Origin of the sequence: Piscinibacter gummiphilus (assembly GCF_032681285.1) — a bacterium.
In the GTDB taxonomy this organism is placed as follows: Bacteria; Pseudomonadota; Gammaproteobacteria; order Burkholderiales; family Burkholderiaceae_C; genus Rhizobacter; species Rhizobacter gummiphilus_A.
Genome location: NZ_CP136336.1, coordinates 3,582,945 through 4,025,385 on the forward strand (window position 1 = coordinate 3,582,945; position 442,441 = coordinate 4,025,385).

General features: G+C 65.5%; 448 protein-coding genes, 1 other RNA gene, 3 pseudogenes and 1 riboswitch (2 of these 453 only partly in view). Of the genes and pseudogenes, 284 read left to right on the top strand and 168 right to left on the bottom strand.

Annotation, left to right across the window (positions count from 1 at the left end; genetic code table 11):
* Nucleotides 1-8, top strand: partial view of a response regulator gene (locus RXV79_RS16730; protein WP_316699069.1) — the end only. The gene continues 508 nt to the left of window position 1, outside the view; 8 of the gene's 516 nt are visible here — the last part of the coding sequence; its start codon lies beyond the left edge, outside the window; it ends in the stop codon at nucleotides 6-8.
* 26 nt (nucleotides 9-34) lie between these two features.
* On the opposite strand, the gene RXV79_RS16735 is transcribed toward RXV79_RS16730, so the two are convergent.
* A complete protein-coding gene (locus tag RXV79_RS16735) occupies nucleotides 35-1,216 on the bottom strand; it encodes an acetyl-CoA C-acetyltransferase (RefSeq protein WP_316699070.1) in 1,182 nt (393 codons plus the stop codon).
* A gap of 232 nt (nucleotides 1,217-1,448) precedes the next feature.
* Here RXV79_RS16735 and RXV79_RS16740 point away from each other — a divergent pair, with 232 nt between their 5' ends.
* From RXV79_RS16740 to RXV79_RS16750, 3 genes are read left to right on the top strand one after another with little or no spacing between them, the layout of a single operon-like run.
* Nucleotides 1,449-1,835 carry a hypothetical protein gene (locus RXV79_RS16740; protein ID WP_316699071.1) on the top strand — a complete coding sequence of 129 codons (387 nt, stop codon included), beginning with the start codon at nucleotides 1,449-1,451 and terminating at the stop codon, nucleotides 1,833-1,835.
* Nucleotides 1,832-2,728 carry a hypothetical protein gene (locus RXV79_RS16745; protein WP_316699073.1) on the top strand — a complete coding sequence of 299 codons (897 nt, stop codon included), beginning with the start codon at nucleotides 1,832-1,834 and terminating at the stop codon, nucleotides 2,726-2,728. Before RXV79_RS16740 ends, RXV79_RS16745 begins: the two co-directional genes overlap by 4 nt.
* A gap of 43 nt (nucleotides 2,729-2,771) precedes the next feature.
* Nucleotides 2,772-3,821 carry a lipid A deacylase LpxR family protein gene (locus RXV79_RS16750; RefSeq protein WP_316699074.1) on the top strand — a complete coding sequence of 350 codons (1,050 nt, stop codon included), beginning with the start codon at nucleotides 2,772-2,774 and terminating at the stop codon, nucleotides 3,819-3,821.
* 104 nt (nucleotides 3,822-3,925) lie between these two features.
* Here RXV79_RS16750 and RXV79_RS16755 read toward each other — a convergent pair whose 3' ends face one another.
* Nucleotides 3,926-5,242: an esterase-like activity of phytase family protein gene (locus RXV79_RS16755; protein ID WP_316699076.1), complete on the bottom strand. Its 1,317-nt coding sequence runs from the start codon at nucleotides 5,240-5,242 to the stop codon at nucleotides 3,926-3,928.
* A 103-nt stretch (nucleotides 5,243-5,345) separates the two neighbouring features.
* Here RXV79_RS16755 and RXV79_RS16760 point away from each other — a divergent pair, with 103 nt between their 5' ends.
* Nucleotides 5,346-7,022 carry an isovaleryl-CoA dehydrogenase gene (locus RXV79_RS16760; RefSeq protein WP_316699077.1) on the top strand — a complete coding sequence of 559 codons (1,677 nt, stop codon included), beginning with the start codon at nucleotides 5,346-5,348 and terminating at the stop codon, nucleotides 7,020-7,022.
* A gap of 18 nt (nucleotides 7,023-7,040) precedes the next feature.
* Here RXV79_RS16760 and RXV79_RS16765 read toward each other — a convergent pair whose 3' ends face one another.
* The 17 genes from RXV79_RS16765 to RXV79_RS16845 are packed head-to-tail and all read right to left on the bottom strand — an operon-like array spanning nucleotide 7,041 to nucleotide 24,323.
* Nucleotides 7,041-8,117 carry an AgmX/PglI C-terminal domain-containing protein gene (locus tag RXV79_RS16765; RefSeq protein WP_316699078.1) on the bottom strand — a complete coding sequence of 359 codons (1,077 nt, stop codon included), beginning with the start codon at nucleotides 8,115-8,117 and terminating at the stop codon, nucleotides 7,041-7,043.
* A gap of 2 nt (nucleotides 8,118-8,119) precedes the next feature.
* A complete protein-coding gene (locus tag RXV79_RS16770; RefSeq protein ID WP_316699079.1) occupies nucleotides 8,120-8,605 on the bottom strand; it encodes an ExbD/TolR family protein in 486 nt (161 codons plus the stop codon).
* Nucleotides 8,606-8,617: 12 nt separating this feature from the next.
* Complete coding sequence (locus tag RXV79_RS16775; protein ID WP_296717273.1) at nucleotides 8,618-9,118, bottom strand: ExbD/TolR family protein; 501 nt, start codon at nucleotides 9,116-9,118, stop codon at nucleotides 8,618-8,620.
* Nucleotides 9,119-9,157: 39 nt separating this feature from the next.
* A complete protein-coding gene (locus RXV79_RS16780; protein WP_316699083.1) occupies nucleotides 9,158-9,814 on the bottom strand; it encodes a MotA/TolQ/ExbB proton channel family protein in 657 nt (218 codons plus the stop codon).
* 39 nt (nucleotides 9,815-9,853) lie between these two features.
* A complete protein-coding gene (locus tag RXV79_RS16785; RefSeq protein WP_316699084.1) occupies nucleotides 9,854-10,171 on the bottom strand; it encodes a hypothetical protein in 318 nt (105 codons plus the stop codon).
* The gene (locus RXV79_RS16790) at nucleotides 10,168-10,905 is read right to left on the bottom strand and encodes a tetratricopeptide repeat protein (protein ID WP_316699086.1); all 738 of its coding nucleotides are present in this window, start codon (nucleotides 10,903-10,905) and stop codon (nucleotides 10,168-10,170) included. Before RXV79_RS16790 ends, RXV79_RS16785 begins: the two co-directional genes overlap by 4 nt.
* The gene (locus RXV79_RS16795; protein WP_316699088.1) at nucleotides 10,892-13,690 is read right to left on the bottom strand and encodes a tetratricopeptide repeat protein; all 2,799 of its coding nucleotides are present in this window, start codon (nucleotides 13,688-13,690) and stop codon (nucleotides 10,892-10,894) included. Before RXV79_RS16795 ends, RXV79_RS16790 begins: the two co-directional genes overlap by 14 nt.
* On the bottom strand, nucleotides 13,677-15,599 hold the full coding sequence (locus RXV79_RS16800; protein WP_316699089.1) for a tetratricopeptide repeat protein: 1,923 nt from the start codon (nucleotides 15,597-15,599) through the stop codon (nucleotides 13,677-13,679). Before RXV79_RS16800 ends, RXV79_RS16795 begins: the two co-directional genes overlap by 14 nt.
* A gap of 35 nt (nucleotides 15,600-15,634) precedes the next feature.
* On the bottom strand, nucleotides 15,635-16,249 hold the full coding sequence (locus RXV79_RS16805; RefSeq protein ID WP_316699090.1) for an AraC family transcriptional regulator: 615 nt from the start codon (nucleotides 16,247-16,249) through the stop codon (nucleotides 15,635-15,637).
* 15 nt (nucleotides 16,250-16,264) lie between these two features.
* Nucleotides 16,265-17,434 carry a DUF3570 domain-containing protein gene (locus RXV79_RS16810; RefSeq protein ID WP_316699092.1) on the bottom strand — a complete coding sequence of 390 codons (1,170 nt, stop codon included), beginning with the start codon at nucleotides 17,432-17,434 and terminating at the stop codon, nucleotides 16,265-16,267.
* Nucleotides 17,421-17,663 (bottom strand): DUF4266 domain-containing protein, encoded by a 243-nt coding sequence (locus RXV79_RS16815; RefSeq protein ID WP_316699094.1) that lies wholly within the window; start codon nucleotides 17,661-17,663, stop codon nucleotides 17,421-17,423. Before RXV79_RS16815 ends, RXV79_RS16810 begins: the two co-directional genes overlap by 14 nt.
* Complete coding sequence (locus tag RXV79_RS16820; protein ID WP_316699095.1) at nucleotides 17,663-18,190, bottom strand: TlpA family protein disulfide reductase; 528 nt, start codon at nucleotides 18,188-18,190, stop codon at nucleotides 17,663-17,665. Before RXV79_RS16820 ends, RXV79_RS16815 begins: the two co-directional genes overlap by 1 nt.
* A gap of 12 nt (nucleotides 18,191-18,202) precedes the next feature.
* A complete protein-coding gene (locus tag RXV79_RS16825) occupies nucleotides 18,203-18,868 on the bottom strand; it encodes an outer membrane beta-barrel domain-containing protein (RefSeq protein WP_316699096.1) in 666 nt (221 codons plus the stop codon).
* 23 nt (nucleotides 18,869-18,891) lie between these two features.
* A complete protein-coding gene (locus RXV79_RS16830) occupies nucleotides 18,892-19,650 on the bottom strand; it encodes an SH3 domain-containing protein (RefSeq protein ID WP_316699099.1) in 759 nt (252 codons plus the stop codon).
* Entirely contained in the window at nucleotides 19,647-20,201 is a 555-nt protein-coding gene (locus RXV79_RS16835) for a hypothetical protein (protein ID WP_316699101.1), read from the bottom strand. Before RXV79_RS16835 ends, RXV79_RS16830 begins: the two co-directional genes overlap by 4 nt.
* A gap of 47 nt (nucleotides 20,202-20,248) precedes the next feature.
* Nucleotides 20,249-23,263: an HzsA-related protein gene (locus RXV79_RS16840; RefSeq protein ID WP_316699103.1), complete on the bottom strand. Its 3,015-nt coding sequence runs from the start codon at nucleotides 23,261-23,263 to the stop codon at nucleotides 20,249-20,251.
* Nucleotides 23,264-23,306: 43 nt separating this feature from the next.
* A complete protein-coding gene (locus RXV79_RS16845; RefSeq protein WP_316699104.1) occupies nucleotides 23,307-24,323 on the bottom strand; it encodes an FAD:protein FMN transferase in 1,017 nt (338 codons plus the stop codon).
* A gap of 337 nt (nucleotides 24,324-24,660) precedes the next feature.
* On the opposite strand from RXV79_RS16845, the gene ccmE reads away from it, so the two are divergent.
* The 7 genes from ccmE (at nucleotide 24,661) to RXV79_RS16880 (ending at nucleotide 30,997) form a co-directional block, all read left to right on the top strand.
* On the top strand, nucleotides 24,661-25,104 hold the full coding sequence (gene ccmE / locus RXV79_RS16850) for a cytochrome c maturation protein CcmE (protein ID WP_316699105.1): 444 nt from the start codon (nucleotides 24,661-24,663) through the stop codon (nucleotides 25,102-25,104).
* 31 nt (nucleotides 25,105-25,135) lie between these two features.
* Nucleotides 25,136-27,082 carry a heme lyase CcmF/NrfE family subunit gene (locus RXV79_RS16855; protein ID WP_316699107.1) on the top strand — a complete coding sequence of 649 codons (1,947 nt, stop codon included), beginning with the start codon at nucleotides 25,136-25,138 and terminating at the stop codon, nucleotides 27,080-27,082.
* The gene (locus RXV79_RS16860) at nucleotides 27,079-27,606 is read left to right on the top strand and encodes a DsbE family thiol:disulfide interchange protein (protein ID WP_316699108.1); all 528 of its coding nucleotides are present in this window, start codon (nucleotides 27,079-27,081) and stop codon (nucleotides 27,604-27,606) included. The genes RXV79_RS16855 and RXV79_RS16860 overlap by 4 nt, the downstream gene beginning before the upstream one ends.
* The gene (locus tag RXV79_RS16865) at nucleotides 27,603-28,061 is read left to right on the top strand and encodes a cytochrome c-type biogenesis protein (protein ID WP_316699110.1); all 459 of its coding nucleotides are present in this window, start codon (nucleotides 27,603-27,605) and stop codon (nucleotides 28,059-28,061) included. Before RXV79_RS16860 ends, RXV79_RS16865 begins: the two co-directional genes overlap by 4 nt.
* Nucleotides 28,061-29,299, top strand: a complete 1,239-nt coding sequence (gene ccmI / locus RXV79_RS16870) for a c-type cytochrome biogenesis protein CcmI (protein WP_316699111.1) — start codon at nucleotides 28,061-28,063, stop codon at nucleotides 29,297-29,299. Before RXV79_RS16865 ends, ccmI begins: the two co-directional genes overlap by 1 nt.
* A 12-nt stretch (nucleotides 29,300-29,311) precedes the next feature.
* Nucleotides 29,312-30,127 carry an AraC family transcriptional regulator gene (locus tag RXV79_RS16875; RefSeq protein ID WP_413816619.1) on the top strand — a complete coding sequence of 272 codons (816 nt, stop codon included), beginning with the start codon at nucleotides 29,312-29,314 and terminating at the stop codon, nucleotides 30,125-30,127.
* Between the two features lie 63 nt (nucleotides 30,128-30,190).
* A complete protein-coding gene (locus RXV79_RS16880) occupies nucleotides 30,191-30,997 on the top strand; it encodes a methyltransferase domain-containing protein (RefSeq protein ID WP_316699112.1) in 807 nt (268 codons plus the stop codon).
* On the opposite strand, the gene RXV79_RS16885 is transcribed toward RXV79_RS16880, so the two are convergent.
* The 5 genes from RXV79_RS16885 to RXV79_RS16905 all read right to left on the bottom strand — a co-directional run bounded on the left by RXV79_RS16885 (nucleotide 30,972) and on the right by RXV79_RS16905 (nucleotide 42,845).
* Nucleotides 30,972-31,781: an alpha/beta hydrolase gene (locus tag RXV79_RS16885; protein WP_316699113.1), complete on the bottom strand. Its 810-nt coding sequence runs from the start codon at nucleotides 31,779-31,781 to the stop codon at nucleotides 30,972-30,974. The genes RXV79_RS16880 and RXV79_RS16885 overlap by 26 nt on opposite strands.
* Nucleotides 31,778-32,695, bottom strand: coding sequence for an extracellular catalytic domain type 1 short-chain-length polyhydroxyalkanoate depolymerase (locus tag RXV79_RS16890; RefSeq protein WP_316699114.1), 918 nt, complete (start codon nucleotides 32,693-32,695; stop codon nucleotides 31,778-31,780). The genes RXV79_RS16885 and RXV79_RS16890 overlap by 4 nt, the downstream gene beginning before the upstream one ends.
* Before the next feature lie 84 nt (nucleotides 32,696-32,779).
* Nucleotides 32,780-35,860 carry a caspase family protein gene (locus RXV79_RS16895; RefSeq protein ID WP_316699115.1) on the bottom strand — a complete coding sequence of 1,027 codons (3,081 nt, stop codon included), beginning with the start codon at nucleotides 35,858-35,860 and terminating at the stop codon, nucleotides 32,780-32,782.
* A gap of 8 nt (nucleotides 35,861-35,868) precedes the next feature.
* Nucleotides 35,869-41,175 carry a two-partner secretion domain-containing protein gene (locus RXV79_RS16900; protein WP_316699116.1) on the bottom strand — a complete coding sequence of 1,769 codons (5,307 nt, stop codon included), beginning with the start codon at nucleotides 41,173-41,175 and terminating at the stop codon, nucleotides 35,869-35,871.
* Between the two features lie 11 nt (nucleotides 41,176-41,186).
* On the bottom strand, nucleotides 41,187-42,845 hold the full coding sequence (locus RXV79_RS16905; RefSeq protein WP_316699117.1) for a ShlB/FhaC/HecB family hemolysin secretion/activation protein: 1,659 nt from the start codon (nucleotides 42,843-42,845) through the stop codon (nucleotides 41,187-41,189).
* 170 nt (nucleotides 42,846-43,015) lie between these two features.
* On the opposite strand from RXV79_RS16905, the gene RXV79_RS16910 reads away from it, so the two are divergent.
* A complete protein-coding gene (locus RXV79_RS16910; RefSeq protein WP_316699118.1) occupies nucleotides 43,016-43,810 on the top strand; it encodes a DUF1161 domain-containing protein in 795 nt (264 codons plus the stop codon).
* A 42-nt stretch (nucleotides 43,811-43,852) separates the two neighbouring features.
* Nucleotides 43,853-44,098, top strand: a complete 246-nt coding sequence (locus RXV79_RS16915; RefSeq protein WP_296717189.1) for a DUF3297 family protein — start codon at nucleotides 43,853-43,855, stop codon at nucleotides 44,096-44,098.
* Between the two features lie 21 nt (nucleotides 44,099-44,119).
* Here RXV79_RS16915 and RXV79_RS16920 read toward each other — a convergent pair whose 3' ends face one another.
* From RXV79_RS16920 to RXV79_RS16930, 3 genes are read right to left on the bottom strand one after another with little or no spacing between them, the layout of a single operon-like run.
* The gene (locus RXV79_RS16920; RefSeq protein ID WP_316699122.1) at nucleotides 44,120-44,974 is read right to left on the bottom strand and encodes an NAD(P)-dependent oxidoreductase; all 855 of its coding nucleotides are present in this window, start codon (nucleotides 44,972-44,974) and stop codon (nucleotides 44,120-44,122) included.
* Between the two features lie 11 nt (nucleotides 44,975-44,985).
* Nucleotides 44,986-46,857, bottom strand: coding sequence for a BTAD domain-containing putative transcriptional regulator (locus RXV79_RS16925; protein ID WP_316699124.1), 1,872 nt, complete (start codon nucleotides 46,855-46,857; stop codon nucleotides 44,986-44,988).
* Nucleotide 46,858: 1 nt separating this feature from the next.
* Entirely contained in the window at nucleotides 46,859-47,029 is a 171-nt protein-coding gene (locus RXV79_RS16930; protein ID WP_316699126.1) for a hypothetical protein, read from the bottom strand.
* A gap of 106 nt (nucleotides 47,030-47,135) precedes the next feature.
* Between RXV79_RS16930 and RXV79_RS16935 the strand changes: the two genes are divergently transcribed.
* From RXV79_RS16935 to RXV79_RS16975, 9 genes are all read left to right on the top strand, one after another.
* Nucleotides 47,136-47,981, top strand: a complete 846-nt coding sequence (locus RXV79_RS16935; RefSeq protein WP_316699127.1) for a class I SAM-dependent methyltransferase — start codon at nucleotides 47,136-47,138, stop codon at nucleotides 47,979-47,981.
* Between the two features lie 33 nt (nucleotides 47,982-48,014).
* Complete coding sequence (locus RXV79_RS16940; protein ID WP_316699129.1) at nucleotides 48,015-49,619, top strand: DUF3455 domain-containing protein; 1,605 nt, start codon at nucleotides 48,015-48,017, stop codon at nucleotides 49,617-49,619.
* Nucleotides 49,620-49,687: 68 nt separating this feature from the next.
* Nucleotides 49,688-50,299 carry a TetR/AcrR family transcriptional regulator gene (locus tag RXV79_RS16945; protein WP_316699130.1) on the top strand — a complete coding sequence of 204 codons (612 nt, stop codon included), beginning with the start codon at nucleotides 49,688-49,690 and terminating at the stop codon, nucleotides 50,297-50,299.
* A 21-nt stretch (nucleotides 50,300-50,320) separates the two neighbouring features.
* Entirely contained in the window at nucleotides 50,321-51,436 is a 1,116-nt protein-coding gene (locus RXV79_RS16950) for an alkene reductase (RefSeq protein ID WP_316699133.1), read from the top strand.
* Nucleotides 51,433-52,191, top strand: a complete 759-nt coding sequence (locus tag RXV79_RS16955) for an SDR family oxidoreductase (RefSeq protein ID WP_316699134.1) — start codon at nucleotides 51,433-51,435, stop codon at nucleotides 52,189-52,191. Before RXV79_RS16950 ends, RXV79_RS16955 begins: the two co-directional genes overlap by 4 nt.
* A gap of 104 nt (nucleotides 52,192-52,295) precedes the next feature.
* Nucleotides 52,296-53,291 carry an XdhC family protein gene (locus RXV79_RS16960; protein ID WP_316699135.1) on the top strand — a complete coding sequence of 332 codons (996 nt, stop codon included), beginning with the start codon at nucleotides 52,296-52,298 and terminating at the stop codon, nucleotides 53,289-53,291.
* Between the two features lie 11 nt (nucleotides 53,292-53,302).
* On the top strand, nucleotides 53,303-54,067 hold the full coding sequence (aat, locus tag RXV79_RS16965) for a leucyl/phenylalanyl-tRNA--protein transferase (protein ID WP_316699136.1): 765 nt from the start codon (nucleotides 53,303-53,305) through the stop codon (nucleotides 54,065-54,067).
* Between the two features lie 87 nt (nucleotides 54,068-54,154).
* On the top strand, nucleotides 54,155-55,336 hold the full coding sequence (locus RXV79_RS16970; protein WP_316699138.1) for an acyltransferase family protein: 1,182 nt from the start codon (nucleotides 54,155-54,157) through the stop codon (nucleotides 55,334-55,336).
* A gap of 116 nt (nucleotides 55,337-55,452) precedes the next feature.
* Nucleotides 55,453-56,196 carry an arginyltransferase gene (locus tag RXV79_RS16975; RefSeq protein ID WP_316699140.1) on the top strand — a complete coding sequence of 248 codons (744 nt, stop codon included), beginning with the start codon at nucleotides 55,453-55,455 and terminating at the stop codon, nucleotides 56,194-56,196.
* Here RXV79_RS16975 and RXV79_RS16980 read toward each other — a convergent pair.
* Nucleotides 56,187-56,951, bottom strand: a complete 765-nt coding sequence (locus RXV79_RS16980) for a VOC family protein (RefSeq protein WP_316699142.1) — start codon at nucleotides 56,949-56,951, stop codon at nucleotides 56,187-56,189. The two genes, RXV79_RS16975 and RXV79_RS16980, sit on opposite strands and share 10 nt — an antisense overlap.
* Before the next feature lie 66 nt (nucleotides 56,952-57,017).
* Between RXV79_RS16980 and mutS the strand changes: the two genes are divergently transcribed.
* The 10 genes from mutS (at nucleotide 57,018) to RXV79_RS17030 (ending at nucleotide 67,108) form a co-directional block, all read left to right on the top strand.
* On the top strand, nucleotides 57,018-59,624 hold the full coding sequence (mutS, locus tag RXV79_RS16985) for a DNA mismatch repair protein MutS (protein WP_316699144.1): 2,607 nt from the start codon (nucleotides 57,018-57,020) through the stop codon (nucleotides 59,622-59,624).
* Nucleotides 59,621-60,451, top strand: coding sequence for a proteasome-type protease (locus tag RXV79_RS16990; protein ID WP_316699145.1), 831 nt, complete (start codon nucleotides 59,621-59,623; stop codon nucleotides 60,449-60,451). The genes mutS and RXV79_RS16990 overlap by 4 nt, the downstream gene beginning before the upstream one ends.
* 1 nt (nucleotide 60,452) lies before the next feature.
* On the top strand, nucleotides 60,453-61,295 hold the full coding sequence (locus RXV79_RS16995) for an alpha/beta fold hydrolase (protein ID WP_316699147.1): 843 nt from the start codon (nucleotides 60,453-60,455) through the stop codon (nucleotides 61,293-61,295).
* A 116-nt stretch (nucleotides 61,296-61,411) separates the two neighbouring features.
* Nucleotides 61,412-63,079 carry a CTP synthase gene (locus RXV79_RS17000; RefSeq protein ID WP_316699150.1) on the top strand — a complete coding sequence of 556 codons (1,668 nt, stop codon included), beginning with the start codon at nucleotides 61,412-61,414 and terminating at the stop codon, nucleotides 63,077-63,079.
* Nucleotides 63,076-63,933 carry a 3-deoxy-8-phosphooctulonate synthase gene (gene kdsA, locus RXV79_RS17005; RefSeq protein WP_316699152.1) on the top strand — a complete coding sequence of 286 codons (858 nt, stop codon included), beginning with the start codon at nucleotides 63,076-63,078 and terminating at the stop codon, nucleotides 63,931-63,933. Before RXV79_RS17000 ends, kdsA begins: the two co-directional genes overlap by 4 nt.
* Nucleotides 63,934-63,943: 10 nt before the next feature.
* A complete protein-coding gene (locus RXV79_RS17010; protein WP_316699154.1) occupies nucleotides 63,944-64,231 on the top strand; it encodes a DUF1330 domain-containing protein in 288 nt (95 codons plus the stop codon).
* Nucleotides 64,232-64,293: 62 nt separating this feature from the next.
* Nucleotides 64,294-65,577 (top strand): phosphopyruvate hydratase, encoded by a 1,284-nt coding sequence (eno, locus tag RXV79_RS17015; RefSeq protein WP_316699156.1) that lies wholly within the window; start codon nucleotides 64,294-64,296, stop codon nucleotides 65,575-65,577.
* Complete coding sequence (locus tag RXV79_RS17020) at nucleotides 65,574-65,855, top strand: septum formation initiator family protein (RefSeq protein WP_316704129.1); 282 nt, start codon at nucleotides 65,574-65,576, stop codon at nucleotides 65,853-65,855. The genes eno and RXV79_RS17020 overlap by 4 nt, the downstream gene beginning before the upstream one ends.
* A gap of 6 nt (nucleotides 65,856-65,861) precedes the next feature.
* Nucleotides 65,862-66,491 carry a nicotinamide riboside transporter PnuC gene (pnuC, locus tag RXV79_RS17025; protein WP_316699158.1) on the top strand — a complete coding sequence of 210 codons (630 nt, stop codon included), beginning with the start codon at nucleotides 65,862-65,864 and terminating at the stop codon, nucleotides 66,489-66,491.
* Complete coding sequence (locus RXV79_RS17030) at nucleotides 66,488-67,108, top strand: ATP-binding protein (protein ID WP_316699161.1); 621 nt, start codon at nucleotides 66,488-66,490, stop codon at nucleotides 67,106-67,108. The genes pnuC and RXV79_RS17030 overlap by 4 nt, the downstream gene beginning before the upstream one ends.
* Here the strand turns inward: RXV79_RS17030 and RXV79_RS17035 are convergent.
* The 3 genes from RXV79_RS17035 to RXV79_RS17045 are packed head-to-tail and all read right to left on the bottom strand — an operon-like array spanning nucleotide 67,105 to nucleotide 69,079.
* On the bottom strand, nucleotides 67,105-67,581 hold the full coding sequence (locus RXV79_RS17035) for a CopD family protein (protein WP_316699162.1): 477 nt from the start codon (nucleotides 67,579-67,581) through the stop codon (nucleotides 67,105-67,107). The two genes, RXV79_RS17030 and RXV79_RS17035, sit on opposite strands and share 4 nt — an antisense overlap.
* Nucleotides 67,582-67,598: 17 nt before the next feature.
* The gene (locus tag RXV79_RS17040) at nucleotides 67,599-68,555 is read right to left on the bottom strand and encodes an Hsp33 family molecular chaperone HslO (RefSeq protein ID WP_316699163.1); all 957 of its coding nucleotides are present in this window, start codon (nucleotides 68,553-68,555) and stop codon (nucleotides 67,599-67,601) included.
* Complete coding sequence (locus RXV79_RS17045; protein WP_316699165.1) at nucleotides 68,555-69,079, bottom strand: gamma carbonic anhydrase family protein; 525 nt, start codon at nucleotides 69,077-69,079, stop codon at nucleotides 68,555-68,557. The genes RXV79_RS17040 and RXV79_RS17045 overlap by 1 nt, the downstream gene beginning before the upstream one ends.
* Nucleotides 69,080-69,114: 35 nt before the next feature.
* Here RXV79_RS17045 and RXV79_RS17050 point away from each other — a divergent pair, with 35 nt between their 5' ends.
* The 4 genes from RXV79_RS17050 (at nucleotide 69,115) to RXV79_RS17065 (ending at nucleotide 72,815) form a co-directional block, all read left to right on the top strand.
* The gene (locus RXV79_RS17050) at nucleotides 69,115-69,903 is read left to right on the top strand and encodes a ferritin-like domain-containing protein (protein ID WP_316699167.1); all 789 of its coding nucleotides are present in this window, start codon (nucleotides 69,115-69,117) and stop codon (nucleotides 69,901-69,903) included.
* Nucleotides 69,904-70,018: 115 nt separating this feature from the next.
* Nucleotides 70,019-70,885 (top strand): basic amino acid ABC transporter substrate-binding protein, encoded by an 867-nt coding sequence (locus tag RXV79_RS17055; RefSeq protein ID WP_316699168.1) that lies wholly within the window; start codon nucleotides 70,019-70,021, stop codon nucleotides 70,883-70,885.
* Nucleotides 70,886-70,909: 24 nt separating this feature from the next.
* A complete protein-coding gene (locus tag RXV79_RS17060; protein ID WP_316699169.1) occupies nucleotides 70,910-71,662 on the top strand; it encodes an amino acid ABC transporter permease in 753 nt (250 codons plus the stop codon).
* A 172-nt stretch (nucleotides 71,663-71,834) separates the two neighbouring features.
* Nucleotides 71,835-72,815, top strand: coding sequence for a porin (locus RXV79_RS17065; RefSeq protein ID WP_413816620.1), 981 nt, complete (start codon nucleotides 71,835-71,837; stop codon nucleotides 72,813-72,815).
* 65 nt (nucleotides 72,816-72,880) lie between these two features.
* Here RXV79_RS17065 and RXV79_RS17070 read toward each other — a convergent pair whose 3' ends face one another.
* Together RXV79_RS17070 and mutL are read right to left on the bottom strand one after the other, a co-directional pair.
* Entirely contained in the window at nucleotides 72,881-73,474 is a 594-nt protein-coding gene (locus tag RXV79_RS17070) for a MarC family protein (protein WP_316699172.1), read from the bottom strand.
* Between the two features lie 15 nt (nucleotides 73,475-73,489).
* Nucleotides 73,490-75,301 (bottom strand): DNA mismatch repair endonuclease MutL, encoded by a 1,812-nt coding sequence (gene mutL / locus RXV79_RS17075; protein ID WP_316699174.1) that lies wholly within the window; start codon nucleotides 75,299-75,301, stop codon nucleotides 73,490-73,492.
* 39 nt (nucleotides 75,302-75,340) lie between these two features.
* Here mutL and RXV79_RS17080 point away from each other — a divergent pair, with 39 nt between their 5' ends.
* Nucleotides 75,341-75,991, top strand: a complete 651-nt coding sequence (locus RXV79_RS17080; protein WP_316699176.1) for a DedA family protein — start codon at nucleotides 75,341-75,343, stop codon at nucleotides 75,989-75,991.
* Nucleotides 75,992-76,007: 16 nt separating this feature from the next.
* Here the strand turns inward: RXV79_RS17080 and RXV79_RS17085 are convergent, their stop codons facing one another.
* Together RXV79_RS17085 and tsaE are read right to left on the bottom strand one after the other, a co-directional pair.
* Complete coding sequence (locus RXV79_RS17085) at nucleotides 76,008-77,336, bottom strand: N-acetylmuramoyl-L-alanine amidase (protein WP_316699178.1); 1,329 nt, start codon at nucleotides 77,334-77,336, stop codon at nucleotides 76,008-76,010.
* Nucleotides 77,333-77,800: a tRNA (adenosine(37)-N6)-threonylcarbamoyltransferase complex ATPase subunit type 1 TsaE gene (gene tsaE, locus RXV79_RS17090; protein ID WP_413816621.1), complete on the bottom strand. Its 468-nt coding sequence runs from the start codon at nucleotides 77,798-77,800 to the stop codon at nucleotides 77,333-77,335. Before tsaE ends, RXV79_RS17085 begins: the two co-directional genes overlap by 4 nt.
* Nucleotides 77,801-77,844: 44 nt before the next feature.
* Here tsaE and queG point away from each other — a divergent pair, with 44 nt between their 5' ends.
* Nucleotides 77,845-78,891 carry a tRNA epoxyqueuosine(34) reductase QueG gene (gene queG / locus RXV79_RS17095; RefSeq protein ID WP_413816703.1) on the top strand — a complete coding sequence of 349 codons (1,047 nt, stop codon included), beginning with the start codon at nucleotides 77,845-77,847 and terminating at the stop codon, nucleotides 78,889-78,891.
* Between the two features lie 264 nt (nucleotides 78,892-79,155).
* On the opposite strand, the gene RXV79_RS17100 is transcribed toward queG, so the two are convergent.
* The gene (locus tag RXV79_RS17100) at nucleotides 79,156-80,046 is read right to left on the bottom strand and encodes an AEC family transporter (protein WP_316699183.1); all 891 of its coding nucleotides are present in this window, start codon (nucleotides 80,044-80,046) and stop codon (nucleotides 79,156-79,158) included.
* Between the two features lie 105 nt (nucleotides 80,047-80,151).
* Here RXV79_RS17100 and RXV79_RS17105 point away from each other — a divergent pair, with 105 nt between their 5' ends.
* From RXV79_RS17105 to RXV79_RS17155, 11 genes are all read left to right on the top strand, one after another.
* Nucleotides 80,152-81,123, top strand: coding sequence for a tripartite tricarboxylate transporter substrate binding protein BugE (locus RXV79_RS17105; RefSeq protein ID WP_316699185.1), 972 nt, complete (start codon nucleotides 80,152-80,154; stop codon nucleotides 81,121-81,123).
* A 4-nt stretch (nucleotides 81,124-81,127) separates the two neighbouring features.
* Nucleotides 81,128-82,033: a site-specific tyrosine recombinase XerD gene (xerD, locus tag RXV79_RS17110; protein WP_316699186.1), complete on the top strand. Its 906-nt coding sequence runs from the start codon at nucleotides 81,128-81,130 to the stop codon at nucleotides 82,031-82,033.
* A 32-nt stretch (nucleotides 82,034-82,065) separates the two neighbouring features.
* Nucleotides 82,066-83,328 (top strand): pseudouridine synthase, encoded by a 1,263-nt coding sequence (locus RXV79_RS17115; RefSeq protein ID WP_316699188.1) that lies wholly within the window; start codon nucleotides 82,066-82,068, stop codon nucleotides 83,326-83,328.
* A gap of 96 nt (nucleotides 83,329-83,424) precedes the next feature.
* The gene (locus tag RXV79_RS17120; protein ID WP_316699190.1) at nucleotides 83,425-84,060 is read left to right on the top strand and encodes a TetR/AcrR family transcriptional regulator; all 636 of its coding nucleotides are present in this window, start codon (nucleotides 83,425-83,427) and stop codon (nucleotides 84,058-84,060) included.
* The gene (locus RXV79_RS17125; RefSeq protein WP_316699192.1) at nucleotides 84,057-84,443 is read left to right on the top strand and encodes a Zn-ribbon domain-containing OB-fold protein; all 387 of its coding nucleotides are present in this window, start codon (nucleotides 84,057-84,059) and stop codon (nucleotides 84,441-84,443) included. The genes RXV79_RS17120 and RXV79_RS17125 overlap by 4 nt, the downstream gene beginning before the upstream one ends.
* A complete protein-coding gene (locus RXV79_RS17130) occupies nucleotides 84,440-85,588 on the top strand; it encodes a thiolase family protein (RefSeq protein ID WP_316699194.1) in 1,149 nt (382 codons plus the stop codon). Before RXV79_RS17125 ends, RXV79_RS17130 begins: the two co-directional genes overlap by 4 nt.
* Before the next feature lie 12 nt (nucleotides 85,589-85,600).
* Entirely contained in the window at nucleotides 85,601-86,392 is a 792-nt protein-coding gene (locus RXV79_RS17135) for an enoyl-CoA hydratase/isomerase family protein (RefSeq protein ID WP_316699197.1), read from the top strand.
* A 22-nt stretch (nucleotides 86,393-86,414) separates the two neighbouring features.
* On the top strand, nucleotides 86,415-87,227 hold the full coding sequence (locus RXV79_RS17140) for an SDR family NAD(P)-dependent oxidoreductase (RefSeq protein WP_316699199.1): 813 nt from the start codon (nucleotides 86,415-86,417) through the stop codon (nucleotides 87,225-87,227).
* Nucleotides 87,228-87,238: 11 nt separating this feature from the next.
* Nucleotides 87,239-88,210 carry an NAD(P)H-dependent flavin oxidoreductase gene (locus tag RXV79_RS17145; RefSeq protein ID WP_316699201.1) on the top strand — a complete coding sequence of 324 codons (972 nt, stop codon included), beginning with the start codon at nucleotides 87,239-87,241 and terminating at the stop codon, nucleotides 88,208-88,210.
* A complete protein-coding gene (locus RXV79_RS17150; RefSeq protein ID WP_316699203.1) occupies nucleotides 88,207-89,742 on the top strand; it encodes an AMP-binding protein in 1,536 nt (511 codons plus the stop codon). The genes RXV79_RS17145 and RXV79_RS17150 overlap by 4 nt, the downstream gene beginning before the upstream one ends.
* A 264-nt stretch (nucleotides 89,743-90,006) precedes the next feature.
* Nucleotides 90,007-91,125 (top strand): ABC transporter substrate-binding protein, encoded by a 1,119-nt coding sequence (locus RXV79_RS17155; protein WP_316699204.1) that lies wholly within the window; start codon nucleotides 90,007-90,009, stop codon nucleotides 91,123-91,125.
* On the opposite strand, the gene RXV79_RS17160 is transcribed toward RXV79_RS17155, so the two are convergent.
* Nucleotides 91,104-92,024: a PA2778 family cysteine peptidase gene (locus tag RXV79_RS17160; protein WP_316699206.1), complete on the bottom strand. Its 921-nt coding sequence runs from the start codon at nucleotides 92,022-92,024 to the stop codon at nucleotides 91,104-91,106. The genes RXV79_RS17155 and RXV79_RS17160 overlap by 22 nt on opposite strands.
* A gap of 6 nt (nucleotides 92,025-92,030) precedes the next feature.
* A complete protein-coding gene (locus tag RXV79_RS17165) occupies nucleotides 92,031-92,423 on the bottom strand; it encodes a PA2779 family protein (RefSeq protein WP_316699207.1) in 393 nt (130 codons plus the stop codon).
* A 60-nt stretch (nucleotides 92,424-92,483) separates the two neighbouring features.
* Here RXV79_RS17165 and RXV79_RS17170 point away from each other — a divergent pair, with 60 nt between their 5' ends.
* The 5 genes from RXV79_RS17170 to RXV79_RS17190 all read left to right on the top strand — a co-directional run bounded on the left by RXV79_RS17170 (nucleotide 92,484) and on the right by RXV79_RS17190 (nucleotide 98,709).
* Nucleotides 92,484-93,743, top strand: a complete 1,260-nt coding sequence (locus RXV79_RS17170) for a multidrug effflux MFS transporter (protein WP_316699209.1) — start codon at nucleotides 92,484-92,486, stop codon at nucleotides 93,741-93,743.
* On the top strand, nucleotides 93,740-94,675 hold the full coding sequence (miaA, locus tag RXV79_RS17175; RefSeq protein WP_316699211.1) for a tRNA (adenosine(37)-N6)-dimethylallyltransferase MiaA: 936 nt from the start codon (nucleotides 93,740-93,742) through the stop codon (nucleotides 94,673-94,675). Before RXV79_RS17170 ends, miaA begins: the two co-directional genes overlap by 4 nt.
* Entirely contained in the window at nucleotides 94,668-95,321 is a 654-nt protein-coding gene (locus tag RXV79_RS17180) for an ABC transporter ATP-binding protein (RefSeq protein WP_316699213.1), read from the top strand. The genes miaA and RXV79_RS17180 overlap by 8 nt, the downstream gene beginning before the upstream one ends.
* A gap of 84 nt (nucleotides 95,322-95,405) precedes the next feature.
* The gene (locus RXV79_RS17185) at nucleotides 95,406-96,176 is read left to right on the top strand and encodes an oxygen-binding di-iron domain-containing protein (protein WP_316699215.1); all 771 of its coding nucleotides are present in this window, start codon (nucleotides 95,406-95,408) and stop codon (nucleotides 96,174-96,176) included.
* A 31-nt stretch (nucleotides 96,177-96,207) separates the two neighbouring features.
* Entirely contained in the window at nucleotides 96,208-98,709 is a 2,502-nt protein-coding gene (locus RXV79_RS17190) for an FtsX-like permease family protein (protein ID WP_316699217.1), read from the top strand.
* Nucleotides 98,710-98,719: 10 nt separating this feature from the next.
* Here the strand turns inward: RXV79_RS17190 and RXV79_RS17195 are convergent, their stop codons facing one another.
* The 6 genes from RXV79_RS17195 to RXV79_RS17220 form a co-directional block, all read right to left on the bottom strand.
* Nucleotides 98,720-101,509 (bottom strand): endo-1,4-beta-xylanase, encoded by a 2,790-nt coding sequence (locus RXV79_RS17195; RefSeq protein WP_316699219.1) that lies wholly within the window; start codon nucleotides 101,507-101,509, stop codon nucleotides 98,720-98,722.
* A gap of 68 nt (nucleotides 101,510-101,577) precedes the next feature.
* Nucleotides 101,578-102,855, bottom strand: a complete 1,278-nt coding sequence (locus RXV79_RS17200) for a TRAP transporter large permease subunit (RefSeq protein ID WP_316699221.1) — start codon at nucleotides 102,853-102,855, stop codon at nucleotides 101,578-101,580.
* Nucleotides 102,852-103,439 carry a TRAP transporter small permease gene (locus RXV79_RS17205; RefSeq protein WP_316704131.1) on the bottom strand — a complete coding sequence of 196 codons (588 nt, stop codon included), beginning with the start codon at nucleotides 103,437-103,439 and terminating at the stop codon, nucleotides 102,852-102,854. The genes RXV79_RS17200 and RXV79_RS17205 overlap by 4 nt, the downstream gene beginning before the upstream one ends.
* Before the next feature lie 2 nt (nucleotides 103,440-103,441).
* Nucleotides 103,442-104,656 carry a fumarylacetoacetate hydrolase family protein gene (locus RXV79_RS17210; RefSeq protein ID WP_316699222.1) on the bottom strand — a complete coding sequence of 405 codons (1,215 nt, stop codon included), beginning with the start codon at nucleotides 104,654-104,656 and terminating at the stop codon, nucleotides 103,442-103,444.
* Nucleotides 104,657-104,677: 21 nt separating this feature from the next.
* On the bottom strand, nucleotides 104,678-106,459 hold the full coding sequence (locus RXV79_RS17215; protein WP_316699224.1) for an IlvD/Edd family dehydratase: 1,782 nt from the start codon (nucleotides 106,457-106,459) through the stop codon (nucleotides 104,678-104,680).
* A 61-nt stretch (nucleotides 106,460-106,520) separates the two neighbouring features.
* A complete protein-coding gene (locus RXV79_RS17220) occupies nucleotides 106,521-107,531 on the bottom strand; it encodes a TRAP transporter substrate-binding protein (RefSeq protein ID WP_316699226.1) in 1,011 nt (336 codons plus the stop codon).
* Nucleotides 107,532-107,677: 146 nt separating this feature from the next.
* Here RXV79_RS17220 and RXV79_RS17225 point away from each other — a divergent pair, with 146 nt between their 5' ends.
* The gene (locus tag RXV79_RS17225) at nucleotides 107,678-108,643 is read left to right on the top strand and encodes a LysR family transcriptional regulator (RefSeq protein WP_316699227.1); all 966 of its coding nucleotides are present in this window, start codon (nucleotides 107,678-107,680) and stop codon (nucleotides 108,641-108,643) included.
* 53 nt (nucleotides 108,644-108,696) lie between these two features.
* Here RXV79_RS17225 and RXV79_RS17230 read toward each other — a convergent pair whose 3' ends face one another.
* Entirely contained in the window at nucleotides 108,697-108,981 is a 285-nt protein-coding gene (locus RXV79_RS17230) for a hypothetical protein (protein WP_316699228.1), read from the bottom strand.
* A gap of 198 nt (nucleotides 108,982-109,179) precedes the next feature.
* On the opposite strand from RXV79_RS17230, the gene RXV79_RS17235 reads away from it, so the two are divergent.
* Together RXV79_RS17235 and RXV79_RS17240 are read left to right on the top strand one after the other, a co-directional pair.
* Entirely contained in the window at nucleotides 109,180-110,991 is a 1,812-nt protein-coding gene (locus tag RXV79_RS17235; RefSeq protein WP_316699230.1) for an ATP-dependent nuclease, read from the top strand.
* Complete coding sequence (locus RXV79_RS17240; protein WP_316699232.1) at nucleotides 110,927-112,402, top strand: UvrD-helicase domain-containing protein; 1,476 nt, start codon at nucleotides 110,927-110,929, stop codon at nucleotides 112,400-112,402. Before RXV79_RS17235 ends, RXV79_RS17240 begins: the two co-directional genes overlap by 65 nt.
* 270 nt (nucleotides 112,403-112,672) lie before the next feature.
* On the opposite strand, the gene RXV79_RS17245 is transcribed toward RXV79_RS17240, so the two are convergent.
* Complete coding sequence (locus RXV79_RS17245) at nucleotides 112,673-114,004, bottom strand: hypothetical protein (protein WP_316699234.1); 1,332 nt, start codon at nucleotides 114,002-114,004, stop codon at nucleotides 112,673-112,675.
* Nucleotides 114,005-114,357: 353 nt separating this feature from the next.
* Complete coding sequence (locus RXV79_RS17250; protein ID WP_316699236.1) at nucleotides 114,358-115,155, bottom strand: MBL fold metallo-hydrolase; 798 nt, start codon at nucleotides 115,153-115,155, stop codon at nucleotides 114,358-114,360.
* A gap of 125 nt (nucleotides 115,156-115,280) precedes the next feature.
* Here RXV79_RS17250 and RXV79_RS17255 point away from each other — a divergent pair, with 125 nt between their 5' ends.
* Nucleotides 115,281-116,249 carry a GlxA family transcriptional regulator gene (locus RXV79_RS17255; RefSeq protein WP_316699238.1) on the top strand — a complete coding sequence of 323 codons (969 nt, stop codon included), beginning with the start codon at nucleotides 115,281-115,283 and terminating at the stop codon, nucleotides 116,247-116,249.
* Entirely contained in the window at nucleotides 116,246-116,821 is a 576-nt protein-coding gene (locus RXV79_RS17260) for a DUF1415 domain-containing protein (protein ID WP_316699240.1), read from the top strand. Before RXV79_RS17255 ends, RXV79_RS17260 begins: the two co-directional genes overlap by 4 nt.
* On the opposite strand, the gene RXV79_RS17265 is transcribed toward RXV79_RS17260, so the two are convergent.
* Nucleotides 116,805-118,274 (bottom strand): aminotransferase-like domain-containing protein, encoded by a 1,470-nt coding sequence (locus tag RXV79_RS17265; protein WP_413816622.1) that lies wholly within the window; start codon nucleotides 118,272-118,274, stop codon nucleotides 116,805-116,807. The genes RXV79_RS17260 and RXV79_RS17265 overlap by 17 nt on opposite strands.
* Nucleotides 118,275-118,439: 165 nt before the next feature.
* Between RXV79_RS17265 and RXV79_RS17270 the strand changes: the two genes are divergently transcribed.
* On the top strand, nucleotides 118,440-119,063 hold the full coding sequence (locus RXV79_RS17270) for a glutathione S-transferase family protein (protein WP_316699243.1): 624 nt from the start codon (nucleotides 118,440-118,442) through the stop codon (nucleotides 119,061-119,063).
* 252 nt (nucleotides 119,064-119,315) lie between these two features.
* On the opposite strand, the gene RXV79_RS17275 is transcribed toward RXV79_RS17270, so the two are convergent.
* On the bottom strand, nucleotides 119,316-120,323 hold the full coding sequence (locus tag RXV79_RS17275) for a tripartite tricarboxylate transporter substrate binding protein (protein WP_316699244.1): 1,008 nt from the start codon (nucleotides 120,321-120,323) through the stop codon (nucleotides 119,316-119,318).
* A 144-nt stretch (nucleotides 120,324-120,467) separates the two neighbouring features.
* On the opposite strand from RXV79_RS17275, the gene RXV79_RS17280 reads away from it, so the two are divergent.
* The gene (locus tag RXV79_RS17280) at nucleotides 120,468-120,830 is read left to right on the top strand and encodes a DUF1304 domain-containing protein (protein ID WP_316699247.1); all 363 of its coding nucleotides are present in this window, start codon (nucleotides 120,468-120,470) and stop codon (nucleotides 120,828-120,830) included.
* 118 nt (nucleotides 120,831-120,948) lie between these two features.
* Complete coding sequence (locus RXV79_RS17285; RefSeq protein WP_316699249.1) at nucleotides 120,949-122,805, top strand: ATP-binding protein; 1,857 nt, start codon at nucleotides 120,949-120,951, stop codon at nucleotides 122,803-122,805.
* A gap of 27 nt (nucleotides 122,806-122,832) precedes the next feature.
* On the opposite strand, the gene RXV79_RS17290 is transcribed toward RXV79_RS17285, so the two are convergent.
* The gene (locus RXV79_RS17290; protein WP_316699251.1) at nucleotides 122,833-123,660 is read right to left on the bottom strand and encodes an N-acyl amino acid synthase FeeM domain-containing protein; all 828 of its coding nucleotides are present in this window, start codon (nucleotides 123,658-123,660) and stop codon (nucleotides 122,833-122,835) included.
* Between the two features lie 227 nt (nucleotides 123,661-123,887).
* Nucleotides 123,888-125,324, bottom strand: coding sequence for an alpha/beta hydrolase (locus tag RXV79_RS17295; protein WP_316699252.1), 1,437 nt, complete (start codon nucleotides 125,322-125,324; stop codon nucleotides 123,888-123,890).
* Nucleotides 125,325-125,410: 86 nt separating this feature from the next.
* On the opposite strand from RXV79_RS17295, the gene RXV79_RS17300 reads away from it, so the two are divergent.
* Entirely contained in the window at nucleotides 125,411-125,968 is a 558-nt protein-coding gene (locus RXV79_RS17300) for a DUF3617 domain-containing protein (protein ID WP_316699253.1), read from the top strand.
* On the opposite strand, the gene RXV79_RS17305 is transcribed toward RXV79_RS17300, so the two are convergent.
* A complete protein-coding gene (locus RXV79_RS17305; RefSeq protein ID WP_316699255.1) occupies nucleotides 125,949-126,449 on the bottom strand; it encodes a GNAT family N-acetyltransferase in 501 nt (166 codons plus the stop codon). The two genes, RXV79_RS17300 and RXV79_RS17305, sit on opposite strands and share 20 nt — an antisense overlap.
* Entirely contained in the window at nucleotides 126,446-126,967 is a 522-nt protein-coding gene (locus RXV79_RS17310; RefSeq protein ID WP_316699257.1) for a GNAT family N-acetyltransferase, read from the bottom strand. The genes RXV79_RS17305 and RXV79_RS17310 overlap by 4 nt, the downstream gene beginning before the upstream one ends.
* 151 nt (nucleotides 126,968-127,118) lie before the next feature.
* Between RXV79_RS17310 and RXV79_RS17315 the strand changes: the two genes are divergently transcribed.
* The gene (locus RXV79_RS17315; RefSeq protein ID WP_316699259.1) at nucleotides 127,119-128,132 is read left to right on the top strand and encodes a hypothetical protein; all 1,014 of its coding nucleotides are present in this window, start codon (nucleotides 127,119-127,121) and stop codon (nucleotides 128,130-128,132) included.
* On the opposite strand, the gene RXV79_RS17320 is transcribed toward RXV79_RS17315, so the two are convergent.
* The 6 genes from RXV79_RS17320 to RXV79_RS17345 are packed head-to-tail and all read right to left on the bottom strand — an operon-like array spanning nucleotide 128,113 to nucleotide 134,955.
* Complete coding sequence (locus tag RXV79_RS17320; protein ID WP_316699261.1) at nucleotides 128,113-128,976, bottom strand: hydroxymethylglutaryl-CoA lyase; 864 nt, start codon at nucleotides 128,974-128,976, stop codon at nucleotides 128,113-128,115. The genes RXV79_RS17315 and RXV79_RS17320 overlap by 20 nt on opposite strands.
* A complete protein-coding gene (locus RXV79_RS17325) occupies nucleotides 128,976-129,686 on the bottom strand; it encodes an ABC transporter ATP-binding protein (protein ID WP_316704134.1) in 711 nt (236 codons plus the stop codon). The genes RXV79_RS17320 and RXV79_RS17325 overlap by 1 nt, the downstream gene beginning before the upstream one ends.
* 2 nt (nucleotides 129,687-129,688) lie before the next feature.
* Nucleotides 129,689-131,482, bottom strand: coding sequence for a branched-chain amino acid ABC transporter ATP-binding protein/permease (locus RXV79_RS17330; RefSeq protein WP_316699263.1), 1,794 nt, complete (start codon nucleotides 131,480-131,482; stop codon nucleotides 129,689-129,691).
* A gap of 5 nt (nucleotides 131,483-131,487) precedes the next feature.
* Nucleotides 131,488-132,405, bottom strand: coding sequence for a branched-chain amino acid ABC transporter permease (locus RXV79_RS17335; RefSeq protein ID WP_316699264.1), 918 nt, complete (start codon nucleotides 132,403-132,405; stop codon nucleotides 131,488-131,490).
* A 22-nt stretch (nucleotides 132,406-132,427) separates the two neighbouring features.
* Nucleotides 132,428-133,621 carry an ABC transporter substrate-binding protein gene (locus tag RXV79_RS17340; RefSeq protein ID WP_316699266.1) on the bottom strand — a complete coding sequence of 398 codons (1,194 nt, stop codon included), beginning with the start codon at nucleotides 133,619-133,621 and terminating at the stop codon, nucleotides 132,428-132,430.
* 50 nt (nucleotides 133,622-133,671) lie between these two features.
* The gene (locus RXV79_RS17345; protein WP_316699267.1) at nucleotides 133,672-134,955 is read right to left on the bottom strand and encodes a hydroxymethylglutaryl-CoA reductase, degradative; all 1,284 of its coding nucleotides are present in this window, start codon (nucleotides 134,953-134,955) and stop codon (nucleotides 133,672-133,674) included.
* A gap of 127 nt (nucleotides 134,956-135,082) precedes the next feature.
* Between RXV79_RS17345 and RXV79_RS17350 the strand changes: the two genes are divergently transcribed.
* On the top strand, nucleotides 135,083-136,486 hold the full coding sequence (locus tag RXV79_RS17350; protein ID WP_316699268.1) for an aminotransferase-like domain-containing protein: 1,404 nt from the start codon (nucleotides 135,083-135,085) through the stop codon (nucleotides 136,484-136,486).
* A gap of 145 nt (nucleotides 136,487-136,631) precedes the next feature.
* Entirely contained in the window at nucleotides 136,632-137,768 is a 1,137-nt protein-coding gene (locus RXV79_RS17355) for an ABC transporter substrate-binding protein (RefSeq protein WP_316699270.1), read from the top strand.
* A 23-nt stretch (nucleotides 137,769-137,791) separates the two neighbouring features.
* On the opposite strand, the gene RXV79_RS17360 is transcribed toward RXV79_RS17355, so the two are convergent.
* The 4 genes from RXV79_RS17360 to RXV79_RS17375 form a co-directional block, all read right to left on the bottom strand.
* A complete protein-coding gene (locus tag RXV79_RS17360; protein ID WP_316699272.1) occupies nucleotides 137,792-138,196 on the bottom strand; it encodes a PIN domain-containing protein in 405 nt (134 codons plus the stop codon).
* Nucleotides 138,196-138,459, bottom strand: coding sequence for an antitoxin (locus RXV79_RS17365; RefSeq protein ID WP_316699274.1), 264 nt, complete (start codon nucleotides 138,457-138,459; stop codon nucleotides 138,196-138,198). The genes RXV79_RS17360 and RXV79_RS17365 overlap by 1 nt, the downstream gene beginning before the upstream one ends.
* 59 nt (nucleotides 138,460-138,518) lie before the next feature.
* A complete protein-coding gene (locus RXV79_RS17370) occupies nucleotides 138,519-138,806 on the bottom strand; it encodes a hypothetical protein (RefSeq protein WP_316699276.1) in 288 nt (95 codons plus the stop codon).
* A 111-nt stretch (nucleotides 138,807-138,917) separates the two neighbouring features.
* Complete coding sequence (locus RXV79_RS17375) at nucleotides 138,918-141,758, bottom strand: DEAD/DEAH box helicase (protein WP_316699278.1); 2,841 nt, start codon at nucleotides 141,756-141,758, stop codon at nucleotides 138,918-138,920.
* Between the two features lie 56 nt (nucleotides 141,759-141,814).
* Here RXV79_RS17375 and RXV79_RS17380 point away from each other — a divergent pair, with 56 nt between their 5' ends.
* Nucleotides 141,815-142,900, top strand: a complete 1,086-nt coding sequence (locus tag RXV79_RS17380; protein ID WP_316699279.1) for a lipocalin-like domain-containing protein — start codon at nucleotides 141,815-141,817, stop codon at nucleotides 142,898-142,900.
* Between the two features lie 123 nt (nucleotides 142,901-143,023).
* A complete protein-coding gene (locus RXV79_RS17385; RefSeq protein ID WP_316699281.1) occupies nucleotides 143,024-143,818 on the top strand; it encodes a GGDEF domain-containing protein in 795 nt (264 codons plus the stop codon).
* 4 nt (nucleotides 143,819-143,822) lie between these two features.
* Here the strand turns inward: RXV79_RS17385 and lnt are convergent, their stop codons facing one another.
* The 7 genes from lnt to RXV79_RS17420 form a co-directional block, all read right to left on the bottom strand.
* Entirely contained in the window at nucleotides 143,823-146,279 is a 2,457-nt protein-coding gene (lnt, locus tag RXV79_RS17390; RefSeq protein ID WP_316699282.1) for an apolipoprotein N-acyltransferase, read from the bottom strand.
* Nucleotides 146,276-146,959 (bottom strand): hypothetical protein, encoded by a 684-nt coding sequence (locus RXV79_RS17395; protein WP_316699283.1) that lies wholly within the window; start codon nucleotides 146,957-146,959, stop codon nucleotides 146,276-146,278. Before RXV79_RS17395 ends, lnt begins: the two co-directional genes overlap by 4 nt.
* Nucleotides 146,960-146,977: 18 nt before the next feature.
* Nucleotides 146,978-148,063 carry an SGNH/GDSL hydrolase family protein gene (locus tag RXV79_RS17400; RefSeq protein ID WP_316699285.1) on the bottom strand — a complete coding sequence of 362 codons (1,086 nt, stop codon included), beginning with the start codon at nucleotides 148,061-148,063 and terminating at the stop codon, nucleotides 146,978-146,980.
* Between the two features lie 157 nt (nucleotides 148,064-148,220).
* Nucleotides 148,221-149,834, bottom strand: a complete 1,614-nt coding sequence (locus RXV79_RS17405; protein WP_316699286.1) for a DHA2 family efflux MFS transporter permease subunit — start codon at nucleotides 149,832-149,834, stop codon at nucleotides 148,221-148,223.
* Between the two features lie 17 nt (nucleotides 149,835-149,851).
* The gene (locus RXV79_RS17410) at nucleotides 149,852-151,174 is read right to left on the bottom strand and encodes an HlyD family efflux transporter periplasmic adaptor subunit (RefSeq protein WP_316699288.1); all 1,323 of its coding nucleotides are present in this window, start codon (nucleotides 151,172-151,174) and stop codon (nucleotides 149,852-149,854) included.
* 34 nt (nucleotides 151,175-151,208) lie between these two features.
* Complete coding sequence (locus RXV79_RS17415; protein ID WP_316699291.1) at nucleotides 151,209-152,726, bottom strand: efflux transporter outer membrane subunit; 1,518 nt, start codon at nucleotides 152,724-152,726, stop codon at nucleotides 151,209-151,211.
* Between the two features lie 37 nt (nucleotides 152,727-152,763).
* On the bottom strand, nucleotides 152,764-153,258 hold the full coding sequence (locus tag RXV79_RS17420) for a MarR family winged helix-turn-helix transcriptional regulator (protein WP_316699293.1): 495 nt from the start codon (nucleotides 153,256-153,258) through the stop codon (nucleotides 152,764-152,766).
* Nucleotides 153,259-153,391: 133 nt separating this feature from the next.
* Between RXV79_RS17420 and RXV79_RS17425 the strand changes: the two genes are divergently transcribed.
* From RXV79_RS17425 to ggt, 6 genes are all read left to right on the top strand, one after another.
* A complete protein-coding gene (locus tag RXV79_RS17425; RefSeq protein ID WP_316699295.1) occupies nucleotides 153,392-155,176 on the top strand; it encodes an ABC transporter transmembrane domain-containing protein in 1,785 nt (594 codons plus the stop codon).
* 129 nt (nucleotides 155,177-155,305) lie between these two features.
* On the top strand, nucleotides 155,306-155,971 hold the full coding sequence (locus RXV79_RS17430) for a YiaD family glycine zipper/OmpA-like lipoprotein (protein ID WP_316699297.1): 666 nt from the start codon (nucleotides 155,306-155,308) through the stop codon (nucleotides 155,969-155,971).
* A gap of 102 nt (nucleotides 155,972-156,073) precedes the next feature.
* Nucleotides 156,074-156,883 carry a thymidylate synthase gene (locus tag RXV79_RS17435; protein ID WP_316699298.1) on the top strand — a complete coding sequence of 270 codons (810 nt, stop codon included), beginning with the start codon at nucleotides 156,074-156,076 and terminating at the stop codon, nucleotides 156,881-156,883.
* A gap of 21 nt (nucleotides 156,884-156,904) precedes the next feature.
* Nucleotides 156,905-157,378 carry a GFA family protein gene (locus RXV79_RS17440; protein ID WP_316699299.1) on the top strand — a complete coding sequence of 158 codons (474 nt, stop codon included), beginning with the start codon at nucleotides 156,905-156,907 and terminating at the stop codon, nucleotides 157,376-157,378.
* Nucleotides 157,379-157,382: 4 nt separating this feature from the next.
* Entirely contained in the window at nucleotides 157,383-157,865 is a 483-nt protein-coding gene (locus RXV79_RS17445; protein ID WP_316699301.1) for a cupin domain-containing protein, read from the top strand.
* A 69-nt stretch (nucleotides 157,866-157,934) separates the two neighbouring features.
* A complete protein-coding gene (gene ggt / locus RXV79_RS17450) occupies nucleotides 157,935-159,659 on the top strand; it encodes a gamma-glutamyltransferase (RefSeq protein WP_316699303.1) in 1,725 nt (574 codons plus the stop codon).
* 7 nt (nucleotides 159,660-159,666) lie between these two features.
* Here the strand turns inward: ggt and RXV79_RS17455 are convergent, their stop codons facing one another.
* The 6 genes from RXV79_RS17455 to scpA form a co-directional block, all read right to left on the bottom strand.
* Nucleotides 159,667-161,025 carry an MATE family efflux transporter gene (locus RXV79_RS17455; RefSeq protein WP_316699304.1) on the bottom strand — a complete coding sequence of 453 codons (1,359 nt, stop codon included), beginning with the start codon at nucleotides 161,023-161,025 and terminating at the stop codon, nucleotides 159,667-159,669.
* 104 nt (nucleotides 161,026-161,129) lie between these two features.
* Nucleotides 161,130-161,597: a VOC family protein gene (locus RXV79_RS17460; protein WP_316699305.1), complete on the bottom strand. Its 468-nt coding sequence runs from the start codon at nucleotides 161,595-161,597 to the stop codon at nucleotides 161,130-161,132.
* An 8-nt stretch (nucleotides 161,598-161,605) separates the two neighbouring features.
* Complete coding sequence (gene accC, locus RXV79_RS17465; protein ID WP_316699307.1) at nucleotides 161,606-163,606, bottom strand: acetyl-CoA carboxylase biotin carboxylase subunit; 2,001 nt, start codon at nucleotides 163,604-163,606, stop codon at nucleotides 161,606-161,608.
* A gap of 23 nt (nucleotides 163,607-163,629) precedes the next feature.
* On the bottom strand, nucleotides 163,630-165,162 hold the full coding sequence (locus RXV79_RS17470) for an acyl-CoA carboxylase subunit beta (protein WP_316699309.1): 1,533 nt from the start codon (nucleotides 165,160-165,162) through the stop codon (nucleotides 163,630-163,632).
* 11 nt (nucleotides 165,163-165,173) lie between these two features.
* Nucleotides 165,174-166,157 (bottom strand): methylmalonyl Co-A mutase-associated GTPase MeaB, encoded by a 984-nt coding sequence (gene meaB / locus RXV79_RS17475; protein WP_316699311.1) that lies wholly within the window; start codon nucleotides 166,155-166,157, stop codon nucleotides 165,174-165,176.
* A 5-nt stretch (nucleotides 166,158-166,162) separates the two neighbouring features.
* The gene (scpA, locus tag RXV79_RS17480) at nucleotides 166,163-168,319 is read right to left on the bottom strand and encodes a methylmalonyl-CoA mutase (protein WP_316699313.1); all 2,157 of its coding nucleotides are present in this window, start codon (nucleotides 168,317-168,319) and stop codon (nucleotides 166,163-166,165) included.
* Between the two features lie 160 nt (nucleotides 168,320-168,479).
* Here scpA and RXV79_RS17485 point away from each other — a divergent pair, with 160 nt between their 5' ends.
* Genes RXV79_RS17485 through RXV79_RS17495 form a run of 3 tightly spaced genes read left to right on the top strand, consistent with a single transcriptional unit; the run spans nucleotide 168,480 to nucleotide 170,276 of the window.
* Nucleotides 168,480-169,157: a GntR family transcriptional regulator gene (locus RXV79_RS17485; RefSeq protein WP_316699315.1), complete on the top strand. Its 678-nt coding sequence runs from the start codon at nucleotides 168,480-168,482 to the stop codon at nucleotides 169,155-169,157.
* Nucleotides 169,158-169,171: 14 nt separating this feature from the next.
* A complete protein-coding gene (locus RXV79_RS17490) occupies nucleotides 169,172-169,687 on the top strand; it encodes a dihydrofolate reductase (RefSeq protein ID WP_316699317.1) in 516 nt (171 codons plus the stop codon).
* Between the two features lie 10 nt (nucleotides 169,688-169,697).
* On the top strand, nucleotides 169,698-170,276 hold the full coding sequence (locus RXV79_RS17495) for a DUF4337 domain-containing protein (RefSeq protein ID WP_316699319.1): 579 nt from the start codon (nucleotides 169,698-169,700) through the stop codon (nucleotides 170,274-170,276).
* A gap of 64 nt (nucleotides 170,277-170,340) precedes the next feature.
* Here RXV79_RS17495 and RXV79_RS17500 read toward each other — a convergent pair whose 3' ends face one another.
* A complete protein-coding gene (locus RXV79_RS17500; RefSeq protein ID WP_316699321.1) occupies nucleotides 170,341-170,892 on the bottom strand; it encodes a hypothetical protein in 552 nt (183 codons plus the stop codon).
* Nucleotides 170,893-171,155: 263 nt separating this feature from the next.
* Here RXV79_RS17500 and RXV79_RS17505 point away from each other — a divergent pair, with 263 nt between their 5' ends.
* Nucleotides 171,156-171,557 carry a response regulator transcription factor gene (locus RXV79_RS17505; protein WP_316699323.1) on the top strand — a complete coding sequence of 134 codons (402 nt, stop codon included), beginning with the start codon at nucleotides 171,156-171,158 and terminating at the stop codon, nucleotides 171,555-171,557.
* A 114-nt stretch (nucleotides 171,558-171,671) separates the two neighbouring features.
* On the opposite strand, the gene RXV79_RS17510 is transcribed toward RXV79_RS17505, so the two are convergent.
* On the bottom strand, nucleotides 171,672-172,304 hold the full coding sequence (locus tag RXV79_RS17510; protein ID WP_257823417.1) for a response regulator: 633 nt from the start codon (nucleotides 172,302-172,304) through the stop codon (nucleotides 171,672-171,674).
* Nucleotides 172,305-172,360: 56 nt separating this feature from the next.
* On the opposite strand from RXV79_RS17510, the gene RXV79_RS17515 reads away from it, so the two are divergent.
* The 5 genes from RXV79_RS17515 to RXV79_RS17535 all read left to right on the top strand — a co-directional run bounded on the left by RXV79_RS17515 (nucleotide 172,361) and on the right by RXV79_RS17535 (nucleotide 175,547).
* Entirely contained in the window at nucleotides 172,361-173,716 is a 1,356-nt protein-coding gene (locus RXV79_RS17515; protein WP_316699327.1) for a CHASE3 domain-containing protein, read from the top strand.
* 175 nt (nucleotides 173,717-173,891) lie between these two features.
* The gene (locus tag RXV79_RS17520) at nucleotides 173,892-174,056 is read left to right on the top strand and encodes a DUF1328 domain-containing protein (RefSeq protein WP_257823415.1); all 165 of its coding nucleotides are present in this window, start codon (nucleotides 173,892-173,894) and stop codon (nucleotides 174,054-174,056) included.
* 53 nt (nucleotides 174,057-174,109) lie between these two features.
* Nucleotides 174,110-174,499 carry a hypothetical protein gene (locus RXV79_RS17525; RefSeq protein WP_316699329.1) on the top strand — a complete coding sequence of 130 codons (390 nt, stop codon included), beginning with the start codon at nucleotides 174,110-174,112 and terminating at the stop codon, nucleotides 174,497-174,499.
* Nucleotides 174,500-174,585: 86 nt separating this feature from the next.
* Nucleotides 174,586-174,966 (top strand): phage holin family protein, encoded by a 381-nt coding sequence (locus RXV79_RS17530; RefSeq protein WP_316699331.1) that lies wholly within the window; start codon nucleotides 174,586-174,588, stop codon nucleotides 174,964-174,966.
* Nucleotides 174,963-175,547 (top strand): hypothetical protein, encoded by a 585-nt coding sequence (locus tag RXV79_RS17535; RefSeq protein WP_316699333.1) that lies wholly within the window; start codon nucleotides 174,963-174,965, stop codon nucleotides 175,545-175,547. Before RXV79_RS17530 ends, RXV79_RS17535 begins: the two co-directional genes overlap by 4 nt.
* 11 nt (nucleotides 175,548-175,558) lie before the next feature.
* On the opposite strand, the gene RXV79_RS17540 is transcribed toward RXV79_RS17535, so the two are convergent.
* From RXV79_RS17540 to RXV79_RS17550, 3 genes are read right to left on the bottom strand one after another with little or no spacing between them, the layout of a single operon-like run.
* A complete protein-coding gene (locus RXV79_RS17540; protein WP_316699334.1) occupies nucleotides 175,559-176,971 on the bottom strand; it encodes a phospholipase D-like domain-containing protein in 1,413 nt (470 codons plus the stop codon).
* Nucleotides 176,972-176,976: 5 nt separating this feature from the next.
* Nucleotides 176,977-178,290 (bottom strand): PQQ-dependent sugar dehydrogenase, encoded by a 1,314-nt coding sequence (locus tag RXV79_RS17545; RefSeq protein WP_316699336.1) that lies wholly within the window; start codon nucleotides 178,288-178,290, stop codon nucleotides 176,977-176,979.
* A gap of 2 nt (nucleotides 178,291-178,292) precedes the next feature.
* Nucleotides 178,293-178,451, bottom strand: a complete 159-nt coding sequence (locus tag RXV79_RS17550; protein ID WP_257823409.1) for a DUF3309 family protein — start codon at nucleotides 178,449-178,451, stop codon at nucleotides 178,293-178,295.
* Nucleotides 178,452-178,645: 194 nt separating this feature from the next.
* Between RXV79_RS17550 and RXV79_RS17555 the strand changes: the two genes are divergently transcribed.
* The 5 genes from RXV79_RS17555 (at nucleotide 178,646) to RXV79_RS17575 (ending at nucleotide 189,868) form a co-directional block, all read left to right on the top strand.
* Nucleotides 178,646-178,888 (top strand): hypothetical protein, encoded by a 243-nt coding sequence (locus RXV79_RS17555; protein WP_316699338.1) that lies wholly within the window; start codon nucleotides 178,646-178,648, stop codon nucleotides 178,886-178,888.
* Nucleotides 178,888-187,506: a glycoside hydrolase family 94 protein gene (locus tag RXV79_RS17560; protein ID WP_316699339.1), complete on the top strand. Its 8,619-nt coding sequence runs from the start codon at nucleotides 178,888-178,890 to the stop codon at nucleotides 187,504-187,506. The genes RXV79_RS17555 and RXV79_RS17560 overlap by 1 nt, the downstream gene beginning before the upstream one ends.
* Nucleotides 187,507-187,628: 122 nt before the next feature.
* Nucleotides 187,629-188,198 carry a ferritin-like domain-containing protein gene (locus RXV79_RS17565; RefSeq protein WP_316699341.1) on the top strand — a complete coding sequence of 190 codons (570 nt, stop codon included), beginning with the start codon at nucleotides 187,629-187,631 and terminating at the stop codon, nucleotides 188,196-188,198.
* A gap of 85 nt (nucleotides 188,199-188,283) precedes the next feature.
* Complete coding sequence (locus RXV79_RS17570; protein ID WP_316699343.1) at nucleotides 188,284-188,598, top strand: BON domain-containing protein; 315 nt, start codon at nucleotides 188,284-188,286, stop codon at nucleotides 188,596-188,598.
* A 61-nt stretch (nucleotides 188,599-188,659) separates the two neighbouring features.
* Nucleotides 188,660-189,868 carry an AI-2E family transporter gene (locus RXV79_RS17575; RefSeq protein ID WP_316699344.1) on the top strand — a complete coding sequence of 403 codons (1,209 nt, stop codon included), beginning with the start codon at nucleotides 188,660-188,662 and terminating at the stop codon, nucleotides 189,866-189,868.
* On the opposite strand, the gene ntrC is transcribed toward RXV79_RS17575, so the two are convergent.
* The 9 genes from ntrC to RXV79_RS17620 form a co-directional block, all read right to left on the bottom strand.
* A complete protein-coding gene (ntrC, locus tag RXV79_RS17580) occupies nucleotides 189,865-191,388 on the bottom strand; it encodes a nitrogen regulation protein NR(I) (RefSeq protein WP_316699345.1) in 1,524 nt (507 codons plus the stop codon). The genes RXV79_RS17575 and ntrC overlap by 4 nt on opposite strands.
* Nucleotides 191,389-191,428: 40 nt before the next feature.
* Nucleotides 191,429-192,451 carry a nitrogen regulation protein NR(II) gene (glnL, locus tag RXV79_RS17585; RefSeq protein ID WP_413816704.1) on the bottom strand — a complete coding sequence of 341 codons (1,023 nt, stop codon included), beginning with the start codon at nucleotides 192,449-192,451 and terminating at the stop codon, nucleotides 191,429-191,431.
* Nucleotides 192,452-192,546: 95 nt separating this feature from the next.
* The gene (locus tag RXV79_RS17590; RefSeq protein WP_316699347.1) at nucleotides 192,547-193,044 is read right to left on the bottom strand and encodes a hypothetical protein; all 498 of its coding nucleotides are present in this window, start codon (nucleotides 193,042-193,044) and stop codon (nucleotides 192,547-192,549) included.
* A 177-nt stretch (nucleotides 193,045-193,221) separates the two neighbouring features.
* On the bottom strand, nucleotides 193,222-194,640 hold the full coding sequence (gene glnA, locus RXV79_RS17595) for a type I glutamate--ammonia ligase (protein WP_316699349.1): 1,419 nt from the start codon (nucleotides 194,638-194,640) through the stop codon (nucleotides 193,222-193,224).
* Nucleotides 194,641-194,899: 259 nt separating this feature from the next.
* Nucleotides 194,900-195,772, bottom strand: coding sequence for an EI24 domain-containing protein (locus tag RXV79_RS17600; RefSeq protein WP_316699351.1), 873 nt, complete (start codon nucleotides 195,770-195,772; stop codon nucleotides 194,900-194,902).
* 22 nt (nucleotides 195,773-195,794) lie between these two features.
* A complete protein-coding gene (locus tag RXV79_RS17605) occupies nucleotides 195,795-196,784 on the bottom strand; it encodes a sterol desaturase family protein (RefSeq protein WP_316699353.1) in 990 nt (329 codons plus the stop codon).
* Nucleotides 196,785-196,790: 6 nt separating this feature from the next.
* Nucleotides 196,791-197,561 (bottom strand): polysaccharide deacetylase family protein, encoded by a 771-nt coding sequence (locus tag RXV79_RS17610; RefSeq protein ID WP_316699355.1) that lies wholly within the window; start codon nucleotides 197,559-197,561, stop codon nucleotides 196,791-196,793.
* Nucleotides 197,545-198,513, bottom strand: coding sequence for a YncE family protein (locus RXV79_RS17615; RefSeq protein WP_316704136.1), 969 nt, complete (start codon nucleotides 198,511-198,513; stop codon nucleotides 197,545-197,547). The genes RXV79_RS17610 and RXV79_RS17615 overlap by 17 nt, the downstream gene beginning before the upstream one ends.
* A 117-nt stretch (nucleotides 198,514-198,630) precedes the next feature.
* On the bottom strand, nucleotides 198,631-199,443 hold the full coding sequence (locus RXV79_RS17620; protein WP_413816705.1) for a TIGR00266 family protein: 813 nt from the start codon (nucleotides 199,441-199,443) through the stop codon (nucleotides 198,631-198,633).
* A 93-nt stretch (nucleotides 199,444-199,536) separates the two neighbouring features.
* Here RXV79_RS17620 and RXV79_RS17625 point away from each other — a divergent pair, with 93 nt between their 5' ends.
* Nucleotides 199,537-201,207, top strand: a complete 1,671-nt coding sequence (locus RXV79_RS17625) for a Na/Pi cotransporter family protein (protein WP_316699357.1) — start codon at nucleotides 199,537-199,539, stop codon at nucleotides 201,205-201,207.
* A 55-nt stretch (nucleotides 201,208-201,262) separates the two neighbouring features.
* Here the strand turns inward: RXV79_RS17625 and ssrA are convergent.
* The 4 genes from ssrA to ompA all read right to left on the bottom strand — a co-directional run bounded on the left by ssrA (nucleotide 201,263) and on the right by ompA (nucleotide 203,771).
* Nucleotides 201,263-201,635: a transfer-messenger RNA gene (gene ssrA / locus RXV79_RS17630) on the bottom strand.
* 15 nt (nucleotides 201,636-201,650) lie between these two features.
* On the bottom strand, nucleotides 201,651-202,325 hold the full coding sequence (gph, locus tag RXV79_RS17635; RefSeq protein WP_316699359.1) for a phosphoglycolate phosphatase: 675 nt from the start codon (nucleotides 202,323-202,325) through the stop codon (nucleotides 201,651-201,653).
* Nucleotides 202,325-203,026, bottom strand: coding sequence for a bifunctional 2-polyprenyl-6-hydroxyphenol methylase/3-demethylubiquinol 3-O-methyltransferase UbiG (gene ubiG / locus RXV79_RS17640; RefSeq protein ID WP_316699361.1), 702 nt, complete (start codon nucleotides 203,024-203,026; stop codon nucleotides 202,325-202,327). The genes gph and ubiG overlap by 1 nt, the downstream gene beginning before the upstream one ends.
* Before the next feature lie 58 nt (nucleotides 203,027-203,084).
* Nucleotides 203,085-203,771 carry an outer membrane protein OmpA gene (gene ompA / locus RXV79_RS17645; RefSeq protein ID WP_316699363.1) on the bottom strand — a complete coding sequence of 229 codons (687 nt, stop codon included), beginning with the start codon at nucleotides 203,769-203,771 and terminating at the stop codon, nucleotides 203,085-203,087.
* A gap of 271 nt (nucleotides 203,772-204,042) precedes the next feature.
* On the opposite strand from ompA, the gene gyrA reads away from it, so the two are divergent.
* From gyrA to RXV79_RS17705, 12 genes are all read left to right on the top strand, one after another.
* Nucleotides 204,043-206,664 carry a DNA gyrase subunit A gene (gene gyrA / locus RXV79_RS17650; protein ID WP_316699365.1) on the top strand — a complete coding sequence of 874 codons (2,622 nt, stop codon included), beginning with the start codon at nucleotides 204,043-204,045 and terminating at the stop codon, nucleotides 206,662-206,664.
* Nucleotides 206,661-207,260, top strand: a complete 600-nt coding sequence (locus RXV79_RS17655; RefSeq protein WP_316699367.1) for a hypothetical protein — start codon at nucleotides 206,661-206,663, stop codon at nucleotides 207,258-207,260. The genes gyrA and RXV79_RS17655 overlap by 4 nt, the downstream gene beginning before the upstream one ends.
* Before the next feature lie 73 nt (nucleotides 207,261-207,333).
* A complete protein-coding gene (gene pheA, locus RXV79_RS17660) occupies nucleotides 207,334-208,440 on the top strand; it encodes a prephenate dehydratase (protein ID WP_316699369.1) in 1,107 nt (368 codons plus the stop codon).
* 14 nt (nucleotides 208,441-208,454) lie between these two features.
* Complete coding sequence (locus tag RXV79_RS17665; protein WP_316699371.1) at nucleotides 208,455-209,339, top strand: prephenate dehydrogenase; 885 nt, start codon at nucleotides 208,455-208,457, stop codon at nucleotides 209,337-209,339.
* A 39-nt stretch (nucleotides 209,340-209,378) separates the two neighbouring features.
* Nucleotides 209,379-211,379 carry a bifunctional 3-phosphoshikimate 1-carboxyvinyltransferase/cytidylate kinase gene (locus RXV79_RS17670; protein ID WP_316699373.1) on the top strand — a complete coding sequence of 667 codons (2,001 nt, stop codon included), beginning with the start codon at nucleotides 209,379-209,381 and terminating at the stop codon, nucleotides 211,377-211,379.
* Between the two features lie 145 nt (nucleotides 211,380-211,524).
* The gene (rpsA, locus tag RXV79_RS17675) at nucleotides 211,525-213,243 is read left to right on the top strand and encodes a 30S ribosomal protein S1 (RefSeq protein ID WP_201813004.1); all 1,719 of its coding nucleotides are present in this window, start codon (nucleotides 211,525-211,527) and stop codon (nucleotides 213,241-213,243) included.
* 55 nt (nucleotides 213,244-213,298) lie between these two features.
* Complete coding sequence (locus RXV79_RS17680; RefSeq protein WP_316699374.1) at nucleotides 213,299-213,646, top strand: integration host factor subunit beta; 348 nt, start codon at nucleotides 213,299-213,301, stop codon at nucleotides 213,644-213,646.
* Nucleotides 213,647-213,703: 57 nt separating this feature from the next.
* A complete protein-coding gene (locus RXV79_RS17685) occupies nucleotides 213,704-214,021 on the top strand; it encodes a LapA family protein (RefSeq protein ID WP_316699375.1) in 318 nt (105 codons plus the stop codon).
* The gene (gene lapB, locus RXV79_RS17690) at nucleotides 214,011-215,168 is read left to right on the top strand and encodes a lipopolysaccharide assembly protein LapB (RefSeq protein WP_316699376.1); all 1,158 of its coding nucleotides are present in this window, start codon (nucleotides 214,011-214,013) and stop codon (nucleotides 215,166-215,168) included. The genes RXV79_RS17685 and lapB overlap by 11 nt, the downstream gene beginning before the upstream one ends.
* Nucleotides 215,168-216,106: a D-glycero-beta-D-manno-heptose-7-phosphate kinase gene (gene rfaE1 / locus RXV79_RS17695; RefSeq protein WP_316699378.1), complete on the top strand. Its 939-nt coding sequence runs from the start codon at nucleotides 215,168-215,170 to the stop codon at nucleotides 216,104-216,106. The genes lapB and rfaE1 overlap by 1 nt, the downstream gene beginning before the upstream one ends.
* Complete coding sequence (gene rfaD, locus RXV79_RS17700; RefSeq protein WP_316699380.1) at nucleotides 216,103-217,116, top strand: ADP-glyceromanno-heptose 6-epimerase; 1,014 nt, start codon at nucleotides 216,103-216,105, stop codon at nucleotides 217,114-217,116. The genes rfaE1 and rfaD overlap by 4 nt, the downstream gene beginning before the upstream one ends.
* Before the next feature lie 142 nt (nucleotides 217,117-217,258).
* Nucleotides 217,259-217,570, top strand: a complete 312-nt coding sequence (locus RXV79_RS17705) for a ComEA family DNA-binding protein (RefSeq protein ID WP_316699382.1) — start codon at nucleotides 217,259-217,261, stop codon at nucleotides 217,568-217,570.
* A gap of 82 nt (nucleotides 217,571-217,652) precedes the next feature.
* Here the strand turns inward: RXV79_RS17705 and RXV79_RS17710 are convergent, their stop codons facing one another.
* Both RXV79_RS17710 and dnaE read right to left on the bottom strand, forming a co-directional pair.
* The gene (locus RXV79_RS17710; protein WP_316699384.1) at nucleotides 217,653-218,900 is read right to left on the bottom strand and encodes a patatin-like phospholipase family protein; all 1,248 of its coding nucleotides are present in this window, start codon (nucleotides 218,898-218,900) and stop codon (nucleotides 217,653-217,655) included.
* Between the two features lie 94 nt (nucleotides 218,901-218,994).
* A complete protein-coding gene (gene dnaE, locus RXV79_RS17715) occupies nucleotides 218,995-222,495 on the bottom strand; it encodes a DNA polymerase III subunit alpha (RefSeq protein WP_316699386.1) in 3,501 nt (1,166 codons plus the stop codon).
* A gap of 42 nt (nucleotides 222,496-222,537) precedes the next feature.
* Here dnaE and RXV79_RS17720 point away from each other — a divergent pair, with 42 nt between their 5' ends.
* On the top strand, nucleotides 222,538-223,302 hold the full coding sequence (locus RXV79_RS17720) for a sulfurtransferase (RefSeq protein ID WP_316699388.1): 765 nt from the start codon (nucleotides 222,538-222,540) through the stop codon (nucleotides 223,300-223,302).
* Here RXV79_RS17720 and RXV79_RS17725 read toward each other — a convergent pair.
* Both RXV79_RS17725 and RXV79_RS17730 read right to left on the bottom strand, forming a co-directional pair.
* Nucleotides 223,269-223,988 carry a DUF599 domain-containing protein gene (locus tag RXV79_RS17725; protein ID WP_316699390.1) on the bottom strand — a complete coding sequence of 240 codons (720 nt, stop codon included), beginning with the start codon at nucleotides 223,986-223,988 and terminating at the stop codon, nucleotides 223,269-223,271. The two genes, RXV79_RS17720 and RXV79_RS17725, sit on opposite strands and share 34 nt — an antisense overlap.
* Before the next feature lie 34 nt (nucleotides 223,989-224,022).
* Nucleotides 224,023-224,724: a pirin family protein gene (locus RXV79_RS17730; protein ID WP_316699391.1), complete on the bottom strand. Its 702-nt coding sequence runs from the start codon at nucleotides 224,722-224,724 to the stop codon at nucleotides 224,023-224,025.
* Between the two features lie 93 nt (nucleotides 224,725-224,817).
* Here RXV79_RS17730 and RXV79_RS17735 point away from each other — a divergent pair, with 93 nt between their 5' ends.
* Nucleotides 224,818-225,822 carry a LysR substrate-binding domain-containing protein gene (locus RXV79_RS17735; RefSeq protein WP_316699392.1) on the top strand — a complete coding sequence of 335 codons (1,005 nt, stop codon included), beginning with the start codon at nucleotides 224,818-224,820 and terminating at the stop codon, nucleotides 225,820-225,822.
* A complete protein-coding gene (gene gluQRS / locus RXV79_RS17740) occupies nucleotides 225,819-226,736 on the top strand; it encodes a tRNA glutamyl-Q(34) synthetase GluQRS (RefSeq protein WP_316699393.1) in 918 nt (305 codons plus the stop codon). The genes RXV79_RS17735 and gluQRS overlap by 4 nt, the downstream gene beginning before the upstream one ends.
* Here gluQRS and RXV79_RS17745 read toward each other — a convergent pair.
* Entirely contained in the window at nucleotides 226,694-227,263 is a 570-nt protein-coding gene (locus RXV79_RS17745) for an NADPH-dependent FMN reductase (protein ID WP_316699394.1), read from the bottom strand. The genes gluQRS and RXV79_RS17745 overlap by 43 nt on opposite strands.
* A 150-nt stretch (nucleotides 227,264-227,413) precedes the next feature.
* On the opposite strand from RXV79_RS17745, the gene RXV79_RS17750 reads away from it, so the two are divergent.
* Together RXV79_RS17750 and RXV79_RS17755 are read left to right on the top strand one after the other, a co-directional pair.
* Nucleotides 227,414-227,761, top strand: coding sequence for an FKBP-type peptidyl-prolyl cis-trans isomerase (locus RXV79_RS17750; RefSeq protein WP_316699396.1), 348 nt, complete (start codon nucleotides 227,414-227,416; stop codon nucleotides 227,759-227,761).
* 78 nt (nucleotides 227,762-227,839) lie between these two features.
* Nucleotides 227,840-228,733, top strand: coding sequence for a transglutaminase family protein (locus RXV79_RS17755; RefSeq protein ID WP_316699398.1), 894 nt, complete (start codon nucleotides 227,840-227,842; stop codon nucleotides 228,731-228,733).
* Nucleotides 228,734-228,745: 12 nt separating this feature from the next.
* Here the strand turns inward: RXV79_RS17755 and RXV79_RS17760 are convergent, their stop codons facing one another.
* Together RXV79_RS17760 and orn are read right to left on the bottom strand one after the other, a co-directional pair.
* Nucleotides 228,746-230,356, bottom strand: coding sequence for a DEAD/DEAH box helicase (locus tag RXV79_RS17760; RefSeq protein WP_316699400.1), 1,611 nt, complete (start codon nucleotides 230,354-230,356; stop codon nucleotides 228,746-228,748).
* Between the two features lie 334 nt (nucleotides 230,357-230,690).
* Nucleotides 230,691-231,263 (bottom strand): oligoribonuclease, encoded by a 573-nt coding sequence (gene orn, locus RXV79_RS17765; RefSeq protein ID WP_316699403.1) that lies wholly within the window; start codon nucleotides 231,261-231,263, stop codon nucleotides 230,691-230,693.
* Nucleotides 231,264-231,309: 46 nt separating this feature from the next.
* On the opposite strand from orn, the gene RXV79_RS17770 reads away from it, so the two are divergent.
* Genes RXV79_RS17770 through rsgA form a run of 3 tightly spaced genes read left to right on the top strand, consistent with a single transcriptional unit; the run spans nucleotide 231,310 to nucleotide 233,817 of the window.
* Complete coding sequence (locus RXV79_RS17770) at nucleotides 231,310-232,599, top strand: M48 family metallopeptidase (RefSeq protein ID WP_316699405.1); 1,290 nt, start codon at nucleotides 231,310-231,312, stop codon at nucleotides 232,597-232,599.
* Complete coding sequence (locus RXV79_RS17775; protein ID WP_413816623.1) at nucleotides 232,596-232,925, top strand: 4a-hydroxytetrahydrobiopterin dehydratase; 330 nt, start codon at nucleotides 232,596-232,598, stop codon at nucleotides 232,923-232,925. Before RXV79_RS17770 ends, RXV79_RS17775 begins: the two co-directional genes overlap by 4 nt.
* A complete protein-coding gene (gene rsgA / locus RXV79_RS17780) occupies nucleotides 232,915-233,817 on the top strand; it encodes a ribosome small subunit-dependent GTPase A (protein WP_316699407.1) in 903 nt (300 codons plus the stop codon). Before RXV79_RS17775 ends, rsgA begins: the two co-directional genes overlap by 11 nt.
* Here rsgA and RXV79_RS17785 read toward each other — a convergent pair whose 3' ends face one another.
* The 6 genes from RXV79_RS17785 to rpsP form a co-directional block, all read right to left on the bottom strand.
* Entirely contained in the window at nucleotides 233,818-234,807 is a 990-nt protein-coding gene (locus tag RXV79_RS17785; RefSeq protein ID WP_316699408.1) for a CobD/CbiB family protein, read from the bottom strand.
* A gap of 26 nt (nucleotides 234,808-234,833) precedes the next feature.
* Nucleotides 234,834-235,520 (bottom strand): CoA pyrophosphatase, encoded by a 687-nt coding sequence (locus RXV79_RS17790; RefSeq protein WP_316699409.1) that lies wholly within the window; start codon nucleotides 235,518-235,520, stop codon nucleotides 234,834-234,836.
* A 72-nt stretch (nucleotides 235,521-235,592) separates the two neighbouring features.
* Entirely contained in the window at nucleotides 235,593-235,946 is a 354-nt protein-coding gene (gene rplS / locus RXV79_RS17795) for a 50S ribosomal protein L19 (protein WP_296716615.1), read from the bottom strand.
* A 123-nt stretch (nucleotides 235,947-236,069) separates the two neighbouring features.
* The gene (gene trmD / locus RXV79_RS17800) at nucleotides 236,070-236,822 is read right to left on the bottom strand and encodes a tRNA (guanosine(37)-N1)-methyltransferase TrmD (RefSeq protein WP_316699414.1); all 753 of its coding nucleotides are present in this window, start codon (nucleotides 236,820-236,822) and stop codon (nucleotides 236,070-236,072) included.
* A gap of 11 nt (nucleotides 236,823-236,833) precedes the next feature.
* Entirely contained in the window at nucleotides 236,834-237,430 is a 597-nt protein-coding gene (rimM, locus tag RXV79_RS17805; RefSeq protein WP_316699416.1) for a ribosome maturation factor RimM, read from the bottom strand.
* A 7-nt stretch (nucleotides 237,431-237,437) separates the two neighbouring features.
* Nucleotides 237,438-237,689, bottom strand: coding sequence for a 30S ribosomal protein S16 (gene rpsP, locus RXV79_RS17810; protein ID WP_296716598.1), 252 nt, complete (start codon nucleotides 237,687-237,689; stop codon nucleotides 237,438-237,440).
* Nucleotides 237,690-237,886: 197 nt separating this feature from the next.
* On the opposite strand from rpsP, the gene RXV79_RS17815 reads away from it, so the two are divergent.
* Nucleotides 237,887-238,333, top strand: a complete 447-nt coding sequence (locus RXV79_RS17815) for an NINE protein (protein ID WP_316699419.1) — start codon at nucleotides 237,887-237,889, stop codon at nucleotides 238,331-238,333.
* Nucleotides 238,334-238,348: 15 nt separating this feature from the next.
* Here the strand turns inward: RXV79_RS17815 and RXV79_RS17820 are convergent, their stop codons facing one another.
* The 12 genes from RXV79_RS17820 to murJ form a co-directional block, all read right to left on the bottom strand.
* A complete protein-coding gene (locus tag RXV79_RS17820) occupies nucleotides 238,349-239,362 on the bottom strand; it encodes an inorganic phosphate transporter (RefSeq protein WP_316699420.1) in 1,014 nt (337 codons plus the stop codon).
* Nucleotides 239,363-239,380: 18 nt separating this feature from the next.
* The gene (locus RXV79_RS17825) at nucleotides 239,381-240,028 is read right to left on the bottom strand and encodes a DUF47 domain-containing protein (RefSeq protein ID WP_316699421.1); all 648 of its coding nucleotides are present in this window, start codon (nucleotides 240,026-240,028) and stop codon (nucleotides 239,381-239,383) included.
* 95 nt (nucleotides 240,029-240,123) lie between these two features.
* Nucleotides 240,124-240,786: a deoxynucleoside kinase gene (locus RXV79_RS17830; protein ID WP_316699422.1), complete on the bottom strand. Its 663-nt coding sequence runs from the start codon at nucleotides 240,784-240,786 to the stop codon at nucleotides 240,124-240,126.
* Nucleotides 240,786-241,139 (bottom strand): DMT family protein, encoded by a 354-nt coding sequence (locus RXV79_RS17835; RefSeq protein WP_316699423.1) that lies wholly within the window; start codon nucleotides 241,137-241,139, stop codon nucleotides 240,786-240,788. The genes RXV79_RS17830 and RXV79_RS17835 overlap by 1 nt, the downstream gene beginning before the upstream one ends.
* 36 nt (nucleotides 241,140-241,175) lie before the next feature.
* A complete protein-coding gene (locus tag RXV79_RS17840) occupies nucleotides 241,176-242,375 on the bottom strand; it encodes a serine hydrolase domain-containing protein (RefSeq protein ID WP_316699424.1) in 1,200 nt (399 codons plus the stop codon).
* A complete protein-coding gene (gene folK, locus RXV79_RS17845; RefSeq protein ID WP_413816624.1) occupies nucleotides 242,372-242,863 on the bottom strand; it encodes a 2-amino-4-hydroxy-6-hydroxymethyldihydropteridine diphosphokinase in 492 nt (163 codons plus the stop codon). The genes RXV79_RS17840 and folK overlap by 4 nt, the downstream gene beginning before the upstream one ends.
* Nucleotides 242,864-242,874: 11 nt before the next feature.
* On the bottom strand, nucleotides 242,875-244,422 hold the full coding sequence (pcnB, locus tag RXV79_RS17850; RefSeq protein ID WP_316699425.1) for a polynucleotide adenylyltransferase PcnB: 1,548 nt from the start codon (nucleotides 244,420-244,422) through the stop codon (nucleotides 242,875-242,877).
* Nucleotides 244,423-244,429: 7 nt separating this feature from the next.
* Nucleotides 244,430-245,098: a histidinol-phosphatase gene (locus RXV79_RS17855; protein ID WP_316699426.1), complete on the bottom strand. Its 669-nt coding sequence runs from the start codon at nucleotides 245,096-245,098 to the stop codon at nucleotides 244,430-244,432.
* Nucleotides 245,095-245,772, bottom strand: a complete 678-nt coding sequence (gene hda, locus RXV79_RS17860; RefSeq protein ID WP_316699427.1) for a DnaA regulatory inactivator Hda — start codon at nucleotides 245,770-245,772, stop codon at nucleotides 245,095-245,097. Before hda ends, RXV79_RS17855 begins: the two co-directional genes overlap by 4 nt.
* Before the next feature lie 2 nt (nucleotides 245,773-245,774).
* Nucleotides 245,775-246,836: an AI-2E family transporter gene (locus RXV79_RS17865; RefSeq protein WP_316699428.1), complete on the bottom strand. Its 1,062-nt coding sequence runs from the start codon at nucleotides 246,834-246,836 to the stop codon at nucleotides 245,775-245,777.
* Between the two features lie 79 nt (nucleotides 246,837-246,915).
* A complete protein-coding gene (locus tag RXV79_RS17870; protein ID WP_316699429.1) occupies nucleotides 246,916-247,785 on the bottom strand; it encodes a SirB1 family protein in 870 nt (289 codons plus the stop codon).
* 24 nt (nucleotides 247,786-247,809) lie between these two features.
* A complete protein-coding gene (gene murJ, locus RXV79_RS17875; RefSeq protein WP_316699430.1) occupies nucleotides 247,810-249,366 on the bottom strand; it encodes a murein biosynthesis integral membrane protein MurJ in 1,557 nt (518 codons plus the stop codon).
* Between the two features lie 97 nt (nucleotides 249,367-249,463).
* Here murJ and rpsT point away from each other — a divergent pair, with 97 nt between their 5' ends.
* Complete coding sequence (gene rpsT / locus RXV79_RS17880) at nucleotides 249,464-249,763, top strand: 30S ribosomal protein S20 (RefSeq protein ID WP_316699431.1); 300 nt, start codon at nucleotides 249,464-249,466, stop codon at nucleotides 249,761-249,763.
* Between the two features lie 70 nt (nucleotides 249,764-249,833).
* Here the strand turns inward: rpsT and RXV79_RS17885 are convergent, their stop codons facing one another.
* A complete protein-coding gene (locus tag RXV79_RS17885; RefSeq protein ID WP_316699432.1) occupies nucleotides 249,834-250,169 on the bottom strand; it encodes a DUF3579 domain-containing protein in 336 nt (111 codons plus the stop codon).
* Between the two features lie 362 nt (nucleotides 250,170-250,531).
* Between RXV79_RS17885 and RXV79_RS17890 the strand changes: the two genes are divergently transcribed.
* From RXV79_RS17890 to RXV79_RS17915, 6 genes are read left to right on the top strand one after another with little or no spacing between them, the layout of a single operon-like run.
* A complete protein-coding gene (locus RXV79_RS17890; protein WP_316699433.1) occupies nucleotides 250,532-251,746 on the top strand; it encodes an aspartate aminotransferase family protein in 1,215 nt (404 codons plus the stop codon).
* Entirely contained in the window at nucleotides 251,743-252,675 is a 933-nt protein-coding gene (gene argF, locus RXV79_RS17895) for an ornithine carbamoyltransferase (RefSeq protein ID WP_316699434.1), read from the top strand. The genes RXV79_RS17890 and argF overlap by 4 nt, the downstream gene beginning before the upstream one ends.
* 17 nt (nucleotides 252,676-252,692) lie before the next feature.
* Nucleotides 252,693-253,436, top strand: a complete 744-nt coding sequence (locus RXV79_RS17900) for a metallophosphoesterase family protein (RefSeq protein WP_316699435.1) — start codon at nucleotides 252,693-252,695, stop codon at nucleotides 253,434-253,436.
* Nucleotides 253,426-254,910 carry a protein kinase domain-containing protein gene (locus RXV79_RS17905; RefSeq protein WP_316699436.1) on the top strand — a complete coding sequence of 495 codons (1,485 nt, stop codon included), beginning with the start codon at nucleotides 253,426-253,428 and terminating at the stop codon, nucleotides 254,908-254,910. The genes RXV79_RS17900 and RXV79_RS17905 overlap by 11 nt, the downstream gene beginning before the upstream one ends.
* Nucleotides 254,911-254,924: 14 nt before the next feature.
* The gene (locus RXV79_RS17910; protein WP_316699437.1) at nucleotides 254,925-255,818 is read left to right on the top strand and encodes an AraC family transcriptional regulator; all 894 of its coding nucleotides are present in this window, start codon (nucleotides 254,925-254,927) and stop codon (nucleotides 255,816-255,818) included.
* Nucleotides 255,815-256,270, top strand: a complete 456-nt coding sequence (locus tag RXV79_RS17915) for a VOC family protein (protein ID WP_316699438.1) — start codon at nucleotides 255,815-255,817, stop codon at nucleotides 256,268-256,270. Before RXV79_RS17910 ends, RXV79_RS17915 begins: the two co-directional genes overlap by 4 nt.
* A 46-nt stretch (nucleotides 256,271-256,316) precedes the next feature.
* On the opposite strand, the gene RXV79_RS17920 is transcribed toward RXV79_RS17915, so the two are convergent.
* Complete coding sequence (locus RXV79_RS17920; RefSeq protein WP_316699439.1) at nucleotides 256,317-256,823, bottom strand: hypothetical protein; 507 nt, start codon at nucleotides 256,821-256,823, stop codon at nucleotides 256,317-256,319.
* 111 nt (nucleotides 256,824-256,934) lie between these two features.
* Nucleotides 256,935-258,494 carry a Do family serine endopeptidase gene (locus RXV79_RS17925; RefSeq protein WP_316699440.1) on the bottom strand — a complete coding sequence of 520 codons (1,560 nt, stop codon included), beginning with the start codon at nucleotides 258,492-258,494 and terminating at the stop codon, nucleotides 256,935-256,937.
* Nucleotides 258,495-258,682: 188 nt separating this feature from the next.
* On the opposite strand from RXV79_RS17925, the gene RXV79_RS17930 reads away from it, so the two are divergent.
* Nucleotides 258,683-259,075: a BLUF domain-containing protein gene (locus RXV79_RS17930; RefSeq protein ID WP_316699441.1), complete on the top strand. Its 393-nt coding sequence runs from the start codon at nucleotides 258,683-258,685 to the stop codon at nucleotides 259,073-259,075.
* Between the two features lie 6 nt (nucleotides 259,076-259,081).
* Here RXV79_RS17930 and RXV79_RS17935 read toward each other — a convergent pair whose 3' ends face one another.
* Nucleotides 259,082-259,975 (bottom strand): ion transporter, encoded by an 894-nt coding sequence (locus RXV79_RS17935; protein WP_316699442.1) that lies wholly within the window; start codon nucleotides 259,973-259,975, stop codon nucleotides 259,082-259,084.
* Nucleotides 259,976-260,029: 54 nt separating this feature from the next.
* On the opposite strand from RXV79_RS17935, the gene RXV79_RS17940 reads away from it, so the two are divergent.
* Complete coding sequence (locus tag RXV79_RS17940; protein ID WP_413816625.1) at nucleotides 260,030-262,723, top strand: excinuclease ABC subunit UvrA; 2,694 nt, start codon at nucleotides 260,030-260,032, stop codon at nucleotides 262,721-262,723.
* On the opposite strand, the gene RXV79_RS17945 is transcribed toward RXV79_RS17940, so the two are convergent.
* Nucleotides 262,720-263,847, bottom strand: coding sequence for a pyridoxal-phosphate-dependent aminotransferase family protein (locus tag RXV79_RS17945; RefSeq protein WP_316699444.1), 1,128 nt, complete (start codon nucleotides 263,845-263,847; stop codon nucleotides 262,720-262,722). The genes RXV79_RS17940 and RXV79_RS17945 overlap by 4 nt on opposite strands.
* 110 nt (nucleotides 263,848-263,957) lie before the next feature.
* On the opposite strand from RXV79_RS17945, the gene RXV79_RS17950 reads away from it, so the two are divergent.
* On the top strand, nucleotides 263,958-265,115 hold the full coding sequence (locus RXV79_RS17950; protein ID WP_413816626.1) for an HPP family protein: 1,158 nt from the start codon (nucleotides 263,958-263,960) through the stop codon (nucleotides 265,113-265,115).
* Between the two features lie 15 nt (nucleotides 265,116-265,130).
* On the opposite strand, the gene RXV79_RS17955 is transcribed toward RXV79_RS17950, so the two are convergent.
* A complete protein-coding gene (locus RXV79_RS17955) occupies nucleotides 265,131-265,577 on the bottom strand; it encodes an SRPBCC family protein (RefSeq protein ID WP_316704144.1) in 447 nt (148 codons plus the stop codon).
* 177 nt (nucleotides 265,578-265,754) lie between these two features.
* On the opposite strand from RXV79_RS17955, the gene RXV79_RS17960 reads away from it, so the two are divergent.
* Nucleotides 265,755-266,183, top strand: a complete 429-nt coding sequence (locus RXV79_RS17960; RefSeq protein ID WP_316699445.1) for a VOC family protein — start codon at nucleotides 265,755-265,757, stop codon at nucleotides 266,181-266,183.
* Between the two features lie 24 nt (nucleotides 266,184-266,207).
* Here RXV79_RS17960 and uca read toward each other — a convergent pair whose 3' ends face one another.
* From uca to RXV79_RS17990, 6 genes are all read right to left on the bottom strand, one after another.
* Entirely contained in the window at nucleotides 266,208-269,807 is a 3,600-nt protein-coding gene (gene uca, locus RXV79_RS17965) for an urea carboxylase (RefSeq protein ID WP_316699446.1), read from the bottom strand.
* Nucleotides 269,808-269,983: 176 nt separating this feature from the next.
* Entirely contained in the window at nucleotides 269,984-270,622 is a 639-nt protein-coding gene (locus RXV79_RS17970; protein ID WP_316699447.1) for an urea amidolyase associated protein UAAP2, read from the bottom strand.
* A gap of 10 nt (nucleotides 270,623-270,632) precedes the next feature.
* Complete coding sequence (locus tag RXV79_RS17975; RefSeq protein WP_316699448.1) at nucleotides 270,633-271,367, bottom strand: urea amidolyase associated protein UAAP1; 735 nt, start codon at nucleotides 271,365-271,367, stop codon at nucleotides 270,633-270,635.
* Nucleotides 271,364-272,176 carry an ABC transporter ATP-binding protein gene (locus RXV79_RS17980; RefSeq protein WP_316699449.1) on the bottom strand — a complete coding sequence of 271 codons (813 nt, stop codon included), beginning with the start codon at nucleotides 272,174-272,176 and terminating at the stop codon, nucleotides 271,364-271,366. Before RXV79_RS17980 ends, RXV79_RS17975 begins: the two co-directional genes overlap by 4 nt.
* Nucleotides 272,173-272,988: an ABC transporter permease gene (locus tag RXV79_RS17985; protein ID WP_316699450.1), complete on the bottom strand. Its 816-nt coding sequence runs from the start codon at nucleotides 272,986-272,988 to the stop codon at nucleotides 272,173-272,175. Before RXV79_RS17985 ends, RXV79_RS17980 begins: the two co-directional genes overlap by 4 nt.
* A gap of 17 nt (nucleotides 272,989-273,005) precedes the next feature.
* Complete coding sequence (locus RXV79_RS17990; RefSeq protein WP_316699451.1) at nucleotides 273,006-274,064, bottom strand: putative urea ABC transporter substrate-binding protein; 1,059 nt, start codon at nucleotides 274,062-274,064, stop codon at nucleotides 273,006-273,008.
* Nucleotides 274,065-274,125: 61 nt separating this feature from the next.
* A riboswitch (guanidine-I (ykkC/yxkD leader) is annotated at nucleotides 274,126-274,237 on the bottom strand.
* A 194-nt stretch (nucleotides 274,238-274,431) separates the two neighbouring features.
* Here RXV79_RS17990 and RXV79_RS17995 point away from each other — a divergent pair.
* Nucleotides 274,432-275,514, top strand: a complete 1,083-nt coding sequence (locus RXV79_RS17995; protein ID WP_316699452.1) for an MBL fold metallo-hydrolase — start codon at nucleotides 274,432-274,434, stop codon at nucleotides 275,512-275,514.
* Nucleotides 275,515-275,519: 5 nt separating this feature from the next.
* Here RXV79_RS17995 and RXV79_RS18000 read toward each other — a convergent pair whose 3' ends face one another.
* Nucleotides 275,520-275,720, bottom strand: coding sequence for an oxidoreductase-like domain-containing protein (locus RXV79_RS18000; protein ID WP_316699453.1), 201 nt, complete (start codon nucleotides 275,718-275,720; stop codon nucleotides 275,520-275,522).
* Nucleotides 275,721-275,760: 40 nt separating this feature from the next.
* Here RXV79_RS18000 and RXV79_RS18005 point away from each other — a divergent pair, with 40 nt between their 5' ends.
* From RXV79_RS18005 to RXV79_RS18020, 4 genes are all read left to right on the top strand, one after another.
* The gene (locus tag RXV79_RS18005) at nucleotides 275,761-276,981 is read left to right on the top strand and encodes a helix-turn-helix domain-containing protein (RefSeq protein ID WP_316699454.1); all 1,221 of its coding nucleotides are present in this window, start codon (nucleotides 275,761-275,763) and stop codon (nucleotides 276,979-276,981) included.
* A 55-nt stretch (nucleotides 276,982-277,036) separates the two neighbouring features.
* Nucleotides 277,037-277,690: a Vgb family protein gene (locus RXV79_RS18010; RefSeq protein WP_316699455.1), complete on the top strand. Its 654-nt coding sequence runs from the start codon at nucleotides 277,037-277,039 to the stop codon at nucleotides 277,688-277,690.
* A 104-nt stretch (nucleotides 277,691-277,794) separates the two neighbouring features.
* Entirely contained in the window at nucleotides 277,795-278,556 is a 762-nt protein-coding gene (locus tag RXV79_RS18015) for a DUF899 domain-containing protein (protein ID WP_316699456.1), read from the top strand.
* Entirely contained in the window at nucleotides 278,553-278,714 is a 162-nt protein-coding gene (locus RXV79_RS18020) for a hypothetical protein (RefSeq protein ID WP_316699457.1), read from the top strand. Before RXV79_RS18015 ends, RXV79_RS18020 begins: the two co-directional genes overlap by 4 nt.
* Here RXV79_RS18020 and RXV79_RS18025 read toward each other — a convergent pair.
* From RXV79_RS18025 to RXV79_RS18035, 3 genes are all read right to left on the bottom strand, one after another.
* A complete protein-coding gene (locus RXV79_RS18025; RefSeq protein WP_316699458.1) occupies nucleotides 278,709-280,160 on the bottom strand; it encodes a putative bifunctional diguanylate cyclase/phosphodiesterase in 1,452 nt (483 codons plus the stop codon). The two genes, RXV79_RS18020 and RXV79_RS18025, sit on opposite strands and share 6 nt — an antisense overlap.
* A gap of 72 nt (nucleotides 280,161-280,232) precedes the next feature.
* A complete protein-coding gene (locus RXV79_RS18030; protein ID WP_316699459.1) occupies nucleotides 280,233-281,018 on the bottom strand; it encodes an ABC transporter permease in 786 nt (261 codons plus the stop codon).
* A complete protein-coding gene (locus RXV79_RS18035) occupies nucleotides 281,015-281,977 on the bottom strand; it encodes an ABC transporter ATP-binding protein (RefSeq protein WP_316699460.1) in 963 nt (320 codons plus the stop codon). Before RXV79_RS18035 ends, RXV79_RS18030 begins: the two co-directional genes overlap by 4 nt.
* A 152-nt stretch (nucleotides 281,978-282,129) precedes the next feature.
* Between RXV79_RS18035 and RXV79_RS18040 the strand changes: the two genes are divergently transcribed.
* Nucleotides 282,130-283,284 carry an acyl-CoA dehydrogenase family protein gene (locus RXV79_RS18040; protein WP_316699461.1) on the top strand — a complete coding sequence of 385 codons (1,155 nt, stop codon included), beginning with the start codon at nucleotides 282,130-282,132 and terminating at the stop codon, nucleotides 283,282-283,284.
* Nucleotides 283,285-283,347: 63 nt separating this feature from the next.
* Here the strand turns inward: RXV79_RS18040 and RXV79_RS18045 are convergent, their stop codons facing one another.
* Nucleotides 283,348-284,781, bottom strand: coding sequence for an aldehyde dehydrogenase family protein (locus RXV79_RS18045; protein ID WP_316704145.1), 1,434 nt, complete (start codon nucleotides 284,779-284,781; stop codon nucleotides 283,348-283,350).
* Nucleotides 284,782-284,916: 135 nt separating this feature from the next.
* Here RXV79_RS18045 and RXV79_RS18050 point away from each other — a divergent pair, with 135 nt between their 5' ends.
* Entirely contained in the window at nucleotides 284,917-285,819 is a 903-nt protein-coding gene (locus RXV79_RS18050) for a ketopantoate reductase family protein (RefSeq protein WP_316704147.1), read from the top strand.
* A gap of 645 nt (nucleotides 285,820-286,464) precedes the next feature.
* Here the strand turns inward: RXV79_RS18050 and RXV79_RS18055 are convergent.
* The 4 genes from RXV79_RS18055 to RXV79_RS18070 all read right to left on the bottom strand — a co-directional run bounded on the left by RXV79_RS18055 (nucleotide 286,465) and on the right by RXV79_RS18070 (nucleotide 288,258).
* On the bottom strand, nucleotides 286,465-286,971 hold the full coding sequence (locus tag RXV79_RS18055; RefSeq protein ID WP_316699462.1) for an SRPBCC family protein: 507 nt from the start codon (nucleotides 286,969-286,971) through the stop codon (nucleotides 286,465-286,467).
* Nucleotides 286,955-287,311, bottom strand: a complete 357-nt coding sequence (locus RXV79_RS18060) for an ArsR/SmtB family transcription factor (RefSeq protein WP_316699463.1) — start codon at nucleotides 287,309-287,311, stop codon at nucleotides 286,955-286,957. Before RXV79_RS18060 ends, RXV79_RS18055 begins: the two co-directional genes overlap by 17 nt.
* Before the next feature lie 89 nt (nucleotides 287,312-287,400).
* Nucleotides 287,401-287,781: an Hsp20/alpha crystallin family protein gene (locus RXV79_RS18065; RefSeq protein WP_316699464.1), complete on the bottom strand. Its 381-nt coding sequence runs from the start codon at nucleotides 287,779-287,781 to the stop codon at nucleotides 287,401-287,403.
* Nucleotides 287,782-287,805: 24 nt separating this feature from the next.
* Nucleotides 287,806-288,258 carry an Hsp20/alpha crystallin family protein gene (locus RXV79_RS18070; protein WP_316699465.1) on the bottom strand — a complete coding sequence of 151 codons (453 nt, stop codon included), beginning with the start codon at nucleotides 288,256-288,258 and terminating at the stop codon, nucleotides 287,806-287,808.
* 237 nt (nucleotides 288,259-288,495) lie between these two features.
* Here RXV79_RS18070 and RXV79_RS18075 point away from each other — a divergent pair, with 237 nt between their 5' ends.
* Entirely contained in the window at nucleotides 288,496-288,912 is a 417-nt protein-coding gene (locus RXV79_RS18075) for a DUF2141 domain-containing protein (protein ID WP_316699466.1), read from the top strand.
* 16 nt (nucleotides 288,913-288,928) lie between these two features.
* Entirely contained in the window at nucleotides 288,929-290,467 is a 1,539-nt protein-coding gene (locus RXV79_RS18080; protein WP_316699467.1) for a carotenoid oxygenase family protein, read from the top strand.
* Between the two features lie 13 nt (nucleotides 290,468-290,480).
* Here RXV79_RS18080 and RXV79_RS18085 read toward each other — a convergent pair whose 3' ends face one another.
* The 3 genes from RXV79_RS18085 to RXV79_RS18095 all read right to left on the bottom strand — a co-directional run bounded on the left by RXV79_RS18085 (nucleotide 290,481) and on the right by RXV79_RS18095 (nucleotide 294,034).
* On the bottom strand, nucleotides 290,481-291,977 hold the full coding sequence (locus RXV79_RS18085; RefSeq protein ID WP_316699468.1) for a M48 family metalloprotease: 1,497 nt from the start codon (nucleotides 291,975-291,977) through the stop codon (nucleotides 290,481-290,483).
* Between the two features lie 78 nt (nucleotides 291,978-292,055).
* A complete protein-coding gene (locus tag RXV79_RS18090) occupies nucleotides 292,056-293,357 on the bottom strand; it encodes an ATP-binding protein (protein WP_316699469.1) in 1,302 nt (433 codons plus the stop codon).
* Complete coding sequence (locus RXV79_RS18095) at nucleotides 293,354-294,034, bottom strand: response regulator transcription factor (RefSeq protein ID WP_316699470.1); 681 nt, start codon at nucleotides 294,032-294,034, stop codon at nucleotides 293,354-293,356. The genes RXV79_RS18090 and RXV79_RS18095 overlap by 4 nt, the downstream gene beginning before the upstream one ends.
* A gap of 62 nt (nucleotides 294,035-294,096) precedes the next feature.
* On the opposite strand from RXV79_RS18095, the gene RXV79_RS18100 reads away from it, so the two are divergent.
* The 4 genes from RXV79_RS18100 (at nucleotide 294,097) to RXV79_RS18115 (ending at nucleotide 299,809) form a co-directional block, all read left to right on the top strand.
* The gene (locus RXV79_RS18100; protein WP_316699471.1) at nucleotides 294,097-295,446 is read left to right on the top strand and encodes a TAXI family TRAP transporter solute-binding subunit; all 1,350 of its coding nucleotides are present in this window, start codon (nucleotides 294,097-294,099) and stop codon (nucleotides 295,444-295,446) included.
* Between the two features lie 34 nt (nucleotides 295,447-295,480).
* A complete protein-coding gene (locus tag RXV79_RS18105; protein ID WP_316699472.1) occupies nucleotides 295,481-296,884 on the top strand; it encodes an NAD(P)/FAD-dependent oxidoreductase in 1,404 nt (467 codons plus the stop codon).
* A 116-nt stretch (nucleotides 296,885-297,000) separates the two neighbouring features.
* Nucleotides 297,001-298,833 (top strand): aminopeptidase P family protein, encoded by a 1,833-nt coding sequence (locus RXV79_RS18110; protein ID WP_316699473.1) that lies wholly within the window; start codon nucleotides 297,001-297,003, stop codon nucleotides 298,831-298,833.
* A gap of 31 nt (nucleotides 298,834-298,864) precedes the next feature.
* Entirely contained in the window at nucleotides 298,865-299,809 is a 945-nt protein-coding gene (locus RXV79_RS18115; protein WP_316699474.1) for a recombination-associated protein RdgC, read from the top strand.
* Here RXV79_RS18115 and RXV79_RS18120 read toward each other — a convergent pair.
* The 3 genes from RXV79_RS18120 to RXV79_RS18130 form a co-directional block, all read right to left on the bottom strand.
* Nucleotides 299,806-301,731 carry a C1 family peptidase gene (locus tag RXV79_RS18120; RefSeq protein WP_316699475.1) on the bottom strand — a complete coding sequence of 642 codons (1,926 nt, stop codon included), beginning with the start codon at nucleotides 301,729-301,731 and terminating at the stop codon, nucleotides 299,806-299,808. The genes RXV79_RS18115 and RXV79_RS18120 overlap by 4 nt on opposite strands.
* 80 nt (nucleotides 301,732-301,811) lie before the next feature.
* Nucleotides 301,812-303,476 (bottom strand): energy-dependent translational throttle protein EttA, encoded by a 1,665-nt coding sequence (gene ettA / locus RXV79_RS18125; protein WP_316699476.1) that lies wholly within the window; start codon nucleotides 303,474-303,476, stop codon nucleotides 301,812-301,814.
* A 118-nt stretch (nucleotides 303,477-303,594) separates the two neighbouring features.
* The gene (locus RXV79_RS18130; protein WP_316699477.1) at nucleotides 303,595-303,975 is read right to left on the bottom strand and encodes a hypothetical protein; all 381 of its coding nucleotides are present in this window, start codon (nucleotides 303,973-303,975) and stop codon (nucleotides 303,595-303,597) included.
* Between the two features lie 170 nt (nucleotides 303,976-304,145).
* Here RXV79_RS18130 and RXV79_RS18135 point away from each other — a divergent pair, with 170 nt between their 5' ends.
* The 3 genes from RXV79_RS18135 to RXV79_RS18145 are packed head-to-tail and all read left to right on the top strand — an operon-like array spanning nucleotide 304,146 to nucleotide 307,797.
* Nucleotides 304,146-304,688 carry an ECF-type sigma factor gene (locus RXV79_RS18135; RefSeq protein ID WP_316699478.1) on the top strand — a complete coding sequence of 181 codons (543 nt, stop codon included), beginning with the start codon at nucleotides 304,146-304,148 and terminating at the stop codon, nucleotides 304,686-304,688.
* A gap of 8 nt (nucleotides 304,689-304,696) precedes the next feature.
* Nucleotides 304,697-307,474, top strand: a complete 2,778-nt coding sequence (locus RXV79_RS18140) for a protein kinase domain-containing protein (protein ID WP_316699479.1) — start codon at nucleotides 304,697-304,699, stop codon at nucleotides 307,472-307,474.
* A 14-nt stretch (nucleotides 307,475-307,488) separates the two neighbouring features.
* The gene (locus tag RXV79_RS18145; protein WP_316699480.1) at nucleotides 307,489-307,797 is read left to right on the top strand and encodes a hypothetical protein; all 309 of its coding nucleotides are present in this window, start codon (nucleotides 307,489-307,491) and stop codon (nucleotides 307,795-307,797) included.
* A gap of 37 nt (nucleotides 307,798-307,834) precedes the next feature.
* Here RXV79_RS18145 and RXV79_RS18150 read toward each other — a convergent pair whose 3' ends face one another.
* Nucleotides 307,835-308,296 carry a hypothetical protein gene (locus tag RXV79_RS18150; RefSeq protein ID WP_316699481.1) on the bottom strand — a complete coding sequence of 154 codons (462 nt, stop codon included), beginning with the start codon at nucleotides 308,294-308,296 and terminating at the stop codon, nucleotides 307,835-307,837.
* 172 nt (nucleotides 308,297-308,468) lie between these two features.
* Between RXV79_RS18150 and RXV79_RS18155 the strand changes: the two genes are divergently transcribed.
* Nucleotides 308,469-309,704, top strand: coding sequence for a DUF3089 domain-containing protein (locus RXV79_RS18155; protein WP_316699482.1), 1,236 nt, complete (start codon nucleotides 308,469-308,471; stop codon nucleotides 309,702-309,704).
* A 28-nt stretch (nucleotides 309,705-309,732) separates the two neighbouring features.
* Here the strand turns inward: RXV79_RS18155 and RXV79_RS18160 are convergent, their stop codons facing one another.
* Nucleotides 309,733-310,215: a hypothetical protein gene (locus tag RXV79_RS18160; protein ID WP_316699483.1), complete on the bottom strand. Its 483-nt coding sequence runs from the start codon at nucleotides 310,213-310,215 to the stop codon at nucleotides 309,733-309,735.
* A gap of 365 nt (nucleotides 310,216-310,580) precedes the next feature.
* On the opposite strand from RXV79_RS18160, the gene RXV79_RS18165 reads away from it, so the two are divergent.
* On the top strand, nucleotides 310,581-312,062 hold the full coding sequence (locus tag RXV79_RS18165) for a DEAD/DEAH box helicase (RefSeq protein WP_316699484.1): 1,482 nt from the start codon (nucleotides 310,581-310,583) through the stop codon (nucleotides 312,060-312,062).
* 71 nt (nucleotides 312,063-312,133) lie between these two features.
* On the opposite strand, the gene RXV79_RS18170 is transcribed toward RXV79_RS18165, so the two are convergent.
* Complete coding sequence (locus RXV79_RS18170; protein WP_316699485.1) at nucleotides 312,134-314,347, bottom strand: M66 family metalloprotease; 2,214 nt, start codon at nucleotides 314,345-314,347, stop codon at nucleotides 312,134-312,136.
* Between the two features lie 224 nt (nucleotides 314,348-314,571).
* On the opposite strand from RXV79_RS18170, the gene RXV79_RS18175 reads away from it, so the two are divergent.
* The gene (locus RXV79_RS18175; protein WP_316699486.1) at nucleotides 314,572-315,225 is read left to right on the top strand and encodes an NAD(P)H-binding protein; all 654 of its coding nucleotides are present in this window, start codon (nucleotides 314,572-314,574) and stop codon (nucleotides 315,223-315,225) included.
* A gap of 117 nt (nucleotides 315,226-315,342) precedes the next feature.
* On the top strand, nucleotides 315,343-315,864 hold the full coding sequence (locus RXV79_RS18180; protein ID WP_316699487.1) for a hypothetical protein: 522 nt from the start codon (nucleotides 315,343-315,345) through the stop codon (nucleotides 315,862-315,864).
* Nucleotides 315,865-315,939: 75 nt separating this feature from the next.
* Here the strand turns inward: RXV79_RS18180 and RXV79_RS18185 are convergent, their stop codons facing one another.
* The 3 genes from RXV79_RS18185 to RXV79_RS18195 all read right to left on the bottom strand — a co-directional run bounded on the left by RXV79_RS18185 (nucleotide 315,940) and on the right by RXV79_RS18195 (nucleotide 318,107).
* Nucleotides 315,940-316,122 carry a hypothetical protein gene (locus RXV79_RS18185; RefSeq protein WP_316699488.1) on the bottom strand — a complete coding sequence of 61 codons (183 nt, stop codon included), beginning with the start codon at nucleotides 316,120-316,122 and terminating at the stop codon, nucleotides 315,940-315,942.
* Nucleotides 316,123-316,201: 79 nt separating this feature from the next.
* The gene (locus RXV79_RS18190; RefSeq protein ID WP_316699489.1) at nucleotides 316,202-317,263 is read right to left on the bottom strand and encodes a CaiB/BaiF CoA transferase family protein; all 1,062 of its coding nucleotides are present in this window, start codon (nucleotides 317,261-317,263) and stop codon (nucleotides 316,202-316,204) included.
* Nucleotides 317,256-318,107: a 2OG-Fe(II) oxygenase gene (locus RXV79_RS18195; protein WP_316699490.1), complete on the bottom strand. Its 852-nt coding sequence runs from the start codon at nucleotides 318,105-318,107 to the stop codon at nucleotides 317,256-317,258. Before RXV79_RS18195 ends, RXV79_RS18190 begins: the two co-directional genes overlap by 8 nt.
* A gap of 256 nt (nucleotides 318,108-318,363) precedes the next feature.
* Here RXV79_RS18195 and RXV79_RS18200 point away from each other — a divergent pair, with 256 nt between their 5' ends.
* Entirely contained in the window at nucleotides 318,364-319,044 is a 681-nt protein-coding gene (locus tag RXV79_RS18200) for a hypothetical protein (protein WP_316699491.1), read from the top strand.
* Nucleotides 319,045-319,067: 23 nt separating this feature from the next.
* Here the strand turns inward: RXV79_RS18200 and RXV79_RS18205 are convergent, their stop codons facing one another.
* Together RXV79_RS18205 and RXV79_RS18210 are read right to left on the bottom strand one after the other, a co-directional pair.
* Nucleotides 319,068-322,298: an error-prone DNA polymerase gene (locus RXV79_RS18205; RefSeq protein ID WP_316699492.1), complete on the bottom strand. Its 3,231-nt coding sequence runs from the start codon at nucleotides 322,296-322,298 to the stop codon at nucleotides 319,068-319,070.
* A 234-nt stretch (nucleotides 322,299-322,532) separates the two neighbouring features.
* Nucleotides 322,533-323,531: pseudogene (locus RXV79_RS18210) on the bottom strand (integron integrase); the annotation flags it as partial.
* 85 nt (nucleotides 323,532-323,616) lie between these two features.
* Between RXV79_RS18210 and RXV79_RS18215 the strand changes: the two are divergent.
* From RXV79_RS18215 to RXV79_RS18270, 13 genes are all read left to right on the top strand, one after another.
* A complete protein-coding gene (locus tag RXV79_RS18215; RefSeq protein WP_316699493.1) occupies nucleotides 323,617-323,994 on the top strand; it encodes a hypothetical protein in 378 nt (125 codons plus the stop codon).
* A gap of 198 nt (nucleotides 323,995-324,192) precedes the next feature.
* Nucleotides 324,193-324,615 (top strand): signal peptide prediction, encoded by a 423-nt coding sequence (locus tag RXV79_RS18220; RefSeq protein ID WP_316699494.1) that lies wholly within the window; start codon nucleotides 324,193-324,195, stop codon nucleotides 324,613-324,615.
* Between the two features lie 70 nt (nucleotides 324,616-324,685).
* Entirely contained in the window at nucleotides 324,686-325,333 is a 648-nt protein-coding gene (locus RXV79_RS18225) for a 5' nucleotidase, NT5C type (RefSeq protein WP_316699495.1), read from the top strand.
* A 10-nt stretch (nucleotides 325,334-325,343) separates the two neighbouring features.
* Entirely contained in the window at nucleotides 325,344-325,724 is a 381-nt protein-coding gene (locus RXV79_RS18230) for a hypothetical protein (RefSeq protein ID WP_201970155.1), read from the top strand.
* Between the two features lie 156 nt (nucleotides 325,725-325,880).
* The gene (locus RXV79_RS18235; protein WP_316699496.1) at nucleotides 325,881-326,207 is read left to right on the top strand and encodes a hypothetical protein; all 327 of its coding nucleotides are present in this window, start codon (nucleotides 325,881-325,883) and stop codon (nucleotides 326,205-326,207) included.
* Nucleotides 326,208-326,317: 110 nt separating this feature from the next.
* Complete coding sequence (gene yidD, locus RXV79_RS28170) at nucleotides 326,318-326,845, top strand: membrane protein insertion efficiency factor YidD (protein ID WP_413816627.1); 528 nt, start codon at nucleotides 326,318-326,320, stop codon at nucleotides 326,843-326,845.
* Between the two features lie 7 nt (nucleotides 326,846-326,852).
* Entirely contained in the window at nucleotides 326,853-327,344 is a 492-nt protein-coding gene (locus RXV79_RS18240) for a hypothetical protein (protein ID WP_316699497.1), read from the top strand.
* A gap of 72 nt (nucleotides 327,345-327,416) precedes the next feature.
* Nucleotides 327,417-327,926, top strand: a complete 510-nt coding sequence (locus tag RXV79_RS18245; RefSeq protein ID WP_316699498.1) for a DUF2199 domain-containing protein — start codon at nucleotides 327,417-327,419, stop codon at nucleotides 327,924-327,926.
* 81 nt (nucleotides 327,927-328,007) lie between these two features.
* Nucleotides 328,008-328,526, top strand: coding sequence for a DUF3658 domain-containing protein (locus tag RXV79_RS18250; RefSeq protein WP_316699499.1), 519 nt, complete (start codon nucleotides 328,008-328,010; stop codon nucleotides 328,524-328,526).
* Between the two features lie 598 nt (nucleotides 328,527-329,124).
* A complete protein-coding gene (locus tag RXV79_RS18255) occupies nucleotides 329,125-329,502 on the top strand; it encodes a hypothetical protein (protein ID WP_316699500.1) in 378 nt (125 codons plus the stop codon).
* An 814-nt stretch (nucleotides 329,503-330,316) separates the two neighbouring features.
* On the top strand, nucleotides 330,317-330,703 hold the full coding sequence (locus RXV79_RS18260) for a hypothetical protein (RefSeq protein WP_316699501.1): 387 nt from the start codon (nucleotides 330,317-330,319) through the stop codon (nucleotides 330,701-330,703).
* Nucleotides 330,704-330,812: 109 nt separating this feature from the next.
* Nucleotides 330,813-331,283 carry a GNAT family N-acetyltransferase gene (locus RXV79_RS18265; RefSeq protein ID WP_316699502.1) on the top strand — a complete coding sequence of 157 codons (471 nt, stop codon included), beginning with the start codon at nucleotides 330,813-330,815 and terminating at the stop codon, nucleotides 331,281-331,283.
* Nucleotides 331,284-331,379: 96 nt separating this feature from the next.
* Entirely contained in the window at nucleotides 331,380-332,405 is a 1,026-nt protein-coding gene (locus RXV79_RS18270; RefSeq protein ID WP_316699503.1) for a hypothetical protein, read from the top strand.
* 58 nt (nucleotides 332,406-332,463) lie between these two features.
* On the opposite strand, the gene RXV79_RS18275 is transcribed toward RXV79_RS18270, so the two are convergent.
* Nucleotides 332,464-333,639 carry an IS481 family transposase gene (locus tag RXV79_RS18275; RefSeq protein WP_316699504.1) on the bottom strand — a complete coding sequence of 392 codons (1,176 nt, stop codon included), beginning with the start codon at nucleotides 333,637-333,639 and terminating at the stop codon, nucleotides 332,464-332,466.
* A gap of 172 nt (nucleotides 333,640-333,811) precedes the next feature.
* On the opposite strand from RXV79_RS18275, the gene RXV79_RS18280 reads away from it, so the two are divergent.
* The 36 genes from RXV79_RS18280 to RXV79_RS28175 all read left to right on the top strand — a co-directional run bounded on the left by RXV79_RS18280 (nucleotide 333,812) and on the right by RXV79_RS28175 (nucleotide 360,447).
* On the top strand, nucleotides 333,812-334,357 hold the full coding sequence (locus RXV79_RS18280; RefSeq protein WP_316699505.1) for a hypothetical protein: 546 nt from the start codon (nucleotides 333,812-333,814) through the stop codon (nucleotides 334,355-334,357).
* A gap of 87 nt (nucleotides 334,358-334,444) precedes the next feature.
* Nucleotides 334,445-334,858: a DUF1801 domain-containing protein gene (locus RXV79_RS18285; protein ID WP_316699506.1), complete on the top strand. Its 414-nt coding sequence runs from the start codon at nucleotides 334,445-334,447 to the stop codon at nucleotides 334,856-334,858.
* Between the two features lie 100 nt (nucleotides 334,859-334,958).
* Nucleotides 334,959-335,288 carry a cupin domain-containing protein gene (locus RXV79_RS18290; RefSeq protein ID WP_316699507.1) on the top strand — a complete coding sequence of 110 codons (330 nt, stop codon included), beginning with the start codon at nucleotides 334,959-334,961 and terminating at the stop codon, nucleotides 335,286-335,288.
* Nucleotides 335,289-337,283: 1,995 nt separating this feature from the next.
* A complete protein-coding gene (locus tag RXV79_RS18295) occupies nucleotides 337,284-337,673 on the top strand; it encodes a nuclear transport factor 2 family protein (protein WP_316699508.1) in 390 nt (129 codons plus the stop codon).
* 563 nt (nucleotides 337,674-338,236) lie between these two features.
* Nucleotides 338,237-338,590, top strand: a complete 354-nt coding sequence (locus RXV79_RS18300) for a hypothetical protein (protein ID WP_316699509.1) — start codon at nucleotides 338,237-338,239, stop codon at nucleotides 338,588-338,590.
* A 91-nt stretch (nucleotides 338,591-338,681) separates the two neighbouring features.
* Entirely contained in the window at nucleotides 338,682-338,900 is a 219-nt protein-coding gene (locus RXV79_RS18305) for a hypothetical protein (protein WP_316699510.1), read from the top strand.
* Between the two features lie 249 nt (nucleotides 338,901-339,149).
* Nucleotides 339,150-339,650, top strand: coding sequence for a GNAT family N-acetyltransferase (locus RXV79_RS18310; RefSeq protein ID WP_316699511.1), 501 nt, complete (start codon nucleotides 339,150-339,152; stop codon nucleotides 339,648-339,650).
* Between the two features lie 123 nt (nucleotides 339,651-339,773).
* Entirely contained in the window at nucleotides 339,774-340,280 is a 507-nt protein-coding gene (locus RXV79_RS18315; protein WP_316699512.1) for a surface-adhesin E family protein, read from the top strand.
* Nucleotides 340,281-340,404: 124 nt separating this feature from the next.
* Nucleotides 340,405-340,938, top strand: coding sequence for a hypothetical protein (locus RXV79_RS18320; RefSeq protein WP_316699513.1), 534 nt, complete (start codon nucleotides 340,405-340,407; stop codon nucleotides 340,936-340,938).
* A gap of 76 nt (nucleotides 340,939-341,014) precedes the next feature.
* The gene (locus RXV79_RS18325) at nucleotides 341,015-341,614 is read left to right on the top strand and encodes a DUF4166 domain-containing protein (RefSeq protein WP_316699514.1); all 600 of its coding nucleotides are present in this window, start codon (nucleotides 341,015-341,017) and stop codon (nucleotides 341,612-341,614) included.
* A gap of 7 nt (nucleotides 341,615-341,621) precedes the next feature.
* A complete protein-coding gene (locus RXV79_RS18330; RefSeq protein WP_316699515.1) occupies nucleotides 341,622-342,035 on the top strand; it encodes a hypothetical protein in 414 nt (137 codons plus the stop codon).
* A gap of 111 nt (nucleotides 342,036-342,146) precedes the next feature.
* On the top strand, nucleotides 342,147-343,052 hold the full coding sequence (locus RXV79_RS18335) for a hypothetical protein (protein ID WP_316699516.1): 906 nt from the start codon (nucleotides 342,147-342,149) through the stop codon (nucleotides 343,050-343,052).
* Nucleotides 343,053-343,165: 113 nt separating this feature from the next.
* Nucleotides 343,166-343,576, top strand: a complete 411-nt coding sequence (locus RXV79_RS18340) for an OsmC family protein (RefSeq protein WP_316699517.1) — start codon at nucleotides 343,166-343,168, stop codon at nucleotides 343,574-343,576.
* Nucleotides 343,577-343,673: 97 nt separating this feature from the next.
* Nucleotides 343,674-344,072, top strand: coding sequence for an energy transducer TonB (locus tag RXV79_RS18345; protein ID WP_316699518.1), 399 nt, complete (start codon nucleotides 343,674-343,676; stop codon nucleotides 344,070-344,072).
* 96 nt (nucleotides 344,073-344,168) lie between these two features.
* A complete protein-coding gene (locus RXV79_RS18350) occupies nucleotides 344,169-344,606 on the top strand; it encodes a T6SS immunity protein Tdi1 domain-containing protein (RefSeq protein WP_316699519.1) in 438 nt (145 codons plus the stop codon).
* A 247-nt stretch (nucleotides 344,607-344,853) separates the two neighbouring features.
* Nucleotides 344,854-345,078, top strand: coding sequence for a hypothetical protein (locus tag RXV79_RS18355; protein ID WP_316699520.1), 225 nt, complete (start codon nucleotides 344,854-344,856; stop codon nucleotides 345,076-345,078).
* A gap of 488 nt (nucleotides 345,079-345,566) precedes the next feature.
* On the top strand, nucleotides 345,567-345,827 hold the full coding sequence (locus RXV79_RS18360; RefSeq protein WP_316699521.1) for a hypothetical protein: 261 nt from the start codon (nucleotides 345,567-345,569) through the stop codon (nucleotides 345,825-345,827).
* Between the two features lie 734 nt (nucleotides 345,828-346,561).
* On the top strand, nucleotides 346,562-346,771 hold the full coding sequence (locus tag RXV79_RS18365; protein ID WP_316699522.1) for a hypothetical protein: 210 nt from the start codon (nucleotides 346,562-346,564) through the stop codon (nucleotides 346,769-346,771).
* Nucleotides 346,772-347,146: 375 nt separating this feature from the next.
* Complete coding sequence (locus RXV79_RS18370) at nucleotides 347,147-347,638, top strand: hypothetical protein (protein WP_316699523.1); 492 nt, start codon at nucleotides 347,147-347,149, stop codon at nucleotides 347,636-347,638.
* A 116-nt stretch (nucleotides 347,639-347,754) separates the two neighbouring features.
* Nucleotides 347,755-348,303: a hypothetical protein gene (locus RXV79_RS18375; protein WP_316699524.1), complete on the top strand. Its 549-nt coding sequence runs from the start codon at nucleotides 347,755-347,757 to the stop codon at nucleotides 348,301-348,303.
* 85 nt (nucleotides 348,304-348,388) lie between these two features.
* Nucleotides 348,389-349,102: a hypothetical protein gene (locus tag RXV79_RS18380; RefSeq protein WP_316699525.1), complete on the top strand. Its 714-nt coding sequence runs from the start codon at nucleotides 348,389-348,391 to the stop codon at nucleotides 349,100-349,102.
* A 90-nt stretch (nucleotides 349,103-349,192) separates the two neighbouring features.
* Nucleotides 349,193-349,978 carry a PD-(D/E)XK nuclease domain-containing protein gene (locus RXV79_RS18385; protein WP_316699526.1) on the top strand — a complete coding sequence of 262 codons (786 nt, stop codon included), beginning with the start codon at nucleotides 349,193-349,195 and terminating at the stop codon, nucleotides 349,976-349,978.
* 72 nt (nucleotides 349,979-350,050) lie between these two features.
* Complete coding sequence (locus RXV79_RS18390) at nucleotides 350,051-350,560, top strand: DUF2314 domain-containing protein (RefSeq protein WP_316699527.1); 510 nt, start codon at nucleotides 350,051-350,053, stop codon at nucleotides 350,558-350,560.
* A 115-nt stretch (nucleotides 350,561-350,675) separates the two neighbouring features.
* Nucleotides 350,676-351,119 (top strand): hypothetical protein, encoded by a 444-nt coding sequence (locus RXV79_RS18395; protein WP_316699528.1) that lies wholly within the window; start codon nucleotides 350,676-350,678, stop codon nucleotides 351,117-351,119.
* Nucleotides 351,120-351,303: 184 nt separating this feature from the next.
* Nucleotides 351,304-351,702 carry a hypothetical protein gene (locus tag RXV79_RS18400; protein WP_316699529.1) on the top strand — a complete coding sequence of 133 codons (399 nt, stop codon included), beginning with the start codon at nucleotides 351,304-351,306 and terminating at the stop codon, nucleotides 351,700-351,702.
* 66 nt (nucleotides 351,703-351,768) lie between these two features.
* Nucleotides 351,769-352,305, top strand: a complete 537-nt coding sequence (locus tag RXV79_RS18405; RefSeq protein WP_316699530.1) for a CbrC family protein — start codon at nucleotides 351,769-351,771, stop codon at nucleotides 352,303-352,305.
* Between the two features lie 86 nt (nucleotides 352,306-352,391).
* Nucleotides 352,392-352,970 (top strand): hypothetical protein, encoded by a 579-nt coding sequence (locus RXV79_RS18410; RefSeq protein ID WP_316699531.1) that lies wholly within the window; start codon nucleotides 352,392-352,394, stop codon nucleotides 352,968-352,970.
* A gap of 91 nt (nucleotides 352,971-353,061) precedes the next feature.
* Nucleotides 353,062-353,514, top strand: coding sequence for a YiiD C-terminal domain-containing protein (locus tag RXV79_RS18415; RefSeq protein WP_316699532.1), 453 nt, complete (start codon nucleotides 353,062-353,064; stop codon nucleotides 353,512-353,514).
* A gap of 444 nt (nucleotides 353,515-353,958) precedes the next feature.
* Entirely contained in the window at nucleotides 353,959-354,399 is a 441-nt protein-coding gene (locus RXV79_RS18420; RefSeq protein WP_316699533.1) for a hypothetical protein, read from the top strand.
* 86 nt (nucleotides 354,400-354,485) lie between these two features.
* Nucleotides 354,486-354,917, top strand: a complete 432-nt coding sequence (locus tag RXV79_RS18425) for a hypothetical protein (protein WP_316699534.1) — start codon at nucleotides 354,486-354,488, stop codon at nucleotides 354,915-354,917.
* Nucleotides 354,918-355,000: 83 nt separating this feature from the next.
* On the top strand, nucleotides 355,001-355,486 hold the full coding sequence (locus RXV79_RS18430; protein ID WP_316699535.1) for a hypothetical protein: 486 nt from the start codon (nucleotides 355,001-355,003) through the stop codon (nucleotides 355,484-355,486).
* A 1,475-nt stretch (nucleotides 355,487-356,961) separates the two neighbouring features.
* The gene (locus tag RXV79_RS18435) at nucleotides 356,962-357,498 is read left to right on the top strand and encodes an SMI1/KNR4 family protein (RefSeq protein WP_316699536.1); all 537 of its coding nucleotides are present in this window, start codon (nucleotides 356,962-356,964) and stop codon (nucleotides 357,496-357,498) included.
* Nucleotides 357,499-358,107: 609 nt separating this feature from the next.
* Entirely contained in the window at nucleotides 358,108-358,560 is a 453-nt protein-coding gene (locus RXV79_RS18440) for a GNAT family N-acetyltransferase (protein WP_316699537.1), read from the top strand.
* Between the two features lie 87 nt (nucleotides 358,561-358,647).
* Entirely contained in the window at nucleotides 358,648-359,106 is a 459-nt protein-coding gene (locus tag RXV79_RS18445; protein ID WP_316699538.1) for an ankyrin repeat domain-containing protein, read from the top strand.
* A 69-nt stretch (nucleotides 359,107-359,175) separates the two neighbouring features.
* Nucleotides 359,176-359,892: a hypothetical protein gene (locus RXV79_RS18450; protein WP_316699539.1), complete on the top strand. Its 717-nt coding sequence runs from the start codon at nucleotides 359,176-359,178 to the stop codon at nucleotides 359,890-359,892.
* Between the two features lie 87 nt (nucleotides 359,893-359,979).
* Nucleotides 359,980-360,447 (top strand): zf-TFIIB domain-containing protein, encoded by a 468-nt coding sequence (locus RXV79_RS28175; protein WP_413816628.1) that lies wholly within the window; start codon nucleotides 359,980-359,982, stop codon nucleotides 360,445-360,447.
* A gap of 75 nt (nucleotides 360,448-360,522) precedes the next feature.
* Here the strand turns inward: RXV79_RS28175 and RXV79_RS18455 are convergent, their stop codons facing one another.
* Nucleotides 360,523-360,918, bottom strand: coding sequence for a nuclear transport factor 2 family protein (locus RXV79_RS18455; RefSeq protein WP_316699540.1), 396 nt, complete (start codon nucleotides 360,916-360,918; stop codon nucleotides 360,523-360,525).
* Nucleotides 360,919-361,093: 175 nt separating this feature from the next.
* Here RXV79_RS18455 and RXV79_RS18460 point away from each other — a divergent pair, with 175 nt between their 5' ends.
* The 15 genes from RXV79_RS18460 (at nucleotide 361,094) to RXV79_RS18525 (ending at nucleotide 373,085) form a co-directional block, all read left to right on the top strand.
* Nucleotides 361,094-361,939 carry a DUF4833 domain-containing protein gene (locus RXV79_RS18460; RefSeq protein ID WP_316699541.1) on the top strand — a complete coding sequence of 282 codons (846 nt, stop codon included), beginning with the start codon at nucleotides 361,094-361,096 and terminating at the stop codon, nucleotides 361,937-361,939.
* A gap of 134 nt (nucleotides 361,940-362,073) precedes the next feature.
* Nucleotides 362,074-362,352: a hypothetical protein gene (locus tag RXV79_RS18465; RefSeq protein WP_316699542.1), complete on the top strand. Its 279-nt coding sequence runs from the start codon at nucleotides 362,074-362,076 to the stop codon at nucleotides 362,350-362,352.
* A 248-nt stretch (nucleotides 362,353-362,600) separates the two neighbouring features.
* Nucleotides 362,601-363,191 carry a hypothetical protein gene (locus RXV79_RS18470; protein ID WP_316699543.1) on the top strand — a complete coding sequence of 197 codons (591 nt, stop codon included), beginning with the start codon at nucleotides 362,601-362,603 and terminating at the stop codon, nucleotides 363,189-363,191.
* A gap of 614 nt (nucleotides 363,192-363,805) precedes the next feature.
* Nucleotides 363,806-364,342: a membrane protein insertion efficiency factor YidD gene (yidD, locus tag RXV79_RS28180; RefSeq protein ID WP_413816629.1), complete on the top strand. Its 537-nt coding sequence runs from the start codon at nucleotides 363,806-363,808 to the stop codon at nucleotides 364,340-364,342.
* Between the two features lie 61 nt (nucleotides 364,343-364,403).
* Nucleotides 364,404-365,123 carry a hypothetical protein gene (locus RXV79_RS18475; protein ID WP_316699544.1) on the top strand — a complete coding sequence of 240 codons (720 nt, stop codon included), beginning with the start codon at nucleotides 364,404-364,406 and terminating at the stop codon, nucleotides 365,121-365,123.
* 112 nt (nucleotides 365,124-365,235) lie between these two features.
* On the top strand, nucleotides 365,236-365,814 hold the full coding sequence (locus tag RXV79_RS18480) for an SMI1/KNR4 family protein (RefSeq protein ID WP_316699545.1): 579 nt from the start codon (nucleotides 365,236-365,238) through the stop codon (nucleotides 365,812-365,814).
* 119 nt (nucleotides 365,815-365,933) lie between these two features.
* On the top strand, nucleotides 365,934-366,398 hold the full coding sequence (locus RXV79_RS18485; protein WP_316699546.1) for a gamma-glutamylcyclotransferase family protein: 465 nt from the start codon (nucleotides 365,934-365,936) through the stop codon (nucleotides 366,396-366,398).
* A 135-nt stretch (nucleotides 366,399-366,533) separates the two neighbouring features.
* On the top strand, nucleotides 366,534-367,052 hold the full coding sequence (locus RXV79_RS18490; protein ID WP_316699547.1) for a nucleotidyltransferase family protein: 519 nt from the start codon (nucleotides 366,534-366,536) through the stop codon (nucleotides 367,050-367,052).
* 186 nt (nucleotides 367,053-367,238) lie between these two features.
* Nucleotides 367,239-367,643, top strand: coding sequence for an SRPBCC family protein (locus tag RXV79_RS18495; protein WP_316699548.1), 405 nt, complete (start codon nucleotides 367,239-367,241; stop codon nucleotides 367,641-367,643).
* Between the two features lie 68 nt (nucleotides 367,644-367,711).
* On the top strand, nucleotides 367,712-368,116 hold the full coding sequence (locus tag RXV79_RS18500) for an immunity 22 family protein (RefSeq protein ID WP_316699549.1): 405 nt from the start codon (nucleotides 367,712-367,714) through the stop codon (nucleotides 368,114-368,116).
* A gap of 546 nt (nucleotides 368,117-368,662) precedes the next feature.
* On the top strand, nucleotides 368,663-369,010 hold the full coding sequence (locus tag RXV79_RS18505; protein WP_316699550.1) for a hypothetical protein: 348 nt from the start codon (nucleotides 368,663-368,665) through the stop codon (nucleotides 369,008-369,010).
* 686 nt (nucleotides 369,011-369,696) lie between these two features.
* A complete protein-coding gene (locus RXV79_RS18510) occupies nucleotides 369,697-370,203 on the top strand; it encodes a surface-adhesin E family protein (RefSeq protein ID WP_316699551.1) in 507 nt (168 codons plus the stop codon).
* Nucleotides 370,204-370,573: 370 nt separating this feature from the next.
* A complete protein-coding gene (locus RXV79_RS18515) occupies nucleotides 370,574-371,044 on the top strand; it encodes a GNAT family N-acetyltransferase (protein ID WP_316699552.1) in 471 nt (156 codons plus the stop codon).
* 123 nt (nucleotides 371,045-371,167) lie between these two features.
* Nucleotides 371,168-371,545 carry a hypothetical protein gene (locus RXV79_RS18520; protein WP_316699553.1) on the top strand — a complete coding sequence of 126 codons (378 nt, stop codon included), beginning with the start codon at nucleotides 371,168-371,170 and terminating at the stop codon, nucleotides 371,543-371,545.
* Nucleotides 371,546-372,647: 1,102 nt separating this feature from the next.
* A complete protein-coding gene (locus RXV79_RS18525) occupies nucleotides 372,648-373,085 on the top strand; it encodes a PaaI family thioesterase (protein WP_316699554.1) in 438 nt (145 codons plus the stop codon).
* Nucleotides 373,086-373,572: 487 nt separating this feature from the next.
* Here the strand turns inward: RXV79_RS18525 and istB (RXV79_RS18530) are convergent, their stop codons facing one another.
* Both istB (RXV79_RS18530) and istA (RXV79_RS18535) read right to left on the bottom strand, forming a co-directional pair.
* Nucleotides 373,573-374,310, bottom strand: coding sequence for an IS21-like element helper ATPase IstB (istB, locus tag RXV79_RS18530; protein ID WP_316699555.1), 738 nt, complete (start codon nucleotides 374,308-374,310; stop codon nucleotides 373,573-373,575).
* Between the two features lie 39 nt (nucleotides 374,311-374,349).
* On the bottom strand, nucleotides 374,350-375,903 hold the full coding sequence (gene istA, locus RXV79_RS18535) for an IS21 family transposase (protein WP_316699556.1): 1,554 nt from the start codon (nucleotides 375,901-375,903) through the stop codon (nucleotides 374,350-374,352).
* 325 nt (nucleotides 375,904-376,228) lie between these two features.
* Between istA (RXV79_RS18535) and RXV79_RS18540 the strand changes: the two genes are divergently transcribed.
* The 15 genes from RXV79_RS18540 (at nucleotide 376,229) to RXV79_RS18605 (ending at nucleotide 387,787) form a co-directional block, all read left to right on the top strand.
* Complete coding sequence (locus tag RXV79_RS18540) at nucleotides 376,229-376,783, top strand: alpha/beta hydrolase (protein WP_316699557.1); 555 nt, start codon at nucleotides 376,229-376,231, stop codon at nucleotides 376,781-376,783.
* A 187-nt stretch (nucleotides 376,784-376,970) separates the two neighbouring features.
* Nucleotides 376,971-377,672, top strand: coding sequence for an SHOCT domain-containing protein (locus RXV79_RS18545; RefSeq protein WP_316699558.1), 702 nt, complete (start codon nucleotides 376,971-376,973; stop codon nucleotides 377,670-377,672).
* A 107-nt stretch (nucleotides 377,673-377,779) separates the two neighbouring features.
* On the top strand, nucleotides 377,780-378,061 hold the full coding sequence (locus RXV79_RS18550) for a hypothetical protein (RefSeq protein WP_316699559.1): 282 nt from the start codon (nucleotides 377,780-377,782) through the stop codon (nucleotides 378,059-378,061).
* 324 nt (nucleotides 378,062-378,385) lie between these two features.
* Entirely contained in the window at nucleotides 378,386-378,934 is a 549-nt protein-coding gene (locus RXV79_RS18555) for an AacA4 family aminoglycoside N(6')-acetyltransferase (RefSeq protein WP_316699561.1), read from the top strand.
* Nucleotides 378,935-379,005: 71 nt separating this feature from the next.
* A complete protein-coding gene (locus RXV79_RS18560) occupies nucleotides 379,006-379,338 on the top strand; it encodes a hypothetical protein (RefSeq protein WP_316699562.1) in 333 nt (110 codons plus the stop codon).
* Nucleotides 379,339-380,365: 1,027 nt separating this feature from the next.
* A complete protein-coding gene (locus RXV79_RS18565; protein ID WP_316699563.1) occupies nucleotides 380,366-381,082 on the top strand; it encodes a hypothetical protein in 717 nt (238 codons plus the stop codon).
* A 1,244-nt stretch (nucleotides 381,083-382,326) separates the two neighbouring features.
* Entirely contained in the window at nucleotides 382,327-382,818 is a 492-nt protein-coding gene (locus RXV79_RS18570) for a DUF6882 domain-containing protein (RefSeq protein ID WP_316699565.1), read from the top strand.
* 647 nt (nucleotides 382,819-383,465) lie between these two features.
* A complete protein-coding gene (locus RXV79_RS18575; RefSeq protein ID WP_316699566.1) occupies nucleotides 383,466-383,816 on the top strand; it encodes a hypothetical protein in 351 nt (116 codons plus the stop codon).
* A gap of 141 nt (nucleotides 383,817-383,957) precedes the next feature.
* Nucleotides 383,958-384,419 carry an SRPBCC family protein gene (locus RXV79_RS18580; protein ID WP_316699567.1) on the top strand — a complete coding sequence of 154 codons (462 nt, stop codon included), beginning with the start codon at nucleotides 383,958-383,960 and terminating at the stop codon, nucleotides 384,417-384,419.
* A gap of 218 nt (nucleotides 384,420-384,637) precedes the next feature.
* Nucleotides 384,638-384,820, top strand: a complete 183-nt coding sequence (locus tag RXV79_RS18585) for a hypothetical protein (protein WP_316699569.1) — start codon at nucleotides 384,638-384,640, stop codon at nucleotides 384,818-384,820.
* Nucleotides 384,821-385,243: 423 nt separating this feature from the next.
* Nucleotides 385,244-385,513 (top strand): hypothetical protein, encoded by a 270-nt coding sequence (locus RXV79_RS18590; RefSeq protein WP_316699570.1) that lies wholly within the window; start codon nucleotides 385,244-385,246, stop codon nucleotides 385,511-385,513.
* 75 nt (nucleotides 385,514-385,588) lie between these two features.
* Entirely contained in the window at nucleotides 385,589-386,065 is a 477-nt protein-coding gene (locus tag RXV79_RS18595; protein ID WP_316699571.1) for a bacteriocin immunity protein, read from the top strand.
* Nucleotides 386,066-386,198: 133 nt separating this feature from the next.
* Entirely contained in the window at nucleotides 386,199-386,540 is a 342-nt protein-coding gene (locus RXV79_RS18600) for a hypothetical protein (protein ID WP_316699572.1), read from the top strand.
* A 142-nt stretch (nucleotides 386,541-386,682) separates the two neighbouring features.
* Nucleotides 386,683-387,219, top strand: a complete 537-nt coding sequence (locus tag RXV79_RS28185) for a CbrC family protein (protein ID WP_413816630.1) — start codon at nucleotides 386,683-386,685, stop codon at nucleotides 387,217-387,219.
* An 85-nt stretch (nucleotides 387,220-387,304) separates the two neighbouring features.
* Nucleotides 387,305-387,787, top strand: a complete 483-nt coding sequence (locus RXV79_RS18605) for a DUF6756 family protein (RefSeq protein WP_316699574.1) — start codon at nucleotides 387,305-387,307, stop codon at nucleotides 387,785-387,787.
* A gap of 28 nt (nucleotides 387,788-387,815) precedes the next feature.
* Here the strand turns inward: RXV79_RS18605 and RXV79_RS18610 are convergent, their stop codons facing one another.
* Nucleotides 387,816-388,991: an IS481 family transposase gene (locus tag RXV79_RS18610; protein ID WP_316699504.1), complete on the bottom strand. Its 1,176-nt coding sequence runs from the start codon at nucleotides 388,989-388,991 to the stop codon at nucleotides 387,816-387,818.
* Nucleotides 388,992-390,047: 1,056 nt separating this feature from the next.
* The gene (locus RXV79_RS18615; protein ID WP_316699575.1) at nucleotides 390,048-390,404 is read right to left on the bottom strand and encodes a hypothetical protein; all 357 of its coding nucleotides are present in this window, start codon (nucleotides 390,402-390,404) and stop codon (nucleotides 390,048-390,050) included.
* A gap of 71 nt (nucleotides 390,405-390,475) precedes the next feature.
* Between RXV79_RS18615 and RXV79_RS18620 the strand changes: the two genes are divergently transcribed.
* The 46 genes and pseudogenes from RXV79_RS18620 to RXV79_RS18835 all read left to right on the top strand — a co-directional run bounded on the left by RXV79_RS18620 (nucleotide 390,476) and on the right by RXV79_RS18835 (nucleotide 423,710).
* Nucleotides 390,476-391,126: a hypothetical protein gene (locus RXV79_RS18620; protein WP_316699576.1), complete on the top strand. Its 651-nt coding sequence runs from the start codon at nucleotides 390,476-390,478 to the stop codon at nucleotides 391,124-391,126.
* Between the two features lie 79 nt (nucleotides 391,127-391,205).
* Nucleotides 391,206-391,757: an AAA family ATPase gene (locus tag RXV79_RS18625; RefSeq protein WP_316699577.1), complete on the top strand. Its 552-nt coding sequence runs from the start codon at nucleotides 391,206-391,208 to the stop codon at nucleotides 391,755-391,757.
* A gap of 84 nt (nucleotides 391,758-391,841) precedes the next feature.
* Nucleotides 391,842-392,498: a hypothetical protein gene (locus RXV79_RS18630; RefSeq protein WP_316699578.1), complete on the top strand. Its 657-nt coding sequence runs from the start codon at nucleotides 391,842-391,844 to the stop codon at nucleotides 392,496-392,498.
* A gap of 78 nt (nucleotides 392,499-392,576) precedes the next feature.
* The gene (locus RXV79_RS18635; protein ID WP_316699580.1) at nucleotides 392,577-393,104 is read left to right on the top strand and encodes a hypothetical protein; all 528 of its coding nucleotides are present in this window, start codon (nucleotides 392,577-392,579) and stop codon (nucleotides 393,102-393,104) included.
* A 66-nt stretch (nucleotides 393,105-393,170) separates the two neighbouring features.
* The gene (locus RXV79_RS18640) at nucleotides 393,171-393,575 is read left to right on the top strand and encodes a hypothetical protein (protein ID WP_296729479.1); all 405 of its coding nucleotides are present in this window, start codon (nucleotides 393,171-393,173) and stop codon (nucleotides 393,573-393,575) included.
* 133 nt (nucleotides 393,576-393,708) lie between these two features.
* Nucleotides 393,709-394,119 carry a hypothetical protein gene (locus tag RXV79_RS18645; RefSeq protein WP_316699581.1) on the top strand — a complete coding sequence of 137 codons (411 nt, stop codon included), beginning with the start codon at nucleotides 393,709-393,711 and terminating at the stop codon, nucleotides 394,117-394,119.
* Nucleotides 394,120-394,185: 66 nt separating this feature from the next.
* Entirely contained in the window at nucleotides 394,186-394,569 is a 384-nt protein-coding gene (locus RXV79_RS18650; protein ID WP_316699583.1) for a hypothetical protein, read from the top strand.
* Nucleotides 394,570-394,664: 95 nt separating this feature from the next.
* Complete coding sequence (locus tag RXV79_RS28190) at nucleotides 394,665-395,393, top strand: HNH endonuclease (protein ID WP_413816631.1); 729 nt, start codon at nucleotides 394,665-394,667, stop codon at nucleotides 395,391-395,393.
* A 128-nt stretch (nucleotides 395,394-395,521) separates the two neighbouring features.
* Nucleotides 395,522-396,097 (top strand): RDD family protein, encoded by a 576-nt coding sequence (locus RXV79_RS18655; protein ID WP_316699585.1) that lies wholly within the window; start codon nucleotides 395,522-395,524, stop codon nucleotides 396,095-396,097.
* A gap of 174 nt (nucleotides 396,098-396,271) precedes the next feature.
* Entirely contained in the window at nucleotides 396,272-396,706 is a 435-nt protein-coding gene (locus tag RXV79_RS18660) for a DUF1304 family protein (RefSeq protein ID WP_316699586.1), read from the top strand.
* Nucleotides 396,707-396,774: 68 nt separating this feature from the next.
* Entirely contained in the window at nucleotides 396,775-397,275 is a 501-nt protein-coding gene (locus RXV79_RS18665; RefSeq protein ID WP_316699587.1) for a DUF2947 family protein, read from the top strand.
* 1,025 nt (nucleotides 397,276-398,300) lie between these two features.
* Nucleotides 398,301-398,720, top strand: coding sequence for a hypothetical protein (locus tag RXV79_RS18670; RefSeq protein WP_316699588.1), 420 nt, complete (start codon nucleotides 398,301-398,303; stop codon nucleotides 398,718-398,720).
* Nucleotides 398,721-398,788: 68 nt separating this feature from the next.
* A complete protein-coding gene (locus tag RXV79_RS18675; RefSeq protein ID WP_316699589.1) occupies nucleotides 398,789-399,193 on the top strand; it encodes an immunity 22 family protein in 405 nt (134 codons plus the stop codon).
* A 79-nt stretch (nucleotides 399,194-399,272) separates the two neighbouring features.
* Nucleotides 399,273-399,824, top strand: a complete 552-nt coding sequence (locus RXV79_RS18680; RefSeq protein WP_316699577.1) for an AAA family ATPase — start codon at nucleotides 399,273-399,275, stop codon at nucleotides 399,822-399,824.
* A 76-nt stretch (nucleotides 399,825-399,900) separates the two neighbouring features.
* A complete protein-coding gene (locus tag RXV79_RS28195) occupies nucleotides 399,901-400,254 on the top strand; it encodes a TonB family protein (protein ID WP_413816632.1) in 354 nt (117 codons plus the stop codon).
* Between the two features lie 116 nt (nucleotides 400,255-400,370).
* Nucleotides 400,371-400,700 (top strand): cupin domain-containing protein, encoded by a 330-nt coding sequence (locus RXV79_RS18685; RefSeq protein WP_316699591.1) that lies wholly within the window; start codon nucleotides 400,371-400,373, stop codon nucleotides 400,698-400,700.
* 630 nt (nucleotides 400,701-401,330) lie between these two features.
* Nucleotides 401,331-401,930, top strand: coding sequence for a DUF4166 domain-containing protein (locus RXV79_RS18690; protein ID WP_316699593.1), 600 nt, complete (start codon nucleotides 401,331-401,333; stop codon nucleotides 401,928-401,930).
* Between the two features lie 5 nt (nucleotides 401,931-401,935).
* Nucleotides 401,936-402,382, top strand: a complete 447-nt coding sequence (locus RXV79_RS18695) for a hypothetical protein (protein ID WP_316699595.1) — start codon at nucleotides 401,936-401,938, stop codon at nucleotides 402,380-402,382.
* A 112-nt stretch (nucleotides 402,383-402,494) separates the two neighbouring features.
* Complete coding sequence (locus tag RXV79_RS18700) at nucleotides 402,495-402,872, top strand: hypothetical protein (protein WP_316699596.1); 378 nt, start codon at nucleotides 402,495-402,497, stop codon at nucleotides 402,870-402,872.
* 1,097 nt (nucleotides 402,873-403,969) lie between these two features.
* On the top strand, nucleotides 403,970-404,272 hold the full coding sequence (locus RXV79_RS18705) for a DUF4156 domain-containing protein (protein ID WP_316699597.1): 303 nt from the start codon (nucleotides 403,970-403,972) through the stop codon (nucleotides 404,270-404,272).
* A gap of 111 nt (nucleotides 404,273-404,383) precedes the next feature.
* Nucleotides 404,384-404,857, top strand: coding sequence for a hypothetical protein (locus RXV79_RS18710; RefSeq protein WP_316699598.1), 474 nt, complete (start codon nucleotides 404,384-404,386; stop codon nucleotides 404,855-404,857).
* 605 nt (nucleotides 404,858-405,462) lie between these two features.
* Nucleotides 405,463-405,990: a GIY-YIG nuclease family protein gene (locus tag RXV79_RS18715; RefSeq protein ID WP_316699599.1), complete on the top strand. Its 528-nt coding sequence runs from the start codon at nucleotides 405,463-405,465 to the stop codon at nucleotides 405,988-405,990.
* Between the two features lie 75 nt (nucleotides 405,991-406,065).
* Nucleotides 406,066-406,536 carry a GNAT family N-acetyltransferase gene (locus RXV79_RS18720; RefSeq protein WP_316699601.1) on the top strand — a complete coding sequence of 157 codons (471 nt, stop codon included), beginning with the start codon at nucleotides 406,066-406,068 and terminating at the stop codon, nucleotides 406,534-406,536.
* Between the two features lie 78 nt (nucleotides 406,537-406,614).
* A complete protein-coding gene (locus RXV79_RS18725) occupies nucleotides 406,615-407,136 on the top strand; it encodes an ankyrin repeat domain-containing protein (protein ID WP_316699602.1) in 522 nt (173 codons plus the stop codon).
* A 78-nt stretch (nucleotides 407,137-407,214) separates the two neighbouring features.
* On the top strand, nucleotides 407,215-407,802 hold the full coding sequence (locus RXV79_RS18730; protein ID WP_316699604.1) for a hypothetical protein: 588 nt from the start codon (nucleotides 407,215-407,217) through the stop codon (nucleotides 407,800-407,802).
* A gap of 97 nt (nucleotides 407,803-407,899) precedes the next feature.
* Complete coding sequence (locus RXV79_RS18735; protein ID WP_316699605.1) at nucleotides 407,900-408,394, top strand: hypothetical protein; 495 nt, start codon at nucleotides 407,900-407,902, stop codon at nucleotides 408,392-408,394.
* Between the two features lie 117 nt (nucleotides 408,395-408,511).
* Nucleotides 408,512-409,315: an STM4504/CBY_0614 family protein gene (locus RXV79_RS18740; RefSeq protein ID WP_316699606.1), complete on the top strand. Its 804-nt coding sequence runs from the start codon at nucleotides 408,512-408,514 to the stop codon at nucleotides 409,313-409,315.
* Between the two features lie 577 nt (nucleotides 409,316-409,892).
* Nucleotides 409,893-410,366 carry a hypothetical protein gene (locus RXV79_RS18745; RefSeq protein ID WP_316699607.1) on the top strand — a complete coding sequence of 158 codons (474 nt, stop codon included), beginning with the start codon at nucleotides 409,893-409,895 and terminating at the stop codon, nucleotides 410,364-410,366.
* 54 nt (nucleotides 410,367-410,420) lie between these two features.
* Entirely contained in the window at nucleotides 410,421-410,855 is a 435-nt protein-coding gene (locus RXV79_RS18750; protein WP_316699608.1) for a hypothetical protein, read from the top strand.
* Nucleotides 410,856-411,304: 449 nt separating this feature from the next.
* A complete protein-coding gene (locus RXV79_RS18755) occupies nucleotides 411,305-411,823 on the top strand; it encodes a DUF3658 domain-containing protein (protein WP_316699499.1) in 519 nt (172 codons plus the stop codon).
* A gap of 72 nt (nucleotides 411,824-411,895) precedes the next feature.
* The gene (locus RXV79_RS18760) at nucleotides 411,896-412,405 is read left to right on the top strand and encodes a DUF2199 domain-containing protein (RefSeq protein ID WP_316699498.1); all 510 of its coding nucleotides are present in this window, start codon (nucleotides 411,896-411,898) and stop codon (nucleotides 412,403-412,405) included.
* A gap of 77 nt (nucleotides 412,406-412,482) precedes the next feature.
* Nucleotides 412,483-413,253 carry a hypothetical protein gene (locus RXV79_RS18765; protein WP_316699609.1) on the top strand — a complete coding sequence of 257 codons (771 nt, stop codon included), beginning with the start codon at nucleotides 412,483-412,485 and terminating at the stop codon, nucleotides 413,251-413,253.
* Nucleotides 413,254-413,353: 100 nt separating this feature from the next.
* Nucleotides 413,354-413,701 (top strand): hypothetical protein, encoded by a 348-nt coding sequence (locus tag RXV79_RS18770; protein ID WP_316699610.1) that lies wholly within the window; start codon nucleotides 413,354-413,356, stop codon nucleotides 413,699-413,701.
* A gap of 157 nt (nucleotides 413,702-413,858) precedes the next feature.
* Nucleotides 413,859-414,419: a hypothetical protein gene (locus tag RXV79_RS18775; RefSeq protein WP_316699612.1), complete on the top strand. Its 561-nt coding sequence runs from the start codon at nucleotides 413,859-413,861 to the stop codon at nucleotides 414,417-414,419.
* A gap of 77 nt (nucleotides 414,420-414,496) precedes the next feature.
* Nucleotides 414,497-414,850, top strand: coding sequence for a hypothetical protein (locus RXV79_RS18780; protein WP_316699614.1), 354 nt, complete (start codon nucleotides 414,497-414,499; stop codon nucleotides 414,848-414,850).
* A gap of 167 nt (nucleotides 414,851-415,017) precedes the next feature.
* Nucleotides 415,018-415,407, top strand: coding sequence for a hypothetical protein (locus tag RXV79_RS18785; protein ID WP_316699616.1), 390 nt, complete (start codon nucleotides 415,018-415,020; stop codon nucleotides 415,405-415,407).
* A gap of 71 nt (nucleotides 415,408-415,478) precedes the next feature.
* A complete protein-coding gene (locus tag RXV79_RS18790) occupies nucleotides 415,479-415,901 on the top strand; it encodes a signal peptide prediction (protein ID WP_316699617.1) in 423 nt (140 codons plus the stop codon).
* 90 nt (nucleotides 415,902-415,991) lie between these two features.
* Complete coding sequence (locus RXV79_RS18795; RefSeq protein ID WP_316699618.1) at nucleotides 415,992-416,399, top strand: nuclear transport factor 2 family protein; 408 nt, start codon at nucleotides 415,992-415,994, stop codon at nucleotides 416,397-416,399.
* 103 nt (nucleotides 416,400-416,502) lie between these two features.
* Nucleotides 416,503-417,027: a CYTH domain-containing protein gene (locus RXV79_RS18800; RefSeq protein WP_316699619.1), complete on the top strand. Its 525-nt coding sequence runs from the start codon at nucleotides 416,503-416,505 to the stop codon at nucleotides 417,025-417,027.
* Nucleotides 416,955-418,292 (top strand): annotated as a pseudogene (gene istA, locus RXV79_RS18805) (IS21 family transposase); the annotation flags it as partial. The gene RXV79_RS18800 and the pseudogene istA (RXV79_RS18805), both read left to right, overlap by 73 nt.
* A 39-nt stretch (nucleotides 418,293-418,331) precedes the next feature.
* Nucleotides 418,332-419,069, top strand: coding sequence for an IS21-like element helper ATPase IstB (gene istB, locus RXV79_RS18810; protein WP_316699555.1), 738 nt, complete (start codon nucleotides 418,332-418,334; stop codon nucleotides 419,067-419,069).
* A 268-nt stretch (nucleotides 419,070-419,337) separates the two neighbouring features.
* Nucleotides 419,338-419,859, top strand: coding sequence for a GNAT family N-acetyltransferase (locus tag RXV79_RS18815; RefSeq protein WP_316699620.1), 522 nt, complete (start codon nucleotides 419,338-419,340; stop codon nucleotides 419,857-419,859).
* Between the two features lie 90 nt (nucleotides 419,860-419,949).
* Complete coding sequence (locus RXV79_RS18820; protein ID WP_316699621.1) at nucleotides 419,950-420,363, top strand: hypothetical protein; 414 nt, start codon at nucleotides 419,950-419,952, stop codon at nucleotides 420,361-420,363.
* A gap of 122 nt (nucleotides 420,364-420,485) precedes the next feature.
* Nucleotides 420,486-420,932, top strand: a complete 447-nt coding sequence (locus tag RXV79_RS18825; protein ID WP_316699622.1) for a hypothetical protein — start codon at nucleotides 420,486-420,488, stop codon at nucleotides 420,930-420,932.
* 1,100 nt (nucleotides 420,933-422,032) lie between these two features.
* Nucleotides 422,033-422,467 carry a DUF1304 family protein gene (locus tag RXV79_RS18830; RefSeq protein ID WP_316699623.1) on the top strand — a complete coding sequence of 145 codons (435 nt, stop codon included), beginning with the start codon at nucleotides 422,033-422,035 and terminating at the stop codon, nucleotides 422,465-422,467.
* A 304-nt stretch (nucleotides 422,468-422,771) separates the two neighbouring features.
* The gene (locus RXV79_RS18835; RefSeq protein ID WP_316699624.1) at nucleotides 422,772-423,710 is read left to right on the top strand and encodes a hypothetical protein; all 939 of its coding nucleotides are present in this window, start codon (nucleotides 422,772-422,774) and stop codon (nucleotides 423,708-423,710) included.
* A gap of 57 nt (nucleotides 423,711-423,767) precedes the next feature.
* On the opposite strand, the pseudogene RXV79_RS28200 reads toward RXV79_RS18835, so the two are convergent.
* Nucleotides 423,768-424,381: pseudogene (locus RXV79_RS28200) on the bottom strand (IS30 family transposase).
* On the opposite strand from RXV79_RS28200, the gene RXV79_RS18850 reads away from it, so the two are divergent.
* Nucleotides 424,380-424,532: a hypothetical protein gene (locus tag RXV79_RS18850; RefSeq protein ID WP_316699629.1), complete on the top strand. Its 153-nt coding sequence runs from the start codon at nucleotides 424,380-424,382 to the stop codon at nucleotides 424,530-424,532. The pseudogene RXV79_RS28200 and the gene RXV79_RS18850 sit on opposite strands and share 2 nt — an antisense overlap.
* Here the strand turns inward: RXV79_RS18850 and RXV79_RS18855 are convergent.
* Nucleotides 424,498-425,349 (bottom strand): hypothetical protein, encoded by an 852-nt coding sequence (locus RXV79_RS18855; protein ID WP_316699630.1) that lies wholly within the window; start codon nucleotides 425,347-425,349, stop codon nucleotides 424,498-424,500. The two genes, RXV79_RS18850 and RXV79_RS18855, sit on opposite strands and share 35 nt — an antisense overlap.
* 41 nt (nucleotides 425,350-425,390) lie before the next feature.
* Here RXV79_RS18855 and RXV79_RS28205 point away from each other — a divergent pair, with 41 nt between their 5' ends.
* The 3 genes from RXV79_RS28205 to RXV79_RS18875 all read left to right on the top strand — a co-directional run bounded on the left by RXV79_RS28205 (nucleotide 425,391) and on the right by RXV79_RS18875 (nucleotide 426,941).
* Entirely contained in the window at nucleotides 425,391-425,822 is a 432-nt protein-coding gene (locus RXV79_RS28205) for a helix-turn-helix domain-containing protein (protein WP_413816633.1), read from the top strand.
* A 514-nt stretch (nucleotides 425,823-426,336) separates the two neighbouring features.
* On the top strand, nucleotides 426,337-426,642 hold the full coding sequence (locus RXV79_RS18870; RefSeq protein WP_316699632.1) for a hypothetical protein: 306 nt from the start codon (nucleotides 426,337-426,339) through the stop codon (nucleotides 426,640-426,642).
* A gap of 74 nt (nucleotides 426,643-426,716) precedes the next feature.
* Complete coding sequence (locus tag RXV79_RS18875) at nucleotides 426,717-426,941, top strand: hypothetical protein (RefSeq protein ID WP_316699634.1); 225 nt, start codon at nucleotides 426,717-426,719, stop codon at nucleotides 426,939-426,941.
* A gap of 20 nt (nucleotides 426,942-426,961) precedes the next feature.
* On the opposite strand, the gene RXV79_RS18880 is transcribed toward RXV79_RS18875, so the two are convergent.
* From RXV79_RS18880 to imuA, 3 genes are all read right to left on the bottom strand, one after another.
* Entirely contained in the window at nucleotides 426,962-428,452 is a 1,491-nt protein-coding gene (locus RXV79_RS18880) for a methyl-accepting chemotaxis protein (RefSeq protein ID WP_316699636.1), read from the bottom strand.
* A gap of 106 nt (nucleotides 428,453-428,558) precedes the next feature.
* Nucleotides 428,559-430,082 carry a Y-family DNA polymerase gene (locus tag RXV79_RS18885; protein WP_316699637.1) on the bottom strand — a complete coding sequence of 508 codons (1,524 nt, stop codon included), beginning with the start codon at nucleotides 430,080-430,082 and terminating at the stop codon, nucleotides 428,559-428,561.
* 18 nt (nucleotides 430,083-430,100) lie between these two features.
* Nucleotides 430,101-430,898, bottom strand: a complete 798-nt coding sequence (gene imuA / locus RXV79_RS18890; RefSeq protein ID WP_316699638.1) for a translesion DNA synthesis-associated protein ImuA — start codon at nucleotides 430,896-430,898, stop codon at nucleotides 430,101-430,103.
* Nucleotides 430,899-431,000: 102 nt separating this feature from the next.
* Between imuA and RXV79_RS18895 the strand changes: the two genes are divergently transcribed.
* Together RXV79_RS18895 and RXV79_RS18900 are read left to right on the top strand one after the other, a co-directional pair.
* A complete protein-coding gene (locus tag RXV79_RS18895; protein ID WP_316699639.1) occupies nucleotides 431,001-431,954 on the top strand; it encodes a bifunctional helix-turn-helix transcriptional regulator/GNAT family N-acetyltransferase in 954 nt (317 codons plus the stop codon).
* Nucleotides 431,951-432,328, top strand: a complete 378-nt coding sequence (locus RXV79_RS18900; protein WP_316699640.1) for a YchJ family protein — start codon at nucleotides 431,951-431,953, stop codon at nucleotides 432,326-432,328. Before RXV79_RS18895 ends, RXV79_RS18900 begins: the two co-directional genes overlap by 4 nt.
* Nucleotide 432,329: 1 nt before the next feature.
* Here the strand turns inward: RXV79_RS18900 and RXV79_RS18905 are convergent, their stop codons facing one another.
* The 3 genes from RXV79_RS18905 to RXV79_RS18915 all read right to left on the bottom strand — a co-directional run bounded on the left by RXV79_RS18905 (nucleotide 432,330) and on the right by RXV79_RS18915 (nucleotide 434,299).
* The gene (locus tag RXV79_RS18905; RefSeq protein ID WP_316699641.1) at nucleotides 432,330-432,851 is read right to left on the bottom strand and encodes a hypothetical protein; all 522 of its coding nucleotides are present in this window, start codon (nucleotides 432,849-432,851) and stop codon (nucleotides 432,330-432,332) included.
* Nucleotides 432,852-432,948: 97 nt separating this feature from the next.
* A complete protein-coding gene (locus RXV79_RS18910) occupies nucleotides 432,949-434,025 on the bottom strand; it encodes a WD40/YVTN/BNR-like repeat-containing protein (protein ID WP_316699642.1) in 1,077 nt (358 codons plus the stop codon).
* A 4-nt stretch (nucleotides 434,026-434,029) separates the two neighbouring features.
* Complete coding sequence (locus tag RXV79_RS18915; protein WP_316704149.1) at nucleotides 434,030-434,299, bottom strand: MoaD/ThiS family protein; 270 nt, start codon at nucleotides 434,297-434,299, stop codon at nucleotides 434,030-434,032.
* Nucleotides 434,300-434,375: 76 nt separating this feature from the next.
* Here RXV79_RS18915 and rarD point away from each other — a divergent pair, with 76 nt between their 5' ends.
* The 10 genes from rarD to RXV79_RS18965 form a co-directional block, all read left to right on the top strand.
* Complete coding sequence (rarD, locus tag RXV79_RS18920) at nucleotides 434,376-435,263, top strand: EamA family transporter RarD (RefSeq protein ID WP_316699644.1); 888 nt, start codon at nucleotides 434,376-434,378, stop codon at nucleotides 435,261-435,263.
* 79 nt (nucleotides 435,264-435,342) lie between these two features.
* The gene (locus RXV79_RS18925; RefSeq protein ID WP_316699645.1) at nucleotides 435,343-436,299 is read left to right on the top strand and encodes a dialkylrecorsinol condensing enzyme; all 957 of its coding nucleotides are present in this window, start codon (nucleotides 435,343-435,345) and stop codon (nucleotides 436,297-436,299) included.
* Nucleotides 436,289-437,422, top strand: coding sequence for a beta-ketoacyl-ACP synthase III (locus tag RXV79_RS18930; RefSeq protein WP_316699647.1), 1,134 nt, complete (start codon nucleotides 436,289-436,291; stop codon nucleotides 437,420-437,422). Before RXV79_RS18925 ends, RXV79_RS18930 begins: the two co-directional genes overlap by 11 nt.
* Entirely contained in the window at nucleotides 437,422-437,820 is a 399-nt protein-coding gene (locus RXV79_RS18935) for a DarG family dialkylresorcinol biosynthesis protein (protein ID WP_316699648.1), read from the top strand. The genes RXV79_RS18930 and RXV79_RS18935 overlap by 1 nt, the downstream gene beginning before the upstream one ends.
* Nucleotides 437,817-438,812: a BtrH-related acyltransferase DarH gene (locus RXV79_RS18940; protein ID WP_316699649.1), complete on the top strand. Its 996-nt coding sequence runs from the start codon at nucleotides 437,817-437,819 to the stop codon at nucleotides 438,810-438,812. The genes RXV79_RS18935 and RXV79_RS18940 overlap by 4 nt, the downstream gene beginning before the upstream one ends.
* A 21-nt stretch (nucleotides 438,813-438,833) precedes the next feature.
* A complete protein-coding gene (locus RXV79_RS18945) occupies nucleotides 438,834-439,751 on the top strand; it encodes an ABC transporter ATP-binding protein (protein WP_316699650.1) in 918 nt (305 codons plus the stop codon).
* Nucleotides 439,752-439,754: 3 nt separating this feature from the next.
* Nucleotides 439,755-440,912 (top strand): ABC transporter permease, encoded by a 1,158-nt coding sequence (locus tag RXV79_RS18950; RefSeq protein ID WP_316699651.1) that lies wholly within the window; start codon nucleotides 439,755-439,757, stop codon nucleotides 440,910-440,912.
* A complete protein-coding gene (locus RXV79_RS18955) occupies nucleotides 440,913-441,182 on the top strand; it encodes a phosphopantetheine-binding protein (RefSeq protein ID WP_316699653.1) in 270 nt (89 codons plus the stop codon).
* The gene (locus RXV79_RS18960) at nucleotides 441,179-442,234 is read left to right on the top strand and encodes a beta-ketoacyl synthase N-terminal-like domain-containing protein (RefSeq protein ID WP_316699655.1); all 1,056 of its coding nucleotides are present in this window, start codon (nucleotides 441,179-441,181) and stop codon (nucleotides 442,232-442,234) included. Before RXV79_RS18955 ends, RXV79_RS18960 begins: the two co-directional genes overlap by 4 nt.
* On the top strand, nucleotides 442,231-442,441 hold the 5' end (the start) of the coding sequence (locus tag RXV79_RS18965; RefSeq protein ID WP_316699657.1) for a hypothetical protein. 260 nt of this gene lie beyond the right edge of the window; 211 of the gene's 471 nt are visible here — the first part of the coding sequence; its start codon is at nucleotides 442,231-442,233; its stop codon lies beyond the right edge, outside the window. Before RXV79_RS18960 ends, RXV79_RS18965 begins: the two co-directional genes overlap by 4 nt.

Here is a 442,441-nt window from a genome sequence, read left to right on the forward strand (position 1 = left end):
GTCGCTGAGGCGCAGGGCATCGTCGCGTGCCTCTCTAGAGGCGCTCGACGATGGTGACGTTGGCCAGCCCTCCGCCTTCGCACATGGTCTGCAGCCCGTAGCGACCGCCACGCTGGTGCAGCGCGTGCACGAGTGTCGTCATCAGCTTGGTGCCCGACGCACCCAGCGGGTGGCCGAGCGCGATGGCGCCGCCGTTGACGTTCAAGCGAGAGGCCTGCCCGCCCGTTACCTGCAGCCACGCGAGCGGCACAGGAGCGAAGGCCTCGTTCACCTCATAAAGATCGATTTCGTCGATCGAGAGTCCGGCCTTCTTCAAGGCGCGCTGCGTGGCGGGGATGGGCGCCTCCAGCATGATCACCGGGTCGTGTCCCATCACGCTCATGTGGTGGATGCGCGCGAGCGGCTTCACGCCCAGAGCCTTGAGGCCGCGCTCGTTGACCACCATCACGCCGCTCGCGCCGTCGCAGATCTGCGAGGCGCTGGCCGCCGTCACCACGCCGCCTTGCTGCACCAGCTTCACACCCGCGATGCCCTGCAGCGAGACGTCGAAGCGAATGCCTTCGTCCACCGTGTGCTGCTCGCCCAGGTCACCCGCCTCGGCGTTGCGCGCGGCCACCGGCGTGATCTCTGCCTCGAAGCGGCCGGCACGCACCGCCTCGATGGCTCGCTGGTGGCTCTGGAAGGCGTACTCGTCGAGCTGCGCTTTCGAGAGGCCGTATTTCCTGGCGATCATCTCGGCGCCGGTGAACTGGCTGAACTCCACGCCGGGGTATCGCTTCTGCATCGCAGGGCTCACGTAGAAGCCGAGGCCATTCTTCGCGGGCAGTGTCATCGGCATGCCCATCGGCACGCGGGTCATGCTCTCCACGCCCGCCGCGATGACGACGTCCATGCTGCCCGACATGACCGCCTGCGCGGCGAAGTGAAGCGCCTGCTGCGACGAGCCGCACTGCCGGTCGACCGTGGTGCCGGGCACCGACTCGGGCAGCGTTGACGCGAGGACGGCGTTGCGCCCCACGTTGGCCGCCTGTTCGCCGGCCTGGCCGACGCAGCCCATGATGACGTCGTCGATGAGCGCGGGGTCGGCTTTCGTGCGGGCGACTAGCGCGTCCAGCACCTGCGCGGCCAGGTCGGCCGGGTGCCAGCCCGAGAGCCGGCCGCCGCGGCGACCGCCGGCCGTGCGGGTGGCGGCAACGATGAAGGCTTCTTGTGTCATGAGGAGTCCTCGTGAAGTTCAATTCGACCAGCGCAGCGTACTCCGACGGGTTACACGTTCGCTTGGGGAAAGCCACAGATGCGGCCAGTGCCCATCACGTTTTCGGACGCACGCGCAGCAGCGTGTTGACACGGTGGGCCTGGGCCTCGTCATCAATCAAGGTGATTCGCGCCCGCGACCGCGGGACGATCGTTGAGGCTCCCGTGCAACTGCACATGCGAAGGAGACTCCGATGAGTGCCACATGGTCGGACAAGCAGGTTTCCTGTATCGCCACCTACAACGTCCTGGAAGGCGACGAACTCCTCAATCAGTTCGACAGGGCATTTCTACCCTTCGACAAGGCGGGCAGCGTGCCCCTGCAGCGCCTACCGTGGTTTCCTGACTTCGCTGCAAGCAAGGGGGACATCCACGGACGCGCCGCGCAGACCGCCCGCGCGTTCTTCAAGTTCATCCTCAAGCTGTACACCAACCGCAAGGAGCGACCGCAGGACGCGGTGGAAAAGATGCTCCGGGCGTTGGGCGACTGCTTCGAATCCAAGGACGCCACCATTGCAGACCTGGCGCAGACGATCGATTCGTTCTTGAAGTTCAAGGGAGAGCCCGGAGGCCCCCAGTGAACGCCCTGCACTTCGCGAGGCGCCTCACTGCGTACGCTCTCACCTCCGCATGGCTGGGAGCGCACGCACAGGCAGGGTCTGCTGCTGCCAGCGCGCCCGCAGCCGACAAGAAGCCGTTCAGCCTTTCAATCAGGCCGGTGGTGCTCGATTCAGCCGACGCGGCAGGAACCGCACTGGGCGTCGACTACGACCTGCAGTACAGCCGCGCCATCTTCGGCCGAGGGGGCAAGGAGTCCACGGGGGTAGGCGAAGACACGGTCGATCCTGACAAGTTGCCGGTCTTGTCATCGACGTTCGTCAACGCGCGCCTTCGCGGCACGCTCGCCAGCTCGAAAGAGAAGAACCCGAACAAGCTGGTCGACCTGTCGACGGATGCACTAAGGGAATGGGACACCAACGCAGGGTTCTTCTCACTGGGGGGTGTCTTCAAGTTCGAGACCGATCAAGGGCTCGACAACAAGCAGCATATGTTTGGCATCTCCGGCCAGTATTCGATTCCCATGGGCACCCTCTGGCCGGGCGACGTCGGCAGCCTGATGTTGAACTATGGATCGGTGAAGCCGACGTCCAACGACGCGCGGAAGGCGCAGGTCGGAAACCTGGACTCGTTCAGGCGCATCGAAATGGAGCTGACCTACACCTTGCCGGTGAACAGGGGAAAACTCTGGAAGCTCGATTTCGGCTACCGGCACTTTCAAGAACTCAACCCGCCCGAAGCCATCAAGGCCTCCGGCATGGATCGCAATCGTCTTGGCATCGTGCGTGCACGACTGACACCAAGTGATCCGAGTCAGAAGGACTGGTACTTCATTCAATATTCGCGCGGCTCGCTTCCCTTCGACAAGGCAACGGAGCGAGCGGTGAAGATCGGATGGAACCTGCAGCTCGAGTGACCCTTCCCGAGCGAGGACAACCGCATGCCACCAACATCAGCGCATGCAGTTCGCCTTCGGAGCCCTCACCCTCGTCATCGTCCTCGCAGCACTCTCCTTCTCCGCACAGGCATGCCACTTGCCGAACGGCGAGCGCACCCCTCCAGTCCTCAACATCCGACTCGACAACGACGCTCTCGGCTTCGACGGGCAGGACCGCGGCTACACGAGCGGCTTCGAGTTCGGCTGGATGTCGGCCAATCTCGAGCGGGTGCACGACGCCGACTGCGTGCCGCGGGGCCTGCAGAGCGTGCACGATTTCCTGGAAGCGCTGCACCCGCAGGACTACGACCAGCGCAATTTCCTCTTCACGCTCACGCAGGCGATCTACACGCCGTCGGACGGCGAGACCCCTGCGCTGATGCCGCGCGACCGGCCGTATGCCGCGGTGCTGCTGCTGGGCGCCGGCTACAACGCTCGCAAGGGCGAGCGCCTGCGCACGACGCAGTTGCGCATCGGCATGGTGGGCCCGTCTGCACGCGGGCAAGAGGTGCAAGACGGCATCCACCGCCTCATCGGCGTGAAGCAGTGGCAAGGCTGGCGCCACCAGCTGCACGACGAGCCGGTGCTCCAGGTGGTGCACGAGCGGCTGCAACGCTACGGCCAGCGGCCGTTCTGGGGCAGCCGCTTCTGGTCGTGGGACCTCGTCTCCCACTACGGCGGCAGCGTGGGCAACTACCTCACGCACGCGAACCTGGGCGCCGAGTGGCGACTCGGCCGTGGTCTGCCCGACGACTTCGGCAGCGACCCGTTGCGCCCGTCAGGTGAGAACACCGCGCCGGTGCTGCGCCCGCCCTCGGGCGGGTGGGAGGGGCACTTCTTCACCAGCGTCGACGTGCGCGCCGTCGCCTGGAACATCTCGCTCGACGGCAACACCTGGAAAGACAGCCACAGCGTCGATAAGCGGCCGCTGGTCGCTGACCTTGGCGTCGGCGCGAGCCTCAGCGTACGTGGATGGAAGGTCGCGGTCGCGCACTACTGGCGTACGCGCGAGTTCCGCGGACAGGAGGCACACCCGATGTTCGGCAGCATCACGGCGAGCCGGCGCTTCTGAGACACGAGGCGCCGGCCCTCGACTCCATCACGGCCTGGAAGGACCCGCATGAGCAGCAAACAACCTGCGCGCTGCTGCTGCGGGCAAGGAATGGCCGGCGTCGCTCAGTCGTCGTCGCGGCCCTGCCCGCGGTGGCGGTGCTCGTCGTCCTCGTCGGCGAGCAACGAGACCGGCAGGCGAATGCGCAGGAACTCCGTGTGGTCGGAGGCCAGCTCGCGGCCACCCCCATAAGGGAAGTTGTTGTCGTTGACGACCAGCAGCGTGCGCGCATCCAGGATCAGCACGTTCTCGATCGTGGTGTAGGGGAAGGTGAAGACGGTGCTGCCGTCGCCATTGAGGTCGTGTGGGTCGGCAAGCTTCATCAGGTCGACGAGCTCGAGCTTGCGCGCCACGCCGCCATCGGCCACGTCTTCGAGGTCGACCAGGTAGACCTTCTTGAAGGGCGCGGGGTTGGGCGAGGTCGCGGTGTTGCCGTTGCGCTCGAGCACGACGAAGCGGCGGTCGTCCACCGCCACCATGTCGCCGATGTTGGTGCCGGCGGCGTCGAGCGGGTAGTAGAAGCGCCGGCCGGTGTAGACCTCGCGGTCGACGTCGAACTCATCGATGCGCAACGTGCCGGCCGGGTCGCCGGTGACGGTGCGCTCGAGCAGCGTGTAGAGCCTGGTGCCGCTCTTGTTGATGGCCATGCCTTCGAAGCCGCCCGAGGCGGGCAGGTTGGCAGTGGCGCGGCCAGCGATCACGTCCTTGTGGGCCGGTGCGTAGACGCCGGGCAGCGAAATCTCGGCACGTTGCACGGTGCCGCGCGAATCGGTCTTCACGAGGTAGGGGCCGAACTCGTCGCCGAACCAGTAGTTGCCGCGGTGGTCGCGGCGGATCGATTCGATGTCGAAATCGGCGCCGGTGAGGAGGCGCCTGGCGCGGATCACCGGCGCCACGGTCGGGTACGACGCGTTGTTGTAGTGGTTCAGGTAGTCGGCCTGGATGGGAATCGTGAGGCGGCGGTTCGCGTCGTTGAGTTCGAGGCGCGTCGACGCGTCGAAGCTGCTGCGTGCGTGGCCGCTTTGCCAGTCGGCCGCGTGCACCTGCCCCGCCCCACCCTTCTTCGTGCGCCATTCGATGCCGAGCGTGTACGAGCGCAGCAGCGCGTCGGCCGAGTTGTTCTGTGCGCCGAAGCCGTTGTCGACGAGGAAGTGGAAGACGTTCTTCTTCGGCCCCTGCAGCACGCCCGAGAAACCCTGCACTGGCTGGCGGTGGATGAAGGGCGGAGGGTTTGTGCCATAGGGGTTGGCGGCGGCGAACTGGCCGGAGGTCGGACCGTCGGCAAAGGTCGCGGCCGGCATGCGGGCGAAGCCGGTCAGCACCTGGGCGTGGGCAGCGCCGGCGGCGAGTAGCACGGCCAGCAGAGCAAGAGAGTGGCGCATGGGAGAAGGAGTGGAGTGAAAACCGCGCGATCGTCGCGAGCACCCGTGTCAGGCGGATGACGGAGCGTGCTAAAACACCCAGGGCTCGACGAGGAGACACGCGATGAACGCAGCGCACCCCACCCCCACCGACCTGCACCCGGCTGAGACGCACGAGGTCTTCAACGTCTCGCGCGAACTCGCCAACTACAACCTCTATCTGCAGGACCAGGCGCTCACCGAAGCCGTGGCCCGCGAAGGTGCGGCCTGGGCCCACGCGGACCTGGCCGTCTTCGGCGATTTGATCGGCACCGCCGAGCACCTCGAGCTGGGTGCGCTGGCCAACAAGAATCCGCCCGAACTCGACACACACGACCGCTTCGGCCACCGCATCGACCAGGTGAAGTTCCACCCGGCCTACCACGCGCTCATGAAGACCTCGATCGAGCACGGCCTGCACGCCTCGCCCTGGGCCGACCCGCGCGAAGGCGCCCACGTGGCCCGTGCCGCACGCTTCTATCTGCACTCGCAGGTGGAGGCGGGCCACGGCTGCCCGATCACGATGACCTTCGCCTCCATCCCCTCCTTGCGCACCACGCCGGCCCTCGCGCAATGGTGGGAGCCGCGCATCACCTCGCGCAGCTACGACCCGCGCAACGTGGTGCACACGCACAAGGCCGGGCTGACCATCGGCATGGCGATGACCGAAAAGCAAGGCGGCTCCGACGTGCGTGCCAACACGACGCAGGCGCACCCCATCGGCGTCGAAGGGCCGGGCGAGGCATATGAACTCGTCGGCCACAAGTACTTCGTCTCGGCTCCGATGTGCGATGCGTTCCTCGTGCTCGCGCAGACACCGGCGGGTCTGTCCTGCTTCCTCATGCCGCGCTGGCGGCCCGACGGCACGAAGAACGCGCTGCAGGTGTTGCGCCTGAAGCGCAAGATGGGCAACGTCTCGAACGCATCGAGCGAGACCGAGCTGCGCGGAGCGCTCGCGTGGATGGTGGGCGAGCCCGGGCGCGGCGTGCGCACCATCATCGAGATGGTGTCGATGACACGCTTCGACTGCATGATCGGCTCGTCGGCCGGCCAGCGTGCGGCGGTGGCGCAGGCGCTGCACCATTGTTCGATTCGCTCCGCCTTCGGCACCGTGCTCGCCCAGCAGCCGTTGATGCGAAACGTGCTGGCCGACCTGGCGCTTGAATCGGAAGGTTCGCTCGCGCTCACGATGCGCCTGGCCCGCGCAATGGACCACCGGGACGACACGCACGAAGACTTGCTCGTGCGCCTGTGCACCGCGGTCGGCAAGTACTGGATCTGCAAGCGCACACCCCAGCACGCCTACGAGGCGATGGAATGCATCGGCGGCAGCGGCGTAATGGAAGACAGCCCCTTCCCGCGCCTCTTCCGCGAGTCGCCCGTCAACGCGATCTGGGAAGGCAGCGGCAACGTGCAGTGCCTCGACGTGCTGCGCGCCATGCAGAAGACACCGGCGGTCGTGCAGGCCTTCTTCGCCGAGGTGGGGCGCGCCAAGGGTGGCAACGCGCTGCTCGATCAGTGGGTAGGTGCCTTGAAGGGTGAGATCGGCAAGCTCGATGAGCTGGAGTACCGCGCGCGTGGGCTGGTCGACCGCATGGCGCTCGCGCTGCAGGCGGCGCTGCTCGTGCAGCACGCGCCAGGCTTCGTGGCCGACGCGTTCTGCGCCGCTCGCCTTGGCCAGCAAGGGGCGGCGCAGTACGGCACGCTACCGCGTGGCGTGGATTGCGCCGCGATCATCTCCCGCGCGACGGCGAAGGTCTGAGCAGCGTCCGGGCCTTCGTCAGGAGGGCACGAAGTCCAGCGGGTAGGTCGTGATCAGCGTCTCGACCTGCTTGGCGCCGAAGTCGAGCTGCTTCAGCCGCACGAGCAGCTTGCGCTCGAGATCGGGGTTCTTGAGTTCGCTGGCTTCGATCTTCAGATCGACCACCTCGCCGGTCGGCGCGATGGTGAACTTGAAGACCACCTTGCCATGCAGCGTGGGGTCGTCACGAAGCGCGCGGTTGTAGATCGCGTAGATCGAACCCTTGTTGCGCTCGAGCACGAGGCGCACGTCTTCGATGGAGCGCGAGGCCTTGCCACTGCCGCCCTTCTGCAGCGTGCCGCCGCCACCACCCTGGCCCGAGCCGGCGCCCGTGCCACCACGGCCACCACCGCCGAAGCCGCCCCCGCCGCCGCCGCCTGCCACGCCTTCCACCAGCGTGGTGCCGCGGCCGGCGAGGCCACCGCCGCCGGTGTTGCGGCTGTAGGCGGCGGTGTTGATGCCACCGCTGCCGCCGGTCGCGTTCGAGGTGATCATGTTGCGGTCGGGTGTGCCCTGGTCGGTGCCGGCACCGACCCCCACCCCCACACCGGCGCCAACGCCGGGGCCTTGCTTGATGTTCGGGTTGAGTTGCACGGCGGTCGGCGCGCTGTGCATCTGGTTGAGCGTGTCCTTCATCGCGAGCAGACCTACGCCCGCGGCCTTGCGGCGTGCGCCTTCGACTTCACCCGGCGGCCGGTTCGGCTGCGGGTTGCGCGCTTCGGGCACGGGAGCCGCCTTCTTCTGCGGCTCGGGGCGCACGGGCTCGGGCGTGCCGGGCTTGAGTTCGGGCTGCTCCTTGTTCGCGATGTCGGGCGCCTTCGGCTTCGGAGGCGGCGGCGTCTCGCGCTGCTCGATCATGAGCTTGGCCAACCGGGGCGGCAACTCCGCGGGCTTGGCGCGGTCTTCCTTCGGCCGGGGCATGAGCAGCAGGAAGAGGCAGATCAGCACCGCAACGGCCAGCACCACGTTCAGGATGCGGCGGAAGCGCTGGTCGTCTTCGGGCACACCGGCCCAGGCCAGAACGTGCGGGCGGAAGGTGATTGCGAGCGCGGCCATGGTCAAGTCTTCCTGTTCACCGCAAACGCGATCTCGGTGAAGTTCGCGCGGGCGCTGGTGTACATCACCTTGCGCAAGAGGCTGTAGGGGATGCTCTTGTCGCCCATGATGGTCACGGCCGTGGTGTTGGCGTCCTTGTCGGCACCCACCACCTGGCGGCTGGCGAGCAGGTCGAGTTCGGCTTTGAGACCGGGGATCAGATCGTCCTTCGCCGCATTGGCCTCGGCCACGCTTGCGACCCTGCGGCCGTCGACCACGATGTCGGTCTCGCTCACCGCCACAACTATCGTCTGGCGCGGCGTCTTCTCGGCGATGGAACTCGGCAGCTTCACCGCCTTCGAGTTGGTCAGCACCTCGATGCCGGTGCTCGACATCAGGAAGAAGATCAAGATGGTGAAGATGTCGATCAGGGCCACGAGGTTCATGTCGAGGCCCGACTGGTTGCGCGCCATGCGGGCGGCGCGCTTTTCGATCCCGGTCATTTTCATGGGCGGCCCTTCCTACTTCTTAGGTGCGCTGATGGGCGCGTCGCCGATGGAGATGTCGGGGAACAACTCGATGTTCGGCGTCTTCGGGCCAGCATTGGCGGGCTTGGCTTCGCGCACGGCGTCCATCACCTGCACGAGCACGTCGTAGGCGGTGTTGGGCTGGGCCAGCACGCTGGCGGCCTTGGTGTCGGGGAACTGAGCCTTGAGTTCCTGCATGACCTTGGATAGCTCAGCCAAGTCGTAGCCAGCTGGAGTGTTAGGTATGCGCTGCTTGAGACCGCCGATGCGGTCGCCGATCTCCAAGGCATCGGGGCGGATGACGATCTCAAGCTTGAGAGTCTTCTCCACTTGCTCAGGACCACCGGAATTCTTCGCCGGCAGCGACAGTTCGAGCACCGCCAGGCGCGAGAACACGGCCGTGGACAGCAGGAAGGGCACGAGCACCACGATCACGTTGATGAACGCGGTGACCTCCAGGTGCGCCACTGGCTTGCGCGGGCGTCGGATGGGCATGTCAGGGCCTCTTGGGTAGAGACGGGAACGAAGGGTCGATCAACGCGCGCTGGCCTGCTGCTCGGCCTTGATGCGCCCGGTCACGTTGAGGAAGCTGATCTTGGCGGCTTCCAGGCCGTCGACGATCTCCGTCGTGCGGGCCTGCAGGAAGGCATGCACCAGCAGGAACGGGATGGCGACCGACAGCGCGAAGGCGGTGTTGTTCATCGCGATCGAGATCGAGGCCGAGAGCAGCTCGGCCTTCTCGGCCGGGTTCACGGCGGCCACCGCGGTGAAGCCCTTGATCAGGCCGATGATGGTGCCGAGCAGGCCGACGAGGGTGATCACATTGGCAAGCGTCGCGATGTAGTGGGTGCGCTTTTCCAGGCGCGGCACGATTTCCATCATGCCCTCCTCCATCGCGGCGTCGATGTCTTCGCGGCGGGCCGGGCTCTGCATGCGCTCCAGGCCGTTGGCAACGATCTTGCCAATGGCGGCATCGGAGCCCGAAGCGGCGCTGTGCACCTCCTTGAAGCGGCCGCTCTGCAGCATCGGCAGCACCTTCGCCCAGAGCTTGCGGTTCTCGCTGCGCGCGCGCTGCAGGAACACGTAGCGCTCGATCGAGATCGCTAGGCCGACCGCCATGATGGCGATGCTGAAGTAGATGGCGACACCGCTGTCCTGAAAGAACTTGACAGCAAAATCGACGACGCTCATGGAAGTCTCCTGTGGGAACGGATCAAGAAAGTGAAAGGGTCAGGGCTTCGCGGCAGGCGCAGCCCCGTTGGAAGTAGCAGCGGCTGATTTCGCAGCCTGGACCTGGTTGTCGTACTGGACTTGTCGGCGGAACACATCGCGGTCGACCGGCGCGAGCGCCTCGTCGAGCACGCTGGCCGGGGGCTTGCCCGAGAGCTCGCTCTGCACCGGCTTCTTCCACGGCACGATGTACAGCACCTTGGGCAGCTCGCGGTTGCCGATGATCTTGGTGCCTTCGATGTCGGCCCGGTCTTGCGCGTGCGCGGCCGGCAGCGCCAGCAGGGCGATCGAGGCGAGCAGGATGCGAATGGTCGTCATTCCTTCTCCTTGCGCGGCGCGGCAGGCGCCGCCGCGGCGGCCGTGGCGGGCTTGCGGTTCTTGAGATCGGCCACCCACTTGGTGACCGTGGCATCGCCGCCCGGCGTCAGCGCGAGGTAGCGATCGTAGTGCTCCGCGGCGCGTTTCGGGTCCCAGAGATAGAGGTCGTAGAGGATGCCGAGGTTGAGCACCGCCGCGGCGTAGTTGCCGTCGAGGTCGATGGCACGCTCGTAGGCTTCGCGCGCCTTGGCGAACTGGCCTTGGGCGCGGTAGGTGATGCCAAGCTGGTTGAAGTAGACCGGCTGGCGCGGGCTCGCCTTGGTGGCCTGCTCCAGTGCCGCGGCCGATTCGGCCAGCTTGTTGGCCTGGCGGTAGATCACGCCGAGATTGGCGTGCGGGCCGCCGAGTTCGGGGTGGAACTGGATCAGCGACTTGAAGCCCCGCTCGGCGTCGTCCATACGGCCCGCGCGCATGGCACGGCGGGCGTCGTCGAAGGCGCGCTGGGCAGCCGGCGTGATGGCGACTTCAGGTTCGGCGGGCTTCGGGGCCGCAGGGGTTGGTGCCGATGCAGCCGCTGCCGCCGAGAGCCTGGCCTGGGTGGCAGGGGCCGGCGCAGGCGTGGGTGGTGCGGGGGGTGCCTCTTCGGCGCGCGAGTCGAACAGCGACGCACAGCCCGCCAGGCACAGCGCCGCCAGCAACGCGCTGAAAGTGTGGAAGCGGTCAGCGGATGGCATCGACGATCGCCTCGCTCTTTTCGGTCTTGCCATAACGCACCGGGCGCAGCGCTTTCAGCGCCACGAAGCTCTTCTTCACCCACTCGTCATAGATGCCGTCGGCGGTGCGCTTCGCGTTGATTTCATGGAGCTCGGTCGACTTCTCGTTGAACGGGTCGGCCTGCTCTTCGAGCATGAGGTTGTACTGCTCCAGCTCCAGCTTCGACAGCTTCTTGGGCCGCTGCGAGCTCAGCAGCGCCTTGCCGAAGTCCTCGTAGATCGCGGCGATGTGATACGTGGCGGCGGTCGCGGCATCGGCCACGCCGGAATTGGCGGCAGCGCTGTAGGCCTTGAGCACCTCGTCCATCTTTGCTTTCTTGAGCTTGAGCGACTTGGCCAGCGGCTCCACCAGCTGGATCTTCTTGTACGCCTCGTAGGTGGGCTCCACCAGCGCCAACGACGCCATCGCCCCCAGGTAGCGGGTGCGGTTGGTGCGCGCGTTGCCGCCGGCCGCATCGGCACGGTAGATGTCGTTCATCAATGCCATCTCGCGCTTGGCATCGCCGTCTTTCTTGGCCATCTGCGCGAGGCGCCAGCGGGCTTCGAGGTTGGTTTCCAGCGGGTCGGGGTACTGCTTCAGGTAGCGCTCGTAGGTCTTCGCGGCCAACGAGCGGGCACCGCCCTTCTCGTGCAGCTCGGCGGCCTGCCACAGGGCGGCGCGCGCGACCTTCACATCGGCGCTGCTGGCGGCCAGTCGCTCGAACTCGCCCGCGGCACGGCTCCACTGGCCCTTCTCCATGTAGGCCACGGCGAGCTTGCCGCCCACCTCGGCCTGCAAGGGGTGCTTGGGGAAGCGCGTGCGGAAATCTTCGAGCGTGCTGGCGGCGAGGTCCCAGTCCTTGAGCGCGATCAGCGCAGCGGCCGCGTCGTACTGCGCGTTGGCGCGTACCGCCGACTGCGGCGCGACCACGGCCACCCGGTTGAAGTGGCCCACCGCGTCGCGCAGCTTGCCGGCTGCCCTCGCCTGCTCGCCCTGCTTGTAGACGGACGCGGCCACACGCTCGACGAGTTCGTTGCGGCCGGCTTCCTTCTCAGGCGTCAGCGCCAGCACTTCGAGGTAAGCCTTTTCAGCGCGATCGAAGCGGCTCGACTCGAAGGCCGAATGCGCGACGACCGTCCACGCCACGCGGCGCTGTGTGGCCGGCGCCACCGGCTGCAGCGCCAGCACCTGCTCGGCCACCAGCTCGGCCCGCTCGTCGCGCAGGGCGAAGAGCTTCTCGGCGGTGTTGGTGAGCACGGTGGGGGTGCGCGTGTCGGCGGGGAAGGACTTGGCGAACCGCAGTGCGCTGTCGACCGCGGTACGCTGCAGCGCCTGCGCTTCTGCACCCTGCAATCGCTTCTCTTGCGCGGCGTAGCTCAGCAGCGCGGAGTAGCCGGCATCGGCGCTGCGCGCATGAGTCGGGTATTGGTAGGCCGTCTTCTCGTACTCGACCGCCGCCTCGGGGAAGCGGTTGTCTTCGCGCAGCAGCTCGGCCAGCAGGAAGTTGTTCTGCGCCGCATCGGGGTCGTTGGGGAAGGCACCGAGATAGGCGCGGTACCAGCGCACCGCCTCTTGATAGTCGGCCGAAGCCTTGCTCTTCTGCGCCAGCGCGTGGTGGTGGCGCGCCAGCTCGGCCATGTGCGTCTTGACGAGCGGCTGCGCCGCTTCCCAGCCCTCGGGGTTGGCCTTGCGGAACTCGCCTTCGCCGCCGTAGCGCGAGACATAGTCTTTCTTCGCGTCGATCGCGAGCGTGGCAAAGCCGGCGTTCTGGTAGATGTCGATCACACGCGCCTGCAGCTGCGGCGCCTGTGCATGCAGCGGCTGGCGCTTCGCAAACGCGCCGAAGGCATCGGCAGCGTCTTTCGTGCGCTCCTGCTTGATGTAGAGCTCACCCAGCTGCTGGTAGACGCGGAACTCGTAGGACTTGCGTTCGTCGCTCGTCACGTAGCTCGGGATCGACTCGGCGCCGTTCAGGCTGGCGAGCGACAGGCTCGTCACGCGGAAGGTGTCTTCCACCAGTTCGCGGTCGGCGCGGGTCAGGCCTTCGAGGCTGTCGATCTCGGCGCCGCCCGCGCGGTTGGCCACCTTGAGGTCGAGCACGCCGAAGAAGGACTTGAGCGCCTCTTCCACCTGGCTCTGCTTGAAGAGCGACCAGCCCTGCATGTACAGCGCGCGCTCGTGGAAGTTGCCTTGCGGGTTGCCGGCCAGCACGGTGGCGTAGGCCTTCTCGGCCTTGTTGTACTCGCGCAGGCTGAACAGCATTTCGCCGCGGCGGAACTGCGCTTCTTCGAGGAACGGCGTCTTGGGGTACTGCCCGACCAGCGTGTCGAGCGTCTTGAGCGCGTTTTCCAGTTCGCCGCTCTGCTCCTGGGCACGGGCGATCTGGTAGTAGACACGGTCGTTGCCTGGGTCGTTCGGGAAGGCCTTCAGGTAGTCCTGGTAGCGCGAGATCGCGGCCTTGTAGTCGGGGTTGCTGGTGCCGTCGCCGCTCGCGAGCTTGTTGTCGGCGGTGTCCATCTCCAGGTCACCGAGGCGGCGCATCGCTTCGTTGCGCTGCGGTGCATTGGGGGCAACTTCGAGGAACTTGCGGTAGGCCGCGATCGCCTTCTCTTCGGGCACCGCGGCCACGGGGTCGGCTTGCACGTCGATCTGCCGGCCAGCCAGGCTCTTGAGCGTGGGCGGCTCGGGCTCGCGGCTGCTGCGCTTGCCGGCGCAACCGGCGAGCAAACACGCCAGGGTGATGGCGGCGAGCTTATTTGGCTGCATCGCTGCCTTCCTTGGCCTTGCTGGCCCGGTCGTACAACTGCGCCACCGCAAAGCGTGCCTGCACGCTGTAGGCCGCCAAGCGCTCCTTCTGGCGCACGAGTTCGGCCACGGCCAGCTCCTGCAGCGCAGCCTGTTGCTCCTGGGTCAGCGCGGTGATCTGCGGCATCAACACATCGACCCGCTTGCCCAGCTCGGCGATGCGCTCGGCGAAGCGGTCGAACTTGGCCGGCTCGTCGCGCTGCGCCTGGGCGAGCGCGGCTTCCCGTGCCTTCGCTTCGCTAAGACCGGCGTCGAGCGTTTCGAGCGCACGCTTGGCCTCGTACACCCGCACCGGGTAGGCCTGCGCCAGCCGCCACGTCAGCGCGCCCGCCGCGAGCCGGTAGCGCTCGCAGGCCGCGGCGGCCTCGGGGTCGTTGCCGAGCAGCTTGAGTTCGTCTTGCACGCGATGAAGAATCTCGCGCAGCTCGCGCTCCTTCTCGTCGGCGAAGGCTTCACCATCGGCCTGAAGCTCGGCGTTGGCGAGCTCGGTGGCCAGGACGGCGCCGCGCAGCGACAGTTCCTTCAGGCCACTGTCGCGCGCCTTCTCCAGGATGCCCGGCAGGCGGTCAGCATAGGCCTTGCGGCGGTTGTCGAGCATGTCGTTGAACACGCCGAGGTTGTCTTTCCAGCGCTGCAGGTTGCGCGTGAGGAACAGCAGGTCGCGGTAGTTCTTGAACGCTTCCTGGAAGTCGTGCTGCGACAGCACCTGCGTCAGGTGACCGGCGTGCGGCATCTGGGGCAGCGACCGGATGGTCCAGAACCAGCCCATCTCGTCGCCCGGGTTCTGGTCGATCAGGCCTTCGACCAGCTTGCCGGACCGGATGGCGGCGATGGATTCGTCGAGGCCCTTGTTCTCGCGTTCGAAGAGGTCAATGGCGGCGTTGTAGCGGTCGAGCGCCTGGCCGAAGGCGCCGAGCTGGCCGTAGGCATAGGGCAGCGCGATGCTCGCTTCGAGCACGGCGGAGTCGCTGGCGTCGCGGTCGGCGAGTTCCGTCCAGGGCACGAGCGCCTGCTTGTGATTCTTGACCGACGCATAGGCCCAGCCGAAGCCGAGCAGCGCCTTGTTCGACTGCGGGCCGTTCAGGCGCACGCGCTCCAGGAAGGGGCCGGCCGCTTCGGGCTTGTCGGCCTGCAGCGAGGCGAGGCCGAGCGCCACGTTGGCCTTGTCGCGCAGGCTGCGGAATTCTTCAGTGGCCTGCGGCGGGGTCGGTGCCTTGCCGATCTGGTCGAGCAAGGCGGCACCTTTGGCGTTATCGCCGTTGCGCACGAGGGCCACGCCGAGGTTGTAGCGGGCGTAGAGGTGGGCGCTCGTCGTGCCTTCCGAGATTTCCTTCTCGATGCCGGGCACCGCGTTGAGCGCCGCCGAGGCACCGGCGTAGTCGCCGAGCGCCATCAGCACGTTGGCTTTCACCAGCACACGGTCTTCTTCCAGCTCGGGTGGCAGGTTCTTCTCGATGCGCGACAGCGCGTCGGCCGCCTCGGCATGGAAGCCGCGCTGGTAGCGGATCTTGGCGAGGAAGTACCAGGCGCGGTCGCGCACGGCCGGCTCGGCGCCCTTCTCGATCAGCTGGGTGAAGATCTCGCCGGCCTCGCGGTGCATGCCGTAGGAAAGCAGCATACCGCCGCGCAGCAGCTCGGCCTCGTCGGCGTGCTTTTGCACGCGTTGGAAGTGCTGCGACACCATCAGGCCGGTGATCGCGGTGAAGTAGTGCTCCTGGTAGAAGTGGAACAAGGTGTCGCCGTAGTGCGGGTCTTGCACCTTGTGCTCCACCTTCTTGCCCGCCGCGAGCGAGCCCGAAGCGGCCATGGCAATGGCGATCGCCATGCCGAGGTGCTTCAGCTTCACCGCCGATGTGAGTCGAGAGGCCATGGGGTCGGAGAGACGGATCAAGGAAGCAGCGCGCCTTATTGCCAGACCTTGACCTGGAACTCCGGCTGCAGCTTGCCCTGCGAGTCCTTGATCTGCAGCTCGATGTACTTGGGCTCGGTGCCCTTGTCGAACTTGACGGTGGCGCCGCGCTTGTAGTCGCGGAAGTGCGGGCCGCCGCCGGTGAAGAGCGCCACGATCTCGTGCGCGCCGGCCTTGAGGTTGCCGAGGTACAGGCGCTGCACGCCGCCGCGGTGAAGCGCCTTCACTTCCGCCGGGGTGTAGAGGTAGTTGGCGACGACCTTCTCGTCGAGCTTGATCTGCACCGACTCCAGCTCGAAGAGCTTGCCCACGTCCATCGACACGAACACCGCCACCTGTGTGTTGGCCGGAAAGAGCAGCTCCTCTTCGAGCACCAGCAGGTCACGGTTGAGCTTGATGACGTCGGCCTTGGCTTCCTGCACGCGGGTGTCGAGGCCCGCGGCCGATGCCGCCGATGCAGGGGCCGCGGCGGCCGACGCAGCAGCCGGTGCAGCGGTGGCCACGGCTGGCGCGCTGGCAGCGGCGGCCGGTGCGGGCGTCTGGGCCCACGAGGCCGAGCCGGCCAGCAGCAGCACCGCGGCCAGGCGTTTGCAGCAGGAGATGAGGTTCATAAGGCAGGCTCTCGATCAGAAATTGGCCGACAGGAACAGTTGCACCACGTTGGCATCGTGCTTGTAGGCCTGGCCAGTGCGGATGTCGGTGAAGTCGGAGAACTTGAAGCTCACACGCTCGACGGCGGCGTTGAGCTTGAGGTCGTAGCTGCCGGGCACGCGCTTCAAGGTGTAGGTCATCTTGGCGCCCAGGCTCGTACTCTTGAAGGTGGCCAGCTGACGGTTGCGCGACAGATAGGTCGTGGCGACGGTGGCGTTGTCGCTGTAGAAGAGCGCCTTGCCCTGCGTGTAATAGCGGCCGTACCAGTCGACGAGCCAGAGGTCACCGATCTGGCGGCTGTAGCCGAGCTCGAAGGTGTGGGCCTTGATCGCCCAGTTGTCCCAGAAGTAGCGGTACTCGGCGCGCGCGGCATGACCGGGGCTCACCTCGCCCAGCACGCGGAACTTGATGGCGCGGCTGGAACGCGTGCGCGGGTTGCGCTCGGGCACGGCCGCGCCGAAGGCACGCGCCACGCGGTAGGGGCTGCCGAGATACCCGTCGTCGGCCACGGCCTCCCAGTTGACGCTCGCCAGCCAGGTGGGGCTCAGGATCTGCGTGAGGCCCAGGCGGTAGCGCCAGTGCATGGCGTAGTCGATGGTGCCCTCGCCCTTGCGGCCGACCTTGTCTTCGGCACGCGTGAAGCCGAGCGAGAGCGTGGTCATGCCGCCGAAGACTTCCTGCGCCACGTCAACGCTCGTGGCATCGGCGATGTAGTCGGGCTCCTTCGAGTGCGAGGTGCTGAGCGAGATGGTCGCATCGCGCACCACATAGTCGGCACCGAAGATGTATTCGTTGCGCGTTTCCTTGTAGGGGCTGGCGGTCGTCACCACGTCGATGGAGGCGTTGCTCACGATGTCGACGTAGTAGTTGGCCGAAAGCGAGAGGTTCTCGCCCACCTTCTTGCGCACGAGGAAGGCCGGGCCGTAGGCCTTCAAGCCACCGCCTTCGTAGATGTGGAGCATCGCGTCGGCGCGGTCTTCGGGCAGGTTGGGCGCGGCACCGGCCACGCCGCTTGCGAGCGCGCCACCCAGCAGCCCGGCCGCCTGCACCGCCGAGCACGGCTGGCGCCGCAGCACGGCTACGGCACGGCGCAGGCTTGCGCCCAGGGCACGCGCCACGAGGCGCAGGCCGTCAGTTGCAGCCACAGCCGCCTCCTTGCACGCCGGTGGCGCCACGGCCACCCTCGCGCACTTCGCGCACATGCTCGAAATGCTTGGCCGACAGGCCATCGCGCGAGAACTGCATCAGCGGCGAGGCCAGGCGCTCGCGCTCGTAGGGCTTGACCCAGGGCTCGATGCTGCCGCACGCGCCCAGCAGGCCCGCGGCCAACGCCACCAGCCCACAACGCACCGCCACGGACGTGAGGCGTCTCATCATCTTTCCTTCAGCAGCTCGCGGATCTGCTGGTCGTAGGTGTCTTCGTAGCCGTCCTGGTAGCCGCGGTGCACGTAGCGGACCTTCCCGCTGCGGTCGATCACCATCGTCGACGGCATGCTGTTGAGGTCGTACATCTTGCTCACCGCCTTGTCCGTGTCGAGCAGGACCGGGAAGCTGACTTTCAGCTTGCCAGCCACCTCGGCGGCGTTGCGCACGTCTTCGTCGATGTTCACGCCCATGAGCACGAGGCCGGAAGACTTGTACTTGTCGGCGATGCGGTTGAGGTGCGGCATCTCCTTGCGGCACGGGCCGCACCAGGTGGCCCAGAAGTTCACCAGCACCACCTTGCCGCGCTGCTCCTGCAGGCGCATGTTGGGGCCGTTCAGGGTCTTGAGCGTGAAGTCGGGCGCGTTGGCGCCGACGGGGACCGCGGCACTCGACCAACTGGCGGCGGCGAGCAGGAGCGCGCCCAGCAGTGGCCGCAACAGGGCGGAAGGCGCGATGCGAAAGAAGGTCGAGGTCATGAAAAGCACCTGTCAGAAGAAGAAGGTCGTACCGAGGGTGAACTCGATGTTGTGCGTGCTCTTGCGGCGGCCCAGCAAGTCGTAGGTGAACATGTGGTCGCGCACGTCGATCTGCAGCGCGAACCAGTCGGCGAAGAGCACGCGCGAGCCCACGCCGTAGTTGATGGTCTGCTTGCGCTGCTCGAGGAACTTGGTGTTGCCGATGCCGCCGATGAGGTACAGCGCCGAGGCCTTGGCCGTGTTGCGCCAGATGAAGATCTCGCCCGGCAGCGCGTTCCAGCCCAGCGAGAGGTTGTAGTAGCTCAGCGTCTCGGAGCCGCTCGGGAAGATGCCCCCCGGCAGGATCTGCCGGTAGTTCTCGTCGCTCACCTTGGTGCGCGCATAGACGCCTTCGACGAAGAAGTCCTCGGTGATGTGGTAGCCCAGGCGCAGGCCGCTCACCGAGCTGGAGCCGAAGCTCTCGGTGCCGTAGGTGCCGGTGAAGAGGCCGAGTTCGAAATCTCTCGACGGGAACTTCGGCACCTTGACGTTGCGCCGGTCGACCTGCGGCACGATCACCTGTTCGTTGGCGGGCTTGTTGTCCTTGTCTTTCTCGTCGGCGGCGCGGGCGCCCGGTGCAGTGCACAGGGTGACGGCGGCCAGGAGCGAGGAGACGAGCAGCTTGTGGGTCGTGGGCATGGGCGTGTGCACGATGAGACCGATCAGAAGAAGAACGACAGGCCGGCCGTCACCGATCGGTATTCACCGTAGCGGGTGTCGGCGAGGAAGGCCGTGTAGAAGGTGTAGTCGGTGCGCACGACGAAGCGCTCGGTCAGGTAGTAGCGCAGGCCGATCGTGCCGTTGGCAAGGTTCACGTTGGTGAGCTGCGCGCCCACCAGGCTCTGGTTGGGGATGTTCTTGAACTTGCCCATGCCGATGCCGAAGTACGGCGACCAGCGCTTGTCAGACCAGGGTTCGACGTTGAGGTTGAAGTGCCACAGGTCGGTGCCGGAAAAAACCCCCTGCACCTGGCCGATCGAGCCTTCGAGCGAGAGCGTGTCGGAGACGCGGTAGCCCATCCACAGCTTGAGCATCGGCTCCTTCTTGAAGCGGCCGTAGCCGGCGCCCATCTCGAGCTTGCGCTTGAGGTAGTCGTCGAGGGCCACGTCGCGGAAGGTCTTCTGCCCGCCTGCTTCGGTGAGGGTGCGCTCGAGCTGCTGGCGCACGACCCAGCCGACCTTGCCGTCGGAGGTGCGGACCTTGTACCAGTCGGTCCGGCGCAACTCGATCTCGACCCAGTCGGCACGCTCGACCACGTGGAAGACGGGGTAGCCACGGCCCGGGCCGGTGTGCACTTCGAGGTAGGGGTCGGCGACCGTCAGCCGCTCGCGCGGGGCATCGGCCGCCTGGACCGCGCCCACCGCCGCGGCGCCCAGCATCCACGCGCAGGCCACGCTTCGGACGAGACGCGGCACCTTCATGGACACGCAGGACCGGCAGGCAAGTCGGTGGTGAGTTCGTCCTGCCCCACGGGGATGGGGTTGGTCATCCAGTAGAGGAGCTTCTGCACGTTGGGGTCGAGATCGTTGGCGAAGATCTGGCCGCCGCCATGCAGCACGCCGCGCACCAGCGGCTTGGTGATGAGCCGGCTCAGCAGCACGGAATTGAAGGTCACTTCGCCTTGCGCGGAGTAGTAGTTCTTGTACATGTCGCTGGCGCGGATGACGTCGGCGGTGCTGGCGAGGTTCACCACCGCCGCGGCAGGCCGCACACGGAAGGCGCCACCGGCACCGTTGGCATCGTCATGGCAGCCCGCGCCCGCACAGGTGTTGGTGACCGGGGGATTGGAGCCAAGGATCGGCAGCGATGCAAGGAATATCGGGTTGATGCAACGCTGGTAGTAAGCGAAGGAGAGGGAGCGCCCGCCCGTGCCTCCCCCACCGTTCTGGATGTCGGGCGGGTTGCCCAGCGGCGTGCCGCCGCCGCAACCCGCCACCAGGGCGATCAGCGCCGCACCGAGCCCCGCCCGCACGGGGCGAAGGCTGGGGGCTGGCTTGCACAGTCCACGTTGTTCCTGAGTCAGCATCCGCTCGAGATCCAGTTCGCAATCGTCTGGTAGTCGGGGCTACCCACCGGCAGCACGGGCCCGGTGCCACCCGTCGGGTGCGGGTTGCTCGATGGCCGGCTCAGCAGGTAGTTCGACGCCGCATTGCAGGTGTTGGAGATCATCGAGAGTGTCACACCGAAATCGCCCTCGGTGCTGCCCGTCAACACGAAGCGGTTGCCACGGAACGTCAGGCCGCCCGGCACCGCCGGGTCGATGTTGCCGGCCTGGTGGCACGAGGCAGCGCAGCTGCGGCGCAGGATCGGCTGCACGGTGGCGGCGAAGCTCGCCTCCGACAGGCCGTTGATGGCGCGCACGCTGCCGTTCGGGTTGAACGGATCGTTGTAGTACTGGCCACCAAGGTCCATCCACTCGGTCACGAGGCGCAACTCGGCCTTGTTGAGCATCGCGGCGTGGTTCGGCGCGGTGTTGGGCGGGTTCGGGTGGGTCGTGCGTGCCGCCGCGCCCGCCAGCAGGTTCTCGCCCCACAGGATCTCGCCGAGGCGGCTCTTGCGGGTGCCGCCGGCCGAGTTGGCCGCGCTGGAGCTGGTTTCCACCAGCGCCGCGCCGCGCTCGATCATCGGCTCGCCGTCGCGCACCACGATCTGCGGCAGGCCGGTGGCCTGGTCGATGATCGGGTCGCCCATCACCAGCTCTTCATACGAGGTCATGCGACCCGTCCCGGAGGTGGTGTTGCGCAGGTCGAGCACTGCCGCATCGGAGTGGCAGTTGGTGCAGGTGTGGGCACCGCCCGGGCCACGGGCCACCGTCCACAGGGGCGCGATGTGCTCGGGGTAGTTGATGATGCCGCGGTGCGTGCCGGTCGTGGCCGGGGCCGGCGTCTGCAGATCGTCGGCCGGGTTGGCGTTGCCGGTGTAGCGGACCTGGATCGGCGCCCGGGCGACGATGCCGCTCTGGGCGGTGTCGGCCCAGACGTCGGTGAACTCCAGGTTGGCCTGCAGGGCGAGCGCCGCCGGGGTTTGGCGGGTGCGGGTCGAGGCCATGGTCTCACCCGTCTGATGGTCGGACGCCAGGGCCGCGACCAGCGCCGCCGGCATGGTGTTGACCACGACGCCGGAGTTCAGCGAGGCGCCACGGCGCGGGCTGTGGCAGCCGTCGCAGGTGCGGCGCTCACCAGGGCGCACTTGAATCCAGTTGGTATGCGTCTGGATCGCGCGGCCCTTGCTGTCGATGATCGACAGCGCGAGCGGCGTGTCGGCCGGCACGTGCAGCTTGAACGAGCCATCGGGCTCCACCGGCGCATAACCGAGGATCTGCTGCTGCTCGAATTCGGTTTCGCCGATCGAGCTGCGCAGGCCGGTCATGCCCTGCGGCGGGGCGACGGCACGCATGGCGCGCACGAAGCGCACCGGGGTGCAGTGGTAGGCCGGGTTGGCCGGGTCCTTGATGGCGGCGATGTCGGCCACCGAGCTGCGGGTCTCGCTCTCTTCGTGCGGCGGCGTGGTCATCGCGATGCCACGGGCGCAGCCGGCGGGGCGGTCCGCGTCGGTCAGCATCATCTCGCTCATGCGGCCGAGACCGTCGGTGTCGTAGACGCTGCGCACTTCGATCAGCGCCATGTTCTGCGCGGCGAGCGTGGCATCGACGGCCACCGGCGGGGTGGCATTGGGCTCGGCACGCGCCTGGATCGCGATGGGGTCGGTGTACATGAAGCCCGACGGGGGCGCGGCCACCGGCAGCCAGGTCTGGTTGGCCGGGTTGTACATGTAGATGCCGTAGGCGGCCGGGGCGTTGTCGCGCACGGAGTCGAGCGCGATGTCGGCAGCCAGGCGCGTGCGATCGCTCAGGCGGTCACGCTCGGCCTGGGTCAGCGTGGCGCAAGGCACCACCTGGCCATTGCGGGTGACTTCGCAGGGGCGATAGGCCACGAGGATGCGGTTGGTGCCGTCCCACAGCGGGTACGGCGTGGTCACGCGGCCGAAGGCCGACAGGCCCATGCCGTCGTTCAGCGCCTGCGCCGTCACCTGGCGCTGGCCACCCGTGGCCGAGGCGGTCACGAAGGCGCGGGTGTTGTTCTCCGAGTAGTTGAACGCGTCAATCACCATCAGCGCGCCACCCTCCTGGGTGCGCGACAGCGGCATCAGCGAGCTGGAGATGTGGCCGCGGTAGGGGCCGTTCGGGTCCATGTCGCGCGGGTGCAGGAAGCTGTTGCCCGGGCTTTGCGCACCGTAGAGCACGAACATGTCGGTGCCATCGGGCTTGGCGCGGAACACAGCGAAGCGGTTGCGGTCGCCCACGTGCTCCCAGCGCGAGAACATGATGTCGCCGTTGGGGCGCACGACCGGGTTGCGGTCATGGGACTGGTTGAACGAGATCTGCTGGATGTTGCCGCCGTTGGCGTCCATCGTGTGCAGGTTCATCACCGCCTCGCGCTCGTATTCGTCGAGCGCCTTGTAGGCCTGGCCGAGCGCCTGGTTGGAGCGGGCCTTTTCCTGGCGGTTGGACGAGAACACGAAGCCCGCGCCGCCGGGCAGGTAGTACGGGTCGGCGTCGTCGTGCTGGTTGGAACTCGTGATGCGACGCAGCGTGCCGTTGGCCAGCCCGTTGGTCATGTCGTATTCCCAGATGTTCCAGCGGCCGGTACAGGCGGCGGCGCCGTTGATCGTGGAGGTGTTGGAGGTCGGGCAGCGCAGCGCGAAGACGATCTTCTTGCCGTCATACGAGACCTCGGGGTCGGAGGCGTCGCCGTTGCCTTGCGTGATGCCGGCCGTGACGTTGTGCTCCTGGGCGCTGGCCGACGATTTCTCGCGGACGATCAGGTCGCCGCCCGCCGCGGTGGGGGCACCGTCGGTGGGGTTCATGCTGAGGGTCGTCGAGCGCTTCACGTAGGCCACCGGCACGTCGCCGTTGACCGTGACGGTGTCGTCCGAGCTCGTGCTGCTGCTGCCGCTGCCGCAACCGGCGAGCACCAGGCTCGCACAAACGGCGACGCATGCCAGCGCATGCTTTGTCGTCAGGACTTCTTTCATATTCACCTCCTATTGAGTCCGATTCGTCTTCAACACCTGCCGGTTACTGGGACGGCGCAGCCGCGCCATCCAGCAACCCGGACGAGTAGTGCAGCGCCCCTTGCGCGTCGACCACCACCGCATCCACACCCGGCTGCGACTCGACGAGTCGCATGCCGGCATCCAAACCCATCACGAAGAGGCACTTCGACAGCGCCTCGCTGGTCAACCCGTCGGCAGCGAGGATCGTCACGCTGCGCAGCGCGCGTGGCGAACGGCCGGTGCGGGGGTCGAGCAGGTGGTGATGGCGCACGCCGTCTTCGATGAAGAAGCGTTCGTAGTCACCCGAAGTCGAGATCGACGTGTCTTCCAGCGGCAGCACCGCCACCACGCCACTGTCGCGCTGCGGGTCGCGGATGCCGATGCTCCAGGGGCGGCCGCCACGGTCGCCCATCACGTAGCTGTCACCGCCGGCTGCCACCGAGGCGTTGGCGATGCCCATGCGGCGCAGGATGGCCACGCTGGTGTCGACCGCATGACCCTTGGCGAAGCCGCCGAGGTCGATGCGCACGCCTTCGCGGGCGAAGCGCAGGGTGCGCTGCTCGCGGTCGAGGATGAGGTGGCGCCAGCCGACCGTCGGCTTTGCCGCGGCCACGGCCTCGTCGCTCGGCTTGATACCGGCGCGGTAGTCGTACAGCTGGCCGACGCCGGCGTAGGTGATGTCGAAGGCGCCGTCGGACAGCTTGGAGAAGTCGATGGCCCGCGAAACCAGGCGCGCCATCTCGGCGCTCAGCGGCACGGGGCGGCGCGAGGCTTCGCGGTTGATGACGGAAAGCTCGGAGTCCGACTTGTGCGGGCTCATGGTGCGGTCGATGCGGTGCATCTCCGCCATCACGGCATTGAGTGCCGCCTCGCCTTGCTCGCGCTCGGGAGCCCACAGCTCCACGCGCACCGCGGTGCCCATGATGGCTTCCTCACGGCTCATCCACTCGCCCTTCGCCTGCGAACGGCCCCACGCGCGGCTCGGAGCCGCGGCCGGGGTGTCGCTCTGGACACGGGGCTTGGAGAAACCGAACAGCATGGCTATTCCAGTCGCTCCGAACGGTGGCTGATGAGGATCAAGACGCTCTCCGTGATGTTGTCTCAGGCTTCTGGTTGCGACACGCACAATCGAAGCCCTCTTTGTCGTCGGCCGGATCATCGACCCTCAGAAGCGAAAAAATAACGTCAATAGTTGGCAAACGTGAGCAGGCTTACATACGGTCGCAGAAGATACGGAGTGGGCTTTGGTGTATGCGCACTTGCTACAAGAAGGGAACTTGCGCACCACAGAAGCGCACTCAGCGTGCGCGGATAATCCGCCCCTGGCCACCGGCCCCGACGGCCAGGCCTCAACCTCACCGCGAGCCCCTGCTCACATGAAACCTCGACACAAGCGCATCGCGATCATCGTGGGCGCACTCGCCGGCCTGGGCGTCGCCACCGCGCTGGTGCTCAACGCCCTTCAGAGCAACGTCGCCTTCTTCTTCACGCCCACGCAAGTGGCCGCCGGTGAAGCGCCGAAGAACCGGGCCTTCCGCGTCGGCGGCATGGTGCGAGAAGGCAGTGTCAAGCGCGACCAGATGACCGTGCACTTCATCGTGACCGACACAGCGAAAGATGTGCGCGTCACCTACACCGGCATCCTTCCCGACCTCTTCAAGGAGGGCAAAGGCGCGGTGGTGCAAGGCAAGTTCAATCCCGACGGTGAGTTCCATGCCACCGAGGTGCTGGCCAAGCACGACGAGAACTACATGCCGCCGGAGGCCCAGCACGCGGTCGACCAGGCACACAAGGCCGCGAAGACCGTCGACAAGAAATAGCGGTCGGCCCACATAAGAGAGAGACAACCCCATGACCCCAGAACTCGGCCACCTGGCCCTCATCCTTGCGCTCTTGGTGGCGCTGGTCCAAGGTGTGCTGCCGATCTTCGGTGCGCACCGGGGCCATGCCGGCTGGATGGCGCTCGCCCGCCCGGCCGCGCAGACGCAGTTCCTGCTGGTGGCCTTCGCCTTCGGCTGCCTGATGCACGCCTTCATCGCCAACGACTTCTCGGTGCAGTACGTGGCGCAGCACTCCAACTCCAAGCTGCCCACCGCGTACCGCGCGGCGGCGGTCTGGGGCGGCCATGAAGGCTCGCTGCTGCTGTGGCTGCTGATGCTCACCGGGTGGTCGTGCGCGGTGAGTCTCCTGTCGCGCCAGCTGCCGCAGGCGATGGTGTCGCGGGTGCTGGGCGTGCTGGGCCTGGTGGCGGTGGGCTTCCTGCTCTTCATGCTGCTCACCTCCAACCCGTTCGACCGCCAGCTGCCCGGCGCGCAAGACGGTGCCGACCTGAACCCGCTGCTGCAGGACCCGGGCCTCGTCGTTCACCCGCCCATGCTCTACATGGGCTACGTCGGCTTTTCGGTGGCCTTCGCCTTTGCCATCGCTGCGCTCCTCGCCGGCCGGCTCGACGCCGCCTGGGCGCGCTGGTCGCGCCCGTGGACCAACGTCGCCTGGGTCTTCCTGACACTCGGCATCGCGCTCGGCTCCTACTGGGCCTATTACGAGCTGGGCTGGGGCGGCTGGTGGTTTTGGGACCCGGTGGAAAACGCCTCCTTCATGCCCTGGCTGATCGGCACCGCGCTGATCCACTCGCTGGCGGTGACCGAAAAGCGCGGCAGCTTCAAGAACTGGACGGTGCTGCTGGCCATCGCCGCCTTCTCGCTCTCGCTGCTGGGCACCTTCCTCGTGCGCTCGGGCGTGCTGACTTCGGTGCACGCCTTCGCGACCGACCCCAAGCGCGGCATCTTCATCCTCGCCTTCCTGGTGGTCGTGATCGGCGGCTCGCTCACGCTCTTTGCGTGGCGCGCGGCCAAGGTGAGCATGGGCGGCGCCTTCGCCCTCTTCTCGCGCGAGACGCTGCTGCTCGTCAACAACGTGCTGCTGGCCGTGGCCTGCGGCTCGGTGCTGCTGGGCACGCTCTACCCGCTGCTGATCGACGCCCTCGGCATGGGCAAGCTCTCGGTCGGCCCGCCCTACTTCAACTCGGTCTTCGTGCCGATCATGCTGCCGCTGCTCTTCCTGCTGGCGGTCGGGCCGCTCGCCCGCTGGAAGCATGCCGATGCGCGTGACATGGCACGGCGCCTGCGCCTGGCCGCCGTGATCGCCGTGGTGGCGGGCGTCGGCCTGCCCTTCCTGGTCGGCGACCACTGGAGCCCTCTGGTCGCGCTCGGCCTGCTGCTCGCCGTGTGGATCGTCGCCAGCAGCGCCTTCCAGATCCGCGAGCGCCTGCGCTCGGGCTGGCCGCCGCGCTCGTATTGGGGCATGCACATCGCACACATCGGCATGGCGGTGTTCGTGGTCGGCGTGACGATGGTCAAGGGCTACGAGGTCGAGAAGGACGTGCGCATGGCGGTGGGCGACACCGTCGAGATGGGTGGCTATACCTTCCGCCTCGATGGCGTGCGCCAGGTCGAAGGCCCGAACTACACCGCCGCACGCGGCGACGTGGCCCTCTTGAAAGACAAGGTGGAACTGCGCCACCTGCACCCCGAGAAGCGCAACTACTTCTCCTCGCAGATGCCCATGACCGAGACCGCCATCGACACCGGCTTCACCCGCGACCTCTACGTCTCGCTGGGTGAGGCGCTCGACACCGAAGGCCGCGTGTGGAGCGTGCGGGTCTACTACAAGCCCTTCGTGATGTGGATCTGGAGCGGCTGCCTGCTGATGGCGCTCGGCGGCGGCATCGCCGCGGCCGACCGGCGCTACCGCCTGAAGCAAAAGAGTGCCGTCGCCGTGCACGGAGCCCCCGCATGAAGAAGCGCTACCTGCTGATCCCGCTGGCGCTCTTCATCGTGCTGGCGGTGTTCCTCGCCATCGGCCTCAACCGCGACCCGCGCGAAGTGCCGTCGCCGCTCGTGGGCAAGCCCGCGCCGGCCTTCAACCTGCCCCAGCTCCAGAAGGAAGGCAGCTTCAGCCCGAAAGACATGACCGGCAAGGTGTGGCTGCTCAACGTGTGGGCCTCGTGGTGCGTGTCGTGCCGCGTCGAGCACCCGGTGCTGGTCGACCTCGCCAAGCGCAAGATCGCGCCCATCGTGGGCCTGGACTACAAAGACCAGCGCCCCGAAGCGCTCAACTGGCTGGCCCGCCACGGCGACCCCTACGACCTGTCCGCCGTCGACGCCGATGGCCGCGTGGGCATCGACTACGGCGTCTATGGCGTACCCGAGACCTACGTGATCGACAAGGCCGGCGTGATCCGCTTCAAGCAGATCGGCCCGGTGACGCCCGAGGTGCTCGACAAGAAGATCCTGCCGCTGATCGCGGAGTTGCAGAAATGAGCGCAAAGCACTTCTTCCTGGCGCTGTCGGTCGCGCTCGCGGCCACCGCTGCGCCCGCCAAGGATGCCGCCCCGCTCGCCGAAGACCCGGCCGTCGAAGCCCGCCTCGTGCACATCAGCGAAGAGCTGCGCTGCCTGGTCTGCCAGAACGAATCGCTCGCCGGCTCGCGCGCCGACCTGGCGCTCGACCTCAAGCGCGAGATCCGCACGATGATCAAGGCCGGAAAGAGCGACCAGGAGATCCGTGACTTCCTGGTCAACCGCTACGGCGATTTCGTGCTCTATCGCCCGCCCGTCAAGCCGACCACCTGGCTGCTGTGGGGCGGGCCCTTCGTGCTGATGGCGGGCGGCGTGATCGCCCTCATCGCCTTCCTGCGCCGCCGCAAGCCCGCCGAGGCAAACCTCACACCTGAAGAACAACGAAGAGCGGACGCTCTGATCAAGGGAGACTCCTGATGGGCGGATTCGTCCTGGCCGCGGCCCTGCTGGTCGCGGTCACCCTGGTGGTGCTGCTGCGCCCGTGGAACCGCAAGCCCAAGGCTGCCGCGGGCAGCACGAGCGACGTCAACGCCGGCATCTACCGCGACCAGCTGGCCGAACTCGACCGCGACCTCGCGGCCGGCACGCTGAGCGCGGAAGACCACGCGCAAGCCCGCGCCGAGCTGCAACGCCGCCTGCTCGACGACGTGTCGGCCACCGACACGCCCGCCGTCACCACCGGCGGCATGAAGCACACCGTGCTGGTGCTCGCCTTGACGCTGCCACTGGCTGCAGCCGGGCTCTACACGTGGCTCGGCACGCCCGCCGCGCTCGACCCGCTGGCACGCGCCGCCCCCACGCAGCAGAACGTCGAGAAGATGGTGGCCGACCTGGCCGCCCGCATGGAGAAGAACCCCGACCCGCGCGGCTTCGTCGTGCTCGCGCGCAGCTACCGCGCCATGGGCCGCCTGCCCGAAGCCGAAGCGGCGTTCGAACGCATCGGGCCCGCCCTGCAGGAAAACGCCACGCTGCTGGCCGAGTACGCCGACGTGCTGGCGTCGCGCGCGATGGGCAACCTCGAAGGCAAGCCGATGGCGCTCATCGACCAGGCGCTCAAGCTCGAGCCCGAGAACCCGATGGCGCTTTCTCTCGCGGCCACCGCGGCCTACAACCGCAGCGACTATGCGCAGGCGATCACCCGCTGGCAGCAGATCCTGCGCGTCGTGCCGCCCGATTCCGAAGACGCGCGCTGGCTCAACGATGCCATCGCGAAGACACGCGAGCAGCTGGCCGGCGTCGGCGGCACCGCCAAGGCGCCTGCGGCCACGGCCGCCGCCACGGCGACCCCGAGCCCGAAGACCACCGCAGCCGGCGCGAGCGTGAGCGGCCGTGTGAGCCTCGCGCCTGCATTGGCCGCCAAGGTGCAGCCGGGCGACACCGTCTTCATCTTCGCGCGCAACCCGCAAGGCTCGCGCCTGCCGCTGGCGGTGCAACGCATCCAGGTGTCGGCCCTGCCCTTCAGCTTCAAGCTCGACGACAGCATGGCGATGAGCCCCGAGGCCAAGATCTCCGGGGCGAGCGAAGTGCGCATCGAAGCCCGTGTCTCGCGCAGCGGCAACGCCACGCCGCAATCGGGTGACCTCATCGGCGCGAGCGCCACGGTCAAGCCGGGCGCCGACAAGGTCGAAGTCGTGATCGACCAGGTGCGGCCGTAAGGCGCCACGCTGATGGGGGCAGCCGAACGCCATCGCTGCGAAGTGATGGCGGCTCCATGGCCCGGCGTGCACTTCACCCACATCGACAGCGCGCGCCACTTCCCGCGCCACTGGCATGACACCTACGGCGTCGGCCTGATCGACGACGGCGCCCACCACTCGGCCAGCGGCCGCGGCGCCGTGCAGGCCTACGCGGGTGACCTCATCAGCACCAACCCCGGCGAAGTGCACGACGGCCGCCCGCACGGCGCGCCGGCACGTCGCTGGCGCATGGTCTACATGGACGCTGCCGCGCTGCAGGCGAGCACGCTGTCGCCGGGCGACAACGCCAGCACCGCCCTCGCCCTCACGCGGCCGGTGTTCGACGACCCACCCTTGCGTCAGGCCCTGCGCCGTCTTTTCGCCCTGGCGCAAGACGCGGAAGCGCTGGCCCTCGACGAGGCCTGGGCCTCCGTCTGCGGGCAGCTGCTGGCGCGTCATGCGGGCCTCGCTGCCAGCCGCCCAGCGGCCTCGCCGGCGCTGCACCAGGTGCGCGATCAACTGGCCGACGACCTGACCCACACCCCCACGCTCGCCGAGCTGGCCACCCTCGCCGGCCTGAGCCGCTTCCAGGTGCTGCGCCATTTCGCCGACGCCTACGGCATGCCGCCCCACGCCTGGCTGCGCCAGCAGCGGGTGCTGCGCGCGCGGGCGCTCATCTCGGCGGGCCAGGGGCTGGCCGAGGCCGCAGCCGCCTGCGGCTTCGCCGACCAGAGCCACATGACGCGCAGCTTCGTGCAGCAGTTCGGCTTCACGCCCGGCGCCTGGCAACACGCCTCGCTGCAATAGCGTTCAAGACCGCGGCGGGGCGGCGGCCGAGACTGCGGCCCTCGCCACCTCTTGCCGCTTCAGATGACCCACGCTTACGTGCACGGCTACGCCGACCGCGAACACGAGCGCCTGCACGACCAGGCCCGCACGCTGTCGGACCTGCTGCACCACGACACCCACTATCCCGAGGGTTGCACCGTGCTCGAAGCCGGCTGCGGCACCGGCGCGCAGACGCTGGAACTCGCCGCTCGAAGCCCGAGCGCCCGCTTCACCTGCGTCGACATCTCGGCCGCGTCGCTGGCCATGGCGAGCCGGCGCGCCGCCGAAGCCGGGCTGCACAACGTCGAGTTCCAGCAGGCCGACCTGCGCACCCTGCCCTTCGCCGCCGGCTCGTTCGATCACGTGTTCGTGTGCTTCGTGCTCGAACACCTGGCCGACCCCAGCGGCACGCTGCGCAGCCTGCTTCGCCTGCTCAAACCCGGTGGCACGCTGACCGCCATCGAAGGCGATCACGGCTCCGTGATGTTCCACCCCGAGCACCCGGCCGCACGCCATGCGATCGACTGCCAGGTGCGGCTGCAGGCACGAGCCGGCGGTAACGCGCTCATCGGCCGCACGCTCCACCCCTTGCTGCAAGCGGCCGGTGCGCAGCGCGTGCAGGTGTCACCGCGCTTCGTCTATGCCGACGCCAGCCGCCCCGGCTGGGTCGACGGTTTCACGCGCAAGACCTTCACCGCCATGATCGAAGGCGTGCGCGACGAGGCCATCGCGGCGGGGCTGTCGTCTCCCGCCGACTTCGACGCCGGGGTGCAGGCCCTGCATCGCACCGCCGAGGCTGACGGGGTGTTCTGCTACACCTTCTTCAAGGCGGTGGCGCAGGCGTCGTGACGGGGTCCGATGCCTCGGCCACGTGGCAGGCCGGGCTTCGCCGCAGCGGCAGCGTCTGCGCCATGCGATGCCAGAGATCGTTCCATGCCGGCCAGTCATGCCCGCCCGGCGCGGTGAAGACCTGGGCCGCTGGCAGCGACTGGCTGAAGAGCCGGTTGTTGTAGGCGAAACGGTCGTCGACGCCATACCCCTGCACGATGCGCAGCGTCGGCGCACCCGCGGCCGTCTGCTTCTTCAACCAACGCCACAGCCGCACGTCCACCTCCTCGTCGGGTCGGGGCGGCGGCGCAGGCCAGTGCGCGAGCCCGCCGGCGTTTTCGATGTCGAGCGCGGTGAGACGCGTGCCGAGGAAGGGCGCCAGCAACACCACTCCGTCGAGCGCCTGCGGGTGCTCGTCGGCGTAGAGCATCGCGCCCACCGCCCCGAGCGAGATGCCGACCAGCCACACATGGCGCACACCGCGCGCCTTCGCAGGCTGCACCACGTCGGCGTGGAGGCGCTCGATGATGGTCCGGTCGCGGTAGTAGCCGAGGTGTGCGTCGACGAGCACCACATCGGCCGCCACCTGCCGAGCGCGCAAGGTACGCACAAAGCCTTCGCGCTGGAACTCCTCGGGCAAGGAATACGAGCCGGGCAGCATCACGATCAGCGTATCGGCCGGGCCGCAGGGCGCAGGCTGCTCGAGCGTGCGCAGCGGCACCACCGACGGCCGCACCGTCTCGCAGCCCACGAGACCGAGCGTGAGTGCAGCGGCGACGGCGATGAGGAGCGTGCGAAGTGTCATCGTGCTCGGAAGAAGTCCCAGATGAGGTCGGTGGCCGAGATCGCGGCCGAGCCCCGGCCCCGCCCACGCGGCTTGGCCCCACCTGGCCATGAATGCCCGCCCGTCTCGGTGACGCAGAGCTTGACCTCGGTGCCCTGCCCGCGGCAGCCCGTGTAGGCCTCGCAGTAGGCACCCGGCGCCTCGAACACACGCTCGGGCGTGCGCTGACAGCCGTTCAGCTGCACCCACTTCGAGATCGACTCGGGCACGGACACGAAAGAGGTCACTGCACGCGACTTGCGCCCGGCGCCGCCATCGAACAACTCCAGCTCGTCGTCGCGCGCATGGATGTGCAGCACCGACACGGGCGAGGCCGGCTGACAGTTGCGCGTGTTGTCGGTACCGGCCACCGCGGCGATGGCGCGGAAGGTTTCTGGCATCTCGCAGGCGAGGCGATAACTCATCATGGCGCCGTTGGACATGCCGCTCGCATAGAAGCGCTTCGGGTCGATGCCCGGCTGCGCACTCAGGCGCCCGACGATCTCGCGGATGAAGCCCACGTCGTCGGCGTTTTCATCGCGGGCGAGGCCGCAGCAGTTGCCGGCATTCCAGGTGGCCAGCCTGCCGCCGCGGAAACGGCTGTAGCCATTGGGGAACACCACCACGTAGCCCGCGGCATCGGCTTTGGCGATCTGCCCGTAGAAGCGGTCGTCGGCCTGGATGTCCATGCTGCCGCCGCCGCCATGCAGCGCAAACACCACCGGCATCGGCTTGTCGGCCGAGAAGCCCGGCGGCACGTGCACGCGGTACAGCCTCGTCTTGCCGCCGTGTTCGATGGAGAACGAGTGGTCGCCGGGGCCGCTGATCGTGCCTTCGGCAGCGTGCGAGGGCCCCAGCCACGCCCAGGCCAACGACAGCAGTAGCACAAGCCGCATCGCCCACTTACCCAGCACAGATGCCCCTGAGATGACGCACGCGAAGGCTCCCGTTGTGAATTCAGGGAGCGACCTTACTGCATCTCAGGGCACTGCGAGTGCCGTGCCGGCGAGTGCCGGGTTCGCGCTCAGGGTCGGGGTCTGCAGCGCGCGCTGCGAGGGTGCGCGCGGCACACGCTTGAGCAGGTCGTTGACCCGCGGGCCGACGTAGCGGAAGGCGCTCTGCAGCGTCACCGCCCCGCTCGGCGCTGCCGCAGCGCGGCCCGACAGCGCTTCCATCAGCGCATAGGTGAAGGCGCCATGCTGAGGTGTGTTGCCCGATGGATCGGGGGGCACCTCGTATGAGAGCTGGTCGCCTTGCGATGCCGAGAGCACCGCGATCTGCGCCGCCGCACTGCGCTTGGCCAAGGCATACGGGTCGTTGCGCCCATCGGCGCTGCCCGAGTGACAGGTGTCGAGCACCAGGATGCGCTTGCCGGGCACACGCTTGAGCAGCGCGTGCAGCTCGGTGCCGCTCATCAGGCTGGCGGCGGCGCGCACGTCCAGCGGCTGGCCGGGCTTGGCGCTCGTCACGGCGAGCAGGTCTTGCTGCGACGAGTCCTTGGTGAGGAAGTAATACTCGCCGGAGGCCGGGTCGGGCGTGAAGCCGTGCGAGGCCACGAACACGAGCACGGTGTCGTCGGGGCTTACCTGCTCCAGTTCCTTGAGACGCGAGACGAGGTTGGCCTTGGTCGGCTGGTCGGGCGCGTCTTCGGCCAGCAGCACGGTGCTCACGCCACTGAAAAGCTTGCCGGTGTGGCGCGTGAGCACGGCCGCCAGCTCGCGCGCATCGCGCGTGGTGTTGGGCAGCTGGGTCACGCGCACCTTGCAATCGCCACGGGCCTCGCAGGCGAGCACGCTGTCGAAGCGCGAGACGCCGGTCAGCACCAGCCACAGCCGGCCCGGCCTGGCACGGGCCGCGGCCGGTGCCGCGAGCGGCGCCGATTCGTCGAGGCCGAGCGAACGCTCGGTCTCGGCCTCGACGCGGATGACCGAGCCCGCACCGTTCAGCCGCGTGGTCACGGTGCGCGTCAGGCGCTGCGCATCGCCACTCGCCACCCGGCGCTCGGCCGGCCGCAGCACCGGCACGCCGTCGACATACACGCCGAGCTCCTGGATCGGCTGGCCGGTGGACTCGGCGCTCAGCCGCACCGCCACCGTTCCCGGCTCGGCGCCCGTGCTGATCGACTCGATGCTCACGCGCGGCGCGGCCATCTGCCGCAGCGTCTCGGCAAGCTGCTCGGCGCTGGCGACGGCCGAGAGCGTGGCCGGCCGCAGCGCCGCGCGCACGAGGTCGGGGCGGTAGAGGCGGCGCTCGAACTGCACGGCGCGGTGGAAGTCGGGGCTGCGGTCGTCGCCCCGGTTGACGAGCCAGCCGACGTACTGGTCCCCTTGCGGCGACGATGCGTAGTAGCCGTCGGGCCGCCAGGCCACCCAGTCGCTGCCGTTGTTGTGCACGAAGAGGCCGAGCAACTCGCGGCCGCTGTCGACCGCAAACCAGCGCAGCGTGCCGTCGCCCAGCGCCACGACCACTTTCTTGCCATCGGCGGTGAGGAGCGTGTGGTACGCCGGGGCGCCGAGGTATGGCGGGTTCTCCCAGCCCTTGAGCGGCCGCCCCTGCGCGTCGACCAGCCGCAGGCGCCACTGCGTGCCGAAGGCGGCGATCGGCAGGCTCGCATGCACGGCCCAGCTGCGCACGCCCTCTTCGCGGTCGAGTGCCACCGGCTTGCCGTTGACGGTCGTCGGCTCGCGGTAGGCGTAGAAGCCAGTGGCCGTGTCGACCGTCACCGCGCCGCTGCGCCGCGCGGGCTGCAGCGCCGCATCGTCGAGCCCCTCGGTGGTGAGCACGGCCTGCTGGTTCTGCGCGGCCAGGTTCACCCGCAGGCGCGATGCATCGCCGCGCGACAGCACCAGCGACTGCCCGTCGGCCGACAGGCGCAGCGCGTTCGGGTCGCTGCGCTGGGCATGGAAGTCGATGTTGTGCGGCAGGCGCTGCCGGGGCTGGCCGTCGCGGTCGACCACGATCTGGCCATCGGCCCCCACTCGGGTGAGCGAGGGCACGGTCGTCGCGAACACGATCTCGCCCTGAGGCAGCGGCAGCATGTTGGTGATCTGCTGGCGCCCGACGTTCCAGCGCTCGAGCACGCCCGACCTCACGTCGCGCACCCGGTAGATGGGCGTCGGCCCGTCGCCTTCGACGTTGCCGTTGACGTACAGCGTGCCACTGTCGGGCGACCAGGCGATGCAGCACAGCGACTGCTGGTCGGCGGCGTCGGGCTTCAAGGTGCGCCGCACCGTGAGCGTCGCGGCGTCCATCACCGTGACCTCGGGCTGCTGGCGGCCGCCGTCGGCCTTGTAGCGCACACCGAAGGCCAGCCACTTGCCATCGGGCGAGAAGCGGATGCCACCGAGCTCGGAGCCGGTGCATTGCGGCTGCCCGGCGGCCACCGGCGGGTATTGCGCGCGGAAGGCGAGCGCCAGGTCGCGCCCGCTGGGCGCTTGGTAGACACGCACGCAGCCGTCTTCGGAGGTGGTGGCGATGCGCCCATCGGCCGCGTGGTGCACGAAGGTGACGGGCGCGCCATAGGCCGCATCACCGCCAAGCGATGCGCCGGTCTCGGCATCGATCACCTGCAGGCCACCGCGCGCCAGGCCCACTGCGAGGCGCTTGCCGTCGGGCGACAGGTCGAGCGAGACCACCACGTCGTTGTCGAAGCGGCCGAGCTTGCCGGTGATGCGCCCACGGTCGGCGTCGACCACGTAGACATGCGACGCCTTGCCCCATGCCCAGCCGGTGATGCCACCCACGTAGGCACGCTGCCCGTCACGGGCCACCGCGAGGCCATAGGGCGTGCCTTCCATGCCGGGCTCGGCGGGCAGCGGCACGCTGCGCAGCAGCTGCAGGTCGGCCATGCGCCAGATGCGCAAGGTCTTGTCGAGCGAGACGGTGAAGAGCCGTGTGTGCGCCGCATCGCTGCGGATCTGGCCGAGCGGCGCGTTGTGCATCTCCTGCACCAGCCGCAATTGCGGCGTGCTGCTCGGTGCCGCCGCACGCGCGGCCGCGGGTGCGAGGAGAGCGGCCAGCGCCGCGGCGAGGCCCAGCCACGCCTTGAGCGCCAACGTCACGGCAGGCTTCACTTCGCCGGGCAGTCCCGCCCGGTGCCGCCTTCGGGCGAGGGCGCCTGCTGCACCACGCCAGGAGCACACACGCCCGGCGATGACGAGGTCGCCAGACGGTAGAGCCGCTTGAACACGTTGACCGCCGAACCGGGCACTGACTGGCCGCGCCCCAGGTCGGCCTCGGCTGCCGGCCTCACGCTGAAGGCGAGTTCGGTGCTGCCAGGTTGGCCGGTCGCCTCGGGCGAGTTGGCGCCGCCGTTGGCCACGTCCTGCGTGCTGCGGTCTTCCACCACCGGCAGCGGAGGCGCAGTGCCGGTGCCGCTGAGCCCGCCGGGGATGGTGGCGCCGGTCACGCCCTGCCCGCTCGTGCTGCCCACGCCGGTGCTGCCGGCCGTGCCGTTGCCCACCGCGCCGAAGCCGGCGCCGACACCGGCGAAGCCGACGGTGCTGTTGTTGAAGCCCGGAATGCCGCCAAGGCCGGGGATGGCCACGCCGGTGTTGGAGTCGAAGGTGCGGGTGCCGTTGGAGGTGTCGATCACGCCGTCATACACGAACACTCGCGTGCCCACGCGTGTGGTCGAACTCGCCGTCGACACCGCATCGGCCAGCACGTTGGTGACCTGGAAGGTGCGCGGCTCGCTGAGCGGGTTCAGCGGCTGCAGCGCGCCGAAGGGCGTGGGCTGCAGGAAGCGGGGCACCAGCAGCTCGTAGTTCGGCGCGATGGTGGCACTGCTTTGCAGTGCGCCCGTGGTGCTGCCGGTTGAGGTGAGGACGCCCCCCGACAAGGCCACGCCATCGGCCGTGCCTGGACGGCTGAGCGCTGGGCTGGACAGGCGCACGATCGCCGTGGTGCCGAGGTCGCGCCAGCCGCTGGCCGACCACGCGCTCACCTGCGTGGCCCCGCTGGGCGCGCTGTTCGACAGCGACGACAGGTTGACGTTGGCCAGCGTCACCTGCTCCAGCCGGGCCAGCTCGCTGCTGCCGCTGGTTTCGATGCGGAAGGTGTGCGTGGCGGTGCCCGCGCCATTCGGCAGTTGCACGACTTCGGTGACGAGCTGGTTGCCCGAGTCGCGGTAGGTGCGGACCGCCAGCGCCGGCACGGTGACCGAAAACACGCCTTCGACCGGCACCGTCGAGGTGAGGTCGGGAATGACCAGCTGGTTCAGGCTCGCCCCATCCACACGGAAGAAGTAGCTGCTGAAGTTGGCACTGTCGGCCATGCGGATGCTGGTGTTCCAGACCTGGCTGCTCGCATCGCCGCTCTCGCGGAAGCTCAGCAGCTTGAGGCCGATGCCGTGGGTGGCAGCCACGACGCCCGACTGCGTGGGCGCCGAGACGATGGGCGTCTGGGTGAGCGTGGTCAGCACCGGCGTCTCGGCGAGGCGCATCGGCGTCTGCGCGGTGTGATTGGCCACGCCGGCGATGGTGGGCGTGGTGATGGCGATCTCGCGGCTGGCCGCCGTGCCGGTGGTGGGTGCAACGAGTGTGCCCACATTGGCCGGGTCCTGGTAGTTCGCCACGTTGTTGGCGATCTCGATCTTGGCGATCTCCTGGGTGACGACCCTCAGGTTGCCCAGGCCGTCTGTCGCGGCAGGCTCACCGCGCACGCTGTCGATGGCGATGCCCTGGTTCGGGCCGGAGGCCACCACGCCCGCCAGGGTGACGTTGTGCACGGCCAGGTCGGAGGCATTGAGGCTCGCGAGCGTGGAGAGCACGCCCACCATCTGGTAGCTGCCGTCGGGGTTGCGCACCCGCACGCCGGCGGTGTCGACCACGAAGCCCTGTGCATCGGTGCGCACCTGGTGCAGCGGCGGCGGGTTGCCGGGGCCAGCCTCGTACCACGACACGATGAAGTTGTTGACCGGCAGCTGCGCCATTTCGAGCGTGTTGTCGAAGAGGCCCAGCACGCGGCCACCGATGCGGATGCCGTAGCCGATCTTCAGGTCGTCGCTGCCGCCGCGCACGCCGTCGGTGCCCACGCTGTCGTAGCCGCGCGAGTAGACGCTGCTGCCGAGGTAGACCCCGTCGGTCGCACCTGTGCCGGTGGAGGTGAGCACGATGTCGCCCTTGTTCACCGCGATCTCGTTGTTGCTGACGATGCGGCGGCCCGCCGTGATGGACAGGCCGGGGGTCGTGTCGGTGGCGTTGGCGTTGCCGTCGAGGTTGAGGCCGTTGAGTTCGACCGAGCCCGGCGTGGCGATGTAGAGGCTGCCGACGTTGGGCCGGTACTGCGACAGGTACCCACGGGCGAGGTCCACGTAACCCGTGTTCAGCAGCACCGGGCTGCCGGCGAAGACGCCGCTCGCATTGCCACCCAGGCCGCGTCGCAGGGTGACGTCGCCTGCGTTGGTGTGGATGTAGATGCTGTTGTAGGCAATCATTTCCCCAACATCCACGCTGCCGTCCGAGTGGATGACGATGCGCGACAGTGCTGCATCGTTGCCGGCATCCAGCGTGGCGTTGAGCGCAGCATCGTTGCTGGTGCCACTCGACAGCACCTGCACGCCGCCGGTGCCTGCCTCCAGCGTGATCGTCCCGCTGCGCGTCTGGATGTCGCCGTTGACCGTGACGGTGGCGCCGGTGAGTGAAATGTCGGAGCCCGTGCCTGCCGCACGGATGCCCCCGGTTCCGAGCGTCACCGGCCCGTTGAAGGACAGAAGCGATACCGATCCGGCCGCACCGGCCTGCGTGGTCGCAATGCCCGCCCCGTCCTGGATCGACAAGGCACCCATCGCGGAGACCGCCACGGCCCCGTCACTGAAGATGGAGTTGCGAACCGTCACCGCACCTTCGCGGCTGGTGATCGACACGCCACCGGCGCCGGACACAGCGCCTGACACGTCCACTGCGTCGCGTGCCGTCACGAAGACGCTCGTTGGCCGCGTCACGGTCGATGCGTCGGCGCTGCCGGCCAACGCCGCGATGGCCTGGCTCACGGTCACATGCCCCGCGCCCGACGACAGGTTGATGTCACCGGCGCCGAGCACGGTCGCCGCCGTGACACCGGCCCCACCGTCGATGCCGACGTCGCCCCCAGCCTGCACGCGCAAGGGCGCAGCGGTGGTGCCCGCGTGGCCGGTCGTCGCCACGAGCTGGACGCCCCCACTGCTCACCAGGCCCCCTTGCGCCGCGCTGGCGCCTTGGGAGGTGATATCGCCGCTCGTGGTGAGCACCGAGATGCCTCCGCTGCCCGCACGGGCACCCGCCAGCGACACCGGCCCGGCGGCGTGGATGTCCAGGCCCTGGGTGGCCGTGCCCCCCACTCCAGCGATCGCCTGGCGCACCGTCACGCCGGCGCTGGTGGAGCTGAGCGACGCCGTGCCGCTGCTCGCCAGCACCCCGAGATCGATCGCGCCGCCTGCCGTGACCGTGGCCACGCCGCCGCTCACGATGCCGACGTTGTTCGCAGCGCTGCTCACGGTCGTGCCCGCCGTCACCAGCACGTTGCCGGCGTTGCTCTGAAGCACCGCATTGGCGAGGCTCACCGCGCCGTTCGTGCTGGTGACCTGGGCGTTCCCCTGCACCAGCGCACCGCTCAGGCTCACGCTACCCGCAGCGCCGACGACCAAGCTCGACACGGGCGCCGCTGCCCCATTGGCGGTCGCCGACACGAGCGCATTGCGCACCGTCACCGCCCCACCGGCGCTGCGGATGTCGACCGCCCCGCCACTGAGCACCTGCCCGAGATCCACCCCCGCACCGCCGCGGAGGTTGGCCGCGCCGCTGCCGGTGTAGAGCACCGTGCCATTGGCCTGGCTCAGCGTGCCGTTGGTCGCGGTGAGGTTCAGCGTGCCGTTGTTGAGCACGATGCTCTGGTTGACGGCGAGGTTGTTGCCCGCCGTCAGCGTGAGCCCGCCGCCCGCCGTGCCGCCACCGCCGCTCACGAGCCCGTTGACCTCGGCATCGACGGTCACGTTCTGGTCGGCCGAGAGGGTGACGTTGGTGCCGCGGGTGAGGAAGTAACGCAGTTGGTCGGCCGAGACCTGCGAGTCGCCAGAGCTTGTCGCCGCGATGGTGAGGTTGAGCGGGTCGAGCAACAGCGAGCCTTGTTGGCCATTCGTCGCGAAGACGCCGACGTCGCCCTGGAAGCCGAGCGTGCCTTTGGAAGAGACCTCGACCTGGCCGGCATTGCCGGCCGTGCTGCCGCCGTTCGCGTCGATGCGGCCGGCGAACTGTGTGTTCTTGTCGGACCACAGCACCACGGTGCCGCCGTCGCCGTGTGTGCCGCCGCTGGCATCGAGCGTCGCGCCTTGTGCCACGTTCACCGTGTCGGCATGGGCCAGCGCACCGCGGCCTTGCCAGTCGCCGCCCACGGCGATGCTGCCCTGCCCGCCGGTCGCGGCGAGCGACGCACCCGAATGCAGGTGGACCTCGCGACCCGTGACGTCGACGCGCCCCCCACGCTCGCCCGAGGTGTCGAGCGTGCCGCTCACGTTCACGCGGGTGTTGGCATCGCCATGCAGCGAGATCAACCCGGGCGCGCTGGTGAACGAGGTGGCGCGCACCGTGCCGCTCAGGTTGATGAGGTTGTCGACCAGCCGCTTCACGGTGGCCACGCTCAGCTGCACGCGCCCGCCATCGGCCACGATATCGCCGCTGTGGTCGACGCGGGCCGCGAGCGGCTGGCCGCTCGCATCGGTCAGCGCCGTCATCGCGGCCGGGTCGACCACGAGGTTGACGAGCTTGTCGCCATAGAGGTCGAGCACGAAGGCATCACCACCGGCCAGCGCCACCTTGCCCAGGCGCGCGGTGATCACGCCGCTGTTGGCCACCTGGCGCCCCACGAACGCCGCGAAGCCGCCCTCGGCGACGGTGATGCGGCCCTGGTTCTCGACCGTCGCGCCCGGCTTGCCCGGCTCGTTGAACTGGAGGCGGCCGGCCATGAAGTCGGCGTTGCTGAGGTTGGAGGTGGTCGCCGTGAGGGCGCCCACGTCGACCTGCGCCGTGCGGCCGAAGAGGATGCCGTTGGGGTTGATGAGCAGCACCTGCCCGTTGGCCGTGATGCGCCCGAAGATGGCCGACGGGTCGTTGCCCACCACGCGGTTCAGGATGGCCGCGCTGGCGTTGGGCTGCACGAAGTTGACGGTCTCGTTGGCGCCGACGTTGAAACTGCGCCAGTCGATGGCCGCGCGCTGAGAACCCTGCGTGACGGTGGTGAGCGCGCCGTTCTGCTGGATCGACGCCTGCCCGGCCGTCACCGAGCCCCCCTGCGGCGCCGCCTGGGCGAGCGGCATCGCCAGCAGCGTGCTCGCGCCGAAGATCAGCGACATCTCGCGCGACAAGCTGCGCAGGCGGAATGGCGTGGTTGCGTGTTGCTTCATGTCCTGGTCCCTCAGAAATCGATGCCCAGGCCGGCGAAGACGCGGGCCTTGCGGTTGCCTTCGCTGGCGACGTCCTTGCGGCCGGGCTTGCCCACTTCCAGGTAGCCCCGGGTGCGCGCGGGGCCGCTCAGGCGCACGCCCAGGCCGGTCGACGACAGCGAGGTGGAGAGGTAGGAGCCATCGACCTGCCGGCGCTGTACCTTGCCGCTCTCGGCATAGACGTAGACCGTCGACGCGACCCGTGTGCCGCCGAGGTCGTAGCGCAGCTCGAGCTTGGCCGCAGAGCCCTTCTCGCCGATGACCTCCGATGGGTCGAAGGCGCGCAGAAAGGTCTCGCCTCCCAGGCCCAGTTGTTCGGCGGTGGGCAGCTTGTCGCTCGAGCCCTGCGCGGTGCCGGCGAGCAGGGCCGACCAGTTGCCGGTGATGCTCTGCAAGCGCGCCGCGTAGACGGTCCACTTGCTGAACTGCGGGTTGGCCGAGCCGACGGGCAGCTCGCTTTGCTTGTCGGCCCCGAGGCTCGACAGGCCCTTGGACCACTCCGCGTCGAGCAGCGAGATGCCGCCCCAGCCGTCGGCCACATCGCCGGTCAGGCCGAGCCGCAGTGCGCGGATGTGGTCTTCGCTCGCGATGGTGCCGGCCACCTCGGAGCTGTTGTCGTAACCGGCCAGCGTGGCGCGCGCCGAGAGGTTGGCCTGGCGGCTGCGCAGCAAGGCCTGGCTCAGGCCGAGCGAGAGGTTGTCGCTGCGGGTGTCGATGTTGCTCAGCGCGACGTCGGTGTCGGGCTGGGAGCGCGAGGCCGAGAGACTCAGGTTGAACTTGAGGCCGTTGCGGCCCAGCGGCATGTCGGTGGCATACGCGAGCATGTTGAGCCGGTCGTCGCCCGAGCCCACCCAGCGCAGCTGGTGGCGATCGAAGTCACCCACCAGGCCCCGCACTTCGCCCGAGGCTTCGAGCCGCAGGCGGCCTTGCGAAGGCGCGCTGCGGTTGTGCGCCGAGAACGAGAACTCGCTGCGCTTCTGGCTGGCCACGAGTTCCAGGTCCGACGCGTTCGGCGTGGCACTGGCCTTGAGGTTGGCCTGCGACGACACGCCCGGCAGCTCGCCGATGAGCAGCAGGCTGCGTTCCAGCGTGGCGAGTTGCAGGGGTCGGTCGCTCTTCACCCGCTCGAGGTAGGGCGCGAGCTTCTCGGGCGGCAGGCCGGTCACGTTGACCTGACCGATGAAGCCTTCGACGACCTGGATGCGCAGCACGGCCACGCCGAGGGTGCGGATGTCCTGCGGCGGGATGATGGCCTGCGAGAGGATGTAGCCCGCCGCGCGGTAGCGCGCCGAGATGGCGGCGGCGATGCCGAAGGCATCGGCCAGCGTGATGGGCTTGCCCACGAGCGGCGCCCACGCCGGTGAGAGCGATTGCGTCGAGAGCGCGGTGTTGCCGTTGAGCTGCACTTCGCCGAGGAGGAAGCGCACATCCTGCGCACCCGCCGGCACCTGCTCGGCGAAGCGCGGCGTGTCGATGCGCACGCTGTCGCGCCGCACCGGCTCGGGTGGTTGGCGTGTGTCTCGCTCCACGCGGCCCGGTTGCACGGCGCCTGCCTGCGCCCACGCGCCGCCGGAGGCGGCCCACAGCGCTGCCAGCATGCACGGCAGCGACACCCAACGTTGTTGACCCAAGGCGAACCCCCAGAGTTGCGCCGCGATGTTCCGCGAGGCGCCTCGCACCGACATCCCGCATTCGAAGGACAGGTGACTTCGGTCATACCTTTCGGGTGTTGCCGCGGTGCAGCAGCGGCGCGGATGGTGTAGCGTTGCCGCCGCATCACCTGCCTGCTCTTCGTCCCTCCATGTCTTCGTTCCGCAACGGCCTGCTGCTTTGCACCATCACGATGCTGCTGGCCTCCGCCGCCCAGGCTCAATCCAATTCGTGCGAGCTGCTGAAGCAGACGCTGGCCTCGCGCATCCCGCCCGAGATCAAGGGCTACGCGATGGACGATGTGCCGGCAAGGACGCCGGTGCCTTCGGGCGGCAAGGTGATCGGCACCTGCGAAGGCGGTGCACGCAAGGTGATCTACCGGCGCTTCGGTGGCCCGCCGCTCGTGGCCGACGGCGCCACCGCCACGGCGCCTTCCGCCGCGTCGGCGCCTGCGCCCGTGGCCGTGCAACCGAAAGAAGCGCCGAAGCCCAAACCCGAGCCGGTCGCGCCGCCCAAGCCCGTGCCGCCACCCGTCGCGTCGGCACCTGCGGCTTCCGTCGCCAAGCCAGCCCCCGCGGTGGCCGCACCCACACCCAAGCCGGCGCCTGCGCCCGCCTTCGTGCCCGCTCCAGTCGTGCGCCCCGCGCCGGTGGCATCGGCCCCGGCATCCGCAGTGACGCCGGCCAAGCCGAGCGTCGCCGAGACGCCGACCGCACCCCTCGTGACCCGCGCGGCGCCGACACCGCGGCCTGCGGAGCCAGCCGCCGTGCCCCTGCCACCCACTTCCACGCCCGCTGCCGACGACGGCGAGCCCGGCTTCTTCAGCGCCTACGGCACATGGTTGTGGCTGCTGCTGGCGCTGCCGCTGGTCGCCTGGCTGTGGGCCTGGGTCTCGCACCGCATGGCCTACGACGAGGCCGGCCTGCCGCGCGGCCCGCGCCTGTGAGTCGAAGACAATCGCCGCCCTTGCATCCAGATTTCACAAGCGATGAGCGACGAGACCAAGCCCACCCTGCCCGACCACCTGTCATGCGACCCGCGAAGCCCGCATCACGTGGCCGCGGTGTTCGAGCACCCGATCGGCATCCGCCTCAACGGCAAGGAGCGCCACGACGTCGAGGAGTACTGCATCAGCGAAGGCTGGGTGAAGGTGCCAGCCGGCAAGACGCTCGACCGCAAGGGCCAGCCCCTGATGATCAAGCTCAAGGGCACGGTCGAGGCCTATTACCGCTGATGACTCACCGCTGACCAGGCGTCAGCGCGGCGGCACCCTCGCCGCCGCGGCCGAATCGAGCGCGCCTTCGCCGCGCGCAATGGCCGCGTCGTACATCGCGGCCACACCCGGCATCACGAAGAGCGGGAAGCCGCCCCGCTCGGCTTCTTCGAGCATCAGGCGCACGTCCTTGCGCGCCATCGTCACCTCGAACGAGGGCTTCGTCACATCACCCGACTCGATGCGCGCCGCACGCGCCGGCAGCATCGCGCCCGGGTTGAAGTTCTTGAAGAGCGAGAACGCTTCGCTGGTCGAGATGCCGCAGGCGGCGGCCAGCCGGTTCACGTCGCCGAGCACGCCCATGATGCCGATCAGCGTGAGGTTGCCGAAGAGCTTGAACGCGGCGGCCCGCTCGGGCGCCTCGCCGAGGTACATCACGTTGCCGGTCATCTTCTGCAGGTCGGGCAGCAGCGTGTCGTGATGGGCCTTGTCGCCCGAGACCAGCATGAGGCCGGTGCCTTCGTGCGCGTTGGACGGTGCCATGAACACCGGCGCATGCACGAAGGTGATGCCGCGGCCCTTCCAGCGCGCCGCGCGCTCGGCGGTGGGCGTGGGGGCGGTGGTGGTGTGGTCGACGATCCAGGTGTGCTTCGCGATGCGCCCGGCGAGCGGCTCCAGCACCGCGTCGACCGAGGCATCGTCGGCCAGCGAGAGGTGGATGCGGCTGGCACCCTCGAGCGCAGCAGCGGCCTCGTCGAAGGCCTTGATGCCGGCGCGCTCGAGCGCGCGCGCCTTGGCGGCACTGCGGTTCCAGATCTGCACCTGGTGGCCGTTGGCCTGCAGTCGGTCGATGAAGCCGGCGCCCATCAGCCCCGTCCCGAAAAAAGCGATCTTCATGAGGTGTTCCTTCAGTGGGAGTGTGACCAGCCGGCCATGCGGTGGTCGGCCTGCCGCATGAGGGCGTCGGCATCAGAGCCGTAGTGGAAGGCCGAGAGAAAGTCGTCGAGCCGATAGCCCGGCTGCACACGCTGGATGGCGGCGGCCATCTCGAGCGCCTGCTCGCGGCGACCGGCCATGGCCAGGCAGTGCTTGGCGATGCTCATGATGTGCACGTGCGCGTTGGGGCGTGCCGCGGCCTTCATCGCCCAATCGGCCGCCTCGTCATAGCGGCCCAGCCGCAGCAAGGCGAGCGCGCGGGTGCCCAGCATGGCGAAGAGCAGCGGGTCGAAGGGGCTCAGGTCGCGCGCATGGTCGGTGGCCTCGATGGCGAGCTGCGCGTCCCCCGACTGCGAATGCACGAAGGCGCGGGTGTAGTGGCCGTGCGCGAAGTTCGGGCTCAGGTCGACGCAGATGTCGAGCTCGGCGATCGACTCGTCGAGCCGACCGCGCAGCCAGTGCGCCCGGCCGAGCGCCCAGCGTGCAGCGGGGTCGAGGTCGTCTGCCATCAGGCCTTGCGACGCGATGCGGTAGGCCTGCTCCTCGGCCTGCGGGCGGTCGGACCAGCCGAGAAAGGCATCCTGGAAATGGGTGAACGACAGGCCGGCGTAGGGCCGCGCGAAGCTCGGGTCGAGCTGCACCGCGGTCTGGAAGAAATGGCGCGCCTGCTCGTTGTCTTCGCGGTTGAACCGCATCATGTGCCAGAGGCCGCGGTGGTGCGCCTCCCAGGCGTCGAGCGAGTTGGGTGACTTGAGGATGGCGCGGTTTCGCTCGGCCACCTCGATCTGGCCCGACAGCGAGGCCACGATGCGGTCGCCGATCTCGTCGAGCACGCCGAAGGTGTCGCCGAGGCGGCCCTGGAAGGTGTCGGCCCACAGCACACGGGCGGTGCGCGTCTCGCTCAGTTGCACCGAGACGGTCAAGCGCCCGCCCGGCTCCACGCGCAACGCGCCGCCAGCCACGTAGTCGACATCGAGCCGGCGCGCCGCGTCTTCGGCGCCGATGCGCCGCTCGTCGAGCGCGAACACCGTGCCTTGCGCGATGACGAACATGCTGCGCAGCTTCGACAGCCGCGTGATGATGTCGTGCGCCAGTCCGTCGCCCAGCCCGCCACGGGCGCTCACGCCGCGCGAGCGGTCGCTGAAGGGCATGACGGCCAGCGAGGCGCGGCGCGCACGCGCCGGCGGGAGCGAGGGCTCGGGCTCGGACTTGATGACCTCGACGGCGACGACCAACGCCGGGCGACTGTGGCGCTGCTTCGCGGCACGCCAGGCGTGGCCGATCGCGCCCCAGTCCTGCCCTTCGGCTTCGTACTGGCGCGCCACCACCGCGAGGTGTTCGTCGCCCTCGCGCAGCCGGCCGCTGGCGGCCAGCGCGTTCAAGAGGCCCTCGTGTGCCCGGCCGTCGAAGGGCGCGAGCCGCAGCCACGCTTCGAAGGTGGGCACCGCCTCGTCGGCCGCAGGCGGCAGCGACATGGCCAGCTGCTCCAGCACCGCGGCGTGCGCCGCACGGAAGCGGCGCCGCTGCGCCGTGAGCCACGCCGTGTAGGCGGCGCTGCGGGGGATGTCGAGACCTTCGAGGAAGTCGCCCCGAAACTCGAGCGCCCAGGCGCGCAGCGCTTCGGCGCCGAGCGTGGCCACGCCGCCCTGCAGCGCATGGGCGAGCCGAGTCGCGTCGACATCTACGCCTGTGAGGTCGAGCCGCAGGCTCTCGCCTTCTGCCAAGACCCGCGTCTGGCCTTCCTCATCGAGCACGCCGCGCAGCTTGCTCAGGCACCAGCGGAGTTCTCCGCGTGGATCGTTGGGCAGGTCCCAGAGCAGCTCGCACAGGTGGTGGCGCGACACGTCATGGCCGGCCAGCGCCAGGTAGGGCCAGCAGCGCGCGCACCTTGCGCGACGAGGGCAGCACCACCAGGCTGCCCGCACGGCTGAGCACGAGCGGGCCCAGCAGCTGCAGCCGCAAACCACCGGTTCCCGTGATGGCCTCGCTTGTTTCCACGCCAGTTCCCACGCTCATTTCCACGCTGGTTTCAACGCACCGCTTCGACAGTCCTGTGCACGGTCACACCGAGGCCAGAACCCGGTAGCCGAGCCTGTCAACACAAACCTTTGGAGCTCATGTCATGAATGCATTTTCCACCGCGAGCGCTGCCACCGACGCCAGCACCCCCGACTTTGCGGCCATCAAGACCCGCCAGCAGGCGGCCTGGTCGTCCGGCGACTATGCCGTCGTCGGCACCACCCTGCAGATTGTGGGCGAGTCGCTGTGCGAGGCGCTCGACCTGCGCTCGGGCCAGCGTGTGCTCGACGTGGCCGCCGGCAACGGCAACGCCACGCTCGCCGCCGCGCGCCGCTGGGCCGAGGTGACCTCGACCGACTACGTGCCCTCGCTGCTGGAGCGCGGCCGCGCCCGTGCCATCGCCGAAGGCTTCCAGGAGATCGACTTCCGAGAAGCCGACGTCGAGGCCCTGCCCTTCGACGACGCGAGCTTCGACGTGGTCGTCTCGACCTTTGGCTGCATGTTCGCGCCCAACCATGTGCGCACGGCGAGCGAGATGCTGCGCGTGTGCCGCCCCGGCGGGAAGATCGGCATGGCCAACTGGACGCCCGAGAGCTTCATCGGCGAGATGTTCAAGGCGCTCGGCAAGCACGTGGCACCGCCGGCCGGCGTGAAGTCGCCTGCGCTGTGGGGTTCGCGCCCGCATCTGGCCGAGCTCTTCGAGGCGCACGGCCAGATCCGCGCCGAGTCGCGCCAGTTCATGTTCCGCTACCGCTCGCCCGAGCACTTCCTGGACGTCTTCAAGAGCTGGTACGGCCCGGTGCACAAGGCGTTTGCCGCGCTCGACGTGACGCGGCAGGCCGCGCTCGCCGACGACCTGCTCTCGCTGATGGCCCGCTTCAACCGCGCCGACGACGGGACGCTCGTCGTGCCGAGCGAATACCTGCAGGTCGTCATCACCCGCGCCTGAACACCCCACCCTTTCACCCCTGAGAGAACAACCATGAAACCTCGTCACCTCATCGCCGGCGCCTGCCTCGTGGCCATTGGCAGCGCGGCCCACGCCGACGTCATCACCGACTGGAACATCGTGGCCGGCGACACCATCGTCGCCGCCAAGCTCGGCACACCCCCGGCCAACCGCGTGATCGCCATCGTGCAGACCGCCGTGAACGATGCCGTCATCGCCGCGGGAAGCCGCGCGGACACCAGCGTCGACGCCGCCGTGGCCGCGGCCAACCGCGTGACGCTCGCCAAGCTGCTGCCGTCGCAAGAAGCCGCCGTCACCACCGCCTACCAGGCGGCGTTGGCCAAGATCGCCGACGGCCCCGCCAAGGCGGCCGGCATCGCCGCCGGCGAAAAGGCCGCGGGCGCGGTGCTCGCACGCCGCCTGGACGACGGCGCCGGCACGCCCGAGCGCTACCGCCCGCACACCGCCGCCGGCACCTACGTGCCGACCCCCGCCGTGGCCGCGCCGCAGTGGGTGCAGCGCAAGCCCTGGAACATGGCCGGCCCGGCGCAGTTCCGCCCCGGGCCGCCGCCGGCACTGAGCAGTGCGCAATGGGCTCGCGACTACGAGGAAGTGCGCCTCGTCGGCAGCAAGGTCAGCACCAAGCGCAGCGCCGAGCAGACCGACATCGCCCGCTTCTGGGACTACTCGCTGCCGCCGATCTACCACGCCGTGCTGCGCTCGGTGGCCACCCAGCCGAACCGCAGCGTCGCGCAGAACGCGCGCCTCTTCGCCACCGCCGCGCAGGCGATGGACGACGGGCTGATCGCCGGACTGGACGCCAAGTACCACTACAACTTCTGGCGCCCGGTCACCGCCATCCGCAACGGCGACCTCGACGGCCACGACGGCACCCCGTTGGAAGCCGGCTGGTCCTCGCTGATCGATGCGCCGATGCACCCGGAGTACCCGAGCACGCACTCGATCCTGGCCGGCGCAATGGCCAGCATCCTGCAAGCCGAGGCCGGCACGGCCGGGCTGCCGGTGCTCAGCACCTCGAGCCCCACCCTGGGCGGCGCCACGCGCAAGTGGAAGTCCCTCGACGACTTCACCCGTGAAGTGGCGGTGTCGCGCATCTGGGGTGGCATCCACTTCCGCACCGCGACCGACGTGGGCCTGGTGATGGGCCGGCAGATCGGCGCGCAGGCGGTCGCGCAGTTCGCGCTGGCGCCGGCGGGTGACGCCAAGCTGGTCGAGCGTGTGGCAGCCAAAGGCGTGCAGGTCTACGAATGCCGCGCCGACAAGGCCGCCTCGAACGGCGCGCAGTGGGTGTTCGTCGCGCCCCAGGCCGATCTTTTCGATGCCGAAGGCAAGCCGAGCGGCACGCATTACGCCGGCCCGCACTGGGAGGCTGCGGACGGCAGCAAGATCGTCGGCAAGGTCGAAGCCCGCGCCGACGCACCGCAGGCTGGCGCCATCCCGTGGCTGCTGCTGTCGGCCCGCTCGGTCGGCAGCTCCGGTCGCTATGCGTCGGTGACGAGCATCCAGCGCGTCAACACGGTCGGCGGCACCGCGCCGGCGCAGCGTTGCGACAAGAGCGCCATCGGCAAGGTGGACAAGGTGCCCTACACGGCGGACTACCTGCTGTACGCGTCCTGAGCTCCGCGCCGCCAGGCGCTGGCCAGTCGTCTTGACGTTTCAAGACGACTGGTCATATTATTCGTGCCATGCCGCGCACTGCCGACCCGACCGACATCCCCAAGCGCCTGCTCGACGCCGGGCGCGACCTCTTCCTCCAGCAGGGCTACAACGCCACCGGCATCCAGCAGATCACCGACACGGCTGGCGTGCCCAAAGGCTCGTTCTACAACCACTTCAGCAGCAAAGAGGCCTTCGCCACCGCGGTGGCCGAGCGCTACGCCGCGTTCATGCAGCTGTCGTGGACACGCATGCTGGCCACCGCGCCCGAGGCGCCGATGGCGGCCATCCGCCACGTCTTCGCGCAGATGACGGCCTATCACGAGCGCCACGCCGACTGCCCCTCGGGCTGCCTGATCGGCAACTTCGCCTCCGAGATCGCACTGGTGAGCGACAGCTGTCGGCAGACGCTGCTGGCCGCCCAGCTCGGCTGGCGCGAGCGCCTGGCCGGGCTGATCCGCGCCGCGCAGGCCGAAGGCGTGGTGCGCGATGACATCGACGCCACCGAACTTTCCGCCCTCACCTGGGCCGCCTGGCAAGGCGCGCTGCTGCGCGTGAAGGTCGAACGCTCGGTGCAACCGCTGCGTGACACCGTGGCCCTGCTGCTCGACCGTCTCTATCCCCGTCTCTCTTCCCACTGATCTTCTCCCCCTGACCCCACCATGACCGCCAACACCTCCGACGACGTCCTGTTCCAGCCGATCCGGCTCGGCAACATCACCCTTGCCAACCGCATGGCGATGGCGCCCCTCACCCGCAACCGCGCCGCCGCAGGCAACGTGCCGGGCCCGCTGGCAGTCGAGTACTACACGCAGCGCGCGAGCGTGGGCCTCGTGATCGCCGAGGCCACGCAGGTGTCGGCCCAGGCCCAGGGCTACGACGCGACGCCGGGCCTGCACACGCCCGAGCAGATCGCCGGCTGGAAGAAGGTGACCGACGCGGTACACGCCAAGGGCGGCAAGATCTTCGTGCAGCTGTGGCACACCGGGCGTGTGTCGCACTCGCGCTTCCAGCCGGGGCAGCAGGCGCCGGTCGCGCCCTCGGCCCTGAAGGCCACGGCCGCCCGCACCTACGTGATCGGCCAGGGCTTTGTTGAAACCTCCGAGCCGCGCGCACTCGCCACGGAAGAAATCGCCGGCGTGGTGAACGATTTCCGCACCGCCGCGGCCAACGCCATCAAGGCCGGCTTCGACGGCATCGAGCTGCATGCGGCCCACGGCTACCTGATCGACGCCTTCCTGCGCAGCGGCTCCAACCAGCGCACCGACCAGTACGGCGGCTCGATCGAGAACCGCGCCCGTTTCCTGCTGGAGATCACCGCCGCCGTCATCGGCGAGATCGGGGCGGAGCGTGTGGGCCTGCGGCTCTCGCCGGTGTCGCCGGTCAACGACTCGGTCGAACCTGACCCGCAGCCGCTCTTCGAGCACGTGGTGCGTGAGCTGGAGAAGCTGCACCCGGTCTACATCCACGTGGTCGAGGGCCACACCGGCGGTCCGCGTGACAACCGGCCCTTCGATTACGAGGCGCTGCGCAAGCTGTACTCCGGCGTCTGGATGGTCAACAACGGCTACACGAAGGAGATGGCCGTCGAGGCGATCAAGAGCGGCCGCGCCGACATGGTCTCGTTCGGTCGCAAGATCATCGTCAACCCCGACCTGGTGCGCCGCTTCCGCGAGAACGCGCCGCTGAATGCGCCCGACAAGGCCGCCCCGCTCTACGGCGGCGAAGGCGCCTTCGGCTACACCCACTACCCCTCGCTCGACGAGGTGAACGCATGAAGCTGCAGGGCAAGGTCGCGCTCGTCACGGGCGGCGGGGGCGGCATCGGCCGTGCCACCGCACTCGCCTACCAGCGCGAAGGCGCGAAGGTTGCCGTGGCCGATCTCAACGGCGAAGCCGCACAAGCCGTCGCCGCCGAAATCGAAGCGGCTGGCGGCGAAGCCATCGCGATCGCCGTCGACGTGACCCAGTCGGCGCAGGTCGAGGCGATGGTGAAGCAGGTCGTGACGCGCTTCGGCCGGCTCGACATCGCCTTCAACAACGCCGGCATCGACATCGAGCACCTGCCGCTGCACAAGGCGACCGAAGAAGAGTTCGACAAGCTCGTGGCCGTCAACATCAAGGGCGTGTGGCTGTGCATGAAGCACGAGATCACGCAGATGCTGGAGCAAGGCTCGGGCGGCGCCATCGTCAACACGTCGTCGGTGGGCGGTGTGATCGGTGCGGCGCGCCAGCCGGTCTACGGCGCGACCAAGCACGCCGTGCTCGGCCTCACGCGTGCCGCAGGCGTGGAGTACGCGCGCAAGGGCATCCGCGTCAACGCGGTGTGCCCCGGCATCATCGACACCGAGATGACCGAGCGCGCCATCGCCCGCGAGCCCAAGCGTGCGCCGTACATCGAGCAGGCGCACCCGATCGGCCGGCTCGGGCAGGCCGAGGAAATCGCCCGCGCGGCGGTGTTCCTCAGCTCCGAGGATGCGTCGTTCGTCGTCGGCCACCCGCTGCTGGTGGACGGCGGCATGACTGCACGCTGAAGCGGCACAGGCGCTTCTCGCCGAAGGGCCGGGAAATCTCGGGCCTGCACGGCCCGAAGGCGCGAGCTAGGATGGCCTCAACCCGTCCCAGCTCTTGCCCCCTCATGGACAGCCTCGACCTGCAAGTCCTCACCCAGGCCCGCCAGTGGCATGCCGATGGCCACCCGGTGCGCCTGGTCACCGTGATCGAGACCTGGGGCTCGGCCCCGCGCCCGCCCGGCGCGCTGCTGGCCATGCGCGGCGACGGGCTGGTCGTCGGCTCGGTCTCGGGCGGCTGCGTGGAAGACGATCTCATCGAGCGTGTGCGCGCCGGTGAATCGATGAACAAGCCGTCCCTGGTGACCTACGGTGTGACGAAGGAAGAAGCCGCCCGCTTCGGCCTGCCTTGCGGCGGCAACCTGCGCCTGGTCCAGGAGCCGTTGAACGACGTCGCCTGGATCGACGAGGTGCTGGCCCGCACCGCCCGCCACGAACTCGTCGCCCGACGGCTCGACCTTGCCACCGGCACGGTGACCGTGGAGGCCGCCACGCGTGGCGAGGCGTTCAGCTTCGACGGCCAGGTGATGCGCGCGCTCTTCGGCCCGCGCTGGCGCATGCTCATCATCGGCGCGGGGCAACTCTCGCGCGTGCTCGCGCAGATGGCGCTCGCACTCGACTTCGAGATCATCTGCTGCGATCCGCGGGAGGAATACCACCTCACCTGGGACGTGCCCGGCACCACCTTCAGCACGACGATGCCCGACGACCTGGTCCAGGAACTGCAACTCGACCCGCACAGCGCGGTGGTGGCCGTCACGCACGACCCCAAGCTCGACGACCTCGCCCTGCTCGAAGCGCTGAAATCTCCTGCGTTCTACGTCGGCGCCCTGGGCTCGCGCGGCAATACCGCCAAGCGAAAGGAACGCCTGGCTCTCTTCGACCTGTCGGCCGAAGAGATCGGACGCCTGCATGGCCCGATCGGGCTTGACCTCGGCGGGCGTACACCAGCCGAGATCGCCGTGTCCATCCTCGCGGAGATCGTCGCCGTGCGACATGGTGTGGCGCTGTCGCAGAAGAAACCCCTGTCGCACGACGCCCCCAGCTGCCAAGCTTCGAGCTGATCGCCACCTGCATGATCCCGTGGCTGCGCCACCCGTTCGACCCGCTGCCCGACACGCGGCTGGCCCTGCCCGCAGGTTCTGAGGCGCCAGGCCTGCTGGCGGCCGGCGGCGAACTCACCACGGCACGCCTGACCGAGGCCTACAGCAAGGGCGTATTCCCCTGGTACAGCGAAGGCCAGCCCATCCTGTGGTGGTCGCCCGACCCACGCATGGTGCTGTTCACCGATGAATTCAAGGTCTCGCGCTCGCTGCGCAAGACACTGCGCCATTTCATCCTCGACCACCCGCGCTGCGAGATCCGAATCGACAGCGCCTTCCGCCGCGTGATCACCGCTTGCGCGAGCACCCCGCGCGACGGACAGGCGGGCACCTGGATCCTGCCGGAGATGATCGACGCCTACTGCGATTGGCATGCCGAGGGCGCCGTGCACAGCTTCGAGACCTGGGTCGACGGGCAACTCGTCGGCGGCCTCTACGGCATCAACCTCGGGAGGATGTTCTACGGCGAGTCGATGTTCTCGCACCGCACCGATGCGTCGAAGATCGCCACCGCCGCGATGGTGGCCTTCTGCCGCGCACACGACATCCACCTCATCGACTGCCAGCAGCGCACGCGGCACCTGGCGTCGCTCGGTGCACGCGAGATCCCTCGCGAGGAGTTCGAGCGCAGCATCGCCAGGTACACGTCGCAGCCGGCGGTGCGTGACTGGACCTTCCGGCCCGCGCTGTGGCAAGAGGTGCTGGGCGACGACTCGGGCGAAGCGCCGCGGTCCTGACATCCTCTGGGGCGCGCGTCTCGGCAGCCCCCGGCAAGCCCTCAGCTTGGGGGCACCGGGGCGGGGGGAAATCGCCGAAGATGCCGTGTGTCCGCGCACGAAGACCTCCACCACCGCTTTGCCGCCCTCGACGGCATCCGCGGCATCGCCATCTTGAGCGTGGTGATCTACCACGCCACCATGACGCTGGGCCATGACTTCGAACCCATCCAGTTCCTGCTCTCGGCAGGGCACACCGGATGGCTCGGCGTGGAGGTGTTCTTCGCGCTGTCGGGCTTCCTCATCACCCGCATCCTGCTGAAGAACCGGCACGCACCGGCGCGCGAATACTTCGGCACGTTCTACTACCGGCGCGCGCTGCGCATCTTGCCGCTGTACTTCGGCGTGCTGGCCATCATCTGGGTCGTCTCGGTCGCCCTGCCGCACCTCAACCCGCAAGGGGCCGCCAAGTTCCTCGACCAGCAATGGTGGTTCTGGCTGCACGCGGCCAACATGTCGCGCGAGTTCCATGGTGCCCACATGCCGGCGCTCGAATTCGGCTACTTCGAGCTGTCCCACTTCTGGACGCTGGCGGTCGAAGAACACTTCTACCTCTTCTGGCCGCTGCTGGTGTTCACGCTGTCAGTGCGCAACCTCGCCCTTTCGGCGATCGTCATCGTGCTGCTCTCGATGGCGCTGCGCACCGGCCTGCTGCATACGGAAGAACCTTGGATCAACGCCGTGCTGGCCACGCCCAAGCATCTGGCAGGCCTGGCACTTGGCGGCTTGGCCGCCGTGTGGCTGCACTGCAGGCCGGCGGGCTCGATCACGCCGGTGGTGCGGCGCGGCACCTGGGCCCTGGTGTCGCTGGTGGTCCTGGCATGCCTGCTCATTCCGGTGTCGGAGCAGGACGGCGCCTTCGATGCCGGCGTGGCCCTTCTCACGGCGCTGGCTACCGCGTGCGCAGCGCTGTGGGTGACCACCGATCCGTCGGCGCGGCTCGGCCACTGGCTCAGCCACCCGGTGCTCGTTACCTACGGCAAGTACAGCTACGGCATCTACGTCTTCCACTACCTGCTCGGCCCGCTCGCGCGCCGGGCGGAACTCTCCACTTGGCCCGGGGGCTACACGCTGGGCATCGTCTGGTACGTGGCCCTGTCGCTCGTGGTGCCCCTGCTGGTGGCGATGGTGAGCTACCGCTACTGGGAAGCACCGTGGCTCAGGCTGAAGGACCGCCGCGACTACCGCCCCGACGCGCCACCCTCGGTGCCGCCGGTAGCCCCGGCCTGACCGCCCAGCCCTGCCTGCACCGTGGGTTACGGCAGCTTCGGCATCTGGCGAATGGACCTATCATCCAACGACAAGAGCGCTGCAGACGCTGCGGTGCTTCTGGAGGAAGCCGGCCCGTGACCCACCCGAAAGAGCTGCCGCTCTCGTCGATCCAGTTCTACGCCACCGCGCCTTACCCGTGCAGCTACATCGCGGGTCGCATGGCGCGCTCGCAGGTCGCCACCCCCAGCCACCTCATCCACGCCGACGCGTATTCGGGCCTCGTCGCCAACGGCTTTCGCCGCAGCGGCATGTTCACCTACCGGCCCTTCTGCGACGGCTGCCGCGCCTGCGTGCCGCTGCGCATCCCGGTCAAGAACTTCGAGCCCACGCGCAGCCAGAAGCGCGCCTGGAAGCAACACGGCAACCTGCAGGCCCGCGTCCTGCGCCTGTGCTTCGTGCCCGAGCACTACCAGCTCTACCTGCGCTACCAGGCCGGGCGCCACAGCGGCGGCGGCATGGACAACGATTCGGTCGACCAGTACACCCAGTTCCTGCTGCAAAGCCGCGTGAACTCGCGCCTCGTCGAGTTTCGCGAGCCGCCCGCGGCCGACGGCACGCTGGGCGCGCTCAAGATGGTGTCGATCCTCGACATCCTCAACGACGGGCTGTCGGCGGTCTACACCTTCTACGAGCCTGAGCCGCGCACGAGCTACGGCACCTACAACGTGATGTGGCAGATCGAGCAGACCCGACTGCTCAAGCTCAAGCACGTGTACCTGGGCTACTGGATCAACGACAGCGACAAGATGTCGTACAAGGCCCAGTTCAGGCCGCACGAGGTGCTGGTGAACGAGCGCTGGATGCCCGCTCAGGGCTGAGCGCGGCGCGGCAGCATCCGCACGCCGCAGAAATCGAAGCCGCCGTCTTCCACCGCGAGCCCTTCGCCGCGCGCCGCGGCCAGCACCGCTTCAGGGGTTTGCACCTCGACGTGCACCGCCGCCAGCCGCTCCGGCGTGCCGGGCCGGAAGCGCACACCGCCCAGGTCGAAACGCAGCACGGTCGCGTCGTCATCGTCGACGCCGATCGGCACGTCGATGATGCGGGCCCAGTGCACGGCCAAGCCGTTCACGTCGGGTGTTTCGACGTCGACCCATGGGATACCGGCCACGCGGTCAAGCCGCTGGTGCTCGCGCCAGTGTGGGCCGGCGGGCCAGTAGGCGCCGTCGAGTTGCTCGTTGCCGTCGCTGCGGTCGAATTCGAGCATGGTGGCGCGCGCGTCGCGAGGGTGGAGCTGGATGCCGTGAAACCCGGGCACGCTCATCGTGTTCGCGATGCGCACGCCGAGCGATTCGACCAGCGCTTGCCGCCGCTCGGGGTCACGCGTGTCGAAGATGGCCATGTAGCCGCCGCGCCCGCCGCTGCGTTCGAGAAAGCGGCCGGCCGCGGTGCCGTCGCGCGTGGGCGCGACGATCTCGAGGAACTGGTGGCCGAAGACGAAGAGCGCGTTCACGAGGCCGTATTTCGCCACGGCCTCGTCACGGTGGCAGACCTCGAGGCCGAAGATGCGGCGCACCAGGGCTTCGGCCGGTGCGAGTTCGGGCGCCACGAGGCAGATCTGTCGAAGTCTCAACATGGGCCGGCAGCATAGGGCGGGGCCGCTCTGTGGACAATACGCGGCTGACCTCAGCGCCCGCCCCGCATGAACACCGCCACCCTGGCCTCCGACCTGGCCCATCACACGCCGATGATGCAGCAGTACCTCCGCATCAAGGCGGAGCATCCGGACACGCTCGTGTTCTACCGGATGGGCGATTTCTACGAACTCTTCTTCGACGACGCCCGCCGCGCCAACAAGCTGCTCGACATCACGCTCACCCAGCGCGGCCAGAGCGGCGGCGAGCCGGTGGTGATGGCCGGGGTGCCGGTCCATTCGGTCGAGAGCTATCTCGCCAAGCTCATCAAACTTGGCGAAGCGGTGGCGATTGCCGAGCAGGTGGGCGACGTGGCCACGGCCAAGGGGCCGGTGGAACGCAAGGTGGTGCGGGTGGTGACGCCGGGCACCGTGACCGACACCGAGTTGCTGGCCGACAAGCGCGATGCGCTGCTGATGGCGCTGTCGCAGCAAACCAAGCGCGGTGTGGTGAGCTATGGCCTCGCGTGGCTGGGCGTGTCGAACGGCCAGCTCGGCATCACCGAGTGCAACGAGCGCGAGCTGGCCGGCTGGCTGTCGCGGCTCAATGCGGCCGAGGTGCTGGTGGCACGCGACCAGGTGCCTGCGGCCCTCACCGCCTCGCGCATCGCCATCACCCACCGGCCCGACTGGCAGTTCGACGCCACGCTCGGCGTGCGCAAGCTCTGCGAGCAATTGCGCGTGGCGAGCCTTGCCGGCTACAACGCCCAAGACCTCGCCTGTGCCCACGCCGCCGCGGCAGCGCTGCTGAGCTACGCCGAACACACGCAAGGCCAAGCGCTCGCCCACGTTCGCACCTTGACGGTCGAACGCGCGAGCGACCTGCTCGACCTGCCGCCCACCACCCACCGCAACCTCGAACTCACCCAGACGCTGCGCGGCGACGACGCCCCCACGCTGCTCTCGCTGCTCGACACCTGCCGTACCGGCATGGGAAGCCGCGCACTGCGCCACTGGCTCACCCACCCGCTGCGCGAGCGGCAGGTGGCGATGCAGCGGCACGACGCGATCGAGGTGCTGATCCAGCGTTCGCCGGAGGCCCTGCGCGAAGCCTTGCGCCACGTCAGCGACGTCGAGCGCATCACCGCGCGCATCGCGCTGCGCCAGGTGCGCCCACGCGAGTTGACCGGCCTGCGCGCCACGCTGCAAGGCTTGCCAGCCCTTCGCTCGCTGGTGCCGCAGGGCCAGGCGCTGCTGCTCAACATGCTGGCCGAAGCCATGAGCCCGGCGCCTGGGATTGAGGCACTGCTGCGCGCCGCCATCGCCGACGAACCTGCGGTGCTGCTGCGTGACGGCGGCGTCATCGCCGCCGGCTACGACCGTGACCTCGACGAACTCCGCGGCATCAGCCAGAACTGCGACGCTTACCTGCTCGACCTCGAAGCCCGTGAACGCACCCGCACCGGCATTGCCAACCTGCGCGTGCAATACAACAAGGTGCACGGCTTCTACATCGAGGTGACGCAAGGCCAGGCCAGCAAGGTGCCGATGGACTACCAGCGCCGCCAGACGCTGAAGAACGCCGAGCGCTTCATCACGCCGGAGCTGAAGGCCTTCGAAGACAAGGCCCTCTCGGCGCAAGACCGCTCGCTGGCCCGCGAGAAGATGCTTTACGAGGCGGTGATCGACCAGCTTCAGACCCACCTCGACGAGCTCGGCGGCCTCGCCCGTGCGCTGGCGAGCCTCGATGCACTGGCGGCGCTGGCCGAACGCGCCCACACGCTCAACTGGTGCCGCCCGCAGTTCGTGCGCGAGCCCTGCATCGACATCACCGCCGGCCGCCACCCGGTCGTGGAAGCGCGTCTGGCCGAGACCGGCGGTGGCAACTTCATGGCCAACGACTGCCGGCTCGATGCGGCCCGCAAGATGCTCGTCATCACCGGTCCTAACATGGGCGGCAAGAGCACCTTCATGCGCCAGGTGGCGCTGATCGTGCTGCTGGCGGCGATCGGCTCCTTCGTGCCCGCCACCGAGTGCCGGCTCGGGCCCATCGACGCGATCCACACGCGCATCGGCGCAGCCGACGACCTGGCGAATGCGCAGTCGACCTTCATGCTGGAAATGACCGAGGCCGCGGCCATCGTGCACAGCGCCACCGAGCAGTCGCTGGTCTTGATGGACGAGATCGGGCGCGGCACCTCGACCTTCGACGGTCTCGCACTCGCCGGCGCCATAGCCAGCCAGCTGCACGACCGGAATCGCTCGTTCACCCTCTTCGCCACGCACTATTTCGAGCTGACCGAGTTCCCCGTCAAGCACACGCAGGCGCTCAACGTGCACGTGTCGGCGGCCGAAAGTGGCGACGACATCGTCTTCCTGCACGACATCCAGCCCGGCCCTGCGAGCCGCAGCTATGGCGTGCAAGTGGCACGCCTGGCGGGCATGCCCGCCGTGCTGGTTCGGCAGGCGCGCGCCGCGCTGGAAGCGCTCGAAGCGCAGCAGAAGGCGAGCGACGCGCAGATCGATCTCTTCGCAGCACCCGCCGCGCCGGCAGAAATCGAGGCTTCCGCCGTGGACAAGGCCTTGGCCGCGATCAATCCCGATATGCTGTCGCCGAAGGAAGCGCTGGACGCGCTCTATCGCCTGAAGTCTCTCCAAGAAAGCAGCAAGACATGACGTACTGCGTGGGCATCAAGCTCGATGCCGGCCTGGTCTTTCTCTCGGACTCGCGCACCAACGCGGGCCTGGATGCGATCAGCACTTTCCGCAAGATGATGGTCTACGAGAAGCCGAGCGACCGTTTCATGGTGCTGCTCTCGGCCGGCAACCTGTCGATCTCGCAATCGGTGCGCGAGATCCTGCAGGTCGAGAAACTCGACAACGGCCCGGACGAGCCCCCGCTCACCATCTGGAACGCGAAGAGCATGTTCGATGCCGTGCGCGTGCTCGGCAGCGCCGTGCGTCGCGTCTACGACCAGGACGGCCCCTCGCTGCGCGCTGCCGGCATCGACTTCAACGCCTCGATGATCTTCGGCGGCCAGATCGCGGGCGAGGCGATGCGGCTCTTCCTCGTCTACTCGGCCGGCAATTTCATCGAAGCCACGCGCGAGACCTGCTTCTTCCAGGTGGGCGAGTCGAAGTACGGCAAGCCGGTGCTCGATCGCATGATCACCCCGCATACACCGCTCGACGAAGCCGCCAAGTGCGCGCTGGTGTCGATGGATTCCACGCTCAAGTCGAATCTCTCGGTCGGCTTGCCGCTCGACCTGCTCGTCTACGAAGCCGACCGGCTGCAGAGCGACCAGATGGTCTGCATCGACGAGCACAACCCCTATTTCCACATGATCCGCAACACCTGGGGCCAGAAGCTGCGCCAGGTGTTCGAGTCGATCGAAGACCCGCACTGGGAAAGTGGCGGCACCACCGCCTACCCGCTGGTGGTGCGCTCGGGCCGATTCGAGCCCATGCGCAAGATCACCAACGCCAGCGAGAAGATGATCTGACATGGCTCGCAAGCACGCCGGCACCATCGTCTTCTCGCACGCCAACAGTTTCCCAGCCGGCACGTACCGGGTGCTCTTCGAGGCGTGGAAGAAGGCCGGCTACACAGTCCTCGCCGTCGAGAAATACGGCCACGACCCGAAGTACCCGGTGACCAACCACTGGCCGCGCCTGCGTGATCAGCTGGTGCACTTCGCCGAGGCCAAGGCCAAGGAACCGGCCTTCTTCGTCGGCCATTCCCTGGGCGGCTTTCTGAGCCTGCTCGCCGCCGCCAAGCAGCCCGACCTCGCCCGCGGCGTCGTGATGCTGGATTCGCCCGTGATCGGCGGCCTGCTCACCCCGACCATCCAGTTCGCCAAGCTCACCGGCCTGGGCATGCAGTTCTCGCCGGGTGCGATCTCTCGCCGCCGCCGCGACCACTGGCCGAACCGAGAGGCCGCACACCGGCATTTCGCGAGCAAGGATTCCTTTGCCCGCTGGGACCCGCGCGTGCTCGAGGACTACATCGCCTGCGGCATCGAGGACGCCCGCCCTCCGATGGAACCCGGCGTGACGCTCGCCTTCCGCCGCGAGGTCGAGACCGACATCTACAACACCCTGGCGCACGACATCCCCGGCTTCCTGCGCCGCCACCCATTGCGGCACCCGCTGGCTTTCATCGGTGGCACGCAATCGACCGAGGTGAAGCGCGTGGGCATGCACGCCACCGAGCGGCTGGCCAACGGCCGGGTGTCGTGGATCGAGGGCGAGCACCTCTTCCCGTTCGAGCGGCCTGACGAGACCTCGGCCGAGGTGTTGCGCTGGCTCAAGGTGCTCGCCGGGCTGCACTCGCCCGTCGAAGCCTGAGCGCGCCGCGAGCACCCGGGCGTTGACCCCCTTTGGCGCAGGGACGTGCGCCCCGGGGCCACGCCTATAATCGCGCTTTACCACCAGAGCATTTGCAGCACGCAAGTGCCACAGCAATGACCAAGTTCGTCTTTGTCACCGGCGGTGTGGTGTCCTCGCTGGGCAAGGGCATCGCGGCAGCGTCACTTGCAGCGATCCTCGAATCGCGCGGCCTCAAGGTCACGCTCATCAAGCTGGACCCTTACCTCAACGTCGACCCGGGCACCATGTCGCCCTTCCAGCACGGCGAGGTGTTCGTCACCGACGACGGCGCTGAAACCGACCTCGACCTCGGCCACTACGAGCGCTTCATCACGACGCGGATGAAGAAGTCGAACAACTTCACCACCGGCCAGATCTACAAGAGCGTGCTCGAGAAGGAGCGCCGCGGCGACTACCTCGGCAAGACGGTGCAGGTGATCCCGCACGTCACCAACGAGATCCAGGAATTCGTGAAACGCGGCGCCGGCATCGGCACCGATCATGCGGTGGATGTGGCCATCGTCGAAGTCGGCGGCACGGTGGGTGACATCGAGTCCCTGCCCTTCCTCGAAGCCGCGCGCCAGATGAGCCTGCGCATGGGCCCGAACAACGCGGCCTTCGTGCACCTGACCTACGTGCCCTGGATCGCCGCCGCCGGCGAACTCAAGACCAAGCCCACGCAGCACACCGTGCAGAAGATGCGCGAGATCGGCATCCAGCCCGATGCACTGCTGTGCCGCGCCGACCGCGCCATTCCGGCCGAAGAGCGCGAGAAGATCTCGCTCTTCACCAACGTGCCCGAGTGGGGCGTGATTTCCGTGTGGGACGCCGACACCATCTACAAGGTGCCGCGCATGCTGCATGAGCAGGGGCTCGACGGGCTCATCTGCGACAAGCTGCGCATCAACACGCCGCCCGCCAATCTCAAGCGCTGGGATGCGCTGGTCGAGGAGGTCGAGCACCCGCAGCGCGAAGTCACCATCGCCATGTGCGGCAAGTACACCGATCTCTCGGACTCGTACAAGTCGCTCAATGAAGCGCTGCGCCACGCCGGCATCGCCAACCACGCCAAGGTCAACATCGAGTACGTCGACTCCGAGACGCTGACGCCGGCAAACGTGAACCAGCTCGACAAGTACGACGCCATCCTCGTGCCGGGCGGCTTCGGCAAGCGCGGCGTGGAAGGCAAGGTGCTCACCGCCCAGTTCGCCCGCGAACACAAGCTGCCCTACCTCGGCATCTGCCTCGGCATGCAGGTCGCCACCATCGAGTACGCGCGCCACAAGGCCGGCCTCGTGAACGCGAACAGCACCGAGTTCGACCCCGACACACCCGAGCCCGTGATCGCACTGATCGAGGAGTGGCAAGACGCCGATGGCTCGATCCAGAAGCGCACGGCCCAGTCAGACCTGGGCGGCACGATGCGCCTCGGCGCGCAGAGCTCCGACGTGAAGCCCGGCACCCTGGCCCACCAGATCTACGGCGACGTGGTGACCGAGCGGCACCGCCACCGCTACGAGGCCAACGTCAACTACCTCGACAAGCTGACCGAAGCCGGCCTCGTCATCTCGGCCATCACCCAGCGCGAGAAGCTGACCGAGATCGTGGAGCTGCCGCAGAGCGTGCACCCGTGGTTCATGGGGGTGCAGTTCCACCCCGAGTTCAAGTCGACGCCTTGGGGCGGTCACCCGCTCTTCAAGTCGTACATCGAAGCGGCGCTGGCACACCAGTCGTCGCGCCAGAAGCAGAAGGTGGCCGCATGAAGCTCTGTGGATTCGACGTGGGCTTGAACAAGCCCTTCTTCCTGATCTCGGGCCCGTGCGTGGTCGAGTCAGAACAGCTGCAGATGGACGTGGCCGGCCGGCTGAAGGAGATCACCTCCGCGCTCGGCATCCCCTTCATCTTCAAGAGCAGCTACGACAAGGCCAACCGCTCGTCGGGCACCTCGTTCCGTGGCCCCGGCATGGAAAAGGGCCTCGAGATCCTGGCTAAGGTGAAGCGCGAGCTGAACGTGCCCATCCTGACCGACGTGCACAGCGAAGCCGAGATCCCGCTCGTCGCGAGCGTGGTCGACGTGCTGCAGACACCCGCCTTCCTGTGCCGCCAGACCGACTTCATCCACGCCGTGGCGCAGTCGGGCAAGCCGGTCAACATCAAGAAGGGCCAGTTCCTCGCGCCGCACGACATGAAGAACGTGATCGACAAGGCACGTGCGGCCGCCAAGGCCAAGGGCCTGAACGAAGACAACTTCATGGCCTGCGAGCGTGGTGCGAGCTTCGGCTACAACAACCTCGTCTCCGACATGCGCTCGCTCGCCATCATGCGCGAGACGGGCGCCCCCGTCGTGTTCGACGCCACCCACTCGGTGCAGCTGCCGGGCGGCCAGGGCACGAGCTCAGGCGGTCAGCGCGAATTCGTGCCGGTGCTCTCTCGTGCCGCCATCGCGGTAGGCGTGGCCGGTGTCTTCATGGAAACGCACCCCGACCCGAAGAACGCCATGAGCGACGGGCCGAACGCCGTGCCGTTGAAGCACATGAAGGCCCTGCTCGAACAACTGGTCGCCCTCGACCGCGTGATCAAGCAGCAGCCGCTGCTCGAAAACGACTTCTCCTGCTGAAACCCCGACGATGAGCAGCTACATCATTGCCGACGTGACCGTCACCGACGCCGAGAAGATGGCGAAGTATCGCGAGTGGTCGACGAAAGCCATGCAGGAGCACGGCGCCGAGATTCTCGTGCGCGGCGGCGAGTTCGAAGTGCTCGAAGGCCCGTGGACGCCCAGCCGCATCATCGTGCTGCGCTTTCCTGACCGCGCCAAAGCTAAGGCCTTCTACGCCAGCGAGACCTACACCCACGCCCGCACCCTGCGTGAAGGCGCCGGGATCATGCGCATGATCGTTGTCGACGGCGTGTAACCGGGATCGGACAAGAATCGCTCCCCCCACAGAATCCACCAAAACTGCCAAGAGGAAGATAGATGAGTGCCATCGTTGACATCGTCGGCCGCGAGATTCTCGACAGCCGCGGCAACCCGACCGTCGAATGCGACGTGCTGCTGGAAAGCGGCACCATGGGCCGCGCTGCCGTGCCCTCGGGTGCGTCCACCGGCTCGCGCGAAGCCATCGAGCTGCGCGACGGCGACAAGAGCCGTTACCTCGGCAAGGGCGTGCTCAAGGCCGTCGAACACATCAACACCGAGATCAGCGAAGCGGTGCTCGGCCTCGACGCCTCGGAGCAAGCCTTCCTCGACCGCACGCTGATCGACCTCGACGGCACCGAGAACAAGAGCCGCCTGGGCGCCAACGCGACGCTGGCCGTCTCGATGGCTGTGGCCCGCGCCGCGGCCGAAGAGTCGGGCCTGCCGCTCTACCGCTACTTCGGCGGCTCGGGCGCGATGCAGATGCCGGTGCCGATGATGAACGTCATCAACGGCGGCGCACATGCCAACAACAACCTCGATCTTCAAGAGCTGATGATCATCCCGACCGGCGCGCCCAGCTTCCGTGAAGCCGTGCGCTACGGCGCCGAGGTCTTCCATGCGCTGAAGAAGATCATCGACGCCAAGGGCATGAGCACCGCCGTCGGCGACGAAGGCGGCTTCGCCCCCAGCGTGGCGAGCCACGAAGCGGCGATCCAGCTGATCCTCGAAGCCATCGACAAGGCCGGCTACACCCCGGGCGAGCACATCGCCATCGGCCTCGACTGCGCCGCCAGCGAGTTCTACAAGGACGGCAAGTACCACCTCGAAGGCGAAGGCCTGCAGCTGACCGCTCCCGAGTGGACCGACATCCTCGCCACCTGGTGCGACAAGTACCCGATCATCAGCATCGAAGACGGCATGCACGAGGGTGACTGGGACGGCTGGAAGCACCTCACCGAGAAGCTGGCCGGCAAGGTGCAACTGGTGGGCGACGACCTCTTCGTCACCAACACCAAGATCCTGCGTGAAGGCATCGAGAAGCGCATCGCCAACTCGATCCTCATCAAGATCAACCAGATCGGCACGCTGACCGAGACCTTCGCCGCCATCGAGATGGCCAAGCGCGCCAACTACACCGCCGTGATCTCGCACCGCTCGGGCGAGACGGAAGACTCGACGATCGCCGACATCGCGGTGGGCACCAACGCCGGCCAGATCAAGACCGGCTCGATGAGCCGCTCGGACCGCATCGCCAAGTACAACCAGCTGCTGCGCATCGAAGAAGACCTCGGTGACGTCGCCAGCTATCCGGGCCGCGGCGCGTTCTACAACCTGCGCTGAACGTGCGTTTGGTCACCCTCGCCCTGCTGGCGCTCATCGCGCTGGTGCATGCCGAGCTCTGGCTCGGCAGGTCGGGGGTGCCGCGTGTGATGGAGCTGGAATCGAAGCTGCTCGAGCAGAAGGCGCATAACGAAGCTGCGCACGAGCGCAACGAGCAACTGCTGGCCGAAGTGAGCGACCTCAAGGAAGGCCTGGAAATGGTCGAGGAGAAAGCGCGCTTCGAGCTCGGCATGGTCAAGCCGGACGAGATCTACGTCCAGGTCACGCCCAAGCGCTAGCGCCACATGGATGCCCTGCTGCAGGCGCTGCAGCCGATCTTCGCTGCACCCTTCACCCTGCTCGGCTCGCCGGTCACCTGGCTCGAGATCGTCGCCTTCGTGCTGGCCATCGTGATGGTGGTGTGCAACATGCGCGTCAACCCCGTCGCCTGGCCGTTGGCCATCGTGAGTTCGCTGCTGTATTTCCTGCTCTTCTGGAACAGCAAGCTCTACGGCGAAGCCGGCTTGCAGATCTTCTTCGTGGTCGTCGCGAGCTGGGGCTGGTGGCAGTGGCTGCGTGGCACGCAGGACGATGGCCGGCCGTTGCACGTGCGCTCGCTCGCACCCCGCATGCGCTGGGGCCTGCTGCTCGCCTTGGCCGTCGCCTGGCCGGTGACCGCCCTCTTCCTGGCCCGCACCACCGACAGCGATGTGCCCTGGTGGGACGCTTTCCCCACGGCCGCCAGCCTGCTCGGCCAATGGCTGCTCGGCCGCAAGTACGTGGAGAACTGGACGGCCTGGCTCGTCGTCAACGCCGTGAGCGTGATGCTCTTCGCCTACAAGGGTTTGTGGCTCACCGTGGTGCTCTATGCGATCTTCATCGTGATGTCAGTGGCCGGCCTGCGTGCCTGGCGGCGGCTGGCGGTGGCTGCATGAGCGAGGTGATCACCATCGTCGGCGCCGAAAGCACCGGCAAGACAACCCTCGCTGCTGAACTGAGTGAGGCACTCTCGCAAAAAGGGTTGCGCGTCGCGCGGGTCGACGAGTACCTGCGCGAGTTCTGCACCCTTCACGGCCGCACACCACAAGCCCACGAACAAGCCGGCATCGCACTGGAGCAGGCGCGTCGCATCGAGGTAGCCGCGGCCGAGCACGACATCGTCGTGGCCGACACCTCGGCGCTGATGATCGCCGTCTACAGCGACCTGGTCTTTCGCGACACGGGCCTCTATGCGGAAGCAGAAGCCCGACAGCGCCGCTACCGGCACACGCTGCTGACGGCGCTCGACCTGCCCTGGGAAGCCGACGGCCACATGCGCGACGGCGCGCACGTGCGCGAGCCGGTCACCGCGCTGGTGCGTGCGAGCCTCACGCGCGCCGAGGTGCCGTATGCCGTGGTGAGTGGAGAGGGGCCGCAGCGGCTGCGCTCGGCGCTTGCGGCCATCGGCCACGCGCTGCCCGACGACTCGCCGCAGCGCCCGTGGCAATGGATCTGCGAGCGCTGCGGCGACGCCGATTGCGAGCGCCACCTGCTGGCGCGCGGCGACGCTTAGCTCGCCTGCCCGAGCGCCACCACCACCACGATCAACGCGCCGAACACCAGGTTCGCGCCGACCCAGAAGCGGATCTCATTCAAGGCCTTGCCACCGGCGGGCCAGTCCTGCGCGGCCACCGCACGCTGCACGCGCGGGTAGAGCACGAAGCGGATGAAGCCGTAGACCACGAGCATCAGCACGCCCATGCCGGCCATGAACAGCCAATCGGCCGGCGCATTGAACGCCAGGCTGGTCTGGCGGGTGGTCTGCGCGGCGCGCCACAGCATCGCGCCGCCGCTGCCGACAGCGAGCAAGGCGACCCACAGCACGATGTTGAGGAAGCGGCCGAGCGCGTCGGCCATGAAGGGAACGCGCACCGGGGGAGGCAAGCTGCCCGCCGCCGGGCGGAGGCAGAAGAGCGCGAAGAACATCCCACCCAGCCAGATGACGATGGTGCCCCAGTGCAGCATCTTCAGCAGTGCGTAGCCCATCGTGGTGCTTTCGTTGTCTAGTTGAGCGTGGTGGTACCGGGCTGCTGCCGGCTCTGGGGCGTGAAGAGTTCGCCCACGTCCACCACGTCGAAGTGGTACTTCACGCCGCAGAAGTCGCAGCCGATCTCGACGCGGCCCTGCTCGGCCACGATGCCGTCGATCTCTTCGCGGCCCAGCGACTTGAGCATGTTGCCCACGCGCTCGCGCGAGCAGCTGCAGGCGAACTGCGGGTGTTGCGGTTCGTATCGCACGACCTTCTCTTCCCAGAACAGGCGCCGAAGAATCGTGTCGGCATCGAGCGTCAGCAGTTCGTCGCTGGTGAGCGTGGCGGCCAGCATCGAAATGCGGCGGTAGTCTTCGTCGCGGCCGATGTCGTCTTCGTTGCGCGCGCCGATGTTGCCTGCGCCTTCGACCGGCAGCCGCTGGATCAGAAGGCCCGCAGCCACCTCGTCGTTGGCGGCGAGCACGAGCTTGGTGTCGAGCTGCTCCGACTGCAGCATGTAGTGCTCGAGCACCTCGCTCAGGCGGTGCAGCGGCTCACCGTGGTCGCCATGCAGCGCTACCACGCCCTGGTAGGGCTGCTGGCCCGGCAGCTTCTGGCGCGGGTCGAGCGTGATCGCGCAGCGGCCCTTGCCGTTCACGTTGACCAGCGTGTCGAGCCGCGGCATGGAGGGCATTTCGCCCGTCACCTTGGCCGTGACGCGAAACGTGAGGTCCGATTTCACTTCGGCCACCGTCAACTTCACCGGCCCTTCGCCATGGATCTGCATCACGACCGCACCGTCGAACTTGATGTTGGACTGCATCAGCACGCCGGCTGCGGCCATTTCGCCGAGCAGCTCGCGCACGGGCGCCGGGAAGGCATCCTGCGCGGACTCGCGGCGTGCGAGCACCTCGCGCCAATCGCCGGTCAGGCGCACCAGCAGGCCACGCACCGGCAGCCCATCGAACAGAAACTTGTGGAGTTCGCTCATCAACCGATCTTCTTCAAACCCGCCTTGTAGCGCTTGGCGTTCTCAACATAGTGCAGCGCACTCAGCTTCAGCCGCTCGATCTGCTCGGGCGACAGTGTCTTCACCACCTTGGCCGGCGAGCCGAGGATCATCGAGCCGTCGGGGAATTCCTTGCCTTCGGTGACGAGTGCGCCCGCACCCACGATGCAGTGCCTGCCGATCTTGGCACCGTTCAGGATCACCGACTGGATGCCCACCAGCGAGCCCTCGCCGATCGTGCAGCCGTGCAGCATCACCTGGTGGCCCACCGTCACGTTCTCTCCGAGGGTACAGGGATAGCCGGTGTCGCAATGGATCACCGTGCCGTCTTGCACGTTGGCGTTGCGGCCGATGGTGATGCGCGCATTGTCGCCGCGAAGCACGGCGCCGAACCATACGCTCGCGTTCTCTTCGAGCGTCACCGCACCAATGAGCTGGGCGCTGTCGGCGACCCAGGCGGAATCGGCAATGTCGGGCGACTCGTCGCCGAGTTGATAAAGAGCCATGGGTCATCCTCGAGGTCAAGCGGATAATTTTAAGGATGAACCCCCGACGCCGCGCCCTCGAGGTCTTGTGTTTGCAAGACCCGGCCACCAAGGCCGCCGAAGCGCGCGCGCTTTTTGAGGGCCTCGACCACAGTCTCATCGACGCCACGGAGCGAATAGAGGCCCCACTCGACCTGCCCGGCCGCCCAGTGCGCCCACGGCTCGTGCCGCCGAAGGAGGTGCCTTCGCGCACGCCCTTCACGCCGGAAGGCCGCGCCGCGCTGCTGCACGCCATCGCCCACATCGAGTTCAACGCAATCAACTTGGCACTCGACGCCGCCTTCCGCTTCGATGGCATGCCGGCGCTCTTCTACGTCGACTGGTTGCGCGTGGCGAGCGAGGAGGCGCTGCACTTCAGCCTCCTGCGCGAGCATCTGCAGAGCCTGGGCCACGACTACGGCGACTTCGACGCGCACGACGGCCTCTGGCTCATGACCCAGCGCACCGCCGGCGACGTGACGGCCCGCATGGCGCTCGTGCCCCGCACGCTCGAAGCGCGCGGGCTCGACGCCACGCCGCCACTGCAGGCGAAGTTCGCCAAGGCGGGCGACATGCGAACGGTCGAAATCCTCGACATCATCCTGCGCGACGAGGTGGGCCATGTGGCCATCGGCAACCGCTGGTACCGCTGGCTCTGCGCGCGCCAAGGGCTCGACGCCGTGAGCCACTACCGCGAGCTGACCCGCCGCCATGAAGCGCCCAGGCTGCGCCCGCCCTTCAACAACAGTGCCCGTCTGGCCGCGGGCTTCACCGACGAAGAACTGGCCCAGTTGAACCAGGCTTGAGTTGGCTCACATCTTGCTGCCGGGCGAGCCGCCCCCGTCTCGAGCACCATTACACTGGTGCCCCTTTTCGGCCGCCACGAGCGGCCGCCTTTCAGGCCTCATTCGAAGGACGTCCATGAACACGCTCTCCACACGTCGCTTTCTCCAAGCCAGCGCCCTGCTGATCACCGGCTTCCTGCTGTCCGCTTGCGGCAAGAAGGCTGAAACCCCGGCCCCCGCCGCGTCGGCCCCCGTCGCAGCGGCCTCGGCTCCGGCCCCGGCGCCCGCCAAGGTCTACGTCGTCGGCACCGACGCCGCCTATGCACCCTTCGAGTCGGAGAACACGCAGAAAGAGATCGTCGGCTTCGACATCGACGTGGTGAAGGCCGTGGCCCAGAAGGCTGGCATCGAGGTGAAGTTCGTCAACACCCCGTGGGAAGGCATCTTCAACACCCTGGCGCAGGGCGACCGCGACCTGCTCGTGTCGGCGATCACCATCACCGACGAACGCAAGCAGACCATGGACTTCAGCAACCCGTACTTCGATGCGCAGCAGCTCATCGCGGTCAAGGCCAACTCCAAGGTCACGAAGTTCGACGAGCTGAAGAAGCTCAAGGTCGGCGTGCAGACCGGCACCACCGGCGATGAAGTCGTGACCAAGCTGCAAGGCAAGACGAGCGCCAACATCAAGCGCTTCGAGTCCACGCCGCTGGCGCTGAAGGAGCTCGAAAGCGGTGGCGTCGATGCCGTCGTGGCCGACAACGGCGTCATCATCAACTACGTCACCAACAACTCCGGCAGCAAGTTCAAGACCGTGGCCGACAAGGCCTTCCAGAACGAGCAGTACGGCATCGCCGTGAAGAAGGGCAATGCCGACCTGCTGGGCAAGATCAACAAGGGCCTGGCCGACATCAAGGCCGACGGCACCTACGACAAGATCTACGCGCAGTACTTCGGCGCCGCGCCGGCAGCCGCACCGGCCGCTTCGGCCGCATCGAAGTAAGCCGCACGGCAAGCACGACCGACGATGGACTTGCGCTGGGAGATCCTCGTCGGTTACGGGCCGCTCTTCGTGACCGGCTTGTGGATGACCGTCCAGCTCACCGTCGTCGCCATCGTGTGCGGGCTGGTGCTGGGCGTGCTGTTCGGCCTGGTGAGCAGCTCGCTCGACGCACCGGCGCCCAAGTCGCTGGCGCTCGCGTGGGCGCTCAAGGTCGCGCGGGCGTTCACCCTCGCCTACGTGACCTTCTTCCGCGGCACACCGCTCTTCGTGCAGATCCTGCTCGTGCACTTTGCGGTGATGCCGCTCCTGATCCATCCCGACACCGGGCTCCTGCTCGCGGGCGAGGCGGCGCGTGAGTTCCGTCAATCGCACGGCGCCTTCTTCTCGGGCGCCCTCGCGCTCAGCCTCAACGCCGGGGCCTACATCTCCGAGATCTTCCGCGCCGGCATCCAGAGCATCCACCTCGGGCAGACGCAGGCCAGCTACAGCCTGGGCCTCACGCACGCGCAGGCCATGCGCTTCATCGTGCTGCCCCAGGCCTTCCGGCGCATGCTGCCGGCGCTGGTGAACGAGGGCATCACGCTCATCAAGGACTCCTCGCTCGTCTCGGCCATCGGCCTGGCCGAGCTGGCCATGGCCGCGCGCACCGTGGCCGGAGCGTATTCGCGCTACTGGGAGCCGTACCTCACCATCTCGGTGATGTACCTCGCGCTCACCTTGTTGCTGTCGCTCTTGGCGAAGCGGCTGGAAGCCCCCGCACACCACCGCGGTCGTTGATTTGTGCTAGCGCATCAAGCACAAAAACGCTTGTTGCGAACGAGCAACGAGATTGGGACTTTCCAGTACCTGCGCGCCTAAACTCCATTCGCGTTTGGGTCAGCAGTCAGGACTCAACCACCCAACAGTGAAACCATCCGCGGTAACCAACTCCGCACTTCACATACAAGGAATGCTCATGAAGCGCTCTCTTCTCATCGCTGCCCTCTCGACCCTGGCAGCTGGCTCCGCCCTCGCACAAAGCAACGTCACCATCTTCGGTCGCCTGAACGACTCGGTCGAACGCCAGAAGGTTGGTAGCACCAGCACCACCGCCGTCGTCGACAGCGCTTCGCGTCTCGGGTTCAAGGGTTCGGAAGATCTGGGTGGCGGCCTCAAGGCCAACTTCATCATCGAGCACGGCTTCAACACCGATACCGGCACGGTTGCTGGCAGCCGCTTCTGGGGTCGTGAGTCGACCGTCGGCCTGTCGCACCCCACCTTCGGCGCGATCCGCCTGGGCAACATGGCCGCTTCGGAAGCCTATTTCGCGACCGCCGACTATGTGTCGATGCACAACCACGACACCGGCAGCTCGGCTGACGCTCTGTACGAGTTCGTGACCACCGGCCAACTGCAGAACGCCATTGCCTACACCTCGCCGACGTTCGCCGGTCTGCGCGCCGACGTTCAGTACTCGCTGCACGAAGCCGGCACCGTGAGCCGCCGCGCGCTGGCGCTGAACTACGATCTGGGCGCGCTGCACCTGGGCCTGGGCCACGAAGCTGCCACCGACACCGATCGCAAGAGCACCGCCCTGCGCGCCCTGTACGAACTCGGCGCCTTCACCATCGGCGGCTACTACGAGCGCACCACGGGCGACACCTTCAAGCGCAACAACTTCCGCCTCGCCGGCATGTACGCCATGGGCGCTTCGGAGTTCCACGTCAACGCCGGCCTGGCTGGTGACCGTGGTGGTGTCGACAACACCGGCGCCAAGCAGTACACGCTCGGCTACAACTACAACCTGAGCAAGCGCACCAAGGTCTACGCCTTCTACACGAAGGTCGACAACGACGCGAACGCCACCTACAACCCGGGCGGCTTCGTGACGGCTCCGACGGCAGGCCAGAACCTGCAGTCGTTCGCCCTGGGCGTGCGCCACAACTTCTGATCCCCTGATCAGCAAGCTGTCGCAAGACAAGAACGGCCGGTCGTAAGACCGGCCGTTTTTCTTTCTCAGCCGAGGAAGTAGCGCTTCAGGCCGGCGAGGATCATCTCCACCGCGATCGCGGTGAGCACCAGGCCCATCAGTTTTTCGGTCGCCGACACGACCGAGTCGCCCACCACACGCCGGATCTGGTTGCACAGCAGCAGCACCAGCAAGGACACTGCCATCGCGCAGGCCAACGCGCCGATCCAGGAGCCCATGCGATCGGGCTGGCGTGAGGCCAGCAGCAACACCGTCGCCATCGCCGAGGGGCCCGCGAGCAGCGGCACGGCCAGCGGAAAGATCAGCGGCTCCTTGCCCTCGGGCACGCCATAGGCACCCCCGCCGCCCCCGAAGATCATGCGGATGGCCACCATCAGCAGGATCACGCCGCCGGCCACTTCGAGCGAGCGCTCCGACAGGCGCATCACCCTCAAGAAGCCTTCGCCCACGAACATGAAGACGAAGAGCACAGCGAATGCGATGCCCACCTCGCGCAACGCGACCCAACGACGCCGCTCGGGCGCCACCTGGCGCATCACCGGAATGAAGATCGGCAGGCTCCCCAGCGGGTCGAGCACCAGCAGCAACAGGATCAGGGCCGAGACGAAGTCGTGTTGCATTGCGGGGCCTGCTGCTCAACGCCCGCGCCAGAACAGGCCGTCGAGCTCCTTCATCGTGATCTGCCGCCAGGTCGGCCGGCCGTGGTTGCACTGGTCGCTGCGCTCGGTGCGCTCCATGTCGCGCAGCAGCGCGTTCATCTCGTCGAGCGTCAGCTGGCGGTTCGCACGCACCGCGCCGTGGCAGGCCATCGTCGACAGCAACTCGTGCTGCGCACGCTGGATCACCGTGCTGCCGTCGTATTGCGCCAGCTCGGCAAGCACGCTGCGCGCCAGTTCGACCACGTCACCTCCGGCCAGCGCCGCGGGCCGCGAGCGCACGGCGAGCGTGCTGGCCGACAGGACCGAGATGTCGAGCCCGAGCGCCATCAGGTTGTCTGCCTGCGCCTGGGCGGTGGCAATCTCCTGCGCGTTGGCTGCAAAGGTCGCCGGGATCAGCAGCGGCTGCGATTCGATGGCCGCCGTGCCGAGGCTCGCCTTGAGCCGCTCGTAGACGATGCGCTCGTGGGCCGCATGCATGTCGACGACCACCAGACCCTGAGCGTTTTCTGCCAGCACGAAGACCCCGCCCACCTGCCCGATCGCTCGGCCGAGGGGCCACTCGCCCGCAGGCAGTGCAGGTGCAGACTCGGCCGGCGGCACCGGCGCGGGCATCGCCGTCGGCGCCACCTGCCACGCCGCAGGCGCTTCCTGGGCGTACAGCACCGCCGCCTGTTCCAGGCCCAGCGAACCCTGCACGCGGGGCATGTAGGCCGGTGCGAAGGCGGCGCGGCTCGCCTCGGCCACCTGCGGCTGGGCCACCGGCACCGCTGCCGCCACGACGGCCTGCGGCGGCGCCAGGCCCGCCTCGACGGCCCGCCGCATCGCCTGGTGCACCTCGCGCGAATCGCGGAAGCGCACTTCGATCTTGGTCGGGTGCACGTTCACGTCGACACGGTCAGGCGCGATCTCGAGGAAGAGCACATAGGCCGGCTGCCGGCCGCCGTGCAGCACATCTTCGTACGCCGAACGCACGCCATGCGCGATCAGCTTGTCGCGCACATAGCGGCCGTTGACGTAGACGTACTGCTGGTCGGCGCGCGAGCGTGCCGCGGCCGGCGTGCCGGCACGGCCCACCACGCGCAGCGGGCCGATCTCGAACTGCACCTCGCGGCTCTCGGCCACGAAGTCCTCACCCAGCACCTCGCGCACACGCTGATCGAGGCTGCTGCGCCGCCACTGCTCGACGAGCTTGCCCTCGTGCCACACCGCAAAGCCCACGTCGGGGCGTGCGAGTGCGTGCCGGCGCACCGCTTCGAGGCAATGCGCCAACTCCGTGGCATCGGTCTTCAGGAACTTGCGCCGCGCCGGGGTGCTGAAGAAGAGTTCGCGCACCTCCACGCTCGTGCCACGCCCGCGCGCCGCAGGCACCAGCTCACCGCTGCGCGCATCGATGCGCTGCGCATGGGGCGCGCCTTCGGTACGGCTCGCGATGCTGAGCTCGGCCACCGACGAGATCGCCGCCAGCGCTTCGCCACGGAACCCCATGGTCGCCACGCTCTCCAACTCGCCCAACGAGGCAATCTTGCTCGTGGCATGGCGGCGCAGCGCAAGCGGCAGTTCGTCGGCCGGAATGCCCACCCCGTCGTCTTCCACCAGGATGCTTCGCACCCCACCGGCCATCAGCTTGACCACCACCTCGGTCGCACCCGCGTCCAGCGCGTTGTCGACCAGCTCGCGCACCACCGACGCAGGCCGCTCCACCACCTCACCGGCCGCGATCTGGCTGATGAGCTCGTCGGGCAGCTCGCGGATGGGGCGACGAGGGGCTCGCTCAGGCACGGCGTTCATCGGGGCATTGTAAGAATCACTCACCCATAATCGCCGCCCATGGAATTCATCACTTTCCTGCTCGACTTCATCCTGCACGTCGACGTGCACCTCGCCAACTTCGTGGCGGCCTACGGCAACTGGGTCTACGCCCTGCTCTTCCTCATCGTCTTCGTCGAGACCGGCGTGGTGGTGATGCCGTTCCTGCCGGGCGACTCACTGCTCTTCGTGGTGGGAGCCCTGTGCGGCGTGGGGCTCATGAGCCTGCCGCTGTCGATCGGCCTGCTCGTCGCTGCCGCCATCCTCGGCAACCAGAGCAACTACGCGATCGGGCGCTACTTCGGGCCGCGGGTCTTCCAGTGGGAGAACTCGCGCTTCTTCAACAAGAACGCGTTCAACCAGGCCCACGCCTTCTACGAGAAATATGGCGGCATCACCATCGTGGCCGCGCGCTTCATGCCCTTCCTGCGAACCTTCGCCCCCTTCGTGGCGGGGGTGGCGCAGATGACGCGCAGCAAATTCACCTTCTACGACGTGACAGGCGGCATCCTGTGGGTGGGCGGCATCGTGACCGCGGGCTACCTCTTCGGCAACATCCCATGGGTCAAGGAGCACCTCGACAAGATCATCTGGGGTGCCATCCTGCTGCCGGGCCTGCTGGTGATCGCCGGCGCCCTGAAGGCGCGGCGCAAGGCGGCTGCCGCCACCTGAACGCTGGAGCTGGCCTCTAGAGCTGGCGGTTGCGCGCCAGCGGCGGGTTCTTCGCGAAGTAGCGCTTGATGCCCGCGGTCAGCGCATCCACCAGCTGCTCGCGGTAGTCGTCGCTTCGCAGCTTCTTCTCTTCGTCCGGGTTGGAGATGAAGGCCGTCTCCACCAGGATCGACGGCACGTCGGGCGCCTTCAGCACTGCAAACCCCGCCTGCTCCACGCTGCCCTTGTGCAGGTGGCCGACCTTCCGGATCTGGCCGAGCACCTCGCCGCCGAGCTTCAGGCTGTCCTTGATCTGGCGGGTGGTGCTCATGTCGAGCATCGCGCGCAGCACGGCCGAGTCCTTGGCCTTGAAATTGACGCCGCCCACCAGGTCGGCCGCGTTCTCCTTGTCGGCCATCCAGCGCGCGGCAGTGCTCGTGGCGCCGTTCTGCGAGAGCGCAAACACCGAGGCGCCCCGCGCGGAGGGCTTCATGAATGCATCGGCGTGGATGGAGACGAAGAGATCGGCCTGCACGCGCCGCGCCTTGCGCACCCGCTCCTGCAACGGCACGAAGTAGTCGGCATCGCGCGTGAGCATCGCGCGCATGCCGGGCACGGCGTTGATGCGGTCGCGCAGCTTGAGCGCGACCGCCAGCACGACGTCTTTCTCGCGCAGGCCGGTCGGGCCCGTTGCCCCCGGGTCTTCGCCGCCATGCCCGGGGTCGAGTGCCACGATGATGAGGCGGTCGATGCGTGACTGGCTCATCGTCGGTGCCGAGGCCGCCGCCACTGGCGCAGGAGTTGTCGCTGGTGATGGCGCAGGCCCCGCGCCCGAGGCGGCGGTAGGCGGCTTGTTCATCTTGCCGAGAAACTCGCCAAGCGCGTCTTGCACGGCCTGCGCGGCCTTCTGCTCGGCCTGCGACTTGTCTTGAACGAGCGCGAGCAGCGGGTCGCGCTCCTGCGTCGGGTGCAGGTCGAACACCGAGCGGTGCTGGTAGGCCGCCACTGGCGCCAGCGTGAAGAGCTGCGGCGCGGTCGACTGCTTGAGGTCGATCACCAGGCGCACCACGCGCGGCTGGTTCTGCCCCACACGCACGCCGGCGATGAAGGGGTCGTCGGACCGCACCTTGCCCACCAGCTCGCGCAGCGCGGGGCTCAGCTCCAGGCCGTCGATGTCGATCACGAGCCGCGACGGGTTCTCGGCCATGAAGTGCTTGATCGAGAGGGCGGTGTCGGACTCCAGCGTGACCCGCGTGTACTCGGCCGCCGGCCACACGCGCACCGCGAGGATGCTGGCGCCGAAGGCCAGCTCGTGCGTGCCGAGCAGCAGTGCGATAGAGCCTTGAAGAAGGTCGCGCCGCTTCAAGGCAGCAGCTCCAGTCCGCGGGGCGTGTGGGCGGTGAAGATCACGCGGCGTTCGTCTCCATCGAGCGGAATGAGTTCCACGCGCAGGTCGGCGGCCGGCAACAAACCGGCAGCCTGCTCCGGCCATTCGGCGATCTTGAAACCGGGGCTTGCGAACACATCGCGGAAGCCCGCGTCCTCGAACTCCTGCGGGTCCTTGAAGCGGTAGAAATCGAAATGCGAGATTGCCAACCCTGCCACTTCGTACGACTCGAGCACTGCATAGGTCGGGCTCTTGATGCGCCCCGTGACACCGAGCGCCTGCAGCAAATGGCGTGCGAAGGTGGTCTTGCCGGCGCCCAGCGTGCCATGCAGCTCCACGAACGCATCGCGCAATGCAGGCCGTCGGGCCAGCGCTTCGGCGGTGGCCTGGCAGCCGGCCTCATCGGCCCAGTGCACGGTGCGGGTTCCTAGAATCGACGGCAATGGATGACGCTCGCAAGTTGGACGATGAGGCACTCCTCGCGCTGATGCCCGCTCTGCGCGAGTGGGCCGCAGCGCTGGGATTTTCACAGATCGGCGTGGCCGACGTGGACTTGTCCTCCGCCGAGCCCGGGCTCATGGCCTGGCTCCACAACGGCTTTCACGGCTCGATGGACTACATGGCGGCGCATGGCCTGAAGCGGGCCCGCCCGGCAGAGCTGGTGCCGGGCACGGTGCGTGTGGTCACCGCGCGCATGGACTACCTCCCGCGCCACACCCCCGACGATTGGCAAGCCATCGAGTGGGACCGACTGAAGCGCCCGACCGACGCCACCATCTCGCTCTACGCCCGCGGCCGCGACTACCACAAGGTGCTGCGCCACCGCCTGCAGAAGCTCGCCGACAAGCTCGCCGACGCGGTCGGCCCCTACGGCCACCGCGTGTTCACCGACTCGGCCCCGGTGCTCGAAGTCGAGCTCGCTTCGCGTAGCGGCATCGGCTGGCGCGGCAAGCACACGCTGACGTTGCACCGCGAGGCGGGCTCCACCTTCTTCCTCGGCGAGATCTACGTCGACCTGCCGCTGCCGTTGTCGGAGCCAGTCACGTCTCACTGCGGCAGCTGCAGCGCCTGCCTCGACGTCTGCCCCACGCAGGCCATCGTCGCGCCCTACCGGCTCGACGCGCGGCGTTGCATCTCCTACCTCACCATCGAGCACGACGGCCCCATCCCCGAAGAGCTGCGCCCGCTGCTCGGCAACCGCATCTATGGCTGCGACGACTGCCAGCTCGTCTGCCCCTGGAACAAATACGCGCAGCGCAACGAGCTGCCCGATTTCGACCCACGCGCCTCGCTCACCGGTGCAACGCTCCTGCAGCTGTGGGCGTGGACGGAAGACGACTTCCTGCGCCACACCGAAGGCAGCGCCATCCGGCGCATCGGCCACGCGCGCTGGCGGCGCAACATCGCGGTCGCGCTCGGCAATGCCCTGCGGGCCACGCACGACCCTGCCATCACCACCGCCCTGCAATCGAAGCGCGCCGACGCAAGCCCGCTGCTGTGCGAGCACATCGACTGGGCCCTCGCCCAGCACTAGGGCCTGTTCACACTAAATGAGCGCCCACGTGACTCAACAAAAGCCCGCCAACGAGGCGCAAAGCGCAGCTGTAGCACTTGCTACAGCGAGCATTTGCAACGCTGTGGGCGGGCTTTTGTTGAGATCACCCGAAGGGCCGGGGCCTGAAGGCGCGTGCGGCGGCGTTGCAGCGTCGTTGTGTGCCGCAGGCACAAGGCCTCCGCTGCGCCTTGCCGCCCACGCCTTCAGGCCCCGGCGTGGGTGCTCATTTAGTGTGAACAGGCCCTAGATCAACGCCAGCCAGATCGGGATGCTCACCATCCCGAGCAGAGTCGACACCGTCACCAGCGCAGCCACATACGGCCCGTCGCCGCCCATGCGTGAAGCCAGCACGAAGGCGCTCGACGCAGTCGGCATCGCGGCGAACAGCACCGCGATGTGCCGCTGCTCCGGCGGCAAGGCGAGCGCCAGTGTGAGCCCGAAGCCGATGGCCGGCAGCACCGCGTGCCGGATGCCCAGCAGCGTGGCCGCGAGCCACGGCCCTTTCTTCAAGCCGCCCATGCGCAGCCCGGCCCCCACAGCGAGCAGGCCAATGGGCAGGGCGGCCACACCGATGCGCTGCAGCGTGGTCGCCACCGCCTCGGGGAAGGTGAGGCCCGCGGAGTTGGCCGCGAGCCCTGCGAGCGTGCTGATGATGAGCGGGTTGCGCGCAATTTCTTTCAGGTAGTTGTGCCCACCGTGCCGCGCGAGCGACCACACCGCCGCCACATTGGCCACCGGCACACACAACGCGATCAGGAGCGCCATCCAGGCCACGCCCTGCGAGCCGCCCAGCCGCTCGGCCAGCGCGAGCGCGATGTAGGAGTTGAAGCGAAACGCGATCTGCGCGCCCGAGGCGTGCAATCGCGCGTCGACCCCGGGCCACCGCCCGAGCGCAAACGCCAGCGCCACGCCGCACAGCATCACGCCCACGCCCGCCGCCGCCAGGCCCAGCGTCTGCGCCGGCTGCAGCGGGGTCTTCACGATCGAGTTGAAGAGCAGCACCGGGAACAGCAGGTAGTACACCAGCCGTTCGGCACTCTCCCAGATGGGGCGGTCGAGGGCGGTGTAGCGGCAGAGCAGGAAGCCGCACGCGATCAGCAGAAAGTCCGGCAGCAGCAGAAGGCCATTCGACATCGCGCGAGTTTGCAGTACAACGCCCTGCGTAGTTTCCACAGTCGCCAGTGCTTCTTCGCCCGGGCAGCATGGCTTCTTCGCCGATCCAAACCCCCAGGAGTACGCATGCACCGCAGACATCTGATCGCCACCGCGCTCGCCCTGTCAGCCACATCCCCCTTCGCCTTCGCGCAGGCCTACCCCGCGAAGCCCGTGCGCCTGGTCGTGCCCTTCGCCCCCGGGGGCACCACCGACATCGTCGCCCGCGTGGTCTCGGAAAAGATCAACGCCGCCCTCGGGCAGACCATGATCGTGGAGAACAAGGCCGGCGGCGGCGGCTCCATCGGCGCCAACGAAGTCGCCAAATCTGCGCCCGACGGCTACACCCTCGGCATGGCCACCGTCTCCACCACGGCGGCCAACCCTGCGATCAACCCCAAGATCCCGTACAACCCGATCACCGACTTCGCGCCGATCATCAACGTGGCCGCCACGCCCAACGTGATCGCGGTGCACCCGAGCTTCCCGGCGCGCGACTACAAGGGCTTCGTCGCCGAGCTGAAGAAGAACCCGGGCAAATATTCGTTCAGCAGCTCCGGCACCGGCGGCATCGGCCATCTGCAGATGGAGCTCTACAAGAACCTCTCGGGCACCTTCGTCACCCACATCCCGTACCGCGGCGCAGGCCCTGCCCTGAACGACACCGTGGCAGGCCAGGTGCCGATGATCTTCGACAACCTGCCTTCCGCACTGCCCTTCATCAAGGACGGCCGCCTGATCGCCATCGTGGTGGCAGCACCCACCCGCCTGAGCGTGCTGCCCGATGTGCCCACCTTCAAGGAAGTGGGCCTGGAGCCGGTGAACCGCATGGCCTACTACGGCATCTACGGGCCCAAGGGACTGCCGAAGGACGTGATCGACAAGGTCCATGGCGCGGTGAAGAAGACGCTGGAAGACCCGACCGTGAAGAAGCGCATCGAAGACACCGGCTCGCTCATCGTGGCCAACACGCCCGAGCAGTTCAGCGCGCAGATCAAGGCCGAGTTCGAGGTCTACAAGAAGGTGGTCGCGCAGCAGAAGCTGACCCTCGACAATTGACGACTTGACGCTCCCCGACGACAGCCAATCCTCGATCGACCGTTTCATCGATGCCTTGTGGATCGAGGATGGGCTGTCGGCCAACACGCTCGCCGCCTACCGCCGTGACCTGACGCTCTACGCGCAATGGCTGGCGAAGGCCCACGCCGGTGCGCCGATCAATGAAACCCGCGAGAGCCACCTGCGCGAGCACGCCATTGCGCAGCACGCCGCCAGCAAGGCCACCAGCGCCAACCGCCGGCTGACCGTCTTCAAGCGCTACTTCCGCTGGGCCTTGCGCGAGCACCTCGTGCAAGCCGACCCGACGCTCAAGTTGCTCTCGGCCAAGCAGCCGCTGCGCGTGCCCAAGACGCTGAGCGAAGCGCAGGTCGAGGCCCTGCTCAAGGCGCCCGACGTCGACACCCCGCTCGGCCTGCGCGACCGCACCATGCTCGAGCTGATGTATGCGAGCGGCCTGCGCGTGAGCGAGCTCGTCACGCTGAAGAGCGTGCACCTGAGCCTGAATGAAGGCGTGCTGCGTGTCACCGGCAAGGGTGCGAAGGAGCGGCTCGTGCCCTTCGGCGAAGAGGCACATGCGTGGCTCACGCGCTACCTGGCCGAGGCGCGCGGTGACATCCTGCATGGCCAGGCGAGCGACGCACTTTTCGTCACCGGCCGCGGCGGCCCGATGACGCGGCAGATGTTCTGGCAGCTCATCAAGAAATACGCGCTGCAAGGCGACGTGCGCGTGCCGCTCTCGCCGCACACGCTGCGCCATGCGTTTGCCACGCACCTGCTCAACCACGGCGCCGACCTGCGCGCAGTGCAGATGCTGCTAGGCCACGCCGACATCTCCACCACCACCATCTACACCCACGTGGCACGAGAGCGGCTGAAGTCGCTGCACGCGACCCATCACCCGCGAGGCTAGGCCGGGCGGGCACGCCATGTTCCAATCCCGGCATGGCCACCTTGAAGTTGAAGAAGACGCCGCCCGCCGGCCCCGCGAAGTCTGACCGCAGCCCGGTGCGCGGCACCACGTCGGCGGTGAAGAAGCGGCCGACGCTCGCCCAGGCGCAAGCCGAACGCGAAGCACGCGAGGCGCGCTACCAGGAGCAATTGCGGCTGCGCTATGGCGACCGCCCGCCCGCGTCGGCCAAGCGCCGTCCCGAACCCGAAAGCCTCGGCCGCCCGCCACGGCGTGACGAGCGCGCCCCGTTCGACCCCAACGCGCGCCAGCCGCGCGACGCCCGCCCACCGCGGCCCGAGCGACAGGAACGCCAGGAGCGCCGGCCGCTCCCGCCCGCCCGCCCCGTGAGCCCGAACCGCCAGGGCGGCAACACGGCCTTCGGCAAGCCCAACACCGCCTTCGGCGGGCCGGCTCGCCCGGCGCATCCCCACCAGGCGCCCAAGCGCCCGCCGATGCCGCGCCGCCGCGATCACGACGACGATGACGACGACTTCCAGGCGCACACCGACACCCCGGGCTCCATGCGCCTGTCCAAGCGCATGAGCGAACTCGGCATCGCCTCGCGCCGCGAGGCCGACGAGTGGATCCCCAAGGGCTGGGTGCGCGTCGACGGCAAGGTCGTCACCGAGCTCGGCTCGCGCGTGCTCCCCGGCCAGCTCATCAGCATCGAGGCCAAGGCGCGCGATGCACAGGCGCTCAAGGTCACGGTGCTGCTGCACAAGCCCATCGGCTACGTGAGCGGCCAGGCCGAAGATGGCTACGAGCCCGCCTCGGTGCTGGTGACGCCGCAGAACCAGTGGCGCGAAGACCGCTCGGGCATCCGCTTCCTGCCATCGCACCACCGTGGACTCGCCCCTGCCGGCCGGCTCGACATCGACTCCACCGGCCTGCTCGTGCTCACGCAAGATGGCCGCATCGCCAAGCAGCTCATCGGCGAAGACAGCGAGGTCGAGAAGGAGTACCTCGTGCGCGTGGAAAGCGTGAACGGCGAGCCCTTGTCGCAGGAGAACCTCGCCTTGCTCAACCACGGCCTCGAACTCGACGGCGAGCCGCTCAAGCCCGCGCAGGTGGAGTGGGTCAACGACGACCAGCTGCGCTTCGTGCTGCGCGAAGGCAAGAAACGGCAGATCCGCCGCATGTGCGAGGCGGTCGGCCTGAAGGTCATTGGCCTGAAACGCGTGCGCATCGGCAACGTCATGCTGGGCGACCTGCCGCCTGGCGCGTGGCGCTACCTGCGCGGCAACGAGAAGTTCTGACGTCGTTTCCCAGGGCGGAACGCCCTGGCGTTAACACCGAGGAAATTGCAGGTCAACTTACTTGTTGCGGTGTCAACAAGTTTCTAGACTGGCCGCATGCCCGCCGAGAAAACCGTCGACAGCCCGCCGCATCGCCGCACCCAGGCCGAGCGCGTCGCTGAGTCCGACACCCGCATGCTGCAGGCGGCCATGGGCCTCGTGGCCACCCGCGGTTATGCGCAGACCACGCTCGAGGCGATCGGCACCGAGTCGGGCTACAGCCGCGGTCTCGTCTCGCACCGCTGGGGCACGAAGGACAAGCTGCTCGAAGCGCTGGTCGACCGTGTGCTCGAAGACTTCCGCGTCGGCCTGCTCGAACGCCTGCGCGGCCTCACGGGCCTCGACGCCCTCTTCTGCGAGATCGACTGCTACCTCGAAGGCATGGACGACCCGCCGCTGTCGTCACGCGCCTTCTTCGTGCTGATGCTCGAATCCATCGGCCCCGCCCCGCAGATTCGCGAACACTTCGCGCGCTTCAGCAAGAAGTGGCAGGCCTCGCTCGCGCGCACGATCGCCAAGGGCCAGCAGCTCGGCAGCATCCGCGCCGACGTGAAGCCGGCCGACGAAGCGCGCCTCCTGATCGCCACGCTGCGCGGCCTGCGCACGCAATCGATGCTCGACCCCGCGTCGAGCGACATCGCCCGCGACATCGCGGCGCTGAAAGCCACCCTCACGCAACGCCTTGCGCCATGACGACTTCCTCCCTGATGCCCGCCTGGGGTGTGGACCACCTGCCCACGCTGCTCGCGCACTGCCGCCAGTGCGGCACGTACACCTTCCCGTCGAACGCCTGGAGCTGCCGTGCGTGCGGCGCCGACACGCTCGACAAGGTGCCGATGCCGCAGACGCCCGTTCTGCGCAACTTCATCACCCTCCACGGCGACGTGGTGCCCGGTCTCACACCGCCAGTCGTGGTGGGCGAAGTCGAGATCGCCCCCGGCGTGGTGGAAGAAGCGCTGATCGCGGTCGACGATGAATCACGGCTCACGCTCGACATGCCGATGGAGGCCATCGGCGCCGACCCGGCGGACACGCAGCGCGGCCTGCGCTTCCGGCCGCTGGAGGCACAAGGATGAGCCGCCTGCTGCAGGAACGCGCCGTGCACGTGGTCGGCATCGGCATGCACCCGTACCAGTTCCCGAGCGAAACGCCGTACGTGCACCTGGGCCTCACCGCGATCCGCGAGGCGCTGAAGGACGCCGGCCTGCAATGGCCGCAGGTGCAGGCCGCCTTCGTCGGCACCGCCGCGATCGGCATGGCCGCGGGCCGGGTGATGCTGCGCCACCTCGGCTCCACCGGCCTCTCGGTCACGCAGGTCGAGAATGCCTCGGCCTCGGGTTCATCGGCCTTTCGCCTCGCCTGCCAGGCGGTGGCGAGCGGTGAACACGAGGTCGTGCTCGCGGTCGGTGTCGACAAGACCGGCCACGCACGGCGTGCGTCGGGCAGCGATGGCCTTTCGACGCTCAGCCCGACCAGCAACCTGCCGGTCGCGAAGTTCGCGCTACTTGCGCGCCGCTATCTGCGCGATGGCGAGCTCGACGTCGAAGCGCTGGCCCGCGTCGCGGTGAAGAACCACGGCAACGCGGCCCTCAACCCGTATGCACAGTTCCGCAAGCCGCGCACGCTCGAGCAGGTGCTGGCGTCGCCGAAAGTGGCCGGCGACCTCACGGTGCAGCAGTGCTGCCCGCGCGGCGAAGGTGCCGCCGCGGTGATCGTCGCCTCGGCGGCGGCGATGGCACGGCTGGGCCTCGCGCGAGCGCGCTCGCCGCGCGTGATCGCCTCGGTGTCGACCAGCGAAAAGCTCGGCCGCGGCGACGTGCCGCCCATCGTCGACATGGTCCGCGAGTCTTCGCTGGCCGCGCTGGAACAGGCCGGCATCGGCGCGCGAGACCTCGACATGGTCGAGCTGCACGACGCCTTCTCCATCGAGGAGATCGTCTACGGCGAAGCCATCGGCGTGTGCCAGACCGGCGAAGGCGCCCACGACCTCGCGCGCGGCGACACCGCCATCGGCGGGCGCTGTGCCGTGAACGCCTCGGGCGGCCTGATCGGCATGGGCCACCCCATCGGGCCCACCGGCGTGGGCCAGATCGCCGAGATCACGCGCCAGATGCGCGGCGAAGCCACCGGCCGCCAGCACCCCGGCACGCGCCTCGCGATGGCGCACATGATCGGACTCGGCTCGGTCGCCATCGCCCACGTGCTGCAGAAGACAGATTGAAGGAGACCGCAGATGAAGTTCGAGACCTTGCTGTATGAGGTGAAGGAGGGCGTGGCGGTCATCACGCTCAACCGCCCCGATCGCATGAATACGCTGGGCGGCACGATGAAGCCCGACCTGCAGGCGGCCATCCTCGACCTCGCCCGCCACGACGATTCGGTGCGCAGCGTGATCCTCACCGGCGTAGGCGACCGCGCCTTCTGCGCCGGCGCCGACATCAAGGAGCGCGCCGCCACGCAGACACACCCGGCCGACTACTACGTGAAGCAGAAGGCCACGCACCAGCTCTTCCGCAACATTGAGGAATTCGAGAAGCCCATCATCGCCGCCATCAACGGCGTGGCGCTCGGCGGTGGCCTGGAGCTGGCGCTGTGCTGCGACATTCGCATCGCCTCCAGCACCGCCCGCTTCGGCCTGCCCGAGGGAAAGATCGGCGTCATCCCCGCCGCCGGTGGCACGCAACGCCTGCCGCGTGTGGTGGGCGTGGGCGTGGCGAAGGAGCTGATCTTCACGAGCGAGATCATCGACGCGCAGCGGGCGCACGAGATCCGTCTCGTCAACCACGTGGTCGCGCCCGAGAAGCTGATGGACGCCGCCTTCGAGATGGCCGCCAAGATCGCCCGCAACGCGCCGCTCGCGTTGCGCTTCGCCAAGCAGTCGATCAACCTCGGCATCGAGGTCGGCATCGAGGCGGGCCTCGAATTCGAGCGCTACGCCGCGACGATGGTGGTTGACAGCGAAGACCGCAAGGAGGGCATGAAGTCCTTCGTCGAAAAACGCGCCCCGGTCTTCAAGGGCCGCTGAACTTCACCTCTCAGGAGACACCATGGATCTGCATCTCAAGGGCAAGGTCGCCCTCGTCACGGGCGGCGGCCAGGGCGTGGGCCGCCGCATCTGCCTCGACCTCGCTGCCGAAGGCGCGCACGTGCTGGTCAACGACCTCTTCTCCGAGCGTGCCAACGCGGTGGCGAAGGAGATCAACGACGCAGGCGGCAAGGCCCGCGCCGCCGTGGCCGACATCACCGACGAAGCCGCGGTCGACAAGATGATCGCCGACGGTGTGGCCTCGTTCGGCACCATCGACATCCTCGTCAACAACGCCGGCATCATTCCCGAGCGGCGCGAGAAGGGCGGCATCCCGCCGAAGTTCCTGCAGACCGACCCGGCCGGCTGGAAAAAGATCGTCGACCTCAACGTCTACGGCATGCTGTATTGCTGCAAGGCGGTGCTGCCCGGCATGGTGGACAAGCGCGGCGGCAAGATCGTCTCGATCATGTCCGAGGCGGGCCGTGTCGGCGAAGCCAACCTCGCCGTCTACTCGGGGGCCAAGGCCGCCATCCTCGGCTTCTCGAAGGCCATCGCACAGGAGCACGGCAAGGACTGCATCAACGTCAACGTGATCGCGCTCGGCGCCGTCTCGCACGAAGGCATCAAGGACGGCGCCCTCGCCCCGAGCGCCACGCCCGAGAACAACGAGCGCCTGGCCAAGATGCTCAAGGCCTACCCGATCTCGCGCGGGCTCAACCGGCTGTGCAGGCCGGAAGACGTGTCGGGCATGGTCGCCTTTCTCGCGTCCGACCGCGCCGCCTTCATCACCGGGCAGAGCATCGGGGTGAGCGGCGGTTTCACGATGCTGTGAGCCTGCCCTTGTTGAAGACACGCATCACGGCGCTGTTCGGCATCCAGCACCCCATCCTCGCCGGTGGGCTCATGTGGCTGTCGGACGCGCGCTATGTGGCCGGCATCGTCAACGCGGGTGGCATGGGCTTCATCACGCCACGCTCGTTCGACACGCTCGATGCGTTCAGGGATCAGCTCAAGCTCTGTCGCGAGCTCACCCAAGGCAAACCCTTCGGCGTGAACCTCACGCTCTCGTCGCGCAACGCCAACAACGAGATGGTGCCGCGCCACATCGAGATCGCGCTCGAAGAAGGTGTGCGCCATTTCGAGACCGTGGCCGCGCAGCCCGAGCCACTCTTCAAGGCCATCCATGACGGCGGTGGCATCGTCGTCCACAAGGCCTCGCGCATCCGCTACGCGCAGAAGGCCGAGGCGCTGGGTGCCGATGCGGTCTGCCTCGTCGGCATGGAAGCCGGTGGCCACCCGGGCATGAACGAGCTGCCGACCTTCGTGATGGGCGCCTACGCGGTCGAGCGGATCAAGATCCCGCTCGTCATCGGCAGTGGCCGGCAGATCGTGGCCGCACTCGCACTCGGCGCTGACGGCGTGGTGATGGGCACGCGCTTCCTCACCTGCCACGAGGTGTGGGCGCACGAGAACTACAAGAACCACCTGATCGGCTGCGACGAAGACGCCTCGACCACCGCCATGCGCAGCCTCAAGGACACCTGGCGCGTGCTCGCCAACGACAACGCACGCACCGTGCAGGCGATGGAAGGCGCCGGGGCCCGCAGCTACCCCGAGTTCGGTGACCGCATCAAGGGCACCACCACGCGCGACCTCTGCTACCGCGGGGGCGACGTGCAGCAGGGCATGGTCTCGATGGGGCCCTCCATCGGCTTCGCGACGAAGCGCGTATCGATCGCCGAGACGATGGCCACCCTGATGCTCGATGCCGCCGTCCACCTGAACCGATTGAAGACGCTGGAGACCGCCCCGTGAACCCCGACACCCAAGTGCTGATCTGCGGCGAGCGCCGCATGAGCGGGAGCACCTTGCGCCTGAATTCGGCGCGCGCGGCCGCGGGCTTCGCAGCGCTCGGCGTGGGCCAGGGCGATGCGGTCGCGGTGATGATGCGCAACGACCTGCCCTACCTGGAGGCCATGCTGGCGGTGAACCGGCTCGGCGCCTACCTCGTCGCGGTGAACTGGCATTTCCAGGCCGACGAAGCCGGTTTCCTGCTGGCCGACAGCAGAGCGAAGGTGCTGGTGATCCATGCCGACCTGCTGCTGCAAGTGGCTGCGGTGGTGCCCTCGGGTGTGACGGTGATCGCGGTCGACACCCCCGCCGAGATGACGAGCGCCTATGGCATCGCTGCCGCCGCGCTGCCCCCAGGCGTGCTGCGCTGGCCCGCGTGGCGAGACGGCTTCGAGCCGTGGCGCGCCGCGCCCGTGCCCACGCTCGGCACGCTGCTCTACACCTCGGGCACGACAGGCCGCCCCAAGGGCGTGATGCGCCTGCCCGGCACGCCGGCCCAGCATGCGGGGCAACTGCGCGTGCGCGCGCTCGTCAACCGGGCACGCGAAGGCATGCGCACCGCCGTCGTCGGCCCGCTCTACCACGCCGGCCCCAACGCCGGGGCCCGCCTCGCGCTGGAGATGGCCGACGTGATCGTGGTCATGCCCCGCTTCGATGCCGAGTTGCTGCTGCAGGCCGTCGAGCACTACAAGCTGACGCACCTGTCGCTCGTGCCGGTGATGCTGGTGCGCCTGCTCAAGCTGAGCCCAGCCGTGCGCGCGAAGTACGACGTGTCGTCGCTCGAGAACGTCACCCACGGCGGCTCGCCCTGCCCGCCCGAGGTGCGCCGCGCCATGATCGACTGGTGGGGGCCCATCCTCACCGAGACCTACGGCTCCACCGAAGCCGGCCTCGTGACGCTGGGCACGAGTGAGTCGTGGCTGCGCTTTCCCGGCACCGTGGGCAAGCCGGTCGACGGCTTCTCGCTGCGCATCCTCGATGGCGAAGGCCGCATCCTGCCCGCGGGCGAGGTCGGCGAGATCTACGTGAACCCCGGCGACAACGCCCTGCCCTTCACCTACAAGAACGACCCTGCGCTGCGCCAGAGCATCGAGCGCGACGGCCACATCACCAATGGCGACATGGGCTACCTCAACGCCGAGGGCTATCTCTTCATCACCGACCGCAAGCGCGACATGGTGATCTCGGGCGGCGTGAACATCTACCCGGCCGAGATCGAGCACGTGCTGCTCGCGAACCCCGAGGTGCTCGACGTGGCGGTGTTCGGCATCCCCGATGCCGAATACGGCGAAGCGTTGGCCGCAGCCGTGGTGCCCGCGCCCGGCTGCTCGCCCACGCCGGAAGGCATCCGCGCCTGGGTGCGCGAGCGCCTCGCCGGCTACAAGGTGCCGAAGGTGGTCGACTTCCACACCGCGCTGCCGCGCGAAGGCATGGGCAAGCTCTTCAAGAACCAGCTGCGTGCGCCGTACTGGGCCAAGCTGGGACGCAACATCTGAACCCACATCGGCAAGGTCGCGTTGCGCTGCGCAGACCGCCGACAGCGGCTGAGTTCAAGGAATTGCACGGTGATCCACTGAGTTCGTAACGCCACGTAACTTCGTTTCCAGGGCAAACCCGGACCGCGATTTGTGCAATTTCCCCCTTAAACGAGGGGGTCCAACCCCTTGCCGTGGCAAAAGCCGTGCAACAAGCAGACACGCCGTAACACCCCGATTGAGCGGCTAATGCGCTCCTGTCGCAAGACCACAGGGGTACTCAGAATGAATCGCAGAGATCTGATCGTTGGGGGTGTGGCGGGCGCATTGAGCGCTGGGTTTGCGGGCCGCGTGCTGGCGCAGACCAATGTCATCAAGTTCGGCCAGTCGGCCGCCATGACGGGCCTCGGCTCCGAACATGCGCGAGACGTGCGCGCCGGCATCGTGGCCGCCTTCGAAGCGGCGTCCAGGACGGGTGGCACACGCTTCGAGCTGATCACACTTGACGACGCCGGCTCGCCCGAGCGCTGCGTGCAGAACGTGAGCACCCTGCTCGGCTCGAACGTGGCCGCGCTCGTGGGCCTCACCAGCGGCGCTGGCACCGAAGCGGCGATGAGCGCCATCGAGCAGCAGCAGATGGCCCTCGTGGGCCCAGCCAGCGGCACGATGGGGTTGCGCAACGACAAGGTGCACTCGGCCTTCCACGTGCGCGCCGGCCATGACCTCGAATTCAAGCGCATGGTGACCTACGCCCACGAGCGCGCGCTGCTGCGTGTGGGCCTGGTGCACCAGGTCGGCATCACCCCGGCCAACCTGGGTGCGATGACGGGGGCGCTGGCCAGCGCCGGCATCGCGCCGCGCGAAGTGATCGCCGTCGACCAGAACCCGGCGTCGTTCCAGGCCGCGTCCAACCGGCTGGCCGGCGCCAGCCTCGACTGCGTGCTCTTCGTGACCAACGCCGCCCCGGTGGCTGCGATCATCGACCAGATGCATGCGGCCCGGTACAAGGGCCTCTTCTACGCCTCGTCGATGGCGGGGCAGGACCTGATCGAGACGCTCACCGCGCGCGGCCAGAGCGCCATCCTGAGCGTGGTGGTGCCGCGCCCTTCGGCGATGGGCCTGCAGGTGGTGAGCCGCTGCCAGCAAGACCTCACCGCGATGAAGAGCGACGAGCGTGTGAACGTGGCCACGCTCGAGGGCTACATCAGCGGGCGCATCGCGGTCGAAGCCGCGCGCAACGCGATGCGTGGTGCCGGTGCCAACAAGCGCGGCATCAAGGAGGCGCTCTCCAACCTGCGTGCCGACCTCGGCGGCTACACCGTGCAGTTCACGCCGGGCAGCACGCAGGGCTCGAAGTACGTCGAGCTCGTGGCACTCGACCGTTACGGCCGCATGGTCGGCTGATCGAGAAGAAGCCGCGCCTGCGCTGCCCACTGCGGGTCGCGCAGTGCGCGTTGCGCGGCGGCGATGGCATCGTCGCGCTTGCCTTCCGCCTGCAGCAGCCGCGCGAGGTTGAGCCACGCGGCACCGCTGCCGTGCTGCTCACCGGCGCGGCGAAACACATCCTTGGCCCGCGCCGTGTCGCGCACCGCATACGCACTCGTGCCCAGGCCGATGGCAAGCGGCAGGCTCTCGGGCCAGCGTTCCAGGCCGCTCTCATAGACCTTCAAGGCCTGCGCCGGTGAAGCGCTGCGCTCGAAGCCGACCGCGGCCTCGACCGCCGCCGAGGCGCGCGCCGTGAGCGGCCAGCGGCCGGGCGGCAGCGCGACGAACGCCCAGTGATCCGCGCGCGCCCAGGTGTGCTCGAAGGTGCGCAGCGCGATGCGGTCGCGCTCGACGGTGCCCGAACGCATCAGCAGCTCACGTTGGTCGAGGTCGTAGCCCACCACCACCGCGTAGTGCCAGCGCGGCGCGATGGCCAGTCCCAGGTTGAGCAGCACGACCACCACATGGCCGGCCGCCACCTCGCGCAGCACCGCCTCCACCGTGCCGGGAATGCGCACGGCGACCGCTCCATGCCGGCGCGCCCCGGCGAGCATCTCGGCCTGCAAGCTGCCGCCGCGTGCCGGAAGAAAAACCTCGCCGCCCAACTGCGCGGGCGATGCCACGAGGCCCACCGCGCCCAGCGCGGTGGCCAGCGCAGCCGGGCCACAGTGAAGGTCAGTCTGCGGAAAGAAGGGCGTGCGCGACAGCTCCAAGCGCGTCGGCAGGCCAGCAGGCGCCTCAGCGAGCCAGGCCTCGGCCTGGACCGCACAGCCCGCCAGCGGGGCGAACGTCAGCGCAAGGCAGGTACGCCGGCGCACATCACCTCAACGGGCCGGGCGCAGGAACGGGAAGATGCGCGTGAAGCCGAGGATGTCGGAGAACACCAGCACCACGAAGACGAGGATGAGCGTGCCGATCAGTTCGCCTGACGCCCCCGCGGGCGCCCTGTCGATCTCGGCGAGCAGCTGGGCGGCTTCGTCATCGGTCAAGGCCGCGACGCGTGCATGCGCCTGCTCGACGGTGACGCCCCGCTCGGCCAGCGCGGCGGCCACGTCGCTGCGTTCGAGCACGGCGCGCAGGCGAAGCTGCGCATCGCTTCCCACCCCGCGCTGCACCACCTGCTCGGCCGTGATCAGTTCGACCGCCTGCGCGCTGTGCACGGCACCGAAGCTCAGCGCGACACACAAGGCCAGGAGGCGGCGGGATTTCGTCAACATCGGGTCAGCTCCGCGGGCAAACAGGGAGCGGCATCGTATCAAGGCTGCTACCCTCGCACGATGACCCCGACCCCGGCCGCCCCTGCGGCCCACCGTGTGGCGATGAGCCCGGCCACGGTGGTGCTTCTGCTGACGCTCCTGATGGGCATCCAGCCCGTCACCACCGACCTCTACCTCCCCGCCCTGCCCGCACTCACGCGCGACCTCGGCGCCAACATCGCCTCGGCGCAGCTCACGCTGTCGGCGCTCATCATCTGCTTCGGTTTCGGGCAGCTCGTGTTCGGGCCGCTGGCCGACCGCTTCGGGCGCCGGCCGGTGCTGCTGGCGGGCCTCACGCTCTACACCCTCGCCAGCGTGCTGAGCGCGGCGGCCCCTGCCATCGAGTGGCTGGTGCTGTGGCGTGCGTTGCAGGGCGCGGCGATGGCTGCCGCCGTGACCTGCGGGCGCTCGATCATCCGTGACCTCTATGCGCCACACGACGGCGCACGCGTAATGTCGCGCGCGCTCACCGGCCTCGGCACCATCGCGATGGCGAGCCCGCTGCTCGGGGGCGTGCTCGTCGAATACATCAACTGGCATGCGGCGCTCACGGTGCTCGCGGTCTTCGGCGCGGCGGCACTCGGCCTCGTGGTGTGGCGCTTCGAAGAGACGGTGCCGGCACGCAACCCGAGCGCCACGCAGATCGCCCCGATGCTGCGCAACTGGCGCAACGTCGCCTCGCACCCGACCTTCCTCTCCTGGGCCGCACTCTCGGCGCTGACCTATGGCGGGCTTTTCGTCACGCTGGCCGGCTCGTCCTTTGTCTTCATCGAGGTGTTGGGCAGTTCGCGCGCGGGCTATGGCCTCTTCCTGCTGTCGAGCTCGATCGCCTACACGGCCGGAACCTTCCTGTGCCGCCGTCTGCTGCTGTCGCACGGCCTGCGCGGTGCCGTCGCCATCGGCGCCGGCCTGTCGCTCGCGGGCGGCGTGAGCATGGCGGGCCTGAGCCTCTTCGGCGTGCACAACGTGTGGGCCATCGCGGTGCCGCAGTGGCTCTACGCGCTGGGGCACGGCATCCATCAGCCCTGCAGTCAGGCAGGGGCCGTCGGGCCGTTTCCCGAGAAGGCCGGCACGGCGGCCTCGCTGTCGGGCTTCGGCATGTCGGTCAGCGCCTTTCTCGTGAGCATGTGGCTCGGCAAGCACCTCGATGGCACCGTCTACCCGATGACGCTGGGCGTCGGGGTCTTCGGTGTCGGCATCGCACTCGTGGCCTGGACGCTGGTGCAGCGCCACGGCGAACCTCACCGCACCTCCACCGCATCCCCCGCTTCCCGCGCATGAACGAGCACCACTACCTCTGCCTCGCCGGCCCCACCGCTTCGGGCAAGACGGCGGCCGCCCTGGCGATTGCCGAGGTGCTGCCGGTCGAGATCGTCAGCGTCGATTCGGCGCTCGTCTACCGCGGCATGGACATCGGCACCGCCAAGCCCAGCGCCGACGAGCTGGCCCTCGCGCCGCATCACCTCATCGACATCATCGACCCCGCCGAGGCCTACTCGGCCGCACGCTTCGTGCTCGATGCGCAGCGGCTCATCGCCGAGATCCGCACGCGCGGCAAGCTGCCGCTGCTCGTGGGCGGCACGATGCTCTACTACAAGGCGCTCTTCGAAGGGCTCGATGCCATGCCCGCGGCTGACCGCGGCGTGCGTGCCGCGCTCTACGAGCAGCTCGAGCGCGAAGGCCTGCATGCGCTCTACCGCGAGCTGCAGCGGGTCGACCCCATCACCGCCGCGCGCCTGAAGCCCGCCGACCAGCAGCGCATCACCCGCGCGCTGGAGGTCTACCGTGTGAGCGGCCAGCCGATGTCGTCGTTCCACAGCGAGAAGAAAGTGCTCACGCACGCCCCGCTCATCTCCTTGGAGCCGACCGACCGCGCCTGGCTGCACGAGCGCATCGCTCAGCGATTCCACGCCATGCTTGAACACGGCCTCGTCGAAGAAGTGCAGGCGCTGCGAGAGCGCAGCGACCTGCATGCCGACCTGCCCTCGATGCGCTGCGTGGGCTACCGCCAGACCTGGGAAGCACTCGACGCCGACGACCTCTACGACCTGCCTGAGCGCGGCATCGCCGCCACGCGGCAGCTCGCCAAGCGCCAGATCACTTGGCTGCGCGGCATGCCGCAGCGGCAGGTGGTGGCCTGCGAAGCGCCCGATGCGGTGCAGCAGGTGGTGGCGCTCGCGCGCCAGCATGCGCAGACGATGGGCCATGCCTGATCTGCTCCAGATCCGCTCGCTCGCCAAGCGTTATGGCGAGAGCACCGTCTTCCGCAACGTGAGCCTCACGCTCTGCGAAGGCGAGTTCGTCGCCATCCTCGGCGAGTCGGGCGTGGGCAAATCGACGCTGCTCAACTGCATCGCCGGGCTCGACACGGTCGACGACGGCAGCGTGCACATCGCCGGCACCGACATCACCCACCTCACCGAAGCGCAGCAGGCCATCCTGCGGCGCACGCAGCTCGGCTTCGTGTTCCAGGCCTTCCACGTGCTGCCCCACCTGAGCGTGGCCGACAACGTGGGCCTGCCGCTCTTGCTGCAGGGCCGCCCCGACGACACGCGCGTGCGCACGCTGCTCGACGCGGTGGGCCTCGCTGCACTCGCCGAGCGCCTGCCGCGCACGCTCTCGGGCGGCCAGTTGCAGCGCGTGGCGCTGGCACGGGCGCTGGTGCACCAGCCGAAGCTGATCCTCGCCGACGAGCCCACCGGCAACCTCGACCCCGAGACCGCCGAGAGGATGATGGCGCTGCTGGCCGCACAAGTGCGCGAGCATGGGGCCGCCTGCGTGCTGGTCACGCACTCGCAGCACGCCGCGGCCCACGCCGACCGCGTGCTCACGCTGCGGCAGGACGGCATCGCGCCCTGATTCGGTTGCAGGGTGTGACGGGAGCGCGGTCGGCTTGACGGCGCGCAAGGGGTGGCGAGGCGCGAGTCCCTAAGCTGCGCCCCCATGCCCATCGAGCTCTACAACCACGGCGGCCACCAGTGCCTCATGTTCACCGACCTCTGCCAGGAAGGCACCGAGGTCGTGCAGTCCAACCAGTTCCTGATCATCGACGGCGACACCGGCGCGATCATCGACCCGGGCGGCAACCTCGCCTACGGCGAGCTCTACCTCGCGATGACGCGGCACTTCACGCCGCAGCGGCTCTCGGCCATCTTCGCCTCGCACGCCGACCCGGACATCATCGCCTCGCTCGACCGCTGGATGACCGCGACGCCCTCCGCCAAGATCTACATCTCGCGCGTGTGGGAGCGCTTCATTCCGCACTTCTGCAAGTCGGGCAAGACCGACGGGCGCATCGTCGGCATTCCCGACCCGGGCATGCGTGTGCCCGTGGGGCGCAGTGAACTCGTGGCATTGCCGGCGCACTTCCTGCACTCCGAGGGCAACTTCCAGTTCTACGACCCGGTGAGCCGCATCCTCTTCTCGGGCGACCTGGGCGCCTCGATGGGCACCGGCGCGCAGGCGCAGGAGTTCGTCACGCGCCTCGCGGACCATGTGCCGCGCATGGAAGGTTTCCATCGCCGCTACATGGTGTCGAACAAGGTCATGCGCCACTGGGCGCAGATGGTGCGCTCGCTCGACATCGACATGATCGTGCCGCAGCACGGCTCGCCCATGCGCGGGCCGGCCGTGCGCGAGTTCATCGAGTGGGCCGAGCGGCTCGAATGCGGCATCGACCTGCTGACCTCGAAGGACTATCGCGTGCCGGCCTGAGCGCCCCGCGCTGCCCGACCACAATCGGGCGGTGACCTCCACCGCCTTCCCCCTGCTGCGCCACGTCTCGTGGCCGGCCTGGCGCCACCAGCCGCTGCGCACGCTCACCGCCCTGCTCGCCATCGTGCTCGGCGTGGCGCTGGCGTTTTCGGTGCAGCTCATCAACCAGTCGGCACTGGCCGAGTTCGGCGCCGCGGTGCGATCGGTCAACGGGCAGCCCGACTTCGAGCTGCGTGCACAACGCGAAGGCTTCGACGAAGCGCTCTACGAGCGCGTGGCGCGGCACCCGCAGGTACAAGTGGCCAGCCCCGTGATCGAGCTCGACGTGCAGGCGCAGCTGCCCTTCGGCGAGCGGGTGGCGTTGAAGCTGCTCGGGCTCGACGCACTCTCGGCCGCGCCCGTCGCCCCCACGCTGATGCCACGCGTCAACGACGATGCCGAGCGGCTCGCCTTGCTGTCGGCCGACGCTGTGTTCCTCAACGACGCTGCACGGCAGCGCCTGGGCGATGCGCCGCTGCAACTGAAAACCGCCGACGGCTGGGCCAGGGTGAAGGTGCAAGGCCGCATCGCCGCCGGAGGACCGCCACTCGCCGTGATGGACATCGCCGCCGTGCAGACCCGCTTCGGCTGGCTCGGCCGCCTGAGCCGCCTCGACGTGCGCCTGCAACCGGGCGCCGACCGTGCGGCGGTGCTGCGCGCGCTTGCGCTGCCCGAAGGCGTGCGCGCGGCTTCACCCGACGAGTCGGCGGAGCGCGCCTCGAACATGTCGCGCGCGTACCGCGTGAACCTCACGGTGCTCGCGCTGGTGGCGCTCTTCACCGGCGCCTTCCTGGTGTTCTCGATCCTCTCGCTCTCGGTGGCGCAGCGGCAGCCGCAGTTCGCGCTGCTGGGCGTGCTCGGCCTCTCGGCCGGCGAGCGGCTGCGACTGGTGCTCTTCGAGGCACTGCTGCTGGGCGTCGTCGGCAGCGCCATCGGCCTGCTGCTGGGCACCGGCCTCGCGGCACTCGCGCTGCGCCTGCTGGCGGGTGACCTCGGCGGCGGCTACTTCCCTGGCGTGGCGCCGCGATTGCAGTTCAGCCTCTGGGCGGCCAGCCTCTACGGCACGCTGGGCGTGGTGGCGGCCGTGGTGGGCGCGTGGGTGCCGGCACGCGCTGCGCAGCAGATGGCGCCGGCCCAGGCCCTCAAGGGCCTCAGCACTGCGCATGGCCCGCCAGGCTTCGTGTGGTTCGGCCCCGCGATGCTGCTGGCCGCGGGCGTGCTCGCGTCACTGCCTCCGGTGGCCGAGCTGCCGATCCCGGCGTACGCGGCCGTGGCCTGCCTGCTGCTGGGTGGCATCGCCTGCGTGCCGGCGGGCGTGGGGCTGCTGCTGAAGGCACTGCCGCCGCCACGCCATGCGCTCGCGCTGCTGGCCGTCGAGCGCGCCCGGCACGAGCGGCACACCGCCACCATCGCAGTCGCGGGTGTCGTCGCGAGCCTGAGCCTCGCGGTGGCACTCACGGTGATGGTCACGAGCTTTCGCGATTCGATGGTCGACTGGCTCGACCAGGTGCTGCCCGCTGATCTCTACGTGCGCGTGCCCTCGGGCGACAGCGCGCGCCTGCCGCCTAGGCTGGTGGAAGAAGCACCAAAGCTTTCGGGCGTGCGCCGGGTGATCACGCAGCGCGCGGCCACGGTGCAGCTCGCGCCCGAGCGCCCGCCCGTCGCGCTGATGGCGCGCGACATGGCCGATGCCGCGCAGTCGCTCCCGCTCGTCGGCCCGCTGCAGCCGCTGCCGCCCGGCGCGACGGCGGCTTACGTGAGCGAGGGCATGGCCCGCCTCTACGACCTGCGGCCCGGCCAGCGCACCACGCTGCCGCTGCCCGATGGCCGCCGCATCGAGGTCTTCGTGCGCGGCGTGTGGCGCGACTATGCCCACCAGCACGGCGCCGTGGTTCTGCACGGCGACGACTACCGCCGCCTGAGCGGCGACACCCGCATCACCGACCTCGCGCTCGGCCTGCAGGCCGGCACCGACGTCACCGCCCTGCAGCAGTCGCTGCGCACCTTGGCTGGCGCCGACGCCGAGTCATTGCAGTTCGCCACGGCCGGCGAGCTGCGCGCGGTGTCGCTGCGCATCTTCGACCGCAGCTTCGCCGTCACCTACTGGCTGCAGGCCGTGGCCATCGGCATCGGGCTCTTCGGCATCGCGGCGAGCTTCTCGGCGCAGGTGTTGGCGCGCCGCAAGGAATTCGGCCTTCTCGCGCACCTGGGCTTCACGCGCCGGCAGGTGCTCGCCATCGTGGCCAGCGAAGGTGCGGTGTGGACCTGCGCCGGCGCCCTGCTCGGCCTCGTGCTCGGCCTCGCGGTGAGCGTGGTGCTGGTGAAGGTCGTCAACCCGCAGAGCTTCCACTGGACGATGGAGATGGCCCTGCCCGCCGGGCGGCTCGCGCTGCTGTGCGCCGCGGTGGTGGCCGCCGGCACGCTCACCGCGTGGCTGGCGGCGCGCCGTGCGGCGTCCCGGCAGATGGCGCTGGCGGTGAAGGAAGACTGGTGATGCCGGCCCCTCACCTGCACCGCACGCCCGGCGGCAGCAGCCGGGTGATCGCGGACACGTCACGCATCTCGACGACCCCGTCCTGGTCGAAGTCGGCGTTGCGCACGTAGCCGGCCTCACCCGCGCGCTTCCAGAGCGACGCCGTCGCGGCCGACACATCCGCGCAGGTGAGCTGGCCGTCACCGTCCACATCGCCCGGCACATACGGCTCTATGTCGTAGGCGTACAGCTTCACGCCCGACCCTTCCTCGGGGCCGCCCGCCAATGCGGCGACGAAGCCGCCGAGGGAGCCTTGCCGCTGGCTGATGGCGTTGTTGGCGTCGCGGTTCGGCGTGACGCCGTCCGCCACTTCCCTGAGCACATGATGCTGGCCGCCTCGGCTGGTGTACTGGAACATCTTCAACTCGCCGGTGCGCGAGTCGATGGGCGTGTTGAACCACACCGCCTGGTCCAGCACGCGGTCGGCGATCTGCGAACCCTCCTGGCCGTTCGTCTGCCGGGTGATCAGCGAATGCTGGCCACCCACCACCGTGCCGCTCGCGCCATTGCCGCGGAACATGACGTGCGGGTAGACGTTGCTGCCGTGGATGAAGCTTTGCAGCGTGCGCCCTTCCGCGGCGGAGTACGGTCCTGCCGCGGGGCTCTTGGACTCCTCGACGATGAACTTGTGGTTGTCCTGCGCCAGTGCCGGCTCGCTCGCCGGGGCGTTCGAATTGCGCAAGGGCAGGAGCGTGTCGCCGCGCAGCACGACCGGCGTGCGCGACAGCGACTCAGGTGAGGTCGTCGACGCGGGTTTGCTCCGGTTGGTGAGCACGTGGGTGCGAAGCTCGCCACCGTCGGCCAGCAGCGTCGACGCAGACGCGACCATGTACGTGCGGCCTGGCTCGAAGCGCTTCATGAGCCGCCACGCTTTCTCGGTCGAGGCGTCCTTCGCGAACCGGAGGCCCGCCGGCGCTGAGATGCGGTCTTGCGGCGAGAGCACGAGCGTCTCGCGGCCATGCTTCGGCACGACCTTCATGTCGCTCGCGCCGGAAGCGCGCGCCATGCCGTCGGCCGCGTAGTAGGTCTTGTACTGCCTGAACTTCGTGTGCCCATCGCTGAAGCGCACCTCGGCATACGACAGCGGCGCGGCCAGCGAGTTGGGCGCATCCATCCACGAGACCGTCATGTGCCCGAACGACAGCACGAAGGTCGCGGTGTTGTCCACACCGACCTCGCGGTACTTGGGCGCGGGCGCAGGGCCCCTCGCCGTCACCGTCACGTGGCAGGGCTTGCCGGGCACCACGGCGCAGTCTGGCGGGTTGTACTTCATGCTCTCGACGGCGAAGCCGGGTGGCAGCGAGACGTTCTTCTCGGTGAAGGTGACATGCGTCGTGCCGACGGGCACATGGATGTCGAGCGTCGCCCGGGCGCTCTTGCCGCCCCAGGTGCGCAACTTGAAGTGGTCTCCGCCGTACCGGAAGGTCGCCTGCACACCTTGCGCCGGCAGGCCAGCGGCGAGCAGGTACTGCTCGGGGCTCACGGTGGCCCAGTACGCTTCCTTGGGCTGGCCGACGGCCGACCACGGGTAGCCGTTGGTGTGATAGCCGGGGTCGGTCATGCCCCACCAGGTGACGCGGTGCACGCCACCCTTGTACTGCGGGTTCTCGCCGCCCGGGCCGGCGGCGTATTGCTTGAGCAGGCTGAAGAGCTTCGCGTACTGGATGCCCTGCTCGAGGAACAGCGCGTCCATCTCCGGGCCGTTCTGGATGCGCAGCGCCTTGTCGAGGCCCAGCGTGGGCGCGAGGTCGAGTTCGGTGAGGTCGACGTTCACGCCGATCTCGAGGTAGGTCTTGAGGGTCCGCTCGAAGGCGTCGAGGTTGAGCCGCATGTCCCAGTGCCCCTGCGTGCCGATCACGTCGACCAGCGGCCGTGGCCTTCCCTTCGCATCGAGCAGGATGCGGCCGCGGCCGGCGGCCGACTCGGCGGCGTAGCGCTCGTTGAACTCCTTCACCATCGCCGCGATCGCATGGGCCTTGGCGGGCCGCTCGTCGTCGTTGAAGTCGTTGTAGTTGAGCAGCGCCGTGGTGTTCTGGCGGGCATGGAAGAACGCGTCGTACATGTAGTCCCAGCTCTTGCCGCCCTTGGCGTAGGCCTGGGCCCACCGCGACGGCCGCTCCTCCGGGTTGTAGCCGGTGCGCAGCGCGTTGCGCCAGTCGGCGGGGTTCTCGGGGTTGTCCTTGAACGCTTCGTTGACCACGTCCCAGGCGTAGGTCTTCTGGGGAGCGCGATCGAAATGCCCGGCCACGGTGCGGATGTAGAACTCCAGGCTCGACTTCGCCATGGCGTTGTCCCACGGGGTTTCCCAGCCTCCGTTGGGCGTCAGCACGTTGGCGGCGGGCCACTGAGACGACTGGTTGTGCCACAGCAGCGTGTGCCCGGTGACCTTCACGTCGCGCGCATTGGCCGCGGCGATGTCCACGTTGATGCCGGTCGTGAAGTTGGTCAGGAAGTTGGGGGCCGGGCCATTGATGCCGCCATTCCAGAAGTCGGGCTTCATCGCGTTGCTCGGCGTCACTGCGTTGAAGTGCTTCACGGTCATGGCCGCGACCGAGTCTTCGCCGGGCACGACGGTCGGCGCGAAGTTGGGCGCGCTGAGGTTGGTGCTGCCGATCAGGAAGTGGTACTTGTAGACGTCTTTCAGCGCCGGCCACTGCGCAGGGTTCGTGGGCCTGTCGGACGCAGCGAGGGCGTTGGCTGCGATCGTCAATGCCGCAGGCAAGGCGACGAGGCCCTTGAGGATCAGACTGCTGGATTTCATTCCCATCCTTTCAATGAACAGGTGGATCGGGGAGTGCGCGCGTGGAAGCGCGCGGGGGGAACCGGGCTTCAATAGAACCAGCGCAGCGGCACGAGCACCGTCTGCGGGAAGAGCACCATCACGAACATCACCGCGAACTGGGCGGCCATGAACGGCAGCACCCCGCGCGTGACTTCATCCATCTTCATGCGGCCGACACCGGCCACCACGTTGAGCACGGTGCCCACCGGCGGAGTGACCAGGCCGATGGAGTTGTTGATGATGAAGAGCACGCCGAAGTAGACGGGGTCGATGCCCGCTGCCTTGATCAAGGGCATGAGCACCGGCGTCATGATGAGGATGGTGGGCGTCATGTCCATCGCCGTGCCCACCAGCATCACGAGCACCATGATCGCGATCAGCAGCAGCGTCTGGTTGTCGAGCAGCGGCCTCAACAGGTCGACCATCTGCACCGGCAGGTTGGCCACCGTGATGAGCCACGCCGACACCATGGCCGCTGCCACCAGGAACATCACCACCGCCGTGGTGCGGGCCGCCGTGACGAAGATGCGCACCAGCGCCGAAAGCGTCAGCTCGCGGTACACCACGGTGGAGACGAAAAGCGCGTAGACGGCCGCGACGACCGCCGCCTCGGTGGGCGTGAACACGCCCATGCGCAAGCCCACGAGGATGAACACCGGCAGCAGCAGCGCCCACACCGCCTCGCGTGCCGCGGCCCACACTTCGGCGCGCGTCTTGCGCTCGGGCAGCACCAGCTTTTCCTTCCGGCCCACCCACCACCACGTGAGCGCCAGGCCCAGGCCGATCATGATGCCGGGCACGATGCCGGCGATGAAGAGCTTGGTGATCGACACGTTGGCCGCGACGCCGAAGATGACGAAGCCGATGCTCGGCGGAATGATCGGGCCGATGACGCCCGACGCCGCGATCAGCCCGCCCGACACTTCCCTCTTGTGCCCGGCCTTGATCATCATCGGCAGCAGCAGCGCCGCCAGCGCCGCCGCGTCGGCCACGGCCGAGCCCGACAAGGCCGACAGCAGGCAGGCCGCGAGGATCGTCACGTAACCCAGCCCGCCCTTCACATGCCCCACGAGCGCGAGCGCGAAGTTGACGATGCGCTGCGACAGGCCGCCGGCATTCATGATCTCGCCGGCCAACATGAAGAAGGGCACCGCCAGCAGCGGGAAGCTGTCGGCGCCGTTGATGAAGTTCTGGGCCAGGATCTGCGCGTCGAATAAGTCCAGGTGCCACATCAGCGCCACGCCGCTCGCGAGCAGCGCGTAGGCGATGGGAATGCCCAGCGCCATCGCGCCAACAAGGCTGCCGAGGAAGATGAAGACGGTCATGGCCGAGGGCCCTTCGTGTCAACGCCTGGCTGCAGCTCGCTGCGCGCAAGCTCGGCCTGCAGCGCTTCGAGTTCGGCCTGCTCTTCCGATTCCTTGACCATCACGAGCTCGCTCTCGCGGAGCTGGCCTGTCAACAGGCGCACCAGCTGCAGGAGCAGCAGCACGCCCGCGCACACCGAGAAGACCACGCCCGAGGCGTAGAAGATGGACACTGGCATGCCGGTGACGGGCGCCTCCATGTCCATGTTGATGCGCGCCTGCTGCCAGCTCCCCTGGAGGAAGAGCCAGGTCACGTACAGCATCAGCACGTGGCCCAGCACCATGCACACCTTCTTGCCGGCCACGGGCAGGCGCGACACCAGCATGTCGGTGCCGAGGTGCCCGCCTTCCTTCAGCGCGGCCACAGCGCCCAGGAAGCACAGCCACACGAACAGCCAGCGCGCCACCTCCTCGCTGACTGCGATGCCGGAGTTGAAGACATAGCGCAGCACGACGTTGCCGAACACCAGCACCACCATCACCGCGAGCGCGGCAGCGATCAGCAGATCGATCGCGTGGCAGAAGCGATCGATGGCGGCGTCGATCTTCACAGCCGCGCCCCTTGCAGCAACCCGCGCTCGGCCAGGTTGCCGATGAGCGCGCGCAAGCCGAAGCGCCAGGGCGGCGCAGCCTCGCAGTGCGTGACCCGGTTCTGCAGGCCGCCCAGCCAGTGGCTGTGGATGGTGACCACGTCGCCGAGCTTGTGCGTGAAGCCGCCGCCGGGCGTGTCGCGGTCTTCGGTGGGCGCGAAGAGCGTGCCGAGGAACAGCATGAAGCCGTCGGGGTACTGGTGGCAGGCGATCGTCTGCGCCACCAGGTCGACCGGGTCGCGGCTGATGCTCGCCATGGTGTTGATGCCGCGCAGCGTGAAGCCGTCGCTACCGCTCACGTGAAGGTGGACGGTCTCGCGGCGCAGCTGCTCGAGGCCGAACCCGTCGTCGAACAGGCGGATGAAAGGGCCGATGGCGCACGACGCGTTGTTGTCCTTGGCCTTGCCGAGCAGCAGCGCGCTGCGGCCTTCGATGTCGCGCAGGTTGACGTCGTTTCCGAGCGCGGCGCCCACGATGCCGCCCCGGCTGTTGACCGCCAGCACGACCTCGGGCTCGGGGTTGTTCCAGGCCGAGTCGGCTCGGATGCCGATGTCCTGCCCATGGCCCACGGCCGCGAGCACCGGCGACTTGGTGAAGACCTCGGCATCGGGCCCGATGCCCACTTCGAGGTACTGAGACCACAGCTTCTTCTGCTGCAGCAACTCCTTGAGCGCCCGCGCCTGCGGCGAGCCGGGGCGGATGTCGGCGAGGCTGGACCCGATCAGCGCCGTGACCTGGCTGCGCAACCCTTGGGCACGGCTCGCGTCGCCACCGGCCTGCTCCTCGATCACGCGCTCGATCATGCTCGACGCAAAGGTCACGCCCGCTGCCTTGACCACCTGCAGGTCGCACGGCGCGAGCAGCCAGGGCGCTGCGTCGTCACGGCCTTCGGGCTTGCTGTTGTCGAGCAGCGCCTCGACGCTGCACAGCAATTCCCCGGCCGCTGAACGCACGGCCTGCGCCGGCTGGTCGGTCTCGAGCAGCGTGCTCATGGTCGGGAAGTGCCGGCTGAGGTCGAACACCCCCTCGGGGCGCAGCACCACCACGGCCGGGCCGGCCGGCGAGCCTGCGCGCCACACGCGCGCCACCAGCGTGCCCGCCAGCCCGTCTTGCGGCAGCACGGGGTGCAGGCCATCGGTGCGCACAGGCAGCACCGTCGTCGTTGAAGTCATTCAGGTTTCCTCGAAGCAGGGTCAGTGGTTGTGGCGCGGCGTGCGTTCGGCGATGCGCCGGTACTTCAGGGCCATGTCGAGCGTGGCGCCGTCCACCAGCTGGCCGGTGTGGCTGCGGTACATCTCTTCCCATGGGGACTGGCTGGGTGGCACTGGCGGCGTCGGCAGCTCGCGCTTGCGGCGCTCGATCTCGTCGACCGGCACCAGCGCGTCGCAGCGGCCGGCATTCAGGTCGATGCGGATCACATCGCCGGTCTGCAGCCAGCTCAAGCCACCGCCGGCGGCGCTTTCGGGCGACACGTTCAGGATCGACGGGCTGTCAGCCGTGCCCGACTGGCGGCCATCGCCCAGCGTGGGCAGCGCGACGATGCCGCGCTGGATGAGCGCATCGGGCGGTTGCATGTTCACCACCTCGGCCGAGCCCGGCCAGCCGATGGGGCCGGCGCCACGCATCACGAGGATGCAGCCTTCGTCGATCTCGAGCGCCGGGTCGTTGATGCGGGCGTGGTAGTCGTCGGCGCCGTCGAACACCACGGCGCGCGCTTCGAAGACGCCCTCGTGCCCCGGCCGGCTCAGGTAGCGCTCGCGAAAGCGCTGCGAGATCACCGACGTCTTCATGATGCCGAAGTCGAACAGGTTGCCGCTCAGCACCAGGAAGCCGGCTTTCTGCATGAGCGGCGCGTCGAACGGGCGGATCACGTCACGATCGGTGGGCGCGCGGCCCTCGATGTTTTGCGCCACCGTCTTGCCGGTGACGCTCGCGCAACCACCATGCAGGCGACCGGCCTGCTGCAGCTCCCACATCAGCGCCGACACGCCGCCGGCGCGGAAGAATCGTTCGCCGAGAAACTTGCCGGCGGGCTGCATGTTCAGCAGCAGCGGCAGGTCGTAGGCGTGCTCGGTCCAGTCTTCGGGGCGCAACTCCACGCCGGCATGGCGGGCCATCGCCATGATGTGCACTTGCGCGTTGCTGGAGCCCCCCGCCACGCTGACGATCGACAGCGCGTTGAGAAAACTCTCGCGGCTGAGGATGCGTGACGGGCGCAAGTCCTCGAAGGCCATGCCGACGATGCGCCGCCCGGTCTCGTAGGCCATCTGGCCGCGCTCGCGGTACGGCGCGGGAATGGCCGCGCAGCCGGGCAACGAGAGCCCCAGCGCCTCGGCCACCGCATTCATGGTCGAGGCCGTGCCCATCGTGTTGCAGTGGCCGGCCGAGGGGGCGCTGCTGCAGGCGCGCTGCATGAATTCTTCTTCGTCGATCTCGCCGGCCGCTAGCTGCCGGCGGCTGCGCCAGATGACCGTGCCCGAGCCCACCAGCTCGCCGTCATGCCAGCCGTCGAGCATGGGCCCGCCCGACAGCACGATGGCCGGGATGTCGACGGTCGACGCGGCCATGATGCCGGCCGGTGTGGTCTTGTCGCAGCCGGTGGTCAGCACCACCGCGTCGATCGGGTAGCCGTACAGAATCTCGACCAGGCCCAGGTAGGCCAGGTTGCGGTCGAGCGCTGCGCTCGGGCGGCGGCAGTTCTCGAAGATCGGGTGCACCGGGAACTCGATCGGGACGCCTCCCGCGTCGCGAATGCCGTCGCGCACCCGGCGCGCGAGCTCCAGGTGAATGCGGTTGCACGGCGAGAGGTCGCTGCCCGTCTGCGCGATGCCGACGATGGGCCGGCCGGAGCGGAGCTCTTCGGGCGTCAGCCCGTAGTTCATGAAGCGCTCCAGGTAGAGCGCCGTCATGTCGGAGCGTTGGGGGTCGGCAAACCATTCGCGCGAGCGAAAGCGCCGACCGGCTCGGTGGTCCATGGCCGTCGTGGGAGAAGAAGGTGGAGGGAAGGCGGCGGCGCCGCCTCCCGTGGTGTGCCGCTTACTTGGCGGCGGTCGTGCCGCCGCGCACCTTGGCCAGCTCGGCGTTCATCTCGGCGGTGGAGTCTTCGCCGAATTCCTTGCTGAACTTGGCCAGCACCGGCTGCAGCTTGCTGCGCATCTTGGCGTGCTCGGCCGCGGGCAGCTCGGTGATCTGCATGCCGGCCTTCTTCAGATCGGCGAGCGCCGTCTCGGAAAACGCGCGAATGGTCTTGCGCTCGTAGGCGGTGGCTTCACGCGCAGCCTCCTGCACGATCTTGCGTTCGTCGGCCGAGAGGCCATCCCACGTCTTCTTCGCCAGCAGCAGCACCCAGGCGCTGTACATGTGCCGCGAGAGCACCATGTGCTTCTGCACTTCGTAGAACTTGCTCGCGAGGATGGTGGCCGCCGGGTTCTCCTGGCCGTCTACCGCCGCCTGCTCCATCGCCGTGTAGAGCTCGGTGAAGGGCATGGGCGTGGCGTTGGCGCCGAGGGCGTTGAAGGTGTCGAGGAAGAGCGGGCTCTGGATGACGCGCAGCTTCAGGCCGCTCAGGTCGTCGGCCTTCTGCACCGGCCGGCGCGAGTTGGTGACGTGGCGGAAGCCGTTCTCCCAGAAGGCGAGGCCGATGAGGCCCTTGTCGGGCAGCGTGGCCAGCAGCTTCTGGCCGAACGGGCCGTCGAGCACGGCGTCGGCCTCCTTCTCGTTGTTGAAGGTCATGGGCAGGTTCAGCACGCCGAAGGGCTTGACCAGCGAGACGAGCGTGGAGCTGTCGGGGATGGTCATCTCCAGCGTGCCGCCGCGCAGGGCCGAGGTCATGCTGATGTCGTTGCCGAGCGAGCCGCTGGTGTAGACCCGCGCGGTGAGCTTGCCGCCGCTCTTGGCGGCCAGCTGGTCGGCGAAGAACTTAAGCGCCTTCGCCTGCGGATGCTCTTCGTTGAGGCCGGTGCCGATCTTGAATACGTGCTGCGCCGCCGCGGGGGCAACCAGGGCGGCCAGCAGGGCGGCCGCGACGCCGAGTGATCTGATTTTCATGATGTCTCCGTGATGAGGATTGCGAGGCGCGGACACCCTGCCTCGACGTGCCGGCCCTCTGTGAAGCCGATCAGTGGGGCTGAAGGCTAGGTGAGCCCCCAGGGCCGGTCCACTGACTTTTTCGCTAGCATCGATTCCAAATGGTGATGAGTCCGGACAAGCCTTCTGGCAAACCCTTGGCCTTGGCGCAGGTCGCGCGGCTGCGCTTCCGGCATCTGCAGTTCCTCGACATCCTGGGCAAGACGCGCAACCTGCGCCTCACCGCCGAGCAGATGCACATCACGCAGCCGGCCGCCACCAAGGTGCTGATGGACATCGAAGAGATGCTCGAGTCGACCCTGTTCGACCGCCTGCCGCGCGGCATGCGCCCCAACGAGCTGGGCCTCTTCACCTTGCGCTATGCGCACGCCGCACTCGACGGCCACCGCAAGTTCGTCGACGAGTTCAGCACCTTGAAGCAAGGCGGGCACGGCCATGTGTCGATCGGCGCCATCTCGGGCTCGGCCGCACACCTGCTGATCGCCGCGGTGGCCGAGCTGCAGCGCCTGCGCCCGCTGCTGGTGGTGAAGGTGCTGGAACAGAGCAGCGACCAGCTCATCGTGTGGCTGGCCGAACGCAAGATCGACGTGATGATCGGCCGCTTCACCGACGAATCGCAACGCGCCCAGTTCCAGTACGAGAAGCTCGCCGGCGAAGGCCTGCAGGTCACGGCGGGTGTGCACCACCCACTGCGCGGGCCCACCGCACCGAGCCTGCTGGAGCTGTCGCACTGGCCGTGGATTCTTTACCCGACGTCGACCGCGCTGCGCAGGGTGTCGGACGACATCTTCAGCCGCACAGGCCTGTCGCTCACCTCAGGCATCGTCGAGACGCCGTCGTTCCTGTTCGCACTCGAGCTGATGCAGAGCACCAACATGCTGTCGCTTCAGCCGGCGGCGCTGGTGGACAAGTACGTGCGGCGAGGCCTGCTGACGCGCATCGCGGCCGAGCTGCCCGATCGCATGCCCGACTTCGGGATGATCACGCTGCAGGGGGAGCCGCCGAGCACGGCGGCGCAGGCGTTCATGGATGTGATGCGACAGCTTGCGGGGCAGGTGGAAGACGCGGCGTAGGTCAGCCAATGCCCGGTGCAGACTGAATCGAGGCGCTCAGCTGCGCTCGCCCATCAGGCGCCGCCGCCGAGCCATGCCGACAGCCGATGCTCGCAAGTCTTGAAGACGACATAGGCCACGCAGCTCACGAAGCCTTGCGCAACCAGTTCGATCAATTGTTGAAGGGCGCCGTCCATCAATGCCATCACACCGTGTTCGCGCAGCAGCTGCAGATTCGCCGCCAGCAAGCTGACGAGATTCAAGGTGCCAAGCGCACCAACCAGGAAGCTCACGCCGAGGACGACAAACGTGAGCCAAAGCCGAGACAGCACGACTCTTTGGAACAAGGTGTTGATCATGGTTGCCGGCCAGATGACGATCCGTGAGTCGCTGGGGGCGGCCGGGAACTTACAGATGCGCGCTTGGTGCTGTGGATGCCTCGTGAGGCCGCGCGACGAGCGGAGGAAGATCTGCGCGAGAGTCGGGAGCAGACTGCCTGCGGTCGGTCACCGTCTAGACTCTCGGCGACCGGTTTGCCTGAGAGCTGACGTTGGGGAATGCCTGACGAAAACCGTGCATCCCTTCGGCAGCTTCGTATCGCGTTGGGATACTTGCCAGACAAACTGGGAGGAAACATGACGCGCGTCCGTCGCCTTGAAGTTCGCAACTTCCGCTCGATACAGGCACTTGATTGGACGCCGTCCAACGGCGTGAACTGTCTAGTTGGCCCGGGTGACAGTGGCAAGTCGACCATCCTTGATGCCATCGACCTGTGCCTTGGAGCGCGCAGGAGCGCACCTTTCGGCGACACGGACTTCTTCAGCCTGGACGTCACGCGGACCATCGTGATTGCGGTCACGCTCGGTGGACTACCGGACGCCCTGAAGAACATCGACACCTACGGAGAGTTTCTCCGCGGATTTGATCTCGGCACAGGATTGCTTGAAGACGAACCGCGCGCAGGACTAGAAACGGTTTTGACGCTGAAGCTGGAGGTCAAGGGCGACCTTGAGCCAAGTTGGACGCTTCAATCCGACCGAGCCACCAACCAGCAACTGGAACGGTCTCTGGCCTGGAAGGACCGCAGCCTCCTTACGCCAGCCCGAATCGGGACCTACGCGAACACGAACCTTTCCTGGGCTAGGGGCTCGGTGTTGAACCGACTTACGGAAGAGCGCGCGAACCTTGGATCGGAACTCGCCGACGCAGCACGTGCCGCCCGGGCCACCTTCGGAGCGCAGGCTGGCCCCCAACTCGCCCAGACCCTGCAACTGGTCGCTCAGACAGCTACCGACCTGGGCGTAGCCGTCGGCGCGAGCGCTCAGGCGCTACTTGATGCTCACTCGGTCTCGATTAGCGATGGTGCTATAGCCCTCCACAGCGAAGCCGGCATTCCTCTTCGGTCGCTGGGAACCGGTTCGGGGCGGCTCCTTGTCGCGGGTTTACAGAGGGCCGCAGCGGCGGCTGCAACCATCGCCTTGGTAGACGAAGTCGAGTACGGACTTGAGCCGCATCGGCTTATGCGGTTGCTCGACTCACTCGGTGCGAAAGACGCGACTCAGCCGCTGCAGGTCTTTATGACTACCCATTCACCGGTGACGCTCAGGGAACTCGCTGGCAACCAGCTTTTCGTCGTGCGCGAGCGTTTGGGCATCCACACAGCCACATGCGCCGGTACGGACGACGGCATTCAGGGTACCTTGCGCAAGGCAGCCGAGGCCTTCCTGTCCAAGTCCGTCATCGTCTGCGAGGGTGCGAGTGAGGTCGGATTCGCTCGCGGTATGGATCAGTGGTGGGTCCACTGTGGTGCGACGTCATTTCTGGCCCGCGGAGGCTCATACGTGGACGCAGGCGGAGGAAGCCCCGACCAATGCTTCATACGAGGTGAGGCGTTCCTCAAACTGGGCTATCGCGTCCTCGTCTTCGTCGACGCGGACAAGCCAGTTTCGACCGTCGGACTCGTTGAGAGATTCATTGCGAATGGCGGGCAGTACCTCACATGGCGACCGGGCTTGGCACTTGAGGACGAGCTATTCCTCCATTCAAGCAATGACGCCGTGCATGCGCTGCTGAATAAAGCGGACGAGATGGTCGGCCGCGAGCTCATGGCTGAGCACGTTAAGTCGAAGTCGCACGGACAAGTCACCTTGGATTCCATAGAGGCCGAACGGATGAATGGCGGCTACACGCCTGCGAGTCGAGCATTGCTCGGACTTGCCGCTCGCAACAACAAGAACGGCTGGTTCAAGTCAGTGACTGGTTTCCAGGAAATCGCTAAGGACGTCGTCGGACCTCACATTGCGAATGCAGAGCCGGGCTTCGTCCAAATTGCGAACCAACTCTGGGGATGGACGAGTGCCGCCGCCTGAAATCGATATCTTTCAGGCGCGCCTAGGCTCAGTGACCGCCCCGGCCGGATGCGGCAAGACCCAGCTCATCGCGGACGCGCTGAGTCAGCACACCGACATCAAGCCAGTCTTGGTGTTGACGCACACCAACGCTGGAGTCACCGCTCTACGCGCGAGGCTCCAGCGCGGAGGCGTCCCGAGCTCAGCGTACAGGGTGTCGACCATCGACGGTTTCGCGATGCAGTTGGCGGCAAAGTTTCCTCTCCGCGTGGGCCTCGATGCACGCGTTCTCGAGCTGGCCAACCCGAACGCCGACTACCCAGCTATCCGAGTCGCCGTTCGAGGTCTCCTACAGGCAGGTCACATCGGTGACCCCATCGCTTCGACTTATTCGCGCTTGCTGGTGGACGAGTATCAAGACTGCAACACCGCGCAGCACGCCATCGTCTGTTCCATCGCGCAAGCGCTGCCCTCCTGCATTCTTGGTGACCCGATGCAGGCGATATTCGGCTTCCGCGACCCGCTGGTTCACTGGGAGCGTGAGGCTCAGGCCGCGTTCCCGCCCATCGGCTCGCTGCAGACCCCTTGGCGATGGCGCCTCGCAGGCATGGACGCACTGGGGGCTTGGCTACTGCAAGCCCGGGCATCATTGCAGGCCGGTCAACCTGTGGATCTGCGTGGAGCGCCAGAGGGCGTCCAGTGGGTTCAACTGACCCGAGGCATGGAAGTGCAGCAGCGACTGGCGGCCGCCCGGACGGAAGCGCCAATCCGAGACGGCCGCGTTTTGGTGATTGGCGACTCCATGAATGTCAACGGTCGCCACCAACTCACCATGCAGACACCGGGCGCCACCTCCGTCGAGGCTGTCGACCTGAAGGACCTAGTGAGCTTCGCCCGCCAGTTCGACTTAGGGAATCCAAACGCGCTGCGACGGCTTGCCGAGTTCGCGACTTCACTGATGACCGAGGTAGGCACTGCCAACTTACTCGCGCGAGTCGAAACGATACGAGGCGGCCGAGCCCGCACGCCGGCAACGCACGCAGAAGCCGCAGCAGTGGCGTTCATGGCGTCTCCCAGTCACACGACCTCGATTGACGTGCTCCAGGCCCTCGCGGACCAACGCGGTGCGCGTGTCTACCGACCCGAAGTGCTGCATTGCTGTATCTCGGCGTTGAGAGCAGCCGGAGGCGAAGGTGGGTTCATTGGTGCGGCAATGCGAGCCCGTGAGCGAAACCGCCATCGGGGCCGGCCGCTGGGCCGGCGCGCCGTTGGAAGCACTCTTCTTCTTAAAGGGCTGGAGGCTGACGTCGCGGTCATTCTTGAGCCCGAGCGCATGACTGCACAGCACCTCTACGTGGCGCTCACGCGAGGCGCAAGGCGAGTCGTTGTTTGCTCGGCGACGCCTTTGCTAACGCCCGCCGCAGGCCGCTAGCGGATGCTCATTCAAGAACTGAGCTCACCCTCTCCGTGGTGAGGTTCGGCCTTCGACGACCGCTCCGCGCTCTAAATCGGATGTGCGCTACCGAACACCGAGCTTCTGCTTCCGCTGCAGAACAGTCTTGGGAGCGAGCAATAGCAGCAATGCATACGCTCCCCGCGTCGTCCTGTCGCTGCATAGCCATGCTCCTGGCCTGCGTGCAGCGCAGTCTCACGCTGGAGAGCTCGACACTGCAGTGAGTCGAGGCTTCATCGCTTGCGACGATCAGGCTGGCTGCGCCCCCTTCGTGTCGACGGCCTTGTTCAGGCGGTCAAGCAGCGAGAACAAGGTCTCGATGCTGAAGCCCGCGAGGAATGCCATCCCGAACGGGATGGACGACACGACCGGCATCGCGTGGCTCGGCTCGGCACTGGTCGGCACCCAGAACCACCCGATGATCACCCCCGCGAGGCCACCGAGTGCAATTCGCAAAGACAGCGACAGCATGCTGAGCACGGTCGGGTTCCGCGCCAACGCATGAGTGCCGCTGACGAGCACGAAATCGCGCATCAGATACACGCAAGCCCCAAGCAGGCCGTAGAGGCCGGGCAGCAGCCAGACGACCAGGAGGTTGATCTTCGACTTGATGAAGTAGATCGTGCTCCAGGGTGAATAGCTGGCGAACTGCGTGGGAATGTTGGCCGAGCGCAGGAAGCAGTCGATGCTTTCGGTGTACGCATCGACGTCGCTCACGGCCACTTCGGTCTTGTTGAGACTGACCCGCATCGCCTTGAGTGGTTTCTTGCAGTCGGGGATCGGGAGCCTGGGGTATTTCTCCGTGTATTCGGACTTGCCTGCGGCAGTCCTGCCGCCTGGGGCCTCAGGGCCAGCTCCCGTCGGTGGAAAGTTCATCTCACCCTTGCGCGCGAGCAATTGCTTTTGCTCGTCAAACAGGTCATAGCTGTTCGACGGTGTGTTCAGCGCGGCCGCGAAGCGCTGCCACCAGTCCGGGCCGATGCTCGTCAGGACGGGCGGCACCAGCAAGTCGGCCGACGATTGGGTCAGCAGCAGCTGGATCGCTTCGCCCTTCTCGGCGAGGCGCCGGGCGTCTTCCACCAGCTTCTGGTAGGCATCGAGTTGCGCCAGGGGCGGGGTCTGCACGTTCAGGACTCGCTCGTACCTGAACATCTTCCACGCGTGGTACAGCTTCTCCCGGGGCATTTCGGCCACCCACTCCTGGTACTCACGCAACGCGGTATCCGCCTTGTGCAGTTGCGAACTCTGAAATGCCAGGTAGCAGGTCAACAACAGCGTGAGGAGGCCGATGCCGAAGGGCACGATGTTGGCGAAGGCAAAGCGGAACTGACCGACGAGCGTGCGACGTCGGACGAGTTGCCTCAAGGTGAGAGGTGCGATTGCCAAGGCCAACGCGTTCAGCTCGCGGTACAGCGACTCGGTGATTCGCTGACGGTCGGCCGCCCCACCCGATACGGCGGCAGCTTTGCTGATGGCGTTGAAGATCCGCGTATCCGCAGGCAGCTTTCCATTGCGCGCGGCGTACTCGGCGAGGATCTCGGCCTCCTCAATCAGTCTTCGGAGATCGGACGTCGAAGGCATGAACGCCTCCTAAACCAGGATGCCCTGGACCCAGCCATACGGCGTGGGGCACGCGCACCGCGCGCCAGGAGGCCCTGCGTAGGGTGCCCAGCACCAGAACTGAGGCGTCGCGCAGATGGTGCCCGGCGCGTGGGGTGGAATTTGCGCGGACGCCCTGCATGACAGGGCGAGCAGCACGGCGGTGAACAAGACGGAGCGGGTTTTCATGTCACCTTCCTCCTTACGCGGATGTGCCGGCGTGGCCGGCATGCCGCATGAGGCGAAAAGTGTCGTGCTTGCATCGTCGCTCGGCATCCTCCCATTGAATGACGGAGCGCCTGACACACATCGGCCCTTCGCCGCCGGCAAGGCAGTCACCCGTGCGCACCCCCCGCTCCGCCCGCGCCCACGCTCTCGCATCCACAAGCCACAGCGCCTTGGTACATCCGCCCCGCCCGCTGCCGCCCCAGCCACCCGGCATGGCGCATCACCTCCTTGGCTGGCAGCGGCCCACCATGGCCGAGATGAAAGGTCTGCATGCCGCCGGCCACCAGCTGCTGCAGCTGCAGGGCGACGGTCGCGGGGTCGTCTTCAAAGGGCGGGCGCCGTGCATGCTGCGTGTGCATCAGGCCGCCGAGCAGCACGCCAGACGCGACCAGGTCGCCCACCAGCGCATCGCCGCTGTCGAGCTCCAGTGACACCGAGCCCGCGGTGTGGCCCGGTGTCGGGCGAGCGCGGCCGGCGATGCCGTAGGGTGCGAGGTCGAGCGCCTGGCCGTCGGTGAGCAGGATGTCGGGCGTGAACGCCTCGTAGGGCTTCACGATGACGCCGGTGCGGAAGAAGAGCCGGCTCACCCAGCCCGTTTCGCAAAAGGTCATCGGCTTGCGGCGCTGGTAGTACGGCAGGTCGCCTTCGTGGGCCACGATGGGTGCGCCCGAGAGCTGGCGCACGCGGGCCGCGGAGCCGGCATGGTCCATGTGCGCATGGGTCACGACGATGAGGCGGATGTCCTGGAGGCCCAGGCCTTCGGCTTTCAGTGCACGCTCGATCTTGCGGTGGGAGCCGGGCACGCCGGTGTCGACCAGCACACAGCCTTGCTCACTGATGACGAGGTGGCAGTTCACCACGCCGAAGGGAACGATGGGGACGCGGACGATGCGGGGCTGAGACATGGCGAGGGGGCACAAGGGCGTTGAGGTGATGGCGCCATTCTGAGAAACGCAATCCTTGCGTGTGATGGCGAGATTGCCATCTTCGAGTGCATTACCGCCAAGCTCGCTGGCTATGATGGCGACCCATGAAGACACTGCGAATCGCCGTGCTCACCTACCGCGGCTGCATGGCCACACAGCTCTTCGGCCTGGCCGACGTGCTGCGCATCGCCAGCCAGATCGATGCCTTGCGGCACGGCAGCTCCCGTGTGCAGTTCGATGTGCAGATGGTCGGGTTCGACACGGCCGTCGCCGTGTCGGGCGGCTTGCGTCTGCCGGCGAAGCGGCCCCGCGGCACCTTCGACCTTCTCATCGTGCCCGGGCTGCTGGCCGAGCGCGGCCACCGATGGAGCACCACGCTCGCCGCCCTTGCGCCGGAGCTGGCGTTCATCGCCAAGACCTTTGCGCGTGGCACGCCGGTGGCATCGGTGTGCGTGGGCGCCTTCCTCTTGGGCGAAGCCGGCTTGCTCGACGGCCGGCAGGTCACCACCTCATGGCTCTTCGCCAAGGAGTTCGCCACGCGTTACCCCGCCGCGCGCCTGCAGGCCGATGCCATGCTGCTGGAAGACGGCGGCGTCATCACCACGGCGGCCGTGACGTCGGTGTTCGACCTGGCCCTTCACCTGGTGAAGCGGCACCTGGGCGCGGCGGCCGCCACGGCCACGGCGCAGGCCACCTTGCTGCCCACCGCCCGCACGAGCCAGGCCCCGTATGTGGACCCCGAGGCCGCCGCCTCGCCGCTGCCCAGCTTCTCGAACCGCCTGCGCGACTGGTTTGATTCCCGCCTCGCCGAGCCCTACGACCTGCAACGTGTGGCGCGCGCCTTCCACGTGAGCGGCCGCACCTTGATGCGCCGGGTGAAGGCGGAAACCGGCGACTCGCCGCTCACGATGCTGCAGCACGCACGGGTCGACAAGGCCCGTCGTCTGCTCGCCAGCACCCGCTGGAGCGTGGCGCGCATCACCCAGGAAGTGGGGTACAACGACGCCGCCACTTTTGCCCGGCTCTTCGCCCGCCGTGTCGGCGAGCCGCCCTCGGCCTACCGCAAACGATGAGCCCCAACGTGAACACACCCGACTCCGCCACCGTCGTCGCCCACACCCGAGCCTGGCTCGAACACGCGGTGATCGGCCTCAACCTCTGCCCCTTCGCCAAGGCCGTGCAGGCCAAGGGCCAGGTGCGCTACGTGGTGAGCGAGGCGACCGACCCCGAAGCGCTGCTCGCGCAGTTGCTCGATGAGATGCAGAGGCTCGTCGACACCGACCCGGCGGAGGTCGACACCACGCTCGTCATCCACCCGCAGGTGCTGAACGACTTCTACGACTTCAACGATTTCCTCGGCTTGGCCGAAGACGCACTGGCCGACGCCGGGCACGAAGGCGTGCTGCAGCTGGCGAGCTTCCACCCCGAGTTCCAGTTCGCCGGCACCGACACCGACGACATCGGCAACGCCACCAACCGCGCGCCCTACCCCACGCTGCACTTGTTGCGCGAGGCGAGCGTCGACCGCGCCGTGGCCGCCTTTCCTGAAGCCGACGCGATCTACGAGGCCAACATCAAGACGATGGAGCGGCTCGGGCCCGAAGGCTGGGCGGCGCTGCAGGCGCGGATCAAGGCATCCCGTTGATCAGACCACCGGCAATGCGCCCCAGCTCGCGCAAGCCCTGCTGCGCCTCGGCCGTGACCGGAAAGCCGCTGCTGATGCGCAGGCAGTTGTCGTAGCGCTTCGAGTTCGAGAAGAGCGGCCCGGGCACCACCCGGATGCCCCGCTCCAGCGCCGCGTCGCTCACCCGCTGCGCTTCGCAGCCTTCGGGCAGCTGCACCCACAGCAAGAGGCTGCCGGCCGGTACGTTGAACCGCGTGCCTTCCGGGAAGCTTGCGACGATGCATTCGGCCACTTGCTCGCGCTGGGCCTTGAGCAGACGGCGCAGGCGCGCGAGGTGGCGGTCATACGCGCTGCTGGCGATGAACTCGGCCGCCGTGATCTGCGAGAGCGCTTCGTTGGCGCGGCTCTGCGCGTACTTGAGCATCTGGATGCGCGCATGCCAGCGCCCGCCGCTCACCCAGCCCAGGCGCAGGCCGGGCGCGAGCGTCTTGCGCAGCGACGCGCAGTGGATCACGCTGCCGTCGCGGTCCCACGCTTTCACCGCCTTCAGCGGCACGCCGTCGTCGCACAAGGCGCTGTAGGTGTCGTCTTCGATCACCGGCACCTCGAAGCGGCTGCACAGCTCGACGAGGCGCTGCTTGTGCGCATCGGGCATCACGCAGCCGAGCGGGTTCTGGAAGTTGGGCACGACGACGACCGCCTGGATGCGCTCATGCGTCTGCAGCGCGAGTTCCAGCGCCTCGATCGAAAGGCCGGTGCTCGGGCTGGTCGGGATCTCGAGCGCGCGCAGGCTCAGGCTTTCCAGCACCTGCAACAGGCCGTAGTAGGCGGGCGACTCCACGGCCACCGTGTCGCCCGGCTGGCACACCGCGCGCAGCGCGACGTTGAGCGACTCCACGCAGCCTTGCGTGATCACGATGTCGTGTGCGGTGAGCTGCATGCCGGCATCAAGCGCGCGGCGGGCGAGCACCGCGCGCAGTCCGGCATCGCCCGACGAACCCACGGGTTTGACCAGCAGGTCGGGGTGCTGGCGCAGGGCGCGCATGGCGGCGTTCTTCAGCGCCTCGCCGGGGTACTGCTCGGGGGCGGCATAGGCGGCGGCAAAGTCGTGCTTGACCGCGCTGCGCTCGCCCTGCGCGACGAAGGCCGACACGCGGTCGTGGATGCCGACGTAGCGCGCAGCATCCACCGCCTCCGCCGTGTCGGGCTCGCGTGCGGGCGGCATCGCCAGGCGCCGGGCCATGCGCACGAAATAGCCCGAGCGGGGCCGCGCCTCGAGAAGGCCTTCGTCTTCGAGGTGGCGGCAGGCCTGCAGCGCGGTCGACAGGCTGACCTGGTGCAGCCGCGTCATCGAGCGCACCGAGGGCATGCGGGCGCCGGGTGCGAGCGTGCCGGCGCGGATGGCGCCGCGGTAGTGGTGCGCGACGCGCTGATACAGGGGCTCGGAGGCGAGGTTCGTTTCCACGGTGTCCATGATGCAGGCCGCAGGCGCGGGCAGACCGGAACAGATGCCAGCTTACTGCGCCATAACAGGCGCGGCGAATCCATTCTGATGCGGAACACATGGCCGTCGCCTGTGCCTGTTCGGCGCGCGATGCAATCCCTACGCTGGCAGCCATCACATCAACACGAGGCCGCCATGCTGCAAGTGCTCGGAAAGTCATCGTCGATCAACGTGCGCAAGGTGCTGTGGACCTGCGTGGAGCTGGGCCGTCCATTCGAGCAGGAGGAATGGGGCACCGGCTTTCGCGACACGAAGACCCCTGAGTTCACCGCGCTGAACCCAAACGCGATGGTGCCGGTCATCCTCGACGGCGGCTTCGTGCTCTGGGAGTCGAACACCATCTGCCGCTACCTTGCGCACAAGGCCGGCCGCACCGACCTGCTGCCGTCCGATGCGCAGGGCCGCGCTGCCGTCGAGAAGTGGATGGACTGGCAGGCCACCGAGCTCAACAACAGCTGGCGCTACGCCTTCATGGGCCTGGTGCGGCAAAGCCCGCAGCACGCCGACCGCAGCGCCATCGCAGCGAGCGTCGCCGAGTTTCACTGCCACATGGCGATGCTCGACGCGCAACTCGCCCGCACCGGCGCCTATGCGGCGGGCGACACCTTCACGCTGGCCGACGTGGTGCTCGGCTTGTCGACGCACCGCTGGCATTCGTTGCCGGTGGAGCGCCCCGCCCTGCCAGCCGTCGCCGCTTACTACGAGCGTCTGAGCACACGGCCGGGCTTTCTGCGCCACGGCCGCAACGGGCAACCCTGAGGAGCCGACATGCACACCGAATCCCAATGGCTGCAACCCGGCCAGGCGCAATCGTTATGGGTCGAACGAGGCAGCCACCTGATCGTGCAGCGCGGTGGCGCAAGGATCACCTTGCCCGCGGCGGGCTGGCTTGCCATCGGTCCGCGCGCGACGCTCACGCTCCCCGCCGGCAGCGCCCACTGTCTGCAACGCGGTGGGTGGGTGGCGCTGGAGGCCCTCGGCCCGCGATCGGCCGAGGTGCTGGTCGTCCCGCTACTCGGCGCGCGCGCCCGAGGCCTTCACCACCTTGGCCCACTTGCGCGTTTCGGAAGCGATGAGCCGGGTGAAGGCCGCCGAGCTCATGCCGCTCGGAATGGCGCCCTGCGCGAGCATGCGGTCGCGCAGCGCAGGGTTCTTGAGCGCATTGGCCGTTTCCTGCTGCACGCGGCTCACCACATCGGGTGGCGTGCCGGCCGGCGCCAGCAGGCCGAACCATGAGGTCGCCTCGTAGCCCTTGAGCGCCGGGCCGCCGGCTTCTTCGACGGTGGGCAGGTCCAGCATCGTCAAGGAGCGGGTGCTGCCGGTCACGGCCAGCGCCTTGAGCTTGCCCGACTTGATGTGCGGCATCGACGACGGGAAGTTGTCGAACATCAGGTCCATCGTGCCGCCGATCAGGTCGATGAGCGCCGGGCCCGAGCCGCGGTACGGGAAATGGACCATGAAGGTGCCACTCATGGTCTTGAAGAGTTCACCGGCGAGGTGGATGGAGGTGCCGTTGCCGGCGCTCGCCATGTTGAGCTTGCCGGGGTTGGCCTTCGCGTACTTGATGAGGTCGGCCACGCTGTTGATCTTGGCCGAGGCGGCCTTGGCGGGGTTCATCACCAGCACGTTGGGCACGTTGGCCACCAGCGTGATGGGGGCGAAGTCCTTGATGTGGTCGAAGGGCATGCTCTGGTAGAGCGCCGCGTTGATCGCGTGCGTGCCCACGGTGCCGAGCAGCAGCGTGTGGCCGTCCGGGGCCGACTTGGCCACCTCGGCGGCGCCCACGTTGCCGCCGGCACCGGCCTTGTTGTCGACGACGAAGGGCTGGCCGAAGGCTTTCTGCAGCTCGGGGGCGAGCGCACGGGCCAGCACGTCTGTCGTGCCGCCAGGGGCGAAGGGCACGACGATGCGCACCGGCTTGCTCGGCCAGCCTTGCGCATGCACGCGGGGGGTCGACAGGGTGATGGGGGCGGCGGCAGCCGCCAGCAGCAGGCGGCGACGGTCGGCAGACAGGCTCATGGGTGTGAAAAGGATGACAGCAGTGGGAGGCGGCGGACTATGCGTGCCGATCCGTACACTGCCCAGCCGGGAATGCCCTAGCCGCCGTTCCGCGGAAGACGCAGAAAAAACTACCCAGCCAAATACGTACAAAGGAGAACTTCCATGTGGATCGCCGTCGCACTTGTCGCACTCGTGGCCTTGCTGCACCTCTACTTCCTGGTGCTGGAGATGTTCCTCTGGGACACGCCCACCGGCCGCAAGGTCTTCGGCAACACGCCCGAGTTCGCGGCGGCCTCGAAGGTGCTGGCGGCCAACCAGGGGCTTTACAACGGCTTTCTGGCCGCGGGCCTTCTCTGGAGCCTGTGGCTGGGGCTGGCCGCCACGGGGCGCCCGGTCGCGCTCTTCTTCCTGGGCTGCGTGGTGGTGGCGGGGGTCTACGGCGCCCTCACCGCGAGCCGCAAGATCCTTTTCGTGCAGGCCGTGCCCGGGGCCATCGCCATCGCCGCCGTGCTCTTCATGAGCTGAGCGTACGGTGCGCCCCACGGGGCGCGTCGTCACGCCACCACAGGCGCCGCCCTCGCATGCACCGTGCGGGGGCGGTTTTTTTTGAGGCCCTCTCCAACGGGGGTACATTGCTCGCCACATGGCAGCAGCCGACCCCACGCCTTCCGCGACCCCCGGTGCGCCTCGAAGCGCGGCGGGTGCCGCACCCGATGCGGCGCACGACATCCGCAGGCGGGTGCGTGTGGCCCAGATGGCGATGGTCTTCGACCAGACCTCGGTCGCCGTGTTCGCCGCCACCGGCTTTGCCGTGGCCCTGGCGCTCTATCTGCAAGACATCATCGGCCGCGACATCGTCTACCTGTGGCTCACCATCAAGGTCGCCGTGGTGGTGCCTCGGGTGATACACGGCCTGCTCTTCCGCTGGCGCAAGAACGACTCGCTGCGCTGGCTGCACTGGGGCCGCGCAATGCTCTTCATCGACGGCGCCGCGTGGGGGCTGGCCGGTCTCATGTTCGCCGGCATCGAAGACCACTCCACGTTGACGCTGGTGGTCGCCACCCTCGCGGGCGTGAGCACCATCGCGGCCTTCGTGCTGCACGCCGACTGGCCCTCGTGCGTGGCGTACACCGCGCCCATGCAGGTGCCCGGCATCCTGATGATGCTGGCGCGCGGCGATGCGCTGGGCGCCTATGGCGCCTTCGCCACCCTCACCTTCTTCGCCCTGCTGCTGGTGTCGACCCGCCGCTCCGAGCGCCAGGTGGTGGAGATGCTGACGCTGCGCTACACCAACGAGCAGCTCACCACGCAGCTCAGCTCGGCGTTGGAGCTGGCGCGCCTGGAAAACCAGGCGAAGAACGAGTTCGTGGCCAACATGAGCCACGAGCTGCGCACGCCGCTGCACGGCATCCTTGGCGTCTCGAACATGCTGCTCAGCGGCCCCGCGGGGGCGAGCCCGCGCGAAGGGCTGGGCGTCATCCGCCGCTGCGGCGAGCACCTGCTGGGGCTCATCAACAACATCCTCGAATACTCGCGTTTCGGCGTGCAGGGGGTGAAGCTGCACCTGCAGGTGGTCGACCTGGCGCAGATCGTCGACGACAGCGTGGCGATGTGCAAACCGAGCGCCGCCGAGAAGGGCCTGCCCATCCACGGCAGCATCGACCTGCCGCGCCCCTGCGTGGCGATGGCCGACCCGTTCCGCCTGCGGCAGATCCTGCTCAACCTGATCGGCAACTCGGTGAAGTTCACCGAGAAGGGTTCGATCCGCGTCTACGCCGCCGCGACCGAAGGCGGGCGGCAGCTGCGCATCCGCGTGGAAGACACCGGCGTGGGCATCGCGCCCTCGGCGCTCGACAGCATCTTCGAGCCCTTCGTGCAGGTCGACAGCTCCAACACCCGCCGCTTCGGCGGCACCGGGCTCGGCCTCTCGATCACCCGCTCGCTGTGCGAGGCGATGGGCGGGCGCATCACCTGCCGCAGCACCCTGGGCCAGGGCTCGACCTTCGAGGTGATGCTGCCCATCGAGCTGCCGCCCACGCCCGCGCAGAGCCCGGCCTCGCTGCCGCCCGGCCACGGCGTGTCAACGGCCCGCCTGCGCGGCAAGGTGCTGCTGGCCGAAGACAACGAGGTGAACGCCATCGTGGGCGAGTCGTCGCTGGTGCGCCTGGGGCTGGAGGTCGACCGGGTGCCGAGCGGCGTGGGCGTGGTCGAGCGTGTGTGCCAGACCGAGCACCCACGGCCCGACCTCGTGCTGCTCGACTGCCAGATGCCCGAGATGGACGGCTTCGAGGCGGCGCGCCGCATCCGTGCGCACGAGGCGGAGCACCACCTGCCGCGCCTGCCGATCGTGGCCCTCACCGCCAACGTTTTCCCCGAAGACCGCGAGCAGTGCCGCGCCGCGGGCATGGACGACTACCTGGCCAAGCCCTTCGACATCGACCAACTGCGGGCCGTGCTCGCCCAGCACCTCGACGAGGCCGCGACGCAGACGCCGGCCTGAGCCGGCCCACGGTTCAGTTCGACCGGTTCAGTGCGGCAGGCCGGCGACGCCGCGGCCGCTCAAGCCGAAGCTCACCGCCGCCGCCAGCGCCTCGAAGACTTCGATGTCGGGGTGGAACTCGCGGAACACGAAATCGTAGTCTTGCGGGCGCTTGTCGCGCACCTGCGAGTCGGCGAGCAGCGTGTCGCGGAATAGCACGCGGTGCGGCAGGCCGCCGGCATGCTGGAGCGGGCACAGCCGGTCGTCGCCGTACAGGTCGGTGAAGCCCAGGCACAGGTAGGTGCGCAGCAGCGAGCGGCGCGAGCCCGCTACCACGCCGCCGATCTGCATCGCGATGCAATAGAGGTGCACGGCCTTCAGCAGGGCCAGGCGCACCTGGTGCTCGTAGCCGGGCAGCACGCACAGCCGCGTGATCTCGGCCAGCAGGCGCCCCTGCTTTTCCGGCGGCAGCTCGATGCTGCCCTCGATCTGCAGCGGTGCATGGCGGTTGCTCTGGATGCGCGCCGAGCCCACGATGCTGCCGGTCGCCTTGTCTTCGGCATAGAAGATCACGGTACCCGGCGTGCGGTCTTGCGCGTCGGCGCTGCCGAAGGCGGCGGCCTGCTCGGGCAGGTGCCGGCCGTAAGCGAGCTGACGAAGCGCCTGCACCCGCAGCAACTGCAGCTCGTCGCACACGAGCTTCACCTTGAACGGCAGGCCGAAGCCGACGGCGGTCGACGCCGGCCGCGGGATGGCGGTGATGACGGCATCGGGCCCGGTGCCGCTCGCACCGGGCAGCGGGGTCGTGCTTCTGCCCAGCTCAGGCGCACGCGAAACCGGCAGCAGCGTGGCCGGAGAAAAGTCTTCCCTGTACATGATGGTCCCTGTTGCAACCCGTGGCGTTTCGCTCTGTCGGGCTCCCAATGCAAGCATCTCAAGGCGGCGAGTCGGCACCTAGAGGGGTCACGCGCATGAGTTGTTGCGAGTTGTTTGCGCAAGCGCACCCCAGGCGTACTTGGTGACAACTTCGTTTGCTAACCCCCAAATTCAAGGGATGGCCAAGGGGTGGTCAAGTGGTCGTCAACGCACCCTTCGGCATGACGTCACTTGGCGATGGCGGGTGTCTGTGACCAGACGGTGTGCACGTCGCCGGTGTTCTCGCGCCCGCGCATCTCGCTCACCGAGAAGTACACGCGGCTGGGCGGCGGCGCTTCCACCGCCATGTCGCGCGCCACGAGGCTGGCGCCCGCGAGGTCGATGCGGCTGTTCTCGGCGCGCACGGCCACGCGGCCGGCGAGGCGCAGGTTGGTGGCGGTCACCTCGCTGTCGGTGGCGGCGAGCGCCACGTCGTCGGCTTCGACCACCGTGTCGTCGATCGTCACGGTCGAGCCCCTGAGCACGAGGCGCTTGATGCGCGCCGAGTGCACCCGCACGCCGAGGCAGTTGTCGAGCGTGAGCGTGTCGAAGCGGCCGGTGTAGCTGCGGTTGGCGTCGGCCGAGCAGGTGACGTCGCCTTGCGAGATCTCGGGCACCGTCACCGAATACTTGGGCGCAAGCGGCGCCGTCAGTGCCTCCACCAGCAACGCGCGGAAGGCCTCGGGGCTTTCAAGCATCGGCGTGTGGCCCACGCCGTCGATCACCTTGAGGCGTGCGTCGGGCAGGCGCGCGGCCAGCAGGCGGCCGGTGCGCAGCGGTGCGATGGGGTCGTCGGCACCCCAGATCACGGTGGTGGGCGCGGTGGTCTCGCGGATGGCGCGGGTGAAGTCGTGCTCCACCAGCCCGAGCCCCGCCTCGACCTGCGTGTAGCGGCCGAGCAGGGCGAAGCGGATGCCGGGGTTCTGCGCCAGCCAGCGGCTGAAGTCGAAACGGTCGTCGAGGTTGCCGAACACGCCGCGCTTGATGCCGCGCAGCCGATCGCTCACGCCGCTCAGGATGCGATCGACCGGCGCGATGCCAACCTGCGGCGTGCGCAGGTTGGCCATGTGCTGCACGTACACCGTCTTGAGCAGGATGCCGGCCGCGTCAACCAGCACGAGCCGCTCGACCTGCGCGCCATACGCATGCGCGAAGAAAAGGCTCACCGCACCGCCCAGCGAGTGACCCACCACATGCGCCTTCTGGCCCGGCGCCAGCTGCTCCAGCACCTGCGACAGCACCCGGCCGAGCGCGACGAATGAGTAGCCTTCGCCGTTGCCCGGCGAGGCGCCGAAGCCCGGCAGGTCGACCGTGATCACATGGAACTGCGCCGCCAGCGGCCGGATCACCGGCGCCCAGTCGCGGTGCGCGTTGTTGCCGAGGCCATGCACCAGCAGCACGGGCGGCGCCTTCGCATCACCCGCTTCGCCGGTCAGCACCCGCTGGCCGCCGTTGAGCTTGAGGCACTTGTATTGAAGCTGCTGCAGGCGCGGCGGGGGCAGCACGGGCGCGGCGCCCGAGGCTGGTGGCGGCACGGGCTCCACGCAGGGCGCGGTGCTCGCGGTCTGCGCCGCGGCCAGAACCCCTGTGAAGAAAAGGGCCGCGGCCACGGTCAGGTTCCGCACTCGTCGGATCATTGGCAGGTGGGTCATCACAGGCCGGCATTCTGGCCGATGACCCGACCGCAGCATCTCCAGAGGACCCCGCATCGATGATGAAGTCGAAGACACCACTCACCGCCCTGCTCTGCGCCGGCACCATGCTCGCCGCGCAGGCGCAGACCACCCCCGGCCCGCGCGTAGAAGCCGGCCTGTGGGAGATCAACATGTCGATCAAGAGCCAGACCGGCAAGGCCGAGATGGCGATGCGCCAAGCGCAGGCCTACATCGCGAGCCTGCCGCCCGCGCAGCGCAAGCAGGTCGAGGAAGTGATGGCCCAGCAGGGCGTGAAGCTCGGTGACAAGAGCAGCACCGTCAACGCCTGCATCACCAAGGAAGACGCCGAGCGCGGCACCATCCCCCAGCAGGCTGGCGACTGCACGCAGGACGTGTTGGAAAAGACCGCCACCTCGATGAAGGTGAAGTTCAGCTGCACCACCAACCCACCGGCCAGCGGCGAAGCGGTGGTCGACTTCCAGAGCCCGACGGCCTACACCAGCCGCGGCATCGTCGACACGGTGGTGCTCGGCCAGAACGAGCGCGTGTCGGTCGAGCAGACCGGCCGCTGGCTCGGCGCCGAGTGCGGCAGCGTCAGGCCCCTGGGGAAGTGATCTCCGCCCGCAGCGGCTTCTGCATCGTGATGTAGGTCGGGCGCGCATAGCCCTCGTGCGCATGCTCGGCCGTGCGCACGAAGCCGAGGGCGGCGAAGGTCTCGTGGTTCTCCACCAGCTCGATGCGCGTCTCGAGCTCCATCACCGGCCTGCCGGTCTGCCGCGCAAATCGCTCGGCCGCCTGCATGAGCCGGCGGCCGATGCCCTGCCCCTGGCGGCCTGGCTTGACCGCCACCTTGCCGACATACACGCAATCGACCTTCACCTTCGCGAAGGCGCAGCCGATCAACTGCCCCGATTCGACCGCCAGGAAAAGGGTTTCGTCCTGCGCCTTCCGGGCCAGCGACTCCGCATCGAGCCGGTACAGCGAAGAGGGTGGGTCGATGCGCGCCTTCTGATCGTCGAACGCTGCGAGCAGCAGCTCCCAGAGTTCGGCCCACTGCCTGAAGCCGGACGGCGCTTGAATGATCTCGATGCTCATGACAGCCGTTTGTAGAAGATGGTGGTGGCGCACATCGAGCCGTCGGGCATGAGCGCGTAGTCGGGGATGGTGCCGCACAACGACCAGCCCTCGCGCACGTAGAGCCGCTCGGCTTCAGGCGTGGCGGTGTCGAGCACCAGCACCGTGCGGCCGATGCGCCGCGCCACGGCCTCGGCTTCTCGCATCAGCTGCGCGCCCACGCCGAGGCGCCGTGCGCGGCGGTGCACGAGAAGCTTGGACACGTCGGCGCGGTGCAGCTGGTTTTCCTTCGTCGCGAGCATGAGCTGTACGGTGCCGGCGATGCGGCCATCGCCATCGCGCGCCACCAGCAGCACGGTCTCGTCGCGTTCGACCGCGTCCGCCGCGCCTTCCCAGAAGCGCTGGGCCTTGGCGACCGACATCGGCTGCACGAAGCCAACCGAGGCGCCACCGGCCACGCAGTCCATCAACAGGTCACACAGCGCGGGCACATGCGCCCGCGTGGCGTCGGCGTCGAGCTGCTGCAAGACGACACTCATCACGAAACTCCTGGAAGAGGGGCGCTCACTTTAATCGTCAGCACCCGCCGCGTGTCGCAAACAGATACCGCGTCTTTGCACGCCGGAAACACAAGCCCGCGAAGCCGCTTGCCAGAATTCAGCCCACAACAGCAACACCCGAGGGATCACCATGCTCGACCGCCGGCCCGCCATCCTTGCCGTGCTCTTCGCCACCGTGGCACTCAGTGCCTGCGGCGGCAGCTCCGATTCGCCTGCCCCGCCGCCGAGCGGCCCCGATCTCGCACAGCGCACGGCCGCGGCCACGGCCACCGCACAGAGCACGAGCAACCTGTGCAACCCGATCCGCCCCTTCTATTGGGAGATCGGCGACGGCACCCAGCGCCAGGCGAGCGGCTCGGTCAACGCGGCCGGCAATGCCACCACCTACAGCGCAAGCACCGTGATGTCGATCGCCTCGGCCTCGAAATGGCTCTATGGCGCGTATGTGGCCGAGCGCAGAGGTGGCGTGCTCACCACCGAAGACATCCAGTACCTCACCTTCCGCAGCGGCTACACCGGCCTCGTGCCCATCGGCGACTGCCAGCAGACCGACACCGTAGCCAGCTGCGTGGCCCGCAACGACAACGACGTGCAGACCCCCGCGCACGTGGGCAAGTTCTATTACAACGGCGGCCACATGCAGAAGCATGCGAGCCTCGCAGCGCCCGGCGTCGACCTCGGCGCGATGGACAACGCGGCACTCGCCGCCGAGATGCGCCGCCTGCTCGGCAACGACATCGCGATGACCTACACCCAGCCGCAACCGGCCGGCGGGGTGCGCACCAGCGCCAACGACTACGCCGTCTTCCTGCGCAAGCTCATCAACAACCAGCTGCGCCTGGGCGCACTCCTCGGCGCGAACAAGGTCTGCACCAACCCTGCGACCTGCAGCGATGCGCTCTCCACTCCGATCACCAATGGCCTCGACTGGCATTACTCCCTCGGCCACTGGGTGGAAGACGACCCCACGCGCAGCGACGGCGCCTTCAGCAGCGCCGGCGCCTTCGGCTTCTACCCGTGGGTCGATGCGACCAAGACCTGGTACGGCATCGTCGCGCGCTCCGATGCGCTGGGTGGTGGCAACGAGTCGGCCGACTGCGGCGCGCTGATCCGCCGCGCATGGGTCACCGGCGTGGCGCAGTAAGCAGTGCGTGGCGGATGAACGCACCGGCCTCGCGCAGGCGTGTGAGATCGATGCCGGTGTCGTGGCCGAGCTCCTGCAGGCGGGCGACCACGGCTTCGCTCGCGACATTGCCCGTCGCGCCTTCGGCATACGGGCAACCCCCCAGGCCCGCGACCGAGCTGTCGAAGGTGCCCAGGCCCATCCCGATCGAGGCTTCGATGTTGGCGAGCGCGCTGCCGAAGGTGTCGTGATAGTGGCCGGCCAGATGTGCTGCGGGCAGATGCTTCAGGCATGCGGCCAGCATCGCGCACACGGTGCCCGGCGTGCCGCGGCCGATGGTGTCTGACATCGCGATCTCGTGGCAGCCCATCTGGTGCAGGCGCAGCGCCACTTCGGCGGCAGCCTCCGGTGCGATCGCGCCTTCGTAGGGGCACGCCACGGCGCACGACACGTAGCCGCGCACCTTCAGGCCCTCGTCGCGCGCCCGCGCGAGCACCGGGCGAAATCTCTCCAGGCTCTCGGCGATCGAACAGTTGATGTTGCGGCGTGAGAACGCCTCCGAAGCCGAGCCGAACACCGCCACTTCGTGCACCCCGGCCGCCAGCGCCGCATCGAGCCCCTGAAGGTTGGGCGTGAGGGCGAGGTAGCGCACACCGGCCGGGCGTGGCACGCGCCGCATCACCTCGGCGCTGTCGGCCATCTGTGGCACCCACCTGGGCGACACGAACGAGGCCGCTTCGATGTGCGTGACGCCCGCCGCGATGAGCCGCTCCACCAGTTCGACCTTGGTGTCGGTGGAGATGAGCACCTTCTCGTTCTGCAGCCCGTCGCGCGGGCCGACCTCGACGATCTTGATGCGCGCCATCAATGCTTCCCGAGGTAGGCCTCGCGCACGGCCGGGTCGTCCAGCAGATCGCGTGCGGGCCGCGAGGCGCTCACCTCGCCCGTCTTCAGCACATAGGCGCGGTCGGCCACCTTCAAGGCCTGGTTCGCCATCTGCTCCACGAGCAGGATGGTCACGCCCTTGGCCTTCAACGCACGGATCACCGCGAAGATCTCCTTCACGATGAGCGGCGCGAGGCCGAGCGAAGGCTCGTCGAGCAGCAACAGCTTCGGCCGCGCCATCAGCGCGCGGGCGATGGCGAGCATCTGCTGCTCGCCGCCGCTCAGCGTGCCGGCGAGCTGGTGCTGCCGCTCGCGCAGGCGGGGGAAGGTGTCGAACTGGGCCTCGATGTCGGCGTCGATCTCGTCCTTCGGCGCGTCGCGCAGGTAGGCACCGAGCACAAGGTTGTCGCGCACGGTCTGGTCGGCAAACACCTGCCGGCCTTCGGGCGACTGCGCGATGCCCAGGCCCACACGCCGATGGGGCGGCACCGACGCCAGCGTGCCCCCCTCGAACTCGATCTGGCCGCGCGCCGCCGGCACGAGGCCAGAAATCGCCTTCATCAGCGTGCTCTTGCCGGCCCCGTTGGCGCCGATGATGGTGACGACCTCGCCGGCCGCCACACTCAGGTTCACGCCGCGCAGTGCGTTGACGGCGCCGTAGTTCACGTCGAGTTGTTGAACGTTGAGCATCGTCATGCGGCGCAGGCCTGAGGTTGGTCGATGGGTGCTGTCTCGTCGTCGTCCACGCCCAGGTAGGCCGCGATGACGCGCGGGTCGGCCTGCACGGCGGCGGGGGTGCCTTCGGCGATTTTCTGGCCATGGTCAAGCACCACGACATGGTCGGAGACGGCCATCACCAGGTCCATGTGGTGCTCGATCAGCAACACCGTGATGCCCTTGGCGGCGATGCGCCGGATCAGCTCGGTCAGCGCCCCCGTCTCCTGTGGGTTGAGACCGGCAGCGGGCTCGTCGAGCAACAACAGGCGTGGATGTGTGGCCAGCGCACGCGCCAGCTCCAGGCGGCGCTGCAGGCCATATGGCAAGCTGCCCGCGGCCTCGAGCGCACGCTCTTCCAGGCCGGCGAAGCGCAGCAGGGACATCGCTTCGGCTCTGGCCGCATCCTCCTCCCGCCGCGCCGAAGGCAGCGACAGCAGGCACTCGAAGAAGCCTGCCTGCAGGTGCGGGTGCAGGCCGACGAGCACGTTGTCGAGCACGCTCATCGCCGGGAAGAGCTTGAGGTTCTGGAAGGTGCGCGCGATGCCCAGCACGCACACCTGGCTGGCACGGCGCTGCGTGATGTCGTGTCCGGTGAAGACGATGCGCCCGCCGTCGGGCCGAACGATGCCCGAGAGGATGTTGAGCAAGGTGGTCTTGCCGGCCCCGTTCGGGCCGATGAGCGCGTGCACATGGCCGGGCTTGAGCGTGAGGCTCACGTCGTGGGTCGGCACCACGCCGCCGTAGGCCTTGCGAAGGTGCTCGGCCTGCAGCATCACGCTGCTGGCGTCTCGCCCGCTGGGAAAGCGCGGCGACCAGTCGCCTGCGCCCTCTGGCAAGGCTTGTTTCGCCGGTTTGCGCAGGCGCGCGAGCGTACCCGAGAGGCCCTGGGGCATCGCATACAGCGCAAACAGCAGCAGCGCCCCGTAGGTGAAGTGCTGCAAGCCGGGCCAGCGCGCGAGAAACGCATCGAGCAGCGTCAGCACCACCGCACCGAGCGCCGGCCCCACCACCGACGGGCCACCGAAGAGCACCACCAGCAGCAGAAAGATCGACAGGTTGAAGCTGATGAAGTCGGAGTTGATGTACTGGTTCTGCTGCGCGATGAGCGCGCCCGCCACGCCGCAGGTGACAGCGCTCACGACGAAGGCCAGCACCTTCATGCGGTACACGTTGACACCCACGCTCTCGGCCGCCACTTCCGCCGCCTGCACCGCCTGCCAGGCACGGCCGAACTTGCCGGCCAGCAGTGCGCGCAACATCAGGTGCGTGGCCAGGGCGAAACCGAGCACAAGCCAGACCCAGCCGCGCATGCTCAGGGGTTGCCCGCCCCACGACAGCGACGCCACGCCATAGATGCCCTGCTGCCCGCCGAAAGGCACCTGCCACTCGGTGACGACCTTCTCCACCACGACGCCGAAGCCGATGGTCACCATCGAGAGCGAGGGGCCCTTGACCCGAAGCGACGGCAGCGCGATCAGCACACCGAAGAGGCCCGCCACCACGGCCGCCGCCGCCAGCGCCAGCCAGGCATTCCAGCCCGCCTGGGCGGTGAGCAAGGCGGAGGTGTAGGCGCCCGCCGCAAAGAGCCCCGCATGGCCCAGCGACTTCTGCCCGCTCCAGCCGACCAGCACATTGAGCCCCGCCGCGGCGAGGTAGTAGACACCGGCAGTGAAGATGATCTTGAGATGGAAGTCGTTGCTCGTGGCGAGCGGCAGCAGCACCGCGGCGACCACGGCTGCGGCGAATGCGAGGGTGTGGTTCTTCGTCATCGCACTCACACTTTCTCGAAGGGCTTCTGCCCGAACAGCCCCTCGGGCTTGACCACCAGCACCAGGATGATCAGCACGAAGATGGTGATCTCGCGCATCTCTGCACGCCATAGACCGATGAAGGCCTCGATGCCGCCCAGCAGGAAGCCGCCCGCGATGCAGCCGCGCGGGTTCGTGAGCCCGCCCACGATGGCGGCCGAGAACGCCTTCAACGCGATCGCCAGCCCCATGAACACCGACGCGGTCGTGATCGGCGCGATCAGCAGGCCGCCCAAGCCGGCGAGGGCCGACGAGACCACGAAAGCGAGCACCACGATCGCCGACACGTTGATGCCCATCAGCGCTGCAGCCTCCTTGTTGGCGGCCACCGCGCGAACGGCTTTGCCGATCTTCGTCTTGCGCAGCACATGGTCGAGCGCGAGCATCACGACGGCGGTCACTGCAATGACGAGGATCTCCTGCGGCCGGATGCCAGCGCCGGCGATGCGGATCACCTCATCGCCAAGCGGCGACGGCATGGCCATCGAGCCAGGGCCCCAGATCGCGAGGGCCGTGTTCTGCACGATGATCCCGAAGCCGATCGTGCTCATCACCCACGCCGTGCTGCTGGCACCGAAGAATGGCCGGACCGCGGTGTAGTACAGCAGCACGCCCATCGCCCCCAGCACCGCCAGCGACACCAGCAGTGCAAGGCCGTAACGGCCGGGCGTGACGTCGGCCGCTGCCAGCACGCCGGTGTGCGCCTTGCCCGACAGCAACAGCAGGCTGGCCACCGCGATGAAGGAGCCGGCGACGAGGAACTCGCCCTGGCCGAAGTTCAGCGTCTTGGTGGTCGTGTGCGTGATGCTGAAGCCCAGCGCCACGAGGGCATACACGCCCCCGAGCGCCAGGCCGCTCAGCAGCGCCTGGAACAAGTCGCCCATTGCGGATCTCCTGGCGTGCGTCTTATTTCTTGAAGTCGGCGGGCGTCAGGCTCTTGGACACGGCATCGACGTAGGTCGTGACCTTGCCATCCTTCCACCGGGCAAGATGGAAGTCGTTCACCGACAGCGCATCGTGGTTGGCCTTGGAGAACGGTGCCTTGTAGAGCTTCACCACACCCTGTGTGTCGGGCACGCCGCTGTCGAGGACGGCCGCCACCTTCTCGCCGTCGGTGCTGCCAGCCTTGCGGATGGCGGAGGCGAGCAGCATCACCGAGTCATACGACTGGGCCGCTGCCACGAAGGTGGGCATCTGCGGGTAGCGCTCCCGCACGCGTGCCGCCAAGGCAATGGCGCGCGGGTTGCTGTCTTCGGCGGTCGAGGTGGCGAAGATGATGTGCTCGGCGAGCTTCTTGCCGGCGATGTTGAGCAGCGGCGTGCTCATGTTGCCCCAGGTGCCGAGGGTCGTCGGCAGGTAGTTGATCTTCTCCATGCTGCGCAGCAGCTGCGCATTGGCATCGGCAAGCCCGTAGACGATCACTGTGTCGGCGCCGCTGTCGCGGATCTTCGCGAGCTGCGAGGTCATGTCGGTGTCCTTCGGGCCGAACTTCTCCACCGCCACGGGTTTCTGGCCGTGCAGCGCGAGCACCTCGGTCAGGTCCTTCGTGCCTTGCTGTCCGAAGCCCGTGGTGTCGGCGATGAAGGCGATCTTCTGATTCTTCGTGGCCTTCACCGCGTAGGCCACGAGCAGCGAGACCTGCTCGCGATCGACCATCGAGACGCGGAAGATGTAGTTCTGCGGCTCGCTGGCGTAGCGGCGGGTGATGTCGGTGGCGGTGGCCACGGGCCCGATGACGGGAATCTTCTTCTGCTGAGGGATGTGCAGCCAGGCAAGTGCGTTGCCCGAGTTGGTGGGCCCGATCACCGCCACGACCTTCTCGCTGTCGATCAGCTCGGTCATGTTCTGGATGGACTTGGGCGGCTGGCCGGTGTCGTCGCGGATCAGGCCGACGAGTTTTCTGCCACCGATGCCGCCGGCCTTGTTGATGTCTTCGATGGCGAGGTCAAAGCCGTGGCGGGCGGCCACGCCCAGCTCGGCCGCGCCGGTGCCCGACTGATCGGCGTTGAAGCCGATGCGGATGTCTTGCGCAAACGCCGTGAACGACAGCGCGCCGAGCGCCGCCGCGAGCAGCTTTCGGGTTCCCTGGGTGAACAGCATGGGTGTCTCCTTGATAGGTCTTGTGAACGGGGAATCCTGCGAACAGGAAGTCATGGCGCGCCGTGGATCTCGCGCAGCAGGGCCAGTGCGCGATCGGCACGCACGTCGTGTTCTTCGGCCATGCGGCGGGCCACACGGTCGATCTCATCGCCGGAAGCCCCGGCGGCGAGGGCCACGTTGCGAGCGTGCAGGGCCATGTGGCCGCGCTGGATGCCTTCGGTGGAGAGCGCGCGCAACGCACCGAGGTTTTGTGCGAGCCCCACGGCGGCGGCGATCTCGCCCAGCTCCTGCGCCGTCTGCACCTGAAGGATCTTCAATGCGATGCGTGCCAGCGGGTGCGTCTTGGTCGCCCCGCCCACCAGCCCCACCGGCATCGGCAGCTCGATGGTGCCCACGAGCGCGCCGCTGGCGTCGCGCTCCCACTGCGTGAGCGAGGTGTAGCGCCCGGCGCGGCAGGCATATGCGTGGGCGCCGGCCTCGACGGCGCGCCAGTCGTTGCCGGTCGCCACGATCACGGGGTCGATGCCGTTCATGATCCCCTTGTTGTGCGTGGCCGCGCGGTAGGGGTCGACGGTGGCGAAGCTGCAGGCGTCGAGGATGCCGTCGACGATCTGCTCGCCGCTTCGCTCCTTCGTCGCCAGCACCTCGGGCGTGAGGCGGACCCGGGCACGGGCCAGGCGCAGGTCGGCCAGGTTGGAGAGGATGCGCAGCCGCACGCTGCCGCCGGTGATGCGCTCGACGAGCGGCGACACCGCTTCGGCCATCGTGTTCACCGCATTCGCCCCCATGGCATCCCGCACGTCGACGATGAGATGCAGCGCGACCATCGGGCCGCGTGGCGTTTCGGGGAACAGGTGCACTTCGATGTCGCGACACCCGCCGCCCAGGCGCACCAGCACCTGGTCGCGGCTGTTGGCGATCGCGAGGATCTCATCGCGCTGCTTGAACAGTGCCTGGCGCGCGCCGAAGGGGTCCGACAGCCCGATCACCTGCACCTGCGCGCGCATCAGCGGGCCGGTGCTGGACGTCTCGAAGCCGCCACCCGCACGCGCCAGCTTGGCCATGTACGACGCCGCGGCCACCACCGAGGGCTCTTCCACCACCATCGGCACGAGCACGTCGCGCCCGTTGACGACGAAGTTGCCCGCCACACCGAACGGCAGCTCGAAGGTGCCGATGGTGTTTTCGATCATCCCGTCGGCGCGTGCGACTCCGAGTGCACCAGGCTCTGCGATGGCACGGCGCTCGTCGTCGTCGAGGTCGGCGGCCGAGGCGATGTGAGCCAGGCGCTGAGCCGGTGTGAGCGCGCGGAAGTTGGCGAGGCGGGAGTCCATGTGTGCTGCATTGCGGTTGCGTTGGAGGACACTTTAGGAACGCTGTACCAGCTTGCACAGGTACAGTTTTTCGGGACAGCGAGGCCCGCTGTGCCAGACACCCGGAGGCGCTGACACCATGCGCGGCATGAGCACGACATCACCGACCACCTCCGTTGCACAGTCGCTGGCCGACAGCATCGAGCACCAGATCCGAAGCGGCCAACTCAAGCCTGGCGACAAGCTGCCCTCGCTGCGCGACCTCGCGCGCCTGCATGGCCACGCGAAGAACACGGTCGTCTCGGCGTTCGAGACGCTCGTGGCCCGCGGGCTCGTGTTGCCCCGGCGCGGCTCGGGCTACTACGTCCAGGCGCTGCCCGGCCCGGCACCCCATGAAGAAGAGGCAGGCTCGCTCGGGCGCGCGATGGACATCGTCTGGCTGATGCGCGAGCAGCTGAAGGCCGAACCCGGCACGCTCTCGGTGGGCGATGGGTTTCCGCCGGTGGAATGGCTGTCGGAGGCCCGGCTCGACAAGTACCACCACAAGGTCGTGCGCACGGGGCTCGGTGCACTCTTTCGCTATGGCAGCCGCCATGGCTACGAGCCACTGCGCCTGCACCTCGTGCGCAAGCTGGCAGATTTCGGCATCGGGGCCGAGCCCCGGCAGATCGTGCTCACCCACGGCGCCAACGAAGCGATGGACATGGTGATCCGCTACTTCGTGCCGCCGGGCGCGGCAGTGCTCGTCGATGACCCGGGCTACTACCCGCTCTTCGGCAAGTTGAAGCTCGCGGGGGCGCACATCGTGGGCGTCCCCCGGCTGGCCGACGGGCCAGACCTCGAAGCGCTGGAGCAGCAGCTCATCGAGCACCGCCCTCGCCTCTTCTTCACGCAATCGCTCGGCCACAACCCGACTGGCTCCGACTTGAGCGCCGCGAAGGCGTTCCGGGTGCTTCAGCTGGCGCAGAAGCACAACCTGCTGATCGTCGAGAACGACCCGCTGGCCGACTTCAAGCCGACCGCCTCGCCGCGCCTCGCATCGCTCGATCAACTGGAGCGCACGATCTACATCGGCAGCTTCTCGAAGTCGTTCTCGGCCGCGCTGCGCGTGGGCTTCATCGCGTGCGGGGCAGACCTGGCCAGTGATCTCGCCGACCTGAAGGCGCTGATCCACGTGAGCAGCTCCGAGTACTGCGAGCGCACGATCGACGTCATCCTGAGCGAGGGGCACTACCAGCGCCACCTCACGCGGCTGCGAGCGCGCCTGGGCGAGGCAACCGAAAAGGCCACCGCGCTCTTCGATTCGGTGGGCGCAGACATCTTTGCGCGCAGCGCACAGTCGCTGTACGTGTGGGCGTCGCTCCCGCGTGTGCCCGACACGCTGGCTTTCGCGCGCGAGCTGCTCCCTCAGAAGATCGTGATCGCGCCGGGGCGGGTGTTCTGCGTCGACTCGGCGGCCATCAGCCGATGGTCACGCTTCAACGTCGGCGCGGTGACGGACCCACGGTTCGCGAAGGCGCTGAAGGCGGCACTGCGGCGCGTCGCGTCCTAACCCTCTACCTGCGGGTACTCATCGACGGAGCGTGAATCCTTCGCAATCGGCACGCACTGCGCACTGTCCGCCGAATCTGTGCCAACAACACGCTTCTTGCGTCGCTTCTACTGCCGACCTCACGTTGGCTTCAGGAGCTTCGCACATGAAACGCATCTGTCGATCGCTGGCCGTGTTCATCTGTCTCGTCGTCGCTTCGCTTGCGCAGGCGGCACAGGGCGTCACGAGCGAGTCCATCACCCTTCTGCAGACGGCAGACCTCTCAGGCACACGCGCACCCCTCGTCAAGGAACTGAACGTGGGATGGCAGGCCTATCTGGCCCATGTGAACGCGCAAGGCGGCGTGCACGGACGCAAGGTGATCCTGCGCTCCGAAGACGACGGCTACGTGGTCGAGAAGACCCGGCAGATCGTCATGGAGCGCATCCGGCACGACGACATCTTCGCGGTCGTGTCGACCATCGGCACGTCCAACGCGGCGGCCACCCTGCCGCTGCTGAAAGCGGCCAACGTGCCGCTCATCGCACCGTTCTCCGGCGCGGAGGAGTTGCGCCGCAACGGTGGACGCAACGTGTTCCACATTCGTGCGAGCTACGCGCAGGAAGTCGAGAAGATGGTCGAGCACGTGCTGACCCTCGGCCTGCGCCGTGTGGCCGTGTTCTATGACGACGATGCCTTTGGGCAAGACGTGCTCAAGGCCGCCGAAGGAGCGCTCGCCGCCCGGAGCCTCAAGCTCGTGGCCCAGGGACGCGTCTCGCGCGGAAGCGCGGAAGTCACCGAGGCCGTTCAGCAAATCTCCCGTGCAGCGCCACAGGTGGTGATCTGCGGGTCGTTCGGTAAGTCGCTGGTGGCCTTCGTGGGCCAGATGAAGTCCACCGGCACAGCGCCGAGCTTCTATGCGTTGAGCTTCTTTCCGGCCGGGCCGTCCATCGCGCAGTTGGGGCCGGACGCGCGCGGCATCAGCGTCACCCAGGTGATGCCGCGAACCGATTCGGTGGGGAGTGCGCTCGTGCGCGAGTTCCAGGCGCTCCTGAACAAGCATGCACCCGGCACCAAGACCACCCCCATCAGCCTGGAGGGTTATGTGACGGCGAAGGTCACGGTCGAAGGGCTCCGGCGAGCGGGGCCCAACCCGACGCGGGAGCGATTCGTCGTCGCACTGGAGTCGCTGCGCGACTTCGACCTCGGCTCGCTTCGGCTCACCTACGGCCCTCACAACCGCTCAGGCCTTCGGTTCGTCGACATCTCCGTCGTCGGCGAAACCGGCCGTCTTCTGCACTGAGCACGCGCCGCTTGCGGCGTTCCTCATGAGCTGCGGATCCAGTTCTCCACCCGCAAGCCCTCGACCCGCTTGAAATGCCGCACGCTGTCGGTCACCAGCACCGCGCCGAGCGAGAGCGCGTGGGCGGCGATCATCTCGTCGAAGTCGCCCAGCGTGTGGCCCTTGGCGCGCAGCTTCGCGCGCAGGAGGCCGTGGAACTCGGCGCAGGCGTCGTCCCAGGGCTCGGTGCGCGCCACGGAGAGAAAGGCATCCACATAACGCTCGAGCTGGATCGCCTTGGGCTTGAGTGCCACGCCGTAGCGCATTTCGGCGTTGGTGATGGCCGAGATGCACCACTCGTCGGGCTGCAGGCGCGAGAGGCGGCTGTCGAGGCCGGCGGTGCCGCGCATCGCGGCGGTGGCGGTGTTGGTGTCGAGCAGGTAGAGCATCACTCGACCCAGGTGTCGAAGGGGTCGCGCGGCTGGGTGCCCTGCGCACGCTCGGGGAAGGCGTCGTCGGGCAGCTCGCCCAGCTGGTGGCGCAGGGCCATGAACTCCACCCACGACAGCTCGGGCCGCGCCGACAGGATGACGTTGCCGGTGCGCGGGTCGCGGCGGATGTAGACCTCGTCACCCTCGAAGCGGAATTCGGCCGGCAGGCGCACGGCCTGGCTGCCTCCGTTGGTGAAGAGCTTGGCGGTCTTGTAGGTCATGGGCGGGCCCTCGAAGGCGTCTCTATTTCAGTATAGACACGCCTTCGGGCCCGCAGGCGCTATGACAGCAGGCCCGGTCGGGTATCGGTGGGCGCGGCTAGCGCGCCGTGTTCGAGGTCGCTCATCAGCGTGTCCGCCCAGGCCGATTCGCTGTCGGTGGCGTAGAAGCGCGATTCGCCGGTCGAGCGGCGCTTGACCACCAGCACCCCACCGGCCAGACGGAACAGCTGCGCCAGTGGCGACGAGCGGTCGGCCTGGATCTCGAAGTCGTTGGCGTCGTAGCCGGCCGACGAGAGCATCTGGCCCACGGCCTGCACCTGGCGCTGGAAACGGGGAAGGTCTGACATGTTGCCCCCTGCATGAAGTCTCTGTAGCAGAGACACCATGATGGAAGCGTGTTCCAGTGCCGCGTGTAGGAAAAATCCGCGTCGAACCGTCGGCCCGCTGCGGATCTATTCCTACTCTCCGCCCAGGGGTTTGAAGAGCTCGTCGAAGTCTTGCGTGGTGAGCGCCGCGTCGCTGGCCACGCCGGAGAGCAGCGAGTCGGCGAGGCCCGCCTTGCGCGCCTGCAGATCGAGCATCTTGTCTTCCACCGTGCCGCTGGCGAGCAGCTTGTAGACGAAGACGGGCTTGTCTTGCCCAATGCGGTAGGCGCGGTCGATGGCCTGCTGCTCGACGGCCGGGTTCCACCAGGGGTCGTAGAGGATGACGGTGTCGGCCGCGGTGAGGTTGAGGCCCACGCCGCCCGCCTTCAGGCTGATGAGGAAGAGCGGCGTGTTGCCCTGCTGGAATTTCTCGACCAGCGCCCCGCGGTCTTTCGTCTCGCCGGTGAGCAGCAGGTAGGGCAGCTTCAGGCGCTGCAGCTCCAGCTCGATGAGGCCCAGCATCTCGGTGAACTGCGAGAAGAGCAGCACACGCCGGCCGTCTTCCACGAGCGTGGGCAGGAGGTCGAGCAGCAGCTCCATCTTGGCCGACGGATGGTGCGGACGTGCGGGCGCGTCGCCCCTGTCGGCGTTGTCGCCGGTCTTGAGCAGGCGGGGGTCGCAGCACACCTGGCGCAGCCGCAGCAGCGCATCGAGCACCATGATCTGGCTGCGCGCCAGACCCTGCTGCGCGATCACCTCGCGCAGCTTGCTGTCCATGGTGGCCCGCACGGTCTCGTAGAGGTCGCGCTGGGTGCCGGTGAGCTCGACGCGCAGGAGCGTCTCGGTCTTCTCGGGCAGCTCGCGCGCCACCTGCTGCTTGGTGCGCCGCAAGAGGAAAGGCTTCACGCGACGCGCCAGCTGCTGCGCCCGCAGCGTGTCCTGGCGGCGCTCGATGGGCGTGCGGTAGTGCTCGCGGAACTGCGCCTCGCTGCCGAGCAGGCCGGGGCACACGAAATCGATCAGGCTCCACAGCTCGCCGAGGTGGTTTTCGAGCGGCGTGCCTGAGAGGCACAAGCGGTGGCGGGCGTTCAGCTCCTTCACCGAGAGCGCTGCCTGGCTGCGCGAATTCTTGATGCGCTGGGCTTCGTCGAGCATCACGTAGTGCCACTCCTGCACCCCGTGGGTGGCCATGTCGCGCATGGCCAGCGGGTAACTCGTGACGACGAGGTGGGCGCCGGCGATCTCCTTGAAGTGGCGCGCGCGCTGCGCACCGTGCAGCACCACGAGCTTGAGCTGGGGCGTGAAACGGCGCGCCTCGGTCTCCCAGTTGCCGATGAGGCTCGTGGGCACGATCACGAGGCTCGGGCGGTCGAGGCGGCCGGCGTCGAGTTCGGCCTGCAGGAGCGCGAGCGCCTGCAGCGTCTTGCCCAGGCCCATGTCGTCGGCCAGGATGCCGCCCAGGCGCGAGCGGCGCAGGAAGTCCATCCACGCGAGGCCGTCGAGCTGGTAGTGGCGCAGCGTCGCCTGCACGTTGGGCGAGGCGTCGATGGCGGGCAGGCCGCCGTCGGCGTTGAGCAGCTTCACCTGCTCCATCAACTCGGTGTAGCTGGGTGGCGCGGTCACCCTGCCGGCCTGCTCCAACGACTCGAGCGTGCCCAGGTCGAAGCGCGACAGGCGCAACGCGCTCGTTCGCTCGCCCATGCGGAAGACGCTGCGCAGCCACTCCATCAGCGGCAGCACACGCGCCACCGGCAGGCGCAGCAGGCGCTGGCGCGGCGCGGTGCCGGGGGTCGGCGCCGCTTCCACCGACCAGGGCACCAGCACCTCGCTGCCTTCGCCGCGGCCCACCAGGGCCTCGGTGTCGAGCCAGCCGTTTTGCACCAGGCTCACCAGCAGCGGCACCAGGTTGACCGGCTCGCCATCGACCGTGACGCGCAGGCCCACGTTGAACCAGTGGCCGCCCGGCTCTTCGCCGATGTCGACCGACCAGTCGTCGGCCTGGTGCAGCTCGTACGGGAAATCGTCGGCCACCTCGACCACCCACCCGCGCCGTTCGAGCTCGGGGATGTGGTGCGCCAGCAGTTCGGGCCAGCGGTCGCGACGCTGCGGCACGAGCAGCATCGGCGAGTGCACCTCAGGCCCACCCTGCGCCTGCGTGTGGGCCGGCTGGCGGAGCATCGACTGCCGCGTGGCGCGCTCGACGGCGAGGCCGGCCGAGAGGCTCCAAGGCCGCAGGTCGAGCTCGCCCACGAGCGAGCGCAAGGCTGCGGCCTCGGCCAACGACTGGCGCTGGAAGTGCCCCATCACGATGCGGCCCGGGCGCTGCGGGTCGATCACTTCGGCGAGCGTGGTGGTCGCAGTGCCAGCCGGCGCGTGGTAGTCGAGTGCCTTGCCGACGGGCGGCTGGTAGCGGTAGAGCAATTGAGCCGCGCCCTGGCGCAGCGTGGAGGCGCGGGCCTGCGCCGAGCCGTATCGGTGGTGCAGCAAGGCCTCGGAAGCCACGTCCACGCAGGTGGTGAGCCTGAGCACCGGCACGAGCGCGAGCGCGCCCAACTCCAGCATCTCGGGCGGCGGCGGTGGAGCGGGCCGCGCGACGGGCGTGGCGATGCCGGGCTTTTCGGGCAGGCCCTTCTTGATGCGGATCTGCTGGGCCTCGAAGGCCATCAGCGCGGCGGCCACGTGCTGGCAGTTGTGGCCGGCCGGGCAGGAGCAGCGGCCTTCGAGCTTGGGGCCGAGGCGGCGGTCTTCCACCCACTGGATGTGCTGCTGGTAGGCGGTGGGGCCAGTGCCCTGCACCCGGCTCACGAGCCGAGGGCCATCCACCTGGAGCGCCGTCACCGCCTGCTGGGGCTTGAGCTCCATGGCGCGGATCAGGGTGCGGTGGTCGAAGTGTTCGCCCAGGTCGAAGTCTTCGGGTAGCGAGAATGAACTCATCGGCAACGTTGTCTGCGGAACCCTGCATTGTCATCTGCCATGAGAAGCTTGAACGCATGAAACGCCGCGATTTGCTCGGGGTTATGGGTGCCGGGCCCGCACTGTCGGCCCTGGGGGTGGCGCGGCCCTCGCACGCCGCAGTGGCGCCGCGCGCGCTGGCCTTCCCGGCCGACTTCGGCGCCCACCCCGAGACACGCACCGAGTGGTGGTACCTGACCGGGGTGATCCAGGCCGGGCCGCGCGAATTCGGCTTCCAGGTCACCTTCTTCCGCAGCCGCACGCCGGTCGAGCCCTCCGCCAGCCGCTTCGCGCCTACGCAGATCGTCTTCGCCCACTCGGCCCTGAGCGACCTGGCCGAGCGCCGCCAGCGCCACGACCAGCGCATCGCCCGCGCGGGTTTCGGCATCGCCGAGGCGGGCACCGGCGACACCGCCGTCAGCCTGCGCGGCTGGTCGCTCGTGCGCAGCGGCGAGCCGCAGCGCAGCCTCTACCGCGCCCAGGTCGCGAGCGACAGCGCCGGCTTCGCGCTCGACCTGCAATGCAGCACCACGCAGCCGGTGCTGCTGCAAGGCAACGCCGGCTTCTCGGCCAAGGCGCCGCAGCCCGGCCCGGCAAGCCACTACTACAGCCAGCCGCAGTTGCAGGTGCAGGGTCAGATCCGGCTCGACGGCCAGGCGCTCGCCGCCCAGGGCCGCGCCTGGCTCGACCACGAGTGGAGCGACACCCTGCTCCACCCCGAGGCCGTGGGCTGGGACTGGATCGGCATGAACCTCGACGACGGCAGCGCGCTCACCGCCTTCCGCCTGCGCCGTGCCGACGGCTCCACGCTTTACGCGGGCGGCAGCCTGCGCAATGCCGCCGGCCAACAGCAGACCTTCGGCCCCGGCGATCTGCGCTTCACCCCCGGCCGCACCTGGCAGAGCCCGGCCTCGCAGGCCCGCTATCCGGTGGAATGGACCGTCGACACGCCCGCCGGCCGCTACCGCGTGGTGGCCCGCTTCGACGCCCAGGAACTCGACAGCCGTGGCAGCACCGGCGCCTGGTACTGGGAAGGCCTGTGCGACTTGCAGGGTGCGGGCGATGCCAAGGTCGGCCGCGGCTACCTGGAGATGACGGGTTACGCAGGCCGGCTGATGCTTTGAGCGCCCGTTGCGGGCTCGTTTCGGTCTGCTGAAAAAAGAGGCACAAACGTGCCTTATTCGGCAGACGGCAATTCGCACCCCGCCGCACAATGAAAACGCCCGCCCGTCCATATTGCGGCCGCCATGCACCCGACCGACCCGACCACCGACGCTTCGCCCCACCGCCTCCCGGCGCGGCCGACGCTGCTCGCCTGGGCGGTCACCGCAGCGCAGGCGCCGTTCGCCGCCTGGGCCTGGTTCTCCTGTTTCGCCCTCGGCCTCGTGACCCGCCGCTCCGCCGCGCAGACCGACGAGGTGTGCACGACGCGCCCGCCGAGCCGCCCGCGGCCCGTGCCAGTCCAACCGACACGCCGCCGCACCGATGCTTTCGGCCAGCCGGCGAAGCACTCGGTGCCGCTGTTGACCGCCCACCAAGACGCGCTCACCGACCTCTCGGCCCTGAGGGCGCTGGGCGATGCCGACACCGCCTGGTCGGACGACCTCGAACAACGCGGCCTGCGCCTGTGCGTGCTGCACGTGGGCCTCGACCGGGTGGGCCCGATCACCGAGCGCTATGGTGCCGATGCGGGTGAACAGATCCTGCGCCAGGTGGCGCGCCGCCTGCGTCAGCTCGTGCGCGAGGAAGACCGCGTGCTGCGCGTCGAGGAGCACGAGTTCGTGCTGCTGCTGGCCGCCCCGCACACCGAATGCCTGGCCTTCACGCGCAGCATGTCCACGCGCATCAAGGCCGAGCTGCAACGCCCGCTGAACTACCGCACCCTGAGCAACCTGCACATCGGTTGCAGCGTCGGGCTCGCGATCTGGCCGATGCACGGTGACTCGCTGGAAGCGGTGCTGGAGCACGCGGCCGAGATGCTCGCGAGCGTGCGCCCGCGCGTGGCCGAAGCCCACCCGGTGCAGGCGCTGGAAACGACCTGAGCCCTCAGGCCAGCGTCTTCATCGCCAGCCAGGCTGGCAAGCCGAGGTAAAGCGCCGCCAGGCCCAGCCGGTCGAGCCACCAGCGCGCGTCGAGCGCGCCCGCAGGCTTGAGCCAAAGGCTGGCCAGGGTGCCGGCTTCCGTCACCGCGCGCAGCACCGCCGCGCAGATCACGACGGCGATCGTCCACGCCGCCCACCAGATGGCGAACGCCTTGAGGTAGGCCGCGAGGCCGTACACGTGGTACTCGCCAAAGCCGCTGCCGAACACGATGAGCTGGTGCACCCGGAACGCCGGGATCGCCAGCAGCAAGGGGAAGAGCCCGAACTTCAGCAGCGGGTGCTCGAGCCAGCCGCGCTGGATGGCCCGCCGCACCTGCGCGTAGGTGTGGGCGCGCAGGCTCAGGCGCTCCTGCACCGGCGCGCCGCCGGCCGCTTCGATGGCCCGCGCGAGGCCGGCCGGGTCGGCATGCAGCAGACCATACGACCAGCGTGCGCCCGTGCCGAGGCGCAGGCAGGCGCCGTTGCCCGGGATCGGCCAACGCCACGGCTCCACCGCCGCAACCTCGGCCAGCGGCAGCTCCAGCCGCGAGCGCCCGCGGGCCAGCACGAGCAATCCGCCTTCGAGCGACAGCCGTGCGGCAAAGGCCTGCAACAGGCACCACGCAACCAGTTCCGGCGCCACGAAGAACGCGGTGAACACCCGGATCTGCGCGAAGTTGTTGGAGCGGAACGGCCCGTCGCCGAAGAGGAAGACGAGCGCCATCGCAAGCAGGCTCACGCGGGCGAAAGTGCGCAGCACGCCCGCGGCCAGGCGCACGGCCGGGGGCAGCACTGCCACATTGGCCGGCAACGCTGCCGCAGCCGGCGAGCCCGCGAGGCTTGGCCGCCGCCAGCGCTGCACGCCCGTCGCCATGGCCAGGAGACCGAGGAACACCGCGGCCGCCTGGCCCACCCAATCGCCCCACGCCACCATCAGCGTGCGTGGCGGCTCCATCACCGGCAGGTCGCCGATCACGAGCGTGCGTTTGCCCATCTGCGTGCTGGCGACGATTGAGCCGGTGGGGTCGATCGCGGCGCTGAAGCCGGTGGTCGTGACGCGGAACTGCGGCAGGCGCGTCTCGATGCTGCGGAAGGCGGCCGCCGCCTGATGCAGCTCGGCACCTTGCGGATAGGTGGTGAACCACGCGTCGTTCGACATCGTGAAGATGGCACGGGCGCCGAGGCGGGCGCCGTCGACGGCGAGGCTCGGGTCGACGTCGTCACGGCAGATCAGCGGCAGCACCGGGATCTCGCGCCCGTCGGCCAGGCGCAGCGGGAACACCCGCGCGCCGTTGCCGGCGAGCCAGGCGCCCGTCCACGGCAACAGCTGGCGCAGCCAGGCGCTGTCGAGCCAGGCTGGCACGTATTCGGTGAGCGGGAAGAGCCGCGTCTTGCGGTAGAAGCCGAGCAGGCCGGTGCCGGGGTTCACGAAGGCCGCGGCGTTGTACTCGCCGGCCTCGTCGCGGTCGTAGGTGCCGAACACGAGGGGCACCTTCAGCTCGTCGACGACGCCCTGGATCTCCTGGTCGAGCTCGGCGCCGGCGATGCTCTTGGGGTGGCCGAAGGTCGTGGGGTAGACCGTCTCGGACCAGAGCACCGCATCCGCCCGGTGCTGCGCCACGGCGCCGTGCGACATCTCGTAGTGCGTGTCGAGCACCTCGCGCACGACGGCATCGGCGCCCTTCTCCTGGCGCAGGCGCTCGTAGTCGGCGATGTTCGATTGCACGAGGCCCACGCGCAGCGGCTTGTCGGCCGGCGCGGGCAGGCCCGCGAGTGCCACCCAGCCGTAGCCGGCCAGCACGACCGGCACCAGCATCGCCAGCGCGAGCGGCCTGGCCACCGCACGTGCCCCCTCGCCGCGGCGTGCCAGCGCCGCGGCGAGGGCCTCGTTGACCAGCAGCAGCAACAAGGTGAGCCCCGCGGTGCCGCCCACGTCGGCCGCCTGGCGCAGCAAACGCGAGGGGTAGAGGCCGTAGCCATAGGTGTCGCCCAGCATCTTCGGCACGAGCCACTCGGTGGCGACCCAGGCGGCCGCACCGGCGAGCGCACACAGCACGGCGCCGCGCGCACGCAACAGGCGACGCACCCACGCGAAGACGATGAACTGCGGCTGGAAGACCGGCGCCGCGATCAGCAGCACCAGGAGGCCCATGGGCGTGCCGACATGCGCGTAGTGCCCGATCGCCGCGCCGAACCACGGGAAGGCCGCGAGCGTGAACGCGACCGACATCGCCCATGCGTTGAGCAGCGTGCGGCCGAGCGTGGGCGCGGCGTCGAGCGTGCGCAGCCAGGGCGCCAGCGCCACGAAGCCGAGCACCCAGCCGGCGCCGCCGCGGACATAGAGGAACACGAGCACCGCGCTGGCGAGGATGCCCGCCCACCCACGCACGGCATCGCGCGAGAACCCCACGGCGCGGCTCAACTTCCAGCCTTGTCCGGCTCGGCCGGCGCCGGGATCACGATCTTGCGCAGCGGCAGGCCGGGCGGTGCCTGCTCGGGCGGCACGATGCGGTCGCGGGTGCGTGCGCCGCCCACGAAGCGAGGGTGGTCGGGCGCGTACATGAGGATGGGCTCGATGTCCTGCCCATCGTCGGTGGTCTGGTGGTGGCGCACGTAGCCCGGGGGCAGCGCGAAGTCTTCGGGCACGGCCAGGCCGATCATCGGCGGCTTGGTACCGGGCGGGTTGAAGGCCGCGACGCCGGTGGTCACGCCGGCACGGTGCAGGCGCTCGATCACCTCGCCCATCGTCGGCTTCTCGCCGGGGTTGAGGTACGCGGTGAGATCGGGCGTCTGGTCGTCGTCGGGGTTGGGCACGTGGGCGGCCACCCGTGCGGGCAGCACCGGGGCGCTCGCCGCCGTCGGGCCAGAAGCCGCAGGTTCGGCTTCGTCTCTGGCTTCGGGGCTCGTCGCGACCTGCACGGGAAGCACAGGCCGCGGCGAGGCCGCGGTGTCAGCGTCGGAAGGCGCGGTCAGCCAATAGGCCACGCCCCCGATCACCACCACCACGGCCAGCAGGTAAGCGAACGACGGGCCGAACGACGCGGCCCGCCTTCCGTTTGCCGGATCGGCCGCAGGGCGGCCCGTACTTCCCGGCTCTTTCACGTCACACCTCGATCGAGCTCAGGGTGCCGAGGGGTTGCTCGTGGCCATCGACCAACCCGAGCGCTCGTGGGCGTAGCGGTCCCAGATCGGGCTCTTGCCGCCGGTGAACGAGGTGTAGCGCGGTGCGGCCGAGCCGGTGCCGGTGCCGAGGCTCAGCGAGACGTTGCCACCCGTGTAGGTCGGGTGGATGTCGTCGGACTGGATGTAGTCGATGCTGGTGCTGGCGCTGACGCGCTTGAGGTTGGCGTCCTTGATGGTCGAGCGCAGGGTCTGCGTGATGCGGGTCACGTAGCTCTGCTCGCTCTCGCCCGGCACGTACTTGATGGCTTCGGAGTCGATGAGGCCGTCACCGTTGGTGTCGTAGTCGGCAGCGTGGTACTGGGCGAAGTTGTCCACGTACACAAAACCCTTCTGGCGGGCGAAGTCACCCATGAACCAGTTCACCTTGGCGGCGTAGCGCAGCATCATTTCAGAGATGTTGACCCCGCGGCCGGTGGATGCATCACGGCAGGAGCTGGTCTTGTTGTAGGCGTCCAGGCCCGGGTAGTGCAGGTTGCCGATGATCTTGAGCTTCACGCCCGAGTAGGCGTTGGCGTTGATGTAGTCCATCGCGCGAGCGACGTAGGTGCGGCAGCTTTCGGTGCCGGAATCGAGCTTGGTGTAGCTGCAAGTGCCGGTCTGGCGGTCGAAGTCGGCGCGGTTCTGGAGGCCGTCGTTGCCACACATCTCGAAGGCCACCACGCGCGTGCTGCTGTTCTGCATGTACGAGCGCTCGGAGACGATCTTGCTGTCGTAGATCTCTTTCGCCAGCGCGCCCGACTTGGTGCGGCGGATGCTCTCGATGTCGGTGCCCCAGGCGGCCGACAGGTATTCGGCCTGCACGGTGGGGGCCGAGTACTTGGCCACGTTGGTCAGCGAGGTGTTGTAGCCCGCGTAGATCGAGTCACCGTAGGCGACGACGCGGTACTTGGTCGTGGTGCCGGAGCGGTTGACGGTCCACGAAGCGTTCTGGGTGATGCCCGAGGCGGCCACTTCGGCACCAAAGCTCAGCAGGGCCAGGGCGGGCAGCAGCGCGCGCGCTGCAGCGCTGAAACGGAAGGTCATGGCGGATCTCCTTGAGGTTGTTTGTAGTAGCCGGCGCAAATGTAGACGGCCGTCCACTTTTGGAGCATTAGGAGATTCCCCGGAAACTTGTACCGACTTGCTGAGTGCACTTCCCCCTGTTGCACAGCACCCGCAAGACCCTCGCGCTCGGTGCCTCTCAGTGAGCGCCGCCTCCCGCGTCAGCCGCCCCGTCCATCTTCGGCCGCGTGAGCCACACCAGGCTGACGAGCGCCACGAAGAGCATCGACGACAGCCAGAAGAGATCGGTGGCGGCCATCGTGAAGGCCTGCTGGTCGATCATGCGATTGACCTGCGCCAGCGCCTGCTCGTAGCTCAGCCCGCCCGCCTGCAGCTGCGAGATCGTCTGCATCGCCGCGCCGTTGCCGCGGTGGATGCTCTCCGCGAGCTGCGCATGGTGCAGCGTGGCGCGGTTGTCCCACGCGGTGGTGAAGAGCGAGGTGCCCACCGCGCCGGCCGTGATGCGCACGAAGTTGCTCAGGCCCGCGCCCGAGGGCATCTGCTGCGGCTGCAACCCCGAGAAGGTGATGGCCTGCAGCGGGATGAAGAAGAACGCCATCGCCGCGCCTTGCAGCACCGTCGGGATCAGGATGGTCCAGAAGTCGGCCTGGGTGTTGAAGTGCGAGCGCATCCACAGCACCAGCCCGAAGCCGAGGAAGGCCACGGTCGCGAGCTTGCGTGGGTCGATGATGCGCACGTTCTTGCCCACCCAGGGCGAGAGCACGATGGCCAGCAGCCCCACCGGTGCGAGCGCGATGCCGGCCCAGGTGGCGGTGTAGCCCATGTACTGCTGCAGCCACAGCGGCATCAACACCACGTTGCCGAAGAAGACGCCATAGGCGACCGACAGCGACACCGTGCCCAGCCAGAAGTTGCGGCGGGCAAAGAGATGCAGGTCGACGATCGGGTGCTTCTCGGTCAACTCCCAGGCGATGAAGAACATGAAGCTCACCACCGACACGACCGCCAGCACCACGATCTCGCTCGACTCGAACCAGTCGAGCTCCTTGCCCTTGTCGACCATGATCTGCATCGCGCCGATGAAGAGCACCAGCAGCACGAGGCCCACCGTGTCGAGCGGCACGCGCTTCGGCCCGGGGTCGCGGGTGCGGTAGATCGACCAGGTGAAGGCTGCGGCAACCAGGCCCACGGGGATGTTGATGTAGAAGATCCACGGCCACGAAATCGTGTCGGTGATCCAGCCGCCGAGCAGCGGCCCGACCACCGGCGCCACCAGCACCGTCATCGCCCACATCGCCATCGCGATGCCGGCCTTGGCGGGCGGGTAGCTCGCGAGCAGCAGCGTCTGCGAGAGCGGGATCATCGGCCCGGCCACCAGGCCTTGCAGCACGCGGAAGGCGATCAGCAGCTCGATGCTCGGTGCGAGTCCACACAGCCACGAGGCCAGCACGAAGAGCAGGATGCTCGCCGCGAAGAGGCGCACCTGCCCGAAACGCTGCGTGAGCCAGCCGGTGAGCGGCACCGAGATCGCATTGGCCACGCCGAAGGAAGTGATGACCCAGGTGCCTTGCGCCGGGCTCACGCCCATGTCGCCCGAGATCGCGGGGATCGACACGTTGGCGATCGAGCTGTCGAGCACGTTCATGAAGGTCGCGAGCGACAGCGCGACCGTGCCCAGCACGAGCTGGCTGCCGGAAAGCGGTGGGAAGGACGGCGGGCGCGCCGGCGGCGCCGCGGGCGCCGGGGCAGCGGCGCCTGACGGCACTCCAGCCGTGGTGGAGGAAGACGACATGGCCGATGCCTCGCGCGTCACTTGCCGGCGACGACCGAGGCGCGCAGCCCCGACGCGCCCGAGGACGCAGCGACGTTGCCCTGGGGCTGGGCAGTGGCCGGCGCCGCCAGGGTCGGCGGCGCCTGGCGCTGCACGGCACGACCCACGTTGAGGGCGATGATCTTGCGCACCTCGGCATCGGCGTCGGCGCTGTTGGCTTCAAGGGCGGCGGCATGGCCCACGCCGTTGGCGCGCGGCGCGTCGGCGAGCGCCTTGCCGCTGGTGTCGGCCACGTCGACCTTGGCGTCCATCGACAGGCCCACGCGCAGCGGGTGCTCGGCGAGCTCCTTCGGGTCGAGCGCCACGCGCACCGGCAGGCGCTGCACCACCTTGATCCAGTTGCCGGTCGCGTTCTGCGCCGGCAGCAGCGCGAAGGCCGCGCCGGTGCCCGCGCCCAGGCCCTCGACCTTGCCGTGGTACTGCACCTTGTTGCCGTACATGTCGGCCGTCAGCGTGACGGGCTGGCCGATGCGCAGCGACTTGAGCTGGCTTTCCTTGAAGTTGGCGTCGACCCAGACCTGGTTGAGCGCGATCACCGACATCAGCGGCGTGCCGGCCTGCACACGCTGGCCGAGCTGCACGCTGCGCTTGGCGACGTAGCCATCGACCGGGGCCACCAGCTCCGAGCGCTTGACTGCGAGGAAGGCCTCGCGCACCCGCGCCGAGGCGCGCTGCACGTTGGGGTGCTGCTCGACCGAGGTGTTGTCGGTGAGCGACTGGTTGGAGGCGAGCTGCTCGCGCGCCGCGAGCGCGGCCGACTGCGCGGAGGCCACGGCTGCCTTGGCGGCGTTGAGCTGCGCGGTCGCGTGCTCGTACTCTTCCTTGCCCACGGCGCCGGTGGCGAGCAGCGGCGTGCGGCGGTTCACGTCTTCCTGGGCCCGCGCCACGTCGCTCTGCACACGCACGAGCTCCGCCTCGCGCAGCGCGATCTGCGCCTTGTAGGTGGCGTTGTTGGCGTACAGCGTGCGCACTTCGCGCACGGTTTGCGCGAGCTGGGCTTCGGCCTGGTCGAGCGCGACCTGCGCATCAGCCGGGTCGAGCTTGACCAGCACCTGGCCGGCCTTCACGAAATCGGTGTCGTCGGCATTGATGGCGAGCACGGTGCCGCCGACCTGCGGCGTGAGCTGCACCACGTTGCCCTGCACGTAGGCGTTGTCGGTGTGCTCGAAGTGGCTGAGCACGAGGCCGTAGTAGGCGCCATAGCCGATGCCGGCGAGTGCGACGACCAGCGCCACGGCGGTCAGGGCCTTCTTGCGCTTCGGGTTGCCGGCCGGCGAGGTGTTGGGTTGAGGGGCGTTCATGAGGTTTTCTCCGGGACTTCTTGGGTTGTCGTCTTCAATGACCGGCCACGGTGTGGGCCGCGGCCGTGGTGTCGTTGGCATAACCGCCGCCGAGCGAGCGGATCAGCGCCACCTGTGTGTCGAGCGCCCGCGCCTGCAGGTCGGCGGCAGCGCGGCGCTGGGCCAGCACGCCGCTTTCGGCGTTGAGCACCACGAGGTAGGTGCCGAGGCCGGCCTTGTAGCGCTGCACCGCGATGTCGTAGGCCGACTCGGCGGCTTCACGGGCGGCGGCCTGCTCCGTCTGCTGGCGCGTGATGGACTGCAGCGAGGCGATCTGGTCGGCCACGTCGCGCACCGCATCGACGAGCGTGGCGTTGTAGCTCTCGACCGCCGCATCGAGGTCGGCCGACTTGCCGCGCAGGTTGGCGCGCAGGCGGCCGGCATCGAAGATCGGCAGGCGGATCGCCGGGCCGGCGCCGAATTGCTCGCTGCTGCTCTTGAGCAGGCGGTCGAGGCCAATGCTCGAGAAGCCGACGAAGGCGGTGAGGTTGACGTTGGGATAGAACTGCGCGCGCGCCGCCTTCACGTCGCCGGTGGCGGCTTCGACACGCCAGCGCGCGGCGCTGATGTCGGCGCGGCGGCCCAGCAGGTCGGCCGGCACGGCGCCCGGCAGCGGCTGCGCCTTGAGCGTGGCCAGGCGCGGCGTCAGCGCATCGAGCGCGTTCGGCGGCTGCACCGTGAGTGCGGCCAGCGCGTGGCGGGTGAGCGTGATCTGCTCGTCGAGCGCTTCGAGCTGAGCGCGTGTTTCGGGCAGCGCGCCCTCGCCCTGGCGCAGCTCGACCTTGGTGTCGAGGCCGGCATCGACCCGCTGGCGAATCAACGAGAGCACGCTGTCACGCTGCTGCAGCGAAGCCTGGGCCACTTCGCGCTGCTCCACCAGGCGGGCGAGCTGCAGGTAGCTGCGCGCCACGTTGCTCGCGAGCAGCACGCGCGCAGCCTGCGCGTCGGCCTCGGCGGCGCGCTGCGCGCCCACGGCGGCATCGAGCGCGGCGCGGTTGCGGCCGAAGAAATCGATTTCCCACGAGGCCGTGGCCTGCAGCGTGCCGGTCTCGCGCATGGTGCCGGCGATCGGCGGCGGCACGAGGCCGTTGGCGGTGTAGTGCTGGCGCTGCGCGTCGAAGCCGGCGTTGAGCTGCGGCCAGTCGGCGGAGCGCACGACATCGGCGCCAGCTTGCGCACGCTGAAGGCGCGCCTGCGCCACCTTGAGGTTGGGGCTGCCCGCTAGCGCCTGGTCGACGAGGCCGGTGAGCGTGTCGTCACCGAAGCTGCGCCACCACTGCGCATCGAGGCGTGGTGCTGGCTCGGGCGTGGGGGCCGTGCCGGCCAGGCCAAGCGTGGCCGGGTCCAGCTTCTTCGCGGTGGGCGCGATGCCTTGCGTGCTGGCACACCCGGCGAGCGTCAGCACCAGGGCCGAGGCGAGTGCCACGGCGAGTGCGGTGAGCACGGGGGCGACGGTGCGCGTGGTGGGCGGCTGCGCATGCGGCGATGCGGCGAGGGTGTCTGGCTGTGTCATGGCTGTCATATGGATTTCTTGTGAGGGATGGCCGCGTCTACTTGTCCGCCCCGTCGCGCATCGCTTCGGCATTCGCCAGCATGCGGCGCAGGTAGCCGACGAGCGCCTGCCACTCGGCCTTGGAGAAGCCGGCGAGATGCGCATTCATCACCGCGGCCAGTGCGGGCGGCACCCGCTCGGCCGCAGCCTCGCCTTCAGGCGTGAGCTCGACGTTGACCACGCGCCGATCGGAGGTCGAGCGCACGCGCTTGCACAGGCCCTTCGCTTCAAGCCGGTCGAGCATGCGCGTGGTGGCGCCGGGGTCCGTCTGCATCTCGCGGGCGAGTTCGGCCACGGTGGCGGTCGCGTTCTGGCACTTCCTGAGCTTGAAGAGCGGCTCCCATTGCGCATTGGTCAGGCCATGCGGCTCAAGGTGCCGGTCGGTTTCGCCCTTGAGCGAGGTGAGGACGCGGCGCAACAGGTAGCCGACGCTTTCATCCGCGGTGTATTCGTTGGGCCGGTAGAACTCGGCGGGGGTGGGCGTGCGTGGCATGGGCAAAATTTAATTGCCTAAGCAAATACTGTCAAGGCTACTAAATCCGAAATGGACTCTTGCGGCGAATGAAGTGGATCGCCACGCGGTCCGTGCGAACCGTCACGCCACACCGCACCTAGACTCCGTGCTCATGCCTGATGCCACCCCCGCACGCGCCGCGCCGCGCAACGTCCGCTCGCTGAGCGGCCTGGGCCCGTTCCTGCGCCCCTACCGTTTTCACATCGCCCTGGCGGTGCTGTTTCTCGTGCTGGCCGCCGTGACCACGCTCGTGCTGCCGCTCGCACTCAAGTCGCTGATCGACCAGGGCCTCGTCTCGGCCGACCCCGGCGAGCGCGTGATGGCCTTGCGCGAGCACTTCTTCGCTCTCTTCGCGGTGGGTGCTGCGCTCGGCATCTTTTCGGCCGCACGCTTCTACGCCGTGACCTGGCTCGGCGAGCGTGTGACGGCCGACCTGCGCAACGCCGTCTACGCCCATGTGGTGAAGCAGAGCCCCGAATTCTTCGAGACCACGCAGACCGGCGAGGTGCTGTCGCGCCTGACCACCGACACCACGCTCGTGCAGACGGTCGTCGGCTCCAGCCTCTCGATGGGCCTGCGCAATGCCGTGATGGGGCTCGGCGCGCTGCTGATGCTCGTCATCACCAACCCGTATGTGATGTCGCAGGTGCTGGGCATCCTGGTGCTGGTGGTGCTGCCCTCGCTCTACGCCGGCCGCCGCGTGCGCAAGCTGAGCCGCGCGAGCCAGGACCGCGTGGCCGACTCGGCCGCCATCGCCGCCGAGGTGCTCAACGCCGTGCCGGTGGTGCAGAGCTACACGCAGGAAGCACGCGAGGCGCAGCGCTTCGACCACTCGACCGAGAGCGCCTTCCGCACCGCCATCAAGCGCACCCGCGTGCGCTCGCTGCTCGTCGCCTTCATCATCAGCGCCACCTTCGGCGCGCTGCTGTGGGGCCTGTACCAGGGCACGCAGGCGGTGATGCGCGGGGCGATCACGCCGGGCCACCTGGGGCAGACGGTGGTGTACGTGATCATCCTCGTGAGCAGTGTCGCGGTGCTGTCCGAGGTGTATGGGGACATGCTGCGCGCGGCCGGTGCCACCGAGCGCTTGATGGAGCTGCTGGCGGCGAGCTCGCCGATCCAGTCGCCGCCCAAGCCGACGGCACTGCCACCCACGGCCGCCGGCTCGTCGGTGGAGCTGCGCGACGTCAGCTTCCACTATCCGTCGCGGCCGACGCAGGCTGCGCTCGCTCAGGTGTCGCTCAGCGTGAAGCCGGGCGAGACGGTGGCACTCGTCGGCCCGAGCGGCGCCGGCAAGAGCACCGTGTTCCAGCTGCTGCTGCGCTTCTACGACACGAGCCAGGGCGAGGTGCGCATCGACGGCGTGCCAGTGCGCGAGATCACCCTCGATGTGCTGCGCCAGCGCATCGGCATCGTGCCGCAAGACAGCGTGATCTTCTCGGCCAACGCGATGGAGAACATCCGCTACGGCAAGCCCGAGGCGAGCGACGAGGAGGTGATGGCCGCGGCTCGCGCGGCCTTTGCCGACGACTTCATCCGCGCCTTGCCCGAGGGCTACAACACCTTCCTCGGGGAGCGTGGCGTGCGCCTGTCGGGCGGCCAGCGCCAGCGCATCAGCATCGCCCGCGCGATGCTGAAAAACCCGCCGCTGCTGCTGCTCGACGAGGCCACCAGCGCGCTCGACGCCGAAAGCGAGCGCATGGTGCAAGCGGCGCTCGAATCGGCCATGCAAGGCCGCACCACGCTCGTCATCGCGCACCGCCTCGCCACCATCCAGCGTGCCGACCGCATCGTGGTGATGGAGCACGGCCACATCGTCGAGACCGGCACGCATGCCAGCCTGATTGCCAGCAACGGGTTGTACGCGCGGCTTGCGGCACTGCAATTTCAGCAATGAGATGTTGCGGGTGTAGGCATCGTCCGACATCCAGCTCCCGCCCCGCTCCGACAGACAGTGCGTGGTGCGGCATCGACACTCCTTCGTTATCGGTGCCTGCTCGGGGCACCGCTCTCGAAGGAGTACGCCATGAACAGAAAAGCAGCATCCCCCCTCACATGGGCCGTGCTCGCAACCGCCTCGCTCGCGTTGGTCGGCTGTGAAAGCATGACCCCGACCCAGAAAGGCACCGCCGTCGGTGCCGGCGTGGGCGCCGCCGGTGGCGCCGTGATCGGCAAGGCCGCGGGCGACCGCGCCGGTGTGGGCGCCGTGGTCGGCGGCGCAGTCGGTGCCATCGCCGGCAACATCTGGTCGAAGCGGCAGGAAGAGCGCAAGCGCCAGATGGAGCAGGCCACGCAAGGCACCGGCATCGACGTGACCCGCACTGCCGACAACCAGCTCAAGCTCAATGTGCCAAACGACGTGTCGTTCGACGTCAACAGCGCCAACATCAAGCCCGAGCTGCGCGGCGTGCTCGACACCTTCGCCACCAGCCTGCGCGGCGACCAGACCTCGGTGCTCACCATCGTGGGCCACACCGACAGCACCGGCTCCGACGCCATCAACAACCCGCTCTCGCTGGAACGCGCCCGCAGCGTGCGCGACTACCTGGCGGCACGCGGCGTCCCGGCCTCGCGCATCGAAACCGCCGGCCGTGGCGAGCGTGAGCCGATCGCCGACAACGGCACCGATGCCGGCCGTGCCCGCAACCGGCGCGTCGAGATGTATTTGCGCGAACCTGCGCAACAAGGGTGATTCATCTCATCGCGTGAATCACGATTCGCCGAAGGGCGCCCACGAGGCGCCCTTTTTCATGCTCGCCGATAATCCGCGGACCCCGACCCAGGAGCCTCGCACGTGACCCGCCCCATCCGTTCCCAGTACGAAGATTTCATGCGGCATGTGCACGAGCACGGCGTCTTCAAGGCAGACCGCACGGGCACCGGCACCAAGAGCGTGTTCGGCCACCAGATGCGCTTCGACCTGAGCGAAGGCTTCCCGCTCGTCACCACCAAGAAGATCTTCACCAAGGCGGTGATCCTGGAATTGCTGTGGTTCCTGCGCGGCGACAGCAACGCCAAGTGGCTGCAAGAACGCGGCGTGACCATCTGGGACGAATGGGCCGCCCCCAACGGCGACCTGGGCCCGGTCTACGGCGTGCAGTGGCGCTCGTGGCCCATGCCAGACGGCGGCCACATCGACCAGATCGCCGAGGTCGTGAACCAGCTCAAGACCAACCCCGACTCGCGCCGCATCATCGTGAGCGCCTGGAACGTGGCCGAGCTGTCGAAGATGGCGCTGATGCCCTGCCACGCGTTCTTCCAGTTCTACGTGGCCAACGGCAAGCTGAGCTGCCAGCTTTATCAGCGCAGCGCCGACATCTTCCTCGGCGTGCCGTTCAACATCGCGAGCTACGCACTGCTCACGCACATGCTGGCGCAGCAGTGCGACCTGGAAGTGGGCGACTTCATCTGGACCGGTGGCGACTGCCACATCTACAGCAACCACACCGAGCAGGTGGCACTGCAGCTCTCGCGCAAGCCCTACCCGTACCCCACGCTTCGCCTCAAGCGCAAGCCCGAGTCGATCTTCGACTACCAGTACGAAGACTTCGAGTTCGTGGACTACCAGCACCACGAGACGATCAAGGCGCCGGTGGCGGTCTAAGGCCGTCCGACCCCAGCGACCATGGCAGCGCCCTACCACGGCCACTGCCTCTGCGGCGCGATCCGCTACCGCGTGACGGCCGAGCCGCTCACCTACTACGCCTGTCACTGCACCGACTGCCAGCGCCGCACCGGCGCGGCCTTCGGCCTGTCGATGCTCGTGAAGCAAGAGGCCATCGAGCTGCTGCAGGGCGAGACGGTGCCTTACACCGCCACGCTGCGCGACGGCCGCATCAAGGCCGGCCGCATGTGCGCGACCTGCGGCACACGCCTGTGGGGCGGGCTCGATGGCCGGGCCGTGCGCGTGCTGCAGCCCGGCACCCTCGAAGGCCCGACCGGCCTCGCACCGATCGCCCACCAGTGGATGAGCGAAGCGCAGCCCTGGGTCGTGCTGCCCGACGGCACGCGCCGCTACGAGAAGAGCCCGGCGGACCCGATGGAGATGGTCAAGCTGTGGCGAGAAGCCCACCCGCGCCCTCCCCCGAAAGCCGACTGACGACATGAGCGACTCCCACCGCCCCGTGGCCCTGCGCGCAGAAGACGCCCCGGCCCGCACCAAACCGTCGAACTACCCCGAGCCCTTCGCCTCGCGCATGACGGGCCGGCTGAAGAGGCCGCTCGGCGATCTCTTCGGGCTCGTCAACTTCGGCGTCAACCACACGACGCTTGCGCCCGGTGCCGCCTCGGCGCTGCGCCATGCGCACAGCCGGCAAGACGAGTTCATCTACATCCTGCAAGGCCACCCCACGCTGCACACCGACGAAGGCCTCACGCGCCTCGCGCCCGGCATGTGCGCCGGCTTCGCGCACGGCACCGGCAACGGCCACCGCCTGCTCAACGAGACGACGGAAGAGGTGGTCTACCTCGAGATCGGCGACCGCACGCCCGGCGACCAAGGCAGCTACCCCGACGACGACCTGCGTGCAGAGCTCGTCGACGGCAAGTGGCGCTTCACGCACAAGGACGGCACCCCTTACACCTGACCCGGCCTTTGTCGACGGCCCGCACGGGCTGTGCTGTGATCGGCGCTTCTCGTTTTGCGGAGCTTCCCGATGACCGTCGCCAGAGTCCAGCGTTTCGTCTTGAGCTTTGCGCTCGCCATCGTGCTGCCAGCGGCAAATGCCGCATCGGTGGCGCCGGTGGCTGCCGAGAACGGCATGGTCGTCACCGCCCAGCACCTGGCCACGCAGGTGGGCGTCGATGTGCTCAAGGACGGCGGCAACGCGGTCGACGCGGCGGTGGCCGTGGGCTACACGCTCGCGGTCGTATACCCCGCGGCCGGCAACCTCGGCGGCGGCGGCTTCATGACGATCCAGCTTGCCGACGGCCGCAAGACGTTTCTCGATTTCCGTGAGAAGGCGCCACTCGCCGCCAAGCCCGACATGTACCTCGGCCCCGATGGCAATGTCGTCAAAGGCCTGAGCACTCGGGGCTACCTCGCGGCGGGCGTGCCGGGCACGGTGCACGGCCTCGAAACCGCGCTGGCGAAATACGGCACGATGAAACGCGCCGTGCTGATCGACCCTGCCATCCGCTACGCCCAGCGCGGCTTCGTGCTCGACCAGGGCGACATCGACATGCTGAAGACCGCGACCGAGGACTTCCGCAAGGACGCCCCCTCGGCCACGATCTTCCTGAACAAGGGCGAGCCCTTCGAAGTCGGCCAGACGCTGGTGCAGAAGGAGCTGGCCGCCACGCTCAAGTTGATCCGTGACAAGGGCGCCGACGGGTTCTACAAGGGCCGCACCGCCGCCGAGATGGTCGCTGCAAGCCAGGCTGGCAAAGGTCTCTTCACGCAGGTCGACTTCGACCAGTACACCACCCGCGAGATGGCGCCCATCGAGTGCGACTACCGCGGCTACCGCGTGATCTCGGCGCCGCCGCCGAGCTCGGGCGGCGTGATCGTGTGCGAGATGCTCAACATCCTCGAGGGCTATCCGCTGAAGGACCTGGGCTTCCGCTCGGCGCAGTCGGTGCACTACCAGATCGAGGCAATGCGCCATGCCTATGCCGACCGCAACGCCTACCTCGGCGACCCCGACTTCGTGAAGAACCCGATCGAGCGCCTGCTCGACAAGACCTACGCCGCGAAGATCCGCGCCGCCATCGACCCGGCCAAGGCCGGTGTGTCGCAGGAGATCAAGCCCGGCGTGCCGCCGCACGAAGGCAGCAACACCACGCACTACTCCATCGTCGACAAGTGGGGCAACGCCGTCTCGGTGACCTACACGCTCAACGACTGGTTCGGCGCGCGCGTGACCGCCGGCAAGACCGGCGTGCTGCTCAACAACGAGATGGACGACTTCACCGCCAAGGTGGGCGTGCCCAACATCTACGGCCTGGTGCAAGGGGAGACCAACAAGATCGAGCCCGGCAAGCGCCCACTGAGCTCGATGAGCCCGACCATCGTCTCGAAGGACGGCAAGCCGGTGATGGTGGTCGGCACGCCGGGCGGCAGCCGCATCATCACCGTGGTGCTGCACACCATCCTCAACGTGGTCGACTACGGCATGAACATCCAGGAGGCAGTCGACGCGCCGCGCTTCCACCAGCAGTGGCTGCCCGAGATGACGAACTTCGAGCGCTTCGCCGTCAGCCCCGACACGCAAAAGCTCCTCGAAGGCATGGGCCACAAGGTCGGCAACCCGCAGCCGGCCAACCACGTGGCGGCGATCCTGATCGGCGCGCCCTCGCTCGGCGGCAAGCCGGTGGGCAAGAACCGTTACTACGGCGCCAACGACCCGCGGCGCAACTCGGGGCTGGCGCTGGGGTATTGACCTTGAACTAGGCCGCGATGGGCTCCGGCACCGCGGCCCGCTTGGGGCTCCACGGCGTCATGTAGATCGCCACCACGGCCGCGATGCCGTAGACCACCATCGCCGCGCCGACCAGCAGGAACATCGCGGTGTCGCTCGCGCCGTGCGCCCCCAGCCAGAGGCCCACGCCCAGCACCACCAGGAAGCGGGCGGTGCCAGCCAGCACCGTGCCCAGCACCTTGCCCGAGCCCTGCGATGCGAAGTACAGCGTGAGCCCCAGGCCGAAGAACGGGAAGGCCGGCCCGGCCGAGCGCAGGTAGCGCGCCGCGGCGTCGAGCACACCTTGTTGCTGCGTGAACATGCCGCTCCACAGGTTGGGTGCCACCGTCACCACCAGGCCGACCACGGCGAGCATCACCGCCGACACCGCGCCCGACGTCCACGCCACACGCCGCGCGCGGGTCACGTCGCCCGCACCGATCGCCATGCCCACCATCGGCACCGCCGCCACGCCGATGCCGAAGGCGATCGGGATCAGCAGGAACTCCAGCCGCGAGCCGATGGCATAACCCGCCAGCGCCTCGACGCCGGTGCGTGCGACCAGCGCGGTGATGAGGATGACGGTGGCCACCGATTGCAGCGGCGACAGGCAGGCCAGGCCGCCCACCTTCAGGATGTCGAAGAACATCGCCTTCTGCAACGGCACGCCGCGCCAGCGCAGGCGCACCCGCGCATCGGCCCGCATCAAGCGATACAGCAGATAGAGCGCCGCGCCGGTGAAGGACAGCACGTTGACGAGCGCGACCCCGGCCATGCCCAGGCGCGGGAACGGCCCCAGCCCGAGCCCGAGACAGGCGCCGATGACGATCTGCGCCAGCGAGGCGGTCAGGATCACCGTCGAAGGCATGCGCATGTCGCCGCCACCACGCAGCACGGACGAGAGCGAGTTGGTGAGCCACACCGCCACCACGCCGACGAAAAGCACCATGCCGTAACGCGTGGCTTCGGCCAGCACCTCGCCCTGGCCGCCGAGCGCCGCGTAGAACACGTGGCCGAAGGCGATGAAGAGCACCATGAAGAAAAGCCCGCAGCTGCCACCGATCAGCGCGGCATGCAGGGCGAGCGTCTCGGCCCGGGCCTGGTCTTTGGCACCGAGCGCCCGCGAGATGGCCGACGAGATGCCACCGCCCATCGCCCCCGCAGAAAACATCTGCATCAGCATCGCGAAGGGGAACACCAGCGCCATCGCGGCGAGGGGTGTGAGGCCGAGCTGGCCGATGTAGGCCGTCTCGGCGATGCCGACCGCCGTGGCCGAGGCCATGGCGAGCACGTTTGGCAACGCCAGGCGCAGCAGCGTCGGCAGGATGGGGCCGGTCAGCATGGACATACAGGTCTCCTCCTCGGTCTCTCACGACTCGGGCCAGCTTCGCACCGTGCGATCGCCGCCGTCTGTCACCAAGGCGCCTTTATGCCATGATAACCATCATTCCATCACGACAGGGCCTTGATCACGTCGGCGGGCGCCTGGACCAGCTCGATGAGCACGCCCTCGCCCGCGATCGGAAACTCGTCGTTCGCCTTCGGGTGCAGGAAGCAGATGTCGTAGCCCGCAGCGCCTTTGCGGATGCCGCCCGGCGCGAAGCGCACGCCCTTGGCGGTGAGCCATTCCACGGCCTTCGGCAGGTCATCGATCCACAGCCCGATGTGGTTGAGCGGCGTGGTGTGCACCGCGGGCTTCTTCTCGGGGTCGAGCGGCTGCATCAGGTCGACCTCGACCTTGAACGCGCCTTTGCCCATCGCGCAGATGTCTTCGTCGACGTTTTCTCGCTCGCTGACGAAATTGCCGGTGACTTCGAGGCCCAGCGTGTCGACCCACAGCGTGCGCAGGCGCTCCTTGCTCGGCCCGCCGATCGCCACCTGCTGGATGCCCAGCACCTTGAACGGTCTCGTCGTGCTCATGTCGTCGCTCACTCGAACTTCAGGATGACCTGATCGACGGCCAGGCTTTCGCCCTTGCTCGCGGCCACTTCAGCCACCACGCAATCCTGCGTGGCGGTGAGGATGTTTTCCATCTTCATCGCCTCGATCACCGCGAGCTTCTCACCCGCCATCACCTTCTGCCCCTTCGTCACCGCCACGTCGACCAACAAGCCAGGCATCGGCGACAGCAGGAACTTCGACAGATCGGGTGGCGCCTTGAAGGGCATCAGCGCATTCAGCTCGGCCGCACGCGGCGTGAGCACCTTCGCTTCGATCTGCGTGCCGTTGTGGGCCACGCGGTAGGCCAGGCCCTTGCGCTCGATCTGCGCACAGAAGGGCTCGCCGTCGAAGGTACCGCGGATCACGATGTCGCGCAGGGGCGTCACGAAGGCGATGCGGCTCGTCTTGCCGCCCATCGTCACCTCGAAGCCACCGCCCTGCTTTTCCACTTTGACGGGCACCTGCTCGGTGTTGCCGCCGCCGAGGTCGGTGACCACCACGAAGTCGGCGCCGATCTCCATCTCATGCCCCGGCAGCTGGCCGCTGATGCGGCTGGCACGCTCCAGGTGCTTGCGGTTGGCCACTGCGGCCAGCGCCCGCAGGAACATCGGGTCGTCGTGCGGCACCGCTTCGGCGGTGAAGCCACGGCCGTAGTGCTCGGCGATGAAGCCCGTGTTGAAGTTGCCGCCCACGAAATCGGGGTGCGCCAGCAGCGCCGCCTGGAAGGGGATGTTGGAGTTGATGCCACGAATCGCGAACCCGTTCAGCGCCTCGCGCATCTTGCGGATCGCCTCCAGCCGGTCCTTCCCGTGCACGATGAGCTTGGCGATCATCGAGTCGTAGTACATCGGGATCTCGCCGCCTTCGTAGACGCCGGTGTCGACGCGCACCCCGTTTTCTTCCTTCGGGGGTGCGTACTTCACCAAGCGGCCGGTGGACGGCAGGAAGTTGCGGAAGGGATCTTCCGCGTTGATGCGGCATTCCATCGCCCAGCCGTTGCGCTGGATCTCTTCCTGCTTGAAGGGCAGCTTCTCGCCGGCCGCCACGCGGATCATCAGCTCCACCAGGTCGAGGCCGGTGATGCACTCGGTGACCGGGTGCTCCACCTGCAGGCGGGTGTTCATCTCGAGGAAGTAGAAGCTCTTGTCCTTGCCGACGACGAACTCCACCGTGCCGGCCGACTGGTAGTTCACCGCCTTCGCGAGCGCCACGGCCTGCTCGCCCATCGCCTTGCGGGTGGCATCGTCGAGGAAAGGGCTCGGTGCCTCTTCGATCACCTTCTGGTGGCGGCGCTGGATGGAGCACTCGCGCTCCCACAGGTAGACGGTGTTGCCGTGGCCATCGCCCAGCACCTGGATCTCGATGTGGCGCGGCTCCTCGACGAACTTCTCGATGAACACCCGGTCGTCGCCAAAGCTGTTGCGGGCTTCGTTCTGGCAGGCGGTGAAACCTTCGAAGGCTTCCTTGTCGGAATACGCCACGCGCAAGCCCTTGCCGCCGCCGCCAGCACTCGCCTTGATCATCACCGGGTAGCCGATCTTCTTGGCGATCTCGACCGCCTCCTTCGCACCCGAGATGGCTGCGTTGTGGCCCGGAATGGTGTTGACGCGCGCCTCGGCCGCGAGCTTCTTCGACGCGATCTTGTCGCCCATGGCGGCAATGGACGCGTGCTTCGGGCCGATGAACACGATGCCCTCTTCTTCCACCCGGCGCGCGAACTCCTCGTTCTCGCTCAGGAAGCCGTAGCCCGGGTGCACGGCCTGCGCGCCGGTCTGCTTGCACGCCCCGATGATCTTGTCCATCACGAGGTAGGACTCGCGCGAGGGCGGCGCGCCGATGTGCACCGCCTCGTCGGCCAGCTCCACATGGCGCGCATCGCGGTCGGCATCGGAGTAGACGGCGACCGTCTTGATGCCCATCTTCTTGGCGGTCTTGATGACGCGGCCGGCGATTTCGCCACGGTTGGCGATCAGAATTTTTGTGAACATGGTTGTCTCGCTCATCGTCGCGTTCAGAGAGGAATGTTCCCGTGCTTACGCCACGGGTTTTCCACTTTCTTGTTTCGGAGCATCACCAGCGAGCGGCAGATGCGCTTGCGCGTCTCGTGCGGCTGGATCACGTCGTCGATGAAGCCCCGTGCGCCGGCGACAAACGGGTTGGCAAACTTGGCCTTGTATTCGGCTTCGCGTGCAGCGAGCTTGGCGGGGTCGCTCTTCTCCTCACGGAAGATGATCTCCACCGCCCCCTTGGCGCCCATCACCGCGATCTCGGCGTTGGGCCAGGCGAAGTTGACGTCACCGCGCAGGTGCTTGGAGGCCATCACGTCGTACGCACCGCCGTAGGCCTTGCGGGTGATGACGGTGATCTTCGGCACCGTGCACTCCGCGTAGGCATAGAGCAGCTTGGCGCCGTGCTTGATGATGCCGCCGAACTCCTGGCTCGTGCCCGGCATGAAGCCCGGCACGTCGACATACGTGACGATGGGAATGTTGAACGCGTCGCAGAAGCGCACGAAGCGTGCCGCCTTGATGCTGCTCTTGATGTCGAGGCAACCCGCGAGCACCAGCGGCTGGTTGGCCACCACGCCGACCGTCTGGCCTTCCATGCGGCAGAAGCCGATCACGATGTTCTGCGCGTAGCCCGGCTGCAGTTCGAAGAACTCGCCGTCGTCGGCGCATTTGACGATCAGCTCCTTGATGTCGTAGGGCTTGTTGGGGTTGTCGGGCACCAGCGTGTCGAGCGAAAGGTCGATGCGGTCGGCCGGGTCGTGGCTCGGGCGCACCGGCGCCTTCTCGCGGTTGTTGAGCGGCAGGTAGTTGTAGAAGCGGCGCAGCATGAGGAGCGCATCCACGTCGTTGTCGAACGCGAGGTCGGCCACGCCGCTCTTGGTGGTGTGGGTGGTGGCGCCGCCCAGTTCTTCCGAGGTCACCTCTTCATGCGTCACGGTCTTCACCACTTCCGGGCCGGTGACGAACATGTAGCTGCTGTCCTTCACCATGAAGATGAAGTCGGTCATCGCCGGCGAGTACACCGCACCACCCGCGCTCGGCCCCATGATCATGCTGATCTGCGGCACCACGCCTGAGGCCATCACGTTGCGCTGGAAGACTTCGGCATACCCGCCGAGCGAGGCCACGCCTTCCTGGATGCGCGCACCACCGGAGTCGTTCAAGCCGATGACCGGGGCGCCGACCTTCATCGCCTGGTCCATCACCTTGCAGATCTTCTCGGCATGCGCTTCGGAGAGCGCGCCGCCGAAGACGGTGAAGTCCTGGCTGTAGACGAAGACGAGGCGGCCGTTGATCATGCCGTAGCCGGTCACGACGCCGTCGCCGGGGATCTTGTTGTCCTGCATGCCGAAGTCGTGGCAGCGGTGCTCGACGAACATGTCCCACTCTTCGAAGGTGCCTTCGTCGAGCAGCAGCTCTAGGCGCTCGCGCGCGGTGAGCTTGCCTTTGCTGTGCTGCGCGGCGATGCGTTTCTCGCCGCCGCCCAGGCGCGCCGCGGCGCGCTTCTTTTCGAGCTGTTCGATGATGTCGTGCATGGTCTTCTTTCTCAGGCTCGGGTAAAGAGTTGGAGGAGCTGACGCGCAGCAGCCGAAGGCGCCACGCGGGAATCATTGACGCTCTTCAGCACCTCGGGCAAGGCGCGGCGGACGTCGGGGTGGCGGCGGAAGTCACCGAGCAGCGCAGCGTGGATCAGGTCCCACATCCAGGCCTGGCCCTGGTGCTGACGGCGCTGCGCGAATTCGCCAGTCGTGCGGCGACGTGCAATGAGGTCCTGCACCTTCTGCCAGAAGGTGTCCACGCCCTGCGCCTTGAGCGCACTCAGCTTGAGCACGCGCGAGGGGGCGCCATCGCCGTGGCCGGCGTGGCCCAGGAGGCGCAGCGAGCTCGCGATCATGGCCTCGGCGCGTGTGGCGGCGTCGAGGTCGATGTCGGCCTTGTTGATGACCACGAGGTCGGCCAGCTCCATCACGCCGCGCTTGATGGCCTGCAGGTCGTCGCCCGCATTGGGCAGCTGCATCAGCACGAAGAGGTCGGTCATGCCGGCGACCGCGGTCTCGCTCTGGCCGACGCCCACCGTCTCGACGATCACCACGTCATAGCCCGCGGCTTCGAAGACGAGCATCGCCTCGCGCGTCTTCTCGGCCACGCCCCCGAGCGTGCCCGACGAAGGGCTCGGGCGGATGTAAGCAGACGGGCTCGCCGACAGCTGCTCCATGCGCGTCTTGTCGCCGAGGATGGAGCCGCCCGAGAGGCTCGAAGACGGATCGACGGCGAGCACCGCGACGCGATGCCCTTGCGCGATCAGGTACAGGCCCAGCGCCTCGATGAAGGTCGACTTGCCGACGCCCGGCACACCCGAGATGCCCAGACGCAGCGCCTGGCCGGTGTGCGGCAGCAGCGCGTTGAGCAGCGCATCGGCCCGCATGCGGTGATCGGCACGGGTCGATTCAAGCAGCGTGATGGCCTTGGCGAGCGCACGCCGGTCGGCGCGTCGCACGCCGTCCATCAGCTGCTGGTCGGTGGCGTCCAAGGGACTCACGCCTTGGCGATCTGCGCCTTGATCTTCTCGAGCACGTCTTTGGCGCTCGCGGGGATGGGCGTGCCCGGGCCGTAGATGCCCTTCACGCCGGCCTCGTAGAGGTAGTCGTAGTCCTGCCGCGGGATGACACCGCCGACGAAAACGACGATGTCGTCGGCCCCCTGCGCCTTGAGCGCTTCGATGATGGCGGGCACCAGCGTCTTGTGACCAGCGGCGAGGGTGGAGACGCCCACCGCATGCACGTCGTTCTCGATGGCCTGGCGCGCGCACTCTTCGGCCGTCTGGAAGAGCGGGCCCATGTCGACATCGAAGCCGAGGTCGGCGAAGGCGGTGGCGACAACTTTTGCGCCGCGGTCGTGGCCGTCCTGCCCGAGCTTGGCGATCATCACACGCGGGCGGCGGCCCTGCTCTTCGGCGAAGGCCGCGATCTCTTGCTGGAGCTTTTCCCAACCCTCGGCACTGTCGTAGGCAGCTGCGTACACGCCGGTCACCTTTTGTGTGTCGGCGCGGTGGCGCCCCCAGACCTTTTCGAGCGCATCGCTCACCTCGCCCACCGTCGCACGCAGGCGGATGGCCTTGATGGAGAGGTCGAGCAGATTGCCCGAGCCACTGTCGGCGCATTGCGTCAACGCGTCAAGCGCGGCCTGCACGGCCTTGGGGTCACGCGTGGCGCGGATCTTCTGCAGCCGCGCCACCTGCGCATCGCGCACCGCGTGGTTGTCGATGTCGCGCGCCTCGATGGGGTCTTCTTCTTTCAGCTTGTACTTGTTGACGCCGACGATCACATCCTTGCCCGAGTCGATGCGGGCCTGCTTCTCGGCGGCGCTCGCCTCGATCTTGAGCTTGGCCCAACCGCTCTGCACGGCCTTGGTCATGCCACCCATCGCCTCCACCTCTTCGATGATGGACCACGCCTTGTCGGCCATGTCCTGCGTGAGCTTCTCCATCATGTAGCTGCCGGCCCAGGGGTCGACGACGTTCGTGATGTGCGTCTCTTCCTGGATGATGAGCTGCGTGTTGCGCGCGATGCGGGCCGAGAAATCGGTGGGCAACGCGATGGCTTCGTCGAACGAGTTGGTATGCAGCGATTGCGTGCCGCCGAACACCGCGGCCATGGCCTCGATGGTGGTGCGCACGACGTTGTTGTACGGGTCCTGCTCCGTCAAGCTCCAGCCCGAGGTCTGGCAGTGCGTGCGCAGCATCAGGCTCTTGTCGTTCTTCGGGTTGAACTCCTTCATGATGCGCCACCACAAGAGGCGCGCGGCGCGCATCTTGGCGACTTCCAGATAGAAGTTCATACCGATGGCCCAGAAGAAGCTCAGGCGCCCGGCGAAGTCATCGACGTTCAAGCCCTTGGCCAGCGCCGTCTTCACGTACTCGCGGCCATCGGCCAGCGTGAAGGCGAGCTCCAGCGCCTGGTTCGCGCCCGCCTCCTGCATGTGATAACCCGAGATCGAGATCGAGTTGAACTTCGGCATGTTCTTCGCCGTGTACTCGATGATGTCGCCGATCACCCGCATGCTCGGCTCGGGCGGGTAGATGTAGGTGTTGCGGACCATGAACTCCTTGAGGATGTCGTTCTGGATGGTCCCGGAGAGCTTGTCTTGCGGCACGCCCTGCTCTTCGGCCGCGACCACGTAGCCCGCGAGCACCGGCAGCACGGCGCCGTTCATCGTCATGGAGACGCTGACCTTGTCGAGCGGGATGCCGTCGAACAGGATCTTCATGTCTTCCACCGAGTCGATGGCGACGCCCGCCTTGCCCACGTCGCCGGTCACGCGCGGGTGGTCGCTGTCGTAGCCGCGGTGGGTGGCGAGGTCGAAGGCCACGCTCACGCCCTGCCCACCAGCGGCGAGGGCGCGGCGGTAGAAGGCATTGCTCTCTTCGGCGGTGGAGAAGCCGGCGTACTGGCGGATCGTCCACGGTCGCACCGCGTACATCGTGGCCTGAGGGCCGCGCACGAAGGGCGCGAAGCCGGGCAGCGTGTCGGCATGCGGCAAGTCTTGCGTGTCGGCCGCGGTGTACAGCGGCTTCACGGTGATGCCCTCGGGCGTGACCCAGTTGAGCGCCTCGACGTTGCCGCCCGGGGCGGACTTGGCGGCGGCTTTCTGCCAGGCGGCGAGCGCTTCGGGGGTGAGCTTGGGATCGGACATGACGGAACCCGGAAGTTTCGAGAGGAGCAGTCTTCAGGCCGGGCACGTAAAAATCCGTTCGCCAGCCGTAATTCAAAATTGAATTATATCTACAATAGCCTTGACGTCGCCCTTACGGCGGCCCCTTACGACATTTCACCTACACGCCATTACCGCGCCCATGTCCACCACCCTGTCGCCCAGCGCCGCGCCCGCGCCGGCTTCGTCTCGCCTGCGCGAGAGCGCCCTCTATGAGCAGGTGGCCGAGCGGCTGCGCGCCCGCATCCTGGCGCACACGCTGCCGCCCGGCAGCTGGATCGACGAGCAGGCCCTCGCCGCCGAGTTCGGCATCAGCCGCACGCCGCTGCGCGAAGCGCTGAAGGTGCTGGCGGCCGAAGGGCTGGTCACGATGAAGCTGCGCCGCGGGGCCTACGTCACCGAGGTGTCGGAACGCGACCTGACCGAGGTCTACCACCTGCTCGGCCTGCTGGAGGCGGATGCCGCCGCCACCGTCGCCGAGGCGGCCACCGATGCGCAGCTCGCCGAGCTGCAGGCGCTGCACGACCTGCTGGAGAAGAGCGTGAACGACCGCGACGCCTTCTTCCGCGCCAACGAGCAGTTCCACCTCAAGCTGCTGCAGATCGCCGACAACCAGTGGACGCAGGCGATGGTGGGCGACCTGCGCCGCGTGATGAAGCTCAACCGGCACCAGTCGCTCTTCAAGCAAGGCCGCGTGGAGGCCTCGCTCGACGAGCACCGCCAGATCATGCAGGCGCTCAAGGCGCGCGATGGCGCCCGGGTGAAGCGGCTGGTGGAGCGTCACATCAAGCAGGGGCGGGAAGCGGCCACGCTGTCCTGACAGAATCGCGGGCCATGCCACTCGCGCCCCGCCCCCCGCTCACGCTCATCGCCGCCGTGGCCCGCAATGGCGCCATTGGCCGCGACAACCAGCTGCTCTTCCGCATCCCCGGTGACCTGCCCCGGCTCAAGCGCGTCACGCTGGGCCACCCGGTCATCATGGGCCGCAAGACCTGGGAGTCGCTACCGCCGAAGAACCGGCCGCTGCCGGGGCGGCTCAACATCGTCGTCACCCGCAACCGCGACTGGCGCGCCGAGGGCGCCGTCACCGCGCACAGCCTCGAAGAGGCGCTCGAACACACCCGCGGTGCGCAGCAGGCCTTCGTCATCGGCGGCGCCGAGCTGTATGCGCTCGCCCTGCCCCACGCCGACCGTCTCGATCTGACCGAAGTCGATCAAGCGGCCGAAGGCGACGCGTTCTTCCCCGCCTGGAAGCGCGAGGACTTCCAGGAAACCGCGCGCGAGCTGCCGCCAGCCGACGCGTCGGCCCCGTTCGGCTTCGCCTTTGTCACCTACCAACGAAAACGCTGAGGAGCACACGATGTCTGGAGGAGGTTTTCACGTCCACGGCCCGCATGACCACGAGCTGGAGCATGCGGCACAGCACGAACCGTCCGGCATGGCCGGGCAACTGGCGGTGATCACGGCCATCCTTGCCACCGTGGGCGCCATGTTCGCGTACATGGGTGGCGCCACGCAGGCGAATGCGGGGCTCTACAAGAACATGGCGGCCATCAAGAAGACCGAGGCCTCCAACCAGTGGAATTTCTTCCAGGCCAAGAGCACGAAGCAATCGCTCGCCGAGGTGTCGCGCGACCTGTCGCCGGTGGCCGCCGACCGCGAGAAGTACCAGGCCAAGATCGACCGCTACGAGACCGAGAAGAAGGCCATCCAGGCCGAGGCCGAGAAGATCGAAGCCGAGAGCAAGGACTGGGACCGGAAGAGCGATGCCCAGATGCACGAGCACCATCGCTGGGCACAGGCCACGACGGCGCTGCAGATCGCCATCGCGATGGCGGCCATCGCGCTGCTGACGAAGAAGCGCTGGCTCGAATACGCGGTGATCGGCGTGAGCGCGGTCGGCGTGGCACTGGGCGGCATGGCCTGGTTCCACATCTGAGCGTCACCGCCCCATGAAAAAGGCCCGCATCCGCGGGCCTTCGTCATCGTGCCGTGAGGCGCGATCAGGACTTGCCGTTCTGGGCCTTGGCGTTGGCCACGCAGGCGTCCTTCGCGTCGCCCGACAGTGCATCGCACTTCTCCTTGGCGACCTTGTAGCTGGCATCACGCTTGTCGTCGGCCGCATCGGCGCGGGCGCTCTGCGACTTCTTCGCGGCCTTGATGTCGGCGTGGGCCTTTTCCTTCGCGGCCTTGGCTTCCTTCACGCAGACGTCCTTGTCGTTGCCCGACTTGTCGTCGCACCTTTCCTTGGCCACGTCGTAGGCGGTGTCGGCCTTGACCTTGGCGAGCTTCTCCTGGTCACGGGGCTTGCCGCTCAGCTGCGCATCCAGCTCGGCCTTGGCGACCTTTTCCTTGGCCTTGGCTTCCTGGTTGCACACGTCCTTGGCGTTGTCCTTCAACGCATCGCACGCCGCCTTGTCGGCCTTGTACGCGGCTTCCACGCGCTCCTTCTCCGCCTTGTGCTGCGCCTTGTCGAGCGCCATGGCCGAAGTCATCGGCAGCGCCAGCGCAGCAGCGGCAAGGATCGAATACTTGAAATGAGAGATCTTGGTCATGGGGCGCTCCTCATGGCTTGTTGAAAGTGAGCGGAGTATGGGCAGCGGGCCTGCGTGCAGCCACCAGATAACGCCGGAAGCGCCTGTAGTGCGAGTCCTACGGCATCGCTCTGTAGGCATCGTCTGACAAGGGCTTGGGCTTCCCGCACATGGCGTGCCACCCCGATACGTCGGAAACTAAGGTGTAAATGCAAGTTCTCTCTTCCGTCAGCAGTGGTGAACCGTTTGCCCAGGCTCCTGACAACCAACAAAGGTCGCCGTCCATGCAGCCGCTGAGGGCCTACATCGTCGAGGACAGCCAGGTCATTCGCGATAACCTCATCGCCACGCTCGAAGAGCTGGTGCCTGTCGAGGTCGTCGGCCATGCGGAAGACGAGGCCACGGCCATCAAGTGGCTGCAGGAGCACGACAACGACGCCAACCTCGTGATCGTCGACATCTTCCTGAAGTCGGGCTCGGGCCTCGGCGTGCTCAAGGTGACGCACGACCTGCCCGCGCGGCGCAACGTGGTCGTGCTCAGCAACTTCGCCACGCAGGACATCCGCCGCAAATGCCTGGAGCTCGGCGCCGACAAGGTGTTCGACAAGTCGAACGAGATCGATGCGCTGATCCAGTACTGCACCCGTCTCGCCGGCGGTGAAACCGGACACGGCCCGCTGATGTGAGATGACGGCCCCTCGGCTGACGGGTACGTCAGCCGATCCCCCGAGGGGATGGCGGGCCGGCTTGGGAGCGGCCCGGCGCTCGGCCCGCCTCTTCGGCGACGGCCGCTTCCAGCCTTACTGAATGAGCCCGTTCTTGAGCGCGTAGTAGGTGAGGTCGCTGTTCGACTCGAGCTTCATCTTCTCCATCACCCGCGTGCGATAGGTGCTCACCGTCTTCACGCTGAGCGACATGCTGTCGGCCATGTGGCTGATGGTCTCGCCCTTGGCCAGGCGCAGGAAGACCTGCAGTTCACGCTCGGAGAGCTGCTCGTGCGGCGGCTTGTCACCCCCGCCGTTGAGCCCGTCGGCCAGGCGCTCGGCCACACCGGCGGTGATGTACTTGCGGCCGCGTGCCACGGTGCGGATCGCCTTCACGATCTCTTCGGGGTCGCAGTCCTTGTTGAGATAGCCGCTCGCACCCTGGCGCAGCAGGGTTGTCGCGTAGTGCTCCTCGGGGAAGCCGCTCAGAATGAGCACCGGCAAATCGGGCGCGCGGGCCTTTATGCCCGCGAGGGCATCGACCCCGCTCTGGTCGGGCATGGAGATGTCGAGCACGATCACATCGACCTCCCCACCTCGCACGATGTCGAGGGCCTCACGGCCGTTGTTCGCTTCGGCCACGACCGAAAAGTCCGGCTGATCGGCAAAGAATTGCTTCAGGCCCGCTCGAATCATGGCATGGTCATCAACGATGGCAATTCGAATCATGGTGTGCCTCTGTTGCTCCTCAACGAAGATTGCATGTTATCGGACGAAAACAAAACATGAGCGTCTACAAGGTCCTCAAACGAAACCCCGTTGTCTTTCCTCTTGCGTGCCTGGCCGTGCTGGCGATGGTGGCGGTCAGCGAGACCTCCTACTGGCGCTCGGCCGGCAAGCTCGAAACCCTCACCGAGGTGGGCGCGGCCCGCACGGCGGTGCAGAACCTCGCCCAGTCCATCCTCGACGCCGAAGCGAGCCAGCGCAGCTACCTTCTCACCCACCGAGAGGAATACCTGCGGCCGTTTGAACGCGCGCTCCAGCAGATCGACCATTCCTTCAATTTCCTCGATCAGTACTACCAGAAAGACGACAACTCCACCGCGGTGCTCAACAGACTGCACACGGTCGTCGACGGCAAGGTGTCGGAACTGACCGAAACCATGCGTCTGCAACGTGAGGGCAAGAATGATGCCGCGATGGAGTTGATGCTGTCCGACATCGGCCGCGAGAAGATGGACGCGGTGCGCCAGCTCACCGGGGAGCTCTTCAACCGCGAGAGCGCCAACGTCACGGCCGAGCGCGAAGCCGTGAACCAGACGCTCGCGCTCGCCCGTCTGGGCGTGATGGTGCTGAGCGCCCTGGGGCTGCTGTCCCTCTTCATGTACCTGCGCCAGACCTCCATGCTCGAGGCCCAGCGCGAGGAGCAGCAGCGTCTCGTGAGCGGCGAGCGCGACCGGCTCGAAGAAGAAGTCACCCAGCGCACGGCCCAGCTTGTCGAATTGACCGATCACCTGCAGACCGCCCGGGAAGACGAGCGCAACCGCCTCGCGCGCAACCTGCACGACGAGCTGGGCGCCCTGCTCACCTCGGCCAAGCTCGACGCCGCGCGCATCCGATCGCGACTGACCGGCGCCAACCCCGAGGCGCTCGACCGGCTCAACCACCTCGTCGAGACGCTCAACAGCAGCATCGCGCTCGGCCGCCGCATCATCGAAGACCTGCGCCCCTCCACGCTCAGCAATCTCGGCCTCGTGCCCACGCTCGAGATCCTCGGGCGCGACTTCGCCACCCACTCCGGTCTGCAGGTGCACTGCGAACTCGAGGCGGTGAAGCTGCCCGCCGATGCGCAGCTCGTGGTCTATCGCCTCGTGCAGGAGGCCATCACCAACATCACCAAGCATTCGCAGGCCAGGCAGGTGTGGATCAAGCTGCAGGCGCGCGATGGCCAGGCGCAGGTGTGCGTGCGCGACGACGGCGTCGGCTTCGACCCCGCCCACCAGCCACGCTCCGCCTTCGGCCTCATCGGCATGCGCTACCGCGTGGCCGCCGAGGGCGGTGAACTCAAGCTGCGCTCGGCGCCCGGCCAGGGCACCTGCATCGAGGCCACGCTGCCCGAAACGAGGGCGGCGCACGCCTGAGCGCGGCAGGCGCAAGACCTGTCAGCGGCCTCCTACGCCGCGTTGCTCGCTCCCCCGACAGTGCAGAGGCGATGCGGCCTATCGCCGCAACGCGAGCGCGTGCCCACACTGCGCTCCATCGCAGAAGAAACGTCTGCGAGCCCGAGAAGACTCATTCATTCACAAGGAGCAACTCATGCTGCACTACGCCGTCGTTTTCTTCGTGATCGCCCTGATCGCGGCACTGTTCGGTTTTGGCGGCATCGCCGCCGGGGCCGTCGGGATCGCCAAGATCCTGTTCGTCGTGTTCGCCGTTCTGGCTGTCGCGAGCTTCCTCTTCGGCCTGCTACGCAAAGGCTGAGAGCCTCGTCCCGACACGCAAGACATCCCACCCACCCACGGAAGGACATCACCATGTACACGAAGAACCCCGCTGATCCCACCAACACCACGAACACCGTCGCCGACCAGGCCGCCGGCAAGGCTGACCAGGCCATCCGCTCCACACAGCGCATGACCAACGACGCGCTCGATGGCCTGTCCGACAGCGTCAACAGCGCCAGCAGCCGCGTCTCGCCGCTGATCAACCGCGCCACCGAGCAGGCCACGGCCTTCGCCCAGAAGAGCGTCGACGCCATGCGCCAGACCTCGCAGCAGCTGCGCGACAAGGCCATGCACGCTTCCGACACCACGGCGAGCTACATCCGCAACGACCCCATCAAGTCGGTGCTGATCGCCGCGGCCACGGGCGCTGCGCTGATGGCGCTGGTGAGCCTCGTCACCCGCTCGCGCCACCACGATTGAGCCGCATGGCTCCGGGCATCGCCGTCCGCTTGAACGCGGACGGCGCTGTTCATTTGATGTCTTGAGAGCTTCTCAGGAGCGCCTTCATGCACCCGCTGCTGCACCTCATCGTCCGCGAACCCCACCTGCTGGCCGACCACGCCGGCGCCTACGCCGAGTTGCTCGGTGAAGAGATCGGGGTCGCCTCCACCCACTGGAAGCGCAAGGCCCTGCTGAGCGCGGTGGCGTTGTGCAGTGCCGGCGTGGGGGCTGTGCTGGTGGGCGTGGCACTGATGCTGTGGGCGGTGATCCCGCCCGAGAACATGAATGCGCCTTGGGCCCTCATCGCGGCCCCGCTCGTGCCACTGGGCCTGGCGGTCGGCTGCTGGGTCTCGGCCCGAAACGACGCCGGGCCACGCGCCTTCGAACAGATGCGCCGGCAGCTGCGTGAAGACGCCGCCATGCTGAAAGAGGCCACCGCATCATGAGTGCCGATTTCAACGACCCCCGCCTGCCCGCTGTCGACCGGCTCACCCTCTCGCGCGAGCGCCTGCGCGGCGCGCTGCTGGAGATCGCACCGCCCCCTGACGCCGCCGGCGATCATGAGCCGTCGGTGCTGTTGACCGCGCTCATGGCCATCCCAGGCGTGCGCCTGGTGGTGGATTCGGTGCGCTCGTGGTGGTCGCAGCACCCGCTGCACATGGCCACCATGGTGGCCGGCAATACCGCTCGCACGGCGATGGGGCCGATTGCGCGCAACCGCCCCTTCGCCCTCATCGCCGCCGCCGTCGCAGTCGGTGGGCTGATCTACTGGATCAAGCCCTGGCGGGGCCTCCTGAAGCCGGCGCTGCTGGCGGGCCTGGTGCCGCACCTCGTCGCTCGCGCGATGGACCACGTGCCGCTGGAGGCCTGGATGTCGGCCGCCTCGGCCTTCGCGTCCGAGCGCATGCGCGGTGCCGCCCCTTCCGGTGCCGAGCCGGCGGCCACGACGTCGCCGCAGGCCGCAGCCGCCGCAGCAGCCACTCCCGCCCCCACCCCGCCTGTGCCCCGCTCCGATACCCTGCACTGAGGGCGTTGCCCTCAGAGCCAGTACTGCCAGATTGCCGAGAAGGTCTCCTTCATCCGGTCGTCCAGCGGCCGTTGCTTCCACTGCTTGAGCGTCACGGGCTGCGAGGCCTCGAGGTCCTTCGCGAACATCGCCTCCATCTGCTGGCTGAAGTCGGCCCCCAGCACCACCGCGTTCAGTTCGTCGTTGTGCAGGAAGCTGCGCCAGTCGAGGTTGGTCGAGCCGATGGTGGCCCACACCCCGTCGATCACCGCCGTCTTCGAATGCAGGATCACGCCCTTGCGTTCGTAGATCTTCACGCCGGCCTTCAGCAGCGGCGTGTAGAAGCGGCGGCCGGCATGGAAGATCAGCCACGAGTCGGTCTGACTCGGCAGGATGAGCGTCACGTCGACCCCGCGCCGCGCAGCCGCCTTGAGCGCCTCGAGGAACTGCGGGTCGGGCGCGAAATACGCCATCGTGATGTGCACGCTCGTCTCGGCCGCGCCGAGGGCCGAGAGGAACGTGGCGTAGATGAGCGCATACGGGTCGTCGGGCGAGCTGCCGATGGCGCGCACCACCTGGTTGCCCACGTTCTGCAACGGCGGGAAGTAGTTGCGGTCAGGCAGCGGTGGGCCCTTCTGCTTCTTCCAGGTGCCGAGGAAGAGCCGCTGGTAGTCGGCCACCACCGGGCCCTGCAGGCGCACGTGCGTGTCGCGCCAGGCCTTGCCGTCCTTGCCCGGCGCCGCGGCGCCACCCGAACCGGAGCTGCCCCCGCCCGAGCGGCTGAACGAGCCGCTCGAATAGACGCTGCTGATGTTGATGCCGCCGAGAAACGCGACCTTGCCGTCGACGATGAGCAGCTTGCGGTGGTCGCGCTGGTTGAGCTCCCAGCCCTTGCGGGCCTGCGTCGGGTTTACCGGGTTGAACTCCAGCACCCGGATGCCGGCGTCGGTCATGCGCTTGAAGAATTCCTTCGGCGTCTTCAGCGTGCCCACGCTGTCGTGGATCACGCTCACCTGCACACCCTTCATCTGCCTGGCGATCAAGGCGTCGGCAAACCTGCGGCCCACTTCGTCGTCGTCGAGGATGTAGGTCTCGAGGTGGATGTGGTCGCGCGCCGCCTCGATGGCGGCGAACATCGCGCCGTAGGTGGCCGGGCCATCCTGCAGCAGCGTGGCCTGGTTGCCCACGGTGAGCGGGCTGCCCACGATGGCTTCTTCGATCGCGAGGTGGCGGTCGAAGATCGCGGTCTCGGGAGCTCGGGACGCGAGCTTGGCAAGCACCGCCTTGCTCTGCTCCGGCGAGAGCGGGCCGCGCGCGCCATCGAGCTGCGGCTTGGGGGCGGCGGCGAGCACCGCTTCGGGTTCGAAGGTCGGCAGGGTGCTGCAGGCACTCATGCCCACCAGCACGGCGAGGGCGAAGCGGTTGAGTTTCTGTCGCGGGCGCATCGTCTTCACGGTGCCGACGCGCTCACGCGCCACACCACGTTGCCCACGTCGTCGGCCACCAGCAGCGAGCCCTTGGTGTCGAGCGCCACGCCCACTGGCCGGCCGTGTGCAATGCCGCTCTCTTCGTTCAGGAAGCCGCTCAGCACGTCCACCGGCACGCCCGAGGGCTTGCCGTTCTGGAAGGGCACGAAGATCACCTTGTAGCCGCTCGGTGGCTTGCGGTTCCACGAGCCGTGCTGGCCGATGAACATGCCTTGGGCGAACGCGGCCGGCAGCGTGGTGCCGGCCGACCAGGCGAGGCCGAGCGAGGCGGTGTGCGGCCCGAGCGCGTAGTCGGGCACCAGGGCCTTGGCCACGAGGTCGGGGCGCTGCGGCTTGACCCGCTCGTCGACGTGTCCGCCGTAGTAGCTGTAGGGCCAGCCGTAGAAGCCGCCGTCTCTCACCGAGGTGAGGTAGTCGGGCACGAGGTCGCTGCCGATCTCGTCGCGCTCGTTGACCACCGTCCACAGCATGTCGGTGCCCGGCTCCCAGGCCATGCCATTGGGGTTGCGCAGGCCGGTGGCGTAGAGGCGCTTGGTGCCGGTGGCGGGGTCGACCTCCCAGATGGCCGCGCGGCCTTCTTCCGCCTCGATGCCGTTCTCGGCCACGTTGCTGTTGGAGCCCACCGTGGCGTAGAGCTTGCGGCCGTCGCGGCTCGCGATGAGGCTCTTGGTCCAGTGGTGGTTGAGCGTGCCGCCAGGCAGGTCGGTCACGCGGGCCGGGGCGCTTTCGATGCGCGTGCTGCCGGCCACGTAGGTGAAGCGGACGATCGCATCGGTGTTGGCCACGTAGAGCTGGTCGCCGATCAGCGCCATGCCGAACGGCGAATCGAGGTTCTGCAGGAAGGGCGAGCGCAGGTCGGCCACGCCGTCGCCGTTGGTGTCACGCAGCAGGGTGATGCGGTTGGCGCTGGGCACGCCGGCACCGGCGCGTTTCATCAGCAGCTTCATCACCCAGCCCTTGATGCCCTTGCCGTCGTCGGGCCGGGGCGGCGCGTTGCTCTCGGCCACGAGCACGTCGCCATTGGGCAGCACGTGCAGCCAGCGCGGGTGGTCGAGGCCGGTGGCGAAGACATTCACCTTGGTGCCGGGCGCCGCCTGCGGGCCCTGCCCGGCGGGCCAGGGCTCGACCTTCGCGACCTTGACGGTCGGGATCAGCGTCTTGTTGGGCACCGGCAGCTCCGGCTGCGGGCCCGTGCCGGCCGACAGGGGAAGCTTGGCGGTCTCGCCGCAGCCGGCGAGCGCCGTGGCCGCGAGCAGTGCCAGCGCGAGGCGCGACATGGCTAGATGCGCCCCATCAGCAGCAGCACGATCACGATGATCAGCAGCAGACCGACACCACTCGTCGGGCCGTAGCCCCAGCCGCGGCTGTGCGGCCAGCTGGGAAAAGCGCCGACCAGCAACAGGATCAGCACGATGAGCAGGATGGTGCCAAGGGTCATGTCGTCCTCCGAAGACGTTGGTATCAGGGTGGCCAGATCGTGCTCACACGGGCGTCGAAGCACCATCGGCCCGAAGCGGCTTCGGCTGTGGGCCGCCGCCTACAACAAGGTGATACAGGTGTAGGCCCCGTCCGACAGCGCGTGCAGGGCTCGTCCGATGGGCGCGGCGCAGCACCAGGGCGACCATCCACCGCATGACGCACCGCCACCCTGACATGCCTTTCTGGAGCACCGCTTCGTTCGGTGACAGCACCGACACATCGCCGGTGGAGCTGTCGGGCCTCAGCGAGCACCTCGTCTCGTGCAAGGGCGTCAACGGCCGGCTCTTCACCTTGCAGTGCCTGGCCGAAGCCGCCGACCGCTTCATCGCCGCCCGGCTCGTCACAACGCTGGTGGTGGCCGCCTTTCTGATAGGGGTCACTTCACTGGTCATGTGATGGCCACGCCAGCGCTGGAGCGTCTGCTGCCGGAGGCGCCCCGGGCCCTGCTGAACATCCTCGACGGCGAACGAGGCCCCGTGCTCGCACCGGTGCGCGCCGAGCTCTACGGCGCCGAGCGCTTCGCCCAGCACGCCAAGAGCCTCGCCGACAGCCACCGCGCCGATCGCGGCCACTGGCGCTCGGCCACCTTCTTTCCGCGGCTGCGCCACAACATCAAGGCGCTGCGCGAAGCACACCAGTACATCGGCCTGCAGGCCGAGAGCGGCTACGACATCAGCCCCGCCGGGGAATGGCTGCTCGACAACTTCCACCTGATCGAAGCGCAGCTCAAGGCCATCCACGAAGACCTGCCGCGCCGCTACTACCGCCACCTGCCGGTGCTGGTGGAAGAGCCACTCGCCGGCCTGCCGCGCGTCTACGGCCTCGCCTGGGCCTTCGTCGCCCACACCGACGGCGCCTTCGACGAAGACCTCGCGCTGCGATTCCTCACCGCCTACCAGCAGGCGCGCGAGCTGCAGCTGGCCGAGCTGTGGGCGCTGCCCACCACGCTGCGCGTGGTGCTGATCGAGAACCTGCGGCGCCTGGCCGAACGCGTGGCCACCCACAAGGCGGCCCGCGAGCTCGCCAACCTGTGCAGCGACCGGCTGCACACCTTCTCCATCGAGTCGCTCGACGAGCTGCTCGGCCAACTCAACCGACGCGGCGTGGGCCGCACCTTCCTCGGCCAGATGACGCAGCGCCTGGCCGACCTGCAGCGCACCAGCGACCCGCTGGCGCTCCTGCCCTACCAGCACTGGCTGCAAGCCGCGCTGCCCGACGTGGCGAGCCTGCGCGCACAGCAGGCCGCCGACCAGGCGGCCGACAACCTCAGCGTGAGCAACGCCGTCACTTCGCTGCGCACCATCGGCGACGCCGATTGGCCCGAGATCATCGCCAAGAGCAGCACGCTGATGCAGCTGATGCTCGGCTCGCCGCTCTTCGCCGCCGAGCACGCCGCCACGCGTGACCGCACGCTGCACGCCATCGAGCGCCTGGCCCGCCGCTGCAAGCGCAGCGAGACGGAGGTCGGGCACACGCTGCTCTCGCTGATGCGAAGCGGCAACCCCGACGAGCCGGACACCCAGGTGGCCCTGCACTGGCTGCAAGGCGACGGCCGCGCCCGGCTGCTTGAAGCGCTGAAGCTGCGCGAAGACACCGGCACCGCCTGCATCTCCCAGGCAAGGCAGATCGCGCTGCCGCTCTACCTCGGCAGCCTGCTGGCGGCGGTGATCGTGCTGGTGCTGTCGATGTTCGCGTTGACGCCACCGCTGGCCAAACCTTCGATGCTGCTGAGCGCGGTGGCAGCGCTGCTGCTGCTGTTCCCGGCGTCTGAGGCGGTGGTCGCGGTGATCAACCGGCTGGTGAGCGAATCGGTGCGGCCCGAGCACCTGCCGCGCCTCGCGCTGCACGAAGGCATCCCGGCGGAACACCGGGCGATGGTGGTGATCCCGTGCATGCTCACGAGCGATGACGGCATCTCCGCGCTGGTGCACCGCCTGCAGCTGCACCACCTCGCCAACCCCGAGCGGCATGCCCAGTTCGCATTGCTGAGCGACTGGGCCGACGCCGACGCCGCGCACATGCCCACCGACACCCCGCTGCTGCGAGACGCGGTGAAGGAGGTGCGTGCACTCAACAAGCGCCACCCTGCCGCCGAAGGCGACCCACCGCGTTTTCTCATCCTGCACCGCGAGCGCGAGTTCAGCGCCACGGAGCAGCGCTGGATCGGCTGGGAGCGCAAGCGCGGCAAGCTCGAACAGCTGATCGCCGCCCTGGCGCGCGGTGACCGTGGCCCCTTCCTCGACCTCGGGCCCGAGTCGCAGATCGCACCCGGCACACGCTACATCCTCACGCTCGACAGCGACACCCAGCTGCCGCCCGGCCGCCTGCGCGAGCTGGTGGGCGTGGCCGCGCACCCGCACAACCGGCCGCGGCTCGACGACACCGGCCTGCGCGTGGTGAGCGGCTACAGCATCTTCCAGCCGCGCATCGCCACGCCGCTGCCGCAGCCGCAGGAGGTCACGCCCTTCCACTGGCTCTACGCCGGCCAGCCCGGGCTCGACCCCTACAGCACCCCCAGCTCCGAGATCTATCAGGACGTGTTCGGCGAAGGCACCTACACCGGCAAGGCGCTGCTCGACGTGAACGCCATGCACGCCGTGCTGCACGAGCGCCTGCCCGAAGGGCTGGTGCTGAGCCACGACCTGGTAGAAGGCTCCATCGCGCGCTGCGCGGCCGTCACCGACCTCACGCTGATCGAAGACGCGCCGGTGCATGCCGACGCCGCCGCTGCGCGCATACACCGCTGGATGCGCGGCGACTGGCAGCTGCTGCCCATCTTCGCCAGCCCGCGCCTCTACCCGATGAGCGGCGTCAATCGCTGGAAGGTGTTCGACAACCTGCGCCGCTCGCTGGTGGCGCCGGCGTCGCTCGCACTGCTGGCGCTGGTGCTGGTGCGGCCGGTGGTGTCGCCCTGGGCGGCGCTGCTGCTCGTCTTCGCGGCCTTCGGCGCAGGGCCCTTGCTGGGCGCGGTGGCGGGCTTCGCCCCCAGCCGCGACAACATCGCCCTGCGCCACTTCTACCGCGGCGCGGCCCTGAACCTGGCGCGCTCGCTGCTCGGCGCGCTGTGGCACCTGGCGCAGCTGCTGCACCATGCCCTGATGGCCGCCGACGCGGTGGTGCGCTCGTTGCACCGCATGTACGTGAGCGGCCGCTGGTTGATGCAGTGGACCACCTCCGCGAGCGCCCAGGCCGCCACCGAGACCGAGCTGCGCGAGATCGCCCGCGCCCACTGGCAGACCTCGGCCGCCGCCACCGTGCTGCTCGCGCTGCTGCTCGCCGGCCGCACGCCCTACCCGGGCCTCGCGACGCTGCTGTGCGCAATCTGGGCCGCCTCGCCGGTGTGGACGTGGTGGGTGAGCCGCCCCCGCCCGGCCCGCGAAGACCAGGCACTGCCGCACGACGACCGCATGCGGCTCGAGCGCATCGCGCGCGACACCTGGCGTCTCTTCGAGCGCTGCGTGGGCCCCGGCGACCGCCACCTGCCCCCCGACAACCTGCAGACGCTGCCGCACGACATGGTGGCGCACCGCACCTCGCCCACCAACATCGGCCTGTACCTGCTCTCCAGCTGCTGCGCACGCGCCTTCGGCTGGATCGGCACGCGCGAGCTCACCGAGCGGCTCGAGGCCACACTCGGCACGCTCGACACGCTGCAGCGCCACCGCGGCCACTTCCTCAACTGGTACGACACGCAAAGCGGCGCCACGCTGCTGCCGCTGTATGTGTCGACGGTCGACAGCGGCAACCTCTGCGGCCACTTCCTCGCCGTGGCGCAGGCCTGCCGCGAGCTGGCGCGCCGGCCCGTCGACCTGAACGCGGCCGAGGCCGCGGCCCATGCCTCGCGTGCGCGGCTCTCGCCGCTCTTGCAGCAGCTGCCCGAACTCTTCCCCGACAACGGCGTGCACCACAGCACGCGCCCGCTCGCGCGGCTGCTCGCCATGCCGAGCCCGCTCGACGAAGCGCAGCATCGCCCCGCCGACTTCGGCCTGCTGCTGCGGGAAGCGCGCGACGAGCTCCACGCGTGGGTGCCCGAAGCCGTACAGGCCGCCATGCCCGCCCGCCCCACGCTGCGCGACGAACTCGCGTGGCAGCTCACCGACCACCTGGCAACGCTGCAATCGGCGCTGCGCGACATCGACGCGCGGCATGACGCCGATGCCTTGAGCGAGCAGCTCCTCGCCATCGCCGACCGCTGCGAGCGCTTTGCGTGGGAGGCCGACTTCAGCTTCCTCTACCACCCGAAGCGCCACCTCTTCCACATCGGCTTCCGCGTGGCCGAGGGGCAGCTCGACGCCGGCTTCTACGACCTGCTGGCCTCGGAGGCGCGCCTGACCAGCCTGCTCGCCATCGCCAAGGGCGAGGTGCCGGTGAGCCACTGGGCCTCGCTCGGGCGGCCCTTCTATGCCGTGGGCGCGCAGGCCGGGCTGCGCTCGTGGTCGGGTTCGATGTTCGAGTACCTGATGCCGAGCCTGATCCTCGACGAGCCGCACGGCAGCGTGCTGCGCGATGCGGCCATTGCCGCGGTGCAGGAGCAGATCGACTACGCCCGCGCGCATGCGGTGCCCTGGGGCATCTCGGAGTCGGCCTATGCCGGGCGCGACCACACGCTCGCCTACCAGTACGCGCCGCAAGGCGTGCCGCGCCTGGCCTTCCGCCGCACGCCGGCCGACGAGCTCGTGATCGCACCCTACGCCACCGCGCTCGCCTCGCAGGTGGCGCCACGCCGCGCCGCGGCCAACCTCGCGGCGCTGGAGACGCTGGGCGCGCGCGCCCGCTATGGCTTCATCGAGGCGCTCGACTTCACGCCTGCGCGGCTGGCGGCCGGCGAGCCGTATGCGCCGGTCGCAACGTTCATGGCGCACCACCAGGGCATGAGCATCGTCTCGATCGCCAACGTGCTGCTCGACAACCGGGCCAGGCGCTGGGGCATGGGCCACCCGCGCATCGAGGCAGTGTCGACGCTGCTGCACGAGCGCGCGCCGCACGAGGTGTCTCGCCTCTACGAGCCGCTCGCCGGGCCGCCGCCGGTGAAGGTGCAGCGCACCCCGGCGCTGCTGCGCGAGCTGAGCCCGGGCACGAGCGCGGTCGAGCCGACGCACCTACTCTCGAACGGGCGCTACAGCGTCGCCCTCCGCGCCAACGGCGCCGGCTGGAGCCGCCGCGGCAACGCCGGCATCACCCGCTGGCGCGACGATGCGCTGCGCGATGCGCACGGCAGCTTCTTCTACCTGCGTTTGCCCGGGGCGAAGGAGCTCGTGTCCATCACCCAGCACCCGGCGCCCGACCCGAAGGCCTGGTACCGCGCCTTCTTCCATGCCGACAGGGTGTGCTTCGATGCCGCGTGGCGCCAGGTGCAGGCCCACGCGACCGTGTGGGTGAGCCCGGAAGACGACATCGAGTTCCGCCAGATCGAGCTGCAGAACCTCACCGGCGAGCCGCTCGAGATCGAGCTCGTCTCCGCCTTCGAGCCCACGCTCGCCGACCCGCGGGCCGACGAGGCACACCCGGCGTTTTCCAACCTCTTCATCCGGGCACAGTGGCAGGCCGCCGAGCAGGCGCTGCTCTTCGAGCGCACGCCGCGGCTCGTGACCGAAAGCGGCCTCCAGGCAGCGCACTTCCTCGCCGACGGCAGCCCCCATGTGACCGCCGTGCGCGCGCAGACCGACCGCCTGCGCTGGGTGGGTCGCAACCACGATGCGGTGCGGCCCCAGGCGGGCTTGCACGCGTTGCCGGCAGGCGGACACGTCACGCTCGACACCGGGCTCGACCCCATCTGCGCGCTCGCCGTCACGCTGCGCATTCCGCCGAATGCCAAAACGCGGCTCACGTTCGCGACCGCGGCCTCCGACTCGGCCGCCACCCTTCATGCGGTGATCGACAAGTACCGCCAGCCCATCCACCTGCAGCGCTCGTCGCTGATGTCGGCAACGCTCACCGGCATCCGCCTGCGCAGCCTGGGCATCACCGCCGAGAACTTCTCTGCCGCGCAGGCGATCACCACGGCGGTGGCGCTGTCGCTCACGCGCCCGAGCATCGGCCCGCCGGGTGTCGAACGGCGCGCCTCGCCGCGCATCGACGTCTGCGACCGCAAGCTGCTGTGGCGCTTCGGCATCTCGGGCGACCGGCCCATCGTGCTGGTCTCCGCAGGCCTCACCCAATCCCTCGGCTTGCTGCGCTCGCTCGGCCAGGTGCTGCGCCTGTGGGCCTGGGGGCGGCTGCCCTGCGACCTGGTCGTCGTCGATGCGGAGCCCGCGTCGTACCACATGGCCCTGCACCGCGAGATCACCGCGCTGCGCGAGCGGCACGATGCCGACAACGCGGCGCAGCCCGGCCCCGCCTGCACCGGCCTGCACCTGCTGCGCGCCGACGAGTTGAGCCCGGAAGAGCTGGGCACGCTGCGCAGCCTCGCACGCATCCGCCTGCGCGCCGACGGCCGCCCGCTGGTGCACCACCTGCAGGAGTGGATCGCGCTGCACGAGCGCGCCGAAGATGTTCGCGGCGAGGTGTCGACCACGGCCGTGCCGATGGCGCGCCTGCCGCAGGCGCCGGTGGAGGTGACCCACGGCCGCTTCGACGATGGTGCGCACGAGTACCGCTTCGAGGCCGGCGCCCGCATGCGCCCCCCGCGCCCGTGGATCAACGTGCTGTCGAACCCCGGCTTCGGCGGCCAGCTCTCCGAGGCCGGCGGTGGCTACACCTGGGCGGTGAACAGCCGGCTCAACCAGCTCACCGCCTGGTCGAACGACCCGGTGTCGGACCCGCCCTCGGAATGGTTCCTCGTGCAAGACCGCAAGACACGCGAGGCCTGGAGCGTCACGCCCTCGGCCTGGGGCGACGAGCGGGTGACCTACCACGTGCAGCACGGCCAGGGCTATTCGATGGTGCGCCACCAGCGGGGCGACATCGCGATCACCGCCTCGTGGTGCGTGGATGCGCAGACCGCCGTCAAACAGGTGTGGCTGCGCCTCGAAAACCGCGGCACGCGCGCGCAGCCGCTGCGCCTCGTGGCGATGGCCGAATGGATGATGGGCGCCGGCCGCAGCGACCGCGGCACGGTGCACACCGCCGCGCACGTTTCACACCAGGGGCTCGCACTGCTGGCCACGCAGGCCGACCGCACCGCCGGCTACGGCGATGGCACCGCCTTCCTCGCGATGCACGGCGCCACCGATGACGACGACTGGACCTGCGACCGCCGCGAATGCTTCGATGCGCGTGGCCGGCTCGTGCTGCCCGATCATTTTTCCGCGCACCAGGGCGGCGGCCTCGACCCCTGCGCCGCGCTGTCGAAGCGCCTCACGCTCGAGCCCGGCACCACGCACGACCAGGTCTTCCTCATCGGCTACGCCCACACACCGGCTGCCGCGCGCGAGCTGGCCGACGCTGTCGTGCAGGTGCCACCGCGGCAGCGGCTCGACGAGGTGCTCGCCCGCTGGGACACGCTGCTCGGTGCCACCCAGGTGCGCACCCCCGACCCGCTCTTCGACGCGATGGTCAACCGCTGGCTGCTCTACCAGGCCGTCGCCTGCCGCCTGTGGGCCAAGGCCGGCTTCTACCAGGCTGGGGGTGCCACGGGCTTTCGCGACCAGCTGCAAGACGCGATGGCGCTGGCCTGGCCAGCGCCCAGGATGCTGCGCGACCAGATCCTCGTCGCCGCCTCGCGCCAGTTCCCGGAGGGCGACGTTCAGCACTGGTGGCACGCACCGACCGGCGCCGGCGTGCGCACGCATTTCTCGGACGACCTGCTGTGGCTCGCGCATGCGTGCTCGCACTACCTGCAGGCCACGGGCGACACCTCGCTGCTCGACGAAGACGTGCCCTTCCTCGAAGGCGGCCCCATCCCCGAAGGCGCGGAAGACGCGTACTACACGCCCACCGTCAGCACCCAGAAGGCGAGCGTCTACGAGCACGCGGCCCGCGCCATCGACCGCAGCCTGAAGAGCGGCGCACACGGCCTGCCGCTGATGGGCACCGGCGACTGGAACGACGGCATGAACCGCGTGGGCCACGAAGGGCGAGGCGAGTCGGTGTGGCTCGCTTGGTTCCTCTGCCGCATCGTCGACGACTTCGCGCCGCTGGCACGCGTGCGCGGTGAAGGCGCACGTGCCGACCTGTGGGAGACCGCGGCGAGGGGCTGGCGCCGCGCGCTCGACACCCAGGCCTGGGACGGCCAGTGGTTCAAGCGCGCCTTCTTCGACGACGGCACGCCGCTCGGCTCGCAGGCCAACCACGAAGGCCGCATCGACCTCATCGCGCAGGCGTGGAGCGTGCTCGCGAACGCCGAGCCTCCCGAGCGCCCGCACAGCGCGATGACGGCCGCAGAAGAGTTGCTCGTCGACCACGATGCCGGCCTCATCAAGCTGCTCGCCCCGCCGCTCGCCACCGCCACGCCGAGCGCCGGCTACATCCAGGCCTACCCGCCGGGGGTGCGCGAGAACGGCGGGCAGTATTCGCATGCCGGCGTGTGGGCCCTGATGGCGCAGGCGGAGCTGTCCACGCGCGAAGGCGGCACGCCCTCCTTCGCCGAGTTGCCCTACCGCTACTTCTGCTACCTGAGCCCGGCGCACCGCGCGCAGCACCCGCGGCTGGGCGAGGCCTATGCCATCGAGCCCTACGTGATGGCGGGCGATGTGTACACGCAGCCGCCCTACGTGGGCCGCGGCGGCTGGAGCTGGTACACCGGCGCCGCGGCCTGGCTGCACCGCGCGGCGGTGGGCTCGATCCTCGGCCTGAAGCTGCACGCCGAGCACCTGAGCGTGCACCCGTGCCTGCCCTCGCACTGGCCGCAGGCCGAGCTGACGCTGCAACGTGACGGACGGCGCCTGCAGTTCACGCTGCTGCGCGGCAGCGCGACGGCGGCGCGCGAGGCCGCAAGCGCGAAGAGCGCGCGGCTCCTCGCCGTGGGCGAGCAGGTGAACTGGCGCGAACTGCCGGACGACGTGTCCTTCGTCGTACCGCTCACGCCCGAGGCTGAAGTGGCCGAACCGGCGGCCCACATCGCTCTTCACAAGTGACCCCGTGGCTCCGACAGCGGGCTGCGGTGCCGTCCTACAGCACCAGGGCCACGGCGCCGATGGTTACCACTCAGATGTCTTTCTAGAGTTCATGCATCGCCACGCCATCCCACGAGGACTGCATGTTCAGCTCACAAGACCAGAAAACCCAGACGTCGACGGCCAGCACCGAGTACACCCCACTGGTGCTCGACGAGGCAGGCCTCGAGGCCGCACGCAAGAGCATCGACCAGGGCGCGATCACGCCCGCCTACGGCCCCTGGCGCGAAGACATCATCAAGCTGCTGAACGACTCGCTCGCCACCGAGCTCGTGTGCGTGATGCGCTACAAGCGCCACTACTACACGGCGGTGGGACTCGACTCCCCGGCCATTGCCGACGAGTTCCTCGTGCATGCGAACGAAGAGTCGGCCCACGCCGACAAGCTCGCGCAGCGCATCGTGCAACTGGGCGGCAAGCCCGACTTCCGCCCCGACTCGCTCACGCAGCGCAGCCACGCCGACTACGACGAATCGCTGGAGCTGCAGGACATGATCCGCGCCAACCTCATCGCCGAGCGGGTGGCCATCGAGGCCTACACCCAGATCATCAAGCTGATCGGCGACAAGGACAGCACCACGCGCCGCATCCTCGAGGAGATCCTCGCGGACGAGCAGGAGCATGCCGACGAGCTGTCGGACTGGCTGGCCTGAGCGCCCAGAGCGCATCGTCGAGTTTCCGCCCCAGGGTGGTGGGCCGAAGAACCACCCGCATGTCCAACACGTAAGGAGCTACACCATGATGATCCGCACCACCCTCGCCGCCGCGATGACGGCCGTTGCACTGCTGGCCACTTCGGGCTGCGCGGTGACCCGCAAGCAGGAGACCGTCGGCCAGTTCGTCGACGATGCCGCCATCACCACCGCCGTGAAGGCGCGCTTCGTCGACAACAAGGAAGTCGACGCGACCTCGATCAAGGTCGAGACGCTCAAGGGCACGGTGATGCTGTCGGGCTTCGCGAAGAACGCGAACGAAAAGTCCACCGCCGAAAACCTGGCCTGGAAGGTCGACGGCGTGAAGGCCGTGAAGAACGAGATCGCGGTTCGTCCCTGATCGCACGCCTCTGCACCGCCCCGGGTTCACCTGAACGCCGGGGCTTTTTTTCGCACACCCGATGCAGACCGACGACGAAGACGACGATGACCCGCTGCCCCGCCGCACGCACAAGCCGCGCGTGCGGTCGAGTGCCGCGACGAACCTGCTGGCCGCGCTCGCCGTGGTGGCGGTGCTGTGGTGGGGCCAGCGATTCCTGATCCCGCTGACCGCGGGGCTGATGCTGGTGATGCTGGTGACGCCGCTGTCGGTGACGCTCGAACACTGGCTGCGCAGCCGCACACTCGCCACGCTGATCACGCTGGCCGTGGTGATGGGCACGCTGGCCGCGGGGGGCATGATCTTCGGCGGCCAACTGGTGCGCGTGGCAGAGCGCACGCCCGAGATGATCAGCATGGCCGCCGCCAAGCTCGCCGAGCGCGACCCGGGTGCGGAGTCGGTCGTGTCGCGGGCCCGCATCGCCTTGCAGGAGCTCGACCGCGCAACCGAGCGGGTGATGTCGGGCAAGCCACCGCGGCCGACGAAGCGCGTGGTGGCAGCGGCGGCAGCTGCAGCGGCCGCCTCAGCGCCGAACACGATCACCGCAGGGGCGACGGTGGCCTTGCGCGAGGGCGCGGTCACGGGGTCGAGCGCCCTGCTCGAGTTCACCGCCAACCTGAGCATCGTGTTCCTCATCGCCTTCTTCGTGCTGATCGGCGGCAAGCCCCTCACCGAGCGATTCCTCGGCCTCTGGGGCGAGCACCCGGAGGTGCAGTCACGAGCCGAGAAGGCCTTGCTCGAATGTGCCCACCAGGTGCGCGTCTACCTGGGCGTGCTGATCGTGACCAATGCACTCATCGGGGCCGCGGTGTGGCTCGCCTTCTGGGCCACCGGACTGCCCGATGCGGGCGGCTGGGGCATCACGGCGGGGCTGTTGCATGTGATCCCCTACCTCGGGATGGCGGTGCTCACCGGGCTGGGTGCAGCCGAGACCTTCCTCGCGCATGGCTCGCTCGGCTCGGCCGCGGCGATGGCGGCCTTCATCATCGTGATGTCGACGCTGATCGGCACGGTGGTGACGGCGTGGCTGCAAGGCCGCGCGGCCAAGATGAACCCGGCGGCCGTCTTCGTCGGCCTCGTGTTCTGGGGCTCGATCTGGGGCCTGTGGGGGCTCTTCCTCGGGCCGGCGCTCGTGGTGGTGATGAAGGTGGTCGCCGCACACACCCGCGCCGGGCAGCGGCTCGCGCATCTGATGCAGGAGGCGCCGCCCGAACCGAAAGAACCCGCCTAGTCGTCGAGGCCGAGTTCCTGGATCTTGCGCGTGATGGTGTTGCGGCCGATGCCGAGCTTCTGCGCGGCTTCGATGCGGCGGCCTCGCGTGATCTCGAGCGCGGTGTGAATCAGCTGCGCTTCGAACTTGCGGGTGAGCGTGTCCCACACCTCGGGCACGCCGGCCTGCAGCATGGTGCGTGACTCGCGTTCGAGGTCGGAGAGCCAGTTGGCACTGGCCACCGGCGCCTCGATGGGCAACACGGGCGCGGCGGGTGCCGTCCACGCAGGCGCCGCGGCAGCCGGTGCGGCGCCCGGCAGGTCGGCCCCCTCGATGACCACGGCCGGTGCCGCAGGTGCGGGCAGCGGGCGTGCGGCCATCGGGTCGCCACCGCCGAGCAGTTCGGGCGGCAGGTCCTTGGGCTCGATCACCTGGGCCGGGGCCATCACGGTGAGCCAGTGGCAGATGTTTTCCAGCTGGCGCACGTTGCCCGGGAAGTCGAACTGCATCAGCTTGTTGAGCGCTGCATCGGTGATGCGCTTGGCTTCCACGCCGAGTTCCTTGGCGCTCTTCTGCAGGAAGAAGCGCGCGAGCGCCGGCACGTCTTCGCGCCGCTCGCGCAGCGCGGGCAGGCGCAGGCGGATGACGTTGAGGCGGTGGAACAAGTCTTCGCGGAAGGCGCCGAGCTTCACGCGCTCTTCGAGGTTCTGGTGCGTGGCGGCGATCACGCGCACGTTGGCCTTGAGCGGGTTGTGGCCGCCCACGCGGTAGAACTGGCCGTCGCTCAGCACACGCAGCAGGCGCGTCTGCAAGTCGAAAGGCATGTCGCCGATTTCGTCGAGGAAGAGCGTGCCGCCATCGGCCTGCTCGAAGCGGCCGCGGCGGGTGGTCTGCGCGCCGGTGAAGGCGCCACGCTCGTGGCCGAAGAGTTCGCTCTCGAGCAGGTCTTTCGGAATCGCCGCGGTGTTGATCGCGACGAAGGGGCCGCTGGCGCGCGGGCTGTGCTTGTGCAGCGCATGGGCCACGAGTTCCTTGCCCGAGCCCGACTCGCCGGTGATGAGCACCGTGACCACGCTCTGGCTGAGCCGCCCGATGGCGCGGAAGACGTCTTGCATGGCCGGCGCCTGGCCGAGCATCTCGGGCATGGCGGCCATGCGTTCGTCACGCACTTCCTCGCGCATGCTCTCGTCGACCGCGCGGCGGATGAGCTCCACCGCTTTCGGCACGTCGAAGGGCTTGGGCAGATATTCGAAGGCGCCGCCTTGGAAGGCGCTCACGGCGCTGTCGAGGTCGGAGTAGGCCGTCATGATGATGACGGGCAGTCCGGGCGCGCGCTCCTTGACCTTGGTGAGCAGCTCGATGCCCGAGCCACCCGGCATGCGGATGTCGGAGACCAGCACCTGGGGCTGGTCTTCTTCGAGTGCGGCGAGCACGTCGCGCGGGTTGGTGAAGCTGCGTACCGCGAGTTCTTCGCGCGCCAGCGCCTTCTCCAACACGAATCGGATGGATTGGTCGTCGTCAACGATCCAGATGGGTTTCATGCCCTGCCTGTTCTAGTGGCCGCTGACGAAGGCGCAATGACTACGGCAGCGGTATCACGATCTTGAAAATGGTCTGGCCCGGCTCGCTCGCACATTCGATCACGCCTTGGTGCTGTTGCACGAAGGTTTGCGCGAGTGTGAGCCCCAGACCCGACCCGCCATCGCGTCCTGATACCAGGGGGTAGAAGATGCGATCGCGGATCGACTCGGGGATGCCCGGGCCGTTGTCTTCAATATGCAAGTCCAGTGCCAGTCGATAGCGCTGCTTGCCCAAGGTGACCTGCCGTGCGATGCGCGTGCGCAGCGTGATGACGGCGTCGCCCTGGGCGATGCGCTCGGTGAGCGCCTGGGCGGCGTTGTGGGCGATGTTGAGCACGGCCTGGATCAGCTGCTCGCGGTCGCCGCGGAATTCGGGGATGGAGGTGTCGTAGTCGCGTCGCACGGTGAGCCCGCGCGGGAATTCGGCCAGGATCAGCGCCCTCACCCGCTCGCACACCTCGTGGATGTTGACGTCGCTCACCACGTGGGGCTTGCGGTGCGGCGCGAGCAGGCGGTCGACGAGCGCCTGCAGGCGGTCGGCCTCCTGGATGATGACCTGGGTGTATTCGGTGAGCGCACGCGACTCGACTTCCATCTCGAGCAGCTGGGCCGCGCCGCGGATGCCGCCGAGCGGGTTCTTGATCTCGTGCGCCAGGTTGCGGATCAGCTCCTTGTTGGCGGCGGCCTGGCCGAGGGCGCGCTCCTCGCGGTCCATGCGCGTCTGCTGCTCGATCTCGACCAGCTCCACGAGCACCTGGTCGGGCCGGTCGATCTGGTTGACGATCACATGCACCGGAAGCGGGTCGCTGTGCAGCTGTGCGGGCCGGCGCAGTAGCCCCTCGAAGCGGCTGGTGGCGAAATCGTTGCGGGCGACCGCATCGACCGTGTCACGCACGATCTGCGCGTCGACGAACCAGTCGAAGAGCGAGCCTCGCAGCACGCTGCGCCGCGACAAGCCGAGCACATGCTCGAAGGCGGCATTGGCGAAGAGGCAGCTGCCCTCGCGGTGCACGACGGCCACCATCGTGGCCAGCTGATCGAAGGCCTCGTAGGCCCGGGTTTGCGCCGAGGTGAGGGCGGGCGGCTGCGACGCCAAGTGGGTGGACGAGGAAGCGGCGCTCACTGCGGTTTCGGGGTGGCGTCGGCCGGCGTCTGCTTGGACAGCTCACGACGCAAGGCCGCGACGTCGCTTTCCTTGCGGGCAATCGAGGCCTTCATCTCGGCCACGCGGTCGAGGTACTTCTGATAGTTGCGCTCGTCGCCTCGCCGCTCGGGCTCGCCATTGTTGAACTCCTTGCGCAGGTTGGCGAGTTGCTCCTCTTCCTTGCGCAGCTCGGCTTCGAGGATGCGGCGCGCATCGGAATCGCGGTTGCGCTGCTCGGTGGCGTCAACGCGCTCGCGGTTCGGCGCGGGCGGCACCGGAGCCCCGGCGGTCGGGCGGGGCTTTGGCGACTGGATCACGGTGATCGGTGCGCCTTCCAGCGTGCGGCAGCCCTTGTCCTTGGCTTCCTTCGCGGACAGGCTGTCGGTGTACAGCGGCGGGTTACCGGGGCAGCGGTAGACAGGCTTGTCGCCTTGCGACCAGGCCGGCGATGCCGCCGTGAGGGCGGTCAACATGGAAAGAGAGAACCGGAAGCGCGCTGATGTCATGTGTCACCTCTGCCCTGTAACGCCAGCGCCCGTGCGCAGGGTGACAGGACAAGCCTTGCGATTGTGTCCGATTGCCATCCCGATGCACCAAAAGAAAAGGGACGGCAAGTGCCGTCCCTTCGAGCCTTCGGAACCGGAAGAGGTTCAGAGGGTGTAGTACATGTCGAACTCGATCGGGTGCGTGGCCATGCGGAAGCGGGTCACTTCCTGCATCTTCAGCTCGATGTAGGCATCGATGAAGGCGTCGGTGAACACGCCACCCTTGGTCAGGAACGCGCGGTCCTTGTCGAGGTAATCGAGCGCCTGGTCGAGGCTGTGGCAGACGGTCGGGATCTTCGCGTCTTCTTCCGGCGGCAGGTGGTACAGGTCCTTCGTCGCGGCTTCGCCCGGGTGGATCTTGTTTTCCACGCCGTCGAGACCGGCCATCAGCATCGCCGAGAAGCCCAGGTACGGGTTCATCAGGGGATCGGGGAAGCGCGCTTCAACACGGCGGCCCTTCGGGTTGGCCACGTGCGGGATGCGGATCGAGGCCGAGCGGTTCTTGCTCGAGTAAGCCAGCTTCACCGGGGCTTCGAAGCCAGGCACCAGGCGCTTGTACGAGTTGGTGCCGGGGTTCGTGATGGCGTTCAGCGCGCGAGCGTGCTTGATGATGCCGCCGATGTAGAACAGGGCGAACTCGCTCAGGCCGGCATAGCCTTCGCCAGCGAACAGGTTCTTGCCGTCCTTCCAGACCGACTGGTGCACGTGCATGCCGGAGCCGTTGTCGCCCACGATGGGCTTGGGCATGAAGGTGGCGGTCTTGCCATAGGCATGGGCCACGTTCTGGATGACGTACTTCTGGAGCTGCACCCAGTCAGCGCGCTGGACCAGCGTGCTGAACTTCGTGCCGATTTCCATCTGGCCGGCGTTGGCCACTTCGTGGTGGTGCACTTCGACCGGGATGCCCAGCGATTCGAGGATCAGGCACATCTCGGAACGCAGGTCCTGGCCGCTGTCGACCGGGGGCGTGGGGAAGTAGCCGCCCTTGACGGTGGGGCGATAGCCGGAGTTGCCGTGCTCGTATTCCTTGCCCGTGTTCCAGGCGCCCTCTTCCGACTCGATCTTCGAGAAGCAGCCGGACATGTCGTTGCCCCAGCGCACGCTGTCGAAGATGAAGAACTCGGGTTCCGGACCGAAGAAAGCGGTGTCACCCAGGCCCGACGACTTCATGTAGGCCTCGGCGCGCTTGGCCAGCGAGCGCGGGTCGCGCTCGTAGGGCTTGCCGTCGGCAGGCTCGACCACGTCGCAGGTGAGGATGAGGGTGGATTCTTCGAAGAATGGGTCGATGTTGGCCGTGGTCGGGTCGGGCATGAGCTGCATGTCCGACGCTTCGATGCCCTTCCAGCCGGCGATCGACGAACCGTCGAAGGCGTGGCCCGACGTGAACTTGTCTTCGTCAAAGTGAGACACGGGCACGGAAACGTGCTGTTCTTTGCCGCGGGTGTCGGTGAAACGGAAGTCGACGAACTTGACTTCGTTCTCCTTCACCATCTTCATCACGTCGGCGACGGTCTTGGCTGCCATCAGGGGACTCCTAGCGAGATGCTGTGTGGGGTTGGAATTGGGTCAGTAATGCTGGCAGTTCGAGCGCGGACCGGCCCCGAAAAGCGCACAGGAATGTAGCAGAAAGCATGCCCGGAACCCCCTGAGCAGGAGGCGGCAGATCCCGGGCACGGCACAGCTACCGCAGCACGGCGGGAGATGGTGCACGGGAATGCTGGCGAGGAGGATAACACCACTTTGGTGCACATCAGCGCACCAAACGCGGGCCCCTCTGGGAGGCCTAACGCACCACTCCGGGGCTCTCGTCGACCGGCTTCGGAAGCGCCTCGATGACAGCCGCTTCGGCCTTCAGCGACCCCTCGGCCAGCCGGTGGGCCTGCAGCGCCGCCAGCAGGTAGTGCGCGAACCACAGCGCGGAGAACGCGAAGACGAGGGTATAGACCCAGATCGCGATCGGCACGAGCACCGGCGCAAAGGCCACGAACATCACCCCCGACACCCACAGCAGCGACGGCGCCGCCCCGAGGTAGCCGCTCAGCACGCCCATCACGAGGAGCACGACGCGGTGCTTCTGAACCACGGTGCGCCGCTCGTCCTGGCTGGCGTGGTCGACGAGCATGTCGTAGCTCATGACGCGGTAGGTGAGCCAGCCCCAGATCAACGGCGGCACCACCAGGGCGACCGGCGGCACCAGCCAGAACGGAATTGACACCACCATCGCCACCGCCGCGATAAACGTGGCGCTCACGCTCACGAAGAGGCTGCCCATGAACGAACCGCCGCGCCGCAGTTCGAGCGCGGGAAAGCGGCGCCGCGCCACGAGCTTCAACATGAACGGCGCCATCAGCACCGCCACCGCCAGCAGGGAGAAGAACACGATCACCGGCGTGGCCAGGAACACCACCACCAGCGGCGCCAGCACCGACTTGAGGCCCAGCAGGCCGATTGCCTCCAGCCATTTGAAGAGCACGGCGAGCAGTGCCCACGATTCGAACGCCGCGCGCACCCCATCGATGGCCGGCTCCCAATAGGCCCGCGCCAGCAGGTAGGCCACCCCGCAGGTCAGCACGAGTGGCAGCACCGACAACCCGATGACGAGCGGGTGCACGCAATAGGCCGCAGCGCGCCAGGCGGCATCGATGACGGATCTCATGGCGAGCAACGGCATGCCGGCCCTACCCTCGCCCGACCATGCGGCGCAGCCCCAGCCACTGCTGCGCCCAGAAGCCACGGCCGTAGTCGCGAGCGCCCTCTTCGGGCAGCTGGTCGCGGATCCCCGTGGGGTCGTAGCGTCGACTGAAATCGGCCGTGCGAAAAAGTAGGTCCCACACCGGAAAGAGCACGGCGAAGTTGTGGCCGCCGAGCGTGCCGCGCCCGGCCGATTCATGACCGGCACCGATGCTGTGGTGCAAGCGATGGAACCGCGGGCTCACCAGCACACGCTCGAACACCGGCCCGAACCAGAGCCGCACGTTCGCATGCGACAGGCTTTCCAGCAGCTGCGTGCAAGCCACGACGGCCACAAACTGCCCGGGCGCGATGCCGATCAGGCGGGCGGCGAGCACGAGGATGCTGTCGCGGATCAGGTCGTCGAGCAGGTGGTTGCGGTTGTCGCTCCACATCGTCATCTGGCGCTGGCTGTGGTGCAGCGAATGCAGCCCCCACCACCAGCCAAACTGATGCTGGCCGCGGTGCAGCCAGTAGTCGATGAAGTCGAGCACCACGAGGTAGGCGAGGAACGCGAACCATGCGGTGTCGGTGAGCCCGGGCCACAGCGGCGCCAGCGCCTCATCGAGCTGCCAGCTCGACAGGCCGTGAAGGCTCAGCGTGCCGAAGAGCAGATCCCACAGCGGGTCGACCGCGAAGAACAAAGCCAGGCGAAAGAAGCCCAGGCGATGCAGCAGCGTGTAGATCACGTCCACGCGCACCGCACGCCGGTCGACCACCGGCTCCACCGGCCGCCAGCGCTCCAGCGAACGAAACACCACCAGCATCACACCCAGTTGCAACAGCCCGACGAGCAGCCAGCCCGTGGCGTCGTAGCCGTCTTCGAGGAGGTTGCCGAAGCCGAGCGCAAACGCGACCGGCTGGATCACCGATTCGAAGGCGGTCTCTTGCACGCGGTGAAAGCCGTCGATGAAGGTTTGCAGCAGTTGGTCGATCATGACGACTCAACGCGCGAGCGCCGCACCCCGGTAGACAGGGTGCTCGGCCAGGGTCGCGAAGCAATAGCCCTTGGCCTTGAGCCCCTGGATCAGTGGCTCGAGCACAGCCGGTGCCCACGGGTCTTGCCGCGACCAGATGCCCAGATGCGCCAGGAGGATGTCGCCGCTGCGCACGTCGCGCAGCGCGCGGGCCAGCAGGCTGGTGTTGGGGTAACGGTCGCTCGGCAGCTCGTCGCCCAGGAAGCCGGCCGGGCTCCAGCCGACGTGCGTCCAGCCGCAAGCCTTCGCGGCGGCGAGCAGGGCCGGCGAGGTCTTGCCCCCGGGTGCACGGAAGAGCTTGGGCATCACCTGCCCACTCATCGCCTTGAAACGCTCGGCGGGGCGCTCGAGCTCGGCGCAGTACTGCGCATGGGTCCAGGTGTGCGACTGACCCGCCTTCGGCCCCGCGCTCGGGCGGACGCGAAAGCCGCCGGGCGTGTCGGCCAGCCAATAGACATGGTCGAAGGTGTGGGAGCCGAAGACGTGGCCTTCGGCGGCGCGCGCCTTCCACCACGGTGCCCAGTGGTCGTCGAGGCTCGTACCGCCGGTCTGCGTTTTCTCGTCGGCGAGGAAGAAGCTCGCCTTCACGCCCTGCCGCGACAGCACCTCGGCCACCAAGGGCGCCACGCCCATGTGGCCGGTGTCGAAGGTGAGGTAGACCGGCTTGTCGCACGTGGCATGCGCTGCGGTGGCACCGGCGAGCAGCGCCGCGACCAGCAGCCTAGCGGCGCGACGCATGATCGAGCGTCCACACGCCGTGCGGCGAGCGGCCGACCGCCACCTGGCGAACCACCTGCTTCTTCTCGATGTCGACGAAGCTCAGCTTGCGCGCCCAGCGCGAGCTGACCAGCAGGGTCTTGCCATCGGCCGACAGGTCCATGCAGTCGGGCCCACCCGGCCCCGGGAGCTGCGCCACGACCGCGAGGCTCTGGATGTCGATCATGCTGATCGTGTTGGCCACGCGGTTGCTCACGAACACATGCCGGCCATCGCCGCGCGAGCGGAAGGCATGCGCGCCCGCGCCGGTCTGGATGCGCTTGACGAGCTTCGGGGCTGCCTGCGTCACGTCATAGACCTCGACGAACTCGTCGCCCGTGAGGCCCACCATCAGCAGGCGGTCGTCGGGCGTGAGGTACACATCAGCCGGCAGCTTGCCGATCGAAATCTTCCAGCGCGGCTTCTGCGTGGCGATGTCGATGGCCATCAGCTCGTCACTGTCTTGCATCGACGCGTAGATGGTGGTGCTCTTGCTGTCGATCGACAGGTGGCTCGGCGTGCGCGTGGCACGCACACGGCCCGCGAGCTTGAGCGGCGTGGTGGCGTCTTGCGGTTCCCAACGATAGATGTCGACGTGGTCGAGCCGGTTGGCCGCCGTCACGAACCACTTCATGTCGGGCGAGAAGCGCAGGTGGTACGGGTCGATGATCTTGGTGATGGTGCGTTGCACCTCGCCCGTCTTCGGGTCGATCAGCGTGAGCGAGTCGCTCAGGGCATTGGCCACGATGAGCGACTTCTCGTCAGGCGTGAGATAGAGGTGGTGCGGCTCCTTGCCGGTCGGGATGCGCCTGATCTCGGTGAAGCTCACCGGGTCGATCACGCTGATCGACGCGTCGAGCGAGTTGAGCACGAAGATCGGCGCCTTGTCGGCCGCAGCGACCGATGAGCACCAGAGCGCGGCCAGCAAGGCCAGAACGACGGACCGACGAGCGGACGAAAGCGCAGACAACAGTTTCAAGACAGGCACCACCGGGGGAAGGCGGCTAGTGTAGGCGCGCGTTTCCCCGCAAAGTTCCCTGCGTTGCCGGCCTTATTCGTCGTCTCCGCCAAGAATGCCACCCAGCAGACCGCCGGCACCGAAGCCGCCGAGCGCCGAGCCTTCTTCGCGGCTGCCGCCACGCTGCGGCGCGGCCGCGAACACGCGTGAGGCCAGGCGCGAGAACGGCAGGCTCTGCAGCCACACCGTGCCGGGGCCGGCCACCTTGGCGAAGAAGAGGCCTTCGCCACCGAAGAGCGCCGTCTTGATCTTGCCGACGTACTGCACCTCGAAGTTGACGTTGGGCGTGAGGGCCACGAGGCAGCCGGTGTCGACGAAGAGCGTCTGCCCCGGCTTCAGCTCGCGGCGCACGACGGTGCCACCGGCGTGCACGAAGGCGAGCCCATCGCCTTCGAGCTTCTGCATGATGAAGCCCTCACCGCCGAAGAAGCCGGTCGAGATCTTCTGCTGGAAATGGATGCCGAGCGACACGCCCTTGGCCGCGCAGAGGAACGCGTCCTTCTGGCAGATGAGCATGCCGCCGAGCTGCTTCAGGTCCATCGGCAGGATCTTGCCGGGGTACGGCGCTGCAAAGCCCACGCGCAGCTTGGTCGAGCCCTGGTTCGTGTAGACGGTGGTGAAGAGCGACTCGCCTGTGATGAGGCGTTTGCCGGCGCCGAGCAGCTTGCCGAAGATACCGCCTTGGGCTTGAGAGCCGTCACCGAAGACGGTGTCCATGCCGATGCCGGCGTCCATGAACATCATGCTGCCGGCCTCGCCCACGGCCGCTTCGCCGGGGTCGAGTTCGACCTCCACGAACTGCATCTCGCTGCCCTTGATCTCGAAGTCCACCACGTCCATTGCCACGGCCATCACTCCAAACGTTAGATCCAACAGTAGGTCCAGAAGGAGCCGGCATTTTGAGCCATTTCGGCGAGTTCACGGCGATAGACTCAGGCCATGCAACACCTGCTGAATCTGCTCGCGGCCATTGCTTTGCTGGTCTGGGGCACGCACATCGTCCGCACCGGCATGCTGCGTGTCTTCGGCGAGAACCTGCGCCAGATCCTCTCGCGCAGCTTCAGCAGCCGGCTCTCCGCAGCCGCCGCGGGGCTGGGTGTCACGAGCATCGTGCAGTCGAGCACGGCAACCTGCCTGATCGTGGCGTCGTTCGTCGGCAAGGGCCTCGTCACCACCGGGCCGGCGCTCGCCGTGATGCTGGGCGCCGACGTCGGCACGAGCCTCATGGCGGTGGTGTTCTCGTTCGATCTCTCATGGCTCTCGCCCTTGCTCATCTTCGTCGGCGTGGTGCTCTTCATCTCGCGGCAGAACACCGCGGCAGGCCGCATCGGCCGGGTGCTGATCGGCCTGGGCCTCATCACCCTGGCGCTGCAGCTGATCGTGGCCGCCACCAGGCCGCTGACCGAAGCGCCCGCGGTGCGGACGTTGCTGGTGTCGCTGCCCAACGAGGTGATGCTCAACATCGTGGTCGGCGCGGCGCTCACGGTGCTGTCGTACTCGAGCCTGGCGATCGTGTTGCTGACCGCCACGCTGGCGGCATCGGGCTTGTTGACCACGCCGGTGGCATTGGGGCTGGTGCTGGGGGCGAACCTCGGCAGCGGCATGCTTGCCCTCATCGCCACCGGGAACGCCGCCCAGCAGGTGCGCCGGCTGCCACTCGGCAACCTGATCTTCAAGCTGGTCGGCGTGCTGCTCGCCATCCCCTTGATGCCGCAGATCCATGTGCTCCTGCAACAGCTTGCGCCGAACGTGCACGACCAGGTCGTGTTCTTCCACCTCGGCTTCAACCTCATGCTGGCCGTCACCTTCATCAGTTTCACCGGCCTCGTGGGGCGCACGGTCGACCGCTGGCTCGTCGAGAAGAGCGGCCCCGCCGGCAGCACGCGACCCCGCCACCTCGACCCCGTCGCATTGGCCACGCCGTCGCTCGCCATCAGCTGCGCGGCCCGCGAAGCACTGCACCAGGCCGACGTGGTCGAGACCATGCTGCGCGGCGTGCTCCCCGTGATCCGCAACAACGACCTCGACCTCGCACAGCAACTGCGCCAACTCGACGACACCGTCGACGAGCTCTACTCCGCGATCAAGTTCTACCTGACCCAGATCTCGCATGAGGCACTCTCGGAGCGAGAAAGCCGCCGCTGGACCGACATCGTCTCCTTCACGATCAACATGGAGCAGATCGGCGACATCATCGAGCGCGTGCTGCAAGACGTAGAAGACAAGAAGGTCCGCAAGAACCGCAGCTTCTCCGATGCCGGCATGGCCGAGATCGTGCACCTGCACGAGCGGCTGCTGGCCAATCTGCGGCTCGCGATGAGCGTGTTTCTCGATGGGCATGTTCGCGATGCGCGCAAGCTGCTGGAAGAGAAGGCACGCTTCCGCGACCTCGAGCACGAGTACGCCGCAGCGCACATCGCCCGCCTGCAGGACAACACCGCGCAGAGCATCGAGACGAGTTCGCTTCACCTCGACCTCATCAGCGACCTCAAGCGCGTGAACTCACACATCTGCTCGATCGCTTACCCCATCCTCGAATCCGCAGGAGCGCTCTCGAAGACGCGCATCCGCGAATCGCGCCTGTCGGCGATGACCGACGACGCGGCGTGAGCCAGGCGCAGAAAGCAAAACGCCACCGAGGTCATCGGTGGCGTTCGCTTCGATTTGGTGGAGCCGGCGGGAATCGAACCCGCGTCCGCAAGCCATTGCCGGACAGTTCTACATGCGTAGCTGTCTGATTTGGGTTTTAAGGGCGCAGGTCGCGCAGCAGCACGCTACCTGAACCCCGAGTCACTTGATTTAGCCCTGGGTCGAGTGACCCGACTCAGAGCGAGCCAATGTGAATGACTTCGCAGCCCTTGGGTTGCCCCTCAGACCCGGCCCATCGGCCAACCGTTGCGAAGCTCACCGGTATTAAGCGGCGAGTGCGTACGTTTCGTCGTTCGCAGTTACTTTGTTTCCAGATGGATTTACGAGGTGCCTGGTCCTCGGCATGCCCTGCGCCAACTCCGTACCCGCGTCGAAACCAGGTCGGCCCCAGAGAAGTGCTTAGTTTAGGCCAGGCCCAGCAAGTTCAAGAGCTCGCCAGGACTTTCTATGACGTGGTCGGCGCCCCAGGCACTCACCGGGTCGCCGAGCCCGAGGTAGCCCCAGGCCGCAGCAACCGTCGCCATGCCCGCGGCGCGGCCGGCCTGCACGTCGCGCAGGTCGTCGCCGACATACACGCAGGCTTCGGGTGCCACTCCGATGCGGCGCGCCGCTTCCAGCAGGGGCGCCGGATGAGGCTTGGAATGCGGCGTGGTATCGCCACCCACGATGGCCGCCGCCTGCTCGTGAAGCGACAGGGTGCGCACCAACGGCAAGGTGAATCGCTCGGCCTTGTTGGTCACGATGCCCCAGGGCGTACCACTCGTCCGAAGTGTGGTCAGCACCGGATGCATTGCGTCGAAGACCCGCGTCTCCCGACTCATTCGGGCCTCGTAGCGGCTGAGGAACTCTTCGCGCAGCGCGAGGAAGTCCTCATCCTCGGGCGTAACCTGCAAGGCGATGCCCAGCATGCCGCGCGCCCCCGCACCGACCATGGGACGAAAGGCCTCGTAGGCCAGCGGCGCCAGGCCGCGAGCCGTTCGCATGTCGTTGCCCGTGCCGGCCAGATCGGGGGCGCTGTCGATCAATGTGCCGTCGAGGTCGAACAGCACCGCCCGGATACGCTCGCGAAGGCCCGTCATCACGCGGGCTTCGTGCAGGCGAAGAGGTAGTTCACGCTGACGTCGGCCGACAGCGAGTAGCGGCGGGTGAGCGGGTTGTATTCCATGCCGCGTGTCTGCCCCAGGTTCAGCCCAGCATCGCGGCACCACTGCGCCAGCTCGCTCGGCCGGATGAAGCGCGCGTACTCATGCGTGCCACGGGGCAGCAGCTTGAGCATGTACTCGGCCCCGACGATCGCAAACAGAAACGACTTGGGGTTGCGGTTGAGGGTGGAGAAGAAGACCGAACCACCCGGCTTCACAAGCGTGGCGCACGCACGCACCACCGAGAATGGGTCTGGCACGTGCTCCAGCATCTCCATGCAGGTCACGGTGTCGAACTGGCCGGGCATTTCGTCCGCCAGGGCCTCGACTGCCACCTCGCGATACTCGATCGACGGCGTGCCCGCCTCCGCGGCATGCAGCTGCGCCACCCTCAAGGCTTTGGTGGCCAAGTCGATGCCGAGCACCTGCGCTCCTTTGCGCGCCATCGAGTCGGCGAGGATGCCTCCACCGCACCCCACGTCCACCACTCGACGGCCTGACAACGGCGCGATGCCGTTGATCCAATCCAGGCGAAGGGGGTTGATTTCGTGAAGTGGGCGGAATTCACTCTCGGGGTCCCACCAGCGGTGGGCCAGTTCGCTGAATTTGCTCAGTTCCTGCGGGTCGGCATTGATCATTTGAAAATGGTAAATAAAAAACCCCGCCGAGGCGGGGTTTTCAGGTACTGCCGCGAGATTACTTGCGGGTACGGGTACCGACCACTTCGATTTCGACGCGGCGGTTCTTGGACTTGCCTTCCTTGGTCTTGTTGTCGGCGACCGGCGAGCTTTCGCCCTTGCCTTCGGTGTAGACGCGGTTGGCTTCGATGCCCTTGCTGACCAGGTAGTTTTTCACCGACTCGGCACGAGCAACCGACAGCTTCTGGTTCGCGGCGGGCGAACCGTCGGAGTCGGTGTGACCCACGGCGATGATGACTTCGAGGTTCACACCCGAGGTCTTGCTGACGAGGTCGTCCAGCTTGGCCTTGGCGTCGGGCTTCAGCACCGATTTGCCCACGTCGTAGAAGGCGTCAGCGGCGAAGGTGACCTTCTCGCTCACAGGCGCGGGAGGCGCGACCGGTGCGGGAGCCGGTGCCGGCGGCGCAACAGGTGCCGGAGCCGGGGCAGGCGCGGGAGCAGGTGCCGGAGCGGGAGCCGGGGCAGGCGCGGGAGCAGCCTTCGGAGCGCCGTCGCACGAAGGATGGGCGGTGGCCGGGGTCCAGAATGCATCACGCCAGCACAGGTCAGCGGCGCCACTCTTCCAGGGCAAGCCGAACCCGCTGGTCCAGTTGTCGACGGACTTGGCTTGGGCAAACGCGGAGCCCGCAGCGACGGCGAGCGTGGCCGATGCGAAGAGCGATGCGACCTTGTTCAGTTTCTTCATGGTTCTCCTCTCAAGGAAGGGGCAGATGTTCTAACGAAAGGTCAAAAACCGAATCGGGAAGTACTGGCAAACCCCAAGTAACTCGGGTGTTTCCCACCGACAATCGATTGTGCCATAGGGTATTCGGAGCAAAGAGTTTTGCCATTGGTGCTTGCAGTAGCGCAAGGCGTTGTTGCGCGACCGCGACAGCACTGTTCCAGCGCCTAGAATCGCGGGTTTTGCGCGCAGGCCGAACCATGCCTGCCTTCATGGCTTTTCTGCCCCACTCCGCATGACCCAGTTCGCCAAGGAAACCCTGCCGATCAGCCTCGAAGAGGAGATGCGGCGTTCGTACCTCGACTACGCGATGAGCGTGATCGTGGGGCGTGCCCTGCCCGATGCGCGCGATGGCCTCAAGCCCGTGCATCGTCGCGTGCTTTTCGCGATGCACGAGCTGAACAACGACTGGAACCGGCCGTACAAGAAGTCGGCCCGTATCGTCGGCGACGTCATCGGCAAGTACCACCCACACGGCGACCAGTCGGTGTACGACACCGCGGTGCGCATGGCGCAAGACTTCTCGATGCGCCACATGCTCATCGACGGGCAAGGCAATTTCGGCTCGGTCGACGGCGACAACGCCGCAGCCATGCGGTACACCGAAATCAGGCTGGCGAAGATCGCACACGAGATGCTCGCCGACCTCGACAAGGAGACGGTGGACTTCGGCCCGAACTACGACGGCTCGGAGAAGGAGCCGTTGGTGCTGCCGACGCGCCTGCCGAATCTGCTCGTCAACGGTTCGGGCGGCATTGCGGTCGGCATGGCGACCAACATCCCGCCGCACAACCTGAACGAAGTCGTCGACGCCTGCCTGCACCTCTTGAAGAACCCGCAGGCCACGATCGACGAGTTGATCGAGATCATCCCTGCGCCCGACTTCCCCACCGCCGGGATCATCTACGGCACGAGCGGCGTGCGCGAGGGCTACAAGACCGGCCGCGGCCGCGTCGTGATGCGCGCGAAGTGCCACTTCGAAGACATCGACAAGGGCGCGCGCCAGGCCATCATCGTCGACGAGATCCCCTACCAGGTGAACAAGAAGAACCTGCTCGAGCGCATGGCCGAGCTGGTCCACGAGAAGAAGCTCGAAGGCATCAGCCACATCCAGGACGAGTCCGACAAGTCCGGCATGCGCGTGGTGATCGAGCTCAAGCGCGGCGAAGTGCCCGAGGTGGTGCTGAACAACCTGTACAAGCAGACGCAGCTGCAGGACACCTTCGGCATGAACATGGTGGCGCTGATCGACAACCAGCCCAAGCTGTGCAACCTGAAGGATCTGATCGCGATCTTCCTGGAGCACCGCCGCGAGGTCGTGACCCGCCGCACCGTGTTCGAGCTGCGCAAGGCGCGCGAGCGCGGCCACGTGCTGGAAGGCCTGGCCGTCGCACTGGCCAACATCGACGAGTTCATCGAGACCATCAAGACCTCGGCCACGCCTCCGATCGCGAAGGCTGCGCTGATGAGCAAGTCGTGGGACTCGTCATTGGTACGCGAGATGCTCGCCCGCGCCGAGAAAGAAACGGCAGGCGGCCGCGACGCCTACCGCCCCGAGAACCTGCCGCGCGAATACGGCATGCAGCCCGATGGCCTCTATCGCCTGTCGGACGACCAGGCCAGCGAAATCCTGCAGATGCGCCTGCAGCGCCTGACCGGCCTGGAGCAGGACAAGATCGTCGGCGAGTACAAGGAAGTGATGGCGCAAATCGCCGACCTGCTCGACATCCTCGCCACCCCGTCGCGCGTGACGACGATCATTTCCGACGAGTTGCAGGCCATCAAGCTCGAGTTCGGCCAGACCAAGATCGGCGCCCGCCGCTCCTCCATCGAGCACAACGCGCAAGACCTCGGCACCGAAGACCTGATCACGCCCACCGACATGGTGGTCACGCTCTCGCACACCGGCTACATCAAGAGCCAGGCACTCAGCGAATACCGTGCACAGAAGCGTGGTGGCCGTGGCAAGCAGGCGGCGCAGACCAAGGAAGACGACTGGATCGACCAGCTCTTCATCGCCAACACGCACGACTACATCCTGTGCTTCACCAACCGCGGCCGTGTGTACTGGCTGAAGGTGTGGGAAGTGCCGCAAGGCTCGCGCGCCTCCCGCGGCAAGCCGATCGTCAACATGTTCCCGCTGCAGCCAGGTGAAAAGGTCAATGTGGTGCTGCCGCTGACCGATGGCTTCCGCAGCTTCCCCGCCGACCACTTCGTCTTCTTCGCCACCGCGCAGGGCGTGGTGAAGAAGACCTCGCTCGACGAGTTCAGCAACCCGCGCAAGGCCGGCATCATCGCCGTCGACCTCGACGAGGGCGACTACCTGATCGGCGCCGCCCTCACCGACGGCAAGCATGACGTGATGCTCTTCAGCGACGGCGGCAAGGCCGTGCGCTTCGATGAAGACGACGTGCGCCCGATGGGCCGCGGCGCCCGGGGCGTGCGCGGCATGATGCTCGACGACGGCCAAAGCGTCATCGCGATGCTCGTCGCCGAAGACGAGACGCAAAGCGTGCTGACGGCCACTGAAAACGGCTACGGCAAGCGCACCTCGATCGTCGAATACACCCGCCACGGCCGCGGAACCAAAGGGATGATCGCGATCCAACAGAGCGAGCGCAACGGCAAGGTCGTCGCCGCCACCCTGGTGCGGCCTGCCGATGAAATCATGCTCATCACCGACAAGGGCGTGCTCGTGCGCACCCGAGTCTCTGAGATCCGCGAGCTCGGCCGCGCGACGCAAGGCGTCACGCTGATCGCACTGGACGATGGCGCCAAGCTGAGCGGCCTGCAACGCATCGTCGAGAACGATGCCAACTCGGGCGAAGAGCCCACGACTGAAAGCACCGAAGAATGAAGCGACTGATCGGTCTGGCCCTCGTGGCCGCAGCCAGCCTGGCGCAGGCCCAGAACACGGCCATCCCGGGCGCGCCTGCGAGCGCCGCCAAGAAGGAATTGGTCCAGCGGCTGCTGACCCTCCAACAGAACCAGCTGGACGGCATCACGCGCGACATCGTGGCGCGCCCGGCCCAGCAGATCGCGGCCATGGCCGACGAAACCTTGCAGACGCAGATCCCCCCTGCCAAGCACCCGCCGATCATCAAGAAGATCCAGGAGCATCTGCAGAAGTATGAAGAGGGCACCATGCCTCTCGTTCGCGACCGCGCCGCCAAGATCAGCCAGGCGAGCGTGGGCCCCTTCCTGGAAGAGAAGTTCACCGAAGACGAGCTCCGCCAACTGGTGAATGCACTGGAAGCGCCTGCGTTCAAGAAATTCCAGCAGGCCCAACCCGAACTGCTGAACCTCTACGTGCAGGCCGTGCGCAAGGATCTCGCCACCGCTGTGCAGCCGAAGATCGACGCGCTGGAGCGTGACGTTCGCATCGCGGTCGGCGCGCCCGCCCCGGCCAGCGGCGCTGCCACCCCGGCACCCGCCAAGCCTGCCAAGAAGTGACGCGAACGGTGCCCGGTCCGTCGGTCTTCACTTGCCGGTCGCGCTAGGCTGCGTGCGACAATTTGTGTCACCCATGGCTGATCTTTCCGCTGCCCCCAACCCCGAGCTGCTGGCCCTCAGAACGCAGATCGACGCGGTCGATCGCGAACTGCTCGCGCTGCTGAACCGGCGTGCGCGGCTCGCGCAGGAAGTCGGCGAAGTGAAGAAGAAGGAAGGCTCGGTGGCGTTCCGCCCCGAGCGTGAAGCGCAGGTCATCGACGGCATGAAGGCCGTCAATCCGGGGCCGCTGCTCGCGGAGAGCGTGGCACCGATCTGGCGCGAGATCATGTCCGCCTGCCGCGCGCTCGAGACGCCCACGCGCGTGGCCTACCTCGGGCCGGCCGGTACTTTCAGCGAAGAGGCGGCCCTCGGGTTCTTCGGCTCGTCGATCGTGAAGATCCCCTGCGCGAGCTTTGATGAGGTGTTCCACGTCACCACCTCGGGCGCGGCCGACTTCGGCGTGGTGCCGGTCGAGAACTCCACCGAGGGCGTGGTCACCCGCTCGCTCGACCTCTTCCTCACCACCCCGCTCTTCATCATCGGCGAGACCAGCCTCTTCGTTCAGCACAACCTGCTGCGCAAGGAGAACTCGCTGGCCGGCATCGAGACCGTCTGCGCCCATCCCCAGGCCCTGGCGCAGTGCCACGGCTGGCTGGGCACGCATCTGCCAAACGTCGAGCGCCGCCCGGTCGCGAGCAATGCCGAAGGCGCACGCCTCGCCGCCGCCGACCCGAAGCTGGCCGCCATCGCCAGTGCCCGGGCCGGCAGCGAGTTCGGCTTGCACCTCATTGCCCCTGCCATCCAGGACGAAGCCAACAACCGCACGCGCTTCGCCGTCGTCACCCACCCGGGCCGCCACCCGCAGCCGCGCGCCTCGGGCCACGACTGCACGAGCCTCGTGGTCTCGGTGAGCAACCGGCCCGGCGCCGTGCACGACATGCTGGTGCCGCTCAAGCAGCACGGCGTGTCGATGACGCGCTTCGAATCCCGCCCCGCTCGGTCGGGGCAGTGGGAGTACTACTTCTACATCGACCTGCAAGGTCACCCCGACCAGCCGCACGTGGCCACCGCGCTGCGCGAGCTGCGGGAGGCCTGCGCATTCTTCAAGTTGCTCGGCACCTATCCGATCGACGTGCACTGAAAGCTGATTCAAAGATGTTCAACCAGCTTGGCGTGATCGGATGCGGCCTGATGGGCGGCTCCTTCGCACTCGCCCTCAAGCGTGCCGGTCTGGCCAAGCGTGTCATCGGCTACAGCAAATCGCCCTCGACGACCGAGCGCGCCAAGAAGATGGGCGTGATCGACGACACCGCCGAATCGGCGCTGCTGGCGGTCTCGGGCTCCGACATCGTGATCATGGCGGTGCCCGTGTCGGCCAGCGAAGCCACGTTCAAGGCCATCCGTCACCTGGTGGAACCTGGCGTGCTCTTCATGGACGTGGGCTCGACCAAGCGCGACGTGGTCGATGCGGCCCGGCGCGTGCTGAAAGAGCGCGTCAGCTCCTTCGTGCCCGCCCACCCGATCGCCGGCAAGGAAGTGTCGGGCGTGGCCCATGCCGACGCGTCGCTCTATGCCGGGCGCCAGGTCATCATCACCCCGCTGCCGCAGACCGATGCAGATCTCGTGCAGAAGGCGACCGATGTGTGGTCGGCCATCGGCGCGCAGGTGCTGCGCATGACGCCGGAGAACCACGACGCCGCCTTCGCAGCCGTGAGCCACCTGCCGCACATGCTGGCCTTCGCCTTCTTCAACTCGGTAGCCAAGCAGCCGGCCGGCCGCGATTTCCTGTCGCTCGCCGGCCCGGGCTTTCGCGACTTCACCCGCATCGCCGCGAGTGACCCCGAAGTCTGGCGCGACATCCTGATGTCGAACCGTGAAGAGATCCTCAAGCAGTCGATGCGCTTCCGGCACACGCTGGATGCGCTCGAACACGTCATCAAGACCAGCAACGTCGAGGCGCTCGAGGACCTGATCCGCAGCGCCTCGGACGCCCGCGCCAACTGGCAGATGGGCGCCGGCAAGTCCGGGTCGTCTCGCTGATCGCAGGCTGCGCTCCAGGCGCGGCGCAACGTTGTCCCCATGTACACCACGCCGTTCCTCGACCTTCCTCCGCTGCAATCGGCCCATGGCACGGTGCGGCTGCCCGGCTCCAAGAGCATCTCCAACCGCGTGCTGTTGCTGGCCGGCCTGAGCCGTGGCACCACCACCGTCTACGACCTGCTCGACTCCGACGACACGCAGGTCATGCTCACCGCCCTGCGCCAACTTGGCTGCGACGTGCAGACTGATGGCACCACGGTGCGCATCACCGGCCTCGGCGGCGCGCTCTCGGTGAAGCAGGCACAGCTTTTCCTCGGCAACGCCGGCACGGCGATGCGGCCCTTGACCGCCGCACTGTCGGTGCTCAGCGCACAAGGTGGCGGCGAGTTCGACCTCAAGGGCGTGCCGCGCATGCACGAGCGGCCGATCGGCGACCTCATCGACGCTTTGCGCCAACTGGGCTGCACGATCGACTACCTCGGGCAAGACGGCTATCCGCCGCTGCGTCTGAAGGGCGGCGCGCTGCGCACCACCGATCCGATCCGCGTGCGCGGCGATGTGTCGAGCCAGTTCCTCACCGCCCTGCTGCTCGCGCTGCCGCTGGTGTCGCAAAGCAACCCGATCACCATCGAGGTGGTGGGCGAGCTGATCTCCAAGCCCTACGTCGAGATCACGCTCAACCTGCTGCAACGCTTCGGCATCGAGGTGCAGCGTGATGGCTGGCAGCGCTTCACCATTCCGCAAGGCAGCGAGTACCGCTCGCCGGGGAGCATCCATGTCGAGGCCGATGCTTCGTCGGCGTCTTACTTCATCGCCCTCGGCGCCATCGCCGGCTTCGAGAGCTGGCCGGTACGCATCGAAGGTGTGGGCAGCGACTCGATCCAGGGCGACATCCGCTTCATCGACGCTGCGCGCCTGATGGGCGCCGAGATCACCAGCGGCCCCGGCTGGCTGGAAGTGCGCCGAGGCACATGGCCCCTCAAGGCGATCACGCTCGACTGCAACCACATCCCCGACGCGGCGATGACGCTGGCCCTGATGGCGCTTTACGCCGACGGCAAGACACGCCTCGACAACATCGCCAGCTGGCGCGTCAAGGAAACCGACCGCATTGCCGCCATGGCCACCGAGCTGCGCAAGCTGGGAGCCACCGTCACCGAAGGCGCGGATTTCATCGAGATCTCGCCGCCCACGGCCTGGACGCCGGCCGCCATCCACACCTACGACGACCACCGCGTCGCGATGTGCTTCTCGCTTGCCGCCTACAACCCGGCCCGGCAACCGGTGCGCATCCTCGACCCGCGCTGCGTCGCCAAGACCTTTCCCGACTACTTCGAGACGCTCTTTGCCGTCGCCCGCACGGACACGCCGTCGATCCCGGTCATCACGGTCGACGGCCCGACCGCCTCGGGCAAGGGCACGCTGGCGAGCGCCGTCGCGCAGGCCTTGGGCTACCACTTCCTCGATTCCGGGGCGCTCTACCGCGCCACCGCCCTGGCCGCGATGCACGCCGGTGTGGCCGAGACCGACGAAGCCGGCCTCGCCGCCGTGGCGGCCGGACTCAAGCTCAGATTCGCCCACCAGCAGATCTGGCTGGGCGGCGTCGAGGTGAGCGACGAGCTTCGCCGCGAAGATGTCGGCGCCATGGCCTCCAAGGTTTCGGTCTGGCCAGCGGTGCGCGCCGCCCTGCTCCAGCTCCAGCTGTCCCACCGCCGTCTTCCCGGCCTGGTGGCCGACGGGCGCGACATGGGCACCGTCATCTTCCCTGCCGCGCAGCTCAAGGTCTTCGTCGTCGCAAGCGCCGCCGTGCGGGCCGAAAGACGCTATAAGCAATTGATTTCCAAGGGAATTTCGACTAGTATCGATGTCCTTCGTACCGACCTCGAGGCCCGAGACGCCCGGGACAAATCCCGCAGCGCCTCACCTCTCAAGCCAGCCGAAGACGCGATGGTGCTCGACAACTCCGAGCTCTCGGTCGACCAGTGTGTCGCCAAGGTCCTGGAGTGGTGGCAGCAACGCAACCCGTTCGGCCAGGCCTGATCGAAAGAGACTTGTTCTCAAGGCCCGTCCGGGCAAACCGGTCCGCCGTTTCACCTCTGCGCCTTTCTTGCCCCACAAGTTCAAGGCGCTCCGAAGCGGCGGGTGTTCAACCTAACCCGTGGCACCTGCCACACAGAAAGTCCCCATGCCTCAAGCACAAACCGCCGCCCCCGCAGGGATGGAATCCTTTGCCGCCCTGTTCGAAGAATCTCTGAACAAATCGGAGATGCGTGCAGGCGAAGTCATCACGGCTGAAGTCGTGCGCGTCGAGCACAACTTCGTGGTGGTCAACGCAGGCCTCAAGTCCGAAGCCTACGTGCCCATCGATGAATTCAAGAACGACCAGGGTGAGCTCGAAGTTCAGCCTGGCGATTTCGTCTCCGTCGCGATCGACGCCGTCGAAAACGGCTACGGCGACACCATCCTCTCGCGCGACAAGGCCAAGCGCCTCGCCTCGTGGCTGTCCCTCGAGAAGGCCCTGGAGTCCGGCGAATTCGTGACCGGCACCGTCAACGGCAAGGTCAAGGGTGGCCTGACCGTCCTGGTGAACGGCATCCGCGCCTTCCTGCCCGGCTCGCTGCTCGACACGCGTCCTGTGAAAGACATGTCGCCCTTCGAGGGCAAGACCATGGAATTCAAGGTCATCAAGCTCGACCGCAAGCGCAACAACGTCGTGCTGTCGCGCCGTGCCGTGGTCGAAGCCTCGATGGGTGAAGAGCGCGCCAAGCTGCTCGGCACGCTGTCCGAAGGCGCCATCGTCACCGGCGTGGTCAAAAACATCACCGAATATGGTGCGTTCGTCGACCTCGGCGGCATCGACGGCCTGCTGCACATCACCGACATGGCCTGGCGCCGTGTCCGCCACCCGAGCGAAGTCGTTCAGGTCGGCCAGGAACTGCAAGCCAAGGTCCTCAAGTTCGACGCCGAGAAGAACCGCGTCTCGCTGGGCATCAAGCAGCTGGGTGACGACCCGTGGCACGGCGTGTCGCGCCGCTACCCGCAAGGCACGCGCCTCTTCGGCAAGGTCACGAACATCGCCGACTACGGCGCGTTCGTCGAGATCGAGCCGGGCATCGAAGGCCTGGTGCACGTCTCCGAGATGGACTGGACCAACAAGAACGTCGCCCCCAGCAAGATCGTCTCGCTGGGCGACGAAGTCGAAGTCATGGTCCTCGAGATCGACGAAGACAAGCGCCGCATCAGCCTGGGCATGAAGCAGTGCAAGGCCAACCCGTGGGAAGAGTTCTCGGGCACCGTGCAGCGCGGCGACAAGGTCAAGGGTCCGGTCAAGTCGATCACCGACTTCGGCGTGTTCATCGGCCTGGCACAAGGCATCGATGGCCTGGTGCACCTGTCCGACCTCTCGTGGAACGAGCCCGGCGAAGCCGCGGTCCGCAACTACAAGAAGGGCCAGGAAGTCGAAGCCATCGTGCTGGCCGTCGATGTGGAGCGCGAGCGCATCTCGCTCGGCATCAAGCAGCTCGACAGCGATCCGTTCACCAGCTACACCTCGGTCAATGACCGTGGCCAGATCGTGACCGGCAAGGTCAAGACGGTCGACGCCCGTGGCGCCGAGATCCAGCTGAACGACGACGTGACCGGCTACCTGCGTGCCTCTGAAATCAGCCGCGACCGCGTGGAAGACGCGCGCAACGTGCTGAAGGAAGGCGACGAAGTCTCCGCCCTGATCATCAACGTCGACCGCAAGACGCGTTCGATCCAGTTGTCGATCAAGGCCAAGGACAGCGCCGACCAGCAGGAAGCCATGCAGCGCCTGTCGGCCAGCAACGAGCGTGAAACCGCAGGCACCACCAGCCTCGGCGCCCTGCTCCGCGCGAAGCTCGACAACAAGGACAACGGCTGAGCCGTTCCCTGAGCTGAACCACCAACGCCGTACTTCAAGGATCTGACAGGCTTCTATGACGCGCTCCGATCTCGTTGCAAAGCTGGCCGAGCAATTCGGCCAACTGACCCACCGTGACACGGAGTTCGCCGTCAAGACCATCCTGGATGCGATGTCCGATGCGCTTGCGCGCGGGCACCGCATCGAGATCCGCGGGTTCGGCAGCTTCTCGATCAACCGCCGGCCGCCGCGCGTGGGCCGCAACCCGCGCTCCGGCGAGCAGGTGGTGATCCCCGAGAAGCTGGTGCCGCATTTCAAACCGGGCAAGGCGCTTCGCGAAGCTGTCGACGCCCGTGGCGACGCATTGGAAGCTGCTGCGGCCGCGCAGGCTGCAGCGGCTGCCTCCGCCGAGCCAAGCTCCTGACCTCTCTGCCCGCCATCCGACATTCGCCGGCCTAGAATCCCAGGCCCCGGAGTCGTGATGCGCATCTTCATCTGGCTCGTTCGAGCCGCCCTCTTCTTCGTCCTGCTCGCCTTCGCGCTGAACAACCAGCACGAGGCCAGCCTCAAATGGTTCTTCGGCCACGAGTGGCGAACGCCCATGGTGTTCGTCGTGCTCGCGGCTTTCACGCTCGGCTGCGTGTTCGGCGTGTTGGCGATGGTGCCGAGCTGGTGGCGGGCACGGCAGGCCGTCCTGCGCCAGAAGACCGACGAGGGCGCACCGGGCACTGGCATCGATTCGCGCCACACCGACCCGGCCTTGCCCTCCGACGCACGACTGCTCCAGCATGAACTTTGACCTCCAGTGGCTGCTGCTAGGCCTGCCGATCGCGTTCGCGCTGGGCTGGCTCGGCTCACGCCTCGACCTGCGGCAGTGGAAGCGCGAGCAGCACGATTCGCCCAAGGCCTATTTCAAAGGCCTGAACCTGCTGCTCAACGAACAGCAGGACAAGGCCATCGACGCCTTCATCGAGGCCGTCCAGCACGACCCCGACACGTCTGACCTGCACTTCGCGCTCGGCAACCTGTTTCGCCGCCGCGGTGAATACGAACGCGCCGTGCGCGTGCACCAGCACCTGGTGAGCCGCGCCGATTTGCCCAAGGCCGAGCGCGACCGCGCGCAGCATGCCCTCGCACAAGACTTCATGAAGGCCGGCCTCTTCGATCGCGCCGAAGAGGCCTACCAGGCGCTCGAAGGCACGGCCTTCGCCACCGAAGCCCAACTCGCACTGCTCACGCTTCACGAGCGCTCACGCGACTGGCGTGCCGCGGTCGAGGTCGCCCAGAAGCTCGAGCGCAGCGGCACGGCGTCGTTCGCGTCGCACATCGCGCACTACTGGTGTGAACTGGCCCAGGAGGCGGACGCCCGCAAGCAGAGCGCCGAGGCGGACGACGCCCTGCGCCACGCCCGCGAGGCCGCCCCGCTGTCGGCCCGCCCCATCGTGCTCGCCGGCCAGCGTGCCCACGCGCGTGGCGACCACGCTCAGGCACTGGCGCTCTGGGGCGAGCTGCTGGCCGCCCACACCACCGCCTTCAACCTCGTGTCACGCGACTACGCCGCAAGCGCACTGGCCTGCGGAGAACAAGCCGCCGCCCTGGAGCGCCTGCAAGGCCTCTACCGCCGCGCCCCGACGATGGACCTGCTCGCCGCCATCGCCACGCTCGACCCCGCGCCTGCCGCTCAACGTGCCCGTGTGCTCAGCCACCTTCAAGAGCAGCCCACGCTCTCGGCCGCACAAGAGCTGCTGCGCCAGATGACCACCGAAGGCTTCGCACTCGACGCCAACGAAGCGCAGAGCCTGCGCACTGCCGTCGGCCGCGCCGCCAAACCCCTGCAGCGCTACCGCTGCGCCGCCTGCGGCTTCGAAGCGCAGCACTATTTCTGGCAATGCCCGGGTTGCCTCAGCTGGGACAGCTACCCGCCGCAACGCCTGGAGGACCTGTAATGTCTCAACCCGTGGTCACGCGTGAACGGCTGGCCGCTGCCCGCGTGCTCGTCGTCGGCGACGCGATGCTCGACCGCTACTGGTTCGGCGCCGTCGAGCGCATTTCCCCCGAAGCGCCGGTGCCGGTGGTCAAGGTGAACCGCGAAGAGGAACGCCTGGGCGGCGCCGCCAACGTGGCGCTCAACGCCAAGACCCTCGGCGCCCAGACGACGCTGCTCACGGTCGTCGGCCAGGACGAACCCGCCAAGAAGCTGCAGCAACTGCTGGAGCAGAAAGGCGTGAAGACGCTGCTCGGCCATGACCCGCAGCTCTACACCATCGTCAAGCTGCGCATCATCGGCCGCTCGCAGCAGCTGATCCGCATCGACTTCGAGAATGCCCCCGACCATGAAGTGCTGGCCGGCATGCTGCCCGAGTTCGAGAAGGCCCTCGCCGTGCACGACGTGGTGCTCTTCTCCGACTACGGCAAGGGCGGCCTGGAACACATCCCGCGCATGATCGAACTCGCTCGCAAGGCGGGCAAGCCGGTGCTGGTCGACCCCAAGGGCAACGACTACGAGCGGTATGCCGGTGCCACCACCATCACGCCCAACCGCGCCGAGCTGGCCCAGGTGATCGGCAACTGGAGCAGCGAAGCGCAGCTCCACGAGCGTGCCGAAGCGCTGCGCCAGAAGCTGCGACTCGACAGCCTGGTGCTCACCCGTTCCGAAGAAGGCATGTCGGTGTTCGACGCCCAGGGCGAGACCCGCTTCCATGCGCAGGCGCGTGAGGTGTTCGACGTCACCGGCGCCGGCGACACCGTGATCGCCACACTCGCCGCCATGCTGGCCTGCGGCCTGTCGGTGCAAGAGGCCGTGCCCGTGGCCAACAAAGCCGGTGGCCTGGCGGTGGGCAAGTTCGGCAACGCGACCCTGACCTACGAGGAGCTCTTCGCATGAGCACGAAAGTGGTGGTGACCGGCGCGGCCGGCATGATCGGCAGCAACATCGTCCACGGCCTGAACGCCATCGGCATCGACGACGTGATCGCCGTCGACGACCTGACCGACGGCCCGAAGTACCGCAACCTGCTCGGCGCGAAGATCAGCGACTACTTCGACAAGAGCGACTTCTACACCCGCTTCGCACGCGGCGAGTTCGGCAAGGTCGAGGCCGTGCTGCACCAGGGCGCCTGCTCCGACACCATGGAGCACAACGGGCGCTACATGCTCGACACCAACTACCGCTGCTCGAAGGACCTGCTCGACGCCTGCCAGGCCCAGGGCGTGCGCCTGCTCTACGCCTCGTCGGCCGCCACCTACGGCGGCAGTGACACCTTCCGCGAAGACCCGCAGTTCGAGAAACCGCTCAACGTCTACGGCTACTCCAAGCTGCTGTTCGACAACGTCGTGCGTCGCATGCTGGCGACCAGCCTCTCTGGCAAGAGCGCGCAAGTCGCCGGCTTCCGCTACTTCAACGTCTACGGCCCGCGCGAGCAGCACAAGGCGCGCATGGCCTCGGTGGCCTTCCACAACTTCAACGAGTTCCGCGAGAAAGGCCGCGTGCGCCTCTTCGGCCCCTACGGCGGCTACAACGCGGGCGAACAGTCGCGCGACTTCATCTCGGTCGACGACGTGGTGGCGGTGAACCTGTGGTTCCTGCAGCACCCCCAGAAGAGCGGCATCTTCAACCTCGGCACCGGCCGCGCACAACCCTTCAACGACGTGGCCGCCGCGGTGGTCAACGCATCGCGCGGCTTGAAGGGCGAACCGGCGCTGTCGCTCACCGAGCTGGTGACGAAGGGCCTGATCGAATACTTCGACTTCCCGCCCGCCCTCGTCGGCAAGTACCAGTGCTACACCCAGGCCGACATGACGCAGCTGCGCGCTGCCGGCTGCGACCACCGCTTCGCCGACGTCACGACGGGCGTCACGCGCTACGTGCAATGGCTCAGCCAGCAACCGGCCTGACCTCCCCTATTCACTCGACCCCCTTTCGTCGGCGTTCCTGAAGGGGAAAGACTTCCCCACACCCCCTGGCTACAGTGCCGCCAGGGGTGCAGAACGGCTGCTCCCCGTCAACACCAAAGACGAATCAAAGGGAGTTCAAAACATGTTCAAGAAGCTGATCTGCACGCTCGCCATGCTGTTCGCCGCAGCCACCGCCTTCGCCGCGGTCGACGTGAACAAGGCCGACCAGGCCGCGCTGGAATCGGTCAAGGGCATCGGCACCAAGGTGTCGGTGCGCATCCTCGACGAGCGCAAGAAGGGCCAGTTCAAGGACTGGGCCGACCTGATGGCGCGTGTGAAGGGCATCAAGAGCGGCGCCGCCACCCGCCTGTCGAAGGAAGGCCTGACGGTCAACGGCGCGGCCTACGCCGCCGCTGCGGCCGAAGCCAAGAGCCCGGCGAAGAGCAGCAAGTAAACCGCCACACCAAGCGAATCGATCGCTGTCATCACGAGGCCCGCGGCGCACTCGCGCCGCGGGCCTTTCTCTTTCCAACGCGTCATTCCAGCTCGGTGGTCTGGAAGTCGGTGTCTGGCACCGGCCCGCGCCGCTCGCGGCGGCGCTCCCAGCCGAAGAAGCCGGTGACCTCGTCGCGCCGCGCCATGGTGTCGGCCCAACCGAGCGCCACCAGCTCGCGCGTGTAGGCCTGTTCGAACAAAAGGTAGCTCGCCAGTGCCGCGCCACGGGTGTCGGAGCCCTTGCCGCTGACGCCGATGCCCCGCAGCAGCGCGCGAATCGACGTGGGCAATGCATTCACATGCTTGGCCGCCAGGTCGTCGAGGCGCTGCGAGGGCGCGATCACCAGCACCTCGATCGGCCGCAGGCTCGTGTTCGCCAAGGCCTCAGGCGGCAGCAGAGACAGCGTGTTGTTGATGCGCTGCAGGCGCTCGACGTCGACCGCCAACGCATCGAGAAAGATGTTCGACAGCGCATGGCCGGCGATCTGCGCGAAGTTGGGGTAGGCGCCGCTCACCTTGCGCCGACCGGGCGGCTCATGCATGCGGCCGGCACCGATCACGAGAATGCGGCGCGCGCCCAGGTGCACAGCCGGCGAGATGGGGGCCGACTGGCGCATCGAGCCGTCGCCGAAGTATTCGGTGACACCATCGAAGTCGAGCGGCACCGCCGGGAACACGAAGGGGATCGCCGCCGACGCCAGCAGGTGCTGCACCGTGATCGGCGAGCGCACTGCCACGCGCTGTGAACGGTTCCAGGGGGCGAATTCCTGCAGTGCGTCGTAGAAGGTCACGTGCGTGCCGGAGCTGTAGCTCGACGCGGTGATGGCCAGCGCGTGCAGATGCCCGGATCTCATCACCTCGGGCAGGCGCTGCACCGCCACCATCTCGCTGAGCAGCTGCTCCAGCGGGCTGTTGTCGAGCAGCGAGCGCAGCCTCGCGCGGCGCCAGCGGGCGATCACCCAGCCGAGCGACATCATCGTGAGCCAACGTGCGCCGGTGCGGATCACGCCCAGCGCATCGCTGCGGTACACCTGCTCGGCGCGGAAGTTCTCCCACACGTGGGCCATGGCCTTGACCGCACCGTCGAAGTCGTCGCAATGCGTGGCGAGCGCCGCCGCGTTGATGGCCCCGGCCGAGGTGCCGGTGATGACGGGGAAGGGGTTGCCGTATTGCCAGGGCGCGGCGTCACGCCGGATCTTCGCCACTGCCTTCAGCACGCCCACCTGGTAGGCAGCACGGGCGCCGCCGCCGGTGAGGATCAAACCTGTCGTCGGATTCGTCTCGGGCATGCGCCGCAGTGTAGGCATGCCACCTGGGGCCGAAGATCAGGGGCTGCCCTTGGGCGTGGCGGGCACACCACCTCCGCCAGGCGCTCCCTGCCGATCACTCGTAAACGACGCTTGCCTTGCCGTGGCTGCCTTCACGCCAGCGCTGCAGCGCTTCGTCGGTGGGGAAGAAGCGCCCCTCTTCACCGAGATCGAGTTCGCCGCTCGCGGCCTCACGTTGCAGAACCAGGCGCACGCCGAGACCCTGGGCCACGGGGCCCTGCTCGGTGTTGATGCGCCGGCTCGGGAAGTCGCGCAGCACCTCGGCCACGGGCGGCACGCTGCCGTTCACCTCGACCCGCAGGTACTTGCCGAATCGACAGCGGGCGGTGGCGAGATCCCACACCTGCTGGATGTTGAAACGCATGCCGCCCGAGAACCGATCGGGCTGCACCTTGCCGACGGCGATCACCAACTCGTCGTCTTTCAACAGGTCCTTGTTGGCGTTGAGCACGTCTTCGTTGACGACCGATTCGATGGCCTCGCTCTTGTCGTCGAGCTTGAAGATCGCCACGCGCCCACGTTGGCCGTTGATGACGCGCAGGTCGCCGATGATGCCGGCCAGCACCTGCGGCTCGCGCGAATCGATGAGGTCGGCGATCTTGCGTTTGGCGAACCGGCGCACCTCGTCTTCGCTCTGGTCGAAGAGGTGGCCCGACAGGTAGAAGCCGAGTGCCACCTTCTCCAGGCTCAGGCGCTCCTTGATGCTCCAGGGCGCGGCCTGCACCAGTTCGGGCTCTTGCGTGGAGGCGGCGTGCGAGTCGCCGAAGTCGAAGAGCCCGCCTTGGTCGGCGTGCGCAGCTTGCGTGTCGGCGTAGTCGAACGCAAGCCCGATGCTGGCCACGGCCATCGAACGCTCGGGGTGCAGCAGGTCGAAGGCGCCGGCCTTGATGAGCGCTTCAACCGTGCGCTTGTTGATGCGGCTGCGGTCCACGCGCGCGCAGAAGTCGAACAGGCTCTTGAACGGCCCCCCTTCCTTGCGCGCCTGGATGATGGCCTCGATGGCGCTCTGGCCCGTGCCTTTGATCGCGCCGAGGCCATAGCGCACCACCTTGTCGGCCACCGGCTCGAAGCGGTAGTTGCCGGTGTTGATGTTCGGCGGCTCGAAGGTGAGGCCGAGGTTCTGCACCGCATCGTCGTGGAAGATCTTGAGCTTGTCGGTGTCGTCGAGCGCGACGCTCATGTTGGCCGCGGTGAATTCGGCCGGGTAATGCGCCTTGAGATAGGCCGTGTGGTACGCGAGCAGCGCATACGCCGCGGCGTGCGACTTGTTGAAGCCGTAGCCCGCGAACTTCTCCATCAGGTCGAAGATCTCGTTGGCGAGAGGCTCCGGGATGTTGTTCTTGGCAGCGCCCTGGGCGAAGGTGGCGCGGTGCGCCACCATCTCCTCGAGCTTCTTCTTGCCCATCGCGCGGCGCAAGAGGTCGGCGCCGCCGAGCGAGTAGCCGCCCAGGCGCTGCGCCACCTGCATCACCTGCTCCTGGTAGACCATGATCCCGTAGGTCTCCTTGAGCACCTCTTCCATCATCGGGTGCGGGTACTCCACCTCTTCGCGGCCGTGCTTGCGCGCGCAGAAGCTCGGGATCAGGTCCATCGGGCCCGGCCGGTAGAGGGCCACGAGCGCGATGATGTCCTCGAAGACGCTGGGCTTGGCGTCACGCAGCATGCGCTGCATGCCGGAGGATTCAAGCTGGAACACCGCCACCGTCTTGCCTTCGCTCATGAGCCGATAGGCGGCGCGGTCGTCGAGCGGGATGTTCTCGAGCGCGAAGTTCTCCTGCCCCGGGCGGCGGGCGCGGATGTAGTCCTTGGCGAGCTCCAGGATGGTGAGCGTCGCCAGGCCCAGAAAGTCGAACTTCACGAGGCCGATGGCTTCGACGTCGTCCTTGTCGTACTGGCTCACCGCCGAGTCGCTGCCCGGCTGCATGTAGAGCGGGCAGAAGTCGGTGATCTTGCCCGGCGCAATCAGCACGCCACCGGCGTGCATGCCGATGTTGCGCACCATGCCTTCCACACGCTCGGCGAGCGCCAGCAGTTCAGCAACTTCTTCTTCGTTCTTCTCGCGCTGCTCGATCTCGGGCGCTTCGACACGCGCGTAGATGAGGCCGGGGTCGGGCTTGTCGCCAGGGCGCGCGAGCGTCACCGTCTTGCCGGGCGGCGCGGGCACGAGCTTGGCGATGCCGTCGACATGGCCGTAGCCCATGCCGAGCACACGGCCCACGTCGCGCAGCGCGGCCTTGGCGGCCATCGTGCCGAAGGTCGCGATCTGGCTCACGGCGTCGCGGCCGTACTTGTCCTTCACATAGTCGATCACCCGGTCGCGGTTGCCCTGGCAGAAGTCGATGTCGAAGTCGGGCATCGACACACGCTCCGGGTTCAGGAAGCGCTCGAACAGCAGGTTGTAGCGAAGCGGGTCGAGGTCGGTGATCTTGAGCGCGTAGGCGACGAGCGAGCCTGCCCCCGAGCCCCGGCCCGGGCCGACCGGGCATCCGTTGTTCTTGGCCCAGTTGATGAAGTCGGCCACGATCAGGAAGTAGCCCGGGAAGCCCATCTTCAGGATGGTGTTGAGCTCGAACTCCAGCCGCTCCACGTAGCGCGGCATGTTCTTCTCGCGCTCGGTGGCATCGGGGAAGAGATGGACCATCCGCTCCTTCAAGCCTTCGTGCGAGGCGTAGCGGAAATAGGCCTCGGGCTCCATGCGCTCGCCATTGACTTCGGGCACGGGGAAGTCCGGGAGGCGCGGCTTGCCGAGCACGAGCGACAGGCTGCAGCGCTTGGCGATCTCGACAGTGTTCTGGATGGCGCTCGGGATGTCGGCGAAGAGCGCCTCCATCTGCGCCTGCGACTTGAAGTACTGCTCGCGCGTGAAGCGCTTGATGCGGCGCGGGTTGGTGAGCGTCTCGCCTTCGGCGATGCAGGTGCGGGCCTCGTGGGCTTCGAAGTCTTCGGGCGTCTGGAACTGCACCGGGTGCGTAGCGACCACGGGCAGCTTGAGCTGCGCGGCCAGCGGCACGGCGGCGCGCACGTGCGCTTCGTTGGTTGGCTGGCCGGCACGCTGCAGCTCGATGTAGAAGCGCTGCGGGAAGATCGCAGCGAGGCGCTCGGCCACGGCCGTGGCGCGTGCCGTGTCCTGCGCCATCAGCGCCTGGCCGACCGGGCCGAGTTCGGCGCCAGACAGCGCGATCAGCCCTTCATTCAGCGCCGAGAGCCATTCCCACTTGAGCAGCGCCTGCCCGCGCGCCGAAGGGTCGAGCCAGCCGCGCGACAGCAGCTCGCACAAGTTCAGATAGCCGGCCTTGCCCTGCACCAGCAGCACGATGCGGCTCGGCTGCTTCTCGCCATCGGTCGGCTCCAGCCACACGTCGGCGCCGATGATGGGCTTCACGCCCTTCTTGCGCGCGGTGTTGTAGAACTTGATGCCGCCGAAGATGTTCGACAGATCGGTGATGGCCAGGGCCACCTGTCCGTCTTTCGCCGCGGCGCCCACGACCTCGTCGATGCGCAAGGTGCCGTCGACAACTGAAAATTCGGTGTGGGTGCGCAGGTGAACGAAGGCCATCGGGCGATTTTAGAGAGGGCCGGCGTCCTTAAAATCGCCAACGTGTCAGCAGTTTTGAACATCTCCTCCTACCTCTTCGTGCCCTTGACGGACACCCTCGCCCTGCGCGAGAGCATCCGCTCACAAGCCGCGGGTTTGTCCTTGAAGGGCACCGTGTTGCTGGCCGAAGAAGGCATCAACCTCTTCCTGGCCGGCAGCGCCGAGTCGGTCCGCGGCTTCGTCGCCTGGCTCAAGCAGGACAAGCGTTTCGCCCCGCTGGAGCCCAAGGAAAGCTGGTCGGATCACGTGCCCTTCGGCAAGCTCCTGGTGAAGGTCAAGCGCGAGATCATCCGCATGAACCACCCGACGATCCGGCCGCACGCGGGTCGTGCCCCGGCGGTGGATGCGAAGACGCTCGCCCGCTGGCTCGATGCCGGTGTCGATGACGACGGCCGCCCGGTGGTCACGCTCGACACCCGCAATGCCTTCGAGGTGGGCTACGGCAAGTTCCGCAACGCGATCGACTGGAACATCGCCAAGTTCACCGAATTCCCGCAACAGGTGGCCGAGCATCGAAACGAGCTGGCGGGCAAGCGCGTGGTGAGCTACTGCACCGGCGGCATCCGCTGCGAGAAGGCCGCGATCTACATGGCCGAGGCCGGCATCGAGCACGTGGTGCAGCTCGAAGGCGGCATCCTCAAGTACTTTGAGGAGGTGGGCGGGCAGCACTACGAGGGTGGCTGCTTCGTGTTCGACGAGCGCGAGTCGCTGGCGCCGTCGCTTGCCCCAGCCCCTCAGCTGTTGAGCGCCCCCAGCACCTCGGAGTGAAACTCGCGCTGGTACAGGATCCAGATCACGCCTGCGGTCGCCAGCATGAAGATCAGCGGTGAGAAGAACCACCCCACCGCCGCGAACGCCAGGTAATACGCCCGCAGGCCATCGTTGAAGGTCTCGGCCGCCATGCCGACAACGCGGCCGGCCTTGTCGGCGAAGGCCTTGCGCTTGTCTTCGGCTTCGTCCCCCAGCGCGTCGAACTGTTTGGCCTCGGGAGCGGCGGCGATCATCAGCGCGCCGAAGGTGTATTGCCGCATCGACCAGGTGAAGCGGAAGAAGGCGTACACGAAGATCACCAGCAGCAGCACGAGCTTCAGCTCGAAGATCAGCACGGTGGTGCGCGCGGCAAAGGGCAGGTCGCGCACGAGGTCGCTGGCCTTGTCGCCCGCGCTCAACGCGGCCAGCAGGCCGCCGATCAGGAGGATGGTGGTCGACGCGAAGAACGAGGGGCTGGTGGACAGGTTCTGGATCACCACGCCGTCGATCACGCGCACGTCGCGGTAGGTGGCCTGCATCATCCACAGGCGGCGGTAGCGGTTGGTGGTGGCGAGCACCGAGGGCCGGGTCTGCGAGCGGTCCTTGGCGAACCAGGCGTAGCCCGACCAGCCAACGAAGAAGGCCGCCAACGCGGCCCAGTCGCCCCAGGGGAGGATGCTGAAGACCTTGATGACCGTGTCCATGCGGGCACTGTATCAAGGCCTTCGGGCCTCAGGCTTACGGCGCGAGGTCGAACACCAGCACCTCGGCGTCCTGGCCTTGCTCGAGCTTGAGCAGGTCTTCACGCTGCAGCACCACCGCGTCACCCGCCTGCGCCGCCTGGCCGTTCACCTGCACGCTGCCACGCACCACGTGCACGTAGGTGTGGCGGCCCGGGTCGAGCTTCAGCTCGGCACGCTCGTCGCCGTCGAACAGGCCGGCCCGCAGCGCCGCATCGGCATGGATCGTCACTGAGCCTTCGCGCCCGTCGGGGCTGGCCACGAGTGCGAGCTTGCCGCGCTTGCTGGCCGCGTCGAAGTGCTTCTGCTCGTAGCCGGGCGTGATGCCGCGCTCGCTCGGGATGATCCAGATCTGCAGGAAGTGCGTGGTCTGGCCCTTCGCATGGTTGAACTCGCTGTGCTGCACGCCGGTGCCCGCGCTCATGCGCTGCACGTCGCCGGGCACGATCTCGGTGCCGTTGCCCATGCTGTCCTTGTGGCCCAGGGCGCCGTCGAGCACGTAGGACACGATCTCCATGTCGCGGTGCCCGTGCGTGCCGAAGCCGGTGCCGGGGGCGATGCGGTCTTCGTTGATGACACGCAGGTTGCCCACGCCCATGCGCTCGGGGTTGTAGTAGTCGGCAAACGAGAAGCTGTGGAAGGACTTGAGCCAGCCGTGGTCGGCGTAGCCGCGTTCGGAGGATTTGCGCAGAGTGATCATGTGTCGTGTTCCTTTCTGGGAAGGAATGTTGATCCTCCAGGCGCTGCGCACAGGAGCGTCCTCTTGAAGCGTTCATTCAAATAAGATGAACCCATGCTGAACGCCCGCAATGTGCTCACCCCCGAGGCCCTGGCGATGATGGACGTCATCGCGCGCACCGGCAGCTTTGCGGCGGCCGCCCGCGAGCTCGGCAAGGTGCCCTCGGCCCTGACCTACAACGTCCGCCAGCTGGAAGACGCGCTCGACGTGCTGCTCTTCGACCGCCGCTCGCGCCAGGCCAAGCTCACCGCCGCGGGCGAGGAACTACTGAACGAGGGCCGGCGGCTGCTGGAGCAGGTCGATGCCGTGGCCAACCGCGTGAAGCGTGTGGCCACCGGGTGGGAGACGCAGCTCACCGTGGCCGTCGACGGTGCCATCTCGCGCGTCACCATGTTCGAGATCTGCGAAGCCTTCTACGCCCAATGCCCACGCGGCGACGACCCCGACCGCAGCGGCCCGGGGACCCGGCTGCGCCTCCGGAACGAGATCCTCGCCGGCACGTGGGAGGCGCTGGTCAACGGCCAAGCCGATCTCGCCATCGGCGTCGGCATGGAGCAGACACCGCCCGCCGGCGTGCAGCTGCAGACGCTCGGCACCCTGCCCTTCGTCTTCGTCGTCGCGCCGCACCACCCGCTGGCCGCGATCGACCACGCCATCACCGACGCCGAGCTGATGCGCCACCGCGCCGTGGCCGTGGCCGACTCGGCCCAACGGCTCGCGCCGCTCACCGTGAACCTGCTGCCGGGGCAGGACGTGTTCACCGTGAGCACCATGCCGGCGAAGATCGAGGCGCTGCTGCGTTGCATGGGCTGCGGCTTCATCCCCGAGCCGATGGTGCGCGAGCACATCGCAGCGGGGCACCTGGTCGTGAAGACGGTGCAGCGCCCGCAGCTCAACGCCCGCATGGGCTACGCCTGGCGCGGCGCCGTGGTGGGCGGCGCGCGCAAGCCGCAGATGGGCCTCGCGCTGCGCTGGTGGCTCGACCAGCTGGAAAGCGCCACCACCCGCAAGGCACTGCTGCAGATGCATGCCAGCCGCGTGCCGCTCGGCAGTCTTTGAGCGTGGCCTACCGCGGCCGCTTCGCGCCCTCGCCCACCGGGCCGCTGCACGCTGGCTCGCTGGTGGCCGCGCTGGCGAGCTGGCTCGATGCGCGTGCGCACGGCGGCACTTGGCTCGTGCGCATCGAAGACGTGGACACGCCGCGCTGTGTGCCCGGCGCTGACGAGCTCATCCTCCAGCAACTCGCCGCTTGCGGACTGGTGCCCGATGAGCCACCCGTGTGGCAATCGCAGCATGGAGCCGCCTACCAGAAGGCGCTCGACACCTTGATCGCACAAGGCGCGGCCTACCCGTGTGGCTGCTCGCGCAGCGACATCGAGCGTGCGCTCGCCGCATCAGGCCGCAGCAAGCCGCGCCACGGCGAACTCGTTTATCCCGGCACGTGCCGCGACGGCCTGCACGGCAAGCCTGCACGGGCGGTGCGGTGCCTCACCGCCGCGCCCGACGGCGGCGACATCGAGATCGCCTGGTACGACCGACGCCTCGGCGCCCAGCACCAGAACCTCACGCAAGAGGTCGGCGACTTCGTGCTGAGGCGCGCCGACGGCCTGTGGAGCTACCAGCTGGCGGTGGTCGTGGACGACGCGGCACAGGGCATCACCCACGTCGTGCGCGGCGAAGACCTGGCCGACAACACGCCGCGGCAGATCCACCTGCAGCGCTTGCTCGGCTGGCCGACGCCCAGCTACCTGCACACGCCGCTCGTGCTCGGCCCCAATGGCGAGAAGCTTTCGAAGCAGAACGGCGCGCAGGCGCTCGACCTGCGCGACCCGTTGCTTGCGCTGCGCACGTCGGCCGGCGCGCTCGCGTTGCCCGACGTGACGGCCCACCAGACCGACTGGCTGGCCGCGATGGTGGCAGCCTGGCGCGATCAGCGAGGCGCCGAGAGCACCAGGTCGACCCAGGCCACGTAGGCGTCGACCCAGGCCTGCAGGAAAGCGCGCTTCTTTTCGTCGGTCACGATGCCGGCGTCGTCCACCAGGTTCTCGCTGTACTGGATGTAGGCCTCTGGCTGGTTGAGAAGGGGCACGTCGAGGTAGGCCAGGACGTTGCGCAGGTGCTGCTGGGCCAGGGCCGTGCCGATGCCGCCGCCCGAAGTGCCGATCACGCCGCCCGGCTTCTTGGCGAATGCGTTCTTGCCGTAGGGGCGAGAGGCGGTGTCGAGCGCGTTCTTCAGCACACCCGGAATGGAGCGGTTGTATTCCGGCGTCACGAAGAGCAGTGCATCAGCGGCGCTCACCTCGCGCTTCAGGCGTTGCGCCTGCTCGGGCATGTCGTTGTCGCGGTCCTGGTTGTAGAGCGGCAGGTCGCCGATCGTGAGCTGCTGGAAGCTGAAGCGCTCAGGCGCCAGCTTGGCGATCGCGTTGGCGAGCCGGCGATTGATCGAGTCTTTGCGCAGGCTGCCCACGAGCACTGCGACTTTGCGTTTGTCCTGAGTCATGGTCGCCCCTTCAATGAAACTTGGATGGGAAAGAGCCGACTCTAGTGAGCGAGGCGGCGACCCCCTATCCGGGCCGCGATTGCCCACGGCACCGTGCCGGGTTTGGGCGGTTAGCATCTCGATCCTCATCCCACTTTCGCGAGCCCCACCATGCAAACCACCGCTTCCGGCCTGCAATACGAAGACACCACCGTCGGCTCCGGCCCCGAAGCCAAGGCCGGCCAGCACGTCACCGTGCACTACACCGGCTGGCTCTACAACGATGGCGTGAAGGGCGCCAAGTTCGACAGCAGCAAGGACCGCCGCGACCCATTCGACTTCGGCCTGGGCGCCGGCATGGTGATCCGCGGCTGGGACGAAGGCGTGCAAGGCATGAAGGTCGGCGGCACGCGCATCCTCGTGATCCCGCCCGAGCTCGGTTATGGTGCACGCGGCGCCGGTGGCGTGATCCCGCCGAACGCGACGCTCATGTTCGAGGTCGAGCTGCTGGGCGTCTGACGTCCTGCGCCACTCCCCTCCTACAGACGAACCGACGACGAGGCCCCACACTGCGGCCTCCCGGTTCGAGGAGGGCCCATGCCCATCAAGTACGACATCGTCCACACGACGACCTACAGCTATTCCAAGCCGGTGACCTTCGGCGAGCACCGGGTGATGTTCCGCCCACTCGACAGCCACGACCTGCGCGTCCTGGCGACCGACCTCGTCGTGAGCCCCGACGCGGACATCCGGCTCATCCAGGATCAGTTCTCCAACTCGGTGGCACTGGTGCAGCCGCAGAGCGAGGCGGCCGAGCTGAAGATCGTGTGCTCGTTCACCATCGAGCATGCGCACAGCAACAACCTCGAGCTGCCGCTGTCGCCTTCGGCGGAGTTCTTTCCTTTCGCCTATTCGGTGGACGAGCGCCTCGACCTCGAGCACTTCCTGCGGCCGCATTACGACGACGAAGAGGGCAAGCTCACCGCCTGGGCGCGGCAGTTCATGAACCCCGAAGGCCCGACCGGCACGCGCGACCTGCTGGTGAAGATGAACCAGCACATCCGCGACAACTTCACCTACGCCGCCCGCAACGAGGAAGGCACGCAGACACCGCTCGAGACACTCGCGAAGAACAGCGGCAGCTGTCGCGACTTCGCACTGCTGATGATGGAAGCGGCACGCCGCCTGGGCGTGGCGACGCGTTTCGTGTCGGGCTATCTCTACGACCCGTCGCTGGACGAGGCCAACCCCGACGCGGAGCCGAACGTGGTCGGCGCGGGGTCCACGCATGCGTGGCTGCAGGCCTATCTGCCGGGTGCGGGCTGGGTGCCGTTCGATCCGACGAACAACCTGCTCGGCGGCTACCAGCTGCTGCGGGTCGGCGTGGCGCGCGACCCGAAACAGGCGTCGCCTGTCTCGGGCAGCTGGATCGGCGAGCCGGCGTCCTACCTCGGGATGAAGGTGGATGTGAGCGTCAAGCGCGTGGCTTGACGCTCCTGCGCATCAGCGGCTGAAACCGCCCTGGCGCGGGCGCTGGGGCTTGTTGAAGCCACCCTTGGACGGGCCAGCCTTGCGCGGGGCAAAACCACCGGCATTGCGATCGACCGGCGCGCGATCGAAGGCACCGCCACGGGGCATTTGCTGGCCGTGCGGCACGAAGGTGCTGTTGTGGCGGTCGTTCGGGCGATCGACGCTGTAGCGGTTGTGCTGGGCGCTGTCGCGATCGAACGGCGCACGGTCACGCGGCGCGAAGCCTTCACCGGCACGCTGCTGCTGGGGCTTTTGCCACGGCTTCTGGTTGCCACCGAAGCCACCACCGCCAAAGCCATTGCCGGCACCTTGGCCCGCGTTGTGGCCGAAGCCACCCTTGCCGTGGCTCGGACGACCCTGGAACGGCTTGCCGCCACCGAACTTGGCATCACCACGCGGCGCGAACATGCGCGGCTCGGGCTGCTTGGGCTCGAGGCCGGAGATGGTCGCGACCGGGATGTTCTGCGTCGTGAAGTGCTGGATGCGGCGAATCATGCTCACGTCCATGCGCTCGGCCAGCGTCACCGCCAGGCCATTGCGGCCGGCACGGCCGGTGCGGCCGATCCGGTGCACATAGTCCTCGGCCTTCATCGGCAGACCGTAGTTGATGACGTGGCTGATGGTCGGCACGTCGATGCCGCGGGCGGCCACGTCGGTGGCCACCAGCACCTTGAGCTGGCGGTTGCGCAGGCCTTGCAGCACGCGGGTGCGGCGGCCTTGCGGCATGCCACCGTGCAACGAGGCGACCTGGTGGCCCATGTCGGCCAGGCGGTCGGCGAGCCAGTCGGCGTCGCGCTGGGTGCTGGTGAACACCACGGCCTGCTCCATGTCCTTCTCGGTCAGGAGGTGGTCGAGCAGCGCGTCCTTGTGCGACTTGTTGTCGGCCCAGTGCAGGCGCTGTTCGATGTTTTCGTGGGTGTCGGTGTGCGAGGCGATCTCGATGCGCTGCGGCTCGCGCAGCAGGTCTTGCGCCAGGCGACCGACGTGGCCGACGAACGTAGCGCTGTACATCACCGTCTGGCGGCCTTCGGGCAGGTGATCGACCACGGTGCGGATGTCGTCGATGAAGCCCATGTCGAGCATGCGATCGGCTTCGTCGAGCACCAGCATCTCGACGTTCTCGAGGATGGCCTTGCCGCTGGTCAGGTGGTCGAGCAGGCGGCCGGGGGTGGCGATCAGGATGTCCAGCGGGCCGCGCAGGGCCTTGAGCTGGGCGCCATACGGCACGCCGCCGACCACGGTGGTCGAGCGCAGGCCTTGCACATGGCGACCGTAGGTCATGGCGGCCTTGTCGACCTGCATGGCGAGTTCCCGCGTGGGGGCGAGCACGAGGACGCGCGGGCCGTAGACCACGCCCTTTTCGCGGCGCTTGGCGTTGTCGCCGCGCGCGGCGAGGATGCGCTGCAGCGCGGGCAGGATGAAGGAAGCGGTCTTGCCGCTGCCGGTGCTGGAAGCGACCATCAGGTCACGGCCTTCCAGAGCGGGCGGAATGGCGGCGGCCTGCACGTCGGTCGGCTCGGTGTAGCCGGCATCGGTGAGGGCACGGGTGATGGCCGGATTCAGGCCCAGGGTGTCGAAACTCATCGTCTTCTTTCTCGAAACAAAGCACCGCCTGCGCGACGAAGCGCAAGCGGTACCACGCGCAGCCATCAACGGGCTCGCTGGTGAAGTCGCTGGGGAGAAGGTCCGAACCGGGACTGGCCAAGTTGCCAGCGGTGGGGATCAGGAACAGTCAAAGCGACGGCATCGCCGCCAACCATTCCCGAAAGTGGGTTCGAACAGGCCGCACAGCACGGGGCTGTGGGAAGACTCGATGAGGTCAGAGGGGATGAACGAAACGCCTGGGAGCTTGTGATGGCCACTCAGGCGAAGCGCGGATTATAGCAGCGACCTCGGGTTTCCACGAGGCCTCAGCCCCTTATTTCGCCAGGAAATGCTCGCGGTAGTACACGAGTTCGTCGATCGACTCGTGGATGTCGGCCAGCGCCGTGTGCGCCTGGGCCTTCTTGAAGCCGGTGAGGATCTCGGGCTTCCAGCGTTTGGCCAGCTCCTTGAGCGTGCTGACGTCGAGGTTGCGGTAGTGGAAGAAGTCTTCCAGCGCGGGCATGTAGTTGGCGAGGAAGCGGCGGTCCTGGCAGATGCTGTTGCCGCACATCGGCGACTTGCCCTTGGGCACGTAGCGCTTCAGGAATTCGATCATCTGGGTCTGGGCGCTGTCTTCGTCGATGGTCGAGGCCTTCACGCGGTCAATCAAGCCGCTCTTGCCGTGTGTGCCCTTGTTCCAGGCGTCCATCGCGTCGAGCGTGGCGTCGCTCTGGTGCACCGCGAAGACCGGGCCTTCCACACGCTGCGTCAGGTTGGCATCGGTCACCACCACCGCGATCTCGATGATGCGGTCGGTGTTGGGGTAGAGGCCGGTCATCTCGAGGTCGATCCAGATGAGGTTCTGGTCGCTGCTGGGCAGGATGGGGTTGGTGGTGTCGTCGGTCATGCGCTTCTCCTTGGCGGGGCATTCTCGCAGCCTACACTTCTGGTCTATGCAAAGCACCGCTCTCACCTTGCTCTTCGCCGCAGCGCTCGTGGTCTCGCTGCTGGTGAAGTTCTGGCTGTCCACGCGCCAGATGCGGCACGTGGCCGCCCACCGCGACACGGTGCCGGCCGCCTTCGCGCAGACCACCACGCTCGCCGCCCACCAGAAAGCGGCCGACTACACCCTGGCCAAGGGCCGCTTCGGCCTCTTGAGCACCGCCTTCGGGACCGCGGTGCTGCTGGGCTGGACGCTGCTGGGCGGCCTGGACGTCGTCAACGTCGCCGTGCGAGACGCCATCGAGCCGCGCTTCGGCGGCATGGCCTACCAACTCGCGCTGCTGGCCGCCTTCGCCTTCATCAGCGGCTTGCTTGACCTGCCCTTCGAGCTCTACAGCACCTTCCGCATCGAGCAGCGCTTCGGCTTCAACCGCATGACGTGGAAGCTCTACCTCGCCGACATGGTCAAGGGCGTGATCGTCGGCGCGCTGATCGGCCTGCCGATCGCCGCACTCATCCTGTGGCTGATGGGTGCCGCCGGCACGCTCTGGTGGCTGTGGGCCTGGGGCGCCTGGATGGGCTTCAACCTCTTGATCCTCGTGCTCTACCCGACGGTCATCGCACCGCTCTTCAACAAGTTCCAGCCGCTCTCCGACGAGTCGCTCAAGGCCCGCGTGCAGACGCTGATGCAGCGCTGCGGCTTCCAGGCCAAGGGCCTCTTCGTGATGGACGGCAGCAAGCGCTCGGCCCACGCCAATGCGTATTTCACCGGCCTGGGCGCCGCCAAGCGCGTGGTGTTCTTCGACACGCTGCTGCACAAGCTCACGCCGGGTGAAGTGGAGGCGGTGCTGGCCCACGAACTCGGCCACTTCAAGCACAAGCATGTGACCAAGCGAATGGTGTCGATGTTCGCGATGAGCCTGGCGGGCTTTGCGCTGCTGGGATGGCTGTCGAGCCAGACCTGGTTCTACACGGCGCTGGGCGTGCAACCGTCGCTCGGTGCGCCCAACGATGCGGTCGCGCTGCTGCTCTTTCTGCTGGTGGTGCCGGTGTTCGCCTTCTTCATCTCACCGCTTTTTGCCCAGCTGTCGCGCAAGCACGAGTTCCAGGCCGACGCCTACGCCTGCGCGCAGGCCAGCGGGCAGGACCTGGCCGCCGCGCTGCTCAAGCTGCACGAAGACAATGCCTCGACGCTGACACCCGATCCGGTGTACGTTCGCTTCTATTACTCCCACCCGGCCGCGCTGGAGCGGCTGACCGCCATCCAGTCCCACGCCAGCCTTCAAGCGAGTCGCGCATGACCCACCTGCAAAACCGCAAGTGCCAGCCGCTCAACGGTTCACCGATGGGCGATCGTGAGATCCACGACCACCTGGCGCAGGTGAGCGGCTGGCATCTGAAAGACGGCGCGATCGAGAAGACCTTCAGCTTCAAGAATTACCACGAGACCATGGCCTTCGTGAACGCGCTGGCCTGGGTCGCCCACACCGAAGACCATCACCCCGACCTGCTCGTGAGCTACAGCCGCTGCGTGGTCCGCTACAACACGCATTCGGTCGGCGGCATCTCGGTCAACGACTTCATCTGCGCGGCCAAGGCCGACGCGCTGGTGGCCTTTGTCGGCTGAGCTCGACGTCGGGCTGGTGGTGGCCGGCTACGGCCGTCACTATGTGGTGGAAACGCCGGAAGGCCGCCGGATCATCTGTCACCCGCGCGGAAAGAAGAGCGACTGCGTGGTCGGCGACCGTGTGCGCTGGCAGCCGACGGGCGACGAAGGTGTCATCGAGCACGTGGAGCCACGGCGCAACCTGCTCTTCCGGCAGGACGAGTGGAAGACCAAGTCCTTCGCCGCCAACCTCGACCAGATCCTCGTGATGGTGGCCGCCGAGCCGGTGTTCAGCGAGTCGCAGCTGGCCCGTGCACTGATGGCGGCCGAAAGCGCCGGCATCCCGGCGCGCATCCTGCTCAACAAGGCCGACCTGCCGCAGATCGAGGCAGCACGGGAGCGGCTGAAGCCCTATTCCGCGATGGGCTACGACGTGCGCGAGGTGGCGCTGAAAGCACGGCCCGCCGAGTCGCGCGCGGCGCTGTTCTCGCTGCTGCAAGGCCAGGCCACGCTCGTGCTCGGGCCGAGCGGCACCGGCAAGAGCACCTTGATCAACCTGCTGGCGCCCGATGCGCGCGCGCAGGTGGGCGAGATCTCGCAGGCGCTCAACTCCGGCAAGCACACCACCACGTCCACGCAGTGGTACTGGCTGGACGACACCCGCAGCACGGGGCTCATCGACTCGCCAGGTTTCCAGGAGTTCGGCCTGCGGCAGATCAGCGCGCAAGACCTGCCACGGCTGATGCCCGATCTTGCGGGCCCGTCGCAGCAGTGCAGGTTCTACAACTGCACCCACCTGCACGAGCCGGGCTGCGGTGTGCGCGCAGCGCTCGAAGCGGGTGACGTGAACGAGTCGCGCTACCGCATTTACTCCGAACTCTTTGCCGAACTCTCGGCACCCACCCGCTACTGATCAGCCGATCAGATTGGCGAGCGACAGCAGCGCGAGCAGCAGCATCCACAACACCACCGAGCGCCACACCAGGCCGACGATGCTGCGCAGGTGGTCGAGTTGGGGCAAGGCGCCCGGCGTGGAGCCTTCGGCGCGCGCAGTGTCTTCGCCGGCACCGCTGTCGAAGGTCTTGGAGCGGTCTGGCGTCACACCGGGGGCGGCCGTGCCACCCAGCTGCACGCCCACGGCGCCTGCCGCCGCCGCGAGGATGATCCCCTCGTTGGCGTGTTTCCAGAGGTGGGCATCGCGGCGCCAGCAGGCCGCGGCTTCCTCGAAGTTGCCCACCACTGCAAAGCCGAAAGCGGTCAAACGCGCCGGCAGGTGGTCGATCAGGCTGAACATCCGTTGCGACAACGCGAGCAGGCGCTCGTTGCTCGGGATGCCGACCACACGGCTCTTGAAGCCCCAATAGCGGCTGGCGAACTCGGCCATGCGATAGAGCACCGCGCCTGCCGGACCGAAGCCCAGCGTCGACAGCACCACGAACCAGAAGAACACGCCGAACACATGCCGATGCGCCGCCAGCAGCGAATGCTCGATCACGTGGCGCAGGAGTTCGGTGCGCGGCAACTCGCTCGCATCGAGGTGGCGCCACTCCGCCAGCAGGCTGCGGGCGGTGGTCTCGTCACCGCGCTGCAGGGCGTCCCGGATGTCTGTGAAGTAGTGGCTGAACTGCCGAAAACCCATCGTCACGTACAGCACCGCGACGTTCCACAGCAGCGCAGCCGCGAAACCGAACTGCGCCGCGACAAGGTACAACCCCCAGGCCAGCAGCGCTGGCACCAGCGCCGTCACACCCCACACGACCCACGCGTGATGGGGCTTGCCCGCATCGAAGTTGCGGCCCGTCCAGTGCATCCAGCCCCGCAGGGAATCGTGGACAAAGTTGACGCGCGGCAGGGGCTTGAGCTGCTCGATCAGGAGCGCGAACAAAACGGCGAAGAAACTCATGTGCGGCCGATGATAGCGGCGCGCCTTTACGCGGCAAGGAAGCGGTAGAGGTTGCGCAACATCGCGGCCGTCGCACCCCACACGAAGTAGCGCCGCGGCTGGCCGGCCGCATCGATGCCGGTCCAAGGCATGGAGAGGAATTCGCGCTTCACGCCGCCCGTCTCGACCGCATGCCAGCGGTGGTTCGCCGGGTTCATCAGAAACGAGAGCGGCACCTCGAAGACTTCCGCCACCTCGAAGGGGTCGGGTTGCAGGCTGTAGCCCGGCTGCAGCACGCCCACGACCGGGGTCACGATGAAGCCGGTGCCGGTGGTGTAGGTCGGCAACTGGCCGATCACGTCGACGAACGAGGGCAGAAGGCCAATCTCTTCCTCCGCTTCACGCAAGGCGGTAGCCACGGCGCTCGAGTCTTCTGGCTCGGCCCGACCGCCGGGGAAGCTCACCTGCCCCGGGTGGTCGTGCAGATGGTCGGTTCGCTGGGTCAGCAGCACGGCCAGACCCTCATCGCGCTGGGTCAGCGGGACCAGCACCGAAGCATGCGTCGGCTCGCGTTGCGTGAACTGGCGCTCGACCGCGATCTCCGGTGCCCACACGGGTGGCGCCACGAAGCGGCGGCGCAGGGCTTCGGCACGCAACTCTTCCAGCGACACGGCGGGCAGGTGATCGTCGACCGACGCCACCGGCAACTCGAGCGGATCGAAACTCAGGGCCATAACGAATTGGATTGGAAACGAAAAAGCCGCCTCGGGAGGCGGCTTTCTGAGACGCGCTGGGCGCGGGCCCGCTTAAGCGAGCTTTTCCTTGATTCGGGCCGACTTGCCGGAACGCTCACGCAGGAAGTACAGCTTGGCACGGCGCACATCGCCGCGGCGCTTGACTTCGATGTTCGAGATCAGCGGGCTGTACAGCTGGAACGTACGCTCCACGCCTTCGCCGCTGGAGATCTTACGCACGATGAAGCTGGAGTTGAGGCCGCGATTGCGCTTGGCAATGACCACGCCTTCGTAGGCCTGGACCCGCTTGCGGGTGCCTTCAACCACGTTGACGCTGACGATCACGGTGTCGCCAGGGGCGAACTCGGGGATCTTCTTGCCGAGGCGAGCAATTTCTTCTTGCTCGAGGGTCTGGATGAGATTCACAGAAAGCTCCTAGTGATCGTGCCGGCGCGGGTCTTGATGATCTGGCTGGTCACCAAGCGGTGCCAACCCTTTGGCGCGCCCTTTGGCGCACCTCTCCGGGGCAGAGGATCGGAAAACCCAAAATTATAGCCCAAGTGAGCGCAGATACTTCTCATCTGCGGCCGAAAGTTCCCCACGAGCCCGTGCGGCGTCAATCAGGTCGGGCCGACGACGGGCGGTCACCGCGAGCGACTGCTCACGGCGCCAGCGCGCAATGGCGGCGTGGTGCCCGGAGAGCAGCACCGGCGGTACCGGCATCGGGCCTTCCGGTGTTTCAAGCACCTCGGGGCGACTGTAATGAGGGCAGTCGAGCAGGCCATCGGAGAAGCTGTCCTGCTGATGAGACTGCGCGTCGTTCAGCACGCCTTCCTGCAGGCGGGCCACGGCGTCGAGCAGGCTCAGGGCCGGAATCTCCCCGCCCGACAGCACGAAATCGCCCAGGCTCAGCTCGATGTCCACATGCCGCTCGATGAAGCGCTGGTCGATGCCTTCGTAGCGGCCGCACAGCAGCACCGCGCCCTCGCCTTTGGCAAATTCCTGCACGATGGCCTGGTCCAGGCGTCGGCCGGTGGGCGTGAAATGCACCACGGGGGCACTGTCGCCACGTGACGTGCGAATCGCTTCCAGCGCCCGCTGCAACGGCTCGACGAGCATCACCATGCCGGGCCCGCCGCCATAGGGGCGGTCATCGACGCGGCGATAGTTATTGTCGGCATGGTCTCGCAAGGGCCACAGGCGCACGTCCACCTGGCCCGACTCGAAGGCGCGGCGGGTCACGCCCTGAGTCAAGTGCGGCGTGAAGAGCTCCGGGAAGATCGTGACGACGTCGAAGCGCATGCTTCCCGACCTCAGTAGTCGAGGCCCCAATCGACGGTGATGCGCTTCTCGGCCGTCTTCACGTCATCCACGTAGGCCGAGACGAACGGCACCAGTCGCTCTTCGGCCTTGGGGTCATCGGGCTGGATGCGCAACACGCTGTGCGGGCCGGTGTCGATCAGACCGACAACGGTGCCCAGCGCTTCGCCCTGGCGGTTGACCACGGCCATGCCGATCAGGTCGACCCAGTAGTACTCGTCAGGGTCGGCGGTCGGAAAGCTCGCGCGCGACACGAAGATCCGGCCCCCCCGCAGGGCTTCGGCGCCGCTGCGGTCTTCGACCTCCTGCACCTGGGCCACCACCACGTCGCCGTGGTCCTTGGCCTGCGTGATCTTGAGGAGCGAGGGGAATGGTGCTGCCGGCTTGGCGGCCACCGGCCGTTTGACGGCCGGCCCCTCGGGCGGCTGGAGGTACCAGCGCTTGGTCGAGAACAAGGCCTGGGGGTCAGATGCAAAAGGCTGGACCTTGATCCAGCCTTTCACTCCCCAGGCATCGACGATGCGACCGACCTCCACCGCGTCTTCAGGCCAGTCGGCTGGGGTGCCGACCGGCGGGGCAGTGGAAGCCACGGCCTCGTCAGGCCGCCTTGGCCTTGGCGTCGGCCACCAAACGCGCCACCGTGGGCGACAGCTGGGCGCCGTTGCCGGTCCAGTAGTCGACGCGGTCGAAAGCCACGCGCAGCGGCTGCTCGGCGCCCGATGCCACCGGGTTGTAGAAACCGACGCGCTCGATGAAGCGGCCGTCACGACGGTTGCGCGAATCGGCGACGACGATGTTGTAGAAGGGACGCTTCTTGGCGCCGCCACGGGAGAGTCGAATCACGACCATGTTGTTTCCTCGAAACCTGACAACATCCACCGCACCACAGGAGACACTCAGGGCCAGGCAGATCGACAAGCAGAAGTGGGACTTCTGCCAAAAGGTTCGATGTCGTAGATACGCAGGCTTCGAGGTGACTCGGGCCCACCGCCATCGAAACCGCGCATTATAAACTCACCGGCCCTCTGCGCACGCCCGCCTCTCGCATGAACTCCTACAAATCCAAGACCCTGGCGGCCTGGCTGGCCCTGATCGGCGGCGGCCTGGGCCTGCACCGCTTCTACCTCTACGGCTCGCGCGACACCTGGGGCTGGCTCTGGCCGCTGCCCACGCTGATCGGCCTGTACGGCGTGCTGCGCGCCTACACGCTTGGCCAGGACGACCACCTGTCGTGGGCCCTGGTGCCGCTGCTAGGCCTGGCGTTGGCCGGCTCCATGCTCGCCGGCATCGTCTACGGGCTGATGCCCGATGAGCGCTGGAACGCCCGCTACAACGCCGACGCCTCTCGCCAGCATGAAGCCGGCTGGGGCGTCGTGTTTGCGGTGGTGTTGTGCCTGGGCCTGGGCGCCACCGTCTTGATGGCGACCATCGCCTACGGCGGCCAGCGCTACTTCGAATACCAGGTCGAAGAAGGCCGCAAGATCAGCCAGTGACCCTGGGGTTCGCAGTCACGCGAACAGCGAGAGGCTGATCCAGTAGAAGATGCCGGCCACAAAGGCCGAGGCGGGGATGGTGAAGATCCAGGCCCAGACGATGTTGCCTGCCACGCCCCAGCGCACCGACGAGGCGCTGCGCACCGAACCCACGCCGACGATGGCGCCAGTGATGGTGTGGGTGGTCGACACCGGCACACCCATCGCGGTGGCCAGGAAGAGCGTCAGCGCCCCGCCCGTCTCGGCACAGAAGCCACCCACCGGCTTCAGCTTGGTGATCTTCTGGCCCATCGTCTTCACGATGCGCCAGCCACCGAACATCGTGCCAAGGCCGATGGCAAGGTAGCACGCCCAGATCGTCCACGCCGGGGGCAGCTTGTCGCCTGCGGCCGAGTAGCCCGTGGCAATCAGCAGCATCCAGATGATGCCGATCGTCTTCTGCGCGTCATTGCCACCGTGTCCCAGGCTGTAGAGCCCTGCCGACACCAGCTGGAGCCTCCGGAACCAGTTGTCGACCCGAAGCGGTGAGCTGCGCCGGCAGATCCAGGCCACGAGCACCATCAGCAGCGAGCCGAGGATGAAACCCAGCAATGGCGACACGAAGATGAACGCCACCACCTTGAACACGCCCGACCCGATCAGCGCGCCGATGCCGGCTTTGCCGATCACCGCGCCGCAGATGCCGCCGATCAGTGCGTGCGACGAGCTCGACGGAATGCCATACCACCAGGTGATCACGTTCCAGGTGATCGCCCCGATCAGTGCCCCGAACACCACGTGGTGGTCGACCACACCGGCATCGACGATGCCCTTGCCCACCGTGGCCGCCACGTTGAGGTGGAACACCATGATCGCCAGCACATTGAAGAAGGCCGCGAACAGCACCGCCTGCTGAGGCTTGAGCACGCCGGTCGACACCACCGTCGCAATCGAATTCGCCGCGTCGTGGAAGCCGTTCATGAAGTCGAACAGCAGCGCGAGCACGACCAGCATCGCCACCACCCAGAACGCCACCTGGATCGTTTGCATCCGAAGCTCCGGGAGGGATCAGGAATTTTCGAGGACGACGCCCTCGATGAGATTGGCCACGTCTTCGCAGCGGTCGGAGATGGACTCGAGCTGCTCGTAGATCGCCTTCAGCTTGATCAGCTCGCGCACGTCGGTCTCTTCGCGGAAGAGCTTCGACATCGCCGAGCGCATCACCCGGTCGGCGTCGCTCTCCAGCTTGTCGATCTCTTCGCAGGTCTTGATCGCGGCTTCGGCCGCATCGCTCTGGCTCAGCTTCGGCAGCAGCGAGACGGCATGCTGCACGCGCTCGCAGCACTTGGCGCTCAGGTCGCCCAGGCGCAGCACCTCTTCGGTCATCGCCTTCACGTCGTAGAGCTGCATGGTTTCGGTCGCGTCCTGCAGCAGGTCGACGATGTCGTCCATCGCATTGATCAAGCTGTGGATCTGCTCGCGGTCAATCGGGGTGATGAAGGTCTTGTGCAGCAGGCGGTTGACCTCGGCCGTCACCTTGTCGGCGGAGCGCTCGGCCGACACCACCAGGTTGGCGTACTTCTCGCGCTGGTCGAGGTTGCTGTAGTTCTCGATCATCGCGATGAAGGCGCGGGCACCTTCGACGATGAAATTCGCATGCTGGTTGAAAAGCTCAAAGAAATTGCCTTCGCGTGGCAGCAGCTTGCCAAACAACATGGTGGGTTCTCCAGGGAGGGGGTCTCGTCAGGCCGCTTGATGCGGCTCTGTCACAGAACGGTCACAACGACAAGGCGCAGAGTGTAGCGCCCGGGTTACCCCGGGCCGAGCGGTCGCAGGTCGAACATCCCCCGTGGCCCCTCGAACTCCGTCAAGGCGTTGACGAGCGCGTGGAAATCGGCATCGCGCTCGACCGGATTGAAGTTCTCGCTGTTGACCACCATCAGCGGCGCCCCGTCGAAACTCTGGAAGTAGTCGGCATACGCGTCGCAGAGCTTCTGCAGGTAGTCGGACGCGATGCGTTGCTCCATCGCGATGCCGCGCTGCTTGATGCGCTGGATCAGCGTGGGCGGAGTGGCCTGCAGCCAGATGACGAGATCGGGCTGGGGCAGTTGGGCCGAGACCTGGGCGTACATCTGCTGGTACAGGTGGTACTCCTCGTCGCTCAGGTTCATGCGGGCGAAGAGAGCATCCTTCGCCAGCATGAAATCGCTGACGACCGCAGGCGCCAGCAGGCCCGGCTGGGCCAGCTCGCGCACCTGGCGCATGCGCTGGAAGAGGAAGAACACCTGGGTCTGGAAGGCATATCCCGGCACGTCGGCGTAGAAGCGTTCGAGGTACGGGTTCTCGTCGGCACGCTCGAGCATCAGCTCGGCACCCAGGTGCGCGGCGAGGCGGCGTGCGAGCGAGCTCTTGCCCGCGCCGATCGGGCCTTCGATGGCGATGTGGCGGAATCGGTCGAGGCCCTGCGCCGACATCAGTTGCGGAAGATGAAATAGACCGCGCCGATCAGGCACAGGCCGGCCCAGAGGTAGTCAAGCTTGAACGGCTCCTTCATGTAGACCATGGCAAACGGCACGAAGACCGCGAGCGTGATCACCTCCTGCGTGATCTTGAGCTGCGCGAGGGTGAAACCACCGCTGTAGCCGATGCGGTTGGCCGGCACCTGCAGCAGGTACTCGAAGAGCGCGATGCCCCAACTGATGAGCGCCGCGATGTACCAGGGGCTTGCCGACAGGCTCTTCAGGTGGCCGTACCAGGCGAACGTCATGAAGACGTTGGACGCCACCAGCAGCACCACGGTCTGCAACGGAATCGAGATGCCGGTCATGTCAAGCCGCCCTCCTCTGCCTTCACTGCCTTCACTTCAATCGCCGATGGCACCGTAGACCAGGTTGCGGAACAAGGCCCGCACCTCGTCACGCTGCCCCGGCGCCTGCACCATCAGCACGGCGTGCATGTCTTCTGCCGGGTCGACCCAGAACGTGGTGCCGGCCATGCCGCCCCAAAAGTACGCCCCCGCCGAGCCCGCCACCGGCGTGATGCCGGCCTGCAGGCGGACAGCAAAACCCAGGCCAAAGCCGTGCCCCGGCGGCAGCAGGTCGTTGACGCTCGGGATGGTGCCCAGGTGGTCGCTCGTCATCAGCTCGACGGTCTTGCGGCTCAGCAGCCGCTGGCCATCGAGCACGCCCTGGTTGAGCAGCATCTGCGTGAAACGCGCGTAGTCGGTGGCGGTCGACACGAGGCCGCCACCGCCCATGTCCAGTGCCACCGGGTCGCGCACGTCGAGCACACGCACCTCGGCACCCGTATCGGGGTCGTTCGCGAACGGTTCGGCCAGACGGCCCAGAGACATCGCCGGCACGTGGAAGCCGGTGTCGAGCATGCGCAGCGGCTCGAAGATCCGGCTGGAGAAGAAATCGCGCAGCGGCTGGCCCGAGACCACTTCCACCAGGCGCCCGAGCACGTCGGTCGCGCGGCTGTAGTCCCACACCGTACCGGGCTGGTACATCAGCGGCAGCTTCGCGAGAGCCTGGCTGAACTCGGCATTCGTCCAGTCGCGGCGGTAGATCTTGGCGCGGGCGTAGAGCTTGCGGATCGGCGCTTCGGCCAGGATCTCGTAGGTCAGCCCCGAGGTGTGGCGCAGCAGGTCCTGCACCGTCATCGCACGCACCGCGGGCACGCTGTCGATCTGGCCATCGGCGCGCACCACGCCGACCGCCACGTTCTTGAACTCGGGCAGGTACTTCGCCACCGGATCGTGCAGGAAGAGGCGCCCTTCCTCGAACAGCATCATCACGGCGACCGAGACGACTGGCTTGGTCATCGAATAGATGCGGAAGATGCTGTCGCGCTGCATCGGCTCGGGCAACGCCGGGTCGCGCCGCCCCAGCGCCTCGAAGTACGCCAGCTTGCCGCCACGCACCACCATCGCGACGACACCCGGCAGGCGCTGGCGGTCGATCTGCTCCTGGAAGGCGGCCGTCAGCCGGGCCAGCCCTTCCGGCCGGAAGCCGGCTTCCTGCGGCGACGCACGCTCGGGCAGGCGTGTGCGGGTCATGTTCATGCGGTCTCCAGTCGGGTGATGGCTTGCGTGGCGACGGCGGGCAAGAACTTCGCGATCGGGCCGCGGCCCGGAATCACGAGGCCATCGCCAGCCAGTTCGGCCAGGGGCAGCAGCACGAAGGCGCGTTCGTGCAGGCGAGGGTGCGGCACGGCGAGGTCGTCGGACGCGATCTCGCGGTCGCCATACAGCAGCAGGTCGAGGTCGAGCGTGCGCGGCGCATTGACATACGGCCGCTCGCGACCGAACTCGGCCTCGATGGCCTGCAATTGCGCGAGCAACTCATATGCCGTCAGTGTGGTGTGCAGGGCCGCGACGGCATTGATGAACTCGGGGCCGTGGGCGTCGACGGGCGCACTGCGATACAGCGACGAGACCGCTTCCACCCGGCTCGCCGGCATGCGGCCAAGCGCCTCGACGGCGCTGCGCACCGCATCGGCCGGGTCGCCCAGGTTGGCCCCGAGGCCGATGTAGGCCAGCAACGGCGCCACGTCGATGCGGGTCAGCTGTTGGAAGGCGGTGCGGCGTCGCCCGCACCACCTGCGGGCTTGCGGCGACGGCGGCGGCGCTTGCGCGGCGCATCGCTGCTGCCCTCGGGGAAACCGCTGTCACCGTCGGTGCCCTCGGCGGGGGCCGGCGAAGCTGCGGCGGCCGGTGCCCGCCGGCGCGGGCCGCCCGGGCCACGCACCTGCTCCACCAGCCGGGCGCGCTTCTCTTCGTCGGCCAGCGAGAACTCTTCCCACCAGCGCGCCAGCTCGGGGTCGCTCTCGCCCGCGTCGGCCCGCAGGCGCAGGAAGTCGAAGCCGGCGCGGAAGCGAGGCTGCTCGACCAGCGCAAACGGCCCGTTGCCGGTGCGCCGCTCGAAGCGTGGCTGCATGAGCCAGATCTCGCGCATGTCGGCCGCCAGCTTGCCGCGGCCGGAGATGTCGCCGATGCGCGCATCGAACACCGCGTCGACCGACTGCTGCAGCGCCGGGAACGGTGGTTCGCCCTTCTTCTTCAGCTTCTCCCAGCGGTCGAGCACGTCGTGCCACAGCATGCAGGCGAGCATGAAGCTCGGCGCTACGGGCTTGCCTTCGTTCACGCGGCGGTCGGTGTCCGACAGGGCGAGTTCCACGAACTTCTGCCGCTCAGGGTGCTTGTTGGCATCGGCCAGCACCACGTCGAGGATGGGGAACACGCCGGTGCGCTCGCCCACGAGGCCCTGCTTGCGCAGCTCTTCGATACTCGCCAGCGCATGGCCGGTCTGCAGGAGCTTGATCATTTCGTCGAAGGTGCGCGAGGCCGGCACGTCGTCGAGCAGGCCGGCGAGCTCGCGGATCGGCGCACGCGTCTTCGGGTCGATCGAGAAGCCGAGCTTGGCCGCAAAGCGCACGACGCGCACGATGCGCACCGGGTCTTCGCGGTAGCGGGTGGCCGGGTCGCCGATCATGCGCAGGACCTTCTTCTTCGCGTCCTTGATGCCGCCGTGGTAGTCGACCACGATCTGCTTCTGCGGGTCGTAGTACATCGCGTTGACGGTGAAGTCGCGCCGCGCGGCGTCTTCGATCTGCGGGCCCCAGACGTTGTCTCGCAGCACCCGACCGCTTGCGTCCACCGCATGGTGCTTGTCGGCCAGCTCGGCCTTCGAGGTCTTCTCGTTGCCGGCGACCTGCTCCGAGGCCGAGGCGTCGAGCATCGCGCGGAAGGTCGACACCTCGATCACCTCGTGCTCACGCCCCCGCCCGAACACCACATGCACGATGCGGAAGCGCCGGCCGATGATGAAGGCGCGGCGGAAGAGGCCCTTGACCTGCTCGGGCGTGGCGTTGGTGGCCACGTCGAAGTCTTTCGGGCGCAGGCCCAGCAGCAGGTCGCGCACCGCGCCGCCCACGATGTAAGCCTCGTAGCCGGCATCGGCCAGCGTCTTGACGACGCGGATGGCGTTGTCGTCGACGAGTTTCAGGTCGATGTTGTGCTCGGCCAGCGGCACTTCGACCCGCTTGCCCTTGGGGATGGCCGGCTTGGCGCTGGTCTTGCCCAGCAGTTTGTCTATGAACTTCTTGATCATCAGTCCGTCAATCGAACAGCCGAAGAATGCGCCAACCTCGCTCGCGGGCGATCGCTTCGAGCGGGGCGGAAGGGTTGGTGGCCACGGGGTCGGTCGCCATTTCGAGCAGCGGCAGGTCATTGGCCGAATCGCTGTAGACGCTGACACGCTCGAAGTCCTGCAGCTTGTGGCCCAGGGCTGCCAGCCACTCGTGCGTGCGCACCGTCTTGCCTTCGCGGAACGAGGGCACCCCGGCGATGCGGCCGGTGATGTTACCCCCGGGGTCCTTTTCGAGCTCGACGGCGAGCAGGTGGGCCACGCCGAAGGCCCGGGCAATGGGCGCGGTCACGAACTCGTTGGTGGCGGTGACGATGGCCACCAGGTCGCCCTGCTGCTGGTGGTGCTGCACCAGGTCGCGCGCCGCAGGCCGCATCTGGGGCGCAATCACTTCCTGCATGAAGCGGTCTTGCGCGGCTGAGCGCTCGCTCGCCGGGCGCTCGCGCCACGGCGCGGTGGCAAACGCGATGTAAGCGTGGATGTCGAGCGTGCCAGCCTTGTAGTGGGCAAAGAAAACGTCGTTCTGCCGGTCGAACTCTTCCGCGTCGACCCAGCCCTGGCGGATCATGAAGCGGCCCCAGGCGTGGTCGGAGTCGAGCGGGATCAGGGTGTCGTCGAGGTCGAAGAGGCACAGGTTCATGCCACGGCCCCCTTCTCTTCGGCCAGCATCTGCTTGAGCAGCGGCACGGTGATCGCGCGCTTGTGCACGAGGGCGAATTCGTCGAGGCGGTCGAGCACCATCATCAGGTGCTTGAGGTCGCGCGCAAAACGCGTCAGGAGATAACTCATCACGTCATCGGAGAGAAAAAGGCCGCGCCGGTCGGCCTCGCGGCGCATCGCCGCACGCGCTTCCGACTCGGCCAGCGGCGCCAGCGCAAACACGTGGCCCCAGCCGAGGCGGGTGCGCAGGTCGTCGCGCAGCGGGAGGTCCACAGGCGGCACGAGGCCGGCCGCGGCCACCGGAATGCGGTGCGTCGTGGCCTCGACAAAGAGCGCGAAGGCGGCATGCTGCTGGGCCTCGTCGAAACGGTCGCAGTCGTCGAACACGATCAACGCGTCGCTTTCGTCGAAATTCCAAGGGGGGGCCGACGTGGCATTGAACCACCCCACCCGCCCGCCCACGCGCTGCACGTGATGGGCCAGCGCCTGCAGAAGGTGCGTCTTGCCGACGCCGGCCGGGCCCCACAGGTAGACCGGCGCCGTCTGCTGCATCACGCCACGCAGGTGCTCCACCGCCGCGAGGTTCGGGCCTGCGACGAAGCTGTCGAAGGACCGGACCGGCTCGTCGGCAATGGCCAGGGGAATCTGTCTCACGCTCAGCCCAGGTAAAGCTTGCTGCCCGTGTACCAGGCCAGCACCCGCTTGCCTGCCACCACCAGCACCGCGCACACCGGCAACGCCAGCAGCACGCCGACGAAGCCGGCGAGATGACCGAAGGCCAGCAAGGCGAAGATCACCGTGAGCGGGTTGATGCCGATGCGCTCGCCCACGAGGCGCGGCGTGAGGATGAAGCTCTCGATCACCTGCCCGAGCCCATAGACCACCGCGACGGCGATCACGCCGTACCAGCTGGCGAACTGCAGCACGCCGGCGATCAGCGCCAGCAGCATCCCCAGGCCGAAGCCCAGGTAGGGAATGAAGACCGCCAGGCCCGTGAACACGCCGACCGGCACCGCGAGGTCGAAGCGAAAGAGCGCGAGGCCCACGCTGTAGAACACCGCGAGGATCACCATCACCAGCAGCTGACCGCGCAGGTACTGGCCGAGCATCTCGTCGCTCTCGCGCATGAAGCCACGCACGCTGTCGCGCAGGCGGGGCGGCACGAGGCCGTCGATGCGGCTGATGAGCCGGGGCCAGTCCATCAGCAGGTAGAACAGCACGGCCGGGACCAGCACCGCATTGCCGATCAGCGCGAGCAGGAAGCTGCCGCCGATGCGCGCCGAACTCAGCAGCGTGGTCAGCCCGTCTTCGACGTTGGCGCCGAGGTACTTGACGATGAAGGCCTTGATGCTGGCCACGTCGAGCGCGACTTCGATGCCGTATTGCGCGAGCCACGGCGACACGGTGCGGTTGAGCTTGTCGGCCAGGAGCGGCAACTGCTCGCGCAGGAGCGGCAGCTCCTTCGACACGATGGGCACGATCAGCAGCAGCACCGACAGGATCAGCACGAAGGCCGCCACCTCCACCAGCGTGACCGCCAGCACCCGCGGCACCTTGCGCTTCACCAGCTTCTCGACCGCCGGCTCGAGGATGTAGGCCAGGATGCCCGCGAAGAGGAAGGGCATGAGCACCGGCGCCAGCAGCCACACCAGCAGCACGCCGATGACGGCGATCAGGAGCCAGGAGAGGGTTTGCCGCTGGGCGGGAGTGAGTTGCATCGATGCCCGAGGGGAGCGAAGCTGCGGAAGCGCCAGATTCTAGGGGCAGGCAGCGGGGTGCTGGCCGTTCATACAGCGCTCAGTGCAGCGGGCCGTGGCCCGAGTCGCGAAGCGCCATCAGACGCTGGCCGATGGCGTCGCGGTCGGGGGCGTCCGCGCAATGGGCGAGGTAGGCACCGAGGTCGAGCGCCGCTGCATCGACCGCCCCCAGCTCCGCCTGTGCGAGGCCGCGGTCGCGGCGCTCGTCCCAGGCCTGGGGCAGCAGCACGACGAGGCGGTTCAGCACCGCCACGAGGCGCGGCCAGTCGGCGGAGGTGCGATAGATCTCCTTCAGGTTACGCAGCATGCGCGCCATCACGTCGCGTGGCGGCGCGGCCTGGAGGAAGAGGCTGAGCGGCACGTCGAGGTCGCCGGTCAGGCCCTGCCGGCGCCGGTAGGGCTGCAGAAGTTCATCAAGGCGCTCGCGCGAGAGCGACTGGCCGGTGAAGGGGTCGATCACCACCTCGCCCTCGCTCAGCTTGACCTTCACCAGGAAGTGCCCCGGGAACGAGACACCACGTGCCCGCAGCCCCGCCTGCGTCGCCAGCTCGATGTAGAGCAAGGCGAGCGTGATCGGAATGCCGCGGCGCGTTTCGATCACCGAGGCGAGCATGCTGTTCGCCGGGTCGTAGTAGTTGTTGACGTTGCCTGAAAAGCCCAGCTCGTTGAAGAAGAACTGGTTCAGCACACGCAGGCGCTGGCGCGGGCCGGCGTCGGCCGGCACCCGCACCTTCAGGCGGGCAGCGAGCGTGTCGATCTGGTGCAAGACCGACTGCGTGTCGAGCGCGGGGTTGTCGTCTTGCCCGAGGGAGACGGCCGCCTCGAGCAACGAGAAATTGTCGTCGTCGGCCACGAGCAGGGCGAAGTACTCCAGCGGGGTCTGAGCCTGGAACTGCGGGAAGGTGGGCATGGCGGTCAAGCGTGGGCGGCCAGTCTATCCGCGCCGCATGAACTGCTTGAACTTGAGGCCGGTGGCGAGCAAGGTCGCGAAGTACAACAGCACGGCCATCGCCATGCAGGCGGCCAGCCAGCCCACGCGTTGCCATTCGTGGCGGCCCAAGGCCACCCAGTCGACCAGGCCGGCGGCATACCAGAGCGCGCCGCTCATCACCGCAGTGGCCAGCACCACCCGCGCGGCGAAGGCGCCCCAGCCGGGGCTGGGCACGTAGCTGCCACGCCGGCGCAGGCCGAAGAAGAGCAGCAGCGCGTTGACGGTCGCGCCGAGGCTGATCGAGAGTGCGAGCGCCGCGTGGCCGAGGTAAGGCACCAGCAGCCAGTTGAGGATCTGCGTCAGCACCAGCACGCCCACGGCGATCTTCACCGGCGTGCGCACGTTGAGGCTGGCATAGAAGCCCGGCGCCAGCACCTTCACCGCCACGATGCCGATGAGGCCGACACCGTAGCCGCGCAGCGCCATCACGGTCTGGTGCACGTCGGCGGCGGTGAACTGCCCGCGATGGAACAGCACCGCGATCAGTGGCGTGCCGAAGACCAGCAGCGCTGCGGCGCAGGGCAGCGTGAGCAGCAGCACGAGGCGCAGGCCCCAGTCGAGCATCGCGGAATAGCCGGTGGCGTCGCCCCGCCCGTGCGCCTGCGAGAGCTGCGGGATGAGCACCACGCCGAGCGCCACGCCCAGCAGGCCGGTCGGGAATTCCATCAGCCGGTCGGCATAGAAGAGCCACGAGACCGCGCCCACCGACACGTGAGACGCGATCTGCGTGTTGATGATCATCGACAGCTGCGCGACCGACACCCCCAGCACCGCCGGCAGCATCAGCTGCAAGGTGCGGTGCACGCCGGGGTGGTGCCACGCCGCAGCGATGCGCGAAGGCGTGAGCCCGATGCGCGGCAGGCAGCCGATGCGCATCAGCGCCGGCACCTGGATCGCCAGCTGCAGCACCCCGCCCACCATCACCCCCACCGCCAGCGCATAGGCCGGCTCGATGCCCCAGCGGCGGAACTGCGGCACCAGCAGCCAGGCCGCCAGGATCATCGAGACGTTGAGCAGCACCGGCGTCGCCGCGGGCACCGCGAAGCGCTTCCAGGTGTTGAGCACCCCGGCCGCCAGTGCCACCAGCGACATGAAGCCGATGTAGGGGAACATGATGCGGGTCATCACGACCGCGCCGTCGAACTCCTGAAGCGCCGAGGCCATCAGCCAGACCACGGCCGGCGCGGCCACGATGCCGATGGCCACCGTCACGATCAGGGTCCAGAAGAGCATCGTGGCGACTGCGTCGACGAGCCGGCGCGTGGCGTCGTCGCCCTCACGCCCGCGTGTCTCGCCCAGCAGCGGCACGAAGGCCTGCGCAAAAGCCCCTTCGGCGAAGAGACGCCGCAAGAGATTGGGGATGCGGAACGCGACGTTGAACGCGTCGGCCCAGCCGCTGGCACCGAAGGCCGCGGCGATCAGGGTGTCGCGGGCCAGGCCGGTGATGCGCGAGGCCAGGGTCAGCAGGGAGACGGTGGACGCGGCGCGCAGCAGGTTCATGGGCGGCGGGATTATAGGTAGCGCCTGCTCACGATTTGCGGCCAGCCGATGGTGCCTGCTATACTCGCGGACTTCGCTCAACCCGGGTACAAGCTCAATGGCCACCTCCTCCAAAGCCAAAAAGACCGTCCGCATCGCCTCTGGCCGCAAGCGCGTGCGTCAAGACGTCAAGCTGAATGCTGCCAACACCGCGCTGCGTTCGAAGTTCCGCACCGTCATCAAGAACGTCCAGAAGGCCGTTGCCGCTGGCGACAAGGCGAAAGCCACCGAGATCTTCAAGGCCGCCCAGAGCGTGATCGACTCCGTGGCCGACAAGGGCCTCTTCCACAAGAACAAGGCCGCCCGCCACAAGAGCCGCCTGTCGGCCAAGGTCAAGGCCCTCGCCACCACCGCCTGAATCTGATTTCCCGGTCCCGCGAAGACAAAACCCGCCGAAAGGCGGGTTTTTCATTTCCGGAGCCGCATCGTCACGCGCCGGGCTTCGGCGGCGCTTCCGGCAACAGGCAGGCCTCGGTCACCTGCAGTTCGTTGTCGCGTGCGAAGTTCATGACGAAGTCCCACGCCATGATCTCGATATCGCGCAGCGCCTCGTTGACGATCACGCATTTCACGCCGTTGATCACGCGCGGCACGCAGTACGGCGAGTAGCCGATGAAGGCCCCCGGGCCGCCAGCCGTGGTGCCGCCGGGGCGGAAGCACGACATCGCCCCCGCCAAGCGCTCGGCCCAATCACTTGGGCGGAAGGTCCTGCCGTCCTTGGTCAGGCCCTGGATGAAGACTTCTCGGGGTTTGGGGGTGGTCATGCGGTGGCACGCGGGGTCAGCACGGCGTGCCGCGCTCGGGTCGTGCCCGGATACGGCCTGCGGTGAAGCCGCTATTGTGCCTCGCATGTGCTGCGATGCAGCACGCGCCGGGGTGAGTTCTGCCACGTCCATGGGGACTTATCGGCCACGGCCTCGCGCGCTGAAACGGCAGCGCGTGAACTGGCTCTCACGGCAGGCCAAAGTCGTTCGCATTTGCCGAACGAGACCTTTGCAAAACTCAACCCACCATCACCCTTTCCACGAGGCGGCCGCGCCATACACCCCCCTTAGAATCAAACGCCCCAGGCCCGCATTCCCTGCGGGCCTTGTCTCTTTCAGCGTCCCTCTTTTGGAGCCCCTCCATGAACGCCCCCGACAAGCTGTCTGCCTCCCCCATGCCGCACGTGATGCCAACCTATGGCCGCCTGCCGATGGCGCTGGCCTACGGCCGAGGCTGCTGGCTGTGGGACACCAACGGCAAGAAGTACCTCGACGGGCTCTCCGGCATCGCCGTCAACACGCTCGGCCACGCCCACCCGAAGCTCGTGCCGGCGCTGCAAGACCAGGTCGGCAAGCTGATGCACAGCTCCAACTACTACCAGGTGCCGCTGCAGGAGCAGCTCGCCGCCAAGCTGGTCGAGATCTCGGGCCTGACCAACGTCTTCTTCTGCAACTCGGGCCTCGAAGCCAACGAAGGCGCGCTCAAGATCGCGCGCAAGTTCGGCCATGACAAGGGCATCGAGAAACCCGAGATCATCGTCTACGAGAAGGCCTTCCACGGCCGCTCGATCGCCACGCTCTCGGCCACCGGCAACCCCAAGGTGCAGGCCGGCTTCGGCCCGCTGGTCGAAGGCTTCGTGCGCGTGCCGCTCAACGACATCGCCGCCATCGAGAAGGCCGCCGCCACCAACCCCAACATCGTGGCCATCTTCCTGGAAGTGATCCAGGGCGAAGGCGGCATCAATCCGACGCATGCCGAATACCTGCGCCAGGCCCGCCGCATTTGCGACGAAAAGGGCTGGCTGCTCATGCTCGACGAGGTGCAGTGCGGCATGGGCCGCACCGGCAAGTGGTTCGCGCACCAGTGGGCCGGCATCAAGCCCGACGTGATGCCGCTCGCCAAGGGCCTCGGCTCGGGCGTGCCCATCGGCGCCTGCGTGTGCGGCCCGCGTGCTGCCAACGTGTTCGGCCCCGGCAACCACGGCACCACCTTCGGCGGCAACCCGCTCGCCATGCGTGCGGGCGTCGAGACGCTGCGCATCATGGAAGAAGACAAGCTGCTCGAGAACGCCGCCAAGATGGGCCAGCTGCTCACCGACGGCTTGAAGCGCGAGCTGGGCGCCCTGCCCGGCGTGGTCGACATCCGCGGCCAGGGCCTGATGATCGGCGTCGAGCTCGACCGCCCCTGCGGCGAGCTGCTCGGCCAGGCTGCCGAAGCGGGTCTCATGATCAGCGTGACCGCCGACAAGGTGGTGCGCCTGCTCCCCGCGCTCATCATCAACGCCGACGAGGTGCAGCAGCTGCTGGCCATCCTCTGCCCGCTGATCAAGGCGTTTCTCGCCAAGCCCGCGTCATGAAGCCCGGCATGAGCCTCATCAAGCACTACCTGCAGTTCAAGGACCTGCGCGCCGAGGAATACGCCTACCTCTTCGACCGCACCGCGATCATCAAGCAGCGCTTCAAGAACTACGAGAAATACACGCCGCTGACCGACCGCACGCTGGCCATGATCTTCGAGAAGGCCAGCACGCGCACCCGCGTGAGCTTCGAGGCCGGCATGTACCAGATGGGCGGCTCGGTGGTGCACCTCACCACCGGCGACAGCCAGCTCGGCCGGGCCGAGCCGGTGGAAGACTCCGCCAAGGTCATCAGCCGCATGGTCGACCTGGTGATGATCCGCACCTACGAGCAGACCAAGATCGAGACCTTCGCGGCCAACTCGCGCGTGCCCGTCATCAATGGGCTCACCAACGAGTACCACCCCTGCCAGATCCTGGCCGACGTCTTCACCTTCATCGAGCACCGCGGCAGCATCCGCGGCAAGACGGTGGCCTGGGTGGGCGACGGCAACAACATGGCCAACACCTGGCTGCAGGCGGCCGACATCCTGGGCTTCACGCTCCACGTGAGCACGCCCACCGGCTACGAGATCGATCCCAAGGTGGCCGGCGTGGCGAACACCGGCTGCCTCAAGACCTTCAAGAACCCGCTCGACGCCTGCCGCGGCGCCCACCTCGTGACCACCGACGTGTGGACGAGCATGGGCTACGAAGCCGAGAACGAAGCGCGCATGAAGGCCTTTGCCGACTGGTGCGTCGACCGCGAAATGATGGCCGTCGCCCAGCCCGACGCGCTCTTCATGCACTGCCTGCCGGCACACCGCGGCGAGGAGGTCGAGGCCGAGGTCATTGACGGGCCGCAAAGCGTGGTGTGGGACGAAGCCGAGAATCGGATGCACGTCCAGAAGGCGCTGATGGAGTTCCTGCTACTCGGGCGCATCGGCTAGGCCTTGACCACACCCCCATGAAGATCGCCTTCATCACCGACCTCCATGCCAACCGCGAGGCGGTGTCGGAGGTTCTCGCACACGCGCGGTCGCAGCAGGCCACGAAGTACGTCTTCCTCGGCGACTTCGTCGGCTACGGCGCCGACCCGGCCTGGGTGGTCGACCAGATCCGCGAGCACGTGGCCCAGGGCGCCATTGCCATCCGCGGCAACCACGACGCCGCCACCGTGGCCGGCCCGCAGCCCACGATGATCGAAGACGCGCGCTTCACCGTCGCCTGGACGCGCGAGCAGCTCGACGACGCACAGGTCGACTTCCTCGCCAGCCTGCCGCTCACCGCCGTCGACGACGGCCGCCTCTACGTGCACGCCAACGCCTACGCCCCCGGCGAGTGGGGCTACATCCATGCACGGGCCGACGCGGTGCGCAGCATGCACGCCACCGCCTGCCGCACCACCTTCTGCGGCCATGTGCACGAGCCGCGGCTCTACCACCTCGCGCCCACCGGCAAGATCGGCGAGTTCCAGCCGGTGCCGGGCGTGCCCATCCCGCTCTCGCCACAGCGCCAGTGGCTGGTCATCCCAGGGGCCGCCGGGCAGCCGCGCGACAACAACCCCGCCGCCTGCTACGCCGTGTACGACAGCGAGAGCGCCGAGCTGACGTACTTCCGCGTGCCCTACGACTACGACACGGCTGCGGCCAAGGTGCGGGCCGCCGGCCTGCCACAACGTCTTGCCAAGCGTCTCGAAGATGGCGGCTGAACTCGACAACCCCCCGAGCAACTTCGGCGCGGCCGCGCCGGCCACGCACCCCCTGCGCCCCTTGCAGGCCGGTGAGCTGATCGACAACTTCAAGCTCGAGCGCCACCTGCACCAGGGCGGCATGGCCCACCTGTGGAAAGTGGTCGACGTGAGCAGCGACGACCCGATGGACCTCATCATGAAGGTCCCGCGCATCCTCGGTGGCGAGGACCCAGCGAGCATCGTCGGCTTCGAGGTCGAGCAGATGATCCTGCCCAAGTTGAGCGGCCCGCACGTGCCGCGCTTCGTGGCCAAGGGCGACTTCACCTCGCAGCCCTACATCGTGATGGAGCGCATCCCCGGCGATTCGCTGCGCCCGCTGCTCGACGAAGCGCCACTGCCCATCCCGAAGATCGTCGACATCGGCATCAAGGTGGCCACCGCGCTGCACGACCTGCACCGTCAGCACCTGGTGCACCTCGACGTGAAGCCGAGCAACATCATGTTCCGCATCACCGGCGAAGCGGTGCTGATCGACTTCGGCCTGTCGCGCCACGACCAGCTGCCCGACCTGCTCGACGAGGAGTTCGAGCTGCCGATGGGCACCGGCCCCTACATCTCGCCCGAGCAGGTGCAGTTCGTGCGCAACGACCCGCGCAGCGACCTTTTCGCGCTCGGCGTGATCCTCTACCACCTGACGACCGGCGAGCGCCCCTTCGGCGCGCCCGACTCGGTGCGCGGCCTGCGCGAGCGGCTCTACCAAGACCCGGTGCCGCCGATCACGCTGCGCAAGGACTGCCCGCCCTGGCTGCAAGAGATCATCCTGCAGGCGCTCGAACCCAAGCCCGAAGAGCGCCAGCAGACCGGCGCCCAGCTCGCCTTCCAGCTGCAGAACCCGAGCCAGGTGCCGCTCACCGAGCGCGCGAAGAAGCGTGAGCGCAGCGGCACGATGAAGCGCATGTCGCGCTGGTTCTCCGCGCTGGGCGCCGAGCCCAATGCGCGCGCCAGCGCCACCACGCAGCTCGCCCGAAGCCCCATCCTGCTCGCCGCCGTCGACGTGGGCCACGCGGAGACCGATCTGCTCGAAGCCCTGCGCCTGACCGCCCTGCGCCTGCTGCAGACCGAGCCCAACGCCCGTCTCGCCTGCCTCGCCGTGATGAAGACCGCCCGCATCGGCATGGACGAGCTGCTCGAAGCCGACGGCAGCAGCAAGCACGTCAACCTGCTCGTGCAGCTCAAGCACTGGGCCCGCCCGATCGCGAAAGAGATGAAGCTCGACATGCAGTCCGGCCGCATCACCTTCCATGTGCTGGAGGCGCCCGACCCGGCCACCGCCATCGTCGACTACGCGCGCAAGAACCAGGTCGACCACATCGTGATGGGCGCGCGCAGCAGTGGTGGGCTGCGCCGCTACCTCGGCAGCGTGTCGACCGAGGTCACCGCGCAGTCCGAGTGCAGCGTGACCGTGGTGCGCGCCCCGGCGCGCAGCCAGTAGGCCGGCAGACAGCCATGCTGCTGACGCGCCGCCCCATCGCCCCGCTGGTGCCGCACGTCGAGATGCTGTGGGCGAGCGAGCGTGGTGCGCAGCCGCACACGCGCGAGTTCAACCTGCCCACCGGCCGTGTCGACATCGTGATCCCGCTGCTCGACGGCCAGCGCATCAGCCGCTACCGCAGCCACGACGACGCCGCAGGCGAGCACTTCGATGGCGGCGTGGTGCACGGCGCGCACGACCGGGCCTGCCAGCGCGACACCGGCAGCTCCTCATGCGTGGTCGGCGTGCACTTCAAGCCCGGTGGCGCCGCGGCGTTCTTCGGCGGCGCCCTGCCCGCGCTGCGCAACCGGACCGTGCCGCTCGACGCCCTCTGGGGCCCGAGTGCCCGCGCATTGCGCGAGGATCTGCAAGACACACCCGGCCTGCACGCCCGCCTGCTGCACCTCGAGGCGTATTTGATGGCGCGGCTGGCGCTGGCCCCGCACGACGATCGGCTGATGGCGCAGGCGGTGCAGGCGATGGCGCAAGACCCCACCGCGATCCACGTCGAGCCCCAGCAACGCGCGAGCGGCCTCGGCCCCACACGCTTCATCGCGCGCTTCGAGCGGCACGTGGGCCTCACGCCCAAGCGTTACGCCCGCGTGCTGCGCTTTCACACGCTGCTGTCACGCCTGGCGCTCGCGCCTTCAAGCGACTGGGCACTCACCGCCGCCGAGGCCGGCTACGCCGACCAGTCGCACCTCATCCACGAGTTCAGGCGCATCACCGGCCTCACGCCCACGGCCTACGCGCCGCTGCAACCCGACCAGCCCAGCCACATGGCCGTGCCGGGGGCGGTGAAAAAACCTCCAATACGCCCCGCCGCCGGCTGCCTAGCATGGGCCAATCGCCCCAAGGAGCCCTCATGAAGAACAGCATCCACGAGTTGTACGCCTACCTCTGCGTGCCGAGCGCGCAGCAGGCCATCGATTTCTACACACGGGCCTTCGGTGCCGAAGAGCTGTACCGGCTGACCGAGCCCTCCGGCCGTGTCGGCCACGTCGAGCTTCAGATGGGCCCGAGCGCGGTGCTGATGATTTCCGAGGAGTACCCGGAATTCGGCATCACCGCGCCACCGGCCCAGGGCCTGTCGGGCATGGTCATCCACCTGCATGTGGACGATTGCGATGCGATGGGCGAGCAGGCGGTGGCCTGCGGGGCCACCCTCATCAGCCCGCCCGCCAACCAGTTCTACGGCGAGCGCTCGTGCAAGCTGCGCGACCCGTTTGGCCACACCTGGCTCATCGGGCACTCGATCGAGAAACTGTCGCCGCAGGAGATGCAGCAGCGCTACACCGAGCTGATGCAGAACGGAGGCTGATGCCTCCGTGCGCAAAACGGGAGCTGATGCAGCTCCCGTCGTGGCGTCACTCCGTGGTCCCGTCCGGGAACACGACGATGGTGCGGGCCGGCTTCGTGCCGTTCACCGACACACGTGCTTCCTTGACCTTGCCGTTGAGCGTGGTCTCGACCTTGTATTGCCCCGGCGGCACCTTGGCCCACAGGTACGGGCCTTCGGTCTTGGTCTCGAGCACCACGTCGCCGCTCTTCGCGTTGATCACCCGCACATCGGCATCGGCGGTGAAGGCATTGCGCGCGCCATCACGTTCGTAGACCTCGATGTTGAGCGGGAACTGGCTGCGTGCGGCATTGAACGCCGGCAGTTGCTCGTAGGGGATGCCGCCGGTCACGTAGCTCACGCTGCCTGAGGTCTGCACTTCCGGCAACGGCACCGCTTCGCCCGGCAGCACCGAGCGAGCCGACGCGCCGGGGGGCGGCGAGGCCGGTTCGTCTTGCGCCTTGGCCGGGTGGCCGGCCAGTGCCAGGGCGGCGATGGCGGCCGGGATCAGCAGGTGCGGAATCGAATTCTTCATGGCGTCCTCTCAAGGTTGTTGGGAAGGTACGCATTTGTCGCTCAATTCCGCCCCGCTGTTTCGCCGCCAGCCCACCATTGATGCAGATTGCGGCCAAGTCCTACGGCCTCATCAGCCGAGGTTCACCGGTACGAAGATCCGTTCTCCGTCACGCTCGACCAGCAGGGCCACGCTCTTCGGCTTGCCCGACATCACGCTCTTGATCTGATCGACCGAAGTGACCGGCTTGCCGTTGATGGCGATGAGCACGTCGCCCCGCTCGATGCCGGCGCGAGCCGCCGCGCCCGTCACGTTCTCGACCAGCAGGCTGCCTTCGGTCTCGACCTGGCGGCGCTCGTCGCGCGACAGCGGGCGCAGGGCCAGGCCAAGCTGGCCGGCGCGGTCGGCCTGGTCGTCGTTGGCGGCCTGCTGCTGCGCGTCTTCGGCGCCGCCGAGCGTGGCGTCGACGTCGATCTGACCCCGGTCGCGCCAGACCTTGAGCTTCACCTTGTCGCCGGGGCTGGCCATGCCGATCAGGCTGCTCAGCGACCCCGAGCGCACCACCGGCTCGCCGTTCACCTCGGTGATCACGTCACCCGGCTTCAGGCCCGCCTTGGCGGCCGCGCTGTTGCGCGACACGCTCGCCACGAGCGCGCCGTCGGGCCGCTTCATGCCGAACGATTCGGCGAGCGACTGGTTCACGTCCTGCACCGTCACGCCCAGGCGGCCGTGCTGGGCCTTGCCGGTGGCGACGATCTGGTCCTTCACCTTCAGCGCCACGTCGATCGGGATCGCGAACGACAGGCCCTGGTAGCCGCCCGACTGCGAGTAGATCTGCGCGTTGATGCCCACCACCGTGCCGCTGCCGTCGAAGAGCGGGCCGCCCGAGTTGCCGGGGTTCACCGCCGCATCCGTCTGGATGAAGGGCACCACCGAATCGCCCGGCAGCGAGCGGCCCTTGGCGCTCACGATGCCTTGCGTGGCGGTCTGCTCGAAGCCGAAGGGAGAGCCGATCGCCATTACCGGGTCGCCCACTTCCAGCTGCTTGGGGTTGCCCAGGCGCACGGTCGGCAGGTCTTTCGCGTTGATGCGCAGCACCGCCACGTCGGTGGTCGGGTCGCTGCCCAGCACCTTGGCGGTGAACTCGCGGCGGTCACTCAGCTTGACGGTCACGTCCTTCGCTTCGCGCACCACGTGCGCGTTGGTGAGGATCAGGCCATCGGCGCTGATGATGAAGCCCGAGCCCTGGCCGCGGAACGGCTGCTCCGGGATGCCGCCACGCCCGCGCGGCGCCTGCATGCCCGGCAGGCCGCGGAAGAACTTGAAGAAGGGGTCGTTCTCGAAGCCGGGCGGCAGGCCACCCTGCATCTGCTGCTCGTCGGCCGAGAGCTTGTGCGTGCCCGACACCGTCACGCCGACGACGGCCGGGCCCGCCTGCGCAAAGATCGCGCGGTAGTTGGGCACCACTGCCTGCGCCGGGATGGGCGCGACCGGCGCCATCGCCGCGGCAGCGGTCGTGGCGGCCGTGGCGCCCGTGGCCGAAGGTGTGGCGGCGGCGACCACCGCCGGCGGGGTCGACGGCGCTGCTTCGGCCTTGTCCTGGAACCACGGCTTCAGGCTGAACGCGCCAGCCGTGCCCATCGCGAGGACACCCGCAGCCACCAGGGTGGCATTCAGAGGGTTGAGTTTCATGGCGAGCCTTTCGTTTTCAGGAGATCCGAGCGGGGCCACCCCCGCATGCGGCAACGATAGAAAGGCCCTATGAAGGCATTCTTAGGCGAGCGTTAGGTGAAAGTTAAGCCGCGGGCTGCCGAAAAGGCCAGGTTTGCCGGGCATCTTCCGGCCCATGCCGCACGACCGTCCACCGTACCCTTCAGCCTGTGGACCGTCCCGACCTGTATCAGATCTTCTATGTGAGCCGCTCGCTCGCCTCGCGCGAGCAGGTGCACGACATCGTGGCCAACGCGCGCACGCTCAACGCACGCCGCCAGTTGACCGGCTCGCTGCTCTACACGGGTGGGCACTTCGCGCAGCTGATCGAGGGGCCGGCCGTCTCGCTGGCCGAGACGATGGTGGCCATCGCGGCCGACCACCGGCACGACACCGTGCGCACGCTCGTCAAAGGTCGTCTTGCCGCACGCCGCTACGGCGAGGCGCAGATGGCCTACACCGAAGCCCCCGGGGCCAACGAGCTGATCGCCAACCTGCTCGGCACGCGCCGCGTCAACACCCGTCGGGCCCAGCGCGTGCTCGACCTGATGTTCAAGCCCTGAGCCTGTTCACTCCGTCGCCGTCACCGGCGGCAGCGCGGCGCCGCAATCGCGGCAGAAGCGGTCCGACATCGAATGCCCGTCGCTCCCGCAGGCGGTGCAGTGGCGCGTGCGCGGGCGCAGCTTCTGGGCGGTGAATTCGGCGCTCACGATGCCGGTGGGCACGGCGAGCGTGCCCCAGCCCAGGAGCATCATGATCGACGCGATGAAGCGCCCGAGGTCGGTCTTGGGCGTGATGTCGCCGAAGCCCACTGTCGTCATCGTGGTGATGGCCCAGTACACCCCCGTCGGAATGTTGTGGAAACCGTGCGCCGGCCCTTCCACCACGTACATCAGCGTGCCCATGATGAGCACGACGATCATCACGAACGACAGGAAGACGAAGATCTTGCGGCGCGACTCGTAGAGCGCCCGCCCGAGCGCGCCGTATTCGGCGATGTAGGCGCTGAGCTTGAAGATGCGGAAGATGCGCAGCAGCCGCAGCACCCGCACGTCGATCAACGCATGCAGGCCGGGCACGAGGATCGCGAGGTACGTGGGCAGCACCGCCACCAGGTCGATCACGCCGAACACGCTGCGGGCGTAGCGCAGCGGGCGCTGCACGCACACCAGCCGGGCGATGTACTCCAGCGTGAAGAGCAACGTGAAGCTCCACTCCAGCACGGTGAAGAGGCCGCCGTAGGCCGCGTGAATCGAGGCGATGCTGTCGAGCACCACCACCACGAGGCTCGCGAGGATGAGCCCGATCAGCACTTCGTCGAACAACTTTCCGGCGACCGTGTCCGATTCGAAGATCACGCGAAAAAGCTTGCGGCGCCACCCGGCCGCGGGCCGGCCATAGGGGTGGAGTTCGGCGTCGGAGCCCTCGCTCGGCGCGGCGCGGGTCGGTGTGGCGATGCTCATGGGCGCCGATCGTATGCGAGCCCGCAGGGCAGTTGGCGTGACCCAGACATGGGCATGCGATTTGCCGGATGGGGCAGCCCCGTCCACACTGCCCTCACCGTGCCCAAACAGAGCCCCGCCTCCAAGCCTTTCCAAGCACCGCCGGATGACGGCTTCGTGCGCGTGCGCGGCGTGCGCGAGCACAACCTGAAGAACGTGGACCTCGACGTGCCGCGCAACGCGCTCGTCGTCTTCAGCGGCGTCTCGGGATCGGGCAAATCGTCGCTCGCCTTCGGCACGCTCTACGCCGAGGCGCAGCGGCGCTACTTCGAGTCGGTCGCCCCCTACGCACGCCGGCTGATCGACCAGGTGGGCGTGCCGGACGTCGACTCGATCGACGGCCTGCCCCCGGCCGTGGCCTTGCAGCAGCAGCGCGGCACACCCAGCACGCGCTCGACGGTGGCGAGCGTCACTACCATCGGCAGCCTGCTGCGCATGCTCTATTCGCGCGCCGGCACCTACCCGCGCGGCCAGCCCATGCTCTACGCGGAAGACTTCTCGCCCAACACGCCGCAGGGCGCCTGCCCCGTGTGCCACGGCCTCGGGCATGTGTACGAGGTGACCGAGAAATCGATGGTGCCCGACGACTCGCTCACCATCCGTGAGCGCGCAGTCGCCGCCTGGCCGCCTGCCTGGCACGGGCAGAACCTGCGCGACATCCTCGTCACGCTCGGCTATGACGTCGACACCCCCTGGCGCGACCTGCCGAAGAAAGACCGCAACTGGATCCTCTTCACCGACGAGCAGCCCACCGTGCCCGTCTACGCCGGCTTCACGCCCGCCGAGACCCGCGCCGCGCTGCGCCGGAAAGAAGAGCCCAGCTACCAGGGCACCTTCACCGGCGCGCGCAAGTACGTGCTGCAGACCTTCGCCACCACGCAGAGCGCGCTGATGAAGAAGCGTGTTTCGCGCTACATGGTGGGCAGCCTCTGCGCCGAATGTCACGGCAAGCGGCTCAAGCGCGAGGCGCTGGCCGTCACCTTCGCGGGGCTGGACATCGGCGAGCTGGCGCAGATGCCGCTCATGCAGCTCGCCGACGCGCTGCAGCCGGCGGCGCAAGGGCAGTTCGAAGCCGGCACGCAGGCCGCTCCCGCGCTCAGCCGCTCGGCCACGCAGCAGCACACCGCACGCCGCGTGGCGGCCGGTGGCTCGGCGCATGCCGCGGCCCCCGACGTGCGGCTCACGCCCCACCTGTCGGAAGAAAAACGCATCGCCGCGCAACGCATCGCACACGACGTGCTGGAACGCGTGAGCACCTTGTGCGACCTGGGCCTGGGCTACCTGTCGCTCGATCGCAGCACGCCCACGCTCTCGCCCGGCGAGCTGCAGCGCGTGCGCCTGGCCACGCAGATCCGCTCCAACCTCTTCGGCGTGGTCTACGTGCTCGACGAACCTTCGGCCGGCCTGCACCCGGCCGACGGGGAAGCCCTGCTGCGCGCACTCGGGCGGCTCAAGGACGGCGGCAACTCGCTCTTCGTGGTGGAGCACGACGTGTCGCTGATGCGCCGCGCCGACTGGCTGGTCGACGTGGGGCCCGACGCGGGCGAGCTCGGCGGACAGGTGCTCTACAGCGGGCCGCCCGAAGGGCTGCGCGATGTCGCCAACTCGCACACCGCGAAGCACCTCTTCGGCGAGCGGCGCCTGAGCGCGCGGCAGCGCCCCGTCGACCGCTGGCTGACGCTCGAAGGCATCACCTGCCACAACTTGCGCGGCCTCGATGCGCGCTTCCCCGTCGGCGCCTTCACCTGCGTCACCGGCGTGTCGGGCTCGGGCAAGTCGAGCCTCGTGAGCCAGGCGCTGGTGCAGCTGGTGTCGGCCCAGCTCGGCCACGAGCCACCCCCCGCCGACGACGAAGGCGACGATGCCGCCGGCGAGATCACCGAGACCGCGCGCGGCCGCATCGGCTCGGGCATGGAGGCCATCCGCCGCCTGGTGCGCGTCGACCAGAAGCCCATCGGCCGCACGCCGCGCTCGAACCTCGCCACCTACACCGGCCTCTTCGACCACGTGCGCCGCCTCTTCGCCGCCACGCCGGCCGCGCGCAGGCGCCGCTTCGATGCAGGCCGCTTCTCGTTCAACGTGGCCAAGGGCCGCTGCGACACCTGCGAGGGCGAAGGCTTCGTGAGCGTGGAGCTGCTCTTCATGCCAAGCGTCTACGCGCCCTGCCCCACCTGCCACGGCGCGCGCTACAACGAGCAGACGCTCACCGTCACCTGGCGCGAGAAGAACATCGCGCAGGTCCTCGGCATGACGGTGACCGAGGCGCTCGCCTTCTTCGCCGACGAAGCCCCGCTGCGCCGCCCGCTGCAGCTCCTGCAGGACATCGGCCTCGGCTACCTGCGCCTCGGGCAGCCCGCCACCGAACTCTCGGGCGGCGAAGCACAGCGCATCAAGCTCGCGACCGAGCTGCAGCGCTCTCAGCGCGGCGACACGCTGTACGTGCTCGACGAGCCCACCACCGGCCTGCACGCGTCAGACGTCGACCGCCTGATGACGCAACTCAACGGCCTGGTCGACGCCGGCAACACGGTGGTGGTGGTCGAGCACGACATGCGCGTGGCCGCCGCGAGCGACTGGGTGATCGACATGGGCCCCGGCGCGGGGCAAGAGGGTGGCCGGCAGGTGGCCTGCGGCCGGCCCGCCGAGGTGGCGCAGGCGGCCGGCAGCCGCACCGCGCCCTACCTGGCACAGCCCTTTGGGAGCCGCTAGCGGATCTGCTGCAGCGCAGCGTCCAGTTGTCCGACGGTGCGGTCGACGTTGCCGAGCTTGTCGAGCCCGAAGAGACCGATGCGCCAGGTCTTGAAGTCGGCGCCTTCGTCGCATTGCAGCGGCACGCCAGCCGCCGTCTGCAGGCCCGCCGCGAGGAATTTCGTCGACGACTGGATCTCGGGGTCGCTGGTGTAGCTCACCACCACGCCCGGCGCTTCGTAGCCGGGGGCGGCCACACTCTTGAAGCCGTGCTTCGCGAGCAGCGCCCGCACCTTGCTGCCCAGCTCCTGCTGCGCCGCGCGCGCCTTCTCGAAGCCGAAAGCCTTGGTCTCGAGCATCACGTCGCGCACGCGGGTGAGCGCATCGGTCGGCATGGTGGTGTGGTAGCTGTAAGCGCCGCCCTCATAGCTTTCCATGATGGCGAGCCACTTCTTCAGGTCGCACGCGAAGCTGGTGCTGGTGGTCTGGTCGATGCGCGCGCGGGCGCGCTCGCCGAGCATGACGAAGGCGCAGCCGGGCGAGCCGCTCCAGCCCTTCTGCGGCGCACTGATGAGCACGTCGACGTGGTTCTTCACCATGTCGACCCAGATCGCACCCGAGGCGATGCAGTCGAGCACGAAGAGGCCGCCTGCGGCCTGGGTCGCCTGGCCCACTGCACGCAGGTAGTCGTCGGGCAGCAGCATGCCGCTGGCCGTTTCCACGTGCGCGGCGAACACCGCGGCCGGCTTCTCGCGCTCGATGGCGGCCACCACTTCGTCGATGGACGCGGGCGCGAATGCGGCGTCGGGGGCCGCGCCGATGCGCTTGGCCTTGAGCACGGTCGCCGACGACGGGATGTTCCCCATCTCGAAAATCTGCGTCCAACGGAAGCTGAACCAGCCGTTGCGGATCACGAGCACCTTCTGATGGGTGGCGAACTGGCGCGCCACCGCTTCCATGCCGAAGGTGCCGCTGCCCGGCACCACGATGGCGGCCTTGGCGTTGTAGGCCTCCTTCAGCGTGGCCGAGATGTCGCGCATCACCCCCTGGAACTTCTTCGACATGTGATTCAGCGCACGGTCGGTGTAGACGACCGAGAACTCGAGCAGGCCTTCGGGGTCGACGTGGGGCAGCAGTCCAGGCATGGTGGGTCTCGCACAAGGTGTTGAAGGAGATCGGGCCAGCTTATCACCGCCCCTCTTCGCTTAGGTGCAGCGGCGACAATGCCCGCCTGCTCGCACCCGCACAGTCGTCCATGTCCAGCCCCGACTTCAGCTCTTCCACGTTGTTCCTGCGACTCACCCACTGGCTGACCGACCTCAAACCGATGCGGATGCGCGTCAACGCACGCGAGCGGTGGCGCGTGGTCGTCGGCGCCGGCATCGGCCTCTTCCTCACGGCACTGGCCAGCATGGCCCTCTCGCACGGCAGCCCGACCATCCCGTGGCTGATCGCGCCGCTCGGGGCGAGCGCGGTGCTGGTGTTTGGCCTGCCAGCGAGCCCGCTCGCGCAGCCGTGGCCGGTGGTCGGGGGCAACTCGGTGTCGGCGCTCATCGGCATCGCCTGCACGCTCGCATGGGGGCCGACGCCAATGACCGCGGCGGTGGCGGTTGCGCTGGCCATTGCCGCAATGTTCGCCCTGCGCTGCCTGCACCCGCCGGGCGGTGCGAGCGCCCTGCTGGTGGTGCTGCTGGGCACGACCGACCCGCGGTTCGCGCTGGTGCCGGTGTTCACGCATTCCTTCGCGCTCGCCCTGGCCGGCATCGTCTACAACAACGCGACGGGCAAGCGCTACCCGCATCGCCAGGGCGTGGCGGCACCGGTGCCGAGTGCCTCGCACCAGCCGGTCTTCACCGAGGCCGACCTCGACACCGTGCTCAAACGCTACAACCAGGTGCTCGACGTGAGCCCCGACGATCTGCAGGCCCTGCTCGCGCAGACCGAGCTCGAGTCCTACCGCCGCCGCCTGGGCGAACTGCGCTGCCGCGACGTGATGTCGACCGATCTCGTGACCGTGGAATTCGGCGACTCGCTGCAAGACGCCTGGAAGCTGCTGCGCGAGCGCCGCATCAAGGCGCTGCCGGTGGTCGACAAGGTCAGGCGCGTGGTGGGCGTGGTGACACTCGCCGACTTCATGCGCCATGCCGATCTCGACTTCCACCACGGCTGGGTGGAGCGCCTGCGCAGCTTCATCACACCTTCGCCCACGCCCTACTCCACCAAGCCAGAGACGGTGGGCCAGATCATGGTGCGCCAGGTGCGCGTGGCGAGCGCCGACCGGCGCCTGAGCGAGCTCGTGCCGCTCTTTGCCGACACCGGCCACCACCACATTCCCATCATCGACGACGACAAGCGGCTGGTGGGCATCATCACGCAGTCCGACGTGGTGGCGGCCTTGTGCCGCAGCCATTGAAGCAGCCCGGAAGCGTCAGCCCGGGATGTCGGGCTCGACCAAGAGGGCCAGTTGCGCGAGCGACTCCTGCCAGCCCAGCATGCAGCCATCGACCGGGATCACGTTGGGGATCCCCTCCTGCGTGACGTGCAACGCCGTTCCGCAACTCACCTTCATCAGCGTGACCGTGGTCTTGATCTCGCCCGGCAGGCCGGGGTCGTCGAACACCGCCACGTAGGCCAGCCGCTCGCCCGGCTTCATCTCGAGGAAGGTGGTGGTGAAGCCGTGGGTGTGGCCCGACGAGAAGTTGGTGAACGACATCGTGTAGCGGCCGTTCACCCGCGCGTCCATCTCATGGACCTTGCCGGTGAACCCGTTGGGCGGCAGCCACTTGGCAAGCGCATCGGCGTCGACGAAGGCGCGGTACAGCCGCTCGGGGGTGGTGCGCAGCACGCGGTGCAGGCGCACGGTGTTGGTCGTGATGGCGTTCATGGCTTGTCTTCCTTTCAGCAGAGGACGACCCTCTGCCGAGACGACGCGCCGCGACCGCGGCTTTCGACAAGCGCATCGAAAAACTCTCCGGCCCTGACACGCCCTGACATCCGTTGCGGCACGCCGTCTGCTGGCTAGGATGGTCCGAAGTCACCACAGGAGCCCTTCATGGAAACCAACGAACTGCACCGCGGCCGCCTTCTCGACCATCTGCAACTCGTCGTGCGCGACCTGCCGGCCAGCCAGCGCTTCTACACGGCCGTGCTCGAAGTGCTGGGCATTCCGATCGGCGGCACTGGCGACGGCTACTTCTGGGCCGACGAGCTCTTCGTCTCCACCGCCGAAAGCCAGGCCGCGCAAGGCCATCTCACGGGCCGCCATCACTTCGCGTTCCAGGCGAAAGACCGCGCCACCGTCGATGCCTTCCACAAGGCCGCGCTGGCCAGCGGCGGCAAGGACAACGGCGCGCCCGGAGAGCGCCCGTACCACCCTGGCTACTACGCGGCCTTCGTGATCGACCCCGACGGCAATAACGTCGAGGCCGTCTTCCACGGCCCGGCCAAGCGCAGTGCTGAATCGGTGAAGGTCACGTTCTAGCGCGGGCTCGGCTGCGTCGCCGGCTCACGCTTCGTCGATCACCACCACGTACTGCCCGGCCCGCACCGGCGAGCCGGGCTGTACGCGCACCTCGCGCACCGTGCCGGCCGAGGGCGACTGGAGCGAGATCTCCATCTTCATCGACTCCAGGATCGCAAGCACCTCGCCCGCGGCCACCTGCTGGCCCACGCTCACCTGCAGCTGCCACAGGTTGCCGGCGACGAAGCTCTCGACGCCGCACTGTCCGGGCTTCAGTGGCTGTTCGTCGCCTGCCGGCGCTGCCGCTTCGTCGCTCTCGAAATGCGCCTGGCCGGTGGCGATCCAGCGCTCGCGCTCGGCGTGGAAGGCGGCCTGCTGTTGCGCACGGAAGGCCGCGATGCCCTCGGCCTCGCTCGCGAGGAAGGCCTGGTAGTCGGCGAGCGCCAGCGTGGTGGGCTCGATGCGTAACGGGTAACGCCCGAGCGGGAAGTCGCGGCGGATGCGCAGCAGTTCCTCGGCCGAGACCGGGTAGAAGCGGATCTGGTCGAAGAAGCGCAGCAGCCAGGGCTTGCCCTCGAAGGCCGCGGTGTCGCGGTAGCGGTTCCACATCTGCAGCGTGCGGCCGACGAACTGGTAGCCGCCCGGCCCTTCCATGCCGTAGACGCAGAGATACGCACCGCCGATGCCCACCGAGTTCTCGGCCGTCCAGGTGCGCGCCGGGTTGTACTTCGTCGTGACGAGGCGGTGCCGCGGGTCCAGCGGCGTGGCGACCGGCGCGCCGAGGTACACGTCGCCCAGGCCCATCACCAGGTAGCTCGCGTTGAACACCGTGCGCTGCACTGCGTCGAGGTCGGGCAGGTCGTTGATGCGGCGGATGAACTCCAGGTTGCTCGGGCACCAGGGGGCGTCCTTGCGCACGGTGGTCATGTACTTCTGGATCGCGAGCTGGCAGGCGGGGTCGTCCCACGACAGCGGCAGGTGCACGATGCGCGAAGGCACCTGCAGGTCCTGCGAGGCGCACACACCGTCCCACAGGCCGGCGAGCGTTTGCAGCAGGCGCTCGAGCGGCAGCACGCCGGGCGCGTAGTGCACCTGCAGCGAGCGGATGCCCGGCGTCAGGTCGATCACACCGTCAAGCGCCTGCGCTTCGAGCGTGCGCATCAGCGCATGCGCGCGGAAGCGCAGCACGAGGTCGAGCTCGGGGTCGCCGATCTCCAGCAGCAGGTGGGTGTCACCGGCGAGGCGCGCGACGAGGCGTTTGTCGCCGCCGCCGAGGTCGAGCACGATGGGCGAGGCGAGCGGCGCGGGCCGCCACGGCACCGGCACCTCGGCCAGCGTGGCCACCTCGTCGTCGCGCGCCTGCGCGAGCCGCCGGGCGGTGGCGATGTCGACCGGCACGAAGCGCAGCTTGTCGCCTGCCTTCAGCTGCCCGAGCTGCCACAGGTCGGCCTCGATCACCGTCACCGGGCAGACGAAGCCGCCGAGGCTCGGCCCGTCGGGCCCGAGGATCACCGGCATGTCGCCGGTGAAGTCGACCGCGCCGATGGCGTAGGGGTTGTCGTGGATGTTGGACGGGTGCAGGCCCGCCTCGCCGCCACTGTCGCGCACCCACTCGGGCTTGGGGCCGATCAGGCGCACGCCGGTGCGGCTGGAGTTGAAGTGCACCTCCCACTCGGTGGCGAAGAAGGTGCCGATGTAGGCCGGCGTGAAGTACTCGGGCGCGCCGTGCGGGCCGTAGACCACGCGCAGCTCGCGCACACGGCCGAGCGGCAGGCGTAACGCGGGCGGCAGGCTGGCGCCGGCGGAAGCGTCGGCCAGCGCCGTGAGGTGCAGCACGTCGCCCGCCCGCAGCGCACGGCCCACATGGCCGCCGAACTGCCCGAGCGTGAAGGTGCTCTTCGAGCCGAGGTAGTCGGGCACATCGATGCCGCCGCGCAGCCCGAGATAGCTGCGCGCCCCGGCGCCGGCGATGCTGCCCAGTCGCAACACCGCGCCGGCAGAAACGGAGAGCACGGTGTCCATCGGCTGCGGCTGGCCATCGAGCTCGATCGCGATCGCCGCGCCGGTGACGGCCACCACCGCTGCGGTGTTGAAGCGCAGCGTCGGCCCGTTCATCGTGATCTCGAGCCCGGCCGCATCGGCCGCGTTGCCGAGCAGGCGGTTGGCCAGGCGCAGCGCGCGGCTGTCCATCGGGCCCGAGGGCGGCACGCCCACCGCCCAGTAGCCCAGTCGGCCTGGGTGGTCCTGCACCGTGGTCTGCGTGCCGCCGGCCAGCACCTCGACGGTGTCGGCGCGGTAGGTGAGCTGCTCCAGGCAACGTGTCCACGGCGAGCCGCTCGCAAACGGCGCATCGGCGAGGATCTGCCGCAGGTAGCCGCGGTTGGTCTCCACGCCGTAGAGCCGCGTCTGGCCGAGCGCCACGTCCAGCGCCGCGCGGGCCTCGTCGCGCGTCGGCGCCCAGGTGATCAGCTTCGCGATCATCGGGTCGAAGAAAGGCGGGATCTCGCAGCCGGCCTCGACCCAGGTGTCAATGCGCAAGGCGCGGCCATCGGCCGCCGGGAACTGCACCTGCGTCAGCAGGCCGGGCGAAGGCTGGAAGTTGCGGCCCGGGTCGTCGGCGTACAGCCGCGCCTGGATCGCATGGCCGCGCGGTGAGAGGCCTTTCGCCAGCTCCTCGAGCGGCGGCAGGTCGCCGGCCGCCAGCTCGACCATCCAGCGAACGAGGTCCACGCCCCACACCTGCTCGGTCACGCCGTGCTCCACCTGCAGCCGCGTGTTGACTTCGAGGAAGTAGAAACGCTCGTCCTCGCTGTCGTAGACGAACTCCACCGTGCCGGCGCTGCGGTAGTTCACGGCTTTGCCGAGCTGGATCGCCGCGGCGCACAAGGCCTCGGCCATGCCGGCGGGCAGGTTGGGCGCGGGGGTTTCCTCCAGCACCTTCTGGTTGCGGCGCTGCACCGAGCAGTCGCGCACGCCGAGCGCGAGCACGCCGCCGTTCCCGTCGCCGAAGATCTGCACTTCGAGGTGGCGCGCCCGCTGGATGTACTTCTCGATGAAGACACCGGCATCGGCGAAGTTGCTCTGCCCGAGGTGCCTGACCGCATCGAAGGCATCGGCCAGCTCGCGTGCATCGCGGCACACGCGCATGCCGATGCCGCCGCCACCGGCGGTGCTCTTGAGCATCACCGGGTAGCCCACTTCCTCGCCCGCCTTCAGCGCATGCGCCACATCGTCGAGCAGGCCGGTGCCTTCGAGCATCGGCACGCCCTGCTCCTTCGCGATGGCGCGCGCGGTGTGCTTGAGGCCGAAGACACGCAGCTGCTCGGGCGTCGGCCCGACGAAGGCGATGCCGGCCGCTTCGCAGGCTTCGGCAAACGCAGCGTTTTCGGACAGGAAGCCGTAGCCCGGGTGGATGGCCTGCGCACCGCTCTCGCGTGCGGCGGCCAGGATCTTCTGCACCACGAGGTAGGTCTGCGCCGCCGGGCCGTCGCCCAGGCTCAGCGCCTGGTCGGCCCGCGCGATGTGCAGGCTCGCCGCATCGGCCTCGGAGAACACGGCCACGCCCTGCACGCCCAGCGTGCGCAAGGTGCGCAGGATGCGGCAGGCGATCGCCCCACGGTTGGCAATGAGCAGCTTGTCGAACATTCGAGCGTCCTTCGGTCTTCGGTGCGGGCCGTCCCGCGATGAAGTGCGCACCGCGGTCGTCCGCGGCGCGGGCGCTTCGGGCGCCGAGGGTCAGCGCTTGCGCGTGGGGCCGTACAGGCCGGCGCGTGTCTTCATGAAGCCGAAGAGCGCGGCGAGCAGCCGTCGGCACAGGGGCGTCAGTTCCATACCAGCACCTCCGCGGGGGTGGGGTTCCAGCCGTTGCAGGGGTTGTTGAGCTGCGGGCAGTTGGAGATGAGCACGATCACGTCGCGCTCGGCGCGCAGCTCGACGTACTTGCCGGGGGCCGAGATGCCGTCTTCAAAGGTGAGGCCACCTACGGGCGTCACCGGCACGTTCATGAAGAAGTTGATGTTCGCGGCGATGTCGCGCTTGTTCATGCGGCCGTCGCGCAGGCAGGCGCAGAGGAAGTTGTCGCGGCAGCTGTGCATGTAGCGCTTGCCGAGCGCGTAGCGCACGGTGTTGCTCTCCTGCGCGCAGGCGCCGCCCAGGGTGTCGTGGCGGCCGCAGGTGTCGGCCACGATGGTGAGCAGCGGATTGCCGAGGTTGGAATACAGCACCGTGCCGGTGGTGAGGTAGACCTTGTTCTGGCGGCGCATGGTGCGCTGCGCGTCGTAGCGCTCGCGCGGGTTGGCAGCGCTGTAGAAGAGCGTGTCGACGGCCTGGTTGCCTTCGAGGTCGAGCAGGCGCAGGGTCTGGCCGGCCTTCACTTCGAAGAGATAGGGCTCGCCGGCGGGGATCACGTGGCGGAAGACGGCTTCGTCGGCGCGCAGCTCGCTGGTGGTGATGACAGTCATGGCGGGCTCCTCAGAGGTGGAAGCGCTCGGTGTTGTGGAAGGCGCGCTCGTTCTCCGGGCGCGAGCTGCGGCAGGCGAGGCTCAGGCCTTCGCTGTGCGCCTCGCCCCAGGTGAGGTGCACCGGGCGCGGCGCGTACTCGGGGCTCGGGTCCATCGGGTGCTGCAGGGCGGTGAGCACGACCAGCGTGTCCATCGGCGCGTAGAGCTCCACATGGTCGCCGGGCTTCGAGTGGCCGGGCACGAAGTGGAAGGCGCCCGCCTCGTCGACCGTGACCTTGCTGAAGAGGTTGACGACCATCAGCAGGTCTTGCAGGTCGAGGTTCCACTTGCCCATCTCGACGAGCAGGTTGTCGTGGCCGTTGCGGAAGAAGTCGTTGCGCAGCTCCTGGTAGCGGCCGCTGCCGTATTTCTCGCGCACCTCGTCGGCGTTGAGCACGCCGCCGAAGGGGTCGTGCCAGCCGCAGCTGTCGGCGGTGATGGCGGCCAGCACGCGGCCCATGTCGGAGTAGAGGCAGTGCCCGGCGGTGAGCTTGGCGGTGTGCTGGCCCTTGAGCGTGTCGGGCAGGTTGAGGCGCTCGCTTGGCTGGTGCGCGTTGAGCAGCATCAGGCTCACGTTGGCGCCGCCGTCGACATCGGTGAGACGCAGCACCTGGCCGCGCTTCAGGATGAACGAGGTGTGGCCGCCGCCAGGGACGGTCTCTTCATACAGCGTGGCGCGGATCGCCAGCGATTCGGTTGTCGTCATAGAGGCTCCATCGAAGACGCCAGGGGCTGCGGTGTGCCTTTCGGCAGCAGCGATGCGATCGGCTGGCCGGACGCGAGCCGCCCCTGGTTGAGCGGGATGTCGTAGGTGATGCGCGCGCCATAGGCCTGCGGGGCCTGCGGGTCGATGCGCACCTTGTCGAACACGAGCAGGCGCGTGCCGAGGTTGAAGCCTTCGGAGAGGTCGTGCGTGACCATGAAGACCGTGAGCCGCGTCTCGCGCCACAGCTCCAGCAACAGCGCGTGCATGTCCTTGCGGATGCCGGGGTCGAGCGCGCCGAAGGGCTCGTCGAGCAGCAGCACGCTCGGCCGCGTGATCAGCGCCTGCGCGATCGCGAGGCGCTGCTGCATGCCACCCGAAAGCTGGCTCGGGTACTTGTGCAGTGCATGGCCGAGGCCCACACGCTCCAGCAGGCGCGCCGCCTGGTCGCGCGCGGCCTGCTTGCGCTTGCCGAAGAGGCGGCCGAGCAGCGGCGCCTGGGTCAGCTCCAGGCCGATCGCCACGTTGTCGAGCACACTCAGGTGCGGCAGCACCGAGTAGCGCTGGAAGACCACGCCACGGCTCGCATCGGGCTCGCTGCGCAGAGGTGCACCACGCAATAGCAGCTCGCCCCTGGTCGGCCGCTCCTGGCCCAGCAGCAGGCGCAGGAAGGTCGACTTGCCGCAGCCCGAAGCGCCCACCAGCGTGCAGAACTCGCCCTCCTCCACCGTGAGGTTCAGGCGCTCCAGCACCACGTGGCCGTCGTAGGCCTGCCAGACGTTGCGGATCTGCAAGTACGGCGCGGCGCTCATGGCTTCTCCCCCACTGACCACGGGAAGCACCACTGGTTGAGCCGGCGCAGCAGGTGGTCGCTGGCCCAGGCGAGCAGCGTGATCCACACCACGTAGGGCAGGATCACGTCCATCGCCATGTAGCGGCGCACGAGGAAGATGCGGTAGCCCAGGCCGCTGGTCGCCGAGATCGCCTCGGCGCAGATCAGGAAGAGCCAGGCCGAACCGAGCATCAGCCGCAGCGACACCAAGAGGCGCGACAGCAGCTGCGGCAGCACCACCCGCAGCACCAGCGTCCAGCTGTTGGCGCCCAGCGTCTGCGCCTTCACCAGCACCTCGCGCGGGATCTCTCGGGCACGCTGCTCCAGGTCGCGCGCCAGCACCGGCGTGATGCCGATGACGATCAGCATCACCTTCGACAACTCGTCCAACCCGAAGACGATGAAGAGGATGGGCAGGATCGCCACCGGCGGCACCATCGACAGCAGCGTGAGCAGCGGCGAGAGCGGCGCGCGCAGCAGCGGGAAGGTGCCCGCCGCGATGCCCAGGCACAGCCCGGCGAGCGCCGCGATGCCGAGGCCCAGGCCCAGCCGCACGAGGCTCGCCGCGGTGTCGGCCCACAGCAGGTAATCGCCGGTGCGCTCGTCCTGCGTGAAGGCCATGCGGTCGATGGCCTCCACCATCTGCGCGGCGCTGGGCAGCAGCTTGTCCTCGGGGTTGTCGGCCAGGCGCAGGGCCGAGCCCGTCGCATACGCCGCGAGGAGCAGGATCAGCGGCAGCAGCGCGAGCAGCCACCGGCCGCCGTGCCCGGGTTGGCGGTTGACGAAGCGCATCTCGGTCGGCCCTGGGCTCAGAGCTTGCCGTCGGCGGCGAGGCGCAGGTAGGTGTCGTCGAAACGCAGCTTGGTGTTCTTCGCGTTGCCGTTGACCGCGCCGCCCGGGAAGGCCACGCCGATCGCATCGGCGCTCTTCGCGTTGTCGCCCAGCAGCTTCTTTTCGAACGAGAACTTCGAGACACGCTTCATCGTCTCGGCGAGCTTCGGCGAGGTGACGAAGCTGACGGCCTCAGCCGGCGTGAACATCAGCGCGGTGGTCTTCAACTGCGACTTGTAGTCGTCGAGCGTGGTGCCCGAGGCCTTGGCCATGTGCGTGAGCGCGGGCACGTTGCCGGCCTTCATCAGCGCCATCACCTCGAACCAGGCGCCGGTGAGGGCCTTGCCGAGCGCGGGGTTGTCTTTCAGCGTGGCGGTGTTGACCACCATCAGGTCGATGATCTCGCCCGGCACCTGGCTGGAGTCGAACACCTTGACCGCGCCCGGCGTGGCAGCGACGGTGGCGAGCTGCGGGTTCCAGGTGACGGCGGCGGTGACCTTGGGCGTGGCGAAGGCGCCGGCGATGTCGGCGTCCGAGGTGTTCACCACCTTCACGTCACGCTCGCGCAGGCCGGCCTGGTCGAGGCCACGGGCCAGCAGGTAGTGCGAGACCGAGAACTGCACCAGGTGCACGTTCTGGCCCTTCAGGTCCTTGAGCGTCTTGCCCTTGCCCTTCAGCACGATGCCGTCGTTGCCGTTGGAGTAGCTGCCCGGGATCAGCGCGGTGCTGTCGACGCCGCCGGCCGCGGGGATGGTCAGCGCATCCATGTTGGTCATGGTGCAGCCGTCGAACTGGCCCGCGGTGTACTGGTTGATCGACTCGACGTAGTCGTTGATCTGCGTGACCTTGATGTTGATGCCGTACTTCTTGGCCCACTTGTCGACGATGCCTTGCGCACCGGCGTATTCCCACGGCATCCAGCCGGCGTAGATGGTCCAGCAGACGTTGAACTGGGTCTTGGGGGCGGCGTGTGCGCCCGGGCTGATCAGGCCGGCGAGGCCGAGGACGAGAGCACTCAGAAGTTGGCGCGAGAACATGACGACACTCCGGTTGGGTTGGACGGACGGCGGGAGCAGCGTCACACCACCACTGGTGTTGCTCTCCCGGGCTTTTGTCCCGCCGTGTAACCCCGATCGAGGTCGCCAGCTCTCGGACCAGTCACCCGCGTTGTCGTGAGATCGCGCGGGCCGGAACCCTAGCCAGCCATTTAAGGTACTGCAGCATGCAGCTGCTCCCAGGCCAGAGCGTTAGCAATACCCATACCCGGGCGCAGCACGACGCCCCGCGGGCTGTGACGCACCCTTTCGCACCAACATCGGGCTCCGTGGCTTCGCATGCGCGCCGTTCAGGTGCAGCGCCGCCGCTCGGGCACGGGCTGCTCGCACCTCGTGCACACTGCGCCGCATGAAAACCTCACTGCGCCTCGGGCTCGTCATCGTGTGCGGCCTGGCCGCCGCTGCGTGGGCCAGCAGCGGCAGCTGCGAATCGCCCTACGCCAGCTCGCCGCAGTTCACGGCCTGCCTCTTCGCCAACCCACCCAACCCGCAGACGCCACCCGGCGCCGGCGGCTGGAAGATCTGGTCACGCTTTCTCTTCGCTGACAAGGTCGGCACGGTGCCGGTCGACCCGATCCCCGTGCGGCCCTTGACGCGCGCGCAGCTCGATGCGCTCGATGCGCAGGCCAACCACCTGGTGCGGCTCGGCCACTCGTCGCACCTGCTCAAGCTGCGCGGCAAGTACTGGCTCATCGACCCGGTGTTCGGCGAGCGGGTGTCGCCGGTGGGCTTCATCGGCCCGAAGCGCTTCCATGCGCCGCCGCTCACGCTGCAGGAACTGCCGCCGATCGAGGGGCTACTTCTCTCGCACGACCACTACGACCACCTCGACGTGCCCACCATCGAATACCTGGCCACGAAGGTGCAGCGCTACTTCGTGCCGCTCGGCGTGAAGGCGCGTCTGCTCGAGATGGGCGTGCCCGCCGAGCGCGTGCAGGAGTTCGACTGGTGGCAGGCCACCACACACGACGGCGTGCAGCTCACCGCCACGCCCTCGCAGCATTTCTCGGGCCGCACGCTCACCGACCGCAACACAACGCTGTGGGCGTCGTGGGTGATCCAGAGCGGCGAGCAGCGCCTCTACTACAGCGGCGACTCGGGTTACTTCCCCGGCTTCCGCCAGATCGGCGAGCGCTTCGGCGGCTTCGACCTCGCACTGATGGAAAACGGCGCCTACGACGCCTACTGGCCCGCCGTGCACATGACGCCCGAGGAGACCGTGCAGGCCTTCCAGGACCTGCGCGCCAAGGTGCTGTACTCGGTGCACAACAGCACCTTCGACCTCGCCTTCCACACCTGGCAGGACCCACTCAACCGCCTGGCCGACCTGTCGGCCGCGAAGGGCCTCGAACTCGCCACACCCGAGATCGGCGAGGTGATGACCGTGGGCCAGCCGCGGGTCAACAAGCGCTGGTGGGCGGGGCTGAAGTAAGAGCCTCAGCCCTCCCTGGGCACCCTGGCCGTGTCGGCCTCTCGCCGCGCGTTCCACGCGCGCAACGCCTGGCGGTACTGGTCCATCGCCATGTCGTGCAAGTCGAAGATGCAGGGCTCGCAGCCGTTGCCGCAGCACTGGTCGAAGTCGGGCGCCACCGGAGGCTCGGGTTTCGGATCGGGGTTCGGCACATCTGGAGAACTCATGCGCGGGATTGTCCCGCAGCGCCCGCGCTAACCTCGCACGATGGACTCCCTCATCGCCGCTTCGGCCCGCGCACTGGCGGGCGGTGACGCGCTCGGCGCGCTCAAGCACATCAGCCTGCGCGACGACCCGCCGGCGCTCGCCCTGCGCGGCATCGCGATGGCGCAGCTGGGCGAGCTGGCGCGATCGCGCCAGCTGCTGCGCCAGGCCGGGCGCTCCTTCGGCAAGCATGAAGAGCTGGCGCGCGCCCGCTGCGTGGTCGCCGAGGCCGAGGTGGCGCTTGCCATGCGGGAACTGGGCGACTCACCGCGTGCCTTGCAGCCGGCACTCGCGAGCCTCGAAGCGCATGCCGACCATGCGAATGCGCTGCAGGCGCGGCTGATCGCTGCGCGGCACCACTTGCTGCTCGGGCGCCTCGACACCGCAGCCGAAGCCTTGCAGCAGCTTGACGGTCGCCCGCTCCCGCCACCGCTGCGCGCAGTGGCCGAGCTGGTGTCGGCCGAGATCGCGTTGCGCTCGCTGCGCACCCGCGACGCGCAGGCCGCGCTCGCCCGGGCGCAGGCTGCGGCCGAGCGAGCTGGCATCGTGGCGCTGGCGGGCGAGGTCGCGGCGGCCCGCACGGCGCTGGAGCAGCCGGCGGCGCGTCAACTGCACGCCGACGCGGAACGCCCCTTGCGCCTGGCCGAGGTGGAAGCGCTCTTCGACTCCGGCGCGCTGGTGCTCGACGCCTGCCGCCACGGCCTGCGCGCCGGCGCGGCGTGGCTGCCGCTGGCACGCCGGCCGGTGCTTTTCGCGCTGGCCCGTGCGCTCGCCGAAGCGTGGCCGCACGACGTGCCGCGCGACACGCTGATCGACTGCGCCTTCCGCACCCGCCACCCCGACGAGACGCACCGCGCGCGGCTGCGCGTGGAGATCGGCCGGCTGCGCAAGCTCGCCGCACCGCTCGCCCGCATCGAGGCCACCGCGCGCGGCTTTGCCATCGCCCCGCTCGACGCGCGGCCCCTGGCCGTGCTGGTGCCGCCGATCGACGGCGAGCAGGCGTCGCTGCAAGCGCTGCTCACCGACGGTGCGGCCTGGTCGACCTCCGCGTTGGCGCTGGCGATGGACTCCAGCCAGCGCACCGTGCAGCGCGCGCTCGCCGAGCTCGAAGCCCAGGGCCGCGTGCGCGCCATCGGCCGCGCCCGCGCGCAGCGCTGGCTGGCCGCGCCCATCGCCGGATTCACGACGATCTTGTTACTCCCCTCAACGCTTCCGCTCACGTAGATTTGCTTCCATCGCGCAGCCCTTCCACCGCGAAACCAGACGCAGGAGCAAGACGATGAGCACCCCACAAGCACAAGCCGCCGAGATCGTTCGTGAATACGGCCCTTTCGACGGCGCCACCTCGATCGGCGGCATCACGCACGATGGTGAGCACGTCTGGGCCGCCGCCGGGGCGAAGCTGATCGCCATCGAACCGAAGAGCGGCGCCGTCACCCGCTCGATCGGCGTGCCGGCCGACGCGGGCACCGCCTTCGACGGCAAGCACCTGTACCAGATCGCCGAGAAACGCATCGACAAGATCGACCCGGCGAGCGGCCGTGTGCTCGCCTCCATCCCCGCACCCGGCAACGGCACCGACTCGGGCATGGCCTGGGCCGAAGGCAGCCTGTGGGTCGGCCAGTACCGCGACCGCAAGATCCACCAGATCGACCCCGAGACCGGGCGCGTGCTGCGCACCATCGAGTCCAACCGCTTCGTGACCGGCGTCACCTGGGTCGACGGCGAGCTGTGGCACGGCGTATGGGAGGGCGACGAAAGCGAGCTGCGCCGCATCGACCCGCAGAGCGGCGCCGTGCAGCAATGCCTGCAGATGCCCCAGGGTGTGGGCGTGAGCGGCCTCGAATCCGATGGCGCAGATCTCTTCTATTGCGGCGGTGGCGGCAGCGGCAAGGTGCGCGCCGTGAAACGGCCCAAGAAGGCCACCGCCTGACCTGACGGCGCCGCGAGCGCCACCTCTCCAGTTCCCCCATCGAGCGCGCCCCGCGAGGGTGCTGGGCAGCGCTTTGTCTTTCACCACGCCAAAGGAGCGAATCCATGAGCACTGCAGAAACCCTGAACCACCCCATCGTCACCCGCGACCGCTGGGTCGCCGAACGCAAGGCGCTGCTGGCGCGCGAGAAGGAGATGTCGCGCCTGAGCGACGAGCTGGCCCGCGAGCGGCGGAAGCTGCCATGGGTGCTCGTCGACAAGCCCTACGTCTTCGACACGCCCACCGGCCAACGCACGCTGGCCGATCTTTTCGAAGGCCGCCGCCAGCTCATCGTGCAGCACTTCATGCTGGCCCCGGGCTGGGAAGAAGGCTGCGCGAGCTGCTCGTTCATGGCCGACCATGTGGACGGCGCGCTGCCGCACCTGGCCGCGCGCGACCTGAGCTTCGTGGCCGTTTCGCGTGCCCCGCTGGCCGAGATCGAGCGCTTCAAGCGCCGCATGGGTTGGCAGTTCCCGTGGGTCTCGTCGAACGGCTGCGAGTTCAACTTCGACTTCCACGTGAGCTTCACCCCCGAGGAGCGAAAGCGTGGCGAGGTCTTCTACAACTACGGCATGACCGCCTTCCCACTCGAGGAAGCGCCGGGCGTCAGCGCCTTCATCCTGGATGAGAAAGGCCAGGTCTTCCACACGTACTCGACCTATGGCCGCGGCGTCGAGCTGATGATGGGCGCCTACGACCTGATCGACATCACGCCCAAGGGTCGTGACGAAGCGGGCCTGCCGTACACCATGGGCTGGGTGCGCCACCACGACCGCTACGACACCGCGAAGAAGACGGGCAGCGCCTGCGGCTGCGAGGCGTCATGAACCGCGTGCGCATGAGCCGCGTCGGCAAGGGTCTTGCGGCCTGTGGCGTCGTGGTGCTCGGCCATTGCGGGCTCACCGTGCTGGTGGCCGCACTGAATGCCGCATGGATCGCCTCGGTGCCGCTGCTGGCGATCTGCCGCGCAGCCGTGGGCTCATGAGGGCGCGGTGTCCCGGAAGCCGGTCGGCTTGAAGACGGAGGCCCGGAACGCCATCGCGCGCGGGCCTTCGTCTTCCATCGCCCACAGCGCGATCGCCTTGGCCGACATCGGCTTGGCGAAGAGGTAGCCCTGCAGCTGGTCGCAGCCCATGTCGCGCAGGATGCGGTTCTGGCCTTCGGTCTCCACACCCTCGGCCACCACCTTGAGGTCGAGCGCCTTGGCAAGGTTGACCACGGCCAGCGCCACCTTGCGGGCGTCTTCGCTGGTTTCCAGGTCGAGCACGAAGCTGCGGTCGATCTTCAGTTCGTCGGCCGGCAGGGTGCGCAGGTACGACAGGCTCGAATGCCCGGTGCCGAAGTCGTCGATGGAGATATGCACGCCCAGCGCGTCGAGCTGGCCGAGCACGCGCACGGTGGTCGCCACGTCTTCCATCGCGCTCGTCTCGGTGATCTCGCAGGTGATGAGATCGGGGTTGATCTGGTGCGTGTTCAAGGCGTCTGCGATCTCCGAGGCCAGGCTCGGCTGGCGCAGCTGGTGCGCCGAGAGGTTGATCGCCACCTTCAGGCGCAGGCCGAGGTCGCGCCACTCACGCGCCTGTCGGCAGGCCTCGTCGATCACCCAGCTGCCGAGCTGGGTGATGAGACCGTAGCGTTCGGCCATCGGGATGAAGATGCCCGGGCTCACCATGCCGCGGGTCGGGTGGTTCCAGCGCAGCAGCGCCTCGGCGCCGGTGATCTCGCCGCTCGGCGCGTGGATCTTGGGCTGGTAGTACAGCTCCAGCTGCTTGAGCGAGAGCGCACGCCGCAGGTCCTGCAGCAGCTCGAGCTGGTCTCGCTTGCCGCGCATCATGCGGGGCTCGAAGAAGGCGTGGCTCGCCCCACCCGACGCCTTGGCCTCGCCCATTGCCGCCTGGGCGTGGGCAATCATGGTCGAGAGCGCGCCATGCTCCGGGTACATCGCGATGCCGATCGAGCAGCTGAGCGACACCTCGCCCCGCTCCAGCGGAAACGGGAGGCCGATCGACGCCTGCACCCGCTGCGCCAGGGCCGAGGCGTCGCGGGGCTGCGGGTCGTCGGCCATCAGCAGCAGGAATTCGTCGCCCACCAACCGCGCGGCCATGAACGGCTTGACCATCGAGCGCAACCGCTTCGCGGCCTGCCGCAACACGTCGTCGCCGCTTTGGCGGCCCGCGGCGATGTTCACCGACTTCAGGTCGTCGAGGTTGACGAAGAGCAGCGCCAGCTGTGTGGAAGCCGCATCGGCCTGCCGCGTGGCCTGGGCCAGCAGGCCCTCGAAGGCCGTGAGGCCCGGCAGGCCGGTCAGCGGATCATTGGTGCCATCGAGCGCCCGCGGGTTCACGGCGGCTGGCGACGGCTCGCCCCCCGCACCAGGCGCGAGGCGGGCGCGCAGCGCCGACAGCACAGACCTGGGGGTGGGGAGTTTCATGAGCCGATATCGGCAGGGACCGCAAGGGCCTTGAGTGTGGCGCCGCCGTGACCGGCATCACCTTGCGCGGCGTCAATTTTTCAGGCGGTACCCGGTGCGCACCATCCACGCGACGACGCCCATGCACACCACGAGCAGGAAGCTCACCGCCGCGAGGCTCCAGCCCACGCCCACGTCGGCGGTGTCCACGAAGCTCCATCGGAAACCGTCGATCAGGTACACCACCGGGTTGAAGAGCGTGACCGTGCGCCACAGCGGCGGCAGCATGTCGATCGAGTAGAACGCACCGCCGAGGAAGGTGAGCGGCGTGATCACGAGCATGGGAATGAGCTGCAGCTGCTCGAAGCCCTTGGCCCAGATGCCGATGATGAAGCCGAAGAGGCTGAAGGTCACGGCCGTGAGCACGAGGAAGCCGACCATCCACACCGGGTGCGCGATGTGCAGCGGCACGAAGAAGGCGGCGGTGGCGAGCGTGACCACCCCGAGGATCACCGACTTGGTGGCCGCAGCGCCCACGTAGGCCACGACCATCTCGAAGGGCGAGATCGGCGCCGAGAGGATCTCGTAGACCGTGCCGGTGAAACGCGGGAAGTAGATGCCGAACGAGGCGTTCGACAGGCTCTGCGTGAACACCGACAGCATGATGAGCCCGGGCACGATGAAGGCGCCATAGGGCACGCCGTTCACGTTCTGCATGTGCTGGCCGATGGCCGAGCCGAAGACCACGAAGTAGAGCGAGGTGGTGATGACCGGCGTGATGAGGCTCTGCCCCACCGTGCGGAAGAATCGCGCCATCTCGAAGCGATACAGCGCGAGCACGCCGTGGCGGTTGAACACTCCGACGCTGCCGCCGCTCATGCTGGGGCTCCTTCCTTGCTGTTGTCGTGCACGAGGCTCACAAAGATGTCTTCCAGCGAGCTCTGCTGGGTGTGCACGTCCTTGAAACCGATGTTGAGGTCGCCCAGCCGCTTGAGGATGGGCGCCACGCCCGCGCTCGCCTCGGCCGCGTCGAAGTCGCGCTGCAGCGTGTAGCCGCCCGGCTTGAGCACGAGCTGCAGCGCCGCCAGCTCGGCCGGCAGCGCGGCCATCGGCTGCTCCAGCTCGATGGTGAGCTGCTTCTTGCCGAGCTTCTTCATGAGCGTCGCCTTTTCTTCCACGAGGATCAGCTCACCCTTGCGGATCACGCCCACGCGGTCGGCCATCTCCTCGGCTTCTTCGATGTAGTGGGTGGTGAGGATGATGGTCACGCCGCCATCGCGCAGGCGGCGCACCATCTCCCACATGTCGCGGCGCAGCTCCACGTCGACACCCGCGGTGGGCTCGTCGAGGAACAGGATCTCGGGCTCGTGCGACAGGGCCTTGGCGATCATCACGCGGCGCTTCATGCCGCCCGAGAGCGCCATGATCTTCTCGTTGCGCTTGTCCCAGAGCGACAGGTCGCGCAGCACCTTCTCGATGCGCGCCGGGTCGGGCGCCTTGCCAAAGAGGCCGCGGCTGAAGCTCACCGTGGCCCACACGCTCTCGAAGGCGTCGGTCGCGAGCTCCTGCGGCACGAGGCCGATCTTCGAGCGGGTGACGCGGTAGTCGCGCACGATGTCGTGGCCGGCGACCGTCACGCGGCCCTCGCTGCCGGTGACGATGCCGCAGACGATGGAGATCAGCGTGGTCTTGCCGGCGCCGTTGGGGCCAAGCAGCGCGAAGATCTCGCCGCGGCGGATGTCGAGGTCCACGCGCTTGAGCGCCTGGAAGCCGCCGGCATAGGTCTTGGACAGGCCGGCGATCGAGACCGCGGCCTGGGAGTCAGGGGTAGTCGACATGGGGACTCGTCTTGATGCGAGGCCGGCATGGTAGGCACAAGCGGCTAACACTGCTGGCGGCAGGCTGTCAGCATGGGCACCGTCGAAGTCGCCAAAGTGACAAGGCGAGAAGCGTTAGGCTTTCGACTTTTCAGCACTGCCATCCAAAAATCATGATCCGCGACCAAGAAACCCTGACCGCCCTCGTCGACAGCGTGCGCCGCTTCGTGCGCGAGCGCCTCGTGCCGGCCGAGCATGAAGTCTCCGAGACCGACGAGATCCCGCAGGCCATCGTCGACGAGATGCGCGAGCTGGGCCTCTTCGGCCTGACCATTCCCGAGGCCTACGGCGGCCTCGAGCTGACCATGGAAGAAGAAGTGCTGACCATGATCGAGATGGGGCAGACCTCGCCGGCCTTCCGCTCGATCTTCGGCACCACGGTGGGCATCGGCTCGCAGGGCATCCTGATGGACGGCACCGAGGCGCAGAAGGCGAAGTTCCTGCCCAAGATGGCGACCGGCGAAATCATCGCGTCCTTCGCGCTGACCGAGCCCGACTCGGGCTCCGACTCGGCCTCGCTGCGCACCACCGCCATCAAGGACGGCGACCACTACGTGGTGAACGGCACCAAGCGCTTCATCACCAACGCACCGCAGGCCGGCATCTTCACGCTGATGGCGCGCACCGACCCGGCCAAGAAAGGTGCTTCGGGCATCTCGGCCTTCATCGTCGATGCCAAGTCGCCCGGCATCACGCTCGGCAAGCGCGACAAGAAGATGGGCCAGAAAGGCGCGCACACCTGCGACGTGAACTTCGACAACTGCCGCGTGCCCGCCGAAAATCTCATCGGTGGTGTGGAAGGCAAGGGCTTCTACACCGCGATGAAGGTGCTCGACAAGGGCCGCATCCACATCGCCGCCATCTGCGTGGGCGTGGCCAAGCGCATCCTCGACGACGCGCTGAAGTACGCCGTGGAGCGCAAGCAGTTCGGCCAGCCGATCGCCGAATTCCAGCTGGTGCAGGCGATGCTCGCCGACAGCAAGACCGAGCTCTATGCCGCCGAGTGCATGGTGCTCGACGCCGCCCGCAAGCGCGACGCCAAGCTGCCCCACTCCACCGAAGCCTCGTGCGCCAAGCTCTATGCGAGCGAGATGGTGGGCCGCGTGGCCGACCGCGGCGTGCAGATCCTCGGTGGCTCGGGCTACATCGCCGAGCATGCGATGGAGCGCTTCTACCGCGACGTGCGGCTGTTCCGCCTGTACGAGGGCACGAGCCAGATCCAGCAGATGGTGATCGCCCGCAACATGATCAAGGAATTGGCGCAGTAAGCGTCGTCTTCGCCTCATGAAAAACGGCCGCCCTCGGGCGGCCGTTTTGCTGAGCGCCTTCGATCAGGCCGGCTTGGGCTCGTACCCCAGCACAGCCTTCGTCTCCAGGAACTCGCCAAAGGCGTGGTCACCCCACTCGCGCCCGTTGCCCGACTGCTTGTAGCCGCCAAACGGCGCCATCATGTCGACCGCCGCGCTGTTGAGGTTCACCTGGCCGGCACGCAGGCGCGAGGCCACCTTGCGCACCTGCTCGGTGTCGGTGCCCGAGACATAGGCCGCCAGGCCGTACGGCGTGTCGTTGGCGATCTCCACCGCCTGGTCGACCGTGTCGTAGCCGATCATCACCAGCACCGGGCCGAAGATTTCTTCGCGGCCCACCGTCATCTCGTTGGTGACCTTGGCGAGCACGGTCGGCTTCACGTAGTAGCCCTTCTCCAGCCCCTGCGGCTTGCCGGGGCCGCCAGCCACGACGGTGGCGCCTTCCTTGATGCCTTGCTGGATCAGCGTCTGGATCTTGTCCCACTGCGTGGCCGAGATCACCGGGCCGAGCATCGCGCCGCTGTCGGGTGCGCCCACAGTCGTCGCTTCGGCGGCGGCCTTGGCGATGGCGATGGCCTCGTCCATCTTCGCCTTCGGCACTAGCATGCGCGTGGGGGCGTTGCACGATTGGCCCGAGTTGGTCATCACGCCGCGCACGCCGGCCGTCACCGCCTTCTTGAGATCGGCATCAGGCAGGATGATGTTGGGCGACTTGCCGCCGAGTTCCTGGTGCACACGCTTCACGGTCGGCGCCGCATTGCGCGCGACTTCGATGCCGGCGCGGGTGGAACCCGTGAACGACACCATGTCGACCTCGGGATGGCTGGAGATCGCGGCCCCCACCGTCGGGCCATCACCGTTGACGAGGTTGAAGACACCCGCCGGCACCCCGGCCGCGTCGAGGATCTCCGTCCAGATCTGCGCCGAGAACGGGGCGATTTCCGAGGGCTTCAGGATCATGGTGCAGCCCACCGCCAGCGCCGGCGCCACCTTGCACGCGATCTGGTTGACCGGCCAGTTCCACGGGGTGATGAAGCCGCACACGCCGATCGGCTCCTTCACGATCAGCGTGCTGCCGCGCGGCTCGCTGAAGTGGAACTGCTTGAGCACGCCGAGCGCCGTCTGCAGATGGCCCACGCCCATCGCGGCCTGCGCGTTCTGCGAGAGGGCCACGGGTGCACCCATCTCTTCGGTGATGGCCGCGGCCATGTCGGCGTAGCGCTTCTTGTACTCGGCAATGATGCGTTCGAGCAGGGCCACGCGCTCGTCCACCGTGGTCTGAGAGTAGGTGGCAAACGCCGCGCGGGCGGCCTTGGCCGCGGCGTCGACATCGGCGGCCGAGCCCATCGAAATCCGACCAGCTACGCCTTCGGTGGCGGGGTTGATGACATCGAGCGTCTTCGGCGTCTTGGGGTCGACCCAGCGGCCATTGATGTAGAACTTCAGGTACTCGCGCATGGTCATGGGCTCCTGCAAGGAAAAGAACAACAGCCTAGTATTCGCCACGCATTGCTGCACCGCGATGCGCGCAAACCCTGCGCCTTTTTGACGCACTCTTGAACGCCCATGCAAGAACACACGAACCCCTCGAAGTTGACCGTCGCCGTGATGGGCGCCGGTGCCGTTGGCTGCTTCTACGGCGGCATGCTCGCGCGCGCCGGCCACCGCGTCACGCTGATCGGCCGGCCGCAACACGTGGAAGCCATCGGCCGCGGCGGGCTGCGCATGGACACGAAAAGCTTCGACGAGCGGGTGCCGGTGCAGGCCAGCACCGAGGCCTCGGCCGTGGCCGGCGCGCAGCTGGTGCTTTTCTGCGTGAAGTCGGGCGACACCGAATCGGCGGGCGAAGAGATCCGCCCGCACCTGGCCCCCGGCGCGGTGGTGCTGAGCCTGCAAAACGGCGTCGACAACGCCGAGCGGCTGCGCCGCGTGCTGCCGCAGCACACCGTGGCCGCCGTGGTGGTCTACGTGGCCACCGAGATGGCGGGCCCCGGCCACCTGAAGCACCACGGGCGCGGCGACCTCGTGATCGAGCCCTTCACAGGCAGCGACGAACTCGCCCGCACGCTCATCGCCGCGGGCGTGCCCACCGAGGTCTCGGCCGACGTGCGCGGCGCGCTGTGGGCCAAGCTCACCATCAACTGTGCCTACAACGCGCTTTCAGCGGTGGCCCAGCTGCCTTACGGTGGCCTGCTGAAGGTGGACGGCGTGCGGGATGTGATCGGCGACGTGATCGCCGAGTGCCTCGCGGTGGCGGCGGCGGAAGGCATCACCGTGCCGGGTGACGTGACGGCGGCCACCTGGCGGATTGGCGAGACCATGCCGGGGCAGTATTCATCGACGGCGCAGGATGTGGCGCGGGGGAAGCTGAGCGAGATTGATCATCTCAATGGGCTGGTGGTGAGGCGGGGGGATGCGCTGGGGGTGCCTACGCCGGCCAATCGCGTGTTGCATGTGATGGTGAAGCTGGTGGAGGCTAAGCGGGCTTCGGCATAGGGTTGCGCTGCGTAGCTGCTTGCCGGGTCTCGGCCCGGCGGCCGAGTTACTTTCTTTGCTTCGCCAAAAGAAGTAACCAAGAAAAGGCGACCCGACGGTGGCGGTCCGGCCGCAGGCCGGACTGCTCTGCGGTGCTCGGGCTTGAGGGGTCGGGCAGAACTCGCTACGCGCCTGCGGCGCTGCGCTCAAACAGCTGCCCGAAGTCAGTTCACGAACGCGCTGACGCGCGCCCCCTCAAGCCCTGCGCTCCTCGACGCCACCCACGGGTAGCCCTACGGCTCGCTTCGCATCGCCTCCGACGTGAGAGCGCTGCGCGCCCCACCCATCAAGCACGAGGCGAAGCGAGCCGAGAGTACGAGGCCCGCGCAGCGGGCGAGGGTATCCCGGGGCCCTTGAGAGCCGTCGAGCAGCGCAGGGCTTGGGGTGGCGTGCGAAGCACGCTTCGTGAACTGACTTCGGGCAGCTGTTTGAACGTAGCGAGCGAAGCTCGCGGAGTGAGTTCTGCCCGACACCCCAAGACCGAGCAGCGCAGAGTAGTCGGCCCTAGGCCGACCGAGCGAACGGGGTGCCCTTTCTTTTGCCTTCTTTTCTTTGGGCAAGCAAAGAAAAGAAGGTCGCCCGCCGGGGCGAAATCCCGGCAGCGCCTCACGCAGTGCGCAAAAACTCCCCCAACTGATCAAACGTACCCCCATAACCCTCATTCAGCGAAGGCCGCAACTCCTCAAAATACCGCCGCTCCGCCACCAACTCCCCAAACGGCCGCGCCCGCAAAGACACCGTCGTCCGCCCCCCAGCTTCGGAAAAGAAAACACTGTTCTCGATCTCCAACGGACAGTCCTCGCTGAACGGCGCCCGCGCAATCCCGCAGCGCTCATTGGCAAACGAGTTGAGCCACACCAGCCGCTTCTGAGCCTCGATCACCCGGTAGTTGAACCGCCCCCACATCGGCTCGGCGCCAGGAAACTTCATCGCGTAGTGGAAGAAACCGCCAGGACGAAACTCGAAGCGAGCCACCTCGATGGAGCACCCCTTCGGCCCCCACCACTGCTGCAGCGCCTCGGCCTCGCTCCAGGCCTTCCACACCGTGGCGAGCGGCCGGTCGTAGTGGCGGGTGAAATCGAACACGGTGGCGTCGTCAGCGTTTGCGGCCATGGGGCTTTCCTCTGGAAGTAGGTGTGGCGGTCTTCAGGAAGGCATCGAGCTTGTCGAAGCTGTCTTCCCACATCTGGCGATACGCACCGACCCAATCGGCCACGTCCTTGAGGCGTGCCACCTCCAGCCGGCAGGGGCGCGTCTGCGCCGCTCGGCTGCGCGAGATGAGCCCGGCGCGCTCGAGCACCTTGAGGTGCTTGGAGATCGACGGCTGCTTCAGGTCGAAGGGCTCGGCCAGCTCGTTGACGGTCGCTTCGCCCTGCGCAAGCCGGGCGACGATGGCGCGCCGCGTCGGGTCGGCCAGCGCCGCGAAAGCGAGGTTCAAGGCATCGGTTTGCATGGCCGAATCAGTATATAGCCACTGCGGAATATAAAGGAGATAAAAAAGCCCGCAGGGTCGCTGCGGGCTTCTTGCGTCGCTGCAGTCGCTCAGGCCACGCCGACCTGGATGCGCCGCGGCTGCGCCTGGGCCTGCTTGGGGATGCGCAGCGTCAGCACGCCGTCCTTCAGGTTGGCCTCGATGCGCGACGTGTCGAGCTCGCGGCTCAGCGTGAAGCTGCGGCGATAGCGCGGCGTGCGCACCTCCGCCCACAGGGGCTCCAGGTCGGCGGCGATCTGCGGCTTGGCTTCGCCCTGGATCAGCAGCGAGTCGCCTTCGACGTGGATCTCCAGCTGCTCGCGCGGCACGCCGGGCATGTCGGCCAGCAGGGTGATGCTCGCGTCGGTCTCGTAGACGTCGATGGCGGGCTGCACGGCGCGCAGCGTTTCCTGCGCGGGCGAGGAAGTGGCGATGTCGTTGCGGGTGCTCATGAGAGTCTCCTTCGCTGTCGTGGGTTACTGCACCGTGATGCGCTTGGGTTGCGCGGCTTCCTTGCGGGCGATGCTGATCTGCAGCACGCCATCGCGGTAGGTCGCGGTCACCTGGTCGGGGTCGACGTCGTCGGGCAACGCCACCGAGCGGGTGAAGCGGCCCACGCTGCGCTCACGGGCGTAGACGGTGGTCTTCACGTCTTTCTCGGGCACGTCGGCGGCACGCTCGCCGCTGATGCGCAGCACGCCGCGGTCGAGCGTGACGTCGATCTTGCTGGCGTCCAGGCCCGGGGCGAAGGCGTAGACCTCCACGCTCCGCGGCGTGCGGCCCACGTTGAGCGGCGGCGCACTGCCGTAGGCCACCGAGCGGATGCTGCTCGGCGCGCGCGAATCGGTGAACACGTCGTCGAGCTCGCGGCGCAGGCGGTCGAACTGGGAGAAGACGCTTTCGGGGTAGTTGAGGATCGAAGCAAACATGTGTGGCCTCCTTGCGGTTCGTCTGGCTGGCGCGGCGGACGGGCCGCCGACAGGGACAGAGATGTGCACCGGCCGGAAGATTTCAAGAGCCTCCTTTTCAGGCACCTCGCCGCATCGGCTCGCCCCCGGCTGGCCGCCGTTCACGCCGCCGAGCGGCACTTCGTCGCATGGCGGTCGCCGGCCCAAGGGGCGCTCGCCACCATCGGCTCCTCACTTCTTTTCCAGCGAGGACCCACCATGAAACTCACCCACCTGATCGCCATTGCCGCCGTCTCGGCCTGCACCGGCGGCACCGCCGCGGCACTCACCCTCACCGTCGAGATCACCAACGCCCGCTCGGCGCAAGGCACCGTCAATGCCGCGCTCTACAACGAAGAATCGACCTGGCTGAAGGTCGGCAACGCGGTGCAGATCACCAAGGTGCCGTCGGCCGGCGACAAGACCGTGCTGGTCTTCACCGACCTCGCGCCGGGCCGCTATGCCCTGTCCAGCTACCACGACGAAAACACCAACGGCAAGATGGACACGAACGTGCTGGGCATGCCCACTGAGCGTTACGGCTTCACCGGCAGCCCGACCATGGGCCCGCCCGCCTTCGGCGAGGCGGCCGTCGACGTGCAGGCCGACACCACCCTGCGCGTGACGCTGCGCTGACGCGAGGGAGGCCACCATGAACGACATCCTCGCCACCTCCGCCACCCGCCGCGACACGCTGCAGCGCCTGCTCGGTGCCGGCGCCCTTGCCCTGCCCGGCGTCACCCTGCCGCTCGGCGCCCGTGCCGACGAGGCCACGGCCCGCGCCTTCGAGTCGCAACGAGCCGCCCACCCGTGGACGCAGGCCTACGTGGGCGTGCAGGCCGACGTGGCGGCGATGCCGATGACGCTGCACGGCAAGCTGCCCACCGGACTGCACGGCGCCTTCCTGCGCAACGGCCCGGCGCGCCATGCGCTGGGCGGCACGCGCTACCACCACTGGTTCGATGGCGACGGCCTGATGCAGCGCTACACGCTCGGAGCGCAGGGCATCACGCACGAGGGGCGCTTCGTGCGCACGGAGAAGTTCGTCGCCGACACCGCCGCCGGCCGGCCGATGAGTTCGGGCTTCGGCACCTTCCTCGCCGACGCCAAGCCGCCCACCGGGCCCGACTCGCTCAACACCGCCAACACCAGCGTGGTCAAGCACGCCGGGGAGCTGATGGCCCTGTGGGAAGGTGGCTCGGCCTACCGGCTCGACGAGAAGACGCTCGAGACACGCGGCATCAAGACCTGGTCGCCCGACTTTGCCGGCGTGCCCTTCTCGGCCCACCCGCGCATCGAACCCGACGGCACGCTGTGGAACTTCGGCGTGAGCGCGATGGCCGGGCGCCTGGCGATCTACCGCGTGCGGCCCGATGGCGTGCTCGCCACCGCCACCACGCTGCCGGTGCCCGACATCGCGATGGTCCACGACTTCGCGGTGACCGAGAAGCACCTCGTCTTCCTGCTGCCGCCGCTGGTGTTCGACGTCGCGCGCATGAAGAGCGGCACGAGCTTCCTCGACGCGCACGTGTGGAAGCCGCAGCTCGGGCTGCGTGTGCTGGTGCTGCCGAAAGACGCTCTCGACAAGCCGCAGTGGTTCGATCTGCCCGCGGGCTTCGTCTTCCACATCGGCAACGCCTGGGAAGACAAGGACGGCGTGATCCGCCTCGACTGCATGCGCGCAAGCGACGCCTGGAATGCCACCACCGGCCTCAAGGAGCTGATGCGCGGCCATTTCGCGATCGAGGAATTCGCGCAGCTCACGCTGATCGAGGTCGACCTCAAGGCAAAGCGTGCGCGCCAGCAGGTGCTGCCGCAGCGCTCGGAATTCCCGCGCATCGACCCGCGCTACACCGGGCGGCGCCACCAGCAGGTCTTCGCCGCGCTGCGCCTCTCACCCGGCGACCGGCCCGGCTACGACGCGGTGATGCGCCACGACATCGGCCGCGGCCAGACCGACCACTACCGCTACGGCGCCGACGTGATGGTGGAAGAGCACCTCTTCGTGCCCCGCCCCGGCAGCACGCGCGAAGGCGACGGCTGGGTGCTCGGCAGCGCACTCGACCTCGCGCGCGGCCGCACACTCTTCTCGGTGTTCGAGGCGCAGCGCCTGGCCGACGGGCCGGTGGCCCAAGCCGAGATGCCACGCCTCATGCCCTTCGGCCTGCACGCGATCCACGTGCCGGCGTGAGCGCCTGGGCTCGTCAGCGCACCGTCTTCACGAGCTGCCCCGGCTTCGGCTCGGCCCCGCCGCCATAGACGCCATTCAAGAGCTTCAGGCGAGACTGGGCCAGCTCGGGCAGCGGGAAGCCCTGCGCCAGCTCGGCGAACCCGCCACGTGGAAAGCTGACTGTCTTCACCTGCCAAGGCCGCGCGGCCGAGCGGTCGGCGGCGCTGAGTGCACGGAAGGAGTTCTCGGCCTCGGCCATCTGCCCGCTCGCGCGCTGCAGCGCGGCAGCGTCTTTCGCGGCGTACTGCAGCAGGTAGTTGCGGTTGCCGGGGCCGGCCACCAGCGTGAGGCGCACCTGGCCGGTCTGGCCCTGCTGGTTGCGCACGGTGCCGGTGAACTGGGTGGCGCTCAGGCCGTTGATGCTGCGCCGCTCGGTGCGGCCGTCGACCGGCTTGATGGCGTTGCGGATGATCTCCTCGTGCGTGCTGCCGGCGTTCGGCGGCACGAGCTTCACGACCAGCCCGGCGTTGCCTTCGCCGTTGACGAGCACGATGGCCTCGGCCGAGTTCTGCACCTTCCACCCGGGCGGTGCGGTGAGCGCGATGCCCAGGGGCTCGTGGTAGAAGTTGCGCCCCCGCACCACGCCCTGCTCACGGCTGTCGCCGAAGGTCATGCCGTCGACGGCCTGCAGGTAGCGCGAGCGCGCGTCGTCGCCGTACTGGCCGGAGTACTTGGCCGCGTAGGCCTTGATGTCGGCCAGGCGCTTGTCGTTGGCCGGGTGCGAGGCGAGCCAGCCCGCAGCCGAAGGCTCGGCCTTGCCTTCGGCCTTGGCCGCCTCGGCGGCGAAGCTCTCCTGGTTCTTCAGCACCTGGATCACGTCGACCATGTTCTGCGGGTTGTATTTGTTGCGCGCCAGGTATTCGGCGCCGAGCTGGTCGGCCTGCGATTCCTGCTCGCGGCTGTACGACGCGATGTAGCCGGCCGCGGCCGTCTGCGACACCTGGCTCGCCAGGTCGGCCGCACCCGAGACCCCGGTCGCGCCTTCAATCACCGCCCCGAGCACCGTGGCGGCCAGCACGCCCAGGCCGGCGGTCTGCTGTCGGGTGGCGCGCTGCGCGCCGTGGCGGGCGGTCACGTGGCCGATCTCGTGGCCGATCACACCGGCGAGCTCGGCCTCGCTTTCGAGGTAGGCCATGATCCCGCGGGTCACGTACACGTAGCCGCCAGGCAGCGCGAAGGCGTTGATCTCCGGGCTGTCGAGCACGGTGAAGGTCCACTTGAGGTTGGCGCGGTGCGACTGTGCTGCCAGGCGCTGGCCGACGTCGTTCACGTAGGCCTGCAGCTTCGCGTCGGGGTAGGCGCCGTATTCCTTCAGCACCGCGTCGTGGGCCTTCTTTCCCTCGGCGATCTCGTCCTGCTCGGTCATCACCGAGCGCTCGGTCTGGCCGGTGACAGGGTTGACGACGTTGGTGCCGCAGCCCGCCACGAGGGCGGTCGACAACACGATGGGCAACAGGCGACGCAGTTTCATGAGCACGACCTTTCTTGTGTTCTTGGGAAGGAACGACAGCCTAAATCAGCCGGTGCCGGTGGGCGGCAATCGGCATGCCTACGGTGCCGGGAATCGCACCTGCACACGCAGGCCGCCGAGCGGCGAATCGGAGAGCGTGACCGAAGCCCCGTGGCGCGCGGCCACGCTCTTGACGATTGCCAAGCCCAGGCCGGTACCTTCTTCGCCACCCGCCGCACGCCGGTAAAAGCGGTCGAACACCCGTTCACGTTCCGAGGGGGGAATGCCGGCACCGGCATCGTCGACCTGCAGCACCGGCGCGCCCTGCTCCACCGACACCCGCAGCTCCACCTGCGAACCACGCGGCGCGTAACGCACCGCGTTGTCGGCGAGGTTGCGCACGAGCGCCGTGAGGCCCTGCCGTTCGCCGCGCACCGTCACGGGCGTGTCGGCCTGCAGCGCGAAGCGGCTGCCGCGCGACAAGGCATACGGCACCGTGTCGGCCACCGCTTGGCGCACGAGTTCGCAGAGGTCGAGCTCCTCCATCGCGGGCGGCTGCGCGCCGGGCTCGCTGCGCGCGAGCGCGAGAAGCTGCTCGACGATGCGCGCGGCACGGTCGACCCCGTCGGAGAGCGCGGTCACCGCCTCCATGCGCGCGGCGTCGTCGGGCGCGCGGCGCAGCGACTCGATCTGCAGCTTGAGCGCGGTGAGCGGCGAGCGCAGCTCGTGCGCCGCATCCGAGAGGAAGGCCCGCTGCGTGTCGAGCGTCTGGCCCAGCCGCTGCAGGAGACCGTTCAGCGCGTTGACGAGCGGCGACACCTCGTCGGGCAGGCCCTCGACGCCGAGCGGCTGCAGCAGCTTGCCGTCGCGTGCCTTGACGTCGTTGGCCACCCGGTTGAGCGGCGAGAGCGCCATCGCCGACAACCACCACGCGAGCGCTGCCAGCAGCGGCACCAGCACGAGCAAGGGGATCACGCTGCGCAAGGCCGCCTCGGCGGCGAGCCGCTGGCGCGTGGCGAGCGGCTGCGCGACCTGGATCACGCGGCCCGGCGTCGCCACGCTGTAGGTGCGCCAGACCACGCCCTTCACGCTCACGTCGGCCAGGCCGAGCAGCGCACGCGACGGCAGTTCCTCGTGCGGGCGGGTCGCGTAGATGCTGCGGCCGTCGAGCGTCCAGATCTGCACCACGAAATCGAGCTGCTCGTTGGCCAGCGCATCGGCCTGCGTCTGGCTCACCTCGCCCTGGTCGCGCAGCGAGAGCGCCATCTGGCGCAGCTGGTAGTCGAAGAGGGCTTCGGTCTCGGCGAGCACGTTGCGGTAGGTCGCGCCGCCCATCACCACCGCGATGAGGGCCAGCATGCCGAGCAGCACCAGCAGCAGTCTGGCTCGGATGGACCTCATACGGGAACGAAGTAACCCACGCCACGCATGTTCTGGATGAACTCGGCCCCGAGCTTGCGGCGCAGCTGGTGGATGTAGACGCTGACGGCGTTGCTCTCGATCTCGTCGCCCCAGCCATAGAGCTTGTCTTCGAGCTGGGCGCGCGAGAGCAGCGCGCCGGGGCGTGTCATCAGCGCTTCCAGCACCGCGAACTCGCGCGCCGAGAGGATCACCGGCTGGCCGTCCTGCGTGACCTGGCGGGTGGCCGGGTCGAGCGTCACGCCGCGGTGCGAGAGCTGGGGTTGCGCACGCCCGCTGTGGCGGCGCATCACGGCACGCATGCGGGCGTTGAGCTCTTCGAGTTCGAAGGGCTTGGCGAGGTAGTCATCGGCCCCGGCGTCGAGGCCCTTCACGCGGTCGCCGAGCGCATCGCGCGCGGTGAGCACGATCACCGGCGTGGCATCGGCCCGGCCGCGCAGCCAGCGCAGCACGCCCAGGCCGCCCTCGCCGCTCGGCGCCGCATCGGCCGTGGGGGGCAGGCCGAGGTCGAGCAGCACCAGGTCGAATTTCTCGGTGCCGAGCGTGGCCTGCGCGGCGCCGGTGTCGCGCACCCAGTCCACGGCGTGGCCCTCCTGGCGCAGGGTGTTGCGCAGGCTGTCGCCGATCATGCGGTCGTCTTCGACGAGGAGGATGCGCATCTGGTTGCAGGGCCAAGGGTCAAGAAACAAACAACGAAAAAGCATACGGTATCGTTCCCGCCATGCCCAAAGTCCTGCGCAACACACTGCTGTCGGCCCGCGACCTGCTCGTCACCGCCGGCCCTTTCCTGCTGCTGGCCGTGGCCTTGCTCGTGCTCGCCTACTGGGTGCTCGACCCCACGCCACCGCGCAAGGTGGTGCTGGCCACCGGCGTCGACCAGGGCGCGTATGCCGAGTTCGGCAAGCGCTACGCGCAATACCTGAAGCAGCACGGCATCACCGTCGAGCTGCGCGCCACCAACGGCGCCAACGAGAACCTCAAGTTGCTGCGCGACCCGGCCTCGGGCGTCGACATCGCCTTCGTGCAAGGCGGCGCCGACGAGCGCGACCGCCGGCCTGCGGACGAGGAAGAGGACTCGCTGGTCTCGCTGGGCAGCCTCTTCTACGAGCCGGTGTGGATCTTCTACCGCGAGGACTCCGCCCAGCGTCTCCTGAAGAAAGACAGCCTCGAAAGCCTGGCGCAGCTGCCGAGCTGGAAGCTCAACATCGGCGCCCGCGGCAGCGGCGTGCCGCACCTGATGCGCCGCCTGCTCGAGGCCAACAAGATCGACATGGCGGCCATCACCATCCTGCGCGAGGCACAGACGCCCGCGGTGCAAGGCCTGCTCGAAGGCCGCATCGACGCGATCACCTTCGCCAGCGCCCCCGAGTCCTTGATGGTGCAGATGCTGCTGCAGACGCCCGGCATCAGGCTCTTCAGCTTCTCGCAGGCCGACGCCTACTCGCGCCGCTTCGCCTTCCTGAGCCCGGTGACGCTGCCGCGCGGCGTGGTCGACCTCGCGGCCGACAGCCCGCCGGCCGACGTGCACCTCGTCGCGCCCACCGCCACGCTGGTGGCGCGCCAGGGCACGCATCCGGCGCTGATCCAGCTCTTCGTGCAGGCCGCGCAGCAGATCCACGGGGAAGCGGGCTGGTTCCAGCGCAAGGGCGACTTCCCCAGCATCAAGGGCACCGAGCGCCCGCTCGCCGACGAGGCCCAGCGCTACTACGCGAAGGGCCCGCCCTTCCTGCAGCGCTTCCTGCCGTTCTGGGTGGCCAACCTGGTCGACCGCATGTGGGTCGCGCTGGTGTCGATCATCGCCATCCTCATCCCGCTGAGCCGCGTGGTGCCACCGCTGTACGAGTTCCGCATCCGCTCGCGGGTGTTCCGCTGGTACGGCCGGCTGCGCGTGGTGGAAGATGCGCAGGGCAAGCGCCCGAACGAAGAGCTGCTCAAGGAGCTCGACGACATCGAGCACAGCGTGGAGCATGTGTCGGTGCCGCTCAGCTATGCGGATGAGCTGTATGCGCTGCGCAGCCATATCCAGCTGGTGCGGGGGCGGTTGACGGTGACGGAGCGTCCCCCCGCGTGACGTCTCTCGCCCAGCATCAATAACAAGAGCAAAGATGAAACCCCGCCCCAACCACAAACCCAAGGTCATCATCATCGGCTGCGGCTTCGGCGGCCTCGAGGCCGTGAAGGCCCTCTCGAGAGCCGCCGTCGACATCACGCTGATCGACCGCACCAACCACCACCTCTTCCAGCCGCTGCTGTACCAGGTGGCCACGGCCGGCCTCTCCGCACCGGCCATCTCGGCGCCCATCCGCCACATTCTTCGCCGCGAGATAAAGCGCGGCAACCTCACGGTGCTGCAGGCCGAGGTGACGGCCATCGACGCGGCCGACAAGTCGGTGGTGCTCGACGACGGCGAGCGGCTCGACTATGACCACCTCATCGTCGCCGCCGGCGCCACGCACAGCTACTTCGGCCACGACGAGTGGGCGACCCACGCGCCGGGACTCAAGACGCTGGCCGACGCGTTCGACATCCGCGCCCGGGTGATCGGAGCTTTCGAGCACGCCGAGCGCTGCGCCAACCCGGACGAGCGTGCCGCGTGGATGAGCTTCGTGGTCGTGGGCGCGGGCCCGACCGGCGTCGAAATGGCGGGCACGCTGGCCGAGATCGCGCAGCACACACTCGCGCAACAATTCCGCCGCATCGACTCCAAGCTCGCCCGCGTGGTGCTGCTCGAAGGGTCCGACCGCGTGCTCGGCACCTTCGTGCCCGCACTGTCGCAACGCGCGCGCGAGCAGTTGAAACGCCTGAAGGTCGACGTGCGCACCGGCTGCAAGGTGACCACCATCGACGAGACCGGCGTCACCTACGACGGCCACGAAGGCGACGTGCAGTTCAGCAACCACCTGCCCACGCGCACCGTGGTGTGGGCGGCCGGTGTGGCCGGCTCGCCGCTCGGCCGCTCGCTCGCCGCCACCGCCCATGCCGAACTCGACCGCGCCGGCCGTGTGGTCGTGCAACCCGATCTCAGCCTGCTCGACCACCCCGAGGTCTACGTGATCGGCGACCTCGCCGCCGCCCGCAGCTACGGCCCCGATCTCCCCAAGGCCGACCCCAAGCCCGTGCCCGGCGTGAGCCCGGCCGCCAAGCAGATGGGGCGGCTGGCCGCGGCCAACATCCTGCGCCGCCTGAAGCACGAGCCGACCGAAGCCTTCCGCTACCGCGACTACGGCAGCCTCGCGACCATCGGCCGCCGTGCGGCGGTGGTCGACCTCGCCGTGCCGGTGTTCGGTGCCCTGCGCTTCTCGGGCTTCTTCGCCTGGCTCTTCTGGCTCTTCGCCCACATCTGGTTCCTGATCGGCTTTCGCAACCGGCTGGTGGTGCTGATCGACTGGGCCTGGGCCTACATGACCTTCGAGCGCCATGCCCGCGTGGTGGCCGAGGCGCCGCACCGGCCCGGGCCGCCCCTCACCCCACCCCTGCAGGACGCGCCCGACACCCAGCCTCTTGCGTGACGAGGCGGGCCGAAGACCTCGCCGCCAGCCAGGGCAACCCGCAGGCCACTCCTAGAATCAAACCCACCTTGGCGCCGGCCCGTCCCGGGCAGGCCGCAGCCCGATCGGACCCGACCATGGACACCCGCACCTCCCCCATCCGCCTGCGCCTCGAGCGCGTGCGCGACGCGCTGAAGCAGCAAGGCCTCGCGGCGGTGCTCGTGCCCTCCAGCGACCCGCATCTGTCCGAATACCTGCCGGAGCGCTGGCAGGGCCGCCAGTGGCTCTCGGGCTTCACCGGCTCGATGGGCACGCTGGCAGTCGCGCTCGACAAGGCCGCCCTTTTCGCCGACAGCCGCTATTGGGTGCAGGCCGAGGCCGAGATCGCCGGCACCGGCATCGAGCTCGTGAAGATCCCCACCGGCGCCGCCGCCCATCACCTCGACTGGCTCGCCACCACCGTGAAGGCGGGCGACACCGTCGGCGTCGACGGCAGCGTGCTCGGCCTGGCCGCAGCGCAAGCGCTCAAGAGCCGGCTCGCCGCCGCAGGCGTGAAGTTGCGCACCGACTTCGACGTGCTCGCCGCCATCTGGCCCGAGCGCCCGGGCCTCCCCGACGCGCCCGTCTACGAGCATCGGCCACCGCACGCGCCACTCGCCCGCGGTGCGAAGCTCGCGAAGGTGCGCGAGGCGATGGCCCGCCACGGTGCGAACCAGCACTTCGTCTCGACGGTGGACGACATCGCGTGGCTCTTCAACCTGCGCGGCGCCGACGTCACCTACAACCCGGTCTTCCTCGCCCACGCGCTGATCGGCCTGCACGGGGCCACGCTCTTCGTGGCCGACGGCAAGGTGCCAGCCGCCGTGCAGGCCGCCTTGATAGCCGATGGTGTGGCGCTCGCACCCTACGCCGAAGCCGGTGCCGCGCTCCAGGCCCTCGGCGCGCAAGACACCCTGCTCATCGACCCGTCGCGCGTGACGCTCGGCCTGCGCGAGAACGTGCCGGCTGGCGTGAAGGTGATCGAAGCGATCAACCCCAGCACGCTTTTCAAGAGCCGCAAGAGCAGCGCCGAGGCGGCGCACATCCGCGAGGCGATGGCGCAGGACGGCGCGGCGATGTGCGAGTTCTACGCGTGGTTCGAGCAGACTCTCGGAAAAGAACGCATCACCGAACTCACCATCGACGAGAAGCTCTCGGCCGCACGCGCCAAGCGCCCCGGCTTCGTGGGCCTGAGCTTCTCCACCATCGCCGGCTTCAACGCGAACGGCGCGATGCCGCACTACCGGGCCACCCCCGAGTCGCACGCCGAGATCATGGGCAAAGGCGAAGGCCAGGGCCTGCTGCTGATCGACTCCGGCGGCCAGTACCTCGGCGGCACCACCGACATCACCCGCGTCTGGCCCATCGGCACGCCCAACGCAGCGCAGCAGCGCGACTACACCCTGGTGCTGCGCGGCACCATCGCGCTCAGCCGCACGCGCTTCCCGCGTGGCACGCTCTCGCCGATGCTTGACGCCATCGCCCGCGCCCCGCTGTGGGAGCAGGGCCTCGACTACGGCCACGGCACCGGCCACGGCGTGGGCTACTTCCTCAACGTGCACGAAGGCCCGCAGAGCATCTCGAAGGCCGTGCCCACGCCGCACATGGCGATGGAGCCCGGCATGGTCACGAGCATCGAGCCCGGCCTGTACCGCGAAGGCCAGTGGGGCATCCGCATCGAGAACCTGGTGCTCAACGTGCCGGCCCAAGATCCAGCGGTCAACGCCGAGGGCGGCCGCTTTGGCGAGTTCCTCGAATTCGAGACGCTCACGCTCTGCCCCATCGACACGCGCTGCATCGACCGCAGCCTGCTGCGCCAGGACGAGATCGACTGGCTCAACCGCTACCACGCCACAGTGCGCGAGCGGCTCGCACCGCTCGTGACGGGTGACGCACTCGCCTGGCTCACCGAGCGCACGAAACCCCTCTGACCGGAAGGCCGCGCCCTAGAATCCGCGGCCCATGTTCAAGAACGCCCTCATCTACCGAATCGGCTCCTGGGAGCCGCCCTCCTCCACCGAGATCGAAAAGCGCCTGCTCAACGGCCGTTTCGTCGAGTGCGGAGCCTCGCAACCCGAATCGGCCGGCTGGGTCGAGCCACGCGGCGAGAAACACGCCGCGCTGATGGAAGGCGTGGGCGGCCAGCTCATCCTGAAGCTGTGCACCGAGCGCAAGGCGGTGCCGAGCCAGGTCATCAAGAACCAGCTCGAAGCCGAACTCGACAAGATCGAGGCCGACACCGGCCGCCGCCCCAAGGGCAAGAAGGCCAAGGAGCTGAAGGAAGACATCGTGCACGGCCTCCTGCCGCGCGCCTTCCCCAAGCGCTCGACGACGATGGTGTGGATCGACCCGCGCGCGCAGCTCGTGGTCGTCGGCGCCGGCAGCACCAAGGCGGCCGACCGCGTGGTCTCGCTGCTGGTGGAACTGCTCGGCGGTGGCATCACGCTCACGCTCCTGCAGACCGAGACCTCTCCCGCCACCGCGATGGCCGACTGGCTCAAGACCCGCGAAGCCCCGGCGGGCTTCAGCATCGACCGCGAGTGCGAGCTGAAGCAGCCCGACAGCGAGAAAGCCACCGTGCGCTACGCCCGCCACACGCTGGACATCGAAGAGGTCGGCGAGCACATCGCGCAGGGCAAGTTGCCCACTTCGCTTGCGATGACGTGGAACGGGCGTGTCTCCTTCGTGCTCAACGAAGCGATGGCGCTCAAGAAGATCAAGCTGCTCGACGTGGCGCTCGAAGGCGCGGGCATGTCAAACCAAAGCGCGGGCAAGGGCGACGACAACGGCTTCGACACCGACGTGGCCATCACCACCGGCGAGCTGTCGCAGCTGATCCCTCAGCTGATCGATGCGCTGGGTGGCGAGCTGAAGCGCGATCAGCCGCCGATCGCGAAAGCGGCTTAGCCCTTCTGGATGAACTCGAGCACGCGCTGGCGCGTGCCCGGGTCGTCGTCGAACTCGCCGTGCTCCTTGGCCGAACTCACCGGCCCGGGTGCGAGATGCACCAGCGTGTTGGGCAAGCCCGCGCCGTAGACGTCGAAGAACTTCTGCATGCCCAGGATCGGCGTGCTCTGCCCACCCTCGAAGGCTTCGCTCACGAGGTACAGCAACGAGCGGCGATAGGCGCCGCAGCTGCCGTCGTCCTGCTCGGCGCGGTCGGTGAGGTGGAACTGCTGGTACCGCTTCACCGCGCCGGTCTCCATGTGCGGCCGCACACGCCGGTCGAACCAGTCGATGCGCACCGCCGGGGCCATGAAGCTCACCGACTCGAAGCGCATGCCCTCCTGCACCAGCCGGTCGATCATGAAGCTCGACACGATGCTGCCCGCCGAGTGGCCCACCACGTGCAGGCGCAGCTTCTTGTTGGCCGCCGCATGCTTGAAGTGGCGGTAGAGCAGCACGAGGCCGGCCTGCTCGTCGTCGGGCACGCCTTCGCGGTACGCACTCATCGCGTCGGCGTTCTGCTTCATCTCGCCCCACAGGCGCGTGCCGGGGCGGGCCACCAGCTGCTCCAGCCGCTCGTTCCACCAGTCCTTGAGGCCGAAGCCGGTGCTGCGCGGCACGTCCTTGATGGCATCGGTGATGAGGTTGAGGAGCGTGGAGAAGAAGTCGGTCTCCCACATCAGGAAGACCGGGAAGATCTGGTGCTCGTAGAGCATCGGCACCCACTGCGCCGCGATCTCGGCCGCCTTCTGCTCGCCGACCAGGCCTCCGTGGGCGTAGATGCAGACATCGACCACGCCGTCGCCGAGGCCCCAGCGTTTGCGCGCTTCGGCGAGGTGCACGTCGATGAGCGCGCGCACGTCGTCGGGCTGGGTGCGGAAGACGCCGCTGTTGCTGAGCGCCCCGTTGTTGCCCATGTTGATGATGAAGGGCGAGATCTCGCGGTTGCGCAGCACCTCGCTCGCGGCGAGCGCCACGCGGCCTTCGCGGTCGGTGCGCAGCGTGATGCTGCGCGAGATCTCGGTGTGGTCGCGCGTGACCACGCCCAGCTGCGCCACCCAGCAGTCCATCGCGTTGCGCAGCCAGTCGTCGTAGGTGAGCACGCCATAGCCGTGCGAGCCCCACGTCGGGCCCCAGGAGTTCTGGATCAGGAAACCGCGCTCGTTGTAGCCCACGATCGCAAACGCATGGCCCGGGTGGTCGGCCTGGCCGCCCTTGACCGGGATCTCCCACACGTTCTTGAACGAGGTCGGGCGTTTGGCCATCGGCGGCAGCTCGAGGCCCTCGTCCCAGCCCGAGTGGCAGCCGGCGCTCGCGTAGAGGATGCCCACCTCGTTGAGCGCGGCATGCATGTCGGAGAGCGAGCGGGTGTCGATGCGGTAGTAGGCGCCGAGCGGGCGCTTGACAGCGTCGAACCACCAGTCGTCTTCGATCTTCTTGCTGGCCGGGGGCATGGCCAGCTCCTGGAAGAGCGCCTCGCGGCAGGCGCCGTGCTTGTACCAGCCCTTGAGCGCACCCCGCAGGCTCGAGCCCTTGTCTTGCGCCGAGCCCGGAAACTCGTCGTAGCGCCGGGCCATCGAATACAGCATGAACGACGAGATGGCCGGCGTCTTCTCGCGCGCCGAGCGGCGCAGCAGGTGTTCGACGACGAGCGCGAGGCTGAAGCCGGTGCAGGCGTTGGTGTCGCCCTGGTGCTTCACCGGCAATGCCGTGGCGGGGAAGAGGGTCGCCGCGGGCGCCACGCCCACCTGGGGGCGGAAGGGCCGGTCACGCGCGTCGGGCGGGTCGGGCTTCGCCACGCGCATGAACAGCGCGGTGGGTGCCGCCGCCTTGCGGGCGCTCTTGCTGGAACCGGCCTTCGAGGTCTTCTTGCGGGTGACCATGCTCGCCTCCTCCCGTGAGTGGGAGCATGGTCCGGCCCGCTGCAGGCCACGTCAAGCCTGCAAAGTAGGGACGACGCGCCTTACTTGAGCGCCTTGAAGCGCACCCGCTTCGGCCGCGCGCCTTCTTCGCCCAGGCGCTTCTTCTTGTCGGCCTCGTACTCCTGGTAGTTGCCGTCGAAGAAGACCCACTTCGAATCGCCTTCGCAGGCGAGGATGTGGGTGGCGATGCGGTCGAGGAACCAGCGGTCGTGGGAGATGACCATCACGCTGCCCGCGAACTCGAGCAGCGCGTCTTCCAGGGCGCGCAGGGTTTCGACGTCGAGGTCGTTCGACGGTTCGTCGAGCATCAGCACGTTGCCGCCCTGGGCCAGCGTCTTGGCCAGGTGCAGGCGGCCACGTTCGCCACCCGACAGCGAACCGACGAGCTTCTGCTGGTCGTTGCCCTTGAAGTTGAAACGGCCGATGTAGGCGCGAGAGGGCATCACGAACTTGCCGACGACGATGTTGTCGAGGCCGCCCGAGACGTCTTCCCACACGGTCTTGTCGGCGCTGAGCGATTCGCGGCTCTGGTCGACGAAGGCGAGCTTGGCCGTCGGGCCGATCTTCACCGTGCCGCTGTCGGGCTTTTCCTGGCCCGAGATCATGCGGAAGAGCGTCGACTTGCCGGCGCCGTTGGGGCCGATGATGCCGACGATGGCACCAGCCGGCACCTTGAAGCTCAGGTTGTCGATCAGCACGCGGTCGCCGAAGCTCTTGGTGACGTTCTCGAACTCGAGCACTTCATGGCCCAGGCGCTCGCCCACGGGGATGAAGATCTCGTTGGTCTCGTTGCGCTTCTGGTAGTCGACGTCGCTCAGTTCCTCGAAGCGGGCCAGACGCGCCTTGCTCTTGGCCTGGCGGCCCTTCGGGTTCTGGCGCACCCACTCCAGTTCCTTCTTCATCGCCTTCATGCGGGCGTCTTCGCTCTTTTGCTCCTGCTCCAGGCGCTGCTCCTTCTGGTCGAGCCAGGTGGAGTAGTTGCCCTTCCAGGGGATGCCCGATCCGCGGTCGAGTTCGAGAATCCACTCGGCGGCGTTGTCGAGGAAGTAGCGATCGTGGGTGATGGCCACCACGGTGCCGGGGAATCGCTGCAGGAACTGCTCGAGCCAGTCGACGGATTCGGCGTCCAGGTGGTTGGTGGGCTCGTCGAGCAGCAGCATGTCGGGCTTGCTCAGCAGCAGGCGGCACAGGGCCACGCGGCGCTTTTCACCGCCGGAGAGCTTGCCGATGCTCGCGTCCCAGGGCGGCAGGCGCAGCGCGTCGGCGGCGAGCTCCAGTTGCAGGTCGGTGTTTTCGCTGCCGGCAGCGGCGATGATGGCTTCGAGCTCGGCCTGCTCGGCGGCGAGCTTGTCGAAGTCGGCGTTCTCGTCGGCGTATTCGGCGTAGACCTGCTCCAGGCGGGCCTTGGCGGCCAGCACGCCGCCGATGCCCTCTTCCACTGCCTCGCGCACGGTCTGGTCGGGGTTGAGCTGCGGCTCCTGCGGCAGGTAGCCGATCTTGATGCCGGGCATCGGCGTGGCTTCGCCCTCGATGTCCTTGTCGACGCCGGCCATGATCTTGAGCAGGGTCGACTTGCCCGAGCCGTTGAGGCCCAGCATGCCGATCTTGGCGCCGGGGAAGAAGCTGAGGGAGATGTTCTTGAGGATCTGACGCTTCGGCGGAACGATCTTGCCGACGCGGTTCATGGTGAAGACGTACTGGGCCATGTGGGCGCTTCTCTCGGGTGTAGCGGTCTCGGGTGGAACCGGAAGCCGGGGATTATCCCCGGACAACCGATCCCACCCCCGGCGCTGCCCCTGCGCCGAAGAGAGGATCGGCCAAGGCTCAGTAGTTGCCGACCTGCGTGGGCGTGCGCGTGGACGCGGCCATCGGGAAGGCGATCGCCTGCAGCGCAAACTTGGCGTAGAACTCGTCGTTGCCCTCCCAGTCTTCGTCGAGCATGCTGGTCGGCACGGTGCGCTCGAAGGTGTAGGTGCCGTCCTTGGTGATGGTCTTGGTGGGCAGCGCGAACATCGGGTCGTCGCCGCCGTTGAACATGTCATCTTCGCTCCACACACGGGAGGCGAGCTTGAACTTGAGGTTCAGGCACTTGATGATGTTCTCTTCGGCGTCGTTGAAGCGCACCGTGACCTGGGTCGTGACCTTCACGAGGCCGGAGCCGGCGGTGGATTGCAGCTGCAGCTTGGGGTTGCTCAGAGTCGGCATGTCAAAACTCCTGTTGGATTGAACGTGATGTGTGAAGGAGGCCCGACATGGGCTCCCATGCATACAGACGCAGGCCCGCCGGCAAACGGCTCTCGCTCATCCAGGGGGGTCGGCACCGCACCGGCGCCCCCCTAGAAACGAAATCGCGCCGAATGGAGAATGCCGCCACCATGAGCGAGATCACCCTGTTGCTGGAGCAATGCCAAGCGGGCGACGACGCCGCCAAGGACCGGCTCTTCACCCTGCTCTACGCCGATCTCAAGCGCTTGGCGCGTGCACACCTGTCGAAAGCCGGCCCCATCACGCTCGACCCCTCGTCCATCGTCCACGAGGCCTGGCTGCGCTGCGGCGATGCACCGGCCGGCGGCAGCCGGCGCCAGTTCTTCGCCTACGCGAGCACCGTGATGCGCAGCGTGATCGTCGACCACGTGCGCGAGCGCGCGGCGCAAAAGCGCGGTGGCGGCGTGGCCGAGGTGACGCTCAGCACCGCCGCCTTCGAAGAGCTGCCGCAGCAACCCGATGCGCTGTCGGTCGACGAAGCGCTGCAGGCGCTGGAGCGGGTGGACGAGCGTGGCCACAAGCTCGTGGAGATGCGCTACTTCGGCGGCATGACGCTCGAGGAGATCGCCGAGGTGATGGAACTCTCGGTGCCCACGCTCAAGCGCGACTGGCGGCGAGCCCGCGCCTTCCTGTTCGACTACCTCAGCGCCTGAGGCTTGCCATGGCCATCACCGCGCCTTCGACCCAGGCATGGCGCGAGGTGATGGCCCTCTTCGACCGCTGGGCCGACGCGGATGAGGGAACGCGCGCGGCCGAGCTGAAGCGCATCGAAGCCGAACACCCGACGCTCTACCCGCGCCTGATGGCGATGATCGAGGCCGACCGTGCGGCCGAGGCGCGCGACTTCCTGGCCGAGGCCGCCCAGGTGCCCGCCGCCGAGCCGGAAGCCGCATCGCACTGGACCGGCACCCGCCTCGGTGCCTGGGCGCTGCGCGAGCCCGTCGGCTCGGGCGGCATGGGCCAGGTGTGGCTCGCCACGCGCAGCGACGGCCTCTACGCCGGCCGCGCTGCCGTCAAGCTGCTGCACGCCACGCGCATGGACGCCCAGGCGCAGGCCCGCTTCGCCCGCGAAGGCGAGTTCCTCGCGCGGCTCACGCACCCGCACATCGCGCAACTCCTCGACGCCGGCCTCACGGCCGACGGCACGCGCTACCTGGTGCTCGAATACGTGCCGGGCGTGCGCATCGACCACTGGTGCGATGCCCGCAAGCTCGGCATCGAGGCGCGGCTCAAGCTCTTCATGCAGGTGTGCGAGGCGGTGGCCTTTGCGCACTCGCACCTGGTGGTGCACCGAGACCTGAAGCCGGCCAACATCCTCGTCACCGACGAGGGTCACGCGAAGCTGCTCGACTTCGGCGTGGCCAAGCTGCTGGCGGGCGACGACGACGCCGAGCTGACCGAACTCACCCGCGCGGCGCCGGCCGGGCTCACGCCGGAGTACGCGGCACCCGAGCAGATCGAGGGCCAGCCCATCACGACGGCGACCGATGTGTATGCCTTGGGCGTGGTGCTGTTCGGCCTGCTCAGCGGCGCGCGGCCGTATGCCAACACGTCGCGCGGCGTGGCGGCGCTGGCCCGCGCCATCGTCGAAGAGCCGCCGCGCAGCCTCACGCAGGCGCTGCGAGAGTCGCCCGATGCCTCGGCCTCCCGGGGCGCGACCCTGGCCTCGCTTCAGCAGGCCGTGCGTGGCGACCTGGAAACCATCGTCGCCAAGGCGCTGAAGAAGGCGCCCGAGGAACGCTACGCCACCGTTCAAGAGTTGCGCGACGACCTGCAGCGGCATCTGGACCATCAGCCGGTCAGCGCGCAGGTCGACACCTTCGGCTACCGGGCGCGCAAGTTCGCGCAGCGCAACCGCGTGCAGGTGGCGGCGCTGGCCGGCGTGATGCTGAGCCTGGTGCTCGGCATCACCGCCACGGCGTGGCAGTGGCGCAGTGCGGTGCACGAGGCCGATCGAACGAAGGCGGTCATCAAGGTGCTGACCCACATCTTCACCGACCTCTCCCCGGAAGAAAGCGGCAAGGCGCAGGTGCCGGTCGTCGAGCTGCTGCGCAAGGGCTGGAGCCAGGCGAAGCAGGAGTTGCAGAGCGACCCGGCCTTGCGGGGTGAGGTGGCTCGACCGCTCGGGCTCATGCTGCAATCCTCCGGCGACATGGCCAACGCGCTGGAAGCCCTGACGATCAGCCGTCAACACCTCGTGGACTCCGGCCAGACATCCACACCCCAGTACCTTCAGGTGATGCAGAGCCTTGCCTACATGAAGTCGCGCATCGGGCAGACGGAAGAGGCCAAGGTCCTGCTGGCCGAGTTGATCGACGTCGCGCAGCGAACGGGCCGCTCCTCCACGGTCGAAGCGGTGAACGCGCAGATCGAGCTGGGCGAAATCCTGCGCCGGGAAGGAAAACTTGCCGATGCGCAGCAGCAGCTCGCGAAAGCAGCCACCCTGGCGGCGCGTCATCTCGGGGCGGCCCACCCGAGCCACATTCACGCGTTGCAGGAACAGGCCGTCGCGCTGCGAGAACTGGGGCGCTGGCCGGAAGCCAGACAGGCCCTGGCATCGGCGGTTCAAAGCGTCGCTTCGGCCAAGCCCGTTCACGGCCTGCTCGCACGCTACGACCTGGCCATGTTCGAGCTGGACCTCGGGCAGTACCGCGAGGCGGTCAAGCAGCTGCTTCCGCTGATCGACGAGCTGCGCAAGTACTACGGCGAGGGCGACACCTACACCATCTACAGCCTGGCGTCGCTCGCCATCGGCCACTTTCACGGCGGAGAGCATGGCAAGGCCGCCGTCGCCCTGGACGATGCGCTGCAAAGAGCGATCCGGTCATCCGAGCCCGATGTCCGGCAGATCGTGCAGACGATCGCCGCGCGTCATGCGTTGAGGCGCGACGACTGTTTCCTGGCTGAACCCCTGCTGCGCGCCAACCTGGCGCACTTCGAGTCCGGTGACGGAGCGAGCCGGCCCTTTGCCGAACGCAACCGCATGCTGCTCGCCGAGTGCGAACTCCGGCGCGGGCGTGCCACCGCGGCTCGAGCGCTGCTGGACGTGACGCTCAAGCACCAGCACGAGATCTACGGCCCGCGCCATGCGGACCTCTGGCCCACGCTCATGCTCAAGGCGATTGCGATCGATGCCGAGCAAGGTGCAGCGGTTGCAAGCCCCAGCTATGACGCGGCCTGTGCGATGGCCCTCGCACTCCTGCCCGAGGGCCACCCCGATCGACGCAAGGTTCAGGTGATGCGCGACCAGGCCCACTGGCGCTCGCAGGCCACCCCGCAGCATCGTGCGGCGCTCTTGGCCTCGCTGCGTGCGTATGGCGAGGTGCTGGCCCAGCGACCTGATGCGCAGACGTTTTCCGTCTTATCCAAAGAGCTGTTGGAACAGGGGCCGACAGCCAGACTTTCCCCCTCCCCCCTATTGGCCCTGATGGCCTACTGAAGAAGGAGATGACCATGAGCAAGACGATTCGCGGTGGCCTGCACGCCGCGCTGGCCCTCTGTCTGGGCCTGTGCGTGTCCATCGCGCACGCTGCAGACGACAAGCCCAAGGTGTCCAGCGGCAGCAAGGCGGGCGCCAAGAGCGCCTCGTCGCCGCAGGCCGGAACGCAGCAGGCCAAGAGCACCGCGGGAGAAAAAGCCGGCACCGCCGCACCGAGCAGCGCCGACACCGACAAGGGCGGGAACATTGCCGGCGCGAAGAAGCCTTCTCCGCCGAAGGTTCCGCAGGACGCTGCCGCCAAGAAGGCCGCGGTTCAGCAGTAGCCAACAACTGAAGCCCGGCCTCCCGGGCTTCGGTTCATCACACCCCGATGCCCGACACCACCGTCGCCGATTTCTTGGTGACCGGCGCCCCCGAGATCGTCACGCTGGCGTAGACCTCGTCCTTGCGCGGCATGAAGACGGGCGTGTGGATGTCGGCCTTGCCGACGAGCTGGTTGCCCGGGTCTTCGTCGAGCGAGCTGGTGTTGACGGCGCGCTTCTCCGAATAGTTCAGCGCGCCCGCCGCGGCGACCGTGATCACCTTGTACGGCCGCGGCAACAGCGGCCCGGTGAAGTTGTAGACATAGATCTGGTCGTCGCCGAGCGCATCGCCCGAAGGCAGCACGTCGCCGGTCTTGTCTTCGCCGAAGAGCTTGATCTCAAGGCGGTAGGTCTTGCCCACGTCGCCCGCGTCGAAGGTGATGCTGCCGGCGACGGTGACGTCTCGCTTGCCGTTGTCGGTGGCGCCGAGCGTGAGCGTGGGGGTGCTGAGGGTTGGCATGGTGTTTCTCCGTTCAATGAAAGAAGCGAGCGCAGCACGATTGCCACGCTCTGCTCAGAAGAACGGAACCTGTCGAACAGCGGGATCACCCGCAGTGCCATCGATCTAGGGGGTCTAGATAATAGAAGTTTCGTCTACTAAAACCCCCTGCGACTCACCGCAGGCCAAAACCATGAACCTCCTGCACCTCCATCGCGCGGCGCGATTCGCGCTCGGCGCCAGCGCTGCGCTGCTGCTCGCCGCCTGCGCCTCCAGCCCAGCCCCGGCCCCTGCACCCGCGGCGCCGTCACCCAAGCCCGCTTCAGCCTCTGCCACCCCCGTGGCCGCCGGCAGCGTCGACTACAACAAGCCCGACACGTGGCTGTGCCGCCCCGGCCGCAACGACGTGTGCGCACTGCCCATGCAGGTGACCACCATCGCCGCCGATGGCAAGCGCAGCGTGAGCCCGCCCGTGGTGGCCAACGCCAACGCGCCCATCGACTGCTTCTACGTCTACCCGACCGTCTCCAACGACCCCGGTGGCAACTCCGACATGAACGCCGACCCCGAGGAGATCGGCGTGACCTTCGCGCAGTTCTCGCCGCTGCGCACGCAGTGCCGGCTCTTCGCGCCGCTCTACCGCCAGATCACGCTCGCGGCGCTGCGCAGCCGCTTCACGTCCACACCGATGAAGATGGACGCCGCGATGGCCTATGGCGACGTGGTGGCCGCCTGGAACCACTACCTCGCCCACGACAACAAGGGCCGCGGTGTGGTGCTGATCGGCCACTCGCAGGGCTCGCGCATGATCACCGAGCTGGTGGCCAAGGAGATCGAGGGCAAGCCGGTGCACAAGCAGCTCATTTCGGTGATGCCCATCGGCGCGAACCTCAACGTGCCCAAGGGGCAGGACGTGGGCGGCGCCTTCAAGTCCACGCCGCTGTGCCGCAGTGCCAACCAGACGGGCTGCGCCGTCTCGTACGTCTCGTTCCGCGCCAACACGCCACCGCCGCAAGGCTCGCTCTTCGGCCGCGCACCGGCGAACGAATCGGTGGCGTGCAACAACCCGGCCGCACTCGCCGGCGGTGCGGCGCAGCCCAAGGCCTGGTTCTCCAAGCGTGCCGACGTCAGCGTGGCCACCGGCCTGGGCACGCCCAAGTGGCAGGCGCTCGTGGCCTCGGTGGACACACCCTTCTTCGCGCTGCCTGGCCTCGTGACCACGCAGTGCAAGAGCGACGCCAACGGCAGTTACCTCGCGATGACGGTCAACCCCGACGCGCGCACCGACAACATCGGCGGTGACGTGGTGGTGGGCGGCAACGTGGTCGAGACCTGGGGCCTGCACCTGATCGACGTGAGCCTGGCGATCGGCGACATCGTCGACCTCGTGGGCTCGCAGGGGAAGGCCTACCTCGCCAAGGCGAAATAGGCCTCGCGCACCCGAGCCTGCCGGAGGGTCAGTTCTTCGGCAGGCACTCGATGAGCAGCTTGCGGTTGCCGTCGAGCCGGGCGCGGATGCGGTTGGAACGGTTGCTGCACCGAGAGCGCTCGGGCGTCCAGCCTTTCCACTCCGACGAGCCGATGCTGAAGCTGCCGTTCGGGCCGCAGTCTTCGGTGGAGTTGTCGGCGTAGAGCTTGCAGCCATAGCCGGCATAGACGTTCTTCAGGCGCCAGGTGCCGGCATCGAAGGCGTTGCCCTTCGTCGAATGGCACCACCAGCGGATGTGGCCGTCCTCGCTGAGCTTCACGGTGAAGGGCGAGGTCCAGTTCGTCTTGCCGTTGTGGCGCTTGAGGAACACCGGTTCACCGGCGGGGTTGGGGCCGTTGCCCCAGTTCACGATGGTGACTTCGTGGCTGCAGCGGTCGGTCATGATTTCATTCTTCGCCGAGGCGGCGGTGCTGCATGCGAGCAGCGCGGCGATGAGGCAGAGCGTCTTCATACGAGTCCTTCAAACAAAAAAGAGAAGTGTTCGCGGCATCGAAAGGCCGCCGCGCAGCCCGTGGTGCGTTCCGGCGCCGCCTCGACGCGAGACGGCTTGTCTGAAAAGACGAGAACTGGCACCCGCAGGGATCACGCACCCCGCGTTGCAGGGGGCTCATGGCTGCCGACGGCGTCAAGCCCACATGCCATCGGACCGAAACGCCGCGCCGGCTAGAATGCCGGCACCGTCGCAGTCCCAGTCACTGCGCCGCTGTCAGTTCTGACTCGAGCGCCAGGGCTTCTTGCCCCGCTCCCCTCCTCCCCTCTGCCTGCGACTGGCGCTTGGTACTCCAAGCGACAGGCCGATCGTTCTTCCCCCACTCCATGTCTTTCGATTCCCTCGGCCTTGCCGAGCCGCTGCTGCGTGCCGTGCACGAACAGGGCTACACCACCCCCACCCCCATCCAGGCGCAAGCCATTCCTGTCGTGCTGCAAGGCGGCGACCTGCTCGGCGGCGCCCAGACCGGCACCGGCAAGACCGCAGGCTTCACGCTGCCGCTGCTGCACCGCTTGCTGCAAAAGCCCGCAGTGCGCGATGCGCGCGGCCGGCTGCCCATCCGGGCGCTGATCCTCACGCCCACCCGCGAGCTCGCGGCGCAGGTCGAGGAAAGCGTGCGCAACTACGGCCGCCACACCAAGCTCACCTCGATGGTGATGTTTGGCGGTGTCGGCATGCAGCCGCAGATCGACAAGCTGAAGAAGGGTGTCGACATCCTCGTCGCCACGCCCGGCCGCCTGCTCGACCACGCACAGCAGCGCACGCTGGATCTATCGCACATCGAGATCTTCGTGCTCGATGAAGCCGACCGCATGCTCGACATGGGCTTCATCCACGACATCAAGAAGGTGCTCGCCCTCTTGCCGCAGCAGAAGCAGAGCCTGCTCTTCTCGGCCACCTTCAGCGACGAGATCAAGGCCCTGGCCGATCGCCTGCTGAACAAGCCGGCCCTGGTGGAAGTGGCCCGCCGCAACCAGACCAATGACGCCATCGCGCAGAAGGTGCACCCGGTCGGCCGCGAGATGAAGAAGGAGCTGCTCTCGCACCTGATCAAGGAGAACGACTGGCACCAGGTGCTGGTCTTCACGCGCATGAAGCACGGGGCCAACCGGCTCGTGGAATACCTGCTCAAGCAGGACATCTCGGCGATGGCCATCCACGGCAACAAGAGCCAGAGCGCCCGCACCAAGGCGCTCGCCGACTTCAAGAGCGGTGACTTGCAGGTGCTGGTGGCGACCGACATCGCCGCACGCGGCATCGACATCGACCAACTGCCCCACGTCGTCAACTTCGAGCTGCCCAACGTGCCCGAAGACTACGTGCACCGCATCGGCCGCACCGGCCGCGCAGGCGCGCAGGGTGAAGCAGTGTCACTGGTGTGCGTGGACGAGAACATCTTCCTGCGCGACATCGAGAAGCTCATCAAGCGCGAGATCCCGAAGGAGATCGTGCCCGGCTTCGAGCCGCCCACGAGCGAGCGCCCCGAGCCCATCGTGCTCGGTCGCATGACGATCGGCGAAGGCGTCAAGCGCGGTGGTGGCGGACATCGCCATGCCGGCGGCGGCGGTGGTGGCGGGTCGCGCGGTGGCAGCGGCCGCCCGGCGCAAGGCCGGCAGGAGCAGAAGCCGGCGCAGCACGCTCCCCGCAGCCCGAACCCGTCGCACGGGCAGGCGCCAGCACGCAGCGGCAGCAGCGGCAGCAGCGCCCATCCGCCACGCCAGGGCGCCAAGCCGCAAGGCCCACGCCCCGAGCCGCGGCGCGACGGGGGCAGCAAGCCGCAGCCGCGGCTGACGCAGCCCAAGCGCTGAGCGTCCGCGACAAGCGCCCCTAGCAAAAAAGCCCGGCTTGTGCCGGGCTTTTTCGTCTCTGCGCGCGCTGGTCAGCGCGGGTGCGTGTGCCGCAGCGTGTTCAACCCGTCCGACAGGCTGAACTCGAAGCTGCCCCCGGCGGGCAGCGTACCCAGCGGCAGCGAGGCCCGGCCGCCCTGCAGGTCTTGCGCGAGCGTGGCGCGGCGCGTGCCCGCCACGTGCGTGACCGTAAGGTACGGATGGCGCGCGTGGTCCCAGGCGAGCTGCAACACCCCGCCCTGCTCGGTGACCTGCACGGCCGGCCCGACCGACGCGGCGCTCGGCTGCTGCCGGCCGGCCGACGCGGCCGTGGCCGCGCGCGACTGCGCCTGCATCAAGGCCTGCCCTGCGCGCATCACCGTCACGCTGTAGATGGTGCCGGGGTGCGGCACGGTGAAGGCGAAGTGCAAGGCGCCCTGGCCGTGGTCGAGCTGCTGCGGCTCGAAGGGGTAGTCGACCACGCCGCTGCCTGTGGTGATGCGCAGCACGTAGGCGCCGGGCGTGGGCAGTTGCGCTTCGCCGACGAGCGACTTCATCGGCATGAGCTCGGCCCGGCCGCCGTCGATCTGGCCGCTCACCAGCAGCAGCTCCTGCGGCCCGGATGCCACCGATGCGGCCGCCGCCATCAGCGTCACGCTGCGATCGGCCGGCGTGAGGTGCACCTGCATGCGGCGGTAGTTGTAGTCCGAGAAGGTGTCTCCGTTGCAGTAGCTCATCATGTCGTAGAGGTCGGTGCGACGCGGGTCGACGAAGGCGCCGGTGTCGAGGTTGTAGCCCCAGATGTAGCGATTGCCCCCGCCCAGGTAGCCATTGGCATAGGGGTAGTTCGGGTCGGCGCCCGCCGCGCCGCCGCACGGGGCGTGCGGCAGGCTCAGGTTGTGGCCGAACTCATGGGTGAGCGTCTGCCGCACGGCGTTCTGGTTGTTCGGCAGGTCAAAGCCCAGCGCGGCGTTGCCGGGCACGTAGCCCAGACCGGCCAGACCATAGGTCCGCTTGGGCATGAAGCCGTAGTAGTAGGTCTGGCGCGAGGCCTGCTCCATCAGGCGAAGGCTCGCGAGCTCGGAGAGCACGCGGCTGAAGGCATCGCTCCACTGCGACTCGGTGGTCGGCAGTGCCGTCACCGCGCGCGGCACGTAGGGTGCACGCACCTGCACGTTGATCGCGGCAGCGGGCACGCGGGCCTGCACGTAGCGGTCGACGCCAGTCGCCACCTGCCCGGTGGTGCTGCCGAGGGTGACCGGCACGGCCACGATGGTCAGCACCGCGCCGCCGCCCACGCGTGGGTAGAGCGTGGTGGGCGCCTGCCCGTTCGCCAGGCTCACCGTGAGGCGAATGCCGGTCGTCACCAGCCTGCCCGGGACCAGCGCGGTGTAGGCGTTGGTGGCGGTGGGCGCGGCCGGCACGGTGGTCGGCAGGCTCCCGCTCGGCGCGGTGAGCACGATCTGCTGGAGCAGCGCACCCGTCGACGACTCGACGCGCAGCACGCCGGACGGCTTGGCTTCCTGCGTCTGCGTGGTGGTGGCGTAGACGCGCACGGCCACGTCCTTGTTCGCCACCAGCACCAGCTCGCTGTCGTCGCTCGGGAAGATGAGCGTCTGCGCCAGGTCGACACGCGCGACGCGGGCGGACGAGGCGGGGGCCGGCGCCGGCGTGGGTGCAGGCGCCGGGGCGGGGGTCGGTGCCGGTGCGGGCGCAGGTGTCGGTGCGGGCGCAGGTGCCGGGGCTGGCGGCGGAGGCGCGGGCGGGGGAGGCGCGGGCGGGGGTGGCGCAGGCGCAGGAGGCGGCGGTGCCGGAGGCGGAGGCGCAGGAGGAGGCGGCGGCGGAGGTGGCGGCGGGGTCGGCGCTGCATCGCCCTCGTACACATAGCAGAACTTCTGCATCCCTGGCGCCGGGTCGCGGCCGAAGAACGCGAGCGTGCACTGGCCCTGCCCGTTGACCGTGCGCCCGACCCAACGGTTGCCAGCGCCGAAGGCCACCAGTTGCGCGCGTGTGGTGGTGAACGACTGGCCCTCGAGGGCGATGCGCCGCCAGGTGGCCGCACCGTTCTCCACGTCCACCGGCCCGTCGATCGGGGTGCTGACCGGGGCGTCGACGCGTGATTCGTTCTCATCGCCGCTGCCGCAGGCGGTCAGGGCGACCATGGCGCCCATCGCGCCGATGAGGCGCAGGCGCCGCAGCCGCAGGTCGGTCTTGTCGGTGGGCAATGACAGCAGGCACGGCGCGTCGGCGCGGCGGGAGTCGCTCATGGGGCGAATGGGGTTCAGTTGCGCAGGCGCCGATTGTTCGAGACACCCCGCGGCTTGCCCACTACAGCCTGTAAGGACATGGGCCAACGCCACACGCCGCGCACGGCCCCACCCGCCGGGCGCCCTGGTGGGTGACGCGGCGAACGGCCGGCCCGATCCGCACACGAGCCGACACGCTGGTTGCACCCGCTTTCCAACCGCGCAGGCGATAAGCTCCGAACCTCATGAGCACCTCGCCTCCCCCTCTTCGCCGCGCGCTCATTGCCGGCGCCACCGGTCTCGTCGGGCGCGAGTTGCTGCCGCTACTGCTGGCGTCGCAGCGCTACGCGCAGGTGCAGGTGCTGCTACGCCGGCCAACGGCCGATCTGCCGCACGATCCGCGCCTGGCGGTGCAGGTGGTCGACTTCCAGTCGCTGCCTTCGCTGCCTCCGGTCGACGACGTGTTCATCGCGCTCGGCACCACGATCAAGGTGGCCGGGTCGCAGGCCGCGTTCCGGGCGGTCGATTTCGACGCCGTGGTGCACACCGCGCAGGCCGCCTGCAGCGCCGGCGCGTCGCGCCTGGGCGTGGTGTCGGCACTGGGCGCCAACGCGTCCTCGGGGGTGTTCTACAACCGGGTGAAGGGCGAGATGGAAGCCGCGGTGAGCGCGCTCGGCTTCGAGAGCGTGGTGATCGTGCAGCCTTCGTTGCTCGTGGGCGACCGCGAACGGCTGGGCCAGCCGGTGCGGCCCGGCGAGGTGTGGGGCGCCCGCCTGCTGGGCTGGCTTCCACGGAGCGTGCGGCCCATCGCGGCGCGCCAGGTGGCCGAAGCCCTGTTGCGCGAGGTCGCCCGAGGCGAACCCGGCGTGCGCCGGCTGCGGTCGGGCGAGCTTCGCTGACCAGTCACAAAACCGGCCGCAGGGGACCAAAACCCCCATCTTCTTGCAGGTTGTCACGCACTCTCCGGCGCATGCGCTAAAAACGTAGGTTTCAGCAGTAACCGTGGAGTAAGTCACATGCGCACACCCTGGCACACCGCCTGGCAAGGCCCGGATCTCGTCGTCTTCCGCGACGACACCGAGGTCGATCGCTTCGCCGCAGCGCAGATCGAGCGCGTTGTCTTCGTCTACCGCGGGCACGGCGACACGCCGGGCGACCTGATCTACGCCGTGGTGGAGCTGCCCGATGAATACGTGCTGCTGCCCGTGGAGACCGGCTTTGCCGGCCGGGTGAACTTCGAGCGCCTGGACTTCTGGGCCGAGAAGCAATGCATCTACTGGGTGCCAGAGAGCAAGGCCTCCCTGCCCGCCCGCCTGCGCCGCAGCGTGTGGCTGCTGCGCCCGGGGGCTCCGTCGTACACCCGCGTGCCCCGCAGCGAGTTGCAGGCCCGCATCGAGCAGTGGCCGCTCGAGGGGCCGCAGACCTGGGAGCAGCGCAAGTGGATGCGCATCGCCAACAGCCGGCCGTTTGCCGGCCTCAACCCGATCACACAGCCCGGCGAGCTGACCGAGCACCCGCCGACACGGCGCCGCGCCTGACGCGCGGCCCTACCGGGTCCAGGCGCCCATGAAAAAACCCGGCCAAGGCCGGGTTTTGTCTTTGAGCTGTGAAGCTCAGGCAGCCGAAGCAGCCTTCTTGGCAGCCTTGGCCTTCTTGGCCTTGGCCTTCTTCTCGGCCTTGGCGGCAGCCGGCTTGGCTTCCTTGGCGGCCGGAGCGGCGGCAGGAGCCGAAGCGGCTTGGGCGAAAGCGCCGAGCGAGAAGGTGGCAGCAACCAGGGCAGCGATGATCTTGTTCACAGGAAATTCCTTTGCAAAGGGTTGAGAGCGTCTTGCTCCCGGGGCACAACGCGTCCTCGCAAGAGGCGGTTGACCGAGCTCAGGAAAATAGTTGGGCGTAGGCCGCGTTCAGCGGGTGCGCCAGCGCCTCGTCCAGCCGCAGCACGGGCGTCACGCAGCAGTCGACGCCTTCGAAGAGCGCCACCCAATGTGCGAGCGGCTCGCGCTTGAAGTGCTGCACCAACTGGGCGCGCAAGGCGAGAGCCTCCTCGCCTCCCACCGCTTGCCCGAGCGACCAGTGCTGCTGCGCCCAGCCGGGCTGGCCGAGCATGTGGCACAGGCGCTGCCAGAAGGGCAGCTCAAGCGCCCCCACCGCGAGAAAGCGCGCATCGGCGGTCGGGTAGACGCCGTAGCACGGCGCACCACCCGACAGCAGGTCGCGGCCCTGCAAGGGCGAGCGGCCGGTGCGCTGCACCGCCATGCCGGCGAGCACATGGTGGCGCAGCACCTCGTGCGTCATCGAGATATCAACGAAACGGCCCTGCCCCGTGCGCTGCGCTGCCAGCAGTGCGGCGAGGATGCCCTGCACCGCGGCCTGCGTGCCGCCCATCAGGTCACCGATCTGGAAGTTGGGGGTGATGACCTCGCCCTCGTGCGTGGCGAGCTGCTCCAGCACGCCCGCCATCGCGACGTAGTTGAGGTCGTGGCCCGCGCGGTGTGCCCAGGCGCTGTGCTGGCCGTAGCCGCTGATGGCGCACATCACAAGCCGCGGGAAACGCGCGTGGAGCGCGCTCCAGCCGAGGCCCAGGCGGTCCATCACACCGGGGCGAAAGCCCTCGACCAGCACATCGGCGCCTTCCAGCAGCGCGTGCAGGCCGGCCAGGCCTTCGGGCGTGCGCAGGTCGAGGCTGTGCAGCGACTTGCCGGCATTGAGGTAGCGAAACATGCGCGCCGGCTCACCTCGCGCCCGCTCGCCCTCTGTGCGGCCGAGGTGGCGTGCGCCGTCGTCCTGCCCCTGCTCGGCGGGCCCCTCGACCTTGAGGACTTCAGCCCCCAGCTCGAGCAGGTGCCGGGTGGCCAGCGGCCCGGGGAGCAGGCGCGTCAGGTCGACGACGCGGATGCCTGCGAGCGGTAATGCCCCCGGCTGCGCCGTGTCACTCAAAGCGCCCTTCCCGCATCCACTTGGTGGCGACCCATTTCTCGCCGGCCAGCACCGGCGCGCCGCCGTGCAGCGTGCGCGTCATGGGGTGCGGGCGGTCGTAGCTGAAGAAGACGGCGTTGCCCTTGATCGGCGCCACCTCGACGTTGACGTCGGGAAAGGTCGTGCCGCCGCCGCCCTCGGGCGTGTTGAGGTAGGTCACGACCGTGCCCACGCGCTGGCCGCCGCGTTTCAGGATGGTGGGCGTGCCGGGCTGTGCGGGGTCGAAGTAGTCGTAGTGCGGCTTGTATTCGGCGCCGGGGCGGTAGCGCAGGATCTGCAGCCCCTCGCCGTTCTCCACCGGCCAGTTGAGCAGCTTGGCGATACGTGTCTCGATGCGCGCGCACAGCGCGTGCTCGCCACGCCCGAAGAACATGCCGTCGCTCGTGCGTGCGGTATTGACCTCGCTGCCGCCGGTGGTGGTGACGACCGTCTCGGAACGCGCAAGCCGCGGCTTGGCAAGTTCGATGAGCGCGTCGCACTCGTCATGCGACAGCAGGTTGCCGAACACGATGACGCGCGGGTTGCGCATCGTCATCAGGATCTGCACCTCGTGGCCGTCGACGACGATCGAGGCCGGCGCGCCCAGCAGGTCGGGCTCGGGCACCATCACGGGCTCGGGCAGGTTGTTGGCCTTGGCGTGCTCCTTCAGAAAACCCGACAGGGTGTCTTCCAGCGCGGCCAGTGCCACGTCTTCCTGCCAGCCGCTGGCCATCATCGATTTCAGGACTTCATCGGGCGGGCGGCCGGCCTTGGCCTGGTCGACGATCCATTGGCGCAGCTCAGGGGTCACGGCTTGTGCACTCATGCACGGATTCTGCCGGATCGGGGTTCGATACGGCATCGAAAGCCCGATTGCCCGCCCTCGGAAAGTCACCGTGAAGGCCAGTGGGCCCGCACATCGCATGCGGGAAACTCCCTCCCCGCTTTTCTTGGCCGCGCGTGCGATCTCGAATGAAGTGTGGAATTCGCCCCTTGTTCGAGCGGTCACCATCGACAGAATCCGTTACTCGTCGTGGCTTCTCTTCTTTTCCGCGCCTTCTTCTCCAACCCACCCATTCAAGATGAACTCCAAGACCTCCGTTTCCTGGCTCGCCCAGATGACGCTCGGCCTCGTGTGTTTCGTGGGCGGGCTGGAATTCGCCCGCATCGCGTGGAGCGATGGCTGGCAGTTCACGAGTGCGGGCATCGCGGTGTCGGTGCTCGGCATCGCCCTCATCGTCGTGGCGGAATTGCGCGAGCGCCCGCAGCGGGTGTTGCGGCGCGCACGGCGCTCCATCAATTTCCCCACGCAGTGGGCAGTGCGCTTCGACAAGAGCGTGCCCAATGGCGGCGTGATTCCGGTGGCGGTGATCCGCTCGGATGGCGTGCGCTTCGTGATCGACATCCAGGGCTTCCCGGAAGCCGAGTGGAACGACCCGCTGATCGGCGAGTCGCTGCTGGTGGGCCCGCGCGGCAAGAAGTTCAAGCACGACCCCGTCGGCCCGCTGATGCAGGCAGCCGAAGCCTGGGGCGCGACCGCCATCCTGTGGCTGCCCGAAGCCAAGAGCCCGCGCAACCTGCGCCAGTCAGGCTGCAACCTGATCGTGGTGATGGGCGGTGCACGCGAGCTCAAGCATGTGCTGCGCGGCGCCGAGATCGCACCGCGCCATGACGCCACGCTCGAGATGACCATGCCGCCCCGGCGTGGCGGCGGCCCGAAGTCTCGCAAGGCAGCGCCGGTGGGTGCGCCCGAGATGGCCTGAGCGGCCCCGCTCTCCTTCTGCCTCTACTTGAAATCGCGGCTGCGGCTTTCGAGCCCGGCAAGCAGGTGCGTGTGGTCGATCACCTTGGCCGCCACCAAGTGCATCACCGCAAAACGATCGTCGCCCTCGCGTTGCCATTGGCCATAGACCGTCATCAGACGTGAAGCAAGCAGCGGCTGGCGCTGCGTCTCGACCACTTTCGGCCAGGCGATGACGTTGATGGCGCCGGTCTCGTCTTCCAGCGTGATGAACATGGTGCCGTTGGCCGTGGGCGGGCGCTGGCGGTGGGTGACGATGCCACTCGCGCGCGCCAGGCGGCCGCTCGGGTAGCCGCGCAGCGTGGCCGCCGTCTCGACCTTGAAGGCGCGCAGCTGCTCGCGCAGCATCGCGAGCGGGTGGCGGCCGAGCGTGAGGCCGACCGACTGGTAGTCGGCCCGCATGTCGTCGAACTCGGCCGGTGGCGCGAGCAGGGCCGGCGTTTCATGCACGCGCGTGGCGCGCAGCAGCGCGGTGGGGCGCGTGTCGATGCCCGCCACGGCCCACGCCGCCTGATGACGATGGCCGGCGAGCGGCTTCAAGGCGTTGGCCTGTGCCAGGGCCTTGAGCTCGTGGGCATTGAGCGCGGCGCGGCGCGCGAGGTCTTCGACGTTGACGAAGGGCGCGTTGGCGCGGGCGGTGAAGATGCGCTCCGCCGCGTCGATCGACAGGCCCGACACCATGTTGAGCCCCAGGCGCACCGGCTGCAGCGGCGCGCTGAAGGGTGAGGTGCCCGGTGCCCGGGCCGGATCCAGATGCAAGGGCAGCGCTTCGAGCGAGGCCTCCCAGGTGCTGATGTTGACGTCGACCTCGCGCACCTCGACGCCATGCGCACGGGCGTCGCGCACGAGTTGTGCGGGGGCGTAGAAGCCCATCGGCTGGCTGTTGAGCAGGCCGGCGAGAAAGGCATCGGGGTGGTGGCACTTGAGCCAGCTGCTGGCATAGGCAAGCAGCGCAAAGCCGGCGGCGTGGCTCTCGGGGAAGCCGTATTCGCCGAAGCCCTGGATCTGCTTGAAGATGCGTTCGGAGAAGTCCCTGTCGTAGCCGTTCTCGACCATGCGGCCCACGAGCCTGTCGTGGAAGGGCTTCATGTCGCCGTCGCGCTTCCAGGCGGCCATGGCGCGGCGCAGCTTGTCGGCTTCGCCTTCGGTGAAGTCGGCCGCGAGGATCGCGATCTGCATCACCTGCTCCTGGAAGATGGGCACGCCCTTGGTCCGGCCGAGGGCTTCCTTCAGCTTGCCGGGGTATTCGATCTGGTCGTCGGGAAGATGGCGGTTCTTCAGGTACGGATGCACCATGCCGCCCTGGATCGGCCCAGGCCGCACGATGGCGACTTCGACCACCAGGTCGTAGTACACGCGCGGCCGCAACCTCGGCAGCATGCTCATCTGGGCGCGGCTCTCGATCTGGAACACGCCCACCGTGTCGGCGGCGCAGATCATGTCCCAGGTGGGGTCGTTTTTCGGGTCGGGCAACTCGTGCAGGTCGACCTGCCGGCCGAGCTTGCGGGCCAGAAACTCGAGCGAACGCCTGAGCGCACTCAGCATGCCGAGCGCGAGGATGTCGACCTTCATCAGGCCCAGCGATTCGAGGTCGTCCTTCTCCCACTGGATGACGCTGCGCCCTTCCATCGCCGCGTTTTCGACCGGCACCCATTGCGCGATCTCCTTGGCCGCGATGACGAAGCCCCCGGGGTGCTGGCTGAGATGGCGTGGCGTGCCGATGAGCTGGTGGGTGAGCTCGAGCCAGAGCCGCACCAGCGGCGCCTGCGGCTCGAAGCCGCACTCACGCAGGCGCTCGTCTTCGACGCGAAGGTCGAACCACTGCACGCTCTTCGAGACCGCCTCGATGCGCTGCAGATCGATGCCGAGCGCACGGCCCACGTCGCGCAAGGCCGAGCGCGGCCGGTAGCGGATGACGACCGCCGTGAGGGCGGCCCGGTGGCGGCCGTACTTGGCGTAGATGTGCTGGATGACCTCTTCGCGGCGCTGGTGCTCGAAGTCGATGTCGATGTCGGGCGGCTGGTTTCGCTCGTCGCTGATGAAGCGGCCGAAGAGCAGCTGGGCGCCGCGCTCGGGGTTCACCTCGGTCACGCCGAGGCAGAAGCACACGAGCGAATTGGCCGCGCTGCCGCGCCCCTGGCACAGGATGCCCTGCTCGCGGGCCCAGCCCACGATCTCGGCCACGGTGAGGAAGTAGTGTTCGTAGTCCTTCTTGCGGATGAGCCTCAGCTCGGTCTTGATCTGGCGCAGATGTTTCTTCGCTACCCCCTGGGGGTAGCGCCGCCGGGCGCCCTCGAAGGTGAGCCTGCGCAGGTAGCTGGAGGCGGTGTGGCCGGGCGGCACCAGCTCCTGCGGGTATTGGTACTTCAGCTCGCTGAGCTCGAACTCGCACTGCCGCGCCAGCTCGGCACTGCGCGCCATCCATTCCCTGCGGTACAGGCGCCCGAGCCGCGAGCGCCTTCGCAGGTGGGCCTCGGCGTTCGGCAAGATCTCGTGGCCGCACTGCGCGATGGGGCGGTTCAGGCGCGTCGCGGTGAGCACGTCCTGCAAGGGCTTGCGCGAGCGCACATGCATCAACGCACCACCCGCGGCCACGATGGGCAGGCCGGTGCTGTTCGACACCTGGCGGATCGTGTCGATCAGGCGATCGTCGCCTTGCCGGTCGTGCAGCTCGATGGCGATGAAGGCGCGGTCCTGCATCCAGGTCTTGAGCCAGTGGGCATGCGCCATCACCTCCTGCAGCGTCTGGCGCGAATGGGGCACCAAGAGCGCCAGACACCCCGACAGGCCGGCCAGCATGGGCGCGGTGGGCACCTTGCCTTCCAGGTCGCCCGGGTGCGCCAGGTAGTGCCCTTTCTCGGCGCGGTTGCGCGCCACGGTGATCCAGCGAGAGAGGTTGACGTAGCCCTGCATCCTCTGCGCGAGCAGCACGAGGTGGGCGTGCGGCTCACCCGTGTGCGGCTGGTGCAGGCGCATCTCGCTGCCGATGACGAGGTGGAACCCGTGTTCCTTCGCGGCATGGTGGGCCCGCACCACGCCCGCGAGGGAACACTCGTCGGTGATCGCGAGCGCGCTGTAGCCCAGCGCGATGGCGCGCTCGACCAGCTCTTCAGGCCGCGAGGCGCCGCGCAGGAAGCTGAAATTGCTGAGGCAGTGGAGCTCGGCGTAGTCGGGCAGGCCGACGCGCGAGGGGGATGACGATGGCAGCGGCGACATGGCGAACGGCTTTCCACATCGGGTGACGGCGACAAGGCAATGACCGCCGCGGCGTCAGCCGGTGGCGGCGAGAGGCCGGGCCGGCACCAGGTACTGCGCGACTGGCATGCACACGCGAGGCGGCGGCTCGCCCGGGCGGCCGAAGCCGTAGGGCGAAGCGTTGTCGTGGGTGTCCATGTCGTCTTCGTGAAGCGGCACGGTGCGGGCCTCGTTCAGCACTGCGCCCGACACATCCAGCCCGGCCAGCGCATCGAGCGGGCTGCGCACCCCACCGCCGCCCACCTTGAGCACGTGGGTGTAGATCATGGTCGTGCTCACGTCGGCATGGCCGAGCAGCTCCTGCACGGTGCGGATGTCGTAGCCGCTTTGCAGCAGGTGCGTGGCGAAGGAATGCCGCAAGGTGTGCGGCGTGGCCGGCTTGACGATGCCGGCCGACATCAAGGCTTTCTTGAAGGCGCGTTGGAAGCCCTGCTCCAGCACGTGGTGCCGGCGCTCGAGGCCGGTGCGCGGGTCGTCCGAGAGCTTGTCTTGCGGGAAGACCCAGAACCACGTCCACGACGAGGCGGCGCGCGGGTACTTGCGCGCAAGGGCGTGCGGCATGTGCACCCCGCCGCGGCCGGCATCGCGGTCGCGCTGCCAGTGCTGGCGCGCGAGGTCGAACTGCTCGCGCAGGGCCGGGATCAGCGAGGCCGGCAACATCACCACGCGGTCCTTGGCGCCCTTGCCTTCTCGCACGACGATGGCGCGGCGCGCGAAATCGACGTCTTTCACCCGCAGGCGCACACCTTCCATGATGCGCATGCCGGTGCCGTAGAGCAGGCGGCCCATGAGCTGGTGCGCAGGCGGCAACTGCGCGAGCACGCGCGAGACCTCGTCGTGCGTGAGCACCACCGGCAGCCGCACCCGGTCTTTCGGGCGACCGATCTCGTTCATCCACGGCAGGTCTTGGCCGAGGACCTTCTGGTACAGAAAGAGCAAGGCCGACAAGGCCTGCTTGTGCGTGGCGGCTGCGACCTTGCGCTCGTTGGCCAGCCACGACAGGAAGCTTTCCACCTCCGGCCCTGCCATCTCGGCCGGGTGGCGCATGCCGTGGAAGCGCACGTACATGCTGACCCAGTGCACATACGCGCCTTCGGTGCGGATGCTGTAGTGCAGATAGCGGATGCGCTCGCGCAGCTGGTCGAGCAGGCGGGCGGAGTGCAGTGGGGGGAGCGGGGGGTGATCAGAGGCCATCATCGAACGAGCCGTGCGGACCCATGATACTGTATATAAATACAGCACAACTGGCTACAGCCAGCCCACAGGAGGACTCACCCACATGGCAACACCCGCCTGGCACCAGACACGGGTCACCAAGAAGTACGCACCGTCGCAACCGGGCGCCCGCAAACTCACACGGCGTTATGGCGAAGAACTGGTGTGCGTACGACACCGCCAGAACCTCGAAGGCACGGTCCGCTACACCACGGTCGAACTGCTCGTCGAGCAAACGCCGCTGCCGCCCAAGAAACTTATGAGGCCCCTTCTGGCCGTGCGATTGCAGGGGAGCGAGTCCGACTTGCGACGGCGCATCATGGCCTATGGGGCACAGTGGGATCCCCGCCTCGGCATATGGTGGGTTCCACGGGGAGTCGTGACGCGATTGCGATTGATGGATCGGGTGGTGCAGACTGGGGTTGCCGGGAAGCCTCGGTAGTGCGGTCGGGCGTGGTCGCTCGTTCCAGCACATGCGCACCACACGGACTGGATCAACATCGCACGGGTACGCTTCCGTGCCGTTTCAGGAATGGGATAGATGTGGATTCCACATCAGCCCACGAATGGGCGCATCTAGGCATTCTTGGGTAGATGTGATTTGTAAGAATGACGTGCATATCACGTTAGACGCCGCTGAATGCAATGGCTAAGAGTCGCGAAGCTGCTTTGGGCACTCCCTTGCTCGCTTGTCGGGCTGCTTTTGGCCGCAGTGCCATTGGCCCTCGGCGGCAGCGCCAAGGTCGTCTCTGGCGCGCTGGAAGTCACCTATCGCCAGCACCTGGCCAGTTGCGGCAAGCTCGCTCTTAGGCTGCCATTCAGGGGCATCGTCTTCGGCCATGTCATCCTGGCCGTCACACAGGAAGAACTCAGTCGCATTGGTCCGCATGAGAGAGTTCACGTCGAGCAATATGAGCGCTGGGGGCCAGCCTTCTTCGTCGCGTATCCGGCTTCAAGCCTTTGGCAGCTCATGCGGGGCCGCGACCCATACTGGTACAACCACTTTGAGGTTCAGGCTCGTCTGCGAAGCGCCGAGTTACATCGGCCGAGCGGCGGCGTCTAACCCTTCCATCGAGAGGACCCGCCCCGGCAAGCCGGGTCGGGCCTCTCATGTCAAACGTTAGGAGTCGCGTATGCCATCAGACTCTGGTCAAGTTGTTCTTGGAATAGATCTCGACGGAGTGTGTGCCGATTTCTACGAGAGGATGCGCCACATCGCTGCGGAGTGGCTCGAATGCGACGTAGAAAAGCTAACGCCAGATGTCTCCTACGGCCTTCCAGAATGGGGAATAGGTTCGCCAGAGCAGTACGCAAGCCTTCATCGTTTCGCAGTCACGCAGCGCGATCTGTTCAGCTCAGTGGCAATGATTCCCGGAGCAAGGCGAGTACTGCGGCAACTTTCAGGTGAAGGCTATCGAATTCGCATCATCACTCACCGTCTTTTCATCCAGTACTTTCATGAACTGGCGGTGAGGCAAACAATCGCTTGGCTGGACCACAACGGAATTCCGTATTTGGATCTGTGCTTCATGAAGGAAAAGGACCAGGTCGGAGCTGACATCTACGTAGAAGACAGTCCCAACAACATCCAACAACTGCGGTCCGCTGGTCACTTTGCCATTTGCTTCGCCAACAGCACAAACAAGGACATCAAGGCCCCGAGGGCGAAAACCTGGGATGAGGTTTACAGCTTAGTCAAAGAGCGCGCGCCGACTCCTAACCCTTCCATCGAGAGGACTCGCCCCGGCAAGCCGGGGCGAGCCTCTCATGTCAAACGTTAGGCGTCGCAACATGCATGCAGTTCTCCTGCTGAGCAGCTCAACGCCAGTAGCTGGCCTATCAGATCTCGCCGTCCAGGTATTCGCCGCGTTGGGGCTTACTGAGTACGAGGAACGCGAGAGCTCAAACCACCCACCCGACGATCACTACTTCTGTGGGTACGCTCGGAGTGTGACGGTAGAAGTGTGTGATTCCGATGAATCGGAGATGTCGGAGTACCCATATTGGCTCGTGCTAACCGACAAGACTTCTTGGAAAGACTCCAAGACCGAGCTAGTTGCTGAGCCAGAATCAGTTGCCCAAAAGCTAGCGAAAGCAGGCTTCAAGGTCTTCATCCCCACAGAGGGATGGGGACAAAAAGACTGGAAAGCCGATGGCAAAGTCTTTGAATAGAAACACCAATCAGGTGGCAGCACAAGCGGCGACGCCTAACCCTTCCATCGAGAGGACCCGCCCCGGCAAGCCGGGTCGGGCCTCTCATGTCAAACGTTAGGCACCGCGATGTCGGACTTTCGACGTATCACCAAGCGAGATGACAAGGCGAAGCTCGTGGCAATTGCAGCCAAGTACGAGGCGTTGCTAGGCGAGGCTTTGGAGATTGCCAAGCGGAAAGCCGAATCCAAACCGCAGATCGTTAGAGACATTCTTGCCACGGGCACTGTTGAAGGCCTCGCATCAAAGATCAATCGCAAGGCCGCTGCAGTGAGCTTCAGGGCGGAGAAGTACAAACGTACATGGCACGCCATGACTCCTTGGCAATACCTTGAGCACACAACCGCCGAAGAAGAAGCTGAGTCGATTATTCAAACTGTCGAAGACAACATTCACATGACCGAGACTAAATCGTGGCCTGCGCTCCCAGAGAATCACAAGTAAACAAGGGCCGCCGCGGGAGCCGCGAAGCGCTGCCTAACCCTTCCATCGAGAGGACATGCCCCGGCAAGCCGGGTCATGCCTCTCATGTCAAACGTTAGGCCCAGCGATACATGCGCAGCGCTGCCTTAGCCTCAATTCGCCTCTACCAAAAGCTCATCTCTCCCTACAAAGGGTTCTGTTGCGCCTACCGGGTGCATACAGGTCGAGCTAGCTGCTCCACCCTCGGCTACAGAGCTATTCGTCGCTATGGCGTACTCGGTGGCATCACTCTCATCCGCTCACGCACCCATCTTTGCGGGGTGGCACATCGCCGTCACTTAAGCCTGCCTCGACGCCCCTTGCATCCACAGCAAGGTGTTTGCGATTTCGGCTGCGATCTTCCTTGTGATCCAAGCTGTGATTTACCCTTCGGAAAGGTCTTCTCTGGGGCCTGTGACTTCGTCAGTTGCTGTGATTGCGGCAGTTGCGACTGGCCCGATCGAAAGCGCAAGACGGCGGTCAAAGACGAACAGTACGTTTACATTCCGCCAAAGGCCTGGAGCCAAGAAGATCGCAAGCGCGGCAGCGCTGGGCCTAACCCTTCCATCGAGAGGACGGCGCCCGGCAAGCCGGGCGCCGCCTCTCATGTCAAACGTTAGGCGCCTTATGAACGCACGTCCGGCAGTTGATATGGAGAGCTATTGCAGCGCAATCGGGCTGGTTGCAATGCAATGGTCAGGGCTTGAGAACTCCGTCCACCGCCTTCTGTGGCGTTTCGCAAGCCTGGAGACCAATATCGGTCGATGCGTCACCCAGCATGTCGGCTTGGGCACGATCTGGGATTCCATTCTTGCTCTGTCCGTTGAGCTGAAGCTCCCCGCCGAAAGACAGGTAATCTTGCAGCAGCTCTTTGCACGCTGCGAACCGCTACGACTCAAGCGAAATGAAGTCGTTCACGCGCAATGGGGAATCACTTCGGGCACGAACCTCGTTAAGGGCGAGTTGACCGCAATCGTGGTGAAAGCAAGAAAACGGCTGAAAGTGGAGTTTCACAACCACAACGTCGAGTTCATGCACACGTTGGCCGAAGACATCTCAGCCCTTTCGCTTGAGATCGCAAACCAGGCTGTGCTGCCGCTTAGCGATGCAGGCGCCTAACCCTTCCATCGAGAGGACCCGACCCGGCAAGCCGGGTCGGGCCTCTCATGTCAAACGTTAGACGCCATTGGTATGACCTTCCGCTTTAAATGCGCAACCTGCGATGAGGTTCACGAGGGAATGCCGACCTTCGGAGCCAAGGCGCCGCTTAGCTACTTTGAGATTCCCGAAGAAGAACGAGAAGCACGATGCGATCTCGGCTCAGATGATTGCGTCATAGATGAGAAGTTCTTCTTTGTTCGCGGATGCATCGACATCCCAGTTCAAGGACAGGCAGATCCATTCTCTTGGGGTGTCTGGGTCTCACTAAGCCGGGAAAGCCATCTAAAGTGGATCGAGTACTTTGGCAAAGAGAAGCGCTCGCACATCGGCCCGTTCTTCGGTTGGCTCAATGCCTGGCTAAGCCCGTATCCAGATACGGTCAACCTTAAGACAAGGGTTCACTTGCGAGACGACGGAATACGACCGTACATTGAGCTTGAGCCTACAGACCATCCTCTCGCGGTAGAGCAACGCGAAGGCATTTCAGTCGAGCGCGTCGCCGAAATCTATTCCCTTATGGTTCATCGCGATGGCGCCTAACCCTTCCATCGAGAGGACGTCGCCCGGCAAGCCGTGCGCCGCCTCTCATGTCAAACGTTAGGCCGCACAGGGTCATTAGCCATGAATCGAACAGTCGCGGAAGAGTTGTATGGCGCCTGTGAGCGCGTATTGGCGAATCTCACGGAATGCGAAGCGGCAATCCGCAAAATCGAAGACACCGAAGAACGACAGGCGCTGCTAAAGGCACTGTCTAGCGCGATCATGGAAGTCTTAGCTGGCGTCAGAGCTCCTGTTGTTCGGCAGTTTCCTGAACTTCAACCTCACGAAGCAACTGGACGGCCAGATACCGAGCTAGACGAAGAAGATCTTGCGGCGATCTCTCAGCTTCCCGAGGCGGATATAGCGGCAATCGATGTGGCGCTCCTGGCCGAGTGCGCTACTTCTTGGCGAAAAGTTGCTCGCGTCGTAGGCTCTGCAATGAAGTCTTTGCAAGAGAAGCTCGACGACATCCCAGATGGCTACTACGCCCGAAGAGTTGTGGCGCTCGCTGCCGCGGGGAAGATCGAATCTGATGGCAATCTTCACTACATGCGTTCAAGCGAAGTCCGGCTACCGCAGGGGCAGCAAAGTGCGGCCTAACCCTTCCATCGAGAGGACCCGCCCCGGCAAGCCGGGTCGAGCCTCTCATGTCAAACGTTAGGCGCTCGCAAGAAGCAACTGCGAAGGCTCAACCAAATATTTTTGTTGCCCGACCTATGCATCGCGCACGAACTATCCTCAAGAATCTGCGGCTGGCAGTCATGGCAACGGTATTCACGTTCGCCATCTCCGGGTGCTCCGTCTCCCGCGTCAACAACCGCGTGGACTATTGGCAGTCCATCTCGCAAACCAAGCTACTCCCCGGCACACCACTCGCGGAAGCCCAAGATCTCTTTAAGTCTCATGGCTTGGAACTGCGCTGTTGTACGTCGGGGCCAAATATCAAGAACGCCTACACCGCAATAGAACGCAAAGTCGGTAGGAATCTTCTTGTCGAATACGACGTTGTTGTCCTAATTGATGTGTCCCCAGACCAAAGGATTGAGCGTGTTCGGGTGCGGCGCTGGGGCGTCGGCCTATGAAGCAAGCGCCTAACCCTTCCATCGAGAGGACCCGCCCCGGCAAGCCGGGTCGGGCCTCTCATGTCAAACGTTAGGCGGCCAACCTCTCTAGTCATCATGACCACAGGCAGAAGCCAATGAAGGAAGACGATCTTTCGGCACAAACTGAGTGGTTCCATCAGTTCGCAAAGCAGTCAATCGACGAGATTGCTCAGCAAGCCAGTAGCGAGAACAGAGATCGCTTCCTGCGCTATGCAATTTCCTCGTTGCCAAACCACAAACCTCCAGAGGGCCTGCCACCCAAAGAGTTCGCCAAAGTGGTGATCGATCTCCGAGAGAACGAAAGAGGATGGAATCAGGCCTTGATGTCTGCGCTCATCAAAGCAGAAGATCTATTCAAGTCCCAAGACCGTCAAGGAGCAGTCTCTTTGCTCAAAGAATTCTCCGATTCATGCCCCTGGAAGCTGTTTCAAGAAGTCGCTCAAGGGCAAGCCTTTCACTACAAGCCTCGCTAAGCTGCACTATTGAAGCTCATGCCATCTCTTTGCACACAGCCGCCTAACCCTTCCATCGAGAGGACGTCGCCCAGCAAGCCGGTCGCCGCCTCTCATGTCAAACGTTAGACGCCTATGACTCATCGCCGGGAAGTTCTTCTCTTTGCAGCCGTTAATGAGGTTGGCTTGCCGATTGAGTTCGCGAGACTGCTGCTGGCTGAGTGCCCTTGGCTGGATGGAAATGAAGAAGTCAACGAACAACTCGGGCCTGATCTACTAGCCGATCAATCCGCAAAGCTAGACGTCTCACGCCTCCAAGCTGAAAGCTTTCTCTACGCATACAACGCCCGCGTTCGAGAGCGTTCTGGACTATGAAGCACTTTCTTTACTGCTCCTCCGGCAATACAGAAGGGCTCGACGAGTACATCGGTTACTTCGAGAACAACGGGGAAGGCTATTGCGTGCGGTACGTAGAGATACAAGCCAGTAGCACAGCACTGCGTTACAGCGAAGGAAATGCCGCGGACAAGTACGCTCATCTTCCTGAAGGCAAGTGGAGCGAGAGCGAAGCGACAAGGGCCACATACGGGCACTGCATTCAAATCTCGGGCGAACTGTTCGACACAGTGTGGGCCAAGACGACCTGTGACAACGGGAAGACAGAATGAGCAAGATCCCAAGCACGCGGGAAGAGCTGTTGCTTCGCAGGCAGGCTTCGATCAACCAGGCGCCTAACCCTTCCATCGAGAGGACCCGACCCGGCAAGTCGGGTCGGGCCTCTCATGTCAAACGTTAGGCTCCACTAAAGAAACCGGCTTCATCGGACGCACACCTTATGCAGACGCAGGACGACTCAGCTTTGGCTCCAGGAGTGGTGATTCGCCGAGAAGAGCTCGACGACCTCGCAGGCTTAAACCCAGCGTCACCAGAGTTCAAGCAACGCCTTCAAGAACACATGGCAAAGCGAAAAGAGCTCGACGAACTACAAGAGTTGGCTAGAAAGGCCACCCGTTCTGCACTGGAGAACTACGAGCCCATCCCTGAGGAGTGGAGTCAGAACCTCACTCTCGGAACGCTCTTCGACGGTGAAGACCGCATCTTTGAGCTTTATGTGGCGAGCGAGAGGCCAAGCGATGCAATCGTTCTCGCATCCACGCGAGTCAACAGAATCACCAAGTCGGTGAAGGTCACGATCACCAATCTCCGCCGTACGAAAGAATGAGAAGTAGCAAGTGGTTGGTCAGTCGCAGCGCGGCGGCGCCTAACCCTTCCATCGAGAGGACTCGCCCCGGCAAGCCGGGTCGAGCCTCTCATGTCAAACGTTAGGCGCCATGAGAGTCGAAGCCGCGAACGCATCTGATGCCGAAGCAATCAGCGCGCTGATTGTCGAACTGAGTGAGCCGTTCTTCTTGTCGCCTTCACGTGGGGGTGCGGAGCGTTTCCTCGCCTCCATTAGCGTTGAAGCAGTGCGTGGCTACTTGAGTTCAGCCAACTTCTCCTACTACGTCGCAAGGTCAGAAAGCAGACTCGCGGGTTTCGTGGCGTTACGAGACAACTCGCACTTGTTCCACTTGTTCGTTGCCACGGCATTCCAAGGCAATCGCTTGGCGAGCCAACTCTGGGCCACAGCCAAAACAGATGCAGTACAAGCTGGCAATCCAGGAGAGTTCACGGTCAACTCGAGCCTCAATGCCGTGCCTGTCTACGAAAGGTTTGGCTTTGTGCGCGAGGGAGAGGTGCAGCGCATGCACGGCATCTCTTTTCAGCCCATGCGTCTGAGGTCGGGCCAGAATGGCGCCTAACCCTTCCATCGAGAGGACGCTGCCCGGCAAGCCGGTCAGCGCCTCTCATGTCAAACGTTAGGCCCCACAGTTCGAAAACAACGTCGAGGAGGATTCATGGCAGAAGTCGTCAATATCGGAGCAGCTGATAGCACCGTCGCCTTACCAGTCGACAAGAAGACACTTGGCGAATTCATTTCCGGCCTACTCGGCCAACCACAGACACTGGAACGAAAGTTCGAGAACTCCTTCTCTGCGGATCATCAGTGGTTTCTTCACTTCTTTTCGCTAATCCTTCAGCGCATACAACAACAGAACGCTCCTGAGCCGCTGGCGTTCGAGGCAACTATTCAATATCGAGACAAGCTCGAGCGAAAGGTAACTACTTGGCAAGCGTTTCAGCACTTCTCAGAGACGCAGAACATTGTCAGCATCGGTGCAAAGTTCCACCTTGCTTTGCTGATCCAGTTTCCCGCCAAGCCAATACCAGAACGGCAAGAGCTAATTGTCAGCTTCGACGCGCGAGACAACAAACAAAGCTTCGTCGAAAGCCTGGTAGGGCGCGAACCAACGGTAGGGAGTATCGCGGTTGAAATTCGACACACCGAACGAACGTGGGCAGATGACATCCTCCGCCTCATCGAGACGGAACTCAATGCTATTCAAGTCCCAGAAGGCCGACTGAAGAAGCAACTACGCAAGTTGTTCTTCCCGCTCGTGAGCTTCTCTTTTCCGCTCATGATGTTCGCATCCATGCTGTATACGGAATGGTCAAAGCGCGGGGCCAGAGCATCAGCTAAGGAGAAGATTCTTGCGGTGGTGACCAACGGCAAGCCAGATCTTCAAAGCCTTCATGCAAAGGTAGACGTGTTGCTAGCGGAGGCAGCGAGGAGCACCGAAGGCAAGTTCGGCGATGAAACGATCCTAATTTATTCGCTCCTGTTCGCGGTCCTGGTGTTCTTTGCAGGCGTCTTCTTAGCAAGACCAAATCCCTCGTTCGTCGTGCTTTCGCCAGCGGCGGTCAAGAACAAAGCCGAAACGCTAGAGCGGTTGAAACGCAAGAACTTGTGGCTATTGATTTCGATGATCGGCAGTGTTGCACTAGGAGTAATTGGCAATTTTGTATACGACCACATTAAGTAAGCACGTTCTTCTCGTGAACGGTCGGGCTGATGGGTGACAGATAGTCCGGGGTGATGGGTTACACGCGGCGCTTCATTTTGCCGAAGGCATCTTCGATCCTCATGAAGCGTTCATTGAGTCTTCCAAGCCTGTAGTTGGCGAAGTAGACATCCCACTGACCGTCGTCGACTTCTTCAAGACCAACGTATTCACCGATCAGGACGCTGCTGACGTTGACCCATTTCTTGTACCAACGCATGCCGCCGTTGGCGCTGACGTAGCGCACCTCGAAGCGATCGGGGTATTCGGGTGTCAGTAGCTTGCTGGGCATGCGTCTGCTCGACGATACGTGAACATCATGCGGCGTCAGCCCATCGTGCGCTTCGTGCGGCCTGTCTTCGTTGAACTCGCGCCGCCAGACGTTGAACTTCCTCTGCTGCACTCTCGCATTGGCCCCCGGCGGCTTGAGCGTCTCGTCCTTGAGCGTACGGTGCATCCTCTCGTGCCTACCGTTCTGCTGCGGCTTGCCAGGCTCAATCAGTTCGGGCATCACCCCAAGCTTGAGCAGCCACACCGACAGCCGGCTCAACCTGCCCAGTGTGTACGCCGCGAACGGCACCCCGTTGTCGCTGCGCAGCCGGCTGGGCAGCCCGTACTCCTTGAACACCTTCGTCAGCATCGCCTGCGTAGGCTCCAGCAGCGTTCCGGGCAGCCCCTGGCAGGCCAGCAGGTAGCGGCTGTGGTTGTCCGTCACCGTCAACGGGTAGCAATACACGCCATCCCCAGTCCTGAACTGCCCCTTGAAGTCCATGCTCCAGCAGTCATTGGGCTTGGTCACCGCCATGCTCGGCCGCCCGGGGTGCCCCACCGGTCTCGGCCTCTTCTTGGCCAGCACCAGGTCGTTGCGCTTGAGTATCTCAGCCACCGTCGTGCGACTGGGTAGCTCCAGCTGCGGCTGCCTCCTCTGCAGCGTCCACAGCAGCTTCTTCGGCCCCCAGCTCGGGTGCCTCAGCCTGCATTGCACGATCGCCTGCTCCACTTCGTCGGGCGTGCGGTTCGCTGATCTCTGCGGCGCATGGCTGCGTTCCCACAGCCCATCCGGTCCATGCTCCAGGTACCGGTTCACCCACTTGTAGGCCGTCTTGCGGCTCACGCCGTACCGCGCGCACAGCTCCGTCATCTGGTACTTCTGGCTGTTCCAGTCCAGAATAAATGCCACCTTCGCATCCATCGTTGAGGTCTCTTTCCAAGGCATCGGGTGCTCCTTCCAGAGCCCCATCGTCCATCGGTGTGTTACCTATCAACCCGGACTACTGTGTCACCTATCAACCCGGACCGTACCTCGGTGTGGCCTAACCCTTCCATCGAGAGGACGTCACCCGGCAAGCCGGGCGCCGCCTCTCATGTCAAACGTTAGGCGGCTCAAAGTGGAAACGTACATCGAGCAAGTCTTGTCCAGCGAACTGCCAATCCCGATCTGGCTTGTCGCAGTTCTTTGGCTCATTGCCTTCATCTGCGCCACAGTTCTAGCCTCACGGGTAAATGGCCTTGTAGGCGCGCAGTCGCACATATCGGTTCCTGAGAATGCGAAACCGAAGATCTCGGCTCGAGGACTCGCGCTTCAGGTTCTCTTCGCAGGCGCGATGTTTCTTCTTGTGCCTCTTCTGAGTAGCGCTTGGGCAGCATTCTTGGCAGGCGGCTGGCTCATCACCACAGCCACCCTGTTTGTCATGAACCTTCGTAGCTACATGTCCCTCATGCGCCTTGCCAGGGGCGATGCCGTAACAGGCCAAGTCGCATACACCGTAGCTTATTCGTACGAAGAGCTGTCGCATCGCTTCGCCGCAAATTCAGCGCTTTTCCTCGCGGTGGGTATTCTTCTCGCACAACCCGCAGCCTTCGGTGCCACATGGTTCCTCGGCGCAAGTTCATTTCGCTATTGGAGAAAAGCACGTGCCGCCAGAGCCGCCTAACCCTTCCATCGAGAGGACCCGCCCCGGCAAGCCGGGTCGGGCCTCTCATGTCAAACGTTAGGCCGCACAAGGTTGGAGAGCGGCGTCATGCCAATGAAGAAGTCAGTTCCAGCAGAGAACCCCGAGGCGTATGTCGCGTCGCTGTCTGGTTGGCAAAGGCTTTATGTTCAGGCCCTCAGGGCGGCCGTTCGAGAAGCGGTTGAGCTGCAGGAGGTAGTCAAGTGGGGGCACTTGGTCTACTTCTCCAACGGACCGGCTCTTCTAATTCGAGCTGAAAAAGGCAGGGTCTTGTTTGGGTTCTGGCGAGGCAAGCGTTTGCGGGCCATAGAACCCAGGCTCAAGCCAGGCGGAAAGTATGAAATGGCAACGCTGGAACTCACCCGAGACACACCACTAGAGAAACAGGTAGTCGCCAAGCTTGCAAGAGAAGCAGTCACGCTAAATCTGTCGCTTGGCAATCCGACCACATTGCTACCTAAGGGCGCTGCGAGTGCGGCCTAACTCTTCCATCGAGAGGACGTCACAAGGGCTGCGCCCTTGCGCCGCCTCTCATGTCAAACGTTAGGCGTCGGAGGGAGCGTCAGCGACGCATACTGTGCACATGGCAATCCCACACGCAAATCCCGGTCAGCTCATCGACATTCGTCCATTGGGCCTGCGCCTTCAGAGCGCAAAGACCACCGCGCTGTTCAAGTCTGAGCAGCTTGAAGTGATACGTCTCGTGCTTCTGGCCGGAAAGTCACTTCCACCACATAGCGTCGCAGGCGAGATCACCATCCAGTGCATCGAGGGTCGAATCGATGTCACGGTCAATTCACAGAGTCATCTGCTTGAAGCAGGAGAGATGCTCTTTCTGGCAAAGTCCGCACCGCATGGCGTAGTCGCCATCGAAGACTCATCCGCGTTGGTGACCATCGTCCTGTCGAAATAGCTCGTCTGTGAGACACGGCATGTATTCGAAGAACCCGACGCCTAACCCTTCCATCGAGAGGACTCGCCCCGGCAAGCCGGGTCGAGCCTCTCATGTCAAACGTTAGCCGGCCTGCAATCGAATGAGTGGCCTCGTTTCAATGCCTGGGTTGCTGTGGCTGCGCTCACGGCGGAAGAAACAGCCAGTCGGTGGTGTACGTAAGGTCTGCTCGCTTGCGAGAGGTTGTGGAAAGGCCGTGCTCCTTCGATCGAGTTCGCTTGCCAAGAATCGAGGCGCATCGAAATGCTTGGGCCGAACCTCTTGCTTGCCAGCCAGGTGCTCCGCGCCAAGAATCCAAGACATTCAGGCAAGGCTTTCTCTTGTGCAAAGCTCTTGAGTACTGCGCGAGCAAAGACAAAGACCGCCTAACCACGAATACAAATGCAAATCCAAGGGTCAGCGTTTCCCCTTCGTTCGCCGCTCGCTGCATTTGGCAATCGGTTGGCTGTGGTCCAGGCATGCCAACAGCCGGCTAACCCTTCCATCGAGAGGACTCGCCCCGGCAAGCCGGGGCGAGCCTCTCATGTCAAACGTTAGGCCGCACAAGGCCTCCTTTCACGAGTCTGCAGCAGCCTCACCATGAGCTTCAACACGCTCGCACGCCGAGTACAGAACTCAGATCTTGAGCTTTCCAAGAGGTACGTGGCACTTAGGAGCTGCGTGGAGCGCTTTTGTCCATTGGGATTCAATCGCACCTGGAAGGTACTTGAGGCCCGGTTTGGGTTGAAACAAGGTCAACCCAGTTCGCCGGAAGGTCTCAGTCAAGCCAGCCAATTTCTATGCACCTGGCGGCAAGCGTGGCTGGTCAGGCAGGCGGCTGAAGCCGCATTTCGAAGAACCGAGAAGAACCTCCGCATACCTCGGCTGAAATCCAGTGTCCGTGGCTCTGTGCCAAGGGCCTAGGCATCCTCGGTGTTTGGCTGCCCTCTGCTCTTTGCATAAAGTGCGGCCTAACCCTTCCATCGAGAGGACGCTGCCCGGCAAGCCGGTCAGCGCCTCTCATGTCAAACGTTGAGCATCACGAGTAGCCCTGCGCGTTCTTGCTGCATATGAGCCTAGGTTCAGCATCGCAAAGTCATCCCGCAGGGGCCGCGTCAGCGCTGGTCTTGGCTCGCGGGTTCCTGGGCCCTGAGCGTTTGCGAAGCGCTAGCCGCCTGGCCAGAAAGCTGAATGCCGCTTCTGCCTCGCATCGAGGCACATCGGACGAAGAAGGTAGCCAGTCAGTGGGTGCCGCCGTGAGCGGCGGCTTTCGTGCCGTTGCTGCCAGGCCTCTGAAGCTCGTTGCATGCGGGTGGCCCCGTGCCTTCGGTCTAGCATCGAGGCCGTGCCACCGCGCGATGCTCAACCCTTCCATCGAGAGGACGTCGCCCGGCAAGCCGGGCGCCGCCTCTCATGTCAAACGTTAGGCGCTTGAGGGAAGCACCGTGGAACACGTAGCAGAGTTGGAAGCAAAGCTCCTCCCTCTCTTTCGCGAAGCCGCAGAGCGAATTGGCCAGGAGAACCCGAGCTTCAAGTTCCAGGTTTTCTCTTCGTCGGTCGGCGGAGCAACCACCTATCAGGGCCACCACATAGGCCTGGAGTGCAGGTTTCCGGATGCAGGGGACCACGAAGCCGACTGTGTAGCCGCATCTGTTTGCGTGATGCACCTCACTACCGAGCCCATGCTTTCAGAGGTTGGCGTCGAGTGGGGGCATGGTCAGCATCCTGATGTGAGAGTCGAATTCATTGAACATGCTGCCCCACTCACTCATGGCACCCTAGATGAAGTCGCAACACGTCTCCCCGAGCTCTTTGCCGTCTTTCGGTCGGCGCTGCAAGCGTGGAGTTCCCGCAATCCAAGCGCCTAACCCTTCCATCGAGAGGACGCTTTCCGGCCTACGGCCTCCAAGCGCCTCTCATGTCAAACGTTAGGCGCTGCTAGGCTCGCAGTTCAACCATTTCTCTATACAAAAGCCCATGCCTGAGTGGTCATCGCCCGAAGTCGTTGTTCAGCGCCAGCTTGAGGCCTACAACGCCAAAGACATTGAAGGCTGGCTCGCCACCTACGCGCCAGACGCAAAGCAATACGAACATCCGGGCAAGCTCCTGACCTCAGGGCACGCAGAGATCCGGGCGCGCACCGCTCCTCGCTTCAATGAGCCCAGCCTTCACGCCAGGCTAATCAAGCGCACGGTCATGGGCTCAGTCGTCATAGACCACGAAGACGTTTCAAGAGACTTTCCAGAAGGTCCAGGCCGCATTGAGCTGGTCTGCATTTATGTCGTCGAGCGCGGTCTCATCCAAACTGCATCGTTTGTGTTTGGCCCGCAAGTTCTCGTTGGCGGCAGGCGTGAAGGCAGCGCCTAACCCTTCCATCGAGAGGACGCTTTCCGGCCTTCGGCCTCCAAGCGCCTCTCATGTCAAACGTTAGGCATCGGACAATGCGCAGCATGCGTCGCATATCGCTACTAGCACTGCTTCAGTTCGTTTCGGTGGCTGCCACGGCAGCAGTAGGCGCAAAGAATCAGCCCACTTCCGATGGCTATGTGTTTGGTAGCGTCTCAATTCTCACAATCATCCCCGTCGTAGGCAGTCTCACACTGTTCATGATCATGGTCGCCAGTGGCGCTTGGTGGCAGGCAATTGCAACCCTGGTCATTGGCCTCTCGTTTCTAGTAGCCACGACATTTCTAGTTCCTGTCATTGGTCTTCTCGTAGCAATTGGCATGGGCCCATGGCTTCTCCTCCTCGCGTTCATTGTGGCTTGCGCGCTATCAAGGAAAACAATGCGCGCCAATTCACGAGTTAAGTAGGCATGTGTGCTCGTTCCACTCCAGTGCACATTCGACGTCCGATGCCTAACCCTTCCATCGAGAGGACCAGTCCCGGCAAGCCGGGCCTGGCCTCTCATGTCAAACGTTAGGCATCGCATGAGCTACATCACTGCCGACGAACTGGAGCTCCTGACCTTCTTCGCAATCGAGCCCAAGCGCCTAGACCCTGAGACAACTTGGCCATACAACGACTTCGTCTACGAAGTAAAGCGCGGGGACATGTCGCTATCGTTCGCCATTCATCCCGCCTACAAAGACGTACGAATCATTCTTAAGCATCTCTGCGCTTCCTTGTATGAGCTAAACGCTGTGGGGGTCGAGGATCTCAAGTATCACAATGACAGTGGGAAAGAATCGCTTGAAGTAATCATCTCGGCCAAAGACAAACTTTGGTTGCGCATTGATCCAAGCATTTGTATAGGCCACCAGACGTCGGAAAGCGATGCCTAACCCTTCAATCGAGAGGACATGCCCCGGCAAGCCGGGTCATGCCTCTCATCTCAAACGTTAGGCGTCCCACACGCGTTCTTCAGGAGTTCTCTTGCTCACCCCAGCTGAAGCCAATTCACTACTTGCTACGCTTTGCGTCAAGCTTGGCTTCTGCTTACCGCCAGAAGAACAATCTCGTCTATCGCAGAGCCCACCCGGCACAGTCGATGCGTTCACCGACGCAGTCTTTCAGGCAGAAGGCATGAACCCCGTCATAGAAGTTCAGCTCCGCCGGCAGGTTCGTGCACTGGTAGCCGAAGCATTCGAGTGAGCGCGTGTTGTGGTCAGAAAAACCCGATGGCCGAGGCAAAGCTATCAATCGTCAGTAATCCGAAAAACTCCACGGTCTCGTTGCGGTGCGCCGAGATTGGCGGTCGCATGGGGAGCGTCTCCATTGCAAGAACTGAGCATCACACTAGTGAGCTTTCAGCATGCAAACAGACGCCTAACCCTTCCATCGAGAGGGACGTCCAAGGGCTATCGCCCTTGGCCGCCCCTCATGTCAAACGTTAGGCCGCACATGGCGCCAGCTCTCTCATACTTCCACGACATCCATGCAAAAGAGTTTGCCGCCGCCGCGAGCAGGAGCAAGTCACTTCATCGCTCTTGGGTTCATCCGCCCACAACGAGGCAAGGAGCGGAAGAACTGGCCAGCCGCAGGCAGGGGCCAAACGACTATGGCTATCTGATTCGAGACTACGAGACCGGCAAGATCGCTGGCTACATTGAAATCACGAATATCGTTCGAGGTCAGTTTCAAAGTGCCTACCTCGGGTACTACATGTTCAAAGGCTTCGAACGCCTCGGCTACATGAAGTGGGCTCTGCAAACCATCATCGCGACGAAGGCATGGAAGGAGCTGAAGTTACACAGACTGGAAGCCAACATCCAAGTAGGCAATGCGGCATCTATCGCATTGGTTCAATCCCTTGGCTTTCAGCAGGAGGGCTACTCTCCCCGCTATCTCAAAATCGGGGGCCGCTGGCGCGATCACGAGCGCTGGGCAATCCTATGCAAGTAGCGGTGCGGCCTAACCCTTCCATCGAGAGGACGTCACAAGGGCTGCGCCCTTGCGTCGCCTCTCATGTCAAACGTTAGGCGCCGAATGCCGAGCCACGTATTACTTAACTACCAGGAGGGAAAAATGATCCGATTCAAGTTCATCAGAACCTTTGCCGCCGCGGGACTGCTTCTCTGCGTCGGCAGCACTTGGGCTTCATCTTGGAATTGGGCGTCTGTAGGCAATGATGAAACACGCTACTTCTTCGATGCGGATACCGTTGAGAAGACACGTGAAACAACCACCGTATGGGTCAAAACTGTTCAAGTGAGCAAACCCGATACCGATGGCAGTTGGTCGACGGCACTTCGTTGGCGCTTCAACTGTTCGAAACGGACGGTTCAATCTCTTGGCTGGTCTATCTACGATAAAGACGGTAAGTTCATCCGCTCCAATTCCAACCCAACATCAGAGACAGCCGTAGTTCCAGACTCCACTGGAGAAGCCATGCTCAAGATTGCCTGCGAAGCAAACTTCCCTCGTGACAAGTCCGGGGAAAGGTACTTCAAGCTTTCTTCAAATGACGTGTTCCAAGCAACGAGAAACTATGCCGAGATCCTCAAGTCATCTGAAGACATTGCCCCCAAGTAGCGTGGCTTCGTCTCCCCTAAGTCGTGCTGGTCGTGCGCGCGTCGTCGCCTAACCCTTCCATCGAGAGGACGTCACAAGGGCTACGCCCTTGCGCCGCCTCTCATGTCAAACGTTAGCTTTCACAATGACCAGCCCTAACCTAACAGCGATCTGGCAACAAGAACCGCTCGCAAAGTTCTCTGTTTACACGCAAGTTCAAATCCAGCATCTCTGGAAACTGGCGAACGAAATCAAACAGACGCTGGATGCTTCCGTACAAGACGGCATCTTCTACGCAGGTAAGGAGAACAATCTCAATCGCGTCTATGGGGATTTCTGGCTCTGGGTTCTCGGTGCATACGAGGTTGTACGAACGATGAGCCACTATTCCACTTGCTTCTCTGAGAGTTACAGCGCTGAGGTTGTTGCCTTCAAGAAGCAAATTGCCACGCTCAGAATGCCATTTGCCAAGCTTCAGTTCCAAGGAAGTGACAAGCCGATAAACGGCGAAGCCTCGATCTACAGCATGGATACAGAAGCAAAAGATCTGTCTTTCCGCATCGCAGAGAAGATCTTCTCTGTTCGTCCCCTGATATCCGAATTCGAGCGAATCACGAAAGAAGTCAAGCTGGAAGATGTCTTGTTCGATCTAAGAAGCGCACCTGCGCGTGAAAGCTAACCCTTCCATCGAGAGGACGCTGCCCGGCAAGCCGGTCAGCGCCTCTCATGTCAAACGTTAGACGCCAGCAGACACAATGGAGACAGTCGTTGAAGAGTGGTTCGGCGAAGGGTTCCGCGAGCTTCACCCACTGCTTCAGGGCTTGCACAGAAGCGGCGGCGTCCTAAGCGGGCAGGTCCACGTTTCATTTGGCGCAGGCCTCGCAGTTCTTGTCGGCAAGCGGCTTGCTTCTCGGCTCGGAGTACCTGTCACCTCTGGCGCTCATCACCTTCAAGTCTCCATTCATGGCCAAGCAGGGTGCCTGCATTGGGCTCGCAGGTTCAATGGCTTGAGCGAGTTCGTCTCCGAGTTCAAGCCAGTCGGTCACCATCCCACTGGTCATTGGGTCGAGAAGTCCGGTTCGTTGAGCTTGGAGCTAGGCGTCAAGGTTCTCGCTGGCGGGTGGCACTGGGAGCACCGCAAAACAAGGCTTTTCGGCATCCCGGTTCCCAAGGCCCTGTTCCCCACCACCTTTGCATCCAAGAGCATCGAAAGCGAGCTCTACCGGTTCTCAGTAGAAGTCAGGGCTCCAGCGCTAGGCAAGCTACTGGCTTACTCGGGCACACTGGCGCCTAACCTTTCCATCGAGAGGACGTCGCCCGGTAAGCCGGGCGCCGCCTCTCATGTCAAACGTTAGGCGTCGCGTGAGCCAATCGTCCACTATTCGATACGAGCTCTGGAAGGAAGAGGAAAGCAACAGCTATTCGTTCTTCCCCGAAGGTAATCAAAGCGCAAGGAGGCTTTTGCTTGCCAGCGCGGAACTCGTGTGGTGGTGCGAGGCTAGTTCGTTGGATGAAGCGTTGGTCAAGAAAGACTTATTCCTAGGTCTCAAGATTGCCTATCACGATGGTTCCAATGTCTTGGTTGGCGATCTTGTCTCAGCCGAGCGCGGCCAGATTCAGGCAACGGTCGTTGAGATCGTCACCACCGAAGAGAAAATTGAAGAATGGGGTGTGGAACTTCCCGGTGTCATGCTCAAGTGCGAGCCGGCCGATTTGCTCTACCTTCCAGCCAAATCACTGGCAGATGAGCCCCTCCAGCTTCGTTCAAGGCCTTGACGTCATGCAGTATTCCAACGCCTGGGGCCCGACGCCTAACCCTTCCATCGAGAGGACGTCACAAGGGCTGCGCCCTTGCGCCGCCTCTCACGTCAAACGTTAGGCATCGCCATGATCAGTCGATTCACACAGCTATTCAGAACGGTCATGGCTTGGGGATGGCCTGCCAAGTTTCTTATCGGAGCCGCGATAAGTGCGTTTGCCGGCGGGAGCGTACTGGGATTTTTGCTGCAAAACGCTGCCTACTACTTTGCCCTAGCGCACGGCTTCAGGCCACCAGTGGAAGGCATCCCATATCTCGTCGCGATGGTGACGTTCGGAAGTATTTCCCTAATGATCCTGGCCGCGATGTTGGCCGCCGCGTCCATCGTTGTGATGCGAGATATCGGTCTAAAGGCCATTGAATGGATCGACTCATTTGGGAGAAAGGTGCGTCCCGGCCGAAGCATCGTGGAGCGATTTAGAGCGCTCTCTGCGACAGCGATTCTCCTGATTGCTCTGTCATTCTCTGCCGCCACCGCTGTAGCGGATGAATGGCTACGTCCAATGCTCGCCCCTTACCAGCTGTGCGCTTGGCCAATACTGCTTTGCCCCTCACACGACGGGCTCAGCCTATTTCTACGACTACAGTCGTTCGCGATTGGCGTCATCGTCGTGTTTATGGTGTGGCGCCCTTCTTTGGTCTGGCTCGGCACAGCACTACTTGTGGCTTCTCAGTACGTATGGATCGCAGCAAGTGTCCTGCCCATTGAGGGATACGCTCGGCTTCTCCGCCTCACCGGGTTCGGGGGCGGCATTCATGTATCCGCCGAGATTCAAGCTGAGGAAGCGCCTCCAAGAACTATCGACGGCTACCTGCTCATGAGGAGCACATCTCACATTTTTCTCTACTTGCCAAATAGCGAAGAAATTGCAGAGTACCCACTGGCTGCAGTTGTCCAACTTCGAAATCGCTCCGGCGGTTTGAATGCACTTCCGTTTCGCCTGCCACGAGAGGCTCAGCTAAGGCAAAAGTAGAAGACGGTGCCCGCGATGCCTAACCCTTCCATCGAGAGGACGTCACAAGGGCTACGCCCTTGCGCCGCCTCTCATGTCAAACGTTAGGCCGCGCAATCCGTCAGGAGACTCCTATGCGAGTTGAGGCTGTCGTCACGAGTTCCGCCGCTGGCCACGAAGTGACAGTGCGCACAGACATCGTCCAGCAAGCCTTGTCAATCCCAGCCAAGTCTTCTGGCAAGGGCTCCTCCGTCAATGGTGGCGAACTTCTTATGCTCGCCTTAGCCACTTGCTACTGGAATGATCTGTATCGCGAAGCTCAGCGCCTCGGGATCGAGATCACGAGTGCAAGCGTTGAAGCTAGCGCAGAGTTTCTAGGCGTAGGTCTGGCTGCCACCAACATAAAGTACCGCGCCAAGGTAGTTTCATCGGCTACTCCTTCAGCAGTGGAGCAATTGCTTAGAGAAACAGACGCTGTCGCCGAGATCCACAACACGCTGCGTGGCGGCGGGCAAGTAGAGAGCTCATTCACGAAGGACCAATAGATGGTGCTACTTCAACCAGCGCGGCCTAACCCTTCCATCGAGAGGACCAGTCCCGGCAAGCCGGGCCTGGCCTCTCATGTCAAACGTTAGGCCGCCGATGTTCAGACTCCTCGTAGTAGCAAGCGTGCTCACTCTGGTCGGCACTGCCTCTCTTGCCCAAACACAGATGCTGAGTTGCAGGTCAAAGGCCGAGACTTCACCTCCTGCATCATCCGATGCCTCGTCGGAAGTGGCCGCCACTCACGTCGCGATCATTTGCCCGGCAAAGAACGCCGTTCCGCCGGAGCACCCAAGCTACGCAAGGCGCAACCACATTTTTGGTGAGGTTTCCGTTGAGCTATCAATCAGCGAAACCGGGCAACTTGAAGACATCAAGATCCTGAAGTCGGCCCATTCTTCGCTATCGAATTCGGTAGCCAAGGCCGTTCGCCAATGGCAGTTCATGGCCCGTGGGGAAAAGTACAGTGTCACGCACTCTTTTGTGTTTCCCGAGTAGGTCCGCGGTCTGCTGCGCACGGCGGCCTAACCCTTCCATCGAGAGGACATGCCCCGGCAAGCCGGGTCATGCCTCTCATGTCAAACGTTGAGCGTCATGGAACTCATCGAACACATTGCGCGGGCGTGGAGTTGGACCGGCATCAAACCCGAGAAGGTCGTCGGAGAGAACGACTTTGGCAACCTCATAGTCCGCGATAGGCAAGGTCAGTACTGGCGCATCTGCCCGGAAGACCTGTACTGCAAGCCCATTGCTGAAGATCGCGCCGCTCTTGACGCTTTGATCAAGGACGAAGAGTTTCAAGAAGACTGGGCAATGGTTGCACTCGTCGAAGAGGCACGAGGCAGGCTAGGCCCACTTGGTCCAGGTCGAAAGTACTGTCTCAAGATTCCGGGCTTACTCGGTGGCGAGTACGGCGGCAGCAATTTGGCGTCTATCCCGCTCCTCGAATTGATCGCTGTATCCGGAGATATAGCGTTCCAGATCAAAGACCTCCCCGATGGAGCCCAAGTTCGGTTCCAGATCACCGAATGACGCCCAACCCTTCCATCGAGAGGACCCGCCCCGGCAAGCCGGGTCGGGCCTCTCATGTCAAACGTTAGGCGGCCGAAGAGGCGCACGCCACGCAGGTTCACTCACAAATCAACAACCTTTCGGGAGGCCAGATATGAAGCTCGTAAAACTGTCAGCTGCACTTGCGCTTGTGGCTTGCCTAGCTGGATGCGGAAAGCCCGTTCCTGCAGAGCGAGCAGCCTACGTCGGAGAGTGGCAAGAGAAGACGATGTACTTGCTGATCACTCAAGACGGGTCGGTGAGATACAAGCGCCTAAAAGGCGGAGGCACCACGTCAGTAGACGGGCCACTTAAAGGGTTCGCAGGGAACAACTTTGAAGTCGGCATTGGGCCGATGGCAACAACGTTTGTTGTCAGCAAGCCGCCCTATCAAGATGTTGACAAGTGGAAGATGGTTGTAGACGAGGTTGAGTTGGTCAAAACGGCCAACTAAGCAGCCCAGTGGTTTGGCAAGCTTGTGAAACAGCCGCCTAACCCTTCCATCGAGAGGACGTCACAAGGGCTACGCCCTTGCGCCGCCTCTCATGTCAAACGTTAGGCGGCTCAATGCGCATACTCGCACTACTTCTGCTCGTGTTGCTCTCTTCAGGACCTGACTCATCTCACGCACAGAGTTCTGATGAAATTCCCTCCGTCGTACGTGAAGTACTTGCAATAGACGTCTGGGTGTCCGAATCCGAAAGATGTCCTTCCGAACTGGTCCGTTCGAAGGAGGCACCCACCAGCACCGAGTTTCAAGACTGCCGACCGGGAAGACTGAAGTCCTGCTTCACTCGCTGCAAGCAAGGATCGGGAGGCGCCTGCTACTGGCTCGGACAATCGGTACGAGGTGAAGGAAAGAATCAGCAGGCAGCAGAAGCTCTATACCAACGCTCATGCAAACTTGGTGTGGCCTCGGGATGCACAAACCGAGCAGCAGGCATGTCATTGGAGAAAGAAGACGACGTAGCCATTCAAACCTGCGCCGCCCGCACATTTGAGAAAACTTGCGCGTTGGATGACCCCTGGGGCTGCACCATGTACGCATTCCATTTGAGCAAAGGGCGCGGTGTACCAGTCAACCGAGACATGGCCCTCGCTGTACTAAAAAAGTCTTGCAAGTACGGGCCGGAAGATGAAGCCTGTAGCTACGGTCGCGGCCTGCGTGAGCAGCTTTTAACGGCAAAGCAAAGCGCCAAATGAAACAGCCGCCTAACCCTTCCATCGAGAGGACGTCACAAGGGCTGCGCCCTTGCGCCGCCTCTCATGTCAAACGTTAGGCGCTTCATGAATCGCACAGCGTTGGTAGCTTGGCTCATCCTGCTTCTAGGAGTCGTGCCGTCCATACTCATCGGTCGTTGGCTAGGTGGCGTCGCGAAACGGCTCGGCGCAAGTTTCCTACTGGGCTTCGTCGTGTTCTTCATCATGAACTTCGCTCTCGCTGCCTGTGTTGAAGCAAAGTTCTGTGCCGCTTTGGGAGATGTAGGAATCACCTACGCCTTGTACCCATTGGCAGCCATCCCCCTCTATTGGCTCATCGCTTGCGCATGTGCAAAGCCTAAGGAATAGGTATGCGTCGGTGCTGCATGTCGATTGCACGCTTCTCTAGGCAGTCATGAAAGCAAACCTCTCAGCCAAACGAAACTTGGCGGTCATTGCAGGTTTCATCATCCTCATAGCAGCGTCTCTAGTTCTGGCATTCGCAATTCGAGGCGCCTCAACGCCAGCGCAAGCTTGTGATAAGAAGTGCTCCGCGCTGGGCAGGTCAGGCGTTCTTGTGTACGCAGGCCCAGCCACTCCGAAATCACAGTACAAAGAGGCCAACAGTGAGTGCCAATGCCGCTGAAGCGCCTAACCCTTCCATCGAGAGGACGCTTTCCGGCCTACGGCCTCCAAGCGCCTCTCATGTCAAACGTTAGGCGCCGCAGGAGCTTCCCATGCTTGATGAACTCATCCCACAGATCGAGCAGATCCAGGCAGAAGGTGCCGTCGTTCTCCTGAAGTGGGACGGTGAACGCAAGCAGAACAAGTGCTCGGTGGCTATTCTTCACCCGGAAACAGACTACATCTGGCGTAAAGACTGCGAGGCAATAGAAGCTGCCCTCGTACAGGGATTGGCAGACTACAGAGCAAGCAGGAACGCATGAGCACACTGAAACCCGATTCAGCGCCAACTTGCAGCCAATGCTCACAGCCGACCGTAGCTGCTTTCGTTCAAAACGGGAGCTATTTCACCAAATGCACGACGTGCGGGCACGAAAGGCCCGCTACAAGTTGGTTAACCCTCTCGCTACAACTTGAAGGCAACCTCAAAGCACTAGAAGTGTCCGAAACCTATGAAGAACTAGCTCTCATAGCTGAGGGCTCAATACGCGAGATCGTCAGTCCCATTTCGCAAGCTGCCTCGCGCGGCGCCCTAGTTCGGCTGGTGCATGCTACGAGCGGCGCCTAACCCTTCCATCGAGAGGACATGCCCCGGCAAGCCGGGTCATGCCTCTCATGTCAAACGTTAGAGGTCGCCAATGAATGCCTCAGATTTATACGTGGCCCTGTATGCACCGATCGTCCTCTTAGGTTTGTGGCAGTACTGCCGCGACAAACAGCGACATCGGCTTTCTGTTCGCTCCGAACTTGCATTGGAGAGCGCCAAGCTCCTCAGAGAATGGTGCACATGGCTGGCAACCCTATCTACTGCATCTATTGGCGCCAGCGCATACGTCTCGGCTGGACTCATACCAAAACCGGCATTCCCGCTCCTTGCACATCTGGCGACCATTTCTTTCATGTCCTCAATCGCGTGCACAGCAACGTTGCTGCTGTCACTGCCATCTTTAGTTAGTCGAATCAATCAAACTGAAGACCCATCAAACGACATCTATGAGGCCGCCGCATTTCTTTGGGCACCGACTGTGCTCAAACCGATTTTCCGAGTCGGCTACCTCGCTTTCGCGCAGTACTACTTTTTCCTGGCCGGAGTTGTCGGGTTTGTCTTCAATGCAACGCATACCAAGTAGGCGGCACGCGACCTCTAACCCTTCCATCGAGAGGACTCGCCCCGGCAGGCCGGGTCGAGCCTCTCATGTCAAACGTTAGGCCGCTCGTGAGGCAACACGATGCATCCCTGTCCCCGTTGAGCGCTGCGGTGGGCCTCGCAGCTCTTGTGGCGCCCGCTCTTCACTCGATCACAGACGCGCTGGAGTGGTACTACGGCGGCTTCTCAGCAGGCCAACTCTGGCTCAACTACATCGCCTTTCTCCCAATGCCTTGGTTGCTTTTGGGGCTGTACGCCGTACGCGAACCAAAGCCAAACTTAGTTGGGCTTGTCGGTGCACTTCTGTATGGGGTGGCGTTCACATACTTTGCCCACACAACTCTGTACGCAATCGCCGAGAAGGTTCCAACCTATGAAGCCCTCTGGTCTCGTTTGGGCAGCCTTTATTCAGTTCACGGCGCGTTCATGGTTCTCGGAGGCTTTATGTTCGCTTGGTCTGCACTACGCGCGGGTTGGCTGCCTAAGTGGCCACTGCTGCTCTTCGCAGCGGGCATCGCACTGAATCTGCTTCTTGCTCTCATCCCCGCACCCGACATCCTTCAAACTATCGGTAGCGCAGCCCGCAATCTCGGGCTTATCGCAATGGGCTATGCCATCTTGTTCGAGCGGCTGCAAGCAGCGGCCTAACCCTTCCATCGAGAGGACATGCCCCGGCAAGCCGGGTCATGCCTCTCATGTCAAACGTTAGGCATCGCCAGCTCATTGGAGTTACATGGATACTGCACCAGCCGAACCGTACGTTGCGTTTCTCAAGGAAAGCTCAACGTTCCACAACGCCATCGTCTATTTGTTGGCAGCCCACTTATCCGCGATTCGAAAGACTGACGCGGAGGTAGCCGAGGTGCACGATCGACTCTCCAGCAGCGTCGCCCCTGTCTACAACGATCCGCGCAGCTATTTCGTGGCACGCTTATTCATCGCACATATAGCCGCCTTTGAAGTCTTTCTTCAGGACACGATCAGTGCCGTAATCCAAAAGCATCCGAAGAAGGTTGGTGACGTCGAGTTTCGTCTAGCCGATATCCTGGATTCGCCAACCACAACGGAACTGGTTCAACGGGCAACCGATGCGCACTTAAACAAGCTCATGTACAAGAAGCCCAATGAGTATCTAAAGGAAGTGTGCGCGTTGCTTTCCATAGAGCGAGAGCCGCTAGACGATGACTGGAAGATCCTGGTGGAAGCGAAGGCAAGACGTGATCTAGGTGTTCACAACTCTTGGAAGTGCAACGGGATCTATCTCCGAAAACTGCATGAAGCAGGTATAGCTTCGTCGCTGGCCATTGGGGACTCTGCGGTGCCACAGGAGAAGGCCTACCTGTATCACGTCACCGATGCGCTAGAGCGGCTATCCAAGATGATCACTCTGTCAGTTCTTGAGAAGCACTGGCCCGCGCTTGCGCCGGTTGTCAAAAGCGATGCCTAACCCTTCCATCGAGAGGACATGCCCCGGCAAGCCGGGTCATGCCTCTCATGTCAAACGTTAGACCGCTTCACCACGTCCGTCGGAGCAAGAATGCAAGTAAAAGCCGCGATTTCGTCGATCGAAAAGTGTCTGCGCGAAGCCAGCAATCATTTTCTGTCCGATTCTTATGGAGAGCCACTAACCGACGATGACGAAGCTGTTGCTTCGTATTACATTGAGCGCGCGTTTATAGAGTTGCTCGTGCTCGTCGAACATCTCAACTTACCGTCGACATACAGACGCGTAGAAAGTCTGTTGGAACAAGCGCTCAAAGATGGGCTAACCAAAAGCAAGATGGGCAGCGATGAGCCATATCTGGTGTGGGCAGAGAAGCTCCGAATGTTTGTTGATGGCCTCTCCGAACTACATGGACTAGGCGAAACAGATGCCTCCGAGATGCGAGACATAAAGTCGATTCTTAGGCGGGCCGTCTATATGCTTTGTGACACCACTCTTTTTGCCGATGTACCAAAGAAGGAGTCTGAAGTGCACGCCCGAATTGAAGGAATACTGAAGTGCCACTATCAGGATCTAAAGAGTAAGCCTGCTCTCTCCAAGCCGATTAAAAAATTCGAACCCGATTCAGCGATTCCTTCGATCAAGACGCTCATTGAGTACAAGTTCATAACGAGCAAGGCAGAGGCAAAACGCGTCGCCGATGAGATCCTTGCCGACGTCAGTGGCTATCGTTCCCCTGACTGGAGAAATCTTCTGTTTGTCATCTACGAGACTGAACGCGTAATGCACGAAGACGAATGGACAGCCCTTCTTCAAGAGTGCGGTCTGGGACGAAACTACGATGCAATAGTGTTGTCAGGTTCAGCAAAAGCGGCCTAACCCTTCCATCGAGAGGACGCTTTCCGGCCTACGGCCTCCAAGCGCCTCTCATGTCAAACGTTAGGCGTCTTGATGCGCATCGATCCGCTAGTCATCGCCGGAGTTGGTTCTGTAGTCGTCGCTGTGTGGCTGTTTGCTCGCTGGCGTTCACCACGGCCGGAGTACCCACCACTTGAGACCGATCCAAACGATCCTCTAATGCTGGACGCGCTTGCTAAGGCAACGGCTACAACGGCACAGTTTCTGTCGCTTGCTCGTCAGTACAACGAGAACGCCGTTGTGAAGCTCCGCTTTGTGAGCAACACGAACCAAGTCGAGCATCTGTGGGCTGAGGTGCTCGAGGTGCTCAGCGACAAGGAGTTGGGAGTTCGCTTGGTAACCCCACCGGTCAGTCACAGAGGCCAGCTAGATCGCCTGTATCGCTGCGACATTTACGATGTGGAAGATTGGCAAGTCACCGACTCCCAGCGAGAGATCCATGGTGGCTTTAGCCAGCGCGCAATGTTCGCAATTGCCCGCCGAGATGGCATCAAACTTCCAGAGAAGCTTCTTGAGCATGAGCGGCTGTACAAAGACGCCTAACCCTTCCATCGAGAGGACGTCTTACAGCTGGCTGCGCCAGCTGCAAGCCGCCTCTCATGTCAAACGTTAGGCGTTTCAAAATCCCGTCCTTTTGGAGTGAACAGTGAAAAGACAGATGCTTGTCGTCAAAGGCTCCGGCAGCTCAGGCAAGAGCACAACGTTGAAGCTCGCCTTTGAAAGTTATCTGCAGTACTTGGTTCGACTGAATGATGGAGTTCCTGTCGAGTACCTCTATCTAACAAAGCGCGAGGTTGCGGCAGTTATCAAGCTTGGGAAACTACGAGTCGGCCTGGCGACGCGCGGCGACTCTCAAAACCAAGTGAAGCTCGGTCTCTCTTTCTTTGCGGCTCACAAGTGCCGACTGGTCGTGTGTGCAACCCGATCAAGAGGAAAGCCACTCAAGGTCGCGCAAGACTTTTCTCTTCAGAAGCTCAAGGTTCAAGCTGAAGAATGGAAGAAGCCGAAGGACGTGGGTTCGAAGAATCAGCAAGTTGCAAACCATGCATTTGCCAAAGAGGTCGCGGGTTGGCTTCAGTCCGCCTCCCGCGGAAACGCCTAACCCTTCCATCGAGAGGACGTCGCCCGGCAAGCCGGGCGCCGCCTCTCATGTCAAACGTTAGGCGCCATGAAAGCATCAAGTAGCGGATCTCACCTACGCCAGCAAACCCGAATCACTCGATCACAGACTTCATAACCTAAAGCGAAGCCACTGTGACCTTCGGCGCAGGAACATTGCTAGTCAGATGAAAGTACAGCCCCAGACAAAAGCCGCTCTGTTGTACTTGTTGCCAGCAGCAGCCATCTTGGCTATCTGGTACGTACTTCTCTTCAAGGGCAATACGCAACAGTCGTCGGCGACAGGCACTTTGGGTTACCTACTCACGGAAGACCCGAACTCGATCTGGTTCACCTGGCTGCTTGTCCTCCCCGCCGGCTTTCTCGCTCTCTCTGCTGGCTATTCCATGTCGCTTGCTCGCAGTCGTCGAGGTTCCAAGGCTCTTCTAGCCATTGGTATTTCTCTGGCTGTCGCCGCATGGCTAACCGTCAGCACAGAGATCGCCGTGTTCGCAAGCCTTCCAGTTCTGTATGGCCTTGCAGCTGCAAAGCAAGTCAACCGGAGCCACGCCGAGAATGGCGCCTAACCCTTCCATCGAGAGGACCCGCCCCGGCAAGCCGGGTCGGGCCTCTCATGTCAAACGTTAGACGCCATGAATACACCTTTGCCCATATTCCGGTATCACCCGAATCCACTGGGCAGTGGCGTCGTTGAGCAAAGCGACCTTGAATGCGCTTGCTGTAAGCGTAGGCGGGGCTGTATCTACGTAGGTCCGGTCTACGGTGAACACGACTTACACGAAAAGTTGTGCCCTTGGTGCATTTCAGATGGCTCCGCTGCAAAGACGTTCGATGCGAGCTTCGCAGATGCACATCCGTTGGCAAAGGCAAATCTTGCCGAAAGCATCATTGAGGAGATCAACCTCCGCACGCCCTCCTTTTTCTCCTGGCAGCAGGAGCAGTGGTATGCCCATTGCAACGATGCATGTGCGTTTCAAGGCGATGCGTCAATTGATGAAGTAACCAACGCCAGCGAGGCCACAAAGTCTGCTTGGCGAGAGGAATTCGGGCTAGACGAAGACGACTGGCTGCTAGCCACAAAAGGCTATCGCCCTCGCGGACACCAGTCGTTCTACAAGTTCGTGTGCTTGCACTGCGGTGCCGTTTTGCTCGGCTGGGATTGTTCGTAGCAACATGGCGCCTAACCCTTCCATCGAGAGGACCCGCCCCGGCAAGCCGGGTCGGGCCTCTCATGTCAAACGTTAGGCGCTCTACGGTGACGACACCTCTGTATCCGACTTTTGAGAAACGAATCGGCGACGCTGTCGATGTGCTCATAAGAGTTCAGGTGGAACCCTGGGTGTTTCTGAACGCTGGGCACCCGATGAAATTGAGCATGTTCGATGGTCGGCCGATTCACTATCAGGGCATAGGGTTCGAAGGGTCGCCTCGTCACGTCTTTTGGGGCCGCTACATCGAACCGTTCCTTGAAGATCTCGCCATTAAGCAGATCGCAAGTGCTGTAAAGGAAGCTCGAGAACGGCAGGTAGACGCAAAGCTTCTTCTTCCCGAAGTTCAAAACCTTTTGCTGGCTGCATGCACGAAGGTGTATCGAAGAATGGCTCAGATCGATCAAAGCCTTCTCGGAAAAGGTTTTCCTGAGAAGGTGCGACTACGGTCTACCACACGCGAATACGAGGAAATGAGCAGCTTCATTAAGAAGCACATTGATGCCGAGCTTGAAATGTGGAAGCCTCGCCCCTGGTACGAGGGCTGGTACGAGCGAAACAAGTTTGTCGTATGGGCCGTCGGTACAGTCATTGCCATCGCCGGGTTGGCGGTCAAGTTCTTGTGAGAGCGCCTAACCCTTCCATCGAGAGGACATGCCCCGGCGAGCCGGGTCATGCCTCTCATGTCAAACGTTAGGCGCCTGAGGAGCGAGCGCATTGACTCCGCGTGAGATCCAAACCTACTTGCACGAGCACATCCCGCTGTCCGCAGCAATGCAAGTGCAAGTCGAAGTTGCAACGCCTGAGCAAGTCGTTCTTGGTGCGCCATTGCAGCCAAACATCAATCACAGAGAGACCGTGTTTGGCGGTAGCGCATCGGCCCTTGCCATCCTTTCAGCCTGGTCGCTTCTTTACGTCAAGCTATCCGCGGGCGGCTATAAGACCCGGCTGGTCATCCAGCGCAACTCCATGAGCTACGAGCAGGCCATTCTTGGCTACTTCACCGCTCACGCCCTTTCCCCTGATGCAGAGCACTGGAAGGCGTTTACACGCATGCTAGAGCGCAAAGGTCGCGCCAGAATCTCCGTGTCATCAACCCTCCTGTACGAGGGTCAAGAAGTTGGGCGCTTCGAAGGAGAGTTCGTTGCACTGGGTACAACAGGCGCCTAACCCCTCCATCGAGCTGACATGCCCCGGCAAGCCGGGTCATGCAGCTCATGTCAAACGTTAGGCGGCGCTATGGGCGAGAACGCCTCGCTTCTCAGAGTTCGGCGGCGCGCTGCTTCGGCGAAGAGAGGTGCCACTGCCAAGAAGAGCGGGCTCGTGCCTACGATCGCCACCGCAATGGTTTCGCCTGAGCGTCGAGCCAAGCGCAGTGCTCGCTCGATGCGACGGTTGTCAGTCAGTCAGTGGGTTAGCCGTCGTGGGCGCCCTGCACCGTCCAACGCATGCTGCGAACCGGTGCTCCCGGAACCCACACGCCGGCTAAAGTTGCTCGCCTGGCAGCGCCAAGCTCTATCGAACGCGGCGCCGCCTAACCCTTCCATCGAGCTGACATGCCCCGGCAAGCCGGGTCATGCAGCTCATGTCAAACGTTAGGCGCCGGAGGTGACCGTGTTTGCGTTTCTAAAGAGGCAAGAGAAGATAGACCGGCGCGATATCGAGCAGCTGATCTTTGACATCGCGGAACACCAGCGAGAGGCAGACTTTCATCTGCTATACAAGTTGATGGCTGGCCGCGAGGTCTTCGTTGGCATCAACCGAGCATCGCTGCCCACTTCCATCGAACCAGGAGTTCCCTATACCACCCAGGCATCTGACCGGCTCGAAATGAAGACGGTTTCCATACCAAACCATGGAGCCTGGTCTTCAGCCGCCACCCTCGCATCCCACCCTTTGCTTGCTGGCTCGTATGTTGGAATGCAATGGTTCGACTTCCTGAGGATGACACGGAAGGTTCCAGAACTACGCGGCGCCGCTCTTCAAGGCAAAACCTCGTGGGTAGCTTTTGACAAAGAGCGCATTGCGTATGTACTGGCGCAATCCGGCGCCTAACCCTTCCATCGAGAGGACGTCGCCCGGCAAGCCGGCCGCCGCCTCTCATGTCAAACGTTAGACGCCCTTGATTCATCGGAGAGCGAATGCGAAACCAGTTCCTCACTGCGGTCGTCACTAGCGCAGCCCTGATGTTTTCCCAGCAGCTAGCAGCACAGCCAAACAATAAGTCGCCTGGCCAAGCGTCCACAAAGTCGAGTTCATCTCAGGCGGAGGCCGAAGTCGAAGCTAAGGTCAACATCGTTTGGCAAGGCTTCCTAGCAACAATAAGAAGAGGTGACGTCGCTGCAGCGCAGGCATATGTGCATCCACGCTCCCCGTTCGCCGCCCAGCTGAAGCAATCCTTCCCTCAAATGCAAAAGCGTCTTGCAGATGTTCGCAATGAGATTGCCTTGTCCGCGCTATACGGCCCAATTGCTGAGTGCGACATGATTGTGCAAAGGTCCGACGGATCAAATCAGTTTTACCCAGTTTCCTTTGTCAAAGAAGGGCAAGCGTGGCTGATCAAGTCTATGTAGCAGGGGCGTCTAACCCTTCCATCGAGAGGACGTCACCCGGCAAGCCGGGTGCCGCCTCTCATGTCAAACGTTAGGCCGCACGAATGACCACCGAAGACTTTCTGCGAGTACTTCTTGCAATCGACTTTCCAGAGAAGTATTGGTCTCTGTGCGATCGCTACTCATCCAGTCCAACCACGACCTACAACGGGCAAAAGGCAGAGGTTCTTTCTGCCTTCGAGTCGCTCGGTGTCAAGCCTCGCTATGACGGCCGAGATCGTTCATACGCCATCGAGACCGAAAAGATCGGCGAGGTGGAATGGGGCGCTTTGTTCGCAAAGCAACGCCATGGCCAAGAACTCATGATTTCAGGCGTAGGACCAAACGGCAGGGTTGGGTCGAACTTTGCGTCTTTGGCATATGACGCGAAGCGCCTTTCAGATCCTGGCTTCTCCAGAAGTCCGTTCTCCGGTCCACCTCCCTATCCGAGACCACAAGTAGCCGATTCAGCCGCACTAGCGGGGCTAGTTCGGGAATTCGTCGCACTCGTACACGAGATAAAGGCAGCTCTTCGTGCGCGTGCGGCCTAACCCTTCCATCGAGAGGACGTCACAAGGGCTACGCCCTTGCGCCGCCTCTCATGTCAAACGTTAGAACTCATTGCGCAGGCAGATGCAACCGTTCCCAAGATCAGTCGAACTCAAGCTCGCTCGCGCTTCTGAGCAGGTACGTGCCCTCAACGAGGCGGTTACGTCTTGGGCCGCTGCAAACCCTCTGGTAGCCGCATGCGAACTGAGGGATCGCCGCTTGGGGTTTCGGGTTACCCAGCAAGAGTTCTTGCAGCCCGCTCCACTTGAGCATTGGGGTTTGCTGGCTGGCGAGTGCGTTCACAACTTGCGTAGCGCTCTCGACAACCTAGCGTTCTCACTTGCCCGTCTGAATCGCGATCCACCTGAGAGACCGAAGGGAATCGCGTTTCCTATCTACACAGAGAAAGCCTCATTCGAGAAGAACGGTCGAAAAAGCATCGATCAGCTTCCTCGGGCCGCAGCCCAGCTTGTCGAGAAGCTGCAACCGTTTCAAAGAGATGGTTCCTCTGCCCTTGGAACACCCGATAGAGATGCTCTTGTGCTTCTGCAATGGCTAAGCAATAGCGACAAACACCAGGTCCCCTCAGTCGTTCTCATTGCGCCAACGGAGATCTCACACAGCTTCACCGCTGCCTATCAGTCCGAAGACGAGGCAGAAAGAGACATGCCTCCGGATGTAACGATCTGGGCTGGCCCCTTGAGCGCAGGCGCAGTCCTAATCGAATATCGCACCAAGTACCCCCTGGCATCAGTGGGAGGAAAGTTCGATGGCACAGCGATCGTTGCACTTCAGACGAACTCAGAACCGCAAGCAATAGTCCCTGTGCTGCAAGCGCTGAACCAGTATGTGGCTTTGGTCTGTGCTCAGTTCAGCCCCTTCTTCGCGCCACTGCAAAGATGAGTTCTAACCCTTCCATCGAGCTGACATGCCCCGGCAAGCCGGGTCATGCAGCTCATGTCAAACGTTGAGCATCACGAGTGGGCCCGGCGAGTTCTCTTTGCTTATGAGCCTTCGTTCAGCATCGCAAGTTCAAGTCGCATGCGCGGTTCGCGAGCCTTCGGTCACCGCTCGCCGTCTGCCGCCAATGATGAACCCAGCGCCTGCCGCCTACCAACACAACCCAAGTGAAGAAGGCCAGGCTTTTCCTGTCTCGGCACTTGTGCAATGCGATCGACCGGCCGGTAGAGGTCAGTCAGTGGTTGGCGCTTCGCGCCGCTTGAGTGGTCAGAAGTTGGGCGCTGCCACGAAGGGCAGCGCTGCAGCTGTGCAGCTTCGAGCGCCGGCGCGGCTGTTCCGAGAATCGCAATGCTTGGCAAGGCCTAAGCCCACTTCAGCACCCCAAGACAGGGGCACTTCTTCGCGCTTGTCGAGGCATGTAGCCATGTCACGCGCGATGCCCAACTATTCCATCGAGAGGACGTCACAAGGGCTACGCCCTTGCGCCGCCTCTCATGTCAAACGTTAGGCGCCGTAGATGAGTTGGCCAACACGCATCTCTCAGTATCAAGAACTCGCAAAGGAGCTTCACGAGCTGATGTTCGGAGCGGCAAGCCCTTACCTGCCTCCCAACGCAGGAGCAACAGACGACCAGCTGAAGCAGCTAGAAACCCAAATCGACGCAGAACTGGATTCCGACTACAAAGAATTCCTTCGGTGCGCAAACGGCTGGCCATCTTTTACAGGCTCCATATCGCTACTAGGTTCCGAACTCGCCACGCAAACGAAAGAGCTTGCTTTTGCCAATCGGAACGTTGGCGCGATATCAGGTGCGGCGCTTGGCCCGTACAAGAAGCTTAGAAGGATCCTGATTCCAGTGGGAGTTAGCAATGCAACGCTCGACGTCATCTGCATGGTCCCCAATTCAGGCAAAGTCAATCCAGAGACGATCTGTTTCAACAACACAGAGCCCGATGTATACCCATCGTTCTCAGCGTTCTTCGACATGGTGGCAAGCACGCTTCCTACCAGCATTGATCACTACTCAAAGAGGCACCGCACGCGCGGCGCCTAACCCTTCCATCGAGAGGACGTCACCCGGCAAGCCGGGTGCCGCCTCTCATGTCAAACGTTAGCTTTCACATGAACGAACGATTTCTCCCTCCGAAAGCAGAAGTAGCTGACGCCCATCAAGTCAAACCCACCAGTCTTGGCCGAACCGTTATGGTCGTCGTATGCACTTCGCTGATCTCACTTGCTCTAGCTTGGTTCGTGGCCCCACTTGTCGCTGGCTCTATCGTTGTGGCAGTCAAGGGAACTAGCTCCGACGTCCCTCCAGAGTTCCTCGTCTTAGATCTACTCTTCTCAACCTTAGTTTTTGTAGTCGGCTGCTACTTGGCAGCCAAGCTGGCCAGAAGGCACGGCCTTTTCGCAGCAGCCGCCACTGGCGTAGCAGGAGCAGTCGTAAATGTCATTCAGTTTGGCGGCGTTAGCGCCCTGGCAAGCAGCGACTTTCCTGCCTGGTACAAGTTCTTTCCATCGCACCTAGTCGCGGCCGTTCTCGGCATCATCCTGGCTCGGCGCAGTGAAAGCTAACCCTTCCATCGAAAGGACGCTGCCCGGCAAGCCGGTCAGCGCCTCTCATGTCAAACGTTAGAGCGCATCACGCGCGAATCATCTGTCAATGCAAGGCCAGGTCACCTTTGAAGACGCAGTTGCATCCGATGCCGAGGCCCTCGCAGCCATTCGGGTAGAGGCAATGCGAGAGAGCCTGGAGCGCATTGGCAGGTTCGATCCAGAGCGTGCTAGAGATCGCATTCTGTCCACCTTCTCTCCTGCTCACACTCGCCACATCCTGTCGTCGGGCACGAAAGTCGGCTTCTTTGTCGTCAAGCCTGGAGAAGGTGGGCTGCTTCTGGAGCATTTGTACGTCATGCCTGGTCGTCAAGCCCTAGGTATCGGTGCCGCTGTGTTGGCCGAGGTCTTTGCGCAAGCTGATAGAGCAGGCTGTTCAGTGCGTGTCGGTGCGCTTCGAGAGAGCGATTCAAATCGCTTCTATGCGCGGCACGGGTTCGTCTTGGTTGAGCAGGCCGAATTCGATAACTACTATGTCTGCCATGCCACCAATGCGCTCTAACCCTTCCATCGAGAGGACGTCGCCCGGCAAGCCGGGCGCCGCCTCTCATGTCAAACGTTAGACGCGCGCAAAACCATGAGTCCACAGTTGTCCGCCTTTGTCGCCGAAGCCAAGAGACTGTCTTCATTTGCAGAACTCGACTTCTCCGACATCAACGCAACCGATCTCTCCGGAGAGAATCTTTTGCACTTGGCTGTAGCCTGGGAGAACCACTCCATCGCAGCAGAACTACTTAAGGCCGGGATCAATATCAACCAGCACGGGGATCTTGGACATACGCCACTTCATGAGGCGTGCGCGAAGGGCGATCTCGAGATGGTGAAACTACTTGTTCACGCTGGCGCCGATCTGTTTGCACTAACGGAAGGCCATCCGCCGTTCACGAGCGCCAGATACGGCGGCCATGATCACATCTGCGACTACTTGTCAGTTGAGATGAAGCGCGCTCAGGAGAGAGAGCAAGCTACATACCTCCGGGCTCGCATCGCTCAGCTTCGGCGAGAAATCGATCGGCTAGAAGGCCAGCTCGGTGCAGCGCGCGCCTAACCCTTCCATCGAGAGGACATGCCCCGGCAAGCCGGGTCATGCCTCTCATGTCAAACGTTAGGCATCGCCATGAGCAAACTGCCACCGGACCAACTGCTGTTCGAGATCGAAGACATCATTCGGACCATGCCGCCGATTGAGTCGCTGGGCAACGACTCTTCAGATGTACTTGTGTGGCTCGGCCGCGCTTCCGCCGCCATTCACGCATGGGAGCCAATGAAGGCAATCACAACGTTCGATGGCCACATCGAACGCCTCAGCACGCACTCATCAAGTGAGTATGCGCGCGCAACACGAGGCGTTCTAGTGCTCCTTCACCAAGCGCAGAATGATCTGCGTATGCGAACTACAGGGCCTTTGTCTATTGGCATTCAAAAGGGCTCTGTCTTCCAATACTTTGACGAAATCCGCCAAGTGATTGAATTGGCCCGCAAAGATCTTCTCTTCGTTGACCCGTACCTTGATCCTGAATTCGTTTCTAGGTATCTACCGCTCATCGCAAAAGGGGTCAATGTTCGCCTCTTAGGTAGCAAATCCGCACCTGCCGTAGCTACAGCCGCCGCCCTCTTCGCTCAGCAGGAAGGCATGTCAGTTTCCGTCCGGTCCTCGCCAGGCCTTCACGACCGCTATCTGTTTGTCGATGGATCGGCTTGTTATCAGTCGGGCGCGTCGTTCAAAGACGGTGCAAAGAAGGCCCCCACAACCCTCACACAAATCACAGATGCCTTTGCGGCCGTGCAGAGCACCTATGAGGGCCTTTGGTCATCGGCAACTCTGCATCCGTGAGCGCAGCAATGCCTAACCCTTCCATCGAGAGGACGTCACAAGGGCTGCGCCCTTGCGCCGCCTCTCATGTCAAACGTTAGAGCGCACATGAGCCTTCCTCACTGCCCAAACTGTCGCGAACGCATGTCCTCAGTTGAGCAAGGCATGGGTGGCGTTTGGTCCTGCCTGTACTGCGAGGGAACGTGGCTAACCATCGAGCAGCTCAAGTCCCTCGCATCCGTCTGCAAGCCAGCAACCGAGGCACCATCGAAGAATGCCAAGACACTTCAAGTCGAGGCGGGTGCCCAGCCGCTTGCATGTCCAGGCTGCGAAGCCAGCTCTCTAGATGCAGTCAGCATGGGCTCCGCAAGCGCCTACCACTGTCCCCAATGCAGTGGCGCCTTTTTCAAGAAGGGTGTGTTGGCCGCATGCGCACCACAAGTCTTCTCACCTACGCAAGAAGCACCAGTCGTTGGCGCTCTGTTCGGCGCAATTGGCACAGTCGCAATGCTGGGCGATCCGCTGCCTCTCATCGCAGCCCTGGCATATCAGCCTCGTGCTAAAAGTGCGCTCTAACCCTTCCATCGAGAGGACGTCGCCCGGCAAGCCGGGCGCCGCCTCTCATGTCAAACGTTAGGCCTCGCCAATTCTCTACTTCGCCGCACTCGCCAGCGGAGTCTCGGTATGCATCACGCACACCCAACGGCCATCCTTTCGCGTCCATACAGATGAATCGGCCATCTGCTGTACCTCTTCTTCGGCTTGGCCTCTCTGCGAAAGAGCCTGCTGCACTTGGTAGGTCAAAACAGCGGTCTCTTCAGTCGGGAACACGACATTCATGTCACTCAGCTCGTATGACTTCACCACCATACTGCCCTGTTCGGCCATTCGCTTGTATCCATCGTGGTCAAACTGAAAGGCGCCATGTGGGCTAACCATCAACGCGGGTTCGTCAAGCATTGAAGTCGCCGCCTCCACATCCTCGTCAACCAAGGCCTTCCAAAAGCGCTGCTCCAAGGCGATCAAATCGCTTGCCTGTGTTTGCATGATCTACTCCTTCAAGAAGGGGAAATGGCAATATGCGCGTCACCCAAACTGAAGGGGATCAGAAGGAACCGAAGACAAAGGTCGGCGCATTCCTACCAGCGAGGCCTAACCCTTCCATCGAGAGGACGTCGCCCGGCAAGCCGGGCGCCGCCTCTCATGTCAAACGTTGAGCGTCATGCGCAAAGTAGTCGACAGCAACTTCCTTCGAAGCAATGGGCTGCGCGACTATCTTGCTGGGTCTCCCAAGAACTTGGCCTTACTCACCGACTACGCGGCAATGGAGGCCTACAAAGGCGACACCTTGCTCAGCATCCAAGGGTCAATGGAGATCCTTGCCGAATTCCCATCCCAGGTACTGGTTCTCAAGAACACGCTGGTTGCTTGCGGCCTTCACGGCCGAACATCTGGCCTGCAAAGGCGATTCATCGATGAATCTCAAACCAAAGGCTTCTCGGCCTACTGTCGTCAGCTAGCCGCTGCACGAACCGGAGATCCCACTCTCATTAGGAAGCTCATGGAGCACGGAGAGGAGGCGAAGCGACATCTCGAAGAGAGAATGTTGTCCGACGCAAAGACGTTGCCAACAACAATCGAAACTGTGGCTAAGGGCTACACGGCACAAGAACTCGCCATCCTGCGGAACGATGAGCCGTACTCCGAAGAAATGATCAAGAAGCTAGTCCTCGGTGTATTGCGCACAGCCGTAGCGATGTTCAAGGAACATCCAAGAGTTCAGCATCTCCCGAATCAGAAGGACATGCCAAACACCTTCATCTTCCGAGCGGCCCTAAGCGCGTATCTCCTCGCACTCGACTGGATTGCCATTGCCGGGCCGAAAGCAGCCTTCGGAGCCAGTCACAAGAAACTTCGCAACGACATGGTTGATATCAACTTTGTCGCCTACGCGACCTACTTTGATGACTTACTTACGAATGACGAGAAGACCATTCGTATCTATGACAAGGCACGACTTCTTCTTTGGCGTGTCTTTGGCTGCCAGATCAGCGGCCTAAATGCATAGCTCGCTCATGCAGGTGACGCCCAACCCTTCCATCGAGAGGACGTGCCCCGGCAAGCCGGGTCACGCCTCTCATGTCACACGTTAGGCGTCGCCACAAGAAGCGTCTGTCGACCCGCACTTGTCATCACATCGCCATGTCAAACGGCATAAACGTCAACCTGTCAGAAGATGAGGCACTCGTTCTGTTTGAGTTCTTTGCACGCTTCGATGAAACAAATCTATTCCGTATGCGAAACAACGCTGAGTTCGTAGCGTTCATGCGCATTTCTGGTCAGCTAGAGAAGGCTCTGGTTGCACCATTCGAGCCGGCGTATCAGGAACGGATTGAGGAAGCTCGCGCCCGGCTTACGGAAGGTCACTACGAGCTGGCTCCTGGGGTAGAGCCTGACGCAAGCAATGAGAAGCGCGCGTAACCCTCTCATCGAGGGGCAAGCCAGTAGTCGCGCATCAGCCTCGCGCTGTCGCACCAGGCAAAGCAGGCCGTGCGAGCACCCGCTGCTTCGCAGCACGTGCTGGTGAGGCACGTTTGCTTGCCAGCGGCGCCACCCAACGCAAAATGCAGGTCCGGGCTGTGCGAATAGCGCCGCCTAACCCTTCCATCGAGAGGACTCGCCCCGGCAAGCCGGGTCGAGCCTCTCATGTCAAACGTTAGGCGTCAGCGATGAAGGCCCTCGAACTTCCCGAAGCACTTGCACAAGAGTTCGCAACTGTTGTCGCAGTGTGGAGTTCAGGGGGAACCACGAGGCGCGTAGATGCACTGCTTCTGTCATGGGTCAAATACGAGAAGCAACTTCGCCGCCTGTTTTGCTTTCTGGTCTATCAGCATCCAAAGATTTCAGAGCAGCAAGTTGAAGGCCTAGTTGCTGTGCTTGTTGAGAACAGGAATCTCAAGCCAGAGACCTTTGTCAAAGCGATTGATGCGCTCAAAGTGGATTCAGTCGCAACCATCGTTGGAGAGCACTACACACGCCTTCAAAAGGAAGTTCGGCGCATCAAGCAATACCGAAACAAGCTCATGCATGGCCAGATCAGCGGTCAGCGGATCACCTCGCGCCAGATCGAGCAGGACGTAAAAATCCTGATTGAGTGGGTTGCAGCTCTAGCCGCAGGGTCGCAAGCCCGCTTCGGTTATGACGGGATTGGCCGAAACACGTATCGCGCAGCAAAGGCAAAGGCCGATATAGCTGTAACTGACTATCCATTCACCAACGTTGCTGAGTTCAAAGCATGGCTACAAGGCATCACAGCCTGACGCCTAACCCTTCCATCGAGAGGACGTCGCCCGGCAAGCCGGGCGCCGCCTCTCATGTCAAACGTTAGGTGGCTCAATGAGTCTGTTGCGCAATCTCCTACTCATCTCAGCCTGGTCGCTTGGCGCCCAATGCACGTATGCCGCGGAAACTGGGTTCTCGGGCACATGGTCAGTCGACCTGCGAACGCCCGAGCAGAAGGCCCAGCGTGCTGAATGCGGTGAAGCCTCGTTTGTCCTCCTGCAAAAGGATAAGAAGATCACGGGCTCTCACACAATGGCAACTGTCGGGTGCGGTCGCCTCAATGAAGGTGGAGAAGGCACAGTAAAAGGGCGGGTCTCTGGCAATCGCGCGTTCCTAGTCGTCACAAGCGGGCGCAATGGAGCGGTTGTCAAAGGCGTCGCTACGCTGAGGGACGAAGCTCTCTATTGGGAAATCACGGAAGACGTAAAAGCGGGTGAGCCAGAGGGCGATTCGCCGCTCATCCTCGGAAAAGGGTTACTCACACGAGTAGGCAAGTAGACATGCGAAAAGAGCCGCCTAACCCTTCCATCGAGAGGACCCGCCCCGGCAAGCCGGGTCGGGCCTCTCATGTCAAACGTTAGACCCAGCCGAAATGCGCAGCGCAGCACTCGCAGCTATTGGTCTCTATCAGAAGTACATCTCGCCCTACAAAGGCTTCTGTTGCGCCTATCGCCAGCACACAGGGCGCGCAAGTTGCTCCACGTTCGGCTATCGGGCTGTCCGGCGGCACGGCGTATTGCCCGGCCTAAGCCTCATTCGCAGGCGCACAGAACTGTGCGGCGTCGTACACCGTCACCATCACGCCGAGCCGCGAAGAAGAAGCCCTTCGCAGCGCGGCGATTGCGATCTCGGGTGCGCTTTGCCTTGCGAGCCCAGCTGCGACTTGCCGCTTCCCAGCGGAAATACAGTGTCCAAAGTCTGCGATTTCGCTAACTGCTGCGATTGCGGCAGTTGCGACTGGCCAGACAAGAAGAACAAGCAAGACAAAGACAAGGACAACTACGTCTACATTCCGCCAAACGCTTGGCGCCCAAAGCCCAAGGGGCAAGGCCGCGAGGCTGGGCCTAACCCTTCCATCGAGAGGACCAGTCCCGGCAAGCCGGGCCTGGCCTCTCATGTCAAACGTTAGACGTCAGAACAAGCGGCCCGCTCGTTTGGCATTACATCTTGTGTAGAGAAACTTAAATCAAATGAAACTCGGTCTATTGCTCCCAATCCTGATGGTCGGACTGTCTCTCAATGCTGCTTCGGCTACGAGCGAAGCCGAGAATCCGGATGTGGGAGCAGCACTCGGGACTCTGGAGGCAAAGAATGGCATCGATACCCACTACAAATTTTGTCGAGGTATGGCCGGAGAACAGGGCTACCAATACGACTATGCGAAGTACATATGGGAACTAAAGAATCGCCCATACATCGCTCTTTCCGAGCAGGTGTTTAAGGACTTACCTGCCTCAAGCGCGGCGGCGATCAAGCAACGTTGGAAGCGTAGTGCAGAGAACTTTGACTCCGTGCGAGCTAGCGCTGGGGCCAACCAAAACGGTACGTACTGCGCGCAGCACTTTTCCCAGATCATGGATGGGTCTGGGTACAACATGAGTGCGTCTCGTACGACGTTGGCGCACTTGCTGGGCACACGTGAGGAAGTGCGAGTTCTCGAACGGAATATTGATATGGAGGTTGGTTGCGTGAAGGGGGCGTACAACCGTGGCATCAAGCAGTTCGAAGAGCTGAGAAGGGCTTGCGACTGTCAGACGACAAAGATCATCGGGAAGATGTCTAGTGGCGAGATCGACAGCTATCTGCAGCTAGTCGCGGAAAACAAGGGGCAGGAGGCGATGGCGCTCGTGACAAAGAGGGTTGCCATGTCGGAGCTTCAGGCGTGCTACTCCCGAATTCGAACCCAGTAGCTCAATGTGCAGAAACTGCACACTGACGCCTAACCCTTCCATCGAGAGGACTTGTCCCGGCAAGCCGGGCCAAGCCTCTCATGTCAAACGTTAGGCGTCCCAGGAGGCCCGCTTGAGTGACTTGTCAGAAAAGCTGCAATCCCTCCAGATGGAGATGCCGGGTTGGTGTATCGCTCCAACAGAAGAGCTCGTACTCGGGTACGAGAAGCAGTTTGGTCTAACGTTGCCGCCAGACTACCGTGCGTTCCTCGCCGAATTTGGCGGTTGCCTAGTCAATGCCTCCGCTCCTTTTCAGGAGCCCACTCCCTTTGGTCGAAACGGCATCGTTGATCATTTCTTCGGCTTTATGCCCGAGGCCAGAAGCTGCTGCGATGTCCGGGCCAACACAGCACGGATCGAAGGCGCACCAGATGTCGTGGCGATTGCGGGCGATCTCATGGGTGGAATGATTTGGCTGAAATGCACCGGGATCGATACCGGAAACGTCTACTACTATGACCATGAGCAACGGGCGTCTTGGCCGGATGAAAGGTTCAATGCCCACTTCTCGGCACTGAGCTCGGACATCGAGAACTACCTTGCATTACGTCGGCAGAACCAGTTGCCTCAAAAAACCGCTGGCTACGCGAACCTATATCGAATGGCAGCAACTTTTTCCGGGTTCGTCAGTTCCCTCGAGCGAGACGCCTAACCCTTCCATCGAGAGGACATGCCCCGGCAAGCCGGGTCATGCCTCTCATGTCAAACGTTAGACGTCGTCACACGCAATCTACACCTCAGATCATTCTGAGCAACCACAAGGGAGCCACATTGCTTCAGACTCAAAAGCGAATCGCCGCGTTCTTCTACGGAAGCTTCATCCGCAGAGAGGTCATGGCCTTGGGTGGCTTTCATCCCGAAACGGTCGAAGTCGCGAAACTGAACGGGTATGACATCACCTTTGATCCACATGCAAATATCTTTCGATCTAGTCAGCACGCCGTTTGCGGCGTCTTGGTGTACCCATCGCACGAAGAACTGAACAAGCTGTACTCTAGAGACGGGGTTGGTGTCTTCCTTCCCGATGCCGTGGTTGTGGAAACCAGCGACAACAGAATGCTGCCGGCCATTTGCTACATGCCGCCCGGGCGAAAGAACGATCCCGCCGATCTTGCCTATGTCGAGCACATCATTAAGGCGGCTAGGGAGCATGGCTTTCCACAGTGGTACTTGAGCCGCTTAGAGGAGTTTCGCTCGTCTCCAAAGGCAGAACGTGCAACACGCACCGACGCCTAACCCTTCCATCGAGAGGACATGCCCCGGCAAGCCGGGTCATGCCTCTCATGTCAAACGTTAGAGCGCATGGGTCCCGCAAGCGAAGCAACTCTGCAGGCCAAGTTGGCAGGTCTAGCAGCCGAATCGAGCAGTCTCATGCGAGCACTCAAAGCGGCAAGAAGCCTTGGCTTGCCCTCTTGGTGCATAGGCGCCGGTGTCGTTCGCAATCTGGTCTGGGATCACCTACACGGCTTCAAAGCAGAGACTCCGGCTGAAGACATCGATTTCGTCTTCTTTGAGCCAAACAATCTGTCTCCAGAGTTGGAGCGTCACCTAGAAGTCAGGCTGTCACGAGCAGAGCCCAGCTTCAACTGGGAGGCAGTCAATCAAGCTGCCGTTCACACCTGGCTCAAACCTCAAGCCGCGCAAGAAGCTCGGCCATTCAGGTCACTAGCTGAAGGCGTTGCCTCCTGGCCTGAAGTAGCCACATGCGTGGGTATCTCGCTCACCGGAGAAGAGAAGATCGAAGTCATTGCCCCTCATGGGCTGACCGATCTCTTTGAGATGGTTGTCCGCTGGAATCCCACACGCGTTCCCACCCTCGTCTACGAAGAGCGGGTAGCAAAGAAGCGCTTCGCGCACCGCTGGCCTCGGGTTAAGGTCTTGGCATGCTAAGAATGCGCTCTAACCCTTCCATCGAGAGGACGTCACAAGGGCTACGCCCTTGCGCCGCCTCTCATGTCAAACGTTAGGCGGCATTGAAGCGGCGCTGTTCCCGTCTGATGAATACGTCCGAATCCGGCTACTACCGGAGGAGGCACATAGCCAGAATCCAGAACACCAAGCAACTCGGAGTTCAGCATGGCATCAATACATCGGTCAGTTCAGATCCAAGCGCCAGCTTCTCAAGTGTGGAATGCTCTTCAAGACGTCGGAGCGCTACATACAAAGCTAGTCCCCGGCTTTGTCGTCGACTGTAGGCTTGAGGGTGAAGCGCGACATGTCACGTTTGCGAATGGAATGACGGCAAAAGAACATATCGTCGATGTCAGCAGCGAGCGGATGCGAGTTTCATGGTCAGCCGTTGGTGGCCGCCTAACTCACCACAACGCATCCGCCCAGGTCATCCCAACTGGAGAAACTTCATGCGAAGTCATCTGGATTGCCGATCTACTTCCACATGAAATGGCTTCGCCAATTGCTGGAATGATTGAGCAGGGCCTCAAAGCAATGAAGACATTCCAAGAGTCGAAGAATGCCGCCTAACCCTTCCATCGAGAGGACCCGCCCCGGCAAGCCGGGTCGGGCCTCTCATGTCAAACGTTAGGCATCTCATGGCTCGCCGCGACTACTCCGAAGACGAGGACTACTACACGCAAGACTTCGAGCGAGACGGTGTCGTTTCGGTCTGGCTTGGCCTCTCCGACAGCTCATCCGACCGGGATGTCCTTCAAGACTTGTGCGGAGTTGGGTACTACTCACTCGACAATCAAGAAGGCATGAACTTCGGCTTCAAGCTTGTGCCTGTTAGCGAGCTTCTAGGTCGCCTGTCCTACTCGTCTTCTTTTGCTCAGCTCGCGACAGAGAAAGCAAACACATTGGGCTTGAGCCAAGCGCGCTGGGTCACGGTCCAATACGACTTCGCGTACTCGCCAGAAAAGGTTCAGAGGCCTATTGCCCAAGATCCTGTGTTTCTTGGCGTTTTCGAATACAGCACGCAGGTGGGACAAGATGCCTAACCCTTCCATCGAGAGGACGTCACAAGGGCTACGCCCTTGCGCCGCCTCTCATGTCAAACGTTAGACGCCATCGGTCTCGCCCAGCATGCTCACAAGAGATGTCGCACTCTCGGCAATTGAGGCAGCCCTTTCTCGAGAAGAGGGCCGGCTTGTCCCACCAAATACAGATCCGCAGACCACAGAAGCAGATCTACGCGCCCACCTCTGCGATCCATTCCTCGTGAGCGCGTTGGTAGCAGAGCCAGGCTTTCCATTTGCGCCCGTCGGCTCATCTTTGTCCGGTTATTGCATTGCTCACAATGCGGGGTACTGGCTTGTCTATCAACCAGGTGAAAGGCGCTTCCTTGGCGTCTGGGGCCAATCAGTCACCAATCTAGGCGCGCACGGCATCTATGGCAGCCCTCTCTATTGCTGGTCCGCTTAGCAGAGCCCATCAGATTAAGTCATAGGCATGCTCAGAATGGCGTCTAACCCTTCCATCGAGAGGACCCGCCCCGGCAAGCCGGGTCGGGCCTCTCATGTCAAACGTTAGGCCTCGCAAGACGCATGGCAGCACTCACCGAAGAAAGTCGACTACGCCGAATCCTTCAGTGGCTCTGTCTATTGCAAGCGTTGGCTCCAGCACTATTCGTCATCGGCTTCCTCACCAGCAGCAAGCTTGGCGTTCAGGTTCCAACAGGCAATCAATTCACGCCCCTGCTCATCTACAGCTACTGGTCCTGGATTGTTTGGCCTCTCACAGCATTGCCCTTCAAGACGATACGCAACTACATTGGCACCGAGTGGATCGGTGCCGCTGGGGTACTTTGGATGCTCCAAGTTGCTCTTTGGTTTATGCCCACACTCTCATTCTTGTGCACCCAATCTGAAACTCCATGTCGCTTCTCCTTCTGAGCGATTGGCAACCCCAGGAATGTGAAATGCACTCACTTGTCAAAGGCCGAGTAATCATCTTTGCCGTGCAAGCAGCGATGCCTAACCCTTCCATCGAGAGGACATGCCCCGGCAAGCCGGGTCATGCCTCTCATGTCAAACGTTGAACATCACGAGTGGGCCCGGCGAGTTCTCTTTGCTTATGAGCCTTCGTTCAGCATCGCAAGTTCAAGTCGCATGCGCGGTTCGCGAGCCTTCGGTCACCGCTCGCCGTCTGCCGCCAATGATGAACCCAGCGCCTGCCGCCTACCAACACAACCCAAGTGAAGAAGGCCAGGCTTTTCCTGTCTCGGCACTTGTGCAATGCGATCGACCGGCCGGTAGAGGTCAGTCAGTGGTTGGCGCTTCGCGCCGCTTGAGTGGTCAGAAGTTGGGCGCTGCCACGAAGGGCAGCGCTGCAGCTGTGCAGCTTCGAGCGCCGGCGCGGCTGTTCCGAGAATCGCAATGCTTGGCAAGGCCTAAGCCCACTTCAGCACCCCAAGACAGGGGCACTTCTTCGCGCTTGGCGGGGCATGTAGCCATGTCACGCGCGATGCCCAACTATTCCATCGAGAGGACGTCGCCCGGCAAGCCGGGCGCCGCCTCTCATGTCAAACGTTAGGCGCCGAATGCCGAGCCACGTATTACTTAACTACCAGGAGGGAAAAATGATCCGATTCAAGTTCATCAGAACCTTTGCCGCCGCGGGACTGCTTCTCTGCGTCGGCAGCACTTGGGCTTCATCTTGGAATTGGGCGTCTGTAGGCAATGATGAAACACGCTACTTCTTCGATGCGGATACCGTTGAGAAGACACGTGAAACAACCACCGTATGGGTCGAAACTGTTCAAGTGAGCAAACCCGATACCGATGGCAGTTGGTCGACGGCACTTCGTTGGCGCTTCAACTGTTCGAAACGGACGGTTCAATCTCTTGGCTGGTCTATCTACGATAAGGACGGTAAGTTCATCCGCTCCAATTCCAACCCAACATCAGAGACAGCCGTAGTTCCAGACTCCACTGGAGAAGCCATGCTCAAGATTGCCTGCGAAGCAAACTTCCCTCGTGACAAGTCCGGGGAAAGGTACTTCAAGCTTTCTTCAAATGACGTGTTCCAAGCAACGAGAAACTATGCCGAGATCCTCAAGTCATCTGAAGACATTGCCCCCAAGTAGCGTGGCTTCGTCTCCCCTAGGTCGTGCTGGTCGTGCGCGCGTCGTCGCCTAACCCTTCCATCGAGAGGACGTCACAAGGGCTACGCCCTTGCGCCGCCTCTCATGTCAAACGTTACATGAGAGTCGAAGCTGACAGTCCGATGCAGAAGCAATCAGCGCACTAGAACTGAGTGAGCCGTTCTTTCTGTCCAAGCAACGAGAAACTATGCCGAGATCCTCAAGTCATCTGAAGACATTGCCCCCAAGTAGCGTGGCTTCGTCTCCCCTAGGTCGTGCTGGTCGTGCGCGCGTCGTCGCCTAACCCTTCCATCGAGAGGACGTCACAAGGGCTACGCCCTTGCGCCGCCTCTCATGTCAAACGTTAGGCGCCATGAGAGTCGAAGCTGCGACAGTCTCCGATGCAGAAGCAATCAGCGCACTGATCGTCGAACTGAGTGAGCCGTTCTTTCTGTCGCCTTCGCGTGAGGGCGCTCAGCCCTTCCTCGCCTCCGTCAGCGCAGAAGCAGAGCGTGGCTACTTAAGCTCAGCCAGCTTCTCCTACTACGTCGCCAAGTCAGGCGGCAGCCTCGCTGGTTTCATCGCACTGCGAGACAACTCGCACTTGTTCCACTTGTTCGTTGCCAAGGCATTCCAAGGCAAGCACTTGGCAAGCCAACTCTGGGGTGTAGCCAAGACAGAAGCACTACGAGACGGCAATCCGGGGGAGTTCACGGTCAATTCAAGCCTGAGTGCCGTGCCTGTCTACGAGAGGTTCGGCTTTGTGCGCCAGGGAGAAGTCCAGCGTATGCACGGCATTTCCTTTCAGCCCATGAGTCTGAGGTCGGGCCAGAATGGCGCCTAACCCTTCCATCGAGAGGACGTCACAAGGGCTACGCCCTTGCGCCGCCTCTCATGTCAAACGTTGGGCGTCATTGCCGACAGCGATCGAATACATCTCAGGACAACCAATTAGAGGAAGGAAGTAATGGGCGCTTGGTCCTACGAAGCATGGAGCAATGACGAAGCTGCCGATTGGTTTCAGTGCTTCTGGAAAGGCGGCGACTTCTCACTGATAGCAAAGGAGTTGGATCAGTTTGATCCTGCCGAGGAGCGCTTCGATTCAGTTCGAGCCGCGGCATATCTTCTTCAATCGCTGGGCGATCCCTATATTTGGCCAGCAGATCACTTGGATGCTCTAAGGCCAAATCTGCTGAAGGCGATCGACATCCGGGAGAAGATGATCGATCCTTCAAACGACTCTTGGGCATTCTTGGAGGCGTACGGAAGCAGCCCGGCTGTCGTAGCCGAGGTTGGCGGGCAAATAACAGCGCTAAGGAGACGCCTCGAACTTGTCGTTTCGTAGGCGGAGCAAAGTCAAGACGTTGGTAGCTCCTCTCTTCCCTTTAGTTAAGGTGCCGCACTAAGAAGAATGACGCCCAACCCTTCCATCGAGAGGACGTCACCCGGCAAGCCGGGCGCCGCCTCTCATGTCAAACGTTAGCCGCCACAGCGAACCTCCACCAAATGCAAATGCGAAATTTCGTTCTTCTTGCATTCCTTGTACTGCCGACAGTTTGCTTGTCGGTTGAGTCACAGCCCAACGCAGACAAATACTTCATAGACCTGTGCACTAAGGCGGTCGATGACATGTATTCAGATCCAGAGATCGAATCGCTTTTTCCGTCCGTTCCAGATGCGGTTTCAACAACGTGCAAATGCGTTCACTCTCGCGTTTCAGCGGACGCTCAGTTGCTCTCCTCATTTCAGCGCCTCAACAGCGAGGGCCTCCCTGAATCGGAGTCAAAGAAGTTGAACGCCTATGTATTTGGTCGCTTTCTTGTCAGCGCTCTTTCTTGCATGGCCAATGACATCGACCGTGCTAGTAAGGGCATTGGCCCAAGAGGTGTCGGCTAACCCTTCCATCGAGAGGACGTCACAAGGGCTACGCCCTTGCGCCGCCTCTCATGTCAAACGTTAGGCCGCACACATGCCTGCTGAGCAATGCACCAGATGGAACAACCACTGACTGACGAAAGGCGGCGGGGCCAGGGTCGCTGGTTCACTGCTTCATTGCTGCTAGTCGGGCTGGCCGCGATTGCACTCTTTCTTCTTTGGCGCGCAGGCCCTTTCGCCCCAAGATTCACCAGCCCAGAGATCCAGGCGAAGCGCTGGCACCTGCCCGACTGGCTTTGGCTTTCATCTTTTGCCGTGGTAGTACTCGCAACTCCAAGCGCGCTGATATGTGCCGCAGTGGGCTTGGCAAAAGCGAAGCTGCGCATATTCCAAATGCGAACAGTCGTAGCTCTGCTAGTTGTGTTGGCTCTAATGGCAATTGCTACGCGAGTGGTTCCTTCCTAGGCTTGCATCGTGCGAGTGCGGCCTAACCCTTCCATCGAGAGGACGGCGCCCGGCAAGCCGGGCGCCGCCTCTCATGTCAAACGTTGGGCGTCAGGAGGAGCATCACCGTGAGTCAGAACGAGCATCATCGTGAAACGGACGCCGTCGCAGAACTCAGCACGCTTCTAGCCGCGCAGCCAAAGGCGGCCTGCGCGAGCCTAACGTCATTCGAAGTTGTTGCCGCTGACCTTGGGGCTGGTTTTGTGCGGTTGCGCTTTGCCGAGCAACCTGCCTTCTCAAATCACTACGGCAACATCCAGGGCGGCCTCGGTATGGCACTGATCGATGTTTTGGCTTCAGTGGCCGCATACGCGAAGCTTCGGCAGTGGTGCCCCACGGTTGAAATGAAGGCACTGTTCGTTGCGCCGGCGAAGCTGGGGCAATGTGAAGGTGAGGCCAGGGTCATCAAGGCCGGAAAGACCTTCGCCTTTCTTGAGGCACAACTCTGGGGTGCCGACGGTGAGCTTGCCATTCACGCCACAGCCACAGTCAGTGTCAAGGCTTAGGTGCAGCGTGTCGCCAAACCAGGCAAATTCCCCGCACTTGGGAACACTGACGCCCAACCCTTCCATCGAGAGGACCCGCCCCGGCAAGCCGGGTCGGGCCTCTCATGTCAAACGTTAGGCGGCGCTATGGGCGAGAACGCCTCGCTTCTCAGAGTTCGGCGGCACACCGCTTCGGCGAAGAGCGGTGCCACTGCCAAGAAGAGCGGGCTCGTGCCTACGATCGCCACCGCAATGGTTTCGCCTGAGCGTCGGACCAAGCGCAGTGCTCGCTCGATGAGACGGTTGTCAGTCAGTCAGTGGGTTAGCCGTCGTGGGCGCCCTGCACTGTCCGAAGTGCGCATTCCACTGATGGCGGACAGTGATTCCATTCCCATCGCGGACAGCGTTCCAGGCGATGGCGGACACGCTGCGCGGGTGTCCTGAGTGACGCTGCAATCGTAGCCGAACTGTCCGCCATCAGCGTGGAACGGTGCTCGGCACGGGCGGCTCAGGCGGTCTTGGTGAGCTTTCTCATCGACTCGCCCTTGAGGGCTATCTTGTGTGAACCGTGCACGATGCGGTCCAGGATGGCGTCGGCCAGCGTGGGCTCGTCCAGCCAGGCGTGCCAGGCCGTCACCGGCAACTGGCTGGTGATGAGCGTCGAGCGCGTGCCCACCCGGTCGTCCAGCAACTCCAGCAGGTCGTTTCGCTCGTGCGCGGCAATCGGTGCGATACCGAAGTCGTCCAGGATGAGCAGGTCCAGCCGGGCCAGTTGCCCCAGCCGTTTGCCAAAGCTACCGTCGCCGTGGGCCACGTGCAGCTCCTGCAGCAGCCGTGGCGCGCGGGTGTAGAGGACAGAGAACCCCAGGCGCGCGGCCTGCTGCCCCAGTGCGCAGGCCAGCCACGTCTTGCCGCAACCGGTGGCACCGGTGAGCAGCACGTTGTGACCATGGCGCAGCCAGTCCCCGCCGGCCAGACTGGTGATGACCTCCCGGCTCAGGCCCCGGCTGGCGCGCCAGTCGATGTCCTCCAGGCAGGCACTACAGACCTTCAAACGGGCGGCCTTGAGCAGCCGCTCCAGGCGTTTGCCGTCACGCCAGTCCACCTCGCGCTGCACCAGCAGCGCCAGGCGTTGTTCAAAGGGCAGCTCGCTGGCCATGAGGTGGGTGGCCACGTCGCTGAGGGCGGCCACCATGCCGTCCAGGCGCAGGGTGCGCAGTTGGTTGAGGGTCTGTTCGTTGAGCATGGTTGTTCCTTGTTTGTTTCGCTTCGGTGTCTGGGCTTCTCAGTGGTAGTAGCCCGGCCCGCGCACGTTCTCGTGCAGTGGCAGGCTGGCCTGTGTGGCCTGCGCGGTGATGGGGGCGTCCAGCGGGCGCTGGTCCAGGCCGCAACTGAGGATGGACGCAATGCTCTTGTAGGACGGTGAGCGAATCGACTGTGCCCGCGCGCAGGCTGCTTCCAGGCGCTGGACACCGTACTCGCGGCCCAGGCGCATGAGACCCAGACAGGAGCGGTAACCCTGCTCGGGATGCTGGCGGTGCTCCATCTGCCAGCGCACCACGGCGGCGGTGGCCGCGCCCACGCGCTCACCCCAGGCGATGAGCTTGGCAGGGGTCCACTGAAGATGCTCGCGATGTGAGGCCGGCATGTGCTCGGGCACGGTGGTGTGCGCGCCCCGGCGAGGATTGAGGATGTGGGCGGCCACCCGCCTGTTGCCGTGCAGAACCTCGAGCGTGGTGGCCGTGATGCGCAACTCGACCTTCTCGCCCACCAGCGCGTGGGGCACCGAGTAGTAGTGGCCATCGAGCTCGACGTGGTAGTCGATGTTGACGCGGGCGGGCTTGAAGCGGGCGATGGGCATGCGCACCGCCGGCAGGGGGCGCAGGGCCGGCCTGTCGAGCTCGGCAAAGGCGCTGGCGCGGTTACCCGGCAGCTTCTTGAACGCGCGCTGGTTCAAGTCCACCAGCAAGGCGGCAATCGCCCGGTTGAGCTCGGCCAGACTGAAGAAGGTCTGGTGGCGCAGCCGCGCCAGAATCCAGCGCTCGACCACCTGCACGGCGACCTCCACCTTGGGTTTGTCGCGTGGCTTGGCCGGGCGCGCCGGCATCACGGCCAGGCTGTAGTGGGCCGAGAGTTCTTCGAGCAGGCGGTGCGCGGTGGGCTCGTAGCGGTCGGGACGGGCCATGAGTGCGCGCGGCTGGTCAGGCACCAGCAGGCGGGGCACGCCGCCGATGAACTCCAGCGTGGCGATGATGCTGGCCGCCCAGTCGGCGGCCTTCTGGCTGGCGGTGGCGCAGGCATAGGTGTAGTTCGATGCCCCCAACACCGCCACAAACACCTGGGCCTGGCGAATCTCGCCAGTGCCTGCATCCACGACAGGCAGGCTCTGGCCGGCGTAGTCCACAAACAGCTTGTCGCCGGCCTCGTGGTTCTGGCGCATGGAGCGCTGCAGGCGCCGGGCCCAGGCCTTGTACTTCTCGCAGAAGGCGCTGTACTTGTAAGCCTGCCCGGCGTGCTGGTGCTGGTACTCCTCCCACAGCAGTTGCAGCGTCACGCCGGGGCGACGCAGTTCCCGGTGCAGGTGGGCATAGTCGGGCTCGAGGTGGCGGGACTGGCGGGCCACCGCTGGCTTGTACAGCCGGGCCTGCAGTTCTTCGTCGCTCAAGGTCTGGGCCAGCGCCCAGTCCACGGCGGCCACGCGCGCGTAGCTGGCTATCTCGCTGACGGTGGATTTGGAGATGCCGAGAGCGGCACCGATTTGACGGGTGCTCAAGGCCCCGCCGTGCAGCAGTTGCAGTGTATGTCGTAATTTGCTCATGGTGACCCTGGGTGTGGGCATCGCTGGTTCCGGTCAAAAAACCGGTCAGCGTATGCCGCGTTCGGGTCACTCAGAACACCCCGCAGGTGTCCGCCATCAGTTTGGAATGCTGTCCGCCATCAGCCTGGAATCGTGTCCGCCATCGCGTGGAATACGCACCGAAGCATGTTGAGAATCGATGCGCCCGGAACCCACACGCCGGCTAAAGTTGCTCGCCTGGCAGCGCTCTGCGTCCTCGAATGCAGCGCCGCCTAACCCTTCCATCGAGCTGACATGCCCCGGCAAGCCGGGTCATGCAGCTCATGTCAAACGTTAGGCGTCGGAAACACGGTCAAGGAGTAACCGTATGACGAACCCTTGTGTTCTCTTCATTCAAGGCGGAGGCAAAGGCGCACACACCGAAGACAAAGCACTTGCAGATTCGCTAAAGCAAGCGCTTGGTGCCGCGTATGAAGTGCGCTTTCCTCAAATGCCCGACGAAGCTGATCCGAATGCGCGGTCCTGGAAGATGAAGATATCGCAAGAGTTGTCTCGTATACCTGGCCGCGTGATCCTCGCAGCGCACTCAATAGGTGGCTCCCTCCTACTCAAGTACCTGACGGAGGAGAAGATCGAGAAACCCATTGCCGGCCTGTTTGTACTTGCCGCCCCGTCATGGGATGGGGATCGTTGGAACTTCGACGATCTAAAGCTGCCGGCTGACATCACCGAACAGCTTGCGCCGATCCCGCAAGCGTTTTTCTACCATTGCCGTGACGACGATACCGTTCCGTTTGCACACCTCGCACTTCACGGAGCACGGCTCCCCCGCGCAACACTACGCGCGATCGATCACGGAGGTCACCAGTTTGACAAAGACCTCAAAATCGTCGCTAGCGACATTCTCAATGCCGCCGCCTAACCCTTCCATCGAGAGGACTCGCCCCGGCAAGCCGGGTCGAGCCTCTCATGTCAAACGTTAGGCCTCACAGGAGCGATCTGACCCGTACGCAAGGGATGGACCTGGGGCGTCTCGCGAAGTACGGTAGCAAACACCGCCAGTCACCGCCCCAAGAGATCGGACTGAAAGCGGAGCAGAGGAGGAGCCAGTGCTGACACGACATTTATTCATCGCAGCCGCGCTAACGCTCGGGGTCATCCCAACTGCAAATGCGTGGTTTGTAGTCTTCCCAATTCCAAACATTGCGAAGCCAAGCGCGCTACGCACACTGATTGACAGGTATTCCCAGTCAAAGCAAACGAAGGCTTTGGCTTATGTCTACGAGCGCAGACGGTTCGGCAACAGAGGCTTCGTGTGGGGCGCATATGAAGGTGCAGGTACACAGGCGGAAGCAAATGCAACGGCACTAGCACGCTGCAATACCGCACTCGAACAAGCCAACGGCAAAAACCTCTACGACTTTGACGGCCGCAGCTGCGAGTTGCATGCATTTGACGGAAAGGAAGATCCGCAAACCCCGATGGCAGTCGAGCCCGCCGCAGAGCCAGCTTCTGCAGCAGCTCGTTCGGAAGCATTTGACCTAGGCCCAAATGCCTCTTCTGTAGCCAGCACACCCGCATCATCCCCACCGCTGGAGAAAACTTCAGAAGTTCCCATTGCCACGCCGGCTAACAGCGCACCGATGAAGCCAGCGGCGCCCGTCATGGAGAGCAAGCCGGTCAACGCGCAGACAGGGCAAGAAGGCTCCGCCACCAGAAGGTTGCGAGAGTTGAATGAGATGCGCAAGGAAGGCTTGATCTCTCAGAAAGACTATGACGAAAAGAAGAAGGCGATCCTGCGGGATCTCTAGGTGTGAGGCCTAACCCTTCCATCGAGAGGACATGCCCCGGCAAGCCGGGTCATGCCTCTCATGTCAAACGTTAGGCTTTTGATATTCATCTCAAAGAGAGGTGCTCCATGTCTTGGTACTACCTTCGGATGGAAAACGAAGAGATGCTGGCCCGAGAAGATGAGATAGCCAAGGCAATGCAGAGTCTTGGGCTTGCTGCTCTTGGTAGTGGAGCTGCGATCTACGTCCACTTCGATTCGCATGACGGAAGACACCACTACTACTTCTCACCGAAGGCAGAACCTGTTGCCCTTATGTTTGGTGCCCGGGCATGGAACAAACCGGCCAGAGAAGCCATCGGCAGTTTCGCTGTCGGAGACCCCAGCCTCTTTCAGAGCCTTTACCCGTAAGCCGCGCTCGTATCGGAGAAGCCACCCAGAAAGTTCAAGATGCGTTCGCCGTCTTCGAATCCCTCACACTTGCGTGTCAAACAATGGCAGCGCGCCAAAAAGGCAGAAAGTCGCTCTTGGGCGTCATGATCGCCGTTTGGTGGAGAGCCCTGCTCCGCAAGGCTCAAATGCAGCACGAGCGCCCATGCCTTCGGCATCGGCTTCCCTACACTCCATCACCGCGCTGCGTGGCTGCCAGCCTAACTCTCCCATCGAGAGGACATGCCCCGGCAAGCCGGGTCATGCCTCTCATGTAGTACGTTAGACATCACAGGATCCACGCTCATGAGCGCCAGCAGCGACACCGTCACATTGCGGCTGATGACAGAACAAGACCTTCCGATGCTCTATGACTGGCTGAATCGGCCCCACATCGTCGAATGGTGGGGTGGGGAGGGCCCAACACTGGCTGAAGTGATGGAGCAGTACCTGCCGAGCGCTCTAGCGCAAGAGTCCGTCACTCCCTATATTGCGATGGTGAACGGAAGGCCGATTGGGTATGCACAGTCGTACATCGCGTTTGGAAGCGGCGACGGATGGTGGGAAGACGAGACCGATCCAGGTGTACGTGGAATAGACCAGTCACTGGCGAATCCATCGCAGCTTGGCAAGGGTCTTGGAACCAAGTTGGTTCGAGCACTGGTTGAGTTGCTATTCAATGATCCAGAGGTAGCCAAGGTCCAAACCGATCCATCGCCGAACAACGCGCGCGCGATCCGGTGCTACGAGAAGGCGGGATTCGAAAGGCAAGGAATTGTCACGACACCAGATGGACCAGCCGTCTATATGCTCCAAACACGGCAAGCATTCGAGCGTGCACGCGGTGATGCCTAACCCTTCCATCGAGAGGACGTCACAAGGGCTGCGCCCTTGCGCCGCCTCTCATGTCAAACGTTAGAGCGCATATGAGCCACATCGCCAGAGCCTTTGCGGTTTCTCTTCTTCTGCTGCACGGCGCCTCCCATACACAGGACGGCGGAGAAGTTGACGTTTATGTGCAGTTGCTGGGATCGCTGAAGTACGCAGAGACGTTCCGCATAAGCATGAGCAAGACCTGTCCTCGATTGCCAGCCACAGCTGATTCAAAGGTACTGAAACTCTGCTCACAGGTGGGGTTCACGCCTGACAAGAAGATCATCAAGGCACGCATGTTCGCAAGCAAGTTTCAATCGAAGAGGCGAGAGAAGCTCTTGTCTTTTGGTCTTCTGCGGAAGGCGCGGAAATCAGCCGCAAGTTAGTGGCGCAGATGCGCGGCGAGAGCAACAGTAACTTCTCGCCGGAAGAAACTCGCCTTCTAGAGAAAGCAAACACTTCTAGCTACGGTGTAGCTCTTGGCCGCTTTGCGAACAGTACAGAAGCCTCAATCGCCATCATTCGAGAGCTTGCAGGGAATGCGCTCTAACCCTTCCATCGAGAGGACGTCGCCCGGCAGGCCGGTCGCCGCCTCTCATGTCAAACGTTAGCTTTCTTTCACTCCAATCGCATGCCGAGGCGAGCCTTTCTAGTTTCTGCGCTAGTACTCTTTCTTCTGGCCCTGGCGATTGGGAACTCCGGGCCACATCCAACGCCAATCTATCAGTATCTGTTCTTCAAACAGGTCACAGGGGTTGTGATCAAGAATGACCGTCGCATCATTCAGATAGCGTTCGTGGATTCAGTAGGTGAGAGCAGGTTGCTGAGTACGCGTCAAACTGGCAGGAGGTTCACTGGGCCTCACGTGGGAGAAAAAGTGGAAGTACTAGTTCCTCCCAAGACGTCATCTCTTCATCAAACCTACGCTGCCTTAGCGGAGGATGTAGATACACAACTTGCCCTTACTTGGACGCTGGTCGGTATCGCGGCAGCGCTCCTAACGGCAAGCGGAGCGGGAGTGACATTTCCCCGATCCGATGTGGTTCCACGCGAGGATGCTCACCTGATGGAGCAGGCGCGCGAACGGCAAGCGAGACAAAAGGAAATGATTGAGGTAGAGATCGCGGAGCGAACGGCTGCGTCAGAAAGACGGCGTGAGGCAAAAAGAAGCTCCCCGAAATGAAGACGTCCCGCCTTGAAGGCAGAAATCTAACCCATCCATCGAGAGGACGCCACAAGGGCTACGCCCTTGCGCCGCCTCTCATGTCAAACGTTGAGCGTCTTGCCATCCATCTCCGGCATCGAGGTCGATAGAAAGTGGAAGGAAGCCAAGAATCTATGAGGCTTGTCAGTCATGCGTCCGCCTGGACAAAGATAGGGGAAAAAGTCGACGCCAAAGTTTTTGAGTCGCGAATGAAACGCGCTATTGCGGAGGCTCCAAACTTTTCTCGACAACCCGCCGGCCGTGTAGGAACTCTTCTCGACGACTTTCTGTGCTGTCAGGTGTGGGGGCGCACCGACCTCCAGACCATGGGAAGGAGTTGCCTAGAGTTGGCCGCTATCGAGGCAAATCGAGCCCTAGAAGCCGGCCTATTTGCATCCACTGGTGTTCCAGGTGAGTTCCCAAACAATCGCATGCAACTACTAGTTGGGAAAGCTATCGCCGAAGCGATTCTGGGATCGGCCCCTTTTAACCGACACGACGTCCTCCAGATTGCCCAAGACTGCCTCGAGGATTCAAAAGACTACGGGCGTGAGACATGGAACTCAACGCCCCAAAGCAACTATCTGCAAGCAATCAACTTGCTGCTGTTGGTTGACGCGTTTGATGAGGCGAGCGAATTGATCAAGCAGGCCCGCTCCATGAACACAAGGAACATCAAACAAGGCTATGGCTTTGCAAAACTGATCACCAGACAGAGGCGGTCGCAAAGTAGTGACAACCCAGTTGCCGCCGCGTTCCAACAAGCATTCGACGCCATTCGCGATCCATCATTGAGCATGCAGGAGCGGGGGCATCCTCTGAACTTTCAGAAGCTACTGATCATGGCTTGCCTTGGGCAGAAGTTCATGGAGCCTGGAATCGGCGCGTATTCCGTCACCAGCAGCATCGATTTGATTCGCGCCTAAGGCTACTACGCACCGTCAAAGCGAATACAAGAGCGGCTCAGGGCTTTGCATGCTGAGAGACGCCCAACCCTTCCATCGAGAGGACCAGTCCCGGCAAGCCGGGCCTGGCCTCTCATGTCAAACGTTAGGCATCTGAAGGGCCGCACTTGGATAGCTCTAGCTCTATGCAATACCAATACGTGGCAGGCTTTTCGCTCCTAGTTCTCGCTACCATCTTTCCGTTCGTCTACCGAGGAAAGTCGTACCCCAACTGGTCAATCGCGCACATCCTTGTTCCCACGGTACTCATTGCTGCCGGGTTGGGTCTGTTTGATTGGCGTGCTCTGCTCGGCCTATTCGCTCTCGTTGCCGTCTTCTGCATATGCATCTACGGCTTTAGCGCTAGTGAGAAACGATATGAACGGAGCTTCCCAGTCTTCAAGTCACTGCCAATTGAAACTATCACCAGCAAAGGCGGCTTTCAGCATGCTCTACACGTAGCTGAAACTCGTGCTGGCTTCGTCATCGGAATCAAGTACGAAACCGAAGTAGATCTAACCCCGATGACGATAGAAACTAGGTGGAAAGATGTTTTTCCCGACTACGCGTCGGCCAAGACAGAGCTCTTACATCGTCTCCAAGAGTTCATTCCACTCGATCGGATGCCTAACCCTTCCATCGAGAGGACGCTGCCCGGCAAGCCGGTCAGCGCCTCTCATGTCAAACGTTAGGCGCTCGTGGAACTTCCGTACGTTTCTCATTGGGCTGCTCTTCGTCCTTCTGGTGCTGTACATCACATGGTTCTACCTGCATCGCCTACGCTTGAACGAGAGCAAAGCGAAGTCATTCACCAGGTGGTTGCGCGATCTAGTCGATGCCGTCCTTGGATTGGGGTAGTCAACAGCCATGCCCAAAGAAGCCGAGATCTACTGCCCTCACTGCGAGTACCGGCCACAGCCGGAAGATCGATGGGAATGCGTTCCTTCATGCGGAACCGTGTGGAATACATTCTGGACACGCGGCGTATGCCCAGGATGCGGAAGCAAATGGCCCAAGACTCAATGCTTGGCATGCAACGAGTGGTCGCCGCATGAAGACTGGTATCACTATCCGCCCGAGGGAGAAGACCTTGAGGTCACGCAAGAGTCCGAGCTGCCCGCAAGCGCCTAACCCTTCCATCGAGAGGACGTCGCCCGGCAAGCCGGGCGCCGCCTCTCATGTCAAACATTAGAGCTCTCGTGATTAAGTCCTTCCTTAACTCGTTCATGAAATCCAAAGCCACCACTCCGGAGCACGCAAACCCTGCGCAGTATCTGGAGGCGGCTCGCGAAGGCCTGGCATTGCAAACCGCAGCGCACAGCTCCACTTGGCATTTCGGGGAAGAAAAGACGTGGGCCGCTGATCTAGATACCGGAGTAATAGTCTTTTCCTTTGCAGACGGCACAACAGCCAAGGCTCAACTCCAGGTTGTTGGTACCTACAACACAGTCGATGGCACGTTCCTCTGGGCATGGGATCACCCATCGGTACCAGAGGCTCTTAGAAGGCATGCAGCCTTGGCAAAACAATGGGGAGAGAAACACGACCTACCGGCGTTCATCTCCCGGAAGATTGAATGCACGGAAGACGATGCTTGGAGCTACGCAGCCGTGACGAATCGCCTGGCCAATGCAAACGGTGTCTATCGCGGCCCAGCTGGCACAGCTTTGTTCTTCATTACGTTCGGCGAGGTAAGCATTGCGCGCGCAGAGCCCTAACCCTTCCATCGAGAGGACTTGTCCCGGCAAGCCGGGCCAAGCCTCTCATTTCAAACGTTAGGCATCACAGGCCAGATGAACCCGCCGAGAAATGGTCATCGTTTCAAAACAGGAACAGAGTCGCTGTTATTTGACACGGCCGCGATGCCCCAGATGTCTGGGCCTCTTCTATGCTCACCAGGTTCTCAGCTGGGCGAGTCCTGAAGATGCTCCGGTTGTTCGCTAAGGCTGTACTCGAACGCACACATGAACGTCAGCTGTGAGTTGCGGCAAAAACAAAAGTAGCGCTTCAAATGCTTGGCAACATCAGACGCAACCTCAAAGCTATCGGCATCGCAGGACTTCTTCTCGTCAGCCTGCCACTTTTGGTACTCACCCTCGCAGGTCGGCAGCAGTCGCCAGAGCAAGAGTGTGAGCAGCACTGCGCTGCGGCCGGAAAGAGCGGCAAGATGGTGCTCTCAGAGAAGCCGCCGTCTGGCAAGCCGCGTCTGCGTTCAGAATGCAAATGCATTTCCGGGTAAAGGCCGCAACAGTGATGCCTAACCCTTCCATCGAGAGGACCCGCCCCGGCAAGCCGGGCCGGGCCTCTCATGTCAAACGTTAGGCCTCACGAAAGCCCGCGAGACGCTCGTCACTTTGGAAACTTTATGCTTTCACTCCGTATTGATCAGTTCGAGTTTGACGATCCGGGCAGCGAGGAAGCGCTCGAAATCGACATTTCTCGCAAGTCAAAGTTTCCCCATCCAGACGTTTCCTCCTTTGTTGGAGCAACAGTTGGAGTTAAGGCTGCGTCAGAACTGCCTGAACCGAAGCCCTTCTACCTCGTGCAAGCCCGCAGCCAAGTCAGCGAGTATGTAAAGCGTTTCGCCAACATTGAGCTCCCTTTGCACTCAGACTGGCCAACGTATGCACTTGAAAACGAATCTTGGGATGAAACGCACTTGGTGATCTGTGGCGTTGAGGTCTTCATTCGCTACCAATGGTCAACAAGCGCATGAGTTTTAGTAAAGGCCCGTCAGTTCGCGCGAGGCCTAACCCTTCCATCGAGAGGACGTCACAAGGGCTACGCCCTTGCGCCGCCTCTCATGTCAAACGTTAGGCCGCACGAAAGCCAAAATCCGCGAAATCAGGAGTACAGCGTGTCATCCGAGAAACAGGTCAAGTTTGTCGTCACGATCAACTCGCCAGTCCCTACGGTTTGGCGACTCATGATCGGCCCGGAAAGCTACAAGCGATGGGCGGCTCCCTTTGCTGAAGGAACGTACTTTGAAGGCTCGTGGGAACAGGGAATGAAGATCAAGTTTCTCTCTCCTCCTTCTGGAGATGGGATGCTTTCAGAGATAGCTGAGCGCCGTAACAATGAGTTCATTTCCATTCGCCACCTAGGCACGATTTCCAATGGAGTCGAAGACACGACAAGCGAGTCCGTTCTTGCCTGGGCCCCGGCCTACGAGAACTACACATTCACCAGTGTTCCAGAAGGCACAAAGCTGGTAGTTGACTTGGACATACCTGGCGAATGGGTCGAGTACATGAATGAGACTTGGCCAAAGGCGCTGATGGCGCTCAAGCAGTTGAGCGAGTCCGAACGTGCGGCCTAACCCTTCCATCGAGAGGACGCCACCCGGCAAGCCGGGTGCCGCCTCTCATGTCAAACGTTAGGCGGCACAACACCGGAGCGAAGACGCCCCACTGTCGAAGCGAGAGATTGATGACACTTTCTGAGCTCCTTTCAGACTTCAGCGGCTCCATTGGTGCAGCTATGACTAGCGCGCCGGATAGCTACCCGAGTTGGAGCAGCTGGACCTATGAGACACACATGGAAGACATCAGGAGTCTGTGGGAACAGATCGCACCGCGAATCACGCGCGACCGTCCGAAAGTCGCGGAGATTCAGGAGCTACTAGATGTCATGTTTACTTCCTTCTCGTCCGGAGAGAAGGAAGCCGGTAGACAGGCAGCAATTGCCATCTACAACATGAAGCTGGAACAACTGCGATGAAAGCTCAGCAAGCGTTGCTGTTAGGGGCTCTATCCCGTTGCACTCGTGGTCAAGTTGCCAAAGTGCCGCCTAACCCTTCCATCGAGAGGACCCGCCCCGGCAAGCCGGTTCGGGCCTCTCATGTCAAACGTTAGGCGCCATAGGAGCGATCGTTGGGAATCGAATGCAAGCTAGTCGTTCCGCCTGAGTCGCGAGAGTGGGTGGCCGCAGTGCTGGCGAGAGAGCTTCCAGCACATATTCAGCGGCTCGAGCAAGCATCAGGCGCTGCCTTTCCAAATGTCCATGTCTCCCCAACAGACGACGGGCTCTACATCTGCGACACGCTCTCAAACCGAGGCATCGCCGCGATGGCTCTACGCAGCGCTGTCGATTTGCTTCTTCTCCATCCCCCTTTGTCACGGTGGTTGAAGCCTAGGAATAAGCATGAGCAGTCCAACTCGAATCGCAAGCGCGGGCAACGTCATGGCTAGTGCCCTGGCTGTTCTCAAGCAGGCAGGCTATGAAGTCACTCTAGTCGCCGGTGGCTCGTACTTTCAGGCGGTCAAGGGAGAAAGCTGTTGCCTAACGGCGGAAGATCCTTTGCTTCTGCTGGGTCTGGCAAAACTATTCGAGGTAAGAGGCGGAGAGTGGGAGCCCTCAGATGCCGAAATAGATCAATTTCTCGCTCTAGAGGCCGGCGAAGATGGCGCCTAACCCTTCCATCGAGAGGATCCGCCCCGGCAAGCCGGGTCGGGCCTCTCATGTCAAACGTTAGGCGTCAAGATCACCATGCGTCCTGAAATCGCTGAACCTGTTCGCGATCAATTCAAACTGAAGAAGCTCCTTCCTATTGCGGAAGAGATCTACCGGTTGCATGAGGCTGGAGTCAGCTACGCGGAGGAACTTAAGCAGGTTTCCCGCATAGCGGGCCGCATCGTTGACGTCCCGATGGTCAAGTACGCATTTGGCACTGGCGATCCGGAATACTTCGCTCGAAGACTTCTGATTGAATGGCACAGTTTCCCGAGCGACCTCAGCAGAGATGAGATGTTGGAGTTGATGCACGCTCTATGTGGAGTCAAAGGAACACAGGACCGCTGCGAGTACTGGCTGAAATGCTTAGAAGCCAGTACAGGCGAACCTGAACTCACCAACTTGATTTATTGGCCGGATCAGTACCAAGGCGGAAAGTATGCCGACCGTGACTTGTCGCCCGAAGAAATCCTTGAAGTCGCATTGCTGCACGGTAGTCGCCGCGACACCTAACCCTTCCATCGAGAGGACGTCGCCCGGCAAGCCGGGCGCCGCCTCTCATGTCAAACGTTAGAGCGCATCCATGTGCCACAGAGCCCGACTTCTTCTAGTCTCGATCTTCTTGGTTCTTTTCTCGAACTCCGCCATGAGCTACGACTTGCACATCGTTCGGCTCTCAGACAAGTCGGAACGGACCGAGTCTCCAATCTCAGAAGCTCAGTGGAAAGAAGCAATCCGCGCCGACGGAGAACTTCAATCAGACAGCGTTGCAAGCGCAACCAGCCCAAACTCCGGAGCTGTCATTCAGGTAAGAAGCCCACTGATGGCTTCATGGCTTGATCCGCAAACGAAACTCAAGCACTACTTTCGCTATTCCCGCGGAAGGATCAGCGTCAAAAACCCACCCGAAAGTGTCATCGTCAAAATGAGGTTACTCGCCGCAAAGCTCGGCGCGAAAGTTCAGGGTGACGAAGGCGAGTTCTACTGATTTGTAGGTCTCACAGGCAGCCACGCCCATCATTGGCACCAAGCACAAGCACCACGCCGCAAATGCGCTCTAACCCTTCCATCGAGAGGACGTCACAAGGGCTACGCCCTTGCGCCGCCTCTCATGTCAAACGTTAGACCTCATGACTGAAGCGCTCCCCTCATTCACATACCACCCAGACCCGCTTCGTACCGGGGCCGTGGCGCAGAGCGAAGTCGTCTGTGTTTGCTGTAGCAAAGCACGTGGCTTCATCTACGTCGCGCCGGTGTACGCGAAAGACGATTTGAATGAACGCCTATGCCCTTGGTGCATCGCAGATGGATCAGCCGCGACAAAGTTTGACGCGTCGTTCTCGGACGACTGGCGCTTACATAAAGCGGGTGTTCCCTTTGAGGTCATCAATGAAGTAGCGATGCGCACACCAGGCTACTTTTCATGGCAATCAGAGTCTTGGCTGTCTCACTGCGCTGACGCGTGCGAGTTTCACGGAGATGCATCAGAAGGCGAAGTCGCTAACGCGTCTGATCTAACAAAGATTGAGTGGCAGCGAGAGTACGACCTCAACGAGGATGATTGGAAGCACGCTACGGCAGGTTACGTCCCACGCGGTCACCAAGCGTTCTACAAGTTTGTGTGTCGACATTGTTCGCTAGTCCTTCTTGGCTGGGACTGCTCGTGACATGAGGTCTAACCCTTCCATCGAGAGGACATTCCCCGGCAAGCCGGGTCATGCCTCTCATGTCAAACGTTAGGCGCTTGATCTCATGCATCCGACACTGAGAGACACACTGAATGAGGTGGCCGGGGTCCTCGCCTTAGACGCCAAGCGGTTTCGGCTTCTCAGACCTCATGAGTACGAGCCAATTCTTGAAGCAATAACCGAGCAGTTTCTGAATGTCGGAACAAAGGGCCTCAACTACTACAGATGGTGGGAAAACTTCAAGGGAAGCACCGCGTCTTTCCACGCAGCCGACGCATACAAACTTCTGCCCAAGCTACTTCCCCACAATCAAGCACTCTGGTTCATAGTCGAAGACAGCAGCAAGAAGGCTGCGCCCTTCTGGGTCTATGAAGCCGACGCGGAGGCAATCAATCAGGTATTGGCAGAGTCGCATCAGTTTGAGTACTACATCGTTTCAAAGAAGCAAGACTGGCTCCTCTGCGAAACCCATCATGAGGTTCTTGTCGCTGTTGGGGAGCCAATGATCAGGGCGCTGAGCAATGCGAAAACTGAACGGTCGGGCTGATGGGTGACAGATAGTCCGGGGTGATGGGTTACACGCGGCGCTTCATTTTGCCGAAGGCATCTTCGATCCTCATGAAGCGTTCATTGAGTCTTCCAAGCCTGTAGTTGGCGAAGTAGACATCCCACTGACCGTCGTCGACTTCTTCAAGACCAACGTATTCACCGATCAGGACGCTGCTGACGTTGACCCATTTCTTGTACCAACGCATGCCGCCGTTGGCGCTGACGTAGCGCACCTCGAAGCGATCGGGGTATTCGGGTGTCAGTAGCTTGCTGGGCATGCGTCTGCTCGACGATACGTGAACATCATGCGGCGTCAGCCCATCGTGCGCTTCGTGCGGCCTGTCTTCGTTGAACTCGCGCCGCCAGACGTTGAACTTCCTCTGCTGCACTCTCGCATTGGCCCCCGGCGGCTTGAGCGTCTCGTCCTTGAGCGTACGGTGCATCCTCTCGTGCCTACCGTTCTGCTGCGGCTTGCCAGGCTCAATCAGTTCGGGCATCACCCCAAGCTTGAGCAGCCACACCGACAGCCGGCTCAACCTGCCCAGTGTGTACGCCGCGAACGGCACCCCGTTGTCGCTGCGCAGCCGGCTGGGCAGCCCGTACTCCTTGAACACCTTCGTCAGCATCGCCTGCGTAGGCTCCAGCAGCGTTCCGGGCAGCCCCTGGCAGGCCAGCAGGTAGCGGCTGTGGTTGTCCGTCACCGTCAACGGGTAGCAATACACGCCATCCCCAGTCCTGAACTGCCCCTTGAAGTCCATGCTCCAGCAGTCATTGGGCTTGGTCACCGCCATGCTCGGCCGCCCGGGGTGCCCCACCGGTCTCGGCCTCTTCTTGGCCAGCACCAGGTCGTTGCGCTTGAGTATCTCAGCCACCGTCGTGCGACTGGGTAGCTCCAGCTGCGGCTGCCTCCTCTGCAGCGTCCACAGCAGCTTCTTCGGCCCCCAGCTCGGGTGCCTCAGCCTGCATTGCACGATCGCCTGCTCCACTTCGTCGGGCGTGCGGTTCGCTGATCTCTGCGGCGCATGGCTGCGTTCCCACAGCCCATCCGGTCCATGCTCCAGGTACCGGTTCACCCACTTGTAGGCCGTCTTGCGGCTCACGCCGTACCGCGCGCACAGCTCCGTCATCTGGTACTTCTGGCTGTTCCAGTCCAGAATAAATGCCACCTTCGCATCCATCGTTGAGGTCTCTTTCCAAGGCATCGGGTGCTCCTTCCAGAGCCCCATCGTCCATCGGTGTGTTACCTATCAACCCGGACTACTGTGTCACCTATCAACCCGGACCGTACCAAACAAGCGCCTAACCCTTCCATCGAGAGGACCCGCCCCGGCAAGCCGGGTCGGGCCTCTCATATCAAACGTTAGGCGGCGCTATGGGCGAGAACGCCTCGCTTTTCAGAGTTCGGCGGCGCGCTGCTTCGGCGAAGAGAGGTGCCACTGCCAAGAAGAGCGGGCTCGTGCCTACGATCGCCACCGCAATGGTTTCGCCTGAGCGGCGAGCCAAGCGCAGTGCTCGCTCGATGCGACGGTTGTCAGTCAGTCAGTGGGTTAGCCGTCGTGGGCGCCCTGCACCGTCCAACGCATGCCGCGAACCGATGCTCCCGGAACCCACACGCCGGCTAAAGTTGCTCGCCTGGCAGCGCCAAGCTCTATCGAACGCGGCGCCGCCTAACCCTTCCATCGAGCTGACATGCCCCGGCAAGCCGGGTCATGCAGCTCATGTCAAACGTTAGGCGTCTCCAAAATGCGCATTCCACCCGTACCTCTCGTTCCCGCGCCAGAGACAGCAGAAGCGAAGGCCGCAATCGGCTTCAAGTTCGCGGGCGAACCAATGGGGAAGCGGCATCGAATTGGCGGCGAGCCAGACTGGATCCAATACGAAGAGGTTCCGGTCTGCACATGCCGCAAGAAGATGACCTTCTACGGTCAACTAGATTCGCTAGGAGATGCGGTTTGCCTAGGAGACTGCGGAATGATCTACGTGTTTGTCTGCCTGGATTGCCTAGAAACAAAGAGCGTGTTCCAGTGCTACTAAGCGGGCCATATAGATGCGCGTGGCATGCAGAGGTCATCCTTCGCGTGCAAGAGCCGCCTAACCCTTCCATCGAGAGGACGCTGCCCGGCAAGCCGGTCAGCGCCTCTCATGTCAAACGTTAGGCCGCAGAGATGCAGTCCAGATTCTCACCGCCAAACTCCACCGTCGCTGACATCGAACCGGTCAAGCATGCGCTTCCGCGTCTCACGAAGCTTGCAGTACGGTCACTGGCCACAGCCTTGTTTTGTTCTGGCATAGCGCTTACGGCCGTCTCCATATATGGACTTACCGTCACTACAAACAAAAGTACTCTTCATCAATCGCTCGGCGTCTTCTTTGTCGTCTTCGGGCTTATGACCATAGCCAACTCGCTCCTTCTTTTTCGGCAAGCTCGTTTGGCAGGAATAGTTCAAGCAATACCCAGTGCAGTACTTGCGGCCTTCATGTTCGTCGTAGAAAGCAGCGACGTAGTGATTGCGCTGCGCACTTTCTTCATATTTCTGGCTACCGTCCCAATCCTCTCCGTTTTGCTCCTCACTCGAAATAGGCTGCGTCGTGGTGCTGCGGCCTAACCCTTCCATCGAGAGGACGTGCCCCGGCAAGCCGGGTCACGCCTCTCATGTCAAACGTTAGGCGTCAGGAACAGACAGACATGCACGCGACTCACTTTGTCGAAAAGTCAACCGACCCGGAGGCTTGGCGCAAACACTCCAGAGCACTTAGACGATCAGCCGATGTACTGTGGGACGACTTTGTCGAGCTTGTTGCACGTGCTGTTGCGATAGGGAAGACGAAGAGTGTCCAACCTGACTTCAGTGCCGCGATCGAATCAATAGAAATAGCGAAGCTTCTCTACGGACTGGCACTGGAAACAGCACTAAAGGCCTGGCTCATTGAGAAGACTCCAGAGAAAGTCGAAATCCGCCTGACCATGAAAGGCGATGGCTCTCCTACGCAAGCCGAACTCAAGAGCTTCGGACTTCCATCTAACCAAGGCCACAACATTTTCGGACTGGCCGAAGCCGCCGGTGTCTTTGGCAAGCCGTTCGCTAGCGTCATCAAAACGGATGGCGACCGCGCAGCGGTTAAAAACATCTGCAGAGATCTAGGAGAAGTTGTCGTCTGGCGAGGTCGATATCCAGTTCCTATGGCGTCCTTCGATTCAGTTCCGCTAGATCCCAAAGGCCCTGCTACCGCCATCGCGCACCATCTTCGAGATTGGCTCGATCCACTTCTCGATGCACTTCTTACCTCGCCAAAATCCCAGCAGGAGAGTCAGCCCCATGAGCCACCCGCCGCCTAACCCTTCCATCGAGAGGACGTCCCCCAGCAAGCTGGGGGCCGCCTCTCATGTCAAACGTTAGGCGCCAGAAGAGCATCGCGTGCTGAGCAGTCCGAGTTTCTATGTGATCACCGGCGCTTCCGGAGCCGGGAAGTCCACTCTTGTGGCCGCGCTAAGTGAGCTTGGCTACTCCACCGTGCAAGAAGCGGCTCTTGCCATCCTGCGAGAGCAACAAGAATGCAACGGCAGCATTCTTCCCTGGGTTGATCGCACAGCATTCTTCGAAGCAGTTCTGGCAAGAAACATCAGCAACCATCAAGCCGCTCGAACGCAGAAGACTCCCGTCTTCTTTGATCGCGGCATACCGGAGTGCTTGGCCTGGCTACAACTGTCGGGCCAGACGCTGGAGCTTCGGCATCGCGCGGCTGTAGCAACGCACCGCTACGCTTCCACAGTGTTTGTGGCAGAGCCCTGGGCGGAGATCTATGTGCAAGATGCGGAGCGTCAAGCCGGCTTCGAGCGAGCAACCCGCTCCTATGAGCCCACCGTGGCAGCGTATAGAGAAGCCGGCTACAAGACCTGCCTTCTTCCAAAGGTATCAGTGAAAGAGCGGGTGGCCTTCATCCTTGAGCGGGTGGAAACTGGCGCCTAACCCTTCCATCGAGAGGACGTCGCCCGGCAAGCCGGGCGCCGCCTCTCATGTCAAACGTTAGCAATCATGAGCACATCACCAAGCATGAACACCGCTGCAATCGCAATGTCCATGGCAGTCTTTGCCACCTCCGCTGTATCCGGCGAAGTGAGCCCAATTTCCATCAACCAAACTAGTCAGCATTCAAGACTCACCGAGCAATGGTGGCAATGGGCAATGGCCGTTCCACGCCAGCAAAGCCCCGTCTCCGATCCGTCGGGTGCGCGCTGCGGAGACGGTCAGACTGGATCCACGTGGTTTCTAGCCGGTGGTTTTGGGTCATCAAAGATTCGCAGAAAGTGCACCGTACCTGCAGGAAGGTCATTGTTCTTTCCCCTCATCAATACCGTGTACTACGCCGCACGCGACGCAGAAACATTCACGTGTGAAAGAGCTAAGTCTTTGGCCAAACTCACCAACGACACGGCAATCGACCTGTTTGCAGAGGTCGATGGAACACCCATTGGAAACCTAAAGGCATATCGCTTCGCATCCGATCGGTGCTTCAACATATTTTCACGAGTGCCTAGAACACAGAGCGCGTACAACGCGTATCCGTCAGCCACGGATGGCTATTGGCTTCTCCTAAAGCCTCTTTCCCCAGGGCGCCACACATTGAAATTCGGTGGAAAGTACAACCATAGCTCGGTCGACTTTGGCCGCATGGTGCAAGACATCGAGTACGAACTACTCGTCGAGTGATTGCTAACCCTTCCATCGAGAGGACCCGCCCCGGCAATCCGGGCCGGGCCTCTCATGTCAAACGTTAGGCCTCACAAGATGCCAGCGACCTTTTCACTTGATGCCACGGACTACAACCTCCTCGAACGTGCAGTAATCGCACGATTCGCGAGAAGTCACGGCCGCTTGAACGCAACGTTCTTCGCCCAAGTTCTCGCCTGGATGTTCATGTCACTTGCGATATTTAGCTTCTTGAGGCTGAGTGAAAACCAATTCGGATTGCAGAGAGCTTTCGGCTGGATCTTGTCTTTCGCAGCTATCGGCTTCCTGTTTTCTGTCGTTCGCCCGACTATTGGCCAATGGCTCTACAAAAGGTACGTTCTAAATGCAAGCGCCGCCTTCTTTGCGCAGCAGTCCGTCGCCATAGAAGCCGGCTCACTTGTTCTGCAGTCGGCCTCCGGCAAGTCAATCATTCCGCAGTCGGCCATCATTGACCAATCACAAGATGAGCGAAACCACTATCTGTTCATCACTGGCACTCACGCAGTCGTTATTCCAGAGGTCTCCGCTGCTGCATTGGGCACAGACTTCGCGGCCTATTTGGCAGCATGCCGCGGTGAGGCCTAACCCTTCCATCGAGAGGACGTGCCCCGGCAAGCCGGGTCACGCCTCTCATGTCAAACGTTAGGCGCCATGAACGCGTTCGCCATCTGGCCCGAAGCCGAGCCAATGCTCCGGACCTACCTTGAGTTTGCCGGCAATCCCAAGGCGAATAGGTCGCTCTTCTACTCCTGGGAGTGGTTGAATTGGGTTTGTCGTCAGCATCCCGAAGAAGGATTGGAGTCGCTCGCCTGGCTCATTGATCGCGCACCAAACGAGCAGGTACTTGAAGTCATAGGTTGCGGCCATCTCCAGGATCTTCTGTGGCAGCACCCCTCGTATGCTGAACAGATCATTGCGATGGCTAAGACAAGCCGATCCTTCTATTTGGCAGCGAGGTGGTGCGAGCTAGATGATGAAGATTTGGGTGCGGAGCGAGCAAACGAGTTTCAAAGTCAACTAGACGCAAGTCCGTTTGCTGCAAAGAATGGCGCCTAACCCTTCCATCGAGAGGACATGCCCCGGCAAGCCGGGTCATGCCTCTCATGTCAAACGTTAGCCGTCATAGAAGATGAATCCTTCACTACCCATTCCAACGGACAACATCTACAAGTTCGTTTGCCTCTTTGGCTTGGCCTTGGTCATCACCTCCATCTACGCCTACGTTTCCACGTACACAGCGTCTTTGGACAGAAAGATCAAGTACTTCGAGGTGATCATTACTTTGGAGGCCAAGTCTCAGAGGAGCAAGCCCGAAGAAGACCTTCTGACGCTAAACAAGAAGTTAGTCGAAGTCGCGCAGTCAAATCAAAAGTCCGCCACCCAAATCACTAGCGCGGTACTTGGTGCAGGAATAGCGCTAAGTCTCCTTGGCGCACTCAAGTGGTACGTCAAGATCCAAGCTCGTGACGACACGCTTGCTCAACTGCAGATTGAAAAGCTCCAGGCAGAGATCGCAAAACTCAAGTACGAAATTGATCGAGAAGTAGGCGGCAATGGCTCGAAAGAAGCACCAGCTACAGCGGGCGAGAATGACGGCTAACCCTTCCATCGAGAGGACGTCGCCCGGCAAGCCGGGCGCCGCCTCTCATGTCAAACGTTAGGCTGCATGAAGCGCGCTTATCCACTATCGCTCTTGGGCGTCGCTCTACTTGCCGCTTGCGCCGAGCAGAGCCCTGATCCGAAGTCGATGGAAGCAAGTCGAGTCACTGTTCTAGATCGCGCGCACAAGCCACTCTTGGTACTTGAGCAACAAGCGCAGCTCCAGGAGTTCAATTCGCAGTGGGTCGGCAAGCGCAATACAGGAAAGACAAACGAAGGCACTCCACCGGAAGCGTTGCCTTACTACCTAGACGTCCAGGCTAAAAGTGGCGGAGGCCGCTGGCTCTATTCGCAGTCCGGTTTAGCCGTCAAACTGGATCACAAAGCACATCCGCTGTATCAGGTGGCAAATCCAGAAAAACTCAACCGACTGCTCGGCGTCGACAAGTAGCTCTGCCTCCGCCAAGATGCAGCCTAACCCTTCCATCGAGAGGACATGCCCCGGCAGGCCGGGTCATGCCTCTCATGTCAAACGTTAGGCCTCATATGAACCGTCGCGTTTGCATCTTCTGTAGCGCAGATGGTCCATTCGCAACGCTGTCCCATGTCATCCCAGAATCTCTAGGAGGGCGTCACTCTCCAACAGCGAGACCTGGAACCACATGTGACCCCTGCAATCAGTACTTTGGGCAGAAGGTTGAATCAAAGGCGCTTCAGTCCTATCCGTTCACCATCTTCCGGCTCCTAAGCTCGGTTCGCTCAAAGAAGGGCCGCCTGCATTCAGAACGGATAGTTGCTGGTCAAGTTCAAGCCTCCGGACGTCCAGGCAATGTCACTCTTGCGCTCGCAGAAGACGTCGCGGCAGAGCACTTCTATCCAGCCGAAGAGTCTGGCACCTTTCGTTTGCTTGCTGAGGTCAAGGAAGCTCCAGAGGTCGCTCGCCTTCTCATCAAGATCGGGCTAGAGATGCTTGCCCAAACAGACCACGAGCTAGCGCTATCTAGTCGATTCGACAGCGCTAGATCGTTTTGTAGGCGTCCGGGAAGAGGTACCGAATGGTGGTTCGCCTTACAAACAGACCCTCAAGCGATGATTCAATCCATGAAGAGCCGCACCACGGAGTGCCAAGTAGAGGTTGGCGAAGTCCAGGGAATGCCGTATTCCACTCTTCGATTCCCCGGTCTTCGAACCCTTGTCCCACTTGAACCTGCTGCACATCCCAGTGAGTGGCCTGAGAATGACCCAAATCTAAGAATCATCAAGGCCAGCTACTAAGCGTATGAGGCCTAACCCTTCCATCGAGAGGACCTGCCCCGGCAAGCCGGGTCAGGCCTCTCATGTCAAACGTTAGACATCGAGGTTCTATGCAACAAATAAATCCCTACCAACCTAGCCCAGCCTCAGTGGAAGAAGGTCGCGCCCCTGCGGACTCAGGTGATTCAGCGGGAGAGCTCGTCTACGCCGGGTTTTGGCGCCGCTTTGGGGCCTACTGGATCGATGTCGCAATCTTCCTGCCACTAACAGGCATCACCTATTACCTTGGTGAAACCAGTCGCCTGTTTTTTGCCTATTGGTTCGTCCCTGGTCTTGTGATCGGCCTGTTCTTCCACGTCTACCTTGTTAAGCGATTCGGCGGAACCCCAGGAAAACTGATTCTCAAGACCAGGATCGCGCTGACAAACGGCGCCCCGGTCAGTACCAAGGCAGCCCTGCTGCGTTACTCCGTTCTCTTTCTGCTGTCCGTCTTTTCTTCATGGGCACTAGTGACTGGCGCACTAGCCATGACAGATGAGCACTACTTTTCACTGAGCTACATGGCCAAGATGGAGGCTATCGTCTCCCGAGCCCCCGCTTGGTACAACGTCGTAGTCGTCTTGACTCAAGTTTGGGTATGGAGCGAATTCATTTCAATGCTGCTCAACAAGCGGCGCCGAGCGATTCACGACTACATAGCAGGCACGGTAGTGGTCCGTGCTTAGCGCGCGATGTCTAACCCTTCCATCGAGAGGACGTCACAAGGGCTACGCCCTTGCGCCGCCTCTCATGTCAAACGTTAGGCGCCTGAAAGCGAGATCCGCGCTAGGCTTTCGGAGAGCATCGCCACTGATGCCGTATCTGCGATCCACCCAATATCAATACCAAAGGGAGCTCCAATGAATCGTCTAGCCAAAGCACTGATCTTGTTCGTCATCGTCTTTCACATGCTGGCTTTCGTCATTGAGGCCTTCCTATGGATGCGCCCCGCAATCTATGAGTTCTCCCTTTCGCGCTTCCAAACCGTGGTGCCACTTGGTCTTCACGACCAGGCATTGCTATTGAAGCCACTCTTCATAAACCAAGGCTTCTACAACCTGTTCCTCGCCATTGCAGGAGTTGCCGGCCTCATCCTCGTCACCAGAGGGAAGAAGGAAGCTGGCCACGCGCTTGTCGGGTACATGTGCGCGTCAGCGGTAGGCGCAGGCGTTGTTCTGGCGTTCACGAGCATCGCCTACATCGGCGCTCTACTGCAGGCGCTACCTGCCGCCGTCGCGCTCGCCGCAATGCTTCGCGCCTCCCCATCGCCGGCCCTGGCAAATGCAGGCGCCTAACCCTTCCATCGAGAGGACTCGCCCCGGCAAGCCGTGGCGAGCCTCTCATGTCAAACGTTAGGCCGCATATGTTGCCGTCCACCTCGTTTCGCCCGCTCGATCCCGAGACGGATTGGGCGTTCTTCGATCCAGGCTTTCACGTTCCGCAAGAAATACAAGCCGAGGTTCAGGCGCTCACGGAGGCAGGGTCGGCAGAACTCTGGACCGAGCATGTCTCAGCCAACCCGAATGAGCGGCACCCAATGCTGCTTCCTGGCTCCCATTGGCTAAAGCCGAAGCTGCAAGGCCCAAACTGGATGCCAGAATTCAATGGAAAACAAAGTGAGGCCGCGGTAGGCACGTTTCTGCAGGAGGTCTTCGAACTTGGCATGCAGGAACTCATCCTCTTCATTGCAATGCGGGAGCGTAGCTATTCAGTTCCCTTCGGCGTGTTCTTGCGCCATTGGCCTTCCTTCGTTGCGGGAGATGACGAAGGCTCATTCTTATTCCATCCGAGATCTGGAGCCTTTGCGTGCTTCGGCCCGAATGGCTCACTGTCGTTTGGGCGTCGGAGCGCGAATGCGGCCTAACCCTTCCATCGAGAGGACGCTACCCGGCAAGCCGGGCAGCGCCTCTCATGTCAAACGTTGGGCGTCATAGAGCCATGCCGAGCCAGTCCGTCGAAGAGATCTGTCTGCGCCTCAAAGCGAATCAAGAGACGCTTTCAGCTGTCACGTCAGGGCACAGCTACATGCCCTTGCTTCCGCTCCTCGAACATCCGTGGCATGAAGTTAAGGCTCAGCTTCACGCAAAGCTCGTGGAGGCCGGAGTTTCTACTCGCGAAGTCGAGTGCGTGTCACTAGAAAAGCTGGCTGTATTCGCGCTTTCCTCTTGGGGGTCTCACTGGCCAGAACTCGCGGTTTCCTGGCTTGAGAGTGGCCTTCCAATCAATGAGCCGCTTGCGGGGGCCCTAGAGACAATGTCGCAAGAAAAGAACCTACCTCAGGCATTTCGTCATCGAGCGTTCGCCTTAGCGAAACGGTGGCGTCGAACTCAAGAGAATCCAGAGGCGAAATGACGCCCAACCCTTCCATCGAGAGGACGTCACCCGGCAGGCCGGGCGCCGCCTCTCATGTCAAACGTTGAGCATCACGAATGGTCCTGTGCGTTCTTGGTTGCTTATGAGCCTTCGTTCAGCATCGCAAATGCAGTTCGCATGCGTGGCCGCCGAGCCTTCGGCCACCGCTCGCTGTCTGCCGCCAAAGTCGAACATCACGCTTGCCACGAACCGACACGCTCCGATGGAAGAAGGCCAGGCTTGTGCCGCTTCGGCACCTGCCCAGCCCCACCGAACGGCCAGAGGCAGTCAGTCTGTGGTTGGCGCTTCGCGCCGCTTGAACATTCAGCTGTTGGGCACTGCCAGAGGCAGCGCTGGTTCTTCTCGTCTGTCCAGGCCCGAGCTTCGCTCCGGCACACTTTCACGAGCCGCGCACCAGGGCACGTCGGTGGTTCTCGGAGGCGCGATGCTCAACCCTTCCATCGAGAGGACTCGCCCCGGCAAGCCGGGTCGAGCCTCTCATGTCAAACGTTAGGCATCGCACAAGGAGCGTATCTCGTGGCTTCGTCGGACCTTGAACTCCAACCGCCTCCACGTAGCGAGAGATCTTTTGAGCTTTGGCTTCAGCATGCGGCCGGCCGCATTCTGTTCGAAGACGTCCGCGGCTATGCGCTCGAACGAGTAGATCCCAACTTGTCTACCGACTCCCGAGCTGCTGCAGAGAAAGCGATCAACGACACTTTGTACGGCCTGATGATGGTGATTGACGGGGTATCCGGCGAACTCAGAAACGACGAACATGCAGTTGATCTTTCTATTGCGGTTCGGCTGATCAATCGAAGCTCGAATGAGGTAGCTGCAGCGATTGATCTAAGAGAGGGGGATGGCATGTGTATGGGCTATCACGGCTGGATTGCCGGTGACTATGGCGAAGATCCGGTTGCAAGCCCGGCGGCGCCGCAGGCACGCGATGCCTAACCCTTCCATCGAGAGGACCCGCCCCGGCAAGCCGGGTCGGGCCTCTCATGTCAAACGTTAGGCATCTCATGGCTCGCCGCGATTACTCCGAAGACGAGGACTACTACACGCAAGACCTCGAGCGAGACGGCGTCGTTTCGATCTGGGCTGGACTCTCCGAAGGCTCTTCCCATCTGGATGTCCTTCAAGACTTGTGCGGAGTTGGGTACTACTCACTCGACAATCAAGAAGGCATGAACTTCGGCTTCAGGCTTGTGCCCGTTAGCGAGCTTCTAGATCGCCTGTCCTACTCGTCTTCATTCGCTCAGCTCGCGGTAGAGAAAGCAAAATCATTGGGTTTGAGCCAGGCGCGCTGGGTCACGATCCAGTACGACTTTGCGTACTCGCCAGAAAAGGTTCGCAGACCTATTGCCCAAGACCCGGTGTTTCTCGGCGTCTTCAAATACAGCGCGCAAGTGGGGCAAGATGCCTAACCCTTCCATCGAGAGGACCCGCCCCGGCAAGCCGGGTCGGGCCTCTCATGTCAAACGTTAGGCGCCAGAAGAGCATCGCGTGCTGAGCAGTCCGAGTTTCTATGTGATCACCGGCGCTTCCGGAGCCGGGAAGTCCACTCTTGTGGCCGCGCTAAGTGAGCTTGGCTACTCCACCGTCCAAGAAGCGGCTCTTGCCATCCTGCGAGAGCAACAAGAATGCAACGGCAGCATTCTTCCCTGGGTCGATCGCACAGCATTCTTCGAAGCAGTTCTGGCAAGAAACATCAGCAACCATCAAGCCGCTCGAACGCAGAAGACTCCCGTCTTCTTTGATCGCGGCATACCGGAGTGCTTGGCCTGGCTACAACTGTCGGGCCAGACGCTGGAGCTTCGGCATCGCGCGGCTGTAGCAACGCACCGCTACGCTTCCACAGTGTTTGTGGCAGAGCCCTGGGCGGAGATCTATGTGCAAGATGCGGAGCGCCAAGCCGGCTTCGAGCGAGCAACGCGCTCCTATGAGCCCACCGTGGCAGCGTATAGAGAAGCCGGCTACAAGACCTGCCTTCTTCCAAAGGTATCAGTGAAAGAGCGGGTGGCCTTCATCCTTGAGCGGGTGGAAACTGGCGCCTAACCCTTCCATCGAGAGGACGTCACAAGGGCTACGCCCTTGCGCCGCCTCTCATGTCAAACGTTAGGCGCCACAAACCATGCTCGCCACAATCGAAGCTCGCAAAGTAGTTACTACATTGGCTTTCGCGCTGACTTGTTCGAACCCATGCCTTGCTCAGGTCTACGACACGACCAAACCAGGGTGTCCGAATTTTCGGCAAGCCCTTCAGTCGGAAGGCTTTCCCAATTCAGCCGAAAGGCTCGGGTTGGATCAAGGCTCTGTCACGGTTGAATTCACACTGAATCCAGATGGATCCACGGCGAATCCAACCATTCTTAAGTCCTCTCACAATGCCTTCAATCGCCCTACGATCGAACGCATCAGCAAGCTCAAATGCGCTGGAGACAAGCATCCTGTGCGAGTTCAGTTTTCAGCTGAATACAAGAAGTAGGCGCGAAGGTGGCGCCTAACCCTTCCATCGAAAGGACTCGCCCCGGCAAGCCGGGTCGAGCCTCTCATGTCAAACGTTAGGCGTCGGAGGGAGCGTGAGCGACGCATACTGTGCACATGGCAATCCCACACGCAAATCCCGGTCAGCTCATCGACATCCGTCCATTGGGCCTGCGCCTTCAGAGCGCAAAGACCACCGCGCTGTTCAAGTCCGAGCAGCTTGAAGTGATACGTCTCGTGCTTCTGGCAGGAAGGTCACTTCCGCCACATAGCGTCGCGGGCGAGATCACCATCCAGTGCGTCGAGGGTCGAATCGATGTCACGGTCGATTCGCAGAGCCATTTGCTTGAGGCGGGAGAAATGATCTTTCTAGCAAGGTCTGCATCGCACGGGGTAATCGCCATCGAAGATTCATCTGCGTTGGTGACCATCGTCCTGTCGAAGTAGTTCGTTTGCGAGGCACGGCATGTACTCGAAGAACCCGACGCCTAACCCTTCCATCGAGAGGACTCGCCCCGGCAAGCCGGGTCGAGCCTCTCATGTCAAACGTTAGGCGTCCATGCGGCTTATGCCGAAGACTGCAGGCCCAATTGCCTTGCTATTCCTAATGGGATGCGACACGTTGCATGGGGTTCGAATCGAGCTCAAAGCTGAGGGCAAGCGATCACTAGAGCCCACCTGCATTCAAGAAACCTTGCGGCAGTCTGGATACGAAGTCGAGTCCGTTAGCCCAACGACATCACAAGTTCGAGAGAAAGCAAAAGGTGGCGCCTGGTTCTTTGTCTCTCACGAAAATACGATGCGCGTCGAGTTCTATTTCCTAACGATGCATGAGCCGCTTCCATGCGACACCGCGCAGAGAATCGCGTATCACATGCGCATCGCATCGAAAGCGACGCAGGAAGCCTGTTTCCCACAGAGCCCACAAGTCATCGCTTCGGAAAAGTGGAATGGAATGTCATGCAAACCCTAGCCCTAGCTTCCAACCAGACGCCTAACCCTTCCATCGAAAGGACGTCACAAGGGCTACGCCCTTATGCCGCCTCTCATGTCAAACGTTAGACGCCAGCAGACGCGATGGAGACAGTCGTTGAAGAGTGGTTCGGCGAGGGGTTCCGTGAGCTTCACCCGTTGCTTCAGGGCTTGCACAGAAGCGGCGGTGTCCTAAGCGGGCAGGTCCACGTTTCGTTTGGTGCAGGCTTCGCAGGTCTTGTCGGCAAGCGGCTTGCTTCTCGGCTCGGAGTACCTGTCACCCCTGGCGCTCATCACCTTCAAGTCTCCATTCATGGCCAAGCAGGGCGCCTGCATTGGTCTCGCAGGTTCAATGGCCTAAGCGAGTTCGTCTCCGAGTTCAAGCCAGTTGGTCACCATCCCACTGGTCATTGGGTCGAGCAGTCCGGTGCGTTGAGCTTAGAGCTAGGCGTCAAGGTTCTCGCTGGCGGGTGGCACTGGGAACACCGCAACACAAGGCTGTTGGGTATCCCGGTGCCCAAAGCATTGTTCCCCACCACCTTTGCATCCAAGAGCATCGAAGGCCAGTTCTACCGGTTCTCGGTAGAAGTCAGGGCTCCAGCGCTAGGCAAGCTGCTGGCCTACTCGGGCACACTGGCGCCTAACCCTTCCATCGAGAGGACGTCGCCCGGCAAGCCGGGCGCCGCCTCTCATGTCAAACGTTAGGCGTCATGAAGCGACCCTTTTGCAAGTCATCGCTCGTACTGGCTGGCCTTTCGGTGGCTCTATCGGCTCACTCGATCGCGTCCGAGACTCAGCACGTACCGCCATCAATCGAAGGAACTACGAATATCAAAGTCGTAGTCGCCAGCTGCAAGGGTGAGCTAAAGAAGCAGTTGGAAGTTCGCGACGCAGGTCAAGTAAAGAAGCTGGTAGCCGAGATGGAGCAACTGAGAAGGCCAAACGGAGTGGCAGCCTCGAAGTTCGGCTGCGATACAGCAGTCACATTTCTGAAAGACGATGTGCCGGTCACACTCGTGCATGTCTTTCCGTGCTCGGCTATCGAGCGAGCTCCAGCATCCCTAAAGCGCTACTTCCAGTATTCGGGTGGCTTTGGTCAGCTGCCAGAACTGAGCCGTCTGGTGAAAGGCCTTGGCAAAGGCGTCGAGTGCAAATGACGCCTAACCCTTCCATCGAGAGGACGCAGTCCGGCAAGCCGGTCAGCGCCTCTCATGTCAAACGTTAGGCGGCTCAACGCTCGTTTTCGAAGACTGCTCCCGGGAGAAGCCAATGACCGAATCAGAACTGTCGGCGCAAACTGAGTGGTTCCATGAGTTCGCCAAGCAGTCAATCGATCAAATTGCACTGCAAGCCAACGAAGCCAATAGAGCTTCATTCGCACGCTACGCAACAACCTCACTGCCAAACCACAGCCCTCCAGAGGGTCAATCACCCGAAGAGTTTGCTCGCACAGTGCATGAACTGCGAGAAAACGAAGGGCAGTGGAATCGTGCGCTCATGTCGGCATTGATCAAGTCTGATGACCTGTACAAAGCCAAAGACAGGGATGGCGCCATCTCAGTGCTTGAGTCGTTTGCGGGCTCGTGTCCTTGGGAGCTTTTCCAAGAAGTCGCCCGAGATCAAGCATCCAACTACAAGCCTCATTGAAAATGCCATTCAAGCTCGTGGCGGCTCCATGCATACAGCCGCCTAACCCTTCCATCGAGAGGACGCTGTCCAGCAAGCTGGCCAGCGCCTCTCATGTCAAACGTTAGGCGGCGCTATGGGCGAGAACGCCTCGCTTCTCGGAGTTCGGCGGCACGCTGCTTCGGCGAAGAGTGGTGCCGCTGCCAAGAAGAGCGGGCTCGTGCCTACGATCGCCACCGCAATGGTTTCGCCTGAGCGTCGGGCCAAGCGCAGTGCTCGCTCGATGAGACGGTTGTCAGTCAGTCAGTGGGTTAGCCGTCGTGGGCGCCCTGCACCGTCCGAAGCACGCTGCGAACCGAAGCGCCCGGAACCCACACGCCGGCTAAAGTCGCTCGCCTGGCTGCGCCCTGCTTCATCCAATGCGGCGCCGCCTAACCCTTCCATCGAGCTGACATGCCCCGGCAAGCCGGGTCATGCAGCTCATGTCAAACGTTGAGCATCACGAGTAGGTCCTGAGAGTTCTTGCTGCTTATGAGTCTTCGGTCAGCACCTCAAATTCGGGTTCGGTTCACAGGCGCAAGGTCATCGGGCGCTTCGGTGTGCCAAGGCTCAGTCCACTTTGGCCCTGCGCCCTTCCATCTAAGCAAGATGGTCGTTCTGGCGTCACGTCGGAGCGCCTGGCGAGAAGAGGGAAACGACTGCCACGCTTCGGAACCCGTGCGATGCCATCGAACGGCCGGTGGAAGTCGGTTGGTGGTTGGCGCTTCGCGCCGCTTTAATGGTCAGAAGTTGGGCGCTGCCATGGAAGGCAGCGCTGGGCCAGTGCACATCTCAATGCCTGCGCGATTGCCAAGACGAACGCAACGTTTGGCAAAGTCTGCGCACATTCCCAAAGAGAATGCAGGCTGTCCGCGTCTGGCGAGGCCAGTAGCCATGCCACGCGCGATGCCCAACTATTCCATCGAGAGGACCCGCCCCGGCAAGCCGGGTCGGGCCTCTCATGTCAAACGTTGGGCGGCACAGCGTTGAAGTTGTTGCTTCTCGAAAAGCGGCAAATGGCTCTCGCTTGAGGAACGTCTTCTCCATTCACTTCATTCCTTGGCTCTCGCGCTCATCACATGAACAAATTCATTCTCATTGCTTGTTCGGGAGCCTTGCTTTGGCTTGCAGGTTGTGCAACTTCACTTGAGCCTGGGGCCGAAAGGATTCGCATGGTCACCGCAGAGCAAAAGGCAGCCTGCGAGCCTCTTGGCCTTATCGCAGCGGATCAGCAGCTAGGCCCGTACAAAACACAGAACTCAATGAATAAGATGCTTAACGAAGCTGCACGCCGAGGCGCAAATGCCGTCTTCCTGGTTTCTCAAGGCAAGAGTGGCATTGATGGTGTGTCTGTCACCGCAGAAGCACTTCGCTGCAAGTAGCACGGTGCCGCCCAACCCTTCCATCGAGAGGACGCTGCCCGGCAAGCCGGTCAGCGCCTCTCATGTCAAACGTTGAGCGTCACTATTCGCACCACATCTCACAAGCCAGGCATGAAGAACGTCGCCTCACTGGTCCTGTCAGCACTTTGCGCTGGCTGCATCGCCATTCCGACTCCATATAAGACTTACGACGGTCCGCCTCTACCGCCAAGTGCGCAGGCACTCATCTTCGGCCCGCTTGGCCCCCCGGGCATGTGGGGAGTTCCAATAAATGGCGCACTGATTGCCTGCCTCGATGGCGTCTCGCTTCAAAGCATGCTGGGTTACGGGCCGGGTCTAGCGCATCCGGACAAAGTGTTTGTCACGCCGGGTCGGCACTACCTGAAAGCCATGTATTACAGGGATCGCGCCTACGCACATTCGTCGATGTGGTTGGATGCACAGGCCGGTCGGGAGTACGCGATTCGCAGCGAGGTCAAAGGCTATTCGGTACGCATGTGGTTGGAAGACACAACGACCAAGGAAGTTGTCGGAGGGATTCCGGGCGGGGAACCAAATCCGGCACCGAGGCCGATGCAATGCTGAGAATCACAAAGCTGCGCAAATCTGTCGCCGCGAGTGCGCCGCTCCGGTGACGCCCAACCCTTCCATCGAGAGGACGTCACCCGCCAAGCCGGGTGCCGCCTCTCATGTCAAACGTTAGACCTCTCAAGGAACGAGATGCTCATCCGACTCCCGATCTTTCAGTTTGTGCAACGTACAGCGCGATGGGCGCTGGCTGCTTCCTTTGTGGTTGCAATCTCGGGCTGCGGCGAATGGAACAGTCACCTCCTAGTAAAGCAGGACACACAACAAGAAGCGGCATGTCTAGTTCGCTGGGGCAAGCTCACTGCGGAAGACAAGCAACGACTGCATCAATGCATAGAAGCTCGTGAGCAGAAGGGCTTCAAACTTCGCTCTCCAAGTTCAATTCCTGATCCCGTACCTCCTGTAGAAAGCGCAAAACCACCGTCCATACCGTTGGCTTGCCAAGGCTAAAGCCAGAGATGGAAACTTCAACCACCATACTTTTCACTTCGCAAGAAGAGGCAGCTCGCGCCGGAGCTCGCGAGAGGCCTAACCCTTCCATCGAGAGGACATGCCCCGGCAAGCCGGGTCATGCCTCTCATGTCAAACGTTAGGCATCTTGAATGCATACAGCGCAGTCCATACTGAGTGTCGACACACATCTGAATGCTCGTCCTTCGCTCATCCCGCCCGAGCCGGGTGTGTACGCGTTCTGGTGGATCGGGAATCGCGACGACCTGCTGAAGTCGACCCGCACTGTCCTGCTGAAGGGGCCAAATGAAGTTCGCATGAAGGTCGAGTACAGAGAGTGGTGGCCCAGAGAGCTGATCTATCCGTGCCTCTACGTCGGAAAGTCGACCAATCTCCGCAAACGGTTCGGGCTTCATATCAAGAGCAATAGCCATGGCCGTCTTCACGTACCTCATATAGAGCACCACAAAGCCACTCCCAGTACAACCTCGTGCCAGCTTCGCTGGGGGATTGAGCACATTTTTCCCAGTGAAATGGATCCATTGCGCCTAATCCGAAGTTCGGTCGGCTTCTCGTATCGGAATGATTTCGCAGACAACGCGATCGCAGAACGCTTCTTCGAGGAGGACAGGCTCGTGGGAACTTGGCGTCCCTGGTTCAATATCGACTCGGAGCGCTGAGATGCCTAACCCTTCCATCGAGAGGACGTCGCCCGGCAAGCCGGGCGCCGCCTCTCATGTCAAACGTTAGGCGCCATGAGAGTCGAAGCCGCAGACGTATCTGATGCCGAAGCAATCAGTGCGCTGATTGTCGAACTGAGTGAGCCGTTCTTTTTGTCTCCTTCGCGTGAGGGTGCGGAGCCTTTCCTCGCGTCCATTAGCGTTGAAGCAGTGCGTCGCTACTTAAGTGCAGCCAACTTCTCCTACTACGTCGCACGGTCAGAAGGCAGACTCGCGGGTTTCGTGGCGCTACGAGATAACGCGCACTTGTTCCACTTGTTCGTTGCCAAGGCATTCCAAGGCAGACAGTTGGCGAGCCAACTCTGGGCCATAGCCCAAACAGAGGCACTACAAGCTGGAAACCCAGGTGAGTTCACAGTCAACTCAAGTCTCACCGCCGTGCCTGTCTACGAAAGGTTCGGCTTTGCGCGCGAGGGAGAGGTTAAGAGCGTGCATGGCATCTCTTTTCAGCCCATGCGTCTGAGGTCGGGCCAGAATGGCGCCTAACCCTTCCATCGAGAGGACCCGCCCCGGCAAGCCGGGTCGGGCCTCTCATGTCAAACGTTAGGCGCCTAAGGACGCAGCATGTCGGAAGTCACACGCAGAGATCTGCTTAGAGCCGTAATCCGGGCGGAGATTGAGAAACTGACCCTCCTTAAAGAATCTGGCGTCTCGCTGACGGAGAAAACCGAGGAAGATGGGTGGAGCCTCATTCACTCTGCACTTCTATCCCCGTACCTAAAGGTTCCGCCAGAATCTCTCAGGTTTCTCATCTCTAGTGGTGTTGATGCGACAAGCCCAGACATGTATGGGAACACGCCGCTTCACTATGCCGTGCGAAGTTCAGATCTCGAGTCGGCAAAGATCTTGGTTGAGTCGGGCTCAAGCGTTAACGTTCCAAATCGCGACGGCGTCACGCCCCTTCACCAAGCGCTACTAAGAAACCCAGTCAATTTTTCTCTGGTTGAGTACTTGTTGTCTGTGGGCGGAGATCAGGACCACAGACTTAGCTCTGGAAGCACGATCAAAAGCTACGTTGCTGTTATTTCTCACGGAGAAAACGCCTCGCTTAAGAGCCTGTTCGAAAGGTACGACAACGGCGCCTAACCCTTCCATCGAGCTGACATGCCCCGGCAAGCCGGGTCATGCAGCTCATGTCAAACGTTAGCCGTCACACGACACACCATGCCAAGCTACACAAACACTCTTGAGATCGATCACAAGCCAAAAGCCATCCCTTATCGCGGAGACGGGATACTGCGAGAAGACGGAGATGCGAACTATGGTTTCAGGTACGTCAAAGGTGATGACGAGGCTCTTCGATCGATTCCGGAGGTGCAGCGCGACCCAGCGCTGCTGAATCTGATACGCGGAATCAATGGCTCCGAGACTGGTCTCTTCTCAGTTGGGTGCGTTAGCGCAGATGTGGAAGACGAAAGAGGGTTTCGTCGTTCCGGCTATGTTGAGTTTTCAATCAATTCCATTTCTGGCATCGCGAACGCTGCCAACTACTTCCCTATCTACTTTCACTTCGATAGGTTGCTTCACGAGAGCAAATTCTCCGTGGCGGTCGCATACGCGTGGGAGCTTCAGCCTTGCACCTTTACTGAGGCTGATGGAGCCTCTGGCTTTTCGTGCTCAGTCATCGTGAACACGCACTATTTCGCCAGTCGGGAGCAGGCCTCACTAGCTTGGAAGCAAGCCCTGGAACCGCTAGAACACCTCCTCAGCAGTGTCCCGCCTGAGACAACGGACTTTCTGTATCCCCAGTGACGGCTAACCCTTCCATCGAGAGGACATGCCCCGGCAAGCCGGGTCATGCCTCTCATGTCAAACGTTAGGCATCGGAATCACGACCGACCTCCGCAGCATGAAAACGAAATTTCTACATCTGACCGCCCTGTGTCTACTTTCCGCCGGCTGTGCATCAAGTCCAGGAGATCAACAGCCCGTCAAAGGCTCGACTGCAGCGCAAAGCGAACAGGACGGCTGTCCGTGCACCGTCGTGGCGAAACCAGATGGACAGGGCCACCATGAGTTGCGCATCGTGACTTCCCGCGCAACCAGAAACGAACGAATTCTGAGATCACCCGATCCCATCGACCTCCCAACGCTGTCAGAGGACTTCTCGCTTGTCGCATATCGTATGCAGCGAGGTACGTCATTTGATGTTCATGTGCAAGACATCAGTACTGGCGTTTACATCGTGGTGGCAACAAGAGCGACAAACCAGTTTGCCTTCCACTTCTCGGCTTTAGGGTTGGTTCTAGCCGACTCCAACGGAGAAGCGGTGATCGCATCCAACTACTCTCTGAAGCAAGCGCTCTATCAACGCGAACTTCGAATGAGAAGGCCAAACGGTTGAGAATCAACCCATCAGATTCGGACCAACCACCGATGCCTAACCCTTCCATCGAGAGGACATGCCCCGGCAAGCCGGGCCATGCCTCTCATGTCAAACGTTGAGCGTCACAGTCAACATATGAAGATCTTCGACCTCTTCTCAAAACGGCAGAAGCGCCTTCGCGGTGAAGTGCCGGATGTCTATGTATATGACGCGCTGCCGAACCCCTTGCGGGTTCAGATCGTGCACATCATCAAAGACGCATTTGGTGTAGACAACTATGGAAGCAATCATGCTGAGAAAGCATATGCCTTCGTGAATGACGCTCTGTGCCGCGAATACGGAGTGTTTGAACTCATCAAACATTCCGACTCCCCGCAAGGGTCGGTCTTCAATTTTTTCCTCAAGGAAGAGTCGGTCGAAAGAGCAATTGATGTCATCGAAGTTTGCTTCAAGGTGATCGACACCTACATTCGAGATGAATACCGATACCAGAACAACACCAAGAGAGAAGTTCAACCCGACGCCGCCATCGAAGAGCTGAATACTCGGTTCAAAGAACACGGCGTCGGATATCAGTTCGAGGCAAACGAGATCATTCGTGTCGACTCACGTCCTCTCGATGGAAGGGTTAGGCCGCACGCCTCGCACGACCCGGAACTGCATTCTGCGTTGGGTGGCGTTGTGAGCAAGAAAACGCACCTCACCAGCACGTGCTGCGCAGCAGCTGGTGCTTGCACGGCCTGTATTGCTTTGCCTGGCGCGCGAGTGCGAGGACCAGGACTGAAGCTCCTGAAGCAGCAAAGCGAGCCGCATTTTCTTCCTTGTGGCTCTACGACCTGTGGTCTTGTTGGCGCAGATCATCTTCGGCTAGCTCTCGGACTCCAGCTTCCAGTACTCGCTTCCGAATGTCTTCGATTCGATCACTTGGTTCGACGGTGAATCGAGGCGTGGCGATGAATAGGCGACTACCTAGAGAACGAAGGTGCGGAGGAATCTTGTCTGTTGGAACCTCCCACCAGCCTTCTCCATGCCCCAAGGCAAACAGACGAACGCGTGTATAGCCACCTGGCAGGTGCATTTCGACAACTGCGGGATGAGCAAACGGTTCACTGAAACGCATTCGTGCGGCCTAACGTTTGACATGAGAGGCGTGACCCGGCTTGCCGGGGCACGTCCTCTCGATGGAATGGTTAGGCGTCATTGTGGAACGAGCTGTGTTCCATCTGAAACCAAGCGACGCACGACTATTGCCTTTGCTCGGGAGACACATCGCGGCTGAAACTCCAGGAAGTCACCCTTGCTTCGTGGATGCTCTGCGTAGGCGAGTACCTCTTGGCCCTTAACGAAGAGCAGCAGATTGATTCCACCATTAGTGCCGATTTCGCTCTTGGCACTGACGTCCCAGTTGAAGCCTAGAACTTGCTCCGTGTACTCGTTCATTGAATACGGACCAAGAACACAAAACCGTCGCCCGGCAAGCCGGGCGCCGCCTCTCATGTCAAACGTTAGGCGCCGAATGAGCCCGACCTATTTGCCACTACTCTTCCTGGCGCTTGCAATAGCACTGGGCTTTCCTAGCAGCGCTTCAGCATCAGGCGCTGGTCAAGTCGTTTCTCAGATGGCTGATGTTCCGCCCGAAACCAAGATCAAGATGCTTCGAGTCATCTTTGAAGATGTGTTTGGCACGCCAGAGGAAATTCGAACCCAGTTTGTGGCGGCGTGCAATGCCAGGAACAAGGCCGCCACACCCAGCACAGAAAAGGCCCAGCAGATTGCTTCTTCTCCAGCACCGAAAGCCTCTGACGGATCAAAAAGTCTCTCCAAAGAAGCGACCCTCATCGCTTTTTGCGCGCCACCCGTACGCCGGAGCATAGAGTCAGCTCTTGCTCCTAAAGCAGCAGCTTCCACTCCGAGCGCGTCGGCGCCTAACCCTTCCATCGAGAGGACGTCGCCCGGCAAGCCGGGCGCCGCCTCTCATGTCAAACGTTAGGCGTCACCAAGCGCCTCACGCGTGACGACGTGCAAAGGAACCCGGTTGCAACACATGAAGCTGATCAATCTGCTCGATCTCGCGTTGAAGAGCGACGAAGTCGTTGAACTTCTCGAAGAGTTTGACCTGCCAGTCGTGTACGACTTTGACCGACTTCACGAAGGGATCGAAGACATCTACTGGGTCTCAGCGCACGGACAGGGCTTCCAACTCCGGTTCGATGAGCGACAGGTACTCAAGACCATCTTCATGTACGCGTCGGGCAACGAGCAGTACAAACCAGTGGATCCATCGCTCGCAGGAGTGTCCTTCTATTCGTCATTCGAGCAGGCAAAGAATGACTTTGCGGAAAAGAATGTTCCCGTAAAGACGGGACAGGCCGACAACCGCTGGATCAAAGGAAGCTTTGCTGAGTGCTCGCTGCACTACGAGTTCAGGCCGAGCGGTGAGTTGGTTATGGTCACAGCGATGGCGAATCGTGACGCCTAACCCTTCCATCGAGAGGACCAGTCCCGGCAAGCCGGGCCTGGCCTCTCATGTCAAACGTTAGGCGGCGAAATGGGCGAGAACGCCGCGCTTCTCAGAGTTCGGCGGCACGCTGCTTCGGCGAAGAGTGGTGCCACTGCCAAGAAGAGCGGGCTCGTGCCTACGTTCGCCACCGCAATGGTTTCGCCTGAGCGTCGAGCCAAGCACAGCGCTCGCTCGATGCGACGGTTGTCAGTCAGTCCGCGGGTTAGCCGGCGTGGGCGCCCTGCACCGTCCAACGCATGCTGCGAACCGATGCGCCCGGAGCCCACACGCCGGCTAAAGTTGCTCGCCTGGCAGCGCCCTGCTCTATCGAACGCGGCGCCGCCTAACCCTTCCATCGAGCTGACATGCCCCGGCACGCCGGGGCATGCAGCTCATGTCAAACGTTAGGCCGCACAGGGTCATTAGCCATGAATCGAACAGTCGCGGAAGAGTTGTATGGCGCCTGTGAGCGTGTATTGGCGAATCTCACGGAATGCGAAGCGGCAATCCGCAAAATCGAAGACACCGAAGAACGACAGGCGCTGCTAAAGGCACTGTCTAGCGCGATCATGGAAGTCTTAGCTGGCGTCAGAGCTCCTGTTGTTCGGCAGTTTCCTGAACTTCAACCTCACGAAGCAACTGGACGGCCAGATACCGAGCTAGACGAAGAAGATCTTGCGGCGATCTCTCAGCTTCCCGAGGCGGATATAGCGGCAATCGATGTGGCGCTCCTGGCCGAGTGCGCTACTTCTTGGCGAAAAGTTGCTCGCGTCGTAGGCTCTGCAATGAAGTCTTTGCAAGAGAAGCTCGACGACATCCCAGATGGCTACTACGCCCGAAGAGTTGTGGCGCTCGCTGCCGCGGGGAAGATCGAATCTGATGGCAATCTTCACTACATGCGTTCAAGCGAAGTCCGGCTACCGCAGGGGCAGCAAAGTGCGGCCTAACCCTTCCATCGAGAGGACCCGCCCCGGCAAGCCGGGTCGAGCCTCTCATGTCAAACGTTAGACGCCATTGGTATGACCTTCCGCTTTAAATGCGCAACCTGCGATGAGGTTCACGAGGGAATGCCGACCTTCGGAGCCAAGGCGCCGCTTAGCTACTTTGAGATTCCCGAAGAAGAACGAGAAGCACGATGCGATCTCGGCTCAGATGATTGCGTCATAGATGAGAAGTTCTTCTTTGTTCGCGGATGCATCGACATCCCAGTTCAAGGACAGGCAGATCCATTCTCTTGGGGTGTCTGGGTCTCACTAAGCCGGGAAAGCCATCTAAAGTGGATCGAGTACTTTGGCAAAGAGAAGCGCTCGCACATCGGCCCGTTCTTCGGTTGGCTCAATGCCTGGCTAAGCCCGTATCCAGATACGGTCAACCTTAAGACAAGGGTTCACTTGCGAGACGACGGAATACGACCGTACATTGAGCTTGAGCCTACAGACCATCCTCTCGCGGTAGAGCAACGCGAAGGCATTTCAGTCGAGCGCGTCGCCGAAATCTATTCCCTTATGGTTCATCGCGATGGCGCCTAACCCTTCCATCGAGAGGACGTCGCCCGGCAAGCCGTGCGCCGCCTCTCATGTCAAACGTTAGACGGCGGAAAGTCGCCATGTACCTGCTCCGAAGATTTCAACTCGCAGGATGCGTATTGCTTGCACTAGCAGACGCGCCGACAGCAAACGCACAAGCGATAGCGGGTGCTCTGGCCTCAAGCTATCCGGCGCCGTGCTTAGAGGCAGTCGTTCCAATGTTTGGAACGGAGGTAGTCCAAATCGGCACACATTCCATGCTGGCTGGCATGGGGAGTGGCGCCAATCTGAGCGAACAATGGAAAAGAGGAAACGCCTACTACGACCGTGCGTTCAGTATCGCCCGCGCCTCGATCGCAAGAGATGAAGAGATCAATGGGGCTTGGATCAAGGTCACAGCGCGTGACTATCTAGAAATGCTCTTCCGACGAGCACCCTTAGAAGAACAGCAATACCTGCAGTCCTTCTTTGCTACGCCTGAAGGTGAGATTTTTTGGCATTTCATGCTAGACAGCGCGAAGTGCAACGGTTTCTTCATTGGGCTGACCAAACGCAAAGTTGACTTGTCCTTGGCCGAGCAGAAAGTCGCAGGCACTTGGAAAGAAGCACTTCAGCCGAGAAAGCAAGAATACGAAGCGGCCTTCGCCTCCCTGAGCCCCACTCAGCGAAAGGCGTTCAACCACGCCTTCGCGATCGTAATTCGCCTATCGAGGTCTGAGGCAGATGATGAGCGCGAGTTTCAGCTGAAGATGATTTCTGAAGAAGCGCTGATGGCAGCTATCCGGAGAAGTCTGGAGCAAGTCAAGCGCGAGCTGCTCGCGGCGGTTCGCGAGTTCTCCGAATCACAGTAGAGGGAAATCACGTGCCGCCGTCTAACCCTTCCATCGAGAGGACGTCGCCCGGCAAGCCGGGCGCCGCCTCTCATGTCAAACGTTAGGCAGCCAGTACTCCATGCAGTCACTCGTTCTCCGCATAGATCCAAAGCCACTGACTAACACCGATGCGGATCTGCGGTATGAAATTCCGGATCGGCTCCGCGATGCGTCAGCGGGAATGATCAAAGACTCCGGTTACGACTACGAGCCTGACACATACGCGATGCACATCTATCTATCGGCTGAGAGTGCGGAAACAGCTTTGCCATTCGTCATTGAGCTACTGGAGAGAAATGCACTGGATGAGCCAAATCTTCTGCAAGCAGTACTCGTCGGGGTATCCGACCTTCCCGTACTTGAAAGCTCAACGTATCGCGTTGTCCATCCGCTAGGAAGATCAGGTGCGATTGGCCGCATTCCGTAGGCCTCTGAGTCGGCGCGTCCATGCAGCAGCTGCCTAACCCTTCCATCGAGAGGACCCGCCCCGGCAAGCCGGGTCAGGCCTCTCATGTCAAACGTTAGGCCGCACAAGAACCATGCGCGAGTTTGGAGAAATCGACCCCGAGTCAGAGAAGCTCGCAATGAGCACGCTCTTCTTCCACGAGAGCGAATTCGAAGGAAACGCCTGCCGCATCAGCGTTGCAAACTACTTGGCATTCCTGTCATTGCGTGGCCCCGAGCTTGCCATTGAGGTTGCGAAGATCAGGCAAGCACTGGCCGCACCGTCGCGTAAGCATCTGGAGCGAGACATCTCACTGCTGCTACGGGCCAGGAACTGGCGCTTTCACAATATTGCTTGTGTCGCCATTGCCTGTACTGAAGCGTCTAGCCAACTACTGGAAGAGCTTTGGAGTTGCATCAAACGTGGTAGCTGGACGTCACCTCAACTCGCTGCCACTGCCGAGATGGTGGATAAAGATTTCGGCAGAAGAGCTGTTCACCTGATAGAAGATCAGGCAACCTACTTCAAGTCGATAGTCGCTCTAGCAGCGCTGCTCGAAGCCCGGCATTCAACAGAGTCACAGCTGTCGGCGGCAGCACGAAGCAACCTCGATGAAGCAAAGACGATTGACCGAGACAACTCGGGCTCAATTGCCACCGCCTGGAATGGCAACCTACGGGCGGCATTCGGTGCGGCCTAACCCTTCCATCGAGAGGACGTCACCCGGCAAGCCGGGTGCCGCCTCTCATGTCAAACGTTAGGCGTCGAAAGAAGAACATGCCGCAAGCCGTCAGACTCATCTTCTTGGCGTTGCTCTTTGCGGTTCTGCCGCTCCAAGCAGCCGATCTAAACGCCACCTACTCGCCTACTCGTGGAGAGTGGCTTAGGGTGACCTTGCTCAGTAGCATTCAAGAACAGTCGAATCTTTGGCGTGAACGAGTTGCCGTTGTGGTTCTCATTGATGCCAAAGAAAACACAGCATCCGTATCAATCACGCTCGCGAATGGGCAGCCTGAGCCATCCCCCGCCCTAAAAGAGCGCTACGTTCAGGCCGTTCGCGCCATTGCGGCTGGCATTCTGGAGCGTCATTCATGGGCCAAAGACGTCAAGCTACTCGTTCAGTTCGTGTAAAAGCAGTGCGCATAACCACCATTCGTGCCGCAATCACTGGCGCATCGCCGCCTAACCCTTCCATCGAGAGGACGCTGTCCGGCAAGCCGGCCAGCGCCTCTCATGTCAAACGTTAGGCGGCACAGATCGAGTTCGTGGCCATTCGACAGTCGTTAGTCAAAGCAAGTATGAACATCCGCTCAGTGCTTATCGTCGTCGCTGTAGTTGTCGGGCTAGCTCTCGGGCCAAGTGCACTTAGCTCAGCAGCCACAGCACAGCCACCAATACGCTGGAATGATCTCGCGTTCATCCTTGTGGGTAGTGTTATCGCGCTATTTCTCGTGCTGGCCTTCCAAGTGCTACTCCGCAACTACAAGGCCTTCACCTATGGCTGGTCAGCCTTCGCACTCCTCGCCATCAACGTTGTAGCAACTGGCATCTCCGCCCTCGCCACCTCAGTTCTCACGGTCGGCGTCCAGCCGCACTCGCTCATGTTCTTGGTCGTAGGCGCTGGCATGTCCCTGGCAATCGCGCTGCTACGAGCTGCATTCAGAGGCAGGCTGCAAAGTGCCGCCTAACCCTTCCATCGAGAGGACTCGCCCCGGCAAGCCGGGTCGAGCCTCTCATGTCAAACGTTAGACGCCGCTGAATGCAATGGCTCCGAGTCGCGAAGCTGCTTTGGGCACTCCCTTGCTCGCTTGTCGGGCTGATTTTGGCCACCTTGCCATTGGCCCTCGGCGGCAGCGCCAAGGTCGTCTCTGGCGCGCTGGAAGTCACCTATCGCCAGCACCTGGCCAGTTGCGGCAAGCTCGCTCTTAGGCTGCCATTCAGGGGCATCGTCTTCGGCCATGTCATCCTGGTCGTCACACAGGAAGAACTCAGTCGCATTGGTCCGCATGAGAGAGTTCACGTCGAGCAATATGAGCGCTGGGGGCCAGCCTTCTTCGTCGCGTATCCGGCTTCAAGCCTTTGGCAGCTCATGCGGGGCCGCCACCCGTACTGGTACAACCACTTTGAGGTTCAGGCTCGTCTGCGAAGCGCCGAGCCGCTTCGGCCGAGCGGCGGCGTCTAACCCTTCCATCGAGAGGACCCGCCCCGGCAAGCCGGGTCGGGCCTCTCATGTCAAACGTTGGGCGTCACAAGCTAAAGGGCAGAAATTCGCATGACCACTGAAGAATCCGCCAACCTCGCGACGGTCCGTGCCTACATCAAAGCGCTTGAGTCAGGTGCAGTAGGCGAAGCACTTGCTAGCTTCTCTACATCAGACGCAGTGCAGATTGAACTACCCAACAAGCTCAATCCACAGGGTGGACAAAGCGATCTGCCTACTTTGCTAATGCGGGCCGAGCAAGGTCAGAAGCTCTTGCAGCATCAAACCTACAAAGTGCGCTCAGAAGTCGCTCAAAACTCAACCGTGGCGGTCGAGGCCGAGTGGAGTGCCGTTATGGCCGTACCAATAGCTTCTTTGCCCGCAGGTGCCACCATGCGAGCGCATTTCGCAATGTTCTTCGAGTTCTCCGAAGGCCGCATTTCTAGGCAGCGAAACTACGATTGCTTCGACCCTTGGTAGGCACATGTCCCACGTGACGCCCAACCCTTCAATCAACCGGACATGCCCCGGCAAGCCGGGTCATGCCGGTTATCTCAAACGTTAGGCGTCCGAGGAAAGCCAAGTGGGAATCGAGATCGAACGCAAGTTCCTTGTTAACGGGACCGCCTGGCGCCAAGGAGCCGGAGTCCGCTTCAGTCAGGGCTACTTGAATCGAGACAAGGAGCGAACTGTGAGAGTCCGGCTTGCAGGTGAGAAAGCGTTCCTCACCATTAAAGGTGTTTCCGTAGGCGCCTCGCGAGCAGAGTTCGAGTACGAGATTCCCGCTGCAGACGCAGAGCAGCTCTTGAAACTCAGTGACGGGCCAGTCATTGAGAAGATCTGCAGAGTCATTCAGTTCGAAGGCTTCACCTGGGAAGTAGACGAGTTCCTTGGAGAGAATGCTGGTCTCGTTGTCGCCGAGATCGAGTTGCAATCGGAAGGCCAGGCATTCACAAAGCCTGATTGGCTCGGAGAAGAGGTAACCCATGAATCTCGGTACTTCAACTCAAGCTTGTCTACGCACCCATTCAACAGGTGGCCCGCCAGTCCCGCCACCTCGAGCCCGACTATGCCCACCTGCACCGGGAACTGCGTCGCCCCGGCGTGACGCTGCAACTGCTGTGGGAGGAGTACCAGCACCAGCACGCCGGGCAGGCTTACAAGTACAGCGCCTTCTGCGAGAAGTACAAGGCCTGGGCCCGGCGCCTGCAGCGCTCCATGCGCCAGAACCACGAGGCCGGCGACAAGCTGTTTGTGGACTACGCCGGCCAGAGCCTGCCTGTCGTGGATGCAGGCACTGGCGAGATTCGCCAGGCCCAGGTGTTTGTGGCGGTGTTGGGGGCATCGAACTACACCTATGCCTGCGCCACCGCCAGCCAGAAGGCCGCCGACTGGGCGGCCAGCATCATCGCCACGCTGGAGTTCATCGGCGGCGTGCCCCGCCTGCTGGTGCCTGACCAGCCGCGCGCACTCATGGCCCGTCCCGACCGCTACGAGCCCACCGCGCACCGCCTGCTCGAAGAACTCTCGGCCCACTACAGCCTGGCCGTGATGCCGGCGCGCCCGGCCAAGCCACGCGACAAACCCAAGGTGGAGGTCGCCGTGCAGGTGGTCGAGCGCTGGATTCTGGCGCGGCTGCGCCACCAGACCTTCTTCAGTCTGGCCGAGCTCAACCGGGCGATTGCCGCCTTGCTGGTGGACTTGAACCAGCGCGCGTTCAAGAAGCTGCCGGGTAACCGCGCCAGCGCCTTTGCCGAGCTCGACAGGCCGGCCCTGCGCCCCCTGCCGGCGGTGCGCATGCCCATCGCCCGCTTCAAGCCCGCCCGCGTCAACATCGACTACCACGTCGAGCTCGATGGCCACTACTACTCGGTGCCCCACGCGCTGGTGGGCGAGAAGGTCGAGTTGCGCATCACGGCCACCACGCTCGAGGTTCTGCACGGCAACAGGCGGGTGGCCGCCCACATCCTCAATCCTCGCCGGGGCGCGCACACCACCGTGCCCGAGCACATGCCGGCCTCACATCGCGAGCATCTTCAGTGGACCCCTGCCAAGCTCATCGCCTGGGGTGAGCGCGTGGGCGCGGCCACCGCCGCCGTGGTGCGCTGGCAGATGGAGCACCGCCAGCATCCCGAGCAGGGTTACCGCTCCTGTCTGGGTCTCATGCGCCTGGGCCGCGAGTACGGTGTCCAGCGCCTGGAAGCAGCCTGCGCGCGGGCACAGTCGATTCGCTCACCGTCCTACAAGAGCATTGCGTCCATCCTCAGTTGCGGCCTGGACCAGCGCCCGCTGGACGCCCCCATCACCGCGCAGGCCACACAGGCCAGCCTGCCACTGCACGAGAACGTGCGCGGGCCGGGCTACTACCACTGAGAAGCCCAGACACCGAAGCGAAACAAACAAGGAACAACCATGCTCAACGAACAGACCCTCAACCAACTGCGCACCCTGCGCCTGGACGGCATGGTGGCCGCCCTCAGCGACGTGGCCACCCACCTCATGGCCAGCGAGCTGCCCTTTGAACAACGCCTGGCGCTGCTGGTGCAGCGCGAGGTGGACTGGCGTGACGGCAAACGCCTGGAGCGGCTGCTCAAGGCCGCCCGTTTGAAGGTCTGTAGTGCCTGCCTGGAGGACATCGACTGGCGCGCCAGCCGGGGCCTGAGCCGGGAGGTCATCACCAGTCTGGCCGGCGGGGACTGGCTGCGCCATGGTCACAACGTGCTGCTCACCGGTGCCACCGGTTGCGGCAAGACGTGGCTGGCCTGCGCACTGGGGCAGCAGGCCGCGCGCCTGGGGTTCTCTGTCCTCTACACCCGCGCGCCACGGCTGCTGCAGGAGCTGCACGTGGCCCACGGCGACGGTAGCTTTGGCAAACGGCTGGGGCAACTGGCCCGGCTGGACCTGCTCATCCTGGACGACTTCGGTATCGCACCGATTGCCGCGCACGAGCGAAACGACCTGCTGGAGTTGCTGGACGACCGGGTGGGCACGCGCTCGACGCTCATCACCAGCCAGTTGCCGGTGACGGCCTGGCACGCCTGGCTGGACGAGCCCACGCTGGCCGACGCCATCCTGGACCGCATCGTGCACGGTTCACACAAGATAGCCCTCAAGGGCGAGTCGATGAGAAAGCTCACCAAGACCGCCTGAGCCGCCCGTGCCGAGCACCGTTCCACGCTGATGGCGGACAGTTCGGCTACGATTGCAGCGTCACTCAGGACACCCGCGCAGCGTGTCCGCCATCGCCTGGAACGCTGTCCGCGATGGGAATGGAATCACTGTCCGCCATCAGTGGAATGCGCACAACAGGTGGCATGCGAAGCCGGCCGCCTAACCCTTCCATCGAGAGGACCCGCCCCGGCAAGCCGGGCCGGGCCTCTCATGTCAAACGTTGGGCGTCACCAATCGGAATCACTCAATGAACGTTTCCGTTCGCGAGATGCGGCTTGAAGAGGTGGAGTCGGTCATCAACTACTTCCACGGTGCAGCGCCTGAGCACCTTGAACTCTTGGGAGTGGATCCAACACGCCTACCCAGCAAGGCGCAATGGAAGCAGCTCTACGAGCACGACTACTCGCAGCCGCGAGAGCGGCGAAAGAGTCTCCTCGTGCTTTGGCAAGCCGACGGAAGGGACATTGGCTTCTCTAGCGTAGACAAGATCAAGTTCGGCGAAGAGGCATACATGCATCTCCACGTATTCGAGTCGCAAAGTCGAAAGGCAGGCTATGGCGCGATGTGCGTGCGCCAGTCCGTAGCGATCTACTTCCAGCTACTGAAAATCAAGCGCCTCCTTTGCGAGCCAAATGCGTTCAACGTGGCGCCGAACAGAACGCTTCAGAAGGCTGGCTTCCGGTATGTCAAGACACACATGACTGTCCCAGGTCCGCTGAACTTCCATCAAGCCGTTACCCAGTGGGCGATCGAACAGCCTTTGCAGTGAAAGGTCGTGCAGTGACGCCCAACCCCTCCATCGAGAGGACGTCGCCCGGCAAGCCGGGCGCCGCCTCTCATGTCAAACGTTAGGCGTCACATGAGCGAATCGTCCGCTATTCGATACGAACTCTGGAGGGAAAACGAAGGCAACAGCTATTCGTTCTTCCCCGAAAGTAATCAAAGCGCAAGAAGACTTTTGCTTGCCAGCGCAGAACTTGTGTGGTGGTGCGAGGCAAGTTCTTGGGATGAAGCGTTGGTCAAGAAGGACTTATTCCTAGGTCTCAAGATTGCTTATCAAGATGGCTCCAAAGTCATGGTTGGCGATCTTGTCTCAGTCGAGAGCGGCCAAGTTCATGCAACTGTTTTTGAGATCGTCACCACCGAAGAGCAATTCCAAGAATGGGGCGTGGAACTGCCTGGCGTCATGCTCAGGTGTGAGCCGTCCGATTTGCTCTACCTTCCAACCAAGTCGCTGGCAAATGAACCACTCCAGCTCCTTTCAAGGCCTTGAGCGTCGTGCAGCATTCCAACGACTGCCACCCGACGCCTAACCCTTCCTTCGAGAGGACGCTGCCCGGCAAGCCGGTCAGCGCCTCTCATGTCAAACGTTAGAGCTCTCGTCTATCTTCCATCATGGGCATTTCCAGCTTCATCAAGTCACTGCTGCCGTCAAAGTCAAGCGCACCCGCTGAAACGAACACCTTTGACGTAGAACAGTTCATCTACGTCAAGATTCCTGGAGACATCGGCCCAATGGATCGAGGAGACCTATTCGAAGACCAAATTGAACCGGTTCTAGCGGAGAAAAACCTTGGAACGATATCTGGTGGAGGCTCTTCACTAGGTGATGAACGTCCAGATGGGAGTCGCCGTATTAGCTTTTGCGGCATAGACATCGACACGACGTCCAGAGATGATGCACTCGTCGTATTGAGGGATCTTCTGCCGACACTCAACACGCCTGTCGGAACCGAGCTTCACTACACAAAGAATGGGCAGAAGCTTCAAGACGAGCTCGTTGCGGAAGGCTGGCTTTTGGAAAGGCCGCGCGTGTTCGATCACCCTGGCTTTGGTGTCTAGCGTGCAGAGCTCTAACCCTTCCATCGAGAGGACGCTTTCCGGCCTGCGGCCTCCAAGCGCCTCTCATGTCAAACGTTAGGCTGCACAAAATGCGCGCCCCTTCCAGATCAATGCCCAAACTGAAGCGTCCAGCGCCAAGCTCCTTTGGCCAGTTCGTATTGGTAGCAATCGTTGGCGCAGCGCTATTCGGAATGTGCGTTCTAGCGGCAAAGCACCCATGGATAGTGATCCCAGCTATAGCCGCAATTGCCCTCTGGAGTTGGTACGACTCACGCGCTCGGGCTCGGCGCTTACTTGCACTGGCGAAGGGGCGAACTGGCCAAGACATTTGCGAGTTCGCAAGAGAGTTCGACTAGACACATGGGTAGTTCGAGCGGTCTACGAGCAGCTACAGGAATACTTGGTCGACGTTCATCCGAAGTTTCCTGTCAGAGCTGACGACGTACTTCTCAAGAACCTCGTGTCAGACCCTGACGACTTAGACATCAGTCTGGTAGAGGAAATCTCTGAAAGAACAGGCCGGCAATGGCTCAGAGTCGCAAAGCTGCTTTGGGCTCTCCTTGCTCCGCCGTCGGGCTCGTCTTCGCAGCGCTCCCATTGGCCTTTGGTGGCAAGGTCGCCTTGAATGGCGGCGCTCTTGAAGTCACGTATCGCCCTAGCCTCTCAAGCTGCGGCAGGCTGGCCAAGGGGCTGCCATTCAGAGGCATCGTGTTTGGCCATGTCATCTTGCCCGTCGCAGAAGAAGAGCTTCAACGCATTGGCCCGCATGAGCGGGTTCATGTTGATCAGTACGAGCGCTGGGGTCCGCTATTCTTCGTCGCCTTACGGGCTGTCTAGCCTATGGCAGTTGCTCAGAGGCCGTAGCCCGTACTGGTACAACCACTTTGAGGTTGAGGCTCGCCAGCAAAGCACCGAGGCACATCGTGCGAAAGGCGGCGCCTAACCCTTCCATCGAGAGGACCCGCCCCGGCAAGCCGGGTCGGGCCTCTCATGTCAAACGTTAGGCGCCTGAAAGCGAGAACTGCACTAGGCTTTCGTAGAGCATCGCCACTGATGCCCCTTCTGCGATCAACCCAACATCAATACCAAAGGGAGCCCCAATGAATCGTCTAGCCAAAGCACTGGCCTTGTTCGTCGTCGTCTTTCACATGCTGGCTTTCGTCATTGAGGCCTTCCTATGGATGCGCCCCGCAATCTATGAGTTCTCCCTTTCGCGCTTCCAAACCGTGGTGCCACTTGGTCTTCACGACCAGGCGTTGCTATTGAAGCCACACTTCATAAACCAAGTCTTCTACAACCTGTTCCTCGCCATTGCAGGAGTTGCCGGCCTCATCCTCGTCACCAAGGGGAAGAAAGAAGCTGGCCACGCGCTTGTCGGGTACATGTGCGCGTCAGCGGTAGGCGCAGGCGTTGTTCTGGCGTTTACGAGCATCGCCTACATCGGCGCTCTACTGCAGGCGCTACCTGCCGCCATCGCGCTCGCTGCAATGCTTCGCGCCTCCCCATCGCCGGCCCTGGCAAATGCAGGCGCCTAACCCTTCCATCGAGAGGACGTCACAAGGGCTGCGCCCTTGCGCCGCCTCTCATGTCAAACGTTAGGCGTCCGGATTCAGCTCACCCATCAGGCCGACTCGACGCATCTTTCACCGAAGGAGTCCTTCTGTAAATTTCCGAATCTGATGAAAGAGAGGGGCGCTACGGCTCATATGCAACGCCCCAGCGGCATTCGTCGACGCGTCCTTGGGGAACCATTCAGCCAGCCAGACAACGATGCAACCAACCGCCAGATTCGACCGCTGCACCCGCCTCCGTCCGACAGCCCACAACCGCCAGGAGGCCGTGGACCGCATCATCCAGGGACTGAGTGAACGGGCCGCTGAGCTCGCGTCTCAACCCGGAGAGACTCGCCTTCGCGACGCTTTGCCTTCGGGGCCGGCGTTGCAGATGATTCCGCTCGTCCTGCAACGTGCAGACGAGCTCGGCATCATCGCGACGGATCGCCTCCTGCGGCGCGACTCCCGCGGAGCCGACACACTCGCCCTGGCCTTGTCGTACGCGTTCTGGGCTCAGGCGATGGACGGCTGCCAGCGGGCGGCCCTTGGCGTCGGGAACCGTGCGCCGTTCCGTGGAGGGGACGTAGCCATGTTCCTGTGGTGCCTCGCCGTAGCGCGCGCGCCAGCCGACGTCTCCCTGGTCTGGGGTCACCGGCTGCACGGCCTCGCCACCGAACGTGGCCTCGCCGACGACATCTTGGACGATCCCGTGGCCGCGTTCATGGAGACCTTGCTGGATGCCTTTTGTGGAACTCGCCCACTCTCTGCCGAGAAAGTCCATCCAGGTCCCGATGCTTTCGGGCCGTTGCTCCGCGCCATCGGCACGCCCTCATGGGAAGCTGAACTGGCGAACTACTGCGACTACCGGCTGTCGCGCGCCTACGAATTTCCGAGTCGGGAAGCCCCCCGAGCCAAGCCGGGTTCGTACTACTTTTTCAATCGTCAGTGGTTCGCAATCGTTCCGCTGGAACTGCTGGCGCTGAAGGCCGTGCATGATCGCCACGCCGAGGCGCCATTGAGCCTCGACGTCGACCATCCGCTGCTTCGGACCCCGTGCGTCAACCTGCCGAGCGTCGAACGGCTGATATCGGACGAAGTACTGGATGCCGTGATCCGCCGCTACGAAACCGAGTTCGGGACCGGATGGCAACCATTTGTCGTCCTAGCGCCAAACCGGAAGCACGTCGGCGGGTTGCTGCGGAGACTCTTCGGCTGGCTGCACTGATCGACTCTAAAAAAATGACGGCAGAGTTGGGGCGGAAGCATCCCGCGACGCTTGAGTTCAACTTTGAAGTGCAACACCCTGCAGACGGCGGAAGGCTTCCGCCGGTGTTCTAAATCCTAGTCGCTCACGCGGCCGGTTGTTGAGTTCATTGGCGATCCAGTTGCACTGGGCCTGGGTCAGGTTCTTCAAGCACATGCCTTTGGGCAGGTACTGCCGGATCAGCCCGTTGGTGTTCTCGTTGGTGCCCCGTTCCCATGAGTGGTACGGCGTGGCGAAGAAGAACTTCACCCCGAACTGCTCTGCACGCTCTTGTAGCCGTGGAACTCGGTCCCGTTGTCCAGCGTGATTGTCTTGATCCGGCCTCTTAGCCCAATCACCAGGCGAGCCAAGGCCGAAGCAGCCTGCTCGGCATTCCTTGCACTCAGCTTCTTGATCAGCACGTAGCCGGTCACCCGCTCCACCAGCATCAAGATGCAGTGGCGTCCGTCCGGGCCCATCACGGTGTCGCCCTCGTAGTGCCCGATCTCCTGGCGCAAGTTCACCTCGGGTGGGCGTTCGCTGATGTGGCTCTTGCCAGCCAGCAGGCCGCGCGTGGCGGGGCTTCCTCGGTGCTTGCGACCGATCTTGCTCATGTGCCTGAGGCTTCTCCAGAGGTTTCCGCCTCCAAGCATGGACCTCAGCACCGCCACCCAGGCACAGTTCACCGCTATCGAGCGCTCCCTCAACAATCGCCCTCGCGCTATCCTCGACGTCGCCACCCCTCAAGAAGTCTTCGATCAACTCAAGCTCAACCACATCGCGGGTGTCGCGCTTCAAGTTTGAAATCGCCCGGATCTCCGGCTGTGTGCTGCGCCACAGTCGTGACCCGCTTCTGAGGACCGCGCCTCCTGAGAATGACGAACTGAAACAAAAGAACTGTCGCCACACATAGGACCGCAGTTCCAAGAAGCATCGGCTGAATCCGTTGCATCTTGCCCAACGCCCCTGCATTTGCCAGAGCCTGAAGCACACCCAACATGCCCAAGAAGTTGTGGAAGACCGCAGTGCCAAGCACGTCTCGACTGGCGAAGAAGAAGGTAGACGTGCCCAAGCCAACTACCGTCAAGAACCCAACCATGCCCCATGTGTTGAATGGCGGGCTGTGAGCAAAGTGGTACAGACCAAACAGGACGGACGAGGTAAGTGCAGCCAGCAGTATCCGGGTCCACCCCTGGCTGAATGAAGCCTCCGCGGCTGCTCCTATGACCGCCCAACACACGACGACTTCGGCGGCCGAAACAACGAACACCTGGCTGAATGCGTTCAGCATGACAACGGGATTCATCGTCGGTGGATTCAGCAGCACGTAAAGACCCAGACCCAGGCCCAGCCCCACAGCAACGGCAGCAAGCGTTCGCCGCGCGGAGCCGAGCCCGGCGGAGTTGGCCTTTATGGCTCCTGAGTGCGTGAAATGGACAATGCTTGCCAGTCCAACGGAAACGCCGAGAAGTAGGTTGCCTACAAGCGCGTAGACGATGCGATCGACCACGGCGTCCGGCCGAAGGAGCGTATGCATACGCCCCTCAAGAAGCCAAGTCGCGAAGCTCCACAAGATAAAGACGCCAAGCGCTCCAACAAGAACAGTACGCTTATCAGTCATGGCATGCTCCCACTGACTCAGCCGCCTAGGATGCATTCTGTGTGCGCAAGTACCTTGACGAATCTCAAGGCTCGCTGGGGCCTCACGACAGCCATCTCACCGAAGCTCAGCGCGTTCCCCTCGATGCCTTGCTCATCCAGGGTCATAACCAGCGTTACGCCGCCAGGCAGTTGGGCGTCAGCCCTTCCACCGTCTCTCGCGAGGTCAAGCGCGCTCGGGACTACGGGTTCACTCGCTACGTCGCGCTCTTCGGCCAGCGGGCCTATGCCGCCGGCCGCAAGCGAGCAGGTCGCTTGCGCCGCAGGTTCTGCCCTTCCGGTCGCAGCCGGCTCTGGCGCTTGGTCCGCGCCGGGTGGCACCGTAGACACCGAACACTACGCCCGCTTGCTTCAGCAGCTCCGTGCTGCCGTGTGGTCGGCCTTGGTGCCTTGCAGTCTCGGGACAGCGCGAGCGTGCTGTCGCCCACCGCGTAGACGAACTTCCCGTCGGGGCGCAAGCCGCCAGGCTTGAGCCCGAGGCAGTCTTCTCAGAAGGAGCGGGCGCGGACCATGTCCTTGACGGGGAGCATGGTGGTCACAGACGAGTTGGACAACATGGGACGTCCTTTCACTCAGTACGGCCCGACGATGGCCATGTGGCAAGCAGCGTGGTGCTCGGCCGGCGCTTCAGCTTGCCCCGCGAATGACGCTGGCGCCAGCGGCTCAGCGCCGCGCAGCTTGGCGGCGGGAGGGTTGCATGTCGGCAGTGGGCCAGCCATACGAGGCCACGAGGATGGTCTTCATGCGGGCCTTCTCGGTCTGCACAGGCGGGCTCACGACCACGACGGCTTCTTCGTTTTTCTCCGCTTTGAGCGGAAGATTCTTTCCAGTGCGAACTGCTTTCGAGGTCGTTTTCAAGGTCTCATGTCCATCGGAGGGTGCGCGATTGTATGAGGGCGTCCTGAGCCGTCCGTCCGAGGTCGGCAAGCGCCGATCGGTCGATGGCATCATGCGGCCCACCATGAAGCTCACCCCCACGCCCCTGACCGCGGCTCTCGCCGGGATCATCGCCGCCATCGCATGGCCTTATCTGTGGGCGCGCTACGGTGGACCCGGCAGTGCCGGTAGCCTCGAGTTGGTCGTCGCGACCTTGCTCGTCATCGCCTTGCCGGCGCACGCGCTCGTGGTCGGGTTCTCGCGGCCGCAAGCGAGTGCGCCAGGTGCCGTCGACACCGCCCTGCTCAAGCGCGTGGGCGCGTGGCTCGCAGCCGCCATTGTGGTCACCGTGTTGCGCCTCGCCTTGCTGCCCGGCTGAGGCGACCTGCGGCCAAACGCCGCAGGCAAAATCCGCGATCCAGATTCACAGCGAGCACAGGAGACCACACGCATATGACACCTCTCAAACTGCTGGGCGCGGCCCTGATCGCCGCGGGTGTGCTGGCGCTGGTGTATGGCGGCTTCAGCTACACGAAGAACACGCACGACGTGAAGCTCGGCCCGATCGAGTTTTCGGTGAAAGAGAAAGAATCGGTCAACGTGCCGGTGTGGGCCGGCGTCGCCGCCATCGTGGGCGGTGCTGCGCTGCTGCTGTTCGGTGGCGGCCGGAAGGGCTGAACGAACGAACGCGCAGGGCGTCAGCCCTTGTAGATGCCGCAGGCCACCGCCAGATCGCCGGCGCGTTCGACGTAAGACGACTTGAGCCGAATCTCGTTGGTCACCGGGTGTGCCCACTTGTAGTCGACCCACGCCTGCCCGCCGTTGCGCGCCAGCTCGGCCATCTCCTTCACGAAGAACTTGCCGTCGACGTCCTTGCTGACGGGCCCGGCGCCGAGCGTGCGCGGGTTATTGCCGTGGGCGCAGAACTTGTAGTCGTCGATGGTGATGGCCATCAGGTACAGATCGCGGTCGATGAACTGGCCCTTGCCGAGCTTGTTGATCTCGGCGATCAGTGCGTCGCGGCCATGCGCCTTGTAGAAGGCGAGGCCCGCCTTGACCAGCGCTTCGGCTTCTTCGGCGCTGCCGTGCTCTCGCGTGCCGAGGTTGTAGCCTGCCACTGACTTCAAGAGGCCCACGGCCTGCTCGTTGAGCGTCGCGGCGGTCTGCGTCGCATCCTTCACGAGCTTGGCGTTCTGCTGGACCATGCCGTCGACCTCGGCGATGGCCTGGTTGACCGACTGGATGCCCTGGCTCTGCTCGTGGCTCGAGCCGGCCATCTCCTGCATGAGGCCAGCCACGTGCTTCACCGACGAGACGATCTCGGTCATCGCGCGGCCCGCGTCGTCGACGAGGCGGCTGCCGGTCTCGACCTTGTCGACCGAATCGCCGATCAGCGACTTGATCTCTTTCGCGGCAGTGGCCGAACGCTGCGCGAGCGTGCGCACCTCGGCCGCCACGACCGCGAAGCCGCGGCCCTGCTCGCCGGCACGCGCCGCTTCCACCGCTGCGTTGAGCGCGAGGATGTTGGTCTGGAAGGCAATGCCATCGATCACGCCGATGATGTCGGCGATGCGGCGCGAGCTTTCCTTGATCGAGCCCATCGTGGTGACCACCTGGCTCACCACTTCGCCGCCCTTCACCGCGTGGCCCGAGGCTTCGAGCACCAGCTTGTTGGCCTGCTCGGCGTTGTCGGCGTTGTGCTTCACCGTGATGGTGATCTGCTCCATCGACGCGGCGGTCTGCTGCAGCGAGTCGGTCTGCGTGGTGGTGCGTTCCGACAAGGAGGTGTTGTCGCGGTTGATCTGCGAAGAGGTGCTGGCCACCGTGGTGGTGCCGGTGCGCACGTCGCTCACCACCTTGAAGAGGCAGTCCTTCAGGCCGTGCAGGGCCTGCATCAGCTGGCCGAACTCGTCCTGGCGCGTGTGGGTGATGGGCAAGGTCAGGTCGCCGGCCATGATCTGGCGCGCGGCGTCGAGCGCTTCGCGCACGGGCGCGGCCACGCTGCGCACCAGCCACCAGGCCAGCACCGCGCCGAAGACGACGGCCACCGCGCCGAACGCGCCAATCCAGTAGCGCGCGCTGCCCTCGGCCATCGAAGCGGCCCACACGGTGTTCACCGCAAGGACGAGCAGCAAGGGCACGAAGCCGATCAGCAGGCGCGAGCGCAGGGTCAAGTTGTCGATCTTCATGGCGAGTCCTGATCGGAAAGCGAAACGATGCAAGTGCATCGTCTTTCTCTATCGGCGGGCGATCCGCGAAATTAAGCGGACGCTTCCGTGTCAATTCAGGCCGAATTCACGCAAAACGCCCGTGAAGAAACCACCCCGGCGCGCGGCTTGTAGGCAGATGCTGTGGCCGTGTGCGATAGACCCACACCAGCCCCCCTTCGGTCGTCTGGCCGATGAAGTAGTCGCGCTCGGCCAGGCCGCCATCCCACCAGCCCGTTTCGATGCGCTCGGGGCCGACGAGCAACTGCACGAGCTGCCCATCGAGCAAGGGGTGCGACTGCCGCTCCTTCAAGGCCTGCGGCTCGGGCAGCAGCCACAGCGGGCGGGTGAGCGTCTCCCGCCCAGGCTGCGCGGCATCGCACACGGCGGCGGGGCCCACCGCATCGGCCCGCTTCATCAGCTGCGGGTCGGCTGGTACGACCTGCGTGGCGCGCTCGGGGCGGTGGTCGGCCACCGGCACCAGGCACTGCACCTGCTCGCGGCCGAGGCGTGCCTGCAGGCGCTCGATGAGCTGCACGAGGCCGGCCCGCTCGCTCTGCGGCGTGGGGAAGAGCTCGGCATTCGGCGGCGGCCGGCGCACGATGTCGTCGGACTCGATGGCCAGCTCCAGCGTGGGCGCCGGAAGCGCCATCTGCGCCAGCCGCTCGCGCAGCAGCGTGAGCATGTGCGCCACATCGCGCGAAGGCTCCGCCAGCGCCACCTCGAGTGGGGTGATGGGGGCGGTGTGACCGTCACGCCAGCGCGCTTCGTGCTTCATCAGCAGCCGAAAGCGCGTGACGAACGCATGCTGGGCCGACAACCACGCCACCAGGCGCAGCAGCAGCATCTGCGCGCCGTGCAGCAGTTGCTCGGTGGTGTCGGCGCGGGCGAAGAGTTCGAGCCCGCTGCGAAAGGTGGGCGGCAGCACGAGGGGCTCGCGCGGGTCGGGCCGGTCGCCGAAGGCGCGGTCCATCTCGTCGAGCAAGGCCTTGCCGAAGCGCCGTGCCACGCCGGCCCGCGGCAGCTGGCGCAGCTCGCCCAGGCAACGCAGGCCCATGCCGAGCAGCGTCTGCTCATGCGGCGCGCCGGTGGCCATCACCCCGATCGGCGCTTCTTCGAGGGCGCGCTGCAGGGTGTGGCGGTCGGGGCAGTGCAGCTCGTCGTGCAGGCGCGCGAGCAGCGCCGCGCCATGCGGCGTGGGGGCGCTCACGATCTGCAGGCGGTGGCCGAACGGGGCCAGCGCATCTCTCAGCCGGCCCAGCAGCGCCGCCAGCCCGCCGAAATAGCGCAGGCTGCTCTGCACTTCGAGCAGCACGCCATCGGGCTCGTCCAGGCACACCATCGGCGTGAACGCGAGCGCCGCATGGGCCACGCCCTGCAGCGCCTGCGCGTCACGCCAGGCGTCGGCCTGCCCCAGGAGCAGGTGCGGCGCGAGCCCCAGGGCCGTGGCGCGCTTCATGCCCACGCTCACGCCGAGGGCCTGCGCGGCGGCATCGGCGCTCGCGATGAGGTGCGTGTCGACCAGCGCCATCGGCTGATCGGTGCGCTGCGGCAGGCTGGCCGCGAACGATTCCAGCGACAGCAAGGGCAGATGGACGCCAACCCACAACATCGCGCGCCGCCATGACGCTCAGGCGAGGTTGATGAAGGTGGCGGCGTGCAGCCCGGGCAGCAGGCCCTCGGCGGTGTCGGCGCCAAACTGCGCGCGGCGCGCCGCGAGTTCCGACAGGACCGGCGGCAAGGCCAGGTGCAGCGGCGCCAGCAAGGGCGGCCCGCGCCGCTTGAGCACGCGCAGCGCCAGCTGGTCGGCCCCGGCCGGGTGGAGCGCCAAGCGCAGCGGCGCCGCGCTCGCCTGGCTTTGCATGGCCGGTTCGCGGAAGATGAACGCCGGGCCGTCGTGCCCATGCGCGGCCAGCTGCAGGCGGCGCACACGCTCGGCCCTCACCCGCGGCGGCAACCATGCGACGACCGCCCCCACATGACCGCTCTTGAGCGCCTGCTCCAGCGCCCACAGCCGGTCGGCCCCGGGGTGCAGCTGGAGGTGCGTCTGGATCACGAGCAGCTGGGTCGCGTCCAACCCCAGCTCACCCAGGGCGGGGGCCGAGACCGCCGCCGGTGGGTCGAACATCATCACCAGCCGGCCGGCCCGCTGGACCGAGGCCAGGCAGGCAGCCAGCAGACGGATCTCGCCGATGCCGGCATGCGAGAGCAGCAGCTCCGTGAGTGCCCGGCGCGGCCAGCCGCCGCCGGGCAGCTCGGCATCGAGCTGCTCGAAGCCGCTTGGAAAGGGGTGCTCGGCGTTGCGCCCGAGCTGGTGGGCACGCCACAGCTGGGGATGCAGGTCTTCCGGCGCCAGCACCGGCCGAGCCCGGGCGGCCGGGCCGCTGGCAAGGGGGGCATCGGGGATGAAAAGCGGCGGCGCATCCATGAAGAGACTGTATGCACATACAGTACTTTTCGCAACCTCGGGCGCCTTCCAGTCAGGCAAACGATTCATTGCTTTTGGCAAGTAAATGCAGACAATCCACCCATGCCTGCCGCCGACCGCCTTGAAGCCATCCGCGCCTTCAACCGCTTCTACACCCGCCGCATCGGGGCGTTGAACGACACCCTGCTCGGCTCGCCCTATTCGCTGGCTGAGTCGCGCCTGTTGTGGGAGCTGGCCCACCACGAGCACACCACCGCCACCGAACTGGCCCGCACGCTCGAGCTCGACGCCGGCTACCTGAGCCGGCTGCTGCGCCGCCTGAAAGACCAAGGCCTGATCGACAGCACCCGCTCGCCCACCGACGCCCGCCAGACCCAGCTGAGCCTCACCCCCGCCGGCCGCGCCGCCTTCGCACCGCTCGACCAGCGCTCGCGCGAGCAGATCGGCACATGGCTCACCCCGCTGCCCGAAGCGCACCAGCAGCAGCTGCTGCAGGCCATGGGCACGCTGCAACAGCTGCTCGGCAACGAAGCGCCTCGCCAAGGCCACGAGCCCTTTCTCCTGAGGCCGCACCGCGCGGGCGACATGGGCTGGGTGGTCTCGCGCCACGGCGCGCTCTACGCGCAGGAGTACCGCTTCGACATGCGCTTCGAAGCGCTGGTCGCGCGCCTCGCCGCCGACTTCATCGACCGCTTCGACCCCACGCACGAGACCTGCTGGATCGCCGAGCGCGACGGCCAGAACATCGGCAGCGTCTTCCTCGTGCAGGCGCGCGACGAAACCACCCACGCGCCGCTGCCCGGCGTGGCACAGCTTCGCATGCTGCTGGTCGAGCCCACCGCGCGCGGCCTCGGGCTCGGCCAGCGGCTGGTGCAGGAATGCGAGCGTTTCGCGCGCATGGCCGGCTACTCGCGCATCGTGTTGTGGACCAACAGCCTGCTGAGCGCGGCACGCGGCATTTACCAGAAGGCCGGCTACACGATGACGGCCAGCGAGCCGCACCACAGCTTCGGCCACGATCTCGTGGGCGAGACCTGGCAGAAAGAATTGACATGACCTGCGATTGCGGCGCACCGCGCCGATACGAAGACTGCTGCGGCCGTTTCCACTCCGGCCCGCTGCACCCGCAAGCGCCCGACGCCGAAGCGCTCATGCGCTCGCGCTACAGCGCCTACGTGCGCGATCTCATCGACTACCTGCTCGCGACCTGGCACCCGAGCACACGGCCTTCAACGATCGAGCCCAACCCGCCCGGCCTGCGCTGGCTCGGCCTCGACGTGAAGAAGCACGAGGTGCAGGACGCCGACCATGCGACGGTCGAGTTCGTCGCCCGCAGCAAGCTGGGCGGGCGTGCCCATCGCCTGCAGGAGAAGAGCCGCTTCGTGCGCGAAGACGGCCGCTGGTTCTACGTCGACGGCGATCTCGGTTAGCTCAGGCGAACTCTTGCCGCACGCTGGCCGACATCAGCCGGCGAATGATCCACGCCAGCAGCCCGCACGCCCCGAGCGTCACCACCACCGCCATCACGCGCGCTGCCGTCACGAAGCCGCCAAACACACCGGCGGCCTTGGGGGGCAGCGAAGCGCTGCTCAACGCGTGGTCGACGATCGCCTGCATCAGCTCCTGCTGCAGCCACAGGCCCAGCAGGTTGGCGACGATGGCCACCACGAGCAGGCCGATGAAGGTGCGCCGCGCCCAGTCGAGCCGCAGCAGCAGGCCGATTGCCGAGGCCAGCGTGGCCAACGAGAGCACGAGGCTCGCGCCGGTCACCCACGGCAGCTTCGCCACCAGCAAGCCCGTCAAGCCGGCCTGCGGCGGCAGGGGCAGCAGCGAGGCGAGCATCGCGTGTTGCAGCAGCGCCGAGCCGCTGGCGATCAGGCCGAGCCCGATGAACAGCCAGGCGACAGCGGTGACGAAGAGGGAACGGGCTCCAACGGCGATGGTGATGGGCATGGCGGGACTCCGGCGCACGATGGGTGTCATTTCGACAGCTCACGCGAGCTTTGTCATTCCCGCGCACAGGTGCTGCCCCGCGATGAAGGGGGAGGAACTACCCGAAGCGCACTGCGTGGATCGGCGGCAGGTGGCCCGACACCTCCGCCCAGCTGTCGCCCGCGTCGTCGCTCGCCCACAGGTTGCCGGTGGTGCTGCCCATCAGCAGCGAGCGGCCGGTGTCGTCGACGACGAGGCCGTGCCGGTAGACGAGGTCGTAGCAGTCTTTTTGCGGCAGGCCGTTGCGCAGCGCCTCGAAGGTCTTGCCGCCGTCGCGCGTGCGGTGCACGAAGAGCGCGCCGTCGACCGGCACGCGCTTCTCGTCCTTCACGGCGGGGGCGAACCACGCGGTGTCGGGCTCGCTCGGGTGCGCGGCCACCGCGAAGCCGAAGCCGGCAATCGGCGGCTTCAACTCCTGCCAGCGCTGCGAGCCGTCGGTCGAGCGGAAGATGCCGTTGTGGTGCTGGCACCAGACGGCCGTGGGCACCGCGGCACACGCGGCGATGAGGTGCGGGTCCTGGGTGTTCTCGTCGTCGGCCTGGTCGGGCGGCATGAAGTCGGCGCGCATGCCCTTGGCCTGCAGCTCCCACTGCGTGCCGCCCTCGCGGCTGCCCCACACACCACCGCAGCTGATGCCCAGCAGCAGCTCGCCCTGCCGTGTGGGGTGCGGCAGGATGGAATGGATGCCCGGCACGTCGTAGCCGCCGCCAAACCAGCCCAGCCGCTCGGGGCGCGACCAGAGCGAGTCGACCAGCTGCCAGTGCTCGCCGCCATCGGTGCTCTTGAAGAGGCCGCCGGGCAGCGTGCCGGCCCAGATGGCGCCGTGGATGGCTTCCATCGACCAGATCTGCACCAGCTTCCACGCTGACCCCTCGGCCCCTTCGGGCTGCGGCGGGTAGGTGGGCGTGTCGACCTCGCGCCAGGTCGCGCCGGCATCGTCGCTCGCGTGCACCTTCACACCGAAGTGGCCGAGGTTGAGCGCGGCCAGCATGCGGCCGTTGCCATGAATGGGTGGCAGCACCATCGACACCGGCTCGGCGAGGAAACTGACCCTCGCCACGCCCCACCCCTTGCCAGAGCGGTTGAGTTCGAACAAGCCTTTGCGCGTGGCCACCCACGCCCTCGTTGCCGTCATCTCGTCATCCTCCTGAAAGCGCCTGCAGCACGTGCACCTGGCTGTCGGGCTTCAACTCGTCATCCAGCCGCACGCGCTCGTGGCTGCGCCGGCCATCGATGAACACCACCACGTTGGGCCGAAGATGGCCCTGGTCGTCGAGCACGTAGCCGCGCAGCCGAGTGTTGATCTCGAACGCCGCCTGCAAGGCCTCGCGCAGCGTGGCCGCGGGCGTGTCCACCTCGGGCACTTCGGTGAAGCGCTTGAGCTGCTGGGTGAAGACGACATGGGCCACGCGGCGGATCATGCCGCCAGGCCCGCGGAATGACCACCCGTCAGCAACCCGGCAGCAGGGCTGGGAGAATCCGCCGATGCCCATCGGAGCCCTGTACGCCGCCCTCGCCTTCGCACTCTGGGGCATCTTCCCGCTCTACTTCCGCCAGATCGCGAGCGTTCCCTCCGGTGAGATCCTCGTCCACCGCATCGTGTGGTCGCTGGTCTTCGTGCTGGTGGTGCTCACGCTGCGGCGGCAGTGGGCCTGGGTCAGGCCGGTGCTGCGCAGCCCCAAGGTGCTGCTCGCGTTCGCGGCGAGCGCGGTGCTGCTGTCGGTCAACTGGCTCACCTACATCTGGGCCGTCAACCACGGCCATGTGATCGAGGCGAGCCTCGGCTACTTCATCAACCCGTTGGTCAACGTGCTGCTCGGCTACACCGTGCTGCACGAGCGGCTGCGCCCCGTGCAGTGGCTGGCGCTCGGCATCGCCGCAGCCGGCGTGTTGTGGCTCGCCGTCCTCGCCGGCCATCCGCCGTGGATCGCGCTCGCGCTGGCCGCAAGCTTCGGTGCCTACGGGCTGCTGCGCAAGGTGGCCACCCTCGGCGCGCTGGAAGGGCTCACGCTCGAGACCCTGCTGCTCGCGCCCATCGCCATCGCAGTCCTGGGCTTCTGGATGTGGCACGGCACCAGCGTCTTCCCGGCCCCCGAGGCCGGCACCAACCTCTGGCTGATCGCGGCCGGCCCCATCACCGCCATCCCGCTGCTGCTCTTTGCGGCTGGCGCACGGCAGATCTCGCTCACCACGCTCGGCCTGCTGCAGTACATCGGCCCGACCATCCAGCTGGCCATCGGCCTGTGGATCTTCCACGAGCCCTTCTCGGCCAAACGGCTGATGGGGTTTGCGCTGATCTGGACGGCGCTCGCCCTCTACAGCGCCGAGGGCTGGTGGCGTTCACGTACCACGCCCGCGCCACAAACTGCCTGAATTACCGTCTTTTCGGGACGACTGGTTGGCGTGCGCTCGCCTACCATAGGCAATCCCGTTTTCTTCTCATGGCTTTGTGGTGAACACCGTCAAGAAGGTCCTCGTGCTGCGCTTCTCGCAGAGCGGACAACTCAACACCCTGACCGACAGTTTCGTGAGCGCCCTGCGTGCCGACCCCGGCATCTCGCTGCATGTCGAAACCATCGAGCCCCGTCGGCCCTTCCCCTTCCCCTGGGGCTTCTTCACCTTCCTCGACGCCTTCCCCGAGTCCTACCACCTGCGCGGGCCCGAGCTGAAGCCGCTGACGCTCACCGGCGACGAAGACTTCGACCTCATCGTGCTGCCCTACCAGGTGTGGTTCCTGGCCCCCTCGCAGCCGGTCACGGCCTTCCTGCAGCACCCGGTGGCCAAGAAGCTGCTCAAGGGCAAGCCCGTCGTCACGCTCATCGCCTGCCGCAACATGTGGCTGATGGCCCACGAGAAGCTCAAGGGCCTGCTCGCCGCCGCCGGCGCGCGCCTGCTCGACAACGTGGTCTACGTCGACCCCGGCCCCACGCTCGCCACCTTCTTCACCACGCCCAAGTGGGTGCTCTCCGGCAGCCGCAAGGGCTTCTGGGGCATGCCCGATGCAGGCCTGAACGACGCGCAGATCAAGAGCGCCCGCCGCTTCGGCCAGGCGCTTGCCGAATCGCTGCACGCCGATCGTGAAAAAAGCACGCAGCCGCTGCTCGCCGGCATGGGTGCGGCCACCGTCGACCCGCGCCTCTACTTCAGCGAAAAAGCCGCGTCGCGCAGCTTCCACGTCTGGGGAAAACTGCTGATGGCCGCAGGCAAGCCGGGGGCACCGCAACGTGTGCCGCTGCTCGCGATCTACGTGACCTTCCTGATCGTGATGATCATCACGGTAGTGCCCACCAGCATCCTCATCCAGACGCTTCTGCGGCCCTTCATGGGAGGGTGGCTCTCTAAAATCAAGACCCAGTATGAAGAGCCCTCTGGCTCATCCACGGAACGCAGCCACTCGTATGGGGATTGATGTCTTTCTGACGCGCACCGGCGCGTTCCTGCCCTTCGCACCCGTTTCCAACGACGAGATCGAATCCGTGCTCGGCATGGTCGGCGGCAAGCCCTCGCGGGCGCGCCGGCTGGTGCTGCGCAGCAACGGCATCCAGTCGCGCCACTACGCCATCGACCGCGCCACCGGCGAGCCGGCGATGACCAACGCCCAGATGACCGCCAACGCCATCCGCGCGATGGGCGACATCGGCCGTGTCGACACGCTCGCCACCGGCACCTCGCTGCCCGACCAGCTGATGCCCAACCATGCGGTGATGGTGCACGGCGAACTCGGCTGGCCGCGCCTCGAAGCCGTGTCATGCGCCGGCATCTGCCTGTCGGGCGCCGCGGCGCTCAAGCACGCATGGTTGTCGGTGCGCGCCGGTGAATCGAAGCGTGCGGTGGCCACCGGCTCCGAGCTGGCCTCGCCCATCATGCTGGCGCGCAACTTCGACCCCGAGGTCGAGCACAAGCTGCAGCAGCTCGAAGAGCGCCCCGAGATCGCGTTCGAGAAAGACTTCCTGCGCTGGATGCTGTCCGACGGCGCCGGCGCCGTGCTGCTCGAGACGGCCCCGAGCGGCCCGCTCTCGCTGCGCGTCGACTGGATCGACCTCTCGTCCGCCGCGAACGAGCTGCCCGTGTGCATGTACGCCGGCGGCGACAAGAACGACGACGGCTCGCTGCGCGGCTGGCTGCGCTTTGGCACCGACGAGTGGCAGGCCAAGTCGATCTTCGCCGTCAAGCAGGACGTGCGCCTGCTCAACGAACACGTCATCCGCGCCACCGTGCGCGACCCGCTGGCCGAGATCGTCGACAAGCGCCGCCTCGTGGCGAGCGAGATCGACTGGTTCCTGCCTCACATCTCGTCGTCCTTCTTCGCAGGCCCTGTGGAGCAGGCCATCGGCGAAGCCGGCCTGCCCATTCCGCGCGAGCGCTGGTTCAGCAACCTCGTGACCAAGGGCAACACCGGCTCGGCCTCGCCGTACATCATGCTCGACGAGCTGTTCCGCTCGGGCCGCATCCAGAAGGGGCAGAAGCTCTTGATGTACATCCCCGAGAGCGGCCGTTTCTCCACAGGCTTCGTGCATCTGACTGCGGTCTGATGGACCTCGACGCCGTCCCGCAAGAAGGCAACGCCACCCTCGGCGGCCACCGCAAGGCCGTCTATGCGCGCGACGCCAACGGCCGCATGGTGATCGCCCCCAGCAAGGGCTGGGAAGCAGAAGAGATCGTCACCAGCAACGCCGTCGACACGCTGCATGCGTTGGCCGAAGAAGCGCGCCAGCGCGTGCAGGCCGGCACTGCCTCCACGCTCGAATACTGGATGTGTGCCCGCCGCATGGACGTGCCCCTGCTGTCGCAGACCAGCGGCTTCTGGCAATGGCGCGTGAAGCGCCACCTGCGCCCCGAAGTCTTCGCCACGCTCACCGACAAACACCTGCAGCGCTACGCCGACGCGCTGGGCCTTTCCATCCCTGAGCTGCGCAAGTTGCCCTCATGAACACCCACGCCGCCACCTTTCAGCACGCCCACGCCGCGCACTGCGAGAGCGGCGTCATCTCCAACCTGCTGCGCCACCACGGCGTGCCGGTGTCGGAGAGCCTGGCCTTCGGCCTCTCGGCCGGCCTCGCCTTCGCCTACCTGCCCTTCATCAAGATCAACGGCTTGCCGCTGATCGCCTACCGCACGCTGCCGCGCGGCATCATCAAGGGCCTGCTGGCGCCGCTCGCCACGCGCTTCCGTTTCGAGACCTTCCGCTCGCCGCAGGCGGGCCAGACGCGGCTCGACACGCTGCTCGCCGAAGGCCACATCGTGGGCTTGCAGACCTCGGTCTACTGGCTGCCCTACATGCCGCCCGACATGCGCTTCCACTTCAACGCGCACAACCTGCTGGTCTACGGCAAGGAGGGTGACGAGTACCTGATCAGCGACCCGGTGTTCGAGCATCCGCAGCGCTGCGCGAGCGCCGACCTGCTGCGCGCCCGCTTCGCAAAAGGTGCGCTCGCGCCCAAGGGCCTGCTGTACTTCCCGACGACCGTCCCGCAGAAGAAGATCACCCCCGAGGCCGTGCGCGCCGCCATCCGCAAGAACTGCCGCGCGATGCTGCCGCCCGTGCCCATCGCCGGCGTACGCGGCATGCGCTGGCTGGCCAAGCACGTCGACAAACTCCCTGCAGGCGAGAAGCGCAGCGCCGACTTCATTGGCCAGATCGTGCGCATGCAGGAAGAGATCGGCACCGGTGGTGCGGGCTTCCGCTTCATCTACGCGGCCTTCCTGCAAGAGGCAGCCCAGCTCGCCGAACGGCCCGTGCTCGCGCAGTTCTCCGAGCGGCTCACGGCCATTGGCGACGGCTGGCGTGTGATGGCCCTCAAGGCCGCGCGCATGATCAAGGGCCGTGAGCCGGTGAACCCGGCCGCCATCGCGGCGCTGATCCGCCAGCAGGCGGACCAGGAAGAGGCGTTCTTCAAGGACCTGCAAGCCGCGGTGAAGTGAGCGCAGCGACAATCGCGGCCCATGCTGTCGATCGAGCACCTCGGTTACCGTTATCCCCGCGCTGACACGGCCGCATTGGACGACGTGTCGCTCACCGCCCAGCGCGGCCACGTGCTGGGCCTGCTGGGGCCGAATGGCGCGGGCAAGACGACGCTGATCTCGCACCTGGCCGGCCTCTTGCCGGTGCAGCAGGGTCAGATCATGGTCGACGGCCAACCGCTCGCCACGGTGCGCAGCGCGACGCCCACCCGCATCGCGGTTGCGCCGCAGGAATACGCCTTCTATCCCATGCTCACGGTGGCCGAGAACCTCGCCTGCTTCTCCGCGGCGGGCCGCCTGACTGCCGCAAAGCGCGACGAGCGCATCGCCGCCTGCCTCGCCGTCGCGCAACTGGAGCGCTACCAGGGCACACGCGCCGAGAAGTTGTCGGGTGGCTTGAAGCGACGGCTGAACCTCGCCATCGCATTGCTGCCCGAGCCCGAGCTGGTGCTCTTCGACGAGCCCACCGTCGGCGTCGACCCGCAATCGCGAGCGTTCATCCTCGAGGCGATCAAGAGCCTGGCACGCCACGGTGCGGCGGTGATCTACACCTCGCACTACATGGACGAGATCGAGGCGATCGCCGACCAGGTGGTGATCCTCGACCGCGGCCGCATGCTCTGCGCCGGCTCGCTCGACGAACTGCTTGCACAGCACGAGCCGGTGATGGTGCTCGCCGCCGATGGCATCGCCCGCGACGCCCTGCTCGCCCTCCTGGCGAAGCACGGCACCGTGCTCGACAGCAGCGGCCAGCGCGTGAGCCTGCGCCTGAAGAGCCGCCCGGCTGAGGTGCTGGCGGCGCTCGACAACGCCAGCGCGACGGTCCACTCGGCCCAATTCGGCCGCGGCAACCTGGAGCAGCTCTTCATGTCGCTCACCCAACGCTCGCTGAGAGACTGACCGATGCTGCCCGCGCTGATCAAGAAGGAGCTGCTGGCGCTCATCCGCGACCCGCACAGCCTCGCCGCGCTGTTCCTGCTGCCGGTGCTCTTCATCGTCATCATGTCGCTCGCGCTGAAGGACTACTACAGCCCGCCGCAGACCAGCCTGCCCTATGCCGTGCAGGCCGAAGACACCGGCCCGCTGGCACGCGCCCTCGTCAAGGCCTGGGAGCGTGGCCACGGCCCGGCCCAAGCGCTGCCGGGCGACTGGGAACGGCAGCTGCGCGAAGGCCGCCTCAAGTACGTGCTGGTGCTGCAGGCCGGCCTGTCGCAAGAGCTGGAAGAAGCCTCGCTGCCCACGCAGTCGTTCCTGCGCCTGCTCGCCGAGCCGGGCCTCGACGGCAACCTGCTCAACACGCTGCAGGCGCAACTGGCCGGCACCGCGGGCGAACTGAAGGCCCGCGCCGCGCTCGCGCAGAACAACGCCCCCAAACCCGCGCCCGACGCTTCGATGCTCAAGCTCGTGCAGACCGAGCGCGCCGGCACCTCAGGCCCGCGCCCGAGCGCCGTGCAGCAGAACGTGCCGGCCTGGCTGGTCTTCGGCATGTTCTTCGTCGTCGCTTCGCTCGCCGGCCTCGTCGTGGAAGAGCGCAGCAGCGGCACGCTCGCGCGCCTGCAGAGCCTGGGCGTCTCGCGCGCCGCGCTGCTCGCCTCGAAGGGCTTGCCTTACCTCGGCGTGAACGCCGTGCAGGCCGCGCTGATGCTGGCGGTGGGCGTGTGGCTCATGCCCGCGCTCGGCGGCGATGCACTCTCGCTTGCCCAGGTCAACTGGCCTGCCTTGCTGCTGGCGCTGGCCGCGATCAGCGTCGCCGCCGTCAGCATGGCGCTGGCTATCGCCTGCGCCGTGCGCACGCATGCGCAGGCCGCGGCCGTGGGGCCGATCCTCAACGTGCTGATGGCCGCCATCGGCGGCATCATGGTGCCCAAGTTCGTGATGCCGCTGTCGATGCAGCGCCTGGCCGAGTGGTCGCCGATGAACTGGGGCCTGGAAGCCCTGCTCAACGTCGTGCTGCGCGGCGGCGACATCGCCAGCACCGTGCCGCAACTGGCCCGCCTCTCGCTCTTCGCCGCGCTGATGTTCGGCATCGCGCTCGTGTTGTTCCAACGTTCGCCCCGATAAATGTCCACCCTGATCGCCGACCTCAAGACCCTGGTGCTGGAAGCCGCCGAAAAGGCCGAGCCCGAGGGCGGCCTCACCGACGACGAAGTGCTCTTCGGCCCCGAGGCCCGCCTCGCGCTCGACTCGCTCGACGCCCTGCAGATCTCGATGGCCATCCAGCAGCGCTATGGCGTGCGCATGCCCGACAGCAAGGACACGCGCCGCGCGCTCACCTCGATCGCGCACCTGGCCGATCACCTGCGGCAGCACGCGCCCTCCTTGAAGGAATGAACGAGGCCTTCATCGCCGGCCGTGCGCTCGTGTCGGCGCTGGGCCCCGATCTCGGCAGCGCGATGACGGCGCTTGCTGCCGGCGCGGCCCCTCGCTCGATCACGCTCAGCGACGGCTCGGCCTGGCCCTGCTACACGATCGACGACGATGAAGCGGACTGGGTTTCGCGCAGCCGCCGGCTCATCCAGCGCGCCGTCGCCGAAGCCGGCGCCCTCGACCGCCGCGGCGCGCTCTTCGTCGCCTCGTCGTCGCTCGACATCGGCCTGCTCGAAACCACACACGACTTCGTGCGCGACCACCACGAGTTCGCCGAGACCGTGGCCGGCTGGCTCGGCTGGCAAGGCCCGGTCTACACCGTCTCGACCGCCTGCACCTCGGGCCTGAACGCGCTGCTGAGCGCGCGCACCCTGGTGCGCCACGGCGTCGTGCCCGAAGCGCTCGTGCTCGGGCTGGAGTTGCGCAACACGCTCACCCTCGGCGGCTTTGCCGGCATGCAGCTGCTGAGCCCCACCGGCGCCCTGCCCTACGGCCTGGGCCGCAACGGCCTGGTGCTGGGCGAAGCGGTCGCGGCGCTGCACGTGTCGGCGCAACCTTCACGCTGGCGCATCGCCGGGGGCGCCAACGTGGTTGACGGCCGCGACCCGGCCGGCTCCATCGAGAGCGCCGTGATCGACATGTGCCATCAAGCCTTGGCCGACAGCGGCCTCACCGCAAGCGACATCTCGCTCGTGAAGCCGCAGGCGGCCGGTGGCGCCGCGAGCGACGCCACCGAAGCGCGTGCGCTGCGGCAGGTGTTCGACCCGTTGCCCCCGCTCGTGTCGTTCAAGGCCGCCATCGGCCACACGCTCGGTGCGTCGGGCATCGCCGAACTCGCGCTGCTCACCGCCTGCCTCGAATGCGGCGCCTGGCCGCGCGCCGACCACGCGCAAGACCCTGCGTTGCAAGCCCCTCTGGCGAACGTGCCGCCGTCACACGCTCGTCACGTGCTGGCGAGCATCCTCGGCTTCGGCGGTGGCCACACGGCGGTGGTGCTGGAGGACATGCGGGCATGAGCTTCGTCCTCAAGTCGCACGTCGTGCTCGACCCGCTGCCCGCCGACTGGCGCGACCAGCTCGCCCGCCGCCTGGGCACGCGCCCGCGCCGCATCGGCGGCTGGGCCGAGCTGGCGCTCTTGGGCGCTCGCCTGTGCCTCGACGCCGCACACGAAGAGCAGCTGCCACCCGGCGCGCTGCTGCGCATCGTGGGCGTGCACGGCCCGA

Excerpts from the sequence above, each read along its gene's own strand:
- RXV79_RS16735 (WP_316699070.1), bottom strand. The coding sequence starts at position 1,216 with ATGACACAAGAAGCCTTCATCGTTGCCGCCACCCGCACGGCCGGCGGT.
- RXV79_RS16740 (WP_316699071.1), top strand. The coding sequence starts at position 1,449 with ATGAGTGCCACATGGTCGGACAAGCAGGTTTCCTGTATCGCCACCTAC.
- RXV79_RS16750 (WP_316699074.1), top strand. The coding sequence starts at position 2,772 with ATGCAGTTCGCCTTCGGAGCCCTCACCCTCGTCATCGTCCTCGCAGCA.
- RXV79_RS16755 (WP_316699076.1), bottom strand. The coding sequence starts at position 5,242 with ATGCGCCACTCTCTTGCTCTGCTGGCCGTGCTACTCGCCGCCGGCGCT.
- RXV79_RS16760 (WP_316699077.1), top strand. The coding sequence starts at position 5,346 with ATGAACGCAGCGCACCCCACCCCCACCGACCTGCACCCGGCTGAGACG.
- RXV79_RS16765 (WP_316699078.1), bottom strand. The coding sequence starts at position 8,117 with ATGGCCGCGCTCGCAATCACCTTCCGCCCGCACGTTCTGGCCTGGGCC.
- RXV79_RS16770 (WP_316699079.1), bottom strand. The coding sequence starts at position 8,605 with ATGAAAATGACCGGGATCGAAAAGCGCGCCGCCCGCATGGCGCGCAAC.
- RXV79_RS16775 (WP_296717273.1), bottom strand. The coding sequence starts at position 9,118 with ATGCCCATCCGACGCCCGCGCAAGCCAGTGGCGCACCTGGAGGTCACC.
- RXV79_RS16780 (WP_316699083.1), bottom strand. The coding sequence starts at position 9,814 with ATGAGCGTCGTCGATTTTGCTGTCAAGTTCTTTCAGGACAGCGGTGTC.
- RXV79_RS16785 (WP_316699084.1), bottom strand. The coding sequence starts at position 10,171 with ATGACGACCATTCGCATCCTGCTCGCCTCGATCGCCCTGCTGGCGCTG.
- RXV79_RS16790 (WP_316699086.1), bottom strand. The coding sequence starts at position 10,905 with ATGCCATCCGCTGACCGCTTCCACACTTTCAGCGCGTTGCTGGCGGCG.
- RXV79_RS16795 (WP_316699088.1), bottom strand. The coding sequence starts at position 13,690 with ATGCAGCCAAATAAGCTCGCCGCCATCACCCTGGCGTGTTTGCTCGCC.
- RXV79_RS16800 (WP_316699089.1), bottom strand. The coding sequence starts at position 15,599 with ATGGCCTCTCGACTCACATCGGCGGTGAAGCTGAAGCACCTCGGCATG.
- RXV79_RS16805 (WP_316699090.1), bottom strand. The coding sequence starts at position 16,249 with ATGAACCTCATCTCCTGCTGCAAACGCCTGGCCGCGGTGCTGCTGCTG.
- RXV79_RS16815 (WP_316699094.1), bottom strand. The coding sequence starts at position 17,663 with ATGAGACGCCTCACGTCCGTGGCGGTGCGTTGTGGGCTGGTGGCGTTG.
- RXV79_RS16820 (WP_316699095.1), bottom strand. The coding sequence starts at position 18,190 with ATGACCTCGACCTTCTTTCGCATCGCGCCTTCCGCCCTGTTGCGGCCA.
- RXV79_RS16825 (WP_316699096.1), bottom strand. The coding sequence starts at position 18,868 with ATGCCCACGACCCACAAGCTGCTCGTCTCCTCGCTCCTGGCCGCCGTC.
- RXV79_RS16830 (WP_316699099.1), bottom strand. The coding sequence starts at position 19,650 with ATGAAGGTGCCGCGTCTCGTCCGAAGCGTGGCCTGCGCGTGGATGCTG.
- RXV79_RS16840 (WP_316699103.1), bottom strand. The coding sequence starts at position 23,263 with ATGAAAGAAGTCCTGACGACAAAGCATGCGCTGGCATGCGTCGCCGTT.
- RXV79_RS16845 (WP_316699104.1), bottom strand. The coding sequence starts at position 24,323 with ATGCTGTTCGGTTTCTCCAAGCCCCGTGTCCAGAGCGACACCCCGGCC.
- ccmE (WP_316699105.1), top strand. The coding sequence starts at position 24,661 with ATGAAACCTCGACACAAGCGCATCGCGATCATCGTGGGCGCACTCGCC.
- RXV79_RS16855 (WP_316699107.1), top strand. The coding sequence starts at position 25,136 with ATGACCCCAGAACTCGGCCACCTGGCCCTCATCCTTGCGCTCTTGGTG.
- RXV79_RS16860 (WP_316699108.1), top strand. The coding sequence starts at position 27,079 with ATGAAGAAGCGCTACCTGCTGATCCCGCTGGCGCTCTTCATCGTGCTG.
- RXV79_RS16865 (WP_316699110.1), top strand. The coding sequence starts at position 27,603 with ATGAGCGCAAAGCACTTCTTCCTGGCGCTGTCGGTCGCGCTCGCGGCC.
- ccmI (WP_316699111.1), top strand. The coding sequence starts at position 28,061 with ATGGGCGGATTCGTCCTGGCCGCGGCCCTGCTGGTCGCGGTCACCCTG.
- RXV79_RS16875 (WP_413816619.1), top strand. The coding sequence starts at position 29,312 with ATGGGGGCAGCCGAACGCCATCGCTGCGAAGTGATGGCGGCTCCATGG.
- RXV79_RS16880 (WP_316699112.1), top strand. The coding sequence starts at position 30,191 with ATGACCCACGCTTACGTGCACGGCTACGCCGACCGCGAACACGAGCGC.
- RXV79_RS16885 (WP_316699113.1), bottom strand. The coding sequence starts at position 31,781 with ATGACACTTCGCACGCTCCTCATCGCCGTCGCCGCTGCACTCACGCTC.
- RXV79_RS16890 (WP_316699114.1), bottom strand. The coding sequence starts at position 32,695 with ATGCGGCTTGTGCTACTGCTGTCGTTGGCCTGGGCGTGGCTGGGGCCC.
- RXV79_RS16900 (WP_316699116.1), bottom strand. The coding sequence starts at position 41,175 with ATGAAGCAACACGCAACCACGCCATTCCGCCTGCGCAGCTTGTCGCGC.
- RXV79_RS16910 (WP_316699118.1), top strand. The coding sequence starts at position 43,016 with ATGTCTTCGTTCCGCAACGGCCTGCTGCTTTGCACCATCACGATGCTG.
- RXV79_RS16915 (WP_296717189.1), top strand. The coding sequence starts at position 43,853 with ATGAGCGACGAGACCAAGCCCACCCTGCCCGACCACCTGTCATGCGAC.
- RXV79_RS16920 (WP_316699122.1), bottom strand. The coding sequence starts at position 44,974 with ATGAAGATCGCTTTTTTCGGGACGGGGCTGATGGGCGCCGGCTTCATC.
- RXV79_RS16930 (WP_316699126.1), bottom strand. The coding sequence starts at position 47,029 with ATGAGCGTGGGAACTGGCGTGGAAACAAGCGAGGCCATCACGGGAACC.
- RXV79_RS16935 (WP_316699127.1), top strand. The coding sequence starts at position 47,136 with ATGAATGCATTTTCCACCGCGAGCGCTGCCACCGACGCCAGCACCCCC.
- RXV79_RS16940 (WP_316699129.1), top strand. The coding sequence starts at position 48,015 with ATGAAACCTCGTCACCTCATCGCCGGCGCCTGCCTCGTGGCCATTGGC.
- RXV79_RS16945 (WP_316699130.1), top strand. The coding sequence starts at position 49,688 with ATGCCGCGCACTGCCGACCCGACCGACATCCCCAAGCGCCTGCTCGAC.
- RXV79_RS16950 (WP_316699133.1), top strand. The coding sequence starts at position 50,321 with ATGACCGCCAACACCTCCGACGACGTCCTGTTCCAGCCGATCCGGCTC.
- RXV79_RS16955 (WP_316699134.1), top strand. The coding sequence starts at position 51,433 with ATGAAGCTGCAGGGCAAGGTCGCGCTCGTCACGGGCGGCGGGGGCGGC.
- RXV79_RS16960 (WP_316699135.1), top strand. The coding sequence starts at position 52,296 with ATGGACAGCCTCGACCTGCAAGTCCTCACCCAGGCCCGCCAGTGGCAT.
- aat (WP_316699136.1), top strand. The coding sequence starts at position 53,303 with ATGATCCCGTGGCTGCGCCACCCGTTCGACCCGCTGCCCGACACGCGG.
- RXV79_RS16980 (WP_316699142.1), bottom strand. The coding sequence starts at position 56,951 with ATGTTGAGACTTCGACAGATCTGCCTCGTGGCGCCCGAACTCGCACCG.
- mutS (WP_316699144.1), top strand. The coding sequence starts at position 57,018 with ATGAACACCGCCACCCTGGCCTCCGACCTGGCCCATCACACGCCGATG.
- RXV79_RS16990 (WP_316699145.1), top strand. The coding sequence starts at position 59,621 with ATGACGTACTGCGTGGGCATCAAGCTCGATGCCGGCCTGGTCTTTCTC.
- RXV79_RS16995 (WP_316699147.1), top strand. The coding sequence starts at position 60,453 with ATGGCTCGCAAGCACGCCGGCACCATCGTCTTCTCGCACGCCAACAGT.
- RXV79_RS17000 (WP_316699150.1), top strand. The coding sequence starts at position 61,412 with ATGACCAAGTTCGTCTTTGTCACCGGCGGTGTGGTGTCCTCGCTGGGC.
- kdsA (WP_316699152.1), top strand. The coding sequence starts at position 63,076 with ATGAAGCTCTGTGGATTCGACGTGGGCTTGAACAAGCCCTTCTTCCTG.
- RXV79_RS17010 (WP_316699154.1), top strand. The coding sequence starts at position 63,944 with ATGAGCAGCTACATCATTGCCGACGTGACCGTCACCGACGCCGAGAAG.
- eno (WP_316699156.1), top strand. The coding sequence starts at position 64,294 with ATGAGTGCCATCGTTGACATCGTCGGCCGCGAGATTCTCGACAGCCGC.
- pnuC (WP_316699158.1), top strand. The coding sequence starts at position 65,862 with ATGGATGCCCTGCTGCAGGCGCTGCAGCCGATCTTCGCTGCACCCTTC.
- RXV79_RS17030 (WP_316699161.1), top strand. The coding sequence starts at position 66,488 with ATGAGCGAGGTGATCACCATCGTCGGCGCCGAAAGCACCGGCAAGACA.
- RXV79_RS17035 (WP_316699162.1), bottom strand. The coding sequence starts at position 67,581 with ATGGGCTACGCACTGCTGAAGATGCTGCACTGGGGCACCATCGTCATC.
- RXV79_RS17040 (WP_316699163.1), bottom strand. The coding sequence starts at position 68,555 with ATGAGCGAACTCCACAAGTTTCTGTTCGATGGGCTGCCGGTGCGTGGC.
- RXV79_RS17045 (WP_316699165.1), bottom strand. The coding sequence starts at position 69,079 with ATGGCTCTTTATCAACTCGGCGACGAGTCGCCCGACATTGCCGATTCC.
- RXV79_RS17050 (WP_316699167.1), top strand. The coding sequence starts at position 69,115 with ATGAACCCCCGACGCCGCGCCCTCGAGGTCTTGTGTTTGCAAGACCCG.
- RXV79_RS17055 (WP_316699168.1), top strand. The coding sequence starts at position 70,019 with ATGAACACGCTCTCCACACGTCGCTTTCTCCAAGCCAGCGCCCTGCTG.
- RXV79_RS17060 (WP_316699169.1), top strand. The coding sequence starts at position 70,910 with ATGGACTTGCGCTGGGAGATCCTCGTCGGTTACGGGCCGCTCTTCGTG.
- RXV79_RS17065 (WP_413816620.1), top strand. The coding sequence starts at position 71,835 with ATGCTCATGAAGCGCTCTCTTCTCATCGCTGCCCTCTCGACCCTGGCA.
- RXV79_RS17070 (WP_316699172.1), bottom strand. The coding sequence starts at position 73,474 with ATGCAACACGACTTCGTCTCGGCCCTGATCCTGTTGCTGCTGGTGCTC.
- mutL (WP_316699174.1), bottom strand. The coding sequence starts at position 75,301 with ATGAACGCCGTGCCTGAGCGAGCCCCTCGTCGCCCCATCCGCGAGCTG.
- RXV79_RS17080 (WP_316699176.1), top strand. The coding sequence starts at position 75,341 with ATGGAATTCATCACTTTCCTGCTCGACTTCATCCTGCACGTCGACGTG.
- queG (WP_413816703.1), top strand. The coding sequence starts at position 77,845 with ATGCCCGCTCTGCGCGAGTGGGCCGCAGCGCTGGGATTTTCACAGATC.
- RXV79_RS17100 (WP_316699183.1), bottom strand. The coding sequence starts at position 80,046 with ATGTCGAATGGCCTTCTGCTGCTGCCGGACTTTCTGCTGATCGCGTGC.
- RXV79_RS17105 (WP_316699185.1), top strand. The coding sequence starts at position 80,152 with ATGCACCGCAGACATCTGATCGCCACCGCGCTCGCCCTGTCAGCCACA.
- RXV79_RS17115 (WP_316699188.1), top strand. The coding sequence starts at position 82,066 with ATGGCCACCTTGAAGTTGAAGAAGACGCCGCCCGCCGGCCCCGCGAAG.
- RXV79_RS17120 (WP_316699190.1), top strand. The coding sequence starts at position 83,425 with ATGCCCGCCGAGAAAACCGTCGACAGCCCGCCGCATCGCCGCACCCAG.
- RXV79_RS17125 (WP_316699192.1), top strand. The coding sequence starts at position 84,057 with ATGACGACTTCCTCCCTGATGCCCGCCTGGGGTGTGGACCACCTGCCC.
- RXV79_RS17130 (WP_316699194.1), top strand. The coding sequence starts at position 84,440 with ATGAGCCGCCTGCTGCAGGAACGCGCCGTGCACGTGGTCGGCATCGGC.
- RXV79_RS17135 (WP_316699197.1), top strand. The coding sequence starts at position 85,601 with ATGAAGTTCGAGACCTTGCTGTATGAGGTGAAGGAGGGCGTGGCGGTC.
- RXV79_RS17140 (WP_316699199.1), top strand. The coding sequence starts at position 86,415 with ATGGATCTGCATCTCAAGGGCAAGGTCGCCCTCGTCACGGGCGGCGGC.
- RXV79_RS17155 (WP_316699204.1), top strand. The coding sequence starts at position 90,007 with ATGAATCGCAGAGATCTGATCGTTGGGGGTGTGGCGGGCGCATTGAGC.
- RXV79_RS17165 (WP_316699207.1), bottom strand. The coding sequence starts at position 92,423 with ATGTTGACGAAATCCCGCCGCCTCCTGGCCTTGTGTGTCGCGCTGAGC.
- RXV79_RS17170 (WP_316699209.1), top strand. The coding sequence starts at position 92,484 with ATGACCCCGACCCCGGCCGCCCCTGCGGCCCACCGTGTGGCGATGAGC.
- miaA (WP_316699211.1), top strand. The coding sequence starts at position 93,740 with ATGAACGAGCACCACTACCTCTGCCTCGCCGGCCCCACCGCTTCGGGC.
- RXV79_RS17180 (WP_316699213.1), top strand. The coding sequence starts at position 94,668 with ATGCCTGATCTGCTCCAGATCCGCTCGCTCGCCAAGCGTTATGGCGAG.
- RXV79_RS17185 (WP_316699215.1), top strand. The coding sequence starts at position 95,406 with ATGCCCATCGAGCTCTACAACCACGGCGGCCACCAGTGCCTCATGTTC.
- RXV79_RS17195 (WP_316699219.1), bottom strand. The coding sequence starts at position 101,509 with ATGAAATCCAGCAGTCTGATCCTCAAGGGCCTCGTCGCCTTGCCTGCG.
- RXV79_RS17200 (WP_316699221.1), bottom strand. The coding sequence starts at position 102,855 with ATGACCGTCTTCATCTTCCTCGGCAGCCTTGTTGGCGCGATGGCGCTG.
- RXV79_RS17210 (WP_316699222.1), bottom strand. The coding sequence starts at position 104,656 with ATGACTTCAACGACGACGGTGCTGCCTGTGCGCACCGATGGCCTGCAC.
- RXV79_RS17215 (WP_316699224.1), bottom strand. The coding sequence starts at position 106,459 with ATGGACCACCGAGCCGGTCGGCGCTTTCGCTCGCGCGAATGGTTTGCC.
- RXV79_RS17220 (WP_316699226.1), bottom strand. The coding sequence starts at position 107,531 with ATGAAAATCAGATCACTCGGCGTCGCGGCCGCCCTGCTGGCCGCCCTG.
- RXV79_RS17225 (WP_316699227.1), top strand. The coding sequence starts at position 107,678 with ATGAGTCCGGACAAGCCTTCTGGCAAACCCTTGGCCTTGGCGCAGGTC.
- RXV79_RS17230 (WP_316699228.1), bottom strand. The coding sequence starts at position 108,981 with ATGATCAACACCTTGTTCCAAAGAGTCGTGCTGTCTCGGCTTTGGCTC.
- RXV79_RS17235 (WP_316699230.1), top strand. The coding sequence starts at position 109,180 with ATGCCTGACGAAAACCGTGCATCCCTTCGGCAGCTTCGTATCGCGTTG.
- RXV79_RS17240 (WP_316699232.1), top strand. The coding sequence starts at position 110,927 with ATGCAGAGCCGGGCTTCGTCCAAATTGCGAACCAACTCTGGGGATGGA.
- RXV79_RS17245 (WP_316699234.1), bottom strand. The coding sequence starts at position 114,004 with ATGCCTTCGACGTCCGATCTCCGAAGACTGATTGAGGAGGCCGAGATC.
- RXV79_RS17250 (WP_316699236.1), bottom strand. The coding sequence starts at position 115,155 with ATGTCTCAGCCCCGCATCGTCCGCGTCCCCATCGTTCCCTTCGGCGTG.
- RXV79_RS17255 (WP_316699238.1), top strand. The coding sequence starts at position 115,281 with ATGAAGACACTGCGAATCGCCGTGCTCACCTACCGCGGCTGCATGGCC.
- RXV79_RS17260 (WP_316699240.1), top strand. The coding sequence starts at position 116,246 with ATGAGCCCCAACGTGAACACACCCGACTCCGCCACCGTCGTCGCCCAC.
- RXV79_RS17265 (WP_413816622.1), bottom strand. The coding sequence starts at position 118,274 with ATGGACACCGTGGAAACGAACCTCGCCTCCGAGCCCCTGTATCAGCGC.
- RXV79_RS17270 (WP_316699243.1), top strand. The coding sequence starts at position 118,440 with ATGCTGCAAGTGCTCGGAAAGTCATCGTCGATCAACGTGCGCAAGGTG.
- RXV79_RS17275 (WP_316699244.1), bottom strand. The coding sequence starts at position 120,323 with ATGAGCCTGTCTGCCGACCGTCGCCGCCTGCTGCTGGCGGCTGCCGCC.
- RXV79_RS17280 (WP_316699247.1), top strand. The coding sequence starts at position 120,468 with ATGTGGATCGCCGTCGCACTTGTCGCACTCGTGGCCTTGCTGCACCTC.
- RXV79_RS17285 (WP_316699249.1), top strand. The coding sequence starts at position 120,949 with ATGGCAGCAGCCGACCCCACGCCTTCCGCGACCCCCGGTGCGCCTCGA.
- RXV79_RS17290 (WP_316699251.1), bottom strand. The coding sequence starts at position 123,660 with ATGTACAGGGAAGACTTTTCTCCGGCCACGCTGCTGCCGGTTTCGCGT.
- RXV79_RS17300 (WP_316699253.1), top strand. The coding sequence starts at position 125,411 with ATGATGAAGTCGAAGACACCACTCACCGCCCTGCTCTGCGCCGGCACC.
- RXV79_RS17305 (WP_316699255.1), bottom strand. The coding sequence starts at position 126,449 with ATGAGCATCGAGATCATTCAAGCGCCGTCCGGCTTCAGGCAGTGGGCC.
- RXV79_RS17310 (WP_316699257.1), bottom strand. The coding sequence starts at position 126,967 with ATGAGTGTCGTCTTGCAGCAGCTCGACGCCGACGCCACGCGGGCGCAT.
- RXV79_RS17315 (WP_316699259.1), top strand. The coding sequence starts at position 127,119 with ATGCTCGACCGCCGGCCCGCCATCCTTGCCGTGCTCTTCGCCACCGTG.
- RXV79_RS17320 (WP_316699261.1), bottom strand. The coding sequence starts at position 128,976 with ATGGCGCGCATCAAGATCGTCGAGGTCGGCCCGCGCGACGGGCTGCAG.
- RXV79_RS17325 (WP_316704134.1), bottom strand. The coding sequence starts at position 129,686 with ATGCTCAACGTTCAACAACTCGACGTGAACTACGGCGCCGTCAACGCA.
- RXV79_RS17330 (WP_316699263.1), bottom strand. The coding sequence starts at position 131,482 with ATGACGAAGAACCACACCCTCGCATTCGCCGCAGCCGTGGTCGCCGCG.
- RXV79_RS17335 (WP_316699264.1), bottom strand. The coding sequence starts at position 132,405 with ATGGGCGACTTGTTCCAGGCGCTGCTGAGCGGCCTGGCGCTCGGGGGC.
- RXV79_RS17340 (WP_316699266.1), bottom strand. The coding sequence starts at position 133,621 with ATGCTGTTCACCCAGGGAACCCGAAAGCTGCTCGCGGCGGCGCTCGGC.
- RXV79_RS17345 (WP_316699267.1), bottom strand. The coding sequence starts at position 134,955 with ATGGACTCCCGCCTCGCCAACTTCCGCGCGCTCACACCGGCTCAGCGC.
- RXV79_RS17350 (WP_316699268.1), top strand. The coding sequence starts at position 135,083 with ATGAGCACGACATCACCGACCACCTCCGTTGCACAGTCGCTGGCCGAC.
- RXV79_RS17355 (WP_316699270.1), top strand. The coding sequence starts at position 136,632 with ATGAAACGCATCTGTCGATCGCTGGCCGTGTTCATCTGTCTCGTCGTC.
- RXV79_RS17360 (WP_316699272.1), bottom strand. The coding sequence starts at position 138,196 with ATGCTCTACCTGCTCGACACCAACACCGCCACCGCCGCGATGCGCGGC.
- RXV79_RS17365 (WP_316699274.1), bottom strand. The coding sequence starts at position 138,459 with ATGACCTACAAGACCGCCAAGCTCTTCACCAACGGAGGCAGCCAGGCC.
- RXV79_RS17370 (WP_316699276.1), bottom strand. The coding sequence starts at position 138,806 with ATGTCAGACCTTCCCCGTTTCCAGCGCCAGGTGCAGGCCGTGGGCCAG.
- RXV79_RS17375 (WP_316699278.1), bottom strand. The coding sequence starts at position 141,758 with ATGAGTTCATTCTCGCTACCCGAAGACTTCGACCTGGGCGAACACTTC.
- RXV79_RS17380 (WP_316699279.1), top strand. The coding sequence starts at position 141,815 with ATGAAACGCCGCGATTTGCTCGGGGTTATGGGTGCCGGGCCCGCACTG.
- RXV79_RS17385 (WP_316699281.1), top strand. The coding sequence starts at position 143,024 with ATGCACCCGACCGACCCGACCACCGACGCTTCGCCCCACCGCCTCCCG.
- RXV79_RS17400 (WP_316699285.1), bottom strand. The coding sequence starts at position 148,063 with ATGACCTTCCGTTTCAGCGCTGCAGCGCGCGCGCTGCTGCCCGCCCTG.
- RXV79_RS17405 (WP_316699286.1), bottom strand. The coding sequence starts at position 149,834 with ATGTCGTCTTCCTCCACCACGGCTGGAGTGCCGTCAGGCGCCGCTGCC.
- RXV79_RS17410 (WP_316699288.1), bottom strand. The coding sequence starts at position 151,174 with ATGAACGCCCCTCAACCCAACACCTCGCCGGCCGGCAACCCGAAGCGC.
- RXV79_RS17415 (WP_316699291.1), bottom strand. The coding sequence starts at position 152,726 with ATGACACAGCCAGACACCCTCGCCGCATCGCCGCATGCGCAGCCGCCC.
- RXV79_RS17420 (WP_316699293.1), bottom strand. The coding sequence starts at position 153,258 with ATGCCACGCACGCCCACCCCCGCCGAGTTCTACCGGCCCAACGAATAC.
- RXV79_RS17425 (WP_316699295.1), top strand. The coding sequence starts at position 153,392 with ATGCCTGATGCCACCCCCGCACGCGCCGCGCCGCGCAACGTCCGCTCG.
- RXV79_RS17430 (WP_316699297.1), top strand. The coding sequence starts at position 155,306 with ATGAACAGAAAAGCAGCATCCCCCCTCACATGGGCCGTGCTCGCAACC.
- RXV79_RS17440 (WP_316699299.1), top strand. The coding sequence starts at position 156,905 with ATGGCAGCGCCCTACCACGGCCACTGCCTCTGCGGCGCGATCCGCTAC.
- RXV79_RS17445 (WP_316699301.1), top strand. The coding sequence starts at position 157,383 with ATGAGCGACTCCCACCGCCCCGTGGCCCTGCGCGCAGAAGACGCCCCG.
- ggt (WP_316699303.1), top strand. The coding sequence starts at position 157,935 with ATGACCGTCGCCAGAGTCCAGCGTTTCGTCTTGAGCTTTGCGCTCGCC.
- RXV79_RS17455 (WP_316699304.1), bottom strand. The coding sequence starts at position 161,025 with ATGTCCATGCTGACCGGCCCCATCCTGCCGACGCTGCTGCGCCTGGCG.
- RXV79_RS17460 (WP_316699305.1), bottom strand. The coding sequence starts at position 161,597 with ATGAGCACGACGAGACCGTTCAAGGTGCTGGGCATCCAGCAGGTGGCG.
- accC (WP_316699307.1), bottom strand. The coding sequence starts at position 163,606 with ATGTTCACAAAAATTCTGATCGCCAACCGTGGCGAAATCGCCGGCCGC.
- RXV79_RS17470 (WP_316699309.1), bottom strand. The coding sequence starts at position 165,162 with ATGCACGACATCATCGAACAGCTCGAAAAGAAGCGCGCCGCGGCGCGC.
- scpA (WP_316699313.1), bottom strand. The coding sequence starts at position 168,319 with ATGTCCGATCCCAAGCTCACCCCCGAAGCGCTCGCCGCCTGGCAGAAA.
- RXV79_RS17485 (WP_316699315.1), top strand. The coding sequence starts at position 168,480 with ATGTCCACCACCCTGTCGCCCAGCGCCGCGCCCGCGCCGGCTTCGTCT.
- RXV79_RS17490 (WP_316699317.1), top strand. The coding sequence starts at position 169,172 with ATGCCACTCGCGCCCCGCCCCCCGCTCACGCTCATCGCCGCCGTGGCC.
- RXV79_RS17495 (WP_316699319.1), top strand. The coding sequence starts at position 169,698 with ATGTCTGGAGGAGGTTTTCACGTCCACGGCCCGCATGACCACGAGCTG.
- RXV79_RS17500 (WP_316699321.1), bottom strand. The coding sequence starts at position 170,892 with ATGACCAAGATCTCTCATTTCAAGTATTCGATCCTTGCCGCTGCTGCG.
- RXV79_RS17505 (WP_316699323.1), top strand. The coding sequence starts at position 171,156 with ATGCAGCCGCTGAGGGCCTACATCGTCGAGGACAGCCAGGTCATTCGC.
- RXV79_RS17510 (WP_257823417.1), bottom strand. The coding sequence starts at position 172,304 with ATGATTCGAATTGCCATCGTTGATGACCATGCCATGATTCGAGCGGGC.
- RXV79_RS17515 (WP_316699327.1), top strand. The coding sequence starts at position 172,361 with ATGAGCGTCTACAAGGTCCTCAAACGAAACCCCGTTGTCTTTCCTCTT.
- RXV79_RS17520 (WP_257823415.1), top strand. The coding sequence starts at position 173,892 with ATGCTGCACTACGCCGTCGTTTTCTTCGTGATCGCCCTGATCGCGGCA.
- RXV79_RS17525 (WP_316699329.1), top strand. The coding sequence starts at position 174,110 with ATGTACACGAAGAACCCCGCTGATCCCACCAACACCACGAACACCGTC.
- RXV79_RS17530 (WP_316699331.1), top strand. The coding sequence starts at position 174,586 with ATGCACCCGCTGCTGCACCTCATCGTCCGCGAACCCCACCTGCTGGCC.
- RXV79_RS17535 (WP_316699333.1), top strand. The coding sequence starts at position 174,963 with ATGAGTGCCGATTTCAACGACCCCCGCCTGCCCGCTGTCGACCGGCTC.
- RXV79_RS17540 (WP_316699334.1), bottom strand. The coding sequence starts at position 176,971 with ATGCGCCCGCGACAGAAACTCAACCGCTTCGCCCTCGCCGTGCTGGTG.
- RXV79_RS17545 (WP_316699336.1), bottom strand. The coding sequence starts at position 178,290 with ATGTCGCGCCTCGCGCTGGCACTGCTCGCGGCCACGGCGCTCGCCGGC.
- RXV79_RS17550 (WP_257823409.1), bottom strand. The coding sequence starts at position 178,451 with ATGACCCTTGGCACCATCCTGCTCATCGTGCTGATCCTGTTGCTGGTC.
- RXV79_RS17555 (WP_316699338.1), top strand. The coding sequence starts at position 178,646 with ATGACGCACCGCCACCCTGACATGCCTTTCTGGAGCACCGCTTCGTTC.
- RXV79_RS17560 (WP_316699339.1), top strand. The coding sequence starts at position 178,888 with ATGGCCACGCCAGCGCTGGAGCGTCTGCTGCCGGAGGCGCCCCGGGCC.
- RXV79_RS17565 (WP_316699341.1), top strand. The coding sequence starts at position 187,629 with ATGTTCAGCTCACAAGACCAGAAAACCCAGACGTCGACGGCCAGCACC.
- RXV79_RS17570 (WP_316699343.1), top strand. The coding sequence starts at position 188,284 with ATGATGATCCGCACCACCCTCGCCGCCGCGATGACGGCCGTTGCACTG.
- RXV79_RS17575 (WP_316699344.1), top strand. The coding sequence starts at position 188,660 with ATGCAGACCGACGACGAAGACGACGATGACCCGCTGCCCCGCCGCACG.
- ntrC (WP_316699345.1), bottom strand. The coding sequence starts at position 191,388 with ATGAAACCCATCTGGATCGTTGACGACGACCAATCCATCCGATTCGTG.
- glnL (WP_413816704.1), bottom strand. The coding sequence starts at position 192,451 with ATGGTGGCCGTCGTGCACCGCGAGGGCAGCTGCCTCTTCGCCAATGCC.
- RXV79_RS17590 (WP_316699347.1), bottom strand. The coding sequence starts at position 193,044 with ATGTTGACCGCCCTCACGGCGGCATCGCCGGCCTGGTCGCAAGGCGAC.
- glnA (WP_316699349.1), bottom strand. The coding sequence starts at position 194,640 with ATGGCAGCCAAGACCGTCGCCGACGTGATGAAGATGGTGAAGGAGAAC.
- RXV79_RS17600 (WP_316699351.1), bottom strand. The coding sequence starts at position 195,772 with ATGAGATCCGTCATCGATGCCGCCTGGCGCGCTGCGGCCTATTGCGTG.
- RXV79_RS17605 (WP_316699353.1), bottom strand. The coding sequence starts at position 196,784 with ATGATCGACCAACTGCTGCAAACCTTCATCGACGGCTTTCACCGCGTG.
- RXV79_RS17610 (WP_316699355.1), bottom strand. The coding sequence starts at position 197,561 with ATGCGTCGCGCCGCTAGGCTGCTGGTCGCGGCGCTGCTCGCCGGTGCC.
- RXV79_RS17625 (WP_316699357.1), top strand. The coding sequence starts at position 199,537 with ATGCAACACCTGCTGAATCTGCTCGCGGCCATTGCTTTGCTGGTCTGG.
- gph (WP_316699359.1), bottom strand. The coding sequence starts at position 202,325 with ATGACGGGCCTTCGCGAGCGTATCCGGGCGGTGCTGTTCGACCTCGAC.
- ubiG (WP_316699361.1), bottom strand. The coding sequence starts at position 203,026 with ATGATCAATGCCGACCCGCAGGAACTGAGCAAATTCAGCGAACTGGCC.
- ompA (WP_316699363.1), bottom strand. The coding sequence starts at position 203,771 with ATGAAGAAACTGAACAAGGTCGCATCGCTCTTCGCATCGGCCACGCTC.
- gyrA (WP_316699365.1), top strand. The coding sequence starts at position 204,043 with ATGACCCAGTTCGCCAAGGAAACCCTGCCGATCAGCCTCGAAGAGGAG.
- RXV79_RS17655 (WP_316699367.1), top strand. The coding sequence starts at position 206,661 with ATGAAGCGACTGATCGGTCTGGCCCTCGTGGCCGCAGCCAGCCTGGCG.
- pheA (WP_316699369.1), top strand. The coding sequence starts at position 207,334 with ATGGCTGATCTTTCCGCTGCCCCCAACCCCGAGCTGCTGGCCCTCAGA.
- RXV79_RS17665 (WP_316699371.1), top strand. The coding sequence starts at position 208,455 with ATGTTCAACCAGCTTGGCGTGATCGGATGCGGCCTGATGGGCGGCTCC.
- RXV79_RS17670 (WP_316699373.1), top strand. The coding sequence starts at position 209,379 with ATGTACACCACGCCGTTCCTCGACCTTCCTCCGCTGCAATCGGCCCAT.
- rpsA (WP_201813004.1), top strand. The coding sequence starts at position 211,525 with ATGCCTCAAGCACAAACCGCCGCCCCCGCAGGGATGGAATCCTTTGCC.
- RXV79_RS17680 (WP_316699374.1), top strand. The coding sequence starts at position 213,299 with ATGACGCGCTCCGATCTCGTTGCAAAGCTGGCCGAGCAATTCGGCCAA.
- RXV79_RS17685 (WP_316699375.1), top strand. The coding sequence starts at position 213,704 with ATGCGCATCTTCATCTGGCTCGTTCGAGCCGCCCTCTTCTTCGTCCTG.
- lapB (WP_316699376.1), top strand. The coding sequence starts at position 214,011 with ATGAACTTTGACCTCCAGTGGCTGCTGCTAGGCCTGCCGATCGCGTTC.
- rfaE1 (WP_316699378.1), top strand. The coding sequence starts at position 215,168 with ATGTCTCAACCCGTGGTCACGCGTGAACGGCTGGCCGCTGCCCGCGTG.
- rfaD (WP_316699380.1), top strand. The coding sequence starts at position 216,103 with ATGAGCACGAAAGTGGTGGTGACCGGCGCGGCCGGCATGATCGGCAGC.
- RXV79_RS17705 (WP_316699382.1), top strand. The coding sequence starts at position 217,259 with ATGTTCAAGAAGCTGATCTGCACGCTCGCCATGCTGTTCGCCGCAGCC.
- RXV79_RS17710 (WP_316699384.1), bottom strand. The coding sequence starts at position 218,900 with ATGCCCGAGACGAATCCGACGACAGGTTTGATCCTCACCGGCGGCGGC.
- dnaE (WP_316699386.1), bottom strand. The coding sequence starts at position 222,495 with ATGGCCTTCGTTCACCTGCGCACCCACACCGAATTTTCAGTTGTCGAC.
- RXV79_RS17725 (WP_316699390.1), bottom strand. The coding sequence starts at position 223,988 with ATGGACACGGTCATCAAGGTCTTCAGCATCCTCCCCTGGGGCGACTGG.
- RXV79_RS17730 (WP_316699391.1), bottom strand. The coding sequence starts at position 224,724 with ATGATCACTCTGCGCAAATCCTCCGAACGCGGCTACGCCGACCACGGC.
- RXV79_RS17735 (WP_316699392.1), top strand. The coding sequence starts at position 224,818 with ATGCTGAACGCCCGCAATGTGCTCACCCCCGAGGCCCTGGCGATGATG.
- RXV79_RS17745 (WP_316699394.1), bottom strand. The coding sequence starts at position 227,263 with ATGACTCAGGACAAACGCAAAGTCGCAGTGCTCGTGGGCAGCCTGCGC.
- RXV79_RS17750 (WP_316699396.1), top strand. The coding sequence starts at position 227,414 with ATGCAAACCACCGCTTCCGGCCTGCAATACGAAGACACCACCGTCGGC.
- RXV79_RS17755 (WP_316699398.1), top strand. The coding sequence starts at position 227,840 with ATGCCCATCAAGTACGACATCGTCCACACGACGACCTACAGCTATTCC.
- RXV79_RS17760 (WP_316699400.1), bottom strand. The coding sequence starts at position 230,356 with ATGAGTTTCGACACCCTGGGCCTGAATCCGGCCATCACCCGTGCCCTC.
- orn (WP_316699403.1), bottom strand. The coding sequence starts at position 231,263 with ATGACCGACGACACCACCAACCCCATCCTGCCCAGCAGCGACCAGAAC.
- RXV79_RS17770 (WP_316699405.1), top strand. The coding sequence starts at position 231,310 with ATGCAAAGCACCGCTCTCACCTTGCTCTTCGCCGCAGCGCTCGTGGTC.
- RXV79_RS17775 (WP_413816623.1), top strand. The coding sequence starts at position 232,596 with ATGACCCACCTGCAAAACCGCAAGTGCCAGCCGCTCAACGGTTCACCG.
- RXV79_RS17785 (WP_316699408.1), bottom strand. The coding sequence starts at position 234,807 with ATGAGTTTCTTCGCCGTTTTGTTCGCGCTCCTGATCGAGCAGCTCAAG.
- RXV79_RS17790 (WP_316699409.1), bottom strand. The coding sequence starts at position 235,520 with ATGGCCCTGAGTTTCGATCCGCTCGAGTTGCCGGTGGCGTCGGTCGAC.
- trmD (WP_316699414.1), bottom strand. The coding sequence starts at position 236,822 with ATGCGCTTCGACGTCGTCACGATCTTCCCGGAGCTCTTCACGCCGCAC.
- rpsP (WP_296716598.1), bottom strand. The coding sequence starts at position 237,689 with ATGGTCGTGATTCGACTCTCCCGTGGCGGCGCCAAGAAGCGTCCCTTC.
- RXV79_RS17815 (WP_316699419.1), top strand. The coding sequence starts at position 237,887 with ATGAACTCCTACAAATCCAAGACCCTGGCGGCCTGGCTGGCCCTGATC.
- RXV79_RS17820 (WP_316699420.1), bottom strand. The coding sequence starts at position 239,362 with ATGCAAACGATCCAGGTGGCGTTCTGGGTGGTGGCGATGCTGGTCGTG.
- RXV79_RS17825 (WP_316699421.1), bottom strand. The coding sequence starts at position 240,028 with ATGTTGTTTGGCAAGCTGCTGCCACGCGAAGGCAATTTCTTTGAGCTT.
- RXV79_RS17830 (WP_316699422.1), bottom strand. The coding sequence starts at position 240,786 with ATGTCGGCGCAGGGCCTCGACCGATTCCGCCACATCGCCATCGAAGGC.
- RXV79_RS17835 (WP_316699423.1), bottom strand. The coding sequence starts at position 241,139 with ATGACCGGCATCTCGATTCCGTTGCAGACCGTGGTGCTGCTGGTGGCG.
- RXV79_RS17840 (WP_316699424.1), bottom strand. The coding sequence starts at position 242,375 with ATGAACATGACCCGCACACGCCTGCCCGAGCGTGCGTCGCCGCAGGAA.
- pcnB (WP_316699425.1), bottom strand. The coding sequence starts at position 244,422 with ATGATCAAGAAGTTCATAGACAAACTGCTGGGCAAGACCAGCGCCAAG.
- RXV79_RS17855 (WP_316699426.1), bottom strand. The coding sequence starts at position 245,098 with ATGAACCTGTGCCTCTTCGACCTCGACGACACCCTGATCCCGCTCGAC.
- RXV79_RS17865 (WP_316699428.1), bottom strand. The coding sequence starts at position 246,836 with ATGCAACTCACTCCCGCCCAGCGGCAAACCCTCTCCTGGCTCCTGATC.
- RXV79_RS17870 (WP_316699429.1), bottom strand. The coding sequence starts at position 247,785 with ATGCCCACCTTCCCGCAGTTCCAGGCTCAGACCCCGCTGGAGTACTTC.
- murJ (WP_316699430.1), bottom strand. The coding sequence starts at position 249,366 with ATGAACCTGCTGCGCGCCGCGTCCACCGTCTCCCTGCTGACCCTGGCC.
- rpsT (WP_316699431.1), top strand. The coding sequence starts at position 249,464 with ATGGCCACCTCCTCCAAAGCCAAAAAGACCGTCCGCATCGCCTCTGGC.
- RXV79_RS17885 (WP_316699432.1), bottom strand. The coding sequence starts at position 250,169 with ATGACCACCCCCAAACCCCGAGAAGTCTTCATCCAGGGCCTGACCAAG.
- RXV79_RS17890 (WP_316699433.1), top strand. The coding sequence starts at position 250,532 with ATGAACGCCCCCGACAAGCTGTCTGCCTCCCCCATGCCGCACGTGATG.
- argF (WP_316699434.1), top strand. The coding sequence starts at position 251,743 with ATGAAGCCCGGCATGAGCCTCATCAAGCACTACCTGCAGTTCAAGGAC.
- RXV79_RS17900 (WP_316699435.1), top strand. The coding sequence starts at position 252,693 with ATGAAGATCGCCTTCATCACCGACCTCCATGCCAACCGCGAGGCGGTG.
- RXV79_RS17905 (WP_316699436.1), top strand. The coding sequence starts at position 253,426 with ATGGCGGCTGAACTCGACAACCCCCCGAGCAACTTCGGCGCGGCCGCG.
- RXV79_RS17910 (WP_316699437.1), top strand. The coding sequence starts at position 254,925 with ATGCTGCTGACGCGCCGCCCCATCGCCCCGCTGGTGCCGCACGTCGAG.
- RXV79_RS17915 (WP_316699438.1), top strand. The coding sequence starts at position 255,815 with ATGAAGAACAGCATCCACGAGTTGTACGCCTACCTCTGCGTGCCGAGC.
- RXV79_RS17920 (WP_316699439.1), bottom strand. The coding sequence starts at position 256,823 with ATGAAGAATTCGATTCCGCACCTGCTGATCCCGGCCGCCATCGCCGCC.
- RXV79_RS17925 (WP_316699440.1), bottom strand. The coding sequence starts at position 258,494 with ATGAAACTCAACCCTCTGAATGCCACCCTGGTGGCTGCGGGTGTCCTC.
- RXV79_RS17935 (WP_316699442.1), bottom strand. The coding sequence starts at position 259,975 with ATGAGCATCGCCACACCGACCCGCGCCGCGCCGAGCGAGGGCTCCGAC.
- RXV79_RS17940 (WP_413816625.1), top strand. The coding sequence starts at position 260,030 with ATGCGATTTGCCGGATGGGGCAGCCCCGTCCACACTGCCCTCACCGTG.
- RXV79_RS17945 (WP_316699444.1), bottom strand. The coding sequence starts at position 263,847 with ATGCCTGGACTGCTGCCCCACGTCGACCCCGAAGGCCTGCTCGAGTTC.
- RXV79_RS17950 (WP_413816626.1), top strand. The coding sequence starts at position 263,958 with ATGTCCAGCCCCGACTTCAGCTCTTCCACGTTGTTCCTGCGACTCACC.
- RXV79_RS17960 (WP_316699445.1), top strand. The coding sequence starts at position 265,755 with ATGGAAACCAACGAACTGCACCGCGGCCGCCTTCTCGACCATCTGCAA.
- uca (WP_316699446.1), bottom strand. The coding sequence starts at position 269,807 with ATGTTCGACAAGCTGCTCATTGCCAACCGTGGGGCGATCGCCTGCCGC.
- RXV79_RS17970 (WP_316699447.1), bottom strand. The coding sequence starts at position 270,622 with ATGACTGTCATCACCACCAGCGAGCTGCGCGCCGACGAAGCCGTCTTC.
- RXV79_RS17975 (WP_316699448.1), bottom strand. The coding sequence starts at position 271,367 with ATGACGACAACCGAATCGCTGGCGATCCGCGCCACGCTGTATGAAGAG.
- RXV79_RS17980 (WP_316699449.1), bottom strand. The coding sequence starts at position 272,176 with ATGAGCGCCGCGCCGTACTTGCAGATCCGCAACGTCTGGCAGGCCTAC.
- RXV79_RS17985 (WP_316699450.1), bottom strand. The coding sequence starts at position 272,988 with ATGCGCTTCGTCAACCGCCAACCCGGGCACGGCGGCCGGTGGCTGCTC.
- RXV79_RS17990 (WP_316699451.1), bottom strand. The coding sequence starts at position 274,064 with ATGTTCTCGCGCCAACTTCTGAGTGCTCTCGTCCTCGGCCTCGCCGGC.
- RXV79_RS17995 (WP_316699452.1), top strand. The coding sequence starts at position 274,432 with ATGAAAACCTCACTGCGCCTCGGGCTCGTCATCGTGTGCGGCCTGGCC.
- RXV79_RS18000 (WP_316699453.1), bottom strand. The coding sequence starts at position 275,720 with ATGAGTTCTCCAGATGTGCCGAACCCCGATCCGAAACCCGAGCCTCCG.
- RXV79_RS18005 (WP_316699454.1), top strand. The coding sequence starts at position 275,761 with ATGGACTCCCTCATCGCCGCTTCGGCCCGCGCACTGGCGGGCGGTGAC.
- RXV79_RS18010 (WP_316699455.1), top strand. The coding sequence starts at position 277,037 with ATGAGCACCCCACAAGCACAAGCCGCCGAGATCGTTCGTGAATACGGC.
- RXV79_RS18015 (WP_316699456.1), top strand. The coding sequence starts at position 277,795 with ATGAGCACTGCAGAAACCCTGAACCACCCCATCGTCACCCGCGACCGC.
- RXV79_RS18020 (WP_316699457.1), top strand. The coding sequence starts at position 278,553 with ATGAACCGCGTGCGCATGAGCCGCGTCGGCAAGGGTCTTGCGGCCTGT.
- RXV79_RS18025 (WP_316699458.1), bottom strand. The coding sequence starts at position 280,160 with ATGAAACTCCCCACCCCCAGGTCTGTGCTGTCGGCGCTGCGCGCCCGC.
- RXV79_RS18030 (WP_316699459.1), bottom strand. The coding sequence starts at position 281,018 with ATGAGCGGCGGCAGCGTCGGAGTGTTCAACCGCCACGGCGTGCTCGCG.
- RXV79_RS18035 (WP_316699460.1), bottom strand. The coding sequence starts at position 281,977 with ATGTCGACTACCCCTGACTCCCAGGCCGCGGTCTCGATCGCCGGCCTG.
- RXV79_RS18040 (WP_316699461.1), top strand. The coding sequence starts at position 282,130 with ATGATCCGCGACCAAGAAACCCTGACCGCCCTCGTCGACAGCGTGCGC.
- RXV79_RS18045 (WP_316704145.1), bottom strand. The coding sequence starts at position 284,781 with ATGCGCGAGTACCTGAAGTTCTACATCAATGGCCGCTGGGTCGACCCC.
- RXV79_RS18055 (WP_316699462.1), bottom strand. The coding sequence starts at position 286,971 with ATGGCCGCAAACGCTGACGACGCCACCGTGTTCGATTTCACCCGCCAC.
- RXV79_RS18060 (WP_316699463.1), bottom strand. The coding sequence starts at position 287,311 with ATGCAAACCGATGCCTTGAACCTCGCTTTCGCGGCGCTGGCCGACCCG.
- RXV79_RS18065 (WP_316699464.1), bottom strand. The coding sequence starts at position 287,781 with ATGAGCACCCGCAACGACATCGCCACTTCCTCGCCCGCGCAGGAAACG.
- RXV79_RS18070 (WP_316699465.1), bottom strand. The coding sequence starts at position 288,258 with ATGTTTGCTTCGATCCTCAACTACCCCGAAAGCGTCTTCTCCCAGTTC.
- RXV79_RS18075 (WP_316699466.1), top strand. The coding sequence starts at position 288,496 with ATGAAACTCACCCACCTGATCGCCATTGCCGCCGTCTCGGCCTGCACC.
- RXV79_RS18080 (WP_316699467.1), top strand. The coding sequence starts at position 288,929 with ATGAACGACATCCTCGCCACCTCCGCCACCCGCCGCGACACGCTGCAG.
- RXV79_RS18085 (WP_316699468.1), bottom strand. The coding sequence starts at position 291,977 with ATGAAACTGCGTCGCCTGTTGCCCATCGTGTTGTCGACCGCCCTCGTG.
- RXV79_RS18090 (WP_316699469.1), bottom strand. The coding sequence starts at position 293,357 with ATGAGGTCCATCCGAGCCAGACTGCTGCTGGTGCTGCTCGGCATGCTG.
- RXV79_RS18095 (WP_316699470.1), bottom strand. The coding sequence starts at position 294,034 with ATGCGCATCCTCCTCGTCGAAGACGACCGCATGATCGGCGACAGCCTG.
- RXV79_RS18100 (WP_316699471.1), top strand. The coding sequence starts at position 294,097 with ATGCCCAAAGTCCTGCGCAACACACTGCTGTCGGCCCGCGACCTGCTC.
- RXV79_RS18105 (WP_316699472.1), top strand. The coding sequence starts at position 295,481 with ATGAAACCCCGCCCCAACCACAAACCCAAGGTCATCATCATCGGCTGC.
- RXV79_RS18110 (WP_316699473.1), top strand. The coding sequence starts at position 297,001 with ATGGACACCCGCACCTCCCCCATCCGCCTGCGCCTCGAGCGCGTGCGC.
- RXV79_RS18115 (WP_316699474.1), top strand. The coding sequence starts at position 298,865 with ATGTTCAAGAACGCCCTCATCTACCGAATCGGCTCCTGGGAGCCGCCC.
- RXV79_RS18120 (WP_316699475.1), bottom strand. The coding sequence starts at position 301,731 with ATGGTCACCCGCAAGAAGACCTCGAAGGCCGGTTCCAGCAAGAGCGCC.
- ettA (WP_316699476.1), bottom strand. The coding sequence starts at position 303,476 with ATGGCCCAGTACGTCTTCACCATGAACCGCGTCGGCAAGATCGTTCCG.
- RXV79_RS18130 (WP_316699477.1), bottom strand. The coding sequence starts at position 303,975 with ATGCCGACTCTGAGCAACCCCAAGCTGCAGCTGCAATCCACCGCCGGC.
- RXV79_RS18135 (WP_316699478.1), top strand. The coding sequence starts at position 304,146 with ATGAGCGAGATCACCCTGTTGCTGGAGCAATGCCAAGCGGGCGACGAC.
- RXV79_RS18140 (WP_316699479.1), top strand. The coding sequence starts at position 304,697 with ATGGCCATCACCGCGCCTTCGACCCAGGCATGGCGCGAGGTGATGGCC.
- RXV79_RS18145 (WP_316699480.1), top strand. The coding sequence starts at position 307,489 with ATGAGCAAGACGATTCGCGGTGGCCTGCACGCCGCGCTGGCCCTCTGT.
- RXV79_RS18150 (WP_316699481.1), bottom strand. The coding sequence starts at position 308,296 with ATGCCAACCCTCAGCACCCCCACGCTCACGCTCGGCGCCACCGACAAC.
- RXV79_RS18155 (WP_316699482.1), top strand. The coding sequence starts at position 308,469 with ATGAACCTCCTGCACCTCCATCGCGCGGCGCGATTCGCGCTCGGCGCC.
- RXV79_RS18160 (WP_316699483.1), bottom strand. The coding sequence starts at position 310,215 with ATGAAGACGCTCTGCCTCATCGCCGCGCTGCTCGCATGCAGCACCGCC.
- RXV79_RS18165 (WP_316699484.1), top strand. The coding sequence starts at position 310,581 with ATGTCTTTCGATTCCCTCGGCCTTGCCGAGCCGCTGCTGCGTGCCGTG.
- RXV79_RS18170 (WP_316699485.1), bottom strand. The coding sequence starts at position 314,347 with ATGAGCGACTCCCGCCGCGCCGACGCGCCGTGCCTGCTGTCATTGCCC.
- RXV79_RS18175 (WP_316699486.1), top strand. The coding sequence starts at position 314,572 with ATGAGCACCTCGCCTCCCCCTCTTCGCCGCGCGCTCATTGCCGGCGCC.
- RXV79_RS18180 (WP_316699487.1), top strand. The coding sequence starts at position 315,343 with ATGCGCACACCCTGGCACACCGCCTGGCAAGGCCCGGATCTCGTCGTC.
- RXV79_RS18195 (WP_316699490.1), bottom strand. The coding sequence starts at position 318,107 with ATGAGTGCACAAGCCGTGACCCCTGAGCTGCGCCAATGGATCGTCGAC.
- RXV79_RS18200 (WP_316699491.1), top strand. The coding sequence starts at position 318,364 with ATGAACTCCAAGACCTCCGTTTCCTGGCTCGCCCAGATGACGCTCGGC.
- RXV79_RS18205 (WP_316699492.1), bottom strand. The coding sequence starts at position 322,298 with ATGTCGCCGCTGCCATCGTCATCCCCCTCGCGCGTCGGCCTGCCCGAC.
- RXV79_RS18215 (WP_316699493.1), top strand. The coding sequence starts at position 323,617 with ATGGCAACACCCGCCTGGCACCAGACACGGGTCACCAAGAAGTACGCA.
- RXV79_RS18220 (WP_316699494.1), top strand. The coding sequence starts at position 324,193 with ATGCAATGGCTAAGAGTCGCGAAGCTGCTTTGGGCACTCCCTTGCTCG.
- RXV79_RS18225 (WP_316699495.1), top strand. The coding sequence starts at position 324,686 with ATGCCATCAGACTCTGGTCAAGTTGTTCTTGGAATAGATCTCGACGGA.
- RXV79_RS18230 (WP_201970155.1), top strand. The coding sequence starts at position 325,344 with ATGCATGCAGTTCTCCTGCTGAGCAGCTCAACGCCAGTAGCTGGCCTA.
- yidD (WP_413816627.1), top strand. The coding sequence starts at position 326,318 with ATGCGCAGCGCTGCCTTAGCCTCAATTCGCCTCTACCAAAAGCTCATC.
- RXV79_RS18240 (WP_316699497.1), top strand. The coding sequence starts at position 326,853 with ATGAACGCACGTCCGGCAGTTGATATGGAGAGCTATTGCAGCGCAATC.
- RXV79_RS18245 (WP_316699498.1), top strand. The coding sequence starts at position 327,417 with ATGACCTTCCGCTTTAAATGCGCAACCTGCGATGAGGTTCACGAGGGA.
- RXV79_RS18250 (WP_316699499.1), top strand. The coding sequence starts at position 328,008 with ATGAATCGAACAGTCGCGGAAGAGTTGTATGGCGCCTGTGAGCGCGTA.
- RXV79_RS18255 (WP_316699500.1), top strand. The coding sequence starts at position 329,125 with ATGAAGGAAGACGATCTTTCGGCACAAACTGAGTGGTTCCATCAGTTC.
- RXV79_RS18260 (WP_316699501.1), top strand. The coding sequence starts at position 330,317 with ATGCAGACGCAGGACGACTCAGCTTTGGCTCCAGGAGTGGTGATTCGC.
- RXV79_RS18265 (WP_316699502.1), top strand. The coding sequence starts at position 330,813 with ATGAGAGTCGAAGCCGCGAACGCATCTGATGCCGAAGCAATCAGCGCG.
- RXV79_RS18270 (WP_316699503.1), top strand. The coding sequence starts at position 331,380 with ATGGCAGAAGTCGTCAATATCGGAGCAGCTGATAGCACCGTCGCCTTA.
- RXV79_RS18275 (WP_316699504.1), bottom strand. The coding sequence starts at position 333,639 with ATGCCTTGGAAAGAGACCTCAACGATGGATGCGAAGGTGGCATTTATT.
- RXV79_RS18285 (WP_316699506.1), top strand. The coding sequence starts at position 334,445 with ATGCCAATGAAGAAGTCAGTTCCAGCAGAGAACCCCGAGGCGTATGTC.
- RXV79_RS18290 (WP_316699507.1), top strand. The coding sequence starts at position 334,959 with ATGGCAATCCCACACGCAAATCCCGGTCAGCTCATCGACATTCGTCCA.
- RXV79_RS18295 (WP_316699508.1), top strand. The coding sequence starts at position 337,284 with ATGCCTGAGTGGTCATCGCCCGAAGTCGTTGTTCAGCGCCAGCTTGAG.
- RXV79_RS18300 (WP_316699509.1), top strand. The coding sequence starts at position 338,237 with ATGAGCTACATCACTGCCGACGAACTGGAGCTCCTGACCTTCTTCGCA.
- RXV79_RS18310 (WP_316699511.1), top strand. The coding sequence starts at position 339,150 with ATGGCGCCAGCTCTCTCATACTTCCACGACATCCATGCAAAAGAGTTT.
- RXV79_RS18315 (WP_316699512.1), top strand. The coding sequence starts at position 339,774 with ATGATCCGATTCAAGTTCATCAGAACCTTTGCCGCCGCGGGACTGCTT.
- RXV79_RS18320 (WP_316699513.1), top strand. The coding sequence starts at position 340,405 with ATGACCAGCCCTAACCTAACAGCGATCTGGCAACAAGAACCGCTCGCA.
- RXV79_RS18325 (WP_316699514.1), top strand. The coding sequence starts at position 341,015 with ATGGAGACAGTCGTTGAAGAGTGGTTCGGCGAAGGGTTCCGCGAGCTT.
- RXV79_RS18335 (WP_316699516.1), top strand. The coding sequence starts at position 342,147 with ATGATCAGTCGATTCACACAGCTATTCAGAACGGTCATGGCTTGGGGA.
- RXV79_RS18340 (WP_316699517.1), top strand. The coding sequence starts at position 343,166 with ATGCGAGTTGAGGCTGTCGTCACGAGTTCCGCCGCTGGCCACGAAGTG.
- RXV79_RS18345 (WP_316699518.1), top strand. The coding sequence starts at position 343,674 with ATGTTCAGACTCCTCGTAGTAGCAAGCGTGCTCACTCTGGTCGGCACT.
- RXV79_RS18350 (WP_316699519.1), top strand. The coding sequence starts at position 344,169 with ATGGAACTCATCGAACACATTGCGCGGGCGTGGAGTTGGACCGGCATC.
- RXV79_RS18355 (WP_316699520.1), top strand. The coding sequence starts at position 344,854 with ATGTACTTGCTGATCACTCAAGACGGGTCGGTGAGATACAAGCGCCTA.
- RXV79_RS18360 (WP_316699521.1), top strand. The coding sequence starts at position 345,567 with ATGTCATTGGAGAAAGAAGACGACGTAGCCATTCAAACCTGCGCCGCC.
- RXV79_RS18365 (WP_316699522.1), top strand. The coding sequence starts at position 346,562 with ATGCTTGATGAACTCATCCCACAGATCGAGCAGATCCAGGCAGAAGGT.
- RXV79_RS18370 (WP_316699523.1), top strand. The coding sequence starts at position 347,147 with ATGAATGCCTCAGATTTATACGTGGCCCTGTATGCACCGATCGTCCTC.
- RXV79_RS18380 (WP_316699525.1), top strand. The coding sequence starts at position 348,389 with ATGGATACTGCACCAGCCGAACCGTACGTTGCGTTTCTCAAGGAAAGC.
- RXV79_RS18385 (WP_316699526.1), top strand. The coding sequence starts at position 349,193 with ATGCAAGTAAAAGCCGCGATTTCGTCGATCGAAAAGTGTCTGCGCGAA.
- RXV79_RS18390 (WP_316699527.1), top strand. The coding sequence starts at position 350,051 with ATGCGCATCGATCCGCTAGTCATCGCCGGAGTTGGTTCTGTAGTCGTC.
- RXV79_RS18395 (WP_316699528.1), top strand. The coding sequence starts at position 350,676 with ATGCTTGTCGTCAAAGGCTCCGGCAGCTCAGGCAAGAGCACAACGTTG.
- RXV79_RS18400 (WP_316699529.1), top strand. The coding sequence starts at position 351,304 with ATGAAAGTACAGCCCCAGACAAAAGCCGCTCTGTTGTACTTGTTGCCA.
- RXV79_RS18405 (WP_316699530.1), top strand. The coding sequence starts at position 351,769 with ATGAATACACCTTTGCCCATATTCCGGTATCACCCGAATCCACTGGGC.
- RXV79_RS18425 (WP_316699534.1), top strand. The coding sequence starts at position 354,486 with ATGCGAAACCAGTTCCTCACTGCGGTCGTCACTAGCGCAGCCCTGATG.
- RXV79_RS18430 (WP_316699535.1), top strand. The coding sequence starts at position 355,001 with ATGACCACCGAAGACTTTCTGCGAGTACTTCTTGCAATCGACTTTCCA.
- RXV79_RS18435 (WP_316699536.1), top strand. The coding sequence starts at position 356,962 with ATGAGTTGGCCAACACGCATCTCTCAGTATCAAGAACTCGCAAAGGAG.
- RXV79_RS18440 (WP_316699537.1), top strand. The coding sequence starts at position 358,108 with ATGCAAGGCCAGGTCACCTTTGAAGACGCAGTTGCATCCGATGCCGAG.
- RXV79_RS18450 (WP_316699539.1), top strand. The coding sequence starts at position 359,176 with ATGAGCAAACTGCCACCGGACCAACTGCTGTTCGAGATCGAAGACATC.
- RXV79_RS28175 (WP_413816628.1), top strand. The coding sequence starts at position 359,980 with ATGAGCCTTCCTCACTGCCCAAACTGTCGCGAACGCATGTCCTCAGTT.
- RXV79_RS18455 (WP_316699540.1), bottom strand. The coding sequence starts at position 360,918 with ATGCAAACACAGGCAAGCGATTTGATCGCCTTGGAGCAGCGCTTTTGG.
- RXV79_RS18460 (WP_316699541.1), top strand. The coding sequence starts at position 361,094 with ATGCGCAAAGTAGTCGACAGCAACTTCCTTCGAAGCAATGGGCTGCGC.
- RXV79_RS18465 (WP_316699542.1), top strand. The coding sequence starts at position 362,074 with ATGTCAAACGGCATAAACGTCAACCTGTCAGAAGATGAGGCACTCGTT.
- RXV79_RS18470 (WP_316699543.1), top strand. The coding sequence starts at position 362,601 with ATGAAGGCCCTCGAACTTCCCGAAGCACTTGCACAAGAGTTCGCAACT.
- yidD (WP_413816629.1), top strand. The coding sequence starts at position 363,806 with ATGCGCAGCGCAGCACTCGCAGCTATTGGTCTCTATCAGAAGTACATC.
- RXV79_RS18475 (WP_316699544.1), top strand. The coding sequence starts at position 364,404 with ATGAAACTCGGTCTATTGCTCCCAATCCTGATGGTCGGACTGTCTCTC.
- RXV79_RS18490 (WP_316699547.1), top strand. The coding sequence starts at position 366,534 with ATGCGAGCACTCAAAGCGGCAAGAAGCCTTGGCTTGCCCTCTTGGTGC.
- RXV79_RS18495 (WP_316699548.1), top strand. The coding sequence starts at position 367,239 with ATGGCATCAATACATCGGTCAGTTCAGATCCAAGCGCCAGCTTCTCAA.
- RXV79_RS18500 (WP_316699549.1), top strand. The coding sequence starts at position 367,712 with ATGGCTCGCCGCGACTACTCCGAAGACGAGGACTACTACACGCAAGAC.
- RXV79_RS18505 (WP_316699550.1), top strand. The coding sequence starts at position 368,663 with ATGGCAGCACTCACCGAAGAAAGTCGACTACGCCGAATCCTTCAGTGG.
- RXV79_RS18510 (WP_316699551.1), top strand. The coding sequence starts at position 369,697 with ATGATCCGATTCAAGTTCATCAGAACCTTTGCCGCCGCGGGACTGCTT.
- RXV79_RS18515 (WP_316699552.1), top strand. The coding sequence starts at position 370,574 with ATGAGAGTCGAAGCTGCGACAGTCTCCGATGCAGAAGCAATCAGCGCA.
- RXV79_RS18520 (WP_316699553.1), top strand. The coding sequence starts at position 371,168 with ATGGGCGCTTGGTCCTACGAAGCATGGAGCAATGACGAAGCTGCCGAT.
- istB (WP_316699555.1), bottom strand. The coding sequence starts at position 374,310 with ATGCTCAACGAACAGACCCTCAACCAACTGCGCACCCTGCGCCTGGAC.
- istA (WP_316699556.1), bottom strand. The coding sequence starts at position 375,903 with ATGCCCACACCCAGGGTCACCATGAGCAAATTACGACATACACTGCAA.
- RXV79_RS18540 (WP_316699557.1), top strand. The coding sequence starts at position 376,229 with ATGACGAACCCTTGTGTTCTCTTCATTCAAGGCGGAGGCAAAGGCGCA.
- RXV79_RS18550 (WP_316699559.1), top strand. The coding sequence starts at position 377,780 with ATGTCTTGGTACTACCTTCGGATGGAAAACGAAGAGATGCTGGCCCGA.
- RXV79_RS18555 (WP_316699561.1), top strand. The coding sequence starts at position 378,386 with ATGAGCGCCAGCAGCGACACCGTCACATTGCGGCTGATGACAGAACAA.
- RXV79_RS18560 (WP_316699562.1), top strand. The coding sequence starts at position 379,006 with ATGAGCCACATCGCCAGAGCCTTTGCGGTTTCTCTTCTTCTGCTGCAC.
- RXV79_RS18565 (WP_316699563.1), top strand. The coding sequence starts at position 380,366 with ATGAAACGCGCTATTGCGGAGGCTCCAAACTTTTCTCGACAACCCGCC.
- RXV79_RS18570 (WP_316699565.1), top strand. The coding sequence starts at position 382,327 with ATGAAATCCAAAGCCACCACTCCGGAGCACGCAAACCCTGCGCAGTAT.
- RXV79_RS18575 (WP_316699566.1), top strand. The coding sequence starts at position 383,466 with ATGCTTTCACTCCGTATTGATCAGTTCGAGTTTGACGATCCGGGCAGC.
- RXV79_RS18585 (WP_316699569.1), top strand. The coding sequence starts at position 384,638 with ATGGAAGACATCAGGAGTCTGTGGGAACAGATCGCACCGCGAATCACG.
- RXV79_RS18590 (WP_316699570.1), top strand. The coding sequence starts at position 385,244 with ATGAGCAGTCCAACTCGAATCGCAAGCGCGGGCAACGTCATGGCTAGT.
- RXV79_RS18595 (WP_316699571.1), top strand. The coding sequence starts at position 385,589 with ATGCGTCCTGAAATCGCTGAACCTGTTCGCGATCAATTCAAACTGAAG.
- RXV79_RS18600 (WP_316699572.1), top strand. The coding sequence starts at position 386,199 with ATGAGCTACGACTTGCACATCGTTCGGCTCTCAGACAAGTCGGAACGG.
- RXV79_RS28185 (WP_413816630.1), top strand. The coding sequence starts at position 386,683 with ATGACTGAAGCGCTCCCCTCATTCACATACCACCCAGACCCGCTTCGT.
- RXV79_RS18605 (WP_316699574.1), top strand. The coding sequence starts at position 387,305 with ATGCATCCGACACTGAGAGACACACTGAATGAGGTGGCCGGGGTCCTC.
- RXV79_RS18610 (WP_316699504.1), bottom strand. The coding sequence starts at position 388,991 with ATGCCTTGGAAAGAGACCTCAACGATGGATGCGAAGGTGGCATTTATT.
- RXV79_RS18615 (WP_316699575.1), bottom strand. The coding sequence starts at position 390,404 with ATGGAAGGGTTAGGCCGCAGCACCACGACGCAGCCTATTTCGAGTGAG.
- RXV79_RS18620 (WP_316699576.1), top strand. The coding sequence starts at position 390,476 with ATGCACGCGACTCACTTTGTCGAAAAGTCAACCGACCCGGAGGCTTGG.
- RXV79_RS18630 (WP_316699578.1), top strand. The coding sequence starts at position 391,842 with ATGAACACCGCTGCAATCGCAATGTCCATGGCAGTCTTTGCCACCTCC.
- RXV79_RS18635 (WP_316699580.1), top strand. The coding sequence starts at position 392,577 with ATGCCAGCGACCTTTTCACTTGATGCCACGGACTACAACCTCCTCGAA.
- RXV79_RS18640 (WP_296729479.1), top strand. The coding sequence starts at position 393,171 with ATGAACGCGTTCGCCATCTGGCCCGAAGCCGAGCCAATGCTCCGGACC.
- RXV79_RS18650 (WP_316699583.1), top strand. The coding sequence starts at position 394,186 with ATGAAGCGCGCTTATCCACTATCGCTCTTGGGCGTCGCTCTACTTGCC.
- RXV79_RS28190 (WP_413816631.1), top strand. The coding sequence starts at position 394,665 with ATGAACCGTCGCGTTTGCATCTTCTGTAGCGCAGATGGTCCATTCGCA.
- RXV79_RS18660 (WP_316699586.1), top strand. The coding sequence starts at position 396,272 with ATGAATCGTCTAGCCAAAGCACTGATCTTGTTCGTCATCGTCTTTCAC.
- RXV79_RS18665 (WP_316699587.1), top strand. The coding sequence starts at position 396,775 with ATGTTGCCGTCCACCTCGTTTCGCCCGCTCGATCCCGAGACGGATTGG.
- RXV79_RS18675 (WP_316699589.1), top strand. The coding sequence starts at position 398,789 with ATGGCTCGCCGCGATTACTCCGAAGACGAGGACTACTACACGCAAGAC.
- RXV79_RS28195 (WP_413816632.1), top strand. The coding sequence starts at position 399,901 with ATGCTCGCCACAATCGAAGCTCGCAAAGTAGTTACTACATTGGCTTTC.
- RXV79_RS18685 (WP_316699591.1), top strand. The coding sequence starts at position 400,371 with ATGGCAATCCCACACGCAAATCCCGGTCAGCTCATCGACATCCGTCCA.
- RXV79_RS18690 (WP_316699593.1), top strand. The coding sequence starts at position 401,331 with ATGGAGACAGTCGTTGAAGAGTGGTTCGGCGAGGGGTTCCGTGAGCTT.
- RXV79_RS18695 (WP_316699595.1), top strand. The coding sequence starts at position 401,936 with ATGAAGCGACCCTTTTGCAAGTCATCGCTCGTACTGGCTGGCCTTTCG.
- RXV79_RS18700 (WP_316699596.1), top strand. The coding sequence starts at position 402,495 with ATGACCGAATCAGAACTGTCGGCGCAAACTGAGTGGTTCCATGAGTTC.
- RXV79_RS18705 (WP_316699597.1), top strand. The coding sequence starts at position 403,970 with ATGAACAAATTCATTCTCATTGCTTGTTCGGGAGCCTTGCTTTGGCTT.
- RXV79_RS18710 (WP_316699598.1), top strand. The coding sequence starts at position 404,384 with ATGAAGAACGTCGCCTCACTGGTCCTGTCAGCACTTTGCGCTGGCTGC.
- RXV79_RS18715 (WP_316699599.1), top strand. The coding sequence starts at position 405,463 with ATGCATACAGCGCAGTCCATACTGAGTGTCGACACACATCTGAATGCT.
- RXV79_RS18720 (WP_316699601.1), top strand. The coding sequence starts at position 406,066 with ATGAGAGTCGAAGCCGCAGACGTATCTGATGCCGAAGCAATCAGTGCG.
- RXV79_RS18725 (WP_316699602.1), top strand. The coding sequence starts at position 406,615 with ATGTCGGAAGTCACACGCAGAGATCTGCTTAGAGCCGTAATCCGGGCG.
- RXV79_RS18730 (WP_316699604.1), top strand. The coding sequence starts at position 407,215 with ATGCCAAGCTACACAAACACTCTTGAGATCGATCACAAGCCAAAAGCC.
- RXV79_RS18735 (WP_316699605.1), top strand. The coding sequence starts at position 407,900 with ATGAAAACGAAATTTCTACATCTGACCGCCCTGTGTCTACTTTCCGCC.
- RXV79_RS18740 (WP_316699606.1), top strand. The coding sequence starts at position 408,512 with ATGAAGATCTTCGACCTCTTCTCAAAACGGCAGAAGCGCCTTCGCGGT.
- RXV79_RS18745 (WP_316699607.1), top strand. The coding sequence starts at position 409,893 with ATGAGCCCGACCTATTTGCCACTACTCTTCCTGGCGCTTGCAATAGCA.
- RXV79_RS18750 (WP_316699608.1), top strand. The coding sequence starts at position 410,421 with ATGAAGCTGATCAATCTGCTCGATCTCGCGTTGAAGAGCGACGAAGTC.
- RXV79_RS18755 (WP_316699499.1), top strand. The coding sequence starts at position 411,305 with ATGAATCGAACAGTCGCGGAAGAGTTGTATGGCGCCTGTGAGCGTGTA.
- RXV79_RS18760 (WP_316699498.1), top strand. The coding sequence starts at position 411,896 with ATGACCTTCCGCTTTAAATGCGCAACCTGCGATGAGGTTCACGAGGGA.
- RXV79_RS18765 (WP_316699609.1), top strand. The coding sequence starts at position 412,483 with ATGTACCTGCTCCGAAGATTTCAACTCGCAGGATGCGTATTGCTTGCA.
- RXV79_RS18770 (WP_316699610.1), top strand. The coding sequence starts at position 413,354 with ATGCAGTCACTCGTTCTCCGCATAGATCCAAAGCCACTGACTAACACC.
- RXV79_RS18775 (WP_316699612.1), top strand. The coding sequence starts at position 413,859 with ATGAGCACGCTCTTCTTCCACGAGAGCGAATTCGAAGGAAACGCCTGC.
- RXV79_RS18780 (WP_316699614.1), top strand. The coding sequence starts at position 414,497 with ATGCCGCAAGCCGTCAGACTCATCTTCTTGGCGTTGCTCTTTGCGGTT.
- RXV79_RS18785 (WP_316699616.1), top strand. The coding sequence starts at position 415,018 with ATGAACATCCGCTCAGTGCTTATCGTCGTCGCTGTAGTTGTCGGGCTA.
- RXV79_RS18790 (WP_316699617.1), top strand. The coding sequence starts at position 415,479 with ATGCAATGGCTCCGAGTCGCGAAGCTGCTTTGGGCACTCCCTTGCTCG.
- RXV79_RS18795 (WP_316699618.1), top strand. The coding sequence starts at position 415,992 with ATGACCACTGAAGAATCCGCCAACCTCGCGACGGTCCGTGCCTACATC.
- istB (WP_316699555.1), top strand. The coding sequence starts at position 418,332 with ATGCTCAACGAACAGACCCTCAACCAACTGCGCACCCTGCGCCTGGAC.
- RXV79_RS18815 (WP_316699620.1), top strand. The coding sequence starts at position 419,338 with ATGAACGTTTCCGTTCGCGAGATGCGGCTTGAAGAGGTGGAGTCGGTC.
- RXV79_RS18820 (WP_316699621.1), top strand. The coding sequence starts at position 419,950 with ATGAGCGAATCGTCCGCTATTCGATACGAACTCTGGAGGGAAAACGAA.
- RXV79_RS18825 (WP_316699622.1), top strand. The coding sequence starts at position 420,486 with ATGGGCATTTCCAGCTTCATCAAGTCACTGCTGCCGTCAAAGTCAAGC.
- RXV79_RS18830 (WP_316699623.1), top strand. The coding sequence starts at position 422,033 with ATGAATCGTCTAGCCAAAGCACTGGCCTTGTTCGTCGTCGTCTTTCAC.
- RXV79_RS18850 (WP_316699629.1), top strand. The coding sequence starts at position 424,380 with ATGGACCTCAGCACCGCCACCCAGGCACAGTTCACCGCTATCGAGCGC.
- RXV79_RS18855 (WP_316699630.1), bottom strand. The coding sequence starts at position 425,349 with ATGACTGATAAGCGTACTGTTCTTGTTGGAGCGCTTGGCGTCTTTATC.
- RXV79_RS18870 (WP_316699632.1), top strand. The coding sequence starts at position 426,337 with ATGCGGCCCACCATGAAGCTCACCCCCACGCCCCTGACCGCGGCTCTC.
- RXV79_RS18875 (WP_316699634.1), top strand. The coding sequence starts at position 426,717 with ATGACACCTCTCAAACTGCTGGGCGCGGCCCTGATCGCCGCGGGTGTG.
- RXV79_RS18880 (WP_316699636.1), bottom strand. The coding sequence starts at position 428,452 with ATGAAGATCGACAACTTGACCCTGCGCTCGCGCCTGCTGATCGGCTTC.
- RXV79_RS18885 (WP_316699637.1), bottom strand. The coding sequence starts at position 430,082 with ATGTTGTGGGTTGGCGTCCATCTGCCCTTGCTGTCGCTGGAATCGTTC.
- imuA (WP_316699638.1), bottom strand. The coding sequence starts at position 430,898 with ATGGATGCGCCGCCGCTTTTCATCCCCGATGCCCCCCTTGCCAGCGGC.
- RXV79_RS18895 (WP_316699639.1), top strand. The coding sequence starts at position 431,001 with ATGCCTGCCGCCGACCGCCTTGAAGCCATCCGCGCCTTCAACCGCTTC.
- RXV79_RS18900 (WP_316699640.1), top strand. The coding sequence starts at position 431,951 with ATGACCTGCGATTGCGGCGCACCGCGCCGATACGAAGACTGCTGCGGC.
- RXV79_RS18905 (WP_316699641.1), bottom strand. The coding sequence starts at position 432,851 with ATGCCCATCACCATCGCCGTTGGAGCCCGTTCCCTCTTCGTCACCGCT.
- RXV79_RS18910 (WP_316699642.1), bottom strand. The coding sequence starts at position 434,025 with ATGACGGCAACGAGGGCGTGGGTGGCCACGCGCAAAGGCTTGTTCGAA.
- rarD (WP_316699644.1), top strand. The coding sequence starts at position 434,376 with ATGCCCATCGGAGCCCTGTACGCCGCCCTCGCCTTCGCACTCTGGGGC.
- RXV79_RS18930 (WP_316699647.1), top strand. The coding sequence starts at position 436,289 with ATGGGGATTGATGTCTTTCTGACGCGCACCGGCGCGTTCCTGCCCTTC.
- RXV79_RS18935 (WP_316699648.1), top strand. The coding sequence starts at position 437,422 with ATGGACCTCGACGCCGTCCCGCAAGAAGGCAACGCCACCCTCGGCGGC.
- RXV79_RS18940 (WP_316699649.1), top strand. The coding sequence starts at position 437,817 with ATGAACACCCACGCCGCCACCTTTCAGCACGCCCACGCCGCGCACTGC.
- RXV79_RS18945 (WP_316699650.1), top strand. The coding sequence starts at position 438,834 with ATGCTGTCGATCGAGCACCTCGGTTACCGTTATCCCCGCGCTGACACG.
- RXV79_RS18950 (WP_316699651.1), top strand. The coding sequence starts at position 439,755 with ATGCTGCCCGCGCTGATCAAGAAGGAGCTGCTGGCGCTCATCCGCGAC.
- RXV79_RS18955 (WP_316699653.1), top strand. The coding sequence starts at position 440,913 with ATGTCCACCCTGATCGCCGACCTCAAGACCCTGGTGCTGGAAGCCGCC.
- RXV79_RS18960 (WP_316699655.1), top strand. The coding sequence starts at position 441,179 with ATGAACGAGGCCTTCATCGCCGGCCGTGCGCTCGTGTCGGCGCTGGGC.